We start from the raw sequence: 461,373 nt of genomic DNA, 5'->3' as shown, positions 1-461,373 counted from the left end.
TGCTCTGGATGGCCTGCTGCATCATCCAGTACGCGTCGGCCGCGTTACTGGGGGAGACCACCTTCAGGCCGGCGACGTGCGCGAACAGCGCCTCGGGAGACTCGGAGTGGTGCTCGACCGCGCCGATGCCGCCGCCGTAGGGGATCCGGATGACGACGGGCAGCTTGACCTTGCCGAGGGCCCGTGCGTGCATCTTCGCGAGCTGGGTGACGATCTGGTCGTAGGCGGGGAAGACGAAGCCGTCGAACTGGATCTCCACCACCGGACGGTAGCCCCGCAGCGCGAGACCGATCGCGGTGCCGACGATGCCGGACTCGGCCAGCGGGGTGTCGATCACCCGGTCCTCGCCGAAGTCCTTCTGGAGGCCGTCGGTGACGCGGAAGACGCCGCCGAGCTTGCCGACGTCCTCGCCCATGACGATGACCTTCGGGTCGGCCTCCAGCGCGGTGCGCAGCGACTCGTTGATCGCCCGGGCCAGCGGCAGGGTCTGCGGCTTCGATACGGACGTGGTCACCGGTCCCCCTCGGCTTCGGCGTCGGCGAACGATGCCTGGTAGGCCGCGAACTGGGCGCGCTCCTCGTCGACCAGCGCATGCCCGTCCGCGTATGCGTGCTCGAACATGGCCAGTGGTTCGGGATCAGGCATCGCCCGCACCACCTCACGCACTCTCCTGCCCAACACTTCACTCTCCGCATCGAGGTCCGTGAAGAACCCCTCGTCCACGTCGTGCTCGGACTCCAGATGGGCGCGCAGTCGCGCGATCGGGTCCTTGGCCTCCCAGGCCTCCTCCTCCTCGGCGGGGCGGTAGCGCGTGGGGTCGTCGGAGGTGGTGTGCGCACCCATGCGGTACGTGTACGCCTCCACGAGCGTCGGTCCCTCGCCGCGCCGGGCGCGCTCCAGCGCCCACCTGGTCACCGCGAGGCACGCCAGCACGTCGTTGCCGTCCACGCGTACGCCGGGGAACCCGAAGCCCCGTGCACGCTGGTACAGCGGCACCCGGGTCTGCCGCTCGGTGGGCTCGGAGATCGCCCACTGGTTGTTCTGGCAGAAGAACACCACCGGGGCGTTGTAGACCGCGGCGAACGTGAAGGCCTCGGCGACGTCGCCCTGGCTGGAGGCACCGTCGCCGAAGTAGGCGATCACCGCCGAGTCGGCGCCGTCCTTGGTGATCCCCATCGCGTAACCGGTGGCGTGCAGGGCCTGGGAGCCGATGACGATCGTGTACAGGTGGAAGTTGTTGGAGTTGGGGTCCCAGCCGCCGTTGTTCACGCCGCGGAACATGCCCAGCAGGTTGGTCGGGTCGACCCCGCGGCACCAGGCGACGCCGTGCTCGCGGTAGGTCGGGAAGACGTAGTCGTCCTCGCGGGTGGCACGGCCGGAGCCGATCTGCGCCGCCTCCTGGCCCAGCAGGGACGCCCACAGGCCCAGTTCGCCCTGGCGTTGCAGGGCGGTGGCCTCGGTGTCGAAGCGGCGGGTGAGCACCATGTCCCGGTACAGACCGCGCAGCTGCTCGGCGGTGACGTCCGCGACGAGGCCGGCGAACTCGGCCAGTGGGGGCACATCCGGTGCACTGCCCGCCGTGCGGGTGCGCGAGCCACGGGTGCTCTTGGGGGTGACCCGCTTGCCCTCGGGAGTCAGTAGCTGAACGAGGTCCGGGTCAGACGTGGCACCTGGCGGTTTCTTCGCGCCAGTGCTCTTGCGTGGCCTGCGCGCGGCAGTGCTCTCCACGGTCACGTGTTGCTCCTCCGTCGGTCCGGCCCCCGGGATCACCGGGAACTGGGAACACCTCTCCGGCTCGGGTGAGCAGGAGAGATACGGTGCGCCCGCTCCCGGTCCCCGCACGGGGGTGGGTGCGACTCGGCCGGGAAGCAGGCGTGAGGGATGCTCCGGCGAGTGCCCTGCACAAGGCACGTTACCCAGATGTGCGTATATCTGGGAAACCCTGCTGACCTGCGATTTTGCTTTGATTTCCTAGTAAAGAGCGAGATTCGCCCAGCCGTCGCTGGTCACGACGGCGAACGCCTCTCGCCCGAAGCCTCGCAGGGCGCCGGAACACCGGCACGTTATCCCGGCAACCGGACCAGTGGAAGACAACGGGTCTCCCGCCCCGCCGCCCCCGCCTGGCCCGATCGGCCCACGCGCCCGACGCGGCCCCCTTCGGCCGGTGACGACCCGACGGTCCCGTCGGGGCTGGTCGCGCAGTTCCCCGCGCCCCTGGGGCCCCGGTGTGGGCACGAAGTGCCCACCTAAGGGGCGCGGGGAACTGCGCGAGCAACCCACCACCCGCCAGGTGGTCCGAACACAACACAAAGAGCCCCCTTGCGACTGATGGCGCCGAAGGCGCTACAGAGGGGCGCGGGGAACTGCGCGAGCAACAAGCCACCGGCCGGTGGTCCGGAGACGACCGAAACAGCCCCACCGGGCCCGTGACGACCCGCAGGGTCGCATCGTGGCCGATCGCGCAGTTCCCCACGCCCCTACGGGCGCGCCCCGCGGCGGAGCCGCAAACCGTCACGGCCCCGCGCCCTGGACGGGCGAGGGCTCAGCCCGCGCCCCCGGCTTCGCCGGTGCCCGCGGTGTCGCCGCCGCCACTCGTCGGGTCCCCGGTCTCCGTCGCCGGCGGCGTCGACGGCGGCGGCGACTTCGTCGGGGGCTTCTGGCTCTTGGTGGGGCGGTCGCTATGGGTGGGGTCGTCCGACGGCGTGGTCTGCGACGGCGTCGGATCCGACGTGTCGCTGTTGGTCGGAGACGTCGACGGGGTGTAGTCGGTGTCGCCGCCTCCGCTGTCACCCGGCTGGGTGGCGGTGCCGGTGTCCTGGTCGCCGGGCTGCTGGCCCTGGTGCTGGTCGTCGGTGTGGGTGGCGGTCGGCGAGTGATCGGTGTCGGGCGAGCCGCCGCCGCCCATGTTCTGCAACGCCAGAGCGACGCCGGCCGCGATGACGATCACCGCGAGCACCGCCCACAGCCAGGCCTTCCCGCGGCGCCCGCCACCGCCGGCGCGGTGACCGCCGTCGTAGCCGCGGCTGTCGTAGCCGTCGAAACCGCCGTCGTCACGTGCCGGACGGGGCAGCACGGGCTGCGGCGCGGTACCGGACGAGGGGTGCTGCCGGGCCGTCGGGCCGAGGCCCATGGCCGGGGTGTTGCCGCCCTCGTGCATCTCCACGGGGCCGGTGCTCCAGGTGCCGGTGTGGCCGCCGTGCTCGTGGAGCATCTGGAGCGCGTACTGCACCAGGCCGCGCATCTCCTCGGCGGTCTGGAAGCGGTCGTCCGGCTCCTTGGCCAGCGAGCGCATGACAAGCCCGTCCAGCTCCGGCGGCACCCCCACCTCCCGCCGCGACGGCGGCACCGGCGGGTCCTGGACATGCTGGTAGACCACGGACAGCGGGGTCTCGCCGGTGAACGGCGGACGCAGCGCGAGCAGTTCGTAGAGCAGGCAGCCGGTCGCGTAGAGGTCGGAGCGGTGGTCGACGGTCTTGCCGAGCGCCTGCTCGGGGGAGAGGTACTGCGGGGTGCCCATGACCATGCCGGTCTGGGTCATGGTCTGCTGCGCGCCGTGCAGGGCGCGCGCGATGCCGAAGTCCATCACCTTGACGGCACCGCTGTTGGTGATGATCACGTTGGCGGGCTTGATGTCGCGGTGCACGATGCCGTGCTGGTGCGAGTACGCCAGCGCCTCCAGCACCCCGGACACGATGATCAGCGCCTGCTCGGGGCCCGGCGCCTCCGCGTTCAGCAGCAGGTCACGGATGGTGCTGCCCTCGACCAGCTCCATGACGATGTACGGGACGGTGCTCCCGGCGACGACGTCCTCACCGGAGTCGTAGACCGCCACCACCGCGTGGTGGTTGAGCCCGGCGACCGACTGCGCCTCGCGCGTGAAGCGGGCCTTGGAGACCGGGTCCTCGGCGAGGTCGGAGCGGAGCAGCTTGACGGCGACGGTGCGGCCGAGCCGGACGTCCTCGGCGGCGAACACCTCGGCCATGCCACCCCGGCCGAGTCTGCGGGTCAAGCGATATCGGCCGTCTCCGACCAGCCCGCCGTTCCCCCACATCTCCGGCGTCTCTGACATTCCACCGCCAGTCGCCTCGGGGTCGGACGGGCCCTGAGCGCGCTGCGTCTGTGCCATCGGTCCTCGCCGTCGTTTCTGCCCGCGTTCGTGCGGCGGTGCTTCCGCGCCCGCGCGGTGGTTGTTACGGTTTGCTCCCCCAGGACCAGGTCTGGAGGAGCCAAGCCCGGAGGTACCCCCGCCACGCTACAACCTCCGCGCGCCGGGCCACCCCGAGCTGTGCGCATCGGGCCGCCCGGAAACAGGCATGCCGATGCGGCCGCCCACAGGGGATCGGCCATCAAACCGTCTGCCGCCCGGCCGCGCAACTCCCGCAGGCCGTGCGACCGCTCGTTGGGACCCTGTAACGCTTCCGCGACGCTTCTTGCCCGTAGGGTCACGGAACGGGCATCGAACTTGACGTGTCAGGGCCCTCGGGCAGACTTGGCCTGGATTAAGGCAATCGATCAGCAACCGCGGAGCATCCGAGGCGGCTACCGCCCGGCGCCGATGGGGGACGCAGAACATGAGCCAGGACGGCGCACAGGGCCGGTACGCGGGGCGTTCCGTGGCCGGCGGACGGTACCAGCTGCGCGACCTGCTCGGCGAGGGCGGCATGGCCTCCGTTCATCTGGCCTACGACGCCGTACTCGACCGTCAGGTCGCCATCAAGACCCTGCACACCGAGCTCGGTCGCGAGCAGGCCTTCCGCGAGCGGTTCCGCCGCGAGGCGCAGTCCGTGGCGCGGCTCACCCACGCCAACATCGTCTCCGTCTTCGACACCGGCGAGGACGAGCTCGAAGGCATCGGCACCACCCCGTACATCGTCATGGAGTACATCGAGGGCCGCCCGCTCGGCTCGGTACTCGACGAGGACATCCGGCAGTACGGTGCGATGCCCGCCGACAAGGCGCTGAAGATCACCGCCGACGTCCTCGCCGCGCTGGACATCAGCCACGAGATGGGCCTGGTGCACCGGGACATCAAGCCGGGCAACGTGATGATGACCAAGCGCAACGTCGTGAAGGTCATGGACTTCGGCATCGCACGCGCCATGCAGTCCGGGGTCACCTCGATGACGCAGACCGGCATGGTCGTCGGCACCCCGCAGTACCTCTCCCCCGAGCAGGCCCTGGGCCGCGGCGTCGACGCACGCTCCGACCTGTACTCGGTCGGCATCATGCTGTTCCAGCTGGTCACCGGCCAGCTGCCGTTCAACGCGGACTCCCCCCTGGCGATCGCCTACGCGCACGTCCAGGAGGAGCCGGTCGCCCCGTCCACGATCAACCGCGCGCTGCCGCCCGCCGTGGACGCCCTGATCGCCCGCGCCCTGAAGAAGAATCCGAACGAACGTTTCCCCAGCGCCGACGCCATGCGTGACGAGTGCCTGCGGATCGCGCAGTCGCTGGCCCCGGCGGCCCCGAGCATCGTGCCCGGCGTGCAGGCGAACAACGGCTCGGGCGTCGGCTCGGCGGTCTTCCCCCCGCTCGACCAGTCCTCGCAGGCGCCCTCCGGCCAGGTCCAGACGCCGTACAACCCGGGCGCCTTCGGCGCCCCCACCCCGGCGCCCACGCCGGGCTACGGCTACCCGCAGCAGCAGGGGTACCAGACGCCCGCGCCGTCCCCGTACAATCCGGGCGCCCAGACCCCGGCGCCGTACCAGATCTCGCCCCAGCCGGCGACGACGCAGTCGGCGAGCGGCGGCGGCCGCAAGAGCAACATGCCGCTGATCGTCGGCTCGATCGTGGTGGCCCTGGTCGCCATCGGCGGCCTGATCACCGCCCTGACCCTGAACGGCGGCGACGACGGCAAGGGCGGCACGGGCGACTCGTCCGCCTCGTCCGCCTCCCATGTCGCCGGGTACCGCGGCCCCGACGTGTCGAAGACGATCGACCCCATCGAGTGCAAGGAACCGGACGAGTCCGGCGACGACGCGAACAAGATCCAGGTGCCCGACTTCACCTACAAGAACTGGAACTCCGTCCTCGCGTGCCTCCAGGCGGCCGGCTGGAAGTACCAGCGGAACGACTACGACGAGAACACCTACGGCGCGGACACCGTCATGCGGCAGACACCCGAGGCGGGCACGGACGTCGACCCCAACAACATGCCGAAGATCCAGTTCGACGTCTCGACGGGGAACCCGCAGTAACGGCTCCGGCGGGCCGCCTCGGCCGGTCGCGGCGGCCGGCCCGGGGTGCGGTGCGACAGTGCGAAGTGACAGTCGGTACGACAGTCGGTGCGACATGTGAAACGCCGGTGGTGGTGGGCTTGAAGGCCCGCCACCACCGGCGTTCTCCGTCTCGCCGGGTTCGGTCCGCTTACAGGTACGGCCCGCCGGAGCGGCCACCCTGGCGGAGGTCTTCCTCGTCCGGGGGGACGACGCCGGGGGGCAGGGCCCGGCGCATCTGCTCCAGTTGGGCCCTGGCGGCCATCTGCTGGGCGAAGAGCGTGGTCTGGATTCCGTGGAAGAGGCCCTCAAGCCAACCGACCAACTGGGCCTGCGCGATGCGCAGTTCCGCGTCGCTCGGCGTGGTCTCGTCCGTGAAGGGGAGGGAGAGCCGCTCCAGCTCCTCCACGAGCTCGGGAGCAAGACCGTCCTCCAGCTCCTTCACGGAACTGGCGTGGATCTCCTTAAGGCGCTGCCTGCTCGCCTCGTCCAGGGGTGCCGCGCGGACCTCCTCGAGCAACTGCTTGATCATGCTGCCGATGCGCATGACCTTGGCAGGCTGCTCCACCATGTCCGTGACGGGAATCTCGCGGGACTCCTCGTCCTCTCCGCCACCGCCGCCGAGCGCCATCCCGTCCTGGCCCACCACCAGAATCTTCGGGTTCTCCTGCGACCGTTCGTTCCTCGGCATCTCCATACGTTCATTGTCGCGCACGCCCCGACCCGAGGGTGGCCCACCCTCCCAGCGTCTTGCATGCATCGGGAACCTATCCGTACCTGCATACGGCATCCATGCAGCATCCTTGTGTTCCTGAAATGGGCATGTACGCGGGCACGCGGACGGGTTCGTATGCGGGCATTCATGCGGGCGCGTATGCGTACGGACACGTACAGCCACGTGCGGCCGCGTGATCGGCTTCGGCCGCGTGGTCCGCGTGATCGGCTTCGGCCGCGTGGTCCGCGTGCCGTCGGCGGGCGCATCGGTGCAGTGGCGGGGGCCCGGGGCAGGTGCGTTCCGGTTGCGCACGCCCCCTTGCGGAGCGTCGGCGCGACCGCCAGCGGCCTGCGCCTTGCTGCACTCCGGCGACTTGCGGGCCGCGCCTATGACCGGCGCAGGCGCACTCCCAGGAAGCCGAGCCCGAGGCCGATCAGAATGAGACCGGAGCCGAACGGGAGCGGGCGGAACGTCGACTCCTCCGCGGCCCGCGGGGCCGCGGCGACGCGGTCACCGGAGCCGGGCGCCTCGTCCCGAACATTCCGCGCAGGCTGCGCACGCCACTTCTCCGGTGCGGCACGTAGCTCGCCGACGACGCCGGAGCCACTCACCTTCCCGCGGCTCGTACCGCTGCGGCCGGGACCTTTGCGGTCGACACCCTCGTCATCGGCGCTCCCGCTGTCGGTGCCTTCACCGCGCGCGGTCCCGTCGTGGGCGGCCTTGCCGGGGGCCGTCTCATCGGGAGTGGTTTCGGGGTCGGCACCGTCGCGGCCGTCGGCATCGTCTCGGGCCGACGGCGCCGCTTTGGGCTTCTTGGCCTTGACCGCGTCTGCCGTGCCCCGCGCCCGGTCACCGTCCACCCGCCGGCCGTCGCCGGTGGGCTGTCGCGGCTGCGGAGGATCGCGGTCGGTGTACACGGGAACGCCGTCGCTCGCGAACGGGTCCGGCACCGCGGAATCCGGACGCCCCGGCCGGGAGCGCCCCTCACCCTGCGGGCTCCCCGCCCATGACGAACTCGCCTTCGGCGCCGGCTCGCCGCCGGTGCGCGACGCCGCGCCGGACGCGGGTTCCGAGGCGCCGGGGGCGGGAGCAGGGTCGAGGGGGCCGGGGGCGGACGCCGATGCCCCGGGGGCGCTCTCCGACGGGGCGGCCGCCAGCCTGCGGAGGGCCGGCGCCGGCAGGCGGGGGGCGGCCGCAGCGGGGCGGCTCATCCCGTATGCGCCGCCTGCCGCCGCGGTACCCGCCAGGGCGGCACCTGCCGCGCCCGAGGCCGGGGGCCCCTGCATCACAAGCGCCGCCAGCATCATGGACACCCCTGCTACGGGAAGCCCGCCGGACCTGATCAGCCGCGGAGCCACAGGAGTGACCCCCTCCCGGTGCGGAGCCGTAAAAGACGTACGTAAACCAGCGTTACATAACGCCTTAACTCCGGCATCTCGCCCCGTTCGCCCGGCCCACGCCCTCGACCCGCACCGCCGGCGCACGGCTGCTGCCCTACCGCGTGAGCAGCACGTTCCTCGCCATGTGAGTCGTTGTACCGGTCGTCGGACCGCTACTGGCCACGTCACCGCCGGCTAGCTCGTGAGCAGCACCTTTCCGATGTGGCTGCTCTCCTCGACGACCCGGTGGGCGGCAGCCGCCTCGGACATCGGCAGGGTGCGGTCGACGATCGGACGCACCCGCCCTGAGCCGACCAGCGGCCACACGTGCTCGCGCACGGCCGCGACGATCGCCGTCTTCTCGCTGACCGGGCGGCCACGCAGCGAGGTCGCCGTGACGGCGGCACGCTTGTTCAGCAGGGCGCCCAGGTTCAGCTCACCCTTGGCGCCGCCCTGGAGACCGATGATGGCGAGCCGGCCGTTGACCGCCAGCGCCTTCACGTTCCGCTCCAGGTACTTGGCGCCCATGATGTCGAGGATCACGTCCGCGCCGGCCCCGTCTGTGGCGGCCCGCACCTCCTCGACGAAGTCCTGCTCGCGATAGTTGATCAGGACGTCAGCCCCCAGCTCGGCGCAGCTCGCCAGCTTCTCCTTGCTGCCGGCCGTGACGGCGACCTTGGCGCCCACCGCCTTCGCGAGCTGGATGGCGTGGGTGCCGATACCACTGGCACCGCCGTGCACCAGCAGGGTCTCGCCGGGCCGTAGATGGGCGACCATGAAGACGTTCGACCAGACGGTGCAGGTGACTTCGGGGAGGGCAGCGGCGGAGAGCAGGTCCATGCCGTCGGGCACCGGCAGCAACTGGCCGGCGGGGACGGCGACCTTCTCCGCGTAGCCACCACCGGCGAGCAGTGCACACACCTCGTCGCCGACGGCCCACCCCGACACCCCGGGGCCAAGCGCGGCGATCCGTCCGGCGCACTCCAGGCCCGGATACGGGGAGGCGCCTGGTGGCGGATCGTAGAAGCCCTGCCGTTGCAGAAGGTCGGCGCGGTTGACGGCGCTGGCCACGACGTCCACCAGAACTTCGCCTTCACCAGGCACCGGATCAGGGACCTCCGCCCATACCAGTGCGTCAGGTCCCCCGGGTTCAGGAATCGTGATCGCATGCATGCAGGGGACGGTACCCCCCCATAGCGCCGCGATCCACGCGCAGCCGTCACCGGGCGGCGTCCGCAGGGGCCGTCCGGGTACGGGAAGTTTCACGTGAAACAGACCCCGTGTCCGGAGTTCCACGTCCGAAGCCCCACGTCAGGGGCCCCACGTCAGGGGCCGCACGCCGCACGCCGCACGCCGCACGCCGCACGCCGCACGCCGCACGCCGCACCCTAGGAGTCTGCCCGAACTCGCTCGCCCTTCCTCAGGAGGTTGCCCAGGGCAGCTCGAGGATCTCCAGTTCCTCGCCGGCCTGCGCCCCACCCGGCTCCACCACGGCCAGGGCGTCCGCCGCCGCGATGCCCCGCAGCATGGCCGGCCCGTTGTAGTGCAACGGCACCGCCACACCGTCCCGTACGGCCACCGGGACGAGCCGGGTGTCGTGCGGATGCCCCTGGACGGAGTCGCTGACCACGGTGGTATACGGCCGTGCGGGCTGGACCCCGACGTACAACTGCGGCTGCGAGTGCGGTGAGGTGTGCGGTTCCACGAAGGGGGACGGCGGAGACGACGGGGACGACTCGGGGTCCAGGTCCTCGAGGTCGAGCCCCCGCAACGCCCTCAGCAGCGGCTCGGCCAGCGTGAGCAGTCCGGAGACGGCGGCGAGCGGGTTTCCGGGGAGTCCGACCAGGTGCTGGTGCTCCTTGGTGCGGGCCAGCAACATCGGGTGTCCGGGCCGCACGGCGACCCCGTCGACGAGGAGTTCGGCGTCGATGCGCCGCAGTGTCGGATGGACGTGGTCCACCGGCCCCGCCGCCGTTCCACCAGTCGTGACCAGCAGATCCGCGTCGGACTCGGTGACGGCCCGGTGCAGTGCCCGGGCATCGTCGCCGAGCCTGCGGACCGCGGTGACCTCGGCGCCCAGCGCCCGCAGCCAGGGCGGCAACATCGGGCCCAACGCGTCACGGATCAGCCCGTCGTGCGGCAGCCCCTCGGTGAGCAGCTCATCGCCCAGGACGAACACCTCGGTGCGGGGCAACGGCACCGTGAGCAAGCCGTCGTACCCGGCCGCCGCCGCGAGCCCCAGCACCACCGGGGTGATCACGACACCCGCCGGCAACAGCCGGTCGCCCCGACGGCACTCCTGCCCCCGGGGGCGGATGTCCTGGCCGTGCACCACCGGGTGGGTTGCGTACAGCCGCCCCCGGTCGTCGGCCTGGCCGTGCTCGTTGCGGATCACGGCGGTGGCGTCGTGCGGGATGCGGGCACCGGTGGCGATGGGCACGGCCTGTCCGTCACCGAGCAGGTCGGGCAGCGCATGACCGGCGAGCAGGGCGCGGGGGACGGAGGGCCCGTCCTGCCCCCGGGAGCCGGTGGCCCCGCCCGACGCCGAGGAAGCGGAGGACCCGCCCTGGACGAGCCAGGGACCGGGTCCGGCGACGGCCCACCCGTCCATGGCGGAGGTGTCGAACGACGGCAGGTCCGTGAGCGCGATCAGCGGTGCCGCCGTCACCCGTCCGAGGGCCTGGTCGAGCGGTACGCGAACGGGGCGCAGACGGCCCTGGTCGGCAGGGCCCCGCTCGCCCGTGCCCCGGTCGGCCGGTCTCGTGGACCGTTGGTCTCGCCCGGCCTGCTCCGCCACGGCGCGCGCCTGGGGCCACGGGGTGAGGTCATGGCGGTGACGGTGCCGGCCGTGTCGGTCATGGTGGCCGGTCGGGGGTGCCTGGTGGCCGGGGGAGCCCGTCTGGTCCCGCCGGGGTCGGGCGCCGGAGGGGTCGGGCGCGCCGGCCGAGGCGGTTCCGCCGGGGGTGGCAGCGCGGCCGTTCGGGGGGGGGGGGGGGCCGGTGGTGGCCTGGGGGTTCCCCGTGGCCTGCGTCGGGGCCGGGCGGGCGGCGCGGCCGGTCATCCCGCGTCCGGTTTCGCGTCGGCGTCGCCCTCGTCGGCCCAGCGGGCGGCGAGCGCCGTGGCCTTGCGCACCGCATCGGCCACGGCCTCGGGTCCGCCGCCCTGCCGTGCGGCCGCGTATCCCACGAGAAACGTCGTCAGTGGCCCGGCCGGCCTGGCGACGCCGTGCGCGACATCGCGGGTGAGGTCGAGGAGGCCGCCGGTGTCGACGTCGAAGTCGAGGTCCAGGCCCAGTTCGTCCTTGACTGCGGAGATCCATTCATCCAACACGTGCTCATGCTCCCTGATCCGTGACCGTGCGGCGGCGATGGCGTCCCAGGTGTCGCAGTCGAATGACGCGACCGGGTCGGAAATGCGGTTGAGGGTGAGTTCCGAGATCAGCAGCCGCAAGGGGAGTCCGCTCAGTCCGCCGTGCTCGGCGGCGAGCAGCGCGATCTCCCGGCGGAGCGGTTCACTCCGATAGGCCCCGACAAGCGGCTGGTCGCGCCCACCACGGTCCAGAAGCACGACACCCTCGGCACCGGAACCGGCGGGCGGGGCGACGGGGGTACGGGTCTGTGGGGCGACGGGGGCGGAAGTGGCGGAGGTGACGGCAGCCCGGGAGGCTGCGGCGGGAGAAGTTTCTCGCGAGGCTGGGGGGCGGGAAGTGGCCGGGGAGGCCGGGGTGCGGGCATACGGCGTCGGATGGGCGCCTGCGCCGGCGCGAGGGTGGCCCGTGGCGTGCGTGCCGGTGGGTACGGACGGTGTGTCGGCGTTGCCCGCGCGACGAGGCTCGTCGCCCTCACCGGCGGCAAGGCCACCGGCACGGCCACCGTCACCGTCATCGTCATCGTCATCGTCCAGAGTCGCCAGTAGCCGGCGAACCGTGTGCTCGTCCAGGAAGGGCAGGTCCGCGGAGAGCACGACGACCCGCTCGGCGGTCGTGCGGCGCAGGCCCGCGTGCAGGGCGGCGAGCGGGCCGCCGCCCGGCGGTTCCTCGCGCGCCCACATCACCGGCCGCGCGGTGGGCCGGCGGCTGCCCACGACCACGGTGCCGGCCGCACCGGCGCAGGCGGCCAGCACGCGGTCGAGCAGCGATCGGCCGCCGACGCTGACGCTCGGCTTGTCGACGCCGCCGAGCCGCTTGGCAGCACCGCCGGCCAGCACCACAGCGTCGAAGACCGGCAGAGCTGCGCCGGATCCACGGCCGGCGGCGCGGCTCTCGGGCACCTCGGCGCCGCCCGGGGCCATGGCTCCGTGCTCGTCCGGGGACTGCTGCGGGTACGCGGTCATGCCCCGAGTATGAGCGTCCGAGCGATCTTTGCCACCCCCGTGTGGCCGCGCTGTCGATCGCCCACGAGGTCACGGGCGTACGCCCGACGCGCCGGGAACACCCGGATTCACGCAGGCACCCGGCACCCGCGTTCCCGCGCACCGGTCACCCGTCGCTGCCGCCGACAGCGAACGCCGGGGGCCCGGACACGACAGCCGCGAACCCGCGTGGGCCCGGACACGACAGCTTCCCGAACCCGCGCGAACCCGAACACGGCAGAGACAGCCCCCTCAGGACGGCGACGACCCAACGGTCTCGTCGGGGCCGATCACGCCCGCGGCCGAGCGACGGAAAAGCCCCACCCCCCAAGCCAGCGACGGCCCAAGACGGCGACGGCCCAAGACGGTGACGGCCCGACGCCCCCGGTCACAGCGTGCGCAGCAGCACCGCAGGTTGTTCGACGCAGTCGGCGACATACCGCAGGAAACCGCCCGCTGTGCCGCCGTCACACACCCGGTGGTCGAAGGTGAGCGACAGCTGCACCACGTGCCGGACCGCCAACTCGCCCTGGTGCACCCATGGCTTGGGGCTGATCCGGCCGACGCCCAGCATGGCCGCCTCGGGGTGGTTGATGATCGGGGTGGAGCCGTCGACGCCGAACACGCCGTAGTTGTTCAACGTGAAGGTGCCACCGGTGAGCTGCGCCGGGGTGAGCGTGCCTGCCCTGGCCGACTCCGTCAGGCGGCCGAACTCCGTGCTCAGCCACTCCGCGTCCCGGCCGGCCGCATCGCGGACGACGGGCACCACCAGGCCCCGCTCGGTCTGCGCCGCGAACCCCAGGTGCACGCCGTCCAACCGGACGATCTCCCGGGCCTCGGTGTCCACCCTCGCGTTCAGCTCCGGGTAGCGGGCCAGGGCGGCCGTGCAGATGCGGGCCAGCAGCGCGAGCACGGAGACCTTCGGGCCCGAGGCGGCGTTCATCGCGGCCCGCGCGTTCAGCAGCTCGGTCGCGTCGGCGTCCACCCAGCAGGTCGCGTCCGGTATCTCCCGGCGGCTGCGCGCCATCTTCTCCGCGACCGCGCCTCGGACACCCCGCAAGGGGATGCGCGTGCCGGTGGCTTCGGCACGGGGCCCGGCGCCCACGGCCGGCGCGCCCGGAACCGCCGGCGGGGGTTCCGTGGCAGCCGGCGCGGCCGACGCCGCCCGGGTGCGCTCCGCGGCCCGCAGGGCGCCCTCCACGTCGGCCCGCATGATCAGCCCGTCCGGGCCGGAGCCGGCAAGTTCGCGCAGGTCGATGTCGTGATCACGAGCCAGCTTCCGGACCAGCGGGGAGATGACCGGCACGGGGCCAGGGGCGTCTGCCGCGGCTGTCCCGGTGCGGCCCTCGGTGCTGTCGCCCGGGACGGGCCCGCTGGGGATGGTCTCCGGCGTCCGGCCGACGACCTGGCCCGGTGCCCGCACCCTTCGGCGGCGGGCCGGCGCGGCCGCCGTGCCGTAGCCGACGAGGACGTTGCCCGAGCCCTCTTCCTCGGCGGGAGGATGAGCCGGGCGCCCGGTGTCGCGAGCGCCGCGTGCGGTGCCGGTGCGGGCCGTCCGAGCGTCGCCGCGGGCGGTTCCGGCGTCGCCCGCTGCGCCGGCGTCCTCGACCGGCTGCCGCACCGCGACCGTCAGCAGCGGCGACCCGACCGGCAGCTCCGTGCCCTCCTCGCCGAAACGGGCCGTGACCACCCCACCGTACGGACAGGGCACCTCGACGACGGCCTTGGCCGTCTCGACCTCCACGACCGGCTGGTCGACGGCCACGAGGTCGCCCACCGCCACCAGCCAGCGGACGATCTCGGCCTCGGTCAGGCCCTCCCCCAGGTCGGGCAGCCGGAACTCCAGGCTGTGCATGCTGTGCGTGTCGGCCGCGTCTTGCCCGTCGTCGGTGCCCGGCCTGCGGGCCGCGCCGTGCGTGTGAGCGGGTCGCCCCATCAGCTCTCAGCCTCCCACTGGAGTCGCGCCACCGCGTCCAGGACGCGGTCGACGCCGGGCAGGTGGTGCCGCTCCAGCATGGGCGGCGGATACGGGACGTCGAAGCCGGCCACCCGCAGCACCGGCGCCTCCAGGTGGTGGAAGCACCGCTCGGTCACGCGTGCCGCGATCTCCCCGCCGGGGCCGCCGAAACCGCCCGACTCGTGCACCACGACCGCGCGCCCGGTGCGCCGCACCGACGCGCAGACCGTCTCGTCGTCGAACGGCACCAGGGACCGCAGGTCGACGACTTCCAGGTCCCAGCCCTCGGCCACGGCCGCTTCGGCCGTCTCCAGACAGACCGGCAGCGCGGGACCGTACGTGATCAGGGTGGCGCTGCTGCCCGGGCGGCGCACGACCGCACGGCCGATCGGCTCGACGGAGGGCGGGCTCGCCGGGTCCCACGCGTCCTTGGACCAGTACAGCCGCTTGGGCTCCAGGAAGACCACCGGGTCGTCGGAGGCGATGGCGGCGCGCAGCAGCCCGTACGCGTCGGCGACCGTCGCCGGGGTGACGACGTGCAGGCCGGGGGTGGCCATGTAGTACGCCTCGGAGGAGTCGCTGTGGTGCTCCACGCCGCCGATGCCGCCGCCGTAGGGGACGCGGACGGTGATCGGCATGGGCATGGCGCCCTTGGTGCGGTTGCGCATCCGGGAGACATGCGAGATCAGCTGCTCGAAGGACGGGTAGGCGAACGCGTCGAACTGCATCTCGACGACCGGCCGCAGCCCGTACATCGCCATGCCGACGGCGGTGCCGAGGATGCCCGCCTCGGCGAGCGGGGTGTCCGTGCAGCGCTCGTCGCCGAACTCCTTGGCGAGGCCGTCGGTGATCCGGAAGACACCGCCGAGGGTGCCGACGTCCTCCCCCATCACATGCACCGCCGGGTCCTGGGCCATGGCATCGCGCAGGGCCCGGCCGAGCGCCTGGGCCATGGTGACCGGCTTGGTGGCGGGCTCGACCGCGACGGTCCCCGAAGTCTCCGCGGTGATCATCGTGCGGTCCCTTCCGTGCCGGCGTCCTGCGTGCCGGCGTCCGTCGCGGCGCCGGCCTGTGCCTCGTCGGCGGCTGCGAGCTCGGCACGCAGCTGGGTGGCCTGGTCGCGCAGCTGCGCGGTCTGCTCGGCGTAGACGTGCGTGAACAGCTCCATCGGGTCGAGCGGCGGGTCCTCGTTCAGCTGGTCGCGCATGGCTGCGGCCAGCTCCTCGGCGTCCTCGCGCACGGCTCGTATCCCGTCGTCGTCGATCAGGCCACGGTCCGTCAGCTCCCGCTCCAGCAGCGTGATGGGGTCATGGGCCCGCCAGGCCTCGACCTCCGCCGAGCTGCGGTAGCGGGTGGCATCGTCGGCGTTCGTGTGGGCGTCGATGCGGTAGGTGACGGCTTCCACGAGGGTGGGGCCACCGCCGGTGCGTGCGCGGTGCACGGCCTCGGCCAGCACCTCGTGGACGGCGGGCGCGTCATTGCCGTCGACCAGGCGGCCCGGCATGCCGTAGCCGACGGCCTTGTGGGCCAGCGACGGGGCGGCGGTCTGCTTGTCGAGCGGCACGGAGATCGCGAAGCCGTTGTTCTGCACCAGGAAGACGACCGGGGCGCGCCAGACGGCGGCGAAGTTCAGCGCCTCGTGGAAGTCGCCCTCGCTGGTGCCGCCGTCGCCGACCAGGGCGAGGGCGACCACGTCGTCACCCTTGAGGCGGGCGGCGTGCGCCAGGCCCACGGCGTGCGGGAGCTGGGTGGCGAGCGGGGTGCACAGGGGCGCGATGCGGTGCTCGTACGGGTCGTAGCCGGTGTGCCAGTCGCCGCGCAGCAGGGACAGCGCCTGCACCGGGTCGAGCCCGCGGGCTACGGCGGCGAGCGTGTCGCGGTAGCTGGGGAACAGCCAGTCACGGTCCTCGAGGACGAGGGCGGCCGCCACCTCGCAGGCCTCCTGGCCGGTGGTGGACGGGTACACGGCGAGGCGGCCCTGGCGGGTGAGCGCGGTGGCCTGCGTGTTGTACCGGCGACCACGGACCAGCTGAGCGTACAGGGTGCGCAGCAGGGCCGGGTCGACGCTGCGGGCGGCGTCCGTGCCCAGGACGCGGTACGGCTCGGCATCGGGCAGCAGCGGGGCGGGGTCCGCGCGCAGCCGCCACGCCGGCGGCGGGGTGGGCCGGTACGCTGCGGGCTCCATGACGGGCGTGCTGTGCCTCTTCACCGCGTGCACCTCCTCGTGAACGGGTCTCCTCGTGGGAGCGGGGGAGGCGCGGGCTTGTGGCACGCCTCACCTACCGATTGTTCGGTCGCCGGCGCATTTTGGCTACAGGCACCCTCAGCCTGTGGACAAACGGTTCTCCACAGCCTGAGATGGAGGCAGTACGTCCATGGTAGGGAGGCGGGGGGACATGGCATCTGAACAAATGGCCGACGAGCCCTCGAACGACAGGTCAGCGGCGGCATCCGACGGACCGGACAACGCGCCACGCGGCCCCGTCGGGTCGACCCCTGACCCGGTCGGGCCGGCGAGCGCCCAGGGCGGCAGACCTGCCCCCGGCCGCGGTGCGACGGCACCCGCGCACGGCGGCACGGCACCGGCGCACGGCTCAAGCGCACACCGGTCGGGCGCGCAGGCATCGCCCCGCGCACCCGAGGCGCCGGCGAGGGGGCAGAACGGCGCACAGCCGCCCCGCCCCCGCAGACCCGAGACGCCTCCTCGGCAGGCGGAAGCTCCACGCTCCGAGGGTCCGGGCGGTCCGGGCGGTCCGGGCCGCTCACCTGAGGAGGCTCTGAGCCGTCCGCCCGAGCCACCGCGCCGGTCGGAGGACGCCGATGCGCCCCTCCCGCCACCGCGCCCCCTGGACGCCATCGACCGGGACATCCTCCAGATCCTCCAGGCGGACGGCCGGGCCTCCATACGGTCCGTGGCCGAGCGCGTGCACGTGTCCCGGGCCAACGCCTACACGCGGATCAACCGGCTCATAGAAGACGGCGTGATCCGTGGCTTCGGAGCCCGGATCCACCACGAACGAGCAGGGCAGGGCGCGTCCGCGTACATCACCCTCAAGATCGTGCAGAACTCCTGGCGCACCGTGCGCGAACAGCTCACCGCGCTGCCGGGTGCCTCGCACATCGCGCTGGTCAGCGGCGACTTCGATGTGCTCCTGCTGGTGCACACCGCGGACAACAGGGCGCTGCGGGAGCTGGTGCTCACCAAGCTCCAGTCGATCCCCGAGGTGCTCAGCACCCGCACGCTGCTGGTCTTCGAGGAGGACGACCTGGAGCCGGAGATCTGACCTGGTCGTGCCTGGTCGTGCGCACGCGGCTGCCGGGCACTGCGCCCGCCTCCCGCGGCGGGCACCGTCACTCCTGACCGCATGCGGCCGGGACCGTCACTCCTGGCCGCGCAGCCCCACGAAGATCAAGCGCCGTACGGCGTCGGCGAGTTCCCGGTCGCCCGCTTTCCACTCATGGGCGCCGGCCTCCTCGGGGTGGTACCACTCCACGATGGAGTTGATCATTCCGAAGACGAGCCGGGTGGCGAGGCGGCCGTCGATGTCGGTGCGGACGTCGCCGTCGGCCGCCGCCGCCTTCACCAACTCGGCGACCCGGTGGTCGAACTCCCGGCGCCGCTCCAGGGCCCAGCGCTCGGTGGCGGTGTTGCCGCGCACCCGCAGCAGCAGCGTCACATAGGGCAGTTCGGAGGTCAGCACCTCCACCATGCGGCCGATGACGTGTTCCAGCTGCTCGACGGGCCGTCCCGTACGCGCCCGCTCCTCGTCGAGGATCCCGAAGAGACCGTCGAGGGCGCGGCTGACGGCACGGCGCAGCAGCTCCTCCTTGCCGGACACGTGGTGGTATATCGACGACTTGGAGATGCCCGCGGCCTTGGAAAGGTGCTCCATGGAGGTGCCGTCGTAACCACGCTCGTTGAAGACCGCGACCGCGACCGCAAGCAAGGAGTCCGGCGTGTAGGTGTCGCGCTTTGCGGTGGTCATGAGAGCCCCTGCTTGTAGGCGAGTGTCGCGCGGTGCGCAAGCGGCACGGATGGACCATAACGGCCTGAAGGGTAAGCGTCGTGCAGACTCGACAACGTCTGCCACACCCACCGGACGCCGACTTCGTCGCACCATTCCAGCGGCCCGCGCGGGTAGTTGACACCCCGTTTCATGGCGGTGTCGATGTCCGCGCGGTCGGCGACGCCGCGGGCCTCGGCGTCCAGGGCGAAGTCGATCAGCATGGCGACCGTACGGGCCACGATCATGCCGGGGGTGTCCGCGACGACGCTGACCTTCTTGCCCAGTCTCTGGAAGAGGCCGATCGCGGCGCGCACGTCCTCGTCGGCCACGTCGGCGCCCGGGGCGAGCGCCACGCGTGTGCAGGTGCGGTAGTCCAGGGCGAGGTCGAGCCGGATGTGGGGGCCGTCCAGCTCCTCGGTGGCGGCTGCGCCTTGCGTGAGGGTGAGCCGGGCGCCCCCGGGGAGGCCGATGAAGGGGGTCGAAACGCCCGGGGTGCGGTCCTCGGTGAGGGCGACACCGGCCTCCTTGAGGAGGTCGACGACGGTCCCGAGCGGCCCGTCGGGCCGGCCGTGCACCCCGACGGTGCCGGGTGCCGCGCACGGCTCGGCGGTGTGCGGTTCGGGGGGCGCGGCGTCCGGCCCGTGGTCGTACCAGCCGTGGCCCGACTTGCGCCCGAGCCGGCCGGCCGCCACCAGCCGGCGCTGCGCGGGCGACGGGGTGAATTTCGGATCGTGGAAGAAGGCCTCCCAGACGGAACGGGTGACGGCCTCGTTCACGTCCTGCCCGATCAGGTCGGTCAGCTCGAACGGGCCCATCTTGAAACCGCCGCTCTCCTTGAGGACGGCGTCGATGGTGGCCGGGTCCGCGGCCTGCTCCTCGTAGAGGCGGAAGGCCTCCGCGTAGAAGGGCCGGGCTATGCGGTTGACGATGAAGCCGGGGGTGTCCGCACAGCGCACCGGCGTCTTGCCCCAGGCCAGGGCGGTGTCGTACGCGCAGGTGGCCGCCGACTCGTGCGTCGCGACGCCGGAGACGACCTCCACGAGCGGCAACACCGGTGCGGGGTTGAAGAAGTGCAGCCCGACGAGGCGGCCGGGGACGCGCAACGCACCGCCGATCCCGGTGACCGACAGGGAGGAGGTGTTGGTGGCCAGCAGGCAGTCCGCGTCGACGACCTCTTCGAGCGCGCGGAAGAGCGCCTGCTTGACGTCGAGCCGCTCCAGGACCGCCTCGATCACGAGGCCGCAGCCGGCGAGCCCGGCCAGGTCGTCCACGGTTTCCAGACGATCCCGTGCGGCATCCCGGTCAGCGGCGGCAAGGCGGCCCTTGTCGACCAGTCGGCCCAAGCGCGCCGTGATGGCCTCGACTGCCTCCTCGGCCCGGCCGGGCGCCGCGTCGTGGACCCGTACGGGATGCCCGGCCAGGAGTGCGACCTGGGCGATGCCCTGACCCATCGTGCCGCTGCCGACCACGGCCACGGGCGTCCCAGGGACGAGGGGAGCGTAGCCACTACGACTGAGGGTGGTGGTGGCAGACGGGTGGGCGAGTCCCGGTGCAGTCATGCTCGCGATCCTCCCGCACGAGTTATCCACAGGTTCGGCAGACCCCCCTTGTACCGACCGATCGTTCGGTTACTCTAGCTCTGTCACCCGTTCCAGCCCAACCCGCCGGTTCGACGAAGAGCCGACGCCAGGAGGAGTTGGTCCCCACATGGCCGCACTCACCGCACACGAGTTGATCGCCCGCCACCGGCCCACCCTCGATCAGGCGCTGAAGACGATCAGGACCCGGGCGTACTGGTCCCCGCACCCCGAGCATCCCAAGGCCTACGGGGAGGGAGACAGCCTCACCGCGGAGGAGGGGAAGGCCGCGTTCGAGGCCCTCCTGAACACCCAACTGGATCTCGGCCAGCCCGGCACCGACACCTGGGTGGATGGCGAGAAGTCGCCATACGGCATCGACCTCGGCGTGACCTACCCGCACCCGGACATCGACGTCCTGCTGCCCGCCATGCGGACCGGGATGCGCGCCTGGCGCGAGGCGGGTGCCGAGGTGCGCGCCATGGTCTGCCTGGAGATCCTGGCCCGGATCAGCGCACGCACCCATGAGTTCGCGCATGCCGTCATGCACACCAGCGGCCAGGCGTTCATGATGGCCTTCCAGGCGGGCGGGCCGCACGCCCAGGACCGCGGCATGGAAGCGGTGGCCTACGCCTACGCGGAGCAGGTGCGCACCCCGGACGCCGCGGAGTGGACCAAGCCGCAGGGCAAGCGCGACCCGCTGGCGCTGCGCAAGAGCTTCACGCCCGTGGCACGCGGCATCTCCCTGCTCATCGGCTGTAACACCTTCCCGACGTGGAACGGCTACCCGGGCCTCTTCGCCTCCCTCGCCACCGGTAACGCGGTCCTGGTCAAGCCCCACCCGGGGGCCGTACTGCCGCTCGCGCGCACCGTCCAGATCGCCCGTGACGTGCTCGCCGAGGCGGGCTTCGACCCCAATCTGGTGGCCCTGGCCGCCGAGTCGCCGGGCGAGGGCATCGCCCGGACCCTGGCCGTCCGCCCCGAGATCAAGATCATCGACTACACGGGCTCCACCGCCTTCGGCGACTGGCTGGAGACCCACGCCCACCAGGCCCAGGTCCACACCGAGAAGGCCGGGGTGAACACGGTGCTCGTCGAGTCCACCGACGACTACCGAGGCATGCTCGCCAACCTGGCCTTCTCCCTCTCCCTGTACAGCGGCCAGATGTGCACCACCCCGCAGAACCTGCTGATCCCGCGTGCCGGCATCACCACGGACGCCGGCCCGAAGACCTTCGACGAGGTCGTCGCCGACCTGGCAGCCGCAGTCGACGGCCTGCTCGGCGACGACTCCCGGGCGAACGCCCTCCTGGGAGCGCTGGTCAACCCCGACGTGAAGGCACGCCTGAAGGCCGCCCCCGACCTCGGCACGGTGGCCCTCGCCTCCCGGAAGATCGCCCACCCCGAGTTCCCGGACGCCACCGTGCACACCCCGGTGATCGTCAAGCTCGACGCCGCCAAGCCGGACGACGAGTCCGTCTTCCTCCACGAGTGGTTCGGCCCGGTCTCCTTCGCCATCGCCGTGGACTCGGCGGCGGCCGCGGTGGAGCTGCTGCGGCGCACGGTCCGTGAGCACGGCGCCATGACGGTCGGGGCGTACTCGACGTCGCAGGAGGTGATGGAGGCCGTCGAAGAGGCCTGCCTGGAGGAGTGCGCCCAGCTCTCCCTGAACCTGACGGGCGGGGTCTACGTCAACCAGACCGCCGCGTTCTCCGACTTCCACGGCTCCGGCGGCAACCCGTCGGCGAACTCGACCCTGTGCGACGGCGCGTTCGTGGCCGGCCGTTTCCGGGTGGTGGAGGTACGGCGGGAGGCATGACCGGGCGGCCGGCGTCGCCACCGGATGCGGACGGGTGCCGCCTGCTACGGACGGGTGCCGCCGGAGACGGGGCGGGTGCTCGGGGGAATCTCAGGAGCCGGCGTCGGAGTGACCGCCGGTGGAGTGACGGTCGGTGGAGCGGCCGGTGAAGTCACCATCGGTGGGGTGATCGCTGGTGGACACCATCGGTGGGGTGATCGCTGGTGGAGTGATCGCCAGTGGAGTGAGTGCCGGTGGAGTGCAGGGACCAGTGGTAGAGGACCATGGCGACGCTGGTGGCCAGGTTGTAGCTGGACACCTGGGGGCGCATCGGCAGGGAGATCACGCGGTCGGCGCGTGCCCGTAGCTCCGCGGACAGGCCGCTGCGCTCGGAGCCGAAGGCGAGCAGGGCGTCATCCGGGATCATCATGCCCCGGATGTCCTCCCCCTCGGCGTCCAGCGCGAGGATCGGCCCGTGCGGCAGCCCTGCCACGTCCGTACGGGCCACGGCCGTCGCGAAGTGCAGTCCGGCGCCGCCCCGGACCACCGTCGGGTGCCAGGGGTCGAGCGGGCCGGTGGTGATCACGCCCGTCGCCCCGCATCCGGCGGCGAGGCGGACCACCGCCCCGGCATTGCCCAGGTTGCGCGGCTGGTCCAGGACCACCACGGGGGCGGTGCGCGGCCGGTGTGCCAGGGCGTCCCACTGGGCTTCCCGGGAGGGCCGGACCGCCAGCGCGGCCACCCCCGTGGGGTGCAGCCGCGGCACCAGGGAGCCCATCCGCTCGCCCGGCAGCTCCACCAGCCGTGCGGCCAGCGCGGGACGCACATCGGGCGCGAGCTGATCCGCCAGGGCGAGTGTCCCGGCGAGGTCGGTGGTCAGGGCCACGAGCAGCTCGGCGCCGAAGCGCACGGCGTGCTTGACGGCGTGGAACCCGTCGAGCAGCACGGCATCGTCAGCGCATCGGCGCCAGGTCTGGATGGCGTGATCTTGTGGATGTACGGCGTGATCTCGTGGATGCCGGTGCCGCCGCCCGACGCCGACCTCTACGGTCTCGTTCCGCCCGGCACCGTCCGCGGCGCCGGTCCGCTGCGCCCTCATGATCTCGTCTCCCGCGTGGTTCCCAGGTGCAGCCTACGCGGGGGACGCCTACGTACGGGACACGTAGGCGTGGGCGGGCACGTAGGCGTGGGCGGCGAGTCCGCGTGGGAGCACGCCCGCGTGGGGGCACGCTCTGGGAGAGCGGCCCCCTCTCTAGGAGCGCGATTTCGCTGGGTTGACGGAGGTGTCGTCCGCCGGGCGTTGGCGTGGTGTCGTGGGCCGGACAGCGGGCTGGGGGGAGTCGTCCGCGTGGGCCCGGGCCTCTTCCGTGTCCGTCTCGCCCCCACCGGCACCCGTGTCCGTCTCGCCCCCGCCGGCACCCGTGTCCGTCCCCGCGAACCCGGTTTCGCCGCCCGCCAGCCGGGCAGTCCCCGTGCGGCGCCCGCCGGGAAGCACCGCGCTCCAGATGCGCGCCACCTGCGTGCCCAGCCACAGCAGGAAGCCGGTCGGCATGAAGACCGAGTCGGCGGCGATCATGGCCAGCGAGAAGAACGGCAGCCCGAGCGTGACGGCGATGACGGTGTGCTCGCAGATCATGGCCACCAGCAGCACGTTCTTCACCCGCCGGTTGAACAGGGCGAAGGGGAAGGCCACCTGCACCATGACCGTCCCGTAGGTGGCCAGCAGTACGACGAGGCCGTGCCCGCCGAGCAGATCGGACAGGGCCGGCCAGGGCGAGAAGTAGTCCAGGTGCAGCGGGTAGTAGACGGCCGTGCCGTCCTGCCAGCGAGTGCCCTGGATCTTGTACCAGCCGGCCGTGGAGTAGATGAGGCACGTCTCGACCATGATCACGAGAAGGCCGGCGTTGTGTACGAGGTTGGCAAGGACGTCGAGCAGCAGCCGTGGCTCGTTCTGGGCTGCCGCCGCGGACTTCGGCGCGGACTTCGGCGCGGTCTTGCTCGCGGACCCGATCACGGACTCGGTCGCGGGCTCGGTCGCGAACTCGGTCGCGGACTCACCCGAGCCGTGCGGGTTGTTGGGGCCACGGGAGCCGCCCTGGCCACGAAGCCCGCCCTGGTCACGAAGCCCGTTCTGGTCACGAAGTCCGTCCTGGTTGACGTACCACCACAGGCAGTGGACCGTCCACAGGCCCCAGAAGACCAGCAGCCAACCCGTGCTGATGAAGCCCTCGATGGTCACCACGATGAGTGCGATGCCGAGCACGCTCCACAGGAGTGGCCCCACAGCCTCCGCGCGCAACCGCAAGCCCCGCGCACGCGCCGTGGCGCTGCGCCGCGCCCGGCGTGCGTCGAGCGACCAGACGGACCCGCACCGCACGAGCACCAGGTAGATCGCCATCAGATGGATGACGTTGTCACCACCGTCGCTCATGAAGATGCTGCGGTTCTCCAGCGAGAGCACCCCGACCATGAAGAGCACCGACGCGGCGCGGGTGTGCCAGCCGAGCAGCAACAGCACGCTGGAGAGGATCGCCAGGGCGTAGACGATCTCGAACCAGGCCTGGCTGTCGGACCATATGAGGGCCGTGAACGCGCCGTTGTCCTCGATGAGCCTGTGCCCTATCGACCAGCTCCATGGGCCGTCGGGCCCGTACAGCTCCTGACGGTGCGGGAATTCGCGCAGCAGGAACAGCAGCCAGGTCAGCGAGACGCCGATGCGGACCACAGCGGTCTGGTAGCGGGCGAGGGGCTCGGCGGTGATGCGGTGGACGGCGCGTGCGAACCACGCTTCGATGCTGGTCACCGGGCCTTCGCCTCCGTCGTGGTGGTCTTCGGGGCGGGGCCGGCCGCGGCGCCGCTGAGCGGTACGTCGGCGGAGGTGACCGTCCACCAGGAGAGTGTGCGGTAGAAGGGCTTGTCGCTGGACGGGGCGGTGCCGCTCCAGGCCGGAGGCTGCACGCCGGTAGTCATCGAACGGATCTGGATGCGCTCGATCGTCCCGCCGGTCGCACCCGTCTCCCCCGTTCCGCCCTTCGCACCCGTTCCGCCCTTCGCGCTCGTCGCGCCTGCCCCGTCCTCACCCGGCGCCTTGCCGACGTCCAGGCGTTGCAGCCTCAGCATGATGATGCGGCGCAGATAGCTCTCCGAGAGCTCGCCGCGCATGCCGGTGGAGCGGTTCTGGTTGTCGTGCGTGGAGACGAAGAAGTCCCAGGCGCGGCGCAGTTCGTTCTGCTGGGTGTGGCTCGGGAGCGGGTTGCCGTCGATGGCAGCGCCGTCGAGAGCCGAGATGTTGTACCAGCCGGTGGTCCGGGTCTGACCGGAAGCACTGCGCACTTCGGCACGCGCTTCCACGGCTATGTTCTGCTGCAACGGGTTGGGGGCGAACAGCTTCCAGTTCTGTTCGAACTCCGGCAGCACCCAGTCGTCCACCATCTCCCCATGCTGCTTGGTCATGGTGTTCGCCGGCGCCACGCTCAGGAAGACCATCCCGAGATGCACGCAGGCGGTCACACAGATGGCCGCCAAGGCCACGGCGGCGACGATCTGGTACCGGGACGACAGTCCGTTGATCCCCGGGCTGGTACCCGCGCGACCGCCCTCGTTCACATCCCGGCCCCTCTTCCCACCCCCGTCCCCCTCGCCATCTCCGTCCTCGTTCCCGTCCCCGTCCCCGTCCCTCTCCCCATCTCCGTCCTCGTTCCCGTCCTCGCTCGCAGGGTCCTCACTGGCACGACCGCCAGAGCGCTCGGAAAGGGGCGTCTCCCGCCCCGAGGATGGAGATTCCGACCCGGAATGGCCGGAATCCCGCCCAGGGTGGACGGGGTCCTGCCCAGGCCGGACCGGGTTCTGCCCGGAAGAAACCGGATCCGAGCCGGAAGGACCAGAAGGAACCGGGTCCTGGCCGGAAGGACCGGAAGGAACCGGATCCCGGCCGGAAGGAACGGGATCCTGCCCGGCCTTGGCGGAAGTCTCTGCCGGCCGTGGCGCGTCAGGGTCCGACCCCTCGGGTCGTGGGTTCGTGCGCTCGTCGTGCGCGTCCATGCCGTCCGTTCCTGCTTCGATTCCTGCCAGATTCCGGTCAGTTACCTGCGCGTACGCCTCTATGCCTACGCCTGTGCCCGCGCCTACGCCTATGCCCGTGTCTGCATATATGCGTACGCCCGCATACGACTGCTTCCTGCTGCATACGGCGCCCGGGGCCGCCTACGGCCGGTTCCGCAGAATATGCGCCCGATTCTCGCCGACCGCCGCTGGTCGGCCATCCCCCGCCACCGCACCGCGCCACCACACCGTCCCGCACCGCCCCGCCGCACCAACTGCCATCCGCCGTGCGGGCTGCCGCGCACGGCCCTGCTGCCGCACGTGCACGAGCACGGTACTCACCCAGGGCACGGGACGCAGGGGCCTGAGGTTATCCACAGGGTTGACACGTTATGGAATTGCGACCCACCATGGAGTCGACGGACCGAACGATCGGTAGGCAGCTGGCGCATCCGGACAGGATCCGGGAGACCGACGGGCCTGTGCGGACACCGGAGTCGGGAGGACCGGGATGAGCACGGCAGCCGTGCAGCCGGCGACGCAGGGCGTTCCAGGCACCGCGGCGGCCGGTGCGGCCGGGGCGCAAGAGGGCCCCGGTAGTGCGCCGGGGCGTGCCACGGACACGGCAGCCCTGGAGGGCGCCTTCGACGCGACGGTCGCGGCCGACGAGCGCATCGAGCCCCGCGACTGGATGCCCGACGCCTATCGCAGCACCCTGACCCGCCAGATGGCGCAGCACGCCCACTCCGAGATCATCGGCATGCAGCCCGAGGCCAACTGGATCGCTCGCGCCCCCTCGCTACGGCGCAAGGCGATCCTGATGGCCAAGGTCCAGGACGAGGCAGGCCACGGCCTGTACCTCTACAGCGCGGTGGAAACCCTCGGCACCGGCCGCGACGCGCTCCTCGACAAGCTGCACTCGGGCCGCCAGAAATACTCGTCGATCTTCAATTACCCCACCCTGACCTGGGCGGACGTCGGGGCCGTCGGCTGGCTGGTGGACGGCGCCGCGATCACCAACCAGGTGCCGCTCTGCCGCTGCTCCTACGGCCCCTACGCCCGCGCGATGATCCGCATCTGCAAGGAGGAGTCCTTCCACCAACGGCAGGGCTACGAGTTGCTGCTGGCCCTCAGCCGGGGCACCGAGGCCCAGCACGCCATGGCGCAGGACGCGGTGAACCGCTGGTGGTGGCCCTCCCTGATGATGTTCGGTCCGCCGGACGGAGAGTCCGCGCACTCCGCCCAGTCCATGGCCTGGAAGATCAAGCGTCATTCGAACGACGAGCTGCGCCAGCGTTTCGTGGACACCTGCGTCCCCCAGGCCGACTCCCTCGGCCTGGGCCTCCCGGACCCGGACCTGGTCTGGAACGAGCAGCGCGGGCACTACGACTTCGGCTCCATCGACTGGACCGAGTTCCGCGAAGTCCTCGCCGGCAACGGCCCGTGCAACGAACAGCGGCTCAACCAGCGCCGCCGGGCCCACGAGGAGGGCACCTGGGTACGCGACGCCGCCGCTGCCCACGCCCGCAAGCACAGCACGGGCGCCGGCGCCGCCCGGCAGGAACCCGAGGCGATGGCATGAGCACGCGTGCAACCGACAGCACTCATGCGCCCGGCAGCATTCATGCGCCCGACGGCGCTCATGCTCCCGACGGCACTCATGCACGTGATGCTGACGCACGTGATGCTGACGCACGGAGCGCACAAGCAGCCCACGCCGGCGCGCACGGTACGGAAGGAAGCAACCCGGTCGCGCACGGTACGGAAGCAGGCCGGATGCACGGTACGGAAGCAGGCCAGATGGCGGACTGGCCGCTGTGGGAGGTCTTCATACGCGCCCGCCGCGGCCTGTCGCACACCCATGCCGGCAGCCTGCACGCCCCCGACGCCCAGCTGGCGCTGCGCAATGCCCGCGATCTCTACACCCGCCGCGGCGAGGGCGTCTCCATCTGGGTGGTGCCGTCCACCGCGGTCACCGCCTCCTCACCCGACGAAAAGGACCCGTTCTTCGAGCCGGCCGCCGACAAGCCCTACCGCCACCCGACCTTCTACGAGATCCCGGAGGGAGTGAGGCATCTGTGACCGAGCCGCCCGTGGCCGAGCCGTCTGTGACCGAGCCATCCGCGGCCGAGTCGCCCGTGGCCGCGGCCCCGCAGACGCCCGCCCTGGCGCTGGGCGACGACGCGCTGGTGCTCTCGCACCGGCTCGGGGAGTGGGCGGGCCACGCACCCGTCCTCGAAGAAGAGGTCGCCCTGGCCAATATCGCGCTGGACCTCCTCGGCCAGGCACGCGTGCTGCTCTCCCTCGTCGGAAACGAGGACGAGCTGGCGTACCTCCGCGAGGAACGCGCCTTCTGCAACTGCCAGCTGGTCGAGCAGCCGAACGGCGACTTCGCCCACACCATCGCCCGGCAGCTCTACTTCTCCACCTACCAACGGCTGCTCTACGAACGGTTGGCGTCCGCGGCCGTCGCCGACGAAAGGCCGACGCCCCTCGCGCCCCTCACGCCACTGACCGCACCGGCCGCACCGGCCGCGCCAGCCGCGTTGACCGCGCTGGCCGCCAAGGCGGTCAAGGAAGTCGACTACCACCAGGACCACGCCCGGCAGTGGACGCTGCGCCTCGGCGACGGCACGGACGTCAGCCACGCAAGGATGCAGGCGGCGTGCGGGAACCTGTGGCGGTTCACCGGCGAGATGTTCCAGCCACTGGAGGGGCTGAAGGGGCTAGAAGGGCGAGAGGAGCTGGAGGAGTTGGACGGCACGGCCGGCGACGCGGGGATCGACTGGGCCGCACTCGAGTCGGACTGGCTGGCGTCCGTCACGAGCGTGCTGCGGGAGGCCACCCTGACCGTGCCGGAGGGCCCCCGAAACGGAGCCTGGAGCGCGGGCGCGGGCCGCCAGGGGCTGCACACCGAGCCGTTCGGGCGGATGCTCGCCGAGATGCAGCACCTGCACCGCAGCCACCCGGGGGCGTCATGGTGACAGGTCCACGGCCCTACGGCCGGCAGCCCGACGACGGCCGGCAGCCCGACGACGGGCCCCCGGGCGGCGGGCAGCCGGGCCCCCGGCAGCAGACTGCGGGCCCTCGGACGCCCCGGCTCCGAAGCATCGGGCCGGCCGGGCCGGCACCACCCGGGTGGCCACGTCCGAGGAGGAGGAGGAGGAGGAGCTGCGGCGGGTCGCCGGTTCCGTCCCCGACCCGGAGCTTCCGGTGCTCACGCTGGACGAGCTCGGAGTGCTGCGCAACGTCCACGTCCTCGGCCCCGGCCGGGTCGAGGTCGAGCTGACGCCCACGTACACGGGCTGCCCGGCGATCGAGACCATGTCGGCGGACATCGTGCGGGTGTTGCATGCGCACGGCGTCCCGGAGGTCATGGTCCACCCTGTGCTGTCCCCGCCGTGGACGACGGACGACATCTCCGACACAGGCCGCCGCAAGCTGCGGGAATCCGGCATCGCCCCGCCCCGAACGCAGCGCGCCCCCGGCCCCGTCCCGCTCGCCCTCGGCCCGACGCACACGGCCGGCCCGGCCGGCCCGCAGGCGAGTGACCACGGCGCTCCGCCGGCTGCGGACGACGCCGGACCGCGGGACACCGTAGGCGCGGTGCACTGCCCGCAGTGCGGTTCGGCCGACAACGAGCTGCTGAGCCGGTTCTCCTCGACCGCGTGCAAGGCGCTGCGCCGGTGCCGGGCGTGCCGAGAGCCGTTCGACCACTTCAAGGAGGTGTGATGGCGCGATTCCACCGGCTCCGCGTGGCTGCGGTCGACCGGCTCACCGAGGACGCCGTGGCCCTCACCCTCGACATCCCGCCGGACCTGCGCGAGGAATACCGTCACACCCCCGGCCAGCACCTCGCCCTGCGCCGCACCGAGGACGGCCGGGAGATACGGCGCACCTACTCGATCTGCTCGCCGGCTCCGGCGCCCGACGGCGCGGGCCCCCGCCATCTGCGGGTCGGCGTCCGGCTCGTCGCGGGTGGCGCCTTCTCCACGTATGCGATGAAGCAGGTCGAACCGGGGGACTTTCTGGAGGTGATGACCCCGGCCGGCAGCTTCACCCTGGAGCCGGCGCCCGGCCGGTACGCGGCCGTGGTCGGCGGAAGCGGCATCACCCCGGTCCTGTCGATCGCGACGACGCTGCTGGAGCGTGCGCCGGACGCCCGGTTCTGTCTGATCCGCAGCGACCGCACCGCCGCATCGACGATGTTCCTGGAGGAGGCCGCCGACTTGAAGGACCGGTTTCCGGACCGGTTCCAGCTGGTGACAGTGCTCTCGCGGGAGGACATCCAGACCGGTCTGCCGTCCGGGCGGCTCGACCGGGAGCGCCTGGCGGGGCTGCTGCCCGCGTTGCTTCCCGTGGCACGAGTCGACGGATGGTTCCTGTGCGGTCCCTACGGGCTGATACGGAGCGCCGAGCGGGCCCTGCGCGGGCTGGGGGTGCGGCGCTCCCGCATCCACGCGGAGATCTTCCGCGTGGACAGCGCCCCGGCGCCGTCGGATTCTTCGGAGGGTGCCGCGCCCGGGCCGGCACGCGGCACGGTGACCGCGCGGCTCGACGGCCGCTCGGGCACCTGGCCGGTCCGGGACGGCGAGTCCCTGCTGGAAGCGGTGCTCCGCAACCGCCCGGACGCCCCGTACGCGTGCAAAGGCGGGGTCTGCGGGACCTGCCGCGCCTACCTCGTGGCGGGCGACGTCCGCATGGACCGCAATTTCGCCTTGGAACGGGAGGAGACCGAGGCGGGTTACGTACTGGCCTGCCAATCCCACCCGGTCACCGAGCGGGTGGAGCTGGATTTCGACCGCTGAGCAGCAGTCGGAGAGCGTTCGCTCCGCCGGCCACCGCCACCAGCTATGGGCCGGTGAAGGGTCAGATGACCTCGCCCGGTGCACCCTTGTCGTCCACGACGGGGCGGCCGGATGCGGCCCAGGCGTGCATACCGCCATCCACGTTCACGGCGTCCACGCCCTGCTGGCGCAGGTACATGGTCACCTGGGCCGAGCGGCCTCCGGCCTTGCAGATCACATGGACCCTGCCGGCCTCCGGCGCGGCCTCGGTCAGCTCGCCGTAGCGTGCCACGAACTCGCTCATCGGGATGTGCAACGCCGTCTCCGCATGCCCTGCGTCCCATTCGTCGTCCTCGCGGACGTCCAGCAGAAAGTCGCCGCTCGCGAGATCGCTCACCGCCACCGTGGGCACCCCAGAATCGAAAGTCATGCCATCGAACCTACCGGACCGACGAACCCACCGGGCCGGTCCGGACGAGGCCCGTCCCACCTGAACGTACGCATCCGACGGGCTCGGCATGAACGCCCCCGTCCACAGGCCGGCACGAAGGTGCGCGTCCGCCGGGCTCAGCATGACGGCGCGATGACGGCGCGCGCCCGCTCTGCACGAAGGTGCTTCCCGACGGCTCAGCCCAGCAGTCCGGCCAGCTCCGTCTCGCGTTCGGCGACCTGGGCAAGGAGCTGTTCAGCGATCTCGTCCAGAAGGCTGTCGGGGTCCTCGGGAGCCATCCTCAGCATCGAGCCGATCGCGCTCTCCTCCAGGTCCCGGGCCACCATGGTCAGCAGCTCCTTGCGGTGCGCCAGCCACTCCAGACGGGCGTACAGCTCCTCGCTCCTGCTGGGCCGGCGCTCCTCCGGCAGCGGGCCCGCCGCCCACTCCTGCGCCAGCTCGCGCAGCAACGTCTCGTCGCCGCGTCCGTACGCAGCGTTCACCCGGGCGATGAACTCGTCACGCCGTGCGCGTTCCTTCTCGTCCTGTGCCAGGTCGGGGTGGGCCTCGCGGACCAGCTCGCGGTAGAGCTTGCGGACTTCGTCGCTGGGCCGGACCCGCTCCGGCGGGCGTACCTGCTGTTCGGTGAGCATGGCGGCTGCCTCGGGCGAGAGGCCGTCACTGTCCAGCCAGTCGTGGAACAGCTCTGTGACGTCCGGCATCGGCATGACCCGGGCCCGTGCCTCGTCCGCCGCCCGGACGTCCTCCGGGTCGCCGGTGCGCGCCGCCTTGGCCTCGGCGATCTGCGCATCCAGCTCGTCCAGCCGGGAGTACATGGGGCCGAGCTTCTGGTGGTGCAACCGCGAGAAGTTCTCCACCTCGATACGGAAGGTCTCGACCGCGATCTCGAACTCGATCAGCGCCTGCTCTGCGACACGCACGGCCCGCTCCAGCCGCTCCTCGGGCCGCTCCGCCGCCCCGGAACCGGCCTCACCCGCAGCACCGGCACCCCCTTCAGCACCGGCACCCCCTTCAGGACCGGCGTCCCTTTCGGAGTGCGCATCGCTGGCAGGGTGCGCATCACTTTCGGGGTGCGCATCACTCGCGGTGCCCGCCCCACTCGCGGCACCGGCTTCACCGGTCGCACCAGCCGTACCAGCCGTACCGGCCACACCCGCCATACCGGCCACACCGGCCGCACCCGTCGCACCGGCCGCGCCGCCGTCCTCCGGAGACTTCTGCTGCTCCGCGGCAGGTCCCCCGCCCCCGGGCTCCCGGGCGCCCCGGGGCTCCTCCACGGGGGCCTCGGCGGCTGCCTCAGCAGGGGGGACGGTCTGGGGTGGCTCGGCTTCCGGGGTCGTCACCCGTCCAGCGTAGACGGTGGTCGCCTTCGCCCTTCGGTGACCGCCGCTCACACTCCCGTCTCCGCGGATATCCGGCCTTCTCGTATGCCCGCGACCAGGACCGCGTGGTCAGCCTCGGTGCGGTCCGCGTAGGCGACCGCGAAGGTGGATATCGCCTCGTCCAGGACGTCACCCTTGCCGCAGTACCCGGCGATCAGGCGGGGGTCGACGCTGTGGGCGTGGGCGCGGGCCAGGAGGGCTCCGGTCATCCGGCCGTAGTCGTCGAGCTGGCCGGGGGCGAGCGCTGCCGGATCCACGCTGCCCTTGCGGTTGCGGAACTGGCGCACCTGGAACGGCCTTCCGTCGACTCGGGTCCAGCCCAGCAGCGGATCGCTGACGATCTGCATCCGGCGCTGGCCGAGCACCACGCGGCAGCCCTCGTGCACCACCTCGGGGACCTTGAACCCGGCGGCCGGCAGGTACGGCAGCAGCGCCGACGGTCTGGCCTCCTTCACCTGGAGGACCAGCGGCTCACCACGGTGGTCGAGCAGCAGCACCACGTAGGAGCGGGTGCCGACGCTGCCGGTGCCCACGACGCGGAAGGCCACGTCGTGGATCGCATGGCGCTCGATCAACGGCAGCAGGTCCTCCGGAAGCGTGTCGACCCAGTGACCGAGCGCAGCGGCGACCGCTGCCGCCTCGCCGTCCGGCACCCGGCGCAGCACCGGTGGCGCATCGACGAAGCGGCGCCCGCCCTCCTCGGTCCGCTCGGTGGATCTGGCCGCGAACCGGCCGCTGGTGTTCTTCATCGCCTTCTGCGAGACGCGCTCCAGGGTGCCGAGCAGATCGTGTGCGTCGGTGTGCGAGACCAGTTCCTCGTCCGCGATGGCTTGCCAGGCCTCGAGTGCGGGGAGCTTGGCCAGTAGCCGCATGGTGCGGCGGTAGGCGCCGACGGCGTCGAAAGCGGCGGATCGGCAGGCGTGTTCGTCCGCCCCGGCCTCGCGGCCGGCGAGCACCAGAGACGCGGCGAGTCGTTTGACGTCCCATTCCCAGGGGCCGTGGACGGTCTCGTCGAAGTCGTTCAGGTCGATGATGAGGCCGCCGCGGGCGTCCGCGTAGAGGCCGAAGTTGGCCGCGTGGGCGTCGCCGCAGATCTGTACGCCGACGCCGGTCAGGGGTGTGCGCGCGAGGTCGTACGCCATGAGGCCGGCGGACCCGCGCAGGAACGCGAAGGGGGTCGCGGCCATCCGGCCGACCCTGATCGGCACGAGGTCGGTGAGGCGGCCCGCGTTGGACCGCTCCACGACGGTCACGGCGTCGGGGCGGGATGCGTCGACCACCAACTCTGCGTGGGAGGAACGCGGCACCGCATGCCTGAGGTCGCTGCCCTCCTGCTTCGGGGAGCCCTGCGGCGTCCGCGGCGCGAACCCGTGGACCCGGGGCAACCGCACGGGCCCGGCTGCGCGCCATTCCTCGCCCGCCACCTGCTGGCCGGACCCCTCACGCTGCGTCGGAATCAGCCCTTCCGCACCGCATTCCGAGGCCTCGTCACCGGACCCGGTCATGCCGCTCACCCCCGCCTGGCCGTCACCGGCGTCGATCGCACCCACCGACCGTGCGCACCAACGCCCCTCCCATCAATGCGCCTCGACCGTACCGCCGTCCGCCCGAGCGCGGCACAGCCTGTGGATAACTCGACGAACGCGGCTGTGGACAACTCGTCACACCGCTCGAACACGCCGCGCCCTCCCCAACGAGCCGGCGGCCCACCCCAGCCCGGCGAACCGCTCAACACCCTCGCCGTCCCGGCTACTTGCGGAACTGCTCCGGGCAGCGGCCGTTCTCGGGGAGGTAGGTCTCGGCCCACTTCCCCAGCTGGTTGAGCGCAGGGCCCAGCGCGGCGCCGGCCTCCGTCAGGCGGTACGACACCCGCAGCGGCGGGCCCTCGGTCACCTCGCGTACGACCAGTCCGACGGCCCCGAGCTCGGTCAGCCGGTCGGAGAGCATCCGCTCGCTGATGCCCGGGATGGCCCGGCGTAGCTCGGCGAAGTGCACCGGTCGCTGCATGAGGACCGCGATGACCAGCCCCGACCAGCGCTTTCCGAGCAGGCTGAAGACGCGGGCCATGCCGTCGTCGACCTTCGTGCATGCTGCGTCGTCCGGCATGCAAGCGGATTCCTCACTCGTGCACACCGGCTCGTCCTTGATGCCGTCTACCGCCATGCATGCAGAGTACTGCGTTCACGGGAGTAGGTGAAAAAAAGTAAGCACCTATGGTAGTAATAGCTACGTACTCAATGACAGTGCGAGCTCGTGGCAGAGCTCACGACGGAGTCGACGACAGTACGAGCGCGGCCTGACCACCCGCCGCAGCCACTCGACTGCCCCTTGTCCCCCCGTCGACTGTCTCGCTGCTCATAGGAGAACGACATGGCCACCCTGCTGCACATCGACTCGTCCGTGCACCCCGGTTCGGACTCCGCGTCCCGGGCCCTCACGGAGGCCTTCCGCAGGACATGGGAAGAACAGCACCCGGAAGGCACGGTGATCTACCGCGACCTCGCCACCGACCCCGTGCCGCACATCGACCGGCACGCTGCCACCGCGTTCATGACCGACCCCGCCGCGCACACGCCCGAGCAGGCGGCGGCGTACGCGCAGCGCCTGAAGCTGGTGGAGGAGTTCGAGGCGGCGGACGCGGTGGTGATCGGCGCCCCGATGTACAACTTCACGATCCCGTCGACCCTCAAGGCCTGGCTGGACCAGGTGATCGTGGTGGGCCGCACCGCCGGTGAGAACCCCTCCGTGAAGGGCCTTCCGATCACGGTCGTCGCCACCCGCGGCGGCGGCTACTCGCCCGGCACCCCGCGCGCGCCGTACGAGTACGCGCAGAGCTACCTTCAGGCGCTGCTTTCCCAGATGTTCGGTGCCGAGGTCGACTTCATCGTGTCGGAACTCACCCTGGCGGCCACCGTGCCGGCGATGAAGGACCTCCTCCCGCTGGCCGAGGCCTCCCGCGCCAAGGCCCATGAGGACGCGACCACGAAGGCCAAGGCCCTCGCCGAACGCCTCGCCGGCGCGCAGGCGTGACACCGGACGCGCCCCGGCGAGCGGATGCCGGGCGCGCGGCCGGAACATGACGTGGCCGGAACATGACGCGAGCGGCACGTGACACGTGACACGCAAGCGGGTGGGGACGCGCAGGTGAGCGGTGCCAGGAAGGCACGGCTCACCTGCGCTTTTTTGATGTCCGCAGCCTGCGCACGGGCGCGCCGGCGCATCCCGAGGGAACGGCCGTCGCGCATGAGCGGGGGTGTCAGCGAGGCACAGTCCTGTCATCCGCGCGCCGAGCGCGGCCGGTGCGCTTGTGCGCCGCTCCGCGCCACAGAACCATGGCGCTGCCCGCCACCTTCCACGCGAGACCCGGCGTGCTGCTTCAGCCCTTCAGGCGAAGGCCTCAGTGAAAGGAAGCTGACAGATGCGCACCTTGGCCCGGACAGCGCTGCCCGCGGCGATCCTCCTCCTCGGCGTCACCGCCTGCCTCGGCACCGCCCACGCACAGACCACGATCCCCGCCGCGGAAGCCGGCGTGAACCCCGTCACGAAGGCCGGCGCGCAGATCACCGCGGGGAGCCGGTACTTCGTCGACTCCGATCCGATCAACCTCGGCGTCACCGGCAACGCCCCCCAGCAGGACGAGGACTCCGCGACCCTGGCGGCGATGTTCGGCAGCGCCGCCTACGACGCGAACTTCGGCTGGGGCCCGGAGTCCGCCGCCGGGATCTACCAGGCGAGCGCCGGCACTCCCACGTACAAGGTCACGCCACGGCAGCCCGACTGGGGCGACCCGTTCGGCAGCTACACGATGCCCTGGGACCCGTCCTGGAACGTCACCGACCACGTGGACGGCTGGGCCGTGGTCATCTCCGCCGACGGCTCCTACGCCTTCGAGTGCTGGGAACTCAAGGTCACCAACGGCACGCCGAGCTGCCAGTTCGGGGCGATCTCCCACCCGGACAGCACGTCCTGGGATATCGAGGAAGGGGGCGCCCCCACCGGCGCCGGGCTCTCCCGGATGGCCGGGGTGATCACGCAGGACGACTGGGACAACGGTATCGATCACGCCTTGGTGTACGGCACGCCGGACAACGACAACCAGTGGGCCTACCCGGCCACGCGCACGGACGGCGACGAATCCGGGCCCATGCACGAGGGCCAGTACATCTGGATGGACAGGTCCGGGGCCTGCGCCAACCCGTCGGGGCTCAACACCGCGCAACAGCGGGTGTACAAGGCGCTCCAGGACTACGGGGCGTTCAACGTGGACAACGCGGAGACCTTCGGGTTCGCCACCGAACTCCATGCCACGCCACCCGGAATGTCCTCTTCAGGGGGTTACGAAAGCATCAGGAACTTCCCGTGGGCCGCATGCCTGAACGTGGGCACGGTGACGGACCCGGACCCCGCCCGCTAAGAGCTCTTCCCTGGTTCCCGCGGTCCCGCGGGCTGCGGGATCCACCACCACCCGGCCCGGCATCCGCCCGGGAAGCTGCGCGGGAAGTTGCGCGGTGCACCGAGGCCGGAAAGCACATGTGATGCATTTCACCGGCACGCCCCGAAGGGCTTGCTTCCCCTGGCCACGCGATTGACCGCACAAGGCTCCGAACATGAGAAAAACCCCAGATGAACTGGGGTTTCTCGAAGTGCGCGAGGGGGGAGTTGAACCCCCACGCCCTTGCGGGCACTGGAACCTGAATCCAGCGCGTCTGCCTATTCCGCCACCCGCGCAAGGTGTTGTCGGGACCTCTCACTCCTTGGTGCGAGCGCCTGCCGACATCCAGAAGGTTAGCACGCTGAGAAGGGTGGAATCACATTCGTTTCCTCCCGCCGCCCAGCCTGCGAAACGGAGCACGGGGCCAGCTCGAACAGGGTGTGGCCCCGGCCCGGAAGAAGCCCGGAAGAAGCCCGAAACAAACCCGGAACAGGACACGGCTCAAGCGCGGTCGCCGGCCAGGGGCACCCGCCGGTAGACACCGGATACGGGCGGGTGCCGGCGGACCGTCGTTCTGGTACGTCCGTATCCACCCATGTCCGTCCAGTTTCATGTAGATACGTCAAGGTCCGTCCAGGTCCGTGCAGGGCACACGGCGGCGGCAGAGAGCGGCGGGGATCCGGAGCACCACGGTGCCGGCCCGGAGCCCGGGCCCCGGCCGGGCCGGCGCCGCTCCGGCGAGGCCACGGCGCCGCCTGTCACACGCCTCACACGTCGCACGCCTCACACGTCGCACGCCTCACACAGCCTCCCCGACAGCCACACGCCAGGACGCCCAGACGGCCGCCCCCCCCGGGCCCAGGTCTCCCGGGCCCGCGGTCCGGTCGGTCCGGCACCAGGACGCACCGCCGCCCCTGGGACCGCACCCGGCGACAGGCCGCACGAGACGGATCTCGTCCCACCACGGACCCGGCCCCGTCTCAACATCGCACCAGCCGTCACACCCCGGCCCCGCATGGTCCTCTGTCCGCCGCGGGTGCGGGACACTGGATTCCGGCCCCCTTACGATCGCTTCATGGAGGAGGCCGTACGGCCGTCCCGCAGGGGCTCGGTGCGGTGCCGCCAAGGGCCGGGCCGGTGTCCGGAACAGGCCCCGGACGGGGACCGCGGAACGGATCCCTCGGGGGGTGACGAGGGCATGTGCTGTGAGAGTCGACACTCGTCGACAAGGCGGGAAGGGGGGAACCAGCCGATTTCCCGGCGCGTGGATACGATCAGTAAGCAGTACCGGCACTCAGACGCCGTACACAACGTTGAAGATGTCGAGGAGACCGTCGCACGCGACGTACGCGAAACGCACGAAGCACACGACGCATACGAAGACATACACAACGCCATACGCAACAAAGAAGAAGCACCGAAAGAGGCAGGCGGCCCCGATCGGGAGAGCCGGGCAGACCGGCAGGACCGACAGGACCGGCTACACCCGCAGGACTCGCAGGACCGGCACGACCGGCAGCCCGACCGGCAGGATCGGGAACCGGCCCGCCCGGAGCTACATCCTCAACAGGGCCGGAGCACCCGACGGATCCTGCAAAATCGGCTCAATGAGCCGACCAGAACGAACCGGCACAACCGCACGAGCCGAACGAACCGACCGAGCCAGCCGAAGCGACACGAGCCGCCAGAGCAACCGAGCCGATCCGCTCGGCAACCGCACCACGAAGACCGATCAGTAGAAGGAGGAGGTGCCCCATGGGAGTCCTGAAGAAGTTCGAGCAGCGCCTCGAAGGTCTGGTCAACGGCACCTTCGCCAAGGTCTTCAAGTCCGAGGTGCAGCCCGTCGAGATCGCCGGCGCCCTCCAGCGCGAATGCGACAACAACGCGACGATCTGGAACCGCGACCGCACCGTCGTCCCCAATGACTTCATCGTGGAGCTGAGCGCGCCCGACTACGAGCGCCTCAGCCCGTACGCGGGACAGCTCGGCGACGAACTCGCCGGCATGGTGCGCGACTACGCCAAGCAGCAGCGCTACACCTTCATGGGGCCCATCAAGGTCCACCTGGAGAAGGCCGACGACCTCGACACCGGCCTGTACCGGGTCCGTAGCCGCACGCTCGCCGGCAGCAGCTCGCAGAACCCCGGACCCGGCGCCGGACCCGGCCCCGCTCCGGCCGGTCCGCCCGGCGGCTACCCGGGCGCGGGCGGCGGACGCGGACGCGCCCCCGGCGGCTACGGCTATCCCCAGCCCACCAGCGCCCCCCCGATGCCCAGCGCGCCGCCGCCCGGCATGAGCCAGGGCGGCCGCTCCGGCTCGGCCGGACCGCTGCCCGGCGCGCAGATCCGCCGCTGGATCGAGATCAACGGCAACCGCCACCAGATCGCCCGTCCCACGATGGTGCTGGGCCGCAGCACCGACGCCGACGTGCGCATCGACGACCCGGGAGTCTCACGCCGCCACTGCGAGATCCGGAGCGGAACGCCCTCGACGGTGCAAGACCTCGGCTCGACCAACGGCATCGTGGTAGACGGGCAGCACACCACCCGCGCTACGCTCCGCGACGGCTCGCGGATCGTCGTGGGCAGCACCACCATCATTTACCGGCAAGCCGAAGGGTGAAGCGGGGGTATGTCAGAGCTGACCCTGACGGTCATGCGGTTGGGCTTCCTGGCCGTTCTGTGGCTGTTCGTGATCGTGGCCGTCCAGGTCATCCGAAGCGATCTGTTCGGGACCCGCGTCACGCAGCGCGGCGCCCGCGGAAGTGGCGGGCGGCCCCAGCCCGCCCCGCGGCAGGCGCGTGAGATGCCTCCCCCGCAGCGGCAGGGCGGTGGGGGCGGGCGCCAGCGGCGCGGCTCCCCGACCAAGCTGGTGATCTCCGAAGGCACCCTGACCGGTACCACCGTCGCCCTCCAGGGCCAGACGATCACGCTGGGTCGGGCACACGATTCGACGATTGTGCTGGACGACGACTACGCATCGAGCAAGCATGCCAGGATCTATCCGGACCGTGACGGCCAGTGGATCGTCGAGGATCTCGGGTCCACCAACGGGACGTACCTGGACCGGACCCGGCTGACAACCCCGACGCCGATTCCGCTGGGCGCGCCGATCCGCATCGGCAAGACCGTCATCGAGCTGCGGAAGTAGTACGACAATGAGCGAGCGGAGCGAGCGAGCCGACGCTGTCCGTACAAAGGACGCCAGCGCGCTCCCGACCGGAGGGTGGGCAGTGTGGCTCGACACGACCGGCTGCAGTCGGAGCCGACGGGCGAGGTGCGCATGAGTCTGTCACTGCGCTTTGCCGCCGGCTCGCACAAGGGCATGATCCGCGAGGGCAACGAGGACTCCGGCTACGCCGGGCCGCGTCTCCTCGCCATCGCCGACGGAATGGGCGGGCAGGCGGCCGGTGAGGTCGCCTCCTCCGAGGTGATCTCGACGCTCGTCACGCTCGACGACGACGTGCCCGGCTCGGACATCCTCACCTCCCTGGGCACCGCCGTGCAGCGGGCCAACGACCAGCTGCGCATGATGGTCGAGGAGGACTCCCAGCTCGAAGGCATGGGGACCACCCTGACCGCGCTGCTGTGGACCGGGCAGCGGCTCGGTCTGGTACACGTCGGCGACTCCCGTGCGTATCTGCTCCGTGACGGAATGCTCACCCAGATCACGCAGGACCATACCTGGGTGCAGCGGCTCGTCGACGAGGGCCGCATCACGGAGGAAGAGGCCACCACCCACCCGCAGCGCTCCCTCCTGATGCGCGCATTGGGCAGCGGCGACCATGTGGAGCCGGACCTGTCGATCCGCGAAGTGCGCGCCGGCGACCGGTACCTGATCTGCTCCGACGGCCTGTCCGGCGTCGTCTCCCACCAGACGATGGAAGAGGCACTCGCCAGCTACCAGGGCCCCCAGGAGACCGTGCAGGAGCTGATCCAGCTCGCCCTGCGCGGCGGCGGCCCGGACAACATCACGGTGATCGTGGCCGACGTCCTCGACATCGACAGCGGCGACACCCTCGCCCAGCACCTGTCCGACACCCCCATCGTGGTCGGCGCGGTCGCCGAGAACCAGCACCAGCTGCACGACGGCGGCGCCATGGAGACCCCCGCAGGACGCGCGTCCGGGCTCGGGCGCACGGTGCCGGGACAGGGCGGCCCCGGTGGCGGTGGCGGCGAGTTCGGCCCGCCCGGCAGCGGCGCCGCGGGATACGCGCCGGAGGACGGCTTCGGTCCCTACGGTGACGAGGACTTCGTCAAGCGGCGGCGGCGCCCCTGGCTCAAGCGCTCCGCGTACATCGTGCTGGCACTGGCCGTGATCGGCGGCGGTCTGTACGGCGGTTACCGCTGGACGCAGACCCAGTACTACGTCGGCGCGAAGGACGAACACGTCGCCCTGTACCGCGGCCTCAGCCAGGACCTGGCCTGGGTCAGCCTGTCGAAGATGGAGAAGGACCACCCCGAGATCGAGCTGAAGTACCTGGCGCCCTTCCAGCGCAGGCAGGTCGAGGCCACCATCAGCGAAGGCGGGCTCTCCGCGGCCACCAACAAGATCAGCGAGCTGGCGCTCCAGGCATCCGCGTGCAAGAAGGAAGCCGCGCGCCGCGCCGCCGAAGAGGATGCGAAGCCGGGCGACAGCAAGCCCCCGTCTGACTCCGACGGCAGCGCGAAGAAGCCGCTGTCCGAGCAGACCAGCCCCACCGGCTCCCCGAGTTCCTCGTCCACGTCCAAGAGCGACGGCGGCGACAAGACCAAGACCACGCAGAAGCCCACGCCCGGCCCCAGCCTCTCGGAGGAAGAAAAGAAGCTGGTCCCGCTGTGCGGTAAGCAGTGAGCCGTGAGGGGCCCTTTCACACCATGAGCAGTTCGCAATCCGCCCACACCTCCACCATCGGCAACATCGGCGCACCCAGCCGGCGCAACACCGAGCTGGCGCTCCTGGTGTTCGCCGTGGTCATCCCGGTGTTCGCCTACGCCAACGTGGGCCTGGCCATCAACGGCGAGGTGCCCTCCGGGCTGCTGAGCTACGGCCTCGGCCTGGGCCTGCTGGCGGGCGTCGGCCACCTCGTGGTGCGCAAGTGGGCGCCCTACGCCGACCCCCTGCTGCTACCGCTGGCCACCCTGCTGAACGGCCTGGGCCTCGTCGTCATCTGGCGGCTCGACCAGTCCGAACTGCTCCAGTCGATCCACCAGGCCGGCACCGCCGCGCCCCGCCAGCTGCTGTACACGGCCATGGGCATCGCGCTGTTCATCGTCGTGCTGATCTTCCTCAAGGACCACCGCGTCCTCCAGCGCTACACGTACATCTCCATGGTCGGCGCGCTGTTCCTGCTGCTGCTGCCGCTGGTGCCGGGCCTCGGGGCGAACATCTACGGAGCCAAGATCTGGATTTCCGTGGCCGGTTTCTCCATCCAGCCCGGTGAGTTCGCCAAGATCGCGCTGGCGATCTTCTTCGCCGGCTACCTGATGGTGAAGCGGGACGCCCTGGCGCTGGCCAGCCGCCGTTTCATGGGCCTGTACCTGCCGCGCGGCCGGGACCTCGGCCCGATCCTGGTGGTCTGGGCGATCTCGATCCTGATCCTGGTCTTCGAGACCGACCTCGGCACCTCGCTGCTGTTCTTCGGAATGTTCGTCATCATGCTGTACGTCGCCACGGAGCGAACCAGCTGGATCGTCTTCGGTCTGCTGATGTCCGCGGCCGGAGCGGTCGGCGTCGGCTCGATCGAACCGCACGTCCACCAGCGTGTGCAGGCCTGGCTCGACCCGCTGCGCGAGTACAAGATGAGCCGTGCGGGCGTCCCCGGCCACTCCGAGCAGTCGATGCAGGCCCTGTGGGCGTTCGGCTCCGGCGGCACCCTCGGCACCGGCCTCGGCCAGGGCCACTCCGAACTGATCCGGTTCGCCGCCAACTCCGACTTCATCCTCGCCACCTTCGGTGAGGAGCTGGGCCTGGCCGGCATCATGGCGCTGCTGCTGATCTACGGCCTGATCGTGGAACGCGGCGTGCGCACCGCGCTCGCCGCACGCGACCCGTTCGGCAAGCTGCTCGGCGTCGGCCTCTCCGGCGCCTTCGCGCTCCAGGTCTTCGTGGTCGCCGGCGGCGTCATGGGCCTGATCCCGCTGACCGGTATGACGATGCCGTTCGTGGCCTACGGAGGCTCCTCCGTGATCGCCAACTGGGCGCTGATCGGCATCCTCATCCGCATCAGCGACACCGCACGCCGCCCCGCCCCCGCCCCCACCGTGAACCCTGACGCCGAGATGACCCAGGTGGTCCGACCGTGAACAAGCCCCTGCGCCGGATCGCGATCTTCTGTGGGCTGCTCGTCCTTACGCTGCTCATCCGCGACAACTGGCTCCAGTACGTCCAGGCCGACGATCTCAAGACCGACAAGTACAACCGCCGAGTCGCCATCGAGCGCTACGGCATCCCGCGCGGCGACATCATCGTCCAGGGCCGGGAGATCACCGGGCACAAAGAGACGTCCAGTGGTGACTTCAAGTACAAGCGCACCTACAAGGACGGCAAGATGTGGGCGCCGGTGACCGGCTACGCCTCACAGGCCTACGGCGCCACCCAGCTGGAGAGCATCGACGACGGCATCCTCAGCGGCACCGACGACCGGCTCTTCTTCCGCAACACCCTCGACATGATCACGGGCAAGGAGAAGCAGGGCGGCCGGGTCGTCACCACCCTGAACGCCGCCGCCCAGAAGGCCGCCTACCAGGGCCTGGGCAACAGGAAGGGCGCGGTGGCCGCGCTCGACCCCAAGACCGGCGCGATCCTGGCACTGGCCTCCACGCCGTCGTACGACCCGTCGAGCATCGCGGGCAACTCCGGAGACGACGAGAAGGCCTGGAAGAGCCTGCAGAAGGACAACAACCCGGACGAGCCGATGCTCAACCGCGCGCTGCGCCAGACCTACCCGCCCGGCTCCACCTTCAAGGTCGTCACCGCCGCCGCCGCGCTGGAGAACGGCCTGTACGACGACGTCGACGAGAAGACCAAGTCGCCGCTGCCCTGGACCATGCCGGGCACCAGCACCCCGCTGAAGAACGAGGGCAACATCCCTTGTGAGAACGCCAGCCTGCGTGAGGCGCTGCGCTGGTCCTGCAACACCGTGTTCGGCAAGATCGGCTCCGACGTCGGCAGCGACAAGATGCTGGATGAGGCCGAAAAGTTCGGGTTCAACTCGGAGCAGTTCACTCCGGTACGCTCGAACGCGTCCAACTTCGACAAGGACATGAACCCGTCCCAGACGGAGCTGTCCTCGATCGGCCAGTACGACACCGCGGCCACCCCGCTCCAGATGGCGATGGTCGCCTCCGCGGTCGCCAACGACGGCAAGCTGATGGAGCCGTACATGGTCGACTCGCTCCAGTCGCCCAGCCTGGACACCGTCGGCGAGAAGCACTCCCCCAAGGAGCTCAGCCAGCCGCTGAAGCCGGAGAACGCGCAGAAGCTCCAAGAGATGATGGAGACGGTCGTCAAGCAGGGCACCGGTACCAACGCCCAGATCCCCGGCGTCACCGTCGGTGGCAAGACCGGTACCGCCCAGCACGGCGAGAACAACTCGGGCAAGCCCTACGCCTGGTTCATCTCCTACGCGAAGACGGACAACGGCTCACCGGTCGCGGTCGCGGTCGTCGTCGAGGACGGCAGCGCCAACCGGCAGGACATCTCCGGTGGCGGACTTGCCGCGCCGATCGCCAAGAACGTGATGCAGGCGGTCCTCAAGGGCGAGAAATGAATCACAGGTGACCGAGTTCACACGCCCCCTTCACATCGGTGCACAGTGCGGTACCGGTCCTGTATCGGGTCGCCGGGAGGGCCGTGGCAAGAAAGGTGAGCCGGGTACGGTAGCCCGGACAGCACACCGCCGGACCATACATCGGGTACGGGCGGGACCGACGGAGAGGGCTGGTAGGTAGCTATGGAAGAGCCGCGTCGCCTCGGCGGCCGGTACGAGCTGGGTCAGGTGCTTGGCCGCGGTGGCATGGCGGAGGTCTACCTCGCGCACGACACCCGTCTCGGCCGCACCGTCGCGGTGAAGACGCTCCGCGCCGACCTGGCCCGTGACCCGTCGTTCCAGGCTCGGTTCCGCCGGGAAGCCCAGTCGGCCGCCTCGCTCAACCACCCTGCGATCGTGGCGGTGTACGACACCGGCGAGGACATGGTCTACGACCACCAGGGCGGCGGGGTGTCCATCCCGTACATCGTCATGGAGTACGTGGACGGCTCCACGCTCCGTGAGCTGCTGCACTCGGGCCGCAAGCTCCTGCCCGAGCGTGCCCTGGAGATGACCATCGGCATCCTCCAGGCGCTGGAGTACTCGCACCGCAACGGCATCGTGCACCGCGACATCAAGCCGGCCAACGTGATGCTGACCCGCGACGGTCAGGTCAAGGTCATGGACTTCGGCATCGCCCGCGCGATGGGCGACGCCGGCATGACGATGACGCAGACCGCGGCCGTCATCGGCACCGCCCAGTACCTCTCCCCCGAGCAGGCCAAGGGCGAGACCGTCGACGCGCGCTCCGACCTGTACTCGACCGGCTGCCTGCTCTACGAGCTGCTCACCGTGCGCCCGCCGTTCGTGGGCGACTCCCCGGTCGCCGTCGCGTACCAGCATGTGCGCGAGGAGCCGCAGGCGCCGAGCGTCTTCGACCCCGAGATCAGCCCCACGATGGACGCCATCGTGCTGAAGGCGCTGGTCAAGGACCCCGACTACCGCTACCAGTCGGCCGACGACATGCGCGCCGACATCGAGGCCTGCCTGGACGGGCAGCCGATCGCCGCGGCGATGGGCTCCGCGGGGTACGGCGGCTACGGCGCCGACGACACCCCCACCACCGCGATGCGCGCGCAGGACCCCGCGGGCCAGACGACGATGCTGCCGCCCACCAACCCGGACGACGGCGGCTTCGGCTACGACGACCGCCCCGACCGCCGCCGGCAGAAGAAGTCCCATGCGTCGACGATCATGCTGGTCGTCGCGGGCGTGCTGGTGCTGGTCGGCGCGATACTCATCGGCAAGTGGGTGATGAGTGGCGACACCCCGAACCAGGTCACGGTGCCGTCGCTGGTCGGCGAGACCCTGAAGGGCGCCAAGGCCAAGGCGGACAACGTGGGCCTCGATGTCCGCGTCGCCCAGAGCAAGCCCTGCGATGACCAGGCCAAGGGCCATGTGTGCAGCCAGGACCCGTCCGAGGGCAAGGTCGACGAGAACACCACCATCGACCTGACGATGTCCACCGGTGCCCCGAAGGTGTCGGTTCCGGACGTGCGGGGGCTCTCCTACGACGAGGCCGTCAAGCAGCTGAAGGAGCAGGGCTTCGACAACGTCGAGCGGGTGGACAAGGAGTCCGACCAGACCGCCGGCAAGGTGATCGGTCAGAAGCCGTCCGGCGACAGCAAGGTCGAGAAGGGTACGACCGTCACCCTGACCGTCGCCAAGGAGAAGACCCAGGTCGCCGTGCCCGATGTGACCGGCAAGACCTACGAGGAAGCCAAGGCGCTGATCGAGGCCGCCGGGCTGACGCCGCAGCGCCAGGACGTCGAGAACGGCAGCGTCGAGGCCGGCAAGGTGATCCAGACCTCGCCGGCGGCCAACACCCAGGTTCCCAAGGGCTCGAACGTGACCGTCCAGGTGGCCAAGGCTGCCCAGCAGGTGGCGGTACCGCCGCTCGCCGGGCAGCGTCTCGGCGACGCCAAGCAGGCCCTCCAGAGCGCCGGGCTCGCGGTCGGCACCATCACCGGAGCCCAGGACGACAACGCCATCGTCATGACCACCGATCCACCGGCCAACCAGCAGGTCGCGCCGGGTACCGCGATCAACATCACGACGGTCGGCGGTGGCGGCGACCAGGGTGGCAACGGTAACGGCGGCAACGGCGGCAATGTGTTCGGCGGCCAGGAAGGGCTCTCCGAAGAGAAGCAGTAGCCCTGAAGCGGTACCTCAAAGGGGCGTCCACCACTGGGTGGGCGCCCCTTTTCGCGTCACCGTACCGGCCGGCAGTGCCGGTCTGCGTCGGTGTCCCGGCGAGCAGTGCCGGTCTGCGTCGGTGTCCCGGCGGGCAGTGCCGGTCTGCGTCGGTGTCCCAGCTGGCGGCTGCTAGCGCAGTTCCGCCGGGGGTGTGCGCTTGCTGTCGACCTTCACGGTGTGGTCCAGCTCACCCCAGACCACGTAGCGGTACAGGGAGGTGTAGACCGGCGTGCAGGTCGTCAGGGTGATGTAGCGGCCGGACTTCTTCTTGCCGGACTCCTTGGGGATCTGGTCGATCGACTTCACGTCGTACTTCGAGGTCTGCCGGAGGATGGCGTAGACCTTGTAGACGTACCAGGTGTCCTTGGTCTCGAAGACGATCGGGTCGCCCTTCTTGATCTTGTCTATGTTGTGGAACTTGGCCCCGTGCCCGTCGCGGTGCGCGGCCAGGGTGACATTGCCCTTCTTGTCCCAGGGCTGCGCCGACTTGACCGGGTGGGTGTAGTAGCCGGCGACGCCGTCGTTGAGCACCTCGGTCGAGGTGCCCTTCTTCACCAGCACCTCGCCGTTGTGCATGGCCGGGACGTGCAGGAAGCCGATGCCGTCCTTGGTGTCGAGCGCGCCGGGGCCCTTGTCCGGTTGGTTGGCCCAGTTGTCGCGCACGTCGTTGCTCTGGCGGTGGGCGGTGCGGTCCGCGACGACGTTCGTCCACCACAGGGAGTAGACGACGAAGAGGCCCATCACCAGTCCGGCGGTGATCAGAAGTTCACCGAAAAGGCTGATGGCGGCGGCGATTCGGTGCCGGGTCCGCCGCGGCCGGGACCGGTGCCGCGGTGCGGGCGCATCGGTCCTGTCGTCGGGGTCGGTCGTCGCTACCACTGCATCCCGCCCTGTCTGTCCCTCACCCGGCACCGCCTGCCATGGCTGGCCCGGCCCCCGGCGTGCTCGTCCGTGTCGTCCCTGTCAGTCTGCCTTGTCCGTCCGGCAGTCAGTCATGGCACGCACCGTTCCTAAACAGTGTCCAGGGCTGACATTTGCTGCCAGTTCCCGGAACTGCGCGCACCCCGAACGGTGTTGGATGCGTTGGTCTCCCGCGTTCGGTGTGTCCCCGTCCGGCGACGTGCATCGTGTACACGCTCCGTGACGGGTGGGCGGGGTCCCTCACGTCTCCGGGTGCCCGATCCGGCCTGGGCGGTCCGATGCCCACGGCGATCACTCTGGTCGTCGTGGGGCGGTGTCGTCCGTCGCCGGATTGGGTACCCGAGGGCGCGTCGCCCGATCGCGATGCCGGCGGCATCGTGACGGGACATCTCGCGAGTCTTGCTGGTGAGGGGCTTGCGCCAGTGCTGGTCGCCCCACATCGATGTGTAGGCCGGATCGACCGCGACGATCGAGAGGCCGTGCTCGGCGGCCATCGATACCAGCCGGGCCTTGAGTTTGCCGGTGGGGATGCCGGAGATGAGCTGCCTGAACCTTTTGCGGCGACCGTGTTTCTCGCGGGTTTTCTCGGCGGTGAAGTCGAGGTTCTCGATGCCGATCGCCTTGACGCCGCACCGGTTGGCCCAGTGCAGCAACTGACTGATGGCGTGCCGGACCTGGGCGTCGCGGTGGTCGGCTGGACCGGTGAGGTCGTAGAAGAAGCGTTTGGGGTCGCCGACCGGGTTGCCGTTGCAGTCGAGGTAGTAGGCGGCGAAGTGGTCGGTGTTGGTGTCCACACCGGCCATGCCCTGGGCGCGGGCGGTCTCCAGCGGAATCGTCTTGAGAACCGGCCGCGTCCACGACGCAGTGAGGTACCAGCGCCCGCGCTGCACGTCGAGGTGAATGCGGTAGGCAACGGCCCGGTTGGCTTCGGTGCGGTCGCGCCACTCGGCACCCCGGCGCTGGAAGGCGACCTTGGAGGCGAGGACGTACCGACCGTGCTTGCTGTTGGCTAGGCCAGCGAGAGGTACGGGCAGCTTGAGCGATACTTCGCCGTCCGGGCTGACGCGAATGGTTTCGTTGCCGAAGCGTTTGCCGGACTCGCCGTCAGCGGCAAGGAACCAGCGCTCAGCTTCCCACCGCTCACGCCAATCGGCCTCGGTGAGCTGGGCGGCTTGAAGGTTGTGACGGGTATTGAGCAGACGCCGACCGCCGCGCACGACGTGTACGACCCCGGCTTCCTGCTCGACGCGGGCGACATCAAGGCGGTGTTCCACGTTAGCCAGGCGGCGGGACTTGTGGAACCACTCCCGCTTGCTGCGGTATCCGCCCGGTGCCCGCCTGGTGCCCTTCTCCCCGATCGGCTGGGACAGCCGGTGCATCAGCGTGCGCACACCGGCCTCAAGCCCTTGGATGTGGGCGAGCTGGCAGCGACGCGAGAGCGCCCACTGATCGTGGGTGGCCTTGGTGATCGATCCAGCCCACCGGGAGGAGGAGGCGGCGGTCAGGCTCTTCTTACGAGCCGCCCACGCGTCACTGTTGTGCTCCGACCTGTCGGCGCAGCGGGTCTTGAGATCGAGGGAGGCGAGGTGTCCGAGGTGTTCGCCGACCAGCCGCAACACCTTGTCGTCCTCGGGCGTGAGGTGCTTGAGACGGTCGCGTATCGCTACACCGGACGGGCCGAGCGCGACGAACGGGGACTCAATCGTGCGGAGCTGCTTCTTCTTCGGCTCACTCATCGGCAGCCGCCGCTTCCAGGGCCTTCTGCGCCCGATTCTTCGCCGAGCGACGGCCGTACAGGCGGGCACAGAACGACGTCAGCACCTCCACCATGTCGCGCACCAGGTCGTCTTCAACCTCACCGTCATCGAGGACGACGAGACGGCGGCCAGTCGCGGACAGGGCGGCTTCGACCAGTTCGACGTTCATGCAGCCGAGCCGGTCTTTGTGTTCGACCACGACCGTGGTCACCGCCGGGTCTGCCAGCAGCCGCTTCGCCTTCGACCGGCACCCGTTCATGCCCGAGGCTATCTCGGATTCGACACGGACGACCTTGTGCCCGGCCTGCGCCGCCCACGCCGAAAGGCGTGCCGTCTGGCGCTCAAGGTCGGGATTTTGATCGTGCGAGGAGACACGGGCGTACAGGCCCACGCCGCCGGTCACGGTGGGTGAAGTGTTCGCCTCGATGTTCACCAGGATCGTGCGCGGCCCTACTCGTTCCGCAGGGACCGGCAACGTGCCCTCATGGAACCAGCGGTACGCGGTACGCGGGGCGATTCCCTGGGCGCGCGCCCATTCCGTCAGGTTCATACCCATAATTATACAGACTTGTGACACCTAAAGGACACTCATGGACACTTATTCGAGAGCGGTTCCCTACCCCTAGTTGACGAGGACCTTGGGCTTGCCCTCACTGCGCGGTCGTTCCTCCACCATCTTGCCCCACACGATCAGCCGGTATTTGCTGGTGAACTCGGGGGTGCAGGTGGTCAGGGTGATGTAGCGGCCGGGTCCGGTGAAGCCGGAGCCGGGCGGCACGGGTCCGAGGACTCCGATGTTCGAGGGCGGGGTCTGCGGGAGCGTGCTGGTCACCCGGTAGACGTAGTAGGTGTCCCGCGTCTCCACCACGACGTCGTCGCCCTTGGACAGGTGGTTGATGTAACGGAACGGCTCGCCGTGCGTGTTGCGGTGTCCGGCGAGGCCGAAGTTGCCGTTCTTGGCGTCCGGCATGGCCGTCTGGATGTCGTTGGGCCCGCCGTAGTGGCCGACCATGCCGCGGTCGAGGACCTTGTGCTTGTCGGTGCCCTGGGCGATCGGCACGACCACGTCCAGCTTGGGGATGTGCAGGATCGCGAAGCCCTGGCCCGGTGCGAAGACGCCCGGTTTGCCCTTCCCCTTCGCCCAGTCGTCCTCAAGGCTGTGCGCGGCGCCGTCGGCCTGCTGGTGGGCGCGGACGTTGGTCCACCACAGCTGGTAGGTGACGAACAGCAGCATCAGCACGCCGATGCTGATGAAGACCTCGCCGATCACGCTGCTGACGAGGGTCCCGGTGGTCGGCTTGGCGGCCCGCGCGGCGCGCCGGGCCTCCACCCGGGACAGCGGGGCGGTCGCCTCGCCCGCGCTCCCGGCGCCGTCCTGGTCTCCGGCCGCCGCGTGTCCGGCCCGGTGGCCACGTGCGCGGTGCCCTCCTGCGCTGCTCGACGTGCGGGACAGGGACCCCAGGGATTCGCCCAGGGACGCCAGGGCTCCCCAGCGGCCGGTCGGCCTGCTCTCCTGCCGGTGCCCGTCGCCGCCGCGCCTGGCGGCTCCCGCGCGGCGCCGGCCGCCGCCCCCGCCGCCGCGCTGCTTCGCGGCCTTCCGGCGGGCGGCCCGCCCACCGACTCCGGCGGCTGCCCCGGCGGCGGCTCCCGCCGCGGCGCGCGCTCCGGAGGCTGCGGCGCCGGCGGTTCCGGCCACCGCGGACCCGGCTGCCGCGGACCCGGCTGCCGCGGAGGCCGAGGCAGCGGACTCGGTCCCCCGGTCGGCGCGGTCACCGCGCCGGCCGCCGCGGCCGCCGTCGGCGGAGCTGGTCTCGGTCGCGCCCGCGGTAAGGGGACGGGCGCCGCCGCCCGCGCGCCGCGTACCGGTCCCCGCGCGCCGTGAGCCGCCCGTACGGGGCCGTGGCGGCATGTCCCCCGCACTGTCCTCATCCCCTGTGCCGTAAGGCGCCTGACGGGACGTCTGGGGCGTCTGAGGGGCTTCCTGGTCCGCATCGAGGGGCTTGCGGTGCGAGGTGCGACGGCGGGAGGGGCGGGGCTGGAGGGCGTCCTGGAAGGGATCTTGGAGGTGCTGGGTGTCCGACGCGGGCTGGTGAGCGGACTGGTGAAGGGCCTGGGTCGCGTCGGGTTCCTGGCGCTGGTGCGCCTGGTGGGACCGCTCGGGGTGCGACTGCCGGGGCTCCGGCTCGGGGCGGAACCAGTCGGCCAGGTGCTGATCGGGCGCCGCCGTCGCCCGCACGGGCCCCGGGTTCTGGTCCGGCGGATACGGGTCGGCGAGCGGGTCGTGAGCCGACTGGTAGGGCTCGGGGTGCGGGTCGGACGCATGGGGGTACCGGCCCCGTAGCGGGTCGTGCGGGGCGGGCGGGCCTGGTCTCGGCGCCTGGTGGGGCACGGTCCCCGGCGCCTGGTGCGGGTCGTACGGGGTCGGCGGCCCCGGCAGCTGTCCGCGCGGGTACTCGTCCACGGGGGAACGGCCGCCGGGCAACGGGTCGTTGAGCGGATCGGACAGCCCTTCCACGGCGGCGTTGAAGGCCCCGGCGTCCCCGTAGGCGCCGGCGGCGAACCGGGCGGCGTCCCCGTAGGCCGTAGCATCGAACGCGGAGGGTTCGAAGCCGGAGGGTGCAAAGGGCGAGGGCCCGAGAGCGGTGGGCTGAAAACCACCGTTTACCGAGGAACCGTCCCCGAAGGGGTCGTCCTCGAACGCGGCGTCCTCGAACGCGGCGTGCTGGAAGGTACCGTCCCGAAACGCGTTGTCGCCGTGGTCGCCGTCCCCGTACGCATGGGCGTGCCTCCCACGGCCTTCGGACCGGGGGGATGCGTCCTGCGCGTCGTACTCGCCGTACGGCGCTCCGTCACGCTCGGGGCGCAGCGCGGTCACGCCGAGGCCCTGCCCACCACGGGCGCCAGGCCCGTGGACCGTGCCACCGCGTCCGGGTCGCCGCACTGCGTGAGCCAGTTGGCGAGCATCAGGTGGCCGTGCTCGGTCAGTACCGATTCGGGGTGGAACTGCACGCCTTCCACGGGGAAGTCCCGGTGGCGCACGCCCATGACGATGCCGTCGCCGGTGCGCGCGGTGATCTCCAACTCATCGGGGACACGGGTCGGTTCGGCGGCGAGCGAGTGGTAGCGGGTGGCGGTGAAGGGGGACGGCAGACCGGCGAAGACGCCGCTGCCGCCGTGCTCCACCAGCGAGGTCTTGCCGTGCAGCAGCTCGGGCGCGCGGTCCACCACGCCTCCGTACGCCACCGCGATCGACTGCATGCCGAGACAGACGCCGAACACCGGCACGCCGGTTTCCGCGCAGTGCCGCACCATGTCGATGCAGCAGCCGGCCTTCTCCGGGGTGCCGGGCCCGGGCGAGAGCAGGACGCCGTCGAAACCGCCGGCCTCGACGTGTGCCGTGGTCACCGCGTCGTTGCGCAGTACCTCGCAGGTGGCGCCCAGTTGGTAGAGGTACTGGACGAGGTTGAAGACGAAGCTGTCGTAATTGTCGACGACGAGGATCCGGGGTCCGACCGCACCGGCACCCGCCTCGGATGTGCTCCGGGCCGCTTCCATGGTCGCGTTGCCGCTCCGCTCGCTCACCGGACGGCACCTCCCGCTCCGGGGGCGCCGAGGCCCTGGTCGACCGTCACGTCGTTGAAGGGCAGCAGGGGCTCGGCCCAGGGGAAGACATACTGGAACAGCACGTAGACCACGACCAGGATCAGCACGAGCGAGATCAGCGCCCGCACCCATGCGTTTCCCGGCAGATGTCGCCAGATCCAGCCGTACATGCCGTCCCTACTCGCCGTCGACGTCACTTGCGTCCCCCAGAGTACGGGGCAGTCAAGGCTACGGGGGCAGCCTGTGGAAAGCTCCCCACCGACGGCGGGCCCGGGTCCCGAGCGGCTGGCCCGGGGATGCGCGCGTGCCGGCAGACCGGGCGGGAGCGCCGTGGGACGGCGGGCGCTGCGGCAGATTCACTCCACAGGCTGGGCGTAGTGGAGGTCCACGGCGCCCTTGTAACCCGGCAGGGTCACCCGGCCCTGGTCCTTGACCTGCCAGCCGAGGCCGTAGGCGTTCACGTACAGCATGTAGTTCTGGATGTCGTGGGACGCCGCGAGGGAGTTCTTCAGCCGGTCGGTGTCGCCCACGGCCGTTATCCGGTACGGCGGTGAGTAGACGCGGCCCTGGAGGATCAGGGTGTTGCCGACGCAGCGCACGGCGCTGGTGGAGATGAGTCGCTGGTCCATGACCTTGATGCCGGTGGCGCCGCCCTGCCAGAGGGCGTTGACCACGGCTTGGAGGTCCTGCTGGTGGATGACCAGGTCGTTCGGCTGCGGGTCCGGGTAGCCGGGGAGCTTGGCGGTGGCGTCGGGCGGGGCGTCGTTCAGCGTGACGGTGATGGCCTTGCCGCGCAGCGGCCGGGTCGCGGCCTCGTCCTCCAGCGCCTTGAGCCGGGCGTCCTCCTCGGGGCTGCGGCCGTCGCCCCGGTCGGCGAGGGACTCTATCTGGTCGCGCAGGGTTCCGTTGCTGTTCTCCAGGGCGCCGTTCTTGCGGCTGCGCTCCTGGATCAGGTCGGAGAGTTTCAGCAAGGAGGTGTCGGTGCGGATGTTGGTGCCCTTGGCGGTGTTGAAGCTGGTGAAGAAGATCAACCCGGCGAGCGCGAAGACGGCCGCGGTGAGCACCTTCCCCCAAGGTCTCAGGGACAGCGGAGGCATTCCCGGCGCCCAGCGCCGGCCGGTGCGCACCGGGCTGGTGCCGCCCTCTGGGGAGCGGGCAGAATTGCTCTGCTTGCTCAACGCTATCCTTACTCCTTACGGCTCCGCTGGGGTTATCCACCACCGCCTGAAAGGCGTGGGAGGTACCCCCATCCACGGCCTTCAGGCAGTGGGAGAGCCTTGCGGGCCTGGGTGGCACACCCAGGAAAGCACTACGCTAACGGACGCCCTGGGGAGCGCTCGGTGCCCCTCGTAGTCCCCCTAGTACCGCTCAGTACGCCCCGAGCCCGCCCCGTCCGTGTCCCGCGCGGTCACGCAGCGCATCGACAGGAGAGTTCCTCGTGCCGAAGTCACGCATCCGCAAGAAGGCCGATTACACGCCGCCGCCCACCAAGCAGACGGCGACGATCAAGCTGACGAACCGAGCCTGGGTGGCGCCGGTGATGTTGGCGATGTTCCTGATCGGCCTGGCCTGGATCGTCGTCTTCTATGTGACGGACGGGTCCCTCCCGATCGACGCGTTCGGCAACTGGAACATCGTCGTCGGCTTCGGCTTCATCGCAGCGGGCTTCGGCGTCTCCACGCAGTGGAAGTAGGCGTTCCACCCGTCCGTCGCCGGTAGCGGGCCCGCCAGGGGTGTGCCCGCTCATCGCGCCGGTCTCCGTTGACCACCGCGGGACGATTGCCGCACTTCGCACGTCGTCCGCCTCGTACCCGTCCCGTCGCGCCCTTTTTCCGGGTGCCCGCCGCCGGGCGCCTTCGCGTCCCCTGGCTCCCGGCGCGCTCACTGTGTGTCCGCATCGGCTCCGCGTGGCTCCACATGGCTTCGAGCGGCTCCGTGTGGGTGCGGGAACGGGCGGCTACGAGCGGGTGGACGGCGTCTCACCAGGAACGATCCGAAAAGTTATCCACAGGGCTGTCCACACGTGGGGATATTCAGAAGATCTGTGGATAACTCTCAGGGCGTTGACGCCGGTATGACCGGTCACGCGCGGCGAGGGCTCCCAACTCCCTCCGCGAGACATAAGAGAAAACCCCTGGTCAGAGGCCCTGAACCGCCATGACCTGGGATGATGCCCGCGCGTTATGGGAGCCCGTGCGGGGCTGCCCACAGCGTGCACAAGATCGGGCACGGGCTGTGGACAACCGGCGCAGCGCGGGGGATGACGGCGCGATTCCAGGGCGCACCGCTGATGAGCTCGCGCCCCCGGTCACGGGCACGGAGCGGGCCGCTCGAACGGTCATGTGATGGTCGCCGTGCGGGCGACGATCACCACCACCACGGCCACCAGCACCACCGCGCACGTACCCCACTGCACCAGCGAGCGCCGCTCGCGCGGGGCGTGCACCATCGCGTAGGCCATGGCGACGCCACCGATCAGACCGCCGATGTGAGCCTGCCAGGCGATGCCGCTGATGCTGAAGGTGAAGATCAGGTTGATCACCAGCAGGGCGATCACGGGGCGCATGTCGTAGCGCAGCCGGCGCACCAGGACGGCGGTCGCGCCGAAGAGGCCGTAGATGGCTCCCGAGGCGCCGAGCGAGGCCTGCGACGGGGCGGCGAGGAGGTAGGTGAGGGCGCCGCCGGCCAGGCCGGACACCAGGTAGAGCGTCAGGAAGCGCGCCCGGCCCAGGGCGGCCTCCAGGGGGCCGCCGAGCCACCACAGGCTCAGCATGTTGAAGACGATGTGCCACACCGCCTGGTGCGCGAACATCGACGTCACCAGGAGGTACCACTGGCCTGCGGCGATGCCGTCGGTCGGGTGGTACGGCAGGCCCGGCGGCACCATGTCGCGGGGCGGCCAGCTGCCGACCAGCACCAGGTGGTCGAGCAACCGGTCGTTCACCTGGATCGCGATGAAGACCGCGACGTTGATCGCGATGAGGATCTTGGTGATCAGGCGGGGGTCGGCGGTGATGGTGCCGCCGGCGATGGTGCGGGGGCGGGTGGACGCGGGACCGCGTCCCGGTCCCGAGCCGGCCCGCACGCACTCCGGGCAGTGGAACCCGACCGAGGCGCTGACCATGCAGTCCGGGCAGATGGGACGGTCACAGCGGGTGCAGCGGACACCGGTCTGGCGGTCGGGGTGGCGGTAGCAGGTGGGTGTGGTCCCGGGACCGGGCGGGTCCTGCCGCTCGCCCGGCGGCGGATTGTTCGACGCCTGGTCCATGACTTCCCGGTCCCCTCACTGTCGATGCGTTCTCGAGACCTTCCCGAGGTCCTCGGAGCCCCGCGGAACGAACACCCCGGAGGTACGCGGCGCCCCGCCCTTCCTTACGGATGGGCGGGGCGAAATGGTTCCCCGAGGTTCCCTGGCGCACCGTAGCCCGTGAGGCGTGCGTCGTGGGATGCCGTGGCGCTTTCTGTTCCATCGAAGCCGGCCAGAACGGATCTGAACGGTTCGGAATAGGTCGAACCAGGTCGGACCAGGTCGGGTTGCGGAGCGGCTCGGTCGGGCCGCAGGGGTCGATCGCCGGCCGCGAGAGGGATCAGGAGCGCTCGGGAGCGGGCCGCGGGAACGGGAAACGGGAAACGACGTATTACGACGCGCGGGTCTCCACCACGACGGACTCGATGACCACGTCGTTCACCGGGCGGTCGGTGCGCGGGTTGGTCTTCGCACCGACGATCGCGTCCACGACCTTCTGGCTGGCCCCTTCGGTGACCTCACCGAAGATCGTGTGCTTGCGGTTCAGCCACGCCGTGGGTGCCACGGTGATGAAGAACTGCGAGCCGTTCGTGCCCGGGCCGGCGTTGGCCATGGCCAGCAGGTACGGCCGGTCGAAGGCGAGGTCGGGGTGGAACTCGTCCTCGAAGGTGTACCCCGGGCCCCCGGTGCCGTTGCCCAGCGGGTCCCCGCCCTGGATCATGAAGCCGCTGATCACACGGTGGAAGACCGTACCGTCGTACAACCGGTCGGTGGACTTGGCCCCGGTCTCGGGATGCGTCCACTCCCGCTCGCCCTGGGCGAGCTCGACGAAGTTCTTGACCGTCTTCGGCGCGTGGTTCGGCAGGAGCCTGATCTCGATGTCGCCGTGGTTGGTCTTCAGGGTGGCGTAAAGCTGCTCGGCCACAATGTGCCTTCCGTTGTCCTCTGTGACCCTCCGATCCTCCCATGGACCAGGGGGCCGGTCGCCGCCCGCCACCGGTCACGGACCCGGATGTCCGCCCCGCGCCGCGCCACCGTCGAGGGAATCCGGCGCCGCGCGCCAGGGCGCGCCATGACCCGGATGCCCGCCCGCGCATGCCCCGGCACGTTCGGGCAGGCATGATCCGTAAAGGGGTGGAAAGGCGAGATACCGAACGCCACCAAGGAGGAGGATGCCCGTGACTCGCATCGACAGCGTGCGCGCGGCGACCGGCACGGCGAAGGACAGCGTGCTGCACGCCGCGGAAGTGGTGGCGCCCTACGCCGAAACGGCCAGGGACCGTGCCACCCATTACGCGCACGAGGCGCGTGTGCGCATCGCACCCAAGGTGTCCGTCGCCACGGACCAGGCGCGGGCCCAGTACGGCGCACACATCGCCCCCCGCATCGAACAGGCACGTGTGCAGGCCCGCGCGCACGTACCGCCGAAAGTCGACGAGACCGCGGTCCGCGCCCGGGAGCTGGCCGTCCAGGCCGCCGCCGCGTCCCGGCCACGGATCGAGCAGGCGAGGGCCGTGGCCGGCCCGGTGGGCCGGGAAGCCACCGACCGGGGCGCCGCCACGCTCGCCGCGCTGCGCGGTCAGGTGACGGCCAAGGAGATCAAGCACATCATCCGCCGCCGGGAGCGCCGTGCCCGTGCCGGCCGGGCCGCCCTGGGCGCCCTGGTACTCGGCGCGCTGGCGGGGGGCGCCATCGCCGCGTGGAAGTGGTGGGACAAGCAGGCCAACCCGGACTGGCTGGTCGAGCCGCCCGCCGCCACGGAGGTACCGGAGAACTCCCACCTCGCCGCGGTCGACGGCAGCGGCGAGGGTGCCTCACTCGACCCGCAGGTGCGCGCCAGGCAGGAGGAGGCCCAGTCGGCGGAACGGGTCGCCCGAGAACGGCGCGGGGCGCGGGGGCGCGGGGGAGAAGCCTCCGGAGAGAGTGCGTGAGCCGGAGGTTCACGCGTCCGACGCCCTGACTCTGATGCTCCGTCCCACACCGCCGGGTGTGGGACGGGGCGTTTTGCGGCGACGGCCGCCCTGATCGCCGTCACCGGCCGGGCGATCCGTCGACGCCGGAGTCGGACGGCGACCGAGGCTCGGGGCCCCTCGGATCGTCCGAGGGACCCCGCGGGGAACCCGTCAGGCGTCCGGTGCCGTCCCCCACACCGCCGTGTCACCGTCGTAGAGGACGACGTGGTCGACGGTGACGGGGGTCGAGCCGGGCGTCGTGGAGACGCCCTGGTAGGACCAGTCGCCGGTGGGGTCGTGCGCGCCGGGGAAGGTCAGGCGGAACTGCACCTCGCGGTGGAAGGCCGACTGGCCCGCCGGGGCGATGTCCTGGCCCTCGCAGCTGATCGTCACGTAGTACACGGAGCCCGCGTACTGCTCGGGTCCGGTCGGGGCCGAGCACTGGTTGTACGGGGAGGTCAGCTGCACCTGGGACGGGTCGACGCCGTCGTCCAGGGTGAAGTACCAGCGGAAGCTGCCGTGGCTGAGGTACCGGGCGGGCCAGGCGGACTTGTTGACCACCTGGGCCTTGATCTCGTAGAAGTCGGTGTTCGTCTGGTTCACCGCGGCCTGGACGAACTCCTCGGGGCCGTCCGGGGTCTCGGTCGGCGGGAAGTTCGCGCGCGGGGTGCCGCCGTACTCGTCGGCGAGCGCGGCCAGGGCGCCGGAGAAGCCCGCGTTGTAGTCGAGCGCGCCCTCGGTCATGGCGTACTGCTGGCGGTCGTCGGTGAAGGCGTCGTTCGCCGATGACGGGCCGCCGACCAGGAGGCCGATGTCGGTGTGCCGGGTGTTGGTCGGCTCGCTCATCGACTGGCTCCAGGAGCCGTGCGCCGTGCGGTTGTGCGGGTTCTTCGGCCAGGCGGTGTTGGTGCCGGAGTTGGTGAACCCGATCTCGTAGCTCGTCTTCTGCGGGTTGTCGCCCAGGATGTAGTCGATCTGCCGGACGCCGAAGTCGTGGTACGTCTTCGCCTTGTCGGCGTCCTTGCCCTGCGCCGTGAGCCAGTCGCTGAACTGGAGGGCGGCGTACCCGGTCGTGGAGGAGTAGCGCAGCGAGCCCCAGGTGTCGAGGAAGGCCTGGCCGCCGGGCGAGTAGGAGACCTTCGTGCCGTTCACGCCGCTGGTCCACCAGTCCAGCCAGCGCTCGGCGTCGTCGACGTAAGCCTGCTTGCCGGTCAGCTCGGCGAGCAGCACGTAGCAGCCGTACGTCTTGTCGTCCCAGGCCAGGCCCCAGTTGTACTCGGGCGTGGTGGTCTGGTTCATCTTCGGCAGGTCGGCGTAGTACGTCTCCGCCTTGGACAGGTACGTGCTGTCGCCAGTCGCCTTGTAGAGCCAGATCGCGCCCCAGACCAGCTCGTCCTGGTAGCCGCTCCACGAGTTGTAGTAGCCCTGGGCCGCGGTGATGCACTGGTCGTACTTGCCGCGGTGCGCGTCGGCGAAGGCGTAGAGCTGCTTGGCGTGGGTGACCAGGGTGGCCGCGTAGGAGGAGTCGCTGCCCTTGAAGAGGACGGCCGAGGAGGCGAGCGCGGCGGCGGTCTCGCCGGCCAGGTCCGAGCCGGGGCAGGAGTCGTCGATCTTGTAGGCGGGGCGTGGTGAGGGGTTGACCTCGGCCGGGCCCCAGAAGCTGTGGTCGCTGTTTCCGTCGCCGACCTGCCCGTAGAGCACGTCCGGTGCGGGATGCGCCTTCAGCAGCCAGTCGTCGCCCCACTTGAGGTTGCGGCGCAGGTACGCGGCCTGGCCGCTCTTGTCGTAGCCCGCGGCCTCGTCGATGCCGCCCCAGGCCAGCATCGTCATGGAGAACGCCATCGGGAAGCCGAACTTGATCTCGTCTCCGGCGTCGTGGTAACCGCCCGTCAGGTCCACGCCGACGTCCTTGCCGTCCGTCAGGTCGGAGTCGCCGCGCCAGGAGACGCGGTTGTCGGAGGGCAGCTTGCCGGACCGCTGGGACTCGTAGAACAGCATCGAGTCCTGCAACGCCTCCGCGTAGTTGTACGAGGACGCGGTGACGGAGGCTGCCGCGCCGGCGCCGGACTCAGGGGTGACCTGGGCGGCCTGGGCGGGCGCGGTCACGACCGCGGCGAGCAGGGCGAACAGTCCGGCGGCCCCACCGGCCACCTTCGCTCGCCGGCGTACGCCGGTGCGGGGTGCGTTGCCCGTGCGGGGTGCGGCCGGCCGGGGCGGTCGGGCCGGTCTGCGGGGTCGGTGCGGTCTGGGGAGGTCGTTCGGGTGCGACATCGGGGGCACCCCTTCACGGGTGACGGGACCGGTATGGGGTCAGGGGGTTGGGAAGCCTGATTATGGGAGCGCTCCCATATGCTCGGGTGCTTGTCCGGGTCCCGTCAATGGTCGTGCAGCCGGCAGCCTGCGGGCGTGCGATGCCCGGGAGGAGCGCGGGGGTTCGGCCCGCGCCCCTGGCCCGAGAGCCATAATGAGCAGAAACGGAAGGCGTCTCGGGTATCGCAGGGTGCCGCGTGGCATATCGGCAACCCGGCATATCGGAAGCGGAGCTGGACATGACGACACAGGGTCCGAGACCCGCGATCGATTCGACCCGGCCGCATCCGGCGCGCGTCTACGACTACCTGCTGGGCGGGAAGGACCACTACCTCGTCGACGAGGAGGTCGCCCGCAGGATGCCGCAGGAGGCGCAGGCCGCCGCCCGGCAGAACCGTGCCTTCATGCGGCGCGCCATGGCCTTCGTCGCGGGCTACGGCGTGGACCAGTTCCTGGACATCGGCACCGGGATACCCACCGAGCCCAATCTCCACCAGGTCGTCCAGGGGATCGCCCCGGCCTCCCGGGTCGTCTACGTGGACAACGACCCGATCGTGCTGCGTCATGCGGAGGCCCTGCTGGTCAGCACGGAGCAGGGCGCCACGGACTACATCGAGGCCGATGTGCGCAAGCCGCAGGTGATCCTCGGGCGGGCCCGGGAGCTGCTGGACTTCGCACGGCCCGTCTGCGTGTCGCTGGTCGCGCTGATGCACTTCATCCGTGACGAGGAGGACCCGTACGGCATCGTGCGCGGCTTCGTCGACGCCCTGCCGTCCGGCAGCTGGCTCGTCCTCACGCACGGCACCTTCGACTTCGTCCCCGTGCACGCCCTCGACCCCGGCCACGAGCCGCGGCGGATGGCCCCGTACACCGACCACATCACGGCGACGGCCCGGAGCCGGGACGCGGTGCTGCGCTTCTTCGACGGCCTCGAGCTGGTCGAACCGGGCCTGGTGGCGGCCGTCCAGTGGCGCAACGACGACGCGGCGCCCCCGCAGCCGAGCGGGATGTTCGCGGGGGTGGCCCGGGTGCCGTAGCGGTGCAGGTGCCGTGGCGGCGCGAGTGCCGCGACGGCGTGCGTGCCGGTCCCGTGCCGGCTCAGGTCTGTGGCTTGTAGTAGATGGTGTACTTGCGGTCGCCCGCGACACCGGAGGCGAAGCCCATGCAGAGCCGGGGCGGGGAGACGCCCAGCTCGATGGCGAGGCCCTCGGGCTCCCGGTAGTTCAGCGTGTACGCCGCCTCCGTACGGGACCGCTGGATGACCCGGGACGTCGGGACGTGCACGGCCGACAGGTAGGTGTCGCCGTGTCCCGACGGCGGGTTGGTGCCGTTCTCGTCGGTGTAGTGGGTGCCGGTCATCTGGTAGACGTAGTCGCCGAGCAGGGCGACGCCCTGCGGGGTCTCGGTGTCGGCGATCCCGATGCGCGGGATGTCGTACAGCCCGCGCGTGTCGCCCCACCTGGCGTGGTCGAGGTCCAGCACCCGGTAGCGGTAGTCGCTCTCGCCCAGCATGTACTGCACCAGCAGCCGGCCGTGGCGCATGTCGACGGCCGGCCGGTTACTGGTCGACTCGTCCACGACGTAGAGCTTGTCGACGGCCCCGTCGTCGCTGTCCAGCACCCGCCCGTCGGCGTAGGCGAACCGCCCGACGGCCATGCCGTAACCGGTGTCCGGGTTGGCGTCCGCCTCGGTCCAGATGTACGAGGTGCTGCCCCTGGGCTCGACGCCGATGGACGCCCCGTGGCCGAAGCCGCGCAGATACATGTGGCCGAGCTGGGTGCCGCTCAGGCTGAGCTTGGTGAGGCACATGTCGCCGCGTGCGCTGCGGTCGGCTCCGGAGACCGGCGCCGGCTCGTCGGGGAGCTGGACGCCGCCCTGCATCAGCTGCACCGCGAAGAGGAACTTGTTGGTGTCGTCGAACGCGAAGGACTGCATAATCGTTTCGTTGTACAGAGTCTTCTCGCGGATGTACGACGTCGCGGGCGCGGTCAGATCGAAGACGTCGTCGGCCGTGGTGGCCGACGCTCTCGTGGTCGCCGCACCCGTCCACGCGGCGGCGGTGGCCAGCCCGGTGGCGCCGGCGCGCAACACTGCCCTGCGGTCGATCATGTGGGACTCCTGCCTCATCCGTCGCTTGGGCTCTGGCCACCTCGGCCGCATGCCCCGGCCTATGGCATGTGCATGCCCTACGCACGTATGTCTCAGCCGTCCCGTCCGGCATGTGGAACGCAGAGCGGCGCAGGGGAAACGCTGGTGTCCGCGTGAGTGGTCCACGGAACTGGCAGGCTACGTGGCTCAGATGACGGGAAGTCGGCTCTGTGGCGCCGTCAAGGTAGCTGCCAAGCGGAGGGGAGGACAACACCGCGCCGAGCCGACCGGACACCGGCCGCGCCCCCTCGATTGCCCGGCGTCCTGAATCGTGCGACGAGGGGCGGTCCGGGCGCCGCCGGTTCCCCCGCACTGGCAGAGTGGAGCGCACAGAGCGGCGAACGCGCCGCCGGATGCGGAGGAACGTGCTGGTGAGACACATGGGGGGAGGCCCGGCGGAGGTGCGCCTGTTCGCTTTTCACCACGCCGGCGGGTCACATGCGCTGTACCAGGGCTGGCGGAACCGGCTACCGGCGAGCTGGGACTTCCAGCCGCTGGACGCGCCCGGGCACGGAAAGTTGTTCGGGCAGCCGCAGATCGACGATCTGGACCGGATCGTCGACCATTTCCTCGAGCGCATCGGGCCGGACCCGACCGAGCCGTACGCCCTCTTCGGGCACAGCATGGGCGGCCTGATCGCAAGCGCGGTGACCCGGCGGCTGGTCACCGAGGGCGGCACCCGGCCGGTGTGGCTGGGGCTCTCGGCGACCCGCGTGCCCGGTTCCCTGGCCGCCATGCAACGGCACACCTTCAGCGACGAGCAGCTGCGCGACTACGTGCGCGAGATGGGCGGCACCCCGGCGATGGTGCTCGAAGACCCGTACATGTGGCAGGTGTTCGGCTCGATCATCCGGAACGACCTGAAGCTGGTCGACAGCCCCCATCCGGCCTACGACCGTCCGCTTCCGGTGCCGCTGTCCGTGTACGGCGGTCACACCGACACCTCGCTGCCGCCGGAACAGCTGGCAGGATGGTCCGACTTGGCCGAAAAATGCCTCGGGGTACATATCTTCGACGGCGGCCACTTCTACTTCAGCAGCGATCCCGGCCCACTGCTGGAGCAGGTCGTCACCGATCTGCGCGCGGCCCTGGACCTGGCCCCGCCACCGGACCGCCCCCTCGGGAGCGCTACGCCGACGGTGCCGCTGCCTTGACGATCCGGGCCACGAAGAATCCCTCGAAGAGATCGGTCGGGGCCACCCGGACCGCGTCCGCAAGGCGCGCGTCGAACTTCATGCCCCGCCAGGAGGTGACGCCGGGCTGGAAGGACGGCTCCGAGAAGTCGAGCGGTTCCAGGGTGAGGTCGGCGTGCCGCTGGAGGATCTTGCTGACCGGGAACTCGTTCTCCTCGGGGCTGAGCGTGCAGGTGGAATAGACCATGACGCCGCCGGGTCGCAGCAGCCGGTAGGCCGCGCTGAGCATCTTCGTCTGGAGGAACTTGTACTTCTCGATGCGCTCCTCCGACCAGTAGCGCAAGGTGACCGGCCGGCGCAGGTCGACCCGGCCCTCGCCCGAGCACTGCACGTCGAGCAGGATCCGGTCGAAGGACTCGGCGGGGATCGACTTGTCCACGTACTGCGCCGGGTACGTGGTCAGCTCCGCGTACCGCACGCCGTACAGCTCGGCCAGCTCGCCGAGCTTGCGGGCGCGCGGGGCCGCGGCGTCGTTCAGCCACAGCCGGCAGTCGCCCGCCGCACGGGCGGCGAGGTGGAACGCCTTGCCGCCCGGGGCGGCGGCCACGTCGAGGATGCTGTCGCCGGGGCGTGGGTCGAGCGCCACCGGGGGGATCAGGCTGGAGGCGTTCTGCACGTAGACGCGGCCCTCGTGGGCGAGGGCCATGATGTCGTCGAAGCCGTCGTTCTCGGGCCAGAGGAAGGTGTGGTCGCACCAGTCGAGCGGGACCGCCTTCGGCGCCTTCTCCCGCACGGCGCGCAGGGTGCTCTCGTACGCCTCGTCGTCGAGCAGCCGGTTGATCCGGATCGAGGACGGCCGTGCGCCCTGGAACACGTCCGTCAGCTGCGCGGGGCGCATCCGGAGGACCTCCGCCATACGCTTTTCGAACTGGCGGACGGTCCGCGAGTTGGACACGGCTGCGGCTCCTTCGTACGGGGTGCTCCCGCCATTTTGACGGCCACCCTTCGGAGGCGTCCAATTCCCCCGTCCGGGCCGGCAGGACCGTACGCACCGATCACCACAGGTCGTGACGGGTCCACACGGGGTCACCGGCGTAGGGATGGTAGGCGGCGAGGTTGTCCCGTGCGGGATGCCGGCGGCCCGCCGGGCCCGCGGCGAAGGCGTGCAGCAGGTTCCGCGTGACCCCGCCGGTGAAGCGGGCGGTGGCCGGCGGGATGCCGTGGGCGCCGTCGCCGTTCAGGGACTCGACCCAGCGCATGGTGCCGGTGTTGAAGACGCCGGCGCCGCTGGCCGCCGTGTAGTACGCGGAGTTGTGGTAGCTGCGCACATCGTGGCAGACCAGCTCGGAGTGGGCCAGGATCTCGATCGGCCGCGGGGTCTGCGGGGCGCCGGTCACCCGGTCGTACTCGGTGCCCACCAGGTGGGGGAACCGGCTGCCACGGCGGACCCCGGTCCCGGCGAACAACCAGTGGTCGGGCGCGGTCACCCGGTAGGCGGCGCTGGCGCCGGTCGCCTCGTAGAAGGTGCCGGTCAGGGAGTTCTCCGGGCGGGCGTGCGGTGGCTCGCGCCAGTCGGTGGTGACGGCCGCGTCGTCCGTGCCGTGCAGGGGATCTTTGGGCCAGTCGGTCTTGTAGCAGACCACCAGGCGCCGCTCGCCGTGCGCCGACTCCTCCAGGCGGATGCGGCGGAAGCAGGCGTTCGCGCCCAGGAAGGCGACATTGGTCCCGGCGTCCCGGGCGGTGGTGATCCGCTGCCGCATGGCCGGCGTCCAGTACTCGTCGTGGCCGAGCGAGACGACCGCGCGTGCGCCGGCCAGCAGGTCGGGCTGGCGGTCGACGTCCATGCTGGTGACGTACGCGAGCGGCAGCGCCAGCCGTTCGGCCAGCGCGATGACGGGCTGCTCGTAGACGAGGAAGAGTCGGGCGCCGTCGCGGTCGTACGGGCGGTCGCAGCTGACCGCGAGGGCGCGGCCCGCGTAGTCGGCCTTGCCGCCGGGGCCGTAGTACAGGCTGTGCCCGCCCCAGGTGTTGTACGCCTGCCAGGTCGCCACCGCGTTCACCAGCACCACGCGCCCTGCGGTCCGGTGCGAGCGCACGGTGAGCGGTACGTAGCGCTGGGCGCCGCCCTCCGCGGTGAGGCGCACGAGGTAGGCGCCCTCGGGCCAGTGCGCGGTGGGGATCCGGGCGCTGGTCCGCCAGGCGGCGGCCGACACCGTTCGGGTCTCGCCGCGCGGCTCGGGCATCGGCTGCTCGCGTCCGGGCAGCCGCCCGGAGGCCCAGACCCGGCGGGCCCGGGCGCCCCCGTACCAGCCCATGCGGAAGGCCTCCGCGCGGAACGTGCGGTCGGTGGTGGACACGAAGAGGCGGACCGGTTCGCCGGGGAGCACGCTCACCCGGTCCGCGTACCCCTCGATGGCCCGGTGGGACGCCCGGCCGCCGGCGGGATCACGCAGTCGCCAGTCGCGGTCGCCGGGCTGGTCGTTCTCGGTCCGTACCGTCCAGGCCCCGGCGTGCTCCGGGTGGGCGGCCGACGAGTCGGACGACGAGCAGGCGGACAGGAGCGACCCGGCGCTCAGGGCGGCCGCCGACTCCAGCAGCCGCCGGCGGTCCCACGGAGCTCCCTGCGGTTCCATGATCCGAGGCTAGGGTCGGATCCGCCCTGCGGCCGGTGGGGTTGGACCGTTCGGGCGCCGGTGCGGACGCCGGCACGGACGCCGGGGCGCCGAGGCCCCCGGGCCCGCCGCGTCCGAGCGACCGCGGGCGCTGGCCGGTGTGGGCGTGGGCGCCAGGGGTAGTCGGTCGGTGGCCTGTGACACCCCAGGGAGGATCGATGCAGCACGACGAATTCATCGGACAGGTACAGGCCCGCGCCCACCTGGACAGCCGGGGCACCGCCGAGCGGGCCACCCGCGCCACGCTGGAGACGCTCGCAGAGCGCGTTCAGAGCACCCAGGCCGAGAACCTGGCCGCACAGCTGCCGGTCGAGATCGGCGAACACCTGCGCCGAGTGGTCTACGCGCAGGACGAGCCGATCACCGGCGTGCGCATGAGCCGCCACGAGTTCTTCTCCCGGGTGGCGCAGCGCAGCGGCTTCGACGAGCCCAAGGCCGTGCATGCGGCACGCTGCGTGGTCGAGGTCGTGGACGAGGCCACGTCGGGGGTCGTCGACCGGGTCAAGGACTCCATCGACGACGACCTCAACGGTGTGCTGTTCTCCGGGAGTACCGGACATCCCTGACGCGTCGGCGTGGGTCAGGTCTCCGGGCGGGGTCCCTGGTGTCCCTGCTGTCCTTGGTGTCCTCGGTGTCCCTGATGTGCGTGGTGGACGCCGATGCTGGGCAGCCAGAGATCGAGGACGGTGGTGACCCGGTCCCGGTCGAGGACGTAGTGGCGGGTGCGGCCCTGCCTGCGCTCGCGTATGAGCCCGGCCGCCACGAGCACCCGCAGGTGCCGGCTGGTGGTGGGCCAGGAGTGCTCGAAGCGGCCGGCGAGTTCGCCGGCGGACATGGCGCCGTTCCGAGCGTGCAGGACCTGGAGGATGTGCCGGCGAGTGGCATGCGCCAGCGCCCCGAAGACCCGGTCGCAGTCCTCCAGATCGCGCAGTCCCCGGGGCTTGGCGGAGCCCGCCGAGTCCGACGGGTCCACTCAGTTCAGGTGCAGCGGTCGGACGGTGGGGAACTCGAACATGGGCCGTCCGCCGCGCGCCTCGCACAGCCCTCCCATCCTCTCCCAGATCTGGCTGATCTGGGGATGGGTGTGGGCGAGGCGGGAGCCGTCGGCCGAGGTCCACTCGAAGATCTCCACGAACAGCGGGCCTTCGACGCCCTTCTCGGAGCCGACGAACATCTCCACGGGCCGTTCGGTGATCAGCTCCAGCGAGCGCAGGGTGGCGGTGTGGCGCCTGAGGATGTCCTTGAAGTCGTCCTCGCAGCCGGGCTTGACCCGGTAGTGGGCGATGGCAATCACGGGGTCGCTCATGGCAGGGAAATTTAGCATGTTCGCTAAATAAGGTCGGCCGCGACCTCGCCGCTGCCGGGCCGCGTCGGCGGCGTCCAGATCCACCGCACACCGTCTCCCGCGCCGCCTACGACAATGATGCCAATTTTGCTACGTTTATACCGTTACAACCACTTATGCAATCACGTGCCGTGTGGCGGCACCCCGTGCCGGCTCTCGGCCGACAGGCCTGCCGGACACGCGGGACGACGACCGGATCCCGGCGTCGGCCGCCAGGAGGGAGGATCACCATGACCGCCCAGGACGGTTACGGCGACAGCCTGATCTGTAGTCACCTCGATCAGGTGCAGCCGGTCACCCCGGACAGCCCCGACAGCTGCCCGGAGTGCGTCGCGCAGGGTGACACCTGGGTGCACCTCCGTGAGTGCCAGATCTGCGGCCACGTCGGTTGCTGCGACTCCTCGAAGAACAAGCACGCCACGGCTCACCACGACGCCACCGGGCACCCGCTCATCCGGTCCTACGAACCCGGTGAGGCCTGGTGGTGGTGCTACGAGGACCAGGTGACCTTCGAGGTGGAAGGCGTACCCCCGGTGCGTACCGCCTGATCGCCCGACCGCCCGACCGCCCTCACCACTCCCCCTTCTCCAGCACGCTCAGCACCGGGGCCGCCCCGTCCTCGTCGGCCAGCCGGGCGGCGATGTGCCCGGTGCGCGCCCGGAAGGCCGGATCGTCGACGGCACGGCGCAGCGCGCAGGCCAGCCGGGGCGCGGTCAGGCGCTGGTAGGGGATCCGGGTGGGTGCGCTTCCCAGGGCGACGAGTCGGGCGGCCCAGAAGTGCTCGTCGAGCTGGCCGGGCACGGGGACGGCCGGGACGCCCGCCCGCAGGCCGGCCGCCGTGGTGCCGGCGCCCGCGTGGTGGACGACGGCGGCCATCCGGGGGAAGAGCCAGTCGTGCGGTACCTCCGAGACGGCGAGCATGTCGTTGCCCTGCGCGTGCAGACCGCTCCAGCCGGCCTGCACGACGCCGCGCAGCCCCGCGATCCGCAGCGCCTCCATGACCAGCGCAGCCAGCCGGGTGGCGTCCGCGGCCACGAAACTGCCGAAGCCGACGAAGACCGGGGCGGGGCCGGCACGCAGGAACTCGACGAGCCGGCGGTCCGGGCGCCATCCCGCGGGCCGCGGCGGCCACCAGTACCCGCACACCTTCAAGTGCGCGGGCCAGTCCCGCGGTGGTGACACCACCCGTGGGCTGAAGCCGTGGTGGATCGTCCGGCTGCGGGGCGCGCGGCCGGCGGCGCCGCAGGCCCGGTGCGGCAGGCCCAGCCGGCGGCGCAGCCGGATCACGGCGGGCGCGAAGGCATGGCTGGTCAGCGAGCGCAGGGCGCGGGCGGCCCACAGGTTGCCGTAGGGCCCCAGGGAGCGGCGACCGCCCAGCGCGAGGGGCGCGAACGCGCCGGTGGGCGCGATCGGTTGGAGGTAGGCGCCCAGCCGGGGCACGCGCAGCGCCTCGGCGATGGGGCCGCACAGCGGGTCGGCGAGGGCCGAGGTCAGCAGGACGTCGGTGCCCTGCTGCGCCGCCTCCCACATGCCCTCGGCCAGGTGCGGCAGGAACGACCGGACGAGCCGCAGCCCCCGGGTCAGCTCGGCCTGCGCGGTCGCGGCGCTGGCCAGTTCCCGGCCGCCGGCGGAGTTCAACTGCCGTAGCGGGTCGGTCGGAAGCGGTCGGAACTCCAGCCCGTACGCCCGTACCGGCTCGCCGAACCGGGCATGGGTGGCCAACGCCACCTCGTGGCCGTCCGCCCGCAGCCGCAGGCCCAGTCCGAGATAGGGAGCCACGTCCCCCCAGGACCCGGCCGTCACCATCAGCACACGCATAGAACCGCAGTATGTCCTTGTTGCGGTCTTCCTCCCAGAAATCCCCGCCGACGAGGTCAACGCGTCGCGCAGGCAACCCTCGTACGCCACGACGTCACACCGGGGGCGGAGCCGATGCGCCCGCGTCCGCCGGACCGCAGCGGCACGCCCGTCACCGCCCTCGCACGCCCGTCACCGCCCCGGCGCGCCCGTCACCGTCCCGGTGCGCCGGTCCGCACGCGTCGCGTTTCATCGGTGTCACCGTCACGCCGGGCAGCAGCTCGATCGGGGCTGCCTCCTGGTAGCCGATGGTGCACAGGTAAGCGCGTAGCGGCCCATGGGCCGTGACCAGGAACGACGGCACTCCCTGCCGGTCGCACTCCTCGGCGCCGGTCCGGAGCAGCCGCCGCGACAGGGTGCGGTCGCGGTTTCCCCGTGCGGTGGCGAGCAGGTACACGTGACCGTACGGTTCGGCGGGTTTGTGCTGGGCGATCTGGCGGGCCGTCCGGGTCAGCAGCCGGACCCGGAAACCGAACAGCCGGATGTAGCGGACGGCACGGCGGATCCGGTAGCCGCGGGACAGGTGCGGGGGGCGGACGACCAGGACGCCCCGGCGCCCCGGGGTCGTCCACACCCGTCCGCAGGCCAGCGACGGTGCGATCTCGCAGGCGAAGTAGGCGCGCAGCCGCGCCTGAGGGTTCCGGCGTCCCGCGAGCACCCGGGACAGGACGGGGTCCTGCGCGAACCGTTCGGCCAGCAGCGCGGCGAGCGGGGGCCCGTCCGCTTCGGTGGCCGTGACGATGGTGTGGACGACGGGCTCGGCGTCGTCGTGGACGGCAGGACCGGCGTCGTCAGTCGTCGCCACGGTCGGCCCTCCGTACCCGCCGCCGGGCAGCCAGGCGGTAGTGGACCGGCCCGAGCGTGCTGCCGAACCACCAGAACACCCGCTGTCCGAGGTCGCGCTCGCGCAGCCAGGGGTCGTCGGGCAGGGCGGCGGCAGTGCCGGCGCCGCCGATGTCCACCGAGGCCACGACGGAGCAGGGGCCGTCCTCGTCGCCGAGTGCGAGCGGGGTGCCGGTGCCGTCCAGGATCTGGGTCGCCGGCTCGAAGCGCGCGTGGTAGCGGAGGGCGCCGAGGGTGCCCGGCACCGGTGCGCTCAGCCGGCCGGCGGCCGTCGCGTTGACCACGGGCCGGCGCAGCAGCCCGGCGAACCGCCGTACCACCGCCACCCTCCGCTCCCGGGCCTGCCGCGCGGTCGGACCGTCCGGGGCGCCCTGCCGCAGCGACGGGGCGCTCCAGTAACAGGACGCGCCCAGCACCAGGTTCACCTTGTCCGCGAGGCGGTGTGCGGTGGCCGTGCGGCAGAACTCCCAGCACATGGCGAGGCCGACGGGGCCGTGCCGGGTGGCGGCGACGCCGGGGTCGCCGCGGCCGGTGAAGTAGAAGTTCTCCCACATCGTGGGGACGTCCTTGTCGTGCCACTGGAGGTCGCGGTCGGGCCCGGCCAGGTACATCCGGTTGACGACGTCGCCGCCGTCCTCGATCAACAGCGATCCGGCGACGTACGTGTTGTGCTCGACGGCCATGGTCTGCAACAGCTCGACCGCCGCGCGCCGGGTGCCACGGGACACCGTCTCCGGGACCCCGCGGGACAGCGCCATGCCGGACGTGAAGAACTCCGGCACCACGACGAACTGCGGCTCCGCAGCCCGGCAGACCTCCTTGACGGCCTGCTCGGCACGGCTCAGGTTGACCGACACCTCGCCGAGGGCCAGTTCCAGCTGGACGGCGGCCACGGTGACCGAACTCATGCGGAGGGCTCCTCGGTGGTGGCCGCTGCGGACAGGTAGAGGGCGCGTGTCGCGGCCCTGCGCAGCTTGCCGGACGAGGTCTTGGGCAACTCTCCCCGGCCCAGCAGCAGGACGTCCGCCACGGGTATGCCGGTGCGTTCCTGGACCGTGTCGGCCACCTGCCGGCGGATCGTGGCCCGCCGGTCGGCGCCCTCCTCACGCACTTCGCAGGCGATGACGAGACGTTCCCTGGCCGCGCGCTCGACGCCGAAGGCGGCCACGTTGCCGCGGCGCACCCCGGGCACCTCGGAGGCGGCGAGCTCGAACTCGGACGGGTAGTGGTTCTTGCCGCCGATGATGATCACGTCCTTGAGCCGGCCGCACACGGCCAGTTCCCCGTCCACCAGGAGGCCGACGTCACCGGTGGCGAGCCAGCCGTCCGCTCCGACGGCCGGTCGGACCGTGTCGTCCTCGGCCAGGTACCCGGAGATGGTGGAGGCCCCCCGGATGTGGATCTCGCCCACCGACCGCCGCCCCACCGGCTCCCCGGAGGGGGCGCGCAGCTGGAGTTCCAGGCCGTCCAAGGGGTGGCCGAGCAGCACGAGTTCACGGGCGTCCGCGGAGTCCACCGGCTCGGCGAAGCCGCCCTGCCCCAGCTCCTTGCCGCTGACGGTGACGGTGCGCAGGCCACGGCCCGGCACCGGCGAGGTGACGGCGAGCACGGCCTCCGCCAGGCCGTACACGCACTGCACCACGTCCGGCTCGATGCCGTGCCCGCGCCCCGCCTCCAGGAAGCCGCGCATGGTGGCCCCGTCGATGGGTTCGGCGCCGTTGATGCACATCCGCAGCGACGACAGGTCGTACGGCTGCGGGAGACGGAGCAGCCGGGCGGCGAGCCCGTAGGCGAAGTTCGGCGCGCAGACGACCGTGCCGCGGTGCTGCTCGATCAACCGCAGCCAGGTGCCCGGCGAAGCGGCGAAGCTCAGCGGGTCCCACAGCACCAGGTCCATGCCGCTCGCCATGGAGCCGGCGAGCATGCCGATCAGACCCATGTCGTGGTAGAGCGGCAGCCAGCTGACGGCCACGTCGTTCTCGGCGCGTATGCCCATCCGGGTCAGGAAGCCCCGCACGTTGTGCCTCAGCGCCGCGTGGGAGATCAGTGCCGGCTTCGGCTCGGCCGTGGAGCCGCTGGTGAACTGGACGATCGCGGAGTGCGGGCGGCGTCCCTGGCGTGCGGCGCCCGGGACGATCTCGGCCTCCGCCTCGTGGCCCGTGGCGGCGTCGCCCGGCTCCACGGATTCCAGGGGCAGGACGCGGCACCCTCCCCCAGAGCCTTGAGGGCCTGGGAGGTGCCCCCACGGCGCCTGCACGGACTCGGCCATGCCCGCCTCGACGAGCAGGAAGTCGGTGCCCGCCTCCGCGATGCGCCGCCGGGTCTGGGCGAGGAACAGCTCCGGGTCCATGGCACGGAACGGCAGCGGGAGCACCACCACCGAGGCCCCGAGCAGCCACACGGCGCGGATGGCGACGACCGTCGCCGGTGACGTCAGGCCGACCAACGCCACATGGTGGCCGGCTCCGACGCCCGCACGGGCGAGCCTGCGGGCCTGGGCGGCTGCCGCCCGCCGCAGGCCGGACCAGCTGAAGAAGGGTCCTGACGAGCCGTCGGGTGCGATGAAGCGGACGCCGCGCTCCTCGGAGGCTGCCGCGTCGAGGGTGTCGTTCCAGAGGGCTTGGGGGGTACCGGAGTGCATGGTTGCTACCTTGCTGCCTTCGACGGGTGATCGGTGGCGTAAGACGTCCTGTCGGGCCCGGGGTCAGTGCTGCACCGGGTGAGCGCCGTTCGGGAAGCGCCGGGAGACCCGGCCGGCCACGGCCGGGATTTCGCCATATCTGGGGCCGGTTCTCCGGCCTGCTGCGGGACGGCGTCCGTACCGCTCGTCGGGTGCGGGGAAGGGCTCGAATGCGGTCCGGTGCACTTCCTCGTCCAGCTCTCGTCCAGCTTCGGTCCAGGTACGGCGGAGGCGATGGATGAAGGTTAACGGCGCGTCAGGAACGCCCTGCGTTGAGGGCCGTCATCATCCTGATTCAGGGGCCGTGCAGGTACACCGCCCCGCACAGTTCGGGTTTCCACGGGGCGAAGACCGGAAGGGATGCGTAAGCGCCACAAACGGCGCAAGTGGCCGACACGGTCGTGGCTGATACTTCCGCGTGCCGCAGTGTCGCGCTAGCAACCGCACGACGTCGTGTCCATGCTTGGCGAGAATCCGAGGGGCTCGAACAGTGGTTCCGTCCTTCGCCGCCCGGCGACCATGACGAGGTGACATTGCACGGCGCACCCCCCAGGGAGGAGATGCACGCGGAGGTCACCATCTGGGGCACCTTCCACGGCTCCACGACCGCGGTGAAGACCCTCCTCGTCGGCGTCCTGTTGAGCAGGCTGGGCGGATTCCTCAACCTGTTCGCCGTGCTCTACCTGACGTCGAGGGGCTACTCCAACGAGCAGGCGTCCCTGGCGGTCGGCTGCTACGGCGCCGGGGCCGTCGGCGGCGTCCTGCTCGGCGGCATCCTCGCCGACCGGATGGGCGCCCGCACCGCCACCATGGTGGGCATGGGCGGGACCGCCGCCCTGACGGCGTCGCTGCTCTACCTGCCGTACTACTCGCTGCTGCTGGTGTCGATGACCCTGGCCAGTCTGGCGGCCCAGCTGTACCGGCCGGCGTCCGCCACCCTGCTCTCCGCCCTGACACCGCAGCGCAGCCAGGTCGTCATCTTCGCCATGTACCGCTTCGGCCTGAACGCGGGCGCGATGGCCGCCCCGCTGGTCGGGTTGGCGCTCTACCACCTCGGGGGCGAGAGCTACTCCCCGGTCTTCTGGGGAGAGGCCGTCATCGCCTTCGCCTACGTGGTCGTCGCGGCGCTCGCCCTGCCGAGGCAACCGCACGCGGCGACACCCCAGGCACCGGCCGACGGCCCACCGCGGGGGCGCCGGCGGACGGCCGGCGGCGCCCCGGCCGTTGACCGCATGGCGGCCCTGCGTGACCGGCGCTACCTGCTGTACCTGATGGCCGCGCTGGTCAACGGCATCGTCTACGTCCAGTACCTGTCGACCCTGCCGATGGACATCGAGGCGCACCACATCGACATCTTCTGGTACTCCACCGCGGTCAGCGTCAACGGTCTGCTCGTCATCGCGGTCGAGTTGCCGCTGACCAAGCTCTCCCAGAAGTGGCCGACGAGGCTGACCGTGGGGCTGTGCTGCGGGCTCATCGGCGTCGGAGTCGGCCTGTACGGGCTGCCGATGAGTGCGACCGTGATCATCGGCGCCACGCTGGTCTGGACCCTGGGGGAGATCATCGGCGGCCCGGCCATCTTCGCCTACCCGGCGAGCGCGGGGCCGCCCGCGCTGCGCGCCTCCTACATCAGCAGCTTCCAGCTCATGCAGGCCCTCGGCACGGCGCTCGGCCCGGTGCTCGGCGGGTTACTGTTCACCCGGCTCGGGCACGGCTTCTGGCCCCTGCTCGGCGCCGGGGGTGTGCTGTCGGCGGCACTGGCCATCGCCGCGATCCGCACGCCGGCCCAGGCGTCCCGGCAGAACGACCGACGGGCGGCCACCACACCGCACGCCCCCACCGACGAGGACTGCCAGGTGCCGTGACGCGCGGACGACGACGCCCGCCCACCACGTCGATCCCCCTCCTTCCCGCCCCTTCCCCTCCTTCCCTCCGTCCCCTTCCCCTGCCCCTCCCCATCTCCCCTCCCACCCGGTAGATCCGGCCTTCCCCCAGCCTCCGTGCCTCTCCTCACCCTGTGCAGAACGGAAACGGACACGATGAACGCGCCTTCGCAAGCGACCGCCGAACACCACGCCCAGCAGGTACTCAGCACCGTCCAAGCCTTCCGGAACGAGCAGACCGCAGCAGCCGAGCTGACCAGTCACATCCAGCGGGACCTCGGACTCGACTCGCTCGACGTCGCGGAACTCGTCGTCCGCGTCCAGGAGGAGCTCGGCATCATCGCATCGGCGCCGCCGGCCCGGCTCGACACGGTCGGCGACCTCGTCGAGTGGCTCGTCGGCCCGCCGGCGGACGGGCAGGGCGAGGCAGCGGCGCACGACGAGGCGACCGGTCGGAACGAAGCGATAGGTCGGAACGGAGCGGCAGGTCGGAACGGAGCGGTGGAGCGGGGGACGGTGTCATGAGCCATGTCCTGATCATCGAGCCGGTCTCCTCCGGCACGCTGCTCATATCGGCGGCGCACGCCGCCGGCCACCAGGTGTCGGTGGTCAGCGCGGGCCAGGGCGACCGCTGCCTGTCCGACGCGTTCCGCGATCTGGTGGACACCGTCATCACCGTCGACAGCAACGACGAGGACAAGGTCCTGGACGCCGTCGTCCGGGCCCATGAGCGGCAGCCGTTCGACGCGATCCTGCCGGGCTTCGAGTACTACGTGCCGCTCGTCGCACGCCTCGCGGCCCGGCTCGGCCTGCCGGGGCTCACCGAGGCGGCCGCGCTCCGGCTGCGGTACAAGAACCTGATGCGCGAGGCGCTCGACCGCGCCGGCGTCCGCGTGCCGCGTTTCCGGGCGGTCGACGTGAGCCGGGCGCCCGACGACCTCGCGGCCGACGTCGACGCCGCCACGGCGCACGTCGGCCTGCCCTGCGTGGTCAAGCCGGTCGACCTCGCGGGCAGCGTCCTGGTGCGCAAGGCCGCGACGGTCGCCGAGGTACGGGACGCGGTGGCCCGGATCGCCGAGTGCGGGATCGCCGACCTCGACCGCGGGCCGCGGCCCCTCGCCCTCATCGAGGAGTACGTCCAGGGGCCGGAGTACAGCCTGGAGGGCTACCTCACCGCCGACGGTCCCTCGATCGCCGGCGTCACGCGCAAGCGCCTCGGCCCGGAACCCCACTTCGTCGAGACCGGCCACCTCGTGACGGCCGCCGGGACCGGCGGTCCGGACGCCGACCTCGTCGCGTACGTCACCGAGGCCGTCCGGGTCCTCGGTCTGGACACCGGGGTCTTCCACGCCGAAGTCCGCAGGGGACCGCACGGTCCGGTGCTCATGGAGGTCGGCGCGCGGCTGCCGGGCGACCAGATCTGCACCCTGCTCCAGCTGGCGATCGGCCTGGACCTGCCCGCCGCCTTCGTGACCTGCATGCTCGGCCGGCCGCCCCGGCCGCTCGCACCGGCAGGCGACGGCTCCCACCTCGCGGACGGCACCCGCGCCGCCGGCATCAGGTTCCTGGTGCGCCCCGGGCTCACCCGGTTCACCGAGGTCCAGGGTCTGGACAAGGCACGGGACATCACCGGGTACGTCAACTCCGCGCTGGTGTACGGACCGGGACAGGACATCCCGGAGGCCGCGGACTTCAACGGGCGGCTGGGCTGGTTCATCTTCACGGCACCGGACGCACCCGCGCTGGAGGCGGCACTGGACGAGGCGGACGAGCGGATGCGATTCCTTTGACCTTCCTGGAGACGACCTTCCTGGAGATCTACCGCAAGCGCCCCGACCTCCCGCACCAGTACGGTCCGGCGCTCGTCCCGGCGCGCTCCGGCCGTTTCCTCGACCCGGACGTGTACGAGCTCGACTCCGACGAGATGGGCCGCAGCGGCTGCCGGCCGCTGATGTCCGCGTTCCCGCTGCGTCCGGCCGCGTACCGGACGCTCGTCGACGGCGACCGGCCGACGCGGTCCGCGACGTGGCGGCACGAGATACGGCTGGTCGACCCGACCGAGGACGAGCTGCGGGACTGGCGGGCGGCCGGTTTCGACACGGTGTACGTCCGCCGCGCGATGGAGTGCCGGGTACCGGACGGTGCGAGCGGGGCCGCGCAGCCGACCGTGCTGCCGTCCCTGGCGGACCGACCGGAGATGTGGCCCGAGTTCACCCGGCTGGCGAACGACGCCTTCGGCATCGCCCTGAGCGAAGCGGAGTTCGCCCGGCAGAGCTCCCCGCCGTGGTGGCGCCCCGAAGACGTGCTGTTCAGCGCCGACGAGGCCGGCACCATGCGGGCGAGCGCCCAGCTGATCGTCGACCAGGACGCGGCGGGCGAGCGCTACGGGGTGGTGCGGGCGCTGGCGGTGGACCCCGCGGTCCGCCAGCAGAACAGCATCGCGATGCTGCTGGGCGTGCACCAGAGCCTGCTGGCCCGGCTGCGCCAGCACGGCGCCACCCGCGCGTACGTCCAGGCCGACGAGGACAACGCCGGGCTGCGCAGGCTGTACGCCATGGCGGGGTACCGCGAGGTCGCCCGCGTCGTCACCCTGTGGTCGCCGCGGGCGGAGTGAGCGCAGCACGCCGACGGAGCGGCGCCCGCACCCCAGCGTCACTGGTGCGGGCGCCGCTCCGTCCTGCGCGGGTCGCTCCGTCAGGCGCGGGTCGCTCCGTCCTGCGCCGGCCGTGTGGTCAGGGGGGCAGGGGCCGGGCCGTCAGGCGCTCAGGGGACAGGCGTGGGACAGCGAGCGCAGGCGCGGCTTCGGGTCGAGCCGGGGACGGGGCGGCACGGGGCCGGCCGCCGTACCCGTGTACAGCCATCCCAGCAGCTGCTCGGTGTCCTCGAGCCCGTGCAGGGCACGCACCTCGTCCTGCTCCGTCACCTTCCCGGAGCGCCAGATGGAGGAGTACCCGCGGTCGTGGAGCAGCAGTTGCACCGTGTGCACGGCCGCCACGGTCGCGGCCAGTTGCTCCCAGCGCGGGATCTTGGCGTGCTCGACCGGGGTGAAGACGATGGCGATGAGCAGCGGCGCACGCAGCGGCTTGGCGGCGGCCCGCTCCCGGACGGTCGGGTCGTCGCCCGCGCACGCCGCCATCCGCCGGCCCAGCGCGACGCGCTCGTCGCCGCGCAGCGTGATCAGCCGCCAGGGTTGCAGGCGCCCGTGGTCCGGCGCCGTCATGGCCGCCTCGACCAGGGAGAGCAGCTCCCCGTCGGGCGGCACGGGGTCGGTCAGCCGGGGTGCGCTGCGGCGGGTGAGGACGTTCTGCAAGGTCTCCATCTCAGCTGCCTCCACCGGCGAGCGCGGCTGTGTCCGCGGTGTCCAGGTGGCTCAGGGCCTCGTTCAGGACCCGGTCCGCCGGCAGGCTGCCGTCGAGCACGACGGCCTCGGGAGCCGTCTCACGCATGACGGTCTCGTACTGCTCGGTCAAGTTGGTGATCTTGTCGAGCAGCTGGTCGGACGTGAGGATGCGCGCCCAGCGGTCCTGCCGTTGCACCAGCCGGCGGCAGGCCAGCTCCGGATCGACCCGGACCCACAGGAGCACGTCGGGACGGGGAATGGTGCCGGCGATCCGGCTCATCCACTCGGTGTGCTCCGTGACATCGCCGCAGTAGACCTGCCAGGTCTGCGTCCACCGGTCGAAAATGACGTGGTCATGCCGCTCGAACTCTTCATGGGCATAGCGGAAGTGTGCTGCGGTTTCCATGATGTAGGTGCCGTGCCGGAAATCGGGCGGGATGTGGTCCTGGTAGAGCACGGAATCCGGGCGCCCTTTCTCGGCCACCTGCCGGAATGCCTCCGTCATGGCCCGGGCCGGCCGCGCCACCAGTGCCTTGGAACGTTGCGCCAGATGATTCCGAAGGTTCTCCACGAGCGTGGACTTTCCGCTGCCGTCCACCCCTTCGACGGCAATCAGCCGATAGCTTCTCGTCACTCCAAGACCTCATTCCATGTGGTTCAATCAACTCTTATGAATAACACGGTTGTTGGCGTGACCTTGCGCCCGTGGCGCCGCCCCGGAAAAGCGGACCGCTGGATGCAGAGCATGAGTTACTTCAGCGCGGTGGAAGCGGCCGGAGGAATTCCGCTGGGTATTCCCCCCTTGCCGGAGGATTCTTTGCGTGTCCTCTACGAGATGTGTGACGCGTTGTTGCTGCCCGGTGGAATGGATCTCGACCCGGCGACCTACGGCGCAGGTCCGGGGCCCGAGGGCGAGGTGCACCCCGAGCTGGACCGGACGGAAATGCTGCTGACCGGCTGGGCCCGCCGGGACCGGCTGCCGCTGCTCGGCATCTGCCGGGGGGCCCAGATGCTCACGGTGGCGCTCGGCGGCACCCTGTGGCGTGATCTGCCCACCGAGTCCGGCGCCGTCGGGCACGGGGGCACCGAGGGCGAACCCACCCGCCACCACGACATCGAGATCACCCCCGGCAGCCGGCTGCACGCCCTGCTCGGCCCGGGCCCGCTGCCCGTCAACAGCCGTCACCACCAGGCGACCCGGACGACCGGCGAGAACCTGCGGGTGAGCGCGCAGGCCCCGGACGGCACGCCCGAGGCCATCGAGGCCGCCGGTCCCGACGAGGACTGGTTCGCGCTCGCCGTCCAGTGGCATCCGGAGGAGCTGCCGGCCGACCATCCCACGGGCAGCCTGCGCCTGGTCGAGGGCCTGCTGCGCGCGACGCGCGAGACACCGCGGCTGGTCGCCACGCCCTGACCTGAGCCGTTCGCGGTCGGTCGACGGGTGCCCCGGGGCACCGGCCGACCGGCCTCGGACCGGCTGCCGTCACGCCGTCCCGCCTCCTGCCAGGCCCGCCGCGCGCAGGCCCGTCACCAGCTCCTCGGCGGCCCCGACCGCATCCTCCAGGCCGGTGCCGGTGACCGCGACCATGCCCCATCGGCCCGGCACGCTCGCGACCACCTTCGACCACCGCGACCCGGGGGTCAGACCCGCCACGGCCCGGACGGTGGTGTCCAGGTCGGCGGCCATGTCGGGCCGGTACACCCGGGTCGCCACGTGCGTGGCGCGGTCCGCCACCTCGTCCTGGAAGGCGCGCATGTACTCGGCGCCGTGCGAGGAGAGGTTGAAGTCGATGGCGCCGAGCACGATCCGGTCGCCGAAGACCCCGCCGATCCGGCCCACCGCGAAGTCGACCCCGCCGGTGACCATGCCTCCCTGGCAGCCCTGCACCGCGCTCTGCGGCCCGTGGAAGGCGTCCCGGGTGGCGTGCATCGCCGTCATCATGTCGCCGTACATCCGGGCCGGCAGCCCGAACCGGACGCAGTCCTCCTCGGTGAGGGTGACGTTCCCCTCCCAGGACACGCCGTTCATCAGCTGCAACGTCACACCCGGCAGGACCTGCCCGCCGCGCACGTGCCCGGACGGCGCGAGGATGAAGCGCCGGCCGTTGATGGTGCACGGGTGGAAGTCCGTGTGGGCCTCCAGCACGTAGGCGTCGCCGTGCTGGTGCGCCGCACGCGCATGGTGGCGCAGCGCGGCCTCGTCGCTCAGCGCGAGGCCCGTCACGATGCGTGCGCCGTCGCCGGCCTCGCAGGGCTTCAGGCAGCCGCGCTGAAGGCCGTACCGCTCGGTGAGCAGCGCAGCCGCGGCCACCACCCCTGCGGCGAAGGTGTCCGGGTCGTCGGTGCGCTCCACCAGGTACCCGGGCAGTACCGGGAGCTCCATGCCGAGCAGCCGGCACCCTTCGGACTGCCGTTGCTCGGCGGCCAGCAGGTCGTCGGGGGCAAGACCCGTGGCGGCCACGGCGCGGGCGTCCGGCACGGTGGGGTGGACGTGGTTCTTGCGGTTCCACCGGGCCGACACGACCGGGCTGTTGGCGTCCACGTGGAGCACGTCGAGACCGGCACGCTCCTTGAGCCAGAGCAGGAAGACCTGGGTCTCCAGGTCCAGCGCGTACAGGCGCACCACGGTGGAGGGCCGGGCCCGCACCCACTCGACGACCGGTTCCAGCACCCCGGGCTGCGGTCCCTCGCCGGCCGCCGCGAGGAGCAGCGCGTCGGAGAGGTAGTACACGTCGAGGTCGCGGATGTCGACGGAGTCGAGGCCGTACTGCCGGACCGCCTCCTGCCAGGGCCGCACCCGCCCCACCGCCAGGTCGCCTGCGACGCCCAGGGAGACCGCGCGCGCCTCCAGGTACCCGGCCACGTCGTACGGGTCGCGCCCGGCGCGCACGTCCGCCAGGTCCCCGTCGAAGCCACGTGTGGTGCGGGTGGCGGAGTGCATGACGAGCGCGGGCGGGCGGCTGCCCTCGTCCGGCCGGGCCGGCGCGACGTACGAGGGCAGTTCGCGTGCGGCCCGGGCCGGCACCTGGTCGATCCCGTGGTCCAGCAGCCGCTTGCAGAGGTCGGCGACCTCCGCGTCGGCCAGCACCCGGTATCCGGTGCAGAACCCCTTCCACAGGACGCCGATGTCGTCCGTGGGAGAGGGCGGGACGGTCGGGGCGGCAGAACCGCCGTTGTCAGTGATCATCCGGGAACGGTCCCCCTGTGGACGGTCGGATCCAGTGCGGCCAGCCGCCGGGCGGCCTCCTGAAGCACGTCGACCTCCTTGCAGAAGGCGAAGCGCAGGAGTCCGCGAGCCGCGTCGGGACGTGCGTAGAAGCCGGGCAGGGGCAGGCCGGTCACCCCGAGCTCGCGTGCCAGCAACTCGTTGGCGGCCAGCGGTTCGTTCGGCAGGACACTACCGGTCTCGGCGATCACCATGAATCCGCCATCCGGGGCGTTGGGGCGCAAACCAGCCTTGGTCAGACCACCGAGCAGGGTGTCCCTGCGCTCCCGGTACACCGTGCGCAGCTCCGCGAACCAGCCTGTGCTCCTCGCCCAGCGCAGTGCGGTGGCGACGGCGACCTGGAAGGGCACCGGGGCGCAGTAGGACACCATCCGGTGGGCGTGCCGCAGCGGGGCGCTGATCGCCGGCGGCGCGAAGGCCCAGCCGACCCGCCACCCGCACACGCTCAGGGACTTCGCGGACGACGAGCAGACGACGGTGCGCTCCCGCATGCCGGGCAGCGCGGCGATGCTGCGGTGCGTCGAGCGGGTGAGGTTCGGGCCCGCCCGTCTCCCACCACCACCCTCAAAGGAAGTCGCTGCGCTCCCCCCGTATGTCAGCTCCTCGTACACCTCGTCCGTGACCACCCGCAGGTCGTGCCGGAGCACCAGGTCGGCGAGTGCGGCCAGCTCCGCCTCGCTCGCCACCCACCCGGTCGGGTTGTGCGGCGTGTTGAGCAGCAGTACCCGGGTCCTGGGGCCGATGGCGGCGGCGACCGCGTCGACGTCCAGCACGTAGCGGTCGCCCGAGCGGACCAGGGGGACGGGCACCGGGACGCCACCGGCCCGCTGCACGAACGACGGGTAGGAGTCGTAGAACGGCTCCAGCGTGACCACTTCGTCCCCGGGCTCCAGCAGCACGTCCAGCGCCACCGCCAGCGCCTCGGTGGCACCGGCGGTGACGGTGATCTCCGAATCCGGGTCGTACGCGGTGCCCGGCGGCACGGCGACCTGGGCCAGGGCGTGCAGCAGGTCCGGATGACCGGCGGACGCCACGTACTGGTTCAGGCCCGTGCGCATCGCGTGCAGCGCGGCCCGGCGCAGCACGGCCGGGCCGTCGAAGTCGGGTGCGCCGCGGCCCAGGTTGACGGCCTGGTGCCGCTGGGCGAGCTGGTCCGTGGCCGAGTACACGTCCAGGGCCGGTCCCTGGGGCGTCGCCGCCCCAGGGACCGACTTCAGATCATGAGAGCCCATAGAACGCGGCCGGGTTGTCCCACAACATGGCCCGTTTGACGTCGTCCGGCAGGTCCGCCTTCAGCACGTCCTCCAGCTCCTCGCCGAACTCGTGGTCCGGGTGCGGATAGTCGGACGCGTACAGCAGCCGGTCGGTGCCGATGTCCGCCGCGATCTTGCCCAGGTAGGGCTCGCACCCTTCGGCGCTCACCCAGCACTGCCTGCGGAAGTACTCGCTGGGCTCGTGCTTGACCTCCGGTATCTGGAATTTCCAGTTCCGGTACTCCAGGTCGTCCATCCGCCACAGCAGATAGGGGACCCATCCGCAGCCGGCCTCCATGAAGCCGAACCGCAGCTCGGGGTGGCGCTCCATCACCCCGCCGTCCACCAGGGCGATGAAGGCCATCATCTGTTCCATCGGATGGCAGGCGCTGTGCATCGCGAAGTGCGTGGTGAAACGGTCCGCGCCGGCCGCCGGGAGCATGGTGTGGCAGCCCTCGTGGAAGCTGACCGACACCCCCAGCGAGGCGCACTCGGCCCAGAACCGCGCGGTGTCGGGATGTCCGACGGAGCGGCCCGAGACCATGTTGGGGCGCAGCATGACGTTGCGCATGCCGAGCTTGTCGACGGCGAACCGCAGCTCACCGATGGCCAGCTCCACGTCGTGCAGGCTGAGCAGGGCCACCGGCTTGAGGCGGTCCGGCGCGTGCGAGCAGAAGTCCGCGAGCCAGCGGTTGTAGGCCCGGCTGATGGCCGCGGCCAGCTTGGGGTCCATCCCGTCGATGGTGACCGTGCCCAGACCCAGCGACGGGTAGAGGAACGACACGTCGATCCCCTGGTCGTCCAGGGACTGCACCTGGGAGGGCGCGTCGAACCCCGCTGCCGCGTAGGGCCCGTAGCTCTCCTCGGTGCGCCGGGCGAACTCCGCCACCAGTGCGTCCGGATAGTGCCGGTACATCGGCTGACCATCGACGAGCATCTGGGCCCAGCCCTCCCCGTCCTGCGCGGCCCGGCGGGGTGCCCGGTCGCGGAAGGCGGGGTCGATGTACTCGGTCCACATGCTGTCGGGCTCCATGACGTGCCCGTCCGCGTCGATGACGCGGAAACCGTGAGGCGCCGCCATGGGTCAGACACCAGCCGGCTGGCGGAGCAGCTCCCGGTGCACGCCGGCCCAGAAGTTGCCGAGCAGCTCGGCGATGAGCAGCGCGCCCCGGCGGATCTCGGCGCGCGACTCCTCTCCACCGGTCGCCTTCTCGACCGCCGCATGGATCCACTCCACGTGCTCCCGCTCGATCAGCAGGTGCAGGTAGAAGTACTCCAGGCTCTCGACGTTGCTGCCTTCGAGCTCGCGGAAGCCCTCGTAGAGGCTCTTGATCATCGGCAGACCGCTGAGCTCGATGGTGTAGTGACCGCCCAGGGCCGCCTCGATGTTGCCCTTGAGGAACAGCTCGCGGATGCCCTCGACCAGCGCGACGGTCTCCGGCAGGTACTCGACGGTGTCGACCGGGGCGACGGTGATGTCCAGCGCGGCACAGGCGTTCTTGAACATCTTGTAGTGGCCCATGCCACCCTCGCCGCCGCCACCGAGCTCGGAGACGACGGTCTTGGCGAGCTCCTTGCGGATCTCCTCGTCGTCGACGCGTGCGGAGAGGCCGGCGAGGATCTTCGGGAAGGTACGGATGTAGAGGTAGTACTGGTCGGCGAACTTCTGCACGGCCGCCGCGTCGAACTGCTTGTCGCGGAAGGCGGCGAAGAAGTCGTTCTCCACACAGTCGGTCGCCTTGACGGCGGTGTTCAACTCACTGAAGAACTCGTCGAGTGACTGCATGCCAGCTCTCCTTCAGGGGTGGTTGGGTGGAGCAGCGATCCGTGGCCGGCTGGCCGGATCGCTCAGCCGGCCGGCCAGGGGTCGAGCGGGGATGGTTCGGCCGGCAGGTCCGGTGGGGTTCGGGTGGCGAGCAGGTCGAGAATGTCGGTCCACCGGTCGGTCGGGGTGCTGGTGGCGGGAAAGGCCGTCGTGTCGACGACGTACGGCGCACCGGCGGGGTCCGTCACCACGTCGAACATGGCGTAGCCGAGGCCGAGGGCGCGGGCCGCGGCGAGCCCCGCCTGGCCGGCGGCCCGGGCGCGCGGATCGGTCCGGTCGGCCGCGTGCGAGTGGCCCCCGTCGGCCCGTCGCGTGGTCAGCGCGTTCCCGGGGGCGTTGCGCTCCTCGACGGCGAAGACCTCCGCGGCGGCGACGGTGACCCGGAACTCGGTGCGCTCGGACCCCTCGGGGTGCCCGGGGGCTTCGTGGCGGTTGCCGATCCCCCGTTCGAAGAGGAAGCCCCGGGTGTCGCACAGCACGTCGAGGAAGACCTTGTCCCCGACCTCGACGTCCCGGAACAGCCACTGCTCACGGCGCTCCCAGTCGGCGTCCCCGCCCGGTGGCGCCGGCGTCAGCAGGTTCTCGCCGTCGTAGTGGTAGTTGGTCTGCCAGCGGTCCGGGGCGAGGTGGGTCAGGCCCTTGCCCATGGAGCCGCACACGGCCTTGACGTACAGGGACTCGCCGCGGCCCAGTTCCGCCAGGATGCCGTCGGGCGTGGGGTCGGTGAGCTGTTCGGGAACGGGGACGCCCTGCGCGGCCAGTCGCCGTTGCGCTGCGCCCTTCTCCCGGGTCAGCGCGAGGGCCTCGGGGCGGTTGAGGTAGCGCACCGTGCCACGGCTCGCCGTGTGCAGCGCCGCACCGGCCTGCCGCAGGTAGCCCTGTATCGCCTGCACGTAGGCGGTGGTGCCGTACGGGCCGGGCAGCACTCCGTCGATGTGGCCGTCCCAGAACGCGTGCGGGAAGCCGAGGATCGCCAGGGTCTGATCGGACAGCGCGGGGATGCCCGCGAGCACCTCCGCGTAGTCGTGCACCCGTAGGCGTATCCCCCGGGCGGCCATGCGGTCGCGTTGCGCCAGCAGCGGGGGGAGCGAGCTGGACATCGTGTCGTCGACCACCAGCAGGAGGGTGTCGTACCAGGTGTCGGTCACCGCACACCTCTGATGAGGTCGAGGACGTCGCCGTACACGGCATCGGCGTCGCGGTCCGCGTCGACCACGTGGTGCGGGACGTCCTTGAGCGCACGGTCGTAGCGCTCGTCGAGGCGGGTCAGGTCGGCCAGCAGCCGCTCGGCGCTCCAGTTGTCGGCCGTCCAGTCGCCGCGCGCGGTGACGCGTTCGGCGGCGACGCGGGGAGTGGCGCGCAGCCGGACGAGCAGATCGGGCTCGGGCAGGCAACGCGCCACCCGCTGGTACCACTCGTCGTACACGCTCTTCCCTTCGCAGTACACGTCGTAGGTGGGCATCCAGCGGTCGAAGACCAACCAGTCGTACTGCGCGTACTCCTGGCTTCGATAGTGGAACTGGGCAATGGCGTCGATAATGAAACTGCCGTATCGCAGATCGCCGGGAATGACGTCCTGATAGCGGGTCTTGGACTGCGAGGGGACATCCACCAGATCGCGATAAATTCCGCCCATGCAGGGAGAAAGTCGTTCCGAGCGTGAATTTAGCGAAGATTTATTGGTGATTCTCGACACCAGAGTGCTTTTTCCTGAACCGTCAATTCCTTCGACGGCAAGGATTCGATAAGGACGGACACCTGCCGTGGTCATACCTTGATTCGCTCCTCGGCGGCCTCGGATCCGCTCTGCCTTAGTTGCACCCTCGTGGGTCGGGTTCGTGCCGGCACTGTCTCGTTCACCGCACGGTGGCCCGCGCAGGCCCCGGTGACGAACAGGCCGGGGACGTCGGTGCGGCCGTGCTCGTCACGTGCCACGGTGCCGTCCGGGTCCCTGCGCAGCGAGGAGACCAGTTCGCCGGGCGGGTAGACGGGCACGCTGCCGGTGGCCCAGACGACCACCGTGGAGTCACGGTCGCGGGACTCCACCCAGGTGCCGTCGGACTCCTGCCGGCCCCGCGCGTGGCGGCACCGGCCCGCCATGGAGTGCAGGCCGAGCACGTCGAGGTTGCTGGTCTCCTGGTAGGTCCAGCTGAACGCGTCGTCGCCCAACTCGAGGGCGTCGTAGACGATGTGCCGGACGCACGGCACGCGCCAGGGGCGGCGGCCGCACTCGTTGCTGCTCTTCACGACGAGCTCGTAGGTGAGCTGCGACGGGGCGCGCCAGGCGAACCGGTCCTCGCTCTCGGCCGGGTACATGCCGACGTAGCGCTTGGCCAGGATCGTGATGTCCCGGGCGTCGGGCGCCATCAGGCTGGCCGTCTGCATCGCGGAGTTGCCCGCACCGACGACCACCACCGAGTTGCCCGCCCAGCGGTGCGGTCCGACCTGCGCCAACTCCCGGTGGACCAGGTCGTAGGAGATGGCTCCGGCGGCCTGCCAGTCGGCGGGGGGCTTGCGCGGGGCGCTGCCGGTCGCGAGGACCACGGAGTCGGCGTGGACCTGCCGGTGCACCCCGCCGGGGGTGCGGAGCGTGAGAACGAATCCGTGCGCGTCCCGCTGGATGTCCAGCACCCGGGCCAACATCACCGAAGCGCCGGTCTGGAGCAGGGACTCGCGTACGTAGGTGTCGTACTGGGCCGCGCTTGGCCGAAGCTCGCCGGCCGGAACCATGCTGTGCAGTTCCGCTGCGGCGGTGGAGACCAGGAGTTCCTCGATGTAGGACTGGAGGGTCGCCCGGCCCAGGAAGGCCATGCCCGTCCCCAGCCGCTCCGCGATGACGAGTGTCTCCTGCGGTGGGATATCCCCCTTGCGGACCTGAACCGCGGCGGCCGATCCGCCCCCGACGACGACAAGACGCCAGCGTCCCGAAGGGCGACTGGTTTGAGACATACGCTTCCCCTTGATCGTTCCGAACGAACAACCCGTGCAGCGTGAAGTCAGGCGCCCCAGCCCAGGTCGGGGGAGTGATTAGAGGAAGCGGAAGGTACTGTCGCAGATGCGAACGCAAAGAAGGGGGACGCGACTACGGGGCTACATCGACGAAAAGCGTTCACTAGACGTTCCTTTGCCAGCAGTCCGGAATACCACCTTTCACAGCCAATCCTTGCCCACCGCCATTGCGGGCGGCCCGGGACTGAACAATCATCTTTCCGAATGGCTTGAACAAGACAAGGGGAGGAACCGTGACATTACTGGACATCGGTCAACCTATCGGATTGCCCCGGATCGGTGAACAGGGTGCCCGGGTCTACGAATTCGCTGTGACCAGGAGAAATTTCCGCGAGTCCGACATCACAGCGGAAGGAGGCCTCAATCCGCACGAGGCACGTGAGGCACTGGAACGCCTCATACGCTGCAAACTGCTACGCCGCATCGAGCGAGATCCCGATGTGTACGAGGCCGTACCTCCCGACCGGGCGCGTGCCCTGCTCCTGGGGGCTCCGGCCCGCCAGATCAACCGCTGGCAGGAAGAGGTGGACTGCCTGCGCGAGGAGCTGGCCCGACTCGTCCCGATGTACGAGACCAGCTTCCTGGCCCGGATGAGCACCCGGTCCGTCGAGATACTTCCGGACCTGGACACGACCCTTCGACTGATCACCGAGCTGGCGGCCCGATGTCGCCACGAAGTGCTCACCTCCCAGCCGGGCGGCGCACGGCCGCCGAAGGTGCTGGAGGAGTCCTCCGACCGCACCCTGGCCCTGCTCGGCCGGGGCGTGCGCATGCGCACCCTCTACCAGTACGCGGCCCAGTTCGACCTCCCCACCGCCGGCTACGTCGAGGACGTGGTCGCCCGGGGTGCCGAGGTCCGCCTGGTGGCCGGCGCGCTGCGCCGTCTGATCGTCTTCGACGGCGAGGCGGCGCTGATCGAACGCGTGCACCACCGCGAGGGAGCGGTACTGGTGCACGACCCGAACGTGGTCGAGTTCATGGTCGCCACGTTCGAACAGACCTGGCTGACCGCCACCGCCTTCCCGCTCGAGTACGACCACGCGTCCATGTCCACGACGCGGGACGACGTCCAGCGGGAGATCATGCGGTTGTTCGTGCAGGGCGCCGAGGACAAGGTCATCTCCCGACTCATGGGTATCTCCACCCGCACCTGCCAGCGCCACATCTCGGACATCATGCGGCGCATAGGTGCGCGTAACCGCGCGCACGCCGGCTACCTGATCAGCAAGCGGAACCTGCTGGTCACCTGACGCCAGAGACAAGGCTCCTCGTCAGCGTTGCCGAGGGGCCGCGCCGGAAGGCACGGCAGAGCAGCCCGGGGGACTCACACACGGCCAGCGGAGAGCATCGGCTCGGTCGGTGCCGGCATGTCCCGCAGCGACCTCAGCCGGGAGCAGAGCAACCACAGCACACCGGCCGCCATGCCCACGCCGGCGACCAGCAGCGCCCCCCGTACCCCCAGCCACGTCCCCAGGGACCCGCCCACCACGCCGCCGAGCGGGATGATCCCCCAGATGACGAAGCGGACGCTGGCGTTCATCCGACCCAGCAGATGGTCGGGGCACATGGCCTGGCGGAAACTGACCGCGGAGACGTTGTAGACGACGAGCCCGTAGGCGGACACGAACCACGGCACCAGGAAAAGACCCAGGCGCCAGCCCGGACCGGCCAGCGGAATCAGCACCACGGTGGGAATGGCGACCAGGTAGGCCAGCCAGATCACCCGCACCTGGCCCACCCGCCGCGCGACCCACTGCGCGGTCACCGCACCGAACAGCCCCCCGAATCCGCTGACGGTCATCAGCGCACCGGCGGCGGACTCCCTGAGCCCCACCTCGTTGACGAGCAACAGCACGACCAGCGGCGTCTGCATCGCGTAGAAGAAGTTGTACGTGGCGGCCGACGCCGTGACGGCGCGCACCATCGGATCGCCCAGCACGAAGGCGAGCCCGCTCCTGATCTGCGGCCAGGTCCCGCCGGCGTTCGGCAGCCGCTCGGGCACCGTCTCCTTCTTCCGGATGCGCAACAGCAGCAGTGCGGAGAACAGATAGCTCACCGCCTGGACCGCGACGGCCGCCGCGCCGCCCAGCTGGACGAGGCCACCGGCGACCGCGGGGCCGGCCATCTGGGAGGCCGATGTGGTGCTCTCCAGCTTGGAGTTGCCCTCGACCAGCCGGGCCCGGCCGACCAGCAGGGGGATGTAGGACTGGTAGGCGATCTCGTAGAAGGTCCGCCCGACACCCAGCAGCAGGCCCCCGACGATGAGCAGGGTCATGTCCAGCTTCCCGAGCAGGGTGATCACGGCAAGCGTCACCATGATCAGGCTGCGGGCGATGTCGCAGACGAGCATCACCGGGCGGCGCCGCATGCGGTCGATCCACATGCCGGCGGGCAGCCCGAAGACGAGGAACGCCACGGTCAGCGACGCCTGCAACAGCCCCATCTGGAAGGCGGATGCGGACAGCGCGGAGGCCGCCAGCAGCGGCAGGGCGGACCGGCTCACCGCGGTCCCGAGCATGCTGGCGCCCTGCGCCGCCCAGAACACCCGGAACTCGGGTAAGTCGGTGATCCGCATGCTGCCCCTCAGCGGCCTATCGCCACGGCCTCGGTCCAGACGCCTGGGCTGGTGACGAACGTGGTGTGTGACCGGCTGGCCCGTACGGCACCGTCGTGTCCCTCGATGCTCCCCAGCAGCTCGAACACGTTGCCGGCAACCGTGATGCTACCGGCGTTGCAGCGCGTGCCGTCGGGGTTTTCCAGCACCGCGTTGGCCCCGATCGAGAAGTCGCCGGTGATGCCGTTGGAGGTGTGCGCGCCGTTGGCCTGGACGATCCGCAGCAGCCGGCGGCCCGCACGCGGGTCGGGGCCGATCAGCGGTCCCGGGCGCAGGGACAGGTGGCTCGGCTGGACGCGCGGCATCTCGCCGCCCGCGCTGCGACGGCCTGATCCGGTGCTGTGGGTGCCGGCCAGCGCGGCGCTGTGCTGGTGGCTCAGGAAGCCGCGCAGCGTGCCGTCGACGACCAGTTCCGTGGTGCGCGTGGGGGTGCCCTCGTCGTCCCAGGGCGCGGAGAGCGGGTAGGCGGCCGCGAACGGGTCGTCGACCAGGTCGACGCCGCGGGCGCAGACCTGCTGCCCCACCTTCTCGCCCAGCGGGGAGCGCCCCTCGACGACCGTGTCCTGGAGGAACGCCGGCACCACCAGGCTCAGCAGCTTCACCATCACCCAGCCGCTGACCAGGACGTCGTCGTGGTCGACGTCGTCCGCGGGGGCCTCGGCCAGGACACCGGCGAGGTCGCACAGTTCCGGCAGGCCCTGCCGGGTGGCCTGGTCGAGCAGGGCGTCGGCGTCGGTGCCGTACGTCTGGTCGCTGATGAAGCCGACGCCGCCGGACGGTGCGGTCGTGGTGATACGGGCCTGGAGCTGGAAGAGGCCGGTGGTGTGCTGGCGTGCCTCGGCACCGGCGCGGTGCAGGTGCACCGTCGCGCGCTCCGCCTTGGCCCGCAGCTCGACGTCCTGGTGCGCGGGGCTCTCGCTGAGCTTGCGCACGATGTCGACGAGCCGTTCGTCCAGCCGGGCGTCGCACGCCGGGCGCACCGGCGCCGCGGCGTCCCCGGACGCGCCCGCGTCGGCGCCGGCGGAACCGGTGCCGGAACCGGAAGAGCCGGCGGGCCCGGTGCCGGCGGATCCCGGGGCGGTGGCCTTGTGCGGCAGGGCGCGGCCCACCTCCAGGGCGGTACGGACGATCGAGGGGTCGGCGGAGAAGGGCAGCGCCTGCACGGCATAGCCCTCCCTGCGCCCCTCGGCGTCCTCCTCCCACACCGTCACCGCGGTGGCGCCCGACGCCACGTCGCTGCGGCGCTCCACCACGCCGGCCCGGCAGACGACCTCCTCGAGGACCCGCCGCGTCGTCCACACCTCGCAGTCGGCGCCCGCCCGGGCGGCCTCGTCGAGCAGCGCCCGGGTGCCGCCCGGCACGGTGGCCGTGGCCGGTGCGGGAACCTCGTCCGGCGTCGCGGCCGGGGTCGCGTCCGAAGTCGTCATCGTGCCGTCCCTCCCACCAGCAGCGAACCGACCCGCAGCGTCGGGCCGATGACGCCGACCGGCACCCACTGTCCGAACTTGCCGCACTTGGCGGCGCCGACCGCCGGATCGTCGGCGACCGCGTCGACGTCCTGGAGCATCTGGCTGCCGACTCCGGCGATGGTGGTCTCCTCGATCGGATCGGTCAGCCGGCCGTTCTCGATCAGCCGGCCGTTGGTCACCCGGAAGGTGAACTCGCCCGTCGACTCGATCACTTCACCACCGCCGACGTGCTCGGCGTAGATGCCGAAGGGGGTGTCGGCGATGATGTCGGCGACCTTCGTGGTGCCGGCCGCCAGGCACGTGTTGGTCATCCTCGGCAGCGGTGGATCGAGCACGGTGGTGCAGCGCCCGTTGCCGCTCGAACCGAGGCCGAGACGGGCGCCCGAGTCCTCGTCGGTCAGGTAGTTGACGAGCCTGCCCTGCTCGATGACCGTGGTCGGCGTGCCGGGCACGCCTTCGTCGTCGTGCCGGTAGGTGCCGACCGCGCCCGGCACCGTGGGGTCGTCGGTCACGGTCACCAGCGGTGCGGCGATCATCTGCCCCTTGCGTCCGGCGTAGACGGAGCCCCGCACCACCTCGTCGCCCTCCAGGGGATGGCAGCAGGCCTCGTGCAGCAGCACCATGCCGCGGCCGCCGGCCACCACCACCGGCATCCGGCCGATGGGCGCCGGCCGGGCGTCGAGGCCGGTGACGGCGCGCCGTGCGACCTCGGTGCCGCAGGTCGGTGCGTCGATGCCGGCAAGCGTGCCGCTGGTGCCGGGGGTGTAGAAGCCGGTCGACACCCGTGCGCCACGCCGGGCGATGACCCGGATGGACAGGTAGCTCAGCAGCCGGTGCTCGTCGTACGGGTCCTCTTCCGCGCCGCGCACCAGGCACATCGACTGGTCGTTGAGCTCGAAGTCGATGACGACCTGGGCGATGCTCGCGTCGTGGGCGCGCGCGGCCTCCTCCACGTCCCGCAGGGTCTTCAGCACGGCGGGGATCTCCAGCCAGGCCGGCCGGTCCCCGGCGACCACCGCGTACGGTGCGGGGGAGGTGCTCGCCGGTGCGTCGGGGAGCACGGCGGCGGGGTCGAGCCCCGCCGCCGACCGGTGGCGGAAGCCGTCCTCCAGCATCCAGCGTGCCGCGGTGGCCTGGCCCTGTTGCAGGCTCAGGTCGCTGACCCGGCCCTCGGCGAACCGGCCACTGAGCCGGTGCCACGACTGGACGGCTCCCGAGACGGCCCGGCAGTCCGCGGGCAGCCGACGGCGCAGTCCGGCGCCGAGGTCGACGGTGACCTCGCGCAGCGCGGCCGCGTGATGAAGCTCGTTGCTCACACCCACTCCTGTGTCGTCACCCCGGTCGCCCGGACGTGGATCTGTAGGGCGGCCAGAGCGCCGCGTGCGCGCTGCACCGCCTCGTCGGCCGTGCTGCCCTGGGCGCGTGCGGACGCGGGGCGCGAGTCGGACGACTGGAGTCCCTCGAAGACCATCCCGGGCTCGGCGAGCAGCCGCACCTCGTCGACGCCCTTCGCCGACTGGGCTTCCGGCACCCCGTCGACCCTGGTGAGCACGCCCGTGGCCGGTGGATCGGCGAACCAGATGGCCGCTGCGTGGTCGGGGCGTGCCTGGGCCAGGCTCTTGCGGATCCCGGGCAGCACGCTCTCCCCGACGCACTGCCGTGCCATGCACTCGGCCAGGTCCACGCCGGTCACCGTGTGCACCAGCGCGGGGATGTCGTCGCCGCCCATCCGCAGATGGGTCTCGATCACCCGCGGTCCCGCCGCGGTGAGCACGATCTCGGTGTGGGTGGCGCCGTGCCGCACCTCCAGCGCGTCCAGCAGGCCCTGCACGCAGCGGTGCACGGCCTGCGCTTCGGCGTCCGCCAGTTCGGCGGGCACCACATGGCCGAGCTCCACCATGCGCACCGGGTCGGAGTACTTGCGCGTGATGGCGATGACCAGGTGCTCGCCCGCTTCCGAGAACGCCTCCACGCTGAACTGCGGCCCGGCGTGGAAGGACTCGACCAGCGCTCCGGCGCCCGAAAGACCGTAGTACTCCCCGGTGGCCCGCTCGACGGCCGCCTGCGCCTGGGCCTCGGCGTGCACCACCGCCACACCGACGCTCGCGGAGCCATGGGTCGGCTTCACCACGCAGGGCAGCCCGTGCGCACGGATGAAGGCGAGCAGGTCGTCGGGGCCGGTGACGGTGGCCGACGGGGTGGGGTCCACCCCCGCGGCGCGCAGCCGGGCCCGCATGGCCTCCTTGTCGTGGACCAGCGCGACGGTTTCCGGGGTGTGCGTGTCCAGGCCGAGCTCGCGCCCGATCACGGCACAGCGGTCCTGGTCACGCTCGCCGAACGTGGCGATGCCGGTGAACGGGTCCGTGGCGTGCGCCGCCGCGGCCAGCGCCACCCACTCGGCGTCGGGCGCCTCCGCGCGCACGGCGAGGATCCGGCTGTGCTCGGCGCGTTCCTGGAGCCGCGACAGGTACTCGATGCGGCAGATCACCGAGGTGCGGGTGCCGGGTGCGGCGGCCCGGACCCGGGCCGGGATGTCCCGCCCGCTGCCGACCACGAGGATGTGCTGGCTCATGTGTCCTTCCCGGTCCGCTCGGGTTCCTGGTCCCGGGCCTGCCGTGTGGTGATCGAGATGCCGGAGACGGCCGCGTCAAGACGCTGCCTGGCCTGCTCGGCCGAGGCCCCGGTCACGAGGACGTAGCCGACCCGTTCCTGGGAGCTGGCGGCCGCTTGGAGGGTGCGCCCGACGAGGTCGGCGAGGTGGGCCCGTACGACGCCGGGCAGTTCCGCGGCCGCGCTGACGCCCGAGACGGCCTCGACCGTGCCGGGCGGCTGGTCCAGGAAGCGGATCGCCGCGTGCCGGCCGGGCCTGCGGGACGTCACTTCGCCGGAGCCGCTGAGCACGGTCAGCAGGTCCTCGACGAGCGATCCCCCGTGCGCCAGGTCGATCAGTTCGTGGATGCTGTCGCCGGGTATCCGCCCGGCGCACTCCACCAGGTGCGGCCGGCGGCCGTCCCGCAGGATCCACTCCGCGTGCAGCACCCCGCTGCCGAAGCCGGTGGCGACCACCAGGTCGGTCATCAGCGCGGCGAGGTACTCGTCGGTCTCCTCGGGGAGCACGGCGGGCACCCGGTGGCCCGCCTCGACCGGATGCCGTCCGGGCTGCACGTCCTTGGCGGTGACGTTGCGGAACAGGATCTGTCCCTTGAACACCACGCATTCGACGCTGACTTCCGGCCCGTCAAGGCGCTCCTCCACCAGGAACGTGCCGGGCAGCGCGCGCCGGGCGCGAAGCCGGGGCTCCGAAACGCCGGTCGTCAGGGCCCATGCCTCGGCCACGTCGTCGGAGGGCTCCATCAGCTGGACCCCGAGGCTGCCCTGCCGGTTCGCGGGCTTGAGCACGCACCGTCCGCCGAACTCGTCCCGGAACGAGGCGACGTCGGCTGCTCCGGTGACGCGCCGCCAGCGTGGCTGCGGGATGCCGGCCCGGTCGGCCGCCTCGCGCAACGCCCCCTTGTCGCGCAGGATGCGCGCGGCCGTGGGGCCCGCGCCCGGCAGCCCCCACCGGTCGGCCAGCGCCGCAGCCGCCGACACGCCGTACTCGACGCCGGGGAAGACGGTGCACACCCCGTCCGGGCGCGGCACGGAGTCGAGCACGGCCGTCAGGTCGTCCTCGTCGTGGATGGGCGCCGTGACCAGGGCGGCGAAGCAGCGGTGTGCGGCGGCCCGGGTGGCGATGTCGCGGGCCTGTACGACGTCGGGTTCCTCCACGACGAGCAGCGAGCCGGGCGGCAGCAGCTCGTCGAGGTCGGACATCAGGAACGCACCGAACCCGACCATGACGTGGGTAGCGCCTTTCCCCGGTGGATTCTGTGTTCCACAGTCGCTCCGCGACGGGCCGGACCCCCAGCCGGACGAGCTGGTCGGAGGCTCAGGTCTCGCCGGAGGCTCTGGTCTCGCCGGGATCTCTGGACTCATTGGCTCTCCTTGGTTCGCACGGCGATGGCGGCGGCCGCCGTCTCGAAGCTGACGGTCCCGGCCTCCTCGTCGTAGAGGGCCCAGTGCGCTGCGGCGTCCCGGGCGGCACCGAGATTGATCAAGGAACGCTCGCCTTGGGGGAGTTGGTACGTCCGCCCGGTCTCCGGCTCGAAGCGGAGGCGGGGTGGCTCGCCGGGGTCGCCGAGCCCGAAGGTGAGCAGTCTGCGGTGGCTGTGCCCGTGGACCACGACCGGCCGGTCCGTCGGTTCCGCCAGGACGGGGTGCATCAGCTCGTCGCCCTCCCGGAACCAGGTGAAGCGATGGCCGTGCACGAACCTGGTGGTCGGGGTGGCCCACTCCGCCGCGGTGCCGAGCAACTGGGCCAGCAGGGGCGGGACGTCCTGCCCGCCGAGCGCGGTGGCAATGCGCTCCTCCTGGTTCCCGCGTATGAGCCGGCATGCGGAGATGAGCACTTCCCAGAGCGCTGGATTGTCGTCGACCACGTCCTCAAGAGGCCATTCGGCGCGCTGCCCGATATTCTTCTTGGAGACCTTCGCATCCAGGTAATCCCCGGTCACGAAGATTTTATCGGCTCGACCGCTCGCGGATTCCATAATGGCCTGGAGATTCTCCAGATTGCCATGGAGATCGGAAATTAATGCATAACGGGCCATGCTGCGCTCCGCCTCCATGATCCCCGGAAGTGACCCTCTTCGACCTCGGTAACGTCACTGGTCACGACGTTCTCGAACGGTGCCCGACCACCCCGTGGCACCGGGGATTCGGGACAGCCGGGCGGGGTCATGAAACGACCCGCAGCGCGCTCAATTCCGCCGCGGACAGGGGTGCACGGCAACGCCTGTCGAACGTTCCGGCCACTGGAAGGGTCGGGAGCAGGGAAACGTGATTCCGCAGCGCTGGCCGTCTCGCGGCGAGCATGGAATCACTTCTCACCGAGCACCCGAACAAATCGACCCCCCGACGCTGATCATCTGGGACTAATCCTCACTCCGGGGTAAGCAAGAGTTCCACTGCACAGGGGTGTCCTGTTGACGACTGGCGTGCAGACGACGGGTGGTTTCCCGAACAAAGCCCTGAAAGGGCATTTTCAGGGCAGCCTCAGTGGATCCGGAGCCCCTGCCTCCGGCAGCGCGCTCGGGGGCGAAGGGCCGGGCAGGGTCTTCGTTTGCTGACTCGGCGTTACCCGACGGACGGCACGGCTATGCCGGCGGCGGCGGAGAAGTTCAGGCCGCTTGCGCGACGGCGGCGCCGACGGCCGTGCCGCACGAGGCGATCCGGGCCGGCGAGGCGGTACGCGGCCGCTCAGCGCCGCAGATGCTCCATCAGCTTGCACTCGGCGTGCTGGAGGTGCTCGAGACCGAGCCGCCCGGCACGCGTCGCCTCGCCGGCCTGGATCGCCTCGACGATCCCCTGGTGCTCGTCGGCGATCTCCTCGGCGTCCAGCAGCTGGGCGGTCTGCACCTGCGCCAGGCACAGCCGCATCTCGTTGATGATCAGGTCGTGCGCGCGGGACAGCCGCTCGCTGGCCAGGCTGTCGACCAGCGCACGGTGGAACTCCACGTCCGCCTGCACGATCGCCGGCACGTCCGAGCCGTGCGCCGAGTCCCGGAACGCCTGGTGGGCGACGAGCGCCTGGGACGACAGGTGGCGCCGGTCCGCGAGGAGCTCGTAGGCCTTGCTCTCGATCACGCCGCGGGCGAAGTAGAGGTCCAGGACCCGGGCCTCGTCGAGCAGCGGGACGCGGGCGCTGCGGTGCGCGGTGCGCTCCAGCAGCCCTTCGCCCACCAGCCGCTCGATCGCCGCCTTCGCGGTCTGGCGGGACACCTCGTACTCGCCGGCGACGGACGCCTCCGTGACGGGACGGCCGGGGTGGATGCCGTCGGACAGGATCCGCTCGCGCAGCGACGCGACCAGTGCGTCGCCAACGGACTGGGTGGCTAGCCGAATCGGCATGCGGGGCCCTCCGGGTCGGGGGTGAGGCCGGTGTGCGAAGACTACCCGGGGAAGCATAGACAGTCAGGCAATACGTCATGTTAACTTGCCGGACAATATTTTCTGAGGTGGTCTGAGGTCGTCTGAGATCGTGAATCGAGGTCGTGAGTCCATGCAGGTAGAGCCCCACCGGCGGGTCGTCCTGGCACCCGACAAGTTCAAGGGCACGGTGCCGGCGGCGCGACTCGTCGAGGCGATGGAGTCGGCCGTCGCCGACACGTCGCCATGGGTGACCGCTGCCCCGCTCCCCCTCGCGGACGGCGGGGACGGCAGCGTCGCCTCCGCGGTGCTGGCCGGCTGGTCCTCCGTCGTCGTCCGCGCCACGGACGCCTTGGGTGCGCCGGTGCACGCCCCGGTCGCCCGGCTCGACCGCCGGGCCATCGTCGAGGTCGCCGCGATCTGCGGCCTCGGCGCCCGCAGGCCCACCCCGGCGGACGCACGCAAGGCCGGCACCTTCGGTGTCGGCGAGGCCGTCGCCGCACTCCTGGACGACGGCGCCGACGACATCACCCTCGCGCTCGGCGGCAGCGCCACGACGGACGCCGGCACCGGGATGCTGCGCGCGCTGGGCCTCGACCTCCGTGACGGCACGGGTCGCGCCCTCCCGCCCGGCGGCGCGGCGCTGGACCGGTGTGCACGCGTCGACACCTCGGCGCTCCACCCCGGCCTGGCACGCACCCGGCTGACGCTGGCGTGCGACGTCGACACACCGATGGTGGGCGCCGACGGTTCCGCCGAGATGTTCGCCCGGCAGAAGGGGGCGGACGACCGCACGATCGCCCAGCTGTCCGCGGCCCTCTCGCACTGCGCGCCCCTGCTGGAGGACGCCTTCTGCGTCCGCGGTGCCCGTGCGCGTCCGGGCGCCGGAGCCGCCGGTGGGCTCGCCTGGGCCGGACTGCTGCTCGGCGGGCGCATCCGTTCGGGAGCCGAGGTCTTCCTCGACCTGCTGGGCGCGCGCGACCAGATACGCGGCGCCGACCTCGTCATCACCGGCGAGGGGCGGCTGGACGAGCAGAGCCTGCGCGGCAAGGCGCCCGTCGCGGTCGCCGAGTTCGCCGCGGCGCTCGGCGTCAGGACCGTGGCGATCGTCGGCAGCGACCGGCTGGGACCGCAGGAACGCGAGCGTGCACCGTTCACGGACGTCGTCTCCCTGGACCGGATCGACCCCGGCTGCGCCCGCGATCCCGAGCTGACCCGGCGCCTCGTGTACCAGGCCACCCGGGACCTGCTCCAGACGCACCTCAGGCCCGCGGCACCCCTCAGGAACGGAGCTGCCCAGTGATCATCCGCCCATGGAGCTGCGACTCCTTCGTCGCCCTGCCGGACACCACCCGCAACGGATCGGTCGTCTTCGGGAAGAACAGCGACCGCCCGGCCGGGGAGGCCCAGCCGCTGCGCCGCCACCCCGCACACGCGGCCGGCGCCCCGCTCCACCTCGCCTACGTCACCGTCGACGACGCCCCCGCCTACGCGCACATCGGCTCGGCGCCCTTCTGGTGCTGGGGATACGAGATCGGTGTCAACGAGCACCGGGTCGCCATCGGCAACGAGGCCGTCTTCACCCGCCCCTGGGCCGCTGCCGTCGCCCGCGAGAAGGCCGGCGACACCCAGGCCGCCGGACTGCTCGGCATGGAGCTGGTCCGCCTCGGCCTGGAGCGCGGCGGCACCGCGCGCGAAGCCCTGTCCGTCATCACCGGCCTCCTCGAACGGCACGGCCAGTGGGGCTCCGCCATCGTCGGTGCGCCGCACGTCGAAGGCGCCTACGACAACTCCTTCCTCATCGCCGACCCGCGCGAGGCCTGGGTCCTGGAGACCATGGGACGCGACTGGGCGGCCCGCCGCCTCACCCACGGCTCCGACTCGATCAGCAACGAACTGACCATCCGCACCGACGCCGACCTCACCAGCGCCGGTCTGCGGGACGCGGCCGCCGGCCACGGCTGGCCGGCCGACCGGCCGCTGGACATCGCTGACGCCTTCACCGACCCGCACACCCCGCTCCAGGTGTCACACATCCGGCGCCGCCGCTCCCACCAGCTGCTCACGGACGCGGCACCGCACGGGATCGACGTCGACACGGCCAAGCGGGTGCTCCGGGACCACCTGGAGGACAGCTTCCTCGGCGGACCGTCCTTCGACGCCGCACGCCCCGACTTCCACACCCTGTGCATGCACGAGCACCCGTCCGGCTTCACCTGGGGCAACACCGCAGCGTCCCTGGTCGTCGAGCTGAGTACCGACACGTCACGTCCCACGACGCTCTGGTGGTGCCCGGTCACCCCGTGCACCGGCGCCTATCTGCCCATCACCTTGGAGGCGGACGCCCTTCCCGACCCGCTCACCCTCCCCACCGCCCCCGGCGCCACCTGGGATCCCCGCGACCACCGCCAGCCGCAGCACGACCCGGCGTCGGTGTGGTGGCGGTTCCAGCATCTCCTCGACGCCGCGAAGGACCCGGCCTCCCGTGACTTCGCCGCACGGGCGGCCCGGCTGCGTGCGGTCTTCGACGAGCTGGAGACGCGCTGGTCACACACGCTGCCGACCTCGGTGGACGCCCCTGCGGAGCTGGCCGACTTCACCCGCGACTGCCTCGCGGAGGCATCCGCGGCTGCCACCCGGCTGGCCCACGAGTTCGGCGCCGACCCCGGCACCGCGGTCGATCCCCGCTGGGCGCCACCCACCACCTGACGGACCCGACGGCCACGAGCCGCCCCCGCCCCGCCCCTCCGACACAACCCACCGCACTACGTGCACCGCTTGCACCGCCTGCACCGCCTGCACCACCCGGCAAGGAGAACCACATGTCCTTCAGAAGCAAGTTCCGAGGACCGGAGGCCTCACTCGACGACCAGATCGAGAGCTACGCGATCGACCGCGTCCCCGAGAACAAGCGCTGGCCCATCCCGGCCATCAGCCTCGTGCTGCTCGGCAACGCCACGGCGATGTTCTTCTTCTCCTTCGGCGCCCAGCAGACCTTCCTCGTCGGCTGGCCGAAGATGCTGATCCCGATCGGCTACTTCTTCTTCGGCGCCATCCTCATCGGCGCGCTGACCATGCGGATGGCCAGCCGCGAAGGACTCTCCCAGAGCCTCATCTCGCGCGGTCTCGGCTTCGGCAGCCGTGGAGCGGCGCTCACCTCGTTCATCTACGCCGTCAACTTCATCTACTACTTCCTCTTCGAGGGCACGATCGTCTCCCACGCGGTCGCCTACTACTTCAAGATCCCCATCGGCTCCCTCGCCGGTATCGGGATCTTCGCCCTCATCGGGCTCATCACCATCGCCTTCGTCTGGCGCGGCATGTACGCCATGTCCGCCCTCCAGACCTGGGGCTTCCCGATCTTCGTCGGCCTGCTGATCTGGGCGCTGTTCAAGCTCGGCTCGGGGCCCGGCGCCGTCGGCGTCGGCGGCTGGGAGGCCACCGGCACCTCCGGCGGTGCCGCGCTGTGGACGGCGATGAGCTTCGCCAACGGGCAGATGATCTTCCAGGGCCTGATGGCCACCGACTACGGCCGCTTCGCCAGCCGCAAGATCCGCTACCGCGGCACCGCGAGCATCATGCTGCTCGAACTCGTCCCGATGTTCATCGTGATCTTCCTCGGCGCCACCCTGGGAGCCTCCCTGATCGGCTCCATCGGTGCCGAGAAGGCCCAGGACCCCGGCTTCGTCTTCGTGCACCTGATGGGCATCGTCGGCGTCATCTTCGTCATCGTCACCCAGATCCGCATCAACGTGATGAACCTCTACGGCGGGTCCATCACGCTCTCCAGCGGGTTCGACGTCGCCGCGCACTTCCGGCCCGGTCGGCCCTGGTGGATGTTCGCGGTCTGGCTGTTCGGCGTCATCTTCTACGCCACCAACGTCATCAACCACCTCGGCACGTTCCTCGCGATCACCGGTGTCCTCACCAACACCTGGGTGCTCATCCTCCTCGCCGACTACTTCGTCTGCCGGCGCCTGCTCAAGCTGGGACGCTCCGAGGACATCGAGTACCGCGAGCACGAGGTGCGCGACTGGAACCCCTGCGGCCTCACGTCGCTCGGCCTCGCCGTGGTCGTGGGGGCCCTGGGCATCCTGGGGGTCTATCCGGAGGCGTACGCGTCCTTCGTGGCCATGATCCTCGGACCGCTGATCCACATCACCCTGACCGCCGCCACCAAGGGCCGCTACTACACCCCGGCGGTCCCGCACACGGCCGAGCCGTCCCAGACGACGCCGGCCGGCAGCACGGCGGAGCGCTGACCTCCCACCGCTCCGAACAACCATCAGAACGACCGTTCAGAGTGGACGTTCAGAGTGGACGTTCAGAACGACCGCTCGGAACCGAAGGACGCCCCTGCCCTGCCGGCAGGGGCGTTCTCGCGTGCGGCGGCCTGCACCGCACGCCGGGATCCTCCCAGGTCAGCGGCCGGCTGCCGAGGTGTCAGGCGGCGCGGGCGACAAGCGCAGCACGGTGCCCTCGCCGTTGGCCGAGAGCAGGAGCGATCCGTCCGGTGCCGCGGCGAGGCCCGCGAACTGGCCGGCGAGACCGGGCATGCCGTGCGCGAACAGGGCGGGCTCGGCACGGCGGGCGATCCCCGGCGGCACCCCGACCGCCAGGTCCTCGGCGTCGACCCTGCGCTCCCCCGTGACCAGGGACACCGCCCACAGCCTCCGGTGCTCGACGTCCACGGTGAACAGCTCGGTGCCGCGGACGGCCAGGCCCTGCGGGGCGCCGAGGCCCCCGGCGACGGGCACCGCCCGTCCGTCGTCGATGCGCAGCACCGCCCCGAGCCGGTCGTCGCTGACGTAGCAGCGCTGCTCGGCGTCGAAGGCCACGTCCACGGGGTGGCCCAGCCCGTCTGCCAGAACGGTGACGGTGTCGTCCGCGTCGATGGCGACGATCCGGCCGGCGTCCGCCTCCGCGACCACCAGCGCGCCGTCCGCCCGCACCGCCACCCCCAACGGCCGGCCGAGCCCGCTCGCCCTGACCCGCGTGGTCCCGCGCTCGGGGTCGTAGCTCTGCACGGTGCCGTACTGCGAGGTGAGGTGGAGCAGCCCGCCGTCGGCGGCGATGCCATGGCTGAACGTCAGCAGTACCTCGGTGGCCACGTCATCCGAAGCGGTCTCGCCGGACGCGTCGCTGCGGCCGGACGGGCCGGTCCCGTCGGATGCGTCACCGCCGTCGGACGCGTCGCCGCCGTCGGACGCGTCCGGGCGCGCCACGCGGTAGTGGTCGGCCGCGTAGACCGTGCCGCCGAGGTCGATCGTCACGCCGTAGGGGCCGGCCAGGCCGCGGGGCACGATCTGCCGGGTCCGTCCGTCGGCGTGCAGTTCCGTGATGCCGCCGCTCGCGAAACTGGAGACGAACATGCGGTTCTCCGCGTCGAAGGCGGCGTTGTCCAGGCCCACCACTCCGCTGGTGACGAGCGAGCGTGATCCGCTGCCGTGCAGGTCGATGCGGGTCACGAAGCCTTCCGGGCCGCGTGACAGCACGTTCAGGACGCCGCCCTGGTCGAAGCGGACCGCGACGGGGTCGTGCACGTCCTCGGCGACCAGCTCGGGCACCCCGCCGTCCGGCGGAATCCGCCACACCTGCCGGCTCACCATGTGCGGGTAGTACAGGTAGCCGTCCGGACCACGCTGCATCGCATTGCCGAGGGCGAGCCCGTCGGTGAGCACGACCGGGTCGCCGCCCGCGGGGAACAGCTCGAACAGGCGGCCGTTCATCTTCATCTCGTTGACGAAGAGCCGGTCGCCGATGCAGGTGATGCCGTTGGGCACCTTCACCTCGTCGGAGACCAGGGTGTACGCGCCCCGGGGGCTGCGGCGCCAGACCCGTCCGGGGACCAGGTCGGCGATGTACATCGAGCCGTCCGCGCCGAAGGCGAGGTCGTCCGGCGACTGCACCGGGCTGTCCATCGGCACGACCACCTCGACGTCCCCGGTCGCCGGGTGCACGGCGCTGATCTGCCCGGCGAGGAACTGCGCGACGTACAGCCGCCCGTCGGGACCGAACGCCACGCCGTTGGAACCCCACAGCGGGCTGGGCGGGTTGAGCCGCTCGGCGTTCCACCGCCCGCTGGTGGGACGGCGGCGCCCCAGGTCGTCGAACCTGCTGGACCGCATGGGTCCCTCCCTGTCCGGGTCTGGTGGCTATGGGGTTTGGTGGCGGTGGGGTGCTCCGGGGCGTGCGCGTCCCTCGGGGTCACATGACCATGACCTCGTCCATGCCGCCGTCCGCGCGCCACCGTCCGAGCAGTGTGTAGAACGCCTGCGGACCGTCGCCGTACGCCTCGCTCCGCGCCCGCGGCATGCCCTCGCCGTTGTAGTAGCCGGGGGTGCACTCGGACTGGAACCTGTGCAGGTCGGCCGCCTTCTCACGGATGGTCGCCACCCAGGCGGCCTCGGCCTCGGCCGTCGGCTCCACGCACCGGGCGCCGCGCCGGCCCGCCTCGGCGATCACCTCGGCGACGTGCGTCGCCTGCTCGTCCAGGACGTGGACGTAGTTCACGGAGCTGGCGCTCTGGGTGGACCCGAGCATGAAGAGGTTGGGGAAGCCCCGGCTGTAGAACCCGTGCAGCGTCTTCGGGCCGGCCTTCCAGGAGTCCAGCAGGGCGACCCCGTCCCGGCCGTACGCGGGGAGCCGCCCGGACAGCAGCCCGGAGACGCCGACCTCGAATCCGGTCCCGAAGACGATGCAGTCGACCTCGTACTCGACGCCGCCGGCCACGACGGCGTGCTCGGTGATCCGCTCCACCCCGCCGTGGTCGGAGACGTCCACCAGCGTGACGTTGGACCGGTTGAACGTCTCCAGGTAGCTGTCGCTGAACGTGGGCCGCTTGCACATGTAGCGGTACCACGGCTTGAGCGCCTCGGCCGTCGCGGGGTCGGTGACGACGGTGTCCACCCGGGCCCTGAGCTCGTTCATCTTCTGGAAGTCGGCGATCTCTTCCAGGTGTTCCCGCTCCTCGGGCGCGAGGTCGGCGTAGTTGTTGCTCGGGATGATCTTCTGGAACAGCCGGGCACTGCTGGTCCAGCCGTCGGCCACCAGGTCCTCGTCCACCCGACCACCGGTGACGACCGCGAGGAAGTTGTCCCTGCGGCGCCGCTGCCAGCCGGGTGTCAACGACGCCGCCCACTGCTGGTCCGTGGGGCGCTGCCCGCGCACGTCGACCGACGAGGGCGTGCGCTGGAACACGTACAGGCGCTCCGCGTCCCGCCCGAGATGCGGTACGACCTGGATGGCGGTCGCTCCCGTGCCGACGAGGGCCACGCGCTTGTCGGCGAGTCCGACCAGGCCGCCGGTCGCGTCGCCGCCGGTGTAGTCGTAGTCCCAGCGGCTGGTGTGGAACATCCGCCCCTTGAAGCTCTGGATCCCCTCGATCCCGGGCAGCTTGGACTGGCTGAGCAGCCCGGTCGCCGCCACGACGTGCCGCGCGCTCATGCGGTCGCCCCGGTCGGTGCCGACGAGCCAGCGGTCCGTGGTCCCGTCCCAGCGCAGTTCGGTCACCTGCGTCCGGAAGCAGGCGTCGCGGTAGAGGTCGAAGTGCTCCGCGACGGCCCGTGCGTGCGCGCGGATCTCCGCGCCCGGCGCGTACTTCCACTTCGGGACGTAGCCGACCTCCTCGAGCAGCGGCATGTAGACGTACGACTCGATGTCGCAGTGGATCCCCGGGTACCGGTTCCAGTACCAGGTGCCCCCGACGTCCGCGCCCTTCTCGATGATCCGGATGCCCTCCAGACCGGCTTGGCGCAGCCGTGCACCGGCCAGCAGACCGCCGAACCCTCCGCCGATGACGATCACGTCGACGTGGTCGTCCAGCGGCTCCCGAGCAACCGCGGGACCGGCGTGCGGGTCCTCGTCGAAGTGGCCGAACTCCCCGGTGGTACGCCGGTACTGGCGCCGGCCGTCAGGACGGATCCGGCGGTCGCGCTCGGCCCGGTACCGCTCGCGCAGGGCCTCCGGGTCGAAGCCCAGGCCCTGGGGCTGGGGCTGGGGCTCTGGAGGGGTCGGCTCCGACGCCGTGTGGGGGGTGGACATGCGAGTCCCTTCTCTACTCCGGTCTCTGTTCCGGCTACGACTCGTTCTCGTACCGTCCGCGTGGGTGGGACGGGCTCAGACCGCTAGACCGCTGCCCAGCCGTTGTCCACGGGAAGGACGACGCCGTTGACACTGCTCGCCGCGTCGGAAGCGAGGTAGACGATGGCGGCGGCCTGCTCCTCCGGTGCGGAGAGGCGGCCCATGTTGCTCATGTACCTGCCGACGACGGCCGGCCCATGGGCGTCCTGGTCGATGTCGACGCCGGTCGCGATGTCGGTGAGGGTGCCGCCCGGCGCTATGGCGTTGGCGCGGATGCCCTGGTCCCGGTACATCACCGCGACGGAGCGGGTGAGCCCGAGCACACCGTGCTTGGAGACGGTGTACGCGGTCCCCGCCGCACTGCCGCGCACGGACGCCTCGGACGCGGTGCTGACGATGGCCCCGCTGCCGGCTGCGACCATGTGCGGCAGCACGGCCCGCGTCAGCAGGAACGGCGCCGTGAGATTGATCCGCAGGACCCGCTCCCACTCGTCGTCGGTGACGTCCGCGGTCGCCGACATGCTGTCCATCACGCCCGCGTTGTTGACCAGGACGTCGATGCCCCCGAAGGCGTCGACCGCGCCGGCCACGACCCCGTCGACCACCGCACGGTCGCTCAGGTCGCCCGTGACGGCGACGGCCGTTCCGCCGGCCGACTCGATGGCGTCGACGACGTCCTTGGCCCCGGCCGCGTTCAGGTCGGCGACGACGACCTTCGCGCCCTCTTCGGCGAACCGCAGGGCGGCGGCACGACCGATTCCGGAGGCGGCTCCGGTGACGACGACACTCTTGCCCGACAGGCCCGTATCACCCATGAGCGCTCCTCTGTGCTGGTTCTCGACTCCGTGCTCGTCCGTGCTCGTTCTCGACTCCGCGCTGGTCCTCGACTGCTCGCCTGGACTGCTCGCCACTTCGGCACGGCCGGCCCTCACCGTACTAGTTTCTGTCGCGGAGTGACAGAAAGACGCACTGCGCCAATGAGACCTCATGCGACAGACAAGCCCGCAACGACGCAGTGACGCGTGACGACAAATAGGCGTAGAGTGCCGCAAAACTGGATTGTCCTGGGAAGTCGAGGAGGGGCACATGGCCGGACGGGCCGGTGGCTCCACGGGGCGCCCCCCGTTGACGGAGCGGCGGCGTGCCGAGACGCGCATGGAGATCGCCACGGAGGCGGTCAGGCTCTTCGTCGCCCATGGCGTGACCGCGGCCACCGCGGACGAGATCGCCTCCGCCGCGGGGGTGTCCACCCGCACGCTCTGGCGGTACTTCCGCTCCAAGGAGGAGTGCGTCCGCCCCCTGCTCACCACGGGACTGGAAGCGCTGGCCGACCGTCTGAAGGACTGGCAGGGGGACCGCTCGCTCGCCGAGGCGATCATAAGCCTGCATGACGACGAGGCCCTCGAGGACCGCGCGGACACCCTGCGCGACCTCGTCCGGCTCTGCCGCACCGAGCCGGGCCTGCGAGCGGTCTGGCTGGAGGCGCACCGCGACGCCGAGGCCGCGTTCGCCGCCCTCATCGCCGACCGCACCCGTCGCCCCGTCGACGACCTCGCGGTCCGCATGGAAGCGGGCGTCCTGAACACGGCGCTGCGCATCGGGGTGGAGGACTGGGCCCTGCGGTCCGACGCGTCAGCGGGCACGTCGTTCGGCGAGACGGTCACGCGTGCGCTGGGCATGATCGCCCATCTCTTCCCGGGTCAGGCCCCGGAGGCTCCCGCGCCTTCCAGGACCTGACGCCCGACAGCCCAGGTCGGGACCCGGGCCGTCGGGGTGCCCGCGTGCGCCAGGGCGCGTCAGGCGGCAGGCGTCAGGCGCCAGGGCTCCAAGCGCGGGCCTCGGTCAGCATCTTGTCCAGCTGCGCCGGACCGCACGTCACCTTCTCGCCGGTCGCACTGGCAAGCATGTGCACTGCCTTGGACTTGGCCACCGACTCCCCTCTTTCGCCCTGGCGGCGAAACCCCTTCGCCTGCCCTGCTCCGCAGGAATCCAGTTCCTCCCCCGCCTGAAGACCAAGGCATCCTCGGAGGTATCCGGTGACGACCGTCTGGACGTCACGGGCAGGTCTCGCGGAACGTCAGGCCCCGGACGTAGCGCGGCCACTGCTCGCGGGTGAGCGTGCCGGCGGTGGTCGCGCAGATGCGGGCCATCGCGTCGTCGGGCGCGGTGGCCCGCAGGGCGACGGTGTGGTCGTCGCTCGCGCTGGCCAGCGTCCGGCCGTCGGGGCTGAAGACCGCCTGGTCGATCGGCGCGAGATGGCCGGTGACCGGCGTGCCGAACGCGGTGGGGTGGGCCGGGTCGGCCAGGTCCCACAGCCGGATGGTGTGGTCGTCGCCGCTGCTGGCCAGGGTGTGCCCGTCCGGGCTGAACGCCACCGAGAGCACGAAGCTGGTGTGCCCGGTCAGCGGCTTGGTCGACTGCGCGGCCCGGGCGGGGTCGGCCACGCTCCACAGCCGCACCGTGTGGTCGACGTTGGCCGTGGCCAGGGTGCGCCCGTCCGGGCTGAAGGCGACGTCGAGGACCCCACCGGAGCCCGCGGCCAGCGGCGCGCCCCAGCGCCTGGGATGCGCCGGGTCGGCGACGTTCCACAGGCGCGTGGTGTCGTCCGCGCTGGCGCTGGCCAGCGTGCGGCCGTCCGGGCTGAACGCCACCGCGGTGACGACGTTGGCGTGGCCGGTCAGCGGGTGGGCCAGGAGGCGGGGGTGCGCCGGGTCGATGACGTCCCACAGCCGCACGGTGCGGTCATGGCCCGCACTGGCCAGCAACCGGCCGTCCGGGCTGAACGCCACGGCGGACACCGCATCGGTGTGGCCGGTGAGCGGACGCCCCAGCGCCACCGGGTGGGCGGGATCGCGCACGTCCCACAACCGCACGGTGTCGTCCCGGCCAGCGCTGGCCAGCACCCGGCCGCCCGGACCGAACGCCAGCCGGTTGACGGCGTCGGTGTGGCCGGTGAGCGCGGGCCCCAGCGCCACGGGCCTCGCCTGCTTCCCGACGCGCCACAGCCGGATCGCGCCGTCCGTGCCACCCCCCGCGAGGACCCGCCCGTCCGGGCTGAACGCCACGGTGTTGGCGAAGCTGGGCGTGGGCAGCACCGTGCCCGGGATGTCCCAGAGCCGGACCGTGTGGTCACCGCCCGCGCTGGCCAGCGTCCGGCCGTCCGGGCTGAACGCCAGCCAGTACACGTACCCCGTGTGACCGGTGAGCGGTGCGCCCAGCGCGAGGGGGTGGGCCGGGTCGGTGACGTTCCACAACCGCACGGTGTGGTCGGCCCCTGCGGTGGCGAGGACCCGGCCGTCCGGGCTGAACGCCACCGCGTACACGGTGTCCGTGTGCCCGGTCAGCGGCCCGGCCAGCCGCCTGGCGTGCGCCGGGCGCGCGACGTCCCACAGGCGCACGGTGTGGTCGTTGCCGACGCTGGCCATGACCCGGCCGTCCGGGCTGAACGCCACCGCGTACACGGTGTCGGTGTGGCCGGTCAGCGGGCGCCCCCACGGGCGGGCGTGCGCCGGGTCGGTGACGTTCCACAGGCGGATGGCGTGGTCGTGGCCGGCCGCGGCCACCGTGCGCCCGTCGGGGCTGAAGGCGGCCGAGGCCACGGGGCCCGCGTGGGCGTCGAGAGGGTGCCCGAGCGCGCTGGGGCGGGCCGGGTCGGCGACGTTCCACAGCCGGACCGTGCCGTCCTGGGACGCGCTGGCCAGCGTCCGCCCGTCCGGGCTGAACGCCACCGAGAACACATAACTGGTGTGGCCGGTCAGCGGCGGCCCCCACGCGGTCGGATGGCCGGGCCGGGTCAGGTTCCACAGGCGGACGGTCCGGTCGCGGCCCGCGGCGGCCAGCGTGCGACCGTCCGGGCTGAACGCCAGCCAGTACACCCGCCCGCTGCCGGCGCGCAGGGCCGGTCCGAGCGCGGCGGGGTGCACCCGGTCGCGTACGTCCCACAGCCGGATGGTGTCGTCGTCTCCCGCGGTGGCCAGCAGGTGCCCGCCGGGGCTGAACGCCACCGCGTAGACGGTGCCCGTGTGCCCGGTCAGCGGCGTGGACAGCGCCATGCTCTGGGTGCTGAGCAGGTCGGTGGTGGCCGCCGCGTTCGGCCGTATCCGATACGCCGCGAGGTCCAGCCGGGCGGCTAAGGACTGGTCGGTGCCCCGCAGCTGCTCCGCCTCGGCCGTCAGCTCGCCGGCGACCGCGCTGTCCCGCTCCGACCGGGCGGAGGCCCGCTGCTGCACGGCGACACCGGCACTGAGCAGGGCGAGCACGGACAGCAGGGCGAGTGCGGCGACGACCGCCCGGCGGATCCTGCCGCCGCGGTCCTCGTGCCGGACGGACGCGGCGAGGAACGCCTGCACCCACGTGCTCAACCGCAGCTCGTCGTGGTGCGAACGGGCCCACTCCCGGGCGACGGCGAGCCTGGCACCCCGGTACAGCGCGCTGCGGTCGCGCTGCTCGCGCTCCCAGGCGGCGGCAGCGGCGACGAGCTGCTGCTGCACGACCAGGCCGGCGCGGTCCTCGCTGATCCAGTCGGCCAGCCGCGGCCAGGCGTGCAGCAGCGCTTCGTGGGTGATCTCGACGGTGTCGGTGTCGAGGGTGACCAGGCGGGCACGGGCCAGGGCGTCGAGGACCGGGGTCGCCGAAGCGGCCAGCTCGTCACGGGCCAGCCGGCGCTTGTAGTCCTCGCCGCCCTGCCCGAGGGAGACCAGGCGCAGGAAGATCCCGCGGGCCAGCCGCTGCTGCGCGGCGGTCAGGCTCCGGTACACCGTCTCCGCGGTGTTGGCCAGGGCGTGCGCGATCCCGCCCGCGGCCTCGTACCCGCTGACGGTGAGCGTGTTGCCGCGCCGGCGGCGCCAGGTCTCGCGCAGGGCGTGAGAGACCAGCGGAAGCACGCCCGCGCGCCCGTTCGCCTCGGCCACCACCCGGGCGAGCAGGGAGCTCTCCACGGTGCACGCGGCCGTGACCGCGGGCTGGCTCACCGCGCGCCGCAGCTCGTCGGTGGACATCGCCCCGACGAGCACCTGCGCGTCGCGCAGGGCGTCGACGAGGTCAGGGTGGCGAAGGCACTCGGAGTAGAAGTCGGCCCGGACCGCGAGGACGACACGGACGCGGCTGCCGGGCGCCGCGGCGGCAGCGGCCAGTGCGGTGACGAAGGCGGACCGTTCCTGCACGCTCGCGCACTGGGTGAAGACCTCTTCGAACTGATCGACCACGAGGAGGAGTTCGGCATCGTCGGGCAGACCGTCCAGCAGCCGTCGCGCCGCCGTGTCCAGGCCGGCCTCGGCACCGTCGGCGCCACCGGCACCGTCGGCGCCACCGGAACGGACCTCGCCACCGTCCGTGCGGGCACCGTCCGTGCGGCCACCGTCCGTGCGGCCACCGTCCGTGCGGGCACCGTCCATGCAGGCACCGTCCGTGCGGGCCTCGCCGTCCTTCCCGCGCGCCGCCGCCGCGAGCTTCCCGGTGCACTCGCGCAGCGGGTGCGCGCCGGGGCTGAACAGGACGGTCGGCCACGCGGGCGCTCCCGAGGCCGGGTCACCGGCGGCCGTCCGCGGCAGCAACCCGGCGTGCAGCAGCGAGGACTTCCCCGAGCCCGACGCGCCGACGACCACGACGAACCGGTTGGACCGGACGCGGGCGCACAACTCGTCGGTCAGTTTCTCCCGCCCGAAGTACCAGGCGGTGTCCTCGGAGCGGAACGCGGCGAGCCCGACATAGGGGCACTTCCCGTTCTCGTCGGCGCCCGGCGGCTGCGCGTCCTCGGCGTCCTCCGGGGCGGCCGCGGCGAGTTCGGTGGCGAGCCGGTGCCAGCGCGCCTCCCATGCCTCGGTGTCGCCCGCGCACGCCCCGACGTAGGCGAGGGTGACCGGCAGGCTCGGCAGCTTCCTGCCCGATGCGGCGTCGGCCAGCGTCGTGGAGGAGTACCCGGCCGCCTTGGCCAGGGTGCGGTAGGGCGGGCTGCCCGCCTTCTCCCGGAGCCTGCGCAGGTCCGCTGCGAACCGCACCAGCGGGCCGTCGTCGTCCAGGCGCCGCTCGGTACGGGGCACCGGCCGCCTCCATCGCTCGGTTTCGTCCGCTCAAGGTCCGAACGCGTCGTCGGGCTCAAGGTCCGAACGCGTCGTCCGGCCCATTGTCCGAACGCATTGTCCGGCAGTCCAGCCACCGACAACGGACAACGAATGTGCGCTACAACCGGATCACCTCACCGCCGCGGCCCTCGAGCGCGGGGCTGTGTCGTCGCCCGGCGCGGCCACGGTGACCACCAGGAAGAGGAGGTACAGCGACATGACCATCGATTCCCTTCACACGACCAGGCAGGCGATAAGAACCCGCGCCCCGTTGCGGCGGGCCGGGCGGGCCGTGGCGGGGCTCTTAACGGCCGTCGTCGTCGCGTCCGGGGCGATGCTGGCCGCTCCCGGCACGGCGTCCGCCGCCACGGTGACCGAGATCAAACTGGCGCAGACCGATCTGAACGGCCTGGACTACGACGCCGGGACCGTCGACGGGATCGCCGGCCCGCAGACCGAGAACGCGACCGGGGCCTTCCAGTCCGACCAGTGCCTCACCGTCGACGGAGTGATCGGCCCGGAGACCCTGGGCGGCCTCGACAAGGTCGTCAAGGAGGTCCAGACAGCGGCCGGGATCACCGCCGACGGCACCTACGCGGACACCACCACCGAAGCGGTCAAGAGCTACCAGAGCGGGCACGGCCTCGCAGCGAGCGGCATCGCCGACGCCGCAACCATGCAGGCGATGGGCGTCGAGCGTGTCGTCCCGAGCTGCCACGCCACCGACGAGCTGCGCCAGAAGATCGTCAGCGTCGCCGCGGGCGAGATCGGCACGCGGGCCGACGGCAGCAACTGCGTGCCCGGCAAGCCCTACAGCATCTGCGCGGACTGGTGCGCCGCCTTCGCCACCTGGGTCTGGCGGACCGCGGGCGAGGGCATCCCGTTCATGACCTACGTGCCCAACGTCTACGACTGGGCCGTCGACCACGGCCGCTGGTACGGCACCAGCCGGCTCGGTGAGGCGCTGCCGGGAGACCTGATCATCTTCGGCACCGCCACCAACCGGTACCACATCGGGGTCGTCGAGTCGGTGAGCGGCTCGACCGTGCACGTGATCTCCGGCAACACCAGGAACCCCAGCAACTCCAGCCAGGTCGGCGTCTACAACAAGAGCTACACGCTGTCGTCCTCCACCTTCTACGGCCTGGTCCGCCCGTAGCCCTCCCCGGTGCCGCGGCCGGGGCCCTGCGGGGCCCGGCCGCGGCACCGGCCGGTAACCCACCGGAACCACCGCACCGGACCACGACGACGGACACCCGCCACAGACGACGAACACCCGCCACAGACGGCGGACACCCACCCCACCGGAGGACACCCCATGAAGACGCCCCCCAGACCTGCCCGCGCGGCGACGGCAAGCAGGGCGAGACGCTGGCCGCGGCTGGCGACGGCCACCGCCGCGTCCCTGCTGCTGCTGAGCCTGGCCCAGACGAGCGCCGCGGCCGGGACCGCCACTGCCCCGGCAGGCAGCGCCGCCGCCCACCACGCCGCCGGGGACGAGCGCGCCCACCACGCCGGGTCAGGCCTCGCCGGGCGGGCCGCCGGGCAGGCCGACCCCGCCGCCGTGCGGGCGGCCACGGCAGGGCTGCCGAAAGGGCTCGACGTGAGCGGCTACCAGGAGAACGTCAACTGGGCTTCGGTGGCCGCGAACGGCGCCTCCTTCGCCTACGTCAAGGCGACGGAAGGCACCACCTACACCAGCGGGCAGTTCTCCCAGCAGTACAACGGCTCGGCCGCCGCCGGGCTCATCCGCGGCGCCTACCACTTCGCACGCCCCGACACCTCGGGCGCCGTCGCCCAGGCCGACTTCTTCGTCGACCACGGCGGTGCCTGGACGGACGACGGCAGGACCCTGCCCGGGGCCCTCGACATCGAGTACGCCCCCAGCGGAAACACCTGCTACGGACTCGGCAAGAGCACCATGGTGAGCTGGATCGCCGCGTTCCGCGACGAGTACCACTCCCGCACCGGCGTCTACCCGGCGATCTACTCCACCACGGACTGGTGGATCACCTGCACGGGCAACTACGCCGGATTCGGCGGCACCTCGCCGCTGTGGATAGCCAACTACGGCAGCGCGCCGACCCCGCTGCCCAACGGCTGGGCGGGCTACACGGTCTGGCAGACGGACGACGGCGGAACCTTCCCCGGCGACCAGGACGTGTTCAACGGCAGCCTCGACGACCTGAAGGCCTTCGCCCACGCCGATTACACCCCGCCGCCCGCGCAGGCCGGCAACTGGCCCACGGTCTCCGAGGGCCAGAGCGGCCGGCTGGTCACCACGGTGCAGTACCTGCTGAACGCGCACGGGGCGGCGCTGACCGTCAACGGCCAGTTCGACGCCGCCACCCGCGCCGCGGTGGTCTCGTTCCAGACCGACGCGGGCCTGACCGCCGACGGAATCGTCGGCCCGAGCACCTGGCAGTCGCTGATCAGCTACGTCAAGGAGGGCGACAGCGGCCCGGCGACGAAGGCCGTGCAGGCCGAGCTGAACGAGCACGGGGCCGCACTCGAGGTCGACGGCGAGTTCGGCGCGGCGACCCGGGCCGCGGTGGTCTCCTTCCAGTCCGGCGCGGGCCTGACCGCCGACGGAATCGTCGGACCGAACACCTGGCAGGCCCTGCTCGCCTGAGCGACCGGCATCAGGGCGTGGTGCCGCTGTGCCGGCGTGCATAGCGGCACCCCGTTCTGTGCATTGTCATGGATACAACAACGAGGGAGCTTCTCTTGGCACACCGCCACACCACCCTGCTGCTCGCGACCGCTGCCGCAGCCGGCCTCATCACCGCCGCCGCGGCCCCGGTCAACGCCGCCGCCTCCGCCGAAGCGCACACCGCCGCGGCCGTGACGACCACCGCCACCTTCAACGACCCCGCGGGCGACACCGCCGCGCAGAGCCGCATACGCGACCACATCATCGACCTGATAGACGGGGCCGCGGCCGGGTCCACCATCACGGTCGCGATGTACACCTTCACCGAGGACCCGGTCGCCGACGCGCTCGTCGCGGCCAAGGCCCGCGGCGTCAACGTCAAGGTGATCCTCGACCACACGACGGTCACGATGACCGGTGGGGAGTACACGACCCTCACCGACGGCCTCGGCACCGACCGGGCCCAGCCGTCCTGGGTGTTCGCGTGTCCCGCCGGACGCGGCTGCCTGGGCACCCGCAAGCTGCCCTCCGACGCCGACGGCGCGATCAACCACAACAAGTTCTTCCTGTTCTCCTCCACCGGCGGGGCGAGCGACGTGGTGGTCCAGACGTCGGCGAACATGACCAACACCCAGCGCACCGACCTGTTCAACAACGCGGTGACGATCCCCGACGCCGGCCTGTACGACATCTACCAGGCGTACTTCGCCGACCTGCTGAAGTACGGCACCTCGTCCACGGGCCTGAGCAACTACTACAAGACGCCCTCCAGCGGTGGGTACAAGGCGTACTTCTTCCCCCGCCAGGAGGCCTCCGGCACCGAGTACAACAACAACGCGGCCACCGACACCGTCAAGCTCATCCTGGACAACGTGAGCTGCTCCGGCGGCACCCAGATACGCATGGCCGCCAACCTGTTCACCCGCGACGAGGTCGCCTCGAAGCTGGTCTCCCTCAAGAACGCGGGGTGCGCGGTCTACCTCGCCTACGACGGCAATCCCGGGTCGATGAGCTCCGCCGTCGAGACCATCCTGTCGGGCAAGCTCACCAAGCGCGTGCAGTGCTACGAGACCCGGACCAGCGGCGTCAACGTCGGTCTGCACTCCAAGTACCTGCTCATCAGCGGCACCTACGACGGCGTGGCCAACAAGAAGCTGGTGTGGACCGGCAGCCACAACTACAGCTATCCGTCCCTGCGCGCCAATGACGAGACCCTCTTGAAGATCGACAACTCGGCGCTCTACGACCAGTTCAAGGCCAACCACGACACCCTGATGAGCTATTGCGAGGGCTCCTGACGACAGGCCGAACCGGCTCGATGCACGACGAGCCCCTGCGGTCCCGCGTTCAGCCGGGACGCAAGGGCCCGATCGTCCTGGGGCTCGGTGGGCGCGGGGCGCGGGCTCAGGGTGCCGCCGGTGGCAACGCGGCGCCGTGCCGCTCCAGGAAGGCATGGGTGCGCTCCGCGGTGGCGACGATGCGCCATTGGCGGTCCGGATGGCCGAAGTTGTCCGTGAATGCGTCGGCGGCCGACTGGCACCCGCTCATCGCCACGAGCAACTCCAGCAGATGGGCCGCGGGCGGCTGGACCATGAAGTTGCTCCACTGGGCGGCACCGAGGACGACATCGGCACGGCGCTGCGCGACCCGGCGGCAGAACAGCTCGTCCAGAGCGAGATCCGCGCCGATCTCCTCACCTGTGACCCAGGCGGAGTGGGACGCCGCGTTGGCGCCCTGCCCGACGATCGGGTCGACGACGGTGTGGGCGTCCCCGACCGCCAGTGCGTAACGCCCGTTCGGAAGACGGGCGAAGTCCTCGCGCACCGTGGGCGTCAGGGCACCCTGGACAAGGTCGAGCGGTCCCGTGAGATCGAACTCGCCGGGCACGATCCGCTCGAAGACATCGGGATGGCGGGCGGCCAGCTGATCCCGCACGGCCCGGAGGAAGAGCGCCGGATCCTCTTCGTAGGAAAGGTCGTTGAGCACGTCCTGCCCGCTGCCCGGGACGCTCTCGAAGAGCAGCGCGGACACATGCCCGTCGCGGGAGAACAGCGGGATCTCGATGAGTTCACCGTGTCCGGGGGCGATGCTGAGCGTCACTCCCTTGGGATCGGCGGGGCGTATGCCGTGGTAGAGCCCGGCACAGAGCCTTCGCTGCGGCTCCCGGAAGGGGCTGTACGCGTCCCGGCTCGCGAAGAGCGGGCTGAACGCGGAGCGCCCGGCGGCCACCACCAGCAGCTCGTGCCGGTCCGCGAGGGTGGTGAGGTCACCCGCCTCGACACGACCCACCCGCAGGTCCCCGCCCTGGTTCTCGTAGGCCTCGGCGAGCGCGGGCAGGTAGAGCCGCTGGTCGACGGCCGAGGACGGGCGGGTGAAGTCACCGCGGAACCGCAGGGGCTGCTCGCCGCCCACATAGTGGTGATGGCACGTGTAGCCGTACTCGGCGTCAGGCCAGAAGTGCACGCCGAGGTCCTTCTCGCGCTGAAGGGTCGGCGCATGGTGCGCGACCGTGGCCTGCAACCTGCTCGTCGCCAGGTCGTGGGGGCTGCGATCGGTGTAGAGGGTGACGGGCACGTCGTGCTGGCGCAGCAGCAGGCCGAGGTGGAGTCCGGCGACTCCTGCTCCGATGATGCCTATCCGTGGCATGGGCGTCCTCCCTGGTCGCGGGCGCTCACCGGCGGCCGGGTCAGGCCGGGCGGGGCGGCACTCACGCCCCGGAAGGGCTGATGTCCACCGGCCGAGGACGAGCACAGCCGGCATACCAGGGCCCCTACCCCGACGGGGCCCGGCGCATGTGTGCGCCGGGCCTGTGGCAGGGCAGGACGCAGGGGGAGCCAGCGAGCGACAGTTGCTTCGTCGGCAACACCGGCACCACCGCCCTGGCACAGCTCGCCCGGAGTCAGTGCCACCCCCCGTACATGAGGCTGACGGAACCCGACAGCCCCGCGGAACCCACGGAGATGACTGGCATGCGGCTTCGATGCGCTGTGCTCGACGACTACCAGAACACCGCCACCGGCTCGGCCGACTGGACCCCCGTCCAGGACCGGGTGGACGTCGTCAGCTTCACCCGGCACCTCGCCGCCGAGGACGAACTGGCCGACGCACTGGTCGGGTTCGACATCGCAGTGACCCTGCGGGAGCGCGTCCCCTTCCCCGCCTCCCTGCTCGACCGGCTGCCCCGGCTGAAACTGCTCGTCGCCTCCGGCATGCGGAACTCGGTCATCGATTACGCGGCCGCCGAGCGCAACGGCGTGACGATCTGCGGCACCGAGAGCTCCCCCACCCCGCCCGTCGAGCTGACCTGGGCGCTGCTGCTCGCCCTCGCCCGGGGCGTCGTCACCGAGAACGACGCCCTGCGGTCGGGCGGCCCCTGGCAGTCCACCGTTGGCGCCGACCTGCACGGGCAACGACTGGGCCTGCTCGGCCTCGGCAAGATCGGCAGCCGGGTCGCCCAGGTGGGCCTCGCCTTCGGAATGGAGGTGACCGCCTGGAGCCAGAACCTCACCAAGGAGCGCGCGGACGAGGTCGGCGTCCAGCTGGCACCTGCCAAGGAGGACCTGCTGCGCGGGAGCGACTTCGTCTCGATCCACCTGGTGCTCGGCGATCGGACCCGAGGCCTGCTCGGCGCCCCCGAACTGGCCCTGCTCAAGCCCACCGCGTACCTGGTCAACACGTCCCGTGCGGCCCTCGTCGACCAGGACGCACTGCTCGCCGCACTACACGAGGGCCGCATCGCCGGAGCCGGCGTCGACGTCTTCGACACCGAGCCGCTGCCCGCGGACCACCCGATGCGCACCGCGCCCCGGCTCCTCGCGACACCGCACCTCGGCTACGTCTCCCGGAACAACTACCTCCGGTACTACGGGCAGGCCGTCGAGGACATCGAGGCCTACCTCGCCGGCACCCCGGTACGCCTCCTCGGCTGATGTCCCGCCGAGCAGCTCCACAGCCGAAGAGGTGTTCGAACGAGCCGTGGTGCACGCCGCCGAACACGTCATCAAGCCGGCCAACCTGACTCGTCCGCGCTCACCCCTGGTCAGAACAGGACCGCGACGAGCACGAACACCCCGATGGTCGACAGGACGACGCCGAGGATGCCGAAGATCCAGAACACCGGCTCGGCGTGCTCGTGGGCCAGCATCATCCGCTGCGGGTTGGCGGGGTCGTAACAGACGCCCACCGGTGTGCCCGGTACCGGCGGCCTGGGAAAATGCCCCTGCATCGAGGGGACTTCGATCATGGTGCCGTTCGGGGCGAAGTAGCGGACGATCACGTGGTACACCGGCAAGCCGTGCCTGCTCTCCGCGGCGACGGCCCCGACCACGACGCCCTCCGTCCTACCGCCGTGCTTGACCCGCCACGCACGTCCGACGCCGAAGAGACCGATGCCCATGAACACGGATCCCATGAACAGCGGAATCCCGCACATCAACGCTTCCATGCGGTCGCCGAACACCGCGATGCCGGCCGTCAGGCCGAGCATCAGCAGTCCCACAGCCAGGAGGATGCGGTGGGTACCGGCCTCGTGGTCGGGTACGGAGACCGACTCGGGGTCGGCGGGGTCGTAGTAGAGGGTGAGGGTGCGGCCGGGCAGGAACTCCGAATAGTTGCTGCCGACGGGAGAGGTGACCCGTATCGTCCGGCCATCGCGTGTGGTGAACGCCATCACCGGTCGCTGCAACTGCCCGCCCTGCTGTGCCATCACCACCGCCTGAGCGGGGACGCCGCGCCCACGCAGCCGCCGCGCCCGAAGCATCGCCCACCCCGATGTTCCCGTGAACAGCGCGCCGAGCCCGCCCACGGTCCATACCCCGCTCCAGTCGTCCACCAGACACTCCCCCCAACCGAGAGGCACGGCATCACCCGGGCGCAGCCAGCCTCCCGCAGCCCCCGCCACACGGACAAGGCCACGAAACAAGGCCGACAGCGAGCGGGGCCAAGCGCCCACCCCGGCACGCCGGCGAGCATCCGGAGCACCTGGAGCCCCAGACCCACGGGGAGTGAGACGCCGACCCGCAAACCTCTGGAAAACCAGGAGCTCCCCCGCCTCCGATGGGCACGGATACGGCCCACCGGTAGGCATCTGGTGATCACGAAAAACACCCTCCGACACCGCGTTTCCGCAGGTCGGAGGGTGTTTACAGAGTGGAGCCTAGGGGAGTCGAACCCCTGACATCTGCCATGCAAAGACAGCGCTCTACCAACTGAGCTAAGGCCCCGAGGGGAGGCAGTCCGGTCGAGGTCCACGGGGAATCCCGATCCGGTGGGTGCCAGGGAACAGAATACCGGGTCCCCGTGGGTGTCCCGCAAAAGGATTGGGGTCCCAGCGGGCGACCACTCTCCGTAGGATGCCCCCCACGGGTTCGCTGGAGCGAACCGCGGATCTTGGGGAAGCGATGGGGAGACGCCATGGATGCCGCACAACAGGAAGCCACCGCCAGAGCCCGCGAGCTGCAACGGAACTGGTACGGGGAGCCGTTGGGGGCGCTCTTCCGCAGGCTCATCGATGATCTGGGCCTCAACCAGGCGCGGCTCGCCGGGGTGCTCGGACTCTCGGCTCCCATGCTCTCCCAGCTGATGAGCGGCCAACGGGCCAAGATCGGAAACCCCGCGGTGGTGCAGCGCGTCCAGCTCCTCCAGGAACTCTCCGGACTGGTCGCCGACGGCACCGTGAGCGCCGGCGAGGCGACCGAGCGCATGGAGGAGATCAGGCGGTCGCAGGGCGGGTCGGTGCTGAGCAACACCGCGCAGACGACCAACAGTTCGGGGGTTCCGACGGTCCGGCGAGTGGTACGCGAGATCCAGTCGTTGCTGCGCTCGGTGGCGGCGGCCGGTGACATCATCGAGGCGGCGGACTCCCTGGCCCCCAGCCATCCGGAGCTGGCAGAGTTCCTGCGCGTGTACGGCGCGGGTCGCACGGCGGACGCGGTCGCGCACTACCAGGCGCACCAGAGCTGAGGCACCAGCCGCACCAGAGCTGAGGCGGCGCCCATCGCCGCCCTGCCGAAAGAGAGCGACGCACGACCATGGGTGAGGTCTTCGCCGGCCGGTACGAACTGGTCGACCCGATCGGACGCGGGGGAGTCGGCGCCGTCTGGCGTGCCTGGGACCACCGGCGCCGCCGGTACGTGGCCGCCAAGGTCCTCCAGCAGAGCGACGCGCACACCCTGCTGAGATTCGTGCGCGAGCAGGCCGTGCGGATCGATCACCCCCACGTGCTCGCCCCGGCCAGCTGGGCCGCCGACGACGACAAGGTCCTGTTCACCATGGACCTGGTCGGCGGCGGCTCGCTGGCCCATCTCATCGGGGACTACGGCCCGCTGCCGCCGCCGTTCGTCTGCACCCTGATCGACCAGTTGTTGTCCGGAGTGGCCGCCGTGCACGCCGAGGGCGTGGTGCACCGCGACATCAAGCCCGCGAACATCCTGCTCGAAGCCACCGGCACCCGCCGTCCCCACCTGCGCCTTTCCGACTTCGGCGTCTCGATGCGCAAGGGCGAGCCACGGCTGACGGACACCAACTTCGTGGTCGGAACGCCCGGTTACTTCGCGCCGGAGCAGGCCGCCGGCGCCGAACCGGACTTCCCCGCCGACCTCTTCGCGGTGGGCCTGGTCGCGCTGTACCTGCTGGAGGGCGCCAAGCCCGACGCCAAGGCACTGGTCGAACACTTCACCGCGCACGGCACCCCGCCCGCCCCGAAGAACATCCCCGAGCCCCTCTGGCAGGTCCTCGCCAGCCTGCTCCAACCCGATCCGGAGGCCCGGTTCCGTACGGCCACGGGGGCGCGCAAGGCGCTCCTGCACGCCGCAGAAATGCTGCCCGAGCCGGGGCCGGACGACGAGGTGGTGGAGGTCTTCGACCAGATCGGCCCCCTGCCCGCAGGTTTCGGACCGCACGGGCCGGTGCCCTCGGCGCCACGGCAGCCCCCGGGCCCCGGCGCGGACCCCATCCCCGCGCAACCGCCGTCCGCCACCCAACCCCCTTCCGCACCGTCCGTGCCGTCCGCACCGTCCGTGCCATCAGCGCCCTCGGCCACGCAGCCACCACCGCCGGCGCCGGAGAGCGGCAGCTACCCCGTGCCGCCACCACCTGCCTATGGGCCGCATGTCCCGGACACGGCCTCTCTCAGCGGTCCACCCTTGCCGCCCTCGTCCTCCTTGCCGCCTTCGTCCCCCTCGTCTCTCTCCTCTGCCTCGTCTCTCTCGTCCCCCTCGTCTCCCCCGCAGGACGGCTCCCCGCACGGCGGGCAGCAGGACGCGTCGTCGGCGGTCGGGGCGCAGGGGGGAGATGCCGCACAGGGCGGAGATCCGGCCCAGGGGGACGGTGCCCAGTCGGGGGCCCCAGCTGCGGATCCGTTGCATGAAGGCTCGGGGTATGAGCCTCAGCAGGCGGGTCAGCCCCACACCGGCCAGAGCGGCGTGCACCCGACGGGACCGCACTCCGGTGTAGCGCACCCCGCGCCCCCGTCACTGGCGGGACCGTCGTCCGGGTCTCCCGTGGCTCCCCCCGCTTCCGGTTCCCCCGCCACTCCCGTTCCCCCCGTACCGCCCACCGCAGCTGCCTCGACGGGCTCGGCGCCGTCCGCGCCCCCGGCACCCGCCACCCCGGTCCCGGCCGCCGACCCGAGCCTGGGACACGGTCTCCAGCAGCCACAGGGCCCATCCGCGCCGGTGCCTCCGGCACACCAGGCTCCGCCGTACCCGCTGGACCCGTCCGGCGTGCACCCGAGCGTGCCCGGTCAGGCGGCCATGGGCGCGCCGGCGCCGCTGACGCAGGATCCCTCCCAGGCACCGACCACCCCGGCCCAGCGGGAGACGTCGCCCACCCGCCCGTACACCTCACACGGGCCGCACGACCCGTACGGCCAGCCGTACAGCGCACCGCTTCCGCCCGAGTCGCACGGTGCGGCCGGCACGGCTCAGCAGGAGTACTCCTCGCAGACCGGTGTCACGCCCACGGACGGCACGCACGCCGGTCCGTCCCCCTCGGCCACCCCGCACACCACCGCGCCCCCGCGCGAGGGGCGTGCGGCACGGCACAGGGCGCGCCAGCGCAAGCCGGGACCGCCCCGGCACGTGGCGGTCCCCATGCTCCTGCTCGCCCTGGTCTGCTTCGCGGTGGGCATCTGGGCCCTCACCCAGATGTGACCCGGGCGGCGGCAGCCGGCGCTACGGCGCAGTGACGCGTCGCCTGGCCAGCAGGGTCCAGACGGCCAGGACCAAGACCAGCAGGGTGCCCGTGCCCAGCGAGGCGGCGGCGAGCAGCTTCATGCCGTCGTTGTGGGTGGGGGCATCGGACGCGGTCTCGGGCTCGGCGGTCCGCTGGTCCGGAGGCGTGACCACGAACGCGTCGGTGGGCTTCGGCGATCCCGCGTAGTCGGGGCTCTGTCGGGCATGGCCTCGAACGGTCACGGCGAGACTCACCCGGTACGCACCGCTGCCGAACTTCGCGACCCCCGGATCGAGGGTGATCGCCAGGTAGTACGAGCCCCCGAGGCGCATCGCTGCGGTCCGGGAGTCGTCGGCGTTCCGGTTCCCGTACGCGGCCGGGGGCAGCGGGCGCAACGCGGCAGTCGCCCGCTCGCCCTGGTACAGCGCGTGCGCGGTGTCGACGAGACTCCGTACGGGGTTGTACAACGTCATGACCAGCGGCGATCCCACGGAGTCATCGCCCGGGCCATCCGAATCGTGGGACTCGTCGGAACCGTCCTCCGCTCCGGTCAGCTCGGCCTGGGCGAAGATCTGCTGGCCCCAGCCGACGGGCACCCGGTAGAACAGCGTCTGGCCTGGACTGATGTGGTCCTGCCAGGCGCCGTTCGTCAGGCCACTGGCGGTGCTGAAGCTGCTGCCGCCGGGCCGCTCCTGGGGCTGACCGGACGGCGGGGTGGGAGAGGTGGAGGCCCAGGCGTCGGGCGGGGTGGACGACTCCGGCTCCGCGGTCCTGAGGCCCGGCTCGGAGACACCGTGGATCTCCAGGCCCCACTCGTCGAGCGAGGAGTCGGCCCCCGTGGTGCGCTCGACGAGCAGGTAGTACGTGCCGGCCTGCTGGCAGGCGCCGGAGCTCTGGGGCTGGATCATGCGGGTGGCGACGGCGGACACCGGCCGGGGGCTCGCCGCGGGGTCGAACTGCGCGTCGCCGGTGGAGCAGGTGCTCCCCTCGCCGTCCTGGAGGGTCACCTTTATGCCGTCGTCGTAGGCCACCTTGGTACCGAGCCGGGGTACGGCCGTCACGGACACGTAGACGTTGTCCGCCGCGTCCAGCGCCATGCTGTAGTAACGCTTGCCCTGGGAACCGCCGCCTCCCGGGCCGATGGAGCTCTGCACGGTGGCGTCCGGTGAGATCTGCCGGGCGGCATCGACGCTGCCGCCGCCCTCGACGGTCTGCGCGCCACCCGCGTAGGCGTAGGGATTCGGGATGCCCTCGTCGTCGTCCGCCACAGCCACGCCCGGCAGAACGGCCATGGTGCACAACGCAGCCGCGGCGGCCAGCACGGTCCGGCAGCCCGGCGCCACCCGTGGAACCCTGGCCTCCGGACCTGCCGACGAGGTGTGGCCGCCGTGCCGTGCCGCCCTGAGCCGCCCCATCCCGAGTCGCCTCGTCACGCGCCCCATCAGGTGCCACCCCTCCCGTACGCTCGGCGTCCTGGTGCGCGCGCCCTGCCCCGCGCCCGACGCACGGCACCCGCAGCGGCCCACCATCCTGCCCTCCCCATGCGGCCACTGTCCGTCTGATCAGCTCAATCGCCCGTTACATCCGGCTTGTTCACCGCCTGCCGGACGCCGCACGCCCCGCTGAGCGCCGTACGCACGCCGGGGCGCGGACCGACATGGAGATGCGGCACCCGATCTGCCCGGTGATCATTCGCTTACGTGAATTCCGTGGCCAAAGGTTCTCGGGTTCACCCCACCGAGACGACCGGGCTCGACCGCGGGCGCGGACAGCAGAGGGCCCCGGCCGCTTCGGCGGTCGGGGCCCTGGCAAAACCGTTGGGGATACTCACGAACCCGTGGGCACGGAGTCGGTCGCCTCCGTCCACAGATCCTGCTCGGCGCGATCCGCCTGGACCTGGCGGTACACGAGGAGCCCGCCGATGGCGACCAATGCCAGCAAGAGAAGCTTCTTCACCGCGCGACCTCGTCTTTCTTTGACGTAGGGGACTTCTGGCGCCCGACTATACACATCGATCTATATCGATCGGTGATCTGCGTCCCGCCCCAACTGACGCCCCATCGAGACCTGTCGGGAGGCTCCTCGATCCGCCCGCCCGAGACCGGAAACGACAGTCGATCGACAGAAAAGCCCGCCGAACGAGCGTATTTCCAGATTTTCAGCCCGCGAGCGGCTATCCGAGTGCTGTTCATCAGAAGATCCCGCCGCGATGAGCGTCGGTCCCACACCCCGGCCACCGTATACACAACATGAGGAATGTACGCAAATCGCCCGACCCGAAAGTGAGGGGCCATGACCGGAAACAAGGTCATGAAGCTGTGGACCGTCCTCGTCACCGCCTTCATGGCGGTACTCGCCTCCTTTGGTTTCGCCACCACGGCGACCGCCACGTCCGTACAAGAGCAGGCGCAGACCCGCAACTGCGTCGCCGCTCCCGCGGAAGAGTTCCCGGCACCGGCGCCCTGGACCCCGTCGAGCGACCAGCCCCGGCCCCCCACGATGAGGCAGCGCATCTCGGCGGAGGCCCACGGCGCGTCCCCGTCCTGCCGACCGGCCGCGGAGCAGACCACCGACGAGGCCCCGGCGGACTCCACGGCCGACACCGCGACCACCCCCACGGCCGCCCGGACCGCCCCCACCACCTCGGACACCGCGACCACGGAGACGTCCACCACGACCGCCGCCGACCCCCGGTACGCCGAAGCCGACAAGAAGCACGACGACGGCAAGGACTACTCCGAGAAGGACCACAAGAAGTACGGCGACGAGCACGGCAAGAAGGACCACGACAAGTACGGCAAGAAGCACGACAAGGGCAAGGACGAGCACGGCAAGGACGACGCCAGGTCCAGCCACGACGAGTCCGCAAGCGGCACGTCGAACTCTCCGGCCCGCATCCTCCCCGCCCCCGTGACCGCTGAGGCCGCCCCCGCCGCCACGCCCGCGGCCGCCCCCGCCGCCGCCCCGGAGGCGCAGAACGCGACCGCCCCGATGGTCGAGGTGCGTCCGGCCAGCGCGTCCCGCCCGCGGCTCGTGATCCTCGCCCAGGGCCCCCACACGGCACTGTTCCAGGCGGCCCTGCGCACCGCCGCCGAGGCGGCCGCAGCGGCCGAGCCCGCGGCCACCGCCCAGGACGCGCAGAGCCCCGTCTCCGAGGCCCCCGCGGCCACGCCGGCCGAGGCCGCGCAACCGGCGACCTGAGGTCCACCAGCCTCCGCGTACCGGAAGGCCCGGCAACTCCCCAGGAGCAGCCGGGCCTTCACCGCGTCCAGCCCCACCCGCCGCCCGAACCACACCCACGGCCCCCAGCCCAGCACCCCGGAACCCCGGAGGCGTCGGAACCCCGGAACGCGGGAGGCGCCGGAAGCGGGGGTGCGGGTGGCGGCAGCCCCCGCCAGGCGAGGCAAAGCCGAGCAAAAACAAGGAAGGCGAGGCGGTCCGCGCTCTCCGCGGACACACCTCGCCCATCGCCTTCGTGGGGCTAACAGGACTTGAACCTGTGGCCTCTTCCTTATCAGGGAAGCGCTCTAACCGTCTGAGCTATAGCCCCGTTCTTCGTCAGTCGCCTGCCCAGCCGGGCACTACGCGCGCTGACCACTGAAGATTAGCGCACGACGCGGTGAGTCCCAAAATCGATAACCGCCGCGTCCCGCCGTCACGCGTCTGTCACTCGTCTTCCGCCAGGGTCACCTCGATGCCGCCGACGAAACCGGCGGACAGGTTGTAGATGAAGGCGCCCAGGGTGGCCAGTGCCGTGGCCAGCACCACGTCGATGACGGCGATGACGCCGGTGAACATCAGCACGTGCGGCAGCGACAGGTAGGACTCCAGGTCGAAGCCGTTCGACTCGTTGGAGCCGGTGGCTTCGGAGATCGTGTGTCCCACGGTGGAGAACACGCCCATCGCGTCCATCACCATCCACAGCACCGCGGCGGCGACCACCGTGCAGACGCCGAGGGCTATGGAGAGCAGGAAGCTGACCTTCATCACGGACCACGGGTCGGCCTTGGCCACCCGCAGCCGGGCCTTGCGGGTACGCGGCGTGGTGCTCGCGCCGGTGCGCGGACGGCGCATGGCGCCGGCTCCGGCGCCCACGCCGGCACCCGCGCCCGTCTGGTAGGCCTGCGGCGGGTGGTACGGCTGGGCGGACTGCTGCTGCGGCATGCGCTCGTTCGGCAGGGGCGTCGCGGACGGCGGCGGGGCCCCGGGGGGCGCTCCGGCGGCGCCGTATCCCTGCTGGGCGCCGGGGCCGTCGTAAGGGCCGGCCTGTGCCGCCCCTCGCATGTCCGTCACAGTTCCCCCCTGGGGTCCATGAGCCTGCGCGTCAGTGGCGGCGCCACGGACCTCGTCCGCACCGCCTGCTGCGGGTTGCCCCGCTCTCGGATCCGTGGCTCCGCTCACGACGTGCTCCTCGTACTACTCGTCCGATGCAGCCGGGGTGTCCCCGGCCGTACCGGGGGCCGCCTGGCCCTCATCCGTCCCGCCGGTGCCCGCGTCGCCCGCGGCTTCGCCGGCGTCGTCGGTTCCGTCGGCTGCATCGACTTCCTCGGCCTCGCGGCCGGCCTCCGCGTTGCGGGCGATGCCGACCACGGCGTCGCGCTTGCCGAGGTTGATCAGCTGGACGCCCATGGTGTCACGACCGGTCTCCCTGACTTCGTTGACCCGGGTGCGGATCACACCGCCGCCGAGCGTGATGGCGAGGATCTCGTCGGTCTCCTCGACGACCAGCGCCCCGACGAGCGAGCCACGGTCTTCCACGATCTTGGCGGCCTTGATGCCCAGGCCACCGCGGCCCTGGACGCGGTACTCGTCGACGGCGGTCCGCTTCGCGTACCCACCGTCGGTGGCGGTGAACACGAACGTACCGGTCCTGACGACATTCATCGAGAGGAGTTCGTCACCCTCGCGGAACGACATGCCCTTCACGCCGGAGGTGGCCCGGCCCATCGGGCGCAGCGCGTCGTCGGTCGCCGTGAACCGGATCGACTGGGCCTTCTTGCTGATGAGCAGCAGGTCGTCCTCGGCGGAGACCAGCTCGGCGCCGATCAGCTCGTCGGGTGTGCCGTTCGGACCGCCGTCCATCTCACGGAGGTTGATCGCGATGACGCCGCCGGAGCGTGGCGAGTCGTAGTCCTTGAGCGGGGTCTTCTTGACCAGGCCTGCCTTGGTGGCGAGCACCAGGTAGGGGGTGGCCTCGTAGTCGCGGATGGCGAGGATCTGGGCGATCGACTCATCCGGCTGGAAGGCGAGCAGATTGGCCACGTGCTGGCCGCGGGAGTCCCGGCCGACATCGGGCAGTTCGTACGCCTTGGCGCGGTAGACCCGGCCCTTGTTGGTGAAGAACAGCAGCCAGTGGTGCGTCGTCGACACGAAGAAGTGGTCGACGATGTCGTCTTCCCTGAGCTTGGTGCCGCGCACGCCCTTGCCGCCGCGCTTCTGGGCGCGGTAGTCGTCGGTCTTGGTGCGCTTGACGTAGCCGCCGCGGGTGACGGTGACGACGATGTCCTCCTCGGCGATCAGGTCCTCGATGGACATGTCGCCGTCGAAGGGCACCAGCATGGTGCGCCGGTCCTCGCCGAACTTCTCGACGAGCGCGGCGAGTTCCTCGCTGATGATGCCACGCTGACGGGTGGGGGAGGCCAGGATCTCGTTGTATTCGGTGATCTTGGCCTGGAGTTCGTCGTGCTCCTGGACGATCTTCTGGCGTTCCAGGGCGGCCAGCCGGCGCAGCTGCATCTCCAGGATGGCGTTGGCCTGGATCTCGTCGATCTCCAGCAGGCCCATCAGGCCGGTGCGGGCGATCTCGACCGTGTCGCTGGCGCGGATCAGGGCGATGACCTCGTCGATCGCGTCCAGGGCCTTGAGCAGGCCGCGCAGGATGTGGGCGCGCTCCTCGGCCTTGCGCAGCCGGAAGCGGGTGCGCCGCACGATGACCTCGACCTGGTGCGTCACCCAGTGGCGGATGAACGCGTCCAGGGACAGGGTGCGCGGCACGCCGTCGACCAGCGCCAGCATGTTGGCGCCGAAGTTGGTCTGGAGGTCGGTGTGCTTGTAGAGGTTGTTCAGGACGACCTTGGCGACCGCGTCACGCTTGAGGACGATCACCAGGCGCTGGCCGGTGCGCGAGGACGTCTCGTCGCGGACGTCGGCGATGCCGCCGACCCTGCCGTCCTTGACGAGGTCGGCGATCTTCTGTGCCAGGTTGTCCGGGTTGACCTGGTAGGGCAGCTCGGTGACGACCAGGCACTGGCGGCCCTGGATCTCCTCGACGTTCACCACCGCGCGCATCGTGATGGAGCCGCGGCCGGTGCGGTAGGCCTCTTCGATGCCCTTGCGGCCGACCACCAGGGCGCCGGTCGGGAAGTCGGGGCCCTTGATGCGCTCGATCAGGGCGTCGAGCAGCTCCTCGTGGCTGGCCTCCGGGTGCTGGAGGTACCACTGGGCGCCGTCGGCGACCTCGCGCAGGTTGTGCGGGGGGATGTTGGTCGCCATGCCGACCGCGATGCCTGCCGAGCCGTTGATCAGCAGGTTCGGGAAGCGGGACGGCAGGACGGTGGGCTCCTGGGAGCGGCCGTCGTAGTTGTCCGTGAAGTCGACGGTGTCCTCGTCGATGTCGCGGACCATCTCCATGGACAGCGGCGCCATCTTGCACTCGGTGTAGCGCATGGCCGCGGCCGGGTCGTTGCCGGGCGAGCCGAAGTTGCCGTTGGAGTCGACCAGCGGCATCCGCATCGACCAGGGCTGGGCGAGGCGCACCAGCGCGTCGTAGATGGAGGAGTCGCCGTGCGGGTGGTAGTTGCCCATGACGTCGCCGACGACGCGGGCGCACTTGTAGAAGCCCTTCTCGGGGCGGTAGCCGCCGTCGTACATGGCGTACAGCACGCGGCGGTGCACGGGCTTGAGGCCGTCGCGTACGTCCGGCAGGGCGCGGGAGACGATGACGGACATCGCGTAGTCGAGATACGACCGCTGCATCTCCGTCTCGAGCCCGACGGGTTCGACACGCATGGCCAGGGCCGCGGGGTCCTCGATGCCCACGAGGCCTTCGGGGACGTCGGGTCCGGGTCCTTCGGGGCCCTGCGGCGGGGTGGGGGTGTTCTCGTCGGCCATAGCCGTAACTCAATTCCTTTCGGACTTCTCGCATCCGGTCGCATCCGGTGCCGGCCGCGGTACGGGGCGTGCCACGGCCGGCGGCGGTGATCAGATGTCGAGGAAGCGGACGTCCTTGGCGTTGCGCTGGATGAACTGGCGGCGGGCCTCCACGTCCTCGCCCATCAGGACCGAGAACAGGTCGTCGGCCTGGGCGGCGTCGTCGAGGGTGACCTGGCCGAGGACCCGGTGCTCCTGGTCCATGGTGGTGACGCGCAACTCCTCGGCGTTCATCTCGCCAAGGCCCTTGAAGCGCTGGACGGAGTCCTCGCGGGTGCGCTTGCCGTTCTGGCGGCCGAGCTCGATCAGGGCGTCGCGCTCACGGTCCGAGTAGGCGTACTCGAAGTCGTCCCGACCCCACTTGATCTTGTACAGCGGGGGGCGGGAGAGGAAGACGTGCCCGGCCTCCACCAGGGGGCGCATGAAGCGGAAGAGGAAGGTCAGCAGCAGGGTGTTGATGTGCTGGCCGTCGACGTCGGCGTCCGCCATCAGGATGATCTTGTGATAGCGGAGCTTGTCGATGTCGAAGTCCTCGTGCACGCCGGTGCCGAAGGCCGAGATCAGCGCCTGGATCTCCTGGTTGTGCAGGATCTTGTCGATGCGGGCCTTCTCCACGTTCAGGATCTTGCCGCGGATGGGCAGGATGGCCTGGTACATGGGGTCACGCCCGGACTTCGCCGAGCCGCCTGCCGAGTCGCCCTCCACGATGAAGATCTCGCACTTGGTGGGGTCGTTCGACTGGCAGTCGGAGAGCTTGCCGGGCAGCGACGCGGTCTCCAGCAGGCCCTTGCGGCGGGTCAGGTCGCGCGCCTTGCGGGCCGCCACGCGCGCGGTGGCCGCCTGGATGCTCTTGCGGATGATGTCCGCGGCCTCGTTCGGATTGCGGTCCAGCCAGTCGGTCAGGTGCTCGTGGACGACCTTCTGGACGAAGGTCTTCACCTCGGTGTTGCCGAGCTTGGTCTTCGTCTGGCCCTCGAACTGCGGCTCGGCGAGCTTGACCGAGATGATCGCGGTCAGGCCCTCGCGGATGTCGTCGCCCGTGAGGTTGTCGTCCTTGTCGCGCAGCAGCTTCTTGTCGCGCGCGTAGCGGTTGATCAGGCTGGTCAGCGCAGCGCGGAAGCCCTCTTCGTGGGTGCCGCCCTCGTGGGTGTGGATGATGTTGGCGAACGAGTAGACGCCCTCGCTGTAGCCGCTGTTCCACTGCATCGCGACCGCGAGGGACATCATCTTGTCCTTGTCCTCGGTCTCGATCGCGATCACGGTGTCGTGGACGACGTCGCCCTTGCGGGAGTTGAGGTACTTCACGAAGTCGACGATGCCGCCCTCGTAGCAGTACGCGACCGTGCGCGGCTCGAAGGCGGTCTCGTCGACCGCTTCTCCGGCGTCCGCGCCGCTGGTGGCCTTGGCGGACTCGCGCTCGTCGGTGAGCCGGATCGTCAGGCCCTTGTTCAGGAACGCCATCTCCTGGAAGCGGCGGGAGAGCGTCTCGAACGAGTAGTCCGTGGTCTCGAAGACGTCCGGGTCGGCCCAGAAGGAGACGGTGGTGCCGGTCTCCTCGGTCGGCTCGTTCCGCTTGAGCGGGGCGGTGGGGACGCCCATCTTGTAGTCCTGCGTCCAGCGGTAGCCGTCACACTTGACCTCGACGGCGACCTTGCTGGACAGGGCGTTCACCACCGAGACGCCGACGCCGTGCAGACCGCCGGAGACCGCGTATCCGCCGCCGCCGAACTTGCCGCCCGCGTGCAGCACGGTCATCACGACCTCGACGGCCGGCTTGTTCTCGGACGGCACGATGCCCACCGGAATGCCACGCCCGTTGTCCGTGACACGCACGCCGCCGTCAGCCATGATCGTGACATCGATGGTGTCCGCGTAACCGCCCAGCGCCTCGTCGACGGAGTTGTCCACGACCTCTTGCACGAGGTGGTGCAGGCCACGCTCACCGGTCGAGCCGATGTACATGCCCGGCCGCTTGCGGACCGCGTCGAGGCCCTCCAGCACCGTGATGGCACTGGCGTCGTACGCGGCGGCCTCCGTGGTGGCCGGTGCCCCGTCGGCGGGTTCGGGGGTCCCCACCAGGGACTCGGCGGACTCGCCTGGAGCAATGGACGGGATGTTCTCGTTGGGGTTGCCGGAATCGGCCACGAAGCGCCCTTTCTGGCACAGCACAACCTTCGGTACCGGCGTGCGCCGGAGCGGCTGCGGCGTGGTGCGTAGGTAAGCCGGGTCAGCGTTGCTTGCTCAGCGAGGCTCAGCGGTGCGGAGGTTCGGCGCTGCCGGTCGCCCGGCGTCGCGGGTGCTGTCGCTCAGCGGTAGCTCGGCTGTGGTGCGGCTGGATACAGCGGGATCTGGATGCAGCGGTTATGCGGGGGTCATTGGGGAGGGTGATCGGTAGGGATCAGGAAGACAGGGAGCGGGGTCGGGGATCAGGGACGAGGTCAGTTCACGGGTTGATCGATACTGCTCGGGTTTGTCCTGGGTTGCTCGGGTTCTGCTCGGTGCTATTCGGTGCGGTACTGCCTGGGTCGCGCTGGTGCACAGGCCCACCACCAGGGCCGGCGTCGGTCGGGTTGTGCCGGGCCGGTGTCGACCTTGTGGCTGGTGTTCGGCGTGTGATGGGCGTTCTGTGCGGGGGTCCCATCCTGGAAAGGACGAGATTGGCTCCAGTCTACCGGTAGCGCAGACAGTGATGGGGGTTTGCGGGTACCTGAGTCCGCATGTGCCGCCCTGAACCGGCCTCTGCCGACTCCCCATATGCGGGCCCAGCCCCCAAGACGCTCACAGCGGCACTCAGCGCTTCGGGCGGTGAACCCCCAGCTACCGTCCCCAAGACGTACGGAGCGTGCTCGCGCGGTCACCCATAGGTGTCTCTCGGGCCCCTGCTGCCAGGGGCGCGAAGGGGACCAAAACGGCGCACGGGCGCGTGCGGTCCCTGCACCTTGATGCGCTTGACGGTGCCCTGTCCCAGGTCCTGGTTGAGCCGGGCCAGCAACTGCGGGGCCAGCAGCCGTACCTGCGTCGCCCAGGCCGTGGAGTCGCACTGGACGGTCAGTACCCGCTCCTCGGGATCGTCGTCATAGGAGAGCGGTACGCAGTGGTGGGCCAGGTCGTCGCCGACGATCTGCGGCCAGCGCCCCATGACGCCGCCCACGGCGGCCGGGGTCTCCCATGCCTGGTCGGTGATCAGCCGACGAATGGCCGAAGCCAGCGGTACCGGGTCGCGCCCGTCGGCCCGCGCACCCGACCTGAGACCGCCCCTGCGCGCCTGCTTCTTCTGCTGCACGAGCGCACCGCGCTCACGGGCCTGCTCCTTGGCGGCGCGCAACGCGGCGCGCGCGAGGTCGACGCCGGACGGCGGTGCCGGGGGGCGCGGGGCGGCGCCGGGGGAAGACGGGTCGCTTGATGCGGACGACGGGGACGATGCGGAGGCGGGCGGGTCGACGGGGAGCGGTGGGGAGGCGTCGTCCAGGCGCGGTTGCGAGGTGCCGCCCGGGAGCGGTCGGGAAGCGGTGGAAGGGCGGGAGTCGTGCGCGGGCGCGCCGGGCCCGCCACGCGCCCCGGAGAGCGGCCGAGCGGCATCACGGGCGCCGGGTGTCCGCCGGCCGGGATCGGGGGCGCCGGCGGCGCCCGGGGGCCGTCCGTACGCGGGACGCTCGCCGGGGCGGGGAGCGGCGCCGGGCCACTGGCCGGGGCGGCCGGCGGGGGGTGTGTCGTTGGTCATGGGGCGTCTACCCGGCCTTCGGCGACCGCGTACCGCCGGCCCTTCAGCGCGGCCGGCACATCGTCGTCCACCGCGGCCGTCACCAGCACCTGCTCGCCCGGGGCCACCAGTTCGGCGAGGCGCTCACGGCGACGGGCGTCCAGCTCGGCGAAGACATCGTCCAGGACGAGCACCGGCTCACCGGCACGGCGGGCAGGAGTAGGGGTCTGGGGAGCGGGTGCGCCGGGGGCACCCGGGTCGACGCCGGGTGCGCCGGGTGCCGCTTGCGAGGGATCGGCCGCCGATGCGGGGTCGCCGGCAGGAGCGGCCGGCGCCGGGCCGGCGTCCGCCGTCAGTCCGGGGATCGGTTGCAGGCCCCAGGGGTCCTCGGCGCGCAGCAGGTCGTACGAGGCCAGCCGCAGCGCCAACGCACAGGACCAGGACTCGCCGTGGCTCGCGTACCCCTTCGCCGGCAGCCGGCCGAGCCGGAGCACGAGGTCGTCGCGGTGCGGTCCGGCGAGCGTCACGCCGCGTTCGATCTCCTGCTTGCGGGCGGCCGTGAGGGCACCCATGAGCTGCTCGAACAACTCGTCGCGCGTGTGGCCCTCGCCGGGCGCCGACGACTTGTACTCCAGGCCGACCGGGCCGCCGCCGGGCGCCAGCTGCTCGTACGCCTTGTCGGCGAGCGGCTGGAGCGCGGAGATCAGGGCGAGCCGCTGGGCCAGCAGCTCGGCGCCCGCACGCGCCAGGTGCTGGTCCCAGACGTCCAGGGTGGACAGGTCGAGGGAACGGCCGCCGTGCCGGCGGGCCAGCGCGGCGGACTTGAGCAGGGTGTTGCGCTGCTTGAGCACCCGGTCGTAGTCGGCACGCACCCCCGCCATGCGCGGCGCACGCGCCGTGATCAGCTCGTCGAGGAAGCGCCGGCGCTCGCCCGGGTCGCCCTTGACCAGCGCCAGGTCCTCCGGCGCGAACAGCACGGTCCGCACGATACCCACCACGTCACGCGGCTTGACCTGCGACGATCGATTGATGCGGGCGCGGTTGGCCTTGCCCGGATTGAGTTCGAGTTCGATCAGCTGACGGCGCTCGCCCTGGCTGACGGCGGCTCGAATGACGGCGCGCTCGGCGCCCATGCGCACCAGGGGCGCGTCCGACGAGACCCGGTGGCTGCCGAGCGTGGCCAGGTAGCCCACGGCCTCGACGAGATTGGTCTTGCCCTGCCCGTTGGGCCCGACGAACGCCGTGACCCCGGGCTCCAGCACGACGTCCACCCGCGCGTACGAGCGGAAGTCGGCGAGGGACAGATGCGTGAGGTGCATGGCCGGGCGCCTACCTCCCCTGGTGCTGCCGTGTGATCGTGCGGGGCGTGTGGTGCTGGTGTGTCTGGTGGTGCGATAGCGGGGCGATGGGGCCGCGCCACCCGGCGCCGGGCGCCTGCTGTGGGCTCTGCGCGCCCGGTGCCTGCCCGGGTGCTGGGGTGCGCCCGCGCGTGGCGGCGGGTCAGGCCTTCTCGACCGAGTGACCGCCGAACTGGTTGCGCAGCGCGGCGATCATCTTCATCTGCGGGGAGTCGTCCTGGCGGGAGCCGAACCGGGCGAAGAGCGAGGCGGTGATGGTCGGCAGCGGTACCGCGTTGTCGATGGCGGCCTCCACGGTCCACCGGCCCTCGCCGGAGTCCTGTGCATAACCCTTGAGCTGGTCGAGGTGCTCGTCCTCGTCGAGTGCGTTGACCGCGAGGTCGAGCAGCCAGGAACGGATCACGGTGCCGGACTGCCAGGAGCGGAAGACCTCCCGGACGTCGGTGACCGAGTGGACCGCCTCCAGCAGCTCCCAGCCCTCGGCGTAGGCCTGCATCATGGCGTACTCGATGCCGTTGTGGACCATCTTGGCGAAGTGGCCGGCGCCGACCTTGCCGGCGTGCACCGCGCCGAACTCGCCCTCCGGCTTCAGCGCGTCGAAGATCGGCTGCACCTTCTCGACGTGCTCCTTGGCGCCGCCGTACATCAGCGCGTAGCCGTTCTCCAGACCCCAGACGCCGCCGGAGACGCCGCAGTCCACGAAGCCGATCTGCTTGAGGCCCAGCTCCACGGCGTGCTTCTCGTCGTCCGTCCACCGGGAGTTCCCACCGTCCACGACGACGTCACCGGGCTCCAGGAGCTCGCCCAGCTCGTCGATGGTGGCCTGGGTGGCGGCTCCGGCCGGCACCATCACCCACACCACCCGGGGGCCCTTCAGCCGGCCGACCAGCTCCCGCAGGCTGTCGACGTCAGCCAGGTCCGGATTGCGGTCGTAGCCGATGACGGTGTGGCCGGCGAGGCGGATGCGCTCGCGCATGTTGCCGCCCATTTTGCCGAGGCCGACGAGACCGAGCTCCATCAGTGATCCTTAAGTAGCGTGGTGTGTCTTGACGGCACGTGACCGCGGTACGGCACATGCGTACCCCGGATACGAGGGTACGCCGGGAGCCTCATGCACACCTGTGGGCTCAGCCGCTCAGTCGTTCCGGCATCCCTGCGGGTGAAGACCGCTTTCGCGGGGGCGCAGGGAGCCGGAACCACGGGGTTCAGAGGGCGGACGGACGACTGAGCGTCAGCCCGACAGCCGCACCGGCATGATCAGGTACTTGTACGCCTCGTCCGCCTCGGCGTCCACCGCGGGCCGGCCGCTCAGCAGCGCCGGCTTGGTGGAGGTGGTGAACGACAGCTGGGCGACCGGGGAGTCGATCGCCTTGAGCCCGTCCAGCAGGAACGTCGGGTTGAAGGCGATCGAGATGTCGTCGCCCTCCAGCTGGGCGTCGACCCTTTCCACAGCCTGTGCATCGTCGCTCGACCCGGCTTCCAGGGTGAGCACGCCCTGCTCGAAGCTCAGCCGCACCGGCGTGTTCCGCTCGGCCACCAGCGCGACACGCTTGACGGCCTCCACGAAGGGGTCGGTCTCGATGACGGCGACGGAGTTGAACTCCGTGGGGAACAGGGTGCGGTACTTCGGCAGGTCGCCTTCGAGCAGCCGGGTCGTGGTGCGCCGCCCGGCGCCCTCGAAACCGATCAGGCCCTCGCCGGCTCCGGACCCGGACAGGGCGATGGTGACATTGTCCCCGCTGGTGAGCGCCTTGGCGGTGTCCTGGAGCGTCTTGGCGGGCACCAGGGCGACCGCGGAGACCTCCGGCTCCTCGGGCTTCCACAGGAACTCGCGTACGGCGAAGCGGTAGCGGTCGGTGGAGGCCAGGGTGACCTTGTCGCCCTCGATCTCGATCCGGACGCCGGTGAGCACCGGGAGGGTGTCGTCGCGGCCGGCGGCGATGGCCACCTGGTCGGCTGCGGCGGCGAAGACCTCACCGGGGACGGTGCCGGTCGCCGAGGGCATCTGCGGCAGCGTCGGGTACTCCTCCACAGGCAGGGTGTGGAGGGTGAACCGGGAGGAGCCGCAGACGACGCTCGCCCGTACACCGTCTGTGGAAATCTCCACGGGCCTGTTGGGCAGGTTGCGGGCGATGTCGGCCAGCAGCCGGCCGGAGACGAGGACCGTGCCCTCCTCCTCGACCTCGGCTTCGACGGAGACCCGCGCCGAGACCTCGTAGTCGAAGCTGGAGAGGCTCAGGGCGCCGTCGTCGGCCTTCAGGAGCAGGCCCGCGAGGACGGGCGCCGGCGGACGGGCCGGGAGGCTGCGGGCCGCCCAGGCCACTGCCTCCGCGAGTACGTCGCGTTCCACCCGGATCTTCACCGTAAGCCGCCTCCCGCTGTTGCCGGCCGCCTGTCGCCGCCGTTCTCGCTCCACCGGCGCTCACCGTGCCGGCGTGTGATGTCTGGTCGCTGTGCATCGTCTGCTCTGTGTCACCGGCCCCCGTGCGGGGAAGGACACCGGGGAACAGTCTGACGCACTGCACTGACAGTAGAGGCCCGTCGGGTCAAGTCGCATCAGGCGGAGGGGGCGCACGCAGCGGCCGTGCGCCCTGAGTTGTGCACAGCACCCACTTCGAAACGGATTCCTGGCTCTAACAGTGTGGGGGTAGTAGTAGGGCCTGTGGAAACCGTGGATAACCGCGTTTTCGCAGCTCAGGTGCCGTTTTTTATCCACTGCCCCTGTGGGTGGAGCCCGTGGACAACCAGGGCTCTCTGTGGACGAGGAAAAGTTGTGCACACCCCATGCACAGCCAGGGGCCACTTCTCCCCAGCTGTGTCCCCAAGTTTTCCCCCGTTGCCCACAGGCCATGCCGGCATCCCCATGTGACGCCTTTCACTCGACACGGTGACGGCGCACATTCTGTTGCCGAACAGTGGACAACCCTGTGGAGAAGGCGGGAGAAGCTGGGGACAACCGCCTTCCACCTGTGGGCCGCCGGTGGACAACCCTCGGCAGAGGGGTGGGGACAACCTCGTCGTCCACAGTCTGTGGAGATCCGTCGTCCACCAATCCACAGCCTGCTGACCTGCTGCGACAGATCTTCAACAGGCGCATCTGTGGACACCGTCTGGATAACTTCGCAGTCCCCAGGATGTGGACGGAAGAAAGTCGCCGAATCTGTGGAGAACACCCGTGACCTGTAGATAAATCGAACAGCCCTGCCGCACGCGCCGGGGACTTGGGGACGGCTGAGGACCCGAGGACGGGCGCCGGGGAGGGGCGTGGGCGGCGCCCGCGGTGTGGTGGCGCCCGGTCAGGGGGCGCCGGACGGGGGCGTGGCAGGCGGAGGGGACGGCCGGGGAGGCACGGGCGCGGGGCCACGGGGGCGCGGGGCCAGAGCTGCACGGCGGCACGGGGCACCGCGGCACGGGGCACCGTGAAGCAAGAAAACAGAGGCGGAACGAAGCCGGAGGAGGCCGGAGAGCTACGGCCCCCGGGTGTCAGCCGTTCTTGATGCGGTTGGTCAGCTCCGTGACCTGGTTGTAGATGGAGCGCCGCTCCGCCATCAGCGCGCGGATCTTGCGGTCCGCGTGCATGACCGTCGTGTGGTCGCGGCCGCCGAACTGCGCGCCGATCTTGGGCAGTGACAGATCGGTGAGCTCACGGCAGAGGTACATGGCGATCTGGCGCGCCGTCACCAGCACCCGGCTGCGTGAGGACCCGCACAGGTCCTCCACCGTGAGGCCGAAGTAGTCCGCCGTGGCCGCCATGATGTCGTGCGCCGTGATGTCCGGAGAAGCGTCCTCCCCGCCCGGGATGAGGTCCTTCAGGACGATCTCGGTGAGACCGAGGTCCACGGGCTGCCGGTTGAGCGAGGCGAACGCGGTGACGCGGATCAGCGCGCCCTCCAACTCGCGGATGTTGCGCGAGATGCGGGACGCGATGAATTCCAGGACCTCGGGCGGCGCGTTCAGCTGCTCCTGCACCGCCTTCTTGCGCAGGATCGCGATCCGGGTCTCCAGCTCGGGCGGCTGGACGTCGGTGATCAGGCCCCACTCGAAGCGGTTGCGCAGCCGGTCCTCCAGGGTCACCAGCTGCTTCGGCGGCCGGTCCGAGGAGAGCACGATCTGCTTGTTGGCGTTGTGCAGCGTGTTGAAGGTGTGGAAGAACTCCTCCTGGGTCGACTCCTTGTCCGCGAGGAACTGGATGTCGTCGACCAGCAGGATGTCCATCTCCCGGTACCGCTTGCGGAAGCTGTCGCCCTTGCCGTCCCGGATCGAGTTGATGAACTCGTTGGTGAACTCCTCCGAGCTGACGTACCGCACCCGGGTGCCCGGGTACAGGCTGCGCGCGTAGTGCCCGATGGCGTGCAGCAGGTGCGTCTTGCCGAGGCCGGACTCGCCGTAGATGAACAACGGGTTGTACGCCTTGGCGGGCGCCTCGGCGACGGCCACCGCGGCGGCGTGCGCGAACCGGTTGGACGCCCCGATGACGAAGGTGTCGAAGAGGTACTTGGGGTTCAGTCGCGCGGTCGGCTCGCCGGGACCCGTCGCGGGCGCGGGTTGCGCGGCGAGCGGGCCGGGTGCGCCGCTGGGCGCGGGAAGCGGCGGACCCCCGTGGCCGCCGGGACCGCCGGGCATGCCGCGTACTCCGCTGCCGCCGCCCGGCGCTCCGCCGGAACCCGGCATGCCACCGGGACCGGGACCACCAGGTCCGCTCGACCCGCCGGGACCGCCGGGACCGACCGCGCCGCCCGGGCGGCTGTGCCGTCCGGAGGACGGTGGCTCGGTGTGCTCGGGGCGGCGTCCGTACTCCGAGCGTTGCTCGTAGTCCGGACGCGGCGGTTCGTAGTCGGCTCGCTGCTGTTCGTACGGTCGGTGGTCCGCGTCGAAGCCGGGGCGCTCCCCGTCGTACCGGGAACGTTCGGTGTCGTAGCCGGACCGTTCGCCGTCGTAGCCAGGTCGCTCCCCGTCGTAGCCGGGACGCTCGCTGTCGTACCCGGGGCGTTCGTTGTCGTACCCGGGTCGGCCGGACTCGTAGCCGGGGTGCTCGGGGGACGGCTGCGGTGTCGCGTACGGATCACGCTCCGGGAAGCCGAGGCGCGGCTGCTGCCAGCCGTAGTCGTCGCCGGACCGCGGCCAGGAACCGGGCGTGGGACGGTCGTGCTCGTAGTCCGGATACGCGGGACGGGCCGTGGGGAGCTGGTCCGGGTGGGCAGGGGGGAGCTGATCCACACCGGTCTGGGTCTGGTCGTCGTGGTGCGGGCCGGTGCGGGCAGGGGGAAGGAAGGTCTGGTCGTATCGCTGGTGCGGCAGGCCCGGTGGCTGTGGGGCGGGCAACGGCGCGCTCGCCGGCTCGTTGGCCGCGGAGTCGTCCACGGTGATGGCGATGCGGATGGGCCGCCCGCACTCCCGGCTCAGGGTTTCGCTGACGACCGGGGCGAGCCTGCCCTCCAGGACGCCCTTTGCGAACTCGTTCGGCACGGCGAGCAGCGCCGTGTCCGCCACCAGAGCCAGCGGCTGGCAGCGCCTGATCCAGTGCTCGTCCTTCGCCTCGACGCTCTGTTCCCGATGGCCCTGTCCGTCTCCGAGCAACTGCTCCAGCACTCGTGGCCACACTGCGGCAAGATCAGCAGGTACATCAGCCACAGGGCACGCTCTCTCGCTGGTCCCACGAAGGTGTGGTTCCTGGGACGGGTCGGAAGAAAATCTTGAAGGGTTCGGAACGACTCGAACCGGAGGGATCTTGACGGGCAGCAGAACGAACGATGCGGTGATCAGAACGGACGAATCGACAGTCCAGCCACGGTAGTCAGGGCGCCGGTGTGGTTCAAGTCGTTGTCCACAGCCTGTGCATAGTGTCTCTCAGTCTCCCTCAAGCTCGGGCGGCGTCCCGACTCGGCTCGCTGGTTTGACCGAATGCTGCGGGCCCGCGTACCGTGTCGAGGTCGGGTTTGTCTATGGCTGCTGCCGCCTGCCTTCGAAGGCAAGGGTCACGCTGAGTGACCGAGAAGCGGTGCACTCGGGCGTAAGCGAGCACCTCGTGGGCGCACGGTGACAGCCAGGCGAAACCCGCCATCCACCGACATCATTTCTGGAGCCCCCGAGTGAGCAAGCGCACCTTCCAGCCGAACAACCGTCGTCGCGCGAAGACCCACGGCTTCCGGCTGCGTATGCGCACCCGTGCCGGCCGCGCGATTCTCGCGTCCCGCCGCAGCAAGGGTCGCGCCCGCCTGTCGGCCTGAGCCGTTACGACCTTGAGGCCGATGACGTCGTGCTGCCTACCGAGCATCGGCTGAGGCGGCGCGAGGACTTCGCGACCGCGGTACGCCGGGGACGCCGGGCCGGACGCCCACTCCTCGTCGTACACCTCTGCAGCGGTGTCACGGACCCGCACGCGCCCGGGGAAGTCGTTTCCCCGACGCGTGCGGGTTTCGTCGTGAGCAAGGCGATCGGGTCTGCGGTTGTACGGAACAAGGTCAAGCGCAGGCTGCGTCATCTCATGCGAGACCGATTGACACTTTTTCCGCCCGGTAGCCTGGTAGTCGTACGAGCGCTGCCTGGATCGGGTGATGCCGATCACGCACAGCTGGCCGAAGACCTTGACGCCGCTCTTCAGCGACTGCTGAGAGGGGGTGCGCGATGAAATACCCACTGCTTGCCCTGATCAAGCTGTATCAGTGGACCATAAGCCCGCTACTGGGTCCGGTCTGCAAGTACTACCCGTCGTGCTCCCACTACGGCTACGAGGCCATCGACCGGCACGGCGCGATCAAGGGCACGGCGCTCACAGCCTGGCGCATTCTGCGGTGCAATCCGTGGTCGCTCGGTGGCGTGGATCACGTCCCGCCACGCAAGCGGCCCCGGTGGCACGAAATGCTGCGTGACGCCTGGCGTGCGCGCAAGGGCGGGCCTCCCGCCGCCGGCGAGCCTTCCAGGGACCTCTCCACTGAGTCCCAGGGCCCGGTCGCCGAGACCCCGACCCATGCTCAAGGAGCCTGATTAGTGGACACGATTGCCAGTCTGTTCAGCTTCATCACGACACCCGTCTCCTGGGTGATCGTCCAGTTCCACACGTTGTTCGGCGCGATCTTCGGCGACGACACGGGCCTGGCCTGGGGCCTGTCCATCGTGTCCCTGGTGGTCTTGATCCGTATCTGCCTGATCCCGCTCTTCGTGAAGCAGATCAAGGCGACGCGCGCCATGCAGACGCTCCAGCCTGAGATGAAGAAGATCCAGGAGCGCTACAAGAGCGACAAGCAGCGCCAGTCCGAAGAGATGATGAAGCTCTACAAGGAGACGGGCACCAACCCGCTCTCCTCGTGTCTTCCGATCCTGGCGCAGTCACCGTTCTTCTTCGCCCTGTACCACGTGCTCAGTGGCATCGCGTCGGGCAAGACCATCGGCGTCATCGACCAGCCGCTGCTGGAGAGCGCCCAGAAGGCGCACATCTTCGGTGCCCCGCTGGCTGCGAAGTTCATGGACAGCCCGGACAAGGTCGCGGCTCTGGGAGCCACGCTCACCGACGTACGCATCGTGACCGCGGTCATGATCGTGCTGATGTCCTTCTCGCAGTTCTACACGCAGCGCCAGCTGATGACGAAGAACGTGGACATGACGGTGAAGACGCCGTTCATGCAGCAGCAGAAGATGCTGATGTACGTCTTCCCGGTGATGTTCGCCGTCTTCGGTATCAACTTCCCGGTCGGTGTCCTCGTCTACTGGCTGACCACCAACGTGTGGACCATGGGTCAGCAGATGTATGTGATCCGCAACAACCCGACCCCGGGTTCCAAGGCCCAGGCCTCCTACCTGGAGCGACTGGCCAAGCACGTCACGACCCACGGCAAGACCCGTAACCGCCGTGAGCGCGCCATCGTCAAGGCCATCGTCGCCAAGGGCCGCGACCGTAACGAGTACGAGCGCAAGTTCATCAACGGCCTGACCAAGGCGGGCCTCGCCGCTCAGCTCAGCGGCAACGTGGTGCCCAGCGCGAGCGTGCAGGACACGGACGAGGCGGAGACCACCGGTGACACCGGCACGGGGGGCGCCGGTGCCGCCCCGCGGCGCCAGCAGCCCAAGCGTCAGTCCAAGGCCCAGCGGCAGTCCGGTGGCTCCCAGCAGAGCCAGGGAACCGGGAAGCCGGGGGGCGGCGCCAAGCCTGAGGACGGTACGGAGGGCGACAAGCCGTCGCTCAGCAAGGAGACGCCGTCGGGCGGCAAGCAGGATGCGTCGAAGGATGCCAAGACCCCGGCCCAGCCGGCTCGGAGCCGCGCGTCGTCCGGTAATGCACGCCAAGCCAAGTCCGGACAGCGCAAGGGCCAGCGGCCCAAGCACCCGTCCAAGAAGTGAAGAAGGAGTCATCCGTGACGGAAGGCACCACCACCGCCGCTGCTGAGGCCGACGACAGCATGACCCGCCTGGAGCAGGAGGGTGAGATCGCTGCCGACTACCTGGAGGGTCTGCTCGACATCGCGGACCTCGACGGTGACATCGACATGGACGTCGAGGCGGACCGGGCGTCCGTGTCGATCATCAGTGACACCAGTAGCCGAGACCTGCAGAAGCTGGTCGGCAGGGAAGGAGAGGTGCTGGAGGCTCTCCAGGAGCTCACCCGCCTTGCCGTGCACCGGGAGACCGGTGACCGCAGCCGGCTCATGCTGGACATCGCCGGACACCGCGCCAAGAAGCGTGAGGAGCTCTCTCGGCTCGGCGCCAAGGCGGCCAGCAAGGTCAAGAGCTCGGGCGAGCCGGTGAAGCTCGACCCGATGACGCCCTTCGAGCGCAAGGTGGTGCACGACGCGGTCAAGGCCGCCGGACTGCGCAGTGAGTCCGAAGGCGAGGAGCCGCAGCGCTTCGTCGTCGTACTTCCCGCCTGACCAGCACTTTTCCCCGGCCCCGTCTGTTCGCAGGCGGGGCCTGTCTTTGTCAGCCTGTTAATCAAGCGCACCGCCGCACAGTGCGGTACGGAAGGGACGGTCCCCGTGACGGAGGCAGCGGAGCTTCCGCCGGCGCCTGAGGTGGCCCGGACGGTCTTCGGCGAGCGATTCCCGGACGTGGTCCGGTACGGCGAGCTGCTGGCTGATACGGGCGTGCGTCGAGGCCTCATCGGCCCTCGCGAGGTGCCCCGGCTGTGGGAGCGGCACCTGCTGAACTGCGCCGTGCTCTCGGAGGTCGTCCCGGAGGGTGTCACGGTCTGCGATGTGGGATCCGGTGCGGGACTGCCCGGTATCCCGCTGGCCCTGGTCCGCCCCGACCTGAAGATCACCCTGCTGGAGCCTCTGCTGCGGCGCACCAACTTTCTCGGCGAGGTCGTCGAGCTGCTGGGGCTTGACCATGTGAACGTGGTCCGTGGCCGCGCCGAGGAAGTCCTCGGTTCCCTGCCTCCCGTGCATGTGGTCACCGCACGAGCGGTGGCACCGCTCGACCGGCTGGCAGGCTGGGGTGTCCCTCTGCTGAGGCCCTACGGGGAGATGCTGGCGCTCAAGGGCGACACCGCGGAGCAGGAGGTCAGGAGCGCTGGGGCGGCCCTGAACAAGCTGGGTGCCGTCGAGACGTCGGTGTTGCGTGTCGGTGAGGGCCTGGTGGACCCGCCGGCCACCGTGGTGCGGGTCGAGGTCGGAGAGAGCCCGGGCGGTGTGCGGTTCGCGGCGAAGCGCGCCAAGGCGGCCAGGGTCGGGCGAACACGCCGACGTAGGTGAGTGAGTCGAGATGTGCGGTCCCTCGGCCGTGGTCCATGGTCTGATGGCCGAGGGGCAAGACCCGTGACCCGTGGCCCGTGACCCATGGCCGAAGGACAAGATCCGTTGTTCACGGGTATGGCTGGGGCTGTCCCCAGAGGTCCCGGATCCAGAAGAGTGCGAGTATCCCCCGTGAGCGTCTCTTCATACCGGCGCGGCATCCGTTGTCATCCGTCCAGATGACAGGCGTACTCCACACAAGCTGCCTAAACCACTCATCTCGGAGTGTCGCCCTGATGTGGCGTTGACGTCTCGGCATCGTGTTTCACGTGAAACGTCGCTCACTTCTGCATGGCATCATCAAGCGGGGTCGCGCTGCGGCTGAACCGCGTGACCACCGGTCTTGGCAGGATCGGGGGTCACCCACACCGGGCACGGAGTTTTCCACAAACGTGGATTTCTCCACAGAAGCACAGGCTCCGCTGGTTCACGACCCCACAGGCATGGGAGGCTCTGTTTATCGCGAGCCTGAAGTCGAGGAGAGTGAATCCTTGCGGTCCGACGCCAACATCGCGGGACCGATGACCGACCCGGTCCCCGGTCCCCGCACCGAGACGGCGGGGGAGGATGTTTCACGTGAAACACCGGCCCCGCTGGACGACACTCCTATCGGTCGTGCTGCCCAGCTGGCGATGGAAGCCCTGGGTCGTGCCGGCGAGGGCTTGCCGCGACCGGAGCAGACCCGAGTCATGGTGGTCGCCAACCAGAAGGGCGGCGTGGGTAAGACCACGACCACGGTCAATCTGGCTGCATCGCTGGCCGTCCATGGTGGTCGGGTCCTGGTCATCGACCTTGACCCGCAGGGCAATGCCTCTACGGCTTTGGGCATCGACCACCACGCCGAAGTCCCCTCCATCTACGACGTGTTGGTGGAGAGTAAGCCGCTGTCGGAAGTGGTGCAGCCCGTCCCCGATGTCGAGGGACTCTTCTGTGCACCGGCCACGATCGATCTTGCGGGGGCAGAGATCGAGCTGGTCTCCCTCGTGGCCCGAGAGAGCCGGCTCCAGCGTGCCATCCAGGCGTACGAGCAGCCGCTTGACTACATCCTCATCGACTGCCCGCCTTCTCTGGGCTTGTTGACGGTCAACGCCTTGGTGGCCGGGGCGGAGGTCCTGATCCCCATCCAGTGCGAGTACTACGCGTTGGAAGGCCTGGGACAGCTTCTCCGTAACGTCGACCTGGTGCGTGGACACCTCAACCCGTCCCTGCATGTGTCCACGATCCTGCTCACCATGTACGACGGCCGGACCCGGCTTGCGTCGCAGGTAGCAGAGGAAGTGCGGAACCACTTCGGCGAAGAGGTACTGAGGACGAGCATTCCGCGCTCGGTGCGTATCTCTGAAGCCCCGAGCTATGGGCAGACCGTACTGACCTACGATCCTGGCTCAAGCGGTGCGCTTTCGTACCTGGAAGCGGCGCGAGAGATCGCGCTCCGGGGTGTCGGTATCCGGTACGACACCCAGCACGCTCAGCATGGCCCCATGGGCTCTCAGGTCATGGGCTCTCAGAACGAACAGCAAAGTATGGCGGAGGGGATCCAGTGAGTGAGCGACGGAGAGGGCTTGGCCGCGGTCTCGGGGCTCTGATCCCCGCGGCTCCGGCAGCCGAGAAGTCTGCTCCCCCGGCGGTGGGCAGTGGGGGATCGGCGTCGCCTACGAGCGTTCCCGTCCTCAGCGCGGAGCGTGGCGTGGCGGCGGCCAAGGTGGCCACGCTGCCCAGAGGCACCGTCTCCCCGGAGGCGGAAGAGGTCCTCGATGCCAGCCCGGTGGTGGAAGAGCCGGAGGTCTCGTCCGCCGAGGCGTACTTCGCAGAGCTGCCGCTCGACAGCATCACGCCGAACCCGCGCCAGCCGCGTGAAGTGTTCGACGAGGATGCGTTGGCCGAACTCGTCACCTCCATCAAAGAGGTCGGGCTCCTCCAGCCTGTTGTGGTGCGACAGGTGGGGGCGACGCGTTACGAGCTCATCATGGGCGAGCGTCGTTGGCGAGCTTGCCGTGAGGCCGAGCTTGACCGAATCCCCGCAATCGTCCGTGCCACGGATGACGAGAAGCTTCTCCTGGACGCCCTGCTGGAGAACCTTCACCGTGCCCAGCTGAATCCGCTAGAAGAGGCCGCGGCCTACGATCAGCTGCTCAAGGACTTCAACTGCACCCACGACCAACTCGCCGACCGCATCGGCCGCTCCCGCCCCCAGGTGTCCAACACACTGCGGCTGCTGAAGCTTTCCCCGGCCGTGCAACGGCGTGTCGCCGCGGGTGTGCTGTCGGCGGGTCATGCACGGGCCTTGCTCTCCGTGGAGGACTCGGAGGAGCAGGACCGGCTTGCCCATCGGATCGTGGCGGAGGGGCTCTCCGTACGGGCGGTCGAGGAGATCGTCACGCTGATGGGCTCGCGTCCGCAGAGCGCACCGAAAGCCAAAGGCCCACGGGCTGGCACTCGGGTGTCCCCTGCGCTGAGCGATCTCGCCACCCGGCTCTCGGACCGTTTCGAGACCCGAGTGAAGGTGGACCTGGGGCAGAAGAAGGGCAAGATCGTCGTGGAGTTCGCCTCGATGGAGGACCTCCAGCGCATTCTCGGCTCCCTGGCACCCGAGGAAGGCCCAGTCCTTCAGAGCGGATTGCAGGAGGCGGAGGACGACGACATGTCAGCCTGATCCTCAACTCATGGGCACTCCGTGACCATAGGAGAGCGGGCCATGTCCGGTGTGTACCGGAACACGGCCCGCTCTTTGCTTTCTTACGGTATCGGTGCAATCGCATCGTGGATACGATGCGAGTACTGAAGACTTCCGGCCCTCGGGCTGGAAGCAATCGGTGGATGCGTCGGCAGCCGCTCAGGGACGGAGCGCTCTGACCAGCCGCCCGTAGCGCGGCGGGTGGCAGAGGAAGTGAGGAACTGCCTTCATGGGGCGTCGGCTCGTACCGCTTACGCTGGACAACCTTCCTGATCTCCCCAAGCGCTGCCGCGGTTGTGTGTTCTGGGAGCTTGACCCGGTGAGTGGGGAAGCCGCACTCAAGGCAGGCACCCCCGAACTGGAGAAGGAAGCATGGATCTCCGCCGTGCTCTTGGAATGGGGATCCTGCGGCCGGGTCGTCTATATCGACGATGTCCCCGTGGGCTTCGTTCTCTACGCTCCGCCTGCGTACGTCCCACGCTCCATTGCCTTCCCCACCAGTCCGGTGGCCGCGGATGCCGTCCAGTTGATGACCGCCTGGATCATGCCTGGGTACCAAGGACAAGGGCTGGGTCGCGTGATCGTGCAGACGGTGGCCAAGGACCTGCTGCGGCGGGGCTTCAAGGCCATTGAGGCGTTTGGGGACGCGCGCTGGAAGGAGCCTGCCTGCCTTCTGCCGGCCGACCATCTTCTGGCTGTCGGCTTCAAGACGGTCCGACCGCACCCGGCCTTTCCGCGGCTGAGGCTGGAACTACGCACGACGCTGTCCTGGAAGGAAGACGTCGAGATGGCGATCGACCGACTGCTGGGCGCGGTGCAGAAGGATCCTGTGCTGCGTCCGCTCTAAGACGGTCCTGGCGGTGTCATACGAGAACGGGCCAACCCGTGTGGGTTGGCCCGTCGATGTTTCACGTGAAACAACGCCCCTGGCGTCACTCCCCGATGAAGTCCTCCAGATCGCGGACGATGGCGGCCTTAGGCTTGGCCCCGACGATGGTCTTGGCGACCTCACCGTCCTGGTACACGTTCAGCGTGGGGATGGACATCACTCCGTACTTGGCAGCGATGCCGGGGTTCTCGTCGATGTTGAGCTTGACGACCTCGATCTTGTCGCCGTACTCCGCCGCGATCGCCTCCAGGGACGGGGCGATCTGGCGGCACGGACCGCACCACGCCGCCCAGAAGTCGACCAGTACGGGCTTGTCGCTCTTGAGTACGTCCTGCTCGAATGAGTCGTCGGTCACGTGCTTCAGGGTGCCGGCCACTACGGGCTCCTTAGTTCAGTGTGGATGAGAGATCAGGCGGTGGCGTTGGCCGCTGCCGCTTCGGTACCGACCCCTGCCGCCTCCGCATCATGGGCGGAAGCCAGGAAGCGCTCCGCGTCGAGAGCCGCAGAACATCCGGTGCCGGCCGCCGTAATCGCCTGGCGGTAGGTGTGGTCGACGACGTCACCGGCGGCAAAGACACCAGCAACGTTGGTGCGTGTGGACGGGGCCTGCACCTTCAGGTAGCCCTCCTCGTCCAGGTCGAGCTGGCCCTTGAAGAGCTCTGTACGGGGATCATGGCCGATCGCGATGAACAGACCCGTAACCGCCAGAGGGGAGGTCTCGCCCGTCTTTAGATTGCGCAGCGTCAGCCCGGAAAGCTTCTGGTCTCCGTTGATCTCGGCGACCTCGCTGTCCCAGATGAACTTGATCTTCGGATCACCGAAGGCTCGGTCCTGCATCGCCTTGGAAGCGCGCAGAGCGTCCCGCCTGTGCACGATGGTGACGGACTTCGCGAACCTCGAGAGGAAGGTTGCCTCCTCCATGGCGGTGTCGCCACCACCGATCACCGCAATGTCCTGGCCCTTGAAGAAGAAGCCGTCACAAGTGGCACACCAGGAGACACCGCGTCCGGACAGGGCATCCTCATTGGGCAGCCCGAGCTTGCGGTGCTGCGAACCCGTGGTGACGATGACCGTCTTTGCCTCATGGACGGTGCCGGCGGTGTCGGTGACGGTCTTGATCTCGCCGCTGAGATCGACGGAGACGGCGTCATCCGGGACCAGTTCGGCGCCGAAGCGCTCGGCCTGCGCACGCATGCCGTCCATGAGCTCCGGGCCCATGATTCCGTCCCGGAACCCGGGGAAGTTCTCCACCTCCGTGGTGTTCATCAGCGCGCCACCGGCGGTGACGGAGCCCTCGAACACCAGCGGCTTCAGCGACGCGCGCGCGGTGTACAGCGCCGCTGTATAGCCGGCGGGCCCGGATCCGATGATGATCACGTTACGGACGTCGCTCACGGCTTCATTCCTCGTCTCTGGGGACTGGGCTGCGTTCTCCTGGCGGGAGCCGTTTGGGGACTCACACACCACGCAACGGATCCTACGGGGCTTGCATTCCCGACCGCCCCGAGGCCACGACAGACGCGTGTGTCATGAGCGGAAAAGGACGACGGGGCGCTCGCTCTGGAGATCTCCCCGGAAGCGATCAGTGGCGTGCGTAGGAGCGGGTCAGGAGAACCGTGCCTGCTGGAGCCAGCTGCTTTTCCGTGCAGGCCGCATCCACGACGTACGCCGAGACCTTGTGCCTGTCCGTGGTATGCGGCATCACCACGAGATAGGCATCCTTGCCCTTGTAGACGCCTCGCTCGGCCGCGATCGGGGGCTCGCTGCGGCCGATGCCGCTGCGGATACAGTCGGGAACGTCCACGCCACTCTCGGGCCGCCCCAGCGGACTCGCCTTTTTGGTGGTGCTCCGACTGGGGTTCGGAGTGTCCGGGGAGCCCATTTCCAGGGACGGAGTGGGGGTCGCGGATCCACGTTCCGTCTGTGTGGCGACCGGCGCGGGGTGCTCTTTGAGCAGCGTGTTGACCTCACCCTGGAGCGTCCGCGACGAGAACGTGTGACGAGCGTCCGAGTGGCCGTCGTGAGACCCGGTCGTTTCCCCGGAGCCACCGGTCATCGTCTGAAGTAGCACAGCGCCGATCCCGATGAGGACCGCAGTGAAGACGGCACCGAAGGCGGCAGTCCGACGTCCGCTCCGGGTGCGGCTCCGGGGCGCTCGGCCTGGCCCGCGGGTCGCACGAGGGTGACCTGACGGCCGGCTGCCTGTGGCTTCGCGTGCGTTGGCAGTCGATGTTTCACGTGAAACATGCCCCCGGCTCGATCCGCGCCTGGCGCTCTTGCCCCCAGCAACCCCGGGAACCGCCGTCGGAGAATCATGGTGCTCCTTGGCCGCATCCCCCGAGCCCGAGGATGCGTCCGGGCTCGCCCCCGCAGAAGACGAGGGCGTCGTGGCTGCCAGGAGAGCTTCGGCAGCCAGGGCAGCGTCGATGCGCTGGGCGACGTCCGTCGGCATGGGCGAGGCGAGCTTGTACGTGCCCAGCAGAGCGCGAATCTCCTCCAGAGAGGAATAGGTCTCCGCGCAGTCCGCGCAGTCGCTCAGATGCTCTCGTAGCTCCGTTGCACGGGAGCGGGCCAGAAGGCCCTCTGTCAGAGCGGAGAGCTCGTCGACGTCAGGATGCTCGGCCGCGTCGGTCGTGGATGTCATGCTCGCCCACCTCCGCCTTTCACAGCCGCTGAATCACTGACGTTCTTGCCCTGAGGTCCTTCTGCGGGTGGGACGGCTGTCCCCTGCGTCCGGTTCCTTCCTCTGGTGCGCCGCCAACCTGAGGGCTGCTTGCCGTCGGGAGCGCCTGCGCCGACCGTTCGCTCATCGCGACCGGCGCCCGGCCCTTCCTCGCTGCTTCCGCTGGCGCCCCGCTGTGGAGGGATGTCATCCCCGCTGTCCGCGGTCGGGCGTAGATGGCTCAGGAGGGGTAGCAACCTGGCTCTCCCGCGTGCACATCGACTCTTCACCGTGCCCGTGGCGACATCGAGAATCCCGGCGGCCTCGGCCACCGGATAACCCTGCATATCAACCAGGACGAGAGCCGCGCGCTGCTCAGGTGGCAGGGTCCGCATGGCCGCCATCAGCTGCCGGTGCAGATCTTTGCGCTCCGCCGGTGCCGAGGCCTCCTCGTGCGGCTCCAGCAGGTGCTCGAGGCGCTCGGTGTCATCGACAGGCGAGGTCTTACGTGAGGCGACCTTGCGGGCACGGTCCAGACAGGCGTTGACCGTGATCCGATGCAGCCAGGTGGTCACGGCTGACTGGCCGCGGAAGGTGTGGGCTGCGCGATAGGCCGAGACAAGAGCGTCCTGTACGGCGTCCGCGGCTTCCTCGCGGTCCCCCAGAGTGCGCAGTGCGACCGCCCAGAGCCGGTCACGATGGCGGCGTACCAGCTCGCCGAAGGCATCCGGGTCCCCCGCGACATGGCGGGCCAGGAGAGCCTTGTCGGTGTCCCCCGAGGTCTCCTCCGCTCGCACCGTGCCCCCTATGCCGTCCAGGGCGCTCAGAATATAGGCGGCCCAGGTGGCTGTAAACGGCAGGGCTGTGCTGCAAAGGAAAAGGCCCAGAAGCCGTTGACTCCTGGACCATTTCTTAGCCAGTTCTGGCTTTGCGGACGGGCCGAGCCCGCATCTCAGGCGCCCTGACGGCGTGCGTCCCCACCCTGGGGACCAGCGGGAGCGGCCAGAATTCTACGGGTGGGACGGATCCGAAAGAAACCGTGCACCGGCCCGGTCTGGCTATTCGGAAGGCCTGCCCAAGACCTTTATCTCGGAAATTCCTCCACGATATTGGTTCTGTGACTCCGGAGGGAGGGAGGTGATGTGGATCAGTACGTACCTGGTGCGCACTGGCTTGCTCAGGCTCTTCTTGAGCGCTGACCCCACGGTGTCCAACCTGGTGAGACGCTGGGGGAAGTCACTCAACACGCTGGGGTTCGAGGCACCGGAATCGGCGGCCAGGACCTCCAGTTTCTGGCCACTCCGGTACAGGGCGAGATCGAAGCCGGTGACCTCCTGGACGCGGCCCAGGTCGACGACGATGCCGCTACCGTCCTTGCGGGCGGATAGCCTGCCGAAGTTCGCGTAGTTGTAGTAGCTGGGTGTCACCCAGGCCGTGTCCGGGTTGCTGTCGATGGCCTTCCCGACCTTGTCCTCGCTGATGCCGCTCCCGCTGGGCTCGAACTCCTTGGCCCTGTCGATCTTGAGGGGCTTTCCGGCGGTGGTCTTCTTGCCCGAACCGCCGACGCCCTCACTGGTGCCGTGCGGATGCCCGGAGTCGTTGCCCCGTTCCATCAGCGCTTCCGCGAGCTGCCAGCTGCCGAGGCCGAGCGCCACGATCAACAGTGCCGACACCCCCCACTTGAGGACCCTGCCGGTCCTGCTCTGGAGCGGCGGCGGCGGTGTGACCACCACCGGCGAACCGGGGACACCAGCCGTGGGCGTCCGGCCGTAGACGCCTTGCTGGTACGTGGTGCTGCGGTACTCGGGCGGCGGGGTGAAAGCGGGCTCCGGCGGTGGGATCCGCGGCATCGCGGAGACCGCCTCCAGGAGCTCCTCCGGAGTGGTGCAGGGCGGCTCCTGCCGGGAAGCCGTCGCGCCGTCGTTGACCAGGGCGCGCATGGCGAGCTGTGACAGCCCGCGGTGCACTCCCGCCCGTACCTGGTCGGGGGCGATGAGTCCGACGCCCTTGGGTAGCCCGGACAGGCCGTAGGCGTCGTTCTCGTAGGGCCAGCGCCGGGTGAGGGCGGCGTACAGCAGGGCGCCGATCGCCTCGGTGTCCGTGCGCTGTGGTGTGGTGGAGGTGATGCCTCGGAGGGCGGCGTTGACCGCGAGGCCACGCACCCGCCATTGGCCGGTCGAGGTGCGCAGTACGGCACTCGGGGTGAGCCGCAGATGTGCCAGGCCCTCGCGGTGGGCGGCCGTCATGGCCTGCGTCACCTGGGTCACCATCTGGTAGGCATCGTGCACCTCGAGCGGACCGGAGGCGAGCAGCGCCGTCAGCTCGGTGGCGTCCGGCAGCCACTCGTGGACGACGTAGACGAGGTCGTTCTCCTCCACGGCGTCGAGGACCTGGACGAAGCGGGGGTCGCCCAGCAGAGCGGAAGACCGCGCGGCGGCCAGCACCGAACGCGCCCGAGGGTGCTCCGCGAGGAGCAGGTGGACACCGACGGCCCGGCGGAGTTTCTCGTCCACGGCACGCCAGCTGCTGAATCCGTCCAGTCGGGTGACGCACTCCTCGAGACGGTAGCGCCGGGCGAGCTTGTACCCGCTGTGCAGCTCGGGTGCCGGAGGCGTCTTCAGCACGGGCTCGCTGGAAGCCGCTGCCTCGGAGGCGTGCGGCTCGGCGTCGATCGTCCCGACAGCCGTCTCGACGGCAGCTTCGTCCACCGGCTTGCCGGTCGGCTCGTCGGATGCCTCGTGCGCCGGCTTGTCGGTCGTCTCGTCGACCTTCTTCTCGGCGCTTTCGAGGGGCTCGGCAGCGGTGCTGCCGATCGCCACGGTGTCGGTGTCTCGGGAGACTGGATCTGGATCTGGCTTGTCCGACGTTTGTGGGGGCTCCGTTGTCTCGCTGGTGCTGTCAGCTGTGTCGTCGGTCGGATCGGCGGCTGGGGTGCCGTCGGATCCGGTGGGCCGGTCCGTGCCGTCCGCTGCGGTGTCCACGGTGTCCCGCTTCCGGGACTGGGCCACCCCGTCGGTCGTGTCCTTCTCCGCCTCGGCAGATGGCGTTTCGTCACCGCCGCCCGCTGCCACGTCTACGGCAGCCGTGCTCCGTTCCGCCACCGTGGTTCCTGCCTCCCCATCCATTGCGATCCCGTTCGACGCCAAACCCAATTGTGCCCACAGTCCACCGCTGTGCACGACACGCGGTGGGTGCCGATGGTTGTACCGACCCCGGCCATACCGGCATTTCCGGACTCAGCGGCCGAGTCTGCCGCGGACCATGCCGAGCACCGAGTTCAGCTCCTGGATGCGCAGCCTGCGGGCGACCAGTACGAAGATCGCCAACAGTGCGATGCCACCCACGATCAGAGCTGCGATCGACCCCAGCACGCCGTATCCCAGCGTCCGGGTGGTCAGATAGCTGAGCACTCCACCGATCAGGGCCGCGGGGACGGACGCCAGGGACAGCCGGGCGTAGCTGCGCAGCACGTGTGTGCCGTCCAGGTCTCCGCCCAGGCGCCGGCTCAGTCGCCGCCAGGCCACGCCCACGCCGACCGCGTAAGCCAGGCCGTACACCCCCGCCATGCCGGTCACCGCCCACCGGGCGGGCAGCACCATGTAGCAGATCCACGACCCTGCGGCGTTGCAGACGGCCACGATGACCGTGTTGTAGAAGGGCGTGCGGGTGTCCTCGTACGCGTAGAAACCGCGGAGGACGACGTACTGCACCGAGTACGGGATCAGTCCCACGCCGAACGCCATCAGGATGTACCCGATGGACTTGGCGGCCTCCGTTTGGCTGGAGCCGTACAGCAGGGTGCACATCGGCACGCCGAGGGCGACGAAGGCGAAAGCCAACGGGACGATCACGACGGCGGAGTTGCGCAGCCCCTGGGAGATGTCGTCGCGTACCGCGCCCGGGTCGCCGTCGGCGGCGGCCCGGGACAGCCGCGGGAGCAGCGCGGCCATCACCGAGACGGTGATGATGGCCTGCGGCATCGCCCAGATCAGCTGGGCGTTGGTGTACGCGAGGAAACCAGCACCCTTCGCGCCGGAGGCATGTCCTGCCGCGGTGGACAGCTCGGTGACCACGATCAGGCCGGCCTGGTTGGCGAGCACGAAGAGCATCGTCCACTTGGCCAGCGCCATCGTCTTGCCGAGGCCGTGGCCGCGCCAGTCGAAGCGCGGACGGAAGCGGAAGCCGGCCTCGCGCAGGTACGGGATCATGGCCAGCGCCTGGACGACGAGTCCGAGCAGGGTGCCGATGCCGAGCAGCCGCACGCCCTCCGGCGGGATCGTCTGTACGTCCATGTTGGTGTGCGCCGAGGTGCCGTAGACCCAGAGGAACGACCCGAAGGCGAAGATCATCACGATGTTGTTGAGGACCGGAGTCCACATCATCGCGCCGAACTTGCCGCGGGCGTTGAGGATCTGCCCCATCACCACATGGATGCCCATGAAGAAGATGGTGGGCAGGCAGTAGCGGGCGAAGGTGACGGTGACGCTGTTGGCCACCGCGTCGTCCGCGATGGTCGGCGACTGTAGACGGATCAGCCAGGGCGCGGCCACCACGACGACCACGGTGATCAGACCGAGGGCGACCATCACCAGCGTCAGCAGCCGGTTGGCGTAGGCCTCGCCGCCGTCCTCGTCCTCCTTCATGGAGCGCACCAGCTGTGGCACGAAGACGGAGTTCAGGCCGCCGCCGACGGTGAGGATGTACACCATCGTCGGCAGCGTGTAGGCGACGGTGAAGCTGTCGCCGAGCATGCCGGGGCCGAGTGCGGCGGTGATCACAATGGTGCGGACGAAGCCGGTGATACGGGAGACCAGGGTGCCCGCCGCCATCACCGCGCTGGACTTCAGCAGGCTCGACGCCTTGCCGCGTGGCTTCGGCGGGGAAACCGGTGCGGGGGCGGCCGCGGCGGCCGGGCCGGGTGCTTCACCCTGGCCGGCCGCTTCGGTCGCCGGCGTCGGGACGGCGAAGGGCTCGACGGGTCGCCCGGAGTCGTGCTGCTGGTCCCGGAACAGATACGCGAAGGCGTCCTGGTGGTGGCTCTCGTCGCCTGCCTGGCCGGCCTGGTCTGTGGGGCCGAAAGGATCGTCCACGGCACCGTACGGCGCCTGGACGGGCTCTGCGGAGGGTACTGAGGGGCGCCCGGGGCCCTGTGGTGCCTGTGGTGCCTGTGGTGCCGGAGGCCGGGCTTCGGCCCACTGGCGCGGGTCGGCGATCTGACCGGACGGGGGCGGCCCGGGATACGGCGGTCGTGGCTCCTGGCCGGAGTAGCCGGGGTAGGCCGACTGCGGGCCCTGGCCCCGGTACGGGGCCTGCCCCTCATCGCCCCGATAGGACGGTGGCGGGCCCTGGTACGGGGGCGGGACGGGGCGCGTGTGGTGGTCGTGCAGCGCCCCGGCCACCGGCTCCTGCACGGTCGGGTGCTGGCCGTAGGCATCCTGCCCGGGGTACGGGTCCTGGCCGTAGCCGTCCGGCGGGTACATCTCGGCGGCCTGCTGCGGTGGCATCAGGTGAGGATCGGGCGCACCGGAGTGGCCGGGCTCGGGCGGGCCGGCGTACGGGTCACCGGCGGACGGCCCGCCCGTGCCCTGGCCGCGGTCACCCTCGTACGGCGCGTTCATGGATACCCCACCTCATCGTCCCGGGCCGGCCGGCCACGACATCGCTCAACGGTCCACTCTCTCACCCGCGCCGGGCGGGTCGATGCTTTCCGCAACGGTGTCCACGGCCGGGTCACTCGGGTGACCGGAGCCCGTCGCCCCGGGCTGCCGGTCCGGCCGCTCCCCGTGGACGGTGTCCTGGTGGTCCGCGGCGACGGCGTCGGAGTCGGTGGTGGCCCGCTCGGTCGCACCGGTGGCGGTGGCGTCGGGTGCGTCCTGGGCAGCGGTGGAAGCATCCGCCTGGGCGTCTGCTGCGGCCGCCCGGGCCGCCGCACGCTTGCGCGTGGTGTACATCCGGAACCCGGCGAGCACGAGCAGGAGCACCCCGCCCGCGATGACCAACATCACCGTGGGAGTGACTTCAGTCACGTCCACGTCGAACGTGACCGGGTCCCCGTACGGCTGCCCGTCCTCTGTGAACAGCTGGGCCCGCACCGGCACCGGTCCATTGGCATTCGCCGTGGTGGTGAACTTCAGGGACTGGCTGTGCCCGCCGCTGACCTCCACCTGCTGCTCGGAGTAGGGCTTGTCACCGATCTTGAGACGGGTCGGCTTGGTCGAGGTGAGCCGGAGCGTCAGATGGTCGACGCCCTGCACCAGGTTGTTCTGCACGGTCACCGGGATGGTCGCGCTACGCCCCGAGAGCTTGGTGTCGGACTTCTCGATCAGGCCCACGCCCTTGGTGAGCCCGCCCAGATACGAGGCCACCCCACCCCGGAAGGTCTTGGCGTCCGTGCCGTGGCCGCGCCACGACGTCGACAACTCCCGATCAAGGGCTCGGCCGAAGGGGGTGACCACCCGGGAGGCATCCGTCAGGATCACCTTGAAGGCGTCCAGCTTGCGCTCGGTGTGCTGGATGGCGTTGAAGGCCCGCTTGGGCATCTCCTGCCGGCGCAGCGCGGCCGGGTACGACCGGGTCGACGGGACGTGCGTGCTGGCGCCCGGGTCGGGCTTGGCGTCGGCCGCCGCCGAGAGGTCCTGCGGCTGGGACCAGCCGCCGTCCTGCAAGGCGTGCAGCGCCTTCGCCATCGTCTGGGCCTGGCTTGCGGTGGGCATGCGCTGCGGAGCGACGACGATGCTGCGCGGGGTGCCCGGCGCCTGTTGCTTGATCATCAGGCTCTGGCCGAGGAAGTTCTGCACGGCCAGCGTGGCGGACTCGGCGCGGGTCATGTCGCCTTGGAAGGCCTTCGAGAGCCCGGCGTCGGCGACTACCGCAGTGGTCCCACCGCCGATGGGCCGTGCCGCGGTGGGCGTGTATGCGAGACGGCCGGACTCCCGGAAGCTGTCGCTGCGTGCGATCACCTTGTGAGCGCCCGCGGAGGTCGCGACGTCGACGATGGACGGGTCGACGGCGCCGTCGACCGGCCAGGCGAAGTCCGTGTCCGGTTTCACGTGGAGCACCGTCTCCACCGTGGTGGCGGCCACCGTGGTGGCGCCCTGAAGGTGGCCCAGCGAGCCGGAGACGTTCTTGCCGGTGTGGGCGAGTGAAGCCAGGTCGGGATCGGCGAAGGGGAGGGCCACGACCTTCTTGCCGGATACCGCCTTCTCCAGGTTGTTCAGCCACTGCTTGGCCAGGGCCTGGTTCGTGCCGGCCACCGTGGTGCCGTCGGGGCGCTGCACCTTGTAGTTCTTCGTCATGGCGTCGAGCGAGGCCAGCAGGTCCGGGTCGATGACCCAGGTCACGTCGAGATCGCTGCCCAGGGCCAGCATCTGCTGTAGCCGACCGCCCGGGGCGATCTCCTTCGCCAGCGAGTCGTCGTGGAAGACAGGCGTCTGCTGCTCGTCGGAACCCGTCTCCGCGGTGACGTGCGTGGCGGAGATGAGCGGCCACAGATAGGTGGTCTTCGTCTTGGTGGACGCGGCGTCGGGCTGCCACGGCAGCACGGTCCGCTCGATGCCGAGTGTCTGCTCCCAGGGCTGCGCCGCGGTCTGCCCGGTGAGCTCGACACCCAGCTGGTAGACGCCGGTGGAGCCGAGGTCGAGCTTCTTGACGGGGATGGACAGGGTGAACGGCTGCGAGACGCCCGGCGCAAGCTTGGCGAACTTCTTCGCGTACGGGCCGTCGACCTGAGTGCCCTCGGGGCCTGATCCGAAGCCCGGGCGCTTGGACAAGCCGTCGATCGCCGACCGCCCCTCCAAAGCGGGCCCCACCCGCAGTGCCAGGGACGCGTCGGTCACCGTGTGCCTGCTCTTGTTGGTGAGCGTGCCGGTCAGGGTCAGGGTGTCCCCGTGGGTCGGCACGCTGGGCGTGAGCGAGTTCACGGCCACGTCGACCGTGCGCGACCCGGTAGGAGCGGTTTTCTGGGCGGCCTGGGCCTGGGCGGCGGTATGGCCGCTGGTGTCCTGCGCGAGGGCAGGGGAGGACGCCGGAAGCAGGAGACCGGTAAGGAGCGGTGCTCCGGCGATCAGTATGCCGGTGCGCCTCAGCCACCGGCGGGCGGCTGAGGCACCTGTCCCGTGGATGTCTGCCGCCTCGGCCACGCGTTCGCCCGTTCCTCGTCGTCGTTCAGTGGTCGTTGCCGCCCGCTGGCGCCGGTAGGCGCTCATGGGATGTTGCTCCCCGCATGGTAACGAGGCGCGCTGTGACCGAGTGCCCCGCGCTGTCCCACGCGGTTGCCCGGACCGGTCCGGGCAGGGTACCGGGCGCGCCGGTGTGGTGGGCCTCGCAGGGCCTCGCCGCACCGCTTTATGGGGCGCGCGGCCGGAGCTGCGCCCCGTACCCTTTTCTGTTGTGCCGAATGCCAAAGAAGACAACCCCAGTGCCCTGAGCCAGGTGCAGCACCGCGCGGTCAGCGAACTGCTACGGGTGTCCCCTGTCGCCGACGACCTCGCCCGCCGCTTCCAGAACGCCGGGCATTCCCTCGCTCTGGTCGGTGGCTCGGTCCGTGATGCTCTCCTGGGCCGGCTGGGCAACGATCTGGACTTCACGACCGACGCCCGTCCCCAGGACGTGCTGAAGATCGTCCGGCCATGGGCGGACGCGGTCTGGGAGGTGGGGATCGCGTTCGGCACGGTCGGTTGTCAGAAGAGGGGCCACGTCGACGGTACCGATCAGACGTTCCAGGTCGAGGTCACCACCTACCGCTCGGAGTCGTACGACAGGACCTCGCGCAAGCCGGAGGTCTCTTACGGCGACTCGATCGAGGAAGACCTCGTGCGCCGTGACTTCACCGTGAATGCCATGGCGGTGGCCCTGCCCGAGAAGGAGTTCATCGACCCGCACGGTGGCCTCGGTGATCTCGCCGAGCATGTACTGCGGACTCCCGGCACCCCCGAGGCATCGTTCTCCGACGACCCGCTGCGGATGGTGCGGGCGGCACGTTTCGCTGCGCAGCTGGACTTCGATGTGGCCCCGGAGGTCGTCGCCGCCATGAAGGCGATGGCCGGGCGTATCGAGATCGTCTCCGCGGAACGGGTCAGGGAGGAACTGAACAAGCTGCTTCTCTCGCCGTATCCGCGTAAGGGCCTCACCCTGCTCGTGGACACCGGCCTTGCCGATCATGTCCTGCCCGAGCTTCCGGCGCTGCGCCTGGAACGTGACGAGCACCACCGACACAAGGATGTCTACGAGCACACGCTGATCGTTCTGGAGCAGGCCATGGCCCTGGAGGAGGACGGGCCCGACCTCACGCTACGGCTCGCCGCGCTCCTGCATGACATCGGCAAGCCCAGGACTCGCCGCTTCGAGAAGGATGGCCGGGTCTCCTTCCACCACCACGAAGTGGTGGGCGCCAAGATGGCCAAAAAGCGGATGACCGCGCTCAAGTACCCCAATGAGCTGGTGAAGGACGTCGCTCGTCTTGTGGAGCTCCATCTGCGCTTCCACGGCTACGGCACCGGTGAGTGGACGGACTCCGCCGTGCGTCGATACGTCCGCGATGCGGGGCCTCTGCTGTCCCGGCTCCACAAGCTGACGCGTTCCGACTGCACCACACGCAACAAGCGTCGGGCCAACGCGCTCTCCCGCGCCTACGACGGCCTGGAGGAACGCATCGCACAGCTTCAGGAACAAGAGGAGCTGGACGCCATCCGTCCTGATCTGGACGGCAACCAGATCATGGAGGTCCTTGGCGTCAAACCGGGTCCGGTCGTCGGGCAGGCCTACAAGTTCCTGCTGGAGCTGCGTCTGGAGAACGGCCCCGTGGAACATGACGAGGCGGTCAAGGCCCTCAAGGATTGGTGGGAGGCGCAGTCGCGCTGAGCCGGAGGGTGTGGCCCGGCAAGGGTGCACGGCTCAGCTCGGCGAGAGTGCGCCGAGCTGGGCCGTGAAGAAGAGGGAGAGTGGAGAGGGCATGTTTCACGTGAAACATGCCCCTCATGCGTAGAGGGCGGCTGCGATGTTTCACGTGAAACATCGCAGCCGCCCTCAGGTGCTGATCGCCTAGAAGGCCCCGATGGAGAGGTCGTCTCCTACTTGTCCTTCAGGCAGAGCAGGAAGTCCTCGCCATCGCCCGTCTCGGTGTAGACGTACTGGTAGTCCTGGGCTTCGGCCTTGCACTTGGTGTTGGCGGTCTGCTCCCCGTAGTTGCCCTTGATCTTCGCGAGGACCGTGTACTGGGCCTTCGCGGAACTGCAGTCAACGACCTCCAGGTCGGGGTCGTTGTCGTCCTGGCTGCCCCTGTGCATGCAGTCGCCCACACTCGCGGTGTCCGCGTCGTCCCGGCTGGCGTACCAGCCGCCGACTATCACGATGAGGCCGACAATGGCTCCGGCGACCCGGAGGATGCTCTTGAAGCTCTTACGCGGGCGCTGCGGCGGAGGCATCGTGGCGGGGCCACCCTGGTTGAAGTAGGGCGGCTGCTGCATCCCGGGCTGTCCCTGCGGTCCCGGCTGCCCCTGCTGGGGCGGGTAGCCGTAGCCGCCCTGCGGCGGGGGCTGCTGACCGTAGGCAGGCTGGCCCTGGGCGAACGGGTTCTGGCCTTGGGGCGGCGTAGTCACGGGGGTCCCCCTCGTCGTTGGCGCAATGGCGCGGATAAGACCCACGTAAGTTATCGGTACGGGAGTAAAATTGCCGAACTCGGGGAACACTCTGTGGCATTGATGTGACACTCACTGCCTATCAAATCGGGCTATAGCGGCAGTAATTGCCGAGTAAATAACGGCCACTGTGACCATCAGGGTGAGTGATCGGCCGTCAGGAGGAAGTAGCAAGGCGGCCATTCCTGCGGCCCCCACGAAGGCGACGTTGAACAGCACGTCGTAGAGGGCGAAGACCCGGCCGCGGAAGCCATCCTCGACGCTCGACTGCACCACCGTGTCCGTCGCGATCTTCGCGCCCTGGGTGACAAGACCGAGGATGAACGCGCAGACCAGCATCGGTGAGCGGGCGAAGGTGAACCCGAGTCCCGGGACCAGTACCGCGGCGGAGCCCGCACAGGCGGTGATCCACCCCATGGACCCCCATCGCCCCACTGCGGCCGGGGTCAGGGCGGCGGCCACGAAGAACCCCACCGCCGAGGCGCCCACGGCCAACCCCAGCGACGCCAGGCCCCGGTTCGGGTCGGAGGACATCAACGACCCGGATGGCCACGCGTATCGGCAGAGCATGAGCACCGTGACCGTCAGCGCGCCGTAGCAGAACCGCATCAGGGTCATCGCGGCCAGCGCCCGCGCTGCCGTCCGGCGCGGTGGCTCGGCCAGATAGCGCACCCCGGCTGCGAGCCCGCGCGCCGTTCCCGTGAGTGCCGAACCCAGTCCGGGCCGTACGGCCGCGGCATCGGGCCCCAGCGAGGTCCGTCCCAGCAGAAGCGAGGCCAGCGCAGCGGCCAGGTAGAGCCCGGCGGCGGCCACGACGACACCCGTGTCGGAGTCCGAGCCAGGGGCCACCAGCCGGATGGCGAAGGCGAGACCACCACCCGCGGATGCGGCCAGCGTCCCTGCCGTGGGGGACACCGAGTTGGCCACGACCAGGCGCTCGGCATCGACGACATGCGGAAGTGCCGCGGACAGGCCCGCGAGGACGAAGCGGTTGACGGCCGTCACACAGAGGGCGGAGGCGTAGAAGTACGGGCTCGGTGCCGCACCGAGCATCAGGGCGGCGGTGCCGACGGCGAGCAGGGCGCGCAGCAGGTTGCCGTGCCAGAAGACCTGGCGGCGCTGCCAGCGGTCCAACAGCACCCCGGTGAACGGGCCGATGAGCGAGTACGGCAGCAACAGCACCGCCATGGCCCAGGCGATGGCGCCGGCCGATGTCTCGCTCTCCGGAGCGAAGACCACATGGGCGGCGAGCGCGACCTGGTAGACGCCATCGGCGCCCTGCGAGAGCAGCCGTACGCCGAGGAGCCGGCGGAAACCCTTGAAGCGCAGCAGCACACGTAGGTCGCCGACGACAGCCATGGGGCACACCTTCACACACCCGGGTCCCGGCGTTCAGATGAGGCCATCTGCCCGGCTGCACGGCAGGGCCGCACCCGCCCCCGACCGGCCTCCGGGCTGTGGACAACAGGCCAGCGGGCCCCGACGCCAAGCGTCCGGGGCCCGCAGGGTGTACCGAAGACGGCGTCAGCGTTCGACGTCGCCCCTGATGAACTTCTCCACGTTCTCCCGGGCCTCGTCGTCGAAGTACTGCACCGGCGGGGACTTCATGAAGTACGAGGACGCGGAGAGGATGGGGCCGCCGATACCGCGATCCTTGGCGATCTTCGCGGCACGCAGGGCGTCGATGATGACACCCGCGGAGTTCGGGGAGTCCCAGACCTCCAGCTTGTACTCCAGGTTCAGCGGGACGTCACCGAAGGCACGGCCCTCGAGACGGACGTAGGCCCACTTGCGGTCGTCGAGCCAGGCCACGTAGTCGGACGGACCGATGTGGACGTTGTCCGCGCCGAGCTCGCGGTCGCGGATCTGCGAGGTGACGGACTGGGTCTTGGAGATCTTCTTGGACTCCAGCCGGTCGCGCTCCAGCATGTTCTTGAAGTCCATGTTGCCGCCGACGTTCAGCTGCATCGTGCGGTCCAGGATGACGCCCCGGTCCTCGAAGAGCTTGGCCATGACGCGGTGCGTGATGGTGGCGCCGACCTGCGACTTGATGTCGTCACCGACGATCGGGACACCGGCCGCCTCGAACTTGTCCGCCCACTCCTTGGTGCCGGCGATGAAGACCGGCAGGGCGTTGACGAACGCGACCTTGGCGTCGATGGCGCACTGCGCGTAGTACTTCGCGGCGTCCTCAGAGCCCACCGGGAGATAGCAGACGAGGACGTCGACCTGCTTGTCCTTGAGGATCTGGACGATGTCGGCCGGTTCCTCAGAGGATTCCTCGATGGTCTCGCGGTAGTACTTGCCGAGCCCGTCGAGCGTGTGGCCGCGCTGCACGGACACACCGGTGCGGGGCACGTCGCAGATCTTGATGGTGTTGTTCTCGCTGGCCCCGATGGCGTCCGCGAGGTCCAGGCCGACCTTCTTCGCGTCCACGTCGAAGGCAGCGACGAACTCGACGTCCCGGACGTGGTACTCGCCGAACTGGACGTGCATGAGGCCCGGCACCTTGCTGCCCGGGTCGGCGTCCTTGTAGTACTCGACGCCCTGCACCAGCGAGGCGGCGCAGTTGCCCACGCCGACGATGGCTACGCGTACCGAACCCATTGCGGTTGCTCCCTGTGTGTTCTTGAACATGCGGATGAGGACCTGCCTGCGGGCAGGCAGGTCCTCATGGGGTGGTGTCGTCGAACGGATCCGGCCGGGAATCGTCCCGGTGCCGGGGCAGGCCGTCCGACGGCCCAGATGTGTCGTGCCGGGCGGTGTCCCCCGAGGGGGCACCGGCAGCATCGGATTGCCGCTGGTCCCGGCCCGCTCGCTCGCTCTCGATGAGCTCGTTCAGCCAGCGAACCTCGCGCTCCACGGACTCCATGCCGTGTCGCTGTAGCTCGAGGGTGTAGCTGTCGAGGCGCTCCCGGGTGCGGGCCAAGGAGATGCGCATCTTTTCCAGCCGTTCTTCCAGCCGGCTGCGGCGGCCCTCCAGCACGCGCATGCGTACATCCCTGGACGTCTGTCCGAAGAACGCGAAGCGGGCGGCGAAGTGCTCGTCGTCATAGGCATCGGGACCGGTCTGGGACAGCAGCTCCTCGAAGTGCTCCTTGCCCTCGGCCGTCAGCCGGTAGACGATCTTGGCGCGGCGGCCCGCAAGGGGAGCGGCGAGAGCGTCCTGTGGCGGACCGGCCGATTCCTCGGCCAGCCAGCCCTGGCTGACGAGCGTCTTTAGACAGGGGTAGAGCGATCCGTAGCTGAAGGCACGGAACACCCCCAGTGAGGTATTGAGTCGTTTGCGCAGCTCATAGCCGTGCATCGGGGACTCGCGCAGCAGTCCGAGGATGGCGAACTCAAGGATGCCGGAGCGTCGGCTCACGGTCGCCTCCTCCTCCGCACCGGCTGTGCCGGCTGTCTGCTGTCGTCCCGTGTCGTCCCGACGTCCGTCTGCACGTCTATAGAGGACTCACGCGGTAGGTCACATCGATATGTCGCGGCGATGTGTCACCCCGATGTATCGACTCGATACATCTCGACGATAGAACGGCGGCACGGGTGGGACAAGAGGGAGCCCGGTGAACACAGTCACATCCGTGAAGGGCCGGAAATAGTTGTCGGTTTTGAAGGGGCCTACTGTCTTACGCGGGCTTTGGCGATGCGTAGTCTGTGCGCCATGCACACCACCGGGAACGGAGTGACGTCCCCCAGTCGTCGATGTCCTTGGTGTAGTGCGGGTGACGGCCGGATAGGCCGCGTCCGTGTGTCGGGGGGACCGGAAATCTGTCGTCGTGCCAAGGCGGACCAGCGCCTGCCCGAGGAGTAGTCCTTCGATGAGCGAGCACCGTCGCAAACAGCCGCAGCCAGGAGGGGGCGGGCGAGCCGCCCGCCGTGGCTCGTCCGGCGCGCCGACGGGCCGTCGTGCGGCCCCCCGTGGTGACGCCAATGCGTCCCCCTCCGATTCGTACGAGTCGTACGGATCCCGATCATCCGGCGGCGAGAGCAGCCAGAGCAGCCAGGCCCCCTACGGGGGCCGAGCCGAAGCGCGCCGTGCGGCGCAGCGCGGCGGCCGGCGCCGGGCCGCCGATGGCGCAGGTCACGGTGGCCATGGCGGCCACGGTGGTGGCCGTCGCGGCCGGGGTCCCGGTGGTCCCGGCGGCCCGAATGGGCCAGGTCGGGGCAGGGGTCGCGGTCCTGCGCCCAAGAAGCGGTTCATTGACTATCCGCGCGCAGGAAAGTACGGCTGGGCCCGCTGGGTGCCGTCCTGGCGACTGATGTCCGGCCTGTTCCTCGGCTTCGTCGGCAGCCTCATGGCGGTCGCCGGCATCGGCTACGCCATGGTCGACGTGCCGAACGTGGCCGACTCGGCCACGGCCCAGAACAACGTCTACTACTGGGCCGACGACACCCCGATGGTCGCCACCGGCGGTGAGCGTAACCGCCAGATCATCGACTACGCGGACATACCCGCGTCGATGCGCTGGGCGGTGATCTCCGCCGAGAACAAGACGTTCTGGACGGACAAGGGCGTCGACCCGGTGGGTATCGGCCGGGCCCTGGTGAACATGGCCAGGGGCGGCGAGACGCAGGGTGGCTCGACGATCACCCAGCAGTACGTGAAGAACGCCCGGCTCGGTGACCAGTCGCAGACGATCACGCGTAAGTTCAAGGAACTCTTCATCTCCATCAAAGTGGGCGCCACGGTGGACAAGCAGGAGATCCTTGCGGGCTACCTGAACACCGCGTACTACGGACGCGGTGCCTACGGCATCCAGGCGGCCGCCCGCGCCTACTTCAACGAGGACGCCGAGAAGCTGAACCCGAGCCAGTGCGCCTTCCTGGCCGCGGTCCTCAAGGGCTCCACGTATTACGACCCGGCCGGTGCCACGGACATCGACCCGGCTGCGACCGCGGTGGACAACCGGAAGCGGGCCACTGACCGGTGGAAGTGGATCCTTGACCAAGAGGTCAAATACGGTCACATGAGCCGTACCGACCACGACAAGTGGACCACCAAGGGGTTCCCCCACACGGAGAACCCCCGGTCCAACAGTCAGCTCGGTGGGCAGATCGGCTACCTCGTCAGCCTTGCCCAGGGTTATGTCACCCAGCACACCGACATCAGCGAGCAGGACCTACAGGCGGGCGGCTACGAGATCCACACGACCTTCGACAAGAAGAAGGTCAACCAGCTGGAGAAAGCCGTCACGAAGGTACGCAAGCAGAACATCAAGCCCGACGAGCGGCCGAAGACCGATACGCACGTCCAGTTCGGCGGGGCCTCGGTGGATCCGAATTCAGGGGCGATCGAGGCCATCTACGGCGGTGAAGACGCCACCAAGCACTTCACCAACAATGCCAACGAGACCGGTGCCCAGGTGGGGTCGACGTTCAAGCCGTTTGTGCTGGCGGCAGCCATGCGGGACGGCATCCGGGACAAGCACGGGTCAGAAGAGCAGGGTCCGTCCGAACGGACCGTCGTCTCCCCCAAGAGCATGTACAGCGGGAAGAACAAACTCAAGATCAAGAACTATGACGGCTCGGACTGGACCGACAAGGACGGCAAGGAGTGGCTCCAGACCAACGATGGCCACGAGTCGTACGGCAAGAAGCCGACCTACATGATGACCCTCCGTGAGGCCATGCAGTGGTCGGTGAACTCTGCCTATGTGCAGCTCGGCATGGATGTCGGCCTGGACAAGGTCAAACAGTCCGCTCTCGACGCCGGTCTCCTCGACGGCAGCAGCATGGCCAGCGCCGACTATCCGTCCTTCTCGATCGGCACCTCTTCCCCCAGCGCCATCCGGATGGCCGGGGCCTACGGCACCTTCGCAGCCAATGGTGAGAGGCGCGAGCCGTACTCGGTGAAGAAGGTCATGCACAAGGGCGAGGAAGCCTACAAGCACGATGACGCGGTGGAATCGAAGTTCAGCCCGGAGGTGGCCCACAACGTCACCGATGTGCTGAAGACGGTCGTCGACAAGGGCACCGGTACCAGCGCCAAGCTGCCGAACCGCCAGGTGGCGGGCAAGACCGGTACCACCGACGGCAACAAGTCCGCGTGGTTCGTCGGCTACACCCCTCAGCTGTCCACGGCAATCTCCATGTACCGCCTCGACGACAACGAGAAGAACAAGGAGCGCAAGTTCCTGGAGATGTACGGCACGGGCGGCCAGAAGAAGATCCACGGTGCCTCGTTCCCGGCCCAGATCTGGCACGACTACATGGCGGACGCCCTGAAGGACACCCCGCCGAAGGACTTCCCGCCCGCGGAGCCCATCGGCAAGGTCGTCGGCGCCACGCCGAGCCCCTCGGCGACCCCGTCCCCCAGCAATTCCGCGTCCTCCTCGCCCAGCCCGAGCACCACTCCGTCGGGGGTTCCCTCTCCGAGCAATAGCTCGACCTGTGGTGCCTGGTGGTCGTGTGACGGAGGTAATGGCAACGGTGGGACCACCAACGGTGGTACCGATCAAGGCGGCACCTCTACCGGCACAACGAATGGCGGCACGGATCAAGGCGGTACCTCGACCGGCACAACGGACGGTGGCACCGATCAAGGTGGCAATGGCAACGGTGGTAACGGCAACGGTGGCCTCTTTGGAGGCCCATCGGGCTGATCGTCCGCCGGTCCTCGTGAGGGTCGGCGGAGAAGGCGCCTGATGATGCGGCGGCCAGGGTGCGCGATGCCCCCGGCCGCCGCATCTTTCATGTTTCACGTGAAACATGGCCTGATCGGTGGAACGGGATGTTTCACGTGAAACATGACCGCACTCGCACGCTGCGTCACCGATTGCGGACGTGCTGCTCGCGACATCGAGGGTCTTAGGGTTCCTCAGGTAGGTACGGCAGGATGGGCGGCATGCCGAGTGCAGAAATGACGCCCGTGAGCGCGCAGGAGCCGGAGCCCGTGCGGCCCACCAGCGAAGATGAGGTCGCCGCGGCAGGTAGTGAGCTACTTGGTGGCCCCCTCGGACGTTGGGCGCGTCAGAACGGGACGTGGTGGACGCCGGTGCGGATCATCGCTCTCGTCATGATCGGGATGTTTGCGCTGGGCATGGTGGAGAAGTTCCCCTGCTACAACGGCGACTGGTTCTTCGGCGCCAGCTCCCAGTACATCCACGCCTGCTACTCCGATGTGCCGCATCTCTACCAGGGTCGGGGCTTCGCCGATGGGCTGGTCCCGTACTTCGACCGGTTGCCCGGCGATATGGAGTACCTGGAGTATCCCGTGCTGACGGGGCTCTTCATGGAGGTTGCGGCGTGGCTCACGCCCGGCAATGACACCCTCCAGCAGCAGGAGCAGGTGTACTGGATGGTCAACGCCGGGATGCTGTTGATCTGTGCGGTGGTCATCGCCGTCTGCGTCACACGCACCCACCAGCGTCGCCCCTGGGACGGCCTGCTGGTCGCCCTGGCGCCGGCCTTCGCCCTCACCGCGACCATCAACTGGGACCTCCTGGCCGTAGCCCTTACCGCCGGCGCCATGCTGATGTGGGCCCGCGGGCGCGCTCTGGCCTTCGGGGTGCTACTCGGTCTGGCGACCGCGGCCAAGCTCTACCCTGTGCTGTTGCTCGGTCCGCTCCTGGTCCTGTGCTGGCGCGCCGGCGCCTGGCGGCACTACGGGAAGGCCGTCGTAGGGGCGGTCGTGGCGTGGCTGGCGGTCAATCTGCCGATCATGCTTCTGGCCCCCAAGGGCTGGGCGAAGTTCTACACCTTCAGCCAGGAACGCGGTGTCGACTTCGGGTCGCTGTGGTTGGTCCTCTCCCAGCACATGGACAGCCCGCCCACCACGGACACGGTGAACACGCTGGCCATGGTGTTGATGTGCGTGGCCTGCGCAGGCATCGCAGTCCTGGCCTTCACCGCTCCCCGCAGACCACGGTTCGCCCAGCTCGCCTTCCTGGTGGTGGCCGCCTTCATCCTGACCAACAAGGTCTACTCCCCGCAGTACGTGCTGTGGCTGATCCCGCTCGCCGCCCTGGCGCGTCCCCGCTGGCGGGACTTCCTGGTTTGGCAGGCCTGCGAGGTCACGTACTTCCTCGGCATCTGGATGTACCTCGCGTACACCAGCAGCGGTGACCAACACCGAGGGTTGCCGCTCGACGGGTACCAGATGGCGATCGCCGTCCATCTGCTGGGAACGCTCTACCTGTGCGCGGTCGTGGTGCGGGATGCGCTGATGCCCGAGCGGGACCCTGTGCGGCGTTCCGGCTGCGACGATCCGTCGGGCGGGGTGCTGGACGGGGCGAAGGATGTGTTCGTCCGCGGACGCGCCGCCCGGCCGGCACGCCATGCGGCGTCCGGGGGCGGTGACACGACCGTGCAGTGGGGGCTTGGGACCCCGGAAGGTGAGTGGGGAGTCCATGCGCCGGGCGCCGTGGTGGAGGGCCCGTCAGGGCCTCCGCCAGGGGCGCCGTACGCGGGGTGAAACGCTACCGGTCCACGAGCCGGTCGAACTGCGTCGTGGTGTGCCGCAAGTGGGCCACGAGTTCCTCGCCCACCTTCGGCTCGCGTACCCCTTCGGCAGGGATGAAGAGGATCGACACCTGCATGTGCGGCGGCTCCGCGAACCAGCGCTGCTTGCCCTCCCACTGGAACGGGGAGAGATTGCGGTTCACCGTCGCCAGGCCTGCCCGGGCGACGCCCTTCGCGCGTGGCATCACGCCGTGCAGGGCCTTCGGGGCCTCCAGACCCACTCCGTGCGAGGTGCCTCCCGCAACCACCACGAGATAGCCATCGGCAGCCGCCCGCTGCTGTCGGTAGCCGAACCGGTCGCCCTTGGCGACGCGTGTGACGTCGAGGATCGCGCCGCGGTACTCGGTGGCCGCATGCTCCCCGAGCCACAGCCGCGTACCGATGCGGGCGCGGAACCGGGTCTGTGGGAACTGTTGCTGGAGGCGGGCCAGCTCCATGGCCTTCAGATGGCTGACGAACATGGTGTGCAGCGGCAGCCGGGCCGTGCGCAGCCGGTCCATCCAGCCGATGACCTCCTCGACGGCGTCCGAGCCGTCCGTGCGGTCCAGTGGCAGGTGGATGGCGAAGCCTTCGAGCCGTACATCCTCTATGGCCGAGTGCAGAAGCGGCAGGTCCTGCTCGTGCACACCATGCCGCTTCATCGTGGACATGACCTCGATGACGACGCGGGCACCGACGAGGGCGTGCACCCCGTCGACCGACGAGACGGAGCGGATCACCCGGTCGGGCAGGGGCACCGGTTCCTCGCCGCGCCGGAAAGGTGTCAGAACCAGCAGATCGCCGCTGAACCAGTCCTTGATCCGTGCGGCTTCATAGGTGGTGCCGACAGCCAGTATGTCCGAGCCGAATCGCGTGGCCTCCTCCGCGAGACGTTCATGACCGAAGCCGTAGCCGTTGCCCTTGCAGACCGGGACGAGCCCCGGGAACTGCTCCAGCACCTGCTTTTGATGTGCCCGCCAGCGCGCGGTGTCGACGTACAGGGTGAGCGCCATGGCCGGTCCCGGACCCTTTCTCGTGTCTGCGGTATGTGAGATGGATGGAGAGAAATTCTGCCGGATACGGCGGAAAGACGCCCGGTTCTCACATGCTTCGGCCGCCCTCGGTCACCGCCGCGGCCCCGCGGTCGCCCCCCGTCTCCCCGTCATGCGCCGCCGGGCGGCCCGCTCGCCTCAGCGGCGCGACATATAGATGTCGAGTGCCTTGTGCAGCAGCTTGTTGAGGGGGAAATCCCATTCACCGAGATACTCGATCGCCTCCCCGCCGGTGCCCACCTTGAACTGGATGAGCCCGAACAGGTGATCGGTCTCGTCCAGCGAGTCGCTGATGCCCCGCAGGTCGTAGACGGAGGCGCCGAGCTGATAGGCGTCCTGGAGCATCTGCCACTGCATGGCGTTGGACGGTCGCACCTCGCGGCCGATGTTGTCCGACGCGCCGTAGGAGTACCAGACGTGTCCGCCGACGACCAGCATCGTCGCGGCGGAGAGGTTCACACCGTTGTGCCGGGCGAAGTACAGGCGCATACGGCCCGGCTCCTCCGCGTTGAGGGCCTTCCACTGGCGCTGGAAGTACGCCAGCGGCCGGGGCCTGAACTGGTCACGCTCGGCCGTGATCGCGTAGAGCCGCTGCCATTCGGGCAGGTCGTCGTAGCCACCCTGGACGACCTCGACGCCCGCCTTCTCCGCCTTCTTGATGTTCCGCCGCCACAGCTGGTTGAACCCCTTGTGGACCTCCTCCAGCGAGCGGTCCGCCAGCGGCACCTGGAAGACATAGCGCGGCTGGAAGTCACCGAAGCCCGCACCGCTGACCTCCTCCTGCTGCCAGCCCATCCGGCGCAGCCGGTCGGCGACCTCGAAGGCCCGCGGCTCGATGACGTCGGCCTCGATGTCGCGCAGCCGCTTCACATCCGGGCTCTGGATGCCCTTCTTGATCGAAGCGGCCTCCCAGCGCCGGATCACGACCGGCGGCCCCATCTTCACCGAGAAGGCGCCCGCCTGCTTCAGATGGGTGAGCATCGGGTGGAGCCAGTCGGTGAGGTTCGGTGCGTACCAGTTGATCACCGGGCCCTCGGGCAGGTAGGCCAGGTATCGCTTGATCTTGGGCAGCTGCCGGTACAGCACCAGGCCGGCACCCACCAGCTCGCCGGTCTGGTCGTCGAACCAGCCCAGGTTCTCCGAGCGCCACTCCGCCTTGACGTCGGCCCATGCCGGAACCTGGCAGTGACTGGCCGCGGGCAGGCTCCGGATGTACGCCAGATGCTGCTCACGACTGATGGTCCTCAGGGACAGGCTCATGCGGGCGCTCCTAGGGCTGGTGTGTCCCCATGGGTACAGGGGCTCCGGCTCTCCGCGCCGAAGCCTACTGTGCCCAGGGAGCGCCTCGCTGGGCCCTACGACACCCGCGCCGCACTACGGGACCAACGACCGAGGGCGGCGCGCCGTGCGGCACCGGGTCCGGTGTCGCGGGCACGCAAAACACGCGATGCGCCACCTTGTGCAACCGGCAGGCGAGCGGGTGCCGAACGGGTGGCGAGCCGATGGGGCGCCCGCCTGCCCGCCGGCGCGGGTGTGGGCGTGAAAGGTCAGCCGACCAGGCCGCCGAACGGACCGCCGTGGGCTATGCCGAGGAAGAGGCCGAGGCCTGCCGCACCGAGGCCGATGACCAGCCCGAAGCGCTCGCGGGTCGTCTCGGAGATGTACTGCCCGTAGCCACCCGTGATGATCCCCACCAGGCCCGTCCACGAGCTGAGCACATGGAGGTTGCTGAAGATCGAGGAGATGGCCGCGGTCGCTCCGAGGAGGACCGTCACCACCAGAAGGGTGTCCTGGACGGGATGGGGCTTGCCGTCGGTGGAGAACAAGGAGGACAGAGGGGACTCGGTGCGGGATCGCGCGGCATGGACCATAGCGGGCACCTCCTGCAAGGCAGCGCATCGTAGTGCCGTACACACCGTCGGATATCAGACTGTGGGCCATCGGCTCCGGATTTCAACCGGGAGCCGGTGTACGGGTAGTCTGTACCGTCTGCACGGTGTCTGCCCAGGCCTTTGCCCGGGTACTCCCACGGGGCGCCAGGACGCTCCCAAGCTCGGGTGCTCCCGACCCCCGTTGTCAGTGGTGACTGGTTCACTCAGGGATACCGTTGCTCGCACGCATCACGACCCTCCTGCCACGGAACGACCGTGGCCGCTGAGTCCAGAGGAGGTGGGTTCACACATGCGTCATTACGAGGTGATGGTCATCCTCGACCCCGATCTCGAGGAGCGCGCTGTCGCTCCCCTGATCGAGTCCTTCCTGTCCGTCGTCCGCGAGGCCAACGGCAAGGTCGAGAAGGTCGACACCTGGGGCCGTCGTCGTCTCGCCTACGAGATCAAGAAGAAGCCCGAGGGTATCTACTCGGTCGTCGACCTGCAGGCCGAGCCTGCGGTCGTCAAGGAGCTCGACCGGCAGATGAACCTGAACGAGTCGGTCCTCAGGACCAAGGTCCTCCGCCCCGAGGTGCACTGAGCCACCCGGCTCAGTACGGCTTCGGGGGCTGAGTAGCCCGAGTGGCAGCACAAGCAGCCAGCAGCAAACCCGCCGAGAGGTTCCACCATGGCAGGCGAGACCGTCATCACGGTCGTCGGCAATCTTGTCGATGACCCCGAGCTGCGCTTCACCCCTTCCGGCGCGGCGGTCGCGAAGTTCCGCGTCGCGTCCACCCCCCGCACCTTCGACCGGCAGAGCAACGAGTGGAGAGACGGCGAGAGCCTCTTCCTCACGTGCTCGGTCTGGCGTCAGGCCGCGGAGAACGTTGCCGAGTCGCTTCAGCGTGGCATGCGCGTCATCGTGCAGGGCCGCCTGAAGCAGCGGTCCTACGAGGACCGTGAGGGAGTCAAGCGCACGGTCTACGAGATCGACGTCGACGAGGTCGGCGCGAGCCTGCGCAACGCGACGGCCAAGGTCACCAAGACCGCCGGCCGTGGCGGCCAGGGTGGATACGGCGGCGGTCCCGGCGGCGGCCAGCAGGGTGGCGGTGGCAGCTGGGGCGGCGGCCCCGGCGGCGGTCAGCAGCAGGGCGGCGGTGCTCCCGCCGACGACCCCTGGGCGACCGGAGCGCCGGCCGGCGGTGGCCAGCAGGGCGGTGGCAGCTGGGGCGGTGGCTCCAGCGGCGGCGGCTACTCGGACGAGCCTCCCTTCTAACGGGGCGGGGCTCGTACCCCCACTTCTTGATCACACAGGAGAAACACCATGGCGAAGCCGCCTGTGCGCAAGCCCAAGAAAAAGGTCTGCGCATTCTGCAAGGACAAGGTCACGTACGTGGACTACAAGGACACGAACATGCTGCGGAAGTTCATTTCCGACCGCGGCAAGATCCGTGCCCGCCGCGTGACCGGCAACTGCACGCAGCATCAGCGTGACGTCGCCACGGCCGTGAAGAACAGCCGTGAGATGGCGCTGCTGCCCTACACTTCCACCGCGCGCTGAGGAAAGGGTGACCTACTGATGAAGATCATCCTTACCCACGAGGTCACTGGCCTCGGTGCCGCGGGCGATGTCGTCGACGTCAAGGACGGCTACGCCCGCAACTACCTGATCCCGCGGAAGTTCGCGATCCGCTGGACCAAGGGTGGAGAGAAGGACGTCGAGCAGATCCGCCGCGCCCGCAAGATCCACGAGATCGCGACCATCGAGCAGGCCAACGAGATCAAGGCCCGCCTCGAGAGCACCAAGGTCCGCCTGGCCGTACGGTCCGGCGACGCCGGTCGCCTCTTCGGTTCCGTCACGCCGGCCGACATCGCCTCGGCGATCAAGGCCGCCGGTGGCCCCGAGGTGGACAAGCGCCGTGTGGAGCTTGGCGCGCCGATCAAGACCCTGGGCGCCCACGCGACGTCCGTGCGTCTGCACCCCGAGGTGGCCGCCAGCGTCACCATCGAGGTTGTCGCCGCCTGACCCTCCGGTCGGGCACAAGGCTGACACGTTCGTAGGGGCCGTATCCGTTGGGTACGGCCCCTACGGCTGTTTGCGGCCTGGATTGAGTGGACCGGATTGAGTGGACCGGATTGAGTGCTGCTGTGGCCCTGGGTACGCCCTTGCGCGGCTGTCGTGCTGAGAACGTTTCACGTGAAACAGCGCATTCACGGACGCCTGGGTGAAGTCGCGTTGACGGATGTGGCCGGGAGCCGGCCGCGCCCTTGCACCCGACGGATGCCGTGGTGTCAGCGCGTGGCGCCGGTGACGATCCAGCGGCCCGACCGGGAACGCAGCCACAGGGTCAGCAGTCGCATCGTCATCATGAGGGTCATCGCTCCCCACAACGCGGTGAGCCCGCCGCCGACCATCGGAACCAGCAACGCCGCCGGGGTGAAGACGGCCAGGGTGATCAGCATGGCCCAGGCCAGATACGGGCCGTCGCCCGCGCCCATCAGCACGCCGTCGAGAACGAAGACGATCCCGCAGATCGGCTGGGAGACGGCGATCATGAGCAGGGCGGGCAGGGCCGTGTTCTGCACAACGGAGTCCGAGGTGAAGAGCGGCAGGAAGAGAGGCCGGGTCGCAAGGACCAGGAGACCCAGCACCACGCCGGTGGCGATTCCCCACTGCACCATTCGGCGGCAGACGTCCCGCGCTCCCTGGGCGTCGTCCGCTCCCAGATAGCGTCCGATGATCGCTTGCCCTGCGATGGCGATCGCGTCCAAGGCGAACGCCAGCAGGCTCCACAGTGACTGGACGATCTGATGGGCGGCGATGTCCGCATCGCCCAGCCGCGCCGCCACGGCTGTGGCGATCATGAGGATCGCGCGCAGGGAAAGCGTGCGGACCAGCAGGGGTGCGCCCGCGCTGGCACAGGCACGGATCCCGGCGACATCGGGACGCAGGGAGGCGCCGTGGCGTCGTGCGCCGCGGATGACGGCCCACAGGTAGACGGCGGCCATGCCGCACTGTGCGATGACGGTGCCCCAAGCAGATCCTGCAATGCCGAGGCCGGCGCCATAGACCAGGGCGGCGTTGAGGCCGGCGTTGGCGATGAAGCCCGCAACGGCAACGTAGAGCGGGGTGCGGGTGTCCTGGAGTCCGCGCAGGACGCCGGTGGCGGCGAGGACCACCAGCATCGCGGGGATACCCAGGGCGGAGATACGCAGATAGGTGGTGGCATAGGGGGCCGCGGTGGGCGAGGCGCCGAACACGTCCACCAATCCCGGGGCGGTGGGCAACACGGTGATGATGACGAGGGCGCCGAGGAGGATGGCGAGCCAGATGCCGTCCATGCCCTGACGTATGGCCGCCTGGAGATCGCCGGCGCCGACGCGCCGGGCGACCGCTGCCGTGGTGGCGTAGGCCAGGAAGATGAAGATGCTCACCGAGGTGGTCAGGAGCGCCGATGCGACGCCAAGGCCGGCCAGCTGGGCGGTGCCGAGATGACCCACGATGGCGCTGTCGGCCATGACGAAGAGCGGTTCGGCGACGAGCGCGCCGAAGGCCGGCAGGGCAAGCGCCACGATCTCTCGATCGTGCTGTCTGTGCCTCTTTCGGGTGGGGTGGTCGGCAGCTACGGGAGCCTGGGTCATCACACCAATGTAATCTTCCACAGGTAAGGGATGCAATGTGAGGTTGTCCCTTACGAAGAGTGGTGTCGGGCGGGCGTTCGCACAGGGCGGGACGCGCTTGTGGGCCGACCGAGAATCTTTTTCTTCTGCACAGCCGGTGGACGGCGAAAGCACAGGTCACACGGGCTTTGTTGAGGGAGCGGCGAGCTTGTGCACAGCCCTGTCCACCGGGTCGTGCACAGGTTTCGGCGAGTTCTCCACAGCCTGGGGCCCGTCATCCACAGCCCCTGTGGATAACCAGATTGGCTGACGGTGCCGGCGGGCCTACCGTAGTGCGGCGCCCGTCTCATGAGGTGACCCCGGAAACGTCACATAACTGACGCATCGGAACCGGAGTTGGGCCTCTTACTTTGTCAGTGCCGTGCCGTAAGAAAGAGGGGCACGGCTAGGTCCGCTTGGCGGACGCGAGGAGGTGGCCCGGTGAGCCTTTCCGAGCCTTTGGACGACCCCTGGGCCGACAGCGGACCAAGTGATCGTCTGCCATCCTCCCGCCGGCGCGCCAAGGGCGACCCCGCCGAGATCGGCCGCCGTGACGACCAGCCCGCCCGCGGTTCGGGCGCAGGCGCCTGGGACGGCGACGGAACCGCCTTCGAGCGCGTGCCCCCGCAGGACCTGGAGGCCGAGCAGTCCGTGCTGGGCGGCATGTTGCTGTCCAAGGACGCGATCGCGGACGTCGTCGAGGTGCTCAAGGGCCACGATTTCTACCGTCCCGCCCACGAGACGGTCTACCAGGCCATCCTCGACCTGTACGCGAAGGGCGAGCCGGCCGACCCCATCACGGTCGCCGCCGAGCTGACCCGTCGTGGTGAGATCACCCGGGTCGGCGGCGCCGCGTACCTGCACAGCCTGGTCCAGACGGTGCCGACCGCGGCCAACGCCGAGTACTACGCGGAAATCGTGCACGAGCGGGCGGTGCTGCGCCGCCTGGTCGAGGCCGGCACCCGCATCACCCAGATGGGCTATGCCGCCGACGGAGACGTCGACGAGATCGTCAACAGCGCCCAGGCAGAGATCTACGCCGTCACCGAGCAGCGCACCAACGAGGACTACCTTCCGCTGGGCGAGATCATGGAGGGCGCGCTCGACGAGATCGAGGCCATCGGGTCCCGCAGCGGTGAGATGACGGGCGTACCGACCGGGTTCACCGACTTCGACTCGCTCACCAACGGTCTGCACCCGGGCCAGATGATCGTCATCGCGGCGCGGCCCGCCATGGGCAAGGCGCTGGCCCTGGACACGCCCCTTGCCACGCCCACCGGTTGGACGACGATGGGCGCGGTCGAGGTCGGAGACCAGCTGATCGCCGCGGACGGCAGACCGACGCGCGTGGTCGCCACGACCGACGTCATGGTGGGCCGCCCCTGCTACCAACTGACCTTCGACGACGGCACCACGGTCATCGCCGACGCGGACCACCAGTGGCTCACCGACACCAGGGCCTCCCGTCGCGCCGCCCGGGGAAGCGGTCCACACCGCCAGCAGGCTCGTCCCGCGGTGCGGACCACCAAGGAGATCGCCGCCACCCTGCGCTGTACGAACCTCGCCGACCAGCGCCTGAACCACTCCGTGCAGAACGTGACCCCGCTCGACCTCCCCGACCGTGAACTGCCGGTACCCCCGTACACGCTGGGGGCACGGTTGGGCGACGGCGGCAGTGCGGCGGAGAGCAGGCGCATCCCCCAGGAGTACCTCCGGGCCTCTTCCGGCCAGCGCAGGGCGCTGCTCGCCGGCCTGCTGGACAGCGGGGGAACGGTCACCGGCACCGCGATCCAGATCGCGGTGCCCGACCAGGCCCTGGCCGAGGACCTTCGGGAACTGGTCGTGAGCCTCGGCTACCGCTGTGGTGCGGCGACCGAGCGCAGGGGCGACGCCGGGGCGCTGACCTCGTACCTCGTCACGTTCACGACCGCGGATGACGTCTTCCGGCTGGCGCCCGAGCGGCAGACGCACGCGGCACGCAGGCGCCCCGGCACGCCCCGGCCGACGCGGCGTTTCATCACGGACGTACGAGAGGTCGACAGCGTTCCGGTCCGCTGCGTCCAGGTGGACCACCCGGATCATCTGTACGTGGCCACCGAGGCGATGGTGCCCACGCACAACAGCACGCTGGCTCTGGACTTCGCTCGGGCCGCCTCGATCAAGAACGATCTGCCCAGTGTCATCTTCTCGCTGGAGATGGGGCGCAACGAGATCGCGATGCGGTTGCTCTCCGCAGAGGCACGTGTGGCCCTGCATCACATGCGGTCGGGCACGATGACCGACGACGACTGGACGCGGCTGGCCCGGCGGATGCCGGAGGTGACCGCGGCACCGCTCTACATCGACGACTCGCCGAACCTGTCGATGATGGAGATCCGCGCGAAGTGCCGACGCCTGAAGCAGCGCAACGACCTGAAGCTGGTGGTCATCGACTACCTCCAGCTGATGCAGTCGGGTGGCTCCCGGCGCGCGGAGAGTCGCCAGCAGGAAGTCTCGGACATGTCACGGAACCTGAAGCTGCTGGCCAAGGAGCTCGAGCTGCCGGTCATCGCGCTCTCCCAGCTCAACCGTGGTCCCGAACAGCGCACCGACAAGAAGCCGATGGTCTCCGACCTGCGTGAGTCGGGCAGCATCGAGCAGGACGCCGACATGGTCATCCTGCTGCACCGTGAGGACGCCTACGAGAAGGAGTCCCCTCGCGCGGGTGAGGCCGACCTGATCGTGGCCAAGCACCGTAACGGCCCGACGGCCACCATCACCGTCGCCTTCCAGGGCCACTACTCGCGGTTCGTGGACATGGCGGGGACGTGAGGACGGCCGGCTGGGCGAGCGGTTGCCCGGCCGTGTTCGGCCGCCTTCAGCTCGGTTGGAAGAACTCGAGCATTCTCCGGCTGGCGTCCGGCGACATCAGCAGTTCCTGCATGTCAGCCGACATCCGGGCGGCGGCGCTGGTGCGTTCGAACATCTCGCGTTCGTATTCTTCGACGGCGGTGGGACGGTCGTCCGGGTACGCCGCCAGTGCGAGGCCGAGCAGGGCGCCGTCGAGCAGCGCCATGTTGGCGCCTTCCCCCACCGGCGGCATCAGGTGCGCGGCATCGCCGAGCAGCGTGACACCCGGTGTCGACGGCCAGGTCAGGCCGACCGGGAGAGTGCTGATCGAGCGTGGCAGGACCGTGTCGTCGCAGGCTGCGATCAGTGTGGTGAACCGTGCGTCCCAGCCGGCAAAAAGCTCGATCAGCCGCGCCCGGGCGGCGGCCGGGTCGTCGAACGGGATCCCGCTGGTGGCGAACCAGTCCTCGGCGGTGTTGTAGAAACTGAGGCCGATGCGGACGCGCCCGTCGCCGTTGCGCTGTGCTGCCAGGGACTGTCCGTTGCCGAGCACCCAGTAGTTGCCGCGTCCGACCATCGCCGCGAGGTCGGGGTGGGTGCGGTCGATGTCGGGAATGCCTAGCTCGATGACGTTCTGGCCGATGTGCTCCGGTCGCGCGTCGGTGAGCAGTGCACGGACTCGGGAGTTCGCGCCGTCGGCGCCGACCAGCAGGTCATACGTCGCACTGCTGCCGTCGGCGAAGTGCAGCACGCCGTCGTCGGCGGACTCGAACGCGTGCCCCCAGCGCACCGTGTGTTCGGGCAGGGAGTCCAGCAGCAGGTTGCGCAGATCGGCACGGTCCACCTCGGGTCGCTTCAACGGGGCGTCCTCGGGGGTGTCCTCTTGCAGCAGCAGGGTGCCGTCCGGCTCCAGTAGCCGCATGTCCTGGCCCTCACCACGGGCTATCGCGTGGAACTGGTCCATCAGACCGGCCTCGCGCAGCGCCCGCTGCCCGGAGTGGATGTCGAGCATGCCGCCCTGACCGCGCGCATTGCGCGATTCTTCCCGTTCGTACACCACGGCATCGATGGCGTTCACGTGCAGCACCCGGGCCAGGGCCAAGCCACCCAAGCCGGCTCCGACAATGGCGATGGTCATAGGTACCCCCCGATTCACCGTATCTGTCGATACACCGTATCACTAGAGACGCTGTATCGATTCCAACGCTGTATTGTCGTCGGCATGTTGGTGTGGGAGCGGCCGGAGCCGCCGGATCGACCGATGCCGGCCCCGCTGAGCCGGGAGCGGATCGTCCAAGCGGCGATCCGACTCGCCGATGCGGACGGCCTGGACGCGGTGTCGCTGCGCAAGGTCGCCGCGGTGCTGGACGTCGGACCGATGCGGCTGTACCGCTACATCGCCACGAAGGAGGAGCTGCTCGACCTGATGGTCGATGCGGTCCACGCGGAGATCAGGCCGGCCGGAGACGGTTGGCGAGAGGTGCTGCGATCCCTTGCCGAGGCCATCCGGGAAGCCGCTCACCAGCGTGAATGGCTCGCCGACCTGCTCGGCGGGCGGCCCCAGCTCGGGCCGAACACGATGGCCGGCGGAGAGGCCGTGCTGGCCGCGATGGGCGGCGTCGACCTGGGCACCGTCGTGCCGGCGGTCGCGGCGGTCCATGCGTACGTGATCGGCGCGGTACGCCGGGAGATCACCGAGCGGCGCGCCGAGCGGGCCTCCGGGATGGACCAGAAGCAGTGGCAGGCCGCCTTCGGGCCTTATCTGCAACGGACCTTCGCCACCGGCCGATTTCCCGCGCTGGCCTCGGTCGTCCACGATGGCCCCCATCTGGACGCGGACCAAACCTTCCGGACCGGCCTCGACTTCCTCCTCGACGGCATCGAAGCGCGCATCTCAAGCTGACGCGGGGCCGAGGCACCCGACGAGCGCTGCCCGCGGCCCTGTCCTGCTCGAACCGCCTTGAGCTTGGACTCAGGCGGGTGCCTCGGCCGAAACGATCAGGAAGTTCGGCAGGTGGACGTATCCGTCGATCCCCGGGGTGGTGGGCTCCATTTCTGCCGCCACCGCAGGGTCGAGCCCCGGCTCGGCCACCTCGCGCAGGCGGCAGCCGAGGGAGGCCAGTTCGTTGAAGTAAGCAGAGATCGGCCGGTGGAAGTCGGACGCGGCAAGCCCGACGACCTCGTACTCCTCCAGGTACCGTCGCACACGATATTCACCGTGCTCCCGCCAGCTGCCCCACAACTCCTCGAAGGCAGGGTGGACCAGGGCGAACACCAACAGGCCGCCCGGGCGCAGAGCCGCCACGCAGGCGCGCATCGCAGGCTTCCAGTCGGGGATCGCCATCAGGACCATGCTGCACACCACGGCGTCAAAGGGTTCGCCCAGGTCCGGCATCCGCGTCAGATCCGCCTGGACGTAGGTGACGCCCTGCCCCAGCTCGGTTTCCCTCTCACGGGCGAAAGCGCACATGTTGTCCGTTGGCTCGACGCCCACCACCTGCGCCCCGCGGCCGGCGAGAATGCGACTGAAGTACCCGTTTCCGCATCCCGCGTCCAGCACTCGTCGGCCGTGCACATCCCCCAGCAGTCGCAGCAGGGCCGGATTCACCAGATTCCGTTTGGCGAAGTCCCCGTTCTCCGCCATGGCTTCCATCGACTCACGCGTGGCGGACGTGTTCCACTGCCTGATCGCGGCCTCGTTCGTCCATCTGGATGTCATCCGCGCGAGCTTAGGGTCCCGGGGAGGCGGAACGCGACCGGGTATTGACCAAGATCGAGAAACCTGGTCAGGAACGGGCGGGAGGTTCTGCGACACCGATGACGTGCCTGCCGACGGCCCGGACGTGCACCGACGACCACCCCAGGGCGGTGAGGTCGTCCGTGAGCGTTCCGGCATCGTGGAAGACCTTCACGATGCGGTACTGGCTGCCGTCGTCGAGCCGACGTAGCACTGCGGGGGCGGGCTGGTTCGTGAGGACGTGCTCTTCGGAGGCAGTGGCGGGGCCGTCGTCGACGAAGATCGCCTTGCCGTCCGGCGTGAGCGCGGTGGCGACGGTACGCCAGAAGTCGGCCAGCCGTTCCGGCGGCACATGGGAGAGCCAGAAGGCGAAGAACACCGTCTGATAGCGGCGCGACGGCAGCCACTCGAACACGTCCGCCGCAAGGAACCGGACCTTGGGGGAGACGGTACGCGCACGAGCGAGGGCCAGCACTTCAGCTGCCGCGTCGACGGCCGTAACCGACCGCGCCCGCTCGGCGAGCAGCGGGGTCCACTGGCCCGTGCCGCAGGCCAACTCCAGCACATCCCCGGCAATCGGAAGGTCATCGACCACGGTCAGCAGTTGCTGAAGCTCCTCGTACTCCGCGTAGGGCCGGTCGTACTCAGCGGCGCCGTCCCTGTAGTAGGCCCTTTGCTCTGCCAGGAGAGCGTCGACATCCATACGCGTGCCTCTCGTCCGGGTTCCGTGTCAGGGGCCGGCGCGTTCGGCGGGCCGGCCTGGTGCCGTGTCCACCGTCGGCCTTCACCTTCGGGCAAGGTCAAGCAGGGCCCTGGCTGATCCGTTCCCCAGGACGGCGTGGGCTGCCGAAATTCCCATGCCTTCATGTCCGCCTTCTCGCTACGGTGCCGTCATGGACGTGACGTTCACGAAGATGTCGGGGCGGCGCTATCGGATCGCGGTCGTTCGGGAGCAGGGGCCGGAGCTGGCGTCGCGTCAGGGGCCCGGGTACGACGACTTCGTGCCGCATGACGCCGTGCACTTCCTCGTGGAAGCGGAAGCCGGACTGCCCGGGGGCGTCTTCGGCAGGCTTGCGGCCGGCCGGAGCAACCTCTTCTGGCCCGCGGATCCGGCCGTGCGCAGACGGCAGGCGCGCCAGGAGGCGAAGCGAACCCCGAGCAAGGCCGAGCATGCGGACATGGCCCGGTCCGAGCGGTTGGCCTCGATCTGCCAGCCGCTCTGGGCGTTCCGGGCCGGGCACCGCAGCGAGCTTCCGCTGTGGTTCTCGCAGGTCATGCAGGAGGTGGCGGACGAAGATCTGGTGGACCGTATCGTGGCCCGCCTGGATGAGTTCGCGGACCGTTGGCACGCCCTGCCGGTGGCCGGCGCCATCACGCTGACCTGGCCGGATCTCTCTCCGGGCCGGGCTGGAGGCGGGAGCAGGGACCGAAACGACGCGGTTGGCCGTGCGCGCGGTCCTCAGCAGCGGCGCCACCGGCACGGACGGGCCACGGTTGCGGTGCGTCGATAGCGTGACAGCCACGGAAATCGGCTCGACGCCCGGACGGTTCGCCGATGGACTGGGGGCATGACCACTTCGGCATCCGCCCAGTCCTCGTCCGACCAACTCCCTCCCCCTCAGTCGTCCCCGCAGCCCTCGCCCGTGCACGCTGGGCCTGGAACGGACGACGAGGGCCCGATCACGGGCCGACTGCTGCCCGGCACGCGCCGGGCGCTGCTGCACCGGCTCGCCACCGGCCAGACGGACGGCCGGGCTCCTTCCCTGGTGGCCGCTGTGGTGCGTGACGGAGACGTGGTCTGGCGCGGGGCGCGGTCCTGCGTAGCGGGACATGAACCGGATGAGCAGGTGCAGTACCGGATCGGCTCGATCAGCAAGACCTTCACCGCCGTGCTGGTGATGCGACTGCGCGACGAGGGCGTGCTGGACCTGGGTGATCCGTTGGAGAAACACCTTCCGGACACCGGCATCGGCGAGGCCACCGTCGCGCAGTTGCTCTCCCACAACGGGGGCCTGGCGGCCGAGGCGCCGGCACCGTGGTGGGAGCGCACCCCGGGCTCACTGCGCCCCACACTGGGCGACGTGCTCGGTGACGAGCCCTTCCGGCATCCGGTAGGGCGGCGCTTCCACTACTCCAACACCGGTTTCACGGTGCTGGGCGAGCTGGTCGAACGGCTGCGGGGCGCCCCGTGGGAAGAGGTGCTGCGTCGGGAGGTCCTTCAGCCGCTCGGGCTGGACCGCACCAGCGTGGAGCCCCAGTCCCCCCACGCGGGCGGCTGGGCCGTGCATCCGTGGGCCGATGTGATGATGCCGGAACCTGCGGAGAACCTCGGGCTGATGACACCCGCCGGAGGGCTGTGGTCCACGACAGGGGACCTAGCCCGGTTCGCGGCCTTCCTGAGCCACGGCGACGACCGGGTGCTCGGCGCCGACTCCGTACGGGAGATGCGGACGCCCGCCGCCCCGTCCGAGGCGTCGGATGTGGCAACCGGTTATGCGTATGGCCTCGGTATGGAGGTCCAGCAGCAGGGTGACCGCATGCTCGTGGGGCACGCGGGATCGGTACCGGGCTTCCTGGCGAGCCTGGTGATCAGCGTCGAGGAGGGGCTGGCCGCCATCGCTCTCGCCAACTGCACCTCCGGCCCGTCGGTCACCGCCATCGCCGGCGACCTGGTACGGATCGTGGGGGAGGCCGAGCCACGGATCCCCGAGCCGTGGAAGCCGCTGACGGAGGTGGATGACGCGGTCCTGAAGCTGGCGGGCCCTTGGTACTGGGGCACCCAGGCTCATGTGCTGCGGCCGGCGGCGGACGGGGCTGTCGTGCTCGGTCCGATCGCCGGGGGGCGCGGGCGCGGGTCGCGCTTCCGACCGAACGGTGATGGCACCTGGACGGGCCTGAACGGCTACTACGCGGGGGAGATCCTGCGCGCCGTACGGGGATCCGACGGAGCGGTGAGCCATCTCGACGTGGGGTCGTTCGTGTTCACCCGTGAGCCGTATGACCGACAGGCTCCGGTGCCGGGTGGAGTGGACGAGGAAGGCTGGAGGGCGTTTCCCGGATAGGGCGTTCGGGCGGGAGAGTCGGGGCGAGACCGGTCCGTGGGTCCGGTGGACAGGGCGGCTGGTGTGGTGTTTCACGTGAAACATCACGCCGTCGGACCCTTGTTCCGGTAGTTCCGTTGAGGCGGATGATCCCGGTAGGTCAGAGCTTCAACTTGAAGCCGACGTGTGTGGCGGAGAACCCCAGGTTCTCGTAGAAGCGGTGGGCGTCGGTGCGGGTGGCATCGGAGGTGAGCTGGACCAGGCGGCAGCCCTGGCGACGCGACTCCTCGATGGCCCAGCGGATGAGGTGCGTGCCCAGCCCATGGCCACGCATGTCCGCATGGATACGAACGGCCTCGATGAGCCCCCGAGTGGTTCCCCGATGGGCCAGTCCAGGGATGATCGTGAGATGCAAGGTCCCGATGACGCGTTCCTCGTGGACGGCGACGACCAGATGCTGGTTCGGGTCGTCCGCCACTCGTTGGTACGCAGGCTGATAGGGAGCGAGATCATCGGGTGACTCCCGCTGGGCACCCAGGGGGTCGTCGGCCAGCATGTTCACGATGGCGGGGATGTCCTGGGGGAGTGCGGGCCGCACGTCGAACTCTGCCATGCGAGGAAGCTTATGCGCAGGGCAGGAGCGCAGCGGCGCCGGGCGGGGCCGCTGAGTGGCCCGGGCCGCGTACAGCCAGGCCAGAGGCCTGTGTACACACGGGTCAGGCGGTTGAGCGCAACGCCTTGGTGTCCATCGGACGACGACGGGCGCGGTCCCTTACCCGCTGACCGTGCTTGGTGAGCCCCCAGGGCTTGAGCACGGAGATCACGGTCATGAACGTGTAGGCGCTGAGGGAGACCGAGGGAGCGCTGATCAGGGCGTACTGCTCGGGTATTGCTCCCCCGGCGATGGCGTGACCCACAGCGTTGGTGATCTCGGGGCGCAGGGCGAAGATCGACAAGCCGGTGGTGACGAGGGTCATCCAGAACTTGATGAAGACCCAACGATGCTGCGCCAGCCCCCAGGGGGTGCCGAGCGAGAGCACCAACCCCGTCAGAAGGGTCAGTAGGGAGATCGGGGCGATAAGCCAGTCGGTGAACACCTTCATCGAACGGTATGACGCCTCCGTCACCACGGGTGAACCCGTAGTGACTGCGGTCACGCCCAGCGCGAGCAGCCCAAGCGCGAGCCCGAGCCATCCGGCGGAGGTGATGACATGGACAACAAGGAGGGCCCGGCGGGCCGGTCGGCGGAGTTTCACGGGAATCACCATGCCGAGCCGGGCGCCGGCTGGCGTCTGACGGCGGGAGTAACCGGACGTACTAGCGTCGGCGTATCCGCCCGCCCGGATTGGCCGGGTGGGTCAGGTCAGCCCAGGTCGATGGCGTGCAGAGCGCGTACGCCCTCGATATTCCCGTCGAGATAGTGCCTCAGGGACAGCGGTACAAGGTGGACGGAGGCGATTCCCACACGGGTGAAGGGCACACGCACGATCTCGTAGGTGCCGCAGGGCGACTCCACCTCAGGGCCGTGACGGCGGGAGGTGTCCATGGACTCCAGCCGGCAGACGAAGAAGTGCTGCACCTTGACGCCGGTGGCGCCGCCGTCCTCACCGATGTGTTCGACGGTGTCCACGAAACACGGCACCACATCAATGATCTTGGCACCCAGTTCCTCGTCCACCTCGCGATGGAGTGCATCGATCACGGTGGCGTCTTCTGGTTCCACTCCGCCACCGGGAGTGACCCAGTAGGGGTCGATACCAGGCTTGGTCCGTTTGATCAGAACAAGATCGTCGTTGTCGAGCAGGATGGCGCGGGCAGTCCGTTTGACCACGGGTCGGACGGTCATGGGAGAAAGGTGACCCGGCTGGTTCCACGTGAAACATCGAGCTGTTCAGGCCAGCCGGAGCAGCGAAGGCGAAGTGACTCCGAGCAACGAAGGCGAAGCGACGACGACGGCCCCATGGAGACAGGGTGGCAGGGAAACACGTCAGGAACTCCCCTCGACCGACTCCGTGAGCGACGCTCGAGGGTCTTGGTGGTGGGCGTCGCTTCGGGAGCCGGTGCAGGCGGGTTCGGCGGGAACGACGGGCGCGCACACGAGGTCCTCGATATGGCCGCAGAATGCGCAGACCCATATCTCGCGCTGCATCCACATGGTGCGCCGACACAGGGGGCAGCCCCGGGTGCGGATGCCGTGCGGGCCCATGACCGGTGGCTCCGGTGTGGCCGCGGCGTATTCGATGATGCTGCCGGCATCTTGTTCCGGCGCGGCCATCCGCAGGAGCCATGCGGTGCGCGAGCGGGCTTCATCGGCAAAATCGGTCATTGTGCGCACACCGTAGCCGGGTTGCGGCCGGTTGCGGTGGTCTTTTCCGAACGTGACTCCTTTGGGGTATCAGGCGGGTAAGGCGGATTTCTGGGCTTACCCGGCTTCCGTACCCTGGTTGCCCGCTCCCGCCTGAGCCAGCGCCCGAAGGACGTCCGCGACCAGGTCCTCGGTGTCCTCGGCGCCCGCGGAGAACCGAATGAACCCGTCCGGGACCGCGTCACCACCCCATCGACCACGCCGCTCCGCCGTGGACCGTACGCCGCCGAAGCTGGTCGCGGCGTCGACCAGGCGCAGTCCGGCCAGGAAGCGCTCGGCGTGGGCGCCCGACGGCAGCGTGAAGCAGAGCACGCAGCCGAAGCGCCGCATCTGTCCGGAGGCGATCTCGTACGACGGGTCCCCGGGTAGGCCCGGATAGCGCAGCCCGGTCACCTCGGGGCGGTCGGTGAGGGCCTGGGCGAGCGCGAGGGCGTTGGCGTTCTGGCGCTCGGCGCGCACCTGCAAGGTGGCGAGGGAACGGTGCGCCAGCCAGGCCTCCATGGGGCCCTGCACCGCACCGGCGAGCTTGCGCCAGCGACGCACCGGGGCCATCAGTGCGGCGTCGCGGCAGGCCACATAGCCGAGCAGGACATCTCCGTGCCCGGTCAGCTGCTTGGTGCCGCTTGCCACGGAGAAGTCCGCACCCAGTTCAAGGGGGCGCTGACCGAGCGGGGTGGCGAGGGTGTTGTCGACGGCGACGATCGTTCCACGTGCATGTGCGGCCGCCACGAGACGCCGTATGTCGCACACGTCCAGGCCCGGGTTCGAGGGCGTCTCCAGCAGCAGCAGTCGCGCGCCGTCGAGCACATCGAGCTGGGCGTCGCCGCCGGTCGGTGCCCTGCGCACCTCGATGCCGTACGCGCTGAGCTGGTCGCCGATCAGGGGGAGACCCTGGTAGCCGTCGGACGGCAGGACGACCACGTCACCGGTGCGCAGCTGCGAGAACAGGATCGCCGAGATCGCCGCCATGCCCGAGGCGAAGACCAGCGTCTCCACGCTGCCAGCCGCGCCCGGTGGTGCCTCCAGCTCCCCGATGGCCTGTTCCAGACGCGTCCAGGTGGGGTTCTCGTCGCGGCCGTACGTGTACGGGCCGGTGGGGTCGCCGGGGAGGTGGTAGTGGGCCGCGAAGACCGGGCCCGGCATGGTGGGCTCGTACTTCAGGGGTTCGGGCAGCCCGGCCCGCACCAGCAGCGTGCCGTCACCGGGTGCCTCGGACGAGACCGGTGCACCGGACACTCGGGGGGTGTCGGACGAGCCCGGCGCCCCGGTCGGGCCCGTTGCGCCGGTCACTCGTGCTGTTCCGTTCGATGCTGCCGTGCTTGCTCTGTCTGTCATTCTCGCTGTCTTCGCCGCGTCTGCTGTCTCATGTGCCTCTGCTGCGTCTACCGACCCGGTCCCCCCGTCGTCGTTACGCCCGTGTGCCATGCTGCTCAGTCCTTCACTGCCTCACGTACCGCGGTGAGTAGCCCTTCGCCGGCCGCTTCCACCATCTCCAGGCAGACCTCGAAGCCATCGATGCCGCCGTAATAAGGGTCAGGTACGTCGAGGTCATCGCGCGCGCCGGGGTCGTACGAACGCAGCAGTCGCACCTTGCGCGCGTCCTCGGGCGTGGGCGCGAGCCGGCGCAGCGTGCGCAGGTGACCGGAGTCCAGCGCGATCACCAGGTCGAGCCGTGCGAACCAGTCGGCCTGGAACTGCCGCGCCGTGTGACCACACGGATACCCGGCCGCCGCCAGGACCGAGACGGTCCGGGGGTCGGCGTCGTCGCCCTCGTGCCAGCCCCCCGTCCCGGCACTGTCGACCTCGACCACCTCGTCGAGGCCCGCATCGGCGACCTGAGCGCGGAAGACGTACTCGGCCATCGGCGAGCGGCAGATGTTGCCGCTACAGACGAAGCACACGCGATACGGCGCCCGCGCGGACGCCCGGTCACGCGGGTACGGCTCCGAGGTCGTCGTCACCGCCTCCTCTCAGTCCTCGTCCGGGAGCACTATGTGCAGTGCCCAGGAGACGATCGCGACGATCAGGCCGCCCAGCACCGCGGTCCAGAAGCCCTCGACGTGGAAGCTGACGTCGGTCTTGCCGGCGACCCAGGATGTGAGCAACAGCATCAGTGCGTTGATCACCAGGGTGAACAATCCGAGAGTGAGGATGAACAGCGGGAAGGTGAGCACTTTCACGATCGGCTTGACCACGACGTTCACCACGCCGAAGATCAGCGCGACGATGACCAGCGTAAGTGCCTTGCCGCCGGTGCTGCCTCCGGTGAGTGTGATCTTGTCGAGCACCCAAACGGCCACGGCAAGGGCTGCCGCATTGGCGATCGTCTTGACGAGGAAATTCTTCATGTGTCTGATCGTGGCAGACGCGCACGGGCACCAGCGACGGATCGTGAGCAGGGCCACGGAGCGCACACGAACACGTCACGTAGCGAACAAGCGCAACAAGCGAACAAGCGAGCACTTACGTAGTCGGGCAATCGGCACTCGGTGGTCAGCAGCCGGTGATCGGCACTCGGTGATCGGCCACCGGACGGCGGACGAGGCGACAAGGGGCGGGCAGGGCGATGAAGGCATTCCGGCTGGACGAACTGGACGCGGAGCGTGCCGCGAACGACGGTGCGTATCTTCAGTTCCTGCGTGAGCGGAACATGTCGGTCGGGCTCTACGCACTCGACGCCGGCTCCTCCGACCCGCAGCAGCCGCACGGGCAGGACGAGGTCTACTTCGTGGTGAGCGGGCGCGCTTCACTGACCGTCGGCACCGAGACCACCCAGGTCGCCCGAGGGAGCGTCGTCTACGTCCCGGCCGGGGCGGCGCACAAGTTCCACCACATCTCCGAGGACCTGCGGGTGCTCGTGGTCTTCTCGCCGCCGGAAGGACGCTGAGCAGACGCTCCACGGGTCTGCTCGCCCCGGATTCCCTAGGGGACGGGTCAGGGTAGGACAAGGGGTGCGGAAGTGCCCGTAGAGCCGGCTACGCGCTTAGCATCGAAGGCGAAGGAGTGAAAGTCGCGCACCGACGGCGGGCCAGTGCAGGCCGCGGAGGCGCAGATGTGACGACGACCGGGCTTGGGTACACACGGCAGCCCGGCCGTGGAGCCCGGAACCCCGGGCTCCTCGGAAGGCTGCGGAAGCCAGAGACATAAGGACGGTAAGGACGATGGCGGTACGTGAGATCTTCGCGGGCGTGCCCTGGTGGGTGAAGTGGGTCGTGGTGCCGGTCATCGCCCTCTTCGTGTTCGGCGGGCTGATCGTCGGCATCGTGTCGTTCCTCATCAGCCTGCTCTTCAAGGTGCTGATACTCGTCGCGATCGTCGGCGCGCTGCTGTACGTGGTGCGTAAGTTCATGTCGAGCAAGTCACGCGGGGACTGGTGAGGTAGGGGGCGGGGAGCCCGTTCAGCGGCGTCGGCGCGCCCGCTGCGACCAGTGCTCACGGCCCGCTGCCCACAGCGCTCAGTGCTTCCGTCGGCGCCCCCGACCGCCGCGTACCGCCGGGCCACCCCCCGAAGCCGGCTGAGCGGGCCTTGGTACGCCCGCCCTGCCCGCAGCCGGGCCAGCCGTCGCGGAGGCTGCTGTCGCCGGGGCCTCGGGCCGCCGGTCCGCCGAGACGACCAGTGCGGCGAGCGCCGTCGTCACCGGCACCGATGCCACCAGTCCGATGGAGCCGACCAGCGTCCGCACGATCTCCTCAGCCACCACCTCACTGCCCGCGACGGTGCTGACGTCGCTCTGCGCGATCGAGAAGAGCAGCAGCAGCGGAAGGGCGGCGCCGGCATAGGCCAGGACGAGCGTGTTCACCACCGACGCGATGTGATCGCGCCCGATCCTGATGGCTGCCCGGTACAGCCCGCGCCAGCCCAGCGCAGGATCGGCCTGGTGCAGCTCCCACACCGCCGAGGTCTGTGTCACCGTCACATCGTCGAGCACACCGAGCGAGCCGATGATCACGCCGGCGAGCAGGAGGCCGCTCATGTCGATCGACGGATACAGCCCGTGGATCAGGCCCGTGTAGTCGTCCGTGTTCCCCGTCAGGGCGGCCCACCCTATGAAGAGGGCGCCGAGCCCCCCGGTGAGCAGCAGCGACACCAGAGTGCCCAGGACGGCGACGGATGTGCGGGCCGTCAGGCCGTGGCACATGTAGAGCGCGATCAGCATGATGGCGCTTGCCCCGACCACGGCGACGACCAGCGGGTTCGAGCCTTGCAGGATGGCGGGCAGGATGAACAGGGCCAGCACCAGGAAGCTGACGGCGAGCGCGACCAGCGCCATGATGCCGCGCAACCGCCCGACCACGACCACCGCGAGCGCGAAGATCCCGGCAAGCAGCAGCAGCGGAAGGTGCCGGTCCACGTCGCTCACCGAGTACTGGAGGTCCCGAGGCGCGTCCGGTGCGTAGGAGACCACGACCTGCTGCCCTTGGTGCAGCTGCCGGGGCGAGTCCGGGCGGACGATCTCCGTGAACGTACGCCCGGTGTCCTTCCCGCTGGTGACCCGGATCGTGGCCTTCCCGCAGGTCGCCTTCTTGCCACCGGTCCCGCCCGCACCCGTGCCGGCGCCTCCGGTACCGCCGGCGCCTCCCCCATCGGCCGCCTGTTGCGGGTCGGACCCGTCCTTGGCTCCGGCCGCCGGGTCACCGCCGGATCCACCGGAGCCGTCCACCGTGGCGCAGTCGACCTTGTCGACGCGGACCACCTCCGCCTGCTGCGTCTGGCGGTCGAAGCCGACTCCGCTCCGCTGGTGCGACGGCACACCGCTCGGCCACAACACCACCAGCCCCGCCAGGACGGCAGCCGTGAAGGGGATCAGCACCGCGGCGATCACCTTGCGCAGATGCTGTGACACCGGCGCGGCCGGCCCGTGGCTGTGCCCGTGCCCATGCCCATGTCCGTGCCCATGGCCATGTCCGTGCCCGTGCCCATGCCCCGGCCCGTTCCCGTGCCCGTTTCCACCCCCTTCGTGCCCATGACCACCAGGAGCTTTTCCCTGGCCATGGGCGTGGTGATCGCGGCCGCCCGCGCCGTGCCCCCGGCCCGCGGTGCCCGAACCGCCAGGGCCACCAGGCCCGGATGCGTCAGGACCGGGCCCGCTGGTCCAGGACCCGCTCGGGATCGGCCCACCCGGCCAGGATCCCTCCTCTCCGGACCCACTCGCCGCCCATGACCCGTCCTGACCCGACCTGTCCTGACCGGTCCCGTCCTGATCGGTTCCGTCCCGACCCGACCCACCCGGCCACGACCCGCCCGGCCGTGTGCCGTCGGCACCGGGCCAGGCATACCCGTAGTCACGGCCGCCACCTGCGCGTTCGTGGGCGTCGTGGCCGTAGCCGTCCGGTGCGCGGCCGGGTGGCGGGGTGGACGGGGGCTGCATGCTGGTCACCGCTCGATCATGGCGGAACTGCGGGCTCCGTGGAGGGACTACGTGGCGCCCCCCTGTTCAGTGCGGCGTCTCGGACGTTAGCGTGGAGGAACCTTTGCACAACGCGGGAGCTCGGAGCACCGGGCTGAGAGGGCGCTGAACCTTCGTACCCGAGAAGCGTGCCGTGTGCGGGCACTTGCCTCGCACCCACGGGACCACGCCTCGTCGTACGGAAGCAGCTGCGTCGACCGCCGAACCTGTTACCGGGTAATGCCGGCGTAGGGAGTAGGTCTTATGACCATTCAGGATGCGCACGCGTCTGCCTCCGACTCTGTGGAGGAGACGGCTGCCTCCGGCACGTCACACCAGCACCAGAAGTCCAACCCAACTCAGTCCGAACACCAACAGCCCCCGAACTCCGCCGCATCGGAACCGCACGCCCCCGCCCCCGCCTCCGGGCCCACGCTCGGCTGGCACAAGGCCTATCTGCCGGGGCCGGACGGAGCACACGCGGACCTGCGTGTTCCCGTCAGGATGGTGCACCTCACCAACGGACAGGCCGTCACGCTGTACGACACCTCCGGCCCGTACACCGACCCGGAGGCCGAGACCGACGTTCGACGGGGACTGTCGCCGCTGCGGGAGAGCTGGATCGCGGGCCGCGGCGACACCGAGGAGTACGCGGGCCGTCCGGTCCGCCCCGAGGACGACGGCATCAAGCACACCGCGCCCCGCGGGGGCCTGCGCAACCTCGACGCCGTCTTCCCCGGCCGTTCACGCAGGCCGCGCCGGGGCCGCGACGGTCGGGCGGTGACCCAACTCGCCTATGCGCGGCGCGGCGAGATCACACCGGAGATGGCGTACGTGGCCGTCCGGGAGCGGCTCTCACCCGAGGTCGTGCGCGACGAGATCGCCGCCGGGCGCGCGGTGCTGCCGGCGAACGTCAACCACCCGGAGATCGAGCCGATGATCATCGGCAAGCGTTTCCTGGTGAAGGTCAACGCCAATATCGGCAACTCCGCGGTGACGTCCTCCATCGAGGAGGAAGTGGAGAAGATGACCTGGGCGACCCGTTGGGGCGCCGACACGGTCATGGACCTGTCCACCGGCCGCAACATCCACACCACCCGGGAATGGGTGCTGCGCAACTCGCCGGTCCCGATCGGCACCGTTCCGCTGTACCAGGCGCTGGAGAAGGTGGACGGCAAGGCCGAGGAGCTGAGCTGGGAGATCTACAAGGACACGGTCATCGAGCAGGCCGAGCAGGGCGTGGACTACATGACCGTGCACGCCGGTGTGCGCCTGCCCTACGTCCCGCTGACCGCGAACCGCAAGACCGGCATCGTCTCGCGCGGCGGCTCGATCATGGCCGCGTGGTGTCTCGCGCACCACAAGGAGAGCTTCCTCTACGAGCACTTCGAGGAGCTGTGCGAGATCCTCGCCGCCTACGACGTGACGTACTCCCTGGGCGACGGCCTGCGGCCAGGTTCCATCGCGGACGCCAACGACCGGGCCCAGTTCGCCGAGCTGGAGACGCTGGGCGAGCTGGCGAAGATCGCCAAGCGGCATGACGTGCAGACGATGATCGAGGGCCCCGGGCACGTCCCGATGCACAAGATCAAGGAGAACATCGACCTCCAGCAGGAGCTGTGCGACGAGGCGCCGTTCTACACGCTCGGCCCGCTGACCACGGACGTCGCCCCGGGCTACGACCACATCACCTCCGGCATCGGTGCCGCGATGATCGGCTGGTGGGGCACGGCCATGCTCTGCTACGTCACCCCCAAGGAGCACCTGGGCCTGCCGAACCGCGATGACGTGAAAACCGGTGTCATCACCTACAAGATCGCAGCTCATGCAGCGGATCTGGCCAAGGGCCACCCCGGCGCCCAGGAATGGGACGACGCCCTTTCGGACGCACGTTTCGAGTTCCGTTGGGAGGACCAGTTCAACCTGGCCCTCGATCCGGACACGGCGCGCGAGTTCCACGACGAGACGCTGCCGGCCGAACCGGCGAAGACGGCGCACTTCTGCTCCATGTGCGGCCCGAAGTTCTGCTCGATGCGAATCAGCAGGTCCATCGCCGACCGCTTCGGCGGTGAGGCGGCCGACGGGGCGACGCAGGAGGAGATCGAGGCCGGCATGCTCCAGAAGTCGAAGGAGTTCGCGGCGGCGGGGAACCGGGTCTACTTGCCGTTGGCTGACTGACTGACTGGCAGGCAGGTAGGTAGGTAGGCACACAGGCAGGCACACAGGCACACAGGCACACGGGCTGACAGACCGGCCGTCTGCCTAGTCGGTAGGCGGGCCGAGATCACCGTCGCCGTCGTCATCGTCCCCGCTCGGGGGCATGGCGGCGGCGACGACCCGCCCGACGCGCCAAGACGGACTTCGACTGGGTTGGGCTAAGAGGGGCTCATCTTGCTCGTGCACGAAAACGGCTCGTCGATCCAGTAGGTGTTGTGCTGTGCGTCGTGGACGATCGGGAATTTCGTGGCCGGATCGCAGAGCTTGTCGATCTGTGGGGGTACCTCCCACGCCATCAAGGCAGTGGGGGAGGTCCGCGGAACTGATGGTGAACCAGTACTCGTTGGTGTCCGCGGCGATCTTCCGGCATTTGTAGAAGAACCCCTTCACGCCGGGGCCGAACACGTCACTGCGGGTCGGGGGCCAGCTTCTTGTTGAGGTTGATGTTGTCGCAGTCGGCCTTCATGCCCTCGACGTTGGTCGTCGTGGCCGCCTCGGTCGTGTACCCCTTGGCCGTGTGGGTGCCCGACGCCGTCCAGGCGTGCGCCGGCAGGGCGATCTGCCGGGCGACCTCGGCGAGGAACGGACTGCTGGTCACGGCCGTCCTGGCCGCGGTGGTGGAGTCGGCGACTGCGACGTCGCCGGGGTTCGAGCAGCCGGTGGCGGCGGCACCGACACCGAGAGCGGCCAGCAGAAAGGGCACGGGCCGGAGCGCGCAGGCGGGCGGCGGTGTGGACGTCACATCGCGCTCCGTTTCGGGCCGGCCCGGCGCACCGACGGCATCCCGGATATCTGGTCGCACGGTATGCGCACGGTAATCGCTCGAGTGCGCAGCCGGCGGGATTGACCACCGGGACGCCGGCGCGCCCAGCCCGCTCGGGTGATCGCCCCCGGGTCACTCGGGCAGGTGCTCGGGCCCTCCGAAGTCGGGGCTGGAGTAGTCCGGGCTGCTGTAGCGGGGGCCGGACGTGGTGGTCGGACCCTGGTCGGGGCTGCTGAATCCGGGGCGGTGGTAGCCGAGGTGCGGTATGCGGCCGGTCGACTCGGCAGGCGTGGCGGGGGCGATGTCAGGGGCGGGCTTGACCAGCGCTTCCTGGAGGAACGGGGCTATGCCACGCTCCAGGAGCGCCTGGTGCCAGGCCTCGCGCGCCCGGAAGACCTCCGCGGCAAGACTCGCGCGGTCGTCGGCCCGCAGCGAGGTCGCACCGTTGCGCAACGCGGTGAGCAGCAGGCCGACCGCCGCCACCAGGATGGCCACCGCGGTGATCGCGCCGAACACCCAGCCGGTGGTGAGCAGGGTGCCGGCGAAGGCGGGGGCGGGCCCGACGGCGCGGAGCGCATAGCCGACCAGCAGGAAGATCAACGCGGCCGTCCCGGCCAGCATCGGGGCCAGTACGGCGATCACCGCGGCCAGCCCGGCGCCGGTGGGCTCCCCGGCTGCCGTCCGCCCCATCCGCGCCCTTGCCTCCGCTCCCGTCGCCCTCTTTCCGGCGCGGGGTCGGCCACTGGCTGGGGCTCGTGCGCCGGCTCCCGTGCCGGCTTCTGCGCCGGTTTCTGCTCCTGCTCGGGCTCCTACTTGGCCATCGGCTCGGGCTCCTGCCTGGCCATCGGCTCGGGCTTCGCCTTCGGCTCCCGTCCGCGTCCCTGCCGTCGTCCCCGTCCCCGTCTCAGACCCCGTCCCGGTGCCGCTCCCGGCCTCGCCGTCGCCGTTGCCCGAGGCCAGACCGGCACGCTGGCCCAGGGGGCTGTCGTCCGGCGCGTCACCGAGCGCGCTTCGGTCGGGAGGCGTGCGTCGTACCGCGCCCGTGGGGTGCTCCGCGCGGGTGGTGCGCGCTGGGGCGCGCAGTTCACCGCGGAGCCGCACGTAGTGCTGGTATTCGCTGGCGGCCGCAGCCGTTATCAGGGCGGTCGCGCTCAGCGCCATGCGGCGCAACTGCTCGTTGGTGAGCGGTTCGCCGGCCTCGACGAGGTCGTGGCGGTGCGATGCCGAGCGCAGCGCTTCGTCGAGGATCCGCTCGAAATCCCGGCGGTCCTCGTTCAGCAGGTATGGAGCGCTGTTCATGTGCTTCCCCCGATGTTCCGTAGGACTGGGGGCCGGCTGGATTGCGGGCCGTCGGTGAGAAACGGAGGGGACCCGTTACGGGATGAACAGATGGTAGAGCGGTCACCGCGGGCGGTGACAGAGGCTTTCCGAAAAATGCCCCACTGGCCTGGGCCCTTTTGGTAAAGGGCCGTCGATCGAACAGTTACTCGGCAGGTCAGGCCGTCAACGGAAGGGGACAGACCAGCAGTTTTCCGGCCATGGTCACTCCGCCGTCCATGGCAATGGCCAACCCGTCGGCGTAGATGTGCGGGCCCTCCACAACGGGTCCCGCGCCGTCCTCGCCGTCCTCCGAACCGACTTCGCCCAGGAGGTAGGGAATGGGGCTGTGACCGTGCACGATGCGGGTGCCGCCGTACACGCCGAGCAGCTTGCGCACCGCGTCGGCGCCGCCCTCGTCGCGGAACGCGAAGCGCTTGGTGAACTTCCGGAAGAGGTCCCAGCACTCGTTGGCGTCATTGCGCGTGAGGGCTTCGCGCACGGTGTCGTTCACCGCCTCGATGGAGTCGCCGTAGTCGAGGTAGGAGGTCGTGTCGGAGTGCACCAGGAGATGGCCGTCCACCTCCTCCATCGCGTCCAGCCGGGCCATCCACTGCACGTGGTGGTCCCGCAGGCGCTCCATGTCGGTCTTCTGCCCGCCGTTGAGCAGCCAAGCGGCCTGGAAGGTGGCGGTGCCGGCGCCCGAGTTCACCGGGGTGTCGCCGAACCGTTTCGCACCGATCAGCAGTAGCTCGTGGTTGCCCAGCAGCGCCTTGCAGTATCCGCCCTCGGCCGCTGCCTCGGCGGACAGCCGCATCACCGTCTCGATGACCCCGATGCCGTCCGGGCCGCGGTCGGTGAAGTCGCCCAGGAACCACAGCCGGGCGTTGCCCGCGACCCAGCGTCCCTCGTCGTCGACGATGCCCTGGTTGCGCAGCGCGGCGAGCAGCTCGTCGAGGTATCCGTGCACGTCGCCGACCACGTACAACGGGCCGCTGCCGTCCGGGTTGGAGGCCGCGGGCGCGGGGGTCGTGACGGGCATCTGAAGGGTGTCACCGCGGTGGATGACCGGAAGATCGCGTTCGGTGGGCGTGTACCCCTCGGGCTCCTCCACCGCCGGGGGCGGTGCGGACGCGGCCGGAGGCTCCGGTGCGGAGGGGTGGCCGGGCGGGGCCACGATCCGGGGGTCGGTGTCCGGCGCCGTACGGCCGGGTCCGACGGATGCGGCAGGGCCGCCGGCTGTGGCGGGTACGGCGGATACGACAGACGCAGGAGACACGGTGGACCCATTTGATGACGCGGTGGAGACGCTGGCGACGTTGAAGACAGCAGCGGCCGTGGACGCGGTGGACGCGGAAGATCCGGAGAGCGCGGAGGGCGCAGCGAGCAAAGTTCCGGATAGGGCTCCGGGTGCGGAATCGACGGCGGAAACGGCCGAAACGGAATTTAGTACTCCGGAATATTCGGAGGCATTCCTTCCGGAAGTCTTGCCGAGCTGAATCGTCTTCGCCGTATCCCCGGAATCCGGCCGGCGGATTCCGGCTGACCTGCCGGTCCCGGCGTCCTGAGCGACGGATGCCGGCGGCAGGAAGGACGGCGGGATGGGCGCGGCGTGCGCGGGCACCGATACGGCCGATGCGGCGGTGGGGGGCGTGGTGACGGCCGGGGCCCTGGCGACCGTTCGCGTCCCGATGCCCGGGGCGTCCGCCGGTGTGCCGTCCGGGTCGGTCCGGACTCGTCTCGGGACGCCGCCCTTGTCCCCCGGCTGATCTGAGGACGCGTCCACGTCGGGGTGGGGGGCCTGGCCCGGGTCGTGCGGGGCGTGCCGGTCGTCGTACGCGCCGGGTTCCCTCACGTGGGCCGGCACTCGGAAGTCGCGCAGTGTCGCCGTGCGCATTGCGGGTCCCTGACCGGCCCCCTGAGTCATCGACCCCTCCACCACCATCGCGCCGCATCTGCACCTGATCGGACTGCCCTGGTCGCAGCGGCCCGCGGTGTCGTGCGCCCATCATAGGAATGCCACTCGCGCTGTGTGATGACCTAGGGGTGGTGAATCCGGGCCCGATCGCGTTTCACCGATCCATTCGCCCAATTTTGCGCGGCCCGTACCGTCGCGCTAGATGCCCGTACCACGAAACCGGATGTTCTCCGGGGTGCCGTCCGGACGTCGCCAGGGTGTCGCCAAGGGGTGGCCAGGGGGTGGTCTGGGCATCGTCAGCGTGTCGCCAGGGGGGTGGTCTGGGGCGTCGCCGGGCGTCGTCCGGGGCATCGCGGGGGCATCGTCTGGGCGTGCTGCGACCGTGCTTCGGAGGCGTGGCCGCGGACCGAGGGCGCTGAAGTCGCCGCGGGCGCCCTCGTGTCCGCTTGCCCGCATGGTGAGGGCGCCCGGCGTGCGCCGGCCGTCGCGGCGGCGCGGCGCCTGCGATGACGCCCCCTGGGCGTGGCTCAGCCCTGTCCCGGCGAGCGCGGTGGGCTGACCGTCGTACGCGGCGGGCGTCGCTGGGACGAGCTGCGCACGATCAGCTCGGTCGGTATCACCTGCTCGACCGGCTGGCCCGAATCGACGCCCTCGATGGCGTCGATCAGCAGCTGCACGACCGCCATGCCGATCCGCCGTGGCTTGAGCGACAGCGTGGTGACCGGCGGCTCCGTGTTGGCGTACACGGCGGATTCGCTGCAACAGACCAGCAGCAGGTCGTCCGGGACGCGCAGGCCGTAGCGCCGGGCGGCGGCCAACAGGTCCGTGCCGTTCGGGTCGAAGAGTCCGTAGACGGCGTCCGGGCGGTCCGGACGGGCGAGCAGCCGGTCGGCGGCTCCGGCGCCGGCACGCGGGTCGTGCGCCGGGTAGCTCTCGTAGACCGGGTCCTGCCCGACCCGTTCGCACCACCGTAGGTAGGCCGTGGTCGACAGGTGCGTGTACGTGTCGGTGGAGGTGCCGGTGAGCAGTCCGATGCGGCGCGCGCCGGCTTCCGCGAGGTGGTTCAGCAGGCCGGTGACTGCGGCCTCGTGGTCGTTGTCCACCCAGGCAGTGACGGGGAGTTGGCCGGACGGGCGCCCGTCGGAGACCACCGGTAAACCCTGCTGGATCAGCTCCATGACGACCGGATCCTTGTCGGAGGGGTCGATGACGACCGTGCCGTCCAACGCAACGTTGGACCACACGTCGACCGGGCTGCGGCGGGAGGTGGCGGGCAGGATCACCAGGGCGTAGCCGCGGTCGAGGGCCGCGGAGGTGGCGGCCCGGGCCATCTCGGCGAAGTACGCGAACTCCGTGAAGGTGAACGGTTCGTCCCCGTAGGTGGTCACGGTCAGTCCGATGAGCCCCGACTTGCCGGTGCGTAGGGTCCTGGCCGCGGCGGAGGGTCGGTAACCGAGCCGGTCCGCCACCTCGCGGACGTGCCGCCGGGTGGCGTCCGGAAGCCGTCCCTTGCCGTTGAGGGCGTCTGAGACGGTCGTGATGGAGACTCCGGCGGCTGCGGCCACGTCTCTGATGCCCGCCCGCCCCGGCCGGCGCCCCCGCCGCCCGGCTTGCGCCCGGCTCACCTGGTGCTTCCCTGCTGCTGTCATGGCGAGCCGATAGTAGGGCTCATGAGGTGGGGGGGAGTGGCCGCATATGGTCGCATTGACAGGCACGTTTCTGCATGGCGGACACGCATGATTTGCCTTGGAAAACAAGGGAACTGAGCGGACAGTAGGGGAATGATTGGCTGTCAGGGGGGTTAAACCTGCCAAATCTTCCATGTTTCGAAGAGGTCTCAACTCACCTTGACGAGCGATGCGCGCCGGGGCGCAATCGACCGGCGCACGCAACAGTAGAAAACGCGCCCCTCGATCCGTCCACGAGAAGCGGGAAGATCCCTATTTGGGGGCCGGGATCAAGTCGCTCAGGTGTGTCGTGATCGTGATGAGCGCGTTGCCGATTTCCGGTGGCCGGGTGATCGGCCGGGTGCCCGGCCGGGTGATCAAGCGAGACGCCGGCGCGCGTGCATGCCGCAGATGTCACGTACGGCTTCCGGGACCGCGGACACCGCCTTCGGGACGACGGATACCGCCCTTGGGACCACGGTCGGCTTCGTCTCGGGACCACGGCCGGGGCCTTCGTGGAGGCACGGACAGCCGCCGGAATCGTCCCCGGCCGTTCGCGGGCGCGGCCAATCCTCTTAAGGTGTGCAGTATTAGACCGGTGTGCCGCCGGAGTGGTCGTAAAGGTGGTCTTGAGGAGGACTGCGGTGAGTGAGACGAGCCCGAAGCTGCGCGCCGAGCTGGACGGGATCCCCACCTACAAGCCGGGCCGCCGGCCGGAGGAAGCCAAGGCCGGGGCCCCTGCCGCATACAAGGTGTCGGCGAACGAGAACCCCTACCCGCCGCTGCCCGGCGTCATGGAGACCGCCTGCGCCGCCGCGGCATCGCTCAACCGCTACCCGGACATGGCGTGCACCGCGCTGATCAACGAGCTGTCCGAGCGGTTCGCGGTGCCGGCGGAGCACATCGCCACCGGTACGGGTTCGGTCGGCGTGGCTCAGCAGCTGTTGCAGGCCACGTCGGGACCGGGCAACGAGGTGATCTACGCCTGGCGGTCCTTCGAGGCGTACCCGATCATCACGCAGATCAGCGGTGCGCGCTCGGTGCAGGTGCCGCTCGCACCGGACGAGCGGCACGACCTGGACGCGATGGCCGCCGCGATCACCGACCGCACCAGCCTGATCTTCGTGTGCAACCCGAACAACCCGACCAGCACCGTGGTGCGCCGGGCCGAGCTGGAACGCTTCCTCGACCGGGTGCCAGGCAATGTGCTCGTGGTGCTGGACGAGGCGTACCGGGAGTTCAACCGTGACACCGAGGTGCCGGACGGCATAGAGCTCTACAGGCAGCGGCCCAACGTCTGCGTGCTGCGTACCTTCTCCAAGGCGTACGGTCTGGCCGGTCTGCGCATCGGCTTCGCCATCGCGCACGAGCCGGTGGCGGCGGCGTTGCGGAAGACGGCCGTGCCGTTCGGCGTGACCCAGCTCGCCCAGGATGCCGCGGTGGCGTCGCTGCGTGCCGAGGACGAGTTGCTGGGGCGGGTCGGCTGCCTGGTCGAGGAGCGTTCCCGCGTGGTCGAGGCGCTGACCGAGCAGGGGTGGACGGTTCCGGAGACCCAGGCGAACTTCGTCTGGTTGCGGCTCGGCGAGCACACCGCCGCTTTCGCGAGCGCCTGCGAGGCGGCGGGCGTCGTGGTGCGCCCGTTCCCGGGCGAGGGCGTGCGGATCACGATCGGCGAGCGGGAGGCGAGCGACATCCTGTTGCAGGTGACGGCGGCGTTCCGCAAGGAGATGCAGCAGGCGTAGCAGGCGGCGCAGGCGTAGCAGGTGTGGCACGTGTAGCAGGGCGGTGGTCGCCGCTCACCAGGCGGCTCGTCCCTGCTCCGTGTGGCGTCTGGTGAGGGCGCCGTCACCGTCAGCAGCAGTCCCGTCGGGGGCGCCCGGAGTATTGCCGGGCGCCCCCGACGCGCGTGTGCCCCTGCCTGCGGACAACGGGCGGATTCCCCGGCCCCCGGACCTCCCGATCGTCGCGAAGGCGCCCGGATCCCTCGGAGGCGCCCGGATCCGCCCAAAGGGCACCCCCCCCGTATGAAGGTCGACGGCCATGCGTCATAATGCTTGTGAATGTGAACGCGTTCACAAGCTCATCGATTGATCCCGTTATCACCGAGATCAACCGGACAAAGCGTTGCCGTGGCCCGGCTGAGCGGACTGCGGCGGCACCGTACGGCCTGGCTTAAGGAGAGGTCGACGTGGAATTGGCTCTGGCGCCGGAGACCCTGGCGCGCTGGCAGTTCGGCATCACCACCGTCTACCACTTTCTCTTCGTCCCCCTGACGATCTCCCTCGCCGCCCTCACGGCGGGCCTGGAGACGGCGTGGGTGCGCACGGGGAACGAGAAGTACCTCAGGGCGACCAAGTTCTGGGGCAAGCTCTTCCTGATCAACATCGCGATGGGTGTCGTCACCGGCATCGTGCAGGAGTTCCAGTTCGGCATGAACTGGTCGGACTACTCGCGCTTCGTCGGCGATGTCTTCGGGGCACCGCTCGCCTTCGAGGCCCTGATCGCGTTCTTCTTCGAGTCGACCTTCATCGGTCTGTGGATCTTCGGCTGGGACAAGCTGCCGAAGCGGCTGCACCTGGCGACGATCTGGATGGTCGCCCTCGGCACCGTCCTGTCGGCCTACTTCATCCTGGCCGCCAACTCCTGGATGCAGCACCCGGTCGGCTACCGGATCGACCCGGCCACGGGCCGCGCACGGCTCACCGACTTCGGTGCGGTGCTCACCCAGAACACCGCCCTCGCCCAGGCCTTCCACACCCTGTCGGCGTCGTTCCTCACCGGCGGTGCCTTCATGGTCGGCATCGCCGCCTACCATCTGGCGCGACGCCGCCATGTCCGGGTGATGAAGACCTCGCTGCGGCTCGGCCTGGTCACCGTCGTCGTCGCGGGGCTGCTCACCGCCGTCAGCGGGGACCTGCTCGGCAAGGTGATGTTCCGGCAGCAGCCGATGAAGATGGCCGCGGCCGAGGCGCTGTGGGACGGCAGGCAGCCCGCACCGTTCGCCGTCTTCGCCTACGGGGACGTGGGGGACACCGGAGACACCGGAGACGCTGCGCAGGGTGCGCAGGGGCACAACTCGGTCGCCATCGAGATACCCGGGCTGCTCTCGTTCCTCGCCGACGACAGTTTCAGCTCCTACGTGCCCGGCATCAACGACGTCAACAAGGCCGAGCAGCAGCAGTTCGGGCCCGGGGACTACCGCCCGAACATCCCCGTCGCGTTCTGGGGATTCCGCTGGATGATCGGCTTCGGCATGACGTCCTTCGCCGTCGGCCTCGCCGGGCTCTGGCTGACCCGTAAGAAGTTCCTGCTGCCCGCGCCGCTGCGGACCGGCGAGGACGAGGTGCCGCACCTCGTGCCGTTCCGCACACCGCTCGGCACCCGCCTCAGCACCTGGTACTGGCGTGCCGCCACCTGGACCCTGGCCTTCCCGCTCGTCGCCAACTCCTGGGGCTGGATCTTCACCGAGAACGGTCGCCAGCCATGGGCCGTCTACGGGGTGCTGCGCACGCGTGACGCGGTCTCCCCCGGGGTCTCCCAGGGCGAGGTGCTGCTGTCCATGAGCGTCTTCACCGCGCTCTACGCGGTCCTCGCCGTGATCGAGGTCAGGCTGCTCGCCACCTACGTCAAGGCCGGTCCGCCCGAGCTGACGGACGCCGATCTCCATCCGCCCACCCGTATCGGCGGCCCCCGTGGCTCGTCGGCCGGGGAGGACGCGGACGAGGACACCGACCGGCCGATGGCCTTCTCGTACTAGCCGGCTGGTACTGGCCGGTCTGGAACTTTCAGATAACACCAGCCCTGAACGTTCTGGAAACACCCGTCCAGAACGTTCAGGAAACACCGGCCCGGAGCTTTCAGGAAACATCAGCGCCTGTCAGGAGCGCACGGCATGGAACTTCACGACATCTGGTTCGCCCTCATCGCCGTTCTGTGGATCGGCTACTTCTTCCTGGAGGGGTTCGACTTCGGGGTCGGCATCCTCACCCGGTTGCTCGCCCGTAACCGGGCCGAGAAGCGCGTGCTCATCAACACCATCGGACCGGTCTGGGACGGCAACGAGGTGTGGCTGCTGACGGCCGGCGGCGCGACCTTCGCCGCCTTCCCCGACTGGTACGCCACCCTCTTCTCCGGCTTCTACCTGCCCCTGCTCGTCATCCTGGTCGCCCTGATCGTGCGCGGTGTCGCCTTCGAGTACCGGGCCAAGCGCTCCGACGAGCGGTGGCAACGCTCCTGGGAGTCCGCCATCTTCTGGGCGTCCCTGGCGCCCGCGGTGCTGTGGGGCGTCGCCTTCGGCAACATCGTGCACGGAGTGAAGATCGACGCGCACGGAGACTACGTCGGCAGCCTGGGTGATCTCCTCCAGCCGTTCGCCCTGCTGGGCGGGCTGGCGACGCTGACGCTCTGCACCTTCCACGGTGCGGTGTTCGTGGCGCTCAAGACGGTGGGCGACATCCGGTACCGGGCGCGGCGGCTGGCCTCGGTGATCGGTGCGGTGGCAGCCGTGGTCGCGACCGGCTTCCTCGGCTGGACCCAGACCGACACCGGGAACGGTCGCAGTCTGGTCGCCCTCGTCGTGGCCGTGGCCGCGCTGGCCGTGGCGCTCCTGGCCACCGTGCGAGGCCGTGAGGGATGGGCCTTCGCATGCTCGGGAACCGCGATCGCAGCGAGCATCGCCATGCTCTTCCTGGCGCTCTTCCCCGAGGTCATGCCGTCGTCGCTCAACGCCGAGTGGAGTCTGACGGTGTCGAGCGCCGCCTCCAGCCCCTACACGTTGAAGATCATGACCTGGTGCGCGGGGATCGCGACACCCCTGGTGCTGCTCTACCAGTCGTGGACGTACTGGGTCTTCCGTAAGCGGATCGGCACCCAGCACATAGCCGACGTGGGGCACTGAGCCATGCGTGGGTGTGTGGCCCAGGGGCGAGGGCGGCGGTGTTTCACGTGAAACCAATCGATCCACGGTTGCTGCGGTATGCCCGAGCCACCCGGATTTTCCTGGTAGCGGTGGTGGTGCTCGGACTGGTCAATGCGGGGTTGCTGGTCGCGCAGGCCATGCTGATGGCCGAGTTGGTCGTCGGCGCCTTTCAGCATGGGCTGTCGGTCGCGGCGCTGCGGTGGCCGTTGCTGCTGCTGGTGGCGGTCGCCGTGGGGCGCGGAGCCAGCGGCTGGCTGACCGAGCGCGCCGCGCACCGTGCCAGTGCGGCGGTCAAGTCGGAGCTTCGGCTACGGCTGCTGGAACGGGCCGGCGCACTCGGTCCGCAGTGGCTGAGCGGACAGCGGACCGGCTCGCTCGTCGCGCTTGCCACCCACGGTGTCGATGCGCTCGACGACTATTTCGCGCGTTATCTGCCGCAACTGGGGCTCGCGGTGGTGGTGCCGGCGGCGGTCCTGGCCCGGATCGCCACCGCGGACTGGGTCTCGGCCGCCATCATCGTCGGCACCCTGCCCCTGATCCCCGTCTTCATGGTGCTCATCGGCTGGGCCACGCAGACCCGTATGGACCGTCAGTGGCGGTTGCTGTCGCGACTGTCCGGCCATTTCCTGGACGTGGTCACCGGACTGCCGACGCTCAAGGTGTTCGGCCGGGCCAAGGCACAGGCCGAGTCGATCCACCGGATCACCCATGCCTACCGGCGGGCCACGGTGCGTACCCTGCGGATCGCCTTCCTGTCGTCCTTCGCCCTGGAACTGCTCGCCACCCTCTCCGTCGCGCTGGTCGCGGTCACCGTCGGCATGCGGCTGGTGCACGGCGAGCTGGATCTGTACGCGGGCCTGATGATCCTCGTTCTGGCTCCCGAGGCGTATCTGCCGGTGCGGCAGGTCGGGGCCCAGTACCACGCGGCGGCAGAGGGGCTGGCGGCGGCGGAGGACATCTTCAGGGTGCTGGAGGCGGAGTCCGACGGTGGGGATGCGGAACGGGGCGATGGCGGCGCGGAGTCCGACAGCGGTGGTGTGGTCGGCGGCTTCCGTCCTGATGGTCTTACGGGGTTCCGGTTCGAGGGGGTGTCGGTCCGGTACCCGGGGCGGAGCGCGAACGCGGTGTCGGACGTCTCGTTCGAGGTGCGGCCGGGGGAGACCGTCGCGCTCGTCGGACCCAGCGGGGCGGGGAAGTCGACGCTGGTCAGCCTGGTGCTCGGGTTGTTGCGGCCCGATACGGGACGGGTCTGCGCCGGCGGTGTCGACCTGGCCCGTGTGCCGGCGGAGACATGGCACCGGCAGATCGCCTGGGTGCCGCAACGACCCCACCTCTACGCCGAGTCGATCGCCGACAACGTACGACTCGCCTGCCCGGGAGCCTCCGACACGGCAGTACACCAGGCGTTGGCCGACGCCGGGGCGCTGGAGTTCGTTGCCGCGCTACCGGAGGGTGTCCGGACGGTGCTCGGCGAGGACGGCGCCGGGCTCTCCGCGGGCCAACGCCAGCGGATCGCGCTGGCCAGGGCATTCCTGGCGGACCGCCCTGTGCTGGTGCTCGACGAGCCGACGGCGGCCCTGGACGGTGCCAGCGAGGCGACCGTCGTCGACGCGGTCCGCAGGCTCGCCCGTGACCGGACCGTCCTGCTGGTCGCACACCGGCCCGCCCTCCTCGCCGTGGCGGACCGGGTCGTACGGGTGGGGGAGGCCGCGCTTTCCGGTACCGGTGACCATGCCGGCCGGGAGTCAGCCGGTCTCCGTCAGCAGCCCGATCGTCGACGGCCTGACCGCGATGAGTCTGGCCGGAAGGATTCCGACCACGGAGGCGCCAACCGCGACGACTTCGCCGACGACGCCTCCGCCCACGGCGGCTCCGACCGCAAGGGGGCCCGTACGTCCGTCCTGCGCCGGATACGGGGCATGGCGGGGCCACGGCGCGGGAGGATGCTGCTGGCCCTGGCGCTGGGGGCGCTTGCGCTCGGCAGTGCGGTGGGCCTGATGGGGACCTCGGGATGGCTGATCTCGCGGGCCGCCCAGCAACCCCCGGTGCTGTATCTGATGGTGGCCGTGACCGCCACCCGCGCGTTCGGCATCGGCCGGGCCGCGTTCCGCTATGCAGAGCGGCTCGTCTCCCATGACACGGTGCTGCGGCTCCTGGCAGACGTACGGGTCGCGGTCTACCGGCGGCTGGAGCGCCTCGCTCCCGTGGGACTGCGCACCCTACGCCGCGGGGATCTGCTCACCCGGCTGGTCGCGGACGTGGACGCCGTACAGGACTACTGGCTGCGGTGGCTGCTGCCCGCGGCAGCGGCCGGTGTCGTCTGCGCCGGCACCGTCGCCTTCACCGTATGGCTGCTGCCCGCAGCGGGAGTCGCGCTCGCCGCCGGGCTGCTCTGCGCGGGCGTCGGCGTCCCCCTGCTGTCCGCGTGCGTGGCCCGGCGCGCCGAACACCGGCTCGCCCCGGCACGCGGCGCCCTTGCGACCCGCGTCACGGACCTGCTCACCGGCACCGCCGAACTGACCGTCGCCGGGGCGCTGCCCGCCCGCGTCGCCCGGGCCCGGCGCACCGACGCGGAGCTGACCGCCCTCGCGTCCCGCACCGCCGCGGCCACCGCGCTCGGCAACGGGCTGACCGCGCTGGTGTCGGGGTTGACCGTGGCCGCCATGGCGCTGGCGGGCGTGGCCGCGGTCCGCGATGGGCAGCTCGCAGGGGTGGAACTCGCCGTCGTCGTCCTCATCCCGACGGCGGCCTTCGAAGCCGTCATCGGCCTGCCGCAGGCCGTACGACACCGGCAGCGGGTCCGCACCAGCGGCGCGCGGCTGTACGAGGTGCTGGACGCCTCCGTACCCGTACGCGAACCGGATGTTCCGGCGGCGCCGCCCGCCAGCCCGTTCCCGGTCGTGCTCCGAGGGCTGACGGCACGTTACGAGGACGGCGGTGGCGGGACGGATACGGAGGAAGCGCCGGACCCGACCCACGCGCGGGCGCGTGCCGCGCTTGCCGGGCTGGACCTGACGCTCGAGCAGGGCCGCAGGGTCGCGCTGGTCGGGCCCTCGGGGGCGGGCAAGTCGACGGTGGCGCAGGTGCTGCTGCGGTTCCTGGACGCGTCCGGCGGTACGTACACGCTCGGCGGGACGGATGCCGGTGCGCTGCCGGGGGACACCGTGCGCCGCTGGGTCGGCCTGTGCGCCCAGGACGCGCACTGCTTCGACAGCTCCGTGCGCGAGAACCTGCTGCTCGCACGGAAGAACGCGACCGACGAGGACCTGTACGAGGTGCTCGCGCGGGTACGGCTGCTGGACTGGGTGTCGGCGTTGCCGGACGGCCTGGACACCCTGGTCGGTGAGCACGGGGCGCGGCTGTCCGGCGGCCAGCGGCAGCGACTCGCGTTGGCCCGCGCGCTCCTCGCCGACTTCCCCGTCCTCGTCCTGGACGAGCCCGCGGAACACCTCGACCTGCACACGGCCGACGCACTGACCGCCGATCTACTGGCCGCGACCGAGGGACGCACGACCCTGCTGATCACCCATCGGCTGGCCGGTCTCGAAGCGGTGGACGAGGTGGTCGTCCTGGCGGACGGCCACGTCGTGCAGCGCGGCGACTATGCCGAACTGGTCGCGCTGGAGGGCCCGTTGCGCCGGATGCGGGAGCGTGAGGCGGCGGCGGAGGCGCTGGCGCTCGGCGCCGAACGACAGCTGAACCGGGTCTGACCGGGGCCGGGACGGTTCTGGGCGGTGGCCGGGACCGTCCGGGACCCCCGCCCGGCCGATCACGCCTGCGCCGAACGGGCCATTCGATCCCCCGGCAGCAGGAGCAGCGCGAGCCTTCGGAGCGTGAGCACGCAACGATCCGAAGCATGCCCCCGGATACCGTTTCATCACCGCCTGCTTCATCTGCTTCATCTGCTTCATCTGCCTCGTCTGTCCCGTCCGCGTCGTCCGCGTCGTCCGCGTCGTCTGAGTGGCCTGGGTCAGTCGCGGCGCCCAGCCCTCGCGTCGCCGTTCCCCTGGCTCGACTCCCCCGCAGGCCGCTGCTCCTGCCGGTGCTGTGTGCCGTGCTCCTGGGCCTGGCCGGGCCGTCGGCGATGGCCGAGCCGAGTGGTCCGGTCAACCCGGGTTCCGGTGTCGGCGCCGGAGCCGGATCCGGCGCGGAGGCCGAGGTCGCCCGGCTCTACCGGCAGGCGGCGACCGTCACCCGGCAGTACGAGGAGGGCCGGAGCGCCGCGCGTCACCTGCGTGGCGAGAAGAGGCGGCTGGACGAGCGGCTCGCCACACAGCGGGCCAGGATCACGGCACTCCACCGTGATCTGGGCAGCCTGGCCCGCGCCCAGTACCGCACCGGCGGACAACTCCCGCAGGTCGCCCGGTTGCTGCTCGCGCACGACGCGGACGACCTGTTGCAGGGTGAGCGCGCGGTCCAGCGGACCCGCCGCTACGTGACCCACGCCGTCACCGAGACCCGCCGCGCCGAGCGGACCCTGGCCGACGACGAGAGGAAGACGGCGTCGGCGCGGCACCGGCTCGACCGGCGCACCACGCGACTCGCGAAGCTGAAGAAGACGCTCGACGGGAAGCTGGCGGTGGCCCGGCGGCAGCTTCAGGACGAGGCGGAGGACGCCGTCGCGGTCGAGCAGTGTCCACCCGTGGTGCGCCTCCCGCGGGAGGCGCCCCTGCCGGCCGGCACGTGGGTGCTGCCCGTCGACGGCTACCAGCTGTCCGCAGGCTTCGACAGCGAGGGCGAGCACTGGGAACACCGGCACACCGGCCAGGACTTCGCGGTGCCGCTGGGCACACCGGTGCGGGCGGTCGGGGCCGGCCGGGTGGTCAGCGTGGCGTGCGGTGGCCCGTTCGGGATCCAGATCGTGCTCCAGCACCCGAACGGCTTCTGCACCCAGTACGCGCACCTGTCCGCGGTGGCCCTCAGGCCGGGCGAGGAGGTGGCGGCCGGCCAGGTGATCGGGCAGTCCGGTTCCACCGGCAACTCGACCGGGCCGCACCTGCACTTCGAGGTGCGCCAGACGCCGGAGTACGGCTCGGCGGTCGACCCGGTCGCGTGGCTGGCCGGGAAGGGCCTCACGGTGTAGCGGTCAACGCGGCCACCCGGGACACCGCCCTCGGAACCGCTGTTCGCGCAGGAGCCGCTGTTCGCTTGGGAACCGCGGTCACCAGCAACCGCGGTCACCAGCAACCGCGGTCACCAGCAACCGCGGTCACCAGCAACCGCGGTCACCAGCAACCGCAGTCACCAGCGCCCGCTGTCACCGTTCGAGCAGGATCCGCTCGATCACGGCCGCCACACCGTCGTCGTTGTTGCCGGCGGTGCGGCCGGAAGCGGCGGCGATCACCGCTGGATGGGCGTTGCCCATGGCGTAGGAGGTGCCGGCCCAGGTGAGCATCTCCACGTCGTTCGGCATGTCGCCGAAGGCGACCACCTCGGCCGGGGTGATGCCGCGCTCGGCGCAGCACAGCGCCAGCGTGCTGGCCTTGGAGACACCGGGACCGCTGATCTCCAGCAGCGCGCTGGGGCTGGAACGGGTGATGGTCGCCCGATCCCCGACGGCACGCCGGGCCAGCGTCAGGAAGTCGTCCGGGGCCAGCACCGCGTGGTGGGCGAGCACCTTCAGCACGGGCTGGTCGGACGAGCCGGCGCCCGGGTCGAGCAGCTTCTCGGCGGGCGCCACGCTCTCCGTGGGCTCCATGTGGAGCGGCGGGTAGGTCGCCTCCTGGTGCAGTCCACCGGTCAGCTCGACGGCGAACGAGGTACCGGGGGCGGCGGCGCGCAGGATGTCCACGACGTCCAGGGCCACGGCCCGCTCCAGCGGCCTGATCTTGACGAAGCGGTGCCCTGCGGCGCTGGGCGTGCCGGTGAGGCCGCCGGCTCCGGCAGCGTCGGCGGTGGTTCCGACGGCGGCGACCTGGCCACCCCGCAGGTCGACCACCGCAGCACCGTTTCCGCAGATGGCGAGGCCGTGGCCGTGCACGTGGTCGCTGACCACGTCCATCCAGCGGGCCGGGCGTCCGGTCACGAAGAAGACCTCGATACCGGCCTCCTCGGCGGCGGCCAGCGCGGCGACCGTGCGCTGCGACACCGACTTGTCGTCGCGCAGCAGCGTGCCGTCCAGGTCGGTGGCGATCAGCCGGGGCGGCACGGGGTGGGCGGGGGTCGCGGAGTGGGCGGTATCGGAGGTCACCGTTGCATTGTCCCGCATATGCCAGCACGGGCGTGCGCCAGGGCGCACAGATGAGAAACGCACGCCCGCTTCTCGTGCGGTGGGCCGGTGGCGTGACAGCATCGGGCGCCCTGACCGCATCGCGTAAGGTCGGCGCATGCGTCTCAGTACGGTGATCCTGCCCATCTACCGGTGGAGCGAGGGGCAAGAGATCTGGCGGCGGGCCGAGGAGCTCGGCTTCCACACCGCGTACACCTACGACCACCTCAGCTGGCGGTCGTTCCGGGACCGGACCTGGTTCGGCGCCGTGCCCACGCTGACCGCTGCTGCGTGCGTGACCGAGCGGATCCGCCTCGGCACCCTCGTCACCTCCCCGAACTTCCGCGAGCCGGTGACGCTGGCGAAGGAGGTCGTGACGCTCGACGACGTCTGCGGAGGCCGGCTCACCCTGGGCATCGGCGCCGGCGGTACCGGATTCGACGCGACGGCGCTGGGGCAGGAGGCATGGACTCCGCGGCAGCGCGCGGACCGGTTCGGCGAGTTCGTGACGCTTCTGGACAAGCTGCTCCTTCAGGATGTCACCACCGAATCCGGGACTTTCTACTCCGCCGATGAGGCGCGCAACATCCCCGGGTGCGTGCAGCGCCCCCGCGTGCCGTTCTACGTCGCCGCCACCGGGCCGCGCGGTCTGCGGTTGACAGCGCGCTACGGGGAGGGCTGGGTCACCTACGGCGACCCGCGTGGCCCGGGCGACGTGCCCCCCGAACAGGCCCCGGCCGTGATCGCGGCCCAACTCGACAACCTGCGCGACGCCTGCGAGTCGGAGGGCCGCGACGTCGGCACCATCCGCAAGGTGCTGCTCCAGGGCTCGACCGCCGAGCAGCCCCTGGTCTCCCTGGACGCGTTCGTCGACTGGGCCGGCATATACCGCGACCTGGGCATCGACGAGATCGTCCTGCACTGGCCCGTGGCCGGCTCCGTCTTCGAGAGCGATCCCGCGGTCTTCGAACGCATCGTCACGGAGGCGCCGGCACAACTCGGCTGACCTGGACCACCCAGGACCGCAAGGTCATGGCGATATTCACCGAGCAGGCAGCGAAAGCCGCTGCCAAGCTGTTGAAGGACGCAGGGCCACACGGGCACAAGCACGCCGTCGACGCCACCGTCGCGGAGGTGGCGCTCCGCCAGCCCGGCCCGGTGGCGATGTTCACGTCCGACGTCGATGACATGAGGCGTTTGTGCGGCCAGCGGGTCCGGCTCATCGGGCTGTGAAGGGCACGAGGGTACGGGTGGGAAGGACACGGCCGACCGGCCCGTTCGCTGCGGCGGCGACCGACGGGCAGCTCGCCGCCCGGACCGTCACTCCACCGTCAGCGCCGCCCGGATCGTGTGCTGGAGCAGCAGCGCCGTGGTGACCGGGCCCACGCCCCCGGGGACCGGGGTGACGGCGGCCGCGTGCCGGGCGACCGCGGGGTCGACGTCGCCGACGAGGGCGCCGTCCTCCGTGGGGTTGGTACCCACGTCGATGATCACGGTGCCGGCGTGAACATGGGCGGCAGTGATTAGGCGGGGGCGGCCGACCGCGGCAACCAGGACGTCCGCGGTGCGGGTCACCGCCGCGAGGTCGTGGGTGCGCGAGTGGCAGACGGTGACCGTGGCGTTCCGGTCGAGCAGCAGGTGGGCGGCGGGCTTGCCGACCACGGTGGAGCGGCCGACGACGACCGCGTGACGGCCCTCGAGCGTGATCCCGTGGTGGTCCAGCAGGGCGATCACGGCTTCCGCCGTGGCGGGGGCGAAAGCGGGCAGTCCGGCGGCGAGCCGGCCCAGCGACAGGGGGTTCGCGCCGTCCACGTCCTTCACCGGGGCGATCGCGGACGCCAGGTCATCCAGCCGGGCACCGGCCGGCAGCGGCGTCTGGAGGATGATCCCGTGGACCGTGGGGTCGGCGCTCAGGGCGCGCAGCCGGTCGCGGATCGTGGCGGGTGTCGCGTCCGGGCCCAGGTCGACGACGCTACAGCTCAGGCCCGCCTTCTCCGCGGCGCGCGCGATGGAGCGCACGTACCAGGCGCTGGACTTGTCCGCCGTGGCGCTCACCACCGCCAGGTGCGGTGTCGTGCCCAGCGCGGTCAGCTCGGCCGCCCGCTCGGTGGTCTCGGTGCGCAGGGCGGTGGCCAGGGCGCGGCCGGAGAGTTCGCGGGGCGCCCCGGTGGTGTCCATGGGTGGTTCGGCCGACCTCGTGTCCCCCGTCGTCACGCGCTGATCTCCTTCCGGACCGCCGCGGTGACCTGTTCCGCGCGTGCGCGGATGCCGTCCACGCGCGCGATCGCCGCCGTCAGCTCCGTGCGCACCACGGGGTCCTTGATGCCGGTCAGATTGATCTCGACGTTGATCTGCGCGGTGACCGCCGCGGCGCGGAGCGCCTCGGCCGCTGCGGCGACGTCCGTGAGGACGTTGCGGTTGCCGATCGGCAGCAGCTCCTCGGCCAGCTCCACGGTGCGCAGGGCGACGCCGATGACCTCGTGCGGTGGGGTGGCGGCGCCCGCCAGGGCCCGGGCGATCGCCGCCGACCTGGCGGCCTTCTCCTCGTCCGTGCCGCGCGGCAGCCGGTAGGCGTCCGTCACGGCGGTGAACGCGCGCGCGTCGTCCTCGGCCAGGGCGAGGGCGGTGGCCCGCAGGTCGTCGGTGATGCTGGCGATACGGGCGATGACATGGGCGTGCGCGGCGTACTTCTCGCCCGCCCGTCGCCCGCCACCACCCTCAGCCGAGGACCTGCGGTCCGCCCTTTCGACTGTGCTGTACCGGGCCACCATGCCGAGCAGCGCGGCGGCCTGCGCGGCGTGCAGGGCGGCGGCGGCGCCGCCACCGGGCGCGGGGAGCTTGGCGGCCAGCCGGTCGAGGTAGCCGCCGACGGTCTCGTCGCGGAGGGGGAGGCTGGCGGGCGGGGAGGGATGGGGCATGGGCGCGCCTCGCACGGTGGTGTGTGGTCCTGGCTTCGGGGTGACGCCGGTGCGCGGCCATCCTTTCACGGGGCAGGGGTGTGGCCAGGCGATTTCTGCCCGGTATGGAGCGTATGGGGAAGTTCGGAGCCCCCGTCGCCCCCGCTTTGGGCTGGGTAAACGGTGGGAAATATTTGTGTCCCGAGGTTTGATCCACAGCGAAGTGCGGTTATCCACAGGGGAATTGACGAATCTGTGGATAACTGGCTGCGGGGTGGGGGCGGCTGGGGCGCCTGTTGTTGCGTACGGGTCGGGGGCGCGGGAGGACGTTCCCACCCCACGCCCCCTTTTGACGTACGAACGATACGAACGACTAAACGGTACGAACGACTACAGGGCGATGTTCTCGTATGTGACGGTGACGACGTCGGACCGCGCCGTGTCGCTGGTCGGCGCCGGGACGAAGGTGACCTCGCCGGTGCCGCTGCACGGCAGGCTCAGGTCGGTCGGGATGTCCGCCTTGGTCGAGTAGGCGGCGAGGGTGGTCGGCTTGGTGGTCGAGACCACGCCGAAGTCGACGACGATGTGATCGGCCGCGTCGCCCGTGTAGCCGGCGATGGCACCGCCGGAGTCCCGGCTGGGGGCCACGGCGACACTCTGGCCGGAGACCGGGTGACCCGTTCTGTCGCCACCCACCGGACCAGGGCAGACCACCTTGATCACGGCGTTGTCGGAGACGTCGTTGACCAGGCCGGAGAAGTACTGCTGGGGGCCGATGGGCAGGGGGTCCGCGGCGGCCGGTGCCGCGGAGCCGGCCGCCGCCAGCAGGGCGGCGGCGATGGTGCCGTACAACGGCAGGCGATGGTGCTGGTCGCGCATGTCTACCTCCGTGTGTGTCCGCAAGAATGAAGCGCTCAACTCCCGCACCGCACCCATGCGTTACCCCCTGGCGTTCCGGTGGACACCTGCCCCCGGAGCTGCCCTTCCGGTCCTGCCGCCACCGTGCTTCTTGCGTTAGGCATGGACGAGGAGGAGAGGCCGAAGAGGAAGGGAGCGCCGCGATGCACTCCAGTGAGTTGCCGGAATGGTCCCGCTCCGACGCGCGCGTTCCGTTACGCCCGCCCGCGCAGGACTCCGCGGCGAGGGCGTCGGACACCGACCAGGCCGCCCCGGTGACCCCCGGCGGGCCCATGAACGCATCCGCCGTCCTCGCGCTTCAGCGCACCGCCGGCAATGCGGCAGTGACCCGGGCGCTCGGGGCGCAGCGGCATGTCCATGGCGCCGGCTGCGGACACGGCCTGCCCGTGCAGCGGGTCAGCCTGGCGAACGACCAGCGGGAGTTCGGGCCCGGCAAGCTGAAGCAGGTCGACCCCAAGGACCAGGCGAACCTGGAGAAGTCCTTCCCCAAGAAGGACGGCGCCTTCAAGCAGTTCCCCGACCCGACGTCGTTCAGCTACTCCCTCATGGGACCGCTCACCCAGCGACTCAACAAGGTCGACCCCAAGGGCCCGCTGGCCAGCTCGGGAGGCGCCGCCGACTGGGTGCAGGGCATCAACAGCCGGCGCGACGAGGACGGCGGCGCCTACCGGCGCAACTGCATCGAGGCGGCACGCAGCTTCCTGGCCTCCTGGTCCGGCAATCCCACGGCGGCCGCCGGCATCCACGACGAATCGGGGGTCGAAACGGGCGGCAACGACCTGACGAAGAGGTGGCTCGGAACCAACTGGAGGACCAGCGAGGCGGGCGCGGACGAGAACGCACAGGGCGTGTGGGGGGCGGTGGCGAGCCGGCTGAAGGGCGCGGGGCACGGCGCCTCGTGCATCGTGGTGTTCGAGCGTGAGGAGACGCACCTCGTCCACGCCGTCAACGGGGTCAACCACAAGGGCGACATCGTGTGGGTCGACGCGCAGATGGGGCGGGTCAGCAAGACGCCGATGTACAAGGGCAGCCTTTTCATGACCATCACGCTCGACCCCCAGTTCGCACCGGTCGAGCCACCGGCGAGCCAGGCCCCGCAGGCGCTCACCGGTGCGACCCTCGAGGAGATGTCCCTCCCGGACATCACCTGAGCCCGGACGCCGTCCCGATGGGCAGGGTTCGGTGTACGACGACGACCCCCTACGCCGTCGCGGGCGCGTAACGTACCGAGGGCCGCGTACAGGTCTGTACCGACGCGTACAGCTGTGCACCGAGGGGGGACGTCCGATGCCCGAATCCGGCGGGGAGCCCGCAGGGCCGCGCGAGGTGCTGGCGCGCTTCCAGCAGACCGCGATCGACAAGTCCCTGGACGCCATGGCCGAGCTGTTCGCCGACGACGCCGTCCTGGAGTTCCCCTTCACCCGGCCGGGGATCCCGTCGCGCCTGGCAGGGCGGGCCGAGATCGCCGACTTCATGCGGGCGAACTGGGAGAGGAGCCCGCTGCGCTACCGGGCGTACCGCAACGTCGTGGTCCACGACACCGGCGATCCCGAGGTCGTCATCGTCGAGGAGGAGGCCACCGGCACCGCGGCCACGACAGGCCAGGACTTCGCGCTCCCGCACATCGCCGTCCTGCGGGTGCGGGACGGACACATCGTGCACTTCCGGGACTACGTGAACGTCCTCGCGGCGGCCGAGGCGTCAGGTCGCCCGCTGCCGTCGTAGCCCGTGCGCAGGGGCGAGAGCCGGTCAGAGCGGCCGGCGTCAGGGGCGGCCCTCCCTCTCCCCTAAGGCCCTGTACGACTCCAGGCGGACTCAGGATGGGCACCCTGGGCTGACGCCGGTTGCCGGGCGGACCCCTACGGTCGTGGACGTGACTGTGATAGTGACCGAAAGCCTGAGCAAGCGGTTCCCGAGGGTGACCGCGCTTGACCGGCTGTCCGTCGAGGTCGGGCCCGGGGTCACCGGGCTCGTCGGGGCGAACGGGGCCGGCAAGTCAACGTTGATCAAGATCTTGCTGGGGCTCTCCCCCGCGAGCGAGGGCCGGGCCGCCGTGCTCGGCCTCGACGTCGCATCGGAGGGGCCCGCGATCCGCGAGCGCGTCGGGTACATGCCCGAGCACGACTGCCTGCCGCCGGACGTCTCGGCCACCGAGTTCGTCGTGCACATGGCGCGCATGTCGGGGCTGCCGCCCACCGCGGCCCGTGAGCGCACCGCGGACATCCTGCGCCACGTCGGCCTCTACGAGGAGCGGTACCGACCCATCGGGGGCTACTCGACGGGCATGAAGCAGCGCGTGAAGCTGGCGCAGGCCCTGGTGCACGACCCGCAGCTGGTCTTCCTGGACGAGCCGACCAACGGCCTGGACCCGGTCGGGCGGGACGACATGCTCGGCCTGATCCGCCGGGTGCACTCCGACTTCGGCATCTCCGTCCTGGTCACCTCGCACCTGCTCGGCGAGCTGGAGCGCACCTGCGAGCACGTCGTCGTCATCGACGGCGGAAAGCTGCTGCGCTCCAGCGCCACCACCGACTTCACCCAGACCACGACCACCCTCGCGATCGAGGTCACCGACACCGACAAGCACCCGGACGGCACCGCGGCACTGCGCGACGCGCTGGCCGCCCGTGGGCTGACCGCCGAGTCCGGCAGCGGTCTGCCGGGCGCCGGTCACCTCCTGCTGCTCACCGCCCAGGGCGAGGAGACCTACGACGTCGTGCGGGACCTCGTCGCCGACCTCGGTCTCGGCCTGGTGCGGATGGAGCAGCGCAGGCACCAGATCGCCGAGGTGTTCCGCGCACAGCAGGACACTGCCGAGCCCCGTACCGAGTCCCCCGAGTCCCCCGTAGCGCAGCGGAAGGAGGCGGCCCAGCATGCCGGCCCCGCAGAGTGACCTTCAGCCGGGTGCCCTGGCCCAGGGCGGCACCGGCGCACCGGCCGAGCAGAGCCGGATCCACAACATCGGCTACCGCTCCTACGACGGCGCCCGTCTGGGCCGCGGCTACGCCACCCGCTCCCTGTACACGCAGTCGCTGCGTGGCGCCTACGGCCTGGGCCGCTCGGTCAAGTCCAAGGTGCTGCCGATCGTGCTCTTCGTCTTGATGTGCGTGCCCGCGCTGCTCATCGTGGCCGTCACCGTCACCACCAAGGCGAAGGACCTGCCGCTGGAGTACACCCGCTACGCGATCCTGCTCCAGGCGGTCATCGGCCTGTTCGTGGCCGCGCAGGCGCCCCAGGCGGTCTCCCGGGACCTGAGGTTCCGCACCGTGCCGCTGTACTTCTCCCGGCCGATCGAGCACGGCGACTACGTCCGCGCGAAGTTCGCGGCACTGTCGTCGGCCCTGTTCATCCTCACCGCGGTGCCCCTCGTGGTGCTGTACGTGGGTGCCATGCTCGCGAAGCTGGACTTCGCCGACCAGACCAAGGGCTTTCTCCAGGCGGTGGTCTCCGTGGCCCTGCTGTCCGTTCTCTTCGCCGGTATCGGCCTGGTGATCGCGGCACTCACGCCGCGCCGCGGCTTCGGCGTCGCCGCCGTCATCGCGGTGATGGCCATCTCCTACGGTGCCGTCTCGACCGTGCAGGCCATCGCCGATGTGCAGGGCGCCACCAGCACGGCCATCGGCCTGCTCGGTCTCTTCTCGCCGATCACGCTGATCGACGGTCTCCAGTCCGCGTTCCTCGGCGCGTCCTCGTCCTTCCCCGGCGGGGAAGGCCCCTCGACCGGCCTCGGCGTCGTCTACCTGCTGGTCGTCGTCGGCACCATCGCCGCCAGCTACGGCATCCTGACGCGCCGCTACCGCAAGATCGGACTGTGAGCCGTGACAATCGCCCTCCCTCCCCCACTGCCTCAACGGCGTGGGAGGTACCCCCGGCCCACCACCACCCTCGAACGAATCGGGCTGCGCCCATGACCTCCATTCATATCGATCACACCTCGCGCTGGTTCGGCAACGTGGTGGCCGTCAACGACGTCACGATGACGATCGGGCCGGGCGTCACCGGCCTGCTCGGCCCGAACGGCGCAGGCAAGTCCACCCTCATCAACCTGATGGCCGGCTTCCTCGCCCCCTCCACCGGCACCGTCACCCTCGACGGCCGGACCATCTGGCGCGACGAGCAGATCTACCGGCACATCGGCCTGGTCCCCGAGCGTGAGGCCATGTACGACTTCCTCACCGGCCAGGAGTTCGTCGAGGCCAACGCGGAGTTGCACGGCCTGGGCGCGGCCGAGGCGCGGCGGGCGCTGGCCACCGTCGAGATGGAGTACGCCCAGGACCGGAAGATCGCCACGTACAGCAAGGGCATGCGGCAGCGCGTGAAGATGGCTTCCGCGCTGGTGCACGAGCCGTCCGTGCTGCTGCTCGACGAGCCGTTCAACGGCATGGACCCGCGCCAGCGCATGCAGCTGATGGAGCTGCTGCGGCGGATGGGGGACGAGGGGCGCACGGTGCTGTTCTCCTCGCACATCCTCGAAGAGGTCGAGCAACTCGCCTCGCACATCGAAGTGATCGTGGCGGGCCGGCATGCGGCGAGTGGCGACTTCCGCCGGATCCGCCGGCTGATGACGGACCGTCCGCACCGCTACCTGGTGCGTTCCAGCGATGACCGGGCACTGGCCGCGGCGCTGATCGCGGACCCGTCGACGGCCGGCATCGAGGTGGACGCGCGGGAGGGCGCGCTGCACATCCAGGCCGTCGACTTCGGCCGGTTCACCGAGCTGCTGCCGGTGCTCGCCCGCGAGCGCGGCATCCGGCTGCTGACCGTCTCGCCGTCCGACGAGTCCCTTGAGTCCGTCTTCTCGTATCTCGTCGCGGCGTAGGAGGCCGAAGATGTACGACCCCACTGTCGCCCGGCTCACCTACCGGGCCCTGCTCGGCCGCCGCCGGGCCCTCATCCTCGGCATACTGCCGGTGTTGCTGCTGCTGATCGCCGTGGCCGTACGAGGCTTCGCCGGCGCCGACGACCAGACCACCGCCAATGTGCTGGGCGGCTTCGCGCTGGCCACCATGGTGCCGATCATCGGCGTCATCGCCGGCACCGGCGCGATCGGCCCGGAGATCGACGACGGCTCGGTGGTCTACCTGCTGGCCAAGCCGGTCAAGCGGCCCACCATCATCGTCACCAAGCTGATCGTCGCGATCGGCGTCACCATGATCTTCTCCGCGCTCCCCACGCTGATCGCGGGCCTGATCCTGAACGGCAACAGCCAGCAGATCGCCACCGCCTACACCATCGCCGCGCTGATCTCCTCGATCGCCTATGCGGCGCTGTTCCTGCTGCTCGGCACCGTCACCCGGCACGCCGTCGTCATCGGCCTCGTCTACGCCCTCGTCTGGGAGGCGGTGTTCGGCTCGCTGGTGGCGGGCGCCCGGACGCTGAGCGTGCAGCAGTGGTCCCTGGCCGTCGCCCAGAAGGTCGGCGGGAACGGCCTGATCACATCGGACGTCGGCCTGCCGGTCGCGGTGGTGCTGCTGACCGTCGTCACATTGGCGGCCACCTGGTACGCAGGGCAGAAGCTGCGCGGGCTGAAACTCGCGACGGAGGAGTAGCGGTCATCTCGTCGTCACGGGGGCGCCCCTTCGGAGGCGCCCTCGGCCGTGCGGAACTCTTGCCGACGACGCTGCGTTGAATACCGGGTGGTGGACACCCAGGACACCTGGGACACCTCTGCCGGGTGACCTCTGCCGGGTCACCCATGTCCGCCACCTCCCTTCCAGAAGACCACTTCGGGAAGGGATTTCTCATGAAACGGCGCGGTTTCGCGCTCTCGGTCGTGCTCGTCGCGGCCGTCATGGACTTGCTCGACGGCACGATCGGAAACATCGTCCTGCCGTCCATCCAGGGTGATCTGCACGCCACAAACGCCTCGACCGCCTGGATCGCCTCCGGCTACACCCTGTCCCTGGGCACGCTGCTCACCATCGGCGGACGCATCGGGGACCGGTACGGACCGCGCACGGTGCTGCTGTTCGGCGGGGGCGGTTTCCTGCTCGCCTCGCTGGCCTGTGGCGCGGCGCCGTCCGCCGGCGTGCTGATCGCGGCGCGCGTCGTGCAGGGCGCTATGAGCGCGCTGGTCGTGCCGCAGGCACTGGCCCTGATCCAGGTGATGTACCCGGCCGGGGAACGGGGCCGGGTGCTGAGCCTCTTCGCGATCGTCACGGGCCTGGCCAGCGTCAGCGCTCCGCCGGTCGGCGCCCTGCTGGCGGAGGCGGACGTCTACGGCCTCGGCTGGCGTGTCGTGTTCCTCGTCAACCTTCCGCTCGGCCTGTTCGTCCTGGCCGGCACCCGAGCCCTGCCGGGCGGGCAGCGAGCCGCAGCGGAACCCATCGACCTGAGGAGCGTCGCGTGGGCCGCCCTCGGTCTTGCGGGTCTGATGGGGGCGCTGATCCAGGGCAGCGAAGCCGGCCGGCCCTGGTGGACCTGGCCGACGGTCGCCCTCTGCGCAGCGCTGCTGGCCGCCTTCGGGGCCCGGGAGAGGACCCGCTCGCTGCGGAACGTTCCGGTCCTGGTCGACACGCGGCTGTTCCGCCACCGCGGTTTCCGTGGTGCCGTGCTGGTCAGCGCGCTCGTCTTCGCTTCGGTCTTCGGCTTCTTCTTCACCTTCACCCTGTACCTGCAACGCGGTCTGCACCGTGACGCGCTGACCGCCGCGCTGACCGTGCTCCCCTGGACGCTGGGCATTCCGCTGACCTCGACACCCGGGTCCCGATGGCTCGTGCCCCGTTACGGACGCCGGGTCCTGGAAGGCGGTGTCGCGGTGCTGGCCATCGGTCTTGCCGGGCTGCTCCATGCGCTGGGCACGCACCAGACGGGACCGGGCACGGCCCGGCTCGGCGCCTGGCTGCTGACCGCGGGATGCGGGATGGGGCTGATCATCGCGCCGGTGCTGTCGCTCGGCCTGGCCGAAGTGCCCGAACGGCTGGCGGGAACCGCGTCCGGCCTGATCAACAACGTCCAGCAACTGGCCGGGGCCCTGGGAACCGCCGTCATCTCCACCGTGTACTTCGCCGGGCTGACGGCGGCCACACCCGAACCCGTCGACGCCACCCGGGCCTTCCACCGGGCGACGGGCTGCGTGCTGGCGCTGTGCTGCGCGGCGGCGTTCGCCATCCGGCTGTTCCCTTCGCGCACCACAGATGGCTGCCGCTAGGAAGATGCCCGCAGGCAGAGGGCTACGGCGCCCCGGCCAGGGGCGCCGTGCTCACCCGAGCAGGCGCTCCAGGACGACCGCGATGCCGTCCTCGTCGTTCGACGACGTCACCTCGTCGGCGACGGCGAGCAGTTCCGGATGTGCGCCGGCCATCGCCACACCGTGCCTGGCCCAGCTGAGCAGGGGAACGTCGTTCGGCATGTCGCCGAACGCGATCGTCTGCTCCCGTGAGACGCCCAGCCGGCGCGCGGCGAGCGAGAGACCCCTCGCCTTGCTCAGGCCGAGCGGCAACAGCTCCACCAGGGTCGGGCCGGCCAGGGTCACCTCGACCAGGTCCCCGGCGGTGCGCCGTGCGATGCGCGTGAGCTCGTCGTCGGTGACGCCGGGGCACTGGAGGTACAGCTTGGTGAGCGGCGCCGCCCACAGCGCGTCCAGGTTGTCGACCGGGATGGCGTGCGACAGCGCTTGGTGGGGGCGGTAGCCGGGGCCCGCCAGGATCTCGCCGTCGAGGCCGTCCAGGCACGCGCCCACCGCCAGCGACCCGGCCTCGGCCTTGATCTTCTGCACCGCCACGGCGGCGGTGCGGCGGTCGAGGGTGACGGAGGTGAGCAGCTGGTGCGCGCCGGCGTCGTACACCTGCGCGCCCTGGCCGCACACCGCGAGGCCGTGGTAGTCGAGATCGTCGAGCACGGCACGCGTCCAGCGGGCGGCGCGCCCGGTCACGACGACGTGCATCGCGCCCGCCGCGGTGGCGGCTGCGAGCGCCGCACGGGTACGCGCGGAGACCGTCCCGTCGGAGCGCAGCAGCGTCCCGTCGAGATCGGTCGCGATCAGCGGGTACGGGAACGCGGCCGGGGCGGCGCTCACTTCGGTTCCAGGACCGTTCGGCCGCTCAGGTAGGGCCGTAGCACCTCGGGGACGTGCACGGAACCGTCGGCCTGCTGGTGGTTCTCCAGGAGGGCGACGATGGTGCGGGTCACGGCGCACAGCGTGCCGTTGAGCGTGGCGAGCGGGCGGACCTTCTTGCCCTCGCGCATCCGGATGGACAGGCGGCGGGCCTGGAACTCGGTGCAGTTCGACGTGGAGGTCAGCTCGCGGTACTTGCCCTGGGTGGGGATCCACGCCTCGCAGTCGTACTTGCGGGAGGCGGAGGCGCCGAGGTCGCCGGTGGCCACGTCGATCACCTGGAACGGCAGCTCGAGCGCGGTCAGCCACTCCTTCTCCCAGGTCAGCAGGCGCTCGTGCTCCGCCTCCGCGTCCTCAGGGGCGACGTACGAGAACATCTCCACCTTGTCGAACTGGTGGACGCGGAAGATGCCGCGGGTGTCCTTGCCGTAGGTGCCGGCCTCCCGGCGGTAGCAGGGCGAGAAGCCCGCGTACCGCAGGGGGAGGCGGTCGGCCTCGACGATCTCGTCCATGTGGTACGCGGCGAGCGGGACCTCGGACGTGCCGACCAGGTAGAAGTTGTCCTTCTCCAGGTGGTACACGTTATCCGCGGCCTGGCCGAGGAAGCCGGTGCCCTCCATGGCGCGCGGGCGGACCAGCGCGGGCGTCAGCATCGGGGTGAAGCCGGCCTCGGTGGCGCGGGCGATCGCCGCGTTGACCAGCGCCAGCTCCAGGAGGGCGCCGATGCCGGTGAGGTAGTAGAAGCGGGAGCCGGAGACCTTGGCGGCGCGCTCCATGTCGATGGCGCCGAGTGCCTCGCCCAGCTCCAGGTGGTCCTTCGGCTCGAAGCCCTCGGCCGCGAAGTCGCGGGGGGCGCCGACCGTCTCCAGGACGGTGAAGTCCTCCTCGCCGCCGACCGGCACGTCCGGGTGGACGACGTTGCCGAGCTTGAGGAGGAGGTCCTTCGTCTGCCCGTCGGCCTCGTCCTGCTCGGCGTCGGCCGCCTTGACCGCGGCCGCCAGCTCGCCCGCCTTCTTCAGCAGCTCCTGCTTCTCGTCCCCCGTGGCCTTGGGGATGAGCTTGCCGAGCGCCTTCTGCTCGGAACGCAGCTCGTCGAAGCGGACGCCGGAGGACCTGCGCCGCTCGTCGGCGGAGAGCAGGGCGTCGACGAGTGCGACATCCTCTCCACGGGCGCGCTGCGAGGCGCGGATGCGGTCGGGGTCCTCACGGAGCAGGCGAAGGTCAATCACGGCTCAAGGCTACCGGTGCCCGCTTCCCGGTCACGAACCGATATTCCACTCCGCCGAATCGTGACCGAATTGCCGGAATCTCTGCACGGCGGAATCCGGCAATGGCCGTCACGGAATCGTCAAACTCGAGGTTCCGCAATCCCTGGATCGAGGGAGCCGGGTTCCTGCTCGCTTGACCCGACTCCACGGCGCCGCGGGCGACTTGGGGAAGGCGGCGGGCTCGACCGTCCACAGATATCCACAAGGAGCGGAGAGTTATCCACAGGCTGTGTGGAAGAACTGTGGACACCGAAAGGGCTCGATCGGCTCGCGGTGACGGCTCTCCGTGATCATTCCTGATGTCACCAGAACGGGGTGGATTCCGGTACCAAACTGTGCTTCGCGCCCACTTTCGAGTGGAATGGCATCGCCCCGAAGAGTCGATCAAGGTGAATAGGTGGACGAATAGGTGGACGAAAGCGGATGCAAGGGATTCATCCCTTGCGTTGGTCTTGGTCTCCTCCGTGCCGCTGTGTCGGCTTACGTCGCGCTTTCCGGTCGACCTGCCCGGCGAGTTGTCCCCAGGTCTTCGAGCCTGCCTGTGGATAACCGCTGTGGATAACTTGATATCCGCAGGTAGGACCTGTACGTGGTTCATACGGGACCGATAGGCGGTTCATATGGGACGCGTACGGACAGCTTACGGAGAGTGCGTGGGACGCCCAGGCGTGGTCCGCGGAAAGGGCGCGGGAGTCCGGCCCGGGGTCTGAGCCGAGGTCCGGCGTGGGGTCAGAACCGGCCGTCCTGGCAACGCGCCAGCCAGTCCGAGGCGGCCATGAAGTCGGTGTCGGACGTGCCCACCCGCAGTGGTGACACGTCCTCCGGGGCGACCCCGGCCCGCGGGTAGGAGCCGAGGAAGCGCACCTGCGGCGCGATCCGCTTCAGCCCCATCAGCGCCTCGCCCACCCGGCGGTCGGTGATGTGGCCTTCGGCGTCCACCGAGAAGCAGTAGTCGCCGATGCCCTTGCCCGTGGGGCGTGACTCGATCCGCATCAGGTTGACCCCGCGCACCGCGAACTCCTGGAGCAGTTCGAGCAGGGCACCGGGGCGGTCGGCGCCGAGCCAGATGACCACCGACGTCTTGTCCGCGCCGGTCGGCGCCGCGGGCCGTGCCGGACGGCCGACCAGCACGAAGCGGGTCTCGGCGTTGGTCGCGTCATGGATCTCCGTGACCAGCGGCTCGAGCCCGTAGGCGGCGGCCGCGAACTCACCCGCGAAGCCGGCGTCGTACCTGCCCTCCTGCACCAGGCGTGCCCCGTCCGCGTTCGACGCGGCGGATTCCCACACGGCGTCCGGGAGGTGGGCCGCCAGCCACTTCCGCACCTGCGGTTGCGCCACCGGGTGGCCGGTGACCGTCTTGATGTCGCCCAGCTTGGTGCCCGGGCGCACCAGCAGCGCGAACGAGATCGGCAGCACGACCTCGCGGTAGATCATCAGCGGCTTGCCGGTGGCGAGCTCGTCCAGGGTGGCCGTGACGCCGCCCTCGACCGAGTTCTCGATCGCCACGAATCCCCCCGCGGCCTCACCGTTGCGCACCGCGTCGAGCGTGGCGGGCACGGACACCATGGGGACCAGCTCACGGGTGGCCGCCTCCGGAAGCGTGCGAAGAGCGGCCTCGGTGAAGGTTCCCTCGGGGCCGAGATACGTATAGCGCGTCGCCGACATACCGTCACCCTATAGGCGAACGGCACCTTCCCTCGCGGCCGTGAGCCACCGGAGCCACTCTCCGTGACCTGGTGGTCGACGTGCGGTCCTGCCCGTGGTCCGCCCGCTCACGCCTCCAGCAGCCGCTGCCCCAGGTACTCCTCCCCGTCGCCCCAGGCGGGCACCGCGAAAAGACCGCTGGCCTCGTGCCGGATGAACGGTGAGAGGGCGTCGCCCCGGTCGAGCTTGCGCTGTACGGGGACGAAGCCGCGCAGCGGGTCGGCCTGCCAGCAGATGAAGAGCAGACCGGCGTCAGGGACACCGTCCTGGTCGAAGCCGTCGTGGAAGGAGAACGGGCGGCGCAGCATCGCGGCACCGCCGTTCTGGTCGGGGCGGGTGATCCGGGCGTGCGCGTTCAGCGGGATCACCGGCTTTCCGTCGGGGCCGGTGGCGTCGAGCTTCATCTCGGTGTGCTCGGTGCCGCCGGTCAGCGGTGCCCCGGTGGACTTGCGCCGGCCGATCACCTTCTCCTGGGCCGTGACGGTCAGCTTCTCCCAGTCGTCGAGCAGCATCCGGATGCGGCGCACGACGACGTACGAGCCGCCCGCCATCCAGTCCGGGTCGCCGTTCGAGCCGTCCGACGGTACGAAGATCCGCCCCTCGAAATCGTCGTCGGACGGCTTGGGGTTGTTGGTGCCGTCCAGCTGGCCCATCAGATTGCGGGGCGTCTTGGGCTCGGTGGTGGCGCCCGGTGCGCGGTTGAAGCCGCCCATCTGCCAGCGGATCCTGGCCGTGCCCGCCGCCTCCTTCTGCAAGGCGCGCAGGGCGTGGAAGGCGACCAGGGAGTCGTTCGCGCCGATCTGGATCCACAGGTCGCCGTTGCTGCGGGACCTGTCGAGACGGTCGGAGGGGAAGTCGGGCAGCGGATCGAGGGCGCGGGGGCGCTGCTTGTCCAGCCCGGTACGGGAGAAGAAGCCGTGCCCGAATCCGAAGGTGACGGAGAGCGCACAGGTCCCGGCGTCCCGCGCGACGCCGGTGTCGTGCCCGGCCACGTCCACCGGCTTGCCCGCCATCAGCCGGTCGGTCGTCGCCGTCCAGCGCCGGAGCAGTGCGGCGGCCTGCTTGCGGCCTGCGCCGGGCCGCAGGTCGAAGGCGACGAGGTATCCGTGTGCTTGGAGGGAGTCGGTGATACCCGCCTGATGTTTCCCGTGAAACATCACCGTCTGCAAGCCGACCGAGGCCAGTGACTCGTCCTGGTTCGCCGAGCCGGACCCGTCCTTGCCCGCTGCCGCACCGTCGTTGCCGGACCCGCTGGCCGCGGCCGCGAAACCGCCCGCGGCACCCAGGACGAGCCCCGCACCGCCCGCGGTACCGAGCAGCTGGCGCCGGCTGAGACGGGAGGCTCCGGGATTGCCGGAAACGGAGCCATCTCCAGAGCCATCCCCGGAGCCTTCCCCGGAGTCATCCAGGGGGGACGCCAGCACGGACGAGCCTGGACCGGGCCCGGCGGGTGGCTCCTCTTCCGGGCCGGCTGGCGGCCGGGGCTTCGGGTCGTTGGGGTGAGCGGGGTCCGCCATCGTGGTCAGCCGATCTTCGCGTTCTTCTCGACGGTCACTTCGTCGATGTCGGAGGTACGGACGGTCACCTCGAACCGCCAGTCGCCCGCCATCGGGATCTGCACGCCCCGCGCCGTCCAGCTACCGGTGCCGCTGTGCCGGGGCGTGATGCGCATCGGGCCGATGTGCTGGGACGGGAGCGTGAGGCGGACCGTCACCTCGGGAATGTCCACGGCCTGCCCGCCGGCGTCCATCACCATGATGGTCAAGTCGTTGCGGCCCGGGTGACTCGGGGTGAGGTCGAGCATCACGCTGCCCTTGCCGTGCGTGCCGCCGCCGGTGTCGTACGGCAGGTCCAGGGACACCGGTGGTGCCTGCTGCTGGCTCACGGCGGCACCGCCCGCGGCGTTGCCCGCCCGTGCCGCCTCCGCCGTACGCCCGCTCTCCGTGGTGGTCAGGATGGTGGTGACGGCCAGCACGACGACCGCGACGGCGGCTTCGGCCAGCACCGAGCGGCGCAGCCCCGAACGTTCCGGGTCCGCCTCACGCCGCCGCTTGCGGAGTGCGACGTCCTTGGCCGTCTGCTGCCGGGCGAGCTGCGCGGCCCGTTCGCGGCTGGGGGTGACCACGGCGGGGGCCGCCGTGGTGGCCGGTGCCGTGCTCGGAGCCGCGGTGGTCGCGTCAGCCTCGGCGGTCGCGTTGGTTGCGTTGGTCACCTCGGTTGCGGCCGTCGCCTCGGTCGCGGCCGTCGTCTCCGTCGCGGCCTCCGCTGCCGCCGCGGCCGTCACGGTCGACGGTGCCACGGTGTCCGTGAGGAGGGCCGTCCAGCGTCGTGAGGAGGCTGCCATGGCCACGATGACGGCCACCAGACCCACCTTGACCAGGAGCAACTGCCCGAATCCGGTGCCGGTGAGCGCTGACCAGGAGCCCAGCTGCCGCCAGGACTGGTAGACGCCGGTCGCCACCAGCGTGACCACGCTGCTGAAGGCGAGGGCCGAGAACCGGCGCACCGCCGCGGCCTCGACCGAGGACACCCGGTAGAGCAGCGTGAGCAGTGTCGCGAGTCCGCCCAGCCAGACCGCCATGGCCAGCAGGTGCACGATGTCCACCGGCATGGCGATCCGGGGCTGGAGGCCCACGGAGGCGTGCTCGGACACCGCCCAGGTCGCCGCGAGTCCGATCGCCACGACCGCCCCGCCGATGGCAAGCCCGAAGCGGAGGTCCGCCGCCCGCCCGGCCGCGCCCCCCTCGCGTTCGTCGTCGCTGACGTCGCTGACCTCGTTGACCTCGTTGACCTCGTTGACGTCGCTGTCCTCGCTGCCTCGGTCCTTTCCGGCCTTTCCGGCATCCCCCTGGTCGCGGTTCGACTGATCATCGCCCTGCTCATCGCTCCGCCGCGCGTAGGCCCCGAAGAGCACGGCGACGAACAGTGCGGCGACGGCGAGCAGCAGCAGCCGGGAGACGAGGGCGGTGCCCGGCTTCGTGTGCACGACGTCACTGATCAGGCCGAGGTCGAAGATGTCCGCGACCTTGCCCGAACCGGTGTACGCGCCGCGCATCAGCAGCAGCGCCAGGGTCGCCGCGGTCATCGCGACCCAGCCGGACACGACCAGCCGCTGCACCGGACGCACTCCGGCCCCGCGCGGCCAGCAGACCAGGATGAAGGCCGCGCCGCCGACCAGCAGGATGAAGCCCGCGTACGACACGTAGCGCGCGGTGTCGTAGAGCCCGCCGACCACCCCGCCGCCGGCCGAGCCGGCCGTGGTCGGCAGCGCCACGCCCGGCCCGGACGGTGCGCCTACGGAGAAGGTGTAGGCACCGGCGACGGGATGGCTGTCGGCGGAGATCACCTGGTACGCGACCGTGTAGGTGCCGTGCGGCATGTCGTCCGTGCGCAGCCGGATGCGGTAGGTGTCGGAGCCGACGTGACCGACCTTGCCCGTGCTGACGCGTCGGCCCCCCGGATCCAGTACGCGCAGCCCGTCCTTCTCCACGCTGACCTGCTCGGAGAAGGTGAGCGACACCTGCGCGGGCGGCGCCTTGACCACCGCCCCCGACTTGGGATCGCTGCTCAACAACGCGGCGTGCGCCCCGGCCGGAGCGGCACCGCCGAGCAGCAGACCGGCACAGGCCAGCAGGCAGCAGACGAGCGCGGTCACCCACCGGCGACCGCTACTGGGACCAGTACCGGTACCGGGACCAGTACCGGCACCGGGACCGCGGCCCCGGTGGTCGAGCCGTTCGAGCCGGTCGAACCGGCCCCGGTGGTCGAGTCGGGACGTGTGGTCCTGGAGGCCGATGCCTCTGCGGGGGGACGAGGTCGGAACGCTGTGCACGGACGGTCAGCTCCTCACGAGGACGCAGACGGGTTGTACGTGGCGGGCTTCACCGGCACCGTGACGTCGACCGTGCCCGACCGCTTGAAGTGCAGCTCCATGTGCACCGTGCTGCCGACTTTCGGCTTGTGGGTGAGCTGCTCGAACATGACGTGGTTGCCGCCGCGGCCGAAGGTGAGGGTGCCGTGGGCGGGCACCGGGAAGGAGCCGCGCTCCCGCATGGTGCCGCCGGTGGTGCTGTGCAACGTGACCTTGGCGGCGAGATCGCTGGTCACGGAGGTGAGCGTGTCAGCGCCCCCGGCATTCTCGACGGTGAAGAACCCGGCGGCCATGCCGGTCGTGACCGGCTCCGGAATGAACGCCCCGCCGACCGTCAATCGTGGCGCGTCCGAGGCACTGCCGCTCGACGCCCCCGCACCCGCACCCGCACCCGACGCACCGTCCGCCCCGGCGGCCCGCCCACCGTCCGAGTCGGCACCGCAGCCCGCCAGCACCCCGGCGCCCAACACACCGGCGGTGAGCAGGGCTGCCGCGCGCGCCCGGACGCGGTACGCAGACCGCCGGCTCACGGCTTCTCCCCCTTTATGATCTTCGGGAGGTCCTTCACGTAGTCGTTGACGGTGGCGTCCTCGTCGAAGAGCAGGTAACCGTCGTCCGTCTTCGGCGAGAAGGCGATGACCTGCGTGCCGTGGGTGGACACGATCGTGCCGTCCTTCTCCTTCTTCGGTGCCTCGACGCTGATCGCCAGCTGTCGGGCCGCGCGCTGCACTGCGGAGAAGTCGCCGGTCAGCCCGATGAAGTCGGGGTCCTGCGCCTTCAGCCAGCCGCGCAGCTCGCTGGGGGTGTCCCGCTCGGGGTCGGTCGTGACGAAGATGACGCGCAGCTTGTTCTGGTCCGCCTTCGGCAGGTGTTTCTTGGCGACGGCGATGTTGCTCATCGTCAGCGGGCAGACGTCGGGACAGTGCGTGTAGCCGAAGTAGATCAGCGTCGGCCGGCCCTTGGTCTCGGCACGCAGGTCGAACTTCTTGCCGTGTGCGTCGGTCAGGGTCAGGTCAGGCTTCGGGTAGGGCGAGTCGAGTGCCGTCACGGCGTGCTGCCCGGTCCCGTCGCCGGCCTCGACGACCTTGGGCGAGGTGCTGCCGGCACCGTCGTCACTGCCGCTGCCGCATCCGGTCAGGGCGAGCAGGGCGGTGGTCAGCAGGGCGGCGGCGGACAGGTGCAGGGTCTTCTTGCGCATGGATGAATGTCCCATATGGAGTGGTTCCGGCGACGACCGGGGTGGTGCTCGGGAGCTCGCGGGGGTGCGCGGGCCCGGTCGCTCGCGGGCGTGCGAGGCGTGCGGGGCGTGCGGGTGCGCGGGGGCGATCGTGGAGTGCACGCCCCCGCGCACCTGGGTGGACCGGTGGGCCCGGCCCGAGGCGGGATCAGTCGGTGGCGCGCCGCCGGCCGGCGAGGACGCCGTAGGCCGCACCCAGGACGCCGACGATGATGCCGATGATGCCGAGCACGCGCGCGGTGGTGTCGCTACCGGAACCGCTGGAGCTGTCGGCGGAGGACGCGGTCTTCTCCTGGGCGCCGGAGTCAGCGCTGCTGCCGCTGCTCGCCTGCGCACCGCTCTTGCCCTCCTCGTCGGCCGCCGCGCTCAGCTGCAACACGGGCGCCGGGTTCTCCGGCTCCTCCTGGCCCTCCTGTTGGGCTTCGATCCAGCGCACGACCTCGTGGTTGGAGTACGTCTGGAGGGCCTTGAACGTCAGCTGGTCGGCGTCCTCGGGCAGCTTGCCGACCGAGACCGGGAACTTCTGGAAGTAGCCCGGCGCGATGCCCTTGCCGTCGGCGGTCCAGGTCACCTTGGAGACCACTTCGTCGACGGTCTTCTCACCCGAGGTGACGGGCTTGTCGAGCTTCGTCTTGGTGATCTTGATGGTCCAGCCGGGCACGGCCTCGGGCGAGACCGAGGTGAGCGGGTGCTGGTCGACGGGGAAGTTGACCTCCAGCTTGGTGGTCGCGGCGTTGTCGCGCTCGTTCGGCACCTTGAAGTCGAGGACGGCGTAGCCGCCCTTGGCCGCCGCGCCTTCGGACGCCACGGTGACATGCGCGAAGGCGGGGGCGGACAGGCCGACCACGGCGAGGACGGTGGCGCCGCCGACGGCGCAGATTCGAGAAACCTTCATGGCAGGAAACTCCAGGTCAGAGGGGGAGTTCGGCGGTGAACTGGTCGAGCACGGGCCAGGCGTGCGCCGCAGGCCACCGGATGGTCGGTCGTCGGTGCCGTGCGGTGCGCGCCCGCTTGGTGCTGGCGGGTGCGCCCGGGCGCCCGAAGGCCCCGGGAGGCAGCCCCGCAACGCGACACCTCTTGCGTCCACGCGGACCTGAACCGGCGGGCCGGAACCCCGTGCACGGCACCGAACGCCAGTAGCCCTTGTGCCGGACGCATGCAGGACGCCGGGGCGTGCGGAGCCTCGGTGCACGGCTGGATCCCGTGGGATCACGTGCACGCGTCCCGTACGTGTATGGCGTCTGGTGCGTCCAGGCCGTCCGGTGCGGTGCCGGTGGCGTCCGGCCACGCAGGTGTGGCCGGTGCACCGGGCGTCCGGTGTGCGCAGGCTGTTCGGTTTCGGTGTTCGGTGCCGATGCGGTCGTCCCGGCACTCGGCCCGGGGCCGGAGCGTTGCGGGGCGGCGGAGAAGCGGTTCGCCGGGTGGGCGGTGTCGCGTCAGGCTGCGAGAGCGCAGGCGGCGGGTGGCGGCCCGCGTCGGATCACCGTGTGCTGAAGGGCGACGGTCCGCGGCAGCGGCGCCCGCGTGTCGGGCGTGCGCCGGGGGCGCGGGCCGGAGGTTCGGACGTCGGGCAGGCCGGAGCGCAGGGCGCGCACCAGGGCCAGCGCGGCGCGTAGGGCGCGTACCAGTGCGGATTCTGCCAGACCTTGGGCTGAGAGCGCCATGAGCCGGAAGACGGCCAGGTCGCCGCGGCGCAGCAGCCAACCGGCGACCACGGCCGCCAGCAGATGGCCGAGCAGCATCGGCAGCGACGGCAGCATGGGCAGGGCGTGCAGGATCGGCGCCGAGCCGTCCACGGCGGCGCCCGGCGCCCCGGTGCCAGCGGCCATCCCCCCGTCGGTGGCCATCCCGGAGCCGACGCCGACACCGGCGCCCGCCCCCGTACCACCGGCGCCGCCTGCGGCGTCGCGGAGCATCCCCCGGTAGCTGCCGGGCATCATCCCCATCGCATGCGTGCCGGACATCAGCCGCGCGGCATGCGTCATCAAGGACGTCTCCGAGCGGCTGTGCGGCATGGTCATGTCGTGCTGGCCGATGCCGAAGAGCGCATGCAGCGCGAGCTGGCCGATGGCGAGCAGGGCGGTGATTCCGCCGAGCGAGCGGGACCGGCCGGCCAGCGGTAGGGCGACGCAGAACAGCGCGAGGCAGCCGACGGCCAGGGACCACGCCGGGACGGTGGCCCCGGAGGCGAGCGAGTGCCCGGCCGCGGACAGCACGACACAGGCCACGGTGAACACCGTGGCCCTGAGCAGCCGGAGGTCGAAACCGGCGCGTGCCTCGTACTGGCGGGGGGCAGTCATGGCTGGCCCATCATCCCACCCTGCCCATGGGTTTCACACGGCAGGTCCGCAAAGTGCCGTTGGGCCCCTTCTGTCACCTCTACCCGACACCTACGGAAACCTACGGACTCGCGGTAGCCGATGCGGCCGGGCTTCACGTAGACGTCTCTACCCGACACCTACGGACCCCATACCTACCCCCGTACGGACCGTGTACGGACCGCGTACGGACCCCGCTTCCGCCGAAGGGACGGGAATGCTCCGGAACGGTGCTTACTCCCGGCACCTCCCGGCAATACGTATCCCTAAGTCGAGCCGCGGCCAGCCGCGGCTAGGAGGCTGGAGCGATGAGCATCTTGTGGTCACTCCACTTGCGGCGTGAGGCGGCGAGCGTTCCGCTCGCCCGGCGCCTTTTGATCGGAGCGATGGAGACCGCCGGGGTGGACCCCGACGTCTCCTACGATCTCTCCGTCGCCCTCAGCGAGGCGTGTACCAATGCCGTCGCGTACGGCGAGAGCACCGCCTCCCCCTCCGGGACTTCCGGGGCGTACCAGGTGACGGCGTACCTCGACGGCGAGCGGTGCCGTATCGAAGTGGCCGACTCGGGGCCCGGCTTCCCGCTCGGTGCCCCCCGCACCGTACGGCGGCCCGTCGCCCACACCGCGGAGCACGGCCGTGGTCTCCGGCTGATCGAGCAGATCGCCGACCACGCCCACTTCGGCAACCGGCCGGGCCGCACCGGCGCCGTGGTGAGCTTCGACAAGAACCTGAAGTGGTCGAAGGACTCCCCCTTGGCGACGGTCTGACGCGGGACCGGGACGCGCACGGCGCTGGCTGACACGGTACGTGCCGACCCCCGGTGCCCCGCGGCCCGCGGCGCCGCCCTGCCTGGGCGGGACGCCGCGGACACCGTCCTCCGCCCGCTCCCCTTTATGCCGTCACTCCTGGACGTACGCCGTCACTTCTGGACCATGTACCCCGTCGCCCCCGAACGACGAATGACGGACAACGGACGACGGACGAACCTCGGGGTCACCCCCGAAGCTTCGCCATCCACAGCTCCACCTCGTCGGAACGGCGGGGCAGGCCGGCCGAGAGGTTTCGGTTGCCGTCCTCGGTGACCAGGATGTCGTCCTCGATGCGGACGCCGATGCCGCGGTACTCCTCCGGCACCGTCACGTCGTCGGCCTGGAAGTACAGGCCCGGCTCCACGGTCAGGCACATGCCGGGCTCCAGCACCCCGTCGGCGTAGGTCTCGCGGCGCGCCACGGCACAGTCGTGCACGTCCATGCCGAGCATGTGCCCGGTGCCGTGCAGCGTCCAGCGGCGCTGGAGACCCAGCTCGAGCACCCGCTCGACGGGCCCCTCGACCAGCCCCCACTCGACCAGCTTCTCGGTCAGCAACCGCTGCGCCGCCTCGTGGAAGTCGCGGTACTTCGCGCCCGGCTTGACGGCGGCGATGCCGGCCTCCTGCGCCGCGTACACGGCGTCGTACACCCGGCGCTGCACCTCGGTGTAGCGCCCGTTGACGGGCAGGGTGCGGGTGACGTCCGCGGTGTAGAGGGTGTGGGTCTCCACGCCCGCGTCGAGCAGCAGCAGTTCGCCGGAGCGGACCGGGCCGTCGTTGCGCACCCAGTGCAGGGTGCAGGCGTGCGCGCCGGCGGCGCAGATGGAGCCGTAGCCGATGTCGTTGCCCTCGACGCGGGCGCGCAGGAAGAAGGTGCCCTCGATGTAGCGCTCGCTGGTCGCCTCGGCCTTGTCGAGGACCTTCACGACGTCCTCGAAACCGCGCACCGTGGAGTCGACGGCCTTCTGCAACTCGCCGATCTCGAAGTCGTCCTTCACCAGCCGGGCCTCGGACAGGAAGCACCGCAGCTCCTCGTCCCGCTCGCCGGTGACCTTGTCGGTGAGCGCCGCCTCGACTCCCGCGTCGTGACCGCGCACCACCCGCACCGGACCGGTGGCCTCCTTGAGGAGGTCCGTCAGCGTACGGACGTCGGCGGCGGGGAGGCCGTAGAGCTGCTCGGCCTCCGCGAGGGAGTGCCGGCGGCCGACCCACAGCTCGCCCTGGCCGTCGAGCCAGAACTCGCCGTTCTCGCGGTTGGAGCGCGGCAGCAGGTAGATCTTCGCGGTGTGCCCGGTGGCGGTGGGCTCCAGGACGAGGACGCCGTTCTCCGTCTGGTTCCCGGTGAGGTAGGCGTACTCGACGGAGGCCCGGAAGGGGTACTCCGTGTCGTTGGAACGAGTCTTGAGGGTGCCGGCGGGGACCACAAGGCGCTCGCCGGGGAACCGTGCGGAGAGCGCGGCGCGGCGTGCGGCGGTCTGCTCGGCCTGTGCGATGGCGGCGAGACCGTGGAGTTCGGTGTCGGCCCAGCCGGACTTCATGCTCGCGGCCAGCTCGTCCGAGACGCCGTCGTACAGGCCGTTCTTGCGCTGCTTGATCGGCTTGTCCCCGGTCTCCTCGGTCTCCTCGGTCTCCTCGACCTCCTGGGCCGAGGCCTCGGCGGACTGCGCTTCGGCGGACTGCGACACCTGGTCCTCAGCCACGGCTTCCTCCTCCATCCGGCGGCCTGGTGAATCAGCGTCCATCGTAAGTCCGTGCGACCGCGATCCGAGGGCTTCGGTCCCGCGCGGAGACCCGGCGCGCACCTGCGGGCCGGTGGCAGAGGGCCTCGGGTGCGCCCGGGGAGCGCGCCGGGAAGCTCGGGCCGCATCCGGTCGTGTGGTGAAGCACACCCACACGCCCCCGTCCCCGCCCGCCCCCCTACACCTCTACATCCCTCTCCCGTGCACCCCGCTTCCCCCTCTTATGGAAGCCCTTCTTCTTATGGAAGCCCTTCGTACTTGTTAGGGGAGCCCTCTTCACATGCCTTATAGGGACCTGCTCACGCGCACTCTCAGGAGATCCCGTGAAATGCCGCGAAATCCGGCTTCTCAGGAGATCCCGTGAGATCCCGCTCACTCGAAACGCGCCGTCAGCACCACTACATCCGCCTCGGCCACGTGCCCCCCGGCCGGCCGCGCGCCGGGTTGCCCGTGCCCGCGGCCGTCCGTGGTACCGCCGCCAGGTCCGCCGGCACCGCTGCCGGGGCCCCCGGTCGCCTCGCCCGGCACCATGCAGCGCAGCACGTGGTCGGCCACCGCCCCGGGGTCACTCCGGAGCGCGGCAGGCACGCTCGCTCCGGCCGCGTGCAACCGGGCAACCGCCCGGTCCATCGGCTCCCCGGTGCGCCGCAGCAGCCCGTCCGTGCACAGCAGCACCGTCTCACCGGGCCGCGCGTGCAGCTCCACGGTGGGCGCCTCCCAGCAGGACAGCATTCCGAGCGGCGCGGACAACGAGGTCTCCACGAACTCGGTGCGCCGCTCGCCGATGATCAACGGTGGGGTGTGCCCGGCTCCGGCCAGCGTCATCCTGCGCAGCATGGGCTCGCAGTACGCGAAGAGCGCGGTGGCGCTCCGGGCCGGCTCGGTGAGCCGTAGCAGCAGCTCCAGGTCGGACAGCACGGCGACCGGGTCCTCGCCCTCCATCACCGCGTACGCCCGCAGGCTGGCCCGCAGGCCACCCATCGCCGCGAGCACCCCGGGCCCCGACCCGGTGACCGAGCCGACCGCGAGCCCGAACGCACCGTCCGGCAGCGGCAGCGCGTCGTACCAGTCGCCACCGCCGTTCGGCGCGGCTTGGTGCCGTACGGCGAGCCGGACGCCGGGGATGCGGGGCAGCCGGGTCGGCAACAACTCCTCGGCGACGGCGGCGAGGGCGGTGCGTGCGCGTTCCAGTTCCAGCAGACGGCTGAGGTGTTCGGTGGCGTGCCGGGCGTAGAGACCGATGAGGTGGCGGCGGCGCTCGGTCGGCTCGGTCGGCTCGTCGTACAGCCAGACCGCGGCGCCGAGCCGGCCCGCCGCCCTGGTGGTGAGCGGCAGGGCGTAGGTGGCTGCGCAGCCGAGCCGTGCCAGCACCTCGCGGTGGTGCGGGTTCAGGCCGTCCTCGGCCAGCAGATCGGGTCGGACCAACTCGTCGGGCCCGCCGGGCGTTCCGGTGGGCGGTGCGACGGGTGAGCCGCCGAGTGGCGCGGGTGGCCCCGGGGGCCCGAGCGGCGGTCCGGAGACGCCGCCGGACGGTTCGGTGGGCGTGTCGAGCAGCCGTCCGTACGAGGTCATGGCGCGCGGCACGGTCTCGATGTGACCGAGGTCGGCATGGGTGAGGCCGAGGCCGACGGTGGTGTCGGGGCCGAGCCCGTCGGACGGTTCCAGGACGACGAGGCCGCGGCGGGCACCGACCAGGGTGGCGCCGGCGCGCAACAGTTCGTGCAGGGCGTCGCGGAGGCGGGTGGTGCGCGCCAGGCGCTCGGTGAGCTCATGCAAGCCAGTGAGGTCGCAGACCCAGCCGGCCAGGCGGTCCTGGATGGCCGCCGCTGGGGCGCCCGGGGGCGTGGGCGTGGGGTGGGAACCGGGCGATGGGGCGCCCAAATGTGCGCCGGGGGGCGCAACAGTGTGAGCGGGCGCCGGAACTGTGGAGTCGATTCCGGCCACTTTCGGCGGAGGGGGCATGCTCATGGTGTCCAGCTCTCAGGCCGGTGCGTACCGCTCACAAGCATCGCAAACCCCCTGTCGTGCCGCGTCTTCCGCGTCTCTCCGCGCCGCTGGCCTGGCTGGCAGTGGGTCAACATCTACACGCAGAGATGTGGAGATGTCCAGCATTGTCCTGACAGCATTCGTGGTGTCTGCCCGCCTCCTTTGAGTACAAGGAAGTTGGCTAAAAACCGCCTCAGTGAACGGCATATTGCGGTCGACTGGTTTCGTTCAACGGCGCGTCATGACGCACACGATGGGTACGTGAACGATGCGGGCCGGGATCACCGGGATGCGAGCGAATCCGGAACCCGGCAGCGGACCAGGGCGTCATAACCACCGAAAAGGTCGTGCTTCAACCTCCGTGGCGGAGGCGGCGAGAACGCGGTAGGTACAGCGCCATGCGTCGTCATCCCCCACGCCATGCCCACGCCCGGCACAGCGGCACGCCGTGTCGGGCGATGAGTGTTCGAACCCTGCTCGACCCAGAGGGGATCCCCTGCTCCGCAGGGGTGTGACGCGCCAGCGCGTACGCACGGTGAACTGATCGACGCACGTAGTGACGGCACAGTGGCACCAACAGCAGTGGCAGCACACAGCGAGCAACACACAGCAGTGGCGGCACAGCAGCCACACAGCGTGTGAGGCACAGGGTGTGAATGTGGTCCTCGGCGTTCAACGCGGAAAGGAACGAGCGCTCATGCGCGAGATCCTCGGAAGGCGACGCAGGCTCCTGACCAGGTGGAACTTCAGCCTGAGGAGCGGGGGGAGCGACGAGAGGAGCGGCGGCGCGGGCGACGCGCAAGCCGGCCGGGCGAGCAGAACCGACGGATCCGGTACGACGGGTGAGGCAAGGGCGAGCGGTACTGCGGACTCGGTCGAGCCGACGGAGACAGGCGGTGCGACGGGCACCGTTGACGGGCGTGGTGAGCCGAGCGCGGCCGGTGCGGAAAGTGCGCCGGGCGCGTCCGGGGGACGTGGTGCGACGGGTACGGCCGGTGGGCGGAATGCGGCAGGTGCGGCCAGCGGACGCGGCGAGCCGGATGCGCTCGATGGATGCGCCGTGGCCCGTGTGCCCAACGAGGTCGGTGCCGTCGACGGCACCGGCGACGCGGCAGATGACACCGCAGAAGACGACAGCGCGACCGGCGCGATGGCCGGACCCGGTGCGCCCGGCGGTGCAGGCCTGACCGGCCGGGTCGACGGCGCCAGCAGGAACGGTAAGGCAGCGCGGACCGGCGGCAAGGGCAGCACGATCTGGGCCCGCTGGCAGCGTGCCGGCCGGTGGACCCCGAGCGGCATGCGGAGCGGCGGCGCCCGGGGAAGCGGTGCCCGCGCGGCAGGCAGCGGATCCTGGGCGACGGGCGGCAAGAAGAGCCGACCTGACCTGCCCGGCGCGGCGCTCGCCATCGCGACCGAATGGGGCTGGCCGGTACTGCCCGGCGTCGGCCTCCAGCAGCGCGCGGTAGGGCTACAGCCACGCGGCGGCGCCCGGTGCGCCTGCCCCGACCCCGAGTGCACGGTGCCCGGCGCGCACCCCTTCGACCCGGGCCTGCTGGCCGCCACCACCGACGAGCGCATGGTGCGCTGGTGGTGGTCCAACCGGCCCACCGCACCCATCATCATGGCCACCGGCGGTCGCGCCCCGTGCGCCGTCAGCCTGCCCGCGGTCGCCGCGGCACGCGCCCTGGCGGCCCTGGACCGTCGCGAGATGCGGCTCGGCCCGGTGCTGGCCACCCCCACCCGGTGGTCGATCCTGGTCGCCCCGTACTCGATGGAGCAGCTCGGCGATCTGCTGTTCGCCAAGGACTTCGTCCCCGGTTCGCTGCGCTTCCACGGCGAGGGCGGCTATCTCGCCCTCCCGCCGTCCTGCACCGGCCAGGGCCAGGTCCGCTGGGAGCGCGCCCCGCTCCCCGGCTCCGCGGCACCCTGGGTGCCCGACGTGGAGGCCGTCGTGGACGCGGTGGTCGACGCCCTGACGCACCGGGGAGTCAGCGCACCGGAGATGTGACGGTGCGGAGGCGCCCTGGGGCTCGCGGAACCCGTGCGAGCTCCCGGGCGCGCGAGCACTCCGGCGCACGCAGGCATGCGGGCGTGTGCGACGCCCGGGCGTGCAGTGCGCCCGGGCAAGCCCGCGTGCGGGGCGGGCGTGAACTGAGGGGCACGAGTGCGGGCGTGAACCGGCGGCCCGAAACGGGATGAACGGGACACAACCGGGGCGCGGCCGAGGTACGAGCAGGGTACGAACGGGACGGATGAGGCATCCGCCAACGGGCCCATGGCCGCGGGGGGAAGCCGGTGTCGGCCGCCGCCGAACGCCGGGTGTACCGGGGGTGGGGCGGGCGCCGACATGGCAACGCCCGGTTGCTGGCGACGGGGGATGCACCAGCAACCGGGCTATATGAACGGTAACAAGAGATCCGCGCATCGCAAATTCGATCTCGGCCAAGTACACACCGGTTCACCTGCGTCGATAAAGCGCTGTGAGCGGAGTCACCGCTGTTCGCCGGGCCCTCTGCCGGCCCATTCGACCGCCCGCGTACGGTGCCGGCAGGTCATCGAAAACGGCTGGGAAGTCACCCGTTCGGCTCAGCTCCCGACCCGAGCGCGGGTACCGACCGCAACGGCCGGCACCCGCACGCGGGCAAAGGCGCCACACGTCCGACCGACTCCGCCGACCCGCCGCCTCGCCGACGCATGTCAACCAAACGTCGAGGTCAAACGTCGAGGTCAAACGTCGAGGGCATTGGCGGAGGCCAGACGGCGAGGCCGAACGGTGAGGCCCATGCCAAGGCCGAATGGCGAGGGCATGGGCGGAGGCCAAGCAGCCACACCAGGTGGCGCATGCCAAGTGCCCTGCCCAAGCGCCCCGGCCACCGGACGCAGCGCGGGACGCAGCTCAGGCCTCGGCGTAGGACTCGGCGTAGGACTCGGCGCAGGGCTCGACTCAGGGCTCGGCGCAGGACTCAGCTCAGCGTGACCTGCCGGTTGGTGAGGCCGCTGCGGGCCCGGCGCTCTTCCGGGGTGAGCGGTGCCGTCGAGACCAGCGCGGTCGCCAGGCGTTCGGCGAACGCGGCGGCGGGCTTCTCGGTGTCCTCGGCCGACATTCCCGTCGGCAGGTCCCACACCGGCACCGTCAGTCCGTGCGCACGGAACGAGCCGACGAGACGGGTGCCCTCGCCCAGCGATGACGCGTCCGCCGCGTGCAGCCGGGCGAGCGCGTCGAGCAGCTGCTCCTCAGGGTGCGGCATGACCCACCGCAGGTGGTTCTTCTCCGGTGTCTCGCACCAGTAGGCGGCCTCGACGCTGGTGAGCCGCACGGTCGGGATCGCCGCGGCGTTCGCACGCTCCAGGGAGGCGGCGACCTCCGGCGTGGCGTTCTCCGCGTCCGGCACCCAGAACTCGAAGCCGGTGCGCACGACCGGCTCGAACGGCGCGTCGGACGCCAGCAGGTCCTGGAGGCGCGGCCCGTCCGCCGGGGCGCGGCGACCCTCCACCGGGGAGCCCGGGGCGACGGTCAGCGCGCGGGTGAGCGTGTCGGCGAGGTCCCGGCTGATGTCGCCGGAGGAGGTGTCGTTCTGGAGGCCGAGCAGGACGGCGCCGTCGTCGCGGCGCAGCGCCGGCCAGGCCATCGGCAGCACTGTGGCGAGCGTGACCGACGGGACGTCGTCGGGCAGGCCGCCGGCTTCCTGGCTGAGCGTCAGCTCGACGGTCGCGGCGGGCACCAGCTCGCGCAGCGCAACCCAGTCGCACTCGGCGGGCAGGCCCTCGAACGGGCGGTGCACCAGTTCGGTCACCGCATGCGCCGCCGCCCGGCCGTGGCACGCCTTGTAGCGCCGGCCGGAACCACACGGGCAGGGTTCACGTGCGCCGACGACCGGAAGCTCCGCGTCGGCGCCTCGCCCCGCCGCGCTCTGCTGCGGGCGCCTGGCCTTCGTCTGGGCGCGCTTCTTCGCCATCGTGGGCATCTCCCGGTTCCGGCTCGTCGTCTACGGCGCGAGGTGCGTACGTATGTGCACCAGGGGCGTATCCACGACACAGGTCGTGCGTGGCGCACGGGGGCGTGCGTGGGGCACGAATGCGTACGGCCGACGCGTCGTCGACGACGGCACGAGTGAGTACGGCTGAGTTACGGCGCGAGCCTAGCCGGTCGCGCCCCTGGGACGCGGAATCCTGCGGGAGCGGGTTGTACGGACACCCGGATTCTCGGTGATGTCGCCATCAGCGGACCCGGTCCCACATCGCCCCGATCACCACGACCGGGGTCGGGGCCCCGTCGATCCCGGTCGTCAGCCCCGTTGTATCCCGGTCGTCAGCCCCGCTTGTATTCCGCTCGTCGGCCCCGTTTGTATTCCGCTCGTCAATCCCGCTCGTCGAGCCGCCCCGAGGCCTCCCGGTCGGCCAGTAGCGGCCCCGGTCGGGAGGCTCCGCGTGTGGCGAGCTCGCCGCCGTGTCGGTGGGCCTGAGGGTGCCCGTGCCCGGAGCGGTGCGCGTGCGCCGCGGTGGCGGAACCGCTGCCGGTGCGACGGCCCGGGGTGCCGACCGTGGCGTGCGGGGTGCCGTCGGGGGAGTGGACACGGCCCTGGGCGTCCTGGCCGTTCCCCGCGGTGACGCTTCCGTGGCCGCCTGCGCGATTGCGGGTGGCCGGGGTGCGGGCGGGGGCGGTCTCCAGGCGGACGACCACCCAGACGGTGACGCCGCCGTGCACGCCGTCCCGTACGCCCCAGTCGTCGGCCAGGGCGGTGATGATGTTCAGCCCGCGGCCGCCGCGTGCGGTGATCGAGGGCTTGGCGGGAACGGGACGGGTGGGACCCCCGCCGTCCGTGACCTCGACCGTCAGCCGCCCTGCCGCATCCACGCGCCAGGCGGCCAGTACGTCCCCGCCGCCGCCGGGCACCTCCCGCAGTGGCCTGCCGTGCCGGCACGCGTTGCTGAGCAGTTCGGAAAGGATCAGTACGGCATCGTCGACCGCCGTGTCACAGACCCCGCAGACGCGTAGTTGGTCGCGCATGCGACGCCTGGCTTTCCCCACACCCGCAGGGCCATGGGGTACGGCCATGCTCGACGACGTGGGCACTTCCTGTGCCACCACCAACGCCACCCCCGAGACCTCCTTTGCCCCACGCCACGGTGTGAATGCCCCGGGCCACCGGACCGGAAACCGGCCAGACCACGTTCCGTGACGTACGCCTCATTGCGGCATATGCGCCGAACGCGCCAGGTGTACGCCGGGTGACGAAGAGTGGTGTGTGCGGTAACGCGGCGTTATGCCCGGCCGAGCCGGCGCAGTACCTGCTTCGGCCGGTTGGTGATGATGGCGTCCACGCCGAGCGAGACGCACAGATCGATGTCGGCGTCCTCATTGACGGTCCACACGTGGACCCGGTGCCCGGCCTTCTTCAGCTTCTCGACGTAGCCGGGGTGGTTGCGCACGATCCGCAGCGACGGTCCGGCGATGTGCACGCCCGAGGGCAGCCGTCCCTCGCGGTGCCGAGGCGAGATGAACTGCATCAGATAGACGGTCGGCATGGCGGGGGACGCGATCCGCACCCGTTGCAGGGAGCGCGCTGAAAAACTCATGATCCGAACCGGCCATGCCTGGCGCACCGTCGGCTCCGGACCTGAGCCGTGTGCGCCGTGCGCGCGGTCCGAGCCGCCAGCGCCGCCCGTGCCCTCTGTCGTGGCGTCCGTGGCGTCCGTGGCGTCCGTGGCGTCCGTGACACCTGTGGTGCCCGTCGTGTCTGTCGTGTGCGTCATGTCGGCGATGTTCGTGATATCGACAATGTCGGTGGCGTCCGTGCCGTAAGCCTTTCGCGACCTATGGCCCCATTTCACGCCACTCATTCCCTTGCCCCGATATTCGGAGCCCGCTCCGACGGTCTCCGATGGCCACTGCGTGCCGTTTCGCGTGTGGGGGGTGTGGGGGGTGTGGGGGGACGGTGCGGGGGCCTCGAGGCCGAAGTCCCGGAGGGTGGCGAGCAGGCGCCGTTCCACCTGGCCCGCCCAGCGGGTCGGGTGCTTGGTCTCGATGGCCAACTCGATGCGGCGGCCGCTGTCCGAGACGAGTTCCAGCAGCCGCTCCAGGGTGAGGACGGACGTGTCCTCGGCGCGGTCCGCGTCGTACCAGTCCGGGCTCTCCTCCCAGCCAGGTGCGTCGGCGCCCTTCTCGCGGCCCATCCAGGAGCCGAAGTCCAGGGTGGCCAGCTCGGAGAGCTCCAGCGCCGAGACCGCTCCCCGACCGTTCGACGTACGGTTGATCCGGCGATCGTGCACGCAGACCAGGTGCCCGTCGGCGGTGAGACGTACGTCGCACTCGAGGGCGTCGGCGCCGTCCTCGATGGCCTTGCGGTAGGCGGCCAGCGTGTGTTCGGGAGCGTCCTCGGAGGCCCCGCGGTGGGCGACGACCTGGATGGCATGCTGTGCGTCGGTCACCGCGTCATGGTGTCACCCCGGTGGGGTAGACGCGCAGCGGCGGTCGCCGCCCTGGACCGCTGCGGATGCGCCCGTTTCGTCCGAGATAAAGGATGGTTTCGGACGCACAGCAACGGCTTACAGTGCCCTGACGGCCGATAGGAAAAGCTGATGGGTACTGACTCGCGCAGCTGGCCCGGCCGAACCGTCGGGCCCAGCTGCCGTGACCTGGGCGGCCGAGTGCTGGACCCGAGACAGTCGTGAATGAGGAGGAGAGCTGTGAGCACCGAGAACGAGGGCACTCAGGTACCCCCGGCGCCGTCCACACCTCCGGTGCCGGCGGGTTCCCCCGTGCCGGCGGACTCTTCGGTGCCGGCTGATTCTCCGGTTCCGACGGAGTCCTCCCCGGAGCCGGCACCGGGCGTGCCGGGCGTACCCGCCGCACCCGGCGGTGCCCAGCCGACGCTGGCCAAGAGCGCACCGCAGCCCGTTCCTGACCCGGCCGCCGCTCAGCCCGTTCCGGGCGCGGCCGCACCGCAGCAGGACCCGGGCACGACCGCGCAGCTGGCGGCCTACCCGCCGCCGGCACCTCCGCAGGGTCCGCCGCAGGGCCCGCCCCAGGGCCCGCCGCCCGGCGTTGGTCAGGCCGGCGTTCCCGCCACCACCGACGGCCAGGGCGCGGTCTTGTCCCAGGGCGCCGGCGACTGGCCGCCCCAGCCGGGTGGTGCGCCCGGCTACGGCGGCGGCGGTGACGGAGGATGGGGCGCGTCGTACGAGGCGCCCGCCCCGCGCCCCCGTAGCCGCCGCGGCGGGCTGGTCGCGACCGTGCTGGTGGCGGCGCTGGTCGCAGGCGGAGTAGGCGGCGGCATCGGCTACTGGGCCGCGAAGCAGGGCGACAACTCGACGGATTCGACGACCGTCTCGGCCTCCGGCCCCGACGTCAAGCGCTCGCCCAAGTCGGTCGCCGGGATCGCCGCCCGGTCGTTGCCCAGCGTCGTCACCATCGAGGCCCAGAGCGGCAACGGCGACGGCGGCACCGGCACCGGCTTCGTCTACGACAAGCAGGGCCACATCCTCACCAACAACCATGTGGTGGCCTCCGCGGCGGACGGCGGAAAGCTCTCGGCGACCTTCTCCAACGGCAAGAAGTACAGCGCCGAGGTGGTCGGCCGGGCGAAGGGCTACGACGTCGCCGTCATCAAGCTGAAGAACGCCCCGTCGAACCTGAGCCCGCTCGCGCTCGGCGACTCCGAGAAGGTGGCGGTCGGCGACGACGCCATCGCCATCGGGGCGCCGTTCGGCCTGAACAACACCGTGACCACCGGCATCATCAGCGCCAAGGACCGCCCGGTGACCACCAGCGACAGCGGCAGCAGCGGCGACGCCTCCTACATGAGCGCCCTACAGACCGACGCGTCGATCAACCCAGGCAACTCCGGCGGCCCGCTGCTGGACGCACGCGGCGCGGTCATCGGCATCAACTCCGCGATCAAGCCCTCCAGCGACAGCGGCGGCCTCAGCGGCGGCCAGGGCGGCTCCATCGGCCTCGGCTTCGCCATCCCGATCAACCAGGCGAAGAACGTCGCCGAGCAGCTCATCAAGAACGGCCAGCCGGTCTATCCGGTGATCGGCGCCTCTGTCTCCCTGGACGAGCAGGGCAGCGGCGCGAAGATCACCAGCCAGGGCCCGAGCGGCTCGGAGCCGATCACCCCGAACGGCCCCGCCGACAAGGCTGGCCTGAAGCCCGGTGACGTCATCACCAAGCTCGACGACGCGGTCATCGACAGCGGCCCGACCCTGATCGGCGAGATCTGGAACCACAAGCCCGGCGACACCGTGACCGTCGTCTACCAGCGGGACGGCAAGCAGCACACGGTGAAGCTGGTGCTGGGCTCCCGCAAGGGAGACAGCAACAGCTAGCTGAACGAACACGGGGAAGACCGCATGTCGAAGGGGCTGCCGATCGCATCGGCAGCCCCTTCGACGTGTTCGGCGGGCCCGGGGCGCCCCCGGTCTCAGCCCGACCCGTGGTTCCCTCACGCCATCCCGTGGCCGCCTCTCCCACCCGCTAGGCTGTACCTGCCCCGTCCCAGGTGGACGGCGGCGGGGAGGCGTGCCCGAGCGGCCGAAGGGAACGGTCTTGAAAACCGTCGTCGTGGCAACACGACCGTGGGTTCAAATCCCACCGCCTCCGCGCAGGTCATAGACGTTGCAGGTCAGAAGGGGTGCCCCTCGATCGAGGGGCACCCCTTCTGCGTGCAGCCTGTCTCACCCCGGCTCGCCCGTATCCCGGTGTTGACCAGTGCGTATGGGCCATCTGTGGGCCAAGATCGGGCTACCCTTCCGCGGCCAGGCCGGCCGCGATCAGCGTGTTGGAGCGCGCCTGATCACCCTTCAGGATCTTGGCGTAGAAGCGGTACAGCACCGCGATGCTGTGCCCGGCTCGCGCCGCGACTTCCGCAGGGTCTACCCCTGACTTGATCCACAGGGAGACGCCGGCGTGACGCAGGGAGTAGGGGACCTCCGCGAGGGGTGAGCCGGTCTCCGTCTCGGTGAGCACGGCGGTGCGGGCGGCACTCCACACGGCGCAGTACTCCGTCGATCGCACCCGCCCACCTCTTGCGGCACGAAACAGCCGGCCATCCGGAGCAGTCCCGTACGCGGCGACGTGGTCCCGAAGCAGCCGAACCAGCGACGGCGGGATCGGCACTGCCCGGGTTGCCCCCCGAGCGCGGCGCTTGAGCCCGCGGGCCTCGTACGAGGCTCCGTCGTTCGTCCATCCCCCGCCCACCTCGGGACGGCTCTCCCCCAGCAGCAGCGTTCCCCACTCGTCGGCGGCATCGTCGGTGTCCGACGGCAGGGTGCAGTCGGCGAGCTTGAGTGACGCGATCTCCCCCGGCCGCATGGCCGCGTAGTACAGGCAGCCGAAGAACGCCGCCAGGTGAGCCCCGCGCGGGCCCGCAGCCTGTACCGCGTTGATGAGAGCGCGTGCCAAGGCTGGACCGGGGACATATCGGAAGTCGATCTCGTCGTCGGTCTCCGGTGGCGTCCAGTCCACGCGGGCGAGCGGGTTGGCTGCCAGTAGCCCCTGCTCCTCGACGGTGTACCGCAGGAAGTTGCTCAGCACCATGCGTTTGCGCCGGGCGGTGTTCTCGGCTGCCGGTCGGCCGTCGGTGCGCCGCGCGAGGGCATCCAGCGCCGGGCGCAGCAGGCCCGGGTTGTCCAGGGCGCGCACCTTCATGGAGTGCTCGGAGATCCAGGAGAGCGCCGCGCGGATCTCCGACGGAGGTTCTTCGACCATGTGCCGGGCGATCAGGTCGCCGGCCGGGCCCGGGACGGCCCGGAACGCCCACTGGTACAAGGCGGCGCGCAGGGTCTTCGGCTTCGGCGCGCCTCGGGTGGTCGTGACCAGGGCGGGGACCACCACGGCCAGTGCCTCGGCGATGCTCGCCCGGTGTTTGGCAGCGGCCCGGGGCCACTTCATGAGCACGTACGCCGTGGCGTGCTCGAACCACGTGGGGGAGTTGAGCGCGGCCAGCTCCCGCGCTGGCAGGCCGGTCTCCTCGTCGAACTGCTCGCGCTCTCGGAGCGCGGCCATGAGTTCCGCGCGGCGCCCATCGGCCTGCGGCTTCAGCTTGAAGCTCCGGGAGTGCGGGCGGGTGCCAACCCGCCAGCGCAACTCGTACGGCTTCGGCCGGCCGGACCGCTTCCTGATGGACCAGATGTCTACGTCGTACGTGAGCATGAATCTCCAGAAAGGAAGGGGCCCGCCGCTGTGAGCGGCGGGCCCTCATCGGGGTGGGCGTGAGTGGGTCAGGCGGCCTGCTCGTGCGTCGTCCACCAGGCGTCCAGGTCGCTGCGGCGGCAGCGGAGCTGACCGTTGGGGAGCTTGATGAGGCGGGGGGCGTGGCCGCGAGCGCGCATGCGGTAGAAGGCGGCGCGGCTCATGCCGATCTCGTCGAGGACGTCGGGGAGCTTGAGCATCCGGGTGGTGCGGGCCATGGGCCGTCTCCTCGGGAATCAAAAGCGGCGGGAAGTCGTCCGGGGCGCGAGGAGGGCCGGGACGCGTGGTCCCGGCCCTCGGGCGTCGGTTACATGGGTTACGCGGTTACATCGCAGGTCAGGGGCCGGTTTTCTGTAACCGACGTGTGCGGTGTAACCGATACGGACCAGTTACGGGGCGGCGGTCGCGGTGTCCGGTGAAACCGCAGTGTTCCGGTTACAGGCCCCTTCCTCGGTTACCTCGTTCTCGCTGGTCAGAGGGGGTACGGGGAGGCTTGTAACCGACGTAACCGACTGTCCGGAACCGGCATCGGACGAGGTACCGGGAGGCGGGGGGCAGTAGCGGGCCCAGGCGTCCGAGAGGTCGTCGAGGTGGTAGCCCTTGGTGGGCTGTCCGCCGATGCGGATGGTGCGGGACTTGATCCGCGTGCCCTTGCCGGTGACGTACTCCCCGAGCATCCGGGACAGGCCGCGGGCGTTGAGCGGGCGCCCGTCCAGGTCGCCCCACGGTGCGTCTTCCAGGGCGTTGAGGACGTGCAGGATCTCGACCGTGGACACGGCGCTCTCGCCGGGGAACACCTGGTCGCGCAGGTCGGTGAGGAGCTTGACGCCCAGGGACGCGCGGTCGTCCTCGGCGACGGCCGCGACCAACTCGACGCAGGCGGCGCGGGCTCGCTCGGGCCACTGGCCGCCGGCCGCGTCCGCGACTGCGAGGAGCGGTTCCCACACGTCGGCGGGCCGGTCGGTGATGCCGTCGGGCATCTCCGGCCATGCGCCGTCGACCTGGTCGCAGACCTGCTTGGCCCAGTCGGCGAGCCGATCGCGCAGGGTGTTGCCTTGCTTCTCGTTGGTGCGGGCGCGGTAGGGCTCGATGCGTTCGGTGCGGGCCCGTCGGCGCATGCGGATGACGATCGATCGGGCGAGGATCGTGTCCGGGAGCGAGCCGAGTCCGGCCAGCGCGACGGCGCAGTACGAGGGGAAGGCGACGACGGATTGGGCGCCTTGGCCGTCGGAGACGCACCGGTAGGAGACGCCTGAGCGGCGGTGGCCGGCGTTCAGCAGGCCGCGCAGGTCTTCGTTGCTGTCTTTGGCCTTGGCCCCGAATACGGTGTCGATCTCGTCGAACAGGATGACCGGCCGGCCGCTGTCGTCCGCGACCGCGCGGAACAGGGCGGCCGGGGAGGCGTTGACGGCGTGCATCGGGCGCGGCACGAGGGTCGAGATGACCTCCAGCGCTCGCGTCTTGCCCGATCCCGGTTCCGGGGAGAGGAAGGCGAGCCTGGGCGTGCTGTCGAAGCAGTCGAGCAGGTGCGTGTGTGCGTCCCACAGAACGGTGGCGACGTATGCGGCCTCGGAGGGGAAGGCGTTGAAGCGCCGGTGGAAGGTTTCCACCTCGTCGAGCAGCGCGGCCCCGTCGATGAGCTGTGCAGGTGTGGGGGTCATGCGGCTGTCCTGCCTTCCTGGGTGGTGCGGCGCGGGCAGGCGTCGCGGTGGGCGGTGTGGTCGGCGATGAGGTCGAGGACTTTGCGGCGCCCGGCGGCGAACTGGTCGCGTCCGCACAGGCACCACGAGCGGGCCGTGGGCGTGATCCCGCGGCCGGGCGCGGTGACGGTCAACCAGGCGATCGGAGCCCGCCCGTCGCCCGGTTGCTGGTCAGGAACAGCAGAAGGGACGCCCTGACGGGCGACGTCTTTCGGCGCCCCACCGCTGGCCGTGGCCAGGGCCGGTTCGGCGAGGCGGGGGCCAGTGGGCAGTTCGGGAAGGCTTTTCAGGCGGGGGGAGGGCGCAGAGGCGGTCATGCCGTCTCCCGGGGCCGGGCGGTGCGCAGGGAGTAGGCCAGGGCGCTGCGGATGGTGGTGCGGCACTCGGACGACGTCAGTCCGGCCGACTCTCCCGCCGCCTGAAAAGCCTCTTCCACGGCGGCGCGGTCGAGGTCTCCCCAGGCGACGAACCGGCCCGTGCGGATGACCGAGCGCAGCAGCGTCTCATTGCGCCCGCCCTCGCTCGTGTTGGCGACGGCGGTCGTCTCGCGGTCGAGGACGGCGTTGGCGTACCGGCTGCCGCTGCGCACGGCCACGGTCACGCTCGGGACCGCGGGAGCGGCCTGGGGGGCCGTCAGGGCCGTGTGGAGCCATGCGGGTAGCGGGGCGACAGGTGCCGGGTCGGTGACCTCGTACGTGCCGGCGGGGGTGGTGCTGCCAGGGGCGACGACGTAGCCGCCCCAGCCGCGGGTGTCGATGAGCTTGCCCAGACGGCCCGCGCTGTTGCCGATGCGGGCCCCGGCCGGGGCGGTGAAGTACAGGTGCCGCCCACCGCTCGCGGTCCGCACCGTGAGCGTGCGAGGTACGGCCTGCCCGGCGCGCTCGCAGAGCGCCTGGAAGGTCGTCGCCCCGCAAGGGGCGTCGCTCCTGCTGTTGGGCTTGGGCACGTCCAGGTCGACCACGAGCAGCCCGGCCGGGCCGGTGGCGATGCCGACGTTGTACTGCCACTGTGTCCAGGCGGCGCGGATCAGGTCCGGGTCGGTGGTGGCGCGCTGCTCGGGCACGAGGTGCCCACGGGCGCAGCGGCCGGTGCCGGGGCAGCGGTCCGCGGCGTGCCCGGTGGGTCGTTTGCTGCCGGGGTGCAGCGGGAAGACAGGCCAGCCGCGCTCGGCGGCCGTCAGGGCGGCGTTCATGACGCTGGTCATGCGATGGCCCTCTCTTTCAGGGCCGTCAAGAACTGGGTTCCGATCCACTCCGAGTAGGCGGGGGGTACGGCCTTGCGGGCTTCGAGGTTGGTCATCCAAGTGCAGCCCATGGCGTCGGCGTAAGCGCGCTCGCTCTTGTGCGCGAAAGCCAGCAGTCCCTTGTGGTGCCAGCAGGGCGGGACCAAGTCGCCGCCCCCTCCCCAAGAGGTCTCGAAGACCCGGTGGCGGCGCACGGACAGACCGAAGGCCGTGCCGCACAGCAGGTAGTCCGGGCGCAACAGGCCAGCCGCGGCGGTCTCGGGCACGTTCTCCATGACCCACGGACGGCCGGTGGCCTGCATGACCTGGCGGCCGGGGCCGATGAGGTCGGGGTGGGCGTCGGGGTTGCCGCGCCACCGCGTGACCTTCGCGTAGCGCTCGCAGGGCCAGGATCCGTGGACCAGGTCGTACTCGTGGCCGTGCTCGGCGCAGTACTCCAGGCCGTCGGCTTGGACGAAGATGAAGGGGTAGTTCGGCTGCGGGCGGATGTCGACGCCGACGACGTCGAACCGGTAGCCCACGGAAAGGCCACCTGCGCCGCAACACAGGTCGAGCAGTCGCGGCCGGCGGCCGCCGGCTCGCCGGATGGGGATGGGTTGGGTCATCCTGGTTGTCTCCAGTTCTCTGCGTTCTGGATGAGGGCGGCCCCGGTTCTTGGCGGAGTGGGGGTCGCCCTCGCTGTCAGTGATCGCAGCGATACTCGGCGCATGGTTATGAGTGCCGAGGAATGGTGCGCCCTTCAGCGGAATGAACGGCGAGCGGACCTAGTCGCACGCAAGGAGGCGATCACTCCCGTGCTGCGAGCGGGAGTGATCTGGCCGTTCCCTGCAAGGGTGGAGCGGCTCAGTAGAGACGTCGTCAGCAACGCGGTGCTGGGTAAAGCCCCGAACAAGCGCGGGGCGCGGCTCTACTTGCTGGAATTCAGAGGGTCTGCCCAATATGTGAAAGCTGGGTCAGTTGGGGATGATTATGAATACCGCGTCAAGGGGCATTGCCGCATAGCCCGCGTCCATGGATATGCCCTGGTTGACGCGTGGTTCTCTCATCACGTCGCTGACGCCAGAAGGCTGGAAGCCGCACTCAAGATTCTCCTCCGGCTTAACCATGACCGGCACGATGGCGAGTATTTCCACGGACTCGACTTCGAGCGGGCAATGGAATGCGCCGAGGCGATTGTCAGGTTCCAGGGCGGAGGTACTTGATTCGTCTGGCGAGGCGCGCAGATCGAACGCGGCACTCGTGCGTTGGCCTGATCAGGCCGACGCTTTTCCGGTGTGCCCGTTTGGTGTGTCGGCCATGAGTATGCCGTCGTCAGTGCGCCGGATTAGGCCGGCGGCCTTGAGGGCCTTGATCTCGCGGGAGACGGTGCCCTTGTTGATGCCGGCGCGGTCGGTGATGTCCCGCGGGGTGCGGGCGCCGTCGCGGACGGCCTGGAGGACGCGGTCCCGGTTGGTCGCCGGTGCCTGGGCGGGTGCCGCGGGTGCCGGGTCCTTCACGAGCCGCAGCGGCGGCCGGTCGGTCGGCGCCGCCGGGGCGTCCGTCCCGCGGTGCCAGATTGTCTGTGCGGGCAGTGCGATGACCTGGTCGTCGTCCATGTAGCGGACCTTGACCGGGTCCGAACCGCGCTTGCCGTCGCGGACCATCGCGACGCCCGGCAGCGGCAGTTCATCGGCCTTCCAGCCCTTCTCCTGCGCGGACTCGCCGAACACCACGCGGGCCTCAGTGGGGGACTCGACTGCGAGCCCGATGCGGGTGCCGAGCTGCTTGGCGATCTGCCGCGGGACGCCATCGTTGTAGGTCGGGGACTGCGTCATCCACCACAGGTCGATGCAGGCCGCGCGGCCCATCCGGGCGATGGAGTCCAACCCGTCGAGCGCGTTGCGCTTGACGGTGATCGGGGCGCCCTTGTCGGTGTAGCCGACCACGGTTTCCACCACGGTGCAGGCGCTGATGACCTCGGCCCCCTCGTCCACGACGATCGTGATCCGGGGACGCTCCGCCGTGGGGACCAGCGTGGCCTGTCCCTTGGGCAGCACGTCCAGGCGCTCGGTCAGCTCCTCGACCACGTCGTTGACGAGCTGCACAACGTCGTCGGGGGTGTAGGCGACGCGGGCGCGGTGGTCCCACAGGCGTCCCTCGACCTTCTTAAGGTCGATGATGACCAGCACGTTGACGGGGCCGTCGGATGCCTTGGCCAGCAGCGGCCGGGAGGCGGTGGACTTGCCCGCACCGGACATGCCCGCGATGAGCATCCGCTTGCCCAGCGGCACGTCGACGTCTTCGCCGGTGACCATGTCGACGCCGAACGCGGCACCCGGCTCCCACCGGATGATCCCGTCGGGGGCGGCCGACCTGGTCCGCAGCCGTATCACGGCCCACCCGCCGCGCGAGCCGGCCGCGATGAGCATCGGCAGGTCGGTGCGGGCACCGAGCAGGGCCCGCACGCTGTCGGTGGCGGCCCGCAGCTTCTTGACGGTCCACTGCCCGTCCAGCCGGATCCCTGCCTCGATGCCGGAGCGGGTGACCGTCGCGGGGGTGGTAACCGTGCCGTCCAGGCCCCGGGCCTCGGCGTGCTGCACCCAGTACGACGGGTCCAGCCGCTCCACAAGCTGCCGCTCTTCCAAGCTCAGCCCGTCCGGAGTTTGCACGGCCAGCGTGCGCCGGCCCAGCCACAGCGCGACGACGTTCAGGCCGATCAGACCGAGCGATGTGCCCGCGGGCCAGATGGTCAGCGCGTGTGCCTGCTCGCTCATCACCCACGAGGCGATGCCGGCCGGGACCGTGTGCAGCGCGTGCGCACGGACGGCGGCGCGCCTCAGCGTCGCCGGGTAGTTCGCCTTGGCCGTCTTCAGCGAGGTCCGTGTCTCGCGCTGGTGGGCGCGGGCCGCCTTGTCCGCGGTGCGGGCCGCCCGACGCGCGGCCGACAGCGGGTTGCTCGTCTCCTTGCGGGCCGTTCGCCGCTGCGCGGACGCCTGCCGCGACGTCGACCGTGCGGAGTTCCACGCGCGCTGAGCGGCCATCAGCTCCTTAAGGTGCTCGGGCGTGCGCAGCTTCGCCCGGCGGTCCGCCTCCATGTCCCAGCGGGCCGCGACGGGTGCACAGATCGGCGTGAGCGCGTCGAGCACGATGTTGGTCGTGTCGGTCGTGGTCGACCATGCTTGCTTCCAGTCCACGAAGAGTCCTCCAAAGACCGTGGATAAGGGCCGGTGCGCCGTTGCGTGGCGTTACCGGCCCGTCCGATTTGTTGTGGTTGGCGTCGCTGGTTGCGTCAACAACGCCGGTTGAGCCCCGCAACGCGCGGCTGACCTGCGAAGTTGCAGAGTTGCGCCGTTTTCGGGAAGGGGCCTCTACGCGCGCGTGCGCGAGGGAGACGGAAACCGCCGTCACGCAGCGTCTCCGCGGGGGCATAGGCGGCCGTTCACGACCCGGGAGGTCTTCCACCCCACGAAAGGGGGTTCGAGCGCTCTACGGGCCGTCTACGGCTTCCGGGTTGAGCCAGGGCCTCTGCTCGCCCTCTCCCGCCGCCGGACCCCGGGCAGGGGCCTGGCGGCGACAGGGGGCGAGCAGTCAGCGCCGGCCGCGGGACAGCGTCTTGGCTGCGGCCTTTCCCTCGCTGCCGCCGATCGAGCGGACCACCGAGACGACCACCCAGCCGCCGACGACGAACACCACGGCCACGGCGATGACGCTGATGGCCATCGAGGTGATCGCGGCGACGAGCATGGGACCGAAGTACACGGACGCGCCGACCGCACCCGCGCCGACACCGGAACCCAGCGCGACGCGCTGCATCGTCCGGTCCGGCGGGGCCTGGTGGATGTGTACGACTTGCGGCGATGCCTGCATCGCGGGCAGGTCGTGGGGGTCGATGTAGGCGTGACGGCCGTCGGAGAGCTGCACGACCGTACGCGGGGCAGGGAGCTGTTCCACAGTGCCTCCAAAACGTGCTGCGGGGTGGTGCGGGAGCGCCCCGGGCCCGATCCGATCGGGCGCCCTCACGGCGTGGATACCGGGGCTGAAAGCGCTGGTCAGGCAGTCTGCTTACCGTCATCGGGGTAGGCGCACGGCACGCACATACCGAGCGAGGTCGGGATGACGTATCCGGCGTCCTCGCCGCATTCAGGGCAGGTGCGGCGGGCGAGCATCGCCAGGGCGAGCGCGCCCCACTTGCGCGACGTCATCGGCCGCACCGGCTTGGCCTGGTCGATCTCGTAGAGGTAGCCGACCTGAACGCCCCCGGTGTGGTGCCGGTTGGCGCGCATGACCTGCGCGGCAACCGGCTGTCCGCCAGGGCGTAAGCCCCGGGCGCGTAGCTGGCGCCGGGTGGCTAAGCCGTCGGGGGCGAAGCGCCACGGGTAGGTGGGCACGCCGAAGCGGGCACCGGAGGAGTCGTAGCACTTGCCGAACGCGGGTGACATCAGGCCGCCACCGCCTCAGCCGGCTCGGTGCGCGCGGTCGCGGCGCTCTGGCGCAGTTCGGCGCGGCGTTCGGAGATCCAGCCAATGGACCAGCCGGTCATGCCGGCGAGCGTGCGTACGGAGTGGTTGGCGTTCACGGGGTCGGCGATGACGGCTCGCGCCGCCTCTTCTGACACCCGCCCATCACCCTCCGGGCCGGGGGTGTTCACGGCGCCCGGGGCAGTGTTCACGGCGTCGTCCCCACCTGACGCGGCCGGGGTGGCAGCGACGTCGACAGCGGGGGCGGCCGGGGTGGCAGCGGGGGCGTGAACGGTCGGCTGAACGGGGTGTTCACGGCGCTGTACGCCCTGCTCCTGCCAGGTCCGGGGCGCCGGTCGCACTGCCTGCTCGCGGGACTGCCGGGCCTGCTCAGTGGCCCTTTCGGCCGTCGCTCGTGCCGCGCGTTCGTGCTCCATGCGGGCTTCGTGCTCGCGCTGCTCGCGTGCTTGGCGATCGTCGCGTTCCGCCTGCTCCTGCTGCATCCGCCAGGCGTGTTCACGCGCCTCGCGTTCACGGCGTTCACGGCGGTCTTCCTCGCGTTCACGGTCCTCCCGCTCCCGCGCTTCGCGAGCCTCCCGCTCCTCCCGCGCGGCCTTGGCTTCGGCCTGCTGCGCGGCCCGTGAACGCTCCTGTTCATCACGGTGTTCACGCTCGATGCGGGCCAGTCCCGCAGCCAGCGCCCGCCGGTAGGCGAGCCCTGCCTCAGCGGTCACGATCAGCAGGAGCGGGGCGACGGCGTGGACGGCGACGCCGACCAGGTCACCGGACAGTGCGGAGTTGCCGATGTTGAGGAGCAGCGTCATCAGGCCTGTCATCCACCGCAGCAGCGCCGGCCAGGCACCGGCGCGCATCCCGAGGCGGGAGACGACGGAGTCCAGTCGGATCACGATGACCACGGCGGAATCCACCACGATCGGCAGGATCGGACCGGTCCAGTCCCACGCGTCCGGCGTGACGTCCTGGACCAGGGGCGTGACCGTGAGCACCGAGTACAGGACGGCGCCCGCGGTGATGGCCCACGTGCCCAGGGACAGGGTGCGTTCCGCGCTCTGCACCTGCGCGGGGTCGTAGGTCGTGGCCATCAGCACACCCGCTCTCGGTAGGTGTGCAGGCGCCAGCCGATCGTCTGTGTGGTGCAGCCGATCGCCAGGACCCACCGCCACAGGCCGTGGCCCGTGGCGACGGCGCCGGCCAGACCGGTCAGGGCCACCAGCAGACCGACGACGACCAGCACGAGAGCGAGACCCGACAGGGGCGTCTGGCAGCTCATGCCGCACCCCCGTCCACCTGGTAGACGTCGGCGTAGCCGATCAACTCCAGGTCGGCACCCGCGAACGCGACACGGGCCTTGAGCACGCGCGTGCGGCCGTCTTCCTGCTCGCTGTAGAGCACGTCGTCGCCGGGAACCTCCAGGGCCTCCCGCCACGCCTCGAAGCCGGACAGGCCGTCATGGAAGGCCAGACGCAGCCGGTTCGGGAAGACGGTCGACACGTCAAGCGTGGGCGCGGGCAGGTGCCCGAAGTCCGCGGTCAGCAGGCGCAGTGCGCTCAGTGCCACGGCCAGTCCGCTCAGGGGTAGGTTCTCGCTCACGCGCCCACCTCCGACAGCGCCGCCGGGGCCTGGTTGGTCAGCTTCCGCCGGGCGTCGAGCACGCGGTTGCTGGCCCGGCGCAGTCGGCGGGCGTCCAGCTCGCTCAGCGGGCGGTCCATGCAGATGATCTGCGCGTCCAGCTCCGCAACCTGCTCGTCGATGAGCGGGAGCTCCCGCTCGATCGCGTCCAGCTCGGCATCCGTGGGCTCAAGCCAGTCCCAGCAAGCAACGGCTGTGATGGCGTCCTGAACAGTGACAACATGGTTCATGGGTCGTGGTCTCCTTCGAGGAAGACGGCTCACATCAGCGCCCCCGGTGGTGGATCACCGGGGGCGCGCCGTTTGTGGAACGTCCACCGCGGGGCGCGGTGGACGAAGTGCCCCGGCCGGGAGTCGAACCCGGCCTGGCGACCATCGGGGCGGTGGTGCTGGGGTGTCTCAGACGGTGGTGATGATCAGCGCGGCGACCAGCAGCCACAGGTGGTGGAAGGACTGGTCGAGCGCGTAGGCGCCGGTGCCGATGTGCGGGGCGTCGTCCCGCCCGGGGCGCGGGGCCCCGAGCCGGTAGAACTCGCCCTTACCCAGCAGGCGGGCCAGAGCGGCGAGAGTGTGGCGGCGGTCCGCCCAACCGTGTGAGACGGCATCCACACCCAGGCCCACGAGCAGCCCAAGCGCGCTCAGGTGCAGGCCCAGCAGCAGCACGACCGGCGCCAGTACGGCGCCCTTGGTCAAGGTCAGCGTGGCGACGTGCCGCGCAGCGGCCAGGCGCCCCGGCCAACCGGGCTGTCCCTTCATGCAGGACTGGTGCGAGGACTGCACCCAGTGGTCCCCCACTGAATGCGCGACCCACAGGGCCACGAACACCGCGGCGAACGTCCCGGCGGCCATCAGCGGCCACCCCGCGCCCGCGCATCGTCCTCACTGCGCTTGTTCTGCTCAGCGGTCTTACGGGCCAGCTCAGCCCGTTCCGCGTCTGTCAGACTGGTGATCACAGATGCCTCCAGCTCAGGTGTCTGTGCGCGGCCGTTCGGGGGGCAACCCGGACGGCCGCACGTCGTTGAAGTCGGACCATCCGGCTCCCTGCCACCCCGCCCGTACGGCACCACGAGCAGCGGGCCGGACGGGCGGGGGAGGCAACCTTCCGCGACCCCGAAGGGCCGCGGAAGGTTCGTTCTGGACCCATCGACCGCCCGTGTTCAGGCGGCTGGGTCCGCACCCTGTTGAGTTCTCAAACAACGACCAGCGCGGGGCCCTCGGCGAACCTGAACCGCGAGCCATCCCGAGCCGCACGCCCCGGACACCGCTGTGCAGGCACAGCAGTCATTGAGGCGCTGTAGCTATTGTCCGTACAATGTCTACAGTCAGGATGTTGGCAGAGTCACGCTCGGACCGCAAGGGCATTGGCCGCATTGACTGGACAATGCGTTCAACCTGCGGCTACATGGGAGGCATGGCAGTGACCCGACTCGGGCGAAACCCGATGTACCAGCAGATCGCGGACGCGCTTCGCGAGCAGATCGTGAGCGGAGCGCTCGCCCCGGACGCGAAGTTGCCGACCGAGGCGGAGCTGCGCGAGCAGTACGACGTGTCCCGGGAGACCGTGCGCAAGGCGTTGGCGCTGCTCGTCAACGAGGGGCTGGTGATCTCGGCCCGCCCGCAAGGACACTTCGTCCGGCGTCGGGAGCCGATGGTGTTCCGCCCCCAGGCGGAGTTCCGGGAGCGGCCCTACTCACCGGAGATGGACGCTTTCATGACCGAGTACTCGGGCGAGGGGCGGGAGCCGCGACAGGACATCGAAGTCGCCATCGTGGACCCGCCCGAAGACGTGGCGAAGCGCCTACGACTCGAACCCGGCGAGCTTGTTGCGGTGCGCAAGCGCGTGCGCTACTTGGACGGCGAGCCCTCCAACGTCAATGACAGCTACTACCCGCTCAGCATCGTTCGGGACTCCGAGATCATGCGCCCCGAGGACATCGGCCGCGGTGCCAACGAGGTGCTCGCGGAGCTGGGTCACCGTCAGGTGCGCGCACTGGACGAGCTGTACGTGCGCATGCCGACCCCGGACCAGTCGCATCGTCTCGACCTGGGACCGGGGACGCCCGTCGGCGTCCACATCGCCACGGGATACACCACGGAAGGCACGCCCGTGCGCGTCGCTGTCACGGTGCTTCCAGGCGATCGGTCCGTGATCTCCTACGAGCGGCAGCGTGACGTCGAGGGCGAGGATGCGTGACTGAGCTGCACGTGAGGGCGGCCCGGCCAGACGAGCTGGACGCCGTCGAGTCGCTACTGAGGGAGGTATCGACCTGGCTCGCTTCCCGCGGCATCGATCAGTGGCAGTACCCGCCCCACCGTGACCGCATCACCACCGCGCTTGAGCGGGGAGACTGCTTCCTCGCCTTCGTGGAGGGAGAGCCGATCGCCACGATCCAGGTCGACACATTCGCGGACCCGGAGTTCTGGGAGGCGGGCGACAAGCCGGACGGTGCGCTGTACGTGCACCGCATGGCGGTCAGCCGCTCGTCTGCCGGTATGGGAGTGGGCGGCACGCTGCTCGACTGGGCTGCCGAACGAGCTGCGGCAGCCGGCAAGGCGTGGCTACGGCTCGATGCCTGGAAGGACAACCCGGGACTGCACCGGTACTACGAGGGGGAGGGATTCACTCTGCTGCGCATCGTGGACCTGCCGCACCGAAGGTCAGGTGCGCTCTTCCAGCGGGCGACCGGTGGGCTCTGAAGCTGGAGCCCACCGGGTACATCAGATGCTGCTGTCAGGCTCAGCCAATGAGCTTGACAGTCCTACCTGAGATAGCCGCGACTACTCGAACAATGACCAGAATCGTGACTGCTACGACGAGCCAAGTCGTCTCGTGAAGCACGCTGGTCAGGCTGTCGCCGTTGATCACGCAAGTCAGAACGGCGGCGAAAGTGATCATGGATTTGTTGCGACTGTCAGTCCAGCGTGCGACAGTTTGCAACGAGGGGACGTGGTGTACACACGGTCCCCCAGGACCCGGGATGGGCATGCTCCTCCTCGGTTGTTAGAAGGGCGCGCCCGAGACCTCTTCCCCAAGAGCGGGCGCGCCCTTCGGTGTTGGTAGACCAACGGTATGGCACAACGCCGACAGCGTGGCCTGCTCACGGCTCTGCTCGTGTTGTGTGCCTTCTTGTACTGCAGGTCGTGGACGCGTCGCCTTGCCGCGATTGCGCGTATGGAGTGACAACGGCCTGACCTGTGTATTTGCGTTTCCCTTATCACATGGGTCCGACAAAAATAGGGTGCAGGCAGTACCGATACACCCTGCATCTCTTTCTTATGTGGCTTATGTTCCTGTTTATTGCGTGACCAGCATCACAGAGATCACTTCCGTGTGTGCGTTTTCGCGCTGCTCTCCTTTGGCGTCTCGAAGTCCGGAAGCTAGTGGTGCGCTGAGTGCCTGCTGCCGCAGAGGGCGGCATCCGGAGCGAAGGGCGGCGTCCAGCAGCGGTGGGCGTGGTAGGGGTTGGCGGCGGTGACCCGCAGGGCCTTGGCGGCGATCTTCGGGTCTCCGGTGCCGACGAGTTGTTGCCTGTCGCCGTGCGGCGTGCTCCTCTTCGACAGCCGCGGTGGGGAGCGTCGGTGCCGGCGGCCCCATCCGGCAGGGCAACGAAGAGGTCGCCGCACTCCTGCTCGGCAGTCCGGTGTCTTCGACAAGGGCTGCATTCGCGGAGTCACCGAGCTTTATCGGTAAAAGGTACATATGAAGCAGTCGTTGTGACGGTTCACACAGCTGGTTTAGTTTGATTATCCCGCCGCATTTCGGCATGATGAATCCGCAAAACAATTGCCGCCAGTATGGTCAATTGCTGTTTTTTGATTTTTAAAGAGGCGGGTTTCATGAAAAAGTTTTTTGAAAACGGAGATTTCCAAAACGGGGAAAGTCGAGATTTGAAAAAATGCCAAAACCAAAACTTGCATCCTTGGGAGGAGCCGCACGTGCCCCCCGACTTGGTCTGGCTGGTGACGCGTGGCGGCCCAGGTAGAGCCATGATCGTTTCCGTCGTCCGTGACAAGCATCCAGTGAAGGAGGCGCCACGGGTCTGGCGTATTGCCAGGAAGGTGGTCGGGGCGTTACTGACAGTCACACAAGTGCTGCGCATCATCAGCATGCTGACGAATAGCGGTCACCTGACGATCCTCGAGACCGCCCTCACCGCATTCCTGCGGAGCGTGCTGTGTCTGATGAGGCGCATGATGTAGGGGAGCAAGTGGTGGGCTGCTCTCGAGCAGCCCACCACGCCGGCGAGAGTTTCGGTATCGGGCAAGCACTTGGTCTGATAGTTCCTGTACATGCGGTGCGCGATGCCGGGCGTGGTTGTGACGACGCCAGTGGGCCATCTGTGGGCCACTGGCAGCATGAGTGACAGTCAACAGCAAGAACAAGCAGGTCAGAGCTATGTTGACGTATGGCGGTGTGACCCTCTTGAAAACCGTCGTCGTGGCAACACGACCGTGGGTTCAAATCCCACCGCCTCCGCGGTAGCGAGAATTGCGTGAGCAGCACGTGAGCTGTGTGAACGGCCCCTGACCTGGTGCGATGGTCGGGGGCCGTTGGCACGTGCCGGTCGGCGTCGGGCACCGTGGCTGACCGTTGTTTCCCGTGGTTCACCGGTGGATGGGGCATGGCAGGGGCACGGACGCCTTCTGATCCCGCGCATCCGGGCAACTGGACTGGTCGAGAGGCTGAGCCGGGGAATCGTCGATGTCTGTATCACCAGGGGAAGTGGCCGGTGTTGTACGCACACGAGGTGGTCCTGAACGAACTCGCGCAGGGGCTCAGACCACTGGCCGAGGGTGTCGAGTGGTTCGAGGGCCTCTCGGAAGATGACCGACGCAAGGTCCTGCATGCACTGGTGCTGTTCTGCGGGCAGGCCCGCGCCTGCGAGGACGATGTCCCGGAGAGCATTGCGCGTTCTGGCATTCGTCCCACCCACACACCGGCGGTGATGCTCACGAAGTGGCGCTTCGGGATGGATGGGCTTCCGGCCTATGAACTCACCAAGTCCCTCCGCTTGCTCGTTGCCCTCTTCAGTATCGCGGACACCCGCAGGCGAGCGCTGCATTGCGCAGACGGGTGCGGCCATGAGTGGCACAACCTGCCGGATGTGCTGAGGGATGCAACCTGAGGTGACTTTTAGCCCTGGGCTTTGCCAAGGGACCTGGGGGGGGGCTGGGCTTTTGCCGGCCCGAGTGGACCGCCGTTTCTGGGCGGTCTGTTCTCTGCGGCTCACGTCACGTGTGGCCACGCCCTCTTGCAGGTCCTCTATTGCACCGTCCAGTCGGGCATGACGCGGATACGTCAGGGAGACGCCGAGACAACCCCAGCTCTGCAAACACAAAGCCCATATCGAGGGATCTTGATCGGCGCAGAGACAGAACGTCCAGGTGAGCGTCCAGGTGGCTGAGGTGGTCAAACCCAACGCAACCGGGGTGGCCCTGAACACCTGACCACGAACCGCCCAGCGGGAGGCGAGGAGACCAACGGGAATTTGGATGGCTACATGGAACATCAGGATCCAGGCCATCAAGCCGAATACCCAGAGGTCCGGGCTGTCGTCAGGACCGTCGTAGGTTGTCGGGGACACGGCCGGAATCGAGGCTAAGCCGATGCACAGGAGAACGCCGCTCACGTGCATGGCAGCGATGTTCAACGGAACGTGCCACGCTCCGATCCACTGGCGCTCGGGGTCGCTGGGCTGCACCACGACCTCCCCTGGGGGCCTGAACACCTCCGCCGCTGCTGGCGGACCGTACATGCACTTCACGGGGTGAATGTGACCTGTTGGCAGGCTTACGTGCTTACACCCGCCCGACATCCACCCGCCACCGCTCCGGCGTGATGACCGACGTCCGCCGCCTCGGCCACTCGAACGCGAGTGTGACCACTCGGCACGGCACCACGCCCGGTCCGTCGATGGCCGTGACGCCTATGTGGCCGATGCCTACGACGACCGGTTCAGCGGGCACGAGGGCCACCGAGTGGCAAGCAACGGGCACGAGACGCCCGGAACGACTGACGATGACGCCCCAGAACCCGCTTGACCTGCGGATACCTGGCTTTCGTCAAGGGGCGCCGGCAGGTCTTGAAAACCGTCGTCCTGGCAACACGACCGTGGGCGCAAACGGCCGTTGGCGTGGGCGAGCCCGCCGGGGGCCGTTGGCGTGTGGGACAGCGGCTCCGAACAACTGGCGTGCAACCTGTGACGTTTGAGTATGTAGTTGCGCTTGATCATTGGGGCGCCCGTGTGACGGCCGTGTCCCGACCAGGAGCTGTGGCAAGGGAAAGGGAGAGGACTGTGGCTGTGCGAACAGCACGTCACCGGCGTTCGATAACACGTCACCGGCGTTCAATGAAGAGTCGCGTCATTGCAGGGGTGTCCGTCGTGGCGGCGGCCGGGGCGGTGCTCACCACGACGATGGCCGTGAGCGCCGAGGCCGCGTGGACGGCGGAATGGAACGTGTCGGCCTCCGGCTGGACCGCCGCCGACTCGCCCCAGGTCTCGGTTGACCGTCAGGGCGACGCGTTACTGGCCTGGACGGCCGGAGACCTGTCGACGACGTACTCCTTCCAGCGGGTCCAGACCAGGGTGAAGTTCGCGGACGGCACGATGGGAGAGATCCGCACGCTGTCGCCGGAGGGCGCCGCGGCGGCCTGGCCGGAGGTCGACTCCGACGACACCGGCGACTCGGCGGTGGTCTGGGAACAGGACAGTCAGGTCATGGGCCAGCGGGTCTCGGCCACGGGCAGCCCCGTCGGACCGCTCCAGACGCTTTCCACGTCAGCGCCCGCGGCAACTCCGGTGGTCGCCGTGACGCCGGACGGCGGCGCGATGGCAGCATGGACGGAAATCCGGGACGGAAGCTGGTATGCGGTCGCCCGCCGCCTCGACCTCGACGGAACGGTCGGCGAGGCCATCACCCTCGGCTCGGGGTCCGCCGAGAAGCCGGCCATCGGCGTCGACCGCAACGGCCAGTTCGTCGTCGCCTGGGTGCAGGCTTCGGACGTCGTGGCCAAGCGGATCACGTCGACATCCGTCTCCTCGACAGAGGTGCTCACGGCGCCCATCGCGTCGTACGGCGGCTTCGGCATGGTGCGGGTCGGCGTCGACCAGGACGGTGACGCTGTCATCACCTACCACTCCGGCGGCGGCACCGTCGCACAGGTCTGGGCCTCGCGCTGGAGCCGCACCGGCACGCTGACGGACCCTCTGCGCATCTCGGCCGCCACGGACAACGTGGGCTTCCACCACGCGGTCGCCACCGACCTCGACGGCGATTCGGTGATCGTGTGGACCGTCAATGAAAACGGCGAGCTCGAGCTGCTCGGCCGCCGGCTCTCCGCGGACGGCACCCTCGGCGGCGTTGCCGACCTCGGTCTCGGCGACCGACCCGACCTGGCCGTGGACGATGACGGCGACGGCATGCTGGCGTACCACACGACCGTGGCCGATTCGACGCCGCCGTACAGTCACACGGAGACCAGCGCCCGCTCGGTCAGCTCCTCCGGTACGTTCGGCACCGCGGAGACGCTCACCTCGGACGGCCGGGTCCCCCAAGTTGGCGCCGGCCCGACCGCCGGGTTCACCGTCATCTGGCAGCAGGAGAGCTTTCCGTACACGATCAAATCTGTCGACGGTCCCTGACATGAACGCAATGACTTCGGCACGCACCAGCTGATCGCCGTACATGGCGTGGCGAAGGCCCGGGTCGATGATCCGGGCCTTCGCCATGGAGGGTGAGGAGAAGCGGACCCGCGCTCAGGTTCACGCCCGTGACCGTGTGGCGGTGAGGCGGGCCGCTGAGGCGATGGTGGCGCGGGCCTCGCGTTCGGTGAGGCCGGTGTGGAGGGCGGCGGCGATGAGCTGGGTGGTCAGGGTGGCGCCCAGGCCGTTTTCGTGGGCTCGGCAGGCTGCCCAGAACAGCCGGGTGTTGCGCTGCCCCTGGTGCGCTGCACGCACGAAGTGCACCAGACCTGCGCCCCGCTGGTCGTCGGGTCCTGGCCTGGCGTGACGCCTGCTGGGCGGTGGTGGGAGCAGGAGTCGCAGGAGTGCGGACGGGCAGGGGGCGGGTGGCAGGTGGCCGGTGCCGGGGGCAGTGCGGTAGACGCCGTGCATCGTCACGGAGCCAGGGCCGACCAGATAGCCGCCCGCGCCGCGGATGTCGATGCCGGGGGCCAGGCGGCTCACCGAGTTGGGCACCGCGACGCCCGCCGGACCGCTCAGCCACAGGTGGCGGCCGTCGCTGGGCGTGATCACGACGAGGGTGGGCGGGATGCTGAAGAGGTGACGCAGCGCCAGCTCGCGCAGGGCCGCCGAGGACGTGGAGCCCGGTTTGGTGTCCACGTCCACTCCTATGAGGTGGTACGGCGGCACGCCGCAGGCGATGCCGTATCCGGTGGCCCGCGGCGCGGCGGCGAAGAGGGCGCGGACCTGGTGCGGGTCGCTCGAGGCGTCGTACACGCCGTGGCCGAAGCTGCCGCACTCGCCGCGGCAAGGCGTGGGCACGGGGTCGTCGTGGTGGGGTGAGCGCAGTGCGGGGAACTTGGTGCGGGACAGCGGGAAGACGGCCAGCCCGCGCTCGGCGGCGGACAGGGCATGCGCGAGGGCCGTCGTCGCGGGCGGCGTGGCATGGCGGTCGGTGGGGGCCATGGGTTTAGTTTCGTACATGCGTTCGATATAGGGAAGTCCCGATGGAGGGAAGTCCCGGTGGCGGGAAGTCCCGATGGAGGGAAGTCCCGGTGGCGGGAAGTCCCTCCGGGGTGCGGAGAGCGGTCGCTCGGTGTGCCTGTGTTCGGTATGGCTCTTCGGTCTGCCTGGGGCGTTCGTCAGGGTGACCGGAGGTTTAGTCGCGCGAGCCTCACGCGTGCGGGGGAATCCACGGCGCTCGACGGATGCGGCGGGGTGCGATGGGCAAGTCTGGAGGCGCGACGACGTCGTGGCGGCCGAGATCGGCGAGGGGATCCAAGGCCGCTTTCCGGACCGGGAGATGGCGGGGGAGGTGGTGAGCGGAGTTATCCATGGGGATGGTGTGAGGGCTGCGCGGCGGTGTGTTCGGCACCGCCGCGCAGACGTGTGGCGCGCCGTCCGTGCTTTTCGTTGGTGCACGGGTGCACGGGTGCACGGGTGCACGGGTGCACGGGCGCACGGGTGCCCGTCGTCCGGAAGGCGCCCTGGGTTCGGGCCGCGAGGCGTCGGTTCATGCCGTGAGGCGTGGGCCTCAGGGACGACCCGCAAGGGTGGGCTCCGCTGCCTCCACCCTCAGGAGGTGGAGCCGGCACCCTTCCTACAACCTGAGGGGGACAGCGCTTCGGGACCTGCGGCCGATCCCCTGAAACGGGGGTCACTTCTAGCGTGAAGTCATGACCGTTCCTCTGGCGCCAGTCGGTACCCACGCCCAGTGCCCGACGGGCCTGGGAGGTACCTCCACCTCCACGACCACGGGGCGCACCCCCGCGGGATCAGCGGCGCCCGCAGCCCATGTGCAGGCCGCCGCGCGCCGGGCACGCACGGCGCGCACCACCACGACGACCTACCGGCCACGCACCCCGCGCGAGGCAACCGCGACGTACGCGGCCTCCGCGACCCGCACGCCCCCGGCGACCCGCACGCCCCCGATGCCCCGCACGGCCACGGCTGCTCACGGGCCCAGCACTGCACACCCCGTACCGGCGCCGGCGGCCCGCGCGGCGACCGCGGCCTGCGAGTCCTGCGCCAGCCCGAAGGCGTATCCCTCCTTCACCTCCTACGTACGCGCCCGCGGCCCCGTCCTGCTGCGCACCGCACGCTCGTTGACGTCCAACCTGAGCGATGCCGAGGACCTGTTGCAGACCGCGCTCACCAAGACCTACGTCGCCTGGGACCGCATCCAGGACCACCGCGCGCTCGACGGCTACGTACGCCGTGCGCTGCTGAACACGCGCACCTCGCAGTGGCGCAAGCGCAAGGTCGACGAGTACGCCTGCGACGAACTGCCCGAGCCGGAGACCGTTCCGACGAACGACGAGGCCGAGGTCCAGGCGCTGCGGGACGCGATGTGGCGGGCGATCGTGAAGCTGCCGACCCGGCAGCGGGCCATGGTGGTGCTGCGCTACTACGAGGACCTGAGCGAGGCGCAGACCGCTGAGGTGCTCGGGGTCTCGGTCGGCACGGTCAAGAGCGCGGTGTCACGTGCGCTGAGCAAGCTCCGGGAGGACCCGGAGCTCAGCCTCGTCCTGTAGGCGTAGGCCGTCCTGTAGGCGTAGACCGGCCGGTAGGGGGCGTAGGCCGGCCGTGGCCCGGCGGATTCCGGATGGCCCCAGCCCGTGGCCCGGCGGATCCCGGAAACGGATCCCAGACAGGGCCCGGAACGGACCCCGGACAGGGCCCGGAACGGACCCCGGACAGGGCCGGGATCGCCCCCGGACACGACCCGGACGGCCCCCAGACGGCCCCCGGCAACGCGGCATCGCCGGCCGCCGAGCGGGCACAGCGGCTCGCCGGGCTGCCGGGGCGGCCGCCGGGGTGGCGACCGGGGCGGCCGCAGGGCGACCGGGGCGGCGGCCGAGCGACCGACGCCCTGGCCCAGCCGGCCCGCAGCGAGGCGGGGCTCTCGCCGCGAAGGCCCTGACACCGCCGGCCCGGCGCCCAGCGTCCGGGCGGCTCGGCTCCGCCGTTGATCGATCATTCCCCCAGGTAGTGACATACCGCGCGGTATGTGCGCAGAATCGGCCCACATCTCCACGCCGCGCAGGGTTCTACTGGCGCGCGCTCGGCGCTGGACGCCGTGGCGCCCGCGCGCGCAGCGGCGCCCTCGTGCCGCGTACGTGACCGCCGCCCAGGAGGACGCCGTGCTGAGCACCATGCAGGACGTACCGCTGACCGTCACCCGTATCCTCACCCACGGCACGCAGGTGCACGGCACGTCCAGGATCACCACCTGGACGGGCGAGGGTGAGCCGCAGCGGCGTAGCTTCGCCGAGGCGGGGGCGCGTGCGGCGCAGCTCGCCCACGCGCTCCACACGGAGCTGGGGGTACGCGACGGCGACCGTGTCGCCACGCTCATGTGGAACAACGCCGAGCACGTCGAGGCCTACTACGCGGCCCCCGCGATGGGCGCCGTCCTGCACACCCTGAACCTCCGGTTGCCCGTCGACCAGCTGGTCTGGATCGTGGGGCACGCCGCCGACCGCGTCGTCATCGTGAACGGGTCGCTGCTGCCGTTGCTGGCGCCGCTGCTGTCCCGGATGCCGAGCATCGAGCACGTCGTCGTCTCCGGACCCGGTGACCGTGCCGTGCTCGAAGCGGACCCGGCGCCGGGCGGCCGGCGCCCCCAGGTGCATGACTACGAGGAGCTGATCGGCGGCCGGCCCACCTCGTACGACTGGCCCGAGCTGGACGAGCGCCAGGCCGCAGCCATGTGCTACACCTCCGGCACCACCGGCGATCCCAAGGGCGTCGTCTACTCCCACCGTTCCATCTACCTGCACTCGATGCAGGCGAACTCGGCCGAGTCGATGGCCCTGACCGACCGGGACACCACCCTCGTCATCGTCCCGCAGTTCCATGTGAACGCCTGGGGGCTGCCGCACGCGACGTTCATGTCCGGGGTCAACATGCTGATGCCGGACCGCTTCCTCCAGCCGAAACCGCTCGCCGAGATGATCGACGCCGAGCGGCCCACGCACGCCGCCGCCGTCCCCTCCATCTGGCAGGGCCTGCTCGCCGAGCTGGCCGAGCGCCCCCGCGACATCAGCTGTCTGAACCAGGTCACCGTGGGAGGCTCCGCCTGTCCGCCCGCCCTCATGGTCGCCTTCGACAAGCTGGGGGTGACGGTGCGGCATGCCTGGGGCATGACGGAGACCTCGCCCCTGGGGACCATCGCCTGCCCGCCGGCGCATGCGATCGGCACCGACGAGGAGTTCGCCTACCGCGTCACCCAGGGCCGCTTCCCCGCCGGGGTGGAGGCCAGGTTGACCGGTCCGAACGGCGAGCGACTGCCGTGGGACGGCACCTCGGCGGGCGAGCTGGAGGTGCGCGGGCCGTGGATCGCCGCGGCGTACTACGGGGGCGTGGACGGGGAGCCGATGCGCCCCGCGGACAAGTTCAGCGAGGACGGCTGGCTCAAGACGGGCGACGTCGGCACGATCAGCCCCGACGGCTACCTCACCCTCACCGACCGGGTGAAGGACGTGATCAAGTCGGGCGGCGAGTGGATCTCCTCGCTGGAGTTGGAGAACGCGCTCATGGCGCACCCGGACATCGCCGAGGCAGCCGTCGTCGCCGTCCCGGACGAGAAGTGGGGCGAACGCCCGCTCGCCACCGTCGTCTTCAAGGACGGCGTCACCGTCGACTTCGCCGACCTGCGTGCCTTCCTCGCCGACCGGGTCGCCAAATGGCAGCTGCCGGAACGCTGGGTCTGCACCACGGTGGTGCCCAAGACCAGCGTCGGCAAGTTCGACAAGAAGGTCATCCGACGGCAGTACGCGGACGGCACGCTGGACGTCACGCGGCTGTGATCCAGGCGGCGACCCCAGGTAGGGGCGCGCCCGTGCTGGGGCGCGCCCCCGGCGACGGCGCGTTCCCCCGGCGACGCTGTTCAGCCCGTGTCGACGTTCAGTTCGTGCCGATCTTCGCCAGCAGGTCGACGATGCGTGCCTGGACCTCCGCGCTCGTGGAGCGCTCCGCCAGGAACAGCACCGTCTCACCGGCCGCGAGCCGCGGCAGTTCCGCGCGGTCGACCGCTGCGGTGTAGACGACCAGCGGGGTGCGGTTCAGCTGGCCGTTCGCCCCGAGCCAGTCGATGATTCCGGCCTGCCCGCGGCGTACCTGCATCAGGTCCATCACGACCAGGTTCGGTCGCATCTGGCCGGCCAGCGCGACCGCGTCGGCGTCGGTCGCGGCGCATGCGACCTGCATGCCGCGCCGCTCCAGCGACGCGGTCAGCGCCATCGCGATCTCCGGGTGTCCCTCGATGAGCAGCACCCGTGAGGGATGCTGCTCGCTGTCGCGCGGCGCGAGCGCCTTGAGGAGCACGGCGGGGTCGGCGCCGTACGCCGCCTCGCGCGTCGCCTGCCCCAGGCCCGCGGTCACCATGACCGGCACCCCGGCCGCGACGGCCGCGTGCCGCAGCGACTGCAACGCGGTCCGGGTGATCGGGCCGGTCAGCGGGTCGACGAAGAGCGCAGCGGGGAACGCCGCGATCTGCGCGTCCACCTCCTCGCGCGAGTGAACGGTGACCGGGCGGTAGCCGCGGTCGCTCAGCGCCTGCTCGGTGTACACGTCCGGGGCGGGCCAGACGAGCAGCCGGCGCGGGTTGTCCAGCGGCTCTGGCGGCAGCTCGTCGTCCAGGGGCTGGGGCGCCGGCTGGTCGGAGACCTCCACCGCGCCACCCGGGCCGTCCAGCGGTTCGGGTCCCTCGTCGGCGTTCTCGTCCGGCGCGCCGATCGCGTAGGAGCGGCCCGCGCCCTCCGATCCCGACGTGAGCCGGGTGTGCGCGGCCGGCGGAGGCGGCGGCACGGGGGCGCCCTGGGAAGCGGACCGGGCTCCGGCGGGCGCGAGCGGGGACTGCCCGGCCGGTAGGCGCTGCTGGCCGGGCACGCCCGAGCCGGCGTCGTCCTCCTGGTCCTGGCGGTTGCCCAGCTTGCGACGGCGACCGGGCGGCACGTGCTGGCCGGCACCGGCACCGGCACCGGTCCCGGCGCCTGCGCCGGTGCCCGGGCCGGGGGCCGGTCCCGACGCCTGCGGCGGGGGCGCGGCCGGCATCGGGCGCTGCTGCGCGGGCGGCTGCGGCTGACCGACCTGGCGGGGCGGCTGGTGGGACGGTACCCGGGGCAGCGGGGAGACCGAGGGACTGTTGTCCTGCCGCTGGACCGGGCGGCCCCCGGTGGGCTCGCGCTCGGCGATCTGCCGCCCGAAGGGCACGCCCTGGCCGAGGGTGCGCACGCTGAACGCCCGCCCCTGCGTCGAGTCCGGGTCGGGCGCCGCGCCCTGGCCGGGTAGCGCGTGCTGGGCAGGGCGCAGTCCGGCCGGTCCCGCGCCGGTGTGCGGGCCGCGCCCGGCAGGTGCCGGTGCGCCGGCGGACGGGCCGGGCCCGAGGGCCGGCCGCCCGCCCTGGGGCGCGCCTGCGGAGCCTGCCGCGCTCGCGCCGGCGGGCAGCTCGGGAACCGCCCGGGAGCGCCCGGCCTGCGCCGACGACGCCCCGGAGGGCGCCGATGACTGCACGCCCTGGGCCGGGGCCGGGGACGGCCCGCCGTGCGCGGCGGCCGGCGCACCGTGGGTGCCGTGCGCCGCGGCGCCGGGTACGGACTGGCTCGGCCACGGCTGGGCGGGTGCTGGTCCGGCGGACGCCGTCCCCGGTGCGCCCGCCCGGCCCGCCTGCCGTGGCAGGGCAGCGGTCGCGACGCGTGGATCGACTCGGGGGTCCACCCGCGGGTCGGGCTGGCGCCCGGGACCGCCGGGCGGGCTGGGCACGGGTCCTTGCGGCCGGGCCTGCTGGGGCGCGGCGCGGCGCCGTCCGGTGGGCGCTGCGGCGTCGACGGGATGGGGTTCCAGCGGCGTGTGGTCCTGCACCGGGTCGTGCAGCATGGCGGCGTGGCCACCCGCGCTCTGCGTGCGATCGGTGCGGTCCGCCTCGGCGGGCGGCAGCGCGAAGACCCTGGGCACCGACACCTCGGCGGCATCGTCGCCGTCGTCCTGCCCGGCCGGGGTGAGCGCGCGCCGCGCCCGCCGCCCGGTCGGCCGGCCACCACCAACGTGCGCCGGGGCATCCCCGGCGGAAACGGAACCGTCGTCCGCGTCGTCCGCTTGGCCCGAGTCATCGACTGCCCCGGCGTGCGCCCCGAGGGCAGGGGCACTGTGACTGCCGTGCGACACCGCGGCCGGCCCGCCGGGTGTCCCGGCCGGTGGCGTCCCGGAACCCGGACCCTGCACGGTCGCCCGGCCCGGACCCAGCGCGATCGGTCCGCTCTGCCCGCCCGGCCCGCCGGGCGCACCGGACGGGTACGGCTCGCCGGGTGTCCCGGACGCCGCTTCCGTGCCGTTGGCCGACGGGCCCGGGGGGAGCGCGGCAGCGGGCAGCGCGCGCTGGTCGACGGCGCGGCGAGCCCGCCGCCCGGTGGGTGCCGGCACGCCCTGCGGCGGCACCGCCTCACCGTGCGCCGCAGCGCCCGCCGCATGCTCCGCGGCCGTCGTCACGGCGCCTTCGGACGGACTCGGCCGCCCACGCCGGCGCCCGGTACCTGCGCTCGGAACCGGTGCCGCGCCCGTGGGCACGCTCTCCTCCGGCGACTCCTTGGCGCGCCGTCCGCGCCGGCGCCCGGTGGGCCGGGAGGGCTCCCCGGCGCCCTCGCCGGCCGTCTCGCCGCCGGTCACCCCGGCGTCGGAGCCGTACGAGCCGTCTTCGTGCGGACCGTCCTCCTGCGCACCGGCCCCGTGCGCACCGGAATCCGCGCCGGCAGGCCCGGCCGCTCCGGCCGTATCGGCGTCGGTGGCCGCCCCAGCGCCCCCGGTGTCATCGCCGTCGAGGAAGGCGCTCACCGAGGCCCGCCGTGCCCTGCGCCGCCCGTGCGGCGCTTCCGTCTGCCCAGCCGTCTGCCCCGTCTGCCCCGAGTGCGCCGCCTGCGCCCCCGTCTGCCCCGCCTGATCGAGCTGCCCCGCCTGATCAAGCTGGCCTGCCTGTTCCGGCTGCTCCGTCCCCTGCGCAGGCGTCCCCTGCGCAGGCCCGGGCAACGCCGGCAGGGCAGGAAGCGCCCGGCCTCCCGTGCCGCCCTGCGCATCGTTCACCGCGTGCCCGGCCGCCGGGTACGCGCCCGGGTCCGCTACCGGGTAGCCGCCCGACGCGGCCGCCGGATACCCGCCGGAGCCGTCCGCCGCGGACCCGCCGGCCGTGCCGGACGCGTCGGCGCCCATCGAGGAGTCCCCCGGGTACCCGCCGGAAGCGTCCCCCGAGTACCCGCCGTAGGCGGCGGGCTCCTGGGCCCCGAAGCCGCTGGGTGCCGCCGCGCCCCCGATCGGCACCTCGAGCACATATGCGCTACCGCTCGTGCCGGGTACCTCGTGGGTCTGGAGGACCCCGCCGTGCGCCCGGACGATCCCGCGCACGATCGGCTCGTGCACCAGGTCTCCGCCGGCGTACGGGCCGCGTACCTCGATGCGTACGGCGTCACCGCGCTGGGCGGCGGCCACCACGATCGTCGAGTCCATGTATCCGCCGGCGGACACCGGCGCGTTGCCCGTGGCGTCCACGCCGGCGACGTCGGCGACGAGATGGGCGAGCGCGGTGGCCAGCCGCTCCGGGTCGACCTCGGCCTCGACGGGCGGGGCGTGCACCGCGAACTGCGCCCGGCCGGGCCCGATCAGCTCGACCGCGCCGTCCACGCCCGCGGTCACCACCGCGTCGATCAGCGCGGGCCGCTTGCTGAGCTGCTCGCTCCCCGCGTCGAGCCGCTGGTAGTTCAGGACGTTGTCGACGAGCGTGGTGATGCGGGAGTACCCGGCGGCGAGGTGGTGCAGGATCTGGTTGGCCTCCGGCCACAGCTGGCCGCCGTCGTCCGAGGCCAGCTTGTACAACTCGCGGCGCAACTCGTCCAACGGGCCGCGCAGGGAGCCGCTGAGCACCGCGAGCAGTTGTTCGTGGCGCTGGTCCAGCGCCTCGAAACGGTCCTTCTCGCGCTCGGCGAGCGCCGCGTACCGGTCCTTCTCGGCCGCCAGCTCCTCCTCGTGCGCCTCGACCACCGCGGCGTACTCGGTGGCCTGCTGCTCACGGGTCTCCCCGAGTTCGGCGGCGTGCTGCTCGCGCAGCCCAGTCACCTCGGCGGCGTGCCGCTCGCGCAGTTCGGCCAGCTCGGCCGCCTGCTGCGCGCGCAGCTCGGACACCTCCGTGGCGTGCCGGGCGGCCTCCTCTTCCTTCTCCGCGGCGAGCGCGTCGTAGGCACGCCGGTCCGTGAACGTCAGCACGGCGCCGACGAGTTGCTCCCCGTCACGCACCGGTGCGGTCGTCAGGTCGACCGGGACCTTCTTCCCGTCCTTGGACCACAGCACCTGCCCGCGCACCCGGTGCTTCCGCCCGGACCTGAGGGTGTCCGCGAGCGGCGACTCGGCGTACGGGAACGGGGAGCCGTCCGCGCGCGAGTGCAGGACGAGGCGGTGCAACTCCTTGCCGCCGAGGTCGCCGGCACGGTGGCCGAGGATCTGCGCGGCCGCCGGGTTGACCAGGACCACCCGGCCATCGGTGTCGGTGCCGACCACGCCCTCGGCGGCGGCCCGCAGGATCATCTCCGTCTGCCGCTGAGACCGGGCCAGTTCGGCCTCGGTGTCGATGGTGCCGGTCAGGTCGCGCACGACGAGCATCAGCAGTTCGTCGCCGGTGTAGGCAGGAGCGTCGTAGTACCCCTGGCCGTCGTAGGGCTGCGGGCCGCGTTCCAGATTCGCGCTCGTGACCTCGACCGGGAACTCGCTGCCGTCCGTGCGGCGGGCGATCATCCGGGTGGGCTTGGTCCGGCCGCGCTCGTCCGTGCTGTCCGGGATGCGCATCGAGCCGGGGATCAACCGGGAGTCGAAATGCGGCAGAAGATCGAGCAGCCCCCGCCCGACCAGCCGGGTGCCCTGCGCCTCCAGGGTCTCCAGGGCCATCGTGTTCGCGTTGACGACCGTGCCGTTGGCGTTGACCAGCAACAACGCGTCCGGGAGTGCGTCGAGTATCGCGGCGAGGCGAGCAGCGCCTCGGGATGGCCTGCTGCTCACGACGCTTCCTCCCTGTTACCGCACCTTGCTGCCCGCGCAGGCCATCTTGCCTCCGGGCCCGCGACGTGTCACGGGAGGGAGTCTACGGGCAGCCGTTGCGCCGGCGATGCCGGATGAGACGGGCACCCGGGCCGCGTCGCACCGGTTCGCCCCACCCGGTGAACTCACCACGCCCGCACCGGAACCCCGCCGACGGCGGCCCCGCTACGAGGCGTCGCAGGTCATGGCGGGCGAGGCCGGCACCGACCGGAATGCACCGATCCCGTTCCGGCATCTACGCACCGGTTTCACCCATCCCTCACATACCAGCCCTGTTTCGACGCATACCGGTCCCGTTCAACACCTCGCGCCACCCCTTGCGCCACCCTCACGCACCGGCCGCCGGCAACACCGGAATCAGCGTGTTCCACCGACCGATCTCGCAGCCGTTGGTGCGCGCGAAACGGGCGTCCACCGGGGCGCCCTGCCAGGTGCCGGTGACGTGCGCGGTGGCCGGGCCGCCGTACATCATCGTGCACATGCTGCGCTGCGGGCTGCTGGCGAAAGGGTTCTCCCCCTGCGACGCCAGTTGCGCCAGCTTCTCGCAGGCACCGGTCGGATTCGGATGCGTCCCACCGTCCGGGCCGCATTCGAGACGGTACGTTCCGTCGACACCGCTCCCCGCGCCGGTGACGGTGATCGTGAGCTGGTCCTGGCCGGCGAGGAAGGACGGCAGGCCAAGACCGCCGGCATCGGCGTGGGCCAGCGCGGGCGCCACGCCCAGGACGGTGAGGGAAGCGGCGGCGGTGACGGCGAGACGTCGCAGCATGACGGTCTCCAGGGGAATTCGGGTGAACGGCAGGAAAACCGCGTACGCGGCCTTACCGCATCTAACGCCGCACGGTCCCGGACGTTGCGCGGCGCACCGGCACCCGGTGGACGTCACACGCCGAAAGAGCTTTGCCCTGCGCCCATCCTGCCTAGTACCGTGGGGCTCGATTGGTGACACCCCACTCGGCTGTGTCATCATCTGCTCGCACCACCGCGCACGCGCGGATGCAATTGGAGGCGTCGCCTAGTCCGGTCTATGGCGCCGCACTGCTAATGCGGTTTGGGCCTTAAAGCCCATCGAGGGTTCAAATCCCTCCGCCTCCGCCACCACAATCCCGAAGCCTCGGCCTTGTCTGGCCGGGGCTTCGGGTTTTGGGTTTCGGGCTTCGAGCTTCGGTCCTGGGGCTTCGGTGGGGTTCGGGGGGCGACATCGGCGGTCTTCGAGGCGTCTTCTCTGGCGTCCCCGGCTTTGCCGGCTTTGCCGGTAGTCGCTGGGAGCGGCTGGTGGAGTCGCCGGCGCTCGCGGAGCTGGTGGGCGCGCCGCCGGTGGGGTGCGCCGAGCGGACCACCTCGACACCCCGCACCGCCGCGCCGGACCGGCCCTGGGTGCGACAGATCGCCAAGCTGGGCTGGAGCACGTTTCCGCAGGTCAGGCAGGCTGGGCCAAACGGATTTCACCTGGCGGCGCAGGTCATGTAATGTTGTTCCAGCAAGGACGGCCGGGGCTGAAAGGCGGCGGCCTGAGAGGCAAGAGCACAACAGAAGACAGGCACTCGTAGCTTAACGGATAGAGCATCTGACTACGGATCAGAAGGTTGCAGGTTCGAATCCTGCCGAGTGCGCAGCAGGTCAGAGGCTCCTTGGGATCATCCCGAGGGGCCTCTGGCGTCGGCGTGTGTGGCTGAGCGTTTCCAAGATCGTAGGGGCTTCGGCGCGCTGCTCGTCGTAGAGCTGTCTCCCGGGCCGCCCGGGCCGCCCGGTCCGTAGGGCGCGCTCCCCGAGCCGCCCGGGTCGGCGTTCTACACCGGCACGGTGGGCGTTCGATCCGGGGCCGGCTCGCCGCGTACGCGGTAGACGCCCGGCAGTACTTCGTCGGACTCTTCGGCGACGAGTGGTACCAGGTAGGCAGGCCAATGGGTGTGCGCATCCCACTTCGCCCCCATCGGCAGGGCCACGCCCGAAGCAGTTTTGAGGTCGGCGCGGCGTAGGTCCGCGTCGGTCAGGTTGGCGTCGGTCAGGTTGGCGTCGGACAGCTTTGCGCCGGTCAGGTCCGCGGAATGCAGGTCCGCGTCGGTCAGGTCCGCATCGCGCAGGTCCGCGCGGCGCAGGTCTGCGTCGGTCAGGTCGGCGCCGGACAGCATTGCGCCGGTCAGGTCCACGAAAAGCAGGTACGCGCCGATCAGCTTCGCGTCGGTCAGGTCGGCGTCGGTCAGCTTCGCGCTGGTCAGGTCCACGAAGTGCAGGTCCGCGTCGCGTAGGTCCGCGCGGCGCAGGTCTGCGTTGGTCAGTTTCGCGCCGTTCAACTTCGCGCCGGTCAGGCGTGCGCCGGTCAGCTTCGCGCCACTCAGGTCCGCGCCGGTCAGGCGTGCGCCGGTCAGGTCCACGAAGCGCAGGTACGCGTCACCCAGCTGTGCGCGGCGTAGGTCCGTGTCGGTCAGGTCCGCGTCGCCCAGGTCCGCGCCGGTCAGGTCCAGCGGATCAAGGCCGGACGAAGGCTTCGGGTGGTTGAGGTGCGCGGCTTGGGGGACTGGGGCGCGGGGCGCTTCACTCGTGTGGCGCGCGATGGCTTCCGCGGTGTCAGCGATGGCGGTGGCGGGGGCGTCGGGGCAGGCGAGGTAGAGCAGCCCGCGGAGTGCGGCTGCGTGTTGTTCGCGCTCGGCGTCCGTCACCACATCTCCAGGGTAGGTCGGTGGCTCATGGCTGCGGCCACTGTCGCTTGACGCAGATGGGGCAGCGGTAGCCGGGCCGGGTGTGGGTGGCCAGCAGGAATCCGATGGCCGCGTTCTCGGCCCGGCGCACGGGTCCGTCCGTGCTGCCATGCGGAGGCGGTGCGGCCGACCCCATGATCGTTTCGATGATGCGGGTGAAGTGCTTCTCTGCCTGCTTCCAGTCCGGTTCGACATCCGGGCCGTCGGAGCCGACGGGGTGGCGGGTGCCGAAGGCCAGGACCGCCGCCCTGACCGTGTCGTTGCCCTCCTCGTACACATCGTGCAGCGTGATCACGGGCCGTCCCCGGAAGAGGCGGGCGGTTCGGCGAGGCGGCGCAGCTCGTCGAGGACGTCACTCAGTTCGCGTGCGTGGTGGGCCTGGATCTGCTCGGTGATGACGTAGCCGGCCGCGGCTCCGATGATGGCGGGGATGGCGGCCCAGCCGGTCAGGGACAACGGCCACGCGCACCACTGCGGGTGGACGGCAGCGGGCGAGGTGATGCCGGTGACCACGTCGTAGGCGTTCGCCCAACCGATCAGGAACCCGTTCAGCCCGTACAACGCCACACATGTCCCCAGCACGACGGCGCCGCGGCTGATCAGCCAGAAGCCGAATCGGGGCAGGGCGTGCCGGTCGGCCCAACGTGCCCGCAGCCGCTGCCGTCGACTTGGTGGCGGCGGCCCGCCAGGCGACGGCCATGGTGGTGTGGACACGCCGTTCAGGGTAGAGGTCGAGCCGTCCCCCATGGGGGTGAATGTCGGCCTTGGCAGGGGCGGGACGACCCGTGTTCACGGCCTGAGGAGAGGGACGGCTGTCTGACGGCAAGGGATTTCTCCGCTGCGGTAGGCGATCGGTAGAGACGTGGTTGTCTTCGCGTACGCCTGGGACCGCCGTGCGGGTCCGTGACCTGAACGAGCCACGCGTGCAACTGTTCGGCCGTTACCCTCACGCGCACGGCAGGGCACTGCACTTGACGACGGGGGAGCGATGGGCGTGGTCGGAGGGCGGGAGCGGACGGGTGTCCAGGCGTCGGTCTTTCCGGAGCTCGGTGCGGACGATCCGGAGCAGTTGGGCGCGTACCCGCTGGTGGCACGGCTCGGTGCCGGGGGCATGGGGAAGGTCTACCTGTCCCACACGCCGGCCGGACGGCCCGTCGCCCTCAAGGCGATCCGTCCCGAACTCGCGGACGACCCGGACTTCCGGCACCGTTTCCGGCAGGAGGTAGCGGCCGCACAACGGGTGCAGGGGCTGTACACCGCGGCTGTCATCGACAGCGACACCGACGGCACCCCGGCCTGGCTCGCCACGGCCTACGTGCCGGGCCCGACGCTCGCCGCGGCGGTGGCACGGCACGGTCCCCTGCCCCTGTCGACCGTGCTGCTCCTCGCGGCGGGGGTGGCCGAGGCGCTCCAGGCGGTGCACGAGGCGGGGATCGTGCACCGGGACCTCAAGCCGTCCAACGTGCTGCTGGCCACGGACGGCCCCCGGGTGATCGACTTCGGCATCGCGCAGGCCGCCGACTCCACGGCGCTCACGAACACCGGGGTCTTCGTCGGCACCCCCGCGTTCATGTCGCCCGAGCAGGCGACCGGCAAGAGACTCGGGCCGGCGATCGATGTCTTCTCGCTCGGCCAGATCGTCGTGTTCGCCGCCAAGGGCACGCCCGCCTTCGGTGCCGGCCAGACCCATGGCGTGCTGTACCGCATCGTGCATGAGGAGCCGGACCTGACCGGCGTGCCCGAGGTGCTGCTGCCGCTGGCGGAGCGCTGCCTGGCCAAGGATCCGGACGAGCGGCCCGCACTCGCCGAGGTCATCGAACTGTGCCGGGCGGCGTCCGAGGGCGGCAGGCTGGCCCGTTCCGAGAACTGGCTCCCCGAGGCGGTCGCCACCGACGTCAGCCGGCACGAGGCGGTGCCCGGCCCGGAGACCGCCGTCCGCGGGCGCGGCCGGGGCGCCGCCGACCGGGGCTCCCGAGCAGCCCGGCGCGACCACACCGCCGCCGTCGCCGCATCCGCCCCCGACCCCGTACCCGCCCCCGACCCCGCATCCGCCCCCGGCGCCACCTCTGCCTCCGACCGCGCCTTTCCTACGTCGACGGCCGGGCATCCCGACGTCGCCGATCCGACGCGGCCGATGGGCAGGCCGTCGCCGCGCCCTCGGAGACGGCGGGCGCGCATCGCCGTCTTGGCCTGTCTCGGGGTGCTGGCCGTGGTCGTCGGGTTGGGGGTCGTCGGCTCGAGCGGCCATGACAGTACGGCTGAGAGCAGGGCCGGTAGCTCCTCGGGGAGGGGTGCTGACGACGGCTCCGGCCCCCGTCGGCCCAACCCCCACCCGAAGAAGTTCACGTACAGGGGCATACACCTGTCCGGCCGTCAGGACTTCGTGCAGTTCAAGGACGACCCCATCAAGCCGACGGCGACGATCGACGGGTCCACCTCGGACATGGAATGGAACTGCAAGTGGGTGGGGGGAGGCTGTGTCTTCGAGGCGTACCGGGCCAAGATCTTCCCGCTCCGCGCGGCGCAGAAGGGATCCCTTGACACCTGCCTGAAGGCCACCCAGTTCACGTCCACCTTCACGGGTGACGGGCGCATCGGCTCACAGTTCTGTGTGACCACCACCGCCGGGGACGTCGTCCTGGTCACGTACAAGGGTCCGGACCCGACGACCCAACCCGCCGAGTACCCCGTGGACATCGACATCGACATCTGGCGTGACGCCTTCCCGAAGGACGCGTACTGACCCCGTACGGAACGGGTGCGCACGTCAGATGCGCAGGACGTGCACGGCGAGCAGCGTCTGCCAGGTCCAGCCGATGGTGAGGGAGATGCGCTGGATCAGCCCGCCGTGGTCGACCCAGCGTTGCTGCTGGCTGAACGCGACGGTTGCCAGCGCCATCGTCGCCGCGAAGGTCACGCCGCTGGCGATCGAGTAGGCGGACCAGGCGGACCAGGCGGGCGAGTCGGCCAGGGCGCATACGAAACAGGCCGCGGTGAGGGCGAGGAATCCGATGAGGGAGCACAGGTCGTGCAGAGCCCCTGGCCGGGTGGGGCGCTGGAGCTGGTCAGGGGTGCCGGGCGGATAACCGCTCACGGGATCCGTTCGGCAGACACCCGCGCCCAGGAGACCGATCGCCCATACGCCGATCAGCAGCGCACCCCAGCGGGAAGGCCCTGCACCCCAGTGGGAAGGCCCCGCACGCCAGAGGCCCACGGCGAAGGCCAGCGTCAGCAGCCCTGTGAAGAGGAAGTTGACGGTCTGGGCCCATCCTGCGGGGCCGAGGGCGAGTGAACTGACCGGATGGCGGAACGGTCGGTAGCCACGCCGGCCGGTGCCTTCGAGTAGATACGCCATGGTGAAGAGGGGGCCGGCGGCGATCCCGCAGGCGAGCAGTGCGTGGTTACCCATGGTGTCAACGTAAGTTGACGAGGTCGGGTATGTCAACGTCAGTTGACGATGGGTGGGGTGCGAGACGGTGGGCTGGTTCAGCTCGTATGGGTCGCCACGGCATCGATGATCTCGGGCCAGAGTTCACGCGGGCGATCGTGGCCCATGTCAGGGATCAGCAGGAGGGTGGCTCCGGGCACCAGTTCCGCGGTGCGGCGGCCACCGCTGGGGTCGATCAGGGTGTCGTCTAGGCCATGCATCACCAGGGTCGGCACCCGCAGTTCCCGGAGCGCCTCCGCGCGCGAGCCACTGAGGACCATGGCTCCGAGCTGGCGTCCGACCCCGGCGGGGTAGTGGCCGCGGTCGTAGCTGCGAGCAGCCAGCTCGCGCAGCACCGCGGCGTCGCCGTAGCGCTTGGAGGCCCAGACCAGTTCCCGGTCCGCCGCTGCGATGTACCCCTCGCGGTCCGCCGGCTTCGGGCCGAACAGCACCGCACGGGCTTCGGGGCTCGGCTGGCCGTATTCGCCTTCGCCGGTCGAGGACATCATCGAGGTCAGGGTCAGCACCCGGGACGGTTGGGAGATGGCCATCGTCTGGGCGATCATTCCGCCCATCGAGGTTCCGACCACGTGAGCCCGTTCGACACCGAGTGCGGTGAGCAGTCCCAAGCCGTCGTCGGCCATGTCCTGAAGCCGGTACGGCACCATCGCGAGGGCGGTCGGAATGTCTCCCGAGCTGACGGCCGCGATGAGGCGGCCCGTGTCGACGGGATGATCGTGGAACTTCGTGGACAGCCCGCAGTCACGATTGTCGTACCGGATGACGTATCGGCCACGGTCTGCCAGCGCACGGCAGAAGTCCTCGTGCCAGGCGATCAGCTGAGCGCCGAACCCCATCACGAGCAGCACCGGGGCGGCACGGCGGTCACCGAAGGTGTCGTAGGCGATGGACACTCCGGGCGACACGTCGACGATCGGCATACGCGGAGCCTGCCACGATCGGCTGACCGGGCACACGACGGGCGGGCGATGCCGGCCCGTTCGCGGGTGAGCGGGCGACGCCGACCCGTTCACCGGATGGCGGGCGGAGCCGGCTCGCTCACCGGTGGGCGACGTGGGGCGGGCGGGCGGTGTCGGTCACCACTCCCCGTCGGACACCGGCCTGCCCGGTGCGTCGCCGAGCGGCTTCACCTGGTGGGGGGACGGCTGCTGCCAGGGCTCGTGGTCGTCGCCGATCCAGTCACCCACCGGGCGTACCCCGTCGAGCGTGCCGGTGGGTGACAGATCCTCGGCGTCGGTGTCGTAATAGTCGAACCACGGCAGGCCGGCCGCGGTGTACGCGGCACGGTCGACCGGCGACGGCGGCGGTGCCTCGCCCGTGATGCGGCGCCACTCCGGCGGCGTCACGAGGTGTACGAAGACGCGGCCGGAGGGATTGTCCGCCCAGTCCGACAGGGGACGCTCGTCGCGGTACACCTCCTGGCGCATGCTGCCTCCCACGCCCAGCCCCATCGCGGTCGCGCGAGGCGCGCTGCCGGCGCGCGGGGCGGCCCCGGGCGCCGCCGGAGCGGGCATCGGCGGAGGAAGCGGCTGCCCGCCCTGGCTGCCCGGCATGGGGGCACCGCCCGGCATGGGTGCGCCCCCCTGCGCGGGTGCGCCACCCGGCATGGGTGCGCCGTACGCTCCCCCGAACGGCTGTGGCGCCGCGTACGCCGGTGCTCCGTACAGCCCGCCGGGGGGCGCGCCGGGGGCCGGGAAGGGCGCCGGGTGGGGCGCGGGCGGAGGAGTGGCCCGCCGCTGTTCCGCCCGCCACTCCGCGAGTGCCTGAGCGGTCGGCTCGAACGTCTGGAGCTGCACCCCGCCCCACGTCTCCTCGCCGGTGACCTGGCCCTCCACCGTGGCGCCCATGCCGAGCGGTACGGCGACGAACTGCCGGACCGTGCCGGTGCCTGAGTTGATGCCGTCGAGCCACGGCTGGCGCGGCAGCACCACGTAGTTCTGCGGGTGCTGGCCGAGCCGGTCGCTCCACGGCCTGCCCGACACCGCGCACACCTTGCCCACGCCGACCTGGAGCGCCGCCGGTTCCGTCGCCGTGAAGCTCAGCCACATCGCCTCGCGCAGATACACCGGCAGCATCACCCCACCGCGTGCGCGCCACTCGTCGGGAACGGTGTGCGCGAAGTCCTCGACCCGACGCACCGGGAACTCGCCGAGCCCTGGGGGCAGCGCGTGCGTGCCCTTCTCCGGCAGGCGCAGGGTCCGCATGAAACGGACGCGCACGCCGCCGGGCAGCAGCAGGCTGTCTCCGTCGATCCGTACGGCGGCATCGGCATGAGGTGCCACGATGCGATCTCCCCCTGGGTGGTGACGGCCCGGCGCGGCGGTGTTCCGGCCGGATGGCTTCGGTGGTGCAGGTCGTGGTGGCTGTCGGGCGGCGCCCGGCCGGCGGCGTCTTTCGTCGCAACAGCCGGCTCCGGTGCCCGGCTCCAGTAGGTAGACGACGGCTGGCGTGACGGGGCGGTTCCGCGGCGCCGCCGGGTGGTGCGTGGCTGGTGCGGTCGCGTGACCGCCCTGCAACGCGCCCACTTCGGCGTTCCGCTCGATGGTGAAGAAGGCGACCGCCTTCGTGTCAGACGCTGATGAGACGGTGGTGTCCATGAACGCGCACAGAGACACGTATGTGGAGACCACAGCCGGTATGCCGCCGGGCAGCCAGGAAGGCAATCGGCAGGACGGCCGGCAGGACGGCCGGCAGGGCGGCCAGGAGCCGGGCACGCCGCAGCCGGGCGCGTCGCAGCCCGGCATGGTCTTCAGCCTCGACGAGGGGACGGCACCGGAGCAGGCGGTCATCGCCCACTTCCGGCTGAGCGGCGAGGGCTTCGGCGAGGCCGCCGAGCGTCGACTGGTCTTCGAGGCGGAGCGTGCCATGGCGGCGGAGGTCGCGACGGCGGGGGTGGGAGAGGTGGACGGGGACGAGTTCGGCGGCGGCCAGGTCGCGATCTTCGCCTACGGGCCCGACGCCCAGGCCCTCTTCGCGGTGATGGAGCCGACCCTGCGGGGGCTGCCCTTCCGGCCCGCGCATGCGGTGCTGCGGGAGGGGAGCGCGGGGGACGCGGAGGCTCGGGAGTCGCGGGTCGAGTTTTAGGCACCGGTTGTGGTTGCGCTTGTGGCTGTGGCTGTGGCTGTGGCTGTGGCTGTGGCTGTGGCTGTGGCTGTGGCTGCGGCTGTGGCTGGGGCTGCGGTTGGGATTGCGGTTGCGGGTGCCGGCCGCGGATACGACCCTGACCGCTGCTGCGGTCGTGCGATGTAACGCGAACCCTCGTCGTGCTACGCGAAGCGGGCGACGTAACGACGCTGCCAGGGCGTCTCGACCGCCCGCCGGGAATAGTGCTCACGCACATAGCCGACGGCCTCGTCCGCGGGGACGCCGTCCAGGACGGCGAGGCAGGCCAGCGCGGTGCCGGTGCGGCCCTGACCGCCACCGCAGGCGACCTCCACGCGCTCGGTCGCGGCACGCCGCCAGGCCTCGCGGAACGCGTCGGCGGCGCCGGCACGATCGGACGGCAGCCGGAAGTCGGGCCAGCGCACCCAGCGGGTCTCCCAGGAGACGGGGGACGGCTCACGGCCCAGCAGGTACACGCCGAAGGCGGGGTCGGCACCCACCGGTCGGGGCTTGCGCAGCGCTCGCCCCCGGAGCAGTCGGCCGGACGGCAGCCGCAGCACCCCGGGGTCGTCCGGTTCCCAGGTACTGATCATGCCGTGAGCCTATCGAGCACCTCATCAGCGTGGCGAGGGTGCAGGTCAGCGACGGAATGGGTGCAGTGTGCAGGGGGTTTCGGAGGGGGCGCCGGGCGGTAGATGTGTACATGCCATTACGCGGCGTGTGCTGAAGCGCCGAAGCGCCGAAACGCTGATGCATCGCAACGCTGAAACGCTGAAACATCGAAGCGCTGAAGCACCGAAACGCTGAGGCGCCGAAACGCCGAAAGCCGAACCCACCAGATCAGGCACGCCGCATCTGCACGGTCCTGCACGTTTTCACGTCTCCCCTCCCTAGGAGAAGAATGTCTGGACTTGCACGGTTGGTGGCGGCTGCCGCCGTCGCCGCTCCCCTGGCCTTCGCGGCACCGGCGCAGGCGTCCACCCAGGACGTACCGCCGGAGCACGCGATCATCGTCTGCCAGGACGCGAGCTTCTACGCGAACTACAACAGCTCCACCGGGCCGTCCGGCCTCATCCGCGTCCTCTACTACGGGGACAAGGTCGGCCACACGCGCGGCGTCCACCCGGTCTACAACGGCTGGGCGGCCACCTTCGACTTCGGCAAGAGCGACTGGGGCTACGTCCGCCAGGAGTGCCTGGGAGGTTACGGATCATGGTGAGACTGCGTCCTGAGGCGACGGCCAACCGTCGCAGATCCCGGTCCCGTTCAGAATCCCGTTCTGAAGCCCGTTCTGAATCCCGTTCCCGTTCCCGTTCCAAGGTGCTCTCCGGGGCCCTGGGTCTGGCCTGCCTGACCGTGCTCGCGGTCGGTGCGACCGCTGCGCCGGCGCAGGCGGCGAACGGCCACGTGGGCGTCCGGGAGACCGTCTGCGCGCAGGACCTGTACGTGCGCACCGACCCCGGAGGGGCTTGGATGGGCACGCTCTACAAGCCGCAGACCTTCCTCGTCGAGCAGGTGCAGGGCGGCTGGGTGTACGGCTTCGCCTATGGCGACATCAACCGCCACGGCTGGGTGCAGGACGGATGGTTCTGCTGACCGGCGTGCACGCACTGCGACGACCCGTGCGGGTCTGCCCGAGGTCTACGCGGGTGGAGTCCCGTTGTGTGATGGAACGGACGCGTTGAGTGTTCGCGGCGCCCGGGGCGGGTCCCCGGGCGCCGTCGTCGTTTTCTCAGGGAATTCACAGACTGAGACAAGAGCCCTCTCAGAGCAGCGGCGGACCGTCGTATCCATGGCCACGACCACGCCCCAGAGGCGAACCGAACTGCTCAGGCCGGACGGGAGGCCCGTCCGGGTGCTAGTCGTGGACGACGAGGCGTCCATCACCGAGCTGCTGGCCCTGGCCTTGCGTTACGAGGGCTGGCAGATCCGCAGCGCGGGGGACGGTTCGGGCGCGGTGCAGACCGCCCGGTCCTTCCGGCCGGACGCCGTCGTGCTCGACATGATGCTGCCGGACATGGACGGCCTGGCCGTGCTCGGCCGGCTGCGCCGTGAGCTGCCCGACGTCCCGGTGCTCTTCCTGACGGCCAAGGACGCCGTCGAGGACCGGATCGCCGGTCTCACCGCCGGGGGCGACGACTATGTGACGAAGCCGTTCAGCCTGGAGGAGGTCGTCGCCCGGCTGCGGGGCCTGATCCGTCGCGCGGGCGCCGCCGACCGGCGCAGCGACTCCACGCTCGTCGTCGGGGACCTGATGCTGGACGAGGACAGCCACGAGGTCAGCCGTGGCGGCACCAACATCCACCTCACCGCCACCGAGTTCGAGCTGCTGCGCTTCCTGATGCGCAATCCGCGCCGGGTGCTCAGCAAGGCCCAGATCCTGGACCGGGTGTGGTCCTACGACTTCGGCGGGCAGGCCAACGTCGTCGAGCTCTACATCTCCTATCTGCGGCGGAAGATCGACGCCGGACGTGAGCCCATGATCCACACCCGGCGTGGCGCCGGATACCTGATCAAGCCTGCCGTCGCCGCATGACGGGGACGACGTGGGATGACCGAGCGCACCTGACCGACCAAGCCGGCCACGGCGACCAAGCCGGCCACGCCGGCCGGACAGGTCCGAGCGGTGCACGGGCAGCAACTTCCTCCGTACCCCTCTCCGGAGGTGGGCGGAGGTGACGGACGGGCAGCCGAATGTGGGACGGCTGCCCGGGAGGCAGCCGATTGTGGGACGGCTGCGCGGTGCGGAGCGGATGCCGAATGTGGGGCGGCGACCGCGACCGCAGAGCGGGTACGCGCCCGGGGGGAACGACTCCCGGACGCGTACCCGCTTCACGCACGCCCTGGCGCGTGCCCGGAGCCTGCGGGCCCGGCGGCCCCGCCCCCGGAGGTTCGTCGTGTGGCACCCCCGCCGCCGTTCCCTGCGCGCCCGGCTCGTCGTCGCCGCGGTCACCCTGATCGCGGTCGTCTGCACGGTGATCGGCACCGTGACCACCATCGCGCTCCGCTCGCACCTCTACGAGCAGCTGGACGACTCCCTCGGTGACCTCGGAATACGCGCGACGGGGCCGCCGAACCACGGCGTACGGGACGGCTCCGAAACCGGCGGCGGACCGCCCGCCAGGGCACCCAGGCCGCCCAGCGCGCCCTCGATGTTCCCGGGATCGGGCCCGCTGGACTTCGTCAGCAAGGGCCCGCAGGAGCTGGGCACGATAGGTGCCACCCTCGACGACTCGGGCCGCATCACACGCGCCGTCGTCAGCGAGGAGCAGAGCAGCGCGAGCACCGCCGGCCAGGCGAAGGCCGTGGCGCTCACCTCCGCACAGCGCTCGGCGCTCGGCGACACCGCGCGCGACGGGCGGCCGCACACCGTCGACCTCCCCGGCCTCGGCGGTTACCGAGTCAAGGCGGTACAGGGCGAACGCGGCTCGTACCTGGTCGGGCTGCCGACCGAGAGCGTCACCAACACGTTGAACACCCTGGTCGCGGTGGAGGTGAGCGTCACCGGCGCCGGCCTGCTCGCGGCCTCGCTGGCCGGCGCCGCCATCGTCGGCGTCGCGCTGCGCCCGCTGCGGCTGCTCTCCGCGACCGCCACCCGTGTCACCGAACTGCCGCTGCACCGTGGCGAGGTCACCCTCTACGAGCGCGTGCCCGACGCCGAGGCCGACCCGGCCACCGAGGTCGGGCAGGTCGGCGCCGCGTTCAACCGCATGCTCGACCACGTACACGAGGCGCTGGACGCACGGCAGCGCAGCGAGACGCGGGTGCGGCAGTTCGTCGCCGACGCCAGTCATGAGCTGCGTACCCCGCTGGCCTCCATCCGGGGCTACGCCGAGCTGACCCGGCGCGGCCACGAGCCGACCGGACCCGACACCCGGCACGCCCTCGGGCGCATCGAGTCCGAGGCGCACCGGATGTCGGGCCTGGTGGAGGACCTGCTGCTGCTCGCCCGGCTCGACGCGGGGCGTCCGCTCGAGCAGCAGGCAGTCGACCTCTCGCCGATCGTCGTGGACGCCCTGAGCGACGCACGCGCGGCCGGACCCGGCCACACCTGGCGCCTCGCGCTGCCCGACGACCCGATGCTGGTGCGGGGCGATCCGTCCCGCCTCCACCAGGTCCTCGTCAACCTCCTCGGCAACGCCCGTACGCACACCCCGGCCGGCAGCACCGTGACGGCTCGGGTACGGCGGGACGGCGCGTGGATACGGCTCGATGTGCTGGACGACGGGCCAGGGATCCCGCCTGACCTACTGCCGTACGTCTTCGAGCGGTTCGCCCGCGGGGACGCTTCCCGAGCGCGACGAAACGGTGCAGGCGCCGGTTCCGGTTCCGGTGCTGATGTCGGCCCTGGAGCTGATGTTGATGCTGGCCCCGGTGCCGGTACGGGTGTTGATGCCGGCCTTGGTACTGGTTCCGGTTCTGCCGGGTCCACCGGTCTCGGGCTGGCCATCGTGTACGCGGTGACCGTGGCGCACGGCGGCGACGTGACCGTGCAGAGCGAGCCGGGGCGCACCGTCTTCACCGTGCGGCTGCCTGCGGAGCCCGTCACCGAGCTGGTGGCCGAGCCGGTCTCCGGGACGTCCTGAGCCGGTCGTAGGGGTGCCCCGGCGCCGTTCGAACTCCCCCGGCGCCGAACTCATAGTTCGCGCACAGCCTCACCACACCCCCCTGATAGAGCACTTCGCGATCGTCGCCGGTATGTACACCCAATCTTCCGAGGCGACGGGATCCTGCGGGGTGGCCGGATCTCCTTCAGTGGCCGCCCCCCGCGCCCGCGGTGGTGCCCTGCCGGCTCGCATGCACCTGCCGGCACGGATGCACCTGCCGGCCGGTGCCCTGGACGCGTCGGGCAGGTCCGGCGTGCCGGTGCTGGACGTGGTGATTCCCGTCTACAACGAGGAGCGGGACCTCGAACCCTGTGTCCGGCGGCTGTACGACCACCTGATCCGCACCTTCCCGTACCCCTTCGCCATCACGATCGCGGACAACGCGTCCACCGACACCACCCCGCAGGTCGCGGCCCGGCTCGCGACGGAGCTGCCGCAGGTGCGCAGCGTCCGGCTGGAGCAGAAGGGCCGGGGCCGTGCACTGCGCACGGTGTGGTCGGCGTCCGACGCACCGGTCCTCGCGTACATGGACGTGGACCTGTCCACCGACCTCAACGCCCTGCTGCCGCTGGTCGCGCCGCTCATCTCCGGCCACTCCGACCTGGCCATAGGATCGCGGCTGACGCGCAGCTCGCGGGTGGTGCGCGGGCCGCGGCGCGAGATCATCAGCCGGGCCTACAACCTGATCCTGCGCGGCTCGCTGGCCGCCCGCTTCTCCGACGCCCAGTGCGGCTTCAAGGCGATCCGGGGGGACGTGGCGCAGGCGCTGCTGCCGCTGGTGGAGGACAGCGGGTGGTTCTTCGACACCGAGATGCTGGTGCTCGCCGAGCGCGCCGGGCTGCGCATCCACGAGGTGCCGGTCGACTGGGTCGACGACCCCGACTCGACGGTGCACGTGGTGCGGACCGCCGTCGAGGACCTGAAAGGCGTGTGGCGGGTCGGGCGGGCGCTCGCGGTCGGTGCGCTGCCGCTGGACCGGCTCGGGCGCCCGTTCGGCGACGATCCGCGCGATCGTGTGCTGGACGGTGCGGCGCGCGGGCTGACCCGCCAGGTCGTCGGCTTCGTCGTGGTCGGCGTGCTGTCCACGCTGTTCTACCTGCTGCTCTACTCCGGTTTCCGGACCTTCTCCGGGGCCCAGGTCGCCAACGCCCTCGCGCTGCTGGTCTCGGCCTTCGCCAACACGGCGGCCAACCGGCGGCTCACCTTCGGCGTACGCGGGCGTGAGCGTGCGTTGCGCCACCAGGCGCAGGGGCTCGTGGTGTTCGGCATCGGACTGGTGCTGACCAGCGGGTCGCTCGCGGCGCTGCACGCGGCGCGCGCCGACGCCCCGCACTCCACCGAGCTCGCGGTGCTGATCGCCGCCAACCTCGCGGCCACGGTGCTGCGCTTCCTGCTGCTGCGGGCCTGGGTCTTCGCCGAGCGCCGCGACCCGCTCCCAGCCCCCACCAGCGCCGGTGTCCCCGACGCCCCCCACGCTGATCCCGCCCGTTCTTCCGCCCTTCCTTCCCCCCTCCCTTCCGACCCCGATCCGAGGACCGCACGATGACGACCTTCCCTGACGCCCACGACTCCGGGGGCATCTCCCATGCCACGCCGGCAGCGGGGGAGCACGCGGCGCGCCCGGCGCCCGGTAATGCCGTCCAGGGGGCCTTCGGCCGGTTGTGGCGCGGCAGGCCCGAGGACGCGGCCTGGGCACGGCCGGTCTTCCTCCTCGCGCTCCTGGTCACCGGCCTGCTCTACCTCTGGGACCTGAGCGCGTCCGGTTACGCCAACTCCTTCTACTCGGCCGCCGCCCAGGCCGGCAGCCACAGCTGGAAGGCGTTCTTCTTCGGCTCCCTGGACGCCGGTAACGCCATCACCGTCGACAAGCCGCCGGCCGCGCTGTGGCCGATGGCGCTGTCGGTGCGGCTGTTCGGGCTCGGCTCCTGGCAGATCCTGTTCCCGCAGGCGCTGATGGCGGTGGCCACCGCGGCCGTGCTCTACGCGGCCGTGCGGCGCCGGTTCAGCGCGACGGCGGGGCTGCTCACGGTGGTGGCGTTCGCGCTGACGCCGGTGGCGGCGCTGATGTTCCGCTTCAACAACCCGGACGCGCTGCTCGCCCTCCTCATGACCGTCACGGTCTACCTGGTGCTGCGCGCACTGGCGGACGGCCGCTCGAAGTGGCTGGTCTGGGCCGGTGTCGCGGTCGGCTTCGCGTTCCTCGTCAAGACCCTCCAGGCCTTCCTGATCCTGCCGCCGCTGGCGCTGCTCTATGCCGTCTGCGCCCCGGTGCGGCCGCGCCGGCGGTTCGGGCAGCTGGCGCTGGCGGGCCTCGCCATGGTGGTGGCCGGCGGCTGGTGGGTCGCCATCGTCGAACTGTGGCCGGCCTCGTCCCGCCCGTACATCGGCGGCTCGCAGCACAACTCGTTCCTGGAACTGACGTTCGGCTACAACGGCTTCGGCCGGCTCAACGGCAACGAGACCGGCAGCGTCGGCGGGGGCGGCGGCCCGGGCGGTGGCGGCGGCATGTGGGGCGAGAGCGGCATCGGCCGGATGTTCAACGCGGAGATCGGCAGCCAGATCTCCTGGCTGCTGCCGGCCGCGCTGATCCTGCTGGTCGCCGGCCTGCTGCTGACCTGGCGGGCGGCTGGGCGCACCTCCCACGCCCTTAGGGCAGTGGGGGATGACGCGATGCGCGCGGCCTTCCTCGCCTGGGGCGGCGCGCTGCTCATGACCGGTGGCGTCTTCAGCTTCATGGCCGGGATCTTCCACCAGTACTACACGGTGGCCCTGGCCCCCTACATCGCGGCGCTCGTCGGCATGGGCGCGACGGCGCTGTGGGAGCAGCGGTCCCGCCGCTGGCCGTACCTCGCGCTGGCCGGCACGGTCGCGGTGACCGGCTGGTGGTCGTACGTGCTGCTGGGCCGTACGCCGGACTACCTCCCCTGGCTGCGCTGGACCGTGCTGGTCGGCGGCCTGCTGGCCGCCGTGGGCCTGGCGGCCGGCTGGGCGACGGAGCGCACGACCGCGGCGCGCGCACGGCACGGCGGCACCACCGTGGTGGCCGCCGAGGCCGGCGCGCCTGGGTGGTCGGCGCCCGTGGCGCCGGGCGCCGACTACGGCGAAGGTGCCGGTGCCGGTGCCGGAGGCGGTGCCGGTACCGGCGTCGGCCGCGGCATCCGGCGGGCGGTCGTGATCGCCGCGGGCGTCGGCGTGGCGGCCTGCCTCGCGGGCCCGACGGCGTACAGCCTCACCACGGTGAACACCGGTCACAGCGGCTCCATCGTCACGGCCGGCCCGGCCGGCGCCAGCATGATGGGCGGGCCCGGCGGCGGACGGCACGGCGAGTGGCCGGGCGGCGGCTTCCCCGGTGGCGGGCAGGCCGGCGGCCCCGGCGGCGCGCAGGGCAACGGTCCGACCGGCGCGGGCTGGAACGGAACCGGCGGTCAGGGCAAGGGCCAGGGCCAGCTGCCGGGTCAGGGTCAGATGCCCGGCCAGGGTGGCCAGCAGGGCCAAGGCCAAGGCGGCACGGGCGGCACGGGCGGCACGGGCGGCGGAAACGGCCAGTTCCCGGGCGGCTTCCCCGGCGCCGGCGGGCAGGCCGGCGGCGGCACTGGCGGTAAGCGTGGCGGTGGTGGCGGCATGGGCGGACTGCTCGACGGGGCCGATGTCTCCGCCTCCGCCAAGAAGCTGCTGGAGAAGGACGCCGGCAAGTACACCTGGGTCGCCGCGGCCACCGGCTCCCAGAACGCGGCCAGCTACCAGCTGGCCACCGACCACTCCGTCATGGCGATCGGCGGCTTCAACGGCAGCGACCCGTCCCCGACCCTCAGCCAGTTCAAGAAGTACGTGGCGGACGGCCGGATCCACTACTTCATCGCCGGCGGCATGGGCGGCATGGGCGGTGGCCCGGGAGGCGGCGAGACGGCCGGCGGGACGGCCGGCGGCATGGGCGGCTCCAGCCGGGGCGGCAGCAACGTCTCGTCGGAGATCAGCTCCTGGGTGCAGAAGACCTTCAAGAAGGTCACCGTGGGCGACGCGACGTTCTACGACCTGACGACCAAGTCGTCCTAGGCGACCAAGGCGTCCTCGTAACGTCGGAACGGAGCGTTCCCGGACGGTATGGCATGGCGTGCCGGGCAGGTCTTCGGACCGGCCCGGCACGTCGTCGTCCGCGCACGACGCCTGTGCGGGAAACGCCCGTCGCCGTGCGGCCTACCGCCCCCGTTCCAGCGTCAGATCGGCCACCACGGGCCGGTGGTCGGAGGCGAGCGTGTCCGGCACCGTCACCTCGTGCACCCGCACGTGGTCCCGGGACGCGGTGACGAAGTCGATCCGCTGCTCCGGGTTCTGCGCCGGGTAGGTGTACCCGGCGGCGCCCGCTTCGGGGCCTGGCCCGGCGTCCTGGAGGCCCTGCCAGAGGGGGGCCAGTTCGGGGGCGTCGTGGGGCGCGTTGAAGTCGCCGAGCAGCAGCTGGCGGGGGCAGTGGCCGGCGCCCGTGCCCGCCGTCCCGGCACAGTCCTCGGCCATGATCCGCCGCGTGTCGGCCACCTGCATCTCACGCACCGCCGGGTCGGCCCGGTAGTCCAGATGCGTCTCGTACACGTGCACCGGCATGCCCTGGACGCGGATGACGGCTTCGGGGAAGCCCGGCGCGGGCGCCGGGACCGGGTCGGGGTCCTGCGTGGAGAGCCGGGTCAGATCGTGGTTCTCGGTCGACTCGAACCGGTACCGGGACAGGATCGCCACGCCGTACTGCCGGCGCGGTGCGCCCTCGGACGGTGGGTCGAGATCGTAGATCGGGGCGAAGTAGACGTACATGTGCAACCGCTGGGACAGCTCGGTGGCGAGATCGCGCCACTCGCTGCGGGTGTCCCAGTGCACGTCGACCTCTTCAAGACCGATGACGTCGGCGTGCATCGCACGGAGCGCGTCGGTCTGGCGGTCGAGGTCGAAGACGTTGTCCATGCCGGCGCCGGCATGGATGTTGTACGTGGCGACCCGCAGGGGAACGCCGCCCGGGGCCGCCTGTGCCGTGCCGGGCGCCGTGGCCACCGCTGCCAGCACCGTTGCCGCCGCCAGCAGCCACTTCACCCCGCGTCTGTGCCGTGCCATAACACCCACCCCATCGCCGAGGGACCCAGCGGGTCCGTGTCGCACTCGTGAGATCGCTCTTGAGACCGTTCTTGAGACCAACGGGTTCGAGCAGGAACCCGCCGATTGGCAGGTTCATGGTTCATGCGCGGAGAACGCTACCGGCTGAAATCGAGTTGTACACCGTATGACGTCCCGCTTTCATGCCGTCTCGACAGCCGGCCGCAGGAGCCGGACGCCCTGCCGAAGGGAGCGGAGGATGACGGCTGGTCAGCCTCGCCCCACACGCCGGCGATTCACCGAATACCGGGCGTGACGTGCAGCGTTTGAGTAAGCGGATGATCAGGGACGTACCTGGCATCGGGGCGCCGCGACAGCGGAATCCCGCACTGCGGAACTCGGTTCCCCTGTAACGGAAACTGCGTCGCACCCGCATAGCATCGAGAGAGGCAAGGCCGGAATCGTCCGGTGCGACGAGGCGCGTGGGACGTCGGAAGGGGTGGCAATGGCGAGGGCAGCCGACCACACGGAGCATCCGCGGGTCAGCGTCTGGCTGCATGGCAAGGCCTCGCGCGGCAGTGTGGCCCGCCGGTCCGAACAGCCCAGTGGCCTTGACCGGGAACGCATCACCGAGGCCACCGTGCGGCTGCTGGATGCCGAAGGCCTCCCCCGGTTCTCCATGCGCAGGCTCGCCGGAGAGCTGGACGTCACGGCCATGTCCGTCTACTGGTACGTGGACACCAAGGACGACCTGCTCGAACTGGCCCTCGACGCGGCCCTGGGCGAGCTGGCGCTACCGCCCGACGACTCCGCCGACGACTGGCGTGCGCAGTTGCGGCTGCTGGCCTTCGAATACCGGGCGCTGCTGGTGCGCCACCCCTGGATGTCCTCCCTCGCGGGCACCTTCCTGAACATCGGCCCGCACGCCATGAACCTCGCACGCGCCCTCCGGCGCGCCGTCGGCGGCACCGGGTTGCCGCAGCACGAGCAGGCCGGCGCGATCTCGGCGGTCTTCCAGTTCGTGTACGGCTTCGGCACCATCGAGGGCCACTTCATCCAGCGGTGCGAGCAGGCCGGGATGGCGCAGGACGCGTACTTCCAGGAGGCGGTGAACACCATCCGGGCCACACCCGAGGTGGCCCAGGCCCTCCGGGAGTCCACCGGGGTCGCCGGGGCGGCCTGGGGAAGCGGCGAGTCGGTGGAGGCGATGCGCGAACGGGAGTTCCTGTTCGCGCTGGATCTGCTGGTGGCAGGCATCGAGGCGATGGTCGCTCGCGCGTAGGCCGACACCGGGTTGCTCTTGTGGTCAAGGGTGACCACACCCACCTGGGGGCGCGGGGAACTGCGCGACCGGCTCCGACGAGACGGTCGGGTCGTCGCCGTCCGAAGGGGGTTGTTTCTGTCGTGTCCGGACCACCGGCCGGTGGGTGGTTGCTCGCGCCCGCGCGGCGGAGCCGCACATCGATACAGTCCCGCGCCCCTTTGGTGGTCCGCGTCCGACGCAGGGCGCCCCCGCTTCCTTAGGGGCGCGGGGAACTGCGCGACCAGCCCCGACGAGACCGTCAGGTCGTCACCGACCCAAAGGGGCTGTTTCTGTCGTGTTCGGACCACCGGCCCGGCGGTGGGTTGCTCGCGCCCGCGTGGCGGAGCCGCACATCGATACAGTCCCGCGCCCCTTTGGTGGTCCGCGTCCGACGCAGGGCGCCCCCGCTTCTTAGGGGCGCGGGGAACTGCGCGACCAGCCCCGACGAGACCGTCAGGTCGTCACCGACCCAAAGGGGCTGTTTCTGTCGTGTTCGGACCACCGGCCCGGCGGTGGGTTGCTCGCGCCCGCGCGGCGGAGCCGCACATCGATACAGTCCCGCGCCCCTTGTCAGGCGCCTTCGGCGCCAAGAAGGCCGGTGTGGGCGCCTAGGTCACTGATTCGAAAGACGCGCGGGGAACCCCCCGGTCGCCACCGGCCCCCACCGCGTGGGAGTAACCCGAATCAGCGACTTCCCCTGCGTGCGCATCGCTTCGCGATACTCGTCCCAGTCGGGGTGCTCCCCGGCGATGTTCCGGTAGTACTCCACGAGCGGCTCGATGGACTCCGGCGTGTCCAGGACCTCCGCCGTCCCGTCCACCTGCACCCACGGCCCGTTCCACTCGTCGCTGAGGACCACCACGCTGACGTTCGTGTCCCGCTTGGCGTTGCGCGTCTTGGCGCGTTCCGGATAGGTCGAGACGACGATGCGGCCCGCGTCATCGACGCCGCACGTCAGCGGGGACGCCTGCGGCGAGCCGTCGGCCCGCCGCGTGAGCAGGATCGCCCGGTGTCGCGGGCGGACGAAGTCGAGCAGGTCCTCCAGCGACACTTTGGTGTTCGTTGCGATGTTCGGTGCCATGCTCGGCAGCCTACGCCCGCGCTCGAGCCGCGGCCCGACCTCGCGCGGGCGCGGCGTCGCGTGGGCGCCGTACGTCACGCGCTGGGCAGCTGATCGCCCTCGACCGCCTGGACGTTCAGCTCCACCTGGAGCGTCGTGCCGATCATGCCCAGGCCCTTCTTGAGGAACTGGTTGTAGTCGATCGCGAAGTCCTCGCGGTGCAGTTCCGTGGTGGCCCGGAACGCGGCGCGGATGCCGCCCCACGGGTCGGGGTTGGTGCCCAGGTAGGTCAGGTCCAGGTCGACGGAGCGCACGTAGCCGTGCAGGCCCAGTTCGCCGTGCACCGTCCAGCGGTCGGGGCCGGCGGGGCTGAGGCCCGTGGACTGGTAGGTGAGCTCCGGGAAGCGCTTGACGTCCATGAAGTCCGGCGAGCGCAGGTGCTCGTCGCGGTTGGGGTTGCCGGTGTCGACGGAGGCCGTCTCGATGACCGCCCCGACGCTGGACTTCTCGATCTTCTCGGGGTTCGGGGCGTCCTCGCCGTACTCGGCGATCTCGATCCTGCCCCGGAACTCCTTGAACCGGCCGTGCACGCTGGACATGCCCAGGTGCTGGACGGTGAAGACGACGGAGGAATGCGCCGGGTCGATGGTCCACACACCGGGCGCCGGCAGCTCCGTCGTGCCGTGCCGCGCGAGCACGACCTGGCCGACCTCGGCGCGGCCACCGGCCGAGACGATCGCGGTGGAGGCGCTGGGAACGTAGCCGGCGGCGGTGACGATCACCGTGTACCAGCCGGGGACGAGGGGGGTCTCATCGCGCACATGGCCGTCGTCGTCGGCCTCGACACGCAGGATCTGGGTGCCGGTCATGTCGGTCAGGGTGACGACCGCGTGTGACACGGCCCAACCGTCGCGCGTACGAACTCGCGCACTCAACGCCATTTCGTACTTCTCCTCTTACTTCGGGTCTTGCTCGTGGATGCCCGGTGGGGCGGCCGCCGACGAACGCCGGTGGGCCGGGGCGGAGGGTGGTGGGCACGGTCCACGGCGCACGGTGTGCCGATGCCCTCGAACCGCCCGACCCTCGGCCGACCCGCCTTCCGCATAGGCAGGCCGGCCCGGTCGGACGCTCGCGGCCATCGACACCGCACCGTGGACTTTCGGGGCCAAGGTAAGGCCCCGAGGAGCCGTCAGTCCTCCGGATGCGAGAGTTCCACGTCGTGGTTCTCGACGCCGCGGCCGCTCACCCAGAGCCCGGACGCCTGGGGCGGGTACCCCGTGGCGATCACGGTGTACTCCCCGTCGTCCAGGTCGGCGAACGCGTACGCGCCGTCCGCGCCGGTGGTGGCCGTGGCCGCCACGTTGCCGGCGGCGTCCACGAGGGTGACCCGCGCGTCGTTCAGGGGCGCTCCCTGGGCCCGCACGACACCGCTCACGCCGGATCCGGAGCTGAGCGGGATCTCGATGCGGGTGATGCCGTTGCCGCTGATCTCCACGGGCAGGGCGATCGGGCGGCGGTCGGGGGCGTTGACCGCGACGGTCACCGCGCCGGGCACCAGCTCGGCGAAGCCGAAGTCGCCCTGCGGCCCGGTGCTCCCGGTGGCCAGCACATCGCCCCTGGCGTCGGTCACGATCACCACGGCGCCGGGCACCGGCTCACCGGTCTCGGCGCGCTGCACCACGCCGCTGAGCCCGCTGGTGCCGCTGAGCAGGATGTCGAACGCGACCGGCTGGTCGCTGACGACGACCGTGGACGCCTGCGGCTGGTAGCCGTCGGCGGAGGCGATCAGGACGTACGAGCCCGCGCCGGGCACGCCCACCTGGTAGCCGCCGTCGATGTGGGCCATCGCACGGCCCAGCTGGCGGCCGGCCGGCGAGATCAGGGTCACCGCCGCCCGGGCCACCGGCTTGCCCTCCGCGCTGCGCACGAAGCCGTGGATGTCGCTGCCGCCGGTGCCGCCGTCGGCCAGTCCGCCCGAGCCGTTCATCGTGGCGGCGGTGGCGGTGGCGGCCAGCTGCTGCCGGCCGTAGGGGTCGGCGTCGGCTGCCGGGACCCCGGCCCAGCTGGGCACCCGCTCGCGGCGCGGCAGGTCGGGCAGCCCCTCGGAAAGTCCCTCGGACAGCTCCTCGGAGGCGGCGACCGGCTCCATCGGCTGGGTGGCCTCGGCCGGCTCGGCGAGCGGCATTCCGGCGTGCGCGGCTTCGGCGGCGGCTTCGTTCTCGTTCATCTGGTTCTCAGCCTCCTGGGCGAGCGCGCCGGTGGTACGCAACGGGACCTCTTTGATGAACAGCACGATGATAAAGGCGAGGGCCGCGAGCGGAGCGGCCAACAGGAAGATGTCCGCGATGCCGTGCCCGTAGGAGCTCTGCATGATCGTGCGGAGCGGCTCGGGCAGCTTGCTCAGGTCGGGGATCTGGTCGCTGCCCGATCCGCCGGAGGCCGCCAGCGCGGCACCCTTCGGGCCAAGGGCGGCGAGACCGTCCTTCATGTAGTGGGTGATACGGGTCGCCATGAACGCGCCGAGCGCCGAGACGCCGATCGTGCCACCGAGGGAACGGAAGAACGTCACGGTGGAGCTGGCGGAACCGAGGTCGGCGAGCGACACCTGGTTCTGCACGGCGAGCACCAGGTTCTGCATGCTCATACCGATGCCGAGACCCATCAGCGCCATGAAGATCGCGATGTGCCAGTACGGGGTGTCGTAGCGCATGGTGCTCAGCAGGCCGAGCCCGGCGGTGAGGAAGACCATGCCCGCGACCAGCCACATCTTCCACTTGCCGGTCTTGGTGATGATCTGCCCGGAGACGGTGGAGGCCACGAAGAGCCCACCGATCATCGGGATGGTCAGCACACCGGACATGGTCGGCGTCTCACCGCGCGCCAGCTGGAAGAACTGGCTGAAGAAGATGGTGCCGACGAACATCGCCACACCGACGAAGAGCGAGCCGACCGAGGTGAGCGCGATGGTGCGGTTGCGGAAGAGCCGCAGCGGGATGATCGGGTTCCTGGCCTTGCTCTCGACCAGCAGGAAGAGCAGGATCAGCGCGACGGCGCCGCCGACCATGCTGTAGGTCTGCCAGGAGGCCCAGTCGTAGTTCTTGCCCGCGAAGGTGACCCAGAGCAGCAGCAGGCAGACCGCGGTGGTGATGAAGAACGCGCCGCCCCAGTCGACCTTGACGTCCCGCTTCACGACGGGCAGCTTCAGCGTCCTCTGGAGCACGATGATGGCGACGATGGCGAAGGGCACGCCCACGTAGAAACACCAGCGCCAGCCCAGCCAGTCGGTGTCGGTGATGACGCCGCCGAGCAGCGGGCCGCCGACGGTGGCCACGGCGAACGTGGCCCCCAGGTAGCCGCTGTAGCGCCCGCGCTCGCGGGGCGAGATCATCGCGGCCATCACGATCTGCGCGAGGGCGGACAGACCGCCACCACCGAGGCCCTGCACCACACGGCAGGCGATCAGCATGCCCGGGTTCTGGGAGAGCCCCGCCACCACGGAGCCTGCGATGAACAGGGTCAGGGCTATCTGTATCAGCAGCTTCTTCGAGAACAGGTCGGCGAGCTTGCCCCAGAGCGGCGTGGTCGCCGTCATCGCCAGCAGCGACGCGGTCACGACCCAGGTGTAGGCGCTCTCGCCGCCACCCAGGTCACTGATGATGCGGGGCAGAGCGTTGGAGACGATCGTCGACGACAGGATCGCGACGAACATGCCGAGCAGCACACCGGTCAGTGCCTCCATGATCTGCCGGTGTGTCATCTGTGCGCCGTCGGGCGCACCTCCGTGCTTGGCATGGCTGCCCCGCACACCGGATGGTGTGGTCGTTGCCATGGGCGTCCTTTTCTGGTGCGTAGTCATGCGTTCTGGTGGGGGTGTACGGGCCGGTCCTGCACGCGCGAGGTCACTGCGGCGCGGCGGCGGTGTGCTGTGGCTCCGGGAGGCGGTCCGGGGGGTTCGCGGGGTCCGGTGCCGGGTGGTGGGAGTCGTCGAAACTGACGCGGAGTCGGGCGAGTTGACTGTTCAGCTGGTCTACATCGTCGTCCGACCAGTCCGCCAGACATCTGGCGAGGGCTCGCACATAACGATCGGAGAGCTCGGCGAGCCTCTCGGTCCCCTCGACGGTGAGGGTGAGGATGCGGGAACGCCGGTCGTCGGGATCCGGCGACCGGCTGATCCAGCCGCGGTCCGCGCAGTGCGTCACATGGCGACTGGTGACCGACATGTCCACGGCGAGCAGCTCGGCGAGCCGGCCCATCCGCATCGCACCGTGTCGATCGAGCAGCGCGAGCACGGCGACCGCGCCGGACGGGCAGTCCGGCGGCAGCATCCTTGCCAGTCCCCGTTTCACGGCACCGATCGCGCTCAGCTGCTGCGCCAGCTCCTCGTACTGGCGGCGACCGGCCATGGCACCTCCTGGGGATCATTTGTTGCTCAAGGCAACCGTAAGATATTTGGTTGCCACAGGCAAACGATATGGTGGTCCTATAGTCCAAGAATCGGTAAAAGGGTGTATAGGGCCTGGCAAACATGTGGCTCCACGGGGTGGGGGTGACCTGTGGGACGGATGGTCGACTTCGCTAGGGTCCTGGCCCATGGCACACAACCCCCAAGCCCCGCAGGGCCCCGAGGGCAACCACGACCCCGCCGGCAGCACCCAGATGTTCCGCGCCTTCGTCGACGAAGGAGCACCGAGGGGCGCCCAGCCGACGGCCGCGCCCGCCCGCTCCGGAGGACCGCGCATCGGCGTGATCCTCGGCGTGGTGGCGGTGATCGTCGTCGTCGCGGCGGTCGCCTGGCTCGCTCTGGGCTAGCCGGGCGGGCCTTTTCCTCGGGCGTGGGTGATCCGGGGTGGCCCCGGAGGCCCCGGAGGCTCCGGAGCGGGGTCGCTCCGCTGTGGTGCCGCCGCGTGGGCGTGAGCGGCCGGCCGCCGGGCGGGTGGTCCGTCCGGATGCGACGGAGATGGCCCGTTTGGGTCGGTGGCGATCCGACGGTCTCGTCGGGGCTGGTCGCGCAGTTCCCCGCGCCCCTAAGAAAGCCGGGGTGCCCTGCGACGTACGCGCACCACTGAAGGGGCGCGGGACTGTATCGATCTGCGGCTCCGCCGCGTGGGCGCGAGCAACCGGCCGCCGGGCCGGTGGTCCGGATGCGACAGACACAGCCCCCTTTCGGCCGGTGGCGACCCGCAGCAGGGTCGCGTCGGGACTGGGTGCGCCCACGAGCCTGGGCGCGCCCACGCGGCGGAGCCGCAGAATGTCACGGCCCCGCGCCCCCTACGGAAGCCGGCACCGACGATGCACCGGCATCCGGGGCACCCGGGTGACGCAACGCGTCCGCCCCGGAGCATCAGGTCTCCGGGGCGGATGGCAGTCCGACGGCCGAACGTCGGAAACGTTCGGCCGGTGGTTCGGGTCAGTCGGAGATCAGGCCCTCCCGAAGCTGCGCCAGCGTGCGCGTGAGCAGGCGGGAGACGTGCATCTGGGAGATGCCGACCTCCTCGCCGATCTGGGACTGCGTCATGTTCGCGAAGAAGCGGAGCATGATGATGCGGCGCTCGCGGGACGGCAGCTTCGCCAGCAGCGGCTTGAGCGACTCGCGGTACTCGACGCCTTCCAGGGCGGTGTCCTCGTAGCCCAGCCGGTCGGCGAGGGAGCCTTCGCCGCCGTCGTCCTCGGGTGCGGGAGAGTCCAGCGAGGAGGCGGTGTAGGCGTTGCCGACCGCGAGGCCGTCGACCACGTCCTCCTCGGAGACGCCGAGGGCCGTGGCGAGTTCGGGCACGGTCGGGGAGCGGTCGAGGCGCTGGGAGAGCTCGTCGCTCGCCTTGGTGAGGGCGAGGCGCAGCTCCTGGAGCCGGCGCGGGACCCGGACCGACCACGAGGTGTCCCGGAAGAACCGCTTGATCTCGCCGACCACGGTGGGCATCGCGAAGGTCGGGAACTCCACGCCTCGTTCGCAGTCGAAGCGGTCGATGGCCTTGATCAGGCCGATCGTGCCGACCTGGACGATGTCCTCCATCGGCTCGTTGCGGCTGCGGAAGCGGGCGGCGGCGTAGCGGACCAGCGGGAGGTTCAGTTCGATCAGGGTGTCGCGGACGTAGGCGCGCTCCGGGCTGTTCTCGTCGAGGGCGCCGAGCCGCAGGAAGAGCGAGCGGGACAGGGTGCGGGTGTCGATGGCTTCCGATGCCGGTGCAGGAAGGGCCTCGGGCTCGGGTACGGGCGCGGACGCCTGCGTGAGCGCGGGCTCAGGCTCGCTCGCGCCAAGCGTGAGCACCTTCGAGCTGCCCTGTTCTACGGACATGCCACCCCCTTGAGGTCGCGGAAGAAACGCTGCCGGATGCTCCGTCGAGTAACGCAGCCTCCACCTGAATACCGGAGGTGCGGCTTCGCCAAACGCAGTTCCAGCAGAATGTCACATGTCGGCAACACGCTGTAGTGACATGTCGACAAGTTGCAGGGAGGTCTGTGCCGGTAAGGGCGGGTATGGGCAGCTCCCCTGATGGTCCCTGTCGGGAAGGAACCAGGAAGCCGTCCACTCTTTTCAGCTATGCGTCGATTCTGTTTGCGGATCGGAGCCGTGCGAAGCTTCGGGCGAGCAGCCGGGAGACGTGCATCTGCGAGACGCCCAGCTCGGCACTGATCTGGGACTGCGTCAGGTTGTTGTAGTAGCGCAGCAGGAGGATCCGTTGCTCGCGCTCGGGTAGTTGCACGAGCAGATGGCGGACCAGGTCCCGGTGCTCCACGCCGTCCAGCGCGGGGTCCTCGTAGCCGAGCCGGTCGAGCAGCCCCGGTAGCCCGTCGCCCTCCTGGGCCGCCTCCAGTGAGGTGGCGTGGTAGGAGCGCCCCGCCTCGATGCAGGCCAGCACCTCCTCCTCCGTGATGCGCAGCCGCTCGGCGATCTCGGCGGTGCTGGGTGACCGGCCGAAGGCCGTGGTCAGGTCCTCCGTCGCGCCGTTCACCTGCACCCACAGCTCGTGCAGCCGGCGCGGTACGTGGACGGTGCGGACGTTGTCACGGAAGTAGCGCTTGATCTCGCCGACGACGGTGGGCATCGCGAACGTCGGGAACTGCACGCCACGGTCCGGGTCGAAGCGGTCGATGGCGTTGATCAGGCCGATGGTGCCGACCTGGACGACGTCCTCCATCGGCTCGTTGCGGCTGCGGAAGCGGGCGGCGGCGTACCGGACCAGCGGCAGGTTCGCCTCGATCAGGTCGCCACGGACACGGCCGTGCTCGGGGGTGCCCGGCGTGAGGTGCTTCAGTCGCCCGAAGAGCACCTGGGTGAGGGCGCGGGTGTCGGCGCCGCGAGCTCTGGGTGGAGTGGGTGGGGCTTCGGCGGCTTGGGCGGGTGGGGAGTCGGTGGCTTGGGCGGGTGGGGAGTCGGTGGCTGGGGCGGGTGGGGAGTCGGTGGCCGGTTGGGGGTCCGTGGTCGGGGCGTACGTGTGGTCGGCGCGGGCGGAGACGGTGGGGGTGCCGGAGGCGCCGGCGGCTTCGGGGGCGGGGGGCGCCTCGGAGGGGGCGGACTGGGGTGAGGTACGCGCCGGCACGGTCAAGGCCACACCCCTTCTCTCCGTTCGCCTCTTTGGCTGAGACGCGGCATGATCGCCGAGCGGCCGGGGGAGAATCGTTCACCTCACCGGCAAAAGCGGTCATAGCATCACAAGGGTCGGTCGCTGTGTGCAAGCACCGCATAATGCCGTGTTGGCGGTGAGTTGAGGGGGAAAACGCGGTCGAGCCCCTCACCGGCGGGGTGCGGGGCTCGTGGCGCGGGCGGCTCAGAACTCGTAGTCGGCGATCACCCACGTGGCGAACTCGCGCCACAGTGCGACGCCGGCCTGATGGTCCGGGTGGGCGAGGTAGCGCTGGAGCGCCGCGGTGTCCTCGACGGCGGAGTTGATCGCGAAGTCGTAGGCGATGGGCCGGTCGGAGACGTTCCAGCCGCACTCCCAGAACGTCACCTCGGGGACGAGGTCGCCGAGCGCCTGGAAGGCCGCGGCGCCCGCGACGACGCGTGGATCGTCACGGGTGACGCCGTCGTTGAGCTTGAAGAGGACCAGGTGGCGGATCACGGTGTCTCCTTTGGGGGATGGGTGAGGAGGAAGGGGTGCTCACGGCAGCACCAGTTCGCCGGAGGCCGCGAGGCACGCACCGCCGGTGACCGTGGGGGCGCCGTCGGAGAGGGTGACGCGGATGTCCGAGGGCCGGCCCAGGGCCTGACCCTGACGGATGGTGAGCGCGTCGCCGGCCAGCCCCGCGCGGTGCAGCAGGCAGGCCAGCGGCCCGGCCGCGCTGCCGGTGGCGGGGTCCTCGACGATGCCCGCCATGGGGTTGACGAACCTGGTGTACGCGCCGGCCCCCGACGCGTCGCCGGCCACGGCGTACAGGTACACCCCTTGGCCGCCGACGCCGGGCAGCAGGCCCCGCAGCCGCTCGGCGTCGGGGCGTGCCGCGTCGACGGTCTCGGGGGACCGGAGCGCGACCATCAGGTGGGACGCGCCGGTGGACACCGTCTGGGCGACCGGCAGCCCGGCGGCGCCGAGCGCGTCGACGTCGAGGCCGAGCGCCGCCGCGAGGGTGGCCGTGTCGGTGATCTCGTGACCGTACTCGGGCGGTGACTGGCGCAGGCCCACGTCCAGCCGCCCGTCGGTCCCGGGGGCGATCGTGACGGGCAGCACCGTGGTGCCGAGCTGCTGGTGCCGCAGGGTCGGCTCGACGGGTGCGAGCGTGCCGAGCCGGCCGCTGTCGGCCAGCCACCACCAGGCTCCCAGCGCGTTGTGGCCCGCTCCGAACACCTCCACGCCACCTGCCGTGAACGAGCGCAACCGGACGTCGGCGCCGGGCACCGTCGGAGGGAGCAGGAACGTCGTCTCGGCCTGGTTGAACTCCCGTGCGATACGCGGCAGCACCTCTTCGGGGAGGCGATCGGCGTCGGGGACCACGGCCAGCGGATTGCCGTTCAGGGGCGTATCGCTGAAGACGTCCACCAGGAAGAACGGCGTTCGGTCGGACATGGTGACTCCTCTCGTCGCACGTCTACGGGCAGTTCGAGGCTACGTTGCCCGCACCGGAGTCGATCGCAGGGGGAACCATGGCCCGGCCCGCCTTCTTCGGCGACTTCACAGGCTTCTCGCGCCGATGACCAAGGAATCCTTGGGAACGTTGTCTACGGCATGCCGTTGCCCCGTAAGACCATCACCCGGCCCGAGCGCCCGGGAGCGGTGACCCAGGACGTGGCGGCGGGGTGAGGTGGGATGGGAGGAGAGCGGCGCTTCGTGGCGGCTCGGGTGCGGCACCGGCTCGGCCCGTGCCGCGGCGACGAAGGCCGGCGGCGGGCATGGACGGGAACGGTGCCGGGAGCGGGAGCGGGAGCAGTGACGGTGGCGGTGGCGAGCGCAGGGCCGGCCGGACGGATGCCGGCTGGGGTCAATTGTGGGCGCCGTCGGCTATCCATGTCATGAAGTCGCCGATGGACTTGGCCGCGCTCGATATGCCCTCGAACCCGATCTGGACGTAGTCCGCAGCGTTCTTCGGATCCGTGATGATCACATAGAGCACGAAGACGATCACGACATAGAGTGCGATCTTCTTCGGCTGCACGGTGCTGTGGCCTCCCCTGCCTGCTGTGTCACACGAGTCCCTTGATTCCCGGCGGCGAGTGTAACCCGGCTGCGCCTGACGGACGAGGACGGAAACGGTGACGGCGCATCACGAAGGGCCCGATCCAACGGACCGGGCCCTTCTTCGCCGTGCCGTGAACGGCGGGACGGAGCAACCGTCGGCGAGGTGCGCCGCACCCCTGTGCGAGGTCTGTTCGTCCTGGTCAGACCGGAGTGCGAAGGTGCTCGCAGCGGCTTCGGCGGCCGGCCGCACCCAGGCGCGCCGTCACCGGGTCACGCGGTAGGTGATCCGCCGGAGCAAAGTCTCCGCCGGGCCGCGCTGGTCACGCACGCTCAGTGCCTGAGCGGCGGCGAGCGACAGCAGCCACACCGACACGGCGGCGACGGCGGCGGTGTAGGTGCCGCCGAGGTGCAGCATCCACGGGGAGAACAGCACCAGCCAGGCCACGGATTGCAGCAGATAGCCACTCAGGGAGCGCTGGCCGAGCGCGACCACCGGCTTGAGCGCCGGCGCGAGCTCCTTCGTCCGACCGCCACCGGCGGCGCCGAGTCGCAGCGCGATCAGCCCGAACAGGGCCACGTACCCCGGCCCGCCGTACTCGCCGCTCACGTCGTTCAGGTACGCAAGGGCGTGGACGGTGTCCGCGTCGACGTGCAGGACGCCGGCAGCGACGAGCGCGTAGGGCAGCGCGCCGGCGAACGCCAGGCCGAGGCAGCCGACGGCGGTCCGGCGCAGCAGCACGCGGTGTGCCGCCGGGTTCTCCAGGATCTGGTGGCGGGCGGCCCAGATGCCCAGCCAGGCGATCACGATGAACCCGAGGGCGTACACGGTGTGCTCGGGCCATTCCGTCAGCCGGTCGAGCACGGACCGGGCGTAGGACGAGGCGGCCAGCGACGGGTTCGCGGTGTCCGTGAGCACGGCGTGCCCGCGGTGGGCGCCGGTGAGCGCGGTCACCGCCAAGTAGCCCACCATGACGATCTGGATGCCCCACACCCACAGCACGAGGCGGTGGAACCGATCCCCGCGCGGCAGCAGTAGCAGGGTGGCGACCAGGCCCACGATGCCGTAGGCACCGAGGAAGTCCCCGAAGTAGAGCAAGGTCCCGTGGACGAGCCCGAGGCCGACCAGGCAGGCGTTACGGCGTAGCAGCACCCGGCGCGCGGCCGCGCCCTGGCGTCGCGCGATCTGGACCAGGCCGTAACCGAACATGACGGCGAAGACCGGATAGGCGTGGCTGTCGATGAACGTGATCATGAGGAAGTTGACGACGCGCTGTGCGCCGTGCGGTGTGCCGTCCATACCGGGCTGGCCGGCAAAGGCGCAGTTCGCCGCGTTGGCGAGGGCGATGAAGAGCAGCATGGCGCCACGGGCGAGGTCCGGGGCGAGCACGCGCTCAGCGCGGCGTACGGGCCCCGTTGACGCCGGCGCTGTGGTCAGGGAAGCGGTCATGCATTCAGGCTCGCCGCCGGCGCCGCGTCCTTCGAGGGGCCTGGCACCCGTCCTGGGGTGGTGCCAACACCCCTAGCAGGCCATCGGAGAACTTCTGATTCAGAGGAGGTAAGATTTATCTGGGCAAATAAACAGGGGAGCCGCCGTGACGCAGACCCAACGGACCCAACAGACCGAACGGACTCAACAGAGCGAACAGGCAGAGCGGGCCGGGCAGGCGCGACAGAGCGAACAGGCGCAACAGGCTGGGCGGACCTTCACCAATGCGGCGCGCCGGGCGCAGATCGTGGCGGCGGCGATCGACACCATCGCCGAACTCGGCTACGCCAAGGCGTCGTTCGCCAAGATCACCAAGCGGGCCGGGTTGAGCAGCCCGCGGATGATCTCGTACCACTTCGCCGACAAGGACGATCTGATGCACCAGATCGTCCGGGAGGTGTTCACGGCCGGGGCGGAGTTCATCGGTGCCCGCATGGCGGTCGAGGAGACGGTGGCGGCGAAGCTGCGCGCCTACCTGGAGGCCAATCTGGAGTTCCTGCGCGCGCATCCGCGGGAGATGGTGGCGCTCACCGAGATCGGACCGCACGTGCGCGATGCGGACGGGCAGCCGTACACGTCGCAGAGCACGCAGGAACCGGGCGTGCGCGGGCTGGAGGAGTTGCTCACCGCAGGGCAGCGCAGCGGCGAGTTCCGCGACTTCGACGTCCGTGCGCTGGCGGTGATGATCCGCGGCGCCGTCGACGCCGCCGCCCAGCGGCTGCGCGGCGAGCCGGGCCTGGACTTCGACACGTACACCCGGGAGCTGGTCACCGCGTTCTCGCTGGCCACCGGGTCCCGGTGAGGCGCCGTACCGACACCCGCGCGAAAAGCCCCGTTCGGAAAGGTTGTGTGATGGCAGAGAGTCCGGGCGCGCAGCGTCCCGCACCGGCCCATGGGGCCCTGAGCCGCGTCCTGACGGTGCACGTACTCGTCCCGCTCGTCCTCTTCTACGGCCTGCGCTGGCTGGGGGTGAACCAGTTCCTCGCGCTGCTGGCCGGTGCCGTGATCCCGGCCGCCGGGGCGGTACGGGGCCTCGTCGCCGAGCGCCGGATCGGCGGGTTGCAGGTCTTCATGCTCCTGGCGATGGGCCTGACCGTGGCGATGTCCTTCGTCACCGGCAGCCCGCGGCTGCTGCTGATACGCAACGGCTGGGGCATGGCCGCCATCGGGGTGTGGATGCTGTGCACGCTGCTGTCCCGCAGGCCGTTCCTCTACGAGGCGACGAGGATCGTCGTGGACGAGGACCGGCGGCGGATGCTGGAGGCCAACTGGGAACGCCATCCGGCGTTCCGCCGGCTGCTGTGGATCTGTAGCGCTTTCTGGGGCGCTGCCTGCCTGCTCGACAGCGCGCTGCGGACCGTCCTGGCGATGACCCTGCCGATCGACCTGGTGCCGGTCCTCGACGATGCGCTGCTGGCGGTGACCGTGCTGGCGATCCTGGCCTTCCAGCGGTTCTTCGGGCGCGGCTACCTGCGCCGTCACGGGCTGCGCAGCCGCGGCCTGGTGATCACTCCGCTGGCCGGCACCGGGCGGCCGGCGTGACGGTGGCGACGGGCTGCGGCCCACGCAGGTCGACAACCGGCCGACGGGGTCACGGCGTCCCCGTGTCGCCGTGACCCCGCGCTCGCCGCCGGCAGTGTGCGAACGGCCGGCGGCCGGGTGACTCAGCGCCGGGCGAAGATCGGCGCCCAGTTCTCGGACGAGGACTCGCGCCCCCCGGTGCTGCCGCTCAGCGGGATCATGGTGTCGTCGCCGATCGTGACGAGCGCCAGCCTGGTCTGGAACCTCAGCGTGCCCGGTGTGGTCTCCCCGACGATGAGCCGCTTGTCGTCGGCCCAGGCGAGGTGGTCGACGCCGGGGGTCTTGTAGAGCCGTTTGCCGGTGTACGGATCGAGGATGTTGGTCGCCGAACCCTCGTCCTCGTTGATGTAGCCGGCCAGGAGCTTGCCGTTCGGGGACAGCCCCGGTCCGGGGGACTGGCGCAGGTACTTGTCCTTCGCCGGCGTGGCGACCTTCTCGCCCTTGAAGTTGTAGAACTGCACGTGGGAAGCCGACCAGAGATCCGGGGAGACCAGCGTGCCGTCGGTGTTGAAGACGAAGTCCACGCGGGGGTCGACGCCCTTGGCGTGGATGGTCACCGGGTTCCAGGCGCCCTTTCCCGCCTTCAGGTCGAGGATGTAGAAGCCGGTCGCCAACGCCTTGTCCGGCTTGCTGTACCAGTCGTTCTTCTTGCCGTCGCCGTCGGCGTCGTCGGGTGCACGCAGGCGCCCGTCGGGTTGCGTGTCGTACGTGGTCGCGAGGATTCTGCTGCCGTCCGGCGAGTACGCCACGCTTGCGACACCCCGGTCGACCGGGATCCAGTCCACGACCTGGCGGCTGACCAGGTCGTACACGCCGATCCGGCTGGCCGGGAGATGGCGCTCCAGGACGGCGGCGGTCCGCATGCCCGGGGCGACGGCGAGGAAGGACCAGCGGGCGTCCTTCTCGTACTTGCCGGTCTTCTGGTTGAGGATCCAGTACGTGCGCTGCAACAAGCCCTTGTCGGGCGACTCCTCGACGACGCTCGACGTGGAGTACGCGGCGAGCGCGGTGTCCCCGGCCGCGATCAGGTTGCGTGGCGGCGACTGGTCGGGGTGGGCGATGACGTCCCTCTTGTCCGTCTCGCTGGCCAGCGGTAGCCCGTCGTCGAGGGAGGGCGGAAGCGGCACGTCGAACTGCCGGAGGCGGGGCAGCGAGACGTCGTTCTTGCCGGAGTGCTGAACGGGTGCGTCATGGCCGGCGGAGTCCAGTCGCGGCACTCCGATGGCGAGGGCGACCACGGCGGCGGTGCACGCGGCGACGGACGCGAGGGCACGGATCCGGCGACGGCGCCCGACGGCCAGCACCTGGTCGGCAAAGCCCGGACCCATGGGTGGCTCTTCTGCCGCCTGTTCACGCAGGGAGTCACGGAGCAGCTCGTCGACGTTCATGGACGGACCTCCACGGGCGAGTAGTCAGCGGTCGGCTCCCGCTCGGCGTTGGCCGGGCCGAGTGCGGCCAGTTCCGGGGCAAGGGCGCGCAGCCGGGCGAGCGACCGGTGCGTGGTGGACCGCACGGTGCCGACGGAGCAGCCCAGGACACGGGCCACCTCGGCCTCCGGCAGGTCCTCGAAGTAGCGCAGGACCAGCACGGTGCGCTGCCGCGCGGTGAGGCGGGCCAGCGCGCCGCGCATCAGCAGCCGCAGCTCGGTGACTGCCGGGCCGTCTCCGGGAGTGCTCACTTCCGGTGGTTCGGCGACGCTGATCTCACGCCGCGGCCATTTCAGGCGCCAGATGCTGACCTGCTGCCGGTACAGGATCTGGCGGACGTACGCTTCGGGTTCGTCGATGCGGTGCCACTGTCTCGCGGCCTTGATGAGGGCGTTCTGGAGCAGGTCCTCCGCCGCGTGCCGGTCGCCGCCGCTCAGCAGCACGGCGGTCCTCAGTAACGCTGTGGACCGTCCTGCCACGAATTTCTGGAAGCCCTGCTGATCTTCGGCATCCATCGTCACCTTCTCTCTGGGTGGGGCTGGTGCTCCACCTCCCGTCATCAGTGGTGACGCGGCTCTTGGAGCGCCGCTATGCCAGTGGTGACGAGGCAGCGATGCAAAAAACCGCCCCCAACCTGTCTTCGCAGGTCAGGGGCGGTTTCGCTGGCGGTAGCGGAGGGATTTGAACCCTCGGTGACTTGCGCCACACTCGCTTTCGAGGCGAGCTCCTTCGGCCGCTCGGACACGCTACCGAGACAGATCCTAGCCCACGGTGGGCCGTGCTCCGAAATCCGTTTCCGGTGCTGTTGCGGTTCGGGGCCGTGGGCCCGGGGCCGAGGACGGGGGCGCCCCACGGTGGGGCAGGTCACCTGGTGCGGAAGAAGTCGGTGAGCAGGCGTGCGCAGGAGTCGGCGAGCACGCCGTGGATCACCTCGGGGCGGTGGTTGAGGCGGCGGTCGCGTATCACGTCCCAGAGGGATCCGGCCGCTCCCGCCTTCTCGTCGCGTGCGCCGTAGACCAACCGGTCGACGCGGGACTGCTGAATCGCGCCGGCGCACATCGTGCAGGGTTCCAGGGTGACCACGAGGGTGCAGTCGGTCAGCCGCCAGGTGCCGAGGCGGGCTGCGGCACGCCGGATGGCCAGGAGCTCGGCGTGCGCGGTGGGGTCGCCGGTGGCCTCACGTTCGTTGTGCCCGGTGGCGAGGACGGTGCCGTGCCGGTCCAGCACCAGGGCGCCCACGGGCACGTCGCCGCCCTGGACGGCCTGTGCGGCCTCGTCCAGGGCGTGTTGCATCGCGGCCTGCCAGCGGTCGCGTACCGGGTCGGGCTGCGCCGGTCGGCTCGCCCGCTCGGGGCCGTGCGCCGTGCTCACCTCACGCGCCCCGGGGTGGGTGGGGTGGGTGTAGGGGTCAACGGACCGTTTCCAGCACCTCCGCCGCGCCGAGGGCGTCGGCGATCTCGCTGAGCGCGTCTCCGCTGTCCAGGGCGAGCAGGTCCTTCTCGTCGACCCCGAGGTCCGCGAGGATCTCGACGTCGCCGAGCGGCCCGGACGGCACCACGTCGTCGGCGTCCTCCAGGTCGGGGTCGGCGGCCTCGCTCGGCTCGCCGTCCTCGGTGCCGTCGAGGTCGAGGGCGTCCAGGTCGTCGCCGTCGTCCTCGGCGCCGGGTTCCCGGCCGAGCAGTTCGTCGGTGAGCAGGATCTCCCCGTACGCGCTACGGGCGGCAGCGGCGCCGTCCGAGACATAGATCCGGGGGTCGTCCTCGCCGTCCACGCGGACGACGCCGAACCACGCGTCCTCCTGTTCGATGAAGACGAGCACGGTGTCCTCGTCAGGCGAGGCGTCCCGGGCCAGGTCGGTCAGATCCGACAGGGTTTCCACATCGTCGAGCTCTGTGTCGCTCGCTTCCCACCCGTCTTCGGTGCGCGCGAGCAGTGCGGCGAAGTACACCGTGACTCTCCCACTGGTCATAGGCGTGCCGGTTGGTGGTCCCCCCGGCGGCGGCTGGAGGCGGGGTGCTGTGCTGCGGCATCGTCGTTCCGCCCCATCGGAATCGTGGCAGAAAGAACGGCTCCAGGAGAGGTCTTCTGCCCCCTGTGTCCGCTCTTGTTTTCGTCGGATCCGCCTTTCGGGCAGTTCTGCGGTGCCACGGCCCGCTCCCGTCAGGTACCCGAAGTCCGGAGTCTGCGCCATTGCAGGGCCCGTGCGAGCTCCGGCCGCGACCCTCGCCGCGGATGTGCCGCCACCCGTGGGAAACGGGGGAAGCCTGCGGCCAGGAGGGCGAACGGACACTCGGGCGAGGGAATCGTACGACGCCGTGGCCGCGTAGTCCCGTACTCGGGCACGACCGATCGCCTGGTGGGCGCGGTGCTACCAGCGGAATGAGCGCATGCGCAGGGCCTGGCGCTCTCGTTGCGCCCGGGCGCGCCGCGGCTGGACGCGGGCGCGCAGCTCACGGGCCTCGGTCAGCTCACGGAGGAACTGCGCCCGGCGCTTCCTGCGTTCGGCCGCGCTCTCCTGCGTCGACCTGCCCCCGGACGAGCGGGGCGCCGGCGCTTCCGGCTCTCCGGTTCCTTGCTGGCTGTGTGGTCTTGCGGCATCCGCGTCAGGCATCGGCCTCCACCCCCGTAGTCCTACCGTCTTCCCTCCGACGGCCGGTTTGATGCGGGCGCAGGGCGCGGCAGGGGCACCGTTACTGTGGGCCCATGCGTCTCCACGTTGTCGACCACCCCCTGGTGGCCCACAAACTCACCGCCCTGCGCGACCGGCGCACCGACTCCGCGACCTTCCGGCGACTCGCCGACGAGCTCGTCACCCTGCTCGCCTACGAGGCCACCCGGGACGTGCGCACCGAACAGGTCGACATCGCCACCCCGGTGGCCGCCACCACGGGGGTGAAGCTGACCAGCCCCAAGCCGCTGGTGGTGCCGATCCTGCGCGCCGGGCTCGGCATGCTCGAGGGCATGGTGCGGCTGCTGCCGACCGCCGAAGTCGGCTTCCTCGGCATGATGCGCAACGAGGACACGCTCCAGGCGTCGACGTACGCGACCCGCATGGCCGATGACCTGTCCGGCCGTCAGGTCTACGTGCTCGACCCGATGCTGGCCACCGGCGGCACCCTGGTCGCCGCGATACAGGAGCTGATCACCCGGGGCGCCGACGATGTGACGGCCGTCGTGCTGCTGGCCGCCCCGGAAGGCATCGAGCTGATGGAGCGCGAGCTGGCGGGCACCCCGGTCACGGTGGTCACCGCCTCCGTCGACGAGCACCTGAACGACAAGGGCTTCATCGTGCCCGGCCTGGGCGACGCCGGCGACCGGATGTACGGCACGGTGGACTGACGCCGGACGGCACACGCGCCCTCACGTGCGGCGGTGCGCCGCCGCACCCCGTCGCGCAGCCGTCGGCAGGACCTCTCGGTTCAGCAGGACTTCTTCGGCGGCGGAGGGGCCGGGTGGGCCAGGGTGTTCAGGGCCTTCGTGGCGGCCGTGCGGGTCGCCAGGCTCTTGAAGCCGTCGCCGATGATCAGGTCGACCTCGGCGCCCTTGCGGGTGTCGGCGCGCTGCTGTGCGCCGTCCAGCTGGGTGCCCAGCACGGGCAGCGCGCCGCCCATCGCGGACGTGCTGCCGAGCAGCATCCCCGGGCCCTTGACCTTCTTGTCGTACTGCGGCGTCGCGTTGCCTACCTTGCCGATCTTGAAGCCGCGCTTCTTGAGCTCGTCCGCGGTGTCCTTGGCGAGGCCGGAACGGGTCGTGGCGTTGAAGACGTTGACGGTGATCTGGCCGGGCTTGGGGAGCTTCTCGGCGCTGCCCGGGGCGGCCGGGGATGCGCTCGCGCCGGCGCCCGCCGCCTGCGACGCCGTGGCCGATGCGGTCGTGCAGTGTTTCCGGCCGGCCGCGTTGGCCTTGTCGCCGCCTGTGAAGACGTCGATGAGTTGCAGGCTTCCCCACCCGAGCAGACCGACCGCGGCGAGCGAGGCGATCAGCGCGAGCACGATCTTGCTGCGTCGGCGGCCGCGGCGCATACGAGGGTATTTGTTCCCTGTGATGCGGTATTTGCCGCCCAAGCCGGGGGGAGTGAGCATGCTCATGGCCGCAGCGTAGTGCGACGGACCGCTCATGCCTACCGGATGATCATCGTATGACGGGCACTTGCCCCCGAAAGGGTCACGGCCCGCCGGCTGTATGGCCCTCCGCCCGGTCCCGGATGGAGGCGGACCGGATGGTGGCGGACCGGATGGAGTCGGGCCGGATGGTGGCGAGGCATGCGGGGCGCGGCGGTCAGTCCAGTTCGAGGACGCGGGCGTGCAGCACCTGGCGCTGCTGGAGCGCGGCGCGCACCGCGCGGTGCAGCCCGTCCTCCAGGTAGAGGTCGCCCTGCCACTTCACGACGTGGGCGAAGAGGTCGCCGTAGAACGTCGAGTCCTCGGCGAGCAGGGTTTCCAGGTCCAGCTGGCCCTTGGTCGTCACGAGCTGATCGAGGCGGACCGGGCGCGGCGCGACGTCCGCCCACTGCCGGGTGCTTTCCCGGCCGTGGTCTGGGTACGGCCGGCCGTTGCCGATGCGCTTGAAGATCACACGGAAAGCCTACCGGGCAACGCTCCGTGGGCGCAGCCGCGACGGTGCACTGGGATCCATGGAAACCGGGAGAATGCCTCCGCAATCCGCATTGAACCGGTACGAACACCCCCACCGGGCGGTACCGCCCGCACCGACCCCGGCCGGCGCGGTCGCCCGAAGGTGCCGCACCGGCCCCGACACGCTGTCAGGCCGCCGGCTTGCGGGCCTCGATGAGGTAGCGCGTGGAGTGCGCGACGAACGGGCCGTCGGAGCGCAACTGCCCATCCAGCTCCCGCAGCCGGTCCCGGTACCGCTCGACGGTGAAGTCCGGCACCATCCAGATCACCTTGCGCAGGAAGTAGACGACCGCGCCGATGTCGAAGAACTCGATGCGCAGCCGTGCGGTCCGCAGGTCGACCACGTCGAGACCGGCCTCGGCCGCGCCCCGGCGCGCACGGTCCGGATGGCGCCCCTGTCGCTCCTCCTCCGAGCGCGGCCCCACGAAGTACTCGACGAGTTCGAAGACGCTGGCCGGGCCGACGTGCTGGGACAGGTAGGTGCCGCCGGGCCGCAGTACCCGGGCGATCTCCTGCCACCACACGGTCACCGGATGACGGCTCGTCACCAGGTCGAATGCGCCGTCCGCGAAAGGCAGCGGCGGCTCGTCCTGGTCGGCGACGACCACCGCGCCCCTCGGGTGCAGCAGGGCGGTGGCCTTGGCCACGTTCGGCGGCCAGGACTCCGTGGCGGCCATCAGCTTCGGCAGGCGCGGCACTCCGGCGAGCACCTCGCCGCCGCCGGTCTGGATGTCCAGAGCGGCGGACGCCCGGGCGAGCCGCTCACCCATCAGCCGCTGGTAGCCCCACGGCGGGCGCTCTTCGGTCGCCCTGCCGTCCAGCCAGGAGAAGTCCCATCCGGCCACGGAGACGGAGCCGGCCTCGGCGATCAGGTCGTCGAAGGTACGGGAGGTGTGGGTGGCGTGGGTGGCGTGGGTGGCGTGGGAGGTGTCGGGGATCTCGGGGTCGGAGGCGGCGTCGTAGGGATGTTCGGCCATGGGGCGAGCGTGGCAGCAGGCACGGCGCGCACACCACTGGTTATCCGGCGGATTGCGAATTGGTGATCAGCCGGTCAGCGGTCAGCGGTCAGCGGGTCGCCGACGCGGACGTTCCAGCGGCCCTGCCGGCCGCTGAGCACGGTGGCGGTCAGCGGGCGTACGTCCAGCCGCCAGAACATCGGATACGGCGCGTCCAGCGCGACGACCAGGGCGGCCCGTACGACGTCGGGTTCGACGACGGCGACGATCCCGTGGGCGGCGGGAGCGGGCGGCGCGGCCGACGGTTCCGGAAGGGCGTTCAGCCAGTCGGCGACCCGGGTGCAGAGCTGTACCAGCGACTCGCCGCCCGGGGGCGTGGCGTGCGGGTCGGCGAGCCAGGCCGCCACGGCGTCGGGCTCCGTCGCGGCCACGTCGTCGAGGGTCCTGCCGCGCCAGGCGCCGGCCGACCAGCCGGCCAGCCCCGGTGCCGGAGCGACCGCCAGCCCCAGCTCCTGCGCTGTCTGCGTGCAGCGCACCGTCCCCGACGCCGGGACGGGGTCCGGACCGCTCGGCAACGCCCCCGCGGCCCGGCGTGCCCGCTGCCGTCCGGCCTCCGTCAGCGGATGGCCGTCCTCGAAGCAGGCGGTGGCCGTCGCCGTGCTGGCGGCGGGCGAGACGAGCGTCACTCGAACCGTCATACCGGCGCCTTTCGTGCCCTCGTGCCCTCGTGCTCTCATGCCCTCGTGCTCACGTGCCGCGGTGTCGTCCGCGAGCTGCGCTGCTCGCCGCCCACGGCCCGCAGGACGGTACCGTTTTCGATCAGATGTCCGCGACACGATCGGATGCGGGCCCCGCATCCGGGCTTCGCATCCGGGCGGGGTCCGGGCCGCGTCCGGCGGCGGATCCCGCGGCCCGCCGGGGGCGAATCCGGGATGAATCCAGGGTGAATCCAGGACGGTTGCCCGCCGGCACGGACGACGTGCGCGAGGGGGAGCGCGCCGGACGGTATTCGTTCGATTCCCCGAACACTGCCGGAACGGTGTCCATAAACGTACGGGAAACGTACGGGATTCCACATCCACGGTGAATTCCGTGCCCGCGGCGCATTCGACAACCGTCGGAATTCTGCTGGGTGCCGGATACGCCTGGGCACGGCTCACACGGACACGGCCGGCCGCGAGGGCCGCCGTGCCCGTGTGAGGGCGGTGCGGATGGCCGGGGGTCGGGTCCACGCCACCGGGCGCTTCCCAGCCGCACCGCGGCGGACCCCGCCCGGGCCCGCCACCGGCGGCCGACCAAGGGCCGGCCGCCGGGGCCACGGGGAATGCGGGTCCTGTGGAAGAGGTGGTTCGACCGGGTCGCTAGGCCTTACGCGCCCGACCCGTCGGGGCACTTCTCCCAGGAGAGCTGGTAGGTGGTGCTGACATCGCCGTCCGTCGAGTCCATGGTCATGAAACTCGTGGTCGTCGTCGGATCGGAGGTGCCGGCGCTCACCCGCAGCTCGGTGTTGATGTTGAAGTTGCGGATCTCACCGCAGGGTGCGTAGACCAGCGAGGCCAGGTCCGTGGTGTCGTTGGCCTCCCAGTTGTCGTCCAGCGGACCGTTGAACGTGTGCGTCCGCTGGTCGGTGGTCGCCTGGCCCTGGAAGTAGTACTGCGCCTTCTGGGTACCGACGGCGCCGTCCTCCAGGTAGCCGTAGCCGCGGTAGTTGACCCCGGCGACGGCGTAGGTGAAGCCCTGTGGGACGTGGATGGCCAGGTTGAGCTGGCAGTTCTTCCGGAAGTCGGTCGAGGTCGAGCCCACCCCGACCTGCGCCAGGTAGTCGCTGTACGTCACGGTGAAGGCGGTGTTGTCATCGGAGACCGCCACCGCGGCGGTACCGGCCGGGCAGCCCGAGCCGTTCACGGTGACCAGTTCGATCACCATTTTGTCGGTCGGTACGTCGTCCCCGAAGTACGGCGGCTGTGCGGTGCCGGGGAGGTTCGGGCCGGTGAATGCCTGGGCGTTCGCGCCGGTGAGCGTGGCGAGGAGGAAAGCGGCTATGGCCCCACCCGCCGCAAGAGCACGAGACATGGTTCTCCCATCACTTGTCTGAGCCGGTGACTGATGCCGTGCTGAATTGCGGGGTCACGCAGCGGACGGGCATTCCATCCAGGAGAGCTGGTAGGTGGTGCTCACGCTGCCGTCGGTGGAGTCCATCGTGGCGAAGCTGGTCTCGCCGGACGATCCGGCGCTGACCCGCAGCTCCGTGTTGATGTTGAAGTTCCGGGTCACGCCGCAGGGCGCCCAGACCAGGTCGGCGTAGTTCGTCGAGTCGTTGGTGTGCCAGTTGTCGTCGAGCGGGCCGTTGATCTGGTGCGTGCTGGACGACGTCTCCGAGGAGCCCATGAAGTAGTACGACGCCTTCTGCACCAGCGAGGCGCCGCTGCCCAGGTACGCGTAGCCGCGGTAGTCGGCACTGGCGATGGCGTACGTGAAGCCCTGGGGCACGGAGACGTTCAGGCTGAGCTGGCAGTTTTTGCGGGACTCGGTCGCGCTGGTACCGCCGCCGGCCTGGGCGAGGTAGTCGCTGTAGGTGACGGTGAAGGCGGTGTTGTCGGCCGAGGCCGCGACGGCGGCGGTACCGGCCGGGCAGCCCGAGCCGTTCACGGTGTTGATGCTCATCTCGATTCTCTGAGACGGCACCGTGGTCTCGGCGGCCTGTGCCTGGGCGATGCCCAGCGTCGAGGCGACGAGCGCGGCTACCGTGCCGCCTGCCAGCAGGTATTTGGACATGATGCTCCAATCGAGGGTCATGAGGCCGTGCGGGATCGACACACCGGTGCATGGGGCACGGGTGCGTGCGAACGGAGCTGCGCGGAAACGATCCTTCAGTGGCCTCGCATGGGTTGACGAGCGGTGTTTCAGTGCACTGAGAGCGGTACGGCGTACCGCGGCGATCGCTGTGCGGTGCAGGGATACGAGCGGGTGCCACGGCACGCGGTGGAACAACGACGCGTGACGTACTGACGCGTGACGTACTCAGGCGATCTGATGCCGCGGTCGTGGGGAGGCCGGACGGAGGGGGGACCTTCTAGAGCGTCCTGGCCGGGCCGACGGCAGAGCAGCCACCGCTCGCAGGGGGACGAGCGGGGTGTGCGGGTGCGGTCGCACACGTGGTGCGGCCGGTGTGGGGTCGGGGTCGTACGGTGCGCATTCCGACACCGCGCACAACGCGGCCATGGCTGTGCGGGGGTGCGGAAGCACGGATGGAGCAGAAGTACGGACGTGCGGTCGAGCCGAGAACCACGGGGAGCGACCCCGAGGGGGCGGGAGCACGTCCGACCCAGGCCGTCGTACGACTCCTTCGCTCCGGGAAGCGCGCGTACCGGAACTGCCGCCTCTCGCCACCCTTGTGAGGGTCACGAGTGGGAGCGCTCCCAAAGTTACGCCCTGGCCCCCGTTCCGGCAAGAGAGCGGACACCGGAATTACCGTCCAACCCGGCCTTATCTCAAGGCAGTTGGATTCGTCCGATTAGTGTTTGCGTGGTCCAGACTTGGTTGAATTCCGGACCGGAATTCGGTCGGGTTCCCGGCGTCCCGGACCTGCTTGCACGGTCGTTGTCGGGGAGGCCCGTCCGGCGGACGCCGAAGCGCGCGAGCGGGTGCCGGGGCTCAGCGCGGTACGTACGTGGGGAACGTGGTCGTGGTGGGGCCGAAGAAGGCCGTGTAGGCGTCTTCGTGGTGGCGGCGGTGGCGTCCGGAGCGGCGCCGGACGGGCTGTGAAGGGGCGAGGTCGGAGCCCGGGGTGGGCTGGTTGGCCGGGGTGAGCAGCCCGTCGTCGGCGAGCACCTGGACGCGCAGCAACAGCGTCCGCACGTCCAGGCCCAGTTCGGCGGCGACCGTCTGGAGGTCCAGGCCCGACTTCCAGCTCCAGACCAGCACCGAGTCCATGCTGGACGACCAGATCACGGCGTTGTTGGGGCCGTCGGAGCCGTGCCCCGTGGTGCTCGCGGTCGGGTCCTGGGGCGTCATGGGGGAGGCCGGCGTGGCGTGCAGCACAGCGGACTGCGGGGCGTCGAGCACGGCGGCCTGCGGGGCGTTCTGCGGGGTGCTCGGTGGCGTGGTCGGCAGGGGCGGGACCTGGGACGGAAGGGTGGCGGAAGGTTCCTCCTGGTGCGTCGAGGCCGGCGCGTGGGGGCCTGCCACGACGGGACCGGGAGCCGGCGTCTGCACCGGGCCTTGCGCGGTGAACTGTCCGGGGGCCTGGGGCGGGGCGGTCGGGGGTGACGTCGGGGGTGCCGGCGCCTCGTGGATCGGGGTGGGCTTCGGCGCGTAGGACAGCAGGCGCTCGGCGACGGTGCGTGCCGTGCCCCGGCCCACCGTGCGCCGTGCCGTGCGTACCTCGCGCTCGTTGAGTCCCATCAGATCCGCGATCGTCCCGTCCCTGCCGACGGTGACCGCAAAAGCGGCGAGTGCCCTGCTCCGCTCGGCCTGCGCTTCGTGCAGGACCGACTGGGCGTGGCGCACCCGCTCGTCGCTGGCGCAGAACGCTTCCGCCAGGACACTGTTCCGATCCCAGAAATCACGTGGTTCCACGACCGACATAACGGCGATGTGGGCGAGGCCGGCGGATTCCACGCCGAAATACACCTGGATGGCGTAATCGGCAGGGCCCGTGAGGACGGACGAGCGGGTGGGGCAACGGGTGGATGACCGGTTGGATGCACGGGTGGGGCAACGGCGGGGCAACGGGCGAACGCGGCGGCGCCCCGGTCGTTGCCGATCGGGGCGCCGCCGGGTGTGCCGGCCGCCGGATCGCTCGGTGGCCGACTCGCCGGATCACTCGGTGGTCGACTCCTGGAAGCCGATCTTGTACAGCCGGCCGGGCAGGTCGTTGACCATGTAGAGCTCGCCGTCGGTGCCCTCGCCGAAGGCGGTGATCTGCGTGGGTAGGGTGCCGAGCGTGCTGTTGGCGTAGGAGCCGTCGGCGTTCTTGTGCAGGGCCCACACCGTGGACGAGCAGTAGTCACTGGCGATGTACGTGCCGCGCGCCGCGGCGTACGCGCCGTGGTAGACGTAGCCGCCGATGACCGCGCAGCCCTGGTCCGACGTCTTGTACGTGAAGATCGGGTCGGTGAGGGGCGTGTCGGTCGGGCACCGTTCCGGGATGTGCTCCAGGGTGCCCTCGCGGCACGACCAGCCCATGTTCGCGCCGCCCTGCTGCGGCGTCAGGTGGTCGATCTCCTCCTCCTGGCCCTGGCCGACGTCGCCGATCCAGAGCGTCTTGTCGGCGTGGTCGAAGGAGAACCGCCACGGGTTGCGCAGCCCGTACAGCCAGATCTCCGGCCGGGCGTCCGCCTGACCGACGAACGGGTTGTCGGGCGGGACGCAGTACGGCAGCGAGCCGCAGGTCTTGCTCACGTCGAGGCGCAGGATCTTGCCCAGCAGGACGTTCTTGTTCTGCGCGTTGTTCGGCGGGTCGTCGGCGCTGCCGCCGTCGCCCAGGCTCCAGTACAGGTAGCCGTCGGGGCCGAAGGCGAGCTGACCGCCGTTGTGGTTGCTGGCCGCGGAGTGGTCCTGGTCGAGCAGGACTTCCAGGCTGTTGTCGGTCAGCCGGTAACGGGCCAGCGTGACGCGGGCGTCGGGCAGCGAGGTGTAGGCCAGGTAGAGCACCTGGCTCTGGGCGAAGTCGGGCGCCGGCACGATGCCGAGCAGCCCGCGTTCGTTGTCGTCGGCGTCCACCTTGTCGGTGATGTCGATCAGCGGGTCGGGCAGCAGCCCCTCTGCCGGGTCGTAGACCCGGACCCTGCCGGCCTTCTCGACGACGAACAGCCGGCCGGAGCCGTCGTTGGCCGCGGCGATCGCGACGGGCCGCTGAAGCCCCGAGGCAAGCTGGGTGGTGGTCGTCGTCAGCGCGTCCAGCCGGGGGCGGGGGTGGGCGTCGGCTTGGACGGCCATCAGTGGCGCGAAGAGGGCGGCGCAGAAGGCGAGGACGAGCAGCCTGAGCGGTCTGCGATGCGTGGAATGGCGGTGCGTCATGAGCACTCCAGAGGTGCGGGGGGAGATCCTCGTGGCGATGGGGATCCTCGTGGCGATGGAGGTCCTCGTGTCGATGGCGCGGGTGGTACGGAAGGCGCTCTGGGTGAGCGCAATGACGTTACCTGCTTGACAGGTACATGCACTAGGGGTGTGCGGGAGCGCTCCCATGTTCGTGGGTGGAGACGGTCAGTCAGTCAGTCGGTCGGCGGGAGTGCGCCGATGGCACACGGGTGGGCAGCGCAGGCCGGTGGTCGTCGTCGCATACCGGTGCTCGGCGTCGTCGCCCTGCCGGCTTCCGTGGGGCGATGGTACGGAATGGTGAGGGTACGGAACGGCGATGGCGCGGCCGTGGAGGGTCGCGTAGGGATTCATGGGGTCACGCGTTCATGGGTTCATGGGTCCATGGGTCCATGGGTTCATGGAGAGGTAGGTGGATGCCGATGCCGTCTTCAAAGAGGGTCGTGTCGAGCACGGGTGCGCAGCTTCCGATCTGTAGCACCTGCGGCGTGCAGTACGGGGCGCCGCGCGCCGACTGCCCGATCTGCCTGGACGAGCGGCAGTACGTCGGGTGGGACGGTCAGCGGTGGACGACGCTGGCCGAGCTGCGCGCCGAAGGCCGTCGCGGGCGGCTCGACGAGGAAGGGCCCGGCGTCACCGGGGTCGGCACGGAGCCGTCGGTGGCCATCGGCCAGCGCGCACTGCTGATCCGCTCACCGGCCGGCAACGTGCTGTGGGACTGCCTGGGCTACCTCGACGACGACCTCGCCGCCGACATCGAGGAGCTGGGCGGGATCAGCGCGATCGCCGTCAGCCATCCGCACTTCTACGGCGTGATGACCGAGTGGGGCCGGGCCTTCGACGCTCCGGTCTACGTCCATGCCGCGGACCGTGACTGGGTCGCGCGACCCGATCCGGTGATCGAGTACTGGACGGGCGACACCCACCCGATCACGCCCGGCATGACACTGATCAACGCGGGCACGCACTTCGCCGGAGGCACGGTGCTGCACTGGGCCGACGACCCGGAGGGGCGCGGCGCGCTCTTCAGCGGCGACATCTTCATGGTGGTCATGGACCGGCGCTGGGTCAGCTTCATGTACAGCATCCCCAACTTCATCCCGGAACGACCGAGCACCATCCGCCGCGCGCTCGCCCTGGTCGAGCCTTTCGCCTTCGAGCGGATCTACGGGGCGTTCTGGGGGCGCGTGGTCGGCGCCGACGGGGCGGGGGCGGTTCGGCGGTCGGCGGATCGGTATTTGCGCTTTGCGCTGGATGAGGGCTCCTAGCGAGCCGGGGGATGGGTGGGTGGCCTGTTTGCGTCGACACCATCCCGCACTCCTGCTTCGAAGCTCCCCACGCCACCTGGACACGAACCGAAGACGGGACGGCGCGTCGCGTCGTCGGCGATAGCTTCAGGAGGGTTTCTGGCGCTCCGACGACCCCCAGGGGGTGCGCCGGGCGGGCAACCAGCACCGGAAGCTGTCCACCTACGTCACCGCGCTCCTCCGCCACGGGTTCCTGATCCAGGCGCTGGACGAGCCGACGCCCGACGCCCGGGTCGTCGCAGATCAGCCGCAGCGTGCCGGCTTGCCGCCGTCCTTGGTGGTTCATGCTCGCGGCGGGTGATCGGTGCGCGCCCGGCACGCACACCGGTGCGTTCGGGTTCGCCGTACGTGGGGACTGCGAAGATGCACCTCCCTTTGCTGTGAAGAGTCCGGGAGGTGCTTCCCCCGACCCGGTTCGGTGCGGCGTGCGTGTGTTCCTTGCCGCTGTGGTCCTACGTTGGTCATGTGCCGTCGAGCACGGATCGTTACCGCAATCGCCGTCGCTCGTAGTCGTCGGCGTGGCTGGCAAGACACCGAGCGGCCCGTGAATTCGGCAGGACCAGATCCTCGGCGTCGTCAGGGATCGCACCCGCGACGGGGTCCTCCGGTTCGCCCACCCACAACTGCACCGCCTCCCACGCGGAGAAGCCTGCGTTCCAGGCTTCCTCCAACCGTCGATGCCACGGCCCGCCGGCGTCGAACCCGACCGCTCCAGTGCCGCCCCTGCCGACGTAGTTGGCGGCCTCCTCGGTCTCCGAGGCCCATAGGTATCCGATCACGTGGCCTTGAAGAACTACCGGTAGGGAACGAACGCCCGTATCGGTGCACGCGAGATACGTGGTCTGTTCCAAGGTCCATGGACCTAGCGGCCCGAAGTCCCCTGGCCGACCCGTCGGTTCCCAGTAGGACTCAGCCACGGCTTCCCCCTCCCGCCGATCGAGGTTTCACGACGCCATGATGGCCATGTCAGTCTCGACCAGACAGGACCACGAAACCAGACCGGAGGACCGCGTCACTGGATGCGGTCAGCTCCGGGCGTCGGCGGGTCGGCGAGTACGACCTGAACATTCACGCGGAGAGTCTCGGCATCACGGACGCCGGGGACGTGGACGGAGGCGCGCCGGCGCCTGGCACGCGGCGGTGTCTTCGCCTTCTCCCATCGCGAGCCCAGCGCCGGCCAGTGCGGAGCACAGCAGATGGGCGGCAAGTGGCTGGAGGGGCGGGAGAGTGAACTGGTCGTGTATCGCTGGCAGTACGGGCCGGAGCAGTGGGTCGACATCCTCAAGCGTCACGGGTTCAGCACGGCACACGCCGAGGTGCTGCCTCAACCGGAGCCCGGCACCCTGGGGACACTCCTGGCGAGTGGCCGTGTTCCGGACTGACCGATGGCAAGGCACACGGGAAGTACACGGGAAAGGGGGCACCCATCGCTGTCCTCCGCGAAGCCGCCGCGGGACCACGTGGCGGCCAGGCGCACGCGACCGGTACCTAACGCAGCAGCGCCAGCAGCCGCCCCACCGCCTCCGCGGCCGGCTGGCCCACCGCGGAGACGGCTGCCGCGATCTGTGCGAGGGACGCCAGGACGAGGCCGCGTTCGCGTAGGGCGGCCCGGTCGGGGGTGAGTTGGGGCAGGGCGTCGTCGACGGTTCGGGCCTGGTCGGGGGTGAGGTGGGGGCGTAGGTCCCGGAGGAGGTGGGTGAGGTCTGCCACGGCGGCGTGGAGCTCGGCGTCCTGGGTGGCGCCGCCGACGGTGCCGTGGTTGATGCCGACGTTGTCGTGGCCACCGTTCATGTTGACCACGGGGCCGTAGTAGTTCGACGTGTCGCTCACAGCTTGAACCCCGTGTTCCCCCGGCCGCCGTTCATGTTGACGACAGGTCCGTAGTTGTTCGTCTTGTTGCTGTTGTACTGGTGCACGACCGCGCTGAACTCGGCCTGCGGGTTGTCGATCGCGTACACGATCTTTCCGGCGATCTGCCGCAGCTCGTCCACGCTCGGCAGGGTCACGATGACCGCGGAGCCGCTGGCCGTCTCGACGACCAGCACCGGCTTGCGACCGAACACGTCCCTGAAGGCGGCCAGGAACAGGACGCAGATGATGATCAAGGGCGGCTGGTCGTCACCGGCGTCCTGGAGACGCGCCTCATCGCCGCTCGTGTAGGCGATCAAGATGTAGACCACTACGGCGACGACGAGGTATTTCACGAAGCGGAGGGCGGCCGTGCTCCAGTCGCCCTTGAGCTTGAAGGCGTCGACCCAGGTGATGTTGTGCAGGGGGACGGCCGCCGACCCCACCCACAGCACTCGGCTGCTGACCCGGAGGACCAGGGGGGCTCCCCTGCGGGGAAGCGGCGGTATGGGGGGCGGTTGGGCCGGTTGCGGCGGCGGGTCGGGCGGTGGTGCGGCGATGCTTCCTGTCCCGGTCTGGTCCATGCGCTCCCCCGTGTTGTCCCGTGTTGTCGTGCTCCCGTGCTGTGTCGCGGGGACACCATTAAGCCTCTTTGGGTGGTTGTGGGGCAGACGAGAAGCGGCCATTCCACCTGTGTGCGGCTGACACGCGGCCTCGCGGTTCTGGTCGTCCACCCGGCAACGTGGTCCGGAAGAAGCACCCTGGCACCCTGACGACGCCAGAAGCGCCCCCACCCGGCACACGGCCGAACGGGGGCGCTCCGCGCCGGGGAGGCGTCGTGGGTGGGTGGGCAGTCTGGGCGGTCGACCGGCCTGCGCCGACCGGCGACCGGCGACCGTCGGCCATCGCGTGACCGTAGGCCCGCGAACCGCCGCAGGCCTACGACCCGTACACCGCGAACTCGTACACCGAGTCACCCCACTGGGAGTTCCGGCCCGTGGCGTTGATCCGGACGTAGCGGCCCGAGCCGTTCACGTCGACGTCCTGGATGTCGGCCGGGCTGTTGTCGTTCTGGTAGACGGTCGTCCAGGAGTTGCCGTCGTTCGACGTCTGGATCTGGTAGGCCGATGCGCCGGCCGCCTCCCAGATGACCGTCGCGTGGTTGATCGTGTGCGTCTGGCCCAGGTCGACCTGGAGCCACTGCGGGTCGCTGAACTGGCTCGACCAGCGGGTGGTGATGTCGCCGTCCGTGGCGTTCGACGCCGGGAACTCGGCGCTCTCGGCCGACGACGCGGTGGTCGGCTTGCCCTGTGCGAGATTGGCGGTGGGGTGGCCGGCGGGGGCCTTGTTGTAGACGGCGACGTAGTCCACGTTCAGCTGGCCGCCGGAGACCGTGGCCGCGTTGGGGCCACCGCCGTACGCGGCCGGGAAGGCGCCGCCGATGGCGAGGTCGAAGATGATGAAGAAGCTGTGGTCGACGGCGTCGGCCCACTGCGCGGCGTCCACCTGGTCGGCCTTGAGCGTGTAGTAGTTGGTGCCGTCCAGGTACCAGCGGATCTGCTCGGGCGACGTCGACCTGTCCAGTTCCACCGCGTACGTGTGGTAACCCGTCTGGCAGCCGGCGCACGGGCGCTCGCCGCTGCCGACGCCGGTGGACTCGTTGCAGGAGCCGCCCGGCGCGACACCGCAGTGCAGGGTGCCGAAGGTCGAGCTGCGGCCGTTGATGTCCTCCAGGATGTCGACCTCGCCGGAGCCGGGCCAGGTCTTGCCGACCCGAAGCGGGGCGCCCAGCATCCAGAACGCCGGCCAGTACCCGGCGCCGTTCGCCGTGCTGACGTCCGGCTGCTGGATGGACGCCTGCATCCGCACCACACCGCCGGGCAACGCCCCGAACCCGTCGGCCTGCGTCTCCACCCGGCCCGACGTCCAGCCGGTGTTCGGGTCGCTGCCGTCGTGCAGGGCCTTGAGCACCATGTGACCGTTGCCGTCGTGGAATACGTTGGCGGTGCTGGTGGTCGTCGTCTCGATCTCGCCGGTGCCGAAGCTGCTGCCCGGGCCGGCGTCGTAACGCCAGACCTTGGTGTCCAGACCGGTGCCCGCGGCGCCGTCGAAGTCATCGGCCCAGGTGGTGGTGAACCCCTCGGGCGGTGCGGGCACGGAGAGCGGGCGGACCTGGGGCGCGTCCGCGTCCGCGTGCGCGGCGGCCACGGGCTGCCGGGCGGTGGCCTGCTGCGCGGAGACGGTCGGCGAAGCGGTGAACAGGGCCGCCGCGGTGGCGGCGAGGGCCACCAGGCCGACCCCGACCCGGCGGGCCGGGCGGACTGGAGGGGCCGGGCGGTGACGCCGGGCGGAAGCGCGCAAGCCCGTACTGCCTCTGCCATCTCGGATGCCCTGGAGGTCTCGGATGCCCTGGATATCTCGGGTGTCTCGGGTGTCTCGGGTGTCTCTGAGTGACATGCGTACTCCTTCTCCTTGTGGGGGGAGCGCTCCGTGTGTGCGTTGGGGGGAGCGTCCGCGTCTCGTGACGCGGAGTCCGGCACCGGTGCCGGTACCGGCGGGGTCCGGTGCCGCTACCGGCACCGGTGCTGGTGCCGATGCCTGGAGGTGAGCTCGTGCGAGCCGAGAGCCGAGAGCCGAATTTCTGAGAGCGCTCTCTTGGGAGAGCGCTCTCAGAGCCTGTTCCTCCGCCGGACGGCTGTCAAGAGAGCGGGAGCGAGGCGCTGGTGGGCGCGTCGGCACCGGGCTGCTCCGGTGGGCTGCTTACGATCCCGGGGCCCGAGCCCGCCGGGAACGACCGAAGAGGAACGACCCGTGCAGAACCAGTTCGCCATCGACGTCAGCCGCATCCGCCAGGAGGCCCGGAAGAACATCACGAAGGGCCCGGTCACCCCCGCGAACAAGGCCGACCTCGAACGTCTCCTCAACGTGCTCAACCAGGTCGTCGCCACCGAAATGGTCTGCTACCTGCGCTACACGCAGAACGCGATCGTGGCCCAGGGCATCCACCGCGAGCAGGTGGCCGACCTGTTCCGCGAGCACGCCGACGAGGAGCTCGACCACTTCAAGCGCGTCTCGGACCGCGTCAACCAGCTGGGCGGCAACCCGGACATGGATCCGGCCACCCTCGTCTCCCGCTCCCACACCGAGTACGTGACGCCCGCCGAGACCGACCTCCAGGGGATGATCCGCGAGAACTTCGTCGCCGAACGCATCGTCATCGAGACGTACACGGAGATCGTCCGCTGGATCGGCGAGAGCGACCCGACGAGCCGTCGGCTCATCGAGGACATCCTCGAGGAGGAGGAAGAGCACGCGGACGAGCTGAACGACCTGTACCAGCCCTAGGTGTGTTGTCCCGGGGCGGGCGGGACTTCGGACCTACTCGTCAGACTCCCCCTAGTCCTCGGCGAGGACGGCGCGTGCGTGGTCGCCGCCGACGAAGCCGCGCAGTTCCTCGCTCGCCTGCTCCAGGGCCCGGACGACGACGGCCAGATCGTCGTCGGACAGTGGTCCCAGCGTGGTGTCGGCGAGGTCGGCCCAGACCCGTTCGATCCGGGGGATCAGGGCCCGCCCCTGCGGGGTGAGGGCGATGCGTACCTGGCGCCGGTCGGAGGGGACGGGGTCCCGACGGAACAGCCCGGTCTTCTCCATCCGTTTGAGGCTGCGCGTCGCGGTGGGGGACTCCACGCCGAGCCGGTCGGCGAGGGCGGAGATCGTCATGCCGTCCTCGGCCTGGGCGAGCACCCACAGCAGGACGTCCTGGCCCGGGTGCAGGCCGAACTCGGCCAGGGCGTGCGCCTTCGCCGCCCGGTAGAGCTTGGACAGCTTGTTCAGGGCGCGGTTCACGCGGGTGACGTCGGCGGGGTCCATGTCCCCACCCTACGGTGAGATATATAGTCGGCTATTAGATAGCCGGCTATGTAAATGGAGAAGGGGAGCGGTCATGGACCTGGGTCTCAAGGGGAAGGTCGCCTTCGTCACGGGTGCTTCGGGGGACATCGGTGCGGCCACCGCCGTCGCGCTCGCCCGCGAGGGCGCTGCCGTCGCCGTCGGGTGGCACAGCAGGCGCGAACGAGCCGCGGAGGTCGCGGCACTGGTGGAAGGCGCGGGCGCGGGCGCGACCGCGTGCCCGGTGCGGGTGGATCAGGCGGACCCCGTGTCGATGGCGCGTGCCGTCGACACGGTCCGCGAACGCCTCGGACCGGTGGACGTGCTGGTGGCCAATGCGGTGGCATGGCCGACGCAGGACCAGGACTGGGACGCCCTCGTGCACGGCCTCACGGTGAACGCGGCGGGCACCATGACCCTGGCCGAGACGGTGATACCCGACATGCGGGAATCGGGCTGGGGCCGGATCGTGCTGGTCTCCTCCTGCGTCGTCGAGCAGCCCGCGCCGGCCGCGGCGGGCTACCCGGCCGCGAAGGCGGCGATCGAGGCCGCCGCGCGGGTGCTTGCCCTGCGCGAGGCACGGCACGGCATCCTCACCAACGCCGTCCGCCCGGGGTTCACCCTCACCGAGCGTGCGCTCACCCATCCGGGGTTCGGCCAGGAGCTCGTGGACGCGGAGTCGGCCAAGACGCCCACCGGGCGGATCTGCACCCCGGAGGACGTGGCCGGCCTGATCGCCTACCTGGCCTCCGACGCCAACGGGCACGTCAACGGGGAGGTCGTCTCGGTCGCCGGGGGGCGCCATTTGACCCGCTGACCCATTGGGCCGTTGACCTGCGGACCCGCTGACCCGCTGACCCGCTGACCCGCGGACCCGGAGACACGGGTACCCGCTGGTCCGGAGACCCGGAGACCCGGAGACCCGGAGACCCGGAGACCCGGAGAACACGGCCCGGCGGCTGTTCGATCGGTCGACCCTGCGGACGTCGCGTGCCGCGTCCGCAGGAGGGCTCAGCCGTCCGCCTCCGCGGTCACCCCGTCGTGCAGCCAGCCGACGGCCTTGCGGAATCGCTCCCGGCTCTCGGGGCCCGGGTCGATCGCGTGGAGCATCGCGTACCCGTAGCCGAGCGCCTGTGCGGCGAACGCGGCGTCGAGGGTGTGGGGTGCCGGTACTCCGGTCGTCTGGGTGATCAGCTCGGCGATCTCGTCGCGCACCCGGTCGAAGCCTTCGGCCAGGCGCGGCCGGACGCGGGGGTTGCGGACCGCGTAGAGCCAGAACTCGACGAGCAGCAGCATCGTCTCGGGGTGCTCGTCGAGTTGCTGGGTCCACCGTCTGGCCGCGTAGTCGGACGTGGGGGCGGGGGCGGCGTCTTCCGATTCCGATGTCGTGTCCTGCTCGTTGCGCAGGGAGCGCGTGAACAGTCCCAGCAGGGCGAGGAACAGGTCCTCCTTGCCCTCGAAGTTGGAGTACACCGCCCCCGTCGAGCAGCCGGCCGCGCGTGCGATCTCCGGGAGCGTCGCCGCGTGGAAGCCACGCTTGGCGAAGACCTCAGCGGCGGCCCGGAGCAGTGCCTCACGCGTGCGTTCCTGGCGTTCGCGGCGGCTCGGATTCTGCTCCATGCGTTCATTTCTAGCAGTGCGGACGCCGGAGGTTCGTCCGGTCATGCGGGGCGATCCGGCAGGCGATCAGGTGATCCGCGTGCCGCCGGCCTGACGTGTGTGTGACCTGTGACACATCATCGTGGGATACCTTGTTGGCGATTCAGATAACGCTCATTATCTGAACCCCGATCAAGAAGGCGCGCGTGGCCTGAGGCCCGCGGCGTCGCAGGGGGATCGCCCGGTTTCACTCAACGACAAGGAGTGCCCCATGAGTTCTCGGTCCACGAGGGTCACCAGCACGTTAATCGCCCTGGCGGCGACGGCGGGTTGCGCCGTCGCGGTGGCCCCCGGTGCGCAGGCGGCCACCGCGCAGGCGTGCCCGCAGGTCGCCGTGTTCGAGACCGACGGGTACGGGCACGGCGAGACCATGGACAACTGGAACGCATCGTCGTTCAACCACAACACCCCGGCCGGCTGGCAGATCGTCCAGGTGCCCTACTACAGCGGGATCTTCCCCGTCGTGGACAAGACCGCGCTCGACGAGTCGGTGGCGGCCGGGGCGGCCAAGGTCGAGGCGGCCGTGCGCGACTTCCACGCCGACTGCCCCGCCTCGCAGCTCAAGCTGGCGGGCTACTCGGAAGGCGCCGCGGTCGCCGGTGACGCACTGGCGGATCTCGCCGGCTCGTCCGACATCCCGCACGGACAGATCAGCGGAACCCTGTACGGCGACCCGCGCCGCGACTTCGGCGACGGCGGTGTGGGCGGCGTGGCCGGCGGCATCGAGACCAACCTCCCGACGATCCTGCCGGGCGTCACCATGCGCGGCGGACGGGACTTCAAGGACGTCGCGGTGCGCGAGGTCTGCAACGAGAACGACGCCATCTGCAACTCGGCCAACATGATCACCAACCTGCTGGCGTTCGCCAACGGCTGGGTGGGATACGCGTCCGGCGACCACGGCTACGACCTCAACCCGGCCAAGGACACCGGAAACGGCCTGACCCTGCACACCCAGCAGCACCGCATCGACTTCGGGCCGCCGCTGCCCCTGCCGATCGGTACGCCCTGGCAGATCCAGAACCTGCTGGGCGACACCGCGGACGCCAAGGCCCGTGTGGTCACCGCTCGCGACGCCCTGCCGGGCGTGGTGGGCGCGGACACGCTGGCGGCACTGCACGACGACCCCTGGTTCCGGCTGATCCAGTCGGCCTGACACCACACCACATCTCCCCTCCGCATCGGCTAGGCGCGCGGGTTCGTCCACCCGCGGACGGGCGAACCTGCGCGTTGGCGTGCGGTCGAGGATCAGGTGCCGGTCGGCCCTCGTCAGACGGTCGGGCGCCAGCCGAGCGCAGGTCCGAGGTGGGTGGCGATGTCGGTGAGGATCTGCACGTAGTCGTCGTGCTCGAAGGTGAACGGCAGCGCGAACGCGACCTCGTCCACCTCCCGGTACCCGGCGTGGCCGGCGAGCCGTTCGGCGATCTCCGCGGAGCCGCCCACCAGATCGGGCGCGAACAGCAGGCGCGCCGGGCCCTGCGGGGCGGTGGTCCGCGGCAGCCGCTGCCTGGCGTACGCCTCGTACTTCGCGCGTTGCGCGGGCGAGGCGCTGTCGGTGGGGATGACGACGAGACCCTGGGAGACGCGGGCGCGGTCACCGTCGGGGTGGCGGGCGCGGAACGCCCGGATCTGCGCGGCCTGGATCGCCGCGAAGTCGAATGACTCCCCTGGGTTCGCAGACGTTCCGGGGTCACCGGCCTTCACGACGCTGCTGGTGAGCAGGTTGACCCCCTGCTCGCCGGCCCACTGCGCGGACCTCAGGCTGCCGCCGCCGTACCACACGCGGGAGGCCAGCCCGGGAGCGTGCGGTTGGACCCGGTCGGAGAACGTCTCGAAGCCCTCGGTGCCGCTGAAGTCGGTGGCCGGCTTGCCCCGTACGAAGTCCAGGAAGCGCTGCACGCGGGCGTAGCCGAAGTCCTCGGCGTCGGCGGTGTCCGGGTAGAGCGCCGGCCCGACCCGGTCGTAGTGCATCGGCGGACCGACGCTGACGCCCGGGTTCAGCCGGCCCCCGGACAGCAGGTCGACCGTCGCCAGGTCCTCGGCGAGGCGCAGCGGGTTCTCCCAGCCCAGGGGGGTGACTGCGGTGCCCAGGTGAATGCGCCGGGTGCGCTGGGTGGCCGCGGCCAGCACGGCGACGGGCGACGAGATGCCGTACTGGAGGTGCCGGTGCCGCACCCAGGCGCTGTCGAACCCCAGCCGCTCACCCAGCTCGATGATCTCCAACGTCGACTCGTGGCCGCGGCGCGGATCGGCCTCGTCGAACAGCCCGATGGTCAGGAAGCCCAGTTTCCGCAACGGCTTCGAGGTCGGCGGCATGACACCCTCCCCACGTCCGGGCCTGCCCCGTGCGTTCGGGCCTGCTCGGTGTCGGCAACCAGGTCATGGGGTCTTTTGTTCCTGCCGTCTTGCCGTCCTGCCGTCCTGCCGTCCCGTCGTGCCGTCCTGCCGTCCTGCCGTCCTGCCGTCCTGCCGTCCCGTCGTCCCGTCGTCCCGTCGTGCCCGCGGTGCCTGCCGTGCCCGTCGTGCTCGCCGTCCCGGCTGCCCCGGCTGTTCCCCTGGCCGTCCTCAGTCCTGGTCCGCGGGCCGGGCCGCGGGTCCGTCCGGGTGTGGAAGCAGCGGGAACAGGCGGGTGATGAGAGCCACCGGGAGGGCGCCCTCGGGTCGGGCCAGCGGCCGTTGTTCGCGGTCCTGGTAGGGGGCCAGCGCCCGTCGGATCGTGGCCGCGACCCGGCTCATCTCCTCGGGCGTCAGGTAGCTGACGGCACTGAAGGCCTCGTCGTGGTGCCACTCGGCCGGCGCGTGGTCCCGCTGGTCGAGCCAGCGCTGCCAGCTCTCGTCCTCGAGTCCGCGGGCCAGCGCCCCGAAGTCCGCCTCGGCGGACGTACCGGCTGCGGCATCCGCCTGCCGCAGCCGCCACGGGCGAGCCCGGCCCCCGGTGTGCGGGGCTTCCTCGATGTGCCCGTGCCGGGCGAGCTGCCGCAGGTGGAACGAGCAGAGCCCGGAGCTGTAGCCCAGCCGGGCGGCGGCTTCGGTCGCGGTGACGGTGCCGACCTCGGCGAGCAGGTCGAGCAGGGCGGTGCGGACTTCGTGCTCGCGCAGTCCGCCACCGGCACGGTCCCGGTCTCGGGACGACCGGCCGGTCGGGGGGATGTCGAGGTCATCTTCAGTCACTTTGCAAAGTCTGCTACTTTGCAAAGAACTTCGCAATCATCCGCAACCAAGGGGGCCGGAATGGCGGAGGCCGCACGCGGCTCGGTACGCCGCATCACGGAAGTGGGCGAGGACGTGCTCAAGCGTCCGTGCCGGGAGGTGACCGAGTTCGGCAGCGCCGCGCTGTCGGCCCTGGTCGACGACATGTTCCTGACCATGTACATCGCCGACGGCGCCGGCCTTGCCGCCAACCAGGTCGGCGTCGATCTCCGGCTGTTCGTCTACGACTGTCCCGACGACGACGGGGTCCGGCACGTCGGGCACGTCGTCAACCCCGTCCTCGACCTCCCCGATCCGGGCGATCGACGCCTCATCGACACATACGAGGGCTGCCTGTCCGTACCCGGTGCCGCCATGTCCGTCCCCCGTACCGATCGCGCCGTCGTGCGGGGCCTCGACAAGGACGGCACCCCTCTCGTCATCGAGGGGACGGGCTACTTCGCCCGGTGCCTGCAACACGAGTACGACCACCTCGTCGGGCACACGTATCTCGACCGGCTGTCCAAGCGGGACCGCAAGGAGGCGCTCCGGCAGATGGCCGACCGCCGAGACGTGGTCTTCGCGCTCCGGGCGAGCAAGGCGGAGGCCGTCGAAGCGGCCCGACGACCGGGCGATCAGGCTCCGACCCCCGGGTGATCAGGCTCCGACCCCCGGGTGATCAGGTCCCGATGTCCGGGTGATCAGGTCCCGATGTCCGGATAGGGCAGTCGCATGTGCGACAGCCGTCGTGCGTACTCCAACTGGAAGCCGAGCGGCTCCGCGTGGTCGCGTTCGAACAGGCCGATGAAGAGGGTCAGGGTGAGGAACGGGTGGGCGCCGAGTTCGAAGAGCTTCGGGTAGTCGTGGGTGGCCAGGGCGGCGCGTTCGGTGTCGTCGAAGGCGAGCCAGGTGCTGGACTCGTCGGAGGCGCAGTTGAGGATGCGGTTCGCGTGGTCGGCCTCCCACCGGGCGACCGTGCCGGCGGGGTCGGTGCGGTAGGCCTCGACGAGGGCGGGGTCGCGGTCCACGGTGTAGAGGAACTTGTTCAGCAGGTATTTGCTCACGCCGGCGCTCCGTTCGGGTACCAGGTGAAGTAGGCCTCCATGGTGTGGAACAGATCGAGGGTGTCGACGTAGTCCGCCCTGTTGCCCTCGCCCGCCACCCCCATCATCAGCATGAAGTCCATGAACCCGTGGGTGGCGTTGCCCGGCAGGTGCAGGCTCTCCAGGCTGACCTCGCCGAGGCACTCCTCGATGTCACCGCCCGCTATCCAGCCGACCGCCTTCTGGTCGAACTCGGGGTCGGGCCCGTGCGGCCCGAACTGCCGGGGCCCGCCCAGCTCCAGCGACAGGTGCCCGGTGCCGATCACCGCGACCCGCTGGTCGGACGGCCAGGACTCGATCAGCTCCCGGATGGTGCGCCCGAGCTGCACGAAGCGCTTCGGCTGGGGCAGCGGCGGGGCGAAGATGTTCGTGTAGATCGGCACGATGGGCAGATCGGCCTCGGGGCGCAGCGTGATGATCGGGCACGTGATGGAGTGGTCGATGCGCAGCTCGTTGGAGAACGCGAGGTCGAACCCGGCGTCCAGACCCTGCCGCAGCACATGGGCCGACAGGTCCTCATGCCCGGTGAGCAGCATCTTCGGCAGCCCGAACTCGCGCTCCTCGTTGTAGAAGTTCGCGTCGTAGAACGGGGCCTTGCCGACCAGGAACTGCGGCATGTTGTCCAGCCACAGCTGGTGGAAGTGGTCGGAGCCGACCATCACCAGCACATCGGGGCGCGCCCGGGTGAGGGTGGCACGGAACGCCTCGATCTTGCGCACCCAGGTGTCGGCGAACGGGGGCCGGTCCGCCCCCACGGAGGTGCTGGCGCGGTAGTAGAAGGGATGGTGGGTGGACGCGATCACGGCGACCAGTTCGGCCATCGCAGCCCTCCTGTCTGTCGGGCGTTCGCTTCTGTCGGGCGTTCGCTGTTCTGGCGGCAGTCCCCCGCCGGTCCGTGGTCAGTGGGGCTCGGGGGCGACGGATCGGTTGGCCCGGTCCACCGACAGGAAGATGTCGTTCGCGACGGGGCGGTGCAGCTCCTCGGCGAGCTGGCCGATGAGCCCCGCGGTACGGGCCAGCAGGGCGAAGCCGCGGAGCAGTTCGAGCGGCAGGCCGAGGTCGGCGAGTGCGGCGCCGCAGACCCCGGCGCCGTTCAACGGGAGCGTCTTGCCGAGGACCTGCGGGTGTACGCGGCCGATCGCGGCGAAGAGGGACAGGTGCGGCCCGTACAGCTGCTCCTCGGCCGCGATCCGCAGCAGCCGCGGGGTGCGGGGATCGCCCTGCTTGTGGACGTGGTGCCCGAGACCGGGGACGAAGGCGCCCGCCGCGCGCCGCGCCCGCACGGTCGTCAGGGCCAGCGCGTCCCACCCGGCGTCGTCGTCAGGCAGCGGGCCCCGCGCCGACTCCAGCACCTCGTGCAGGAACCGGCCGCAGTCCTCGGTGACCCCGAGGAAGCGTGAGCCGCCGCCGAGCAGGCCGGCGGCGAGCGCGCCCTGCACCGAGTCGGGCGCCGACAGGTACGTCAGGCGCGTGACGATGGCCGTCGGGGTGAAGCCGTGGTCGGCGAGCGCCGCCAGGACCGCCTCGAACACCCGGGTCTCCCCCTTGGTCGGCCGGCGTTGGGCCGCCAGCCAGAACGCCAGCTCCCCGAAGCCGACCGTGCCCATGATGTCGTCGGCCAGGTCATGGCCCAGGAGGGTGATCGCCTCGGGTGTGGACGCGCCGAGGGCCGTCGGGTAGTCGGGGCACCGGCCGTGTGGGGGCCGGGCTTCGGCCGGGTCAGTCACCGTCGGCCTCCTGAGGGGTGGTCAGCCAGGCGCGTAGCTCGGTGCCGTGCTCGTCGAGTTCCGGTGGGGGATGCAGATAGCCGACGGGGGTGGCGGAGAAGCGGATGGGGTTGCGGGTGGTGGGCACCGCGCGCTCCCCTTCGCCGACCGTGACGATCGGGTCGAGCCCGAAGCGTTCCGCCATGGCGAAGCCGCCGTCGATGGTGTTGATGGGTCCGCACGGCACGCCGACCGCGGTCAGCGCCTCGAACCACTCCACGGCGCCGCGGGTGGCCAGCCGCTCCTCCAGGATCGGGCGCAGCTCCTCGCGGTGCTCGGTGCGGTCGGCGTTGTGTGCGAAGCGCGGGTCCGCCGGGACGTCCGGGAGGTCCAGGACCTCGCAGAGCCTGCGGAACTGCCCGTCGTTGGCCGCGGCGACGATGAGATCGTGGTCGGCGGTGGGCAGCGGCTCGTAGGGGAAGACGCTGGGGTGGGCGTTGCCCATCCGGAACGGCACCACACCGCCGGCCGCGTACGCCGAGCTGTGGTTCACGAGCCCGGTCAGGGCCGAGGAGAGCAGGTTGAGCTCGACGTGCTGGCCCTGGCCGGTCGCGTCGCGGTGGCGCAGCGCGGCGAGGATGCCGATCACGGCGTGGTTGCCCGCCATCACGTCGAACACGGAGATGCCGGCCCGGTACGGCGGCCCGTCCGGGCTGCCGGTGAGGCTCATCAGCCCCGAGATGGCCTGCACCATCAGGTCGTATCCGGGCACGTGACCACCGGCGCCGGTGCCGAAGCCGGTGATCGAGGCGTAGACGGAACCGGGGTTCGTGGCGCGCACGCTCTCGTAGTCGAGGCCGTACCGGGCCAGGCCGCCGGGCTTGAAGTTCTCGATGAGCACATCGGCGCGCCGGGCCAGCTCACGCGCGAGGGCGGCGTCGGTGTCGTCGCGCAGGTCGAGGGCGATCGAGCGCTTGCCGCGGTTGACGCCGAGGTAGTAGGTCGAGACGTCGCCCCGCACCGGGGGCGTCCAGCCACGGGTCTCGTCGCCCTGCGGGCCTTCGACCTTGATGACCTCGGCGCCGAGGTCGGCGAGGAGCATCGTGGCGTACGGGCCGGCGAGGACTCGGGAGAAGTCGGCGACCAGTACGCCCGACAGGGGCGGGCGTACTGCGGTGTCGGTGGGCGGGGGCTCTGCCCCCGGCCCGGTGCCCACGGTGAAGTCGTTCACGCTCGGTCCTCGTCTGTACGTAGAGCGGACTTCTGTCCGTACCTCGTCGCTGCGGCGAGTCTGCCGCCGGCACCTTCGGCGGTCAAGGGTCGCCGAAGGCGGCCTTGCTTGAAGGGGCGCGGGGAACTGCACGCCCGGCCACGATGTGACCTTGCAGGTCGCCACCGGCCGAAAGGGGCTGTTTCTGTCGTGTCCGGACTTCCCCCACTCTCGGCTTCGCTCGAGCGGGTGGTACCCCCATGCCGGTGGGGGCTGGTCGTGCAGTTCCCCGCGCCCCTTTTTTGCGCCTTTCGGCGCGGCTCAGGGCACCGTCACGTGCGGGACGTCCTGGACTCGGGCGAAGTCCGCGCTGATGTCGCCCGCGGTCTGGAGCAGCAGCGGCAGGTGGTGCTCGATCAGGTACTCCACCGACGTCTCCGCGGCATGGCAGTTGACGTTGATCCCGGCGATCACGCGGCCGGCGCCGTCCCGCAGCGGTGCGGCGACCGAGCGGATGCCCAGGGCGAGCTGCTCGTCGGTCAGCGCCCAACCGCGCGCCCGTACGTCCCGCAGCTCGGCGTCCCGTTCGGCCGTGTCGGGCTGCCAGCGGGCCACCAGGCCGGAACGGGACGGCTGGGCCAGCACCGCGGCCACCTCGTCGGGCGGCAACGCCGCGAGCTGGACCTTCCCCAGGGAGGTCGCCAGCGCCGGGAAGCGGGTGCCGATCTGCACGGCGAGCGACACGATCTTCGGCACCGACACGCGGGCCACGTAGACGATGTCCGCACCGTCCAGCTGTGCGATCGAGCAGGACTCATGGGTGCGCGCGACCAGGCGCTCCAGGTGCGGCCGGGCGACGTCCCACAGCCCCATGGAGCGCACGTACGCCACGCCGAGTTCGAGGACCCGCGGGGTCAGCGAGAAGCCGCGCTCGACGGTGCGCACGTACCCCAGCTCCTCCAGGGTGAGCAGGATGCGGCGTGCGGTGGGGCGGGCGAGCGAGGTGGCGGCGGCGACCTCGGCGAGGGTCATCGTCGGCTGGTTCGGCCGGAACGCCGTGATGACCTCGAGGCCGCGCGCCAGCGCTTCGATGAAGTCGGGACCGGTTCCCGCACGTGGCATGAGACGACCTCCTCGCAACCCGGCCGCACCGGGACCACCCGGCTTCCCGCCACCGGCTCCGCCCGGCGTTCCCCGGGCCTCACCCGAAGCGTAACGGCCGCTGTCCGCGGGGCGGACGACACCGGGCGCAGACCGCCGCACACGGGGACCGACGCCGCATTGACACCGAAGACGGCCTGCGCCAGGGTGTCCGCAACCCGGATTTGTCCGTAGAGCGGACAGTTGTACGCAGCGGCCGGGGGCGGGAAGAGCACGAAGCAACAGGGAACGGCACGGAACGGCACGGCCAGCACGGACGGCACAGCACGGCACGCATGCGCGAAGGAGCGTGAGGCGATGACCCAGCCCACCCACGACACTGCGGGCCGCCCGATCGTCCTGCGGGGCGGCACCGTCCTGACGGTCGACGCCACCCGGCAGGTGCACACCGGCCGCGATGGTGGTGGCAGCCGCGATGGTGGTGACGGTCGAGATGGTGGTGACGGCTGTGACGTCCTGGTCGTCGGTGACCGTATCGCCGCCGTCGGCCCCGGCCTGTCCGTGCCGGACGGCACCGTCGAGATCGACGCGCGCGGCGGCATCGTCATGCCCGGGATGATCGACACCCATCGGCACATGTGGCAGACGGCCATGCGCGGCTACGGCGCCGACTGGACGTTGACGCAGTACTTCGTCTGGTACTACCTGGAGTGGGGGAAGGTCTTCCGCCCGCAGGACATCCACGCGGGCAACCTGCTCGCCGCCTGGGAAGCGCTCGACGCCGGCGTCACCACCACCGTCGACTGGTCGCACGGCCTCCAGACGCCGCAGCACGCGGACGCCGCCGTCGACGCCCTCCAAGCGGTGCCCGGCCGGTTCGTGCTCGCCTACGGCAACATCCAGGACGCGCCCGCCGCATGGACGGGCACCCCCGAGTTCCGCGACTTCGTCGCCCGCCGCATCCCGGACGACCGCGACATGCTGGGCTTCCAGATCGCCTTCGACGTCACCGGCGATCCATCCTTCCCCGAGCGGCCCGCGTTCGAGGTCGCCCGCGAACTCGGCGTGCCGGTCACCACACATGCCGGCGTGTGGGGCGCGACCGGCGACGACGGCATACGGCTCATGCACGAGCACGGGTTCATGACCCCCGAAACCGTCTACGTGCACGGTGCGTCGCTGTCCGCCGACTCCTACCATCGCATCGCGGCGACCGGCGGCTCCGTCTCCGTCTCCACCGAGAGCGAGCAGAGCGCGGGCCAGGGCTACCCGCCCACCTGGACGCTCCGGGCGCACGGCATCCCCGTCTCGCTCTCCATGGACACCTCGGTCTGGTGGAGCGGCGACCTCTTCTCCGCGATGCGCACCACCCTCGGCGCGGACCGCTCGCGCGAGCATCTTCAGGCCCACGCCAGCGGTGAGACGGTCACCCATGCCGCCCTCCGCGCCGACCAGGTCGTGGAGTGGGCCACCCGCGGCGGCGCCCGCGCGCTGGGCCGCGAGGCCGACCTCGGCAGCATCGAGCCCGGCAAGAAGGCCGACCTCGTCCTCATCAAGAACGACGCGTCACCCGTGTCGTTCCCGCTGCTCAACCCGTATGGGCACGTCGCCTTCCAGGCGCAGCGCGGGGACGTCCACACCGTGCTGGTGAACGGCCGGATCGTGAAGCGGGACGGCCGCCTGGTCGACGTGGACCTGGCCGCGCTGCGCCGCACGGTCGACGGGACCGTGGACCACCTCCGGTCCCAGCTGGGCGAGGACGCCTGGCAGCGCGGCATGAACCCGGACGTACCCGAGACGAAGGTGCTGGACAACCCCTACACGTACACGCAGTACCGGAGCGGCAGCACGCACGGCGGATGAGGCGGTGACGGGAGCCGACTCGGTCATCGGGCCGGGTCAGGATCCGGGTCAGGATCCGGATCAGGATCCGGATCCGCTTCCGCGCCGCGCCCGCAGGACGACGTCGCGGGTGTGGTGGGTGCCGGGCGGTGCGGGTGCGGTGCGCGGGCGGGTCTCGTCGACCAGGACGGTCCAGCTCTCGTCGAGGAGCTTGGCGACGTCCGCGGGCTGGTAGAAGTCGTCGGGGTGGAAGCCGTGCTCGTCGTCCGGCGGGAACTCGGCCGGGTCATGGCCGGCGAACAGCAGGGTGCCGCCGGGTGCGACGGCGTCCAGCAGTCCGCGCAGCGCGGTGTGGTCCGGCTGGTGCGGGAGCGGGAAGTACTGGGCGGACACCAGGTCGAACGGGCCGGCGGGTGGTGGCGCGCTGGTCAGGTCGGTGTGCGACCACGTCACGCGGTCCGTGAGAGCCCCGGTCGCCGCGGCGGCGCGTTCCAGGGCGATCGACGAGATGTCGATCGCGGTGACCTGCCAGCCCCGGCGGGCCAGCCAGAGCGCGTCGCCGCCCTCACCGCATCCCACGTCGAGGGCCCGGCCCGGTGGCAGGCCGGTGACCTCGGTGACGAGCACCCCGTTGGGCGCGCCGCTCCAGAGCTGCTCCCGGCCGCCGTACAACTCGTTCCAGAACTGAGCGTCCACTGTCCGCCGTCCTCTCCCTGACTGGGTGGCCCGTGACCGGCGCCGACGTCCTCGTAGCCGGCGCCTCGTGGCCCTGCGCGACCAACCTGCCCGCACCCCCACCGAGCCGACAAAGTTCTTTGCGGAAACTGCAAAACCCGCGCACAGTGAAGGCAGGAGGAAGCGCGCGCACAGTGAAGGCAGGAGGAAGCCAGGGGGAAGGCAGGGGGAAGGCAGGGGAAAGGCGGGCGGAAGGCGTGAGGCTGAGGCCCCCATGAGGAGAGGAAGGGATGAGGAGAGGAAGGGATGAGGAGAGGAAGGGATGAGGGACGGCATGAGGGACGACTTCGACGCCGTGCTGGCCGCGGTCGGACCACGGCTGCGTGAGCTACGGCACCGCCGCTCCGTCACCCTGACCGCCCTGTCGGAGACCACCGGCATTCCGGTTAGCACGCTGTCCCGGCTGGAGTCCGGGCACCGCAAACCGGGCCTCGAACTGCTGTTGCCGCTGGCCAGGGCCTACCAGATGCCGCTCGACGAACTCGTCGGGGCTCCGGCCAGCGGGGACCCCCGGGTGTACCCCCAGCCGATCACCCGGCACGGCATGACCGTCATCCCGCTGACCCGCAAACCCGGCGGGCTCCAGGCGTTCAAGCACATCCTCCCCGCGGGCCTCACCGATCGGGACCGCGATCCCGACCCCCGTTCGCACGAGGGGTACCACTGGCTCTACGTCCTCAACGGCCGGCTCCGCCTCGTCCTCGGTGACCGGGACCTCGTCCTCGGTGCCGGTGAGGTCGCCGAGTTCGACACCCATCTCCCGCACTGGTTCGGCAACGCCGACGCCCGGCCGGTGGAGTTCCTCAGCATCCTCGGGCCCCAGGGCGAACGGTTCCATGTCAGGGCCCGTTACCGACCCTCCTGAGCCGTCAACGTCCTGAGCACCTCACCGAGTCGCCGGCGCACGTCGGGATCGTCGACGAGCCCGTCCGAACCGATCATGGCCTGCTGCACGGGGATCCGTACGCAGGCCGCCTCCGTGACGGCGGCGCCGGTGTAGCCCAGTACCGTCCGCAAGGTGTCCTCCGCGCCCTGGCCGCGCCCCGGGGCCGCCGCGGTGACCCAGCCCACCGGCTTGTCGCAGATCTCGGTGCCGCCGACCGTCCAGTCCAGCAGGTTCTTGAACGAGCCCGGCAGCGTGCCGGCGTACTCCGGGGTGCAGACCAGGACCCCCGTCGCCCGCGCGATCGCCCCTCGCAGTCCGGCCACCTCGGCCGGCAACGGGTCGGTGTCGTCGTCGGGGTTGAAGTGCGGAAGGTCGGCCAGACCCGGATAGAAGAGGGTGCGTACCCCGAGGTCACGTGCCACGGCCCGGGCGGTGCGCAGCACGGCCTCGTTGGTGGAGCCGGCCCGCAGGCTCCCCGACAGCAGAAGGATCACTGGCAGCGTCGACATCGGCCCAACCTATCCGGCCGGGTGGCGGCGCCGCGAAGGCGTTCTCGGGAGGCCTCCCCGGCCGGCCGGGCGAGGGTACGGGGGGCGAGCCGGCCGCGCCGCCTCGGATCGCAGCCGGCGTCACTCCGCGCACCAGCACACTCACCATTCGTCACCATTCGTCAACTCCCTCCCATGTACGCTTCGTTGACGTACGGGAGAATTCGATTTCCACTGCTTCTTTGCCGGCGGATCGGTCGACGGTCACTGGTCACCGGTCACCGGTCGCTCGTGTTCGGGCGGGAGAGCACTCCGTGGGGGATCCGTGTGTGAAGATCTCGGGTTCGAGAAACTCCTCAGCGAGGAGGGCTTCTTCGCCCGCCTGCTCGGACGGTCGCCGTCGGGCGCCGGTCGGGAGCTGCTGTACGGGCCCGACCTTCCCGTGGTGCTGCTCACCGGCGGCCCGGGCATGGGCAAGGGCAGGCTTCTGCGGGCGGTGCGCGACCGGTTCGCCACCCAGGTGCCGGTGATCTACCTGCACTGCGGCCTGGCGCGGTACGAGGAGCATGCGCAGTCGGAGCCGGGCGCCCGCTCGGCCACCACAGAGGCCCTGGTCGAGGTCGCCCAGCTGCTGAGCAGCTGGCAGGGCACCGGCGGCCCGTTCGCCTTTCCGCGGCTGTTCGCCGGCCTGGCGATGATCGCGACCGGCGCCACCGGCGGCACCCCGGAGGCCGTCACGACAGAGGTGGAACGGTACGAGCAACTGCCCCAGAAGCGGCGCTTCCGCGGCCTGGGAGCAGGTGACTTCTGGCGAGGTGTGCTCCGCGGGAGCATCCGGAACCTGCTGGGAGCGGTGTCCGGGCAGATATTCGACCCGTATTCGGCGGCGGTGGGCAACGCCCTGGTGGAAGCCCTCTTCGAGCGTCTGGCGCCGCGGGGCGAGGCGGAACTGGAGCGGATCTACGGTGCGTATCCGGGCGCGGCCGGCCAGCCCAAGTTCGGGTTGCGCAATCTCGCCGCCGACTTCCAGGCCGGTGGCGAGGACCGGGAGCTGGCGGAGGGCTTCCTCTTCCGGGTGCTGCGCGAGGACCTGGAGGCGGCGTACGCCTCGACGTCCGGCTGGCTGCGCCGGGTCGGCCGTCCGGCGCTGCTGCTGGACCAGGCCGAGTTGCCCCTGGGGGAGCAACTGCTGCGTGCCGTCCTGACCGACCGCCGAGGCGGGCAGCGCGACCGCGTGGTGATCGTGGGCACCGCACGCCGGGCGGACGGTGGGGCCTTCCTGCACGGCGGCCTGCCGTCCCAGGACGTGGTGCCGCCGGTCGAGTTCCGGCCCGCCGACGGCGGCCCGCCCGACTGGACCCGGCGCACCGGCGCCGACGCGGACCACGCCTCGCTGGCCGACGGGGTGCTCCTGCTGCGCATGCCGCTGCTGGGCGGCGACCAGCTGCGCCACGAGACCGAACGCAGGCAGCGGCGCGCGGAGCCGGAGGGCGGCGCGAACCGCCGCCGCATCGACGCCGCCGTGGCACGGCTGAGCGGCGGACGACCGCACACGGCGATCCGGCTGGCCGCCGCGGTCGCCGCCTTCCGGATGCCGGCGGACGCCAATGACCGCGACATCCTGGACGCCCCCCTGCGGATCTCGGGCGACGGCGACCCCGAGCAACCGGTGGCGGACGTGCTGCTGCGGGAGCTGGTGCTGGAGCAACTGCCGGTGCGGTTGCCGAGCGAGCACCACGACCAGTGGCTCGACCTGCTCGCCCATCTGTCGGTGGCGCACGACGAGGAGTGCGCGGACGTCCTGCTCCGCCACCACCAGTCGGGCCGCGTGCACCGCCTGACGGCGCGCCATGTGTCCCAGCTGCTGCGCGACACCGGGTGGCCCGGCTGCCAACGGCACTTCATCGGCGACTTCGGGCTGCGCCAGGTACTGCTGCACCGGCTGTACGGGCTGCGCCCCGCAGGCGCCGCCTGGTACGCCGACCACCACCTGTTGCGGGACCACTACGCGGGACCCGCGGCGGCGGGACCCGCGGCGGCGGGGGAGGCGGCGCCGGGCGACCGGGCGTTCCGTTCGGTCACGGCGCACCGGATGAACCACCACCTGGTGTCCGGCGGTGTGGACGACGTGGTCAGCCATCTCGCCGCCACGCTGCCCGGGCGGCCCCGGGAATGGTGCGCCGAGCTGCTGGAGATCGCCCAGGCGCCCTATCCGGGCGGTGTGGACGCCCGGCGGGAGCGTGCCCAGGGCCTGGTCGCGGTGGACGGACCGGCGCTGCGCCGCACCGTCGACCAGCTGCTGCACGCGGTGTGGCTGTGCGAGGAGCGGACCAGGCCGACGGGGAAGGAGATGGCCCGCACGTTGGACAAGCTGCTGGAGCGTCTTTCGATCATGGAGTTCGACGGCGCGGGACAGCTCAGCCAGACGGCCACGGACTGGAGCGGCCTGGCCGAGAACGACCAGCCGTTGCTGCGTTGTACCTGCACCGAACAGCTCGGGCGAAGGAGGTAACGGGGATGCCCTGGTGGCAGAGGGTAACGGGATTGCCCAGGTGGCAGCGCATCTTGTACGTGCTGCTCGGCGCGACGGCGGTGGCCGTGATCGTCGCGGGCGGCTGGTACGCCTGGTCCGGCTTCCGGGAACCGGACACCTGCACCGACGGGATCGAACGGATCGACGGCGAGTGCATCGGTGTCAACGGCGAGGGCTACGACTTCGGCAATCCGGAGATCAAGGACGTGGCCCGGGACATCGCGGACCAGAACGCGGCGATCAAGGACCAGCCGCACGTCACCGTGGCCATGATGCTGCCGCTCCAGTCGGACCGCGCGGCGCTGCGCCGGCAGATGCGCAGCGACCTCGTGGGCGCCTACCTGGGACAGCTTGAGGCCAACAAGGGGCAGGGTGAGCCACCGAGGATCCGGCTGGTGCTGGCCAACCCCGGGCGCAACTACGCGCACCAGGACAAGGTCGTGGACACCCTGTTGCAGATGGCCGACTCGCCCGAGGACCAGTTGCGCGCCGTCACCGGCTTCAACCTCAGCCTCGATGCGACGGAGGCCGCCGTCAAGCGTCTGACCAGCCACAAGATCCCGGTGCTCGCCTCCAGGATCAGCGGGGACCGGATCGCGAACGAGGACCAGGCGAACGGCATGACGAGGTCGCGGTTCCCCGGCCTGGCCCGGATCATCCCCACCAACCACGACGCGGCCCAGGCGCTCGCCGACTTCAACGGCGACCAGGGCCGGGAGGACCGCAAGACGGTACTGGTCTACGACGAACGCCCGGACAGCTACAACGAGTCGTTGAAGAAGGCCTTCAGCGGGATCAAGGAAGTGGGTCCGGCCGGTCCGGACGCGATGCCCTTCAGGTCCCCGGCGCTCGACGAGGAGGGCTCGACCGGTAACCAGTTCACCCGGATGGCCGACAACATCTGCGACTCCGAGGCCGACACCGTCTACTTCGCGGGCCGCACGCTGCACCTGCGCCTGTTCGCGCTCAAGCTCGCCCAGGTGGGCTGCAACGACCGGCGGCACTACACCATCATCAGCGGTTCCGACGCCGCCTCCCTCCAGCAGTCCATGAGCGACAAGGACTGGGCGGCGCTGCGCGGTGCGGACGGCACGGCGAAGGTGACGGTGGAGTACGCCGCTCCCGCCCACCCGGACGCGTGGAGCACCGAGCTGACCCGCTGGAACGACGACTGGTACAAGGACCACGACCGCAAGCCCACCAAGGAGGAGGTCCCGCAGTACCTCACCGAACCCAAGGCGGCGCTGGAAGCCCTGGAGCAGCAGATCACGAGCACCCTGAACAGCGGCGTGAAGCTCGGCTTCGACCCGGACCCGAAGGACCCCCGGTCGATCCTGGAGGACTCCCGCACGATGCTCGTGTACGACGGCCTCGTGACCATCAGCCAGGCGGTGCACCAGGCGCAGCAGGGTGGCGCCGACGCGGTGCCCGGCCGGGAGGACGTCAGCACCCAGTGGCTGTCGCTCCAGGCCCGGCACCGGGTGAAGGGCACCAGCGGCCTGATATGCCTGACCAGCGGCGGCAACGCGTACGACAAGCCAGTCGCCGTCGTCCAACTGGACCCGGGCCAGAAGGGCCGCGGCAAGCTGAAGTTCGTCGGCCTCGGCTGGCCCACCGGCCGGGAGCAACCGAAGAACTGCGTGATCCCCAGCCGCACGCCCTGAGCGACGCGGCCTCAGCACTGCCGGGAGGTGGTGCGGTGGTCGGCGTGGCTTCCCGGCACGAACTCGTCGTCATAGCCGACCGTGGCGGGCGGCGCCGTGTTCACCGCGCGCAGGAAGGGTCCGGAGGCAAGCGTGAGAGCCGTGCACACGCTCACCGCCCCATGCGCTCCGCACCGCCACGAAGGCCCTCGCCGCCACCCCCCGGCGGTGCGCCTTCGGGCCCCTCAGGCGGTGCGTCGCCGCCCGGACCGGCCGGCCGCGTACGCGCTTCCGGCATCCGCGCTCTGCGCCGAGCTGCCGCGGTCCCGTGACTTCGCTCGACGTCGGCCGACGAGGTTGCGTGTCGATCGCCCCATGAGAGGCAGCTCTCGACCAAGGCCTGCCGTTGTGTGCAACAACGACGTGAGTGATGCGGTTGACGGGCGGTGCCCGCTTCGCCTCAGTGCGCGAGTTCGGCCAGGCTGCGTAGTCCCTGGAGCACTTCGGTGGCGGTGGGTGCGGCGGCAGGGTCGCTGAAGTGCTGGATCATCACACCTGACATCAGCGCGAGCTGGACGCTGCCGAGGCTCCGGACGGTCTCCCCCGTCACCTCGCTCTCCGGAACGCCGGTCAGGATCGCCGCCATGCCGCGACGGCCCTGTGCCGTGCCTTCGGCCAGCGCAGTGCGGAGTTCCGGCTGGCGCTGGGCCTGCATGAACAGCTCCACCGAGGCCAGCCAGAGGTCGGGGTGGGCGGCGAAGTCCGCGATGAGGTTGTCCCACATCTGCGCGAAGTGGCGCTTCGTGGACCCGTCGGCGTCGGGGACGAGCGCACGGCCCATGGCGTCCCCCCATTCGTCGAGGATCTCGAACAGGGCCTGGTTGAGCAGGGCTTCTCGGGAGCCGTAGTGGTAGCCGATGGCGGCCATGCTGACACCGGCCGCGGTGGCGATGTCGCGGACGCTGGTGCGGTCGTACCCCTTCTCCCGCAGGCACGCCTTGGCGCCGAGGAGGAGGGCGTCACGGTTCCCCATGCGCGACAACCTATCACCCGACTTGCGCGACCGCATCAGACAAACGTTCTGCGCGATCGTTCTATACAACTGTATTGCGCGGTCGATCCAACCCGCTCTACAGTCCTCGCCATGAGACACATCAAGAGCTTTTCCCAGTGGTGCACCGCTGCGCTGGCGCTGGGAGGACTGGGCTTCGGCCTGACCGCCACGCCGGTCGAGGCGACGCCGGCCGCCGCGCCGACCGTCGTCGGCACCACGGAAGGCAGGGTCCGCGGTATGACTGACGGAGACCTGCGCACGTTCCAAGGCATTCCGTATGCGGCACCGCCGGTCGGCGCACTGCGGTGGGCCTCGCCGAAGCCGGCGGCGGCCTGGACCGGGGTGCGCGAGGCGACCGCTCCGGGTGCGCCCTGTGCACAGCCGAAGGGCCTTCCCATCGGGGTGCCGAGCGAAAGCGAAGACTGCCTCTACCTGAACGTCACCGCACCCGCCGAGTCCGGCGGCAAGCGACCGGTGATCGTATGGATCCACGGCGGCAGCCTGATGTACGGAACGGGGGACATGTACGGGCCGGACCGGCTGGCCGCGCGGGGCGCGGTCGTCGTGTCGATGAACTACCGGCTGGGAGTGATGGGCTTCCTGGGCGATCCCGCGCTCAAGGACGCGGACGGGCTCGGTCTGGAGGACCAGCAGGCGGCCCTGCGCTGGGTCCGGGCGAACGCCGCGGCGTTCGGCGGCGACGCGAACAACGTCACGATCATGGGCCAGTCCGGCGGCGGCTACAGCGTGTGCGACCACCTCGCCTCCCCTCGGTCGGCCGGCCTCTTCGACCGGGCCGTCGTGCAGAGCGCCCCCTGCGCGACGGGCGGTACCCGAACCCGGGCCGAGGCAGCGGCCGATGCCAGGAGGGTCGCCACGGCGGTGGGCTGCACGGGGAAGAACACCGAGGACACGGCGGCCTGCCTGCGCAGCACGCCGGTGGCTGCGCTGCTGGACGCGTACGGACCGGACAACGAGCCGCGGCCGATCGCCGGTACGAAGCTGATGCCGCTGTCCCCCGCGCAGGCGCTGCGCACCGGGCGGTTCAACCGGGTACCGGTGCTCGTCGGGGTGAACCACGACGAGGAACGCGGCCGCGTCCTCGGCCAGGAACTGGCATCGGGTGCGCCGATGAAGCCGGCGGAGTACGAGCCGGCCATCCGTGAGCGGTTCGGCGACCAGGCCGATGCCGTACTGCGCCGCTACCCGCTGGCTGATTTCCCCTCAGCGGGCGAAGCCCTGGCGACGGTCCTCACGGACTCGGCGTGGTCCGCCCCGACGCTCGACACCGCGCGCCTGCTGTCGGCGTGGACGCCGACTCGGATGTACGAGTTCAGCGAGCGCGACACCCCTTGGTTCAGGGGGTACCCGGCACCCAGCTTCGACCCGCGCGCCCAGCACATGTCCGAGCTGGCCTACCTGTTCGACCTGGACCTCTTCCAGGAGGTGCCTCAGGAGCAGGACTCGTTCAGGGCACGGATGATCGACACATGGGTCGACTTCGCCGCCTCCGGCCGGACGGACTGGCCCGCTTTCAGCGGTACGCACGGATACGTGCAGTCGCTGGCCTCGGACGACTGGAACCGCACGGACTTCACCGGGGACCACGCCTACCCGTTCTGGGAGAGCCACCGTTGAACGCCCACTGCCGGCCTCGCCCACTGCCTGCCATGCGCGCGCCGGCTCCGAACTGATTCCGTGCGGTCTGTTCGGCCCGATGCGCCGGGGGACGCCGGGCGAAGCCGTTCGAGGCCGGTGCCGTAGTGGCGCACCGCCGACGCGACCCCGCTGCTCCGTGCATGTGCGCGGGCCGTTGCCGACCGGGCCGCGGCTCGCGCCGCGCGGGGTGGTCGAGGGAACGAGGGGCGTCCGCCCGGTCAGCCACCGGCGCTGCCCGACGCGCCGTCCGACCGCAGGGTGAGCAGCGTGATCTCGCTCGACGCGAAGACGCGGAAGGGCGGTCCCCAGAAGCCGGTGCCCCGGCTGGTGTAGAGCTGCGTCCGCTCGCCGTGCCGGCTCAGGCCGTGCACCGTCGGCTGGTCGAGCCGGACGAGGAAGTTGAACGGCCAGATCTGGCCGCCGTGGGTGTGGCCGGAGACTTGCAGGTCGATACCGGCAGCGGCGGCCTCTCGGACGTACTTGGGCTGGTGGGCGACGAGCAGGACCGGCCGGTCCGGGTCCGCACCCGTCAGGGCGCCGAGCAGGTTCGGACGGTGCCCGGCCAGTCCCGAGGACTCCGCGGTCACGTCGTCCACGCCCGCGAGCACGAGGGCGTCCCCGCCGCGCTCCACCACGACATGGCGGTTGTGCAGCGGCTCCCAGCCCAGTTCCGCCATGCGGTCCAGCCACCCCTGGGCTTCCCCGAAGTACTCGTGGTTCCCCGTGACGTAGACCTTCGCCTGCCGTGCGCGGACCGTCCCGAGCGGCGCGGACTGCTCCTGGCGCTGGGCGGGGGTGCCGTCGGCGATGTCGCCGGCGTGGATCACGACGTCCGCGTCGAGTGCGTTGACCGTCTCGGCGACCCGTGCCGACCAGCCGGCCCGGTCGATCGGCCCGTAGTGGGTGTCGGCCAGTATGACGACACGGGTCCCGTCCAGACCGCCGCCCAGCCGCGGGATGTGGACGTCCACCTGCTTCACCCGGGGCACGCGCATGGCCTCGTGGTGTCCCCAGGCCAGCAGCCCGGCCGAGACCACGGCGACGGACACGGCGACGGCCCTGGCCCGGCCGGCGCCGGCACCGCCGATGTCCAGGCCGATCAGCACGAGGTGCGCCAGGCCACCCAGCGCCGACCAGGTGAACAGCACCCAGATCACCCCGAGGGTGCTGTCCGCGAAGCGAGCCGCCCGGTCGGCCCGCCGCTGCCCGTGGCCCGCGACCATCAGGAAGGGGAAGGAGACCAGCCAGCAGGCGAAGACGACCGTGCCGGCCAGGAAGACCGGGAACGGCCAGTCGACGCCGGAAGCGAACAGCGTCCACCAGGGCAGGAAGAACAGCATGGCGAGGACGAGGAAGACCACGGTCCCGCCCAGCCGCCGACGCAGCGATGGCCGCGGCCGCGCGTTCCCGTCCGCGTCCCCGTCCGCGTTCCCGACCGTGTCCCCGCCCTCGGTCTCGGTGGCCGGCGCAGGCGCCGACCCCGCCTCGGCCTCGGCTCGAGTGACGGCCACGACGCTCTCCGACCCCCCGCCGGCCGCCCCGAGGTCCGATTCCGATCGGAAGGATTCGCTGTCTATCACTGCGCCGCCCCTCACACCCGCTGTCTCGCCGTCAGTCCCATCATCCAGTCCCCATCATCCGCCACGCGGTGCGCAGGCGAGCGCGGTCCCGCCCGCGCAGTCGCCAGCACCGATCGGGTGACTTCAGCGGCTGTGCTTGGTGAGAGCGCCGTGACGGCGGTTCAGCATGGGGACGGAACGCAGCTTTTCCATGCCTTTCCACCGATTCTTCCGTTGCACGTTTCCGTTGAACGTTTCCGCTGGACGAGGAGAAGACGACCGATGCGACAGGGTCCGCTGGCCGGCCGCTATCCCGCGGTGGCGGCGATGGTCGTTTTCATGCTGGTGCCGTACCTGGCTCTCTCGGCGGCTCTGGGGCCCATCACCACGCTGATCGCCAGGGAACTGGGCATGAGCCTCCAGGCGATGAACGTGACGTTGGGCCTGGCCAATGCCGGCTACGCGGTGGGGACGGTGCTGGCGGTGCAGTTGGCGCAGGTGCTGCCGCAGCGGCGGATGCTGCTCGTCTACGGCACGCTGCTCGTGATCGGTTCCGTGCTCACCGCGGCGGCGGTCGACCCCGCGATGTTCATCATCGGACACATCCTCCAGGGCCTGTGTACCAGCCTGCTGCTGATCGCGGCCGTACCGCCGCTGATCATCGGGTATCCGGCGGCCAGACTGCGTTCCACCGCCGTGATCATGAACCTGTGCATCTTCGGCGCGGTCGCGGCGGGCCCGGTGGTCGGCGGCGGCCAAACCTCCGCGCACGGCTGGCGGCCGTTGTTCTGGATCACCGCCGGGATCGCCGTGGTGGCGCTCGTGCTGTCCGTCCTGACCTTCGAGGACACCCCGCCGGCCAATCCGGGCGCGCCCGTCGACCACATCGCGCTCGTGCTGGCCGCCGTCGGGTGCGCGGCCGTGTTCTTCGGCGCTTCGGAACTGCTCACCCACTCCTTCCTCAACGCCCTCACCTGCGGGCCGCTGATCGGCGGACTGCTGGTGATCGTCGCCCTCTTCGTCCACGAGTACACGGCCAAGCGTCCGCTTCTGTGCGTGCGGAGCCTGCTCAGCACCCTCCCGGTCGCCGGCATTTTCGCCGCCATCTGCGCGGCGGCCGCGTCGGTGGCGGCGATCTCGCTGACCCTGACGTCGCTCACCCGCCACATCACGCCCCTGCGCCTGGGGCTGCTCTACCTCCCCGAGTTCGGCGGTGCGGTGATCACCGCGATCGTCTTCGGCACCGTGTTCCGCACCCGCCTGCTGCACTACTACGCCCTCGTCGGCATGGTCTTCCTGAGCGTCGGCATCGTGGTCATGAACGCGGCGGCCCCGCCCACGAGCGCGCTGATCGCCGTGGGCTCGGGCCTGGTCGGCATCGGTGTCGGCGCCTCCGTCGTGCCGGCGCTGTTCATCGCCGGCTTCTCGCTGCGCTCCAGCGAGGTGCAGCGCGTGTTCGCGATCGTCGAGCTGCTCCGGGCGGTCGCGGCGTTCATGATCGCCCCGGTCCTGCTGTACGTCGCCACCACCGTCGGGAGCGACATCGACTCGGGCACCAGGACGGCCCTGTGGATCTGCTTCGGGATCGCTGTCATCGGCACGCTGGTCGGCGTCACCATGTACGTGCTCGGCGGGGTGCGCCCACCGGCACCGTCGGTGGAGGGCTGGATGAGCGGTCAACGGCCGGGATGGGACTCCCCGCCGCTCTTCGCACGGTTCGCGCCGGGCAGGGAGCGGGACGACGCCTGCCCGTAGCCGTCCGCGGCGTGCGCTTGCCGCGCTCGGGCGAGTAACGCCAGGTTAACGCGGCGGACTGTTGCATGTACTTCGAGCACGGCACCGGCCACTCGGCGCCGGTGCAGCCACCTCAACGGGAGGAAACCACCGTGAAGAAGTACAAGAAGCTGATCCTGGCCGGCGTGATCGCCGTCGCGCTGGCCGGTGGCACGGGTGCCGCGATGGCCGCCGGCGGCGGGTCGGAGAAGGGCCACAGCAGCGTCACGAAGGACGACGGCAAGCCCGGCTTCCACAAGTCCGGCGTCCCGGGGGACGGCACCGGGGACACCGGCTCCGCCAGCGACAGGGCCGACACCCACTCCGCCACCAGCAAGGGCAAGGGCAAGGACACCGAGTCGTACCGCACCGCGCACAAGAGTGACAGCGGGGCTCAGGAGCAGGGCAAGACCGACGTCACGAAGGACGACGGCAAGCCCGGCTTCCAGAAGGACGGCACCGCGCCCGCCAACGGGGAGAAGCCGGAGACCCACACCTACCGGGCGCACTGACCCGGTACCGCGCGACGGCGGAGCAGTGGCCGGCGCCGGCCCTGCTCCGCCGTCTTTGCGAGAAAGCGTCTTTGAAAGAAAGGATGGCGAGGACATGCGGGTGTTGGTGGTGGAGGACGAGGGCCTGCTCGCGCACACGATCGCCGAGTGGCTGCGCGAGGAGGCGCACGCCGTCGACGTCGCCTACGACGGGGCGACCGCCCTGGAGCGCGCGGGCGTCAACGACTACGACGTGGTCGTCCTCGACCGCGACCTGCCGCGGGTGCACGGTGATGACGTCTGCCGCCAGCTGATCGAGGCCGATTCCCCGGCGCGGGTGCTCATGCTCACCGCGTCCGCAGCCGTCACCGACCGGGTCTCCGGGCTGTCCCTGGGCGCCGACGACTACCTCACCAAGCCGTTCGCGTTCCCCGAGCTGGCCGCCCGCGTCCTCGCCCTGGGCCGCCGCACCCGCGCCACCTCGGCACCGGTGCTGCGCCGCGCCGGTATCACCCTCGACCCCACCAGCCGGGCGGTGACCCGCGACGGCCGGGCCGTCGCGCTCACGAACAAGGAGTTCGCGGTGCTGGCCGAGCTGCTGGCGGCCGGCGGCGCCGCCGTCTCCGCCGAGCACCTTCTGGAGAAGGCCTGGGACGAGCACATCGACCCGTTCACCGGCGTCGTGCGGGTCACCATGCTCAAGTTACGCCGCAAGCTCGGCGATCCACCCGTCGTCGAAACCGTCACCGGAGTGGGGTACCGCATCCCATGACCTCGACCTCTGCCAGGCCCCGCCGCACGCGCGCCCGCCTGAGCCGGCTCCGGCCTCGCCGTCTCACGCTGCGCGCCCGGCTCACCCTGGTCTACGGCATCCTGTTCCTGGCCGCCGGCATCGTGCTGCTCGGCACCACCTACGCGCTGTTCAACCAGCAGCTGACCAGCGGCGGTTCCGGGCTCAGCACGCACAGCGAGGGCGAAGGCGAGGGCGAGGGCTCCAACGGCGCACCGCCCCCGGACCACAGCAGCGTCGGGTCCGCCCGCTCGTCCTTCGAGGACAAGGAGAGACAGCGGCTCAACGACGCCGCCACCACCACGCTCCTCACCCAGGGCGGCATGGCCCTGGGCGTCGTCGGTGCCGCCGCCGGCGGCCTCGGCTGGCTCATCGCCGGTCGCGTCCTGGCGCCCCTGCACCGGGTCACCGACACCGCCGCCCGTATCGCCGCCGCCCCCACCGCCGACCGCAGCCTGCACGAGCGCATCGCGCTGACCGGCCCCGACGACGAGGTCAAGGATCTCGCCGACACCTTCGACACCATGATCGAACGTCTCGACCGCTCCTTCGACGACCAGCGCCGCTTCGTCGCCAACGCCTCCCACGAACTGCGCACCCCGCTCACCCTCGGCCGCGCCCTGGTGGAGATGGCCATGCACCGCAAGACCGCCTCCGACGACATCAAGCAGGTCGGCGAGCAACTCCTGGACATCAACGCCCGCCACGAACGGCTCATTTCCGGCCTGCTGCTGCTGGCCGGTGCCGAGAGCCACATCCCCGAGCCGACCCCCGTCGACCTCGCCGAAGTCGTCACCCATGTGGTCGCCCGAAGCGCCGAGGAGACCCGGCAGGCGGGGATAGCCGTGCACACGGAGCCCGGCACCGCCCCCACGATCGGCGACCCGCTGCTCCTCGAAAGCATCGTGAAGAACCTGGTCGACAACGGTGTCCGGCACAACATCGCCGACGCCGGAGGCTGGCTCCGCGTCATCAGCCGCAGCCGCGCCGACCACGTCGAGATAGAGGTGAGCAACACCGGCCCCGACGTGCCCGCGTACGAGATCCCGTCGCTCTTCCAGCCCTTCCGCCGGCTGGGCACCGAGCGCCTGGTCACCGCCAAGGGATCCGGCCTCGGACTGTCCATCGTCCGCGCCATCGCCCGCGCCCACCGTGGCAGCGTCACCGCCCACCCCAACAAGACCGGCGGCCTCACCGTCATCGTCACCCTCCCCCGGCACAGCCCGCCGGCCGCGGGCCCTCGTGGCGTATGAGGCGGTCAGTTGCCGTGATCGGCAAGGGTCTTGAGATCGCTGACGGTGTAGGCGAGATCGAAGTGGAATCCCCTGCCGGTGCGCTGGACGGCCAGGTCGGCGAGTTCCTCGCCGTGAGCGGGAAGGAAGGCGAGGTCGCCGGTGCCGACCCAGGCGTCACTGACGGCGACGTCGCCCAGCACGGCCATGACCAGTTCATGGACGGCGGGCTTGTCGTGCAGCCCGGCGGCCAGGCGGGGGAAGTGGCGGAGGTTGACCACGGGCCGGTTCATCAGGGCGGCGGGGTCAGGGACCGGCTGCGCCAGGGTGACCATGGCTTCGGCGATGCGCTGCCCGGCGGCGGAGGCGGTGGCGGCGAACCGCCCGCCCGCACCGAGAACCGGGGTGCCCGGGCCGCCGACGGAGTAGGCGCGAGTCTGGTGCACGGCGCCGAGCTTCTTGGGGAAGCCCTGGACCCAGCCGCGTGCCATGGCCGAGTCGTTGTCGACGTAGATGTAGGGGCACCACGCCACGGGGGTGTCGTTGTAGCGGGCGTCCAGGTTGATCAGGAACTCCTTGTACTGCGAGCGTGCGGGGTCCAGATACTCCAGCCCACCGGCGGAGTACTGCCAGTCGATGAACATCGCGACGCCGCGGCCGGCGGAGTCCGGATCGGGCGTCAGGCCCTCGGGCAGGGTCGCGGCGACGGCATCCGGGCTGGTGAAGAACTCCACGCCCACCACGGTGCCGGCGTAGTGCCACGGCGGAGCGGGCGCCAGGTTCGCGATGCCGCGGGGAGACAGCGGGACGGTGTAGCCCTTCATGGTCGAACTCCTTGGAGAAGAGACCCGGATCGGGGAAGCGCCTGAGAACCGGGAGGACACTGAGAACCGGGAAGAGACTGCTAACCGGGAAAGAGACTGGGAACCGGGAAAGAGACTGGGAACCGGGAAAGAGACTGGGAACCGGGAAAGAGACTTCGAGACGGCGAAACGATACGTAGCGTTTCACTCGCTCGGCCGCGAAGGTAGCACGCCTTGACCCCTGAACGAAACGATCCGTATCGTTCTAGTCATGGCACTGGTCTTTTCCTCCGGCTCGGTGGCCGGTGGGCCGCGTTCTGCTGCGAAGATCCTGGACGCGGCACGGGGGGTCCTGTCGGGGCAGGGGTACACGGCGCTGACCGTCGAAGCCGTCGCGGCGGCCGCGGGCGTCGGCAAATCGACCATCTACCGCTGGTGGCCCAGCAAGGAAGCACTCGTCGCCGACGCACTCGCCGAGATCTTCCGCGCCGAGGAGATCCCCGATCTGGGCGACACGCACGCCGAACTGCGCCACGCCGTGGACATGACCATCGACAACTACGCCAACGAGGACATGGTCACCTCGCTGCCCGCACTCGCCGCCAGCCTCCTCCCCCACCCCGAACTCATGGCCCGGTTCCGGGAGGCCTTCCTGTACCGCAAGCGCGAGAACATCGCCGCCGCACTGCGCCGCGGAATCCAACGCGGCGACCTGCCCGACGACCTCGACACCGACCTCGTCCAGGACATCTGGGCCGGCACCATCGTCTACCGACGACTCATGACCGGCTCCCCCCTCGACGCCGACCTCGCCGAACACCTCGTCCGCCTCGTCACCGGCAACCCCCCGCTGCGCGCTGTCCACCGGTGACATCCACCCGGTGAGGTCTACGTGTCCGCAGCGCAGAGCGACGGGACGCTCGCGGCCGGCAAGAAGATCCGTACGGCCTGGCCCTGCACGAACACGGGAGGAGAGCCGAGGACATGCCGATGGGCCCGACCGCCGAAGCAGTCGGGCCCATCGAAGTGCCCCGTGAGGGCGCGGCGGAGGATACGAGATTCGAACTCTCTGACCGTTGCTCCCAACACGCTTTCCACATATTCGTCCGGGGGTTCGGTGGTGTGCGGTGGTGTTCTGATCTGGGGTGGAGCGGGGTGGCGGATGACTCGTGAACGGTGTTGGACGGGGGTGAATGCAACCAGAACTGCAACCACGGACCGACGTCTTTCCGCGGGCCAATCAGTCTTCCTCAGGCCTGCAATGGATACTTCTGATACTCGGCGCAGGTCTGGCACTGACGTCTCGCGGTACGGTCCGTGTTGCGTCAGCCTCGGTCGCTTCCCTCTGCTGCACGCTCGCAGAATCTGAGCAGGCACGGCTTCTGCGGGCGAAGACCTGCCACTGTGGCCCAAGCGCATCCGTATGCGCCGGCACGAGGACCGGCTCACGACCCAAGAGACCTACCTGTGCGAACGGCTTCTGACCCAGCCGACCAGAGCGCCGCAGGCGTCTTCGTGGATGATCTCCCGACCGTTCGCGCACAGGAGCAGGCAAAGGTGTACGCCGAACTCCTCGATGCTGCTACCAGGGAGGCCGGAGCTGGGGGCTTGGCGATCGGGGCGCGTGAGGCTGATCGGCCAGGCTTTGCAAGGTATTAGCGGGCCCGTCCGGAGTCTCCTTTGGGGCCGAGCAACCCGTGATGTGGCAGAGCGCGAGCGGCGGCGAGGGTCTGTGCGCCAACCGCTCGTACTGCGCAACAATGCCTGTGTCAGGGTCGGTAGATGCACTCCGCAATCGTTGAGTGCTTCTTCCAGCCCAATGTCTCGTACAGCGCGCGACCGGCGTCCGTCGCGCCGAGAACGCCCATATCCGCACCCCGGGCCGAGGCATGGTCAGCGAGTGTGCGCATCACGAAGTTGCCCAGTCCACGCCGCCGGTGCGCCTCCGCAGTCACCACCCGGTCCACCACCGCGGCCTCGCCGATGATCGCCGCCTGTCCCTGAGCTGCTGGCTTGCCCGCCTCGTCCAGCACGCGGACGTGGATGACCTCGTGGAGGTACTCGACGTCCACGCCGTACCCCTCGGGCGTGCACGGTGTCGTGGCCGTCAGGTCGATGGCCATCAGATGGCCGGTCTCTTCCCAGGCCACCATCCACCCCGACGAAAGCCAGGGTTCGACTTCCCCGGGCTCGGCGGGCATCTTCATCCAGGTCCGCGGGATCCTCACGGAGGCAGCCGCGCTACGGACCAGCGACTCCTCGGTCTCGGGGAGGACATGACGTCCCACTTCGGCGGGATTGTCGGCCACCGCTATGTAGTACCCCCAGGGCTGCTCGACCGGCGGAGGCGTCCGCCGTGACACAGCCCAGCCCGCTACCCATGTCCTGACGGTGTTCGCAAGCATCGAGCCCTCCCGCCGTAGGGACCGCATCCGCAGCCCACGTAATACCCGCTAAGCCTTTTCGCGAGGCCAGCGAGTGGTCGGCTTTGCGAAGACGCGCAGCAAATGCTGTACCAGCAGCGCCAGGCCGCCGAGCACGCCGAGTGGCCACAGATCTAGCCCGTTCACCGGGCGCGAGCCTCACCTCACCGCCTGCTTCACAAGCGCAGCGATCTGCGCCTCCACCTCGGCCGTCACCTCGGTCAAGGCGAAACCGGCCGCCCACATCGTTCCCTCATCCAGCCTCGCCTGGTCGCTGAACCCGAGCGTTGCGTAGCGCGCCTTGAACTTCTCCGCGCTCTGGAAGAAGCAGACGACCTTGCCGTCCAGCGCGTAGGCGGGCATCCCGTACCAGAGCTTCGGCGCGAGCACCGGGGCATTGGCCGTGATGACGGCATGGACGCGCTCGGCCATGATCCGGTCCGAGTCCTGCATCTCGGCGATCTTCGCGAGCACGTCCCGCGCCGCCTCTGCCGCCTTGTCCGCACGCGAGCTACGGCGCGTCCCCGTCTTCAGTTCTTGGGCGCGATTCTTCATCGCGGCCCGCTCCTCGGCAGTGAATCCCTCGTGCGTGCCGCTCGTGGTGTTGCTCATGGCGGATCTCCCCTTTTTGAGGATCGTGAGGTCGTGGATCGTCGACGTACGGGCGGTCACATGCCGCCGCACCCGAGAACGGCACGCTGCGTGCCGATCGAGTCTGAATACTGCGCGGAGCCCCCGGCATTGTCAACGGCACGCCCAGTGCCGTTACGATGGCGCCATGACCGACACGCCCGCCACGCCGAGGCGCCGAGGCGCCGCGCGCACTGAAGGACTGCTGCAGGTAACCCTCGATCTGGCCGCGGAGGTCGGCTACGCGGGCCTGAGCATCGAGGCGGTCGGTCGAAGAGCCGGGGTCGGAAAACACACGATCTACCGGCGCTGGCCGTCCATGTCAGCGCTGCTGCTCGACGCGCTCAGTCGCGTGTGGACCAGCGACCTGGACTACCGCGACACCGGGGACGTCCGCGCGGATCTGCGCGAACAGTTCCTTCACTCGGGCCTTGCCCTGTCCAGCCCGCCGATCGGCCCCGTCTACCGTGCCGTCATCGCCGAGGCGCAGTCCGACTCCACGCTGCGGGCGACCCTGCACGAACGTTTCCTGGCGACCGTCGAGCAGAGCACCCTCGACCGGATCGTCCGCGCTCAGCGCACCGGTGAACTGGTCGCGGAAGCGAATCTGGAATTCGCCGCCGAGGTGCTGTGCGGCACGCTGTACTACCGCAGCCTGCTGTCGACCCGCCCCATCGACGAGGACGCGGTCGACGGACTGCTCGACATGTTCATGGCCGCCTACGGAACCAGCAACGAAGACTCGACCGCACAAGTCCGGACCCAAGCGCCCGATCCGAGGAGCGCGTAGGTCGCAACGGCACAACCGGGCATAGGTTGTCTGATGCGGCACTAAGCGTTTCGGGCTCAGACATCGGCCGGATCGGGCGCGACTTCGCGGCTGTACACCCAGCGGATATCCGCGGAGAGTAGCGGGAAGCTGCCGTTCCTGCGCGACAGGTGGCCGCCGATGAGCCTCCAGGCGACGTCCTTGGCGCCCACCTCCCGGTTACGCACAGGCCGACTCCGGCGGAAAGCGCACAGCACAAGGCCACGAAGGAACGAGTCGTCGAGACCGCAGCGCGGCACGGGCTGGACTCTGAGGCCGAGGTCCCCTTAGCCAACCGGCGGAGCGTCACCGACGCTGTCGTAACAGGGCCCAACGGCCAACGGATCGGGTGGGAGATCCAATACCACCACATCAGTCCCAGCAGCGTGCACCGACGCTCGGTCAACGCCGTAGAGCACGGAATCACCCCGCTGTGGGTGGCGAAGGACCGGACTGCTTCCCTGATTGACCGGGCGCCCTGGGCACGCGTCGACGACATGCCGTGGAGGGATATCGCCGATGGCAAGGAGATGGTGATCCGCAGCGGTACCGACACCTCGAAGTCTGGAAGTGTGTACCGAGCAGCGAACACCACTGTCTCAGCAGTGAGGGCGCTGGCCATTGTGGCGCGATTCACGCGGACTGGTTCGTGCCCGCGCTGTGCCTCCCGCAGCGGAATCCGGTCTACATCGAGGACCTGGTTCTGCGGAGCGCCACGGGGGAGAGCGTCCCGGTCTACGTGCCAAGCCGTGGGAACGGCCGCGCTGGCCGGCACATGTGGGTCTCCGCTGACGACCGCGCGCTGTGGCAGGAACTCGTGGGCGAGAAGACCCCTCTGCCGACAGTCCCGGCCGAAGACGAGGACGACTCGATCACCTTTGCCGAGCAGGAGATCGACCGCATCTGTCGGGCAGGAGAAGAGGGCTGGTTCGTGAGTGACGGCCGGCCTCTCCGCGATCTTGACCAGCCGACCGGCGGCTTCACGCTGTCCCGCCTGCCGATCCAGCGCTCCCACGACCTGATGCGGATCACCCCCGTGGAGCGTGCTGCTGCCTCCGTCGCACTGGGGTGCCCGCCGTGGGAACTCGGGGCGTGTGCCGGCTGCGGCCAGCTGATGCGGCGCTACGGGCGTAACGCCGTCATGTACTGCAGTGTGTGCCGAGCGGTGCTCAACGGGCGATAGCCCGGAACTGCAACCAAAACTGCAACCACGCAACAACAAGGGCTCCGGCCGCTGAGCGGTCGGAGCCCTTGTACAGCCCGGTGAGAGCTGGGCGGAGGATACGAGATTCGAACTCGTGAGGGGTTGCCCCCAACACGCTTTCCAAGCGTGCGCCCTAGGCCTCTAGGCGAATCCTCCGGCGGAAACATTACATGACGGCCGTGTGTGGGAGCGAACTCGTTCCAGGCCCCTGGCATCGGGTAGGGTTGGGGCCAGCCCCTCACGCGGCGCTATCTGACTGAACTCCCCCAGGGCCGGAAGGCAGCAAGGGTAGGTTGGCTCTGGCGGGTGCGTGGGGGGCGTTTGCGTGGCGTGGGAGCGTAGCGCAGCGGACTGAGGCCCTGGTGTGGGTGGGCGGCAAGGCCCTGGTGCCGGGCGCGCGGGAGCGCCGGCCGTTCGCGGGGGCGGGGTGTTGTCGGTGGGCGGCATTAACCTCGTAGTCGTGTCGTCTCTCGCGCTGTACCGCCGCTATCGCCCGGAGTCGTTCGCCGAGGTCATCGGGCAGGAGCATGTGACCGACCCGTTGCAGCAGGCGCTGCGGAACAACCGGGTCAATCACGCGTACCTGTTCAGCGGCCCGCGCGGCTGCGGCAAGACGACCTCCGCGCGGATCCTGGCGCGCTGTCTGAACTGCGAGCAAGGCCCTACGCCGACACCGTGCGGCGAGTGCCGCTCCTGCCTCGACCTGGCCAGGAACGGACCGGGTTCCATCGATGTGATCGAGATCGACGCCGCGTCCCATGGTGGTGTCGACGACGCGCGTGACCTGCGGGAGAAGGCCTTCTTCGGGCCTGCGGCGAGCCGGTACAAGATCTACATCATCGACGAGGCGCACATGGTGACCTCGGCCGGGTTCAACGCCCTGCTGAAGGTCGTCGAGGAGCCACCCGAGCATCTGAAGTTCATCTTCGCGACCACGGAGCCGGAGAAGGTCATCGGCACCATCCGGTCGCGTACCCATCACTACCCGTTCCGGCTCGTGCCGCCCGGGACGTTGCGCGACTACCTCGGTGAGGTGTGCGGCAGGGAGAAGATCCCCGTCGAGGACGGCGTGCTGCCGCTCGTCGTGCGGGCCGGTGCCGGGTCCGTACGAGACTCGATGTCCGTGATGGACCAGCTGCTGGCCGGCGCCGGCGCGGACGGCGTGACCTACGCGATGGCGACGGCACTGCTCGGATACACGGACGGTTCGCTGCTCGACTCCGTCGTCGACGCCTTCGCCGGAGCCGACGGAGCGGCCGCCTTCGAGGTGGTCAACCGCGTCGTCGAGGGTGGGAACGACCCGCGCCGCTTCGTCGCCGACCTGCTGGAGCGGCTACGCGACCTGGTGATCCTCGCGGCCGTGCCGGACGCGGTGGAGAAGGGGCTCATCGACGCCCCCGCGGACGTTCTGGAGCGCATGCAGGCCCAGGCCGGGGCGTTCGGCGCGGCCGAGCTCAGCCGGGCCGCCGACCTGGTCAACGAGGGGCTCACCGAGATGCGCGGCGCCACTGCGCCCCGCCTTCAGCTGGAGCTGATCTGCGCCCGCGTCCTGCTGCCCGCCGCGTACGACGACGAGCGCTCCGTCCTCGCCCGGCTCGACCGCATCGAGCGCGGCGGTCACTTCGCACCCGGCGGCGCGGGTCCCGCGATGGGATACGTGCCCGGCCCCAGCGCGCACTCTCCGGATCCCGAGCGGGCCCGGGGCGTACCCCCGTCAGGCGGCACTTCCGGAGGCGGCGGCGCCCAGGCGGCACGGGCCGCTGTGCGGAACGCCGGTGCGAGTGGCCCCTCAGGCAGCGCTGGGCCTGGTGCGGCGGGCGGTGGCGAGGAGCGCCCCGGCGCAGGCAGTGAGCGCCTGGGGCACGGGCCCACGGCCTCAGGATCGCCTCCGTCCGCAGCGGGCGCGTCGCATGGCACCACCGCGCCCGACGAGGGCGGCCCCGGTCCCGGGACGCCGGCCGCTGGCGGTGCCTCCGGGCCTGCCGGACCCACCGGACCTGCCGGACCTGCTGCCGGACCCACCGGTTCAGGGGCGGCCGGCGGTGGCGAGCACGGCCCGGGGGGCGCGTACGGAGCCGGTGGCGCGAACGGCCCGGGGACGGAGAGCGTGGGAGGCGACTCAAGCTCCGGTGCCGGTGCCGGTGTCGCGGGCACCGCACGGCGACCCGGCGGGTGGCCCACGGCGGCGACCGCCGGCGGCGGCTCACGTCCATCGACCCCATCGACCGGCTCGGCCCGTCCGACCGGTGCCGCCGGGCCCTCCGGCGCCCCGGGGGCGTCCGCGGGCTCGGGCTGGGGCGCCGGCCGATCGACGCCCACCGGTACTCCGGTCCCGTCCGGCTCTGCCTCGTACGGTGCCGGGCCGGTCGGTCCCGCCGCCGGTGCCGCCAGCGGACTCGATCCCCGTACCCTGTGGCCCGACATCCTCGAGGCGGTGAAGAACCGCCGCCGCTTCACCTGGATCCTCCTCAGCCAGAACGCACACGTCGCAGGCTTCGACGGCACCACGCTCCAGGTCGGCTTCGTCAACTCCGGCGCACGGGACAACTTCGCAGGCAGCGGCAGCGAGGACGTACTGCGCCAAGCCCTCGTCGAGCAGTTCGGGGTGCAGTGGCAGATCGAGGCGATCGTCGACCCGTCCGGCGGGACCGCGCCACCGCCCGCCGCCGGCGGCTCCGGTGGACCCCAGGGCGGCATGCGTCCCGCCCCGCGTCAGTCGACCCCTCCGTCGTTCCCCCCGGGGCCCGCACAGCCACCGGCACCCGAGGCCGACAGGTCCGGATCGGGCGGCGCCGGGCCCCACGCCGGCGGGTCCCCCGGAGGCCCCGGCGGCGCGGCACCTTCCGGTCCCAGGCCCTCGGGACCTCCCGGTGCCGACACCCGGTCGCATGCACCGGAGCCCTACGCCCCTCCCCCCATCGCCCCCGAGGACGACATCCCGGAGGACGACGACCCCGACCTCGACGAGTCCGCCCTCTCCGGCCACGACCTGATCGTGCGCGAACTGGGCGCCACCGTCGTGGAGGAGTACGTCACCGAGTAGCAGCACCTCTCAGGACCCCGACCCGGACCCGACCCGACCCACCTGATCCGGACCCGACCCGACCCGGACCTGTCCTGCCCTGCCCTGCCCGGACCTGCCCTGACCAGGATCTGATCGCCTGTCAGGGCAACGTCAGAGGGACGTCAGCCCGACCTGCCATTCTCTTTCTTGTGAACGGCACGGGAGACCAGAACGGAAGACCGGGCCGGGAACGCAGGAACTGGGAGAGGTGCCCGGAGTGGTTTATCGGGGACCTTCGGGCTTCGGCTCGGTGGGTTGGATCTTTGGGTCCGCGCAGGTTCGAATCCTGCCCTCTCCGCTGGTCTGGTCTTGTGTGGGTGGCTGGGCTGGGATTGTTGGGACTGGGAGAGGTGCCCGGAGTGGTTTATCGGGGACCTTCGGGCTTCGGCTCGGTGGGTTGGATCTTTGGGTCCGCGCAGGTTCGAATCCTGCCCTCTCCGCTGGTCTGGTCTTGTGTGGGTGGCTGGGCTGGGAATGTTGGGACTGGGAGAGGTGCCCGGAGTGGTTTATCGGGGACCTTCGGGCTTCGGCTCGGTGGGTTGGATCTTTGGGTCCGCGCAGGTTCGAATCCTGCCCTCTCCGCCGCCTGCCACGTCGGCCGTTCGTCGGCGTCGCAGGATTTCCGCCTCGGGAGACCGGGTGGATGAGACGAGCCGTATCGAAGGGTGAGACGAGCGCGTATCGGGCGCCATCGCTCGGCGGTTACGCTGACTGCCGTGAAGGTCCTCGTTATCGGCAGCGGCGCGCGTGAGCACGCCCTGTGTCGCTCCCTGTCCCTCGACCCCGGCGTCACCGCCCTGCACTGCGCCCCCGGTAACGCGGGCATCGCAGAGATCGCAGAGACGCACGCCATCGACCCCCTCGACGGCGCCGCCGTGGCCCACCTCGCCGAGCAGCTCGGCGTCGGGCTCGTCGTGGTCGGCCCCGAGGCGCCGCTGGTCGCCGGGGTCGCCGATGTCGTGCGAGCCGCGGACATCCCCTGCTTCGGGCCGTCGCGCCAGGCCGCCGAGCTGGAGGGTTCCAAGGCGTTCGCCAAGGAGGTGATGGCGGCCGCCGCGGTGCCCACGGCACGCAGCTACGTCTGCACCACCCCCGAAGAGATCGACGAGGCCCTCGACGCGTTCGGAGCGCCGTACGTCGTCAAGGACGATGGACTCGCCGCCGGCAAGGGCGTCGTCGTCACAGACGACATCGAGGCCGCCCGGGCGCACGCACGCGCCTGCACGGGGACGCCCTCCGGCTCCGAGAAGCCCGAGGGCCGGGTCGTCATCGAGGAGTACCTGGACGGTCCCGAGGTCTCGCTCTTCGCGGTCACCGACGGCACCACGGTGGTACCGCTCCAGCCCGCCCAGGACTTCAAGCGCGCCCTCGACGGTGACGCCGGCCCGAACACCGGCGGCATGGGCGCCTACTCTCCGCTGCCCTGGGCCGACCCCAAGCTGGTCGACGACGTCCTCCAGACGGTGCTCCAGCCCACCGTCGACGAGATGCGGCGGCGTGGCACGCCGTTCTCCGGACTGCTGTACGCGGGGCTCGCCCTCACCTCCCGTGGGGTGCGTGTCGTCGAGTTCAACGCCCGCTTCGGTGACCCCGAGACCCAGGTGGTGCTGGCCCGCCTGGAGACCCCGCTCGCCGGCCTGCTGCTTGCCGCGGCGAAGGGCACCCTCGACGAACTCGCGCCGTTGCGCTGGAACGACGAAGCGGCGGTCACCGTGGTGGTCGCCTCGCACAACTACCCGGGCACGCCCCGCACCGGCGATCCCATCGACGGGCTTGCCGAAGTCGCGAACCAGGATGGGCCGCACGCCTACGTCCTGCACGCCGGCACGCGACAGGACGGTGCGCACGTGGTCAGCGCGGGCGGACGGGTGCTCTCGGTGACGGCCACCGGCGCGGACCTCGTGCAGGCCCGCGTACGCGCGTACACCGCGATCGGCCGGATCCGCCTCGACGGCTCCCAGCACCGCACCGACATTGCGGCGAAGGCGGCAGAGGCGGCAGAGGCGGCGAAGGCGGAAACGCGGGTGTAGGCACGGCGTAGACGTGGAGGCAAGCTGCTTCGTTCGACAGCCCGCAGCCCGCAGCCCGCAGCCCGCAGCCCGCAAGCTCGCAGCCAGTCGCTCCGCCGGACGCGTTCAGATGCGTCCAGACGCGTCCAGACGCGTCTAGGCACACCCAAACGCGTTCAAACGCGTTCAAACGCAGCGCTCAAGCGCCCGAAGCGCCTCGAGGTGCCTTGAGGTGCCTCCGGCCGTCACGACGACCTCCGGCGACCTCGCCGGCCGGGGCGCGACACCCTGCCCCGCCACACCCCCATCCGTCACCCGGCTTTACCCAAAGCCATTCCATCGAGTGACCACTGAACCATCTGGCTGACGGGTATCAGGGCCCCAACTAGGGTGCGGCGCAAGCATTCCGGCACTTGGCCCCACTGACATTGCGATGTTTGTGGCGGGTGCCACAGTGGGGGAGTGAGCAATGCCATGGGTGTCCGTCCGCGGCGGCTGGGGCAGCGCACGCCGGGCGGGCAGCGGAGAAGCGGCAGAAGGGGGTGACATCCGACGTGTCCGGTATGGCGTCGCAGGCCGGTGCGCGGGCTGCGCGCTCGCGGGCTCTGGCCCTGCTCCGTGTCCGTGGCAGAGCCGCGGGTGTCGCCCTGCTGCCTGCCGCCGTGGCCGTGGTGCTACAGGTCGGCCGTTCCACCGGTTACTTCGGCGGCGCGGGCTGGGCCGCCGCATGCTGGGTGGTGACCGCGCTTGCACTGGTGGTGCTGGTCACTGCGGTCGTCTTCGGGCTCGTCGTGGCGCGGGCCCGCCCCGCCATGAGCCCCACCGTGACCATCCCCGAGGCCGCGGCACCCGATCTGTACCAGCTGGTTCGTGACCTGGCGGACCGGCTCGAAGTCCCCGCACCGTCCGCCATAGCCCTCACCCCGGACTGCGACAGCTGGCTGGAGGACCGCACCCACCCGGCGTCGCAGGACCCGGCTCAGGACCTGATGGAGGGCCTCGCACACGGCTCAGCCCAGGACCCGGCGCACGGTTCGGCGGCGGACCGAGGCCGCGACCAGGACGGGAGCCGCGACGGCGACGCGGACCGGCACCATGACCCCGACCGCGACTGGCCGGGCGACCCGGCAGACGGACTCCACCACGCCCCCGGACCGGCAGGGGCAACAGGACCGGGAGGACCGGGAGGATCTTGGGGTTCCGGCGATTCCGGCTGCTCCGGCGGTTCCGGCGCCCCCGATGACACCAGTCGATCCGACGAGCAGTCCACCGGAATCGGCGCCGCGGCCGCCGCACCCGGCGCAGCCCTCTGGTCCGAACCAGGCGCGCGCAGCCGCCGCGGGCATCGTTGGCGACGTGGCGGCTTGGGGACCGCCAGGCGGCGCACGACCGGTGCGCCCGGCGCTCCTGGCGCCCCCCGAGCCCCCCGCCGCACCCGTGCGCTCCGCGCATGGAGGCGCCGCAGTAGTGCCGCTCCCGTGCTGGTCATCGGTTCTCCCTTCCTGTGGTGGATGCGAGTCGACGAGCTACGCGCGGTGCTCGCTCCCGTCGTCGCCGGTACGGGACCGTCGGCGCACCCGGACATCGCCGCCGCCCGGCGCTTCGTACGCGGCCTTGACGCGGCGGTCGCCGTCGCCACGACGCCGGGGCGCGGCCCTGTGGTGGGCACCGTTTTGCGCGGCGCGGGCTGGACCGCCCGGTTGCTGTTGCGCGGGTGCCGGGTGCACGCGGCCGAGATGGAGCGCGGCGTGGCCGCGGCGGCCGCGCGGCATGCACAGGCTGTGGATTACGGGCTGCGGATCGTCGCCCAGGAGCAGGTCGGGCTCGCGTACGCGGGGTGGGACCGGCTGCTGACGAGGGTGGCGTTGCCGGCCTGGCGGATGGGGCGCTGGCCCTCGCGGCTGGACGCGGGCGTGGTGGCCGCCCTCACCGAGCTGTCCCGGCGCGACCGGCTCGCCGAAGGCTTCGCTTCCCGGCTCGGCGAGCGGCCCGCCTGCGATCTGCTGGAGGAACCGGGCAGCGTGGACGAGGCCGCATCGCTGCTTGCCGCCCGGCTCTTCCACGGCGGCCCCGCGAAGCCCGGGCCCGACTGGGCGCCGGTGGACTGGCAGGCGTACCCCGCGGAGATCGTCGACCGCAAATGGCGCATCGACGCCGCCCGACTGCACCGGGTCCTCGACTCCCTGGGCATACGGCAGCCGGCCGGAGCCGCGGTCACCTCAGGAGCCGACGGCAAGGCGGGGGCAGGCGACGGGGCGGCTGCGGACGCCGGGCATGGTGCCGCGTCGGCGTCGGCGTCGGCGTCGGCGGCCTTGGGCCGGGCCACGGACCCGTTCCCGTTCGGGTCCGGTTCTGGCTCCGGGGCCGGTTCCGGTTCCGGGTCCGGCTCCGGGTCCGGGTCGAGCCTGGCCCGCGTGCTGGAGCACCTGACGGCTCCGCCCGGGCACGCCATCTCGGACGCGGGCGCCGCCGGAGCCGCCGGAGTGGAGGACGCGGTCGGAGGCGCCGCCTCCCACACCGAGGAACCCACCGTCACCACCAAGAAACCCGCCCCCGAAACAGCGCCCCCCACCGCTCCAACCGCCCCCAGTGACCCGTTTCCCGCACCGACCACATCCCCTACACCCCCCGCACTCGCGACCCGGACCACCCCCGCCACCCAGACCGCCCCGGCCGCACCCCCCACCCCCGCCGCCGCGCTCGCCGCCGGACTCAGCGCCGAGCTGGCCAGGGAGGAGGCCGTGCGCCAGGAGCAGGAGCAGCGGGCGGGACAGACCGCCGGTGCGGGCGGGCGACGGCCCGAGGACGCGCTGTGGGACGACGGCATGCTCCCGCTCTTCCCGATGCAGCCGCCCCGCACCGGCCGTGAGCTGCTCGCGGACCATGTCACGGCGATGGTCTGCTGCGCCGCCGTCGACACCGCCGGCGCCGCCCCCGGCCTCGACTGGCTCGACGGACCGTCCCTGCTGGTCGACGGCGAGCGCGCGGCGGATCTCGGGCCGCATGTGCTGACCCTGATCGAGGACGGCGACCCCGAACCTTTGCGCGGCTGGCTCACCCGTATCGGTGTTCGTCCCGAAAAACCAGTACGTCTCGTTTAAAGGTCAATAACGTCAACAACACGGAAAGACGTCCTTGGCGTCTTCCGTAGCGACGAACCGTTAGGGCTCGCATGCGTAGTGTGATGTGCTGAGTCCGGCGGAGGTCGGACCGCCCGCATGACACATGCGTGCACAGGACACGTGCGTGCACGCGACAGCACGCGCGTACGCCGAATGCGGGCGTACGACGAGGGCGCAGGCCCGACCGACGCAGGCGCACCACGAGTACGTACGGGCGCACCAGGACCCGGCCGCACTCGACACGCACCCGCACGCGCAGGCGTGACCACACGCCCTCGCGCAGGCGCATCGCGCTCGTACACCCGGGCGCATGCGCCCGCACGCCGGGTGCGCGGTGCGCCGGGCCGGGGACGAGGGAGGGGAGCACACATGGGATCCAACGGGCTGAGAGCCGGCGGGGTGGGACGGCAGGGCGAGCCGATCCGCCGTTGGGAGTCGGGAGCACTGGCGCACGCCGTGACCGATCCCTTCGGGCAGGGTCCGCTGCCCTGGCTGCGCGGCAGTGAGAACTACTTCGACGACACCGGCCATGTCGTCCCCTGGTACGTCGATCACGCCCCGGCCCCCGGTGCCGCGAACATCCCCCACCAGCGCCCGGCCACCGGGCCGCGCACCGCCGATGACGTGCACCGCCAGATCAAGGGGTTCGTCTCGCCGGGCGCCGCGGCCCCGGGTGAGGCGATCGACTTCCACGTCACCGTCGACCCGCCGCAGCAGTTCAACGTGGACATCTACCGCATCGGCCACTACGCGGGCGACGGCGCGGCGAAGATCGGCACGAGTCCGCGGCTCTCCGGCATCGTGCAGCCCGCCCCGCTCACCGCCGACCGCACGGTCTCCTGCCACCACTGGTGGCTGTCGTGGCGGTTGCAGATCCCGGCGCAGTGGAGCGTGGGGGCGTACGTGGCGGTGCTCACCACCGTCGACGGCTACCGGTCCCACATCCCCTTCACGGTCCGCGACAACCGCCCGGCGGACCTGCTGCTGCTCCTGCCGGACGTCACCTGGCAGGCGTACAACCTCTACCCGGAGGACGGTCACACCGGCGCCAGCCTCTACCACGCGTGGGACCACCGGGGCCGGCTGCTCGGCGAGGAGGACGCCGCGGTCACGGTCTCCTTCGACCGCCCGTACGCCGGCGCCGGCCTGCCGCTGCACGTCGGGCACGCCTACGACTTCATCCGCTGGGCGGAACGCTACGGCTACGACCTCGCCTACGCCGACACCCGCGACCTGCACGCCGGCCGTATCGACCCGGGCCGCTACCGCGGGCTGGTCTTCCCCGGCCACGACGAGTACTGGTCGGCCAACATGCGGCGGGCCACGGAGGAAGCCCGTGACCGCGGCACCTCGCTGGTGTTCCTGTCCGCGAACACCATGTACTGGCAGGTCGAGCTGGGCCCGTCGCCGTCCGGGGTGCCCGACCGGCTGCTGACCTGCCGCAAGCGCCGCGGCCCCGGGCGGCCGGCGCTGTGGCGGGAGGTCGACCGTTCCGAGCAGCAGCTGCTGGGCATCCAGTACGCGGGCCGCGTCCCCGAGCCGCATCCGCTCGTGGTGCGCAACGCCGACCACTGGCTGTGGGAGGCGACCGGCGCGCACGAGGGGGACGAGCTCCCGGGTCTCGTCGCAGGCGAGGCGGACCGCTACTTCCCGCGCACCCGGCTGCCCGAGCACCTGCGCCGCATCCTGCTCGCGCACTCCCCGTACCGCGACACCGACGGCGCCCTGCGGCACCAGGAGACATCGCTGTACCGGGCACCATCCGGCGCTCTCGTCTTCGCATCCGGAACGTTCGCCTGGTCCCCGGCGCTCGACCGCCCCGGCCATGTCGACCCCCGTATCCAGCGCGCCACGGCGAACCTGCTGGACCGTATCTGCAAGCGGGACTGAGACCCCCGATCGGCCTTTTGCACCCGCAGACGCCCCCGGGCCGTGTGGCGGCGGACGGGTGAAGGAGAATTGAGCCGCTTGGCCCGTCCATGACCGTCCATGACCGTCCGTGCCCGTGTGGACCGTTCGTGGCCGGACGAGACCGTCCGTGGCCGTCTCGTCCGTCCACTGCTGTTCAGAACGTCCACGGTCGGCTGGAACCTTCATGGCTGTGTGGATCCTTCATGGCTGTGCGGACCGTCCACGACCGTCCACGCACCCGCGATGTCCTCCAGACCGTTCATGATGAACGGGGGCCCACCGCCCGTTCCACGATGCTCAGCGACGGCCCGCGGGCGCCGTACATCTCAAGCACGGGAGGAACCGTGTCCGGATTCGTCGACAAGCCCGAGCCGCTCCAGGTGCCGGGCCTGGTGCATCTGCACACCGGCAAGGTGCGCGACCTGTACCAGACCGGGTCGGGCGATCTCGTGATGGTCGCCAGCGACCGCATCTCCGCCTTCGACTGGGTGCTGCCCACCGAGATCCCGGACAAGGGCCGGGTGCTCACGCAACTCTCCCTGTGGTGGTTCGACCAGCTCGCCGACCTCGCCCCGAACCATGTGATCAGCACCGAGCTCCCCGCTGCCGCGCCGGCCGAGTGGGAGGGTCGGGCGCTGGTGTGCAGGTCGCTCGCGATGGTGCCGGTGGAGTGCGTGGCACGCGGCTACCTGACCGGTTCGGGTCTGCTCGAGTACCGGGAGAGCAGGACGGTGTGCGGTCTTGCACTGCCGGAGGGCCTGGCGGACGGCTCGGAGCTGCCCGCGGCGATCTTCACCCCGGCGACGAAGGCGGCGGTCGGCGAGCACGACGAGAACGTCTCGTACGAGGAGGTGGCCCGCCAGATCGGTGCGGACACCGCCGCCCAGCTGCGCCAGGCGACGCTCGCCGTCTACAGCCGGGCCCGCGACATCGCCAGGGACCGCGGGATCATCCTGGCGGACACCAAGTTCGAGTTCGGCTTCGACGGAGACACGCTGGTCCTTGCGGACGAGGTGCTCACCCCCGACTCCTCCCGTTTCTGGCCCGCCGACCAGTGGCAGCCGGGGCGCTCGCAGCCGTCCTACGACAAGCAGTTCGTACGCAACTGGCTGACGTCGCCGGAGTCCGGCTGGGACCGCGCCAGCGAGCAGCCGCCGCCGGAGCTGCCGCAGGACGTGAGGGAGGCCACGAGCGCCAAGTACGTGGAGGCGTACGAGCGGCTGACCGGCCTGGCCTGGTCGCCCAAGGGCGCGAACGGGGCGTAGGAATGGCGAATCCCCCGGTGGCCGGGCCACCGGGGGATTTCGTGGAGCGGACGACGAGGCTCGAACTCGCGACCTCAACCTTGGCAAGGTTGCGCTCTACCAACTGAGCTACGTCCGCAGACGACCGACTGCTCACGGCCGCGCACCGCTTCACGGCTTGCGTACCCCCGATCCGTCACCACCCGGGCGTACACCGTTTACCGGCGAGAAGTCACTATACCCAACCACGTGGCTGCGCGAGCCGGGCCACACGGCCTGGGGGATCCAGGTATGCACACTAAAGAAGCCCCGGCGATGAACCGGGGCTTCTTTCCGAGCGGACGACGAGGCTCGAACTCGCGACCTCAACCTTGGCAAGGTTGCGCTCTACCAACTGAGCTACGTCCGCACTGCATCCGAACCAGCTTCCACTGGTCGGTGCGCACACAAGCTTACCTGATCCACAGGAGTGACCCGAAGCCACAGCTTCGGATCGATGCCTGATGCAGAGCGGGTGACAGGAATTGCACACTGCGCCTCCCCCTTGGAAAGGGGGTGTTCTACTACTGAACTACACCCGCAAGACACTCCGAGGTGATGAATCCGGCCTTTCGGCCCGTTCACCGCTCGGTGTGCTCCAGACTCTAGCTGATCAGCAGGGGTGCCGCGCAAGTCGCCCGCACGGCACCGCTGCGATGCTCCGTGGATCCCGGCGCCTCCGGTGCCCCCACCGCGTCGTCGCCGACGCAAGTCCGCCCATGTGGCGGCCCGTTGGGGACTGCCGCCGTCGGCGACCGGAGGCCGGCCGTGTGGCCACCCCGGCGCCCGCCGGCGGTCCCGGAGAATCGGTTCGTCAGGACTCACCGCAATTCGTCGGGAGACGGGTCGGCAAGCGGGACGGGTCCACCGGGGTGCGGGAGACGGACGCGTCAGGAGGGCGACTCACCCGGACCGGCGTACCGGAAATCGGTGTGCCAGGGAGCCGGTGCAGGCCACCGGGAGCGTCCTGCCGGCAGGCGACACGCCGGGAGATCAGTTCGCCGCTTCGAACGCCTCGTAGACCTTCTTCGGGATGCGTCCGCGCGGCGGCACCTCCATCTTGTGCGACCGCGCCCAGGCGCGTACCGCCGCCGGGTCCGGGGTCAGAGAGGTGTATTTCAGCGTCTTGGCCACTTTGACGGCGCGGGCCGCCTTGCGGCCGGCATGCACGTACGGTGCCAGGGCCTTACGCAGTTTCTTGGCATTGGCTGGATTGAGGTCGATCTCGTACGACTTGCCGTCCAGACCGAAGGTGATGGTTTCCGTCGCCTCGTCTCCGTCAATGTCGTCGTAGAGGGTGACCACAACACGCTGTGCCACGAATATCGGTCCCTTCGTGCGACATCACTGCCTTGACGTGCGGTGATGACGACTGTCCGGCTGCCAGGGGCTAAGCATCGACTTATGCCATTTCCTTTGTACAGTGCTTGGCATTGAATTGGGAAGTCCGGCTAAAACGTTCAGCGTGTCCAGGACCGGCTGTCCGGCTTCATTGTGGATCTGCGATTTTTCCCGGAATTTTCGGTGGCGCACGCCGGCGTGACTGCGTCGGGGGGCGATCGCCGCCTGAGACGGGCCAGGTCAGCGCCGTCCGAGCCGGGTGGGCTGACCCGGCGGGCGCCGTACGGCAAGGCGGCACGCGGGTCACGGGGCGCTGTGGTGTTCGTCATGTGCTTCGTCGCGAGCTACAAATCTACCCGCGTAGAAATTCTGTGCGGGTAGTCTGAACGTACTTGCTCAGCCTCACCACACCCGGGAGTGCCCGTGGCACGCGTCGTAGTCGACGTCATGCTCAAGCCGGAGATCCTCGACCCCCAGGGGCAAGCCGTACAGCGTGCGCTGCCGCGCCTCGGCTTCGAGGGGATCTCCGACGTACGTCAGGGAAAGCGCTTCGAACTCGAAGTGGACGGCCCCGTCGACGACATCGTCCTCACCCGGATCCGGGAACTCGCGGAATCCTTCCTCGCCAACACCGTGATCGAGAACTTCGACGTCAAGATCGAGGACTTCACCGACGCGAGCGGGAACGCACAGAACGCGAAGACCGCGAACAACACGGCAACCCCGCAGAACACCACTGACGCGAACGCCCAGAACGCCGCCGCTGCTCAAGCAAACGCAGGCAACTCCACGCCGGGAGAAGGAAAATGAGCCGCCGTATCGGCGTCGTCACCTTCCCCGGCAGTCTCGACGATCGGGACACCCAGCGCGCGATCCGGCTCGCCGGTGCCGAGCCCGTCGCGCTCTGGCACAAGGACAAGGGCCTCTCCGGTGTCGACGCGGTCGTGCTGCCGGGCGGCTTCTCCTACGGTGACTATCTGCGCGCCGGTTCGATCTCCCGTTTCTCTCCGGTGATGGAGACGGTCATCGCGCAGGCCAGGTCCGGCATGCCGGTGCTCGGGATCTGCAACGGCTTCCAGATCCTCACCGAGGCCCACCTGCTGCCCGGCGCCATGCTCGGCAACGACCACCTGCACTTCATCTGCCGCGACCAGAAACTCCGGGTCGAGAACGCGACCACCGCGTGGACGACCGACTACACGGCGGGGCAGGAGATCCATATCCCGCTGAAGAACATGGACGGCCGCTACGTCGCCGACGAGCGCACCCTCGACGAGCTGGAGGCCGAGGGCCGGGTCGTGTTCCGCTACGTCGGCGAAGGCTTCACCGGCTACCCGCCCGCCGAGCACGCAGGCCCGAACGGCGCCCTGCGCGGCATCGCCGGGATCTGCAACGCCGAGGGCAACGTGGTCGGCCTGATGCCGCACCCCGAGCACGCCTCGGACCCGCTGGTCGGTACCGGCCGCACCGACGGACTGCCCTTCTTCACCTCGATCCTCAGGAACCTGATCTCCGCATGAGTGCCATGCCCTCGCACAGGACAGACACGGTCGAGCACGCGGCCGCCACCCCCGACATCGAGCAACCGTGGGCCGAGCTGGGTCTGAAGAAGGACGAGTACGAACGGATCCGCGAGATCCTGGGCCGCCGGCCGACCGGCGCCGAGCTCGCCATGTACTCGGTCATGTGGTCCGAGCACTGTAGCTACAAGTCGTCCAAGAAGCACCTGCGCCAGTTCGGCGAGAAGGCCCCGCACAGCGACGCCCTGCTCGTCGGCATCGGTGAGAACGCCGGCGTCGTCGACATCGGCCAGGGCTACGCGGTCACCTTCAAGGTGGAGTCCCACAACCACCCGTCGTACGTGGAGCCCTACCAGGGTGCCGCCACGGGCGTCGGCGGCATCGTGCGCGACATCATCGCGATGGGCGCCCGCCCGGTCGCCGTCGTCGACCCGCTGCGCTTCGGCGCCGCCGACCACCCCGACACCAAGCGCGTCCTGCCGGGCGTCGTCGCGGGCATCGGCGGCTACGGCAACTGCCTCGGCCTGCCCAACATCGGCGGCGAGACCGTCTTCGACGCCTGCTACCAGGGCAACCCGCTGGTGAACGCCGGCTGCGTCGGCGTGATGCGGCACGACGACATCCACCTGGCCAAGGCCTCCGGCGCCGGCAACAAGGTCATCCTCTACGGCGCCCGCACCGGCGGCGACGGCATCGGCGGCGCGTCGATCCTCGCCTCCGAGACGTTCGACGACGCCAAGCCCTCCAAGCGCCCGGCCGTGCAGGTCGGCGACCCCTTCCAGGAGAAGCTGCTCATCGAGTGCACCCTGGAGGCGTTCGCCGAGAAGCTCGTCGTCGGCATGCAGGACCTCGGTGCCGCGGGCCTGTCCTGCGCCACCAGCGAGCTGGCGTCCAACGGCTCCGGCGGTATGCACGTCACCCTGGACGTCGTACCGCTGCGGGACTCCACCCTCTCGCCCGAGGAGATCCTCATGAGCGAGTCGCAGGAGCGCATGTGCGCCGTGGTGGAGCCGGAGAAGGTCGAGCGGTTCCTGGAGATCTGCGACAAGTGGGACGTGATCGCGACCGTCATCGGCGAGGTCACCGACGGCGACCGCCTGGAGATCTTCTGGCACGACGAGAAGATCGTCGACGTGGACGCCCGCACCGTCGCGCACGAGGGCCCCGTCTACGACCGCCCGTACCGCCGCCCGCAGTGGCAGGACGCCCTCCAGGCCGACGACGCGGCCCGGCTGCCGCGGCCCCAGGACGGCGCAGCACTGCGCGCGCAGGTCTTGCAGCTGGTCGCCCACCCGAACCAGGCGTCCAAGTCCTGGATCACCACCCAGTACGACCGCTTCGTGCAGGGCAACACGGTGCTGGCACAGCCCGAGGACTCCGGCATGATCCGGGTCGACGAGGAGACCGGCCTCGGCGTCGCCCTCGCCACCGACGGCAACGGCCGCTACACCAAGCTGGACCCGTACACCGGCGCCCAGCTCGCCCTCGCCGAGGCGTACCGCAACGTCTCCGCCACCGGCGCACGCCCGCTCGCGGTGTCCGACTGCCTGAACTTCGGCTCGCCCGAGGACCCGGACGTCATGTGGCAGTTCACGGAGGCCATCCGCGGTCTCGCCGATGGCTGCCAGACCCTGGGCACGCCGGTGACCGGCGGCAACGTCTCCCTCTACAACCAGACCGGCGAAGCGGCCATCCACCCCACCCCGGTGATCGCCGTGCTCGGTGTGATCGACGACGTCTCCCGGCGTACGCCCGGCGCCTTCACCGTGGAAGGGCAGTCGCTGTACCTGCTCGGCGACACGGCCGAGGAGTTCGGCGGCTCCGCGTGGTCCCAGGTCGTCCACGGCCACCTCGGCGGGCTGCCGCCCGCGGTGGACCTGGAGCGTGAACGGCTGCTCGCGGACGTCCTCATCACCGCCTCCCAGGACGGCATGATCGCCGCGGCGCACGACCTGTCGGACGGCGGCCTGATCCAGGCGGTCACCGAGTCCTGCCTGCGCGGCGGCCACGGGGCGCGCCTGGTCGTGCCGGACGGCCTGTCCGCGTTCACCTTCCTGTTCTCCGAGTCGGCGGGGCGCGCGGTCGTTGCCGTCCCGCGCGCCGACGAGGCCCGGTTCACCGACCTGTGCGCAGGGCGTGGGCTGCCGGCCACCCGGATCGGGGTCGTCGACGGTGACGGGGTCGAGGTCCAGGGTGAGTTCACGGTGCCGCTGAGCGAGTTGCGTGCGGCGCACGAGGCCACCATTCCGGCGCTGCTGGCCTGACCCCGGCCGCCCCGGCCGCCCGCCCCCGCGGCCCACGCCGGGGCCTGACGGCCCGGGGTGCCAAGTCGGGGCCTGACGCCCACGGTGCCCACTGAGGGGCGCGGGGAACTGCGCGAGCAACCGGCCACCGGCCGGTGGTCCGGACACGACAGAAACAGCCCCTTCGGGCCGGTGGCGACCGCAAGGTCGCGTCGTGGCCGGTCGCACAGTTCCCCGCGCCCCTTTCAGGGCGCGAAGCGCCCACCCGCCCAGAGGGCGTCCCGGGGGTCGGCAACCCCCGACTGTCACACCCCCCGGCTACCCTCCTGCCATGCCTCCCGCCACGCGGAAACCTCGCAGCTACGACCCCGCGAAGACCCGCGCTGCCGTGCGCGCCCAGTTCGCGCATGTGCACGATGCCGTGCGTGCCCTCACCGGTGAGCAGCTCGCCGGGCCCGCGCACCTGGGGGAGTGGACCGTACGGGACCTGGCGGTGCACCTGACCATGGCCCCGGGGGCGATCCTGCGTGCCCTGGACGCGCCCGAGCCGGCCAAGCGGGAGACCGGCCTGGCGGACTGGGCTCTCGGTACCGCGACGCGTGCCGCCGCCGTCGACGAGGGCACGCGCGCCTTCGCCGCGGCGCAGTCCGACCTCGGGGCGCTGTACGAAGAGACGTCCGCCCGGTTCGCCGACCGCTTCGGCACGGACGTTCCCGAGCGCCTCGTCGCCACCAACGCGGGCGCGATGAGCCTGACCGACTACCTGGTCACCCGCACCGTCGAACTGATCGTGCACTCGGACGACCTCGCGCGCGCCACCGGGGTCGACATCCCGTTGGACCGCACCGCGCTGGCCACCTGCACCCGGATGCTGGCCGACACGCTCGCCGTCAAGGCGCCCGGCGCATCGACGGAGGTGCGCATCCCACCGTTCGCCGTGGTGCAGTGCGTCCCCGGCCCCCGGCACACCCGCGGCACCCCGCCCAGCGTCGTGGAGACCGACCCGCTGACCTGGATACGGCTCGCCACGGGCCGCGCCCGGTGGCGTACGGAGGTCGACGAGGGACGGGTCAGCGCGAGCGGGGAGCGGTCCGACCTCGGGGAGCTGCTGCCGGTGATGAGCTGAAGGGGACGGCACCCGGCCGGGTCATCCGCACGTCACCCGTCCCTCACCCACCGTGACGGAACGGGCCCCTCCGCCATCCCCAATTCGGACCAGTGGTCGATCTCGCCTACACTCGGTGGCGTGCCACGTGGTGACGGACGACTCAGCCACGACCTACTCCCCGGTGAGAAGGGCCCCCAGGACGCTTGCGGCGTCTTCGGTGTCTGGGCTCCGGGCGAAGAGGTCGCGAAGCTTACGTACTTCGGGCTCTACGCCCTTCAACACCGCGGCCAGGAGTCCGCGGGAATCGCGGTCAGCAACGGCTCGCAGATCCTCGTCTTCAAGGACATGGGACTGGTCTCCCAGGTCTTCGACGAGACCTCTCTCAGCTCTCTCCAGGGCCATATCGCGGTCGGGCATGCCCGTTACTCGACCACCGGTGCCTCGGTGTGGGAGAACTCACAGCCGACCTTCCGCGCCACCGCCTTCGGCTCGACGGCGCTCGGTCACAACGGCAACCTGGTGAACACCGCCGAGCTCGCGGAGCTGGTCGCCGACCTGCCTCAGGAGACGACCCACAGCTCGCGGGCCGCCGTCACCAACGACACCGACCTGATCACCGCGCTGCTCGCCGGCCAGGTCGACGACGACGGCAAGCCGATGACCATCGAAGCCGCCGCCGCGAAGGTGCTGCCGGTCGTCAAGGGCGCGTTCTCCCTGGTCTTCATGGACGAGCACACCCTGTACGCGGCGCGCGACCCGCAGGGCATGCGCCCCCTGGTGCTCGGTCGTCTCGAGCGGGGCTGGGTGGTCGCGTCCGAGACCGCGGCGCTCGACATCTGCGGTGCCAGCTTCGTCCGCGAGATCGAGCCGGGCGAGCTCGTCGCGATCGACGAGAACGGACTGCGCACCACTCGCTTCGCGGCCGCGAAGCCCAAGGGCTGCGTCTTCGAGTACGTCTACCTGGCCCGCCCCGACACCGACATCGCCGGCCGGAACGTGTACCTGTCCCGCGTCGAGATGGGCCGCACCCTCGCCAGGGAGGCCCCGGCCGACGCGGACCTGGTGATAGCCACGCCCGAGTCCGGCACCCCCGCGGCGATCGGCTACGCGGAGCAGTCCGGCATCCCGTTCGGCAACGGCCTGGTGAAGAACGCCTACGTCGGCCGGACCTTCATCCAGCCCTCCCAGACCATCCGCCAGCTCGGCATCCGGCTGAAGCTGAACCCGCTGCGGGAGGTCATCAGGGGCAAGCGTCTGGTCGTCGTCGACGACTCGATCGTGCGGGGCAACACCCAGCGTGCGCTGGTGAAGATGTTGCGCGAGGCCGGCGCCGCCGAGGTGCACGTCCGGATCTCCTCCCCGCCGGTGAAGTGGCCGTGCTTCTTCGGCATCGACTTCGCCACCCGCGCCGAGCTGATCGCCAACGGCATGACGATCGACGAGATCGGCACCTCCCTGGGCGCCGACTCGCTGGCGTACATCTCGATCGACGGCATGATCGAGGCCACCACCCTCCCCAAGGGCAACCTCTGCCGTGCCTGCTTCGACGGCGAGTACCCCATGGACCTGCCCGACCCCGAGCTGCTGGGCAAGCAGCTGCTGGAGACCGAGCTGGCCGCCGGCCCGGCGGACACCGCCGCCACCGAGGCGCTGCGCCGCCCGTAGGCGCCCAGGGCGGGCGGGCCCCTCTTCAGCGGACTCGCACCCCGTCCCCGTTCACTCCCTGCCAAGAACCGACGATCCGACGTCCGGACCCACACGCGAAGGCCTTCCGTCATGTCTGACTCCCCGGCGACCCCCGGCACCAGCTACGCCAGCGCGGGCGTCGACATCGAAGCGGGCGACCGTGCCGTCGAGCTGATGAAGGAGTGGGTGAAGAAGACCCGGCGGCCCGAGGTGCTGGGCGGCATCGGTGGCTTCGCCGGCCTCTTCGACGCCTCCGCGCTGGCCCGCTACCGCAGGCCGCTGCTGGCCTCCGCCACCGACGGCGTCGGCACCAAGGTCGACCTGGCCCGGCGGCTCGGCGTGTACGACACCATCGGGCGCGACCTGGTCGCCATGGTCATGGACGACATCGTGGTCTGCGGCGCCGAGCCGCTGTTCATGACCGACTACATCTGCGTCGGCAAGGTCCACCCGGAGCGGGTCGCCGCCATCGTCAAGGGCATCGCCGAGGGCTGTGTGCTCGCCGGGTGCGCCCTCGTCGGCGGTGAGACCGCCGAGCACCCCGGGCTGCTCGGGCCCGACGACTTCGATGTGGCGGGCGCCGGTACCGGCGCCGTCGAGGCCGATGAACTGCTCGGCCCCGAGCGGGTCCGCAGCGGTGACGTCCTCATCGCCATGGGGTCGTCCGGGCTTCACTCGAACGGATACTCGCTGGTGCGGCATGTGCTGCTGGACGTCGCCGGGCTGCCCCTGGAGGGGCACGTCGAGGAGTTGGGCCGGCCGCTCGGCGAGGAGCTGCTGGAGCCCACCAGGATCTACTCCCTGGACTGCCTGGCCCTGACCCGCGCCACCGAGGTGCATGCCTTCAGCCATGTCACCGGCGGTGGGCTCGCCGCCAACCTGGCCCGTGTCATCCCCGAAGGCCTGCACGCCGCTGTGGATCGCAGCACCTGGACGCCCGCGCCCGTCTTCGGCCTGGTGGGCCGGCTCGGCGAGGTCGAGCAGGCGGAGCTGGAGAAGACCCTCAACATGGGCGTCGGCATGATCGCCGTCGTCCCGCAGTCGGGCGCCGACGCCGCTCTCGCCACCCTCGCCGAGCGTGGTGTGCCGGCCTGGGTCGCGGGCGAGATCGTCGCCCGCGACACCACCCACACCAGCGGCGCCGCCCTCACCGGTGGCTACGCGGCGTGATCGGGACGGAGAAACGGAGACGGGGGAGCCGGCGAGAGTGGGACCCAGGGGGACGGATACCCGGACAGCACGAAACCCGGTCCTGGCTCAAGGCCCTGGACCGGGAGATGTGCCTATGCCACGAGGTTACGGGCGGCTCTCGGCGTTGCTACGAAAAGTCCGCTTCAGAACTGCCTGACCTGCGGGAACGGAAGCCCGGCAGTCAAGCGCCGCGGCGGTTGGACGATGATGGGTTGGACGACTCCTCGTCCTCATCGTCCTCGTCGTCGTTGTAGAGATCCGCGTACTGTGCGTACGGGTCGTCGTCCTCATCGTCCTCGAACGGCTCGCCATTCGGCGGCTGGCTCGAAGTCGATGCGCCCAGCTCGTTGGCCAGGCGTGAGAGGTCAGTCCCACCGCTGTTGTACTTCAGCTGGCGGGCGACCTTCGTCTGCTTGGCCTTGGCCCGGCCGCGCCCCATGGCTCGACCCCCTCGATGACGGGGCTCAACGGCCCCAGAGTCTTGACACGCGTTCATGATCTGGGACGGACTCTCACAGAGAGACCGTCCGTAGGGCTTCAACCGTACCTGCTTCCGCGCTCATACGGTACGTCGCCCACAGGACGCGCCCTGGCAGGTAACCCGCGAGTCACCCTGTACTTGCTGGTCAACTGCAATTTTAGCCTCTTTGGGCGGCACGACCCGCCGGTGGGGGTGAGCGATCTCTCCCACCCCCACCACGCAGGTGGTCCCGTTGCCTCCCTAGCAGGTGGCTCAGAGCTGGTGGAGCCCCTTTCCGGAACCTGCCGCATCGGCGATCCTGCGCTCCGCGATCCGGTCCGCCGCCGCGGCCGGCGGAATGCCGTCCTCCTGTGCACGAGCGAAGATCGACAACGTGGTGTCGAAGATCTTCGCCGCCTTCGCCTTGCACCGTTCGAAGTCGAAGCCGTGCAGTTCGTCCGCCACCTGGATGACCCCGCCCGCGTTCACCACGTAGTCGGGCGCGTACAGGATCCCCCGATCGGCGAGGTCCTTCTCGACACCCGGATGGGCCAGCTGGTTGTTGGCCGCGCCGCACACCACCGTTGCGGTGAGCACCGGCACCGTCGCGTCGTTCAGCGCGCCCCCCAGGGCACACGGGGCGTACACGTCCAGGCCCGGGGTGCGGATCAGCTCGTCGGTGTCGGAGACCACCGTCACCTCGGGGTGCGCGGCGGTGACCCGGCGCACGGACTCCGCGCGGACGTCCGTGATCACCACCTGTGCGCCGTCCTCGAGCAGGTGGTCCACCAGGTGGCGGCCGACCTTGCCGACGCCCGCGACACCGACCGTGCGGCCGCGCAGCGCGGTGCTGCCCCACAGGTGCTCGGCCGAGGCCCGCATGCCCTGGTAGACGCCGAAGGCGGTGAGCACCGAGGAGTCGCCCGCCCCGCCGTGCTCGGGGGAGCGGCCGGTCGTCCAGCGGCACTCACGGGCCACCACGTCCATGTCGGCCACGTAGGTGCCGACGTCGCACGCGGTCACGTAACGTCCGCCGAGGGATGCCACGAACCGGCCGTAGGCCAGCAGCAGCTCCTCGCTCTTGATCTTCTCCGGATCCCCGATGATCACGGCCTTGCCGCCGCCGTGGTCGAGCCCCGCCAGGGCGTTCTTGTACGACATGCCGCGTGAGAGGTTGAGCGCGTCGGCGACGGCCTCGTCCGCGGTTGCGTACGGGAAGAAGCGGGTGCCGCCGAGGGCGGGGCCCAGCGCGGTCGAATGGAGGGCGATGACGGCCTTCAGGCCACTGGCCCGATCCTGGCAGAGCACGACCTGCTCATGGCCTCCCTGGTCCGGGTACTGATCGGAGCCGAACAGGGTGTGCAGGACGCCGTCGGTCACGTAGGTCACTGTGGTGACTCCCGGTATGTAGCGGCGGTTGGTGAGGGGGCGCCTGGGCCCCCCGCTTGTGGCGGTGGAAGCTCGATGGGCCCCTGTTGGGCATGAGACTAGAGCCTCACCGGATCCGCCGCCCGGGCAGTGCCGGGGATCACGTTCTCGTGGCGTGGGGGCATGGGACGATTTGCAGGGTTGTCGCAAGTTTCCCGCCGGGTTTTCCGGCTGGCCGTAAGGGGAGGCAGCAGGAGTGCCCAAGGTGTCCTCGCTGATCGTGCCGTACGCGTCCTACCTGCGCGTGTATGAGCCGCTGGCCGCCTTCCCCGAGCCGGAGCGCAGCCATTGGGCGCGCTATGCCGAGCGCCAGGACCGGCCCTCGTACCAGGACGAGCTGCGCCGCTCGCTGGCGGACCTGCTGCCCACCCCACCGGTGCCGGTGCCGGTGCACGAGAGCGACGACGCGTTCGTGACGGACGTCGACGGTGTGCTGTGCGTCTGCCCGTGGCGCACCCGGCTGCGCGGCTGGCAGGCGCTGGACGAGCTGGACGGGCACTTCTCGCAGCCGGTGCTGGACGCGCTGCTGCCGCCGGTGGTGCGCCGCCAGACGGCCGCCGACTACGAACGCTGGCTCGCCAGGAACCCGGACGCCCGCCCCTGGATCCGCACGGCGACCTGGCAGGTCCCGCTGAACTGGTTCGTGCTCGTCTCGGACGACGAGCGCGCGTTCGAGAAGGGCACCGAGCAGTCGCCTCCGGTGCTGCGCTACCGCACCCCGATGGTCCAGGCGCGCCGGCGCGTGGCGCGCGGTCTGAAGGCGCTCAAGGAGACCCTCGACGAAGGACCGCTCATCGACGGCCTGTTCGACGTCGGACGCTGGCTGGAGGAGTTCCACCCGCGCTCTCTGGTGGAGCTGGACTACGGCGGCCTGGTGCACGCGCTCTCCCAAGAGCACCTGGACGACGACCACTCGGCGGCCGACGTGGCCGAGGGCATCGACGCGCTGCGCAAGGGCGACGGCGAGCGGGCGGGCGAGGCGTACGCGCGCCTCGTCGAGCGGTGGCGGGCGGTACGCGACCGCCAGTCCGCGAACTGAGGGTTCCGAAGGGAACCGGTCAGTCGGCTGGTTCGTCTGTCCTGCATCCGGTGTGATCCGTCCTGTCTGACCCCGTCAGGGCGGACTGTCGGATGCGACGGAACCAGGAGAGGGGACAGACGCCCCGATCCGGGCCTTTGTGTCAAGCGTGACGGACCGCACTTTCACGGCTCTTGCGCCCATCGCCACTCCTCATGCCAAAATAGGACAAGGAGTCCAGAGAGGGCTCCTTCTCTCCGGTTTTGGGGCAATGCCCCGGCGACGCACGCTTTGGGGGGTGCTGTTGTCTCTGGTGATCAGCCAGTGACTGATCGTCACAGTGACGTGACTGTCCGCTATGGGCCGGTCCATCGGCTTCCGTCGCTGATGAACACCTGGGAGGGCAATTCCATCGGTTTGGCCGACGCCGCTGGACAGATGGTGTAGTTGTAGTGCCGAGGACAAGCCGTTCGTCCTATAACCGACTCGACTCGCGTCCGCCATTTCGGGCAACGCGGGTCAAGGTGCAGAATTTAGAGGAAAGAACCGAGAACGTCGGTTCTCCCAAGGAGGCCGCTCATGACCGCTCGCACCCCTGATGCCGAGCCGCTGCTGACCCCCGCTGAGGTTGCCACCATGTTCCGCGTCGACCCGAAGACGGTCACGCGTTGGGCGAAGGCCGGCAAGCTCACGTCGATCCGCACGCTCGGTGGGCATCGCCGCTACCGCGAGGCTGAGGTCCGCGCTCTGCTCGCGGGCATCCCCCAGCAGCGCAGCGAAGCCTGACAACTGCATAAACCGGGCACGACGCGGGTTCCCCCAACCTGACGTCAGGCCCGGAACCTAGCTCCACACGACGAGGGTCCTGCCCCAACAGGGCCTGTGCCCCAGAGCACATCACCAGGGAACGTCGTCGATCGCGCTGGACTCCGCCGGGTCCAGCGCGATCTTTTTTGTGCGCGCAGGCTCCCGTGCGGTGTGCCTCCATGTGGCGTGTGTGGTCCGTGCAGGGGATGTGAACCATGGTCAACGGCCAGCGTGGGGCGGTCGTTTGGGTGTGCCGGCGTGGGAGCGGGCGGGGCTCCGGAGTGGATCGGTCGGGGTCCGCCCGGACGTTCGAACCATGGTGCAATTGCACATATTAAATTGACCTGTTGTAGGAAGAGGGCAAGTGCGAGGGATGCCAAAAAATATTCGGTGACTCCCGTCACACTGCACTCCCCTTGATCTGTTGATTGCTCATGCGCTAAGGGACGCGAGTGTGCGTACTGGTCCGGGCTGCGCCCTGGTGCTCCGGGCGGGCCGGTCGTGCCGGTCGTGCCGTGGTGGTGTGGTGCTGAGGTCGTGATGGTGTCGCGGGGGTTCGGCATGGCCGGGGCCGGCTGGTGCCGGAGAGCGCACGCTTCCCTCTGAGGAGAGCGTGCGCGGCCCGGATGCTGTTACCCCGTGCACGACGTACGGCTCAGGATCCCCCTCGCGCGAGCGCGATGCATGGCGGCGCGCCGAACGGCGGGACGCTGTGCGTCCAAGTGGTGTGCGGCCGGGCGGTGTCCGGCCGGCTGTGCCCCCGGCCGGCCGAGGGAGTGTTCGGCCGATCGGTGGGGCGCCCCCGGTGTCGTCCTCAGGCCTCGCAGGGCTCCTCGTCGCCCTGCTGGACCGCCGGTAGCGGGCGATCCGGCTGCGGGTCCCCCGTGGGCGCTGGCGGGGCTGTCGTGGGGCGCTGTGACGGCTCCATGGCCAGTCGCTGGAGCTGCTGGCACACGGCGCAACGGCGGGTCAGATGGCGGTAGCCGGAAGCGGCCGACAGATGGGCGCGCAGCAGCGCGCGCGTCTCGTGCCTTACAGACCCCGGCATGCCCCACCTCCTCGGGACTCTGTCGACACGCAGAGCCCCACATGTCTGAGTACCGACGGAATGTGACGGAGTCAAGACGCAGAGCGTGTAATCACTCCCCTGCGATCCGGGAGAACATGTGCATCCAGACACCGCCGGGTCGAAGTCGATCCCGCCTGGAGCGCTCCCATGGATTCGCCATCGGGCCCTGAACCGCCCCTTCTTGGCGGTTGCACATGTGCATGATCTGGACCAGTGCCTGGTGGGGCTCGAGTGTTGACGGTGTTCTGGTGTGTTATGCGCGTATTGATGCCAAGAGTCCCCGGTGGGGCAGGTCGGCGGCATTTGCGGGGCGTGGAATATGGCCGAGGCACATCGTGTCGGCGCACGACACCGTGAGGGGCAGAGGCCGCCGTTGGGTGGCTCGGGGGTGTGGGCGCCTGGGGATGGCTGAGGCTCGTAGCCGGGGTGGGGTGCGGGTCTTGGTTCGGGGTGCGGTCCTGACGGGATTTGCTGTGTCTGATTGCGGCTGCGCCGCGGGCGCGGCCTTCGGGGTGTGGGCGCCTGGGTACGACTGAGGCCCGTACCCTTGATGGGTTACGGGCCTCGGTTTGATGTGCGGTCCTGACGGGATTTGAACCCGCGGCCTCCACCTTGACAGGGTGGCGAGCACTCCAAACTGCTCCACAGGACCTGGCGTCGCCGCACGTAATGGTGCTTTGTGCTGCGAGAAGAGACTGTACAGCAGTGCGGGACCGGTGGTCGAACCCGATCGGGGTCCGGTCGGTCCGGCCGGGGTGCGGCGGGTGGTTGCGTGGGGGTGGACGGGGGCGTGGGACCGGCGCGTGTCGGGTTTACGGAGCCGCTGCGTCGATCGCCTTGATGATGCGCTTGTCGGAGATCGGGTACGCCGTGCCCAGCGCATGGGCGAAGTAGCTGACCCGTAGCTCCTCGATCATCCAGCGGATGTCCAGGACCTCCTGCGGCACGGGCCGGCCCGGCGGGAACTGCTCCAGCAGCCAGGCGTACTCGTCCTGCATCTCGTGGACCTTGGCCATCCGCGTGCTGTCCCGCTGGACGTTGGTCGGCATCTGGGTGAGCCGGCGGTCCGCGGCGATCAGGTAGCGCATCAGGTCCGGCAGCCTGCGCAGGCCGGTCGCCGTGACGAAGCCGGGCTTGACGAGCTCGGCGAGCTGGTCGCGTACGTCCGCCAGCCCCGCCACCAGGGCCGGGCTCTGCGTCGACTTCAGGCGCCGCTGGCAGGACTGCCAGGCGGCCAGCACCTGCTGCACCTGGCCGACCGTGCGCACCGTCGTGTCGACGATGTCGGCGCGCACCTTGTCGTAGAGCTTGCGGAAGGACTCCTCGTCCCAGACGGGGCCCCCGGCGTCCGCGATGAGCCGGTCGGCGGCGGCCGTGGCGCAGTCGTCGAAGAGGGCCTGGACCGAGCCGTGCGGGTTGGCGGACAGGGCGAGCTTCTGCGGATTGGTGAGCCGGTCGGCGGCGAACTTCGCCGGGTTCACCGGGATGTTCCGCACGATCAGGCGCCGGGTGCCCTGCCGCATCGACTCCTGCTGCTCGGCCTCCGTCTCGAAGAGGCGTACGGAGACGGTGTTCGCTGCGGGGCCGTCGTCGACCAGGGCCGGGTAGGCCTTGACGGGCTGGCCGGCGCGCTTCGTCTCGAAGACGCGGGGAAGGGAGCCGATCGTCCAGTCGGTCAGGCCGCCGCGTTCGATCGCCGCGCCGCCGGACCGCTCGGCCGTCGCCGCCGCGGCCTGCGAGATGGCCTTGCGGGCCTTCGGGCGCAGCCTCAGCCGCAGCGCCTCCAGGTCCTTGTCCTCGGCGCGGTCGTCGAGCTTGCGGCGCCGTTCGTCGACGATACGGAAGGTGATCCGCAGGTGGTCGGGGACCTTCTGCCAGTCGAAGTCCTCCGGGGCGATGGGGACGCCGACCATGCGGTGCAGCTCACGGGCGAGGGCGATGACGACGGGCTCCTGGGACGGGTCGTCCCGGCCGGGCGTGCCCGGGGCGGCCGTCGCCCGCTCCAGGAACGCCTTGGCGAAGTTCGGCGCGGGCACGTAGTGGCGGCGTACCGGCTTCGGCAGGGACCGGATCAGCTCGGTGACCAGCTCCTCGCGCAGGCCGGGGATCTGCCAGTCGAAGCCGTCCTCGGTGACCTGGTTGAGCACCTGGAGCGGGATGTGGACGGTGACGCCGTCCGCGTCCGTGCCGGGCTCGAACTGGTAGGTCACACGGAACTTCAGGCGGCCCTGGTACCAGGCGTCCGGGTAGTCGTCCTTGGTGACGCTGCCGGCCTTCTCGTTGATGAGCATGGAGCGCTCGAAGTCGAGCAGTTCGGCGGCCTCCCCGCCGGCCCTCAGCTGCCGCTTCCACCACGCGTCGAAGTGCGCGCCGGACACCACGTCGGCCGGCACCCGCTGGTCGTAGAAGTCGAAGAGGGTCTCGTCGTCGACGAGGATGTCGCGGCGCCGCGCCCGGTGCTCCAGGTCCTCGACCTCGGTCAGCAGCCGGCGGTTGGCGGCGAAGAACTTGTGGTGGGTGCGCCAGTCGCCCTCCACCAGGGCGTTGCGGATGAACAGCTCCCGGGAGAGCTCCGGGTCGATCCGGCCGTAGTTGACCTTGCGGTGCGCCACGATCGGGACGCCGTACAGGGTCACCTTCTCGTAGGCCATGACGGCCGCCTGGTCCTTCTCCCAGTGCGGCTCGGAGTAGGTGCGCTTGACCAGGTGCTGGGCGAGCGGCTCGATCCACTCGGGCTCGATCCGGGCGTTCACCCGGGCCCACAGCCGGGAGGTCTCGACCAGCTCCGCGGACATCACGAAGCGCGGCGGCTTCCTGAACAGCGCGGAGCCGGGGAAGACGGCGAACTTGGCGTTGCGCGCCCCCAGGTACTCGCCGCGCGACTGCCGCTTCGCCGGGTCGCCGGACGTCCTGCGGCCGCCGTCGGTGCCGCTCTTGGCGTCCTGGGCGGGGTCCTTCACGCCGACGTGGGACAGCAGGCCGGCGAGCAGCGACACATGGATCCGGTCGGCGTCCACGGTGTCGCCCGGCCGATCGGCGCCGGACTGCTCGTCGGTGCCGGACTCGTCCTCGGTGCCCGGCTCGTCGGCGAGGGCGGGCGGCCCGGCCGGTGCGGGGCGGCCGTCGAGGGACAGGCCCATCTGCCGGGCCACCGCACGCAGCTGCGTGTAGATGTCCTGCCACTCGCGCACCCGCAGGAAGTTCAGGTACTCCGCCTTGCACATCCGCCGGAACGAGGACGAGCTGCGGGCCTTCTGCTGCTCCCGCAGATAGCGCCACAGGTTGAGGTAGGCGAGGAAGTCGCTGGTCTCGTCCTTGAAGCGGGCGTGCTGCTGGTCGGCCTGCGCCTGCTTGTCCGCGGGGCGCTCGCGCGGGTCCTGGATGGACAGCGCGGCGGCGATCACCATGACCTCGTGCAGGCAGCCGTTCCGGTCGGCCTCGATGACCATCCGGGCCAGCCGCGGGTCGACGGGCAGCTGGGCGAGCCTGCGGCCCATGTCGGTGAGGCGCTTGCGCGCGTCCTTCTGATCGGGGTCGAGCGCGCCGAGTTCCTGGAGCAGCTGGACGCCGTCGCGGATGTTGCGGTGGTCCGGCGGGTCGATGAAGGGGAACTTCTCGATGTCGCCGAGCCCGGCCGCGGTCATCTGGAGGATCACGGAGGCCAGGTTGGTCCGCAGGATCTCCGCGTCGGTGAACTCGGCGCGTGCGGAGAAGTCGTCCTCCGAGTAGAGCCGGATGCAGATGCCGTCGGAGGTCCGACCGCAGCGGCCCTTGCGCTGGTTGGCGCTGGCCTGGCTGACGGCCTCGATGGGCAGCCGCTGCACCTTGGTGCGGTGGCTGTAGCGCGAGATGCGGGCGGTGCCGGGGTCGATGACGTACTTGATGCCGGGGACCGTGAGGGAGGTTTCGGCGACGTTCGTGGCGAGGACGATACGGCGGCCCGTGTGGGGCTGGAAGACACGGTGCTGCTCGGCGTGCGACAGCCGGGCGTACAGCGGCAGCACCTCGGTGTCCCGCCAGAACGGGCCCTTGCCGCGCTGGACCTTCTTCTTCTCCAGCGCCTCGGCGGTGTCGCGGATCTCGCGCTCGCCGGAGAGGAAGACGAGGATGTCGCCGGGCCCCTCGGCCATCAGCTCCTCGGCCGCTTCGGTGATCGCGGTGATCTGGTCGCGGTCGGCGTCGGTGTCGGCGGAGCCGGCTTCGTTGTTCGCGCCGGAGCCGCCGGCGGCATCGGCCGCGCCGGCTGCGTCGTCCACGAGTGGCCGGTACCGCACCTCGACGGGGTACGTACGGCCGCTGACCTCGACGATCGGGGCGTCGCCGAAGTGCCGGGAGAAGCGCTCGGGGTCGATGGTCGCGGAGGTGATGACGACCTTCAGGTCCGGGCGTCTGGGCAGCAGCTGGGCGAGGTAGCCGAGCAGGAAGTCGATGTTCAGCGACCGCTCGTGGGCCTCGTCGATGATGATCGTGTCGTAGGCGCGCAGCTCGCGGTCGGTCTGGATCTCGGCGAGCAGGATGCCGTCGGTCATCAGCTTGATGAACGTGCCGTCCTGGTCGACCCGGTCGGTGAAGCGGACCTTCCAGCCGACGGCCGCGCCGAGCGGCGTCGACAGCTCCTCGGCGACCCGCTCGGCGACCGTGCGGGCGGCGATCCGGCGGGGCTGGGTGTGCCCGATCATGCCGCGTACGCCGCGGCCGAGCTCCAGGCAGATCTTCGGGATCTGGGTGGTCTTCCCGGAACCGGTCTCGCCGGCGACGATCACCACCTGGTGATCGCGGATGGCCGCCAGGATCTCGTCCTTCTTCTGGCTGACCGGAAGCTGCTCCGGGTAGCCGACCTCGGGCAGCCGGGCGGACCGGGTGGCGATGCGGGCCTCGGCCTTCTCGACGTCTGCCGCTATCTCGGCGAGCACGGCCGCCCTGGCCTCGGGCTTGCGGATCCGGCGTGCACCGTCCAGCCTTCGACCGAGTCGGTGCGCGTCGCGCAGGGAGAGCTCGGACAGGCGGGGGGCGAGGGAGCCGAAGGAGGGGGCGGGCTGCGTAGACATACGCGATCCAGGATCGCATCTCCCGGAAACTACTGGCGAACCCTTTTCTCCGAGACGGCGGTGTGTCGCCCTCCGGACGGTGTGTCGCGGCCCACCACACACCGCTCACCGTGCGCCGAGGGTGCCCCATCGCGGGGCGCGGCGGCCCACGGCGCCCCGGCTGGCCTGCGGGGCCTGGCGGCCGACGGTGCCCACCTGAGGGGCGCGGGGAACTGCGCGACCAGCTCCCCACCGGCCGCGGGTCCGGACACGACAGGGACAGCCCCTCTGGGACGGTGACGACCCGACGGTCTCGTCGGGGCTTGTCGCGCAGTTCCCCGCGCCCCTTTCAGGGGCACTGCGTGCCCCATCCTGTGCGCCCGGCAGGGCGGTGGGGAGTGCCCGCCGCCACCCGCACACGCGCCGACGGTCGACCGGAATCGGCAAGAATGTCCCGTACGTCTCGATTAGCTTGATCGTATGGCTGACGAGTCCGACCTCCCGGAACGACCGCCGCCGGACGGGTCCGGCGGTGGCGCGCAGCGGGCCGACGAGGGGCCCCCGGGGCGCGTCCGGGAGCTCTGGGTCCTGTACAAGGAGTCGCCGTTCCTGCCGGCCACGGTCCTGCTGTTCATCCTGGCCGCGGCGGCCGCGTGCTTCGCCGGGTCCTACACGTACTCGATGGCGAACCCGACCCCGCGCCACATCCCGACCGGGGTGATCGGCGCCTACCAGGAGCAGCGTGGTCGGGAGTTCATCGCCGGCATGGAGAAGGCGCTGAGTGCGTCGCTGAGCCTGCGGCCCTATCCCGATCGGGCCGCGGCTCACGAGGCCATCGAGGAGCAGCGCGTCTTCGCCGTGCTGGACGTGCACCCGGGCGCCGGCGGGCGGGGCGACGGCGTCACGCTGGACGTCTCGGGGGCGTCCGGGCAGTCCGTCGCGGAGCTGCTGGAGCAGGCCGCGCCCGCGGTGGGCCGGAAGATCGGCGTCCCGGTGCAGGTCAGGGACGTCAACCCGCTCCAGAAGGGCGATCCGCGCGGGCTTGCGATCTTCTACATCACGCTCGCCTCGGTGATCATCGGCTTCGTCGGTGCCATGCAGGTCAACGTGCATGCGCGCGGGCTGAACCCCTGGGAGCGGGTGCTCACCACGCTCAGTTACGCGCTGCTCGGCAGCTTCGCCATCGCCGCGATGGTGGACTGGGCCCTCGGGGCGCTCAGGCTGCCGTTCGCCGAGTCGTGGGCGATCCTGGCGCTGACCATGTTCACCGCCGGGATGGTCGCGACGATGTTCACCACCCTCGTGGGGCGGTGGGCGATTTTGCCCACGTGGGGACTGATGGTGATCCTGGGGAACCCGTCGTCCGGTGGCGCGGTCTCCTGGCCGCTGCTGCCGTCGGTGCTCGGCACCATCGGGCGCTGGCTGCCGCCGGGCGCGTCGGTGAACGCCCAGCACACCGCCGTGTACTTCGGCGGCCACCAGCACGCGTTCCCGTTCCTGGTGCTGGCGGCGTGGGCGCTGGGCTCCAGCGCGATCTTCTGGGTCTGGCGGCACCGGCATCCCGGGGGGCGGGAGAAGCCGGAGGATGGCATGAATGCCGATGGTGAAGCGCCGGGATCGCCGTCCTGACCAGGTGTTTTCAATTCCTTGGGGATAAGCGTCGTATAAAAGTTGAGTCCTACCGACTCAGCTCTGTTGACGCTACCGAGGGACGTGTTGCATCCTTGAGTCCGTTCCACTCAAGTCAGCTGGAGGAAAGACATGGCACGTGCGGTCGGCATCGACCTGGGCACGACTAACTCCGTCGTGAGCGTTCTGGAGGGCGGTGAGCCCACCGTCATCACCAACGCCGAGGGCGCCAGGACCACGCCGTCCGTCGTCGCCTTCGCCAAGAACGGCGAGGTGCTCGTCGGCGAGGTAGCGAAGCGTCAGGCGGTCACCAACGTCGACCGGACCATCCGGTCGGTCAAGCGCCACATGGGCACCGGTTGGCGCGTCGACATCGACGACAAGGGCTTCAACCCCCAGCAGATCTCCGCCTTCATCCTTCAGAAGCTGAAGCGGGACGCGGAGTCCTACCTCGGCGAGAAGGTCACGGACGCGGTCATCACCGTCCCGGCGTACTTCAACGACTCCGAGCGTCAGGCCACCAAGGAGGCCGGCGAGATCGCGGGTCTGAACGTCCTGCGCATCGTCAACGAGCCGACGGCCGCCGCCCTGGCCTACGGCCTCGACAAGGACGACCAGACGATCCTCGTCTTCGACCTCGGTGGCGGTACGTTCGACGTCTCGCTGCTGGAGATCGGCGACGGCGTCGTCGAGGTGAAGGCCACCAACGGTGACAACCACCTCGGTGGTGACGACTGGGACCAGCGCGTCGTCGACTACCTGGTCAAGCAGTTCGCCAACGGCCACGGCGTCGACCTGTCCAAGGACAAGATGGCGCTCCAGCGGCTGCGTGAGGCGGCGGAGAAGGCCAAGATCGAGCTCTCCTCGTCCACCGAGACGAACATCAACCTGCCCTACATCACCGCTTCCGCGGAGGGCCCGCTGCACCTGGACGAGCGCCTGACCCGGGCGCAGTTCCAGCAGCTGACCTCGGACCTGCTGGAGCGCTGCAAGACGCCGTTCCACAACGTGATCAAGGACGCGGGCATCCAGCTCTCCGAGATCGACCACGTGGTCCTCGTCGGTGGGTCGACCCGTATGCCGGCCGTCGCCGAGCTCGTCAGGGAGCTGACCGGCGGCAAGGACGCCAACAAGGGCGTGAACCCGGACGAGGTCGTCGCCATCGGTGCCTCGCTCCAGGCCGGCGTCCTCAAGGGCGAGGTCAAGGACGTCCTGCTGCTCGACGTCACCCCGCTGTCCCTCGGCATCGAGACCAAGGGCGGCATCATGACCAAGCTGATCGAGCGGAACACGACGATCCCGACCAAGCGGTCCGAGATCTTCACCACCGCCGAGGACAACCAGCCGTCCGTCCAGATCCAGGTCTACCAGGGCGAGCGCGAGATCGCGGCGTACAACAAGAAGCTCGGCATGTTCGAGCTGACCGGTCTGCCGCCGGCGCCCCGCGGCGTCCCGCAGATCGAGGTCTCCTTCGACATCGACGCCAACGGCATCATGCACGTGACCGCCAAGGACCTGGGCACGGGCAAGGAGCAGAAGATGACCGTCACCGGCGGCTCCTCGCTGCCGAAGGACGAGGTCGACCGGATGCGCCAGGAGGCCGAGCAGTACGCGGACGAGGACCACAAGCGCCGCGAGGCCGCCGAGACCCGCAACCAGGGCGAGCAGCTCGTCTACCAGACCGAGAAGTTCCTCAAGGACAACGAGGACAAGGTCCCCGGCGAGATCAAGACCGAGGTCGAGGAGTCCCTCGCCGACCTCAAGGAGAAGCTGAAGGGCGAGGACACCGCCGAGATCCGCACGGCCACCGAGAAGGTCGCCGCGGTCTCCCAGAAGCTGGGCCAGGCGATGTACGCCGACGCGCAGGCACAGGGCGCCGAGGCCGGTGCCGATGCCGGTGCGCAGGACGGTGCGAGCCAGGCCAAGGCCGATGACGACGTCGTCGACGCCGAGATCGTCGACGAGGAGCGAAAGGATGGTGCCGCGTGACGGAGGAGACCCCGGGCTTCGACGAGCAAAATGAGCCCGCCGACGTCTCCTCAGGCGCCACCGAAGATGCCGCCGAGTCGAAGGCCGCCGAGTCCTCCCAGGAGGGCGCGGCGGCCCCGGCCGGGGACGCGGACAAGTCGGCGGGCCTGACGGCCCAGCTGGACCAGGTGCGCACCGCGCTCAACGAGCGCACCGCGGACCTCCAGCGGTTGCAGGCCGAGTTCCAGAACTACCGTCGCCGTGTCGAGCGCGACCGGATCGCCGTCAAGGAGATCGCCATCGCGAACCTCCTGAACGAGCTGCTCCCGGTGCTCGACGACATCGGCCGGGCTCGGGAACACGGCGAGCTGGTCGGCGGTTTCAAGTCGGTGGCCGAGTCACTGGAGACGGTGGCGGCCAAGATGGGCCTGACGCAGTTCGGCAAGGAGGGCGAGCCCTTCGACCCGACGGTGCACGAGGCCCTGATGCACAGCTACTCACCCGAGGTCACGGAGACCACGTGCGTGGCGATTCTCCAGCCGGGGTATCGGTTCGGCGAGCGCACCATCCGCCCCGCGCGGGTGGCGGTGGCCGAGCCACAGCCGGGCGCGCAGAGCGCCAAGCCGGAGAAGGCCCAGAAGGGCAAGGGCAAGGCGTCCGGCAAGTCCGCCCCGTCCGGGGAGTCCCAGGCGGACGGCTCCGCCGAGGCAGAGGACGGCTCTGCCGACGCGGAGGACTGATGGCCGGGCCGACGCGAAGGACTGAGGTGAGCGGTGGCCCGGAGCAGGGCTGACGGCGGGCACGCGACACCGGCTGTGCGGCACGCAGCACGAGGAGAGGAGGGACGTCGGGGATGAGTACCAAGGACTTCATCGAGAAGGACTTCTACAAGGTCCTCGGCGTCCCCAAGGACGCCACCGAGGCCGAGATCAAGAAGGCGTACCGCAAGCTGGCCCGGGAGAACCACCCGGACGCCAACAAGGGCAACGCCAAGGCCGAGGAGCGCTTCAAGGAGATCTCCGAGGCCAACGACGTGCTCGGCGACCCGAAGAAGCGCAAGGAGTACGACGACGCCCGCGCCCTGTTCGGCAACGGCGGCTTCCGTCCCGGACCCGGGGCGGGCGGCGGCACCTTCAACTTCGACCTGGGTGACCTCTTCGGCGGCAGTGGCGCCCCGGGCGGCGGCGCCGGTGGCGCCGGCGGCTTCGGAGGCGGGCTCGGCGACGTGTTCGGCGGGCTCTTCGGCCGTGGCGGTGCGGGCGGCGCGGGCACCCGTGTGCAGCCCAGGCGCGGCCAGGACATCGAGTCCGAGGTGACCCTGAGCTTCACCGAAGCGATCAACGGCGCCACGGTGCCGCTCCGGATGTCCTCGCAGGCCCCCTGCAAGGCCTGCTCCGGCACCGGCGACAAGAACGGCACGCCGCGGGTCTGCCCGACCTGCGTCGGCACCGGCCAGGTCTCGCGCGGCGGTGGTGGCGGCTTCTCGCTCACCGACCCGTGCGTGGACTGCAAGGGCCGCGGGCTGATCGCCCAGGACCCGTGCGACGTCTGCAAGGGTTCAGGGCGCGCCAAGTCGTCCCGCACGATGCAGGTACGGATTCCGGCGGGGGTGTCCAACGGGCAGCGCATCCGGCTGCGCGGCAAGGGCACCCCGGGCGAGCGCGGCGGCCCCGCCGGCGACCTCTATGTGATCGTGCACGTCGACGCCCACCCGGTGTTCGGCCGCAAGGACGACAACCTCACCGTCACGGTGCCCGTCACCTTCACGGAGGCGGCGCTCGGCGGCGAGGTGAAGGTGCCGACGCTCGGCGGCCCCCCGGTGACCCTCAAACTCCCCGAGGGCACTCCGAACGGGCGCACGATGCGGGCCCGCGGAAAAGGCGCCGTCCGTAAAGACGGCACCCGCGGGGATCTACTCGTCACGGTAGAAGTCGTGGTACCGAAGAACGTGACGGGTCCGGCGCGTGACGCGCTGGAGACGTATCGCAAGGCCACCGCGGAGGAGGATCCGCGGGCGGAGCTTTTCCAGGCCGCGAAGGGAGCTTGACGATATGGACAGCCGACGAGGACGTGTCCGCAACCCGTACGAGCTGACCGAGGAGACGCCGGTGTACGTCATCTCGGTGGCGGCGCAGCTCAGCGGGTTGCACCCGCAGACGCTGCGTCAGTACGACCGCCTGGGGCTGGTTTCGCCGGACCGCACCCCGGGCCGCGGTCGCCGCTACTCGGCCCGCGACATCGAGCTGCTCCGGCAGGTGCAGCAACTGTCGCAGGACGAGGGCATCAACCTCGCCGGCATCAAGCGCATCATCGAGCTGGAGAACCAGGTCGCGGCGCTCCAGGCGCGCGCGGCCGAGCTCCAGGCGGCGGTGGACGGCGCCGCGGCGACCATGCGCCAGCGGGAGGCGGCACTGCATGCGTCGTACCGCCGGGACCTGGTGCCGTACCAGGAGGTCCATCAGACCAGTGCGTTGGTGGTCTGGCGGCCGAAGAAGTCCGACTGAGGGTTTCTGCTCTCCCTGCCGGTTGAGCGCGCCAGGCGCGTCAGGCGCGCCTTGAGCGGCGCCGAAGGCGCCAGCCAAGGGGCGCGGGGAACTGCGCGACCAGCCCCCACCGGCCCGGTGGTCCGGATACGACAGGAACAGCCCCTTTGGGACGGTGGCGACCTCACGCTCTCGTCGTGGCAGGTCGCGCCCGCGCGGCGGAGCCGCATATCGACACAGCCCCGCGCCCCTTCGTGCGCCTTCGGCGCGACCCGGCGCTGCGCGCCCCTTCGAGGCCGTCCGGACGGGTGCGGCGCGTCACCCGTCCGGCACGCGTCTCTTGAGGTCCTGAAGCAGCGCCGCGAGACCATGTGCCGTCGTGGTCAACACGATGCGCGGGGCGTCGCTTTCGCGAAGACGTATCGTTCCGTCGGATGCGATGGCGACGTTGAGGCAGTCCCCCTGAGGGCCGCTGCTGAATGTCGATTTCTGCCAGTGGAGTTCGGGCATGGGGCCTTCCTACAGCGAGTAGAGCAGATGCCTGATCAGGGCGAGGGAATCCTTCACCGAATAGGTCTCAGGGCCCGTTGATACGGCCAGCGGCGCCAGGGCGTTCTTGGCCAGCAGGTCGAAGAGCGCGCTGTACCGGTCCAGGTGGAACTGCTCGGCCAGGTACGTGAAGCCGGTGAGCTGTTCGAGCACCACGGTCCCCAGCCGGGGATTGCGCGGAACGAGGTGCACGAAATTCCCGCTGATCGCCGCGTAGGCCTGGCCGCTGAAGGGATACACCTGGATCGTCACATTCGGCAGCCGGGACAACTCGATCAGGCGCAGGAGTTGCTCGCGCACGACCTGCGCCCCGCCGAAGCGAATACGTAGCGCGGCCTCGTGGATGACGGCGTGCACGGTTGGTGGATTGTCGCCGGTGAGAATCCGCTGCCGCTCCATCCGGAACCGCAACGGCGTTTCGAAATTCTCGAAGCCGAGGCCCGGGCTGTTGAAGATCGCCCGTGCGTAGTCGGCGGTCTGGAAGATGCCGGGGATGAACAGCGACTGGTGCAGACGTACCTCGACGGCTTCCGCCTCCAGCTCCGCAAGGCTGAGGGTTTCCGTCATCATGCTGCGCCGATACGCACTCCACCAGCCCTTGCCGCTGGTCTCGGAGAGGGTGACCAGCGCCTCGATATAGTCCTTGTCTGTGCATCCGTAAAGGTCGCAGAGTGCTCTGAGGCGCTCGGTCAGGATCGTCGTCTTCGCGGTTTCGATCTGGCTCAGCTGAGCGCGGCCCATGCCGATACGCTCCGAAGCCTCGGCCGCGCTCAACCCGGCTTGCTCACGTAGCTGTTTCAGCTCGAAACCAAGCCGCCGCTGACGCTCAGTGATGGTGCTGCGCAATCCCACAGGGGCACTCCCTTGTCTGTCGGACAGAGTTTTCCCGGGACAGGGGGGTTCGTCCACCGATATGGGGGAATCGCGGTGCACAAATTAAACTGCGCTGAACGGCAGTCGAGCGGACGGTAATCTCACCAGCCGCCGCCCCGGGTACCGCCTAGTAACCATCCTCCAGAATCCCCGACTGGCCGATCCGGTAGCCGAGTTGCGCGCGGCTGCTGGTGCCGAGGGTGTCGGCGAGTTTGGCTATGTGCACCCGCACGGTGCGGACGTTCATGGCGAGGCGGATGGCGATCTTGTCGTCGGTGAGGCCCTCGATGAGGAGGGCGGCGATGGCGCGCTGGCGGGACGTGACGCCCTTGTCGGCGGGTGGCCGAGCGGCCGATCGGGGCCACATGGGGGTGGCCAGATCCCATAACCGGGAGAAGGTGTTGGCCAGGTAGCTCACCAGGGCCGGATGGCGCAGTACCAGGGCCGCGGTGCGGTCGGTGTTGCCGGGGATGAAGGCCACCCGCCGGTCGAGGATCACGAGGCGTTCGGTGACCTCGTTCAGGGTGCGCACCTCGACGTCGCCGTCGAGCTGCTCGTAGTGCGCGAGAACGGCCGGGGCGTGCCGGGAACTGTGCTGGTAGAGGGTGCGCATCCGGCCGCCGCGGTCGAGCAGGGACTGTTCGACCGGCAGCACCATGGACAGCGCGTTCGGCGGGCGGTGGCCACCCGGCTGCACGGTGAGCAGCTCTTTGGAGGACTCGGAGACCGCCTGCTTGATCGCCGTGTTGATCGGCTGGAGCCCGTGCAGCATGGTGAACGTGGCCCGGCTGCGGGAGAAGGTGTTCTCGGCGTCGATCGCCATAAGTGGCTGAAAAGCGTTGGCGAGCACCATCTCGCCGCGGCGCCGGCGCTCGATGTCCGCCTCGACGCTGTGCAGCAGCCGCGGCAGCGCGATCGACGGTGCGAGCGGCCGCAGCCATCGGTTGCCCTCGCCGTCCGGATACAGCAGGCCGAGCTCCACGACGCAGGGGGCGTCCTCGGCGTCCTGTGGCGGGACGCGGCCCTCGCGAAGGGCGCGCGTGTACAGATTCATGCCAGCCTCGCACAGCTGTTCTTCGACGCCGTGCCGATGGCTCTCCTGGGTCACAGAGCCGCTCTCCTGCCGAGAATTCCATGGGTGCCGTCGGTCCATCCGGGCCGCGCCGGTGCGTACCGTACTGCCGCTGCCTGGGCGCTCGCGGGTTTCGCGTGCGGCGCATGGCGCACTCTGGGCGGTGGGTCGGGCGCCGGGGCGGGGAGCCTGCGGCGCCGCGGCGCGACCACCGGTCCGTGGTGCGGCCCGGCGCTGCCGTGCGACGTTGCCCGGATGCGTCCGTCGGTGGTTGATGTGTCCGTCGGCGGTTGCCGTCTGGTCGTTACGGACGACGGAAGGTCATCGATCGGTTTCCAGGATTCCGGATCGGGCGATCAGGAAGCCGAGCTGCGCCCGGCTGCCGCTGCCCAACGCGGCGGCGAGCTTGGCGATGTGCGCCCGGCAGGTCCGTACGTTCATGCCGAGGCGCCGCGCGATGGCCTCGTCGACATGCCCTTCGACCAGCAGCTTGGCGATGCTCCGCTGGACACCGGTGATCCCGTCGGGCGTGGGGTCGTACGGCACCTCTTCCAGGAGCGGGACGCCGCGGCGCCACAACTGCTCGAAAACTTTGATCAGATATTTAACGAGGCCGGGGTGGCGCAGCTCCAGCGCGAAGTCGTGGCGGTCGCCGGCCGGGATGAAGGCGACCGTGTCATCGCAGATGATCAGGCGCTCTATCAGTTCCTCGAGGGTGCGTATCTGCACCAGGCCGTCTGCCATCCGGTCGACGTAGGCCATCGTGCCCTGGCTGTGCCGGACCGTGTGCTGGTAGAGCGTGCGGATGTGCACACCGCGGTTGGTCAAGGGGCGGTCGCGCTCCAGCGCCTGGTTCAGTATGTGCTCGGAGCGTCTGCCGCCGGGCTGCACCGTCAGCATCTCCCGCTGACACTCGGCGGTGGCCAGGTTCAGGGCTGCGTTGATGCGATCCAGGCCCTCCAGCACCGTGATGGCGTGGGTGGGAGCCGGAATTTGTGCACTCAAGGCCATGAACGGCTCAAATGATTCGGTCAGTTCGATCGAGAGGCGCCGGCGATCCTGGATCTCTCGTTCCAGCGGGTGGAGTCGCTGCGCGAGCGCCACGGACGGCGGCACGGGCCGGAGCCAGTTCGCATCGTCCGGGTCCGGGTGCAAGAGGGCGAATTCAAGGAGGCATGGAGCGGCTTCCACCTCGCCCCGTGCAATGCGACCGGCACTGAGCGCACTCGCGTAGAGCTGCGCTCCCTCGTCGCACAGTTCGGCCAGCGAGTGGGGATGTGTCGGCTTTGTGGAAGTATTAGGCAATTCTCCACCCCCCAGGGTCCTGAACGTGCAAGAACATGATGCATCGGTCCTGTGGCATTGACGTGCCTGAATGAGCCATCGTCTTGTTCACCGGGGGAGAAGACTTCATCAAGTGAGGACGAAGCCGACTATGTACACGAGATTGCTTCGCTCAGTTGTTGCGACCGCTTTCTCCACGGTCGTGGCTTTTGGGGCACTCGGTGCCGTGGGTGCGACTCAGGCCAAGGCTCCGACGCAGCACGGCGTCGAGTCGGTACAGGCGGCTGCTGCTGCGGACAGCGGATGGGGTACCGGTACGCAGGCGGTCCCCGCTGACAGCGGCTGGGGCACCGGCGCTCAAGTGGTCCCCGCGGACAGTGGCTGGGGGAACCCCTCACCGGTGACACCGGCCGACAGCGGCTGGGGCATCGTACCTGCCGACAGTGGCTGGGGCATCGTGCCGGCCGAGTGCGAGTGGGCGGTCGTGCCCGCCGACAGCGGTTGGGGCATCGTGCCGGCCGACAGCGGCTGGGGCGCCCCCGGCGACGCGGCGCCCGCTGACAGCGGTTGGGGCCTGGCCGCGATCGACCACGGCACGAGTGGCTGGGGCGACGCCGCCTCGGTGAACGTATGACAACCCCTCCTGACGACCGATCCTTCCGGCGCGAGATGGCCACCGCCTACCGCTCCGGGTGGCACTTCATCGACCTCGTCACGGCGATCCCCCACCAGGGTGACTCGTTGATGGTGACGCTGTTCGGTGAGCCGGTGATCGTCGCGCGGGACAGCGACGACGATATCCGGGCCTACCGGTGCCTGCGGCGTCCGCGCGGGGCGCCCAAGCCGGTTCGGTGTGCCGTGCGCTACGGAATGATCTTCGTCAACCTTGACCAGCGTGACCACCACCTGGTGGAAGCAGACTCCCCCGGAGGGACTCCACAAACCATCTCCGCCACCCCCCGCAGTGCCTGACGCGATTCCCCCGTCGTTATAGATCGCGCAGGCACTTCCCCCCCGCAGCGGCGTCACCGTGGACCTGAGACACGGTGGCGCCGCTGCCGTTTCGCTGCCGATTCGCTGCGCTTGGCTGGGGCGGCCGGATCGGGTGCCCTTGGTGCAAGGGTGGCCGCTGCTCCCTGAGGGGCGCGGGGAACTGCGCGCAACCATCCACCGGCCGGTGGTCCGGCTGCGACAGAGACTGCCCCCTTGGGGCGGTGGCGGTCTGCGGGTTGCGTCGTGGCTGGTTGCGCGGTTCCCCGCGCCCCTTTTCAGGGCGCCTTCGGCGCTCCTGGCGGGGGGCTTGGGGCGGTGGTGGTCTGCGGGTTGCGTCGTGGCTTGTCGCGCAGTTCCCCGCGCCCCTTTTTCCGGGCGCCTTCGGCGCTGCCGGAGGGGGCTTGGGGCGGTGGTGCGCGGGCTGAGGGGCGCGGGGAACTGGGCGAGTAACCGGTCACGGTCCGGTGGTTCGGAGACGGGGGAAGGGGCCCCCGGTCGGTGGCGGGTGGTGGCCCGCAGGGCTCGGCGTGGCTAGCAGTTGCCCAGGGCCCCCGTGAGGGTCACCTCGATGAGGACGCGGTGGGGATTGGGGCGGGGCGGGCGACCGTAACGGAGTTCGTAGCGGTGTTCGGCGTCCGCCACGAGGTCCGCTTCCGTGCGGATCACGGCGCGGCCCTCCAGCGTCGCCCACGTGGGGCCGTCGAACTGGCAGATCGCGACCGGCGCACCGGCGCCCCCGGCGGCGGCGTCCCCGGCGCGGACGTGCCGCACCTTCGCGCTGGTCCGGGTGGCGATCACCCGGGCGAGACCGGCTTCGGGGTCGTAGGTCGCCGAGACCGGCACCACGTGGGGTGTGCCGTCGGCGCGCAGCGTGGTCAGCGTGCACACGTGGCGTGCTTGCCAGAAGGCGAGGTACGCGGGGGTGGGCTGATGGGGATCGCGTCGGTACGAGGCCATGGGCAGCGAACTTATCCACAGATGCGACGCCTCCGCAGGGCACCCCCTCCCGTGATTACTCTTGAGTGGAATAGACTCAACTTTGTGCACGTCACTGTAGTCAGTGTGCGCTGTGGTCAGCCTGTGCAGGGTTCAGCCTGTGCAGAGTTGAGCCTGTACGGCAGCCAGCCTGCACGGCAGTGAGTCCGTGAGCCAGTGAGCCAGGAGTGAAGGGAACAGAGCAGACGTGGACGCCGAGCTGACGAACCGAAGCCGCGACGCGATCAGTGCGGCCACCCAACGCGCCGTTACCGATGGTCACCCCGACCTCACCCCCGTACACCTGCTCCTGGCCCTGCTCCAGGGCCAGGACAACGAGAACGTGACCGACCTGCTGGCCGCCACCGGCGCCGACCAGGCGGCCGTGCGCGCCGACGCGGAGCGTGCGCTGGCCGCGCTGCCCAGCGTGACCGGCTCCACGGTCGCGCCCCCGCAGCCGAACCGCGAGATGCTGGCCGTCGTCGCCGACGCCACCCAGCGCGCCAAGGAGCTCGGTGACGACTACGTGTCGACCGAGCACCTGCTCATCGGCATCGCAGCCAAGGGCGGCCAGGCGGCCGAGGTGCTGCGCCGGCACGGCGCCACCGCCGAGCAGTTGCTGGACGCATTCGAGAAGATCAGGGGAGGACGCCGGGTGACCACTCCCGACCCGGAGGGCCAGTACAAGGCCCTGGAGAAGTTCGGCACGGACCTCACGGCCGCCGCCCGCGAGGGCAGGCTCGACCCGGTCGTCGGCCGTGACCAGGAGATCCGCCGCGTGGTGCAGGTGCTCTCCCGCCGCACGAAGAACAACCCGGTGCTCATCGGCGAGCCCGGCGTCGGCAAGACCGCCGTCGTCGAGGGGCTCGCGCAGCGCATCGTCAAGGGCGACGTGCCGGAGTCGCTGAAGGACAAGCGGCTGGTCGCGCTGGACCTCGGTGGCATGATCGCGGGCGCCAAGTACCGCGGTGAGTTCGAGGAGCGGCTGAAGACCGTACTGGCCGAGATCAAGGAGAGCGACGGCCAGGTCATCACCTTCATCGACGAGCTGCACACCGTCGTCGGCGCCGGCGCCGGCGGCGACTCCGCCATGGACGCGGGCAACATGCTCAAGCCCATGCTGGCCCGCGGCGAGCTGCGCATGGTCGGCGCGACCACCCTGGACGAGTACCGCGAGCGCATCGAGAAGGACGCCGCCCTGGAGCGCCGCTTCCAGCAGGTGCTGGTCGCCGAGCCCACCGTCGAGAACACCATCGCCATCCTGCGCGGCCTCAAGGGACGCTACGAGGCGCACCACAAGGTGCAGATCGCCGACGGCGCACTGGTCGCCGCCGCCACCCTCTCCGACCGGTACATCACCTCGCGCTTCCTGCCCGACAAGGCCATCGACCTGGTCGACGAGGCCGCCTCCCGGCTCCGCATGGAGATCGACTCGTCCCCGGTGGAGATCGACGAGTTGCAGCGCGCCGTCGACCGGCTGCGCATGGAGGAGCTGGCCATCGGCCAGGACACCGACCAGGCCAGCCGGGAGCGCCTCGACCGGCTGCGCCGCGACCTCGCGGACAAGGAGGAGGAGCTGCGCTCCCTCACGGCCCGCTGGGAGAAGGAGAAGCAGTCCCTGAACCGCGTCGGTGAGCTCAAGGAGAAGCTCGACGAACTGCGCGGCCAGGCCGAGCGCGCCCAGCGCGACGGCGACTTCGACACCGCCTCCAAGCTGCTGTACGGCGAGATCCCCACCCTGGAGCGCGACCTGGAGGCCGCGTCCGAGGCGGAGGAGGAGGTCGTACGCGACACCATGGTCAAGGAGGAGGTCGGCCCCGACGACATCGCCGACGTCGTCGCCGCCTGGACCGGCATCCCCGCAGGCCGCCTCCTGGAGGGCGAGACGCAGAAGCTGCTGCGCATGGAGGACGAGATCGGCAAGCGGCTCATCGGGCAGACCGAGGCCGTGCGCGCCGTCTCCGACGCGGTGCGCCGCAGCCGCGCCGGCGTCGCCGACCCCGACCGGCCCACCGGCTCGTTCCTCTTCCTGGGCCCGACCGGTGTCGGCAAGACGGAGCTGGCGAAGGCCCTCGCGGACTTCCTCTTCGACGACGAGCGGGCCATGGTCCGCATCGACATGAGCGAGTACAGCGAGAAGCACAGCGTCGCCCGCCTGGTCGGCGCCCCGCCCGGGTACGTCGGCTACGAGGAGGGCGGCCAGCTCACCGAGGCGGTGCGCCGGCGGCCGTACTCCGTGGTGCTGCTGGACGAGGTGGAGAAGGCCCACGCGGAGGTCTTCGACATCCTCCTCCAGGTGCTCGACGACGGCCGGCTCACCGACGGCCAGGGCCGCACGGTCGACTTCCGCAACACGATCCTGGTGCTCACGTCCAATCTGGGCAGCCAGTACCTGGTCGACCCGCTGCTGAGCGCGGAGGAGAAGAAGCAGCAGGTGCTGGAGGTGGTCAGGGCCTCCTTCAAGCCGGAGTTCCTGAACCGCCTGGACGACCTGGTGGTCTTCTCCGCCCTCGACAAGGACGAGCTGAGCCGCATCGCCCAGCTCCAGATCGACCGGCTCGCCGAGCGCCTCGCGGAGCGCCGCCTCGCCCTGGAGATCACCCCGGAAGCCCTCACCTGGCTGGCCGACGAGGGCAACGACCCGGCGTACGGTGCGCGCCCGCTGCGCCGCCTGGTGCAGACCGCCATCGGCGACCGGTTGGCCAAGGAGATCCTCTCCGGCGAGATCAAGGACGGCGACACGGTCCGCGTGGACGTCTTCGGCGACGGCTTGATCGTGGGCCCCGCGTCGCCGGCGTCCCCGGACGCCCCGCCGCCCCCGGCGAAGACCCTCTGACGATCGTCACCAGGCCGACGCACGGGGCGCGGGCACCGTGTTCGACCAGGCCCGTGTGATGGCGCCTGAGCGAATGGCCCTGAGCGAATGTCGCCTGCATGATGGCGCCTGCGTGATGTCGTCTGTGTGATCTCTGTGGGTGAGTAGGACGTCATGGCGGGGAGGACCACGGCCGTACGCCCCGCTGCACAGCTCGCCGCCGGGCCCGACCGCCCAGAGCCTGGTCGGGGCCCGGCGGTGGCGCATGCGCCGTGCCGCTGAGAGCGGAAACCGACCCTGTTCGACGAGCAGGCCTTGCGGGCACCCGGCCGCCATGGGGGAGGATGGCCGCGTCCATAGGAAGGGAAAATCACGGTGAGCATCGACCCGTCCTCGATTCCGAATTTCGGGGGCAACTCTCAGCCGCAGGGCGGTCCGCCGCCCGGCCCCATCATCCCCGACCAGGAGCTGATCAAGCAGCTGCTGGAGCAGATGGAGCTGAAGTACGTCGTGGACGAAGAGGGCGACCTGGTGGCGCCCTGGGAGAAGTTCCGCACGTACTTCATGTTCCGTGGGGAGAACGAACAGCAGGTCTTCTCGGTACGGACGTTCTACGACCGGCCGCACGCGATCGAGGAGAAGCCCCGGCTGCTGGAGGCCGTCGACGACTGGAACCGCCGCACGCTCTGGCCGAAGGTCTACAGCCACACCCACGACGACGGCTCGGTCCGCTTCATCGGCGAGGCACAGATGCTGATCGGCACCGGTGTCAGCCTGGAGCACTTCGTGTCGTCCACGGTCAGCTGGGTGCGCGCCGCGATCGAGTTCGACCGCTGGGTCGTCGAGCAGTTCGGCCTGGAGAAGGACGTGGACTCGGTGGAGGACGACAAGCCGAGCGACGAGGACTAGACGAGTACGTCCGTTCCGTCAGGGGCGCCCCTTCGCACGATGGGCGCCCCTCTCCGTCCCGCCGTCCGGCGGCCCTGCCGTCCCGCTCCGGCATGATCCTTTGAGTGCTCCACAGCCGGCGCTCATGTTCCTGACAGGCCAGGCCCCTGGGGTCCTCGCCCATGACCGGGCCGGGAGGACCAGCGCAGCAGGGACCGGCGCGGCAGCCGGGACCGGCGCACAACCGGAACATGACGCGCCGCAACGCCATCATCGCGGGCACCGCCGCACTCGCGGCCGTCGGCGTCGGCGGCGCCACCATGCCCGACGCCGGGTGAGGGCCGCGGGGTGGGCGCGAAACGCCCGTCAGCGCAGCTTCGCGAGCCGCGTGGCCGCTTCCTGGATCACCTCGGGGCGCTTGCAGAAGGCGAACCGGACGAACGGTGCCCCTTCCTCGCGATGGTCGTAGAAGACGGCGTTGGGGATGGCCACGACGCCGGCCCGCTCCGGCAGGGCGCGGCAGAAGGCGAAGCCATCGCTCTCGCCGAGCGGGCGGATGTCCGTGGTGATGAAGTACGTGCCCGCCGGCCGGTAGACCTCGAACCCGGCCGCGGTCAGGCCCGCCGCCAGCAGGTCGCGACCCTCCTGGAGCGTGCGCCGCAGCCCGTCGAAGTAGTCCTGCGGCAGCGCCAGGGCCTCGGCCGCCGCGTACTGGAAGGGCCCGGAGGCGACGTACGTCAGGAACTGCTTGGCGGAGCGCACGGCCGTGACGAGGGGCGCGGAAGCGGTGACCCAGCCGACCTTCCAGCCGGTGAACGCGAAGGTCTTGCCGGCCGAGCCGATGGTGACGGTGCGCTCCCGCATCCCGGGGAAGGTGGCCAGCGGGATGTGCTCGGCGTCGTCGTAGACCAGGTACTCGTAGACCTCGTCGGTGACCACCAGCAGGTCGCGCTCGACGGCGAGCCGGGCGATCTCGGCCAGCTCGGCGCGGGTGAGGACGGTGCCGGTGGGGTTGTGCGGGGTGTTCAGGAGCAGCAGCCGGGTGCGGTCGGTGACGGCGTCGCGTAGTTCGTCGAGGTCGAGCCGGAAGCTGAGGGGGGCGCCCGGCGCGTCGGCCTGCGCCCCGCCCGGCGCAGGCCCGGGGCGGAGGGTGACCGGGACCCGGGTGCCGCCGGCCATGGCGATGGATGCCGCGTACGAGTCGTAGTACGGCTCCAGCGCGATCACCTCGTCGCCCGGCTCCACCAGGGCCAGCAGCGCCGCCGCGATGGCCTCCGTGGCACCCGCCGTGACCAGTACCTCGGTGTCGGGGTCGAAGTCGAGCCGGTACCGCCGATGCTGGTGGGCGGCGACGGCGTTGCGCAGTTCGGGGACGCCGGGGCCCGGCGGATACTGGTTGCCGCGACCGTCCCGCAGGGCGCGCACCGCCGCCTCACGGACTTCTTCGGGGCCGTCGGTGTCGGGGAAGCCCTGACCGAGGTTGATGGAGCCGGTGCTCAGCGCCAGGGCGGACATTTCGGCGAAGATCGTGGTGCCGAACTCGGCCAGCCTGCGGTTGAGCAGCGGGCGGGGCCCGGCCGGGTCGGTGGAGGCAGCAGACGTCATGCCGGCCATCCTGGGCCGAACCTCTGGACTTCCTCAACTCTGCTTTGGTCCCCGGGACCGGCGGGCATCCCCCTGTCACGCTGGAGAACACGAGCGGACTTCCGGCGAACGTGCGAACCGGTGCCGTGCGCACGACGTGGCGACGCCGCGCCTACGGCGCACGAGGGGGCGGCGGGGCGCACGTTCGGCAGAACGCAACGGCAATGCAAGGCGTACACCCGCGAGCGCACCAATGCACCAAGGGACCGGCGCATGAGACGCCCGAGGCGCGCAAACGGCGTAGGGCGAATGCGAAGGACGTAGGAGAAGCGAACGAAGGAGAACCGCGCACGGCAGTACGCGGAACGCAGCGGCGCGGCAGCGCCGGCATACGACGGCGGCCCTGGGCCGCAACGGGGGAAAGGAAGGGGGAGGACGATGCAAGCAGGACCGACCACTGTCGTCCTTGGGTTTCTGGTGGTCTTCGGTGTGGTGTTCGCCCTGGTCAAGGCGGGCCACAAGGCAAACCGGAAGATGACGGCGAACGGGCGCGCCACGGCGAAGTCCGGACGCCGGGGGCGGAGCTCCGACAGCTGGTGGGCCGGGAGCGGCGGGGGAAGCGCGGTCTACGGGGACAGCGGCTCGTCCGGGCACCACGGTGGCCACTCCGGTGGGGGGTCGCACGGTGGCCACTCCTGTGGGGGCGGGGGTGGTCACTCGTGCGGCGGCGGTTCCTCCTGCGGGGGTGGAGGCGGCTGCGGCGGCGGGGGTGGATGCGGGGGCGGCTGAGACGGAAGCGGCTGACACGGGGCAGCCGATCCGTGGTCGGAGTCGCAGGGGGAACGACTCCGGTCCAGCCGTCCACACGAAGTGCCCGCCGGGGCGTGACCCGGCGGGCACTTTCCCGTTGTACGCATGTTGTTCGCATGATGATCAGAGCACGAACACATAAGCTGCACACCTCGGTGGTCGACCACCCGAACGGAAAACCCGAACGAAGTTGGGTAAAAACCCTGTGATGGCTACTCAATTCGTGATTCCCTCTTATCCGTCAATGCGGCCCTCGGACTCATCTGTGGCCACAAGCCCGTATCTGCGGCTGCCCTGAGTGTGACCGGACGGACCCGACGGATTCCTCTGTGAACACCCGGTGAGCCATCGGGGCGCTCTCCGGCGTCCGCGCGGACGCATTGGCCTCATCTCCCTTGCGTGCTACCGGAGCGGACCCATGCTCAGGACCCTGACCACCTCCTACACCGATACGCGGGCCGCCGACCTCGTGTGGGCGCTGGGCCACGAGCCGCTGCCCGCCCTCGCCACCCTCGACCTCGAACTCTCCGGCGCGAAGATGGAGTTGCGCCTGCTCGGGGCGTCCCACCAGGTGATATTGGAAGAGCAGCGAGGCACCTGCTCGGAGACCGTCGCCTGTCTGCCGGGCACCAGCACGTCGCTCCCCCTGGGGGTCGCCAAGCGGCTCGGCGAGTGGGAGTACGAGTTCGCCGCGTGCGTGGAGACGCTCAGCCCGGGCCAGTTCGCCGGGCGCGCCCAGGAGCTCATAGCCCTGGTCTCCGAGCATCCCTACGGCCTGGCCGGGGTGTTCCCCGGCAGCCCGCACGCCTTCACGGCGATGCTGGCCCAGCGGCACGAAGGGCATGTGCACTGGCGCACCTGGCACGCCTACCCGCAGGACGGCGAGCTGGTCGCCACCCGGACCCGGGTGGGGGTCCGGGTCGCCAGCCCCTGTTGACCCTCCGGCGCACAGGAGTTGCTGCGCGCCGGGCGTGGGCAACCATCCGCCGGCGCTGACCGACGGCGCCCAAATACGCACCGGAGCAGCGAAAGTGACGCCACGTCTGCCAGGGCACGCCTCCGCTGTACCCGTACGGGTGACAGAGTGAAGTTGCCGGGTGACGTAGCGTTCGCCCCGTGATCGAGCCGCGTGCACCTGTCCCGCCGCTCGCGCCGCCGGTGGCCGCGCGGCGGCGGGCCATGTACCGCAGGGTCGTGCAGCGCCGGGCCGCAGCGCGCCGGGGCGTGCCGCGTGGGACGGGCAGGCAGCGCCGGGTCGGGCCACGGCTTCCGGTCCCGCCCCGCACCGGCCGCATCCTGGTCCTGGCCGGCGTGTTCGTCTGCGCCGCCTGCGGCCTGGTCTACGAGCTCGAACTCGTCGCGCTGGCCTCGTACTTGATCGGCGACTCCGTCACCCAGACCTCGGTCGTGCTCTCCCTGATGGTGTTCGCGATGGGCGCCGGATCGCTCGCCGCCAAGCGGCTCAGACCGCGCGCCGCCCTCGGCTTCGGCGCCGTGGAGACCGCGCTCGCGCTGGTCGGCGGGTGCAGCGCGATGGCGCTCTACGCCGCCTTCGCCTGGACCGGCGGCGCCCACGGCCCGTGGGACGGCTGCACCCGCGTCCTGCTCGTCGCCCTCTCGCTGGCGATCGGCATGCTGATCGGCGCCGAGGTGCCCCTGCTGATGGTGCTGATCCAGCGGGTCCGCCGGCAGGACCCGGGCATCGCCGCCGCCGACCTGTTCGCGGCCGACTACGTGGGCGCCCTGGTCGGCGGCCTCGCCTTCCCCTTCCTGCTGCTGCCGCTGCTCGGCCAGCTCACCGGCGCCCTGCTCACCGGCGCCGTCAATGCGGTGGCCGGCGGCGCGCTGGTGTTCGGCGTCTTCCGCCGGGACATCGGCCGCCGCGACCGCCGGCTGCTGCTCGTCGCCAACGTCTCCGTGCTCACCGTGCTCGCCACCTGCGGCATCCTCGCCGACGACTTCGAACGGGCCGCCCGGCACGCCGTCTATGGCGACGACGTACGCGCCGTGGTGCATACCGGCGATTCCGAGGTGGTGCTCACCGACGGCCCGGACGGCGCCCTCATGCTGTTCGTGGACGGGCATCTGCGGGTGCGCGGCAGCGACGAGCCGCGCTACCACCGCGCCCTCGTCGGTTCCGCGGGCGCCGGGCCCACCCGTGCGGGCCCGGTGCGTGCCGGCGCACGCGGTCGGGCGCTGATCCTCGGCGGCGGCGACGGCCTCGCCGCGCACGAGGTGCTGCGGCTCCCCGGCGTCACCGAAGTCGACATGATCACCCCCGACCCCGCCCTGGTGCACCTCGCCCGCACCGCCCCCACGCTCGGCGCGCTCGACGGCCAAGCGTTCCGTGACCCGCGGCTGCACGTCACCGTCGCCGATCCGGTCGCCCGGCTACGTGACCTGCCGGGCCGGTACACCCGCGGTTACGACCTGGTCGTCGACGATCTCCCGGAACCCGAGGGGACGGCCCACGCCGCCTCCGCCTCCCAGGAGTTCTACGGTCTCGTCGGCCGTGCGCTCGCCCCCGACGGGCGGTTCGTGGTCCGCGCCGGGAGCCCTGACGACCAGGGGCGGCTGCTGTGGACCATGGACGCGACGCTGCGCGCGGCCGGTCTGCGCACGGTGCCGTACTGCGTGGGCCACTGGGGCTTCGTGCTCGCGGCCCACCACCGCGGCACGCTCACGGGCGCCGTGCCACGCGGTGACGCAGGGGCACGGGGCCCGGCGCGGGTGGCCCGGCTGTGCTCCGGCACGGCGGTCGGGCCGCGCGATCTGAGCGGGCTGCGGCCGGCCGGGACCGCGCCGTCGACACTTGTGCATCCGCGCTACGGAGGCTGAGTTCCCGCGCCGTACGTGGGTAGGCTCGGACACCATGGAGCATGAGGTGTTCGTACCCGTTGCGGCAGAGCCTCTGCGGCATGTGCTGGCCGACCCCGCCCGGGTCGCCCGCGCGGTGCCCGGGCTCCAGCAGGACGCGGGGGAGGCGCCCATCTCGGGCCGCCTCAAAGTACGGGTCGGCGGCAGCTCCATCACCTACCGGGGCACGCTCCGGATCACCCCGCACGAAGACGGCTCCCACACGCTCGACGGCGACGCCGCGGAGGCCCGCGGCACCGGCACCGTCAAGCTCGCCCTGACGCTCCGGCTGGCCCCAGCGGACGGCGGCACGACGCTGGTCTTCGACGGCGGCGTGACCGGGGACGGCCGCATCGCCGAACTCGATGCGGGGGTCGCTGCGACGGCCGGACACCGGCTCCTGAACCGTTTCGCCGAAGCGCTCGCCGCCAGCGCCGCGGAATCGGAAGCCACCGAGGCGCCGCCGGACGCGGCGGCCACGCCCATGGTTCCCGAGGAGCCTCCGGTGGGCCCCGAGGAGTCCATCACGGGCACCGACGCGGACGTGACACCGGTCGCGCCGCCGGAGAACGTGACACCGGTCGCGCCGCCGGAGTCGGAAAAGCCGGACTCGGTGGGCTCGGCGGACTCGGAGGAGCCGGCCGCGGAGCCGGAGCCTTCGGGGTCGCCGGAGCCGGCCGCGGAGTCCGAGAAGGCGGCGGAGTCGACGCCGGCCGGTTCGGCGGAGCCGGGATCGGACGTGCCGGCCGACGAGGTCGACGAGGACCGGGCCCACGGCGCCACGTCCGCCGACGAGGTCGGACGGCTGCCCGGGGAGCCCGTCGAGCCCCTGGAAGCGGCCGACGGCCGGATCCACGAGGTGGACAACGAACCGCCTGCGGAGGCCGCGCACGCCCGGCGGACGATGATCGGACGCAGCGCGGAGGAGGTCGACCACGCGCCGCCGCGCGGGCGGTACGCACCGGTGCCGGCGCCGGCGAGCGTGCGCGGTTCGGCGACGTTGCGTTGGGCCGCCCCTGCCGCGGCCTTGGTGGTGGCTTCGGTCATCGTGATCGGTCGGGCGTTGCGGCGTCGCCGTTGACGCGGCTGTGCGAGCGGGCCCGGCTACTCCTGGGGAGTTGCCGGGCCTTCCGGTACCGGTGCGAGCAGGCCCCCACCGGCCCGGTGGTTCGGATGCGACAGAAACAGCCCGTTTCGGACGGTGACGACCTGCAAGGTCGCGTCGTGGCGGGTCGCGCCCACGCGGCGGAGCCGCAAATGAACGCAGCCCCGCGCCCCTTTGAGGCGCCTTCGGCGCCATCCAGGGCTGGCCGGGGGCACGTCCCGCTGGGATGCCTCCGCGGGGTGCCACATGTCGCACGGGCATGGTGCCCCGTAGGGTCACCCCCGTGAGGAGTGACGACATCACGCTGACCGCGGGTGACGCGGAGGTGACCGTGCGGCCGGACAACGGCTGCCGGCTGGCGAGTTTCCGGCTCGAGGGCACCGAGCTGCTGCGCCAGGGAGACCGGTACGGCTGCTTCCCGATGGTGCCCTGGTGCGGACGGACCAGGAACGGGCGGTTCGGCGACGGTGCCCAGACGCACCAGCTGCCGCTGAACTCGCCCCCGCACGCCATCCACGGCACCGGCCGCGACACCGCCTGGCACACCGCGCGCGCCACCGCCGACGAGGCGGTCTTCACGTACGACCTCGCCGAACCCTGGCCGTACACCGGCCGCGTCACCCAGCGCGTCCAGCTCGCCCCGGACAGCCTGACGCTCACCCTGGCCGTGGAGACGTACGACTCGTCCTTCCCGGCGCAGGCCGGCTGGCACCCGTGGTTCCTGCGCACCCTGGACCAGGCGTCCGGCGCGTCCGGCGCGTCCGACGCGGGCGTGCGGATCGACTTCTCGCCGGCCTGGCAGGAACTGCGCGGTGCGGATCAGCTGCCGACGGGGGAGCGGATCGAGCCGAAGCCGGGGCCCTGGGACGACTGTTTCGGCATGCCCGACGGCGTCGACGTCACCCTGACCTGGCCCGGCCGCCTCCAACTCACCGTCGCCTCGCGCGAACAGTGGGTCGTCGTCTACGACGAGCAGGAAGTGGCGGTCTGCGTGGAGCCCCAGACCGGCCCGCCGAACGGGCTCAACACCGAGCCGCGCCTGGTCACCCCCATCGACCCGCTGGAGACCACGGCCACGTGGACGTGGCGACACCTGTGAGCGCGGGGTGGGCCGTGCTCCGCGCGGCGCACGGCGCGCGGTTCGGCGCGTGACCCTCAGGCCGGGTCCTGGTCCTGCCGGCCGGCGGCCTCGATGCGGCGGTCGGCGCGGCGCAGGACGTCGTCCGCGAGGGCACTGCGCTCGGCGTTGCGGCGCAGGCTGCCCGCCCGCTCGGCGCGTACGGTGTCGGCGAGCCGGCGCAGGTCGTCCGTGTCGAGGTCGTCGACCATCTTCGCGGCGAGGGCCAGCGCCTGGTACTGCTCGAACGGGCTGCGTGGCGCCGCCACCGCGTCGAGCGCCGCGTCCAGGTCCCGCAGTCCGGGCCTGGCCTGCATCATGGCCAGCGCGACGACCCGGTCCCCGTCGGTGCCGCCGCGCAGCAGGCCCCGCACCTCGTCCGGTGTGAACGACCCCCGTTCGGCGAGCCGCCGGGCCGTTGTGACCAGGTCCTCCATGGCGCGGGTGCGCCGGGAACCGGAGCGCATCGTGGAGCGGATCGTGCCGTACTCGGCGGCGAGTGGACCCGCGGCGCGCAGCAGTACCCGGGCCTCCTCGCGCAGCGCGTCGGCGGTGTCCTGGTCGCCGGCGAGCTCGGAGGCGTCCGCGAGCTGGTACCGGTCGGCCGCCGCGGCACGCAGCCGGAGGCTGGCGCCGCCCACCTCGAAGCTCTCGATGCGATGGCCGAGCAGCGCGACGACCAGCAGGACGGCGCCGATGGCGAGCAGCACGCCGGTGCCGGTGCCGTTCTCCGTGACGAAGACGGCGGCTATGCCGGTGCCGAAGGAGCCACCGCCGAGCACGCCGAGGACGGCCCGCAGCCCGAGCGGCAGCAGCGCCGGTACCGGTCCGGTCCGGTGCCGGATCATCCCGTAGCCGCCCCCGTTCCGGTTTCCGCCCCCCTGGACGTTCCCGTTTCCGCTCCCCTGGGCGCTCCCGCTTCCGTCCCCGTTCCCGTTCTCGTTCCCGTCCCCGTCCCCGTTCTCGATCGTGTGGTCGTGCGCCACGCTTCCTCCCCCTGCCGCCACGCAACGCGGCCGTACGGCCGCACCGCCGTGACCGAAACTACCGTCGCCCGGCCCTGCACGCTGCGGCTTCTATGCTGGCAGGCATGACGGACGACGTACGTGGCGCGCTGCTGCGGCACATCAAGGACAAGGCCGTGGTGCACGGCAAGGTGACGCTCTCCTCGGGACTGGAGGCCGACTACTACATCGACCTGCGCCGCATCACCCTCGACGGCGCCGCGGCCCCGCTGCTCGGCCAGGTCATGCTCGACCTCACGGAGGATCTTGACTTCGACGCAGTCGGCGGGCTGACCCTCGGCGCCGACCCGGTGGCCACGTCGATGCTGCACGCGGCGGCGGCGCGCGGCCGGACGCTGGACGCGTTCGTGGTGCGCAAGGCGACCAAGGCGCACGGCATGCAGCAGCGCGTCGAGGGCCCGGCGATTAAGGGCCGCCGGGTGCTGGTCGTCGAGGACACCTCCACCACCGGCGGCTCGGCGCTCACCGCCGTCGAAGCGGTCCGGGAGGCCGGGGCCGAGCTGGTGGCCGTGGCGACCATCGTGGACCGGGACACCGGGGCCGCCGAGAAGGTCACCGAGGCCGCCGGGGTCCCGTACCTGTTCGCGTACGGCAAGGACGACCTCGGGGTGGCATGACCCCCCACCGGCGCGTGGTGGCGTCGTCCCCGGCGTGGCGGACGCCGGCGGCCGAGTCTGGAAAGATGGGCGCGACGACGACGTCGCCCCCGAGCTCGTAAGCGTCCCGGCCACCCGCCCGGACCGGTTCGGCGCCCGCCCGAGAAGCGCGCACCGCACCTGCGCAGCCACACGTCGGCGCACACCGGCGTGCACCGGCTGCACGAGCTCATCCGGAGCCATCCGACGCCAACCCTTCCAGGTCAGGGCCGGTAAGAACTCACCCGCACATCAACAAGGAGCGGACAGATGCCCATCGCGACCCCCGAGGTCTACAACGAGATGCTCGACCGGGCCAAGGCAGGCAAGTTCGCCTACCCGGCCATCAACGTCACCTCATCCCAGACCCTGCACGCCGCCCTGCGCGGCTTCGCCGAGGCGGAGAGCGACGGCATCATCCAGATCTCCACCGGTGGCGCGGAGTTCCTGGGCGGCCAGCACAAGAAGGACATGGTGACCGGCGCCGTGGCGCTCGCCGAGTTCGCGCACATCGTCGCCGACAAGTACGACATCACGGTGGCGCTGCACACCGACCACTGCCCGAAGGACAAGCTGGACGGCTACGTCCGGCCGCTGCTGGCGGTCTCCGCGGAGCGCGTCAAGGCCGGCCGCAACCCGCTGTTCCAGTCGCACATGTGGGACGGCTCCGCCGAGACCCTCGCGGACAACCTCACCATCGGGCAGGAACTGCTGGCGCAGGCCGCCGCCGCGAAGATCGTCCTCGAGGTGGAGATCACCCCCACCGGCGGCGAGGAGGACGGCGTCACGCACGAGATCAACGACAAGCTGTACACCACCGTCGACGACGCGATCCGCACCGCGGAGGCGCTCGGCCTCGGCGAGAAGGGCCGCTACCTGCTGGCCGCCTCCTTCGGCAACGTGCACGGCGTGTACAAGCCGGGCAACGTCGTGCTCCGGCCCGAGCTGCTGAAGGACCTCCAGGAGGGCGTGGGCGCCAAGTACGGCAAGCAGTCGCCGTTCGACTTCGTCTTCCACGGCGGATCCGGCTCCACGGAGCAGGAGATCAGCACCGCGCTGGAGAACGGCGTCGTGAAGATGAACCTGGACACGGACACGCAGTACGCCTTCACCCGGCCCGTTGCCGACCACATGTTCCGCAACTACGACGGTGTCCTCAAGGTCGACGGCGACGTCGGCAACAAGAAGACGTACGACCCGCGCAGCTGGGGCAAGCTCGCCGAGGCCGGCATGGCGACGCGAGTCGTCGAGGCCTGCGGGCACCTGCGGTCCACCGGCACGAAGATCAAGTAATCCGCCCTGGGCGGTCGGAACGCCCCGGTACTCCGTCGTGTGGCGGAGGCCGGGGCGTTTCCTTTTCCATGTCCTGTTCTTGCGGGTTCGCCGCCGCGTAGGTGTGACCGGTCAGGACGCGACACCCTGCGGGTCACCCCCCCCGGCCGGGTGGGGTTGTTTCGGTCGTGTCCGGACCACCGGCCAGTGGTGGGTTGCTCGCGCAGTTCCCCGCGCCCCTTGGCTGGGGCGCGGGGCTGTGTTCATTTGCGGCTCCGCCGCGTGGGCGCGACCGGCCCTGACGAAACGGTCAGGTCGCCACCGGCCGTAAGGGGCTGGACCGACCGCGCCCGGTCACCGGGCCACCGGGCAGGTGGCGGGTGTGTGGGGCGCCGGGCCGGCGCCGGGCTTACGGGCCGAGCAGCGCCCCGTACGCCTCCTCGCTGCTGTCGCGGAGGAAATCGCGGCACCGGGTGGCCTCGTCGGCCTCGTCGATCGTTCCGGCCGCGCGCGCCAGCGCGGCAAGGCAGCGGAGGAAACCGCGGTTGGGCTCGTGGCTCCAGGGGACGGGGCCGTGGCCCTTCCAACCGGCGCGGCGCAGCGCGTCCAGGCCGCGGTGGTAGCCGGTGCGTGCGTATGCGTACGACTCGATGGTGCGGCCGGCCGCCGACGCGTCCTCCGCGAGCTGGGCCCAGGCGAGCGAGAAGGCGGGGAACCGTGCCGCGACGTCCGCGGGGGACAACTTCTCGTCGGTCAGCAGGCGGGTGGCCTCCGTGTTCTCCGGGAGCAGGGTCGGTTCCGGGCCGCCGAGCAGGTTCTTGTGCGTCGTCATACGGGCAGTCTGCCACTCCCGACCGGGTGCCCGGCCGGCCCACCCGCGGAGGGTCCGGGTGCCGGCCGTGCCGGCTCCGGTCCGGTGTGGGCCGGCTCTCGTCCGGCTCTCGTCCGGCTCTCGTCCGGCGCGTGCGCCGGCGGGCCGTCCTGGGTGCGCCGGGGTAGGGCTCCCGGAGCGCCGGCGGCGCTCTGGTCTGTGACGATGGGTCCCGACGAGGGCTGTTGCGCGGCGGATGCTCCGCCACGGAAGATGCGCGTGGGGACCGGGGCCCCCGTGCCAAACCTGGCAGGGGCGGACCGCTACCCGAAGAAGTACCAGGAGGACAGCGATGTCCCACGAGGTGCCGCACGGCGCACAGCCTGACGAGACGGCTCCGAAACTCGACTTCGCCGGCACGACCCCCTACGAGGACTACGTGAAGGCGGACGTCCTCACCCATTTGCAGCACCCCCTCTCCGACGATCCCGGGGAAATGGTCTTCCTCGTCACCACCCAGGTGATGGAGCTGTGGTTCACCGTGATCGTCCACGAGTGGGAGACGGCGGCGGGCGCGTTGCGCCGCGACGACCTGCCGGTCGCGATGGCGGCGCTCAAGCGGAGCGTACGGGAGCTGGAGGCGCTGAACGCGTCCTGGCGCCCGCTCGCCGGCCTGACCCCCGTCCAGTTCAACTCCTACCGCTCGGCGCTGGGCGAGGGCTCGGGGTTCCAGTCGGCGATGTACCGGCGGCTCGAGTTCCTGCTCGGCGAGAAGTCCTCGTCCACGCTGGTCCCGCACCGCGGCGCACCGCGCGTCCACGGGGAGCTGGACAAGGCGCTGCACGAGCCGGGCCTGTACGACGAGGTGCTGCGGTTGCTGGCGCGCCGCGGCCACCCGATCCCGGCGGACGTGCTGGAGCGTGACGTGTCCGCGAAGTACGAGCCGTGCCCCGAGGTGGAGGCCGTCTGGACGCGGATCTACGCCGGCCCGCAGGACGACGAACTGGTCCGCCTGGGTGAGGCCCTGACCGACGTCGCCGAGCTGGTGTGGCGGTGGCGCAACGACCACCTGTCCGCCACCCGGCGGGCCATGGGGACCAGGACCGGCACCGGTGGCTCGGCGGGCGTCGCCTGGCTGGAGAAGCGCGCCACCAAGACCGTCTTCCCCGAACTGTGGACGGCGCGTGGCCATGTCTGAGCGGGCCGAGCAGGGTAAGACGCGTGAGATGGGTGCGGCGGCTGAGAAGGGTGAGGCGGGCGTGATTCCGAGCGGGACGGCGGGCGGTCGTGCGGCCGGCGAGGCCGCGGCGGCGCTGCGCGCCAAGGCGGCGGAACTGGACGCCGCGGACCGGCTGGCGGACGTGCGGAAGCGCTTCGTGGTGGACCCGGTGGATCCGGTGGCGGCCGGGGCGGCACCGGACGTTGGCGTGTACCTGGACGGCAACTCCCTCGGGCTGCTGCCGCGTGCGGTGCCGGAACGGATCGACGACGTGGTGCGCCGAGAGTGGGGCGCGCTGCGGATCCAGTCCTGGGAACGCAGCGGCTGGTGGCGTGCGCCGGAACGGATCGGTGACCGGATCGCGCCCCTGGTCGGCGCCGGCCCGGGGCAGATCGTGGTGGGCGACTCCACCAGCGTCAACATCTTCAAGGCGCTGGTGGCGGCCATCCGGATGTCCGACGAGGACACCGGCCCGGTGCGCGACGAGATCCTCGTCGACGCCACCACCTTCCCCACGGACGGCTACATCGCCGGCTCGGTGGCCCGCATGACGGGCCGCACCCTGCGCCCGGTGCAGCCCGACGAGGTCCCGGACGCGGCCGGCCCGCGCACCGCCGTGGCCCTCGTCAACCACGTCGACTACCGCTCGGGCCGCCAGTACGACCTCCCCCGGCTGACCGCCGCCGTGCACCAGGCGGGCGCGTACGTGGTGTGGGACCTGTGCCACAGTGCCGGGGCGCTGCCGGTGGGGCTCGACGCGCACGACGTGGACCTGGCGGTGGGCTGCACCTACAAGTTCCTGAACGGTGGCCCCGGCGCACCCGCGTTCCTGTACGTGCGCCGTGACCTCCAGCCGCGCTTCGACTCCCCGCTGCCCGGCTGGAACTCGCACGAGGCGCCGTTCGGCATGCGCAGCGACTACGTGCCGGCCGAGGGTGCCGTACGGGGCCGGGTCGGCACCCCCGACATCCTGTCGATGCTGGCCCTGGACGCCGCCCTCGACGTGTGGGACGGGGTGACGGTCGAGCAGGTCAGGGCCAAGTCGCTGGCGTTGACGGACTTCTTCCTGGAGTGCGTGGCGGCGTACGTGCCGCGCGGCCGGGTGGAGGTGGTGACGCCGACGGCGCACGCGCACCGCGGCAGCCAGGTCGCACTGCGCTGCCCGGACGCCGGCGAGGTCATGGACCGCCTCATCGCCCGTGGCGTGGTCGGCGACTTCCGGGAGCCGGACGTCCTCCGCTTCGGGTTCACGCCGTTGTACCTGGGTTTCCGGGACACGGAGCGGGCGGCGGGGGTGCTTGCTGAGGAACTGGCGGCATGAGGCCGGGGCGGCTGGGCGCCCCACCAGGGCGCTTACCAGCGGGGTGGCTCCGCCGGGGTGGCCTTGGGGTGACCCTTCGGGTCGGGTTTCGTGCGGCCCTTCGGGTCGATCCCGTCCGGGAGGGGGTGCTGCGGTCGTGTTCGGACCGCCGGCCGGTGGTGGGGGTTGCTGGCGCAGTTCCCCGCGCCCCTTGGGTGGGGCGCGTTGCGCCCCCCTTGGGGCGCCGTGTTGGGCACGCAGTGCCCACTTCCAAGGGGCGCGGGGCTGTGTTCATTTGCGGCTTCGCCGCGTGGGCGCGACCAGCCCGGACGAGACCGTCGGGTCGTCACCGGCCCAAGGGGGCTGTTTCTGTCGTGGCCGGGCCACCGGGCCGGTGGTGGGACACCGCAGCCCCCGGGTGACGGGCCCCTGATACCGTCCCGCTGACGCCGAACCCCGTGAACCGACCGTGTTCCCGCCGCAGTTCGCCCATCGACACCGCTGAGAGCGTGAGACATGCCGGACGACGCCCCCGACCCCGGTGCCCCCGAGGGCACCTCCCGTAGTGCTGCTGAGGAAGCGTCGGCCTTCTCGCACCCGGTCGTGCCGCCGGACGCCACCGCGTCGTACGGGGACCACCCCGACCAGGTGATCGACTGGTACGCGCCGAGAGAGGACGCGGCGGTGCCCGGTGGCCCGGCACCGTTGGTGGTGTTGTTGCACGGCGGCGCCTGGCGGGCGCGTTATGACCGGCAGCACGTGTCACCGTTCGCGGCGTACCTGGCCCACCGCGGCTTCGCCGTGGCCAACGTGGAGTACCGGCGGGGCGCCGCGACGGACGACGCGGCGGGGGCGGTCGCGGGCCGTTGGCCGGACACCTTCGACGACGTCGCCGCCGCGTTGGACGCGCTCCCCGCCCTGGCGCGTGAGGCGCTGCCGGGTGCCGATACGCGGCGCACCGTGCTCGTCGGGCACTCCGCCGGCGGACAGCTCGCGCTGTGGGCCGCCGCCCGGCACGTACTGCCCGCGGACAGCCCGTGGCGCACCGGGGCCCCGGCCGAGCTGCGCGGCGTGGTCGCGCTCGCGCCCCTCGCCGATCTGGCACTGGCCGAGGACATGGGCGTGTGCGGGAACGCGGTGGCCCAGCTGCTCGGCGATCCCGAGGACGCCAAGGAACGCCGCCCCTGCGTGGACCCCGCCGTCCTGCTGCCGACCGGCATCGCCACCGCCCTCGTGCAGGGCCGCGCCGACGACGTCGTACCGCCGCAGATCGCCGAGTCCTTCGCGGCGGCCGCCGCCCAGGCGGGCGAGGTGGCGGGCCTCACCCTCCTCGAGGACGTCGGCCACTTCCCGCTGATCGACCCGGCGGCGGACGCGTGCGCCGTGGTGGCAGAGGAGATAGCCCAGCTGGCCTGGTGACGGGGACCGGGAGGGGACGGCGGGTGCCGCCGGCGCTCACCGGGCGCCGGTGTACTGCGCGATCACCTTGTCGAGCTCGTGCTCGGCGACCTTGTACAACTCGGGGGCGCTGTCCGCGGGGAGGATGTCGTCGCTGGGCGCCGGCTGCGGGCGGACGCTCGGGTCGATCTGCTCCAGCAGCTCCGCGGCCCGCTTGGCGAACCTGCGGACCTGGCGCTTCGGGTCGTCGTCGGCGAGGCTGCGCAGGAACGGGGCGAAGGGCGGCCACTCCGTGTACGTCATGGCCAGGATCGCCGCGGTGCGCACCTCCGGATCGGGATCGGCGGCCGCGTTCGTGAGCGCCGTGCGGAACGTCTCGTCGACCGGGCGCGGCGCGCCCATACCGGCACGGCGCAGGGCCTGGCACCGGCTCGGGGTGTCGGCGGCACGTTCGATCTCGGTGAGCAGCTCCGGCAGGGTCCAGGGCACCAGCAGGCCCTGGACCAGGCGCGCGGGCGTGCTGGTCTCCGCCGCGCACCGGGTGCTGTTGACCGCCGCACCGCACACGTCGGCGTCGGGGTTCTCGAAGTACCAGACGGTCAGGCCCGGCATCACCTCGAACATCAGGATGCGCGGCTTGCCGGCCCCCGCGGGCCGCTCCCCGAGGTACCGCCAGCCGTGCAGCCGCGACACCGCGGCCATCCGCGTCCCGGCCCTGCGGGTCCGGAAGATGAAGTGGCGCGTGCGGTAACCACTGGGATGGGGGGTCTGTGCCTCACCCGCACCCGCAGCCGGGTCAGTATCCGTATCCGTATCCATCCCCGGGTCAGTATCCGTATCCATCGCCGCGTCGCTCGGGTCCCCGGCACTCACGCCACCGTCTGCGGTCCCGCCGTCCTCTTCGGTGACGCCATCCCCCTGCGGCAACGTCATGCCCTTCCGTAGCCTCGCGCAACTGCCGTTGTCTGCCGGGTTGATGCTAGGGCCCGGGGCGGCGGCCCTCAGGCCCCAGGTGAACCTCAGGTCCCAGGTGACTCTCAGGGCTCAGGTGACATGGGCGGCGATGGTGCGCGCACACACGAGGGCCTCGGTGCGCGTCGTGTCCACCTCCACGTCGTAGTGGACCCCCTCGTGCACCACGTCCGCCTGCGACGCTGCCATCCCCGGCACCCGGTCTCCCCGGGCGACCTCGCGGCCCGCGGCGACCGTGCCCTCGCACCGGACGCCGACCCACAGCACGTCCAGTCCGTCCGCGGCCATCTGCCAACGCTGCTGGGACCCCGGTCCGCCGAGGAAGACGTCGTCGATGATGACCCTGGCACCCGCGCGGGCCATGTGGACGACGCCGTCCACCCAGGCCGTGTCGAGGGCACGGAAGTCCGCCCCCACGTTCACCTCACCGTTCGCCCCGAACTCGATCCCCCCACTCGCCCCCCGCAGCTTCGCGGGCAGCGCGTCGACGAACGAGTCGACTCCGAAGGCGAGCCACGGGTCCGGCAGCACGGCCTGCAAGCACCGCACGATCCCGGACTTTCCCGCGCTCGAACCACCGTTGAGAATGATCATCTGCGTCGTCACCGGGCCACAGTAGGGCGCCTCGCCGCCGGGGCACGACGGCATTTCGGCACGGCCGGTCGTCATCCTGGGCCGTGTAGTACCTGAGACGGACCCCCGGCAACCCTCCTGGCAGGGGACGACCGCGCCGGGCGGGGGAGCCTACCGTGCTGTACGTGACCGAGAATCCCTCCCCGCAGCCGCCCGGTTCGCCGCCACCGGCGAACCCGCCGCAGTTCACGAAGCCGGTTGCCGCCCCCGGGGCGGCGAAGCCCGGTCCGTCCGCCCCGTCCGGGTCACCCTCCGGGCCGGACACCGTAGTCAGCCCCAGCCCCAGCCCCAGCCCCGGCGCCAGCCCCAGCACTGGCGCCAGCCCGAACTTCGGCTACCACAAGGACAGGCGGTCCGGGAGAGCCGGGGAGACGGAGACCACGGGGCTGTCCGGGACGCCCGAGTACCGGTTCTTCGCGAACGCCCTGCGGGGACTGCGCGAGGAGCTGGTGTGGAACGCCGCCGCCTACCGGCCGCTGCCGCGTGCGGGCGCCGACGGACCGGTCATCCGACGGATGCCACGGCGGCTGCGCGGCCGCCTGGCGTGGACGCCGCACGCGGTCGTGGTGGGCCTTGCGCTGCTGGTGTTCTCGATCGTGGGGATCGACGAGCCGGAGCCGTACGGTTCGGATGCCGGCCCGCTGTTCGGGCTGCTCCCCACGGGCGTCGTCCTGCTCACCCTGATCCGCCCGATCGCCGCCTTCTGGCTCTCCTTGGCGATCGACGCGGCGGGCGCTGTGATAGCCGCGTACTGGAGCTACTTCCCTGACCTGCCCTGGACGGAAAGCTGCTTCGCAAGCCATCTGATCGTGCTGACCGTGGTGGCGTTGCGCACCGGACCGCGTGCCGCCGCCTGGATGTGGGGGCTCACCGCCGTCTTCGGGTTCCTCGTCTCGCTCCTGTTGAGCGGGGACGGCGCCTCGGACATCGCGCCGATGCTGGTCACCTCCGCCGTGCTGCTGCTGTCCGTCTCCGTGCGGCACATCCGGCGTGCCGCGCAGCAGGAGGTCACCGCGGAACGCCATGTCAGCGCCGCCGAACGCTCCCGGCGCACCCTCCTGGAGGAACGCACCACCATCGCGCGCGAGCTGCACGACGTGGTGGCCCACCACATGTCGGTGGTCGCCATCCAGGCGGAGGCCGCGCCGTACCGGGTGGCGGACCCGCCGCCGGAACTCGCCCAGGCCTTCGCCACCATCCGGGAGAACGCCGTGGCCGCGCTCGCGGAGCTGCGTCGCCTGCTCGGGGTGGTGCGCGCCGAGGACTACCAGGCCCCGGACGCCCCGCAGCCCACCCTCGCCGATCTCGACGCACTGCTCGCGAACGTGCGCGAGGCGGGGCTGGACGTGACGAAGACGGTGACCGGCGCGGTGCGCGAGCTGCCGCAGGGCGTGGAGCTGTCGGCGTACCGCATCGTCCAGGAGGCGCTCAGCAACGTCCTGCGGCACGCCCCCGGCGCGACGGCGCGCGTGGAGGTGAGCCACGTGCTCGGCGGCCTCGGTCTGCGCGTCGTGAACGGCCCGTCCACCGAGCCCGCCAGGCCGTCACCCGGCGCCGGGCACGGCGTCACCGGCATGCGGGAACGGGTGACGATGCTGGGCGGCGAGATGGTCGCGGGACCGGCCGAGGACGGCGGGTACGAGGTCACCGCGTTCCTGCCGGTGGCGATACCCCCGACCGCCTCCCCCTCCCCCACCCAGCCGAACCAGCCGACCCAACGGACTCAGCCGAGCCACCGGAACCAGCCGAACCAACCGGACTCGCCCGTGGGTCGCCCCGAGCCGCACGCGAAGGGGGACCCGTCGTGACGATCCGCGTGCTCATCGCCGACGACCAGATGATGGTGCGCGAGGGCTTCTCGGTGCTGCTGAACGCGATGCCGGACATCGAGGTGGTCGGCGAGGCGGTCAACGGCCGCGAAGCCGTCGCACGGGTCCGCGAGCTGGCCCCCGACGTGGTGCTCATGGACATCCGGATGCCGGAGCTGAACGGCATCGAGGCCACCCGCGAGATCGTCGCCGCGGACGCCGACGCCAAGGTCCTCGTCCTGACCACCTTCGACCTCGACGAGTACGTCTACGAGGCGCTGCGCGCGGGCGCCTCCGGCTTCCTCCTCAAGGACGCCTCCGCACGGCAGCTGGCCGACGGGGTGCGGGTGGTGGCGTCCGGGGAGGCGCTGCTCGCGCCGAGCGTGACACGACGACTGATCAACGAGTTCTCCAAGCTCGCACAGGAACCCCGGATGCCGGCGCTCGGGCAGGGCGGGTACGGGGAGCTGACGGACCGGGAGACGGAGGTCCTGGTGCTGATCGCGCAGGGCCTGTCCAACGGGGAGATCGCCCAGCACCTGGTGGTCGCCGAGTCCACGATCAAGACCCACGTCAGCCGCATCCTCGTCAAGCTGGGCCTGCGCGACCGCACCCAGGCAGCGGTCTTCGCGTACGAGGCCCGTCTGGTGATCCCGGGCTGACCAGCGCAAACGAGGCCTGTGCGGGGTGTCCTGCGGTGTCCCGACGCGGTGCCGGAAAAATTTCTGGCAGGAATTTCGGCGCGGGTGTCGATACGGTCCGGGCCCGTCCGTCGTAGGGGCGTACGGGGTCGAAGGGAACGGCCCGGCCCCGGCGGACGGAAGGCTTGAGACACCATGACCGTGCAGGACGACCTCATCACCACCGAAACCGAAACCGACACCGCCACTGGCACCGCCACCGACACCGACGCCGACGCCGTGACCGGGGCACGGGTGGAGGTGGAGCTGACGTTCCCCGTCGCTCCCGAGCGACTCTGGGACGTGATCACCGACGTCTCGCGCATCGGGGAGTTCAGCCCGGAGTGCAAGGCGGCCGGCTGGCTGGACGCGGCGGCGCCGGGACCGCGGGCCGGGGCGCGCTTCCAGGCCCGCAACGAGTTCCCGGGCGGCCACAGCGTCCCGGTGTCGTGCCTGGTCACCGAGGCCGAGCGGCCGCACACCTACGCCTGGGTGGTGCTCGACCCCCAGGACGACCCGAAGGCGCCGTCGTCGGCCTGGCGGTACGAACTGCTGCCGGGCGCCGAGCCCGGCACGACCCTGGCGCGGCACTGTTTCACGCACGGCTCGGGCGACAGCGGCGCCCGGAAGGCGGCACAGGGCGACCCGGCGGCGCTCCGGGAGCGGCTCGACGTGCTGCGTGCCAACATGACGGCCACGCTGACCGCGATGGCGGCGGCAGCGGCTGCCTGACGCGCGACGCACCCACCGGCACCGGGCCCCGCGGAGGGCCCGGCACCGGCGGGGCCGCACGCCACCACCCACCGACGAACCGCTGACGAAGCACCGAAGCACCGACGCACCACTGACGAACCACCGACGACGAGGATGGACACCATGAAGTACCTGCTGCTGATCTGCGACGAGGGCGAGCCGATCGAGGACGGGTGCGACCCGCGCCCGTGGGTGGACGAGATGGAGGCCCGTGGCGTGCGAAAGTTCGGTGACCGTGTGCGACCCGCGTCGGACGCCACGACCGTACGGGTGCGCGACGGCGAGCTGCTCGTCACCGATGGGCCGTTCGCCGAGACGAAGGAGCAGATGGCCGGCTTCGACGTGATCGAGTGCACCGATCTGGACGAAGCCGTGGAGGTCGCGGCCAAGCACCCGATGGCCCGGTTCGGGATGATCGAGGTCAGGCCGTTCTGGCCGCTCGAGTTCGCGGGGTCGGACAGGGCGTGACGGCACACGGGACAGGGCGTGGCGGCGGGCGGCGCGTGAGGATGGACGGACAGGAGTGAGGGAGACCGTGGCGGCGGGCACGGACCAGGGGGCCGGCGGCGACACGTCCGGCGCCGGGCCCGTCGCGGCCGCGATCGCCGACGTCTACGCCGCCGAATGGGGGCGGATCGTGGCCACCCTCATCCGGTTCGCCGGTGACTGGGACCTCGCCGAGGAGTGCGCCCAGGACGCCTTCGCCAAGGCCCTGGAACGCTGGCCGCGTGAGGGCGTGCCGCACAACCCCGGCGCCTGGCTCACCACGACCGCGCGCAACGTCGCCCTGGACCGGCTGCGGCGCACCGCGACCGAGGCGCGCAAGCTCCGCGAGGTGGCCGACGAGCTGCGCACCGCGGACACCGGGGGCGGTGCGGGCACGGGGAGCGGCGCGGACGTGGGGAGCAGCGCGGAGGCGTCCGCCGACGGCGTCGTCCTCGACGAGCGCCTCGAGCTGATCTTCACCTGCTGCCACCCCGCGCTGCCCCTGCACGCCCAGGTGGCGCTGACCCTGCGCAGCCTCGCCGGACTGAGCACGGCCGAGATCGCGCGCGCGTTCCTGGTTCCGGAGGCGACCATGGCGCAGCGCCTGGTGCGCGCCAAGAACAAGATCCGGAACGCCGGCATCCCGTTCCGCGTACCGCCCCCGCACCGCCTGCCGGAACGCACCAAGGGCGTGCTCACCGTGCTCTATTTGATCTTCAACGAGGGCTACGCGGCGACGCACGGCACGGACCTCGTCCGGCGTGAGCCGGCCGAGGAGGCCATCCGGCTGGCCCGGCTGGTCGTCGGCCTGCTCCCGGTCATCGCCGAACCCGCCACCGCCCGGCCCGCCGCGCAGGACGCGTCCGACGGGTCCGCGTCGCCGCCGTGCCCCATGGCGGAGGCCGAGGGGCTGCTGGCGCTGATGCTGCTGCACCACGCCCGTCGCGCCGCCCGTACCGACTCCGACGGTGCCCTGGTGCCGCTGGAGCAGCAGGACCGTTCGCGCTGGGACCGGGACCGCATCGGGGAGGGTCTCGCCGTGCTGGACCGCGCCCTGCACCGGCGCCGCCCGGGCCCGTACCAGATCCAGGCCGCCATCGCCGCCTGCCATGTGACCGCGCCCGAGCCGGCCGCCACGGACTGGCCGCAGATCGCCCTGCTCTACGCCGAACTCGCCAAGGTCACCCCGAGCCCCGTCGTGGAACTCAACCGGGCCGTCGCCGTCGCCATGGCCAAGGGCCCCGAAGCCGGCCTCGCGCTGGTCGATGCGCTCGCCGCCACCGGCGCCCTGACCGGTTACCGCCAACTCCCGGCCACCCGCGCCGACCTGCTGCGCCGCCTGGGCCGCCATGCCGAGGCCGCCACCGCCTACCGCGAGGCCCTGTCCCTGGGCGCCACCGAACCGGAACGGCGGTACCTGAAGGGGCGGTTGGGGGAGATGAACCGTCGCAGCACAGAACCGTGAGAACCTCCCCGCACCGCGGGGGCAGACTCGCCGGCCGCTGCTCCGCTACCGTCCCCGCATGGCTGCCTTCGACCCGTGGTCCCCGGAGTTCCAGGCCGATCCCTATCCGGCGTACGCCGAGCTGCGTGCGGCGGGGCGTGTGCACTATTTCGAGGCGTCGAACCAGTATCTGATCCCGCACCACGCGGACGTCTCCGCGCTGCTGCGGGACCGCCGGCTGGGGCGTGCCTACCGGCACCGGTTCAGCGACGCGGAGTTCGGGCGCACACCGCCGCCCCCCGAGCAGGAGCCGTTCCACACCCTCAACGACCACGGCCTGCTCGACCTGGAGCCGCCCGCGCACACCCGGATCCGGCACCTGGTGTCGAAGGCGTTCACACCGCGCACCGTGGAGCGGCTGCGGCCGTATGTCGAAGAGCTGGCCGAGGAGCTGGTGGGCGCGCTGCTCGCGGAGGGCGGCGGGGACCTGGTCGCCGGGCTCGCCGAGCCGCTGCCGGTCGGTGTGATCGCTGAGATGCTCGGCATTCCGGACGCCGACCGCCCGCTGCTGCGGCCCTGGTCGGCCGCGATCGTCGGCATGTACGAGCTGAATCCGACGGAGGCGGCGGCCGAGCGTGCGGTGCGTGCCTCGGTCGAGTTCTCCGGCTATCTCGCCGCGCTGATCGCCGAGCGGCGCAACCGGCCCGGCGACGACCTCGTCTCCGCGCTGATCGCGGCGCACGACGAGGAGGACCGGCTGACCGAGCAGGAGATGATCTCGACCTGCGCGCTGCTGCTGAACGCCGGCCACGAGGCCACCGTGCACACCACGTCGGGTGGTTGGTGGACGCTGTTCCGGCACCCCGAGCAGCTGGCGGCGCTGCGGTCCGATCCGTCGATGTTGTCCACAGCTGTGGATGAGCTGATGCGCTACGACACACCGTTGCAGCTCTTCGAGCGCTGGGTGCTGGAGGACATCGAGGTGGCGGGCGTCCGGATCCCGCGCGGCAGCGAGGTGGCCTGCCTGTTCGGCTCCGCCAACCGCGACGAGGCCGTCTTCGCGGCACCCGACCGGCTGGACCTGGCCCGCACCGACAACCCGCACATCAGCTTCGGCGCCGGCATCCACTACTGCCTGGGCGCCCCGCTGGCCCGCATGGAACTGGTCGCGTCCTTCGGGGCGTTGCTGCGCCGGGCGCCCGGGCTACGGCTCGCCGCGGAGCCACGGCGCAAGCCGGGCTCGGTGATCCGGGGACTCTCCGAGCTCCTGGTGAAGGTCTGAGAACTGCTGGTGGAGGTCTGAGGGCGACCCTCGGGCAGTCCGCGATGGCCGCGGCGGCCGCCGCGCCGCGATGACCGCGGTGGCAGTGCCGGCCACCGCGGCCCGCGGGACGTCCGTCGGCCGTCAGGCCCTGCTCTGGGCCCGGCGCCGGCGCACCATGAGGACGGCGCCCGTGCCCACGCCCACCGCGACGACCGCCGCACCCGCGAGGGGCAGGGTCAGGTTGGAGGAACCGGTGTGGGCCAGGTCGCCGCCGGAGGTCGCACCGCTACCGCCGGTCGAGGACGAGCCGGAGCCGCCGGTAGCACCGGAACCACTGGTGGAACCGCCGGTGTCGGCACCGCCCGAGCCGCCGGCGGACCCGCCCGAGCCGCCCGAACCGCCCGTCGAACCGCCTGAGCTACCGCTGGAGCCGCTGCCCGCCACGGTCAGCGTGATGTCGGCCTTGTCGTTGGCCTTGTTCGGGTCGTACGACCGGGGATCGGAGCTGAGTGCCACCGAGCCCTTGGCGCCGGCGACCGCCTTGTTGATCTTCAGCTTGAAGCTGTAGGTCCCCACCTCGCCCTCGTCGACCCACCGCTGGGCGGTGCCGCAGGAGTACGTGGCGCCCTTGACCTGGCAGTACTCGTTGTTGACGATCGACGTGCCGGCGGGGGGCGTGATCAGGACGCGGAAGGGCGGCTCGTCCATCTTGCCCAGCACCCAGGCGGGGCCGTCGTTCTTGAACGTCACCTTCAGGGGCACCGTGTCCCCGACGCTGCCCTTCAGGTCGGCTCCGGTCACCTTGATGTCGGCCGTGTTGACGGTGCTGACCGGCACGTCGATGCCCTCTTCGGTGCCGCCGCCGGCCTGCTTCTCGACCAGCCCCACCGCGGGAGCGGTCCCGGGCACCGGCGAGGAGGCGTTCTCGTCCACCGACGGCTCCGTGGACCAGACGCTCACGCGCATCTCGTCGTTGAGCGCGTGGTCCGTCGCCTTGATCGGCAGCAGCTTCTCGGGCGCGTAGCTGGCGCCGGGCGCCACCGCCTGGTCGAACTCGCAGGTGACGAGCGACTTGGCCGTCATCTCGTCGTAGTCGGTGACGTGCTGCGACACGCAGTTGGACGGCACGTCCGCGTAGTCGAGCCCATGGGTGACGGAGTAGGCGATCCAGACCTTCTCGGCGGCCGCTGAGCCCTGGTTCGTCACCGTGACCGGCACATCGACGTTGCCACCCGGCTTCACCCCGCTGATCGGGGCGATGTCCCCCATGACCAGGTGGGGCTCGGCCGAGTCGGCGACGGCCGCGGGCGCCGCTCCCAACGCGACCAGGGCGGCGCAGCTCAGGACACCGAGGGCGGTGCGGGTGGTGCGACGGGCGTGGGGGGAAGTCGGCATGGAAGGAAACCTCTGTGAGACGCCGGGAGAACGTGGGGAGTCCGGGACGTGAAAGGACTCGTACGTAGGGCAAGACGGTCGTCGGCACCGAACGGTTGTATGCGTGCGCCATGTTGTTGCGTCTTACTGCTGTAACTGCTGTAACTGCTGTAACTGCGGTGAAGCCATGGGACCTGGGGGGGATTGTGGGCGCACGCGAAGCGGGAGCAGGGACGTAGGAGAAGCAGGGACGTAGGAGAAGCAGGGACGTCGGAGAAGCAGGGGCGCAGGAAGGGGCGCGCCCTGCCGGACGCGCCCCAACCAAGTCCCGCCACCTGCACGGCAGCTTCCGCCTACGCGACCTCCGCCTACGTGGACGACAGGTCCCGTCGCCGTAGCGCCCCCAGCGAACCGCCGAGCAGGGCCGCCGCCAGCAACGTCTCCGTCACCACCGGGGTCCACCGCATCGGGGGGCCCGGAAGCTTGGGGAGGTGGGTGAAGGGGGAGAGGTCCATGGCCCACTGGGGGAGGTTGAGCGCGGGGCCGATCCAGCCGATCGCCAGACAGATCCCGGCGGCCGCCCAGCCGCCCGCGGCCAGCTTCGGCGACACCGCGTAGAGCAGCAGGGTCACGCCCGCCAGGATCCACACGGCGGGCAGCTGCACGAGGCCGGCGCCGAGCAGGTCGGGCAGTTGCCTGCCGTACCCGAGGGCCATGCCGAGCGCACCGAGCAGCATGAGCAACGCGGCGCCGGCGTAGGCGATCACGAGATGGCCGGCCGCCCACCGCAGCCGGCCGACCGGGCCGGCGAGCACCGGTTCGGCGCGGCCCGAGGTCTCCTCGCCGTACAGCCGGAGCACCGACGCCACCGCATACAGTGCGGCGACCATGCCGAGCATGCCGAGCAGCGCGGAGAGGAACGCGTTGTTGAGCCCGCTCTGCCCGCCCATCCGCTGGAAGATCTCCTTGGCCTGCTCGTTGTCGCCGACCAGGTCGGCGGCGCCCTTGGTCATCCCGCCGAAGATCACACCGCTGACCAGGAAGCCGATGGACCAGCCCAGCAGGGTGCCGCGCTGCAACCGCCAGGCGAGGCCGCCCGCGCTCGCCAGCCTGCCGTCCGCGGGGCCCGGCCGGGTCGGCAGGAAGCTCATGCCCACGTCCCGGCGCCCGGCGAGGGTGTAGGCGATGGCGCCCTGCACCGCCACGGCGGCGACGAACAGCAGCAGCGGCCACCAGCGTTCCCCGGCCCCGGCGACGACCTGCCCGTCCGCCGAGAAGGCGCGCATGTTCTCGGCCCAGCCGATCGGCGACAGCCACGTCAGCACCGAGGAACCGTCATCCGTGCCGGCGTCCCCCGCGGAGCGCAGCACGAACGCGAGCCCCAGGACCGCGACCGTGAGCCCGCGCGCGAGCCGGGCGCTCTCCGTGAGCTGGGCGACGATCGCCGCCATGGTGGCGAAGAGCATGCCGGCGGCGCCGATGCCGAGACCGAGCGCGAGCGCGCCGGCGCCGCCTTCGCCGGACAGCCCGCCGGCGATGATCAGCGCCATGGCCACGTTGGCGATCAGGGCGGTGAGCAGCGCGGACGTCAGCGGGGCGCGGCGCCCCACCATCGCCGACGACAGCATCTCCTGACGGCCCGTCTCCTCCTCGTCCCGGGTGTGCCGGATGACGATGAGCAGGCTCATCACGCCCGCGAGCGCCGCACCGAAGACGGCGTAGCGCCAGGCGGTGAGCCCACCGAGGGAGTCGGAGAACACCGGGCCGTACATCGAGCGCATCGAACCGTTCGCGGTCATCGACTGCGCGGCGTCCACGCGCTTGGCGGTGGTGTCGTACAACGTCTTCAGCGCGCCGGAGCCGCTGGCGATGACACCGCCGAGGATCAGCACCCAGGCGGGGATCATCACCCGGTCGCGGCGCAGGGCGAGCCGCAGCAGGGCGCCGGTGCCGGCCAGGTGCCGGGGGCTGCCGGTGCCGGCCGTCGGCGTGGACGGCCACGCGACGAGGGTCATCGTGTCATCGCCCCTTCGGCGCTGCTCCCGGAGCCGGACGCGGTGCCGGCGGCGGTGCCGTCCGCATCCTGCGCACCGTCCGAACCGGCTGCGTCGTCCTGGTAGTGCCGCAGGAAGAGTTCCTCCAACGTGGGTGGGGTGCAGGTCAGCGTGCGGACGCCGGACTCGGTGAGGGAGCGCAGCACCGCGTCGAGCTTGTCCGTGTCGACCTGGAGCTTGACCCGCCTGCCCTGCACCTCGAGGTCGTGGACGCCGGGCAGTTCGGCGAGCCGCCCCGGTTCACCCGCCAGCTCCGCCGTGACACTGGTACGGGTCAGGTGGCGCAGGTCGGCCAGCGAACCGGACTCCACGGTGCGGCCGCCGCGGATGATGCTGACCCGGTCGCAGAGGGTCTCCACCTCGCTGAGGATGTGCGAGGACAGCAGCACGGTGCGGCCACGGTCGCGTTCCTCCTCGACGCAGACCTGGAACGCCTCCTCCATCAGCGGGTCGAGCCCCGACGTCGGCTCGTCCAGGATCAGCACGTCGACGTCGGAGGCGAAGGCGGCGACCAGGGCGACCTTCTGGCGGTTGCCCTTGGAGTAGGTGCGGCCCTTCTTCGTCGGATCCAGCTCGAAGCGGTCGATCAGCGTCGCGCGCCGGGCCTTGTCGAGACCCCCGCGCAGCCGGCCGTAGAGGTCGATGACCTCGCCGCCGCTGAGGTTGCGCCACAGGGTGACGTCGCCCGGCACGTAGGCGACCCGGCGGTGCAGCTCCACGGCGTCGCGCCACGGATCCCGGCCGAGCAGCTGGGCGGCGCCCTGGTCGGCGCGCAGCAGGCCCAGCAGCACCCTGATGGTGGTGGACTTCCCGGATCCGTTCGGCCCGAGGAAGCCGTGCACCTCGCCGGTCTCGACCGCGAGGTCGAGACCGTCCAGCGCGTGTGTCCGCCCGAACGACTTGTGTAGCCCCGAGGCGGTGATTGCCTTCGTCATGGGGCGAACGTACGCTTCTTTCAGAAATTTGTGAAGTTAAGAAAGTGTATAAACTCAAGGGGTGCGGTGGGCGCACACCGGAGGCGCTGGGAGGAGCCGGGGCGCCCGGGTCTCTCCGGTGCGGAGGTTCAGGAGCTGGGGTGCCGGGGTGCCGGGGCGCTGGGGTGCCGGGGTGCTGGGGTGCTGGGGTGCGATGCGGGGTGGGGAGTGGGAGATGATCGACAGATGACGGAGAACACGGGACCGCAGGCCGACGGCTCGGCCGCGTCGGGCGCGGCACCCGAGGCCGTGTCCGCCGCCCACGCCCAGGGCGGCGAGGCCACGCCCCCGCCGGCCGATCCGCAGGCCGTCTCGCGGTTCGTCGAGGCGTTCGCCTCGCAGCTCGTCGAGGGCGGTATGCCGCGGATGCCGGCCCGGGTCTTCGCCGGGCTGCTCGCCTCCGAGGACGGTGTCCTCACCTCCGCGGAGCTGAGCGAGCGCCTGCAGGTCAGCCCCGCCGCGATCTCCGGCGCGGTGCGCTACCTCGCCACGGCCATGATGGTCTCCCGGGAACGCGAACCCGGCTCGCGGCGCGAGCGCTACCGGGTGCACCGCGACCAGTGGTACGAGATGCTGACCAACCGCGAAGGGATGCTCAGGCGCTGGGAGGCCACGCTCCAGAAGGGCATCGACACGGTGGGGCCGGACAGCCGGCCCGGGCAGCGGATCGCCGAGACGCTGGAGTTCCTCTTGTTCCTGCACGAGGAGTTCACCACGGTGATGGACCGCTGGCGCAAGCACCGCGAACAGCTTTTCGGCAGGGGCGGCGACCGCCCCTAGCCCTGCGTTTGCGTGGCGCGACCGGCCCTGACGAGACCGTCGGGTCGTCACCGACCCGGAGGGGGCTGTTTCTGTCGTGTTCGGGCCACCGGCCGGTGGTGGGTTGCTCGCGCAGTTCCCCGCGCCCCTGGGGGTGGGCGCGTTGCGCCCCCCTGGGGCCCGGGTCTGGGCACGCAGTGCCCATCTCAGGGGCGCGGGGAACTGCGCGACCGGCCCCGACGAGACCGTCGGATCGTCACCGTCCTGAGGGGGCTGTTTCTGTCGTGTTCGGGCCACCGGCCCGGTGGTGGGTTGCTCGCGCAGTTCCCCGCGCCCCTACGGGGGTGGGCGCGTTGCGCCCAGTTTCAAGGATCCGCCGCGTGGGTGCGACCGCCCCGCCGACCGGGGAAACCGGAAAACAGGGGTTCACCCAGGAAGGGTGAGCCCCCAGGCGTTCTCGCGTACCGTCCACGTCCGTACCCGTACCGGCCCCGCGACCAGCATGTCCGCGCAGTAGTGGAACTCCGCGCCGGACACCGTCACCGTACGGGCGTCGGCGAGTAGCCAGCCCGGATCGGTGGGCGGTTCCGCGGACCGATCGGCCGTGGGGTCGGCGCCGGGCGTCGTGCCTCCCGCCGGCCGGATCTCGACCCGCGCCAGGCCTCCCGTGCCCGGCGCGATCCGCACGGCCTCGACGGGTTGGTCGACGTCGACCAGCGGCACACCGTCCGCCTCCACCCGCAACCGCGTGGGCCTCGGCAGCACGATCCGGTTCCGTCTGCCGCGGCGCCGCAGCGCCCGGTTCTGGCCCGCCGTGGTGCCGCGCCGGCCCGCCAGGGTCCGTACCAGCGACTGCCCGCGCCGCCGCGCACCCCCCGAGCCACCGGAGCCGTCCGGCCCACCACCCGATTCACTCGCCTCGCTCGCCGCACCGCCCGACGCGCCCGACCCTCCCCCGGACTCGCCGAGACCTCCCACGGAACCAGCCACCCCGGCTCCATCAAGCCCGTCCCCGCTGACCTGCGCTCCGCCGACCCTCGCCCCGCCGAGCTGCTCCCCGCCCGGCGGCACACCGTCCGCAGCGCTGCCCGCCGACGGGGCCCCGGCCCGCGGTCCCGGCAGGTCGGCGCCGTCCACGCCGCCGTCCGGCGGTATCCGCAGGCCGCCGAGCACCACCCCGCCCCCGTCGTCGACCAGCAGGTCCTGGCGCCTCACCACCCCCTGGAGCACCGCTCGCGCCGCCGCCACCGCGCCCACCGGCACACCGAGCGAGTGCGCCAGGGAGACGGCGGTGCCGACGGGGACCAGCGACAGTGCGCACGAATCCGGTTCGCGCTCGCGGTGCAGCAGGGTGACGGCGCGTAGCAGGGCCCGGTCGTCGCCCACCACCACGAGGTGGCGTGCCCCCCGTCTGGCCAGCGCCCGGGCGAACTCCACCGGGTTGTCGGGCAGACAAAGTTTCATGACCGCACGCGCGCTGAGCACGTCCTTCGCGATCCGCACCGACTCTCCGTCGCACTGCCTGGCAACCGGGTCGATGATCACCAGCAAGTGATCGGAAGCCGACACTCTGTCCTGCCTCGCTTCCTCGGGTAGCATCTTTGTGCAAGAGCCCCTTGCGCTATTGCGCCAGGGGCTTCGTCTATTCCGGGGCATCTCTCCGCCGGTCGTGGCCGGGCGGGTCGACGGGGTACGCGACGGCGCGTACGCCCCGTCCCCAGACCTAGGAGGCATGCCCCGCCCGGAAGGGGTGTACGCCTGTGCCCGCACTTGTGCTGCTCGGTGCTCAGTGGGGTGACGAAGGCAAAGGAAAGGCCACCGACCTGCTCGGTGGCTCGGTCGACTACGTGGTGCGCTACCAGGGTGGCAACAACGCTGGTCACACGGTGGTGGTGGGCGACCAGAAATACGCCCTGCACCTGCTTCCTTCCGGAATCCTCAGCCCCGACTGCGTGCCCGTGATCGGTAACGGTGTCGTCGTCGACCCGTCGGTCCTGCTCTTCGAGCTGAGCGGACTCAATGACCGGGGTGTCGACACGTCCAAGCTTCTGATCAGCGGAAACGCCCACATCATCACGCCGTACAACGTCACCACGGACAAGGTGACGGAACGCTTCCTCGGAAAGCGCAAGATCGGCACCACCGGGCGCGGTATCGGCCCCACCTACGCCGACAAGATCAACCGCACCGGCATCCGCGTCCAGGACCTCTACGACGAGTCGATCCTGCGGCAGAAGGTGGAGGCCGCGCTCGACATCAAGAACCAGATGCTCACCAAGCTCTACAACCGCCGCGCCATCGCCGCGGACCAGGTGCTGGAGGAGCTGCTGGGCTACGCCGACAAGCTGCGGCCGTACGTCGCCGACACCGTGCTGGTCCTGAACGAGGCGCTGGACGCCGGCAAGGTCGTCCTCTTCGAGGGCGGCCAGGGCACCCTGCTCGACATCGACCACGGCACCTATCCGTTCGTGACGTCGAGCAACCCCACCGCGGGCGGTGCCTGCACCGGCGCGGGCGTCGGCCCCACGAAGATCAACCGTGTGATCGGCATCCTCAAGGCGTACACCACCCGCGTCGGCGCCGGCCCGTTCCCCACCGAGCTGCTGGACGAGGACGGGGAGGCGCTGCGCCGGATCGGCGGCGAGCGTGGGGTCACCACCGGCCGCGACCGCCGCTGCGGCTGGTTCGACGCGGTGATCGCCCGCTACGCCACCCGCGTCAACGGCCTCACCGACTTCTTCCTCACCAAGCTCGACGTCCTGACCGGCTGGGAGCAGATCCCGGTGTGCGTGGCGTACGAGATCGACGGCAAGCGCGTCGAGGAACTCCCCTACTCGCAGACCGACTTCCACCACGCCAAGCCGATCTACGAGACGCTGCCCGGTTGGTCCGAGGACATCTCCGCCGCCAAGTCCTTCGCCGACCTGCCGAAGAACGCGCAGGCCTACGTAAAGGCGCTGGAGGAGATGTCCGGCGCCCCGATCTCCGCGATCGGCGTGGGCCCCGGCCGGGACGAGACGGTACAGATCAACTCGTTCCTGTAGACCCCACCGCCCTGCGTCGTGCGTCCTGCGTCTCCGAGGACGGTCCTCCGGGCGCCCGCCCCGCCGCGCCACCGTGGTGCGGGGCCGGGCGTCCGGGCGGCCGGCACCGTCCGGAATCGTTGCTCTCGGATCCGGTGCGCGGCCTCGTGGGGTGATGTGACCATGGCACACCGCCGCGGCCCACCGCCCAGGTGAGGGTGGCGGGCCGCGGCGGCGTACGTGGAGCGGGTGAGAGCGGGAGGGTCAGCGCTCCGCGAAGACCGGTGTCCAGCGGGCGAGGTTGCCGTCGGTGCCTTTGAGGAAGCCGCTCAGCGGGACCGTCTTGTCGTTGCCGATCGTGACGAGCACCAGGTGCTGGTGGTACTCGCCGGAGCCCGGTGCGATGTCCCACTCGATGAGGCGCTTGTTGTCGACCCAGACCAGTTGCTGCTGGCCGGGGGTCTTGTAGAGCCGCTTGCCGGTGTAGGGATCGATGATCTGGGTCGCGGTGGTCGTCGCGCCGCCGGCGAAGCCGCCGGCCGCGAGCTTGCCGTTCGGGGACAGCCGCGCGCCGTCGAACCAGCTCAGGTGCTTCTCGTTCGCCGGTACGGCGACCTCGTTGCCCTTGAAGTCGTAGTACCGCACGCCGGGGTCCATGGCGAGCCCCGACCAGACCAGCTTCCCGTCGGCGCTGAAGCCGAAGTCCTGGCGGGCGTTGATCTCCGCGGGGTAGTAGCCCTTGTTGGGCTTGTGCGAGACCGCGCTCCAGGAACCCTTCCCGGAGGCCACGTCGAGGACGTAGAAGCCGGTACGGGGGGAGTTCAGGGCCGGCTCCCAGTCCCGCTTGCCGTCGTCGTTGGCGTCGTATTTCTTCCGGAACCGCAGGTCGGGGTCGGCTTTGTAGGTCGTCGCGAGGAGCTTGCCGCCGTCGGACGAGAACGTGACGGCGCCGACGCCGTGGTCCACCGGGATCCAGCGGTCGACCTTGCCGGTGAACAGGTCGAGCAGGCCGATCCGGCGGGCCGGGAGGTCGCCCTCCAGTACGGCGGCGGTCCGCATGCCGGGCGCGACGGCCACGTACGACCAGCGGTCCTGCTGCACGTACTTGCCGGTCTTCTGGTCGAGGATGCCGTAGACGCGCCGGTCGACGGCCTTGTCGGGGGTGTCCTTGACCCGCTTCGACGTGTAGTACGCGGCGAGCGCGGTGTTCCCGGCCGCGATCAGGTCGCGCGGCGGCGACTGTTCGGGGTGGGCGATGATGTCGCTCCGGTTCGCCTGGCTGGCGAGCTGGGTGTCGGACGTGCCCGAGCCGTGGCCGGAGTCCAGCAGGGGGACCGCGACGGCGACGGCGACCACCGCCACGGTGGCCGTGGCGACGGACGCGAGGGTACGGATCCGGCGGCGGCGCCGGACGGCCAGGATCCGGTCGGCGAAGCCCGGACTCGGGAGGCGCTGTTCGCCGGCCTGTTCGTGCAGTGCCGCACGGACCACTTCGTCGACGTTCACGGGCGCACCTCCACGGGCGAGTAGTCACGGGACGTGTCCCGTTCGGCGGTGGCCGGGCCGAGCGCGGCCAGTTCGGGCGCGAGGGCGCGCAGTCGGGCGAGGGAGCGGTGGGTGGTGGACCGTACGGTGCCGACCGAGCAGCCGAGCACCCGGGCCACGTCGGCCTCCGGCAGGTCCTCGAAGTAGCGCAGGACCAGCACGGTCCGTTGGCGTGCGGTGAGGCGGGCCAGCGCGCCACGCATCACCAGGCGCACTTCGGCGGCGGCCGCCCCGTCGCCGGTGCCGCTCACCTCCGGCAGCTCGGCCACGCTGACCTCGCGCCGCCGCCACTTCAGGCGCCAGCGGCTGACCTGCTGCCGGTACAGGATCTGGCGGACGTACGCCTCGGGCTCGTCGATGCGGTGCCACCGTCCGGCGGCCTTGACCAGGGCGTTCTGTAACAGGTCCTCCGCCGCGTGCCCGTCTCCGCCACTCAGCAGTACGGCCGTCTTCAGTAACGCCGGCGATCGGCCGGCCACGAACTCCTGGAAACTCTGCTGTGCTTCGGCATCCATCGTCACCTTCTCTGCTCCGGTGGGGCGCCCGGTGCTCCGCCCCTGTACCCCTGGTGACGCGCGTACTCGGGTGCGGCTATGCCACCGCCGGAGAATTGGTGGGGAACCTTCCGGAAAGCAGCCGGGCGCCCGCCCGCACACCGCGGGAGGGCGCCCGGCACGGTCCCCGGCCCCGCGGGTCCCGTCCGCTCAGCTGACGCAGAACTCGTTGCCCTCCGGATCGTTCAGGACGACGAAGTAGAACCCTCCCCCAGAGCTGGACGCCCGGGGGGACCCCCACTCCGGACCGGCCCCGCGTTCCCGGTGCACCACCCGCGCGCCCCCTTCGACCAGTTCGTCGACCTTCGCGTCGACGATCTCGGCCCGTTGCTCCAGCGGCAGCGAGTCGTCGCGGCCGGTCGGATAGAGGTCGAGGTGCAGCCGGTTCTTGCCGGCCTTGCCCTCCGGGACCTGCTGGAACCAGATCGGCGGGCGCAGCCCGGCCGGGTCGAAGATCCGGTCCGTGAAGGCGGGCGCACCCTCCAACCGGTCGCGGTAGTGCGCGTTCCAGGTGGTCCGCGGTTCCGCGGGCGGGGCCGGCTGGTAGTCCAGCGCCCGCGCCCAGAAGCGTGCCAGCAGGGGCGGGTCGTTCGCGTCGATCGTGAGCTGCCAGAACATCATGCTCGGAGGCTAGACGGGGCCCCGACGCCCCGGCGGGCAATTGACCAGGGGCATCAGCCGAGGTCACCGGGGCGCCGGGGCCACCAAGCCCGCTCCTCACTCCGTCCGCAGCGCCCTCGCCGTGTCCGTGCGGGCCGCCCAGCCCGCCGGGAGCAGCGCGCCGCCGAGCGCGATCAGCAGGCCGCCGAGGGCGAGCAGGACGACGGCGGGGGCGGCGTAGACGGTGGTGAACGCGGTGGGCACGCTCATGCCGACGGCGTCGCCCATGAGGGGCGTGATGGCGTGGTGCAGGGCCACGCCGACCGGGACCCCGGCGACGCCGGCGAGCAGTCCGATGGCGGCGATCGACGTGATCACCATGGTCACCGTCTGCCGCGGTGCCATCCCGAGGGCCTTGAAGACGCCGAGGTCGTGGACGCGGTCACGGGTGTCGAGGACGACCGTGTTGAGCACGCCGAGCGCCGCGACCGCGACGAGCATCAGGGTGAGGACGCCGATCAGAGCGTCCATGGCCGCGATCACGCTCGACGAGCCACCGGTGTTGGGACGGGCCAGCGCACCGGAGTTCCCGCCACCCAGTGCGGCGTTGAGCGCGGTGACGTAGCCGGACACGTCCGTGCCCGGGGTCGTCTGCACGTAGAAGCGGGCCGGTGTGGCGTCCAGGCCGAGGGCGGTGAGGGTGCGGGTGGAGGTGAGTAGTTCCATGCCCTGGCCCTGGGTGAAGAACGCCGTGCCGACGAGGCGTACGGAGGTGTGCCGGCCGTTCGCGGTGAGGGTGACGGTGTCTCCGAGCCCGACCCCGGCGGCGTGCAGGAACCGCTCCGTGACCACGGCCTGGCCGGGCCCGCTGAACCAGTGACCCGCCACCATCTCGGGGGCGGCCCATGACGCATCGCCGTCGTACCCGATCACGGTGGTGCGGCCGGTGACCCCGGACGCGGCGACCTCGGCCTGGGCGGTGCCGTACGAGCGGCCGGTCCCTTGCTGGCCGCGCAGGGCGGCGGCGACCTCGGCCGGGTCGGCCGGTGGGGCGTCAGCGGCGCCGGGCACGTGGACGGTCCGGGCCCCGGGCGGGCCGCCGCCACGGCCGGTCTCCACGACGACCGATCCGGCCGCGTCGAGCATGCGGCCGGACTGCACGTCCGACAGCGTCAGGCCGAGTCCGACGGCGAACGTCACCGTGACGGCGGCGAAGCCGACCGCGGCGGCCGTCGTCGCCGAACGCGCCGGGTGCGCGAAGGGGTTCGCCAGACCGAGGCTGACCGGCCGCGGCAACGGCAGCCGGCCGGCCAGGCGCCGCACCAGCCGCCCGCGTGCGGCGCTCGGCGTGCGCCCGACGGTGAGCGCCCGCACGGGGTCGAGACGCCCGGCGCGCAGCGCGGGCACCAGCGCGGCGACGGCGACCAGCACGAGCGCGGCGGCGGGCACCCCGGCATCCACCCACCAGGGCACGGACGCCGGCGCACCGTTGTAGACGTCCTCGACGTCACCAAGGACCGGGACCGCGATCACGTTGCCGAGCAGCACCCCGAGGCCGCAGCCGACCACCGCCGGGATCAACGCCTGTGCCACGTAGGCCCGCACCACCTGCGCGGGCGTGCAGCCGAGCGACTTGAGCACGCCGATGCGCCGGGTGGCGGCGCCCACCGCGCCACTGACGACGATCCCGATGATCAGCACCGACATGACCAGGCCGAGCACCCCGAACGCGGCCACGAACGGCACGAAGGCCAGCGCGTTCGCGAGTTGCTCCTGCCGGACGGTGCGGTACGAGAGCGTGCCGGTCAGGGCTCCCTCCGGCACGGCGGCGCGGATCGTGGCACGGTCCGCGGAGAGCTGCTTGTCGCTGTCCGCGTGCGCGAAGCGGTAGAGCATCTCGTACCCGGACGCGCCGGAGGCGCCCCGCTGCGCGGTCAGGGTTTCCGCCTGCGCGGGGGTCACCCAGGCGTCCGCGCTGCCGGTCACCGACCGGGCGAGGCCGACCACCGTCAGCGTCGGGCTGTTCGGCAGGTCGGGAAAGGTCAGCCGGGCACCCACCGGGATGGGCATCTCGTCGCCCGCCAGGACGATCTCGCCGGCCCGTGCGACCCAGCGGCCGTCGACGAGGCCGAGCCGGTCGACCGGCCCGCCGGCGTCCGCGCGCCCGGCGACGGTCATCTCGGGCAGCGTGACACCGGCCGGCAGGTCGCCGGAGTCCGATGCCGTCTCCGGGTGCACCGAGAGGGTCCGGAAGGGGCCGGCGGCGGCCGTCACACCGGACGCCCGCGCGGTCTGCCCGAGCTGCGCCGCCGTGACCTTCCCGGCGTCGAACCTGGCCGTGAGATGGGCGCCGTGCTGCGCGCCCATGGCGTGGTCGAAGGGCGCCCGGGACGCCGTGAGCACCCCGGCGGCGACCAGGGAGGCGGTCACGGCCACCATCGTGGTCAGGACCAGCACCACGGTCTGGAGCCGGCGCCGCCCGACCCCGGCGCGCACCACCTTGCCCAGGGCGCTCATCGGGCGCCGCCTTCGTGCCCGGCGGTACCGCCGCCGGCGACCGCGGCACCGCGTGACGTACCGGGCGAGGTCGCTCCCGCCGCCTGCCCGGCGTGCGGGGTGTGCCCGGCGTGCGGCGGGGTGTGCCCGGAGCGCGGGGGGTGCTGGACGTCCCGGACGATCCGCCCGTCGACCAGTTCGACGGTGCGTGTCGCGCACGCCTCGGCGAGGCTCAGATCATGGGTGACCAGCACGATCGTCTGCCCGTCCGCGTGCAGCGCGGTGAGCAGGTCCCGGACGTCCTCGCCGGACGCGGTGTCCAGCGCGCCGGTCGGCTCGTCGGCGAGCAGCAGCGCCGGACGGTTCATCAGGGCGCGGGCGACGGCGACCCGCTGCCGCTCACCGCCGGACAGCCGGCCGGGGTAGGCGTCCGCGTGCCGGTCGATGCCGAGCCGCCCCAACAGCTCGGCGGCCCGGCGGCGGGACTCGGCCCGTGCCATCCCGGCCAGTTGGGCCGGCAGCAGGACGTTGTCGGTCACCGTCAGGTCGTCCAGCAGGTTGAAGAACTGGAAGACCATGCCGATCCTGGTGCGCCGGTAGCGCGCCGCAGCCGCCTCGCCGAGCTCGTCCACGCGCAGTCCGTCGACGGTGACGCTGCCGCTGGTGGGACGGTCGAGGCGCGCGATCAGGTTGAGCAGGGTCGACTTGCCGCTCCCGGAGGGCCCGAGGACCGCCAGCGCCTCTCCCGCCCGGACCCGCAACGTCACGTCGGCGAGCGCCGGCGGCCCTTCCCCGTACGTCCTGCTCACGTCGTGGATGTCGATGACGGGCGTGGTCGCGACCACGGCGCCTCCCCTGGCCGGTGTGGATGATGCGGCGCCGACGCTAGGAGCCGCACCGGGTCCCCGTCGTCGCCCGCGCCGGTGAGTGCCGCTGCCGTGCCGGGATGGTCCGCCGGGCGCGTCATCCCCGGGATGTACGCGCAAGTGGTAGGCCGGGTCGCCGCGCAGGGGGAGGTGGGCCGGGCACCCGGCGGGCCACACTGGGGCGCATGGGTGGGGGTGCGGAAAACGCGGACCGGTGGTGGAGCGGCGCGGCGGGCCGGTGGCGGACCCGGGCGGTGGACCGCTGGCGGTCCGCTGGGCTGGCGCTGCTGCGCCCCGATCCGCCACCGCATACGTCCCGGTGGACGTGGACGGCCGACGCGGTCCTCGCCCTCGCGCTGGCGGTCTGCACGGTGACCGCGGCGCAGCGACCGCACGACGCGGGCATGCCGCCGGACCCGGCGGTGGTGTTCGGCCCGGGCGCCGTCCCCGTGCCGGCCGTGCCCCGGCTGCCCCGGCCCATGTCTCCGATGCCTCCGGGAATGCTGCCGGCGGACGCGCCCGGGCAGGCCGCGCACGTGTGGGCCGGATACCTCACCCTGGCGGCGCTGGCCGCGTTGCCGCTGGTGGTGCGCCGCCGGTATCCGCTGGCCGCCTTCTGGGCGGTGATCGTGCTGACGTCGCTGTTCAACGCGCGCGAGGGCGCCGGCGATTCGACCGTGTACACGTTCCTGTCCTGCGTCGTCGCCGCCTACAGCGCCGCCGTCTACAGCCCCCACCGGCGATCCGCCCTGGTCAGCCTGGTGGCGGGGGCCGGCCTGGTCGCGATACGGCACGACGAGAACTTCCCGTACTTCACGCCCGGAGTGGTCCCGTTCCTGCTCCTGCTGATGGTAGGCCTCGGAGCCAACGCGATCCACACCTGGAAGCAGCGCGTGCACGTCCTCCAGGAGCAGCAGGAGGCCGCCACCCGGCGCGCGGTCGATCGGGAACGCGCGCGGATCGCCCGCGAGTTGCACGACGTCGTCACCCACAATGTGAGCGTGATGGTGATCCAGGCGGGAGCGGCCCGCAAGGTGATGGGCACCGCGCCGGACCGGGCCCGCGAGGCGCTGCTGGCCGTGGAGGCCGGCGGGCGCACCGCGATGACCGAACTGCGCCACGTCATGGGCCTGCTCACGATGGGCGGGGACGACCGCCCCCTGTCCGGCGACGGGTTCGGTGACCTGTCCGGCCACGCGCCCGCCGACGGCGCCGACCCGGCCGCCGACGCCGACCTCGCCCCCCAACCGGGCCTCGGCCGGCTGCCGGCCCTCGTCGACCGCATACGCGCCACGGGCGTCCCCGTCGACCTCACGGTCACCGGCACCCCCGTCCCGCTTCCCGCCGGTGTCGACCTGGCCGCCTACCGCGTCGTCCAGGAGGCGCTCACCAACACCATCAAGCACGCCGCCGGCGCCCATGTCCTGGTCGCCGTCGAGCACGTCCCCGGTGCCGTGCACGTCGAGGTCTGCGACACCGGCGGCACCGCGGCGGCCCCGGCAGGGCCCGGCGGCGGGCACGGCCTGATCGGCCTGCGGGAGCGCCTCGCCGTCTACGGAGGCACCCTCGCCACCGACCCGCGCCCCACCGGAGGCTTCCGGGTACGCGCCGTCATCCCCGTCGAGGAGACCGAGGACACCGGGACGGTCGCCATGCCGGCAGGGGCGCCCTCATGACCGGGCCACCCCGTACGACGGCACCGCCGCGGGTGGTGATCGCCGACGACCAGGCGCTGGTCCGCACGGGTTTCAGCATGATCCTGGCCGCCGACGGCATCGACGTGGTCGCCGAGGCGGCGGACGGCGAGCAGGCCGTGGCGGCGGCCCGCCGCACCCACCCCGACCTGGTCCTGATGGACATCCGGATGCCGGGTCTCGACGGCCTGGAGGCCACCCGCCGGATCCTCTCCGACCCGGCCCTGCCCGACCCGCCACGCGTCCTCATCCTCACCACCTACGACCTGGACCGCTACGTCTACGCGGCCCTCGCCGCCGGCGCCAGCGGCTTCCTCCTGAAGGACGTCACACCCGAACACCTCGTCGCCGCGGTCCGCCTGGCCCGCACCGGCGACGCGCTGCTCGCCCCCGCCATCACCCGCCGCCTGATCGAACGCTTCGTCTCACGCGGCGGCCCGGGCACCGGTGACGCCACGCTCCACCGCGACCTGTCGGCCCTCACCCCGCGCGAACGCGAGGTCCTCCAGGCCCTCGGCACGGGCCTGAGCAACGCGGAACTCGCGGCCCGCTTCGGCCTGAGCGAGGCCACCGTGAAGACCCATGTGGCCCGCATCCTGGCCAAGTTGCGGATACGCGACCGTGCCCAGGCGGTGGTGGTGGCCTACGAGACCGGCCTGGTCACGCCGGGTTCGGGGGCCCGTCCACCGGACGGTGAAGAAACCGGACCACCCTCGAGGCACCGTCGAGGCACCGTCAGTCGACGCGTTCCAGGTGGCTCCGGGGTTCCGTGAGGCTGTTGGCGTCGCCGATGTCGAGGCCGCCGTTCTCGCCGGGGAGGTAGATGTGCGACATGCCGCTGGGGCAGCCGGCGTCGGACTTGTCCGGGTCGACCTCGTACGGGCCCATCACCAGGATGCCGTCCCGGATGGAGATCAGGGACTCGGTCCACGCGCAGTGCCTGCCGTGCACGGTGCCGGTGGTGTGGACCACCGGGGCGCCGACGGGCCCCTGGGAGACGGTGACGGTGGCGCCGTCGGCGCCGTTCGGGTCGTGGGTCGCATGGGGGTAGGCGGTGCTGGCGCCGGGCGGCGCCGGGCGCCAGGTGCCCAGGTAGGAGGTGGGAACCACACGCTTGCCGGTGTTCGCCCTGGTCAGGTCGGCGCTCATGTCGCCGGACACCCAGTGCAGCCCGTCCTTGGTGACGGTGACCGTCTGGTGGTCGGGCAGCGAGCACGGCGCGTCCGGGGCGTCGGCGGGATGGGTACGGGTCACCTCGCCCGAGTCGAGGACGGCCCGGCGGTCGGTGCGCTCGCGCAGGCCGGCCTTGGCCTCGCACAGCTCGTCGACGGTGCCGAGCAGGAGTTGCGCGGTGCCGGAGCCAGCTCCGGCGTCGGTACCGGTACCGGTACCCGCGTCGGTGCCGTCCCGGTCCTCGTCCGACACCTTCGCCGGTGAGCGGCTGGACGAAGGGCCCGTTCCGTCGTCGGGCAGCACCAGGCGGACGTAGCGGATGCTGCGTTGGCCGGTGGAATTGACCTGCCCCTCCCAGGTGCCCAGCAGCTCGGGCGGTGCGCCGGTCGCGCTCGGGCTGGTGACGGGGCTGCCGCTGCCGCCCTGCGTGCCCGTGTCGCCCCGGTCGCCGTCGCCCGGCAGGTTCGCGACGACCAGCGCGAGCACGGCCGCGACGACGACCCCGCCCGCGCCGAGCAGCGCGGCACGCACCCGGTGGCGCTGCGCGGCCGGCGCGAGCGGTTCTCCGGCACCGTGCGTCGGCGGTGACACGGCGGTCGTCATCGGCGCGGCGGACGGCCCGGGTGCCGGGGAAGCCGTGGACGGCTGCGGGGTGTGCGGGCCCTGGGGTGCGAGCGGCAGGGTGCCGGTGTGCGGTTGCGGGACCCGCAGCCCGAGGGCCGGGGTGTCGGTGAACCGATCCGCGTCCGGCTCCCGGGGCCCGGGCGGCACGGCGTCGGCGGGGGATTCCAGGGTGTACGAGGACGGGGGCGGGGGCAGGGCGGACGGCCAGGCGGTCGAGGCGGCGGCTGCGGCCGGTTCCTGCGGTTCCGCGGGGGAGGCGGACGGGGACACCACCGGGAGGCTGTCGGTGTCCAGCAACTGCGCCGCGTGGCGGCCCAGCTCGGCCAGTACGGCACCCGGCAGCCAGGGCTCCGCTTCACTCGCCGCGGACCCCGTGCGCCGGGCGACGTCCGCGGGGGTGGGCCGTGCGGTGGGGTCCTTGTGCAGGCAGTCCCGTACGACGTCGGCGAGCCCGGCCGGCAGCCCGGTCAGGTCCGGCTCGTCGTAGGCGACCCGGTAGAGCAGCGCGTGCACCCCGGACGTCGCGGCACCGAACGGGGGCCGCCCGGTCGCGGCGAAGGCGAGCACGGAGCCGAGGCAGAACACGTCGGACGCGGCCGTGAGCCGCTGCGCGCGCACCTGCTCGGGCGACATGAACCCGGGCGAGCCGACCACCGCGCCGGTACGGGTGCGCACGGCGTCGACGACGGTGTCCAGGGCGCGGGCGATGCCGAAGTCGATGACGCGGGGGCCGTCCACGGTCAGCAGCACGTTCGACGGTTTCAGGTCGCGGTGGATCAGGCCGGCGGTGTGGATGGCCTCCAGGGCACGGGCCAGGCGGTGCGCGAGCACCCGCACGGAGGACTCCGGCAGCGATCCGTGCGCGTCGACCACCGCGTTGAGCGGGGGGCCGGGGACGTAGCCGGTGGCGACCCAGGGCACCTCGGCGTCGGTGTCCGCGTCGAGGACGGGCGCGGTCCACTCGCCACCGACCCGGCGCGCCGCGGCGACCTCCTGGGCGAACCGTCGCCGGAACTCCGGCTCGGCCGCGTACTCGCGCTGCACCAGCTTCACGGCGACCGTACGCCCACCCTGCGACCTGGCCAGATAGACGCGACCCATGCCGCCCGCACCGAGCCGACCGAGGAGCCGGTAGGGGCCGATGTGTTCCGGGTCGTCCGGCGTGAGCGGATCCACGTGCTTCCCCTTCCCCCTGCCGTGGGGCGGCGGTTGGCGCCGCGTTCGAATCCGGCGGGCCGATCCTCGCACAGGCTCCTGTGACGGGGGTGACGGTTGGGGGAGCCGGTGCCCGTGCCCCTCGGCGCGGGGCGGCTGCGCCGGGGTCAGCGGGGCGGCTGCGCCGGGTCAGCCGGTCCAGCGGAGGAAGTTGGTCCAGGCGGGGCCTGCGACGGTGAGGGTGGGGCCGGTGGGGGATTTGCTGTCGCGGATGTGGATGGTGTGGGGGCAGGCGGATATCTCTACGCAGTTGCCGCCGCTGTCGTTGCTGTATGTGGACTTGCGCCAGTGGTAGGCGACTTCGAGGCATTCGCCGCCGCTGTCACTGCTGTGGCTTGACTTGAACCACCGCAGAGTGCCGGTCATCATCAACCTCCTGCCAACTTCTGGATGAGGCCCAGCGATTCGTCAGGACTCAGAGCCTCAGATCGGATCTTCGCATAGCGCTGGGCATACGTGCTTACCTTGGCGGGGTCGCTGATCAACATGCTCTCGTCCTGTGGCTCCAGGTACACCAAGTGGTCGTGCTCCAGAGTCTCCAGCAGTGTCATGGAGCCGCGAGCTGCTGCGTAGGTCCCCCGTAATCCACGGTCCAGTGGCATCACTTGAATGGTGACGTTACGCCGCTGAGCAAACTCGGCAAGATGGATGAGTTGGTTTCGCATGATCTCCTTGCTGCCGATTTCCCGACGCAACACGGCCTCGTCGAGGATCAGCTCGATCAGTGGCATCGGCTCACGCTCGAACAGGGATTGCCGGGCCATCCGAGCCTCCACCAGTTCCTCCAGCCGCTCAGTCTTGAGGGGCGGGTAGCCGCCGGCGATCAGCGCATGGGCATAGGCCTCGGTCTGGAAAAGCCCGTGAATCACAATGGTGACGTACGTGGATAGCGTCAACGCGCGTTGCTCCAAGGGCACATAGTTCTTGAACTGCGCGGGGTACTTGTCCAGCCGAACGTACTCCCGGGCGTTCTCGAAGACCCCCAGCCCCGCCCCGATCGCCCCCTCCAACTTGACCAGCATCGCGTCACTCGCCGGCTGCGCGCACGTCTCCATCGCGCTGATGGCGGCCCCGCTGTACCCGGTCATCTCGCCCAACTCCACCTGGGAGAGGTTCTGCTGCTCCCGCAGGGCCTTCGCCAGGTCGGCGACGAGACGTGTCACCGCCCCGGCCGCCTCCTTGTTCTCTGCTCGCGCGATTGCAATCACCACCCGGTCTCAACCGGCCTCAACCGGTCTCAAGTGATCGGCGACGATTTCCGACCGTTGCCGATGGTCGACTCAGAGTCATGGAAAAACTAACTCCGTGTCAGTTGACTGGAGGCATGAACGCAGAAAGTCACCAGGTGAACCTGGTGCCCGAGTCCTTGCCCTGGTTGCCCGCGACCGGGTTCCAGCTGCGCAAGGCGGGAGTCCAGTTCGACGCGGTGCGCGTCGAGGGCGAACGGGGCCGCGAGGTCGCCGACGCGCTCGCGCGGATGACGGGCGGGGAGCCCGGCCCGATCGTCGAGGAGGCGAACGGGAACCGGTACGTCTACTTCCTGGTCGACGTCGGCAGTACGGCGTTCCGTGTGTGGCCGGACGGGGTCCGGCAACTGACGGCACGCCCCGACCACGTCGCGTACATCCCCGTCCCGGCCCTCGGCGGCTATACGTGGCCGCTGTCGTGGCGCTACCGGCCGACCGTCGACGGCCACTTCGTGCACGCGCTGCTGCTGAACACCGCGCTGAGCGCGTGAGACTTCCGGCCCGGGTCCGGGCCGGCTGATCCAAGAAGAAGCAAGAAGTAAGGAGAGCGGTATGACCGCATTGCTTGAGCGGCCCGAGGTGGTATACCGGCGGTATACTGTCGTGATGGCCGACACCACTGTCAAGGTTGACCCCGCCGTCCGAGACCGGCTCCTGGTGCTTGCCAGGGAGCGTGGGATGACGATGCGCGACCTGATCGCGGAACTCGCCGGGGCGACCCCGACCAAGGAAGAACTCCAGGCGCGGTACGAGGCGACGAAGGCGTACTGCGAGACGCACTTCGGTGTCACGTTCACCGATGAGGACCACGACAGGGCCGAGCAGGTCTGGAAGGACTTGGAGGCCGCGCGGCCCGTGGACAGCCTGTGAAGCACGGATCGACGGCGGTGCTCTACGACGAGACGGCGTTGCTCGCCCTCGGCTCGGGTAACTCGCTGGCCTCGCAGTTCATCGCCAACACCGAGCACGGCCCGACCCGGCACGTGTACGTTCCCGCGCTGTGTCTGGCAGCTGCCGACGGCAGGCGCAAGGGACTCGCCGAGCACGTGGGCGCCCTCCCCGCCGCCGAGATCGTCGAACTCGACTTCGCGGGGGCGACCGCTGTCGGCGCACACCTTCGGAACGGGGGAGAGTGGCGCATCGCGCACGCGGTGCACCTGTCGCGCCCGACACCCGACTGGCCGGACGGGCGCCCCGTCGTCACCACCTCACCTGATCTGTACGCGGACCTGCCGCTCGTACGGACCATCAGGTTGCCGCAGCAGCGGTGAACCACGGCGGGCCCGGGGTGCCCACCCGCACCCCGGGGCCCGCCCGACCGCACCACGTCTCACGCCGCCGCGCCCGATTCGAGCGCGTCGGTCACGCGGGCCTGCCGCGTGCTGGACACCAGGAGAACGAGGGCTTGGAGGAGCGCGCCGGAAAGCCCGACGCACAGGGCGAACCGGTAGCCGACCCGGTCGGCGAGCAGCCCGCCGAGCGGCGCTCCCACCGCGACCATTCCCCAGTTCAACGAGCGGATCGTGGCGTTCATGCGGCCGCGCAGCCGGTCGGGCGTGACGGACTGCCGGTAGCCCACCCCCACCGGGCTTTCGACACCGATCGCCAGACTCACCACGAAGAAGGCCAGCGCCACCGCGGGCAGCGCCCAGGGCCCACGTGCCGCGAGGACCAGGGGCAGCCAGCCGACCGCGGCGAGCAGCCGGAACACGACCAGGGTGGTCCCGACATCGAGCCTGCCAGCGGTGCGCCCCGAGAGTGCGCCGCCGATGACGGAGCCGACGCCGGCACACGCGTAGGTGGCTCCCAGCCCGAAGCCTCCGATCGTCAGCTCGTGCAGGGCGAAGACCACGAACACGGTGGACACCATGGTGTTGAACAGGAGCATGGCGTGCGAGGTCAACGCCATGGGGCCCAGCGTGCGATGCCGGTACACCCAGGCCACCCCTTCCCGCAGTTCGCTGCCCAGGCTGCGCCGCGCGCTCCGGTCGGGGACCGGGTCGGGTGTTTTCAACGAGGCCAGGAGCAGGCCGGAGACCAGATAGCTGAACGCGTCGACCAGTACGGCGAACGGCGCGCCCACGACTTTGATCAGCACCCCGGCGAGCAGCGGACCGGTCGAACCGGCGACCGCGCCGGCCTGTTCCACCCGGGCGTAGCCGGCGCCCAGCAGCTCTTTCGGGACCAGCCGAGGCACATACGACTGGTTGGCCGCTTCGAACAGCAGGCACAGCACGCCGAACACGAAGACGAACAGGCACAACGTGCCGATGTTGAGCCGGTGCGTCAGATGGAGGAGAGGGATCGCGCCGAGTACCGCCGCGCGGGCGAGATCCGTGGCGACCAGCAGGGGTCTTCGGCGGCAGCGGTCCACCAGCACCCCGGCCACCAGCCCGAACAGGAGGTACGGCACCCAGCGGGCGGCGCTGACCAGTCCCACCTCGGTGGCGGACGCGCTCAGCGTGACGGCGGTGAGGATCTGTAGGGCGAGCCCGGTGATCTGCGAGCCGAAGGCCGACACCGCGGAGGCGGTCCAGAAGCGTATGTATCCGGGAACCTCGATCAGACGCGACACAGGCCGCCCCCTCAGTCCGCGCGCTTCAGGTGGCCCATCTGCTCCGGCTTGGCGTCGGGGCCGCCGAAGAGGAGGGTGCCGTCGTCCTCGGGGGCGTAGACATGCGTGGTGCCGCCGGAGCGGCAGCCGTCGTCGGAGGTGTCCGGGTCGACCTCGTAGGGGCCCATGAAGAGGGCGTTGCCGTTGTCGACGGCGAACAGGATCTCGTGCCAGGTGCAGTGCCTGCCGTGCACGGTGGCGGTGGAGCGGGCCACCGCGGTGCCGAAGGGGCCCTGGGTGATGGTGATCGTGGGAGCGCCGCCGGTGCCGTCCGCGCCGGCGGGCCAGGGCACGACGGTGCGCAGGCCACTGAGGTCGGCCCCGGCGCCTTGGGGCCTGACCGGGTGCCAGGTGCCCACGTAGGCCGTGGGGACCGCGCGCTCGCCCGTGTTCGCCCTGGTCAGGTCGGCGCTCAGGCCGCCGGAGACCCAGTGCAGGCCCTTCTTGGTGAGGGTGATCGTCTGCTGGTCGGCCAGGGCGCACGGGCCGTCGGGGCCGTCCGACGGGTGGATACGGGTGACCTGGAGCGGGGCGAGGACGAGGCGGTCGGCGGTGTGGGCGTGGTGCTCCGCCTCGGCCTCGCACAACTCGTCCGGGGTGTTGAGCAGCAGCCGTGCGGTGGGGGGCTCCGCTGCCGCCTGCCCCAGCGTCCCCGTCCGGTGGGCGATCCCGTCTGCGATCTCGTCTGCGATCCCGTCCGCGGTCTCGTCCGCGGTCTCGTCATCCGTCCCGTCGGTGGTCTCGTGGGGCGCGGTGCCCCCGGTCAGCGTCAGGCGCATGTACCGCACGTCCTGCTGCGGGGTGCCGGACACGTCGCCCTCCCAGGTGCCGGCGAAGCCGGCCGGGAGGACGTCTGCCTTCCCTGTCTCCTCGCTCGGAGTGGCGCTCCTGGAGGAGGTGACGCCGCCGTTCTGCGGACTCTTCCCCGCGTCCTTGCCGTCCCCGTCGCCGGGGCCGTCCAGCAGGTTCACCACCAGCACGGCGCACACGGCGGCGACCACCACCCCGCCCCCGCCGAGCAGCGCGGCACGCAGCCCGCGGCGGGGCGCACCACGGGTGCCCGAAGCCGCGTTGGGCGCCGTCGTGTGCAGTCGTGGGCCGTGCGACCCGAGGGACATGGTGCCGGGGTCCGAAGGCGGGGCGTACGGGGGCGCGGACGGCGGAGACGGGGGCGAGCCGACGGCGGACATGGTGGGCGCGTGCGGGGGACCGGTCGGGGTGGGCGGGGCGGCGGGTTCCCGTGGTGGCACGGGGGCGCCGTCCGTGTCGAGCAACTGCGCCGCCTGGCGGCCGAGTTCCGCCAGCAGCGGGCCGGGCAGCCAGGGTTGTTCCTCACGCGCTGCCGCTGCGGACCCGGCGGGGGCGGTGGCCAGCGCGGTGCGCCGGGCGATCTCCTGCGGTGTGGGCCGCGCGGCCGGGTCCTTGCGCAGGCAGTCCCGTATGACGTCGGTCAGCCCGGCCGGCAGCCCGGTCAGGTCCGGCTCCTCCTCGGCGATCCGGTACAGCAGCGCGTGCAGTTCGCCCGCCGTGTCGCCGAACGGGGTCCGCCCGGTCACCGCGAACGCCAGCAGCGAGCCGAGGCAGAACACGTCGGACGCGGCCGTGACGCGCTGCGCGCGCACCTGCTCGGGCGACATGAAGCCGGGCGAGCCGACCACCACCCCCGTCTGGGTGCGCACCGCGTCCACCGCGTCCACGACGGTGTCCAGGGCGCGGGCGATGCCGAAGTCGATGACGCGGGGGCCGTCGACGGTCAGCAGCACGTTCGACGGTTTGAGGTCGCGGTGGATCAGGCCGGCGGTGTGGATGGCCTCCAGGGCACGGGCGAGGCGGTGCGCGAGCACCCGCACGGAGAACTCGGGCAGCGGCCCGTACGCGTCGACGACACTGCTCAACGAGGGGCCGGGCACGTAGCCCGTGGCCAACCACGGGACCGCCGCCTCGGTGTCCGCGTCCAGCACGGGCGCGGTCCAGGCGCCGCCCACCCGACGTGCCGCGGCGACCTCCTGGGTGAACCGGCGGCGGAACTCCGGCCTGGCGGCGAACTCCCGTCGCACCAGCTTCACCGCGACCGTGCGCCCACCCGGTGGCCTGGCCAGGTACACCTGCCCCATGCCGCCGGCACCGAGCCGCCCGAGCAGCCGGTAGGGACCGAGCTGGACCGGGTCGTCGGCCGTGAGCGGATCCACGTACTCCCCTGTTCTTCAGATGTTCTTCAGAACGGCGCTGATTCAGAACGGTGCTGATCGTGCAGGGTGCACGGCGATCGTAACCCGCCCCTGGCGCCTTCCGCGTACGGTTGTCGGCCGTTGTCCGGTACCCGCTACCCGTGCAGGGGCGCCGTTCGCAGGGACGAAGTTCAGCCGCACAGCTCCTTCGCCGCCAGATCCGTCATGTCCTCCGGTACGAAGCCGAAGGGGCGGCTGAGCTGGAGCAGTTCGCCGGTCTGACGGAGCTTGTGTGTTCCCCGTCGGCCATGCCACTCGCGTGCTGGAGCAGCTTCACTGCCACGTGGCGTCGTACGACCCCGTCCCAGGCGGCCCAGACCTCGCCCATCCCGCCGCGGCCGAGCAGTTCCCTGAGCTCATACCGGTCCGCGAGCACGCGGCCGACACCCTCTGGCATCCCCCCAACCCCCGCTGTTCTGTGGCGGGGCGTCAGCACAGTGCGCGGCTTCGCGTGTGCGCAGGCTCGTCATCCGGCGTCGGCGCCGAAGTCCGGCAGGACCAGCGAGCCGTCCTCGGCCAGGGTGAAGCCCGGGTTGTGGGCGATCTCCCAGGAGTGCCCGTCCGGATCGGTGAACACGCCCGCGTAGCCCCCGTAGAAGGTCTCCGCCGCCGGCCGGCTGATCGTGGCGCCGGCCTGCCGCGCGGCGTCCATCAGGGCGTCCACCTCCTCCCGCGAGCGGAGGTTCTGCGCGAGCACGATGCCGCCGAAGGTGCCCGCGGGGGCGCGGTCCTGACGTCCGCTGTCGTCGGCGAGCTTGTCCCGTGACCACAGGATCAGAGCGAGGCCGCCGGCCTGGAAGAAGACGGTTTCCGCCATCTCCTGACCGCGCCAGCCGAGTTCTTCGTAGAACGCCTTGGCACGGGGGAGGTCGGTGACGCCGAGGGTGACGATGCTGATGCGCTGTTCCATGGGGACCAGTGTGGCCCCATGGAACGCGGCCCACGCCGTTGTGCCCCGTTGGGGTGCGTGGCGGGTCGCCGGGGGCTGCTTGGCGACCCTGCGGGTCGTCACCGTCCGGGTGGGGCTGTGTCTGTCGTGTTCGGACCACCGGTCGGTGGGTGGTTGCTCGCGCAGTTCCCCGCGCCCCTTTGTGAGGTGCCTTCGGCACCATCCCAGGGTTGAGGGTGCTCCTGCTTTCCTGGGGGGCGCGGGGAACTGCGCGACAAGCTACGACGAGACCGTCGGGTCGTCAGCGTCCGGGTGGGGCCGTGGCGGTCGTGCGCGGCCCCGGGGTGGGTCGCCCGCGGCGCGTACGCGGCCGGCGACGCCGCCCGCACCGCGGACCCGACCCGCGCCTCGGTCGGTACTGGTCAGGTCAGTACTTGTTCGGCCGGTACGCGTCGTAGTCGTCCGTGCCGAGACCGTACGTCAGCGTGCGGTGGTCCGTGCCGTGACCGCCCCGCTGTTCGTACGCCCAGTACGCGGTGTGCGCCGAACTGGTCCACTTCTCGAAGATGACCGCGTGCCGGGTGGTCGACGTGCCCGTCGCGTCGATCACCAGGTCGCCCTTCTCCAGGTTGCCCATCGCGATCTTCGACGTGTAGGTGCTGGTCGCCAGGCCGACGGTGTTGGGTCCCGGCTTGGCGAGTTCCAGCGCCATGCTGACGTAGCCGGAGCAGTCGGTGCGGTAGCCGTCCCAGGTGGCGGACTGGCTGTAGGGGACCTGGTGGCCGTCGTCGGCGGTCAGCCAGGTCTGGGCGCGGGCGATGACGGTGTCGCGTGTGACGGCGGCGGCATCGCGCGAGGCCGCGGCGGACACGCCGTGGACACCGGTGTGTGCGGTCGTCGCGGTCGCGACGGGTGCGAGGGGGAGCAGCAGGGCCGCGCACGCCGCTGCCGGGATCAGTGCATGGGTGATGCGCTTCATCCGTGGTCCTCCGGTGGGGGGTGGGAGGTCGATCGGTGCGTCACCCTCCCGTATATGTCAGGGACGCGTCAATAACACGCAACGGGGCGCCAACTCACCGCGTCCCACTTTGCGCAGTGCCGCGTAGGGTTACGTCCGATACATGTCGTCAGTTCGATGTAGTCGGTTCGATGTCGTCCGTTCGTACGCGCCACGTCCCTCAGCTCGTACGCGCCACGTCCCGGGGAGGCAGGCACTACCATGCGCGGCCCCGCCGTAACCCGTAGCACCCTGCGCCAACAGATCGCCGACGCACTCCGCGACGAGGTGCTGGCCGGGCGGCTGACCCCGGGGCAGGAGTTCACCGTCAAGGAGATCGCCGAGCAGTACGGGGTCTCCGCGACCCCGGTGCGCGAGGCGCTGGTCGATCTCTCGGCGCAGGGGCTGCTGGACTCGGTGCAGCACCGCGGATTCCGGGTCCACGAGTACTCGTTGGACGACTACCGGGGCATGATCGAGGCCCGCAACCTGGTGGCCGACGGCATCTTCAGCGACCTCGCCGAACGGGTCGCGACCTGCCGCCCCCAGGAACTGCGACACCTCGCGCCCCGTGACGAGGCCACGCTGCGCGGCGTCCGCCGCCGCGCCGAGGAGGCCCGCCGCGCCGCCGTCGGCGGTCACCTGAACGTCCTCATCGGCTACGACCTGCGCTTCTGGCGCGAGCTGAACGCGCTCTTCGGCAACCCCTACCTCGCCGACTTCCTGCACCGGCTGCGCGTCCAGTGCTGGGCGTGCGCCGTGCCGCTGCTACGCAGCCAGGCCGACCTCAGAGGGCGGCTGTGGGCCGGGCACACCGACCTGGTGGACGCCCTGATGCGCCGTGACCCGTCCGCCGCGCGCGCCGTCATCTCGAGCTGCAACGCCCACTGGCTCGCCCTGGTCGAACGGCTGTCGGCTGAATGAGCGCGGTGGACCTGACCGTCGTCGTTCCGGCGTACGACGAAGAAGGTCGCCTGGGCCCGACGTTGGAGGCGATCTGCGCGTATCTGCGGGGGGACGGGGCGGCCGGGGGATCGGAGGAGGCCGGCGTCGGCGCCGGCGGCGCTGACGGGCGCCGGCCGTCGCACGCTCCCGGACCCTGGGGCGAGTGGGAGCTGATCGTCGTGGACGACGGCTCCACCGACCGTACCCGCCGGATCGCCGCCGAGGCCGCCGCACGCGAACCGCGCATCCACCTCGTCACCGGTGACCGCAACCGTGGCAAGGGCCACGCCCTGCGGCAGGGCGTGCTCGCCTCCTACGGGCGCCGGGTGCTCGTCACGGACGCCGACCTGGCCACCCCCATCGAGGAACTCGACGCGCTCGACAAGGCGCTCGACGACGGGCACGCGGCCGCCATCGGTTCACGTGCGATGCCCGGCGCCCGCATCGACGCCCACCAGCACCCGCTGCGCGAGCTGCTCGGCCGCACCGGCAACTACCTGATACGCGGCGTCGCGGTGCCCGGCATCCGTGACACCCAGTGCGGCTTCAAGCTGTTCGACGGCGAGGCCGCCCGTGAGGCCTTCGCCGCGTCCCGGCTCACCGGCTGGGGCATCGACGTCGAGATACTGCGCCATCTGCGCCGCACCGGACGCCGGGTCGCCGAGGTGCCGGTGCGCTGGGCGCACCAGGACGGCTCCAAGGTGCGGGCCCTGGACTACCTGAAGGTGCTCGCCGAGCTGACCGCCCTGCGGACCAGGCCGCTGCGCAACGCGGTACGTGCCGTGCGCCCCGCGGACGTCGTCGCCGTCGTCCTCTTCCTCGCCGCGTCCTTCGCCCTGAACTGGGGCCGGTGGAGCGGCGGCGGTCCGAGCGGGCGCTATCTGCCGGACTCGCTCCAGGACCAGAACCAGTGGGAGTGGTTCTTCGCGGTCACCGCCGACCACGTGGCCCATCTGCACGATCCGCTGTTCACCACGCTCCAGGGCTATCCGGACGGCGTGAACCTGATGGCGAACACCGCCATGCTCGGCCTGAGCGTCCCCTGCGCCCCGCTCACCTGGCTGCTCGGCCCGGCCGTCACCCTCTCCCTGGTCATGACGGTGGGCCTGGCCGCGACCGCCGCCGCCTGGTACCGGCTGATCCTGCGCCGGATCGCGCCCGGCCGCCCGGCGGCCACCGTCGGCGCCCTGCTCGCCGCCTTCGCGCCGCCGATGGTCAGCCACGCCAACGCGCACCCGAACTTCGTCGTCCTCTTCATGATCCCGCCGATCATCGAACGGGTGCTGCGGCTCGCCGAGGACGGCACCGACCGGGCGGTGCGGCATGGCGCCGTCCTCGGTCTGTACGTGGCGTACCAGATCTTCCTGGGCGAGGAACCGCTGCTGCTCGCGGCGATCGGCCTGGTGCTGTTCCTGGCCGCGTACGGGGCGGTGCGGCGGGACGCGGCGCGGGCGGCGTGGCGTCCGCTGGTGTACGGGCTGCTGGTCTCCGTCGCGGTGTGCCTGCCGCTGGTGGTCTACCCGCTGCACTGGCAGTTCTTCGGACCGCAGAGCTACGGCGGCATGCTGCACGGCAAGCGGTCCGCCAACAGCCCGCTCGCGTTGCTCTCGTTCGCCGAGCGCTCGCTCGCGGGAGACGCGGCCACGGCCGCCCGGCTCGCCGACAACCCGACCGAGCAGAACGCCTTCTACGGCTGGCCGCTGGTCTCCCTCGCCTTTGCGATCACCCTGCGGTGGTGGCGCCGTCCGGCGGTGCGCGCGCTGGCGGTCACGGCACTGCTGGCCGCGGTCCTCTCCCTCGGCGTGCGCATCCCCGTCCCGTTCACCCACGCCACCCTGCCGGGCCCTTGGCGGCTCGTCGCCCACCTGCCGCT

At 70.8% G+C, this 461,373-nt stretch carries 385 protein-coding genes, 15 tRNA genes, 1 other RNA gene and 9 pseudogenes (2 of these 410 only partly in view); 177 read left to right on the top strand and 233 right to left on the bottom strand.

Going from position 1 to position 461,373, the window contains the following annotated elements; translation table 11 throughout:
- The 3 genes from NQO67_RS10680 to NQO67_RS10670 all read right to left on the bottom strand — a co-directional run.
- Positions 1-514 carry the 5' portion of an alpha-ketoacid dehydrogenase subunit beta gene (locus NQO67_RS10680; protein ID WP_374118949.1) on the bottom strand. Its footprint begins 482 nt before the window's first position, so only the first 514 of its 996 coding nucleotides appear in the window; the start codon lies at positions 512-514; its stop codon lies off the left edge, out of view.
- Positions 511-1,734 carry a pyruvate dehydrogenase (acetyl-transferring) E1 component subunit alpha gene (pdhA, locus tag NQO67_RS10675; RefSeq protein WP_255949561.1) on the bottom strand — a complete coding sequence of 408 codons (1,224 nt, stop codon included), beginning with the start codon at positions 1,732-1,734 and terminating at the stop codon, positions 511-513. Before pdhA (NQO67_RS10675) ends, NQO67_RS10680 begins: the two co-directional genes overlap by 4 nt.
- 808 nt (positions 1,735-2,542) lie before the next feature.
- Positions 2,543-4,126 (bottom strand): protein kinase domain-containing protein, encoded by a 1,584-nt coding sequence (locus tag NQO67_RS10670; RefSeq protein WP_255949560.1) that lies wholly within the window; start codon positions 4,124-4,126, stop codon positions 2,543-2,545.
- Between the two features lie 445 nt (positions 4,127-4,571).
- On the opposite strand from NQO67_RS10670, the gene NQO67_RS10665 reads away from it, so the two are divergent.
- Entirely contained in the window at positions 4,572-6,197 is a 1,626-nt protein-coding gene (locus NQO67_RS10665; protein WP_255949559.1) for a protein kinase domain-containing protein, read from the top strand.
- A 169-nt stretch (positions 6,198-6,366) separates the two neighbouring features.
- Here NQO67_RS10665 and NQO67_RS10660 read toward each other — a convergent pair whose 3' ends face one another.
- From NQO67_RS10660 to pdhA (NQO67_RS10625), 8 genes are all read right to left on the bottom strand, one after another.
- Positions 6,367-6,912, bottom strand: a complete 546-nt coding sequence (locus NQO67_RS10660) for a bacterial proteasome activator family protein (RefSeq protein WP_255949558.1) — start codon at positions 6,910-6,912, stop codon at positions 6,367-6,369.
- Between the two features lie 404 nt (positions 6,913-7,316).
- On the bottom strand, positions 7,317-7,880 hold the full coding sequence (locus NQO67_RS10655; protein WP_255949557.1) for a hypothetical protein: 564 nt from the start codon (positions 7,878-7,880) through the stop codon (positions 7,317-7,319).
- A gap of 624 nt (positions 7,881-8,504) precedes the next feature.
- Positions 8,505-9,482 carry an NAD(P)H-quinone oxidoreductase gene (locus NQO67_RS10650; RefSeq protein WP_255949556.1) on the bottom strand — a complete coding sequence of 326 codons (978 nt, stop codon included), beginning with the start codon at positions 9,480-9,482 and terminating at the stop codon, positions 8,505-8,507.
- Between the two features lie 247 nt (positions 9,483-9,729).
- Positions 9,730-11,370 (bottom strand): molybdopterin molybdotransferase MoeA, encoded by a 1,641-nt coding sequence (locus tag NQO67_RS10645; RefSeq protein ID WP_374118948.1) that lies wholly within the window; start codon positions 11,368-11,370, stop codon positions 9,730-9,732.
- The gene (locus NQO67_RS10640; protein WP_374118947.1) at positions 11,367-12,641 is read right to left on the bottom strand and encodes a DUF6457 domain-containing protein; all 1,275 of its coding nucleotides are present in this window, start codon (positions 12,639-12,641) and stop codon (positions 11,367-11,369) included. Before NQO67_RS10640 ends, NQO67_RS10645 begins: the two co-directional genes overlap by 4 nt.
- Positions 12,642-13,047: 406 nt before the next feature.
- Positions 13,048-14,514 carry a dihydrolipoamide acetyltransferase family protein gene (locus NQO67_RS10635; protein WP_255949662.1) on the bottom strand — a complete coding sequence of 489 codons (1,467 nt, stop codon included), beginning with the start codon at positions 14,512-14,514 and terminating at the stop codon, positions 13,048-13,050.
- 80 nt (positions 14,515-14,594) lie between these two features.
- Entirely contained in the window at positions 14,595-15,629 is a 1,035-nt protein-coding gene (locus NQO67_RS10630; RefSeq protein WP_255949555.1) for an alpha-ketoacid dehydrogenase subunit beta, read from the bottom strand.
- Entirely contained in the window at positions 15,626-16,801 is a 1,176-nt protein-coding gene (gene pdhA, locus NQO67_RS10625) for a pyruvate dehydrogenase (acetyl-transferring) E1 component subunit alpha (protein WP_255949661.1), read from the bottom strand. Before pdhA (NQO67_RS10625) ends, NQO67_RS10630 begins: the two co-directional genes overlap by 4 nt.
- 592 nt (positions 16,802-17,393) lie before the next feature.
- Between pdhA (NQO67_RS10625) and NQO67_RS10620 the strand changes: the two genes are divergently transcribed.
- A complete protein-coding gene (locus NQO67_RS10620) occupies positions 17,394-17,900 on the top strand; it encodes an Lrp/AsnC family transcriptional regulator (protein WP_255949660.1) in 507 nt (168 codons plus the stop codon).
- Positions 17,901-17,996: 96 nt separating this feature from the next.
- Here the strand turns inward: NQO67_RS10620 and NQO67_RS10615 are convergent, their stop codons facing one another.
- Together NQO67_RS10615 and NQO67_RS10610 are read right to left on the bottom strand one after the other, a co-directional pair.
- Positions 17,997-18,602, bottom strand: a complete 606-nt coding sequence (locus NQO67_RS10615) for a TetR/AcrR family transcriptional regulator (RefSeq protein WP_255949554.1) — start codon at positions 18,600-18,602, stop codon at positions 17,997-17,999.
- Positions 18,599-20,074 (bottom strand): 3-hydroxyacyl-CoA dehydrogenase, encoded by a 1,476-nt coding sequence (locus NQO67_RS10610; protein ID WP_374118964.1) that lies wholly within the window; start codon positions 20,072-20,074, stop codon positions 18,599-18,601. The genes NQO67_RS10615 and NQO67_RS10610 overlap by 4 nt, the downstream gene beginning before the upstream one ends.
- Before the next feature lie 256 nt (positions 20,075-20,330).
- On the opposite strand from NQO67_RS10610, the gene paaN reads away from it, so the two are divergent.
- On the top strand, positions 20,331-22,019 hold the full coding sequence (gene paaN, locus NQO67_RS10605) for a phenylacetic acid degradation protein PaaN (RefSeq protein ID WP_255949552.1): 1,689 nt from the start codon (positions 20,331-20,333) through the stop codon (positions 22,017-22,019).
- A gap of 151 nt (positions 22,020-22,170) precedes the next feature.
- Here the strand turns inward: paaN and NQO67_RS10600 are convergent, their stop codons facing one another.
- The 3 genes from NQO67_RS10600 to NQO67_RS10590 form a co-directional block, all read right to left on the bottom strand.
- Complete coding sequence (locus NQO67_RS10600; protein ID WP_255949551.1) at positions 22,171-23,097, bottom strand: TrmH family RNA methyltransferase; 927 nt, start codon at positions 23,095-23,097, stop codon at positions 22,171-22,173.
- A 153-nt stretch (positions 23,098-23,250) separates the two neighbouring features.
- A complete protein-coding gene (locus NQO67_RS10595) occupies positions 23,251-24,801 on the bottom strand; it encodes an HTTM domain-containing protein (protein ID WP_374118946.1) in 1,551 nt (516 codons plus the stop codon).
- Complete coding sequence (locus tag NQO67_RS10590; RefSeq protein ID WP_255949550.1) at positions 24,798-25,604, bottom strand: DUF5819 family protein; 807 nt, start codon at positions 25,602-25,604, stop codon at positions 24,798-24,800. Before NQO67_RS10590 ends, NQO67_RS10595 begins: the two co-directional genes overlap by 4 nt.
- A gap of 946 nt (positions 25,605-26,550) precedes the next feature.
- Here NQO67_RS10590 and paaA point away from each other — a divergent pair.
- From paaA to NQO67_RS10565, 5 genes are all read left to right on the top strand, one after another.
- Positions 26,551-27,621, top strand: coding sequence for a 1,2-phenylacetyl-CoA epoxidase subunit PaaA (gene paaA, locus NQO67_RS10585; protein ID WP_255949549.1), 1,071 nt, complete (start codon positions 26,551-26,553; stop codon positions 27,619-27,621).
- Between the two features lie 194 nt (positions 27,622-27,815).
- Positions 27,816-28,121 carry a 1,2-phenylacetyl-CoA epoxidase subunit PaaB gene (paaB, locus tag NQO67_RS10580; RefSeq protein ID WP_255949548.1) on the top strand — a complete coding sequence of 102 codons (306 nt, stop codon included), beginning with the start codon at positions 27,816-27,818 and terminating at the stop codon, positions 28,119-28,121.
- Entirely contained in the window at positions 28,118-29,023 is a 906-nt protein-coding gene (locus NQO67_RS10575) for a 1,2-phenylacetyl-CoA epoxidase subunit PaaC (RefSeq protein WP_374118945.1), read from the top strand. The genes paaB and NQO67_RS10575 overlap by 4 nt, the downstream gene beginning before the upstream one ends.
- A gap of 154 nt (positions 29,024-29,177) precedes the next feature.
- Positions 29,178-29,771, top strand: a complete 594-nt coding sequence (locus tag NQO67_RS10570) for a PaaD-like zinc ribbon domain-containing protein (RefSeq protein WP_255949547.1) — start codon at positions 29,178-29,180, stop codon at positions 29,769-29,771.
- A complete protein-coding gene (locus tag NQO67_RS10565; RefSeq protein WP_255949546.1) occupies positions 29,771-30,847 on the top strand; it encodes a 2Fe-2S iron-sulfur cluster-binding protein in 1,077 nt (358 codons plus the stop codon). The genes NQO67_RS10570 and NQO67_RS10565 overlap by 1 nt, the downstream gene beginning before the upstream one ends.
- Positions 30,848-30,908: 61 nt before the next feature.
- Here NQO67_RS10565 and NQO67_RS10560 read toward each other — a convergent pair whose 3' ends face one another.
- The 4 genes from NQO67_RS10560 to NQO67_RS10545 all read right to left on the bottom strand — a co-directional run bounded on the left by NQO67_RS10560 (position 30,909) and on the right by NQO67_RS10545 (position 34,765).
- Complete coding sequence (locus NQO67_RS10560) at positions 30,909-31,238, bottom strand: rhodanese-like domain-containing protein (RefSeq protein ID WP_255949657.1); 330 nt, start codon at positions 31,236-31,238, stop codon at positions 30,909-30,911.
- A gap of 215 nt (positions 31,239-31,453) precedes the next feature.
- Positions 31,454-32,437 (bottom strand): J domain-containing protein, encoded by a 984-nt coding sequence (locus tag NQO67_RS10555; protein ID WP_374118962.1) that lies wholly within the window; start codon positions 32,435-32,437, stop codon positions 31,454-31,456.
- Between the two features lie 230 nt (positions 32,438-32,667).
- Entirely contained in the window at positions 32,668-34,164 is a 1,497-nt protein-coding gene (locus tag NQO67_RS10550; protein ID WP_255949656.1) for a DUF2252 domain-containing protein, read from the bottom strand.
- Between the two features lie 244 nt (positions 34,165-34,408).
- The gene (locus tag NQO67_RS10545; RefSeq protein ID WP_255949545.1) at positions 34,409-34,765 is read right to left on the bottom strand and encodes a winged helix-turn-helix transcriptional regulator; all 357 of its coding nucleotides are present in this window, start codon (positions 34,763-34,765) and stop codon (positions 34,409-34,411) included.
- A 264-nt stretch (positions 34,766-35,029) separates the two neighbouring features.
- Here NQO67_RS10545 and NQO67_RS10540 point away from each other — a divergent pair, with 264 nt between their 5' ends.
- Entirely contained in the window at positions 35,030-35,689 is a 660-nt protein-coding gene (locus NQO67_RS10540) for an FMN-dependent NADH-azoreductase (RefSeq protein ID WP_255949544.1), read from the top strand.
- Positions 35,690-36,077: 388 nt separating this feature from the next.
- A complete protein-coding gene (locus NQO67_RS10535; RefSeq protein WP_255949543.1) occupies positions 36,078-37,073 on the top strand; it encodes a hypothetical protein in 996 nt (331 codons plus the stop codon).
- A 230-nt stretch (positions 37,074-37,303) separates the two neighbouring features.
- Here the strand turns inward: NQO67_RS10535 and NQO67_RS10530 are convergent.
- Positions 37,304-37,387 (bottom strand) — tRNA-Leu (locus NQO67_RS10530).
- Between the two features lie 1,459 nt (positions 37,388-38,846).
- Here NQO67_RS10530 and NQO67_RS10525 point away from each other — a divergent pair.
- The 6 genes from NQO67_RS10525 to pknB all read left to right on the top strand — a co-directional run bounded on the left by NQO67_RS10525 (position 38,847) and on the right by pknB (position 47,034).
- Positions 38,847-39,713, top strand: coding sequence for an FHA domain-containing protein (locus tag NQO67_RS10525; protein WP_255949542.1), 867 nt, complete (start codon positions 38,847-38,849; stop codon positions 39,711-39,713).
- Positions 39,714-39,722: 9 nt separating this feature from the next.
- Positions 39,723-40,241: an FHA domain-containing protein FhaB/FipA gene (locus tag NQO67_RS10520; RefSeq protein WP_255949541.1), complete on the top strand. Its 519-nt coding sequence runs from the start codon at positions 39,723-39,725 to the stop codon at positions 40,239-40,241.
- A 132-nt stretch (positions 40,242-40,373) separates the two neighbouring features.
- Positions 40,374-41,924: a Stp1/IreP family PP2C-type Ser/Thr phosphatase gene (locus NQO67_RS10515; protein ID WP_255949540.1), complete on the top strand. Its 1,551-nt coding sequence runs from the start codon at positions 40,374-40,376 to the stop codon at positions 41,922-41,924.
- Between the two features lie 23 nt (positions 41,925-41,947).
- On the top strand, positions 41,948-43,375 hold the full coding sequence (locus NQO67_RS10510) for an FtsW/RodA/SpoVE family cell cycle protein (RefSeq protein WP_255949539.1): 1,428 nt from the start codon (positions 41,948-41,950) through the stop codon (positions 43,373-43,375).
- The gene (locus NQO67_RS10505; RefSeq protein ID WP_255949538.1) at positions 43,372-44,841 is read left to right on the top strand and encodes a peptidoglycan D,D-transpeptidase FtsI family protein; all 1,470 of its coding nucleotides are present in this window, start codon (positions 43,372-43,374) and stop codon (positions 44,839-44,841) included. Before NQO67_RS10510 ends, NQO67_RS10505 begins: the two co-directional genes overlap by 4 nt.
- Before the next feature lie 183 nt (positions 44,842-45,024).
- The gene (gene pknB / locus NQO67_RS10500; protein WP_255949537.1) at positions 45,025-47,034 is read left to right on the top strand and encodes a Stk1 family PASTA domain-containing Ser/Thr kinase; all 2,010 of its coding nucleotides are present in this window, start codon (positions 45,025-45,027) and stop codon (positions 47,032-47,034) included.
- Between the two features lie 171 nt (positions 47,035-47,205).
- Here the strand turns inward: pknB and NQO67_RS10495 are convergent, their stop codons facing one another.
- From NQO67_RS10495 to NQO67_RS10465, 7 genes are all read right to left on the bottom strand, one after another.
- Positions 47,206-47,955, bottom strand: coding sequence for a class E sortase (locus tag NQO67_RS10495; RefSeq protein WP_255949536.1), 750 nt, complete (start codon positions 47,953-47,955; stop codon positions 47,206-47,208).
- 131 nt (positions 47,956-48,086) lie between these two features.
- A complete protein-coding gene (locus NQO67_RS10490) occupies positions 48,087-49,733 on the bottom strand; it encodes a transposase (RefSeq protein WP_255949535.1) in 1,647 nt (548 codons plus the stop codon).
- The gene (locus tag NQO67_RS10485) at positions 49,726-50,304 is read right to left on the bottom strand and encodes an IS607 family transposase (protein ID WP_255949534.1); all 579 of its coding nucleotides are present in this window, start codon (positions 50,302-50,304) and stop codon (positions 49,726-49,728) included. The genes NQO67_RS10490 and NQO67_RS10485 overlap by 8 nt, the downstream gene beginning before the upstream one ends.
- A gap of 72 nt (positions 50,305-50,376) precedes the next feature.
- The gene (locus NQO67_RS44540; RefSeq protein ID WP_374118943.1) at positions 50,377-52,629 is read right to left on the bottom strand and encodes a class E sortase; all 2,253 of its coding nucleotides are present in this window, start codon (positions 52,627-52,629) and stop codon (positions 50,377-50,379) included.
- On the bottom strand, positions 52,626-53,309 hold the full coding sequence (locus NQO67_RS10475) for an aminodeoxychorismate/anthranilate synthase component II (protein WP_255949654.1): 684 nt from the start codon (positions 53,307-53,309) through the stop codon (positions 52,626-52,628). Before NQO67_RS10475 ends, NQO67_RS44540 begins: the two co-directional genes overlap by 4 nt.
- Positions 53,310-53,332: 23 nt before the next feature.
- Entirely contained in the window at positions 53,333-53,527 is a 195-nt protein-coding gene (locus NQO67_RS10470) for a hypothetical protein (protein ID WP_255949653.1), read from the bottom strand.
- A gap of 186 nt (positions 53,528-53,713) precedes the next feature.
- Positions 53,714-54,454, bottom strand: a complete 741-nt coding sequence (locus NQO67_RS10465; RefSeq protein ID WP_255949652.1) for a DUF881 domain-containing protein — start codon at positions 54,452-54,454, stop codon at positions 53,714-53,716.
- A gap of 341 nt (positions 54,455-54,795) precedes the next feature.
- Here NQO67_RS10465 and crgA point away from each other — a divergent pair, with 341 nt between their 5' ends.
- Positions 54,796-55,050 carry a cell division protein CrgA gene (gene crgA, locus NQO67_RS10460; RefSeq protein WP_255949533.1) on the top strand — a complete coding sequence of 85 codons (255 nt, stop codon included), beginning with the start codon at positions 54,796-54,798 and terminating at the stop codon, positions 55,048-55,050.
- Between the two features lie 645 nt (positions 55,051-55,695).
- Here crgA and NQO67_RS10455 read toward each other — a convergent pair.
- On the bottom strand, positions 55,696-56,625 hold the full coding sequence (locus NQO67_RS10455) for a rhomboid family intramembrane serine protease (RefSeq protein ID WP_255949532.1): 930 nt from the start codon (positions 56,623-56,625) through the stop codon (positions 55,696-55,698).
- Between the two features lie 370 nt (positions 56,626-56,995).
- A complete protein-coding gene (locus NQO67_RS10450; RefSeq protein WP_255949531.1) occupies positions 56,996-57,529 on the bottom strand; it encodes a peptidylprolyl isomerase in 534 nt (177 codons plus the stop codon).
- A 253-nt stretch (positions 57,530-57,782) separates the two neighbouring features.
- Between NQO67_RS10450 and NQO67_RS10445 the strand changes: the two genes are divergently transcribed.
- Complete coding sequence (locus tag NQO67_RS10445; protein WP_255949530.1) at positions 57,783-58,535, top strand: DUF5324 family protein; 753 nt, start codon at positions 57,783-57,785, stop codon at positions 58,533-58,535.
- 192 nt (positions 58,536-58,727) lie between these two features.
- Here NQO67_RS10445 and NQO67_RS10440 read toward each other — a convergent pair whose 3' ends face one another.
- Positions 58,728-60,827 (bottom strand): glycoside hydrolase family 9 protein, encoded by a 2,100-nt coding sequence (locus NQO67_RS10440; RefSeq protein WP_255949529.1) that lies wholly within the window; start codon positions 60,825-60,827, stop codon positions 58,728-58,730.
- Between the two features lie 278 nt (positions 60,828-61,105).
- On the opposite strand from NQO67_RS10440, the gene NQO67_RS10435 reads away from it, so the two are divergent.
- Complete coding sequence (locus NQO67_RS10435) at positions 61,106-61,903, top strand: SAM-dependent methyltransferase (RefSeq protein WP_255949528.1); 798 nt, start codon at positions 61,106-61,108, stop codon at positions 61,901-61,903.
- Positions 61,904-61,964: 61 nt separating this feature from the next.
- Here NQO67_RS10435 and NQO67_RS10430 read toward each other — a convergent pair whose 3' ends face one another.
- A complete protein-coding gene (locus NQO67_RS10430) occupies positions 61,965-62,975 on the bottom strand; it encodes a phage baseplate protein (RefSeq protein ID WP_255949527.1) in 1,011 nt (336 codons plus the stop codon).
- 419 nt (positions 62,976-63,394) lie between these two features.
- On the opposite strand from NQO67_RS10430, the gene NQO67_RS10425 reads away from it, so the two are divergent.
- Entirely contained in the window at positions 63,395-64,168 is a 774-nt protein-coding gene (locus tag NQO67_RS10425; RefSeq protein ID WP_255949651.1) for a thioesterase II family protein, read from the top strand.
- Here the strand turns inward: NQO67_RS10425 and NQO67_RS10420 are convergent.
- Positions 64,143-65,102, bottom strand: a complete 960-nt coding sequence (locus NQO67_RS10420; RefSeq protein ID WP_255949526.1) for an RsmB/NOP family class I SAM-dependent RNA methyltransferase — start codon at positions 65,100-65,102, stop codon at positions 64,143-64,145. The two genes, NQO67_RS10425 and NQO67_RS10420, sit on opposite strands and share 26 nt — an antisense overlap.
- Before the next feature lie 100 nt (positions 65,103-65,202).
- The gene (locus NQO67_RS10415) at positions 65,203-66,780 is read right to left on the bottom strand and encodes a N,N-dimethylformamidase beta subunit family domain-containing protein (RefSeq protein WP_255949525.1); all 1,578 of its coding nucleotides are present in this window, start codon (positions 66,778-66,780) and stop codon (positions 65,203-65,205) included.
- A 197-nt stretch (positions 66,781-66,977) separates the two neighbouring features.
- Here NQO67_RS10415 and NQO67_RS10410 point away from each other — a divergent pair, with 197 nt between their 5' ends.
- Entirely contained in the window at positions 66,978-67,385 is a 408-nt protein-coding gene (locus tag NQO67_RS10410) for a DUF2267 domain-containing protein (protein WP_255949524.1), read from the top strand.
- 14 nt (positions 67,386-67,399) lie between these two features.
- Here NQO67_RS10410 and NQO67_RS10405 read toward each other — a convergent pair whose 3' ends face one another.
- A complete protein-coding gene (locus NQO67_RS10405) occupies positions 67,400-67,792 on the bottom strand; it encodes an ArsR/SmtB family transcription factor (RefSeq protein WP_255949523.1) in 393 nt (130 codons plus the stop codon).
- On the bottom strand, positions 67,793-68,125 hold the full coding sequence (locus NQO67_RS10400) for an NIPSNAP family protein (RefSeq protein WP_255949522.1): 333 nt from the start codon (positions 68,123-68,125) through the stop codon (positions 67,793-67,795).
- 269 nt (positions 68,126-68,394) lie between these two features.
- On the opposite strand from NQO67_RS10400, the gene NQO67_RS10395 reads away from it, so the two are divergent.
- Positions 68,395-68,712, top strand: coding sequence for a UBP-type zinc finger domain-containing protein (locus tag NQO67_RS10395; protein WP_255949521.1), 318 nt, complete (start codon positions 68,395-68,397; stop codon positions 68,710-68,712).
- A gap of 22 nt (positions 68,713-68,734) precedes the next feature.
- On the opposite strand, the gene NQO67_RS10390 is transcribed toward NQO67_RS10395, so the two are convergent.
- From NQO67_RS10390 to NQO67_RS10375, 4 genes are all read right to left on the bottom strand, one after another.
- Entirely contained in the window at positions 68,735-69,982 is a 1,248-nt protein-coding gene (locus NQO67_RS10390) for a glycosyltransferase (RefSeq protein ID WP_255949520.1), read from the bottom strand.
- Between the two features lie 151 nt (positions 69,983-70,133).
- Entirely contained in the window at positions 70,134-70,826 is a 693-nt protein-coding gene (locus NQO67_RS10385) for a hypothetical protein (RefSeq protein WP_255949519.1), read from the bottom strand.
- The gene (locus NQO67_RS10380) at positions 70,813-71,772 is read right to left on the bottom strand and encodes a carbon-nitrogen hydrolase family protein (RefSeq protein WP_255949518.1); all 960 of its coding nucleotides are present in this window, start codon (positions 71,770-71,772) and stop codon (positions 70,813-70,815) included. Before NQO67_RS10380 ends, NQO67_RS10385 begins: the two co-directional genes overlap by 14 nt.
- The gene (locus NQO67_RS10375) at positions 71,769-73,505 is read right to left on the bottom strand and encodes an AMP-binding protein (protein ID WP_255949517.1); all 1,737 of its coding nucleotides are present in this window, start codon (positions 73,503-73,505) and stop codon (positions 71,769-71,771) included. The genes NQO67_RS10380 and NQO67_RS10375 overlap by 4 nt, the downstream gene beginning before the upstream one ends.
- 566 nt (positions 73,506-74,071) lie before the next feature.
- Here NQO67_RS10375 and NQO67_RS10370 point away from each other — a divergent pair.
- The 4 genes from NQO67_RS10370 to NQO67_RS10355 all read left to right on the top strand — a co-directional run bounded on the left by NQO67_RS10370 (position 74,072) and on the right by NQO67_RS10355 (position 78,041).
- The gene (locus NQO67_RS10370) at positions 74,072-75,409 is read left to right on the top strand and encodes an MFS transporter (RefSeq protein ID WP_255949516.1); all 1,338 of its coding nucleotides are present in this window, start codon (positions 74,072-74,074) and stop codon (positions 75,407-75,409) included.
- Positions 75,410-75,583: 174 nt separating this feature from the next.
- A complete protein-coding gene (locus tag NQO67_RS10365) occupies positions 75,584-75,952 on the top strand; it encodes a phosphopantetheine-binding protein (RefSeq protein WP_255949515.1) in 369 nt (122 codons plus the stop codon).
- The gene (locus tag NQO67_RS10360; protein ID WP_255949514.1) at positions 75,949-77,217 is read left to right on the top strand and encodes an ATP-grasp domain-containing protein; all 1,269 of its coding nucleotides are present in this window, start codon (positions 75,949-75,951) and stop codon (positions 77,215-77,217) included. The genes NQO67_RS10365 and NQO67_RS10360 overlap by 4 nt, the downstream gene beginning before the upstream one ends.
- On the top strand, positions 77,214-78,041 hold the full coding sequence (locus tag NQO67_RS10355; protein WP_255949513.1) for a GNAT family N-acetyltransferase: 828 nt from the start codon (positions 77,214-77,216) through the stop codon (positions 78,039-78,041). Before NQO67_RS10360 ends, NQO67_RS10355 begins: the two co-directional genes overlap by 4 nt.
- Positions 78,042-78,182: 141 nt before the next feature.
- On the opposite strand, the gene NQO67_RS10350 is transcribed toward NQO67_RS10355, so the two are convergent.
- Together NQO67_RS10350 and NQO67_RS10345 are read right to left on the bottom strand one after the other, a co-directional pair.
- Positions 78,183-78,746 carry a nitroreductase family protein gene (locus NQO67_RS10350; RefSeq protein ID WP_255949512.1) on the bottom strand — a complete coding sequence of 188 codons (564 nt, stop codon included), beginning with the start codon at positions 78,744-78,746 and terminating at the stop codon, positions 78,183-78,185.
- Between the two features lies 1 nt (position 78,747).
- A complete protein-coding gene (locus NQO67_RS10345) occupies positions 78,748-79,401 on the bottom strand; it encodes a nucleoside/nucleotide kinase family protein (protein WP_255949511.1) in 654 nt (217 codons plus the stop codon).
- Here NQO67_RS10345 and NQO67_RS10340 point away from each other — a divergent pair.
- Positions 79,318-80,181 carry a gamma-glutamyl-gamma-aminobutyrate hydrolase family protein gene (locus NQO67_RS10340; protein WP_308295642.1) on the top strand — a complete coding sequence of 288 codons (864 nt, stop codon included), beginning with the start codon at positions 79,318-79,320 and terminating at the stop codon, positions 80,179-80,181. The genes NQO67_RS10345 and NQO67_RS10340 overlap by 84 nt on opposite strands.
- A gap of 69 nt (positions 80,182-80,250) precedes the next feature.
- On the opposite strand, the gene NQO67_RS10335 is transcribed toward NQO67_RS10340, so the two are convergent.
- The 7 genes from NQO67_RS10335 to NQO67_RS10305 all read right to left on the bottom strand — a co-directional run bounded on the left by NQO67_RS10335 (position 80,251) and on the right by NQO67_RS10305 (position 88,020).
- On the bottom strand, positions 80,251-81,954 hold the full coding sequence (locus NQO67_RS10335; protein ID WP_255949510.1) for a hypothetical protein: 1,704 nt from the start codon (positions 81,952-81,954) through the stop codon (positions 80,251-80,253).
- On the bottom strand, positions 81,951-83,162 hold the full coding sequence (locus tag NQO67_RS10330; RefSeq protein ID WP_255949509.1) for an aminotransferase class I/II-fold pyridoxal phosphate-dependent enzyme: 1,212 nt from the start codon (positions 83,160-83,162) through the stop codon (positions 81,951-81,953). The genes NQO67_RS10335 and NQO67_RS10330 overlap by 4 nt, the downstream gene beginning before the upstream one ends.
- Before the next feature lie 49 nt (positions 83,163-83,211).
- Positions 83,212-84,327 (bottom strand): amidohydrolase family protein, encoded by a 1,116-nt coding sequence (locus tag NQO67_RS10325; RefSeq protein WP_255949508.1) that lies wholly within the window; start codon positions 84,325-84,327, stop codon positions 83,212-83,214.
- A 3-nt stretch (positions 84,328-84,330) separates the two neighbouring features.
- The gene (locus NQO67_RS10320; protein WP_255949507.1) at positions 84,331-85,032 is read right to left on the bottom strand and encodes an iron-containing redox enzyme family protein; all 702 of its coding nucleotides are present in this window, start codon (positions 85,030-85,032) and stop codon (positions 84,331-84,333) included.
- Positions 85,033-85,094: 62 nt separating this feature from the next.
- Positions 85,095-86,219 (bottom strand): ATP-grasp domain-containing protein, encoded by a 1,125-nt coding sequence (locus tag NQO67_RS10315; protein ID WP_255949506.1) that lies wholly within the window; start codon positions 86,217-86,219, stop codon positions 85,095-85,097.
- The gene (locus tag NQO67_RS10310; protein WP_255949505.1) at positions 86,216-86,842 is read right to left on the bottom strand and encodes a nucleoside/nucleotide kinase family protein; all 627 of its coding nucleotides are present in this window, start codon (positions 86,840-86,842) and stop codon (positions 86,216-86,218) included. The genes NQO67_RS10315 and NQO67_RS10310 overlap by 4 nt, the downstream gene beginning before the upstream one ends.
- Entirely contained in the window at positions 86,839-88,020 is a 1,182-nt protein-coding gene (locus tag NQO67_RS10305; protein WP_255949504.1) for an FAD-dependent oxidoreductase, read from the bottom strand. The genes NQO67_RS10310 and NQO67_RS10305 overlap by 4 nt, the downstream gene beginning before the upstream one ends.
- A gap of 371 nt (positions 88,021-88,391) precedes the next feature.
- On the opposite strand from NQO67_RS10305, the gene NQO67_RS44215 reads away from it, so the two are divergent.
- A complete protein-coding gene (locus tag NQO67_RS44215; protein WP_255949503.1) occupies positions 88,392-89,330 on the top strand; it encodes a LuxR C-terminal-related transcriptional regulator in 939 nt (312 codons plus the stop codon).
- 74 nt (positions 89,331-89,404) lie between these two features.
- Here NQO67_RS44215 and NQO67_RS10295 read toward each other — a convergent pair whose 3' ends face one another.
- The 7 genes from NQO67_RS10295 to NQO67_RS10265 form a co-directional block, all read right to left on the bottom strand.
- Positions 89,405-90,655: an MFS transporter gene (locus tag NQO67_RS10295; RefSeq protein WP_255949502.1), complete on the bottom strand. Its 1,251-nt coding sequence runs from the start codon at positions 90,653-90,655 to the stop codon at positions 89,405-89,407.
- Positions 90,656-90,663: 8 nt separating this feature from the next.
- Positions 90,664-92,121, bottom strand: coding sequence for a metallopeptidase TldD-related protein (locus NQO67_RS10290; RefSeq protein WP_255949501.1), 1,458 nt, complete (start codon positions 92,119-92,121; stop codon positions 90,664-90,666).
- Positions 92,118-93,479 (bottom strand): TldD/PmbA family protein, encoded by a 1,362-nt coding sequence (locus NQO67_RS44210; RefSeq protein ID WP_255949500.1) that lies wholly within the window; start codon positions 93,477-93,479, stop codon positions 92,118-92,120. Before NQO67_RS44210 ends, NQO67_RS10290 begins: the two co-directional genes overlap by 4 nt.
- Positions 93,476-94,735, bottom strand: a complete 1,260-nt coding sequence (locus NQO67_RS10280) for an ATP-grasp domain-containing protein (RefSeq protein ID WP_255949499.1) — start codon at positions 94,733-94,735, stop codon at positions 93,476-93,478. Before NQO67_RS10280 ends, NQO67_RS44210 begins: the two co-directional genes overlap by 4 nt.
- Positions 94,732-96,000: an ATP-grasp domain-containing protein gene (locus NQO67_RS10275; RefSeq protein WP_255949498.1), complete on the bottom strand. Its 1,269-nt coding sequence runs from the start codon at positions 95,998-96,000 to the stop codon at positions 94,732-94,734. Before NQO67_RS10275 ends, NQO67_RS10280 begins: the two co-directional genes overlap by 4 nt.
- A gap of 134 nt (positions 96,001-96,134) precedes the next feature.
- Positions 96,135-96,812 (bottom strand): metallophosphoesterase family protein, encoded by a 678-nt coding sequence (locus NQO67_RS10270; RefSeq protein WP_255949497.1) that lies wholly within the window; start codon positions 96,810-96,812, stop codon positions 96,135-96,137.
- A 649-nt stretch (positions 96,813-97,461) separates the two neighbouring features.
- Complete coding sequence (locus tag NQO67_RS10265; protein WP_255949496.1) at positions 97,462-98,112, bottom strand: GntR family transcriptional regulator; 651 nt, start codon at positions 98,110-98,112, stop codon at positions 97,462-97,464.
- A gap of 151 nt (positions 98,113-98,263) precedes the next feature.
- On the opposite strand from NQO67_RS10265, the gene NQO67_RS10260 reads away from it, so the two are divergent.
- The 3 genes from NQO67_RS10260 to NQO67_RS10250 all read left to right on the top strand — a co-directional run bounded on the left by NQO67_RS10260 (position 98,264) and on the right by NQO67_RS10250 (position 102,392).
- Positions 98,264-99,433 carry a glycerate kinase gene (locus NQO67_RS10260; protein WP_255949495.1) on the top strand — a complete coding sequence of 390 codons (1,170 nt, stop codon included), beginning with the start codon at positions 98,264-98,266 and terminating at the stop codon, positions 99,431-99,433.
- Positions 99,430-100,839, top strand: a complete 1,410-nt coding sequence (locus tag NQO67_RS10255; RefSeq protein WP_255949494.1) for a peptidase C69 family protein — start codon at positions 99,430-99,432, stop codon at positions 100,837-100,839. Before NQO67_RS10260 ends, NQO67_RS10255 begins: the two co-directional genes overlap by 4 nt.
- Before the next feature lie 113 nt (positions 100,840-100,952).
- The gene (locus tag NQO67_RS10250; RefSeq protein WP_255949493.1) at positions 100,953-102,392 is read left to right on the top strand and encodes a purine-cytosine permease family protein; all 1,440 of its coding nucleotides are present in this window, start codon (positions 100,953-100,955) and stop codon (positions 102,390-102,392) included.
- A 159-nt stretch (positions 102,393-102,551) separates the two neighbouring features.
- Here the strand turns inward: NQO67_RS10250 and NQO67_RS10245 are convergent, their stop codons facing one another.
- The 3 genes from NQO67_RS10245 to NQO67_RS10235 all read right to left on the bottom strand — a co-directional run bounded on the left by NQO67_RS10245 (position 102,552) and on the right by NQO67_RS10235 (position 107,027).
- The gene (locus tag NQO67_RS10245) at positions 102,552-104,258 is read right to left on the bottom strand and encodes an outer membrane protein assembly factor BamB family protein (protein ID WP_255949492.1); all 1,707 of its coding nucleotides are present in this window, start codon (positions 104,256-104,258) and stop codon (positions 102,552-102,554) included.
- A gap of 79 nt (positions 104,259-104,337) precedes the next feature.
- Positions 104,338-106,173, bottom strand: coding sequence for a flavin-containing monooxygenase (locus NQO67_RS10240; protein ID WP_255949491.1), 1,836 nt, complete (start codon positions 106,171-106,173; stop codon positions 104,338-104,340).
- 83 nt (positions 106,174-106,256) lie between these two features.
- Positions 106,257-107,027 carry an SDR family NAD(P)-dependent oxidoreductase gene (locus tag NQO67_RS10235; protein WP_255949490.1) on the bottom strand — a complete coding sequence of 257 codons (771 nt, stop codon included), beginning with the start codon at positions 107,025-107,027 and terminating at the stop codon, positions 106,257-106,259.
- Here NQO67_RS10235 and NQO67_RS10230 point away from each other — a divergent pair.
- Together NQO67_RS10230 and NQO67_RS10225 are read left to right on the top strand one after the other, a co-directional pair.
- Positions 107,026-107,169 (top strand): hypothetical protein, encoded by a 144-nt coding sequence (locus NQO67_RS10230; protein ID WP_255949489.1) that lies wholly within the window; start codon positions 107,026-107,028, stop codon positions 107,167-107,169. The genes NQO67_RS10235 and NQO67_RS10230 overlap by 2 nt on opposite strands.
- Before the next feature lie 129 nt (positions 107,170-107,298).
- Positions 107,299-107,949 carry a TetR/AcrR family transcriptional regulator gene (locus NQO67_RS10225; protein WP_255949488.1) on the top strand — a complete coding sequence of 217 codons (651 nt, stop codon included), beginning with the start codon at positions 107,299-107,301 and terminating at the stop codon, positions 107,947-107,949.
- 317 nt (positions 107,950-108,266) lie between these two features.
- Here the strand turns inward: NQO67_RS10225 and NQO67_RS44205 are convergent, their stop codons facing one another.
- Complete coding sequence (locus NQO67_RS44205) at positions 108,267-112,250, bottom strand: nSTAND1 domain-containing NTPase (RefSeq protein WP_255949487.1); 3,984 nt, start codon at positions 112,248-112,250, stop codon at positions 108,267-108,269.
- 238 nt (positions 112,251-112,488) lie between these two features.
- Here NQO67_RS44205 and NQO67_RS10215 point away from each other — a divergent pair, with 238 nt between their 5' ends.
- The 3 genes from NQO67_RS10215 to NQO67_RS10205 all read left to right on the top strand — a co-directional run bounded on the left by NQO67_RS10215 (position 112,489) and on the right by NQO67_RS10205 (position 116,222).
- The gene (locus tag NQO67_RS10215) at positions 112,489-113,430 is read left to right on the top strand and encodes a peptidoglycan-binding protein (RefSeq protein ID WP_255949486.1); all 942 of its coding nucleotides are present in this window, start codon (positions 112,489-112,491) and stop codon (positions 113,428-113,430) included.
- Positions 113,431-113,589: 159 nt separating this feature from the next.
- Positions 113,590-114,903, top strand: a complete 1,314-nt coding sequence (locus NQO67_RS10210) for a GH25 family lysozyme (protein WP_255949485.1) — start codon at positions 113,590-113,592, stop codon at positions 114,901-114,903.
- Between the two features lie 95 nt (positions 114,904-114,998).
- Complete coding sequence (locus NQO67_RS10205; RefSeq protein ID WP_255949484.1) at positions 114,999-116,222, top strand: phospholipase D-like domain-containing protein; 1,224 nt, start codon at positions 114,999-115,001, stop codon at positions 116,220-116,222.
- 106 nt (positions 116,223-116,328) lie between these two features.
- Here the strand turns inward: NQO67_RS10205 and NQO67_RS10200 are convergent, their stop codons facing one another.
- Entirely contained in the window at positions 116,329-117,570 is a 1,242-nt protein-coding gene (locus NQO67_RS10200) for a styrene monooxygenase/indole monooxygenase family protein (protein WP_255949483.1), read from the bottom strand.
- Between the two features lie 323 nt (positions 117,571-117,893).
- Between NQO67_RS10200 and NQO67_RS10195 the strand changes: the two genes are divergently transcribed.
- Positions 117,894-118,853 (top strand): D-2-hydroxyacid dehydrogenase family protein, encoded by a 960-nt coding sequence (locus NQO67_RS10195; RefSeq protein ID WP_255949482.1) that lies wholly within the window; start codon positions 117,894-117,896, stop codon positions 118,851-118,853.
- Positions 118,854-118,963: 110 nt separating this feature from the next.
- On the opposite strand, the gene NQO67_RS10190 is transcribed toward NQO67_RS10195, so the two are convergent.
- Together NQO67_RS10190 and NQO67_RS10185 are read right to left on the bottom strand one after the other, a co-directional pair.
- Positions 118,964-119,755, bottom strand: a complete 792-nt coding sequence (locus NQO67_RS10190; RefSeq protein WP_255949481.1) for a DUF3592 domain-containing protein — start codon at positions 119,753-119,755, stop codon at positions 118,964-118,966.
- A 318-nt stretch (positions 119,756-120,073) separates the two neighbouring features.
- Positions 120,074-120,146 (bottom strand) — tRNA-Ala (locus tag NQO67_RS10185).
- A 190-nt stretch (positions 120,147-120,336) separates the two neighbouring features.
- Between NQO67_RS10185 and NQO67_RS10180 the strand changes: the two genes are divergently transcribed.
- Positions 120,337-120,885 carry a helix-turn-helix domain-containing protein gene (locus tag NQO67_RS10180; protein ID WP_255949480.1) on the top strand — a complete coding sequence of 183 codons (549 nt, stop codon included), beginning with the start codon at positions 120,337-120,339 and terminating at the stop codon, positions 120,883-120,885.
- Between the two features lie 68 nt (positions 120,886-120,953).
- The gene (locus NQO67_RS10175; RefSeq protein ID WP_255949479.1) at positions 120,954-123,074 is read left to right on the top strand and encodes a serine/threonine-protein kinase; all 2,121 of its coding nucleotides are present in this window, start codon (positions 120,954-120,956) and stop codon (positions 123,072-123,074) included.
- Positions 123,075-123,095: 21 nt separating this feature from the next.
- On the opposite strand, the gene NQO67_RS10170 is transcribed toward NQO67_RS10175, so the two are convergent.
- Positions 123,096-124,529 (bottom strand): hypothetical protein, encoded by a 1,434-nt coding sequence (locus NQO67_RS10170; RefSeq protein WP_255949478.1) that lies wholly within the window; start codon positions 124,527-124,529, stop codon positions 123,096-123,098.
- 394 nt (positions 124,530-124,923) lie between these two features.
- On the bottom strand, positions 124,924-125,052 hold the full coding sequence (locus NQO67_RS10165) for a DLW-39 family protein (protein ID WP_255949477.1): 129 nt from the start codon (positions 125,050-125,052) through the stop codon (positions 124,924-124,926).
- A 336-nt stretch (positions 125,053-125,388) separates the two neighbouring features.
- On the opposite strand from NQO67_RS10165, the gene NQO67_RS10160 reads away from it, so the two are divergent.
- Positions 125,389-126,297, top strand: a complete 909-nt coding sequence (locus NQO67_RS10160) for a DUF6344 domain-containing protein (protein ID WP_255949476.1) — start codon at positions 125,389-125,391, stop codon at positions 126,295-126,297.
- Between the two features lie 275 nt (positions 126,298-126,572).
- Here the strand turns inward: NQO67_RS10160 and NQO67_RS10155 are convergent.
- The 10 genes and pseudogenes from NQO67_RS10155 to dnaA form a co-directional block, all read right to left on the bottom strand.
- Positions 126,573-126,646 (bottom strand) — tRNA-Ile (locus tag NQO67_RS10155).
- Between the two features lie 116 nt (positions 126,647-126,762).
- On the bottom strand, positions 126,763-127,497 hold the full coding sequence (locus NQO67_RS10150) for a DUF3566 domain-containing protein (protein WP_374118941.1): 735 nt from the start codon (positions 127,495-127,497) through the stop codon (positions 126,763-126,765).
- A 15-nt stretch (positions 127,498-127,512) separates the two neighbouring features.
- Positions 127,513-130,206 (bottom strand): DNA gyrase subunit A, encoded by a 2,694-nt coding sequence (gene gyrA, locus NQO67_RS10145; RefSeq protein ID WP_255949475.1) that lies wholly within the window; start codon positions 130,204-130,206, stop codon positions 127,513-127,515.
- Positions 130,207-130,296: 90 nt separating this feature from the next.
- The gene (gyrB, locus tag NQO67_RS10140) at positions 130,297-132,414 is read right to left on the bottom strand and encodes a DNA topoisomerase (ATP-hydrolyzing) subunit B (protein ID WP_308295639.1); all 2,118 of its coding nucleotides are present in this window, start codon (positions 132,412-132,414) and stop codon (positions 130,297-130,299) included.
- A 685-nt stretch (positions 132,415-133,099) separates the two neighbouring features.
- On the bottom strand, positions 133,100-133,714 hold the full coding sequence (locus tag NQO67_RS10135; protein ID WP_255949646.1) for a DciA family protein: 615 nt from the start codon (positions 133,712-133,714) through the stop codon (positions 133,100-133,102).
- Positions 133,715-133,962: 248 nt separating this feature from the next.
- A pseudogene (locus NQO67_RS44200) lies at positions 133,963-134,151 on the bottom strand (DNA replication/repair protein RecF); the annotation flags it as partial.
- Between the two features lie 180 nt (positions 134,152-134,331).
- Positions 134,332-135,264, bottom strand: a pseudogene (gene recF, locus NQO67_RS10130) (DNA replication/repair protein RecF); the annotation flags it as partial.
- A 181-nt stretch (positions 135,265-135,445) separates the two neighbouring features.
- Positions 135,446-136,321: a phosphogluconate dehydrogenase (NAD(+)-dependent, decarboxylating) gene (gene gnd / locus NQO67_RS10125; protein WP_255949473.1), complete on the bottom strand. Its 876-nt coding sequence runs from the start codon at positions 136,319-136,321 to the stop codon at positions 135,446-135,448.
- 213 nt (positions 136,322-136,534) lie between these two features.
- Positions 136,535-137,665, bottom strand: a complete 1,131-nt coding sequence (gene dnaN, locus NQO67_RS10120; protein WP_255949472.1) for a DNA polymerase III subunit beta — start codon at positions 137,663-137,665, stop codon at positions 136,535-136,537.
- A gap of 1,121 nt (positions 137,666-138,786) precedes the next feature.
- Positions 138,787-139,890: pseudogene (gene dnaA, locus NQO67_RS44860) on the bottom strand (chromosomal replication initiator protein DnaA); the annotation flags it as partial.
- 1,502 nt (positions 139,891-141,392) lie between these two features.
- On the opposite strand from dnaA, the gene rpmH reads away from it, so the two are divergent.
- The 9 genes from rpmH (at position 141,393) to NQO67_RS10070 (ending at position 148,546) form a co-directional block, all read left to right on the top strand.
- On the top strand, positions 141,393-141,530 hold the full coding sequence (gene rpmH, locus NQO67_RS10110) for a 50S ribosomal protein L34 (protein ID WP_003956500.1): 138 nt from the start codon (positions 141,393-141,395) through the stop codon (positions 141,528-141,530).
- Positions 141,531-141,559: 29 nt separating this feature from the next.
- Complete coding sequence (gene rnpA, locus NQO67_RS10105) at positions 141,560-141,931, top strand: ribonuclease P protein component (protein ID WP_255949470.1); 372 nt, start codon at positions 141,560-141,562, stop codon at positions 141,929-141,931.
- Positions 141,928-142,287: a membrane protein insertion efficiency factor YidD gene (yidD, locus tag NQO67_RS10100; protein WP_255949469.1), complete on the top strand. Its 360-nt coding sequence runs from the start codon at positions 141,928-141,930 to the stop codon at positions 142,285-142,287. Before rnpA ends, yidD begins: the two co-directional genes overlap by 4 nt.
- A gap of 3 nt (positions 142,288-142,290) precedes the next feature.
- Entirely contained in the window at positions 142,291-143,637 is a 1,347-nt protein-coding gene (gene yidC, locus NQO67_RS10095) for a membrane protein insertase YidC (RefSeq protein ID WP_255949468.1), read from the top strand.
- A 14-nt stretch (positions 143,638-143,651) separates the two neighbouring features.
- On the top strand, positions 143,652-144,164 hold the full coding sequence (locus NQO67_RS10090) for a Jag family protein (RefSeq protein WP_255949467.1): 513 nt from the start codon (positions 143,652-143,654) through the stop codon (positions 144,162-144,164).
- A gap of 105 nt (positions 144,165-144,269) precedes the next feature.
- Complete coding sequence (gene rsmG, locus NQO67_RS10085) at positions 144,270-144,986, top strand: 16S rRNA (guanine(527)-N(7))-methyltransferase RsmG (protein ID WP_255949466.1); 717 nt, start codon at positions 144,270-144,272, stop codon at positions 144,984-144,986.
- Positions 144,987-145,468: 482 nt separating this feature from the next.
- Entirely contained in the window at positions 145,469-146,569 is a 1,101-nt protein-coding gene (locus NQO67_RS10080) for a ParA family protein (RefSeq protein WP_305125667.1), read from the top strand.
- On the top strand, positions 146,566-147,678 hold the full coding sequence (locus tag NQO67_RS10075) for a ParB/RepB/Spo0J family partition protein (RefSeq protein WP_255949465.1): 1,113 nt from the start codon (positions 146,566-146,568) through the stop codon (positions 147,676-147,678). The genes NQO67_RS10080 and NQO67_RS10075 overlap by 4 nt, the downstream gene beginning before the upstream one ends.
- Before the next feature lie 250 nt (positions 147,679-147,928).
- On the top strand, positions 147,929-148,546 hold the full coding sequence (locus NQO67_RS10070; RefSeq protein ID WP_255949464.1) for a GNAT family N-acetyltransferase: 618 nt from the start codon (positions 147,929-147,931) through the stop codon (positions 148,544-148,546).
- A gap of 85 nt (positions 148,547-148,631) precedes the next feature.
- Here the strand turns inward: NQO67_RS10070 and trxA are convergent, their stop codons facing one another.
- The 7 genes from trxA to NQO67_RS10035 form a co-directional block, all read right to left on the bottom strand.
- Positions 148,632-148,964 carry a thioredoxin gene (gene trxA / locus NQO67_RS10065; RefSeq protein ID WP_255949463.1) on the bottom strand — a complete coding sequence of 111 codons (333 nt, stop codon included), beginning with the start codon at positions 148,962-148,964 and terminating at the stop codon, positions 148,632-148,634.
- Between the two features lie 32 nt (positions 148,965-148,996).
- Positions 148,997-149,983 (bottom strand): thioredoxin-disulfide reductase, encoded by a 987-nt coding sequence (gene trxB / locus NQO67_RS10060; RefSeq protein WP_255949462.1) that lies wholly within the window; start codon positions 149,981-149,983, stop codon positions 148,997-148,999.
- 187 nt (positions 149,984-150,170) lie between these two features.
- The gene (locus NQO67_RS10055; RefSeq protein ID WP_508493624.1) at positions 150,171-150,470 is read right to left on the bottom strand and encodes an RsmA family anti-sigma factor; all 300 of its coding nucleotides are present in this window, start codon (positions 150,468-150,470) and stop codon (positions 150,171-150,173) included.
- Between the two features lie 758 nt (positions 150,471-151,228).
- Positions 151,229-152,047, bottom strand: a complete 819-nt coding sequence (gene sigM, locus NQO67_RS10050) for an RNA polymerase sigma factor SigM (protein ID WP_255949460.1) — start codon at positions 152,045-152,047, stop codon at positions 151,229-151,231.
- Between the two features lie 261 nt (positions 152,048-152,308).
- Positions 152,309-154,351: a serine/threonine protein kinase gene (locus tag NQO67_RS10045; protein ID WP_255949459.1), complete on the bottom strand. Its 2,043-nt coding sequence runs from the start codon at positions 154,349-154,351 to the stop codon at positions 152,309-152,311.
- A 135-nt stretch (positions 154,352-154,486) separates the two neighbouring features.
- Entirely contained in the window at positions 154,487-156,868 is a 2,382-nt protein-coding gene (murJ, locus tag NQO67_RS10040; protein ID WP_255949458.1) for a murein biosynthesis integral membrane protein MurJ, read from the bottom strand.
- 45 nt (positions 156,869-156,913) lie between these two features.
- Positions 156,914-159,388, bottom strand: coding sequence for a DUF6049 family protein (locus NQO67_RS10035; RefSeq protein ID WP_255949457.1), 2,475 nt, complete (start codon positions 159,386-159,388; stop codon positions 156,914-156,916).
- 250 nt (positions 159,389-159,638) lie between these two features.
- Between NQO67_RS10035 and NQO67_RS10030 the strand changes: the two genes are divergently transcribed.
- A complete protein-coding gene (locus tag NQO67_RS10030) occupies positions 159,639-161,108 on the top strand; it encodes a CCA tRNA nucleotidyltransferase (RefSeq protein WP_255949456.1) in 1,470 nt (489 codons plus the stop codon).
- 209 nt (positions 161,109-161,317) lie between these two features.
- Here the strand turns inward: NQO67_RS10030 and NQO67_RS10025 are convergent, their stop codons facing one another.
- The 5 genes from NQO67_RS10025 to NQO67_RS10005 form a co-directional block, all read right to left on the bottom strand.
- Positions 161,318-161,845: an LppU/SCO3897 family protein gene (locus tag NQO67_RS10025; protein ID WP_255949455.1), complete on the bottom strand. Its 528-nt coding sequence runs from the start codon at positions 161,843-161,845 to the stop codon at positions 161,318-161,320.
- 111 nt (positions 161,846-161,956) lie between these two features.
- A complete protein-coding gene (locus NQO67_RS10020; RefSeq protein ID WP_255949454.1) occupies positions 161,957-163,243 on the bottom strand; it encodes an MFS transporter in 1,287 nt (428 codons plus the stop codon).
- 165 nt (positions 163,244-163,408) lie between these two features.
- A complete protein-coding gene (locus tag NQO67_RS10015; RefSeq protein ID WP_255949453.1) occupies positions 163,409-164,491 on the bottom strand; it encodes an inositol-3-phosphate synthase in 1,083 nt (360 codons plus the stop codon).
- Positions 164,492-164,555: 64 nt separating this feature from the next.
- On the bottom strand, positions 164,556-165,251 hold the full coding sequence (locus tag NQO67_RS10010; RefSeq protein WP_255949452.1) for a PadR family transcriptional regulator: 696 nt from the start codon (positions 165,249-165,251) through the stop codon (positions 164,556-164,558).
- 604 nt (positions 165,252-165,855) lie between these two features.
- Positions 165,856-165,978: a hypothetical protein gene (locus NQO67_RS10005; protein WP_255949451.1), complete on the bottom strand. Its 123-nt coding sequence runs from the start codon at positions 165,976-165,978 to the stop codon at positions 165,856-165,858.
- Positions 165,979-166,143: 165 nt separating this feature from the next.
- Here NQO67_RS10005 and NQO67_RS10000 point away from each other — a divergent pair, with 165 nt between their 5' ends.
- Together NQO67_RS10000 and NQO67_RS09995 are read left to right on the top strand one after the other, a co-directional pair.
- Positions 166,144-168,486 (top strand): transglycosylase domain-containing protein, encoded by a 2,343-nt coding sequence (locus NQO67_RS10000; protein ID WP_255949450.1) that lies wholly within the window; start codon positions 166,144-166,146, stop codon positions 168,484-168,486.
- A 242-nt stretch (positions 168,487-168,728) separates the two neighbouring features.
- Positions 168,729-170,297 (top strand): glycosyltransferase family 87 protein, encoded by a 1,569-nt coding sequence (locus NQO67_RS09995; protein WP_255949449.1) that lies wholly within the window; start codon positions 168,729-168,731, stop codon positions 170,295-170,297.
- A 4-nt stretch (positions 170,298-170,301) separates the two neighbouring features.
- On the opposite strand, the gene NQO67_RS09990 is transcribed toward NQO67_RS09995, so the two are convergent.
- The 3 genes from NQO67_RS09990 to NQO67_RS09980 all read right to left on the bottom strand — a co-directional run bounded on the left by NQO67_RS09990 (position 170,302) and on the right by NQO67_RS09980 (position 173,246).
- Positions 170,302-171,336, bottom strand: a complete 1,035-nt coding sequence (locus tag NQO67_RS09990; RefSeq protein WP_255949448.1) for an alanine racemase — start codon at positions 171,334-171,336, stop codon at positions 170,302-170,304.
- A 177-nt stretch (positions 171,337-171,513) separates the two neighbouring features.
- The gene (locus NQO67_RS09985; RefSeq protein ID WP_255949447.1) at positions 171,514-172,635 is read right to left on the bottom strand and encodes a lipid II:glycine glycyltransferase FemX; all 1,122 of its coding nucleotides are present in this window, start codon (positions 172,633-172,635) and stop codon (positions 171,514-171,516) included.
- 287 nt (positions 172,636-172,922) lie between these two features.
- A complete protein-coding gene (locus tag NQO67_RS09980) occupies positions 172,923-173,246 on the bottom strand; it encodes a hypothetical protein (protein ID WP_255949446.1) in 324 nt (107 codons plus the stop codon).
- Between the two features lie 310 nt (positions 173,247-173,556).
- Between NQO67_RS09980 and rpsF the strand changes: the two genes are divergently transcribed.
- From rpsF to rplI, 4 genes are all read left to right on the top strand, one after another.
- Entirely contained in the window at positions 173,557-173,847 is a 291-nt protein-coding gene (gene rpsF, locus NQO67_RS09975) for a 30S ribosomal protein S6 (protein ID WP_255949445.1), read from the top strand.
- 87 nt (positions 173,848-173,934) lie between these two features.
- The gene (locus NQO67_RS09970; RefSeq protein WP_255949444.1) at positions 173,935-174,522 is read left to right on the top strand and encodes a single-stranded DNA-binding protein; all 588 of its coding nucleotides are present in this window, start codon (positions 173,935-173,937) and stop codon (positions 174,520-174,522) included.
- Positions 174,523-174,570: 48 nt separating this feature from the next.
- The gene (gene rpsR, locus NQO67_RS09965; protein WP_003949403.1) at positions 174,571-174,807 is read left to right on the top strand and encodes a 30S ribosomal protein S18; all 237 of its coding nucleotides are present in this window, start codon (positions 174,571-174,573) and stop codon (positions 174,805-174,807) included.
- 18 nt (positions 174,808-174,825) lie between these two features.
- Complete coding sequence (rplI, locus tag NQO67_RS09960) at positions 174,826-175,272, top strand: 50S ribosomal protein L9 (RefSeq protein WP_255949443.1); 447 nt, start codon at positions 174,826-174,828, stop codon at positions 175,270-175,272.
- Positions 175,273-175,538: 266 nt separating this feature from the next.
- On the opposite strand, the gene NQO67_RS09955 is transcribed toward rplI, so the two are convergent.
- Entirely contained in the window at positions 175,539-176,888 is a 1,350-nt protein-coding gene (locus tag NQO67_RS09955) for an MATE family efflux transporter (protein ID WP_255949442.1), read from the bottom strand.
- A gap of 459 nt (positions 176,889-177,347) precedes the next feature.
- Between NQO67_RS09955 and dnaB the strand changes: the two genes are divergently transcribed.
- A complete protein-coding gene (gene dnaB, locus NQO67_RS09950) occupies positions 177,348-179,717 on the top strand; it encodes a replicative DNA helicase (protein ID WP_308295637.1) in 2,370 nt (789 codons plus the stop codon).
- Between the two features lie 46 nt (positions 179,718-179,763).
- On the opposite strand, the gene NQO67_RS09945 is transcribed toward dnaB, so the two are convergent.
- The gene (locus tag NQO67_RS09945; protein WP_255949441.1) at positions 179,764-180,873 is read right to left on the bottom strand and encodes an FAD-dependent oxidoreductase; all 1,110 of its coding nucleotides are present in this window, start codon (positions 180,871-180,873) and stop codon (positions 179,764-179,766) included.
- 84 nt (positions 180,874-180,957) lie between these two features.
- Here NQO67_RS09945 and NQO67_RS09940 point away from each other — a divergent pair, with 84 nt between their 5' ends.
- Complete coding sequence (locus tag NQO67_RS09940; protein ID WP_255949440.1) at positions 180,958-181,638, top strand: TetR/AcrR family transcriptional regulator; 681 nt, start codon at positions 180,958-180,960, stop codon at positions 181,636-181,638.
- Positions 181,639-181,707: 69 nt separating this feature from the next.
- On the opposite strand, the gene NQO67_RS09935 is transcribed toward NQO67_RS09940, so the two are convergent.
- Both NQO67_RS09935 and NQO67_RS09930 read right to left on the bottom strand, forming a co-directional pair.
- On the bottom strand, positions 181,708-182,454 hold the full coding sequence (locus NQO67_RS09935) for a class I SAM-dependent methyltransferase (RefSeq protein WP_255949439.1): 747 nt from the start codon (positions 182,452-182,454) through the stop codon (positions 181,708-181,710).
- 67 nt (positions 182,455-182,521) lie between these two features.
- Positions 182,522-183,175 (bottom strand): class I SAM-dependent methyltransferase, encoded by a 654-nt coding sequence (locus NQO67_RS09930; RefSeq protein WP_255949438.1) that lies wholly within the window; start codon positions 183,173-183,175, stop codon positions 182,522-182,524.
- 190 nt (positions 183,176-183,365) lie between these two features.
- Between NQO67_RS09930 and NQO67_RS09925 the strand changes: the two genes are divergently transcribed.
- Positions 183,366-183,983, top strand: a complete 618-nt coding sequence (locus NQO67_RS09925) for a hypothetical protein (RefSeq protein ID WP_255949437.1) — start codon at positions 183,366-183,368, stop codon at positions 183,981-183,983.
- A 57-nt stretch (positions 183,984-184,040) separates the two neighbouring features.
- Positions 184,041-185,534 carry a serine hydrolase domain-containing protein gene (locus NQO67_RS09920; protein ID WP_374118939.1) on the top strand — a complete coding sequence of 498 codons (1,494 nt, stop codon included), beginning with the start codon at positions 184,041-184,043 and terminating at the stop codon, positions 185,532-185,534.
- 139 nt (positions 185,535-185,673) lie between these two features.
- Here NQO67_RS09920 and NQO67_RS09915 read toward each other — a convergent pair whose 3' ends face one another.
- From NQO67_RS09915 to NQO67_RS09885, 7 genes are all read right to left on the bottom strand, one after another.
- A complete protein-coding gene (locus NQO67_RS09915) occupies positions 185,674-186,126 on the bottom strand; it encodes a GNAT family N-acetyltransferase (protein ID WP_255949436.1) in 453 nt (150 codons plus the stop codon).
- Positions 186,127-186,229: 103 nt separating this feature from the next.
- Complete coding sequence (locus NQO67_RS09910) at positions 186,230-186,769, bottom strand: DUF2269 family protein (protein WP_255949435.1); 540 nt, start codon at positions 186,767-186,769, stop codon at positions 186,230-186,232.
- A gap of 107 nt (positions 186,770-186,876) precedes the next feature.
- On the bottom strand, positions 186,877-187,359 hold the full coding sequence (locus NQO67_RS09905; RefSeq protein WP_255949434.1) for an NUDIX domain-containing protein: 483 nt from the start codon (positions 187,357-187,359) through the stop codon (positions 186,877-186,879).
- Positions 187,360-187,500: 141 nt separating this feature from the next.
- Entirely contained in the window at positions 187,501-187,839 is a 339-nt protein-coding gene (locus NQO67_RS09900) for a hypothetical protein (protein ID WP_255949433.1), read from the bottom strand.
- A 96-nt stretch (positions 187,840-187,935) separates the two neighbouring features.
- Positions 187,936-189,114: a cystathionine gamma-lyase gene (locus tag NQO67_RS09895; RefSeq protein WP_255949432.1), complete on the bottom strand. Its 1,179-nt coding sequence runs from the start codon at positions 189,112-189,114 to the stop codon at positions 187,936-187,938.
- A gap of 194 nt (positions 189,115-189,308) precedes the next feature.
- Entirely contained in the window at positions 189,309-189,839 is a 531-nt protein-coding gene (locus tag NQO67_RS09890; RefSeq protein WP_255949431.1) for a low molecular weight protein-tyrosine-phosphatase, read from the bottom strand.
- A gap of 9 nt (positions 189,840-189,848) precedes the next feature.
- Complete coding sequence (locus NQO67_RS09885) at positions 189,849-190,226, bottom strand: phage holin family protein (RefSeq protein ID WP_255949430.1); 378 nt, start codon at positions 190,224-190,226, stop codon at positions 189,849-189,851.
- 218 nt (positions 190,227-190,444) lie between these two features.
- Here NQO67_RS09885 and NQO67_RS09880 point away from each other — a divergent pair, with 218 nt between their 5' ends.
- Together NQO67_RS09880 and NQO67_RS09875 are read left to right on the top strand one after the other, a co-directional pair.
- Positions 190,445-190,765 (top strand): cupin domain-containing protein, encoded by a 321-nt coding sequence (locus NQO67_RS09880; protein ID WP_255949429.1) that lies wholly within the window; start codon positions 190,445-190,447, stop codon positions 190,763-190,765.
- Positions 190,766-191,039: 274 nt separating this feature from the next.
- Positions 191,040-191,255, top strand: a complete 216-nt coding sequence (locus NQO67_RS09875) for a DUF5326 family protein (RefSeq protein WP_255949428.1) — start codon at positions 191,040-191,042, stop codon at positions 191,253-191,255.
- A 78-nt stretch (positions 191,256-191,333) separates the two neighbouring features.
- Here NQO67_RS09875 and NQO67_RS09870 read toward each other — a convergent pair whose 3' ends face one another.
- Positions 191,334-192,989: a YibE/F family protein gene (locus tag NQO67_RS09870; RefSeq protein WP_255949642.1), complete on the bottom strand. Its 1,656-nt coding sequence runs from the start codon at positions 192,987-192,989 to the stop codon at positions 191,334-191,336.
- A 540-nt stretch (positions 192,990-193,529) separates the two neighbouring features.
- On the opposite strand from NQO67_RS09870, the gene thiC reads away from it, so the two are divergent.
- Positions 193,530-195,443, top strand: coding sequence for a phosphomethylpyrimidine synthase ThiC (thiC, locus tag NQO67_RS09865; protein ID WP_255949427.1), 1,914 nt, complete (start codon positions 193,530-193,532; stop codon positions 195,441-195,443).
- Between the two features lie 445 nt (positions 195,444-195,888).
- Here thiC and NQO67_RS09860 read toward each other — a convergent pair whose 3' ends face one another.
- From NQO67_RS09860 to NQO67_RS09845, 3 genes are all read right to left on the bottom strand, one after another.
- The gene (locus tag NQO67_RS09860) at positions 195,889-196,224 is read right to left on the bottom strand and encodes a hypothetical protein (RefSeq protein ID WP_255949426.1); all 336 of its coding nucleotides are present in this window, start codon (positions 196,222-196,224) and stop codon (positions 195,889-195,891) included.
- Between the two features lie 153 nt (positions 196,225-196,377).
- The gene (locus NQO67_RS09855; protein ID WP_308295636.1) at positions 196,378-197,544 is read right to left on the bottom strand and encodes a hypothetical protein; all 1,167 of its coding nucleotides are present in this window, start codon (positions 197,542-197,544) and stop codon (positions 196,378-196,380) included.
- A gap of 196 nt (positions 197,545-197,740) precedes the next feature.
- Entirely contained in the window at positions 197,741-198,742 is a 1,002-nt protein-coding gene (locus NQO67_RS09845) for a metallophosphoesterase (RefSeq protein ID WP_374118961.1), read from the bottom strand.
- Positions 198,743-198,842: 100 nt separating this feature from the next.
- Between NQO67_RS09845 and NQO67_RS44195 the strand changes: the two genes are divergently transcribed.
- Positions 198,843-199,061 (top strand): hypothetical protein, encoded by a 219-nt coding sequence (locus tag NQO67_RS44195; protein ID WP_255949671.1) that lies wholly within the window; start codon positions 198,843-198,845, stop codon positions 199,059-199,061.
- Between the two features lie 946 nt (positions 199,062-200,007).
- Here NQO67_RS44195 and NQO67_RS09835 read toward each other — a convergent pair.
- The gene (locus NQO67_RS09835) at positions 200,008-201,129 is read right to left on the bottom strand and encodes a LacI family DNA-binding transcriptional regulator (protein WP_255949425.1); all 1,122 of its coding nucleotides are present in this window, start codon (positions 201,127-201,129) and stop codon (positions 200,008-200,010) included.
- Positions 201,130-201,791: 662 nt separating this feature from the next.
- Here NQO67_RS09835 and hisC point away from each other — a divergent pair.
- The 5 genes from hisC (at position 201,792) to NQO67_RS09810 (ending at position 211,148) form a co-directional block, all read left to right on the top strand.
- Positions 201,792-202,889: a histidinol-phosphate transaminase gene (gene hisC / locus NQO67_RS09830; protein WP_255949424.1), complete on the top strand. Its 1,098-nt coding sequence runs from the start codon at positions 201,792-201,794 to the stop codon at positions 202,887-202,889.
- Between the two features lie 446 nt (positions 202,890-203,335).
- A complete protein-coding gene (locus tag NQO67_RS09825) occupies positions 203,336-204,904 on the top strand; it encodes a cytochrome ubiquinol oxidase subunit I (protein WP_255949423.1) in 1,569 nt (522 codons plus the stop codon).
- A 135-nt stretch (positions 204,905-205,039) separates the two neighbouring features.
- A complete protein-coding gene (cydB, locus tag NQO67_RS09820) occupies positions 205,040-206,044 on the top strand; it encodes a cytochrome d ubiquinol oxidase subunit II (RefSeq protein WP_255949422.1) in 1,005 nt (334 codons plus the stop codon).
- Between the two features lie 47 nt (positions 206,045-206,091).
- Positions 206,092-209,775 (top strand): thiol reductant ABC exporter subunit CydD, encoded by a 3,684-nt coding sequence (gene cydD, locus NQO67_RS09815; RefSeq protein WP_255949421.1) that lies wholly within the window; start codon positions 206,092-206,094, stop codon positions 209,773-209,775.
- Positions 209,776-210,107: 332 nt separating this feature from the next.
- Positions 210,108-211,148 carry a M23 family metallopeptidase gene (locus tag NQO67_RS09810; protein WP_255949420.1) on the top strand — a complete coding sequence of 347 codons (1,041 nt, stop codon included), beginning with the start codon at positions 210,108-210,110 and terminating at the stop codon, positions 211,146-211,148.
- 174 nt (positions 211,149-211,322) lie between these two features.
- On the opposite strand, the gene NQO67_RS09805 is transcribed toward NQO67_RS09810, so the two are convergent.
- Positions 211,323-212,273 (bottom strand): HAD hydrolase family protein, encoded by a 951-nt coding sequence (locus tag NQO67_RS09805; protein ID WP_255949419.1) that lies wholly within the window; start codon positions 212,271-212,273, stop codon positions 211,323-211,325.
- A 118-nt stretch (positions 212,274-212,391) separates the two neighbouring features.
- Between NQO67_RS09805 and NQO67_RS09800 the strand changes: the two genes are divergently transcribed.
- Both NQO67_RS09800 and NQO67_RS09795 read left to right on the top strand, forming a co-directional pair.
- Entirely contained in the window at positions 212,392-213,279 is an 888-nt protein-coding gene (locus tag NQO67_RS09800; protein ID WP_255949418.1) for an LLM class flavin-dependent oxidoreductase, read from the top strand.
- Between the two features lie 38 nt (positions 213,280-213,317).
- Positions 213,318-213,506, top strand: a pseudogene (locus NQO67_RS09795) (DNA-binding protein); the annotation flags it as partial.
- Positions 213,507-213,593: 87 nt separating this feature from the next.
- Here the strand turns inward: NQO67_RS09795 and NQO67_RS09790 are convergent.
- The 3 genes from NQO67_RS09790 to NQO67_RS09780 all read right to left on the bottom strand — a co-directional run bounded on the left by NQO67_RS09790 (position 213,594) and on the right by NQO67_RS09780 (position 216,049).
- Positions 213,594-214,451 (bottom strand): bifunctional 5,10-methylenetetrahydrofolate dehydrogenase/5,10-methenyltetrahydrofolate cyclohydrolase, encoded by an 858-nt coding sequence (locus NQO67_RS09790; RefSeq protein ID WP_255949639.1) that lies wholly within the window; start codon positions 214,449-214,451, stop codon positions 213,594-213,596.
- A gap of 32 nt (positions 214,452-214,483) precedes the next feature.
- Positions 214,484-215,191, bottom strand: a complete 708-nt coding sequence (locus NQO67_RS09785; protein WP_255949417.1) for a cyclodeaminase/cyclohydrolase family protein — start codon at positions 215,189-215,191, stop codon at positions 214,484-214,486.
- Between the two features lie 369 nt (positions 215,192-215,560).
- Positions 215,561-216,049: a hypothetical protein gene (locus NQO67_RS09780; protein ID WP_255949416.1), complete on the bottom strand. Its 489-nt coding sequence runs from the start codon at positions 216,047-216,049 to the stop codon at positions 215,561-215,563.
- Positions 216,050-216,231: 182 nt separating this feature from the next.
- On the opposite strand from NQO67_RS09780, the gene NQO67_RS09775 reads away from it, so the two are divergent.
- From NQO67_RS09775 to NQO67_RS09745, 7 genes are all read left to right on the top strand, one after another.
- Positions 216,232-217,239, top strand: coding sequence for a toxin glutamine deamidase domain-containing protein (locus NQO67_RS09775; RefSeq protein WP_255949415.1), 1,008 nt, complete (start codon positions 216,232-216,234; stop codon positions 217,237-217,239).
- 136 nt (positions 217,240-217,375) lie between these two features.
- Positions 217,376-217,813 carry a nuclear transport factor 2 family protein gene (locus NQO67_RS09770; RefSeq protein WP_255949414.1) on the top strand — a complete coding sequence of 146 codons (438 nt, stop codon included), beginning with the start codon at positions 217,376-217,378 and terminating at the stop codon, positions 217,811-217,813.
- A 154-nt stretch (positions 217,814-217,967) separates the two neighbouring features.
- A complete protein-coding gene (locus tag NQO67_RS09765; protein ID WP_255949638.1) occupies positions 217,968-218,981 on the top strand; it encodes an ABC transporter ATP-binding protein in 1,014 nt (337 codons plus the stop codon).
- Entirely contained in the window at positions 218,962-219,903 is a 942-nt protein-coding gene (locus NQO67_RS09760) for an ABC transporter permease (protein ID WP_255949413.1), read from the top strand. Before NQO67_RS09765 ends, NQO67_RS09760 begins: the two co-directional genes overlap by 20 nt.
- 92 nt (positions 219,904-219,995) lie before the next feature.
- Positions 219,996-220,907 (top strand): ABC transporter ATP-binding protein, encoded by a 912-nt coding sequence (locus tag NQO67_RS09755; RefSeq protein ID WP_255949412.1) that lies wholly within the window; start codon positions 219,996-219,998, stop codon positions 220,905-220,907.
- 10 nt (positions 220,908-220,917) lie between these two features.
- The gene (locus tag NQO67_RS09750) at positions 220,918-221,637 is read left to right on the top strand and encodes an ABC transporter permease (RefSeq protein WP_255949411.1); all 720 of its coding nucleotides are present in this window, start codon (positions 220,918-220,920) and stop codon (positions 221,635-221,637) included.
- 194 nt (positions 221,638-221,831) lie between these two features.
- The gene (locus NQO67_RS09745) at positions 221,832-223,238 is read left to right on the top strand and encodes an MFS transporter (protein WP_255949410.1); all 1,407 of its coding nucleotides are present in this window, start codon (positions 221,832-221,834) and stop codon (positions 223,236-223,238) included.
- A gap of 51 nt (positions 223,239-223,289) precedes the next feature.
- Here NQO67_RS09745 and NQO67_RS09740 read toward each other — a convergent pair whose 3' ends face one another.
- From NQO67_RS09740 to NQO67_RS09700, 9 genes are all read right to left on the bottom strand, one after another.
- Entirely contained in the window at positions 223,290-224,105 is an 816-nt protein-coding gene (locus NQO67_RS09740; RefSeq protein ID WP_255949409.1) for an HAD family hydrolase, read from the bottom strand.
- Positions 224,102-225,373, bottom strand: a complete 1,272-nt coding sequence (gene serS / locus NQO67_RS09735; RefSeq protein ID WP_255949408.1) for a serine--tRNA ligase — start codon at positions 225,371-225,373, stop codon at positions 224,102-224,104. Before serS ends, NQO67_RS09740 begins: the two co-directional genes overlap by 4 nt.
- Positions 225,374-226,141: 768 nt before the next feature.
- Positions 226,142-227,077, bottom strand: a complete 936-nt coding sequence (gene pheA, locus NQO67_RS09730; protein WP_255949407.1) for a prephenate dehydratase — start codon at positions 227,075-227,077, stop codon at positions 226,142-226,144.
- A gap of 107 nt (positions 227,078-227,184) precedes the next feature.
- The gene (efeB, locus tag NQO67_RS09725; RefSeq protein WP_255949406.1) at positions 227,185-228,633 is read right to left on the bottom strand and encodes an iron uptake transporter deferrochelatase/peroxidase subunit; all 1,449 of its coding nucleotides are present in this window, start codon (positions 228,631-228,633) and stop codon (positions 227,185-227,187) included.
- Between the two features lie 5 nt (positions 228,634-228,638).
- Positions 228,639-230,771 carry a copper resistance CopC/CopD family protein gene (locus NQO67_RS09720; RefSeq protein WP_255949637.1) on the bottom strand — a complete coding sequence of 711 codons (2,133 nt, stop codon included), beginning with the start codon at positions 230,769-230,771 and terminating at the stop codon, positions 228,639-228,641.
- A gap of 191 nt (positions 230,772-230,962) precedes the next feature.
- Positions 230,963-231,517 carry a copper chaperone PCu(A)C gene (locus NQO67_RS09715; RefSeq protein WP_255949405.1) on the bottom strand — a complete coding sequence of 185 codons (555 nt, stop codon included), beginning with the start codon at positions 231,515-231,517 and terminating at the stop codon, positions 230,963-230,965.
- Entirely contained in the window at positions 231,514-232,185 is a 672-nt protein-coding gene (locus NQO67_RS09710; RefSeq protein WP_255949404.1) for an SCO family protein, read from the bottom strand. The genes NQO67_RS09715 and NQO67_RS09710 overlap by 4 nt, the downstream gene beginning before the upstream one ends.
- Positions 232,186-232,372: 187 nt before the next feature.
- Positions 232,373-233,119, bottom strand: coding sequence for a YcnI family copper-binding membrane protein (locus NQO67_RS09705; RefSeq protein ID WP_255949403.1), 747 nt, complete (start codon positions 233,117-233,119; stop codon positions 232,373-232,375).
- Positions 233,120-233,660: 541 nt separating this feature from the next.
- Positions 233,661-234,524 (bottom strand): hypothetical protein, encoded by an 864-nt coding sequence (locus tag NQO67_RS09700; protein WP_255949402.1) that lies wholly within the window; start codon positions 234,522-234,524, stop codon positions 233,661-233,663.
- 326 nt (positions 234,525-234,850) lie between these two features.
- Here NQO67_RS09700 and NQO67_RS09695 point away from each other — a divergent pair, with 326 nt between their 5' ends.
- Positions 234,851-235,309 carry an ATP-binding protein gene (locus NQO67_RS09695; RefSeq protein WP_255949401.1) on the top strand — a complete coding sequence of 153 codons (459 nt, stop codon included), beginning with the start codon at positions 234,851-234,853 and terminating at the stop codon, positions 235,307-235,309.
- A 226-nt stretch (positions 235,310-235,535) separates the two neighbouring features.
- Here the strand turns inward: NQO67_RS09695 and NQO67_RS09690 are convergent, their stop codons facing one another.
- Together NQO67_RS09690 and NQO67_RS09685 are read right to left on the bottom strand one after the other, a co-directional pair.
- Positions 235,536-237,035, bottom strand: coding sequence for an aminopeptidase P family protein (locus tag NQO67_RS09690; RefSeq protein ID WP_255949636.1), 1,500 nt, complete (start codon positions 237,033-237,035; stop codon positions 235,536-235,538).
- Between the two features lie 426 nt (positions 237,036-237,461).
- Complete coding sequence (locus tag NQO67_RS09685) at positions 237,462-239,057, bottom strand: PP2C family protein-serine/threonine phosphatase (protein WP_255949400.1); 1,596 nt, start codon at positions 239,055-239,057, stop codon at positions 237,462-237,464.
- Between the two features lie 1,402 nt (positions 239,058-240,459).
- On the opposite strand from NQO67_RS09685, the gene NQO67_RS09680 reads away from it, so the two are divergent.
- Positions 240,460-241,083, top strand: coding sequence for a bifunctional DNA primase/polymerase (locus NQO67_RS09680; RefSeq protein ID WP_255949635.1), 624 nt, complete (start codon positions 240,460-240,462; stop codon positions 241,081-241,083).
- A 955-nt stretch (positions 241,084-242,038) separates the two neighbouring features.
- Here NQO67_RS09680 and NQO67_RS09675 read toward each other — a convergent pair.
- From NQO67_RS09675 to NQO67_RS09660, 4 genes and pseudogenes are all read right to left on the bottom strand, one after another.
- Positions 242,039-243,031 carry a DUF5926 family protein gene (locus NQO67_RS09675; protein ID WP_255949399.1) on the bottom strand — a complete coding sequence of 331 codons (993 nt, stop codon included), beginning with the start codon at positions 243,029-243,031 and terminating at the stop codon, positions 242,039-242,041.
- Between the two features lie 716 nt (positions 243,032-243,747).
- A pseudogene (locus tag NQO67_RS09670) lies at positions 243,748-244,173 on the bottom strand (ATP-binding protein); the annotation flags it as partial.
- Positions 244,174-244,337: 164 nt separating this feature from the next.
- Positions 244,338-244,664, bottom strand: a pseudogene (locus tag NQO67_RS09665) (glycerophosphodiester phosphodiesterase family protein); the annotation flags it as partial.
- A 330-nt stretch (positions 244,665-244,994) separates the two neighbouring features.
- Positions 244,995-245,504: pseudogene (locus tag NQO67_RS09660) on the bottom strand (glycerophosphodiester phosphodiesterase family protein); the annotation flags it as partial.
- 243 nt (positions 245,505-245,747) lie between these two features.
- Between NQO67_RS09660 and NQO67_RS09655 the strand changes: the two are divergent.
- Positions 245,748-247,403, top strand: a complete 1,656-nt coding sequence (locus NQO67_RS09655; RefSeq protein ID WP_305125584.1) for a S1C family serine protease — start codon at positions 245,748-245,750, stop codon at positions 247,401-247,403.
- 187 nt (positions 247,404-247,590) lie between these two features.
- Positions 247,591-247,677: transfer RNA gene (locus tag NQO67_RS09650), tRNA-Ser, on the top strand.
- A gap of 141 nt (positions 247,678-247,818) precedes the next feature.
- On the opposite strand, the gene NQO67_RS09645 is transcribed toward NQO67_RS09650, so the two are convergent.
- From NQO67_RS09645 to NQO67_RS09620, 6 genes are all read right to left on the bottom strand, one after another.
- Positions 247,819-249,228, bottom strand: a complete 1,410-nt coding sequence (locus tag NQO67_RS09645; RefSeq protein ID WP_255949397.1) for a tyrosine-type recombinase/integrase — start codon at positions 249,226-249,228, stop codon at positions 247,819-247,821.
- Between the two features lie 68 nt (positions 249,229-249,296).
- A complete protein-coding gene (locus tag NQO67_RS09640) occupies positions 249,297-249,485 on the bottom strand; it encodes a helix-turn-helix transcriptional regulator (RefSeq protein ID WP_255949395.1) in 189 nt (62 codons plus the stop codon).
- Positions 249,486-249,656: 171 nt separating this feature from the next.
- Positions 249,657-250,928 carry a DUF3631 domain-containing protein gene (locus tag NQO67_RS09635; RefSeq protein WP_255949393.1) on the bottom strand — a complete coding sequence of 424 codons (1,272 nt, stop codon included), beginning with the start codon at positions 250,926-250,928 and terminating at the stop codon, positions 249,657-249,659.
- Complete coding sequence (locus NQO67_RS09630) at positions 250,925-251,284, bottom strand: hypothetical protein (protein WP_255949391.1); 360 nt, start codon at positions 251,282-251,284, stop codon at positions 250,925-250,927. The genes NQO67_RS09635 and NQO67_RS09630 overlap by 4 nt, the downstream gene beginning before the upstream one ends.
- On the bottom strand, positions 251,281-252,171 hold the full coding sequence (locus tag NQO67_RS09625; RefSeq protein WP_255949389.1) for a bifunctional DNA primase/polymerase: 891 nt from the start codon (positions 252,169-252,171) through the stop codon (positions 251,281-251,283). Before NQO67_RS09625 ends, NQO67_RS09630 begins: the two co-directional genes overlap by 4 nt.
- Complete coding sequence (locus NQO67_RS09620; RefSeq protein ID WP_255949387.1) at positions 252,168-252,815, bottom strand: DNA cytosine methyltransferase; 648 nt, start codon at positions 252,813-252,815, stop codon at positions 252,168-252,170. The genes NQO67_RS09625 and NQO67_RS09620 overlap by 4 nt, the downstream gene beginning before the upstream one ends.
- Positions 252,816-252,917: 102 nt before the next feature.
- On the opposite strand from NQO67_RS09620, the gene NQO67_RS09615 reads away from it, so the two are divergent.
- The gene (locus NQO67_RS09615; RefSeq protein ID WP_255949385.1) at positions 252,918-253,412 is read left to right on the top strand and encodes a hypothetical protein; all 495 of its coding nucleotides are present in this window, start codon (positions 252,918-252,920) and stop codon (positions 253,410-253,412) included.
- Between the two features lie 51 nt (positions 253,413-253,463).
- On the opposite strand, the gene NQO67_RS44190 is transcribed toward NQO67_RS09615, so the two are convergent.
- The 8 genes from NQO67_RS44190 to NQO67_RS09575 all read right to left on the bottom strand — a co-directional run bounded on the left by NQO67_RS44190 (position 253,464) and on the right by NQO67_RS09575 (position 259,144).
- Positions 253,464-255,383, bottom strand: coding sequence for a MarR family transcriptional regulator (locus tag NQO67_RS44190; RefSeq protein WP_255949383.1), 1,920 nt, complete (start codon positions 255,381-255,383; stop codon positions 253,464-253,466).
- Positions 255,384-255,777: 394 nt separating this feature from the next.
- Positions 255,778-256,140, bottom strand: coding sequence for a DUF6251 family protein (locus NQO67_RS09605; protein ID WP_255949381.1), 363 nt, complete (start codon positions 256,138-256,140; stop codon positions 255,778-255,780).
- A 98-nt stretch (positions 256,141-256,238) separates the two neighbouring features.
- Complete coding sequence (locus tag NQO67_RS09600; protein ID WP_255949379.1) at positions 256,239-256,628, bottom strand: RRQRL motif-containing zinc-binding protein; 390 nt, start codon at positions 256,626-256,628, stop codon at positions 256,239-256,241.
- Positions 256,628-257,749: a DUF2637 domain-containing protein gene (locus NQO67_RS09595; RefSeq protein WP_255949376.1), complete on the bottom strand. Its 1,122-nt coding sequence runs from the start codon at positions 257,747-257,749 to the stop codon at positions 256,628-256,630. Before NQO67_RS09595 ends, NQO67_RS09600 begins: the two co-directional genes overlap by 1 nt.
- Positions 257,749-257,937: a hypothetical protein gene (locus tag NQO67_RS09590; protein WP_255949374.1), complete on the bottom strand. Its 189-nt coding sequence runs from the start codon at positions 257,935-257,937 to the stop codon at positions 257,749-257,751. The genes NQO67_RS09595 and NQO67_RS09590 overlap by 1 nt, the downstream gene beginning before the upstream one ends.
- On the bottom strand, positions 257,934-258,257 hold the full coding sequence (locus NQO67_RS09585; RefSeq protein ID WP_255949372.1) for a hypothetical protein: 324 nt from the start codon (positions 258,255-258,257) through the stop codon (positions 257,934-257,936). Before NQO67_RS09585 ends, NQO67_RS09590 begins: the two co-directional genes overlap by 4 nt.
- Positions 258,254-258,526, bottom strand: coding sequence for a DUF6284 family protein (locus NQO67_RS09580; RefSeq protein ID WP_255949370.1), 273 nt, complete (start codon positions 258,524-258,526; stop codon positions 258,254-258,256). Before NQO67_RS09580 ends, NQO67_RS09585 begins: the two co-directional genes overlap by 4 nt.
- A gap of 168 nt (positions 258,527-258,694) precedes the next feature.
- Positions 258,695-259,144, bottom strand: coding sequence for a transcriptional regulator (locus NQO67_RS09575; RefSeq protein ID WP_255949368.1), 450 nt, complete (start codon positions 259,142-259,144; stop codon positions 258,695-258,697).
- A 562-nt stretch (positions 259,145-259,706) separates the two neighbouring features.
- On the opposite strand from NQO67_RS09575, the gene NQO67_RS09570 reads away from it, so the two are divergent.
- The 5 genes from NQO67_RS09570 (at position 259,707) to NQO67_RS09550 (ending at position 265,938) form a co-directional block, all read left to right on the top strand.
- Positions 259,707-260,489 carry a GntR family transcriptional regulator gene (locus tag NQO67_RS09570; RefSeq protein ID WP_255949366.1) on the top strand — a complete coding sequence of 261 codons (783 nt, stop codon included), beginning with the start codon at positions 259,707-259,709 and terminating at the stop codon, positions 260,487-260,489.
- Positions 260,486-260,992, top strand: coding sequence for a GNAT family N-acetyltransferase (locus NQO67_RS09565; protein ID WP_255949364.1), 507 nt, complete (start codon positions 260,486-260,488; stop codon positions 260,990-260,992). Before NQO67_RS09570 ends, NQO67_RS09565 begins: the two co-directional genes overlap by 4 nt.
- Positions 260,993-262,132: 1,140 nt before the next feature.
- Positions 262,133-262,495 carry a hypothetical protein gene (locus NQO67_RS09560; protein ID WP_255949362.1) on the top strand — a complete coding sequence of 121 codons (363 nt, stop codon included), beginning with the start codon at positions 262,133-262,135 and terminating at the stop codon, positions 262,493-262,495.
- 548 nt (positions 262,496-263,043) lie between these two features.
- Positions 263,044-263,421 carry a DUF5958 family protein gene (locus NQO67_RS09555; protein WP_255949360.1) on the top strand — a complete coding sequence of 126 codons (378 nt, stop codon included), beginning with the start codon at positions 263,044-263,046 and terminating at the stop codon, positions 263,419-263,421.
- A gap of 1,224 nt (positions 263,422-264,645) precedes the next feature.
- The gene (locus NQO67_RS09550) at positions 264,646-265,938 is read left to right on the top strand and encodes a hypothetical protein (RefSeq protein WP_255949358.1); all 1,293 of its coding nucleotides are present in this window, start codon (positions 264,646-264,648) and stop codon (positions 265,936-265,938) included.
- Between the two features lie 120 nt (positions 265,939-266,058).
- Here NQO67_RS09550 and NQO67_RS09545 read toward each other — a convergent pair whose 3' ends face one another.
- Positions 266,059-266,943 (bottom strand): bifunctional DNA primase/polymerase, encoded by an 885-nt coding sequence (locus NQO67_RS09545; RefSeq protein WP_255949356.1) that lies wholly within the window; start codon positions 266,941-266,943, stop codon positions 266,059-266,061.
- 965 nt (positions 266,944-267,908) lie between these two features.
- Here NQO67_RS09545 and NQO67_RS09540 point away from each other — a divergent pair.
- On the top strand, positions 267,909-268,511 hold the full coding sequence (locus NQO67_RS09540; protein WP_255949634.1) for a SigE family RNA polymerase sigma factor: 603 nt from the start codon (positions 267,909-267,911) through the stop codon (positions 268,509-268,511).
- Between the two features lie 609 nt (positions 268,512-269,120).
- Positions 269,121-270,788, top strand: coding sequence for a long-chain fatty acid--CoA ligase (locus tag NQO67_RS09535; protein ID WP_255949354.1), 1,668 nt, complete (start codon positions 269,121-269,123; stop codon positions 270,786-270,788).
- A gap of 97 nt (positions 270,789-270,885) precedes the next feature.
- On the opposite strand, the gene NQO67_RS09530 is transcribed toward NQO67_RS09535, so the two are convergent.
- Both NQO67_RS09530 and NQO67_RS09525 read right to left on the bottom strand, forming a co-directional pair.
- The gene (locus NQO67_RS09530; protein ID WP_255949352.1) at positions 270,886-276,012 is read right to left on the bottom strand and encodes a PAS domain-containing protein; all 5,127 of its coding nucleotides are present in this window, start codon (positions 276,010-276,012) and stop codon (positions 270,886-270,888) included.
- A 367-nt stretch (positions 276,013-276,379) separates the two neighbouring features.
- Positions 276,380-276,820, bottom strand: coding sequence for an SSI family serine proteinase inhibitor (locus NQO67_RS09525; RefSeq protein WP_255949350.1), 441 nt, complete (start codon positions 276,818-276,820; stop codon positions 276,380-276,382).
- A 235-nt stretch (positions 276,821-277,055) separates the two neighbouring features.
- Between NQO67_RS09525 and NQO67_RS09520 the strand changes: the two genes are divergently transcribed.
- A tRNA-Ser gene (locus tag NQO67_RS09520) sits at positions 277,056-277,149 on the top strand.
- Between the two features lie 442 nt (positions 277,150-277,591).
- Positions 277,592-277,664 (top strand) — tRNA-Arg (locus tag NQO67_RS09515).
- Positions 277,665-277,841: 177 nt separating this feature from the next.
- On the opposite strand, the gene NQO67_RS09510 is transcribed toward NQO67_RS09515, so the two are convergent.
- From NQO67_RS09510 to NQO67_RS09500, 3 genes are read right to left on the bottom strand one after another with little or no spacing between them, the layout of a single operon-like run.
- A complete protein-coding gene (locus tag NQO67_RS09510) occupies positions 277,842-278,714 on the bottom strand; it encodes a pentapeptide repeat-containing protein (protein ID WP_255949348.1) in 873 nt (290 codons plus the stop codon).
- Between the two features lie 22 nt (positions 278,715-278,736).
- Positions 278,737-279,045 carry a hypothetical protein gene (locus NQO67_RS09505; protein ID WP_255949346.1) on the bottom strand — a complete coding sequence of 103 codons (309 nt, stop codon included), beginning with the start codon at positions 279,043-279,045 and terminating at the stop codon, positions 278,737-278,739.
- Positions 279,042-279,464 (bottom strand): DUF6313 family protein, encoded by a 423-nt coding sequence (locus tag NQO67_RS09500; protein ID WP_255949344.1) that lies wholly within the window; start codon positions 279,462-279,464, stop codon positions 279,042-279,044. The genes NQO67_RS09505 and NQO67_RS09500 overlap by 4 nt, the downstream gene beginning before the upstream one ends.
- Positions 279,465-279,738: 274 nt before the next feature.
- Between NQO67_RS09500 and NQO67_RS09495 the strand changes: the two genes are divergently transcribed.
- The gene (locus NQO67_RS09495; RefSeq protein WP_255949342.1) at positions 279,739-281,493 is read left to right on the top strand and encodes a serine/threonine-protein kinase; all 1,755 of its coding nucleotides are present in this window, start codon (positions 279,739-279,741) and stop codon (positions 281,491-281,493) included.
- 24 nt (positions 281,494-281,517) lie between these two features.
- Here the strand turns inward: NQO67_RS09495 and NQO67_RS09490 are convergent, their stop codons facing one another.
- From NQO67_RS09490 to NQO67_RS09480, 3 genes are all read right to left on the bottom strand, one after another.
- Positions 281,518-282,159 carry a DUF998 domain-containing protein gene (locus NQO67_RS09490; protein ID WP_255949340.1) on the bottom strand — a complete coding sequence of 214 codons (642 nt, stop codon included), beginning with the start codon at positions 282,157-282,159 and terminating at the stop codon, positions 281,518-281,520.
- A gap of 77 nt (positions 282,160-282,236) precedes the next feature.
- Positions 282,237-283,118: an alpha/beta fold hydrolase gene (locus tag NQO67_RS09485; protein ID WP_255949338.1), complete on the bottom strand. Its 882-nt coding sequence runs from the start codon at positions 283,116-283,118 to the stop codon at positions 282,237-282,239.
- A 156-nt stretch (positions 283,119-283,274) separates the two neighbouring features.
- Positions 283,275-284,480 (bottom strand): hypothetical protein, encoded by a 1,206-nt coding sequence (locus NQO67_RS09480; RefSeq protein WP_255949337.1) that lies wholly within the window; start codon positions 284,478-284,480, stop codon positions 283,275-283,277.
- Between the two features lie 313 nt (positions 284,481-284,793).
- On the opposite strand from NQO67_RS09480, the gene NQO67_RS09475 reads away from it, so the two are divergent.
- A complete protein-coding gene (locus tag NQO67_RS09475) occupies positions 284,794-285,282 on the top strand; it encodes a hypothetical protein (protein WP_255949335.1) in 489 nt (162 codons plus the stop codon).
- 182 nt (positions 285,283-285,464) lie between these two features.
- Here the strand turns inward: NQO67_RS09475 and NQO67_RS09470 are convergent, their stop codons facing one another.
- On the bottom strand, positions 285,465-285,893 hold the full coding sequence (locus NQO67_RS09470) for a protein-tyrosine phosphatase family protein (protein WP_255949333.1): 429 nt from the start codon (positions 285,891-285,893) through the stop codon (positions 285,465-285,467).
- A gap of 308 nt (positions 285,894-286,201) precedes the next feature.
- Here NQO67_RS09470 and NQO67_RS09465 point away from each other — a divergent pair, with 308 nt between their 5' ends.
- The 6 genes from NQO67_RS09465 (at position 286,202) to NQO67_RS09440 (ending at position 293,960) form a co-directional block, all read left to right on the top strand.
- Positions 286,202-286,519 carry a hypothetical protein gene (locus NQO67_RS09465; RefSeq protein ID WP_255949331.1) on the top strand — a complete coding sequence of 106 codons (318 nt, stop codon included), beginning with the start codon at positions 286,202-286,204 and terminating at the stop codon, positions 286,517-286,519.
- 101 nt (positions 286,520-286,620) lie between these two features.
- The gene (locus NQO67_RS09460; RefSeq protein ID WP_255949329.1) at positions 286,621-286,896 is read left to right on the top strand and encodes a hypothetical protein; all 276 of its coding nucleotides are present in this window, start codon (positions 286,621-286,623) and stop codon (positions 286,894-286,896) included.
- A 196-nt stretch (positions 286,897-287,092) separates the two neighbouring features.
- Entirely contained in the window at positions 287,093-287,836 is a 744-nt protein-coding gene (locus NQO67_RS09455; RefSeq protein ID WP_255949328.1) for a response regulator transcription factor, read from the top strand.
- 217 nt (positions 287,837-288,053) lie between these two features.
- Positions 288,054-289,886: a sensor histidine kinase gene (locus tag NQO67_RS09450; protein WP_374118938.1), complete on the top strand. Its 1,833-nt coding sequence runs from the start codon at positions 288,054-288,056 to the stop codon at positions 289,884-289,886.
- 211 nt (positions 289,887-290,097) lie between these two features.
- Complete coding sequence (locus tag NQO67_RS09445; protein WP_255949633.1) at positions 290,098-291,453, top strand: bifunctional glycosyltransferase family 2/GtrA family protein; 1,356 nt, start codon at positions 290,098-290,100, stop codon at positions 291,451-291,453.
- Positions 291,450-293,960, top strand: a complete 2,511-nt coding sequence (locus NQO67_RS09440) for an ArnT family glycosyltransferase (protein WP_255949326.1) — start codon at positions 291,450-291,452, stop codon at positions 293,958-293,960. The genes NQO67_RS09445 and NQO67_RS09440 overlap by 4 nt, the downstream gene beginning before the upstream one ends.
- A 141-nt stretch (positions 293,961-294,101) precedes the next feature.
- Here the strand turns inward: NQO67_RS09440 and NQO67_RS09435 are convergent, their stop codons facing one another.
- Complete coding sequence (locus tag NQO67_RS09435) at positions 294,102-295,001, bottom strand: endonuclease/exonuclease/phosphatase family protein (RefSeq protein WP_255949325.1); 900 nt, start codon at positions 294,999-295,001, stop codon at positions 294,102-294,104.
- A 484-nt stretch (positions 295,002-295,485) separates the two neighbouring features.
- Here NQO67_RS09435 and NQO67_RS09430 point away from each other — a divergent pair, with 484 nt between their 5' ends.
- Complete coding sequence (locus NQO67_RS09430; protein ID WP_255949324.1) at positions 295,486-296,262, top strand: TetR/AcrR family transcriptional regulator; 777 nt, start codon at positions 295,486-295,488, stop codon at positions 296,260-296,262.
- A gap of 634 nt (positions 296,263-296,896) precedes the next feature.
- On the opposite strand, the gene NQO67_RS09425 is transcribed toward NQO67_RS09430, so the two are convergent.
- The 4 genes from NQO67_RS09425 to NQO67_RS09410 all read right to left on the bottom strand — a co-directional run bounded on the left by NQO67_RS09425 (position 296,897) and on the right by NQO67_RS09410 (position 301,746).
- Entirely contained in the window at positions 296,897-297,364 is a 468-nt protein-coding gene (locus NQO67_RS09425) for a PPOX class F420-dependent oxidoreductase (protein WP_255949323.1), read from the bottom strand.
- Between the two features lie 74 nt (positions 297,365-297,438).
- Positions 297,439-298,284: a YceI family protein gene (locus NQO67_RS09420; protein WP_255949322.1), complete on the bottom strand. Its 846-nt coding sequence runs from the start codon at positions 298,282-298,284 to the stop codon at positions 297,439-297,441.
- 248 nt (positions 298,285-298,532) lie between these two features.
- The gene (locus NQO67_RS09415; RefSeq protein WP_508493623.1) at positions 298,533-301,100 is read right to left on the bottom strand and encodes an MFS transporter; all 2,568 of its coding nucleotides are present in this window, start codon (positions 301,098-301,100) and stop codon (positions 298,533-298,535) included.
- 142 nt (positions 301,101-301,242) lie between these two features.
- Entirely contained in the window at positions 301,243-301,746 is a 504-nt protein-coding gene (locus NQO67_RS09410) for a MarR family winged helix-turn-helix transcriptional regulator (protein WP_255949319.1), read from the bottom strand.
- 187 nt (positions 301,747-301,933) lie between these two features.
- Here NQO67_RS09410 and NQO67_RS09405 point away from each other — a divergent pair, with 187 nt between their 5' ends.
- A complete protein-coding gene (locus tag NQO67_RS09405) occupies positions 301,934-302,152 on the top strand; it encodes a hypothetical protein (RefSeq protein WP_255949317.1) in 219 nt (72 codons plus the stop codon).
- 598 nt (positions 302,153-302,750) lie between these two features.
- On the opposite strand, the gene NQO67_RS09400 is transcribed toward NQO67_RS09405, so the two are convergent.
- The 6 genes from NQO67_RS09400 to NQO67_RS09375 form a co-directional block, all read right to left on the bottom strand.
- A complete protein-coding gene (locus NQO67_RS09400) occupies positions 302,751-303,635 on the bottom strand; it encodes an RNA polymerase sigma factor SigF (RefSeq protein WP_255949315.1) in 885 nt (294 codons plus the stop codon).
- A 244-nt stretch (positions 303,636-303,879) separates the two neighbouring features.
- Complete coding sequence (locus tag NQO67_RS09395; protein ID WP_305125642.1) at positions 303,880-304,887, bottom strand: RNA polymerase sigma factor SigF; 1,008 nt, start codon at positions 304,885-304,887, stop codon at positions 303,880-303,882.
- A gap of 222 nt (positions 304,888-305,109) precedes the next feature.
- Positions 305,110-305,403 (bottom strand): Dabb family protein, encoded by a 294-nt coding sequence (locus tag NQO67_RS09390; RefSeq protein ID WP_255949311.1) that lies wholly within the window; start codon positions 305,401-305,403, stop codon positions 305,110-305,112.
- Positions 305,404-305,442: 39 nt separating this feature from the next.
- Positions 305,443-306,345 carry a PhzF family phenazine biosynthesis protein gene (locus NQO67_RS09385; RefSeq protein WP_255949309.1) on the bottom strand — a complete coding sequence of 301 codons (903 nt, stop codon included), beginning with the start codon at positions 306,343-306,345 and terminating at the stop codon, positions 305,443-305,445.
- Between the two features lie 412 nt (positions 306,346-306,757).
- The gene (locus NQO67_RS09380) at positions 306,758-306,901 is read right to left on the bottom strand and encodes a hypothetical protein (protein WP_255949670.1); all 144 of its coding nucleotides are present in this window, start codon (positions 306,899-306,901) and stop codon (positions 306,758-306,760) included.
- Between the two features lie 315 nt (positions 306,902-307,216).
- Positions 307,217-308,401, bottom strand: coding sequence for a DUF418 domain-containing protein (locus tag NQO67_RS09375; RefSeq protein WP_255949307.1), 1,185 nt, complete (start codon positions 308,399-308,401; stop codon positions 307,217-307,219).
- A 145-nt stretch (positions 308,402-308,546) separates the two neighbouring features.
- Here NQO67_RS09375 and NQO67_RS09370 point away from each other — a divergent pair, with 145 nt between their 5' ends.
- Positions 308,547-309,242: a TetR/AcrR family transcriptional regulator gene (locus NQO67_RS09370; protein ID WP_255949305.1), complete on the top strand. Its 696-nt coding sequence runs from the start codon at positions 308,547-308,549 to the stop codon at positions 309,240-309,242.
- A 50-nt stretch (positions 309,243-309,292) separates the two neighbouring features.
- Positions 309,293-309,982 carry a VC0807 family protein gene (locus NQO67_RS09365; protein ID WP_255949303.1) on the top strand — a complete coding sequence of 230 codons (690 nt, stop codon included), beginning with the start codon at positions 309,293-309,295 and terminating at the stop codon, positions 309,980-309,982.
- 122 nt (positions 309,983-310,104) lie between these two features.
- Here the strand turns inward: NQO67_RS09365 and NQO67_RS09360 are convergent, their stop codons facing one another.
- The 6 genes from NQO67_RS09360 to NQO67_RS09335 form a co-directional block, all read right to left on the bottom strand.
- Complete coding sequence (locus tag NQO67_RS09360) at positions 310,105-311,409, bottom strand: WD40 repeat domain-containing protein (RefSeq protein ID WP_255949301.1); 1,305 nt, start codon at positions 311,407-311,409, stop codon at positions 310,105-310,107.
- The gene (locus NQO67_RS09355; protein WP_255949299.1) at positions 311,406-311,963 is read right to left on the bottom strand and encodes a SigE family RNA polymerase sigma factor; all 558 of its coding nucleotides are present in this window, start codon (positions 311,961-311,963) and stop codon (positions 311,406-311,408) included. The genes NQO67_RS09360 and NQO67_RS09355 overlap by 4 nt, the downstream gene beginning before the upstream one ends.
- 148 nt (positions 311,964-312,111) lie before the next feature.
- Positions 312,112-312,199 (bottom strand) — tRNA-Ser (locus tag NQO67_RS09350).
- A gap of 113 nt (positions 312,200-312,312) precedes the next feature.
- Positions 312,313-312,741 (bottom strand): tRNA adenosine(34) deaminase TadA, encoded by a 429-nt coding sequence (gene tadA / locus NQO67_RS09345; RefSeq protein ID WP_255949632.1) that lies wholly within the window; start codon positions 312,739-312,741, stop codon positions 312,313-312,315.
- A 115-nt stretch (positions 312,742-312,856) separates the two neighbouring features.
- Complete coding sequence (locus NQO67_RS09340) at positions 312,857-313,396, bottom strand: tRNA adenosine deaminase-associated protein (RefSeq protein ID WP_255949631.1); 540 nt, start codon at positions 313,394-313,396, stop codon at positions 312,857-312,859.
- A gap of 420 nt (positions 313,397-313,816) precedes the next feature.
- Complete coding sequence (locus tag NQO67_RS09335; protein WP_255949297.1) at positions 313,817-314,059, bottom strand: hypothetical protein; 243 nt, start codon at positions 314,057-314,059, stop codon at positions 313,817-313,819.
- Between the two features lie 92 nt (positions 314,060-314,151).
- Here NQO67_RS09335 and upp point away from each other — a divergent pair, with 92 nt between their 5' ends.
- Positions 314,152-314,787: a uracil phosphoribosyltransferase gene (gene upp / locus NQO67_RS09330; RefSeq protein WP_255949295.1), complete on the top strand. Its 636-nt coding sequence runs from the start codon at positions 314,152-314,154 to the stop codon at positions 314,785-314,787.
- Between the two features lie 80 nt (positions 314,788-314,867).
- On the opposite strand, the gene NQO67_RS09325 is transcribed toward upp, so the two are convergent.
- From NQO67_RS09325 to NQO67_RS09290, 8 genes are all read right to left on the bottom strand, one after another.
- Complete coding sequence (locus NQO67_RS09325; protein WP_255949293.1) at positions 314,868-315,536, bottom strand: LytR C-terminal domain-containing protein; 669 nt, start codon at positions 315,534-315,536, stop codon at positions 314,868-314,870.
- 190 nt (positions 315,537-315,726) lie between these two features.
- A complete protein-coding gene (locus NQO67_RS09320; RefSeq protein ID WP_003999914.1) occupies positions 315,727-316,023 on the bottom strand; it encodes a type II toxin-antitoxin system VapB family antitoxin in 297 nt (98 codons plus the stop codon).
- 187 nt (positions 316,024-316,210) lie between these two features.
- Positions 316,211-317,059, bottom strand: coding sequence for a class I SAM-dependent methyltransferase (locus tag NQO67_RS09315; RefSeq protein WP_255949291.1), 849 nt, complete (start codon positions 317,057-317,059; stop codon positions 316,211-316,213).
- A 74-nt stretch (positions 317,060-317,133) separates the two neighbouring features.
- On the bottom strand, positions 317,134-317,736 hold the full coding sequence (locus tag NQO67_RS09310) for a histidine phosphatase family protein (RefSeq protein WP_255949289.1): 603 nt from the start codon (positions 317,734-317,736) through the stop codon (positions 317,134-317,136).
- 670 nt (positions 317,737-318,406) lie between these two features.
- Positions 318,407-319,111, bottom strand: coding sequence for a DUF4360 domain-containing protein (locus NQO67_RS09305; protein WP_255949287.1), 705 nt, complete (start codon positions 319,109-319,111; stop codon positions 318,407-318,409).
- A 54-nt stretch (positions 319,112-319,165) separates the two neighbouring features.
- Entirely contained in the window at positions 319,166-319,813 is a 648-nt protein-coding gene (locus NQO67_RS09300; RefSeq protein ID WP_255949285.1) for a DUF4360 domain-containing protein, read from the bottom strand.
- Positions 319,814-320,692: 879 nt separating this feature from the next.
- Entirely contained in the window at positions 320,693-321,547 is an 855-nt protein-coding gene (locus NQO67_RS09295) for a hypothetical protein (protein WP_374118959.1), read from the bottom strand.
- A 312-nt stretch (positions 321,548-321,859) separates the two neighbouring features.
- Entirely contained in the window at positions 321,860-323,059 is a 1,200-nt protein-coding gene (locus NQO67_RS09290; RefSeq protein WP_255949281.1) for a PQQ-dependent sugar dehydrogenase, read from the bottom strand.
- A gap of 461 nt (positions 323,060-323,520) precedes the next feature.
- Between NQO67_RS09290 and NQO67_RS09285 the strand changes: the two genes are divergently transcribed.
- Entirely contained in the window at positions 323,521-324,345 is an 825-nt protein-coding gene (locus tag NQO67_RS09285) for an MBL fold metallo-hydrolase (protein WP_255949279.1), read from the top strand.
- Positions 324,346-324,869: 524 nt separating this feature from the next.
- On the opposite strand, the gene NQO67_RS09280 is transcribed toward NQO67_RS09285, so the two are convergent.
- On the bottom strand, positions 324,870-325,235 hold the full coding sequence (locus NQO67_RS09280) for a hypothetical protein (RefSeq protein WP_255949277.1): 366 nt from the start codon (positions 325,233-325,235) through the stop codon (positions 324,870-324,872).
- A 345-nt stretch (positions 325,236-325,580) separates the two neighbouring features.
- On the opposite strand from NQO67_RS09280, the gene NQO67_RS09275 reads away from it, so the two are divergent.
- Positions 325,581-325,766, top strand: a complete 186-nt coding sequence (locus NQO67_RS09275) for a hypothetical protein (protein ID WP_255949275.1) — start codon at positions 325,581-325,583, stop codon at positions 325,764-325,766.
- Between the two features lie 106 nt (positions 325,767-325,872).
- On the opposite strand, the gene NQO67_RS09270 is transcribed toward NQO67_RS09275, so the two are convergent.
- From NQO67_RS09270 to NQO67_RS09260, 3 genes are all read right to left on the bottom strand, one after another.
- Entirely contained in the window at positions 325,873-326,214 is a 342-nt protein-coding gene (locus NQO67_RS09270; protein WP_255949273.1) for a hypothetical protein, read from the bottom strand.
- Positions 326,211-326,816, bottom strand: coding sequence for a DUF6232 family protein (locus NQO67_RS09265; protein ID WP_255949271.1), 606 nt, complete (start codon positions 326,814-326,816; stop codon positions 326,211-326,213). Before NQO67_RS09265 ends, NQO67_RS09270 begins: the two co-directional genes overlap by 4 nt.
- Positions 326,817-327,171: 355 nt before the next feature.
- The gene (locus NQO67_RS09260; protein ID WP_255949269.1) at positions 327,172-328,521 is read right to left on the bottom strand and encodes a discoidin domain-containing protein; all 1,350 of its coding nucleotides are present in this window, start codon (positions 328,519-328,521) and stop codon (positions 327,172-327,174) included.
- A gap of 522 nt (positions 328,522-329,043) precedes the next feature.
- Here NQO67_RS09260 and NQO67_RS09255 point away from each other — a divergent pair.
- Positions 329,044-329,577 (top strand): ferritin-like domain-containing protein, encoded by a 534-nt coding sequence (locus NQO67_RS09255; protein WP_255949267.1) that lies wholly within the window; start codon positions 329,044-329,046, stop codon positions 329,575-329,577.
- A gap of 51 nt (positions 329,578-329,628) precedes the next feature.
- Here the strand turns inward: NQO67_RS09255 and NQO67_RS09250 are convergent, their stop codons facing one another.
- Positions 329,629-330,102, bottom strand: a complete 474-nt coding sequence (locus tag NQO67_RS09250) for a MarR family winged helix-turn-helix transcriptional regulator (RefSeq protein WP_255949265.1) — start codon at positions 330,100-330,102, stop codon at positions 329,629-329,631.
- A 73-nt stretch (positions 330,103-330,175) separates the two neighbouring features.
- Between NQO67_RS09250 and NQO67_RS09245 the strand changes: the two genes are divergently transcribed.
- Positions 330,176-330,937, top strand: a complete 762-nt coding sequence (locus NQO67_RS09245; protein ID WP_255949263.1) for an SDR family NAD(P)-dependent oxidoreductase — start codon at positions 330,176-330,178, stop codon at positions 330,935-330,937.
- A 194-nt stretch (positions 330,938-331,131) separates the two neighbouring features.
- On the opposite strand, the gene NQO67_RS09240 is transcribed toward NQO67_RS09245, so the two are convergent.
- The gene (locus tag NQO67_RS09240) at positions 331,132-331,740 is read right to left on the bottom strand and encodes a TetR/AcrR family transcriptional regulator (RefSeq protein ID WP_255949261.1); all 609 of its coding nucleotides are present in this window, start codon (positions 331,738-331,740) and stop codon (positions 331,132-331,134) included.
- Between the two features lie 250 nt (positions 331,741-331,990).
- Here NQO67_RS09240 and NQO67_RS09235 point away from each other — a divergent pair, with 250 nt between their 5' ends.
- Entirely contained in the window at positions 331,991-332,935 is a 945-nt protein-coding gene (locus NQO67_RS09235) for a cutinase family protein (protein WP_255949259.1), read from the top strand.
- A gap of 113 nt (positions 332,936-333,048) precedes the next feature.
- Here the strand turns inward: NQO67_RS09235 and NQO67_RS09230 are convergent, their stop codons facing one another.
- Together NQO67_RS09230 and NQO67_RS09225 are read right to left on the bottom strand one after the other, a co-directional pair.
- Positions 333,049-334,095, bottom strand: coding sequence for an LLM class flavin-dependent oxidoreductase (locus tag NQO67_RS09230; RefSeq protein ID WP_255949257.1), 1,047 nt, complete (start codon positions 334,093-334,095; stop codon positions 333,049-333,051).
- Between the two features lie 249 nt (positions 334,096-334,344).
- A complete protein-coding gene (locus NQO67_RS09225) occupies positions 334,345-334,950 on the bottom strand; it encodes a helix-turn-helix domain-containing protein (RefSeq protein ID WP_374118937.1) in 606 nt (201 codons plus the stop codon).
- A 60-nt stretch (positions 334,951-335,010) separates the two neighbouring features.
- Between NQO67_RS09225 and def the strand changes: the two genes are divergently transcribed.
- On the top strand, positions 335,011-335,625 hold the full coding sequence (gene def, locus NQO67_RS09220; RefSeq protein WP_255949255.1) for a peptide deformylase: 615 nt from the start codon (positions 335,011-335,013) through the stop codon (positions 335,623-335,625).
- 44 nt (positions 335,626-335,669) lie between these two features.
- On the opposite strand, the gene NQO67_RS09215 is transcribed toward def, so the two are convergent.
- The 5 genes from NQO67_RS09215 to NQO67_RS09195 all read right to left on the bottom strand — a co-directional run bounded on the left by NQO67_RS09215 (position 335,670) and on the right by NQO67_RS09195 (position 340,109).
- The gene (locus NQO67_RS09215; protein WP_255949253.1) at positions 335,670-336,032 is read right to left on the bottom strand and encodes a hypothetical protein; all 363 of its coding nucleotides are present in this window, start codon (positions 336,030-336,032) and stop codon (positions 335,670-335,672) included.
- The gene (locus tag NQO67_RS09210; RefSeq protein WP_255949251.1) at positions 336,029-336,892 is read right to left on the bottom strand and encodes a DODA-type extradiol aromatic ring-opening family dioxygenase; all 864 of its coding nucleotides are present in this window, start codon (positions 336,890-336,892) and stop codon (positions 336,029-336,031) included. Before NQO67_RS09210 ends, NQO67_RS09215 begins: the two co-directional genes overlap by 4 nt.
- Positions 336,893-336,970: 78 nt before the next feature.
- Positions 336,971-337,798: a citryl-CoA lyase gene (locus NQO67_RS09205; RefSeq protein WP_255949249.1), complete on the bottom strand. Its 828-nt coding sequence runs from the start codon at positions 337,796-337,798 to the stop codon at positions 336,971-336,973.
- Positions 337,791-338,993, bottom strand: a complete 1,203-nt coding sequence (locus tag NQO67_RS09200) for a CaiB/BaiF CoA transferase family protein (protein ID WP_374118958.1) — start codon at positions 338,991-338,993, stop codon at positions 337,791-337,793. Before NQO67_RS09200 ends, NQO67_RS09205 begins: the two co-directional genes overlap by 8 nt.
- Before the next feature lie 315 nt (positions 338,994-339,308).
- The gene (locus NQO67_RS09195) at positions 339,309-340,109 is read right to left on the bottom strand and encodes an IclR family transcriptional regulator domain-containing protein (protein ID WP_255949247.1); all 801 of its coding nucleotides are present in this window, start codon (positions 340,107-340,109) and stop codon (positions 339,309-339,311) included.
- Between the two features lie 336 nt (positions 340,110-340,445).
- On the opposite strand from NQO67_RS09195, the gene NQO67_RS09190 reads away from it, so the two are divergent.
- The gene (locus NQO67_RS09190) at positions 340,446-341,951 is read left to right on the top strand and encodes an amidohydrolase family protein (RefSeq protein ID WP_255949245.1); all 1,506 of its coding nucleotides are present in this window, start codon (positions 340,446-340,448) and stop codon (positions 341,949-341,951) included.
- A 60-nt stretch (positions 341,952-342,011) separates the two neighbouring features.
- On the opposite strand, the gene NQO67_RS09185 is transcribed toward NQO67_RS09190, so the two are convergent.
- Positions 342,012-342,626, bottom strand: a complete 615-nt coding sequence (locus NQO67_RS09185; protein WP_255949243.1) for a class I SAM-dependent methyltransferase — start codon at positions 342,624-342,626, stop codon at positions 342,012-342,014.
- Between the two features lie 301 nt (positions 342,627-342,927).
- On the opposite strand from NQO67_RS09185, the gene NQO67_RS09180 reads away from it, so the two are divergent.
- Positions 342,928-343,530: a helix-turn-helix domain-containing protein gene (locus tag NQO67_RS09180; RefSeq protein WP_255949241.1), complete on the top strand. Its 603-nt coding sequence runs from the start codon at positions 342,928-342,930 to the stop codon at positions 343,528-343,530.
- Here NQO67_RS09180 and NQO67_RS09175 read toward each other — a convergent pair.
- Positions 343,515-344,060 (bottom strand): NADPH-dependent FMN reductase, encoded by a 546-nt coding sequence (locus tag NQO67_RS09175; protein ID WP_255949239.1) that lies wholly within the window; start codon positions 344,058-344,060, stop codon positions 343,515-343,517. The genes NQO67_RS09180 and NQO67_RS09175 overlap by 16 nt on opposite strands.
- 304 nt (positions 344,061-344,364) lie before the next feature.
- Here NQO67_RS09175 and NQO67_RS09170 point away from each other — a divergent pair, with 304 nt between their 5' ends.
- Together NQO67_RS09170 and NQO67_RS09165 are read left to right on the top strand one after the other, a co-directional pair.
- A complete protein-coding gene (locus NQO67_RS09170) occupies positions 344,365-346,551 on the top strand; it encodes an amino acid adenylation domain-containing protein (RefSeq protein WP_255949237.1) in 2,187 nt (728 codons plus the stop codon).
- Positions 346,552-346,610: 59 nt separating this feature from the next.
- Entirely contained in the window at positions 346,611-348,236 is a 1,626-nt protein-coding gene (locus NQO67_RS09165) for an ABC transporter substrate-binding protein (protein WP_255949628.1), read from the top strand.
- Between the two features lie 11 nt (positions 348,237-348,247).
- Here NQO67_RS09165 and NQO67_RS09160 read toward each other — a convergent pair whose 3' ends face one another.
- Together NQO67_RS09160 and NQO67_RS09155 are read right to left on the bottom strand one after the other, a co-directional pair.
- Complete coding sequence (locus NQO67_RS09160) at positions 348,248-348,391, bottom strand: hypothetical protein (protein WP_255949235.1); 144 nt, start codon at positions 348,389-348,391, stop codon at positions 348,248-348,250.
- A 284-nt stretch (positions 348,392-348,675) separates the two neighbouring features.
- Positions 348,676-349,248: a TetR/AcrR family transcriptional regulator gene (locus NQO67_RS09155; RefSeq protein ID WP_255949233.1), complete on the bottom strand. Its 573-nt coding sequence runs from the start codon at positions 349,246-349,248 to the stop codon at positions 348,676-348,678.
- Positions 349,249-349,359: 111 nt separating this feature from the next.
- On the opposite strand from NQO67_RS09155, the gene NQO67_RS09150 reads away from it, so the two are divergent.
- Positions 349,360-350,907 (top strand): carboxylesterase/lipase family protein, encoded by a 1,548-nt coding sequence (locus NQO67_RS09150; protein WP_255949231.1) that lies wholly within the window; start codon positions 349,360-349,362, stop codon positions 350,905-350,907.
- 239 nt (positions 350,908-351,146) lie between these two features.
- Here the strand turns inward: NQO67_RS09150 and NQO67_RS09145 are convergent, their stop codons facing one another.
- Positions 351,147-352,313 carry a metallophosphoesterase gene (locus NQO67_RS09145; protein WP_255949627.1) on the bottom strand — a complete coding sequence of 389 codons (1,167 nt, stop codon included), beginning with the start codon at positions 352,311-352,313 and terminating at the stop codon, positions 351,147-351,149.
- 456 nt (positions 352,314-352,769) lie between these two features.
- On the opposite strand from NQO67_RS09145, the gene NQO67_RS09140 reads away from it, so the two are divergent.
- The 4 genes from NQO67_RS09140 to NQO67_RS09125 all read left to right on the top strand — a co-directional run bounded on the left by NQO67_RS09140 (position 352,770) and on the right by NQO67_RS09125 (position 356,794).
- Entirely contained in the window at positions 352,770-354,242 is a 1,473-nt protein-coding gene (locus tag NQO67_RS09140) for an MFS transporter (protein WP_255949229.1), read from the top strand.
- 65 nt (positions 354,243-354,307) lie between these two features.
- On the top strand, positions 354,308-354,772 hold the full coding sequence (locus NQO67_RS09135) for a hypothetical protein (protein ID WP_255949227.1): 465 nt from the start codon (positions 354,308-354,310) through the stop codon (positions 354,770-354,772).
- 94 nt (positions 354,773-354,866) lie between these two features.
- A complete protein-coding gene (locus NQO67_RS09130) occupies positions 354,867-355,523 on the top strand; it encodes a response regulator transcription factor (RefSeq protein ID WP_255949225.1) in 657 nt (218 codons plus the stop codon).
- Entirely contained in the window at positions 355,520-356,794 is a 1,275-nt protein-coding gene (locus NQO67_RS09125) for a sensor histidine kinase (protein ID WP_255949223.1), read from the top strand. Before NQO67_RS09130 ends, NQO67_RS09125 begins: the two co-directional genes overlap by 4 nt.
- A gap of 5 nt (positions 356,795-356,799) precedes the next feature.
- Here NQO67_RS09125 and NQO67_RS09120 read toward each other — a convergent pair whose 3' ends face one another.
- Positions 356,800-357,597 carry an acetoacetate decarboxylase family protein gene (locus NQO67_RS09120; protein WP_255949221.1) on the bottom strand — a complete coding sequence of 266 codons (798 nt, stop codon included), beginning with the start codon at positions 357,595-357,597 and terminating at the stop codon, positions 356,800-356,802.
- On the opposite strand from NQO67_RS09120, the gene NQO67_RS09115 reads away from it, so the two are divergent.
- Positions 357,596-357,814 (top strand): hypothetical protein, encoded by a 219-nt coding sequence (locus NQO67_RS09115; protein WP_255949219.1) that lies wholly within the window; start codon positions 357,596-357,598, stop codon positions 357,812-357,814. The genes NQO67_RS09120 and NQO67_RS09115 overlap by 2 nt on opposite strands.
- 33 nt (positions 357,815-357,847) lie before the next feature.
- A complete protein-coding gene (locus tag NQO67_RS09110) occupies positions 357,848-358,447 on the top strand; it encodes a TetR/AcrR family transcriptional regulator (protein ID WP_255949217.1) in 600 nt (199 codons plus the stop codon).
- 898 nt (positions 358,448-359,345) lie between these two features.
- Here the strand turns inward: NQO67_RS09110 and NQO67_RS09105 are convergent.
- Positions 359,346-359,783, bottom strand: a complete 438-nt coding sequence (locus NQO67_RS09105) for a GNAT family N-acetyltransferase (protein WP_255949215.1) — start codon at positions 359,781-359,783, stop codon at positions 359,346-359,348.
- Positions 359,784-360,158: 375 nt separating this feature from the next.
- The gene (locus NQO67_RS09100) at positions 360,159-360,611 is read right to left on the bottom strand and encodes an iron chaperone (RefSeq protein WP_255949213.1); all 453 of its coding nucleotides are present in this window, start codon (positions 360,609-360,611) and stop codon (positions 360,159-360,161) included.
- Positions 360,612-360,777: 166 nt separating this feature from the next.
- Between NQO67_RS09100 and NQO67_RS09095 the strand changes: the two genes are divergently transcribed.
- Positions 360,778-361,419: a TetR/AcrR family transcriptional regulator gene (locus NQO67_RS09095; RefSeq protein ID WP_255949211.1), complete on the top strand. Its 642-nt coding sequence runs from the start codon at positions 360,778-360,780 to the stop codon at positions 361,417-361,419.
- A gap of 56 nt (positions 361,420-361,475) precedes the next feature.
- Here the strand turns inward: NQO67_RS09095 and NQO67_RS09090 are convergent, their stop codons facing one another.
- The gene (locus NQO67_RS09090; RefSeq protein WP_255949209.1) at positions 361,476-361,625 is read right to left on the bottom strand and encodes a hypothetical protein; all 150 of its coding nucleotides are present in this window, start codon (positions 361,623-361,625) and stop codon (positions 361,476-361,478) included.
- Here NQO67_RS09090 and NQO67_RS44775 point away from each other — a divergent pair.
- Entirely contained in the window at positions 361,569-362,372 is an 804-nt protein-coding gene (locus NQO67_RS44775; RefSeq protein ID WP_445195096.1) for a competence protein CoiA family protein, read from the top strand. The two genes, NQO67_RS09090 and NQO67_RS44775, sit on opposite strands and share 57 nt — an antisense overlap.
- Positions 362,255-362,620 carry a hypothetical protein gene (locus tag NQO67_RS09085; RefSeq protein ID WP_255949207.1) on the top strand — a complete coding sequence of 122 codons (366 nt, stop codon included), beginning with the start codon at positions 362,255-362,257 and terminating at the stop codon, positions 362,618-362,620. Before NQO67_RS44775 ends, NQO67_RS09085 begins: the two co-directional genes overlap by 118 nt.
- 92 nt (positions 362,621-362,712) lie before the next feature.
- Here NQO67_RS09085 and NQO67_RS09080 read toward each other — a convergent pair.
- Positions 362,713-362,797 (bottom strand) — tRNA-Ser (locus NQO67_RS09080).
- 74 nt (positions 362,798-362,871) lie between these two features.
- Between NQO67_RS09080 and ffs the strand changes: the two genes are divergently transcribed.
- From ffs to NQO67_RS09030, 10 genes are all read left to right on the top strand, one after another.
- Positions 362,872-362,966, top strand: an RNA gene (gene ffs / locus NQO67_RS09075) — signal recognition particle sRNA small type.
- 135 nt (positions 362,967-363,101) lie between these two features.
- The gene (locus NQO67_RS09070; RefSeq protein ID WP_255949205.1) at positions 363,102-365,684 is read left to right on the top strand and encodes a DNA polymerase III subunit gamma and tau; all 2,583 of its coding nucleotides are present in this window, start codon (positions 363,102-363,104) and stop codon (positions 365,682-365,684) included.
- Positions 365,685-365,907: 223 nt separating this feature from the next.
- Positions 365,908-366,003 (top strand) — tRNA-Arg (locus tag NQO67_RS09065).
- A 46-nt stretch (positions 366,004-366,049) separates the two neighbouring features.
- Positions 366,050-366,145 (top strand) — tRNA-Arg (locus tag NQO67_RS09060).
- A gap of 46 nt (positions 366,146-366,191) precedes the next feature.
- Positions 366,192-366,287 (top strand) — tRNA-Arg (locus tag NQO67_RS09055).
- A gap of 134 nt (positions 366,288-366,421) precedes the next feature.
- Entirely contained in the window at positions 366,422-367,735 is a 1,314-nt protein-coding gene (gene purD / locus NQO67_RS09050) for a phosphoribosylamine--glycine ligase (protein WP_255949203.1), read from the top strand.
- 542 nt (positions 367,736-368,277) lie between these two features.
- The gene (locus NQO67_RS09045; protein WP_255949626.1) at positions 368,278-370,815 is read left to right on the top strand and encodes a hypothetical protein; all 2,538 of its coding nucleotides are present in this window, start codon (positions 368,278-368,280) and stop codon (positions 370,813-370,815) included.
- A gap of 145 nt (positions 370,816-370,960) precedes the next feature.
- The gene (locus NQO67_RS09040; RefSeq protein ID WP_255949192.1) at positions 370,961-371,101 is read left to right on the top strand and encodes a hypothetical protein; all 141 of its coding nucleotides are present in this window, start codon (positions 370,961-370,963) and stop codon (positions 371,099-371,101) included.
- A 104-nt stretch (positions 371,102-371,205) separates the two neighbouring features.
- Positions 371,206-372,726: a N,N-dimethylformamidase beta subunit family domain-containing protein gene (locus NQO67_RS09035; protein WP_255949190.1), complete on the top strand. Its 1,521-nt coding sequence runs from the start codon at positions 371,206-371,208 to the stop codon at positions 372,724-372,726.
- Positions 372,727-373,091: 365 nt separating this feature from the next.
- Positions 373,092-374,012 carry a phosphoribosylaminoimidazolesuccinocarboxamide synthase gene (locus tag NQO67_RS09030; RefSeq protein ID WP_255949188.1) on the top strand — a complete coding sequence of 307 codons (921 nt, stop codon included), beginning with the start codon at positions 373,092-373,094 and terminating at the stop codon, positions 374,010-374,012.
- A 42-nt stretch (positions 374,013-374,054) separates the two neighbouring features.
- Here NQO67_RS09030 and NQO67_RS09025 read toward each other — a convergent pair.
- The 4 genes from NQO67_RS09025 to NQO67_RS09010 all read right to left on the bottom strand — a co-directional run bounded on the left by NQO67_RS09025 (position 374,055) and on the right by NQO67_RS09010 (position 375,350).
- A tRNA-Gly gene (locus NQO67_RS09025) sits at positions 374,055-374,130 on the bottom strand.
- Between the two features lie 197 nt (positions 374,131-374,327).
- Positions 374,328-374,400: transfer RNA gene (locus tag NQO67_RS09020), tRNA-Gly, on the bottom strand.
- 100 nt (positions 374,401-374,500) lie between these two features.
- A tRNA-Gly gene (locus NQO67_RS09015) sits at positions 374,501-374,572 on the bottom strand.
- Positions 374,573-375,023: 451 nt separating this feature from the next.
- Positions 375,024-375,350 carry a histone-like nucleoid-structuring protein Lsr2 gene (locus NQO67_RS09010; RefSeq protein WP_255949186.1) on the bottom strand — a complete coding sequence of 109 codons (327 nt, stop codon included), beginning with the start codon at positions 375,348-375,350 and terminating at the stop codon, positions 375,024-375,026.
- Between the two features lie 444 nt (positions 375,351-375,794).
- Here NQO67_RS09010 and purS point away from each other — a divergent pair.
- The 6 genes and pseudogenes from purS to purM form a co-directional block, all read left to right on the top strand.
- Positions 375,795-376,052: pseudogene (gene purS, locus NQO67_RS09005) on the top strand (phosphoribosylformylglycinamidine synthase subunit PurS); the annotation flags it as partial.
- Positions 376,053-376,177: 125 nt separating this feature from the next.
- On the top strand, positions 376,178-376,891 hold the full coding sequence (gene purQ / locus NQO67_RS09000) for a phosphoribosylformylglycinamidine synthase subunit PurQ (RefSeq protein ID WP_255949184.1): 714 nt from the start codon (positions 376,178-376,180) through the stop codon (positions 376,889-376,891).
- Between the two features lie 5 nt (positions 376,892-376,896).
- Positions 376,897-379,155 carry a phosphoribosylformylglycinamidine synthase subunit PurL gene (purL, locus tag NQO67_RS08995; protein ID WP_255949625.1) on the top strand — a complete coding sequence of 753 codons (2,259 nt, stop codon included), beginning with the start codon at positions 376,897-376,899 and terminating at the stop codon, positions 379,153-379,155.
- A 310-nt stretch (positions 379,156-379,465) separates the two neighbouring features.
- Positions 379,466-380,260 (top strand): maleylpyruvate isomerase family mycothiol-dependent enzyme, encoded by a 795-nt coding sequence (locus NQO67_RS08990; RefSeq protein WP_255949182.1) that lies wholly within the window; start codon positions 379,466-379,468, stop codon positions 380,258-380,260.
- A 120-nt stretch (positions 380,261-380,380) separates the two neighbouring features.
- On the top strand, positions 380,381-381,907 hold the full coding sequence (gene purF / locus NQO67_RS08985) for an amidophosphoribosyltransferase (RefSeq protein WP_255949180.1): 1,527 nt from the start codon (positions 380,381-380,383) through the stop codon (positions 381,905-381,907).
- Between the two features lie 111 nt (positions 381,908-382,018).
- Positions 382,019-383,098 (top strand): phosphoribosylformylglycinamidine cyclo-ligase, encoded by a 1,080-nt coding sequence (gene purM / locus NQO67_RS08980; protein WP_255949170.1) that lies wholly within the window; start codon positions 382,019-382,021, stop codon positions 383,096-383,098.
- A gap of 202 nt (positions 383,099-383,300) precedes the next feature.
- On the opposite strand, the gene NQO67_RS08975 is transcribed toward purM, so the two are convergent.
- Together NQO67_RS08975 and NQO67_RS08970 are read right to left on the bottom strand one after the other, a co-directional pair.
- Positions 383,301-383,558 carry a DUF3073 domain-containing protein gene (locus NQO67_RS08975; protein WP_255949158.1) on the bottom strand — a complete coding sequence of 86 codons (258 nt, stop codon included), beginning with the start codon at positions 383,556-383,558 and terminating at the stop codon, positions 383,301-383,303.
- Between the two features lie 294 nt (positions 383,559-383,852).
- Entirely contained in the window at positions 383,853-384,968 is a 1,116-nt protein-coding gene (locus NQO67_RS08970) for a Leu/Phe/Val dehydrogenase (protein ID WP_255949156.1), read from the bottom strand.
- Positions 384,969-385,203: 235 nt separating this feature from the next.
- Here NQO67_RS08970 and NQO67_RS08965 point away from each other — a divergent pair, with 235 nt between their 5' ends.
- Together NQO67_RS08965 and bldC are read left to right on the top strand one after the other, a co-directional pair.
- Positions 385,204-386,046 carry a DUF8083 family protein gene (locus tag NQO67_RS08965; RefSeq protein WP_255949154.1) on the top strand — a complete coding sequence of 281 codons (843 nt, stop codon included), beginning with the start codon at positions 385,204-385,206 and terminating at the stop codon, positions 386,044-386,046.
- A gap of 558 nt (positions 386,047-386,604) precedes the next feature.
- Complete coding sequence (gene bldC, locus NQO67_RS08960; RefSeq protein ID WP_003949541.1) at positions 386,605-386,811, top strand: developmental transcriptional regulator BldC; 207 nt, start codon at positions 386,605-386,607, stop codon at positions 386,809-386,811.
- Between the two features lie 835 nt (positions 386,812-387,646).
- On the opposite strand, the gene NQO67_RS08955 is transcribed toward bldC, so the two are convergent.
- The 3 genes from NQO67_RS08955 to hrpA form a co-directional block, all read right to left on the bottom strand.
- On the bottom strand, positions 387,647-387,880 hold the full coding sequence (locus tag NQO67_RS08955) for a DUF6274 family protein (RefSeq protein WP_255949143.1): 234 nt from the start codon (positions 387,878-387,880) through the stop codon (positions 387,647-387,649).
- 598 nt (positions 387,881-388,478) lie between these two features.
- Positions 388,479-388,553, bottom strand: a tRNA-Asp gene (locus NQO67_RS08950).
- A gap of 160 nt (positions 388,554-388,713) precedes the next feature.
- Positions 388,714-392,949: an ATP-dependent RNA helicase HrpA gene (gene hrpA, locus NQO67_RS08945; RefSeq protein WP_255949134.1), complete on the bottom strand. Its 4,236-nt coding sequence runs from the start codon at positions 392,947-392,949 to the stop codon at positions 388,714-388,716.
- A 459-nt stretch (positions 392,950-393,408) separates the two neighbouring features.
- On the opposite strand from hrpA, the gene NQO67_RS08940 reads away from it, so the two are divergent.
- From NQO67_RS08940 to NQO67_RS08920, 5 genes are all read left to right on the top strand, one after another.
- Positions 393,409-394,557: an ABC-2 transporter permease gene (locus tag NQO67_RS08940; protein WP_255949129.1), complete on the top strand. Its 1,149-nt coding sequence runs from the start codon at positions 393,409-393,411 to the stop codon at positions 394,555-394,557.
- 132 nt (positions 394,558-394,689) lie between these two features.
- Positions 394,690-396,546 (top strand): molecular chaperone DnaK, encoded by a 1,857-nt coding sequence (gene dnaK / locus NQO67_RS08935; RefSeq protein WP_255949127.1) that lies wholly within the window; start codon positions 394,690-394,692, stop codon positions 396,544-396,546.
- Positions 396,543-397,265 (top strand): nucleotide exchange factor GrpE, encoded by a 723-nt coding sequence (gene grpE, locus NQO67_RS08930; protein WP_255949117.1) that lies wholly within the window; start codon positions 396,543-396,545, stop codon positions 397,263-397,265. The genes dnaK and grpE overlap by 4 nt, the downstream gene beginning before the upstream one ends.
- 113 nt (positions 397,266-397,378) lie before the next feature.
- Positions 397,379-398,572, top strand: a complete 1,194-nt coding sequence (gene dnaJ, locus NQO67_RS08925) for a molecular chaperone DnaJ (RefSeq protein ID WP_255949115.1) — start codon at positions 397,379-397,381, stop codon at positions 398,570-398,572.
- Positions 398,573-398,576: 4 nt separating this feature from the next.
- Positions 398,577-399,029: a heat shock protein transcriptional repressor HspR gene (locus NQO67_RS08920; RefSeq protein ID WP_255949105.1), complete on the top strand. Its 453-nt coding sequence runs from the start codon at positions 398,577-398,579 to the stop codon at positions 399,027-399,029.
- A 297-nt stretch (positions 399,030-399,326) separates the two neighbouring features.
- Here the strand turns inward: NQO67_RS08920 and NQO67_RS08915 are convergent, their stop codons facing one another.
- The 4 genes from NQO67_RS08915 to NQO67_RS08900 form a co-directional block, all read right to left on the bottom strand.
- The gene (locus NQO67_RS08915; RefSeq protein ID WP_255949103.1) at positions 399,327-399,518 is read right to left on the bottom strand and encodes a DUF397 domain-containing protein; all 192 of its coding nucleotides are present in this window, start codon (positions 399,516-399,518) and stop codon (positions 399,327-399,329) included.
- Positions 399,519-399,527: 9 nt separating this feature from the next.
- A complete protein-coding gene (locus NQO67_RS08910; RefSeq protein ID WP_255949101.1) occupies positions 399,528-400,409 on the bottom strand; it encodes a helix-turn-helix domain-containing protein in 882 nt (293 codons plus the stop codon).
- 148 nt (positions 400,410-400,557) lie between these two features.
- A complete protein-coding gene (locus NQO67_RS08905) occupies positions 400,558-401,538 on the bottom strand; it encodes a helix-turn-helix transcriptional regulator (protein ID WP_255949099.1) in 981 nt (326 codons plus the stop codon).
- A gap of 285 nt (positions 401,539-401,823) precedes the next feature.
- Entirely contained in the window at positions 401,824-402,822 is a 999-nt protein-coding gene (locus NQO67_RS08900; protein ID WP_374118957.1) for a helix-turn-helix transcriptional regulator, read from the bottom strand.
- 190 nt (positions 402,823-403,012) lie between these two features.
- Between NQO67_RS08900 and NQO67_RS08895 the strand changes: the two genes are divergently transcribed.
- Together NQO67_RS08895 and NQO67_RS08890 are read left to right on the top strand one after the other, a co-directional pair.
- Positions 403,013-403,420, top strand: coding sequence for a hypothetical protein (locus NQO67_RS08895; protein ID WP_255949095.1), 408 nt, complete (start codon positions 403,013-403,015; stop codon positions 403,418-403,420).
- Positions 403,417-403,758 (top strand): Rieske (2Fe-2S) protein, encoded by a 342-nt coding sequence (locus NQO67_RS08890; protein WP_255949093.1) that lies wholly within the window; start codon positions 403,417-403,419, stop codon positions 403,756-403,758. The genes NQO67_RS08895 and NQO67_RS08890 overlap by 4 nt, the downstream gene beginning before the upstream one ends.
- Before the next feature lie 552 nt (positions 403,759-404,310).
- Here the strand turns inward: NQO67_RS08890 and NQO67_RS08885 are convergent.
- Positions 404,311-404,736, bottom strand: coding sequence for a pyridoxamine 5'-phosphate oxidase family protein (locus tag NQO67_RS08885; RefSeq protein ID WP_255949091.1), 426 nt, complete (start codon positions 404,734-404,736; stop codon positions 404,311-404,313).
- A 226-nt stretch (positions 404,737-404,962) separates the two neighbouring features.
- Between NQO67_RS08885 and clpB the strand changes: the two genes are divergently transcribed.
- From clpB to NQO67_RS08870, 3 genes are all read left to right on the top strand, one after another.
- Positions 404,963-407,590: an ATP-dependent chaperone ClpB gene (clpB, locus tag NQO67_RS08880; protein WP_255949080.1), complete on the top strand. Its 2,628-nt coding sequence runs from the start codon at positions 404,963-404,965 to the stop codon at positions 407,588-407,590.
- A 354-nt stretch (positions 407,591-407,944) separates the two neighbouring features.
- Positions 407,945-408,478 (top strand): YbjN domain-containing protein, encoded by a 534-nt coding sequence (locus NQO67_RS08875; protein WP_255949071.1) that lies wholly within the window; start codon positions 407,945-407,947, stop codon positions 408,476-408,478.
- Positions 408,479-408,639: 161 nt separating this feature from the next.
- Entirely contained in the window at positions 408,640-408,795 is a 156-nt protein-coding gene (locus tag NQO67_RS08870; protein WP_255949069.1) for a ubiquinol-cytochrome c reductase iron-sulfur subunit N-terminal domain-containing protein, read from the top strand.
- A 28-nt stretch (positions 408,796-408,823) separates the two neighbouring features.
- On the opposite strand, the gene NQO67_RS08865 is transcribed toward NQO67_RS08870, so the two are convergent.
- Positions 408,824-410,071, bottom strand: coding sequence for a pyridoxal phosphate-dependent aminotransferase (locus tag NQO67_RS08865; RefSeq protein ID WP_255949067.1), 1,248 nt, complete (start codon positions 410,069-410,071; stop codon positions 408,824-408,826).
- A 1,198-nt stretch (positions 410,072-411,269) separates the two neighbouring features.
- On the opposite strand from NQO67_RS08865, the gene NQO67_RS08860 reads away from it, so the two are divergent.
- From NQO67_RS08860 to NQO67_RS08845, 4 genes are all read left to right on the top strand, one after another.
- Entirely contained in the window at positions 411,270-411,788 is a 519-nt protein-coding gene (locus tag NQO67_RS08860; RefSeq protein ID WP_255949065.1) for a DUF2617 family protein, read from the top strand.
- 179 nt (positions 411,789-411,967) lie between these two features.
- Positions 411,968-413,689: a polyamine aminopropyltransferase gene (locus NQO67_RS08855; RefSeq protein ID WP_255949063.1), complete on the top strand. Its 1,722-nt coding sequence runs from the start codon at positions 411,968-411,970 to the stop codon at positions 413,687-413,689.
- Positions 413,690-413,723: 34 nt separating this feature from the next.
- Positions 413,724-414,788, top strand: a complete 1,065-nt coding sequence (locus NQO67_RS08850; RefSeq protein WP_255949061.1) for an SRPBCC family protein — start codon at positions 413,724-413,726, stop codon at positions 414,786-414,788.
- A 307-nt stretch (positions 414,789-415,095) separates the two neighbouring features.
- The gene (locus NQO67_RS08845; RefSeq protein WP_255949059.1) at positions 415,096-415,911 is read left to right on the top strand and encodes an aldose epimerase family protein; all 816 of its coding nucleotides are present in this window, start codon (positions 415,096-415,098) and stop codon (positions 415,909-415,911) included.
- A gap of 56 nt (positions 415,912-415,967) precedes the next feature.
- Here NQO67_RS08845 and NQO67_RS08840 read toward each other — a convergent pair whose 3' ends face one another.
- Positions 415,968-416,915 carry a hypothetical protein gene (locus NQO67_RS08840; protein ID WP_255949057.1) on the bottom strand — a complete coding sequence of 316 codons (948 nt, stop codon included), beginning with the start codon at positions 416,913-416,915 and terminating at the stop codon, positions 415,968-415,970.
- 104 nt (positions 416,916-417,019) lie between these two features.
- Between NQO67_RS08840 and pyrE the strand changes: the two genes are divergently transcribed.
- Both pyrE and fbaA read left to right on the top strand, forming a co-directional pair.
- Entirely contained in the window at positions 417,020-417,571 is a 552-nt protein-coding gene (gene pyrE / locus NQO67_RS08835) for an orotate phosphoribosyltransferase (protein WP_255949055.1), read from the top strand.
- A 288-nt stretch (positions 417,572-417,859) separates the two neighbouring features.
- Positions 417,860-418,882, top strand: coding sequence for a class II fructose-bisphosphate aldolase (gene fbaA, locus NQO67_RS08830; RefSeq protein WP_255949053.1), 1,023 nt, complete (start codon positions 417,860-417,862; stop codon positions 418,880-418,882).
- A 388-nt stretch (positions 418,883-419,270) separates the two neighbouring features.
- On the opposite strand, the gene NQO67_RS08825 is transcribed toward fbaA, so the two are convergent.
- Positions 419,271-419,693, bottom strand: a complete 423-nt coding sequence (locus NQO67_RS08825; RefSeq protein ID WP_255949051.1) for a DUF3151 domain-containing protein — start codon at positions 419,691-419,693, stop codon at positions 419,271-419,273.
- Between the two features lie 331 nt (positions 419,694-420,024).
- Between NQO67_RS08825 and NQO67_RS08820 the strand changes: the two genes are divergently transcribed.
- The 3 genes from NQO67_RS08820 to NQO67_RS08810 all read left to right on the top strand — a co-directional run bounded on the left by NQO67_RS08820 (position 420,025) and on the right by NQO67_RS08810 (position 423,610).
- The gene (locus NQO67_RS08820) at positions 420,025-420,870 is read left to right on the top strand and encodes a tryptophan 2,3-dioxygenase family protein (RefSeq protein ID WP_255949049.1); all 846 of its coding nucleotides are present in this window, start codon (positions 420,025-420,027) and stop codon (positions 420,868-420,870) included.
- Positions 420,863-422,212 carry a kynureninase gene (gene kynU / locus NQO67_RS08815; protein ID WP_255949047.1) on the top strand — a complete coding sequence of 450 codons (1,350 nt, stop codon included), beginning with the start codon at positions 420,863-420,865 and terminating at the stop codon, positions 422,210-422,212. Before NQO67_RS08820 ends, kynU begins: the two co-directional genes overlap by 8 nt.
- Positions 422,213-422,707: 495 nt before the next feature.
- The gene (locus tag NQO67_RS08810; RefSeq protein WP_255949045.1) at positions 422,708-423,610 is read left to right on the top strand and encodes an alpha/beta hydrolase; all 903 of its coding nucleotides are present in this window, start codon (positions 422,708-422,710) and stop codon (positions 423,608-423,610) included.
- Positions 423,611-423,646: 36 nt separating this feature from the next.
- Here NQO67_RS08810 and NQO67_RS08805 read toward each other — a convergent pair whose 3' ends face one another.
- On the bottom strand, positions 423,647-424,291 hold the full coding sequence (locus NQO67_RS08805) for a HEAT repeat domain-containing protein (protein ID WP_255949043.1): 645 nt from the start codon (positions 424,289-424,291) through the stop codon (positions 423,647-423,649).
- Positions 424,292-424,633: 342 nt separating this feature from the next.
- Positions 424,634-425,155, bottom strand: a complete 522-nt coding sequence (cpt, locus tag NQO67_RS08800; RefSeq protein WP_255949624.1) for a chloramphenicol phosphotransferase CPT — start codon at positions 425,153-425,155, stop codon at positions 424,634-424,636.
- Positions 425,156-425,580: 425 nt separating this feature from the next.
- Between cpt and NQO67_RS08795 the strand changes: the two genes are divergently transcribed.
- The 6 genes from NQO67_RS08795 to NQO67_RS08770 all read left to right on the top strand — a co-directional run bounded on the left by NQO67_RS08795 (position 425,581) and on the right by NQO67_RS08770 (position 431,647).
- Positions 425,581-427,002, top strand: coding sequence for a sensor histidine kinase (locus tag NQO67_RS08795; RefSeq protein ID WP_255949623.1), 1,422 nt, complete (start codon positions 425,581-425,583; stop codon positions 427,000-427,002).
- Positions 426,999-427,664 carry a response regulator gene (locus tag NQO67_RS08790; protein WP_255949041.1) on the top strand — a complete coding sequence of 222 codons (666 nt, stop codon included), beginning with the start codon at positions 426,999-427,001 and terminating at the stop codon, positions 427,662-427,664. Before NQO67_RS08795 ends, NQO67_RS08790 begins: the two co-directional genes overlap by 4 nt.
- Positions 427,665-427,838: 174 nt before the next feature.
- Complete coding sequence (locus tag NQO67_RS08785) at positions 427,839-428,414, top strand: SRPBCC family protein (RefSeq protein ID WP_255949039.1); 576 nt, start codon at positions 427,839-427,841, stop codon at positions 428,412-428,414.
- Between the two features lie 135 nt (positions 428,415-428,549).
- Entirely contained in the window at positions 428,550-428,903 is a 354-nt protein-coding gene (locus NQO67_RS08780) for a YciI family protein (RefSeq protein WP_255949037.1), read from the top strand.
- 133 nt (positions 428,904-429,036) lie between these two features.
- Complete coding sequence (locus tag NQO67_RS08775; protein WP_255949622.1) at positions 429,037-430,386, top strand: RNA polymerase sigma factor; 1,350 nt, start codon at positions 429,037-429,039, stop codon at positions 430,384-430,386.
- A 58-nt stretch (positions 430,387-430,444) separates the two neighbouring features.
- Positions 430,445-431,647, top strand: coding sequence for a cytochrome P450 (locus NQO67_RS08770; RefSeq protein ID WP_255949035.1), 1,203 nt, complete (start codon positions 430,445-430,447; stop codon positions 431,645-431,647).
- A gap of 123 nt (positions 431,648-431,770) precedes the next feature.
- On the opposite strand, the gene NQO67_RS08765 is transcribed toward NQO67_RS08770, so the two are convergent.
- The 3 genes from NQO67_RS08765 to NQO67_RS08755 form a co-directional block, all read right to left on the bottom strand.
- The gene (locus tag NQO67_RS08765; protein WP_255949033.1) at positions 431,771-433,024 is read right to left on the bottom strand and encodes an LAETG motif-containing sortase-dependent surface protein; all 1,254 of its coding nucleotides are present in this window, start codon (positions 433,022-433,024) and stop codon (positions 431,771-431,773) included.
- Positions 433,025-433,371: 347 nt separating this feature from the next.
- A complete protein-coding gene (locus NQO67_RS08760; protein WP_255949031.1) occupies positions 433,372-435,018 on the bottom strand; it encodes an ABC transporter permease in 1,647 nt (548 codons plus the stop codon).
- Positions 435,015-435,992, bottom strand: a complete 978-nt coding sequence (locus NQO67_RS08755) for an ABC transporter ATP-binding protein (protein WP_255949029.1) — start codon at positions 435,990-435,992, stop codon at positions 435,015-435,017. Before NQO67_RS08755 ends, NQO67_RS08760 begins: the two co-directional genes overlap by 4 nt.
- 225 nt (positions 435,993-436,217) lie before the next feature.
- Here NQO67_RS08755 and NQO67_RS08750 point away from each other — a divergent pair, with 225 nt between their 5' ends.
- Entirely contained in the window at positions 436,218-436,811 is a 594-nt protein-coding gene (locus NQO67_RS08750) for a GbsR/MarR family transcriptional regulator (RefSeq protein WP_255949027.1), read from the top strand.
- A gap of 405 nt (positions 436,812-437,216) precedes the next feature.
- On the opposite strand, the gene NQO67_RS08745 is transcribed toward NQO67_RS08750, so the two are convergent.
- A complete protein-coding gene (locus NQO67_RS08745; RefSeq protein WP_255949621.1) occupies positions 437,217-438,293 on the bottom strand; it encodes a diacylglycerol kinase family protein in 1,077 nt (358 codons plus the stop codon).
- A gap of 257 nt (positions 438,294-438,550) precedes the next feature.
- Here NQO67_RS08745 and NQO67_RS08740 point away from each other — a divergent pair, with 257 nt between their 5' ends.
- The gene (locus NQO67_RS08740; RefSeq protein WP_255949015.1) at positions 438,551-439,834 is read left to right on the top strand and encodes an adenylosuccinate synthase; all 1,284 of its coding nucleotides are present in this window, start codon (positions 438,551-438,553) and stop codon (positions 439,832-439,834) included.
- A 243-nt stretch (positions 439,835-440,077) separates the two neighbouring features.
- Here the strand turns inward: NQO67_RS08740 and NQO67_RS08735 are convergent, their stop codons facing one another.
- The 5 genes from NQO67_RS08735 to NQO67_RS08715 form a co-directional block, all read right to left on the bottom strand.
- The gene (locus NQO67_RS08735) at positions 440,078-441,319 is read right to left on the bottom strand and encodes a WD40 repeat domain-containing protein (RefSeq protein WP_255949014.1); all 1,242 of its coding nucleotides are present in this window, start codon (positions 441,317-441,319) and stop codon (positions 440,078-440,080) included.
- On the bottom strand, positions 441,316-441,873 hold the full coding sequence (locus tag NQO67_RS08730) for a SigE family RNA polymerase sigma factor (protein ID WP_255949013.1): 558 nt from the start codon (positions 441,871-441,873) through the stop codon (positions 441,316-441,318). Before NQO67_RS08730 ends, NQO67_RS08735 begins: the two co-directional genes overlap by 4 nt.
- A 189-nt stretch (positions 441,874-442,062) precedes the next feature.
- Entirely contained in the window at positions 442,063-442,533 is a 471-nt protein-coding gene (locus tag NQO67_RS08725; protein WP_255949012.1) for a VOC family protein, read from the bottom strand.
- A gap of 96 nt (positions 442,534-442,629) precedes the next feature.
- Complete coding sequence (locus NQO67_RS08720; RefSeq protein WP_255949011.1) at positions 442,630-445,029, bottom strand: ABC transporter permease; 2,400 nt, start codon at positions 445,027-445,029, stop codon at positions 442,630-442,632.
- Positions 445,026-445,853 (bottom strand): ABC transporter ATP-binding protein, encoded by an 828-nt coding sequence (locus NQO67_RS08715; protein ID WP_255949010.1) that lies wholly within the window; start codon positions 445,851-445,853, stop codon positions 445,026-445,028. Before NQO67_RS08715 ends, NQO67_RS08720 begins: the two co-directional genes overlap by 4 nt.
- A 206-nt stretch (positions 445,854-446,059) precedes the next feature.
- Between NQO67_RS08715 and NQO67_RS08710 the strand changes: the two genes are divergently transcribed.
- Both NQO67_RS08710 and NQO67_RS08705 read left to right on the top strand, forming a co-directional pair.
- On the top strand, positions 446,060-447,550 hold the full coding sequence (locus NQO67_RS08710; protein WP_255949009.1) for a sensor histidine kinase: 1,491 nt from the start codon (positions 446,060-446,062) through the stop codon (positions 447,548-447,550).
- The gene (locus NQO67_RS08705; protein ID WP_255949008.1) at positions 447,547-448,341 is read left to right on the top strand and encodes a response regulator; all 795 of its coding nucleotides are present in this window, start codon (positions 447,547-447,549) and stop codon (positions 448,339-448,341) included. The genes NQO67_RS08710 and NQO67_RS08705 overlap by 4 nt, the downstream gene beginning before the upstream one ends.
- Here the strand turns inward: NQO67_RS08705 and NQO67_RS08700 are convergent.
- The 3 genes from NQO67_RS08700 to NQO67_RS08690 form a co-directional block, all read right to left on the bottom strand.
- Complete coding sequence (locus NQO67_RS08700; RefSeq protein ID WP_255949007.1) at positions 448,304-450,541, bottom strand: serine/threonine-protein kinase; 2,238 nt, start codon at positions 450,539-450,541, stop codon at positions 448,304-448,306. The two genes, NQO67_RS08705 and NQO67_RS08700, sit on opposite strands and share 38 nt — an antisense overlap.
- 168 nt (positions 450,542-450,709) lie before the next feature.
- Complete coding sequence (locus tag NQO67_RS08695; protein WP_255948998.1) at positions 450,710-450,946, bottom strand: DUF397 domain-containing protein; 237 nt, start codon at positions 450,944-450,946, stop codon at positions 450,710-450,712.
- 2 nt (positions 450,947-450,948) lie between these two features.
- Complete coding sequence (locus tag NQO67_RS08690) at positions 450,949-451,788, bottom strand: helix-turn-helix domain-containing protein (protein ID WP_255949620.1); 840 nt, start codon at positions 451,786-451,788, stop codon at positions 450,949-450,951.
- Between the two features lie 116 nt (positions 451,789-451,904).
- Here NQO67_RS08690 and NQO67_RS08685 point away from each other — a divergent pair, with 116 nt between their 5' ends.
- The 3 genes from NQO67_RS08685 to NQO67_RS08675 all read left to right on the top strand — a co-directional run bounded on the left by NQO67_RS08685 (position 451,905) and on the right by NQO67_RS08675 (position 453,098).
- On the top strand, positions 451,905-452,318 hold the full coding sequence (locus NQO67_RS08685; RefSeq protein ID WP_255948996.1) for a hypothetical protein: 414 nt from the start codon (positions 451,905-451,907) through the stop codon (positions 452,316-452,318).
- A 61-nt stretch (positions 452,319-452,379) separates the two neighbouring features.
- Positions 452,380-452,697: a hypothetical protein gene (locus NQO67_RS08680; RefSeq protein WP_255948994.1), complete on the top strand. Its 318-nt coding sequence runs from the start codon at positions 452,380-452,382 to the stop codon at positions 452,695-452,697.
- Positions 452,694-453,098: a PIN domain-containing protein gene (locus tag NQO67_RS08675; protein ID WP_255948992.1), complete on the top strand. Its 405-nt coding sequence runs from the start codon at positions 452,694-452,696 to the stop codon at positions 453,096-453,098. The genes NQO67_RS08680 and NQO67_RS08675 overlap by 4 nt, the downstream gene beginning before the upstream one ends.
- A gap of 59 nt (positions 453,099-453,157) precedes the next feature.
- Here the strand turns inward: NQO67_RS08675 and NQO67_RS08670 are convergent, their stop codons facing one another.
- The 5 genes and pseudogenes from NQO67_RS08670 to NQO67_RS08650 all read right to left on the bottom strand — a co-directional run bounded on the left by NQO67_RS08670 (position 453,158) and on the right by NQO67_RS08650 (position 458,537).
- Positions 453,158-454,402, bottom strand: coding sequence for an MFS transporter (locus NQO67_RS08670; protein ID WP_255948990.1), 1,245 nt, complete (start codon positions 454,400-454,402; stop codon positions 453,158-453,160).
- An 11-nt stretch (positions 454,403-454,413) separates the two neighbouring features.
- Positions 454,414-456,630, bottom strand: coding sequence for a serine/threonine-protein kinase (locus NQO67_RS08665; protein WP_255948988.1), 2,217 nt, complete (start codon positions 456,628-456,630; stop codon positions 454,414-454,416).
- A 170-nt stretch (positions 456,631-456,800) separates the two neighbouring features.
- A pseudogene (locus NQO67_RS08660) lies at positions 456,801-456,899 on the bottom strand (ectoine/hydroxyectoine ABC transporter substrate-binding protein EhuB); the annotation flags it as partial.
- 236 nt (positions 456,900-457,135) lie between these two features.
- Positions 457,136-457,579: a VOC family protein gene (locus NQO67_RS08655; protein WP_255948986.1), complete on the bottom strand. Its 444-nt coding sequence runs from the start codon at positions 457,577-457,579 to the stop codon at positions 457,136-457,138.
- Positions 457,580-457,985: 406 nt separating this feature from the next.
- Complete coding sequence (locus tag NQO67_RS08650) at positions 457,986-458,537, bottom strand: hypothetical protein (RefSeq protein ID WP_255948984.1); 552 nt, start codon at positions 458,535-458,537, stop codon at positions 457,986-457,988.
- Between the two features lie 240 nt (positions 458,538-458,777).
- Here NQO67_RS08650 and NQO67_RS08645 point away from each other — a divergent pair, with 240 nt between their 5' ends.
- Both NQO67_RS08645 and NQO67_RS08640 read left to right on the top strand, forming a co-directional pair.
- Positions 458,778-459,479, top strand: coding sequence for a GntR family transcriptional regulator (locus NQO67_RS08645; RefSeq protein WP_255948982.1), 702 nt, complete (start codon positions 458,778-458,780; stop codon positions 459,477-459,479).
- Positions 459,476-461,373, top strand: partial view of a dolichyl-phosphate beta-glucosyltransferase gene (locus NQO67_RS08640; RefSeq protein ID WP_255948980.1) — the 5' portion only. It continues 787 nt past the right edge of the window; 1,898 of the gene's 2,685 nt are visible here — the first part of the coding sequence; it begins with the start codon at positions 459,476-459,478; the stop codon falls past the right edge of the window. The genes NQO67_RS08645 and NQO67_RS08640 overlap by 4 nt, the downstream gene beginning before the upstream one ends.

It is taken from the genome of Streptomyces odontomachi (assembly GCF_024435355.1).
GTDB lineage: Bacteria > Actinomycetota > Actinomycetes > Streptomycetales > Streptomycetaceae > Streptomyces > Streptomyces odontomachi.
The sequence above is the reverse complement of the archived record's forward strand: the minus strand, read 5'-3'. Positions and strand labels throughout refer to the sequence as shown.

Bases quoted from the DNA above. Each gene is read 5' to 3' on its own strand.
- NQO67_RS09990 (WP_255949448.1), bottom strand. From the start codon at position 171,336: ATGGCGCTCACCCTGTACGTCGACACCGCGCGCTGGCGGGCACATCAA.
- NQO67_RS09615 (WP_255949385.1), top strand. From the start codon at position 252,918: ATGGTTATGAGTGCCGAGGAATGGTGCGCCCTTCAGCGGAATGAACGG.
- NQO67_RS10475 (WP_255949654.1), bottom strand. From the start codon at position 53,309: ATGGAAGCGGCCCGGAGCACATCCGAGGCGGGTGCCGGTGCGGTCGGA.
- NQO67_RS09525 (WP_255949350.1), bottom strand. From the start codon at position 276,820: ATGCTGCGACGTCTCGCCGTCACCGCCGCCGCTTCCCTCACCGTCCTG.
- NQO67_RS09240 (WP_255949261.1), bottom strand. From the start codon at position 331,740: ATGGAGCAGAATCCGAGCCGCCGCGAACGCCAGGAACGCACGCGTGAG.
- NQO67_RS09420 (WP_255949322.1), bottom strand. From the start codon at position 298,284: ATGGCGTTGAGTGCGCGAGTTCGTACGCGCGACGGTTGGGCCGTGTCA.
- NQO67_RS10380 (WP_255949518.1), bottom strand. From the start codon at position 71,772: ATGAGTTCGGTCACCGTGGCCGCCGTCCAGCTGGAACTGGCCCTCGGC.
- NQO67_RS09430 (WP_255949324.1), top strand. From the start codon at position 295,486: ATGGCGAGGGCAGCCGACCACACGGAGCATCCGCGGGTCAGCGTCTGG.
- NQO67_RS09305 (WP_255949287.1), bottom strand. From the start codon at position 319,111: ATGTCTCGTGCTCTTGCGGCGGGTGGGGCCATAGCCGCTTTCCTCCTC.
- NQO67_RS09595 (WP_255949376.1), bottom strand. From the start codon at position 257,749: ATGGCCACGACCTACGACCCCGCGCAGGTGCAGAGCGCGGAACGCACC.
- NQO67_RS09130 (WP_255949225.1), top strand. From the start codon at position 354,867: ATGCGGGTGTTGGTGGTGGAGGACGAGGGCCTGCTCGCGCACACGATC.
- def (WP_255949255.1), top strand. From the start codon at position 335,011: ATGGCGGAGGCCGCACGCGGCTCGGTACGCCGCATCACGGAAGTGGGC.
- NQO67_RS10465 (WP_255949652.1), bottom strand. From the start codon at position 54,454: ATGCCTCCGCTGTCCCTGAGACCTTGGGGGAAGGTGCTCACCGCGGCC.
- NQO67_RS09755 (WP_255949412.1), top strand. From the start codon at position 219,996: ATGACCTCCATTCATATCGATCACACCTCGCGCTGGTTCGGCAACGTG.
- NQO67_RS08920 (WP_255949105.1), top strand. From the start codon at position 398,577: ATGGACAGCCGACGAGGACGTGTCCGCAACCCGTACGAGCTGACCGAG.
- NQO67_RS10215 (WP_255949486.1), top strand. From the start codon at position 112,489: ATGACCATCGATTCCCTTCACACGACCAGGCAGGCGATAAGAACCCGC.
- NQO67_RS09470 (WP_255949333.1), bottom strand. From the start codon at position 285,893: ATGATCAGTACCTGGGAACCGGACGACCCCGGGGTGCTGCGGCTGCCG.
- NQO67_RS09780 (WP_255949416.1), bottom strand. From the start codon at position 216,049: ATGCGCGACCAGCACCATCGCCTGCCGTTGTACGGCACCATCGCCGCC.
- NQO67_RS09545 (WP_255949356.1), bottom strand. From the start codon at position 266,943: ATGGCCCCCACCGACCGCCATGCCACGCCGCCCGCGACGACGGCCCTC.
- NQO67_RS10265 (WP_255949496.1), bottom strand. From the start codon at position 98,112: ATGCCGATTCGGCTAGCCACCCAGTCCGTTGGCGACGCACTGGTCGCG.
- NQO67_RS09150 (WP_255949231.1), top strand. From the start codon at position 349,360: ATGAGACACATCAAGAGCTTTTCCCAGTGGTGCACCGCTGCGCTGGCG.
- NQO67_RS09630 (WP_255949391.1), bottom strand. From the start codon at position 251,284: ATGACCGCCTCTGCGCCCTCCCCCCGCCTGAAAAGCCTTCCCGAACTG.
- NQO67_RS09250 (WP_255949265.1), bottom strand. From the start codon at position 330,102: ATGGACCCCGCCGACGTCACCCGCGTGAACCGCGCCCTGAACAAGCTG.
- NQO67_RS09140 (WP_255949229.1), top strand. From the start codon at position 352,770: ATGCGACAGGGTCCGCTGGCCGGCCGCTATCCCGCGGTGGCGGCGATG.
- NQO67_RS10565 (WP_255949546.1), top strand. From the start codon at position 29,771: ATGGCGCGATTCCACCGGCTCCGCGTGGCTGCGGTCGACCGGCTCACC.
- paaB (WP_255949548.1), top strand. From the start codon at position 27,816: ATGCACGGTACGGAAGCAGGCCAGATGGCGGACTGGCCGCTGTGGGAG.
- NQO67_RS09935 (WP_255949439.1), bottom strand. From the start codon at position 182,454: ATGACATCCAGATGGACGAACGAGGCCGCGATCAGGCAGTGGAACACG.
- NQO67_RS09115 (WP_255949219.1), top strand. From the start codon at position 357,596: ATGGTCGAACTCCTTGGAGAAGAGACCCGGATCGGGGAAGCGCCTGAG.
- NQO67_RS08865 (WP_255949067.1), bottom strand. From the start codon at position 410,071: ATGGCCGGCATGACGTCTGCTGCCTCCACCGACCCGGCCGGGCCCCGC.
- NQO67_RS09620 (WP_255949387.1), bottom strand. From the start codon at position 252,815: ATGACCCAACCCATCCCCATCCGGCGAGCCGGCGGCCGCCGGCCGCGA.
- NQO67_RS08940 (WP_255949129.1), top strand. From the start codon at position 393,409: ATGGCTGACGAGTCCGACCTCCCGGAACGACCGCCGCCGGACGGGTCC.
- gyrA (WP_255949475.1), bottom strand. From the start codon at position 130,206: ATGGCCGACGAGAACACCCCCACCCCGCCGCAGGGCCCCGAAGGACCC.
- NQO67_RS09905 (WP_255949434.1), bottom strand. From the start codon at position 187,359: ATGACCGTCCGACCCGTGGTCAAACGGACTGCCCGCGCCATCCTGCTC.
- NQO67_RS10350 (WP_255949512.1), bottom strand. From the start codon at position 78,746: ATGGAGACCTTGCAGAACGTCCTCACCCGCCGCAGCGCACCCCGGCTG.
- NQO67_RS09685 (WP_255949400.1), bottom strand. From the start codon at position 239,057: ATGAGCATGCCCCCTCCGCCGAAAGTGGCCGGAATCGACTCCACAGTT.
- NQO67_RS08805 (WP_255949043.1), bottom strand. From the start codon at position 424,291: ATGGCCGCGGTGTCGCGGCTGCACGGCTGGCGGTACCTCGGGGAGCGG.
- NQO67_RS10365 (WP_255949515.1), top strand. From the start codon at position 75,584: ATGAACGCGCCTTCGCAAGCGACCGCCGAACACCACGCCCAGCAGGTA.
- NQO67_RS10430 (WP_255949527.1), bottom strand. From the start codon at position 62,975: ATGATCGACCGCAGGGCAGTGTTGCGCGCCGGCGCCACCGGGCTGGCC.
- paaA (WP_255949549.1), top strand. From the start codon at position 26,551: ATGAGCACGGCAGCCGTGCAGCCGGCGACGCAGGGCGTTCCAGGCACC.
- NQO67_RS10645 (WP_374118948.1), bottom strand. From the start codon at position 11,370: ATGACCGGCCGCGCCGCCCGCCCGGCCCCGACGCAGGCCACGGGGAAC.
- NQO67_RS10240 (WP_255949491.1), bottom strand. From the start codon at position 106,173: ATGTCCACCCCCCACACGGCGTCGGAGCCGACCCCTCCAGAGCCCCAG.
- rplI (WP_255949443.1), top strand. From the start codon at position 174,826: ATGAAGATCATCCTTACCCACGAGGTCACTGGCCTCGGTGCCGCGGGC.
- NQO67_RS09800 (WP_255949418.1), top strand. From the start codon at position 212,392: ATGCGTCTCAGTACGGTGATCCTGCCCATCTACCGGTGGAGCGAGGGG.
- NQO67_RS10410 (WP_255949524.1), top strand. From the start codon at position 66,978: ATGCAGCACGACGAATTCATCGGACAGGTACAGGCCCGCGCCCACCTG.
- paaN (WP_255949552.1), top strand. From the start codon at position 20,331: ATGGCCGCACTCACCGCACACGAGTTGATCGCCCGCCACCGGCCCACC.
- tadA (WP_255949632.1), bottom strand. From the start codon at position 312,741: ATGCAACACGCCCTGGACGAGGCCGCACAGGCCGTCCAGGGCGGCGAC.
- NQO67_RS10515 (WP_255949540.1), top strand. From the start codon at position 40,374: ATGAGTCTGTCACTGCGCTTTGCCGCCGGCTCGCACAAGGGCATGATC.
- NQO67_RS09550 (WP_255949358.1), top strand. From the start codon at position 264,646: ATGAAGAGTCGCGTCATTGCAGGGGTGTCCGTCGTGGCGGCGGCCGGG.
- NQO67_RS10485 (WP_255949534.1), bottom strand. From the start codon at position 50,304: ATGAACCTGACGGAATGGGCGCGCGCCCAGGGAATCGCCCCGCGTACC.
- NQO67_RS10260 (WP_255949495.1), top strand. From the start codon at position 98,264: ATGCAGGTAGAGCCCCACCGGCGGGTCGTCCTGGCACCCGACAAGTTC.
- NQO67_RS10225 (WP_255949488.1), top strand. From the start codon at position 107,299: ATGGCCGGACGGGCCGGTGGCTCCACGGGGCGCCCCCCGTTGACGGAG.
- gnd (WP_255949473.1), bottom strand. From the start codon at position 136,321: ATGGAGCTCGGTCTCGTCGGCCTCGGCAAAATGGGCGGCAACATGCGC.
- NQO67_RS08680 (WP_255948994.1), top strand. From the start codon at position 452,380: ATGACCGCATTGCTTGAGCGGCCCGAGGTGGTATACCGGCGGTATACT.
- NQO67_RS09835 (WP_255949425.1), bottom strand. From the start codon at position 201,129: ATGACAGCAGCAGGGAAGCACCAGGTGAGCCGGGCGCAAGCCGGGCGG.
- NQO67_RS09925 (WP_255949437.1), top strand. From the start codon at position 183,366: ATGGACGTGACGTTCACGAAGATGTCGGGGCGGCGCTATCGGATCGCG.
- pyrE (WP_255949055.1), top strand. From the start codon at position 417,020: ATGACGGACGACGTACGTGGCGCGCTGCTGCGGCACATCAAGGACAAG.
- NQO67_RS09995 (WP_255949449.1), top strand. From the start codon at position 168,729: ATGCCGAGTGCAGAAATGACGCCCGTGAGCGCGCAGGAGCCGGAGCCC.
- NQO67_RS09400 (WP_255949315.1), bottom strand. From the start codon at position 303,635: ATGTCCGTAGAACAGGGCAGCTCGAAGGTGCTCACGCTTGGCGCGAGC.
- NQO67_RS10305 (WP_255949504.1), bottom strand. From the start codon at position 88,020: ATGTCTCAAACCAGTCGCCCTTCGGGACGCTGGCGTCTTGTCGTCGTC.
- NQO67_RS09450 (WP_374118938.1), top strand. From the start codon at position 288,054: ATGCCGAATGTGGGGCGGCGACCGCGACCGCAGAGCGGGTACGCGCCC.
- NQO67_RS10455 (WP_255949532.1), bottom strand. From the start codon at position 56,625: ATGGACCAGGCGTCGAACAATCCGCCGCCGGGCGAGCGGCAGGACCCG.
- NQO67_RS09410 (WP_255949319.1), bottom strand. From the start codon at position 301,746: ATGGCCGGTCGCCGCCAGTACGAGGAGCTGGCGCAGCAGCTGAGCGCG.
- NQO67_RS10630 (WP_255949555.1), bottom strand. From the start codon at position 15,629: ATGATCACCGCGGAGACTTCGGGGACCGTCGCGGTCGAGCCCGCCACC.
- NQO67_RS09675 (WP_255949399.1), bottom strand. From the start codon at position 243,031: ATGGCGAAGAAGCGCGCCCAGACGAAGGCCAGGCGCCCGCAGCAGAGC.
- NQO67_RS09900 (WP_255949433.1), bottom strand. From the start codon at position 187,839: ATGACCGATTTTGCCGATGAAGCCCGCTCGCGCACCGCATGGCTCCTG.
- NQO67_RS09405 (WP_255949317.1), top strand. From the start codon at position 301,934: ATGGCACACAACCCCCAAGCCCCGCAGGGCCCCGAGGGCAACCACGAC.
- NQO67_RS09230 (WP_255949257.1), bottom strand. From the start codon at position 334,095: ATGCCGCCGACCTCGAAGCCGTTGCGGAAACTGGGCTTCCTGACCATC.
- NQO67_RS09190 (WP_255949245.1), top strand. From the start codon at position 340,446: ATGACCCAGCCCACCCACGACACTGCGGGCCGCCCGATCGTCCTGCGG.
- NQO67_RS09310 (WP_255949289.1), bottom strand. From the start codon at position 317,736: ATGACGGTTCGAGTGACGCTCGTCTCGCCCGCCGCCAGCACGGCGACG.
- NQO67_RS09175 (WP_255949239.1), bottom strand. From the start codon at position 344,060: ATGTCGACGCTGCCAGTGATCCTTCTGCTGTCGGGGAGCCTGCGGGCC.
- NQO67_RS09955 (WP_255949442.1), bottom strand. From the start codon at position 176,888: ATGACCCAGGCTCCCGTAGCTGCCGACCACCCCACCCGAAAGAGGCAC.
- NQO67_RS10335 (WP_255949510.1), bottom strand. From the start codon at position 81,954: ATGATCACTGACAACGGCGGTTCTGCCGCCCCGACCGTCCCGCCCTCT.
- NQO67_RS08770 (WP_255949035.1), top strand. From the start codon at position 430,445: ATGGCTGCCTTCGACCCGTGGTCCCCGGAGTTCCAGGCCGATCCCTAT.
- NQO67_RS10210 (WP_255949485.1), top strand. From the start codon at position 113,590: ATGAAGACGCCCCCCAGACCTGCCCGCGCGGCGACGGCAAGCAGGGCG.
- NQO67_RS09655 (WP_305125584.1), top strand. From the start codon at position 245,748: ATGAGGAGGAGAGCTGTGAGCACCGAGAACGAGGGCACTCAGGTACCC.
- NQO67_RS10000 (WP_255949450.1), top strand. From the start codon at position 166,144: ATGTCCGGCCTGTTCCTCGGCTTCGTCGGCAGCCTCATGGCGGTCGCC.
- murJ (WP_255949458.1), bottom strand. From the start codon at position 156,868: ATGAACGCGCCGTACGAGGGTGACCGCGGCCAGGGCACGGGCGGGCCG.
- NQO67_RS10640 (WP_374118947.1), bottom strand. From the start codon at position 12,641: ATGACCGCGTACCCGCAGCAGTCCCCGGACGAGCACGGAGCCATGGCC.
- NQO67_RS10615 (WP_255949554.1), bottom strand. From the start codon at position 18,602: ATGACCACCGCAAAGCGCGACACCTACACGCCGGACTCCTTGCTTGCG.
- NQO67_RS09275 (WP_255949275.1), top strand. From the start codon at position 325,581: ATGGGCGGCAAGTGGCTGGAGGGGCGGGAGAGTGAACTGGTCGTGTAT.
- NQO67_RS09645 (WP_255949397.1), bottom strand. From the start codon at position 249,228: ATGCTCACGTACGACGTAGACATCTGGTCCATCAGGAAGCGGTCCGGC.
- NQO67_RS09705 (WP_255949403.1), bottom strand. From the start codon at position 233,119: ATGAAGGTTTCTCGAATCTGCGCCGTCGGCGGCGCCACCGTCCTCGCC.
- NQO67_RS08725 (WP_255949012.1), bottom strand. From the start codon at position 442,533: ATGATGTTCTGGCAGCTCACGATCGACGCGAACGACCCGCCCCTGCTG.
- NQO67_RS09125 (WP_255949223.1), top strand. From the start codon at position 355,520: ATGACCTCGACCTCTGCCAGGCCCCGCCGCACGCGCGCCCGCCTGAGC.
- NQO67_RS08955 (WP_255949143.1), bottom strand. From the start codon at position 387,880: ATGCCGGGGTCTGTAAGGCACGAGACGCGCGCGCTGCTGCGCGCCCAT.
- NQO67_RS08720 (WP_255949011.1), bottom strand. From the start codon at position 445,029: ATGAGCGCCCTGGGCAAGGTGGTGCGCGCCGGGGTCGGGCGGCGCCGG.
- NQO67_RS09180 (WP_255949241.1), top strand. From the start codon at position 342,928: ATGAGGGACGGCATGAGGGACGACTTCGACGCCGTGCTGGCCGCGGTC.
- NQO67_RS08750 (WP_255949027.1), top strand. From the start codon at position 436,218: ATGACGGAGAACACGGGACCGCAGGCCGACGGCTCGGCCGCGTCGGGC.
- NQO67_RS09490 (WP_255949340.1), bottom strand. From the start codon at position 282,159: ATGGGTAACCACGCACTGCTCGCCTGCGGGATCGCCGCCGGCCCCCTC.
- purL (WP_255949625.1), top strand. From the start codon at position 376,897: ATGCCCTCGCACAGGACAGACACGGTCGAGCACGCGGCCGCCACCCCC.
- NQO67_RS09095 (WP_255949211.1), top strand. From the start codon at position 360,778: ATGACCGACACGCCCGCCACGCCGAGGCGCCGAGGCGCCGCGCGCACT.
- NQO67_RS09700 (WP_255949402.1), bottom strand. From the start codon at position 234,524: ATGACTGCCCCCCGCCAGTACGAGGCACGCGCCGGTTTCGACCTCCGG.
- NQO67_RS10395 (WP_255949521.1), top strand. From the start codon at position 68,395: ATGACCGCCCAGGACGGTTACGGCGACAGCCTGATCTGTAGTCACCTC.
- NQO67_RS10175 (WP_255949479.1), top strand. From the start codon at position 120,954: ATGGGTGAGGTCTTCGCCGGCCGGTACGAACTGGTCGACCCGATCGGA.
- NQO67_RS10650 (WP_255949556.1), bottom strand. From the start codon at position 9,482: ATGCATGCGATCACGATTCCTGAACCCGGGGGACCTGACGCACTGGTA.
- NQO67_RS09385 (WP_255949309.1), bottom strand. From the start codon at position 306,345: ATGTCCGACCGAACGCCGTTCTTCCTGGTGGACGTCTTCAGCGATACG.
- NQO67_RS09775 (WP_255949415.1), top strand. From the start codon at position 216,232: ATGCACTCCAGTGAGTTGCCGGAATGGTCCCGCTCCGACGCGCGCGTT.
- NQO67_RS10310 (WP_255949505.1), bottom strand. From the start codon at position 86,842: ATGACCACGGCAGGTGTCCGTCCTTATCGAATCCTTGCCGTCGAAGGA.
- NQO67_RS09855 (WP_308295636.1), bottom strand. From the start codon at position 197,544: ATGAACAGCGCTCCATACCTGCTGAACGAGGACCGCCGGGATTTCGAG.
- NQO67_RS10200 (WP_255949483.1), bottom strand. From the start codon at position 117,570: ATGCCACGGATAGGCATCATCGGAGCAGGAGTCGCCGGACTCCACCTC.
- NQO67_RS08710 (WP_255949009.1), top strand. From the start codon at position 446,060: ATGGGTGGGGGTGCGGAAAACGCGGACCGGTGGTGGAGCGGCGCGGCG.
- NQO67_RS10195 (WP_255949482.1), top strand. From the start codon at position 117,894: ATGCGGCTTCGATGCGCTGTGCTCGACGACTACCAGAACACCGCCACC.
- NQO67_RS10320 (WP_255949507.1), bottom strand. From the start codon at position 85,032: ATGCAGTCACTCGACGAGTTCTTCAGTGAGTTGAACACCGCCGTCAAG.
- NQO67_RS10325 (WP_255949508.1), bottom strand. From the start codon at position 84,327: ATGGCGGCGCCTCACGGTTTCCGCGTCATCGACGCGGACGGGCACGTC.
- NQO67_RS08975 (WP_255949158.1), bottom strand. From the start codon at position 383,558: ATGGGGCGCGGCCGGGCCAAGGCCAAGCAGACGAAGGTCGCCCGCCAG.
- fbaA (WP_255949053.1), top strand. From the start codon at position 417,860: ATGCCCATCGCGACCCCCGAGGTCTACAACGAGATGCTCGACCGGGCC.
- NQO67_RS09805 (WP_255949419.1), bottom strand. From the start codon at position 212,273: ATGCGGGACAATGCAACGGTGACCTCCGATACCGCCCACTCCGCGACC.
- NQO67_RS10425 (WP_255949651.1), top strand. From the start codon at position 63,395: ATGGGGGGAGGCCCGGCGGAGGTGCGCCTGTTCGCTTTTCACCACGCC.
- NQO67_RS09425 (WP_255949323.1), bottom strand. From the start codon at position 297,364: ATGGCACCGAACATCGCAACGAACACCAAAGTGTCGCTGGAGGACCTG.
- NQO67_RS09355 (WP_255949299.1), bottom strand. From the start codon at position 311,963: ATGGATGCCGAAGATCAGCAGGGCTTCCAGAAATTCGTGGCAGGACGG.
- NQO67_RS09300 (WP_255949285.1), bottom strand. From the start codon at position 319,813: ATGTCCAAATACCTGCTGGCAGGCGGCACGGTAGCCGCGCTCGTCGCC.
- NQO67_RS08810 (WP_255949045.1), top strand. From the start codon at position 422,708: ATGCCGGACGACGCCCCCGACCCCGGTGCCCCCGAGGGCACCTCCCGT.
- NQO67_RS10275 (WP_255949498.1), bottom strand. From the start codon at position 96,000: ATGGTCGGGTTCGGTGCGTTCCTGATGTCCGACCTCGACGAGCTGCTG.
- NQO67_RS10540 (WP_255949544.1), top strand. From the start codon at position 35,030: ATGGCCACCCTGCTGCACATCGACTCGTCCGTGCACCCCGGTTCGGAC.
- NQO67_RS09570 (WP_255949366.1), top strand. From the start codon at position 259,707: ATGGCAGTGACCCGACTCGGGCGAAACCCGATGTACCAGCAGATCGCG.
- NQO67_RS09985 (WP_255949447.1), bottom strand. From the start codon at position 172,635: ATGAGCCTGTCCCTGAGGACCATCAGTCGTGAGCAGCATCTGGCGTAC.
- NQO67_RS08695 (WP_255948998.1), bottom strand. From the start codon at position 450,946: ATGACCGGCACTCTGCGGTGGTTCAAGTCAAGCCACAGCAGTGACAGC.
- NQO67_RS09415 (WP_508493623.1), bottom strand. From the start codon at position 301,100: ATGACACACCGGCAGATCATGGAGGCACTGACCGGTGTGCTGCTCGGC.
- NQO67_RS09560 (WP_255949362.1), top strand. From the start codon at position 262,133: ATGAAAAAGTTTTTTGAAAACGGAGATTTCCAAAACGGGGAAAGTCGA.
- NQO67_RS10295 (WP_255949502.1), bottom strand. From the start codon at position 90,655: ATGCGGATCACCGACTTACCCGAGTTCCGGGTGTTCTGGGCGGCGCAG.
- NQO67_RS10545 (WP_255949545.1), bottom strand. From the start codon at position 34,765: ATGCCGGACGACGCAGCATGCACGAAGGTCGACGACGGCATGGCCCGC.
- NQO67_RS09710 (WP_255949404.1), bottom strand. From the start codon at position 232,185: ATGCGCAAGAAGACCCTGCACCTGTCCGCCGCCGCCCTGCTGACCACC.
- NQO67_RS09635 (WP_255949393.1), bottom strand. From the start codon at position 250,928: ATGACCCCCACACCTGCACAGCTCATCGACGGGGCCGCGCTGCTCGAC.
- NQO67_RS10670 (WP_255949560.1), bottom strand. From the start codon at position 4,126: ATGGCACAGACGCAGCGCGCTCAGGGCCCGTCCGACCCCGAGGCGACT.
- pheA (WP_255949407.1), bottom strand. From the start codon at position 227,077: ATGTCGGCGACGCGCTATACGTATCTCGGCCCCGAGGGAACCTTCACC.
- dnaJ (WP_255949115.1), top strand. From the start codon at position 397,379: ATGAGTACCAAGGACTTCATCGAGAAGGACTTCTACAAGGTCCTCGGC.
- NQO67_RS09445 (WP_255949633.1), top strand. From the start codon at position 290,098: ATGCACCTGCCGGCACGGATGCACCTGCCGGCCGGTGCCCTGGACGCG.
- NQO67_RS10470 (WP_255949653.1), bottom strand. From the start codon at position 53,527: ATGTACGGCTGGATCTGGCGACATCTGCCGGGAAACGCATGGGTGCGG.
- NQO67_RS09785 (WP_255949417.1), bottom strand. From the start codon at position 215,191: ATGCCCCATCCCTCCCCGCCCGCCAGCCTCCCCCTCCGCGACGAGACC.
- NQO67_RS09970 (WP_255949444.1), top strand. From the start codon at position 173,935: ATGGCAGGCGAGACCGTCATCACGGTCGTCGGCAATCTTGTCGATGAC.
- NQO67_RS09435 (WP_255949325.1), bottom strand. From the start codon at position 295,001: ATGGCACGGCACAGACGCGGGGTGAAGTGGCTGCTGGCGGCGGCAACG.
- NQO67_RS09045 (WP_255949626.1), top strand. From the start codon at position 368,278: ATGGCGTCGCAGGCCGGTGCGCGGGCTGCGCGCTCGCGGGCTCTGGCC.
- NQO67_RS08760 (WP_255949031.1), bottom strand. From the start codon at position 435,018: ATGACCCTCGTCGCGTGGCCGTCCACGCCGACGGCCGGCACCGGCAGC.
- NQO67_RS09930 (WP_255949438.1), bottom strand. From the start codon at position 183,175: ATGGATGTCGACGCTCTCCTGGCAGAGCAAAGGGCCTACTACAGGGAC.
- kynU (WP_255949047.1), top strand. From the start codon at position 420,863: ATGTCTGAGCGGGCCGAGCAGGGTAAGACGCGTGAGATGGGTGCGGCG.
- NQO67_RS09440 (WP_255949326.1), top strand. From the start codon at position 291,450: ATGACGACCTTCCCTGACGCCCACGACTCCGGGGGCATCTCCCATGCC.
- NQO67_RS09485 (WP_255949338.1), bottom strand. From the start codon at position 283,118: ATGCCGATCGTCGACGTGTCGCCCGGAGTGTCCATCGCCTACGACACC.
- NQO67_RS10520 (WP_255949541.1), top strand. From the start codon at position 39,723: ATGTCAGAGCTGACCCTGACGGTCATGCGGTTGGGCTTCCTGGCCGTT.
- NQO67_RS09880 (WP_255949429.1), top strand. From the start codon at position 190,445: ATGAAGGCATTCCGGCTGGACGAACTGGACGCGGAGCGTGCCGCGAAC.
- NQO67_RS08860 (WP_255949065.1), top strand. From the start codon at position 411,270: ATGCTCAGGACCCTGACCACCTCCTACACCGATACGCGGGCCGCCGAC.
- purM (WP_255949170.1), top strand. From the start codon at position 382,019: ATGTCTGACTCCCCGGCGACCCCCGGCACCAGCTACGCCAGCGCGGGC.
- NQO67_RS10280 (WP_255949499.1), bottom strand. From the start codon at position 94,735: ATGAGCCAGCACATCCTCGTGGTCGGCAGCGGGCGGGACATCCCGGCC.
- NQO67_RS10340 (WP_308295642.1), top strand. From the start codon at position 79,318: ATGATTCCGAAGGTTCTCCACGAGCGTGGACTTTCCGCTGCCGTCCAC.
- NQO67_RS10440 (WP_255949529.1), bottom strand. From the start codon at position 60,827: ATGTCGCACCCGAACGACCTCCCCAGACCGCACCGACCCCGCAGACCG.
- NQO67_RS10230 (WP_255949489.1), top strand. From the start codon at position 107,026: ATGAGCGCTCCTCTGTGCTGGTTCTCGACTCCGTGCTCGTCCGTGCTC.
- NQO67_RS08915 (WP_255949103.1), bottom strand. From the start codon at position 399,518: ATGCCCGAACTCCACTGGCAGAAATCGACATTCAGCAGCGGCCCTCAG.
- pknB (WP_255949537.1), top strand. From the start codon at position 45,025: ATGGAAGAGCCGCGTCGCCTCGGCGGCCGGTACGAGCTGGGTCAGGTG.
- cpt (WP_255949624.1), bottom strand. From the start codon at position 425,155: ATGATCATTCTCAACGGTGGTTCGAGCGCGGGAAAGTCCGGGATCGTG.
- NQO67_RS10660 (WP_255949558.1), bottom strand. From the start codon at position 6,912: ATGGAGATGCCGAGGAACGAACGGTCGCAGGAGAACCCGAAGATTCTG.
- NQO67_RS08785 (WP_255949039.1), top strand. From the start codon at position 427,839: ATGACCGTGCAGGACGACCTCATCACCACCGAAACCGAAACCGACACC.
- NQO67_RS09940 (WP_255949440.1), top strand. From the start codon at position 180,958: ATGTTGGTGTGGGAGCGGCCGGAGCCGCCGGATCGACCGATGCCGGCC.
- NQO67_RS08885 (WP_255949091.1), bottom strand. From the start codon at position 404,736: ATGGCCTCGTACCGACGCGATCCCCATCAGCCCACCCCCGCGTACCTC.
- NQO67_RS09195 (WP_255949247.1), bottom strand. From the start codon at position 340,109: ATGCCACGTGCGGGAACCGGTCCCGACTTCATCGAAGCGCTGGCGCGC.
- NQO67_RS10235 (WP_255949490.1), bottom strand. From the start codon at position 107,027: ATGGGTGATACGGGCCTGTCGGGCAAGAGTGTCGTCGTCACCGGAGCC.
- NQO67_RS10070 (WP_255949464.1), top strand. From the start codon at position 147,929: ATGGGGCGTCGGCTCGTACCGCTTACGCTGGACAACCTTCCTGATCTC.
- NQO67_RS09110 (WP_255949217.1), top strand. From the start codon at position 357,848: ATGGCACTGGTCTTTTCCTCCGGCTCGGTGGCCGGTGGGCCGCGTTCT.
- NQO67_RS10160 (WP_255949476.1), top strand. From the start codon at position 125,389: ATGACCGGAAACAAGGTCATGAAGCTGTGGACCGTCCTCGTCACCGCC.
- NQO67_RS10535 (WP_255949543.1), top strand. From the start codon at position 36,078: ATGCGCACCTTGGCCCGGACAGCGCTGCCCGCGGCGATCCTCCTCCTC.
- NQO67_RS09290 (WP_255949281.1), bottom strand. From the start codon at position 323,059: ATGACGCACCGCCATTCCACGCATCGCAGACCGCTCAGGCTGCTCGTC.
- NQO67_RS10555 (WP_374118962.1), bottom strand. From the start codon at position 32,437: ATGGCGGGTGTGGCCGGTACGGCTGGTACGGCTGGTGCGACCGGTGAA.
- NQO67_RS08870 (WP_255949069.1), top strand. From the start codon at position 408,640: ATGACCGGGCCGGGAGGACCAGCGCAGCAGGGACCGGCGCGGCAGCCG.
- NQO67_RS10360 (WP_255949514.1), top strand. From the start codon at position 75,949: ATGAGCCATGTCCTGATCATCGAGCCGGTCTCCTCCGGCACGCTGCTC.
- NQO67_RS08685 (WP_255948996.1), top strand. From the start codon at position 451,905: ATGAACGCAGAAAGTCACCAGGTGAACCTGGTGCCCGAGTCCTTGCCC.
- upp (WP_255949295.1), top strand. From the start codon at position 314,152: ATGCGTCTCCACGTTGTCGACCACCCCCTGGTGGCCCACAAACTCACC.
- NQO67_RS09475 (WP_255949335.1), top strand. From the start codon at position 284,794: ATGAACGCGCACAGAGACACGTATGTGGAGACCACAGCCGGTATGCCG.
- NQO67_RS09980 (WP_255949446.1), bottom strand. From the start codon at position 173,246: ATGGTCCATGCCGCGCGATCCCGCACCGAGTCCCCTCTGTCCTCCTTG.
- NQO67_RS09245 (WP_255949263.1), top strand. From the start codon at position 330,176: ATGGACCTGGGTCTCAAGGGGAAGGTCGCCTTCGTCACGGGTGCTTCG.
- NQO67_RS09105 (WP_255949215.1), bottom strand. From the start codon at position 359,783: ATGAAGATGCCCGCCGAGCCCGGGGAAGTCGAACCCTGGCTTTCGTCG.
- NQO67_RS10510 (WP_255949539.1), top strand. From the start codon at position 41,948: ATGAGCAGTTCGCAATCCGCCCACACCTCCACCATCGGCAACATCGGC.
- pdhA (WP_255949661.1), bottom strand. From the start codon at position 16,801: ATGGAGCCCGCAGCGTACCGGCCCACCCCGCCGCCGGCGTGGCGGCTG.
- NQO67_RS09120 (WP_255949221.1), bottom strand. From the start codon at position 357,597: ATGAAGGGCTACACCGTCCCGCTGTCTCCCCGCGGCATCGCGAACCTG.
- NQO67_RS09600 (WP_255949379.1), bottom strand. From the start codon at position 256,628: ATGTCACCCGCGTTCGGCAAGTGCTACGACTCCTCCGGTGCCCGCTTC.
- NQO67_RS08990 (WP_255949182.1), top strand. From the start codon at position 379,466: ATGCCTCCCGCCACGCGGAAACCTCGCAGCTACGACCCCGCGAAGACC.
- NQO67_RS10080 (WP_305125667.1), top strand. From the start codon at position 145,469: ATGGGAGGCTCTGTTTATCGCGAGCCTGAAGTCGAGGAGAGTGAATCC.
- rpsR (WP_003949403.1), top strand. From the start codon at position 174,571: ATGGCGAAGCCGCCTGTGCGCAAGCCCAAGAAAAAGGTCTGCGCATTC.
- NQO67_RS10550 (WP_255949656.1), bottom strand. From the start codon at position 34,164: ATGACCGGGTCCGGTGACGAGGCCTCGGAATGCGGTGCGGAAGGGCTG.
- NQO67_RS09640 (WP_255949395.1), bottom strand. From the start codon at position 249,485: ATGGCCCGCACCACCCGGATGCTCAAGCTCCCCGACGTCCTCGACGAG.
- NQO67_RS09265 (WP_255949271.1), bottom strand. From the start codon at position 326,816: ATGGACCAGACCGGGACAGGAAGCATCGCCGCACCACCGCCCGACCCG.
- NQO67_RS09770 (WP_255949414.1), top strand. From the start codon at position 217,376: ATGCCCGAATCCGGCGGGGAGCCCGCAGGGCCGCGCGAGGTGCTGGCG.
- NQO67_RS09465 (WP_255949331.1), top strand. From the start codon at position 286,202: ATGTCTGGACTTGCACGGTTGGTGGCGGCTGCCGCCGTCGCCGCTCCC.
- NQO67_RS09155 (WP_255949233.1), bottom strand. From the start codon at position 349,248: ATGGGGAACCGTGACGCCCTCCTCCTCGGCGCCAAGGCGTGCCTGCGG.
- NQO67_RS08780 (WP_255949037.1), top strand. From the start codon at position 428,550: ATGGACACCATGAAGTACCTGCTGCTGATCTGCGACGAGGGCGAGCCG.
- NQO67_RS09495 (WP_255949342.1), top strand. From the start codon at position 279,739: ATGGGCGTGGTCGGAGGGCGGGAGCGGACGGGTGTCCAGGCGTCGGTC.
- NQO67_RS09790 (WP_255949639.1), bottom strand. From the start codon at position 214,451: ATGGACACCACCGGGGCGCCCCGCGAACTCTCCGGCCGCGCCCTGGCC.
- NQO67_RS09745 (WP_255949410.1), top strand. From the start codon at position 221,832: ATGAAACGGCGCGGTTTCGCGCTCTCGGTCGTGCTCGTCGCGGCCGTC.
- NQO67_RS10610 (WP_374118964.1), bottom strand. From the start codon at position 20,074: ATGGGTCAGGGCATCGCCCAGGTCGCACTCCTGGCCGGGCATCCCGTA.
- purQ (WP_255949184.1), top strand. From the start codon at position 376,178: ATGAGCCGCCGTATCGGCGTCGTCACCTTCCCCGGCAGTCTCGACGAT.
- NQO67_RS10635 (WP_255949662.1), bottom strand. From the start codon at position 14,514: ATGCACAGCCTGGAGTTCCGGCTGCCCGACCTGGGGGAGGGCCTGACC.
- efeB (WP_255949406.1), bottom strand. From the start codon at position 228,633: ATGGCGGACCCCGCTCACCCCAACGACCCGAAGCCCCGGCCGCCAGCC.
- NQO67_RS10180 (WP_255949480.1), top strand. From the start codon at position 120,337: ATGGATGCCGCACAACAGGAAGCCACCGCCAGAGCCCGCGAGCTGCAA.
- yidD (WP_255949469.1), top strand. From the start codon at position 141,928: ATGAAATACCCACTGCTTGCCCTGATCAAGCTGTATCAGTGGACCATA.
- NQO67_RS10245 (WP_255949492.1), bottom strand. From the start codon at position 104,258: ATGCGGTCCAGCAGGTTCGACGACCTGGGGCGCCGCCGTCCCACCAGC.
- NQO67_RS10005 (WP_255949451.1), bottom strand. From the start codon at position 165,978: ATGGCCACCGTGACCTGCGCCATCGGCGGCCCGGCGCCGGCCGCCGCG.
- NQO67_RS10055 (WP_508493624.1), bottom strand. From the start codon at position 150,470: ATGGGCTCCCCGGACACTCCGAACCCCAGTCGGAGCACCACCAAAAAG.
- NQO67_RS10525 (WP_255949542.1), top strand. From the start codon at position 38,847: ATGGGAGTCCTGAAGAAGTTCGAGCAGCGCCTCGAAGGTCTGGTCAAC.
- NQO67_RS08820 (WP_255949049.1), top strand. From the start codon at position 420,025: ATGTCCCACGAGGTGCCGCACGGCGCACAGCCTGACGAGACGGCTCCG.
- NQO67_RS10390 (WP_255949520.1), bottom strand. From the start codon at position 69,982: ATGCGTGTGCTGATGGTGACGGCCGGGTCCTGGGGGGACGTGGCTCCC.
- NQO67_RS08655 (WP_255948986.1), bottom strand. From the start codon at position 457,579: ATGGAACAGCGCATCAGCATCGTCACCCTCGGCGTCACCGACCTCCCC.
- NQO67_RS10270 (WP_255949497.1), bottom strand. From the start codon at position 96,812: ATGGCCCGTTATGCATTAATTTCCGATCTCCATGGCAATCTGGAGAAT.
- NQO67_RS08705 (WP_255949008.1), top strand. From the start codon at position 447,547: ATGACCGGGCCACCCCGTACGACGGCACCGCCGCGGGTGGTGATCGCC.
- NQO67_RS09695 (WP_255949401.1), top strand. From the start codon at position 234,851: ATGAGCATCTTGTGGTCACTCCACTTGCGGCGTGAGGCGGCGAGCGTT.
- NQO67_RS09035 (WP_255949190.1), top strand. From the start codon at position 371,206: ATGGGATCCAACGGGCTGAGAGCCGGCGGGGTGGGACGGCAGGGCGAG.
- NQO67_RS09625 (WP_255949389.1), bottom strand. From the start codon at position 252,171: ATGACCAGCGTCATGAACGCCGCCCTGACGGCCGCCGAGCGCGGCTGG.
- NQO67_RS09210 (WP_255949251.1), bottom strand. From the start codon at position 336,892: ATGGCCGAACTGGTCGCCGTGATCGCGTCCACCCACCATCCCTTCTAC.
- NQO67_RS09750 (WP_255949411.1), top strand. From the start codon at position 220,918: ATGTACGACCCCACTGTCGCCCGGCTCACCTACCGGGCCCTGCTCGGC.
- NQO67_RS09455 (WP_255949328.1), top strand. From the start codon at position 287,093: ATGGCCACGACCACGCCCCAGAGGCGAACCGAACTGCTCAGGCCGGAC.
- NQO67_RS09915 (WP_255949436.1), bottom strand. From the start codon at position 186,126: ATGGCAGAGTTCGACGTGCGGCCCGCACTCCCCCAGGACATCCCCGCC.
- NQO67_RS09315 (WP_255949291.1), bottom strand. From the start codon at position 317,059: ATGGCCGAACATCCCTACGACGCCGCCTCCGACCCCGAGATCCCCGAC.
- NQO67_RS10600 (WP_255949551.1), bottom strand. From the start codon at position 23,097: ATGAGGGCGCAGCGGACCGGCGCCGCGGACGGTGCCGGGCGGAACGAG.
- thiC (WP_255949427.1), top strand. From the start codon at position 193,530: ATGACCATTCAGGATGCGCACGCGTCTGCCTCCGACTCTGTGGAGGAG.
- NQO67_RS09375 (WP_255949307.1), bottom strand. From the start codon at position 308,401: ATGACCGCTTCCCTGACCACAGCGCCGGCGTCAACGGGGCCCGTACGC.
- NQO67_RS09760 (WP_255949413.1), top strand. From the start codon at position 218,962: ATGCCGGCCCCGCAGAGTGACCTTCAGCCGGGTGCCCTGGCCCAGGGC.
- NQO67_RS09920 (WP_374118939.1), top strand. From the start codon at position 184,041: ATGACCACTTCGGCATCCGCCCAGTCCTCGTCCGACCAACTCCCTCCC.
- NQO67_RS09575 (WP_255949368.1), bottom strand. From the start codon at position 259,144: ATGGCCGCCGGGACGTTCGCCGCGGTGTTCGTGGCCCTGTGGGTCGCG.
- rpsF (WP_255949445.1), top strand. From the start codon at position 173,557: ATGCGTCATTACGAGGTGATGGTCATCCTCGACCCCGATCTCGAGGAG.
- hrpA (WP_255949134.1), bottom strand. From the start codon at position 392,949: ATGTCTACGCAGCCCGCCCCCTCCTTCGGCTCCCTCGCCCCCCGCCTG.
- NQO67_RS09360 (WP_255949301.1), bottom strand. From the start codon at position 311,409: ATGAACGTCGACGAGCTGCTCCGTGACTCCCTGCGTGAACAGGCGGCA.
- NQO67_RS10400 (WP_255949522.1), bottom strand. From the start codon at position 68,125: ATGAGCGACCCCGTGATTGCCATCGCCCACTACCGGGTCAAGCCCGGC.
- NQO67_RS08890 (WP_255949093.1), top strand. From the start codon at position 403,417: ATGACAACCCCTCCTGACGACCGATCCTTCCGGCGCGAGATGGCCACC.
- NQO67_RS08755 (WP_255949029.1), bottom strand. From the start codon at position 435,992: ATGACGAAGGCAATCACCGCCTCGGGGCTACACAAGTCGTTCGGGCGG.
- NQO67_RS10490 (WP_255949535.1), bottom strand. From the start codon at position 49,733: ATGAGTGAGCCGAAGAAGAAGCAGCTCCGCACGATTGAGTCCCCGTTC.
- bldC (WP_003949541.1), top strand. From the start codon at position 386,605: ATGACCGCTCGCACCCCTGATGCCGAGCCGCTGCTGACCCCCGCTGAG.
- NQO67_RS09580 (WP_255949370.1), bottom strand. From the start codon at position 258,526: ATGAACCATGTTGTCACTGTTCAGGACGCCATCACAGCCGTTGCTTGC.
- NQO67_RS08730 (WP_255949013.1), bottom strand. From the start codon at position 441,873: ATGGATGCCGAAGCACAGCAGAGTTTCCAGGAGTTCGTGGCCGGCCGA.
- NQO67_RS09590 (WP_255949374.1), bottom strand. From the start codon at position 257,937: ATGAGCTGCCAGACGCCCCTGTCGGGTCTCGCTCTCGTGCTGGTCGTC.
- NQO67_RS09335 (WP_255949297.1), bottom strand. From the start codon at position 314,059: ATGCCTGACGCGGATGCCGCAAGACCACACAGCCAGCAAGGAACCGGA.
- NQO67_RS08825 (WP_255949051.1), bottom strand. From the start codon at position 419,693: ATGACGACGCACAAGAACCTGCTCGGCGGCCCGGAACCGACCCTGCTC.
- NQO67_RS09135 (WP_255949227.1), top strand. From the start codon at position 354,308: ATGTACTTCGAGCACGGCACCGGCCACTCGGCGCCGGTGCAGCCACCT.
- NQO67_RS10250 (WP_255949493.1), top strand. From the start codon at position 100,953: ATGTCCTTCAGAAGCAAGTTCCGAGGACCGGAGGCCTCACTCGACGAC.
- NQO67_RS10665 (WP_255949559.1), top strand. From the start codon at position 4,572: ATGAGCCAGGACGGCGCACAGGGCCGGTACGCGGGGCGTTCCGTGGCC.
- NQO67_RS10435 (WP_255949528.1), top strand. From the start codon at position 61,106: ATGACGACACAGGGTCCGAGACCCGCGATCGATTCGACCCGGCCGCAT.
- NQO67_RS09365 (WP_255949303.1), top strand. From the start codon at position 309,293: ATGGCAGAGAGTCCGGGCGCGCAGCGTCCCGCACCGGCCCATGGGGCC.
- NQO67_RS08765 (WP_255949033.1), bottom strand. From the start codon at position 433,024: ATGCCGACTTCCCCCCACGCCCGTCGCACCACCCGCACCGCCCTCGGT.
- NQO67_RS08650 (WP_255948984.1), bottom strand. From the start codon at position 458,537: ATGAAGCGCATCACCCATGCACTGATCCCGGCAGCGGCGTGCGCGGCC.
- NQO67_RS10015 (WP_255949453.1), bottom strand. From the start codon at position 164,491: ATGGGTTCGGTACGCGTAGCCATCGTCGGCGTGGGCAACTGCGCCGCC.
- NQO67_RS09235 (WP_255949259.1), top strand. From the start codon at position 331,991: ATGAGTTCTCGGTCCACGAGGGTCACCAGCACGTTAATCGCCCTGGCG.
- NQO67_RS10375 (WP_255949517.1), bottom strand. From the start codon at position 73,505: ATGCACTCCGGTACCCCCCAAGCCCTCTGGAACGACACCCTCGACGCG.
- NQO67_RS10290 (WP_255949501.1), bottom strand. From the start codon at position 92,121: ATGACGACTTCGGACGCGACCCCGGCCGCGACGCCGGACGAGGTTCCC.
- NQO67_RS08850 (WP_255949061.1), top strand. From the start codon at position 413,724: ATGGAGCATGAGGTGTTCGTACCCGTTGCGGCAGAGCCTCTGCGGCAT.
- NQO67_RS09885 (WP_255949430.1), bottom strand. From the start codon at position 190,226: ATGAAGAATTTCCTCGTCAAGACGATCGCCAATGCGGCAGCCCTTGCC.
- NQO67_RS10020 (WP_255949454.1), bottom strand. From the start codon at position 163,243: ATGGCTGTCGTCGGCGACCTACGTGTGCTGCTGCGCTTCAAGGGTTTC.
- NQO67_RS09100 (WP_255949213.1), bottom strand. From the start codon at position 360,611: ATGAGCAACACCACGAGCGGCACGCACGAGGGATTCACTGCCGAGGAG.
- NQO67_RS10415 (WP_255949525.1), bottom strand. From the start codon at position 66,780: ATGGAACCGCAGGGAGCTCCGTGGGACCGCCGGCGGCTGCTGGAGTCG.
- NQO67_RS08645 (WP_255948982.1), top strand. From the start codon at position 458,778: ATGCGCGGCCCCGCCGTAACCCGTAGCACCCTGCGCCAACAGATCGCC.
- dnaK (WP_255949127.1), top strand. From the start codon at position 394,690: ATGGCACGTGCGGTCGGCATCGACCTGGGCACGACTAACTCCGTCGTG.
- NQO67_RS09945 (WP_255949441.1), bottom strand. From the start codon at position 180,873: ATGACCATCGCCATTGTCGGAGCCGGCTTGGGTGGCTTGGCCCTGGCC.
- NQO67_RS09540 (WP_255949634.1), top strand. From the start codon at position 267,909: ATGCCCCGCACGGCCACGGCTGCTCACGGGCCCAGCACTGCACACCCC.
- NQO67_RS09875 (WP_255949428.1), top strand. From the start codon at position 191,040: ATGGCGGTACGTGAGATCTTCGCGGGCGTGCCCTGGTGGGTGAAGTGG.
- NQO67_RS09325 (WP_255949293.1), bottom strand. From the start codon at position 315,536: ATGAGCATGCTCACTCCCCCCGGCTTGGGCGGCAAATACCGCATCACA.
- cydB (WP_255949422.1), top strand. From the start codon at position 205,040: ATGGAACTTCACGACATCTGGTTCGCCCTCATCGCCGTTCTGTGGATC.